The organism is Nesterenkonia pannonica, from assembly GCF_019575955.1.
In the GTDB taxonomy this organism is placed as follows: domain Bacteria; phylum Actinomycetota; class Actinomycetes; order Actinomycetales; family Micrococcaceae; genus Nesterenkonia; species Nesterenkonia pannonica.
The window spans coordinates 162976-594458 of record NZ_CP080575.1 but is presented as its reverse complement, the minus strand read 5'-3'; the positions used below and the strand labels follow the sequence as shown (position 1 = coordinate 594458).

Annotated in this window: 506 protein-coding genes, 6 tRNA genes, 146 pseudogenes and 1 riboswitch (1 of these 659 running past the window's edge); of the genes and pseudogenes, 304 read left to right on the top strand and 354 right to left on the bottom strand. The window is 66.3% G+C overall.

The window, feature by feature from the left end; translation table 11 throughout:
- The 4 genes and pseudogenes from K0H76_RS04560 to K0H76_RS04545 form a co-directional block, all read left to right on the top strand.
- A protein-coding gene (locus K0H76_RS04560) for an HAD-IC family P-type ATPase (RefSeq protein ID WP_258934628.1) crosses the window boundary here: on the top strand, positions 1–1580 show its 3' portion. It extends 394 nt beyond the left edge of the window; 1580 of the gene's 1974 nt are visible here — the last part of the coding sequence; its start codon lies off the left edge, out of view; it ends in the stop codon at positions 1578–1580.
- Between the two features lie 148 nt (positions 1581–1728).
- Positions 1729–2196, top strand: coding sequence for an HAD-IC family P-type ATPase (locus K0H76_RS04555; protein ID WP_258935328.1), 468 nt, complete (start codon positions 1729–1731; stop codon positions 2194–2196).
- Positions 2193–2615, top strand: coding sequence for a hypothetical protein (locus tag K0H76_RS04550; RefSeq protein ID WP_258934627.1), 423 nt, complete (start codon positions 2193–2195; stop codon positions 2613–2615). Before K0H76_RS04555 ends, K0H76_RS04550 begins: the two co-directional genes overlap by 4 nt.
- 32 nt (positions 2616–2647) lie before the next feature.
- Positions 2648–3053: pseudogene (locus tag K0H76_RS04545) on the top strand (aspartate 1-decarboxylase).
- A 179-nt stretch (positions 3054–3232) separates the two neighbouring features.
- Here the strand turns inward: K0H76_RS04545 and K0H76_RS04540 are convergent.
- The 5 genes and pseudogenes from K0H76_RS04540 to K0H76_RS04520 all read right to left on the bottom strand — a co-directional run.
- Positions 3233–3703: an aminotransferase class III-fold pyridoxal phosphate-dependent enzyme gene (locus K0H76_RS04540; RefSeq protein ID WP_258934626.1), complete on the bottom strand. Its 471-nt coding sequence runs from the start codon at positions 3701–3703 to the stop codon at positions 3233–3235.
- Positions 3670–4466, bottom strand: a pseudogene (locus tag K0H76_RS04535) (aminotransferase class III-fold pyridoxal phosphate-dependent enzyme). The gene K0H76_RS04540 and the pseudogene K0H76_RS04535 overlap by 34 nt, the downstream one beginning before the upstream one ends.
- Before the next feature lies 1 nt (position 4467).
- On the bottom strand, positions 4468–4722 hold the full coding sequence (locus K0H76_RS04530) for a hypothetical protein (protein WP_258934625.1): 255 nt from the start codon (positions 4720–4722) through the stop codon (positions 4468–4470).
- Positions 4656–5150, bottom strand: coding sequence for an SDR family NAD(P)-dependent oxidoreductase (locus tag K0H76_RS04525; RefSeq protein WP_258934624.1), 495 nt, complete (start codon positions 5148–5150; stop codon positions 4656–4658). The genes K0H76_RS04530 and K0H76_RS04525 overlap by 67 nt, the downstream gene beginning before the upstream one ends.
- A gap of 1 nt (position 5151) precedes the next feature.
- Positions 5152–5229 (bottom strand): annotated as a pseudogene (locus K0H76_RS04520) (hypothetical protein); the annotation flags it as partial.
- A gap of 297 nt (positions 5230–5526) precedes the next feature.
- Between K0H76_RS04520 and K0H76_RS04515 the strand changes: the two are divergent.
- Positions 5527–5754: a hypothetical protein gene (locus K0H76_RS04515; RefSeq protein ID WP_258934623.1), complete on the top strand. Its 228-nt coding sequence runs from the start codon at positions 5527–5529 to the stop codon at positions 5752–5754.
- 4 nt (positions 5755–5758) lie between these two features.
- On the opposite strand, the gene K0H76_RS04510 is transcribed toward K0H76_RS04515, so the two are convergent.
- Complete coding sequence (locus K0H76_RS04510; protein WP_258934622.1) at positions 5759–6193, bottom strand: hypothetical protein; 435 nt, start codon at positions 6191–6193, stop codon at positions 5759–5761.
- A 74-nt stretch (positions 6194–6267) separates the two neighbouring features.
- On the opposite strand from K0H76_RS04510, the gene K0H76_RS04505 reads away from it, so the two are divergent.
- Positions 6268–6516, top strand: a complete 249-nt coding sequence (locus K0H76_RS04505) for a hypothetical protein (RefSeq protein ID WP_258934621.1) — start codon at positions 6268–6270, stop codon at positions 6514–6516.
- Positions 6517–6773: 257 nt separating this feature from the next.
- On the top strand, positions 6774–7391 hold the full coding sequence (locus tag K0H76_RS04500; RefSeq protein ID WP_258934620.1) for a hypothetical protein: 618 nt from the start codon (positions 6774–6776) through the stop codon (positions 7389–7391).
- A 512-nt stretch (positions 7392–7903) separates the two neighbouring features.
- Here the strand turns inward: K0H76_RS04500 and K0H76_RS04495 are convergent.
- Entirely contained in the window at positions 7904–8221 is a 318-nt protein-coding gene (locus tag K0H76_RS04495) for a UTRA domain-containing protein (protein WP_258934619.1), read from the bottom strand.
- Between the two features lie 14 nt (positions 8222–8235).
- Between K0H76_RS04495 and K0H76_RS04490 the strand changes: the two genes are divergently transcribed.
- Together K0H76_RS04490 and K0H76_RS04485 are read left to right on the top strand one after the other, a co-directional pair.
- Positions 8236–8568 carry a hypothetical protein gene (locus tag K0H76_RS04490; RefSeq protein WP_258934618.1) on the top strand — a complete coding sequence of 111 codons (333 nt, stop codon included), beginning with the start codon at positions 8236–8238 and terminating at the stop codon, positions 8566–8568.
- Between the two features lie 277 nt (positions 8569–8845).
- Entirely contained in the window at positions 8846–9454 is a 609-nt protein-coding gene (locus K0H76_RS04485; protein ID WP_258934617.1) for a hypothetical protein, read from the top strand.
- Here K0H76_RS04485 and K0H76_RS04480 read toward each other — a convergent pair.
- On the bottom strand, positions 9445–9663 hold the full coding sequence (locus K0H76_RS04480) for a hypothetical protein (protein WP_258934616.1): 219 nt from the start codon (positions 9661–9663) through the stop codon (positions 9445–9447). The genes K0H76_RS04485 and K0H76_RS04480 overlap by 10 nt on opposite strands.
- Before the next feature lie 4 nt (positions 9664–9667).
- On the opposite strand from K0H76_RS04480, the gene K0H76_RS04475 reads away from it, so the two are divergent.
- The 18 genes and pseudogenes from K0H76_RS04475 to K0H76_RS04390 all read left to right on the top strand — a co-directional run bounded on the left by K0H76_RS04475 (position 9668) and on the right by K0H76_RS04390 (position 22262).
- Entirely contained in the window at positions 9668–9982 is a 315-nt protein-coding gene (locus K0H76_RS04475) for a substrate-binding domain-containing protein (RefSeq protein WP_258934615.1), read from the top strand.
- Positions 9983–10090: 108 nt separating this feature from the next.
- Positions 10091–10933, top strand: a complete 843-nt coding sequence (locus K0H76_RS04470) for a spermidine/putrescine ABC transporter permease (RefSeq protein ID WP_258934614.1) — start codon at positions 10091–10093, stop codon at positions 10931–10933.
- A complete protein-coding gene (locus tag K0H76_RS04465; RefSeq protein WP_258934613.1) occupies positions 10921–11052 on the top strand; it encodes a hypothetical protein in 132 nt (43 codons plus the stop codon). The genes K0H76_RS04470 and K0H76_RS04465 overlap by 13 nt, the downstream gene beginning before the upstream one ends.
- 312 nt (positions 11053–11364) lie before the next feature.
- The gene (locus tag K0H76_RS04460; RefSeq protein ID WP_258934612.1) at positions 11365–11763 is read left to right on the top strand and encodes an ABC transporter permease subunit; all 399 of its coding nucleotides are present in this window, start codon (positions 11365–11367) and stop codon (positions 11761–11763) included.
- A 48-nt stretch (positions 11764–11811) separates the two neighbouring features.
- Positions 11812–12918, top strand: coding sequence for an ABC transporter ATP-binding protein (locus tag K0H76_RS04455; RefSeq protein WP_258934611.1), 1107 nt, complete (start codon positions 11812–11814; stop codon positions 12916–12918).
- Between the two features lie 59 nt (positions 12919–12977).
- Positions 12978–13322: an HAD hydrolase-like protein gene (locus tag K0H76_RS04450; protein ID WP_258934610.1), complete on the top strand. Its 345-nt coding sequence runs from the start codon at positions 12978–12980 to the stop codon at positions 13320–13322.
- The gene (locus K0H76_RS04445) at positions 13304–13447 is read left to right on the top strand and encodes an HAD-IA family hydrolase (RefSeq protein WP_258934609.1); all 144 of its coding nucleotides are present in this window, start codon (positions 13304–13306) and stop codon (positions 13445–13447) included. The genes K0H76_RS04450 and K0H76_RS04445 overlap by 19 nt, the downstream gene beginning before the upstream one ends.
- A complete protein-coding gene (locus K0H76_RS04440; RefSeq protein WP_258934608.1) occupies positions 13444–13701 on the top strand; it encodes a hypothetical protein in 258 nt (85 codons plus the stop codon). The genes K0H76_RS04445 and K0H76_RS04440 overlap by 4 nt, the downstream gene beginning before the upstream one ends.
- Before the next feature lie 271 nt (positions 13702–13972).
- Positions 13973–14251 carry a hypothetical protein gene (locus K0H76_RS04435; RefSeq protein WP_258934607.1) on the top strand — a complete coding sequence of 93 codons (279 nt, stop codon included), beginning with the start codon at positions 13973–13975 and terminating at the stop codon, positions 14249–14251.
- Entirely contained in the window at positions 14221–14550 is a 330-nt protein-coding gene (locus K0H76_RS04430) for a hypothetical protein (RefSeq protein WP_258934606.1), read from the top strand. The genes K0H76_RS04435 and K0H76_RS04430 overlap by 31 nt, the downstream gene beginning before the upstream one ends.
- A 108-nt stretch (positions 14551–14658) precedes the next feature.
- The gene (locus K0H76_RS04425; protein ID WP_258934605.1) at positions 14659–15102 is read left to right on the top strand and encodes a hypothetical protein; all 444 of its coding nucleotides are present in this window, start codon (positions 14659–14661) and stop codon (positions 15100–15102) included.
- The gene (locus K0H76_RS04420; RefSeq protein ID WP_258934604.1) at positions 15075–15284 is read left to right on the top strand and encodes a hypothetical protein; all 210 of its coding nucleotides are present in this window, start codon (positions 15075–15077) and stop codon (positions 15282–15284) included. Before K0H76_RS04425 ends, K0H76_RS04420 begins: the two co-directional genes overlap by 28 nt.
- A gap of 130 nt (positions 15285–15414) precedes the next feature.
- Positions 15415–15514: riboswitch (SAM riboswitch) on the top strand.
- A gap of 11 nt (positions 15515–15525) precedes the next feature.
- Positions 15526–16361 (top strand): annotated as a pseudogene (locus tag K0H76_RS04415) (ABC transporter ATP-binding protein).
- Between the two features lie 86 nt (positions 16362–16447).
- Positions 16448–17502: pseudogene (locus tag K0H76_RS04410) on the top strand (aliphatic sulfonate ABC transporter substrate-binding protein).
- Positions 17499–18371 (top strand): annotated as a pseudogene (locus K0H76_RS04405) (ABC transporter permease). The pseudogenes K0H76_RS04410 and K0H76_RS04405 overlap by 4 nt, the downstream one beginning before the upstream one ends.
- A gap of 61 nt (positions 18372–18432) precedes the next feature.
- Positions 18433–20454: pseudogene (locus tag K0H76_RS04400) on the top strand (acetate--CoA ligase).
- A pseudogene (locus K0H76_RS04395) lies at positions 20451–21748 on the top strand (O-acetylhomoserine aminocarboxypropyltransferase/cysteine synthase). Before K0H76_RS04400 ends, K0H76_RS04395 begins: the two co-directional pseudogenes overlap by 4 nt.
- Positions 21745–22262: pseudogene (locus K0H76_RS04390) on the top strand (CoA-binding protein). The pseudogenes K0H76_RS04395 and K0H76_RS04390 overlap by 4 nt, the downstream one beginning before the upstream one ends.
- 64 nt (positions 22263–22326) lie before the next feature.
- Here K0H76_RS04390 and K0H76_RS04385 read toward each other — a convergent pair.
- Positions 22327–22473 carry a hypothetical protein gene (locus tag K0H76_RS04385; protein ID WP_258934603.1) on the bottom strand — a complete coding sequence of 49 codons (147 nt, stop codon included), beginning with the start codon at positions 22471–22473 and terminating at the stop codon, positions 22327–22329.
- Between the two features lie 94 nt (positions 22474–22567).
- Here K0H76_RS04385 and K0H76_RS04380 point away from each other — a divergent pair.
- Positions 22568–23853 (top strand): annotated as a pseudogene (locus tag K0H76_RS04380) (adenylosuccinate synthase).
- A 22-nt stretch (positions 23854–23875) separates the two neighbouring features.
- Here K0H76_RS04380 and K0H76_RS04375 read toward each other — a convergent pair.
- From K0H76_RS04375 to K0H76_RS04320, 12 genes and pseudogenes are all read right to left on the bottom strand, one after another.
- Positions 23876–24300, bottom strand: a pseudogene (locus tag K0H76_RS04375) (DUF3151 domain-containing protein).
- 25 nt (positions 24301–24325) lie between these two features.
- Positions 24326–25219, bottom strand: a complete 894-nt coding sequence (locus K0H76_RS04370) for a phosphonate ABC transporter, permease protein PhnE (protein WP_258934602.1) — start codon at positions 25217–25219, stop codon at positions 24326–24328.
- Complete coding sequence (locus K0H76_RS04365; protein ID WP_258934601.1) at positions 25216–25500, bottom strand: hypothetical protein; 285 nt, start codon at positions 25498–25500, stop codon at positions 25216–25218. Before K0H76_RS04365 ends, K0H76_RS04370 begins: the two co-directional genes overlap by 4 nt.
- 136 nt (positions 25501–25636) lie before the next feature.
- Complete coding sequence (locus K0H76_RS04360; RefSeq protein ID WP_258934600.1) at positions 25637–26080, bottom strand: ABC transporter permease subunit; 444 nt, start codon at positions 26078–26080, stop codon at positions 25637–25639.
- Between the two features lie 492 nt (positions 26081–26572).
- Positions 26573–27300: pseudogene (gene phnC / locus K0H76_RS04355) on the bottom strand (phosphonate ABC transporter ATP-binding protein).
- A 336-nt stretch (positions 27301–27636) separates the two neighbouring features.
- Positions 27637–27936, bottom strand: coding sequence for a phosphate/phosphite/phosphonate ABC transporter substrate-binding protein (locus tag K0H76_RS04350; protein WP_258934599.1), 300 nt, complete (start codon positions 27934–27936; stop codon positions 27637–27639).
- The gene (locus K0H76_RS04345; protein WP_258934598.1) at positions 27828–28583 is read right to left on the bottom strand and encodes a PhnD/SsuA/transferrin family substrate-binding protein; all 756 of its coding nucleotides are present in this window, start codon (positions 28581–28583) and stop codon (positions 27828–27830) included. Before K0H76_RS04345 ends, K0H76_RS04350 begins: the two co-directional genes overlap by 109 nt.
- Before the next feature lie 161 nt (positions 28584–28744).
- Positions 28745–28978 carry a hypothetical protein gene (locus tag K0H76_RS04340; RefSeq protein WP_258934597.1) on the bottom strand — a complete coding sequence of 78 codons (234 nt, stop codon included), beginning with the start codon at positions 28976–28978 and terminating at the stop codon, positions 28745–28747.
- 112 nt (positions 28979–29090) lie between these two features.
- Positions 29091–29561, bottom strand: a complete 471-nt coding sequence (locus K0H76_RS04335) for a hypothetical protein (protein ID WP_258934596.1) — start codon at positions 29559–29561, stop codon at positions 29091–29093.
- 184 nt (positions 29562–29745) lie between these two features.
- Positions 29746–30766: pseudogene (gene fbaA / locus K0H76_RS04330) on the bottom strand (class II fructose-bisphosphate aldolase).
- A 104-nt stretch (positions 30767–30870) separates the two neighbouring features.
- Positions 30871–31181 (bottom strand): annotated as a pseudogene (locus tag K0H76_RS04325) (AzlD domain-containing protein).
- 78 nt (positions 31182–31259) lie between these two features.
- Positions 31260–31837: pseudogene (locus tag K0H76_RS04320) on the bottom strand (AzlC family ABC transporter permease).
- Between the two features lie 142 nt (positions 31838–31979).
- Here K0H76_RS04320 and K0H76_RS04315 point away from each other — a divergent pair.
- A complete protein-coding gene (locus tag K0H76_RS04315; protein ID WP_258934595.1) occupies positions 31980–32546 on the top strand; it encodes an aspartate/glutamate racemase family protein in 567 nt (188 codons plus the stop codon).
- A 115-nt stretch (positions 32547–32661) separates the two neighbouring features.
- On the opposite strand, the pseudogene K0H76_RS04310 reads toward K0H76_RS04315, so the two are convergent.
- Positions 32662–33303: pseudogene (locus tag K0H76_RS04310) on the bottom strand (RNA methyltransferase); the annotation flags it as partial.
- A gap of 76 nt (positions 33304–33379) precedes the next feature.
- Here K0H76_RS04310 and K0H76_RS04305 point away from each other — a divergent pair.
- Positions 33380–34573, top strand: a complete 1194-nt coding sequence (locus K0H76_RS04305; RefSeq protein ID WP_258934594.1) for an aminotransferase class I/II-fold pyridoxal phosphate-dependent enzyme — start codon at positions 33380–33382, stop codon at positions 34571–34573.
- A 23-nt stretch (positions 34574–34596) separates the two neighbouring features.
- A complete protein-coding gene (locus K0H76_RS04300) occupies positions 34597–35130 on the top strand; it encodes a GNAT family N-acetyltransferase (protein WP_258934593.1) in 534 nt (177 codons plus the stop codon).
- Between the two features lie 10 nt (positions 35131–35140).
- On the opposite strand, the pseudogene pyrE reads toward K0H76_RS04300, so the two are convergent.
- A pseudogene (gene pyrE, locus K0H76_RS04295) lies at positions 35141–35700 on the bottom strand (orotate phosphoribosyltransferase).
- A gap of 108 nt (positions 35701–35808) precedes the next feature.
- On the opposite strand from pyrE, the pseudogene nadE reads away from it, so the two are divergent.
- Both nadE and K0H76_RS04285 read left to right on the top strand, forming a co-directional pair.
- Positions 35809–36638: pseudogene (nadE, locus tag K0H76_RS04290) on the top strand (ammonia-dependent NAD(+) synthetase).
- A 13-nt stretch (positions 36639–36651) separates the two neighbouring features.
- A pseudogene (locus K0H76_RS04285) lies at positions 36652–37451 on the top strand (exodeoxyribonuclease III).
- A gap of 55 nt (positions 37452–37506) precedes the next feature.
- Here K0H76_RS04285 and K0H76_RS04280 read toward each other — a convergent pair.
- The 4 genes from K0H76_RS04280 to K0H76_RS04265 form a co-directional block, all read right to left on the bottom strand.
- Entirely contained in the window at positions 37507–38157 is a 651-nt protein-coding gene (locus K0H76_RS04280) for a DUF4282 domain-containing protein (RefSeq protein WP_258934592.1), read from the bottom strand.
- 136 nt (positions 38158–38293) lie between these two features.
- Positions 38294–38369 (bottom strand) — tRNA-Phe (locus tag K0H76_RS04275).
- An 18-nt stretch (positions 38370–38387) separates the two neighbouring features.
- Positions 38388–38464, bottom strand: a tRNA-Asp gene (locus K0H76_RS04270).
- A 72-nt stretch (positions 38465–38536) separates the two neighbouring features.
- A tRNA-Glu gene (locus tag K0H76_RS04265) sits at positions 38537–38609 on the bottom strand.
- Positions 38610–38682: 73 nt separating this feature from the next.
- Here K0H76_RS04265 and K0H76_RS04260 point away from each other — a divergent pair.
- The 5 genes and pseudogenes from K0H76_RS04260 (at position 38683) to K0H76_RS04240 (ending at position 41782) form a co-directional block, all read left to right on the top strand.
- Positions 38683–39072 (top strand): annotated as a pseudogene (locus K0H76_RS04260) (metallopeptidase family protein).
- A 364-nt stretch (positions 39073–39436) separates the two neighbouring features.
- A complete protein-coding gene (locus K0H76_RS04255) occupies positions 39437–39664 on the top strand; it encodes a hypothetical protein (RefSeq protein WP_258934591.1) in 228 nt (75 codons plus the stop codon).
- Positions 39661–40284 carry a hypothetical protein gene (locus K0H76_RS04250; RefSeq protein ID WP_258934590.1) on the top strand — a complete coding sequence of 208 codons (624 nt, stop codon included), beginning with the start codon at positions 39661–39663 and terminating at the stop codon, positions 40282–40284. The genes K0H76_RS04255 and K0H76_RS04250 overlap by 4 nt, the downstream gene beginning before the upstream one ends.
- Before the next feature lie 485 nt (positions 40285–40769).
- The gene (locus tag K0H76_RS04245) at positions 40770–41660 is read left to right on the top strand and encodes a hypothetical protein (protein WP_258934589.1); all 891 of its coding nucleotides are present in this window, start codon (positions 40770–40772) and stop codon (positions 41658–41660) included.
- On the top strand, positions 41555–41782 hold the full coding sequence (locus K0H76_RS04240; RefSeq protein WP_258934588.1) for a C40 family peptidase: 228 nt from the start codon (positions 41555–41557) through the stop codon (positions 41780–41782). The genes K0H76_RS04245 and K0H76_RS04240 overlap by 106 nt, the downstream gene beginning before the upstream one ends.
- Positions 41783–41831: 49 nt before the next feature.
- Here the strand turns inward: K0H76_RS04240 and K0H76_RS04235 are convergent, their stop codons facing one another.
- From K0H76_RS04235 to K0H76_RS04210, 6 genes and pseudogenes are all read right to left on the bottom strand, one after another.
- A complete protein-coding gene (locus K0H76_RS04235) occupies positions 41832–42335 on the bottom strand; it encodes a universal stress protein (RefSeq protein WP_258934587.1) in 504 nt (167 codons plus the stop codon).
- Positions 42336–42547: 212 nt separating this feature from the next.
- Positions 42548–42712, bottom strand: coding sequence for a hypothetical protein (locus K0H76_RS04230; RefSeq protein ID WP_258934586.1), 165 nt, complete (start codon positions 42710–42712; stop codon positions 42548–42550).
- Positions 42691–42882: a universal stress protein gene (locus tag K0H76_RS04225; protein WP_258934585.1), complete on the bottom strand. Its 192-nt coding sequence runs from the start codon at positions 42880–42882 to the stop codon at positions 42691–42693. Before K0H76_RS04225 ends, K0H76_RS04230 begins: the two co-directional genes overlap by 22 nt.
- Positions 42883–42962: 80 nt before the next feature.
- Positions 42963–43845, bottom strand: a pseudogene (locus K0H76_RS04220) (glycerophosphodiester phosphodiesterase).
- 163 nt (positions 43846–44008) lie between these two features.
- Positions 44009–45058 carry a hypothetical protein gene (locus tag K0H76_RS04215; protein WP_258934584.1) on the bottom strand — a complete coding sequence of 350 codons (1050 nt, stop codon included), beginning with the start codon at positions 45056–45058 and terminating at the stop codon, positions 44009–44011.
- Positions 45059–45110: 52 nt separating this feature from the next.
- Positions 45111–46421 carry an endonuclease/exonuclease/phosphatase family protein gene (locus K0H76_RS04210; protein WP_258934583.1) on the bottom strand — a complete coding sequence of 437 codons (1311 nt, stop codon included), beginning with the start codon at positions 46419–46421 and terminating at the stop codon, positions 45111–45113.
- A 215-nt stretch (positions 46422–46636) separates the two neighbouring features.
- On the opposite strand from K0H76_RS04210, the gene K0H76_RS04205 reads away from it, so the two are divergent.
- From K0H76_RS04205 to K0H76_RS04195, 3 genes and pseudogenes are all read left to right on the top strand, one after another.
- A complete protein-coding gene (locus K0H76_RS04205) occupies positions 46637–47179 on the top strand; it encodes a BCCT family transporter (protein WP_258934582.1) in 543 nt (180 codons plus the stop codon).
- A pseudogene (locus tag K0H76_RS04200) lies at positions 47176–47472 on the top strand (BCCT family transporter); the annotation flags it as partial. The gene K0H76_RS04205 and the pseudogene K0H76_RS04200, both read left to right, overlap by 4 nt.
- Positions 47473–47557: 85 nt before the next feature.
- On the top strand, positions 47558–48754 hold the full coding sequence (locus K0H76_RS04195) for a BCCT family transporter (RefSeq protein ID WP_258934581.1): 1197 nt from the start codon (positions 47558–47560) through the stop codon (positions 48752–48754).
- Here K0H76_RS04195 and K0H76_RS04190 read toward each other — a convergent pair.
- The gene (locus tag K0H76_RS04190; protein ID WP_258934580.1) at positions 48643–49173 is read right to left on the bottom strand and encodes a LytTR family transcriptional regulator; all 531 of its coding nucleotides are present in this window, start codon (positions 49171–49173) and stop codon (positions 48643–48645) included. The two genes, K0H76_RS04195 and K0H76_RS04190, sit on opposite strands and share 112 nt — an antisense overlap.
- Positions 49174–49176: 3 nt before the next feature.
- On the opposite strand from K0H76_RS04190, the gene K0H76_RS04185 reads away from it, so the two are divergent.
- Positions 49177–49422 carry a hypothetical protein gene (locus K0H76_RS04185; protein WP_258934579.1) on the top strand — a complete coding sequence of 82 codons (246 nt, stop codon included), beginning with the start codon at positions 49177–49179 and terminating at the stop codon, positions 49420–49422.
- Between the two features lie 56 nt (positions 49423–49478).
- Here the strand turns inward: K0H76_RS04185 and K0H76_RS04180 are convergent, their stop codons facing one another.
- Positions 49479–49775, bottom strand: a complete 297-nt coding sequence (locus K0H76_RS04180; protein WP_258934578.1) for a hypothetical protein — start codon at positions 49773–49775, stop codon at positions 49479–49481.
- Positions 49776–50234: 459 nt separating this feature from the next.
- Between K0H76_RS04180 and K0H76_RS04175 the strand changes: the two genes are divergently transcribed.
- From K0H76_RS04175 to K0H76_RS04130, 10 genes are all read left to right on the top strand, one after another.
- Complete coding sequence (locus tag K0H76_RS04175; protein ID WP_258934577.1) at positions 50235–50552, top strand: DUF4212 domain-containing protein; 318 nt, start codon at positions 50235–50237, stop codon at positions 50550–50552.
- Positions 50549–51286 (top strand): hypothetical protein, encoded by a 738-nt coding sequence (locus tag K0H76_RS04170; RefSeq protein WP_258934576.1) that lies wholly within the window; start codon positions 50549–50551, stop codon positions 51284–51286. Before K0H76_RS04175 ends, K0H76_RS04170 begins: the two co-directional genes overlap by 4 nt.
- The gene (locus K0H76_RS04165; RefSeq protein ID WP_258934575.1) at positions 51265–51486 is read left to right on the top strand and encodes a hypothetical protein; all 222 of its coding nucleotides are present in this window, start codon (positions 51265–51267) and stop codon (positions 51484–51486) included. The genes K0H76_RS04170 and K0H76_RS04165 overlap by 22 nt, the downstream gene beginning before the upstream one ends.
- Positions 51487–51610: 124 nt before the next feature.
- On the top strand, positions 51611–52090 hold the full coding sequence (locus tag K0H76_RS04160) for a hypothetical protein (RefSeq protein WP_258934574.1): 480 nt from the start codon (positions 51611–51613) through the stop codon (positions 52088–52090).
- Positions 52087–52227 (top strand): hypothetical protein, encoded by a 141-nt coding sequence (locus K0H76_RS04155; RefSeq protein WP_258934573.1) that lies wholly within the window; start codon positions 52087–52089, stop codon positions 52225–52227. The genes K0H76_RS04160 and K0H76_RS04155 overlap by 4 nt, the downstream gene beginning before the upstream one ends.
- 81 nt (positions 52228–52308) lie before the next feature.
- Positions 52309–52590, top strand: coding sequence for a hypothetical protein (locus K0H76_RS04150; RefSeq protein WP_258934572.1), 282 nt, complete (start codon positions 52309–52311; stop codon positions 52588–52590).
- On the top strand, positions 52587–52820 hold the full coding sequence (locus K0H76_RS04145; protein ID WP_258934571.1) for a hypothetical protein: 234 nt from the start codon (positions 52587–52589) through the stop codon (positions 52818–52820). The genes K0H76_RS04150 and K0H76_RS04145 overlap by 4 nt, the downstream gene beginning before the upstream one ends.
- Before the next feature lie 51 nt (positions 52821–52871).
- A complete protein-coding gene (locus K0H76_RS04140) occupies positions 52872–53156 on the top strand; it encodes a hypothetical protein (protein ID WP_258934570.1) in 285 nt (94 codons plus the stop codon).
- A gap of 451 nt (positions 53157–53607) precedes the next feature.
- Positions 53608–54495: a hypothetical protein gene (locus tag K0H76_RS04135; protein ID WP_258934569.1), complete on the top strand. Its 888-nt coding sequence runs from the start codon at positions 53608–53610 to the stop codon at positions 54493–54495.
- A gap of 145 nt (positions 54496–54640) precedes the next feature.
- A complete protein-coding gene (locus K0H76_RS04130) occupies positions 54641–54955 on the top strand; it encodes a hypothetical protein (protein WP_258934568.1) in 315 nt (104 codons plus the stop codon).
- A 127-nt stretch (positions 54956–55082) separates the two neighbouring features.
- On the opposite strand, the gene K0H76_RS04125 is transcribed toward K0H76_RS04130, so the two are convergent.
- A complete protein-coding gene (locus tag K0H76_RS04125) occupies positions 55083–55334 on the bottom strand; it encodes a hypothetical protein (RefSeq protein ID WP_258934567.1) in 252 nt (83 codons plus the stop codon).
- Positions 55335–55438: 104 nt separating this feature from the next.
- On the opposite strand from K0H76_RS04125, the gene K0H76_RS04120 reads away from it, so the two are divergent.
- From K0H76_RS04120 to K0H76_RS04110, 3 genes are all read left to right on the top strand, one after another.
- A complete protein-coding gene (locus K0H76_RS04120) occupies positions 55439–55918 on the top strand; it encodes a hypothetical protein (RefSeq protein WP_258934566.1) in 480 nt (159 codons plus the stop codon).
- A 132-nt stretch (positions 55919–56050) separates the two neighbouring features.
- Positions 56051–57139 carry a CocE/NonD family hydrolase gene (locus K0H76_RS04115; protein ID WP_258934565.1) on the top strand — a complete coding sequence of 363 codons (1089 nt, stop codon included), beginning with the start codon at positions 56051–56053 and terminating at the stop codon, positions 57137–57139.
- Positions 57140–57209: 70 nt separating this feature from the next.
- On the top strand, positions 57210–57956 hold the full coding sequence (locus K0H76_RS04110) for a hypothetical protein (RefSeq protein ID WP_258934564.1): 747 nt from the start codon (positions 57210–57212) through the stop codon (positions 57954–57956).
- A 96-nt stretch (positions 57957–58052) separates the two neighbouring features.
- On the opposite strand, the gene K0H76_RS04105 is transcribed toward K0H76_RS04110, so the two are convergent.
- The 6 genes and pseudogenes from K0H76_RS04105 to K0H76_RS04080 form a co-directional block, all read right to left on the bottom strand.
- The gene (locus K0H76_RS04105; RefSeq protein WP_258934563.1) at positions 58053–58355 is read right to left on the bottom strand and encodes a YigZ family protein; all 303 of its coding nucleotides are present in this window, start codon (positions 58353–58355) and stop codon (positions 58053–58055) included.
- A 104-nt stretch (positions 58356–58459) separates the two neighbouring features.
- Positions 58460–58669, bottom strand: a pseudogene (locus tag K0H76_RS04100) (YigZ family protein); the annotation flags it as partial.
- Between the two features lie 9 nt (positions 58670–58678).
- Positions 58679–58819 (bottom strand): hypothetical protein, encoded by a 141-nt coding sequence (locus K0H76_RS04095; protein ID WP_258934562.1) that lies wholly within the window; start codon positions 58817–58819, stop codon positions 58679–58681.
- A gap of 186 nt (positions 58820–59005) precedes the next feature.
- Positions 59006–59356, bottom strand: coding sequence for a hypothetical protein (locus tag K0H76_RS04090; protein ID WP_258934561.1), 351 nt, complete (start codon positions 59354–59356; stop codon positions 59006–59008).
- Positions 59353–60325, bottom strand: a pseudogene (locus tag K0H76_RS04085) (beta-eliminating lyase-related protein). The gene K0H76_RS04090 and the pseudogene K0H76_RS04085 overlap by 4 nt, the downstream one beginning before the upstream one ends.
- A 198-nt stretch (positions 60326–60523) precedes the next feature.
- The gene (locus tag K0H76_RS04080; protein WP_258934560.1) at positions 60524–60763 is read right to left on the bottom strand and encodes a divalent-cation tolerance protein CutA; all 240 of its coding nucleotides are present in this window, start codon (positions 60761–60763) and stop codon (positions 60524–60526) included.
- A gap of 345 nt (positions 60764–61108) precedes the next feature.
- On the opposite strand from K0H76_RS04080, the gene K0H76_RS04075 reads away from it, so the two are divergent.
- The 3 genes and pseudogenes from K0H76_RS04075 to K0H76_RS04065 all read left to right on the top strand — a co-directional run bounded on the left by K0H76_RS04075 (position 61109) and on the right by K0H76_RS04065 (position 62848).
- Positions 61109–61663 (top strand): BMP family ABC transporter substrate-binding protein, encoded by a 555-nt coding sequence (locus K0H76_RS04075; RefSeq protein ID WP_258934559.1) that lies wholly within the window; start codon positions 61109–61111, stop codon positions 61661–61663.
- Between the two features lie 25 nt (positions 61664–61688).
- Positions 61689–61982: a BMP family ABC transporter substrate-binding protein gene (locus K0H76_RS04070; RefSeq protein ID WP_258934558.1), complete on the top strand. Its 294-nt coding sequence runs from the start codon at positions 61689–61691 to the stop codon at positions 61980–61982.
- A 39-nt stretch (positions 61983–62021) separates the two neighbouring features.
- A pseudogene (locus tag K0H76_RS04065) lies at positions 62022–62848 on the top strand (undecaprenyl-diphosphate phosphatase).
- Between the two features lie 8 nt (positions 62849–62856).
- Here the strand turns inward: K0H76_RS04065 and K0H76_RS04060 are convergent.
- Together K0H76_RS04060 and K0H76_RS04055 are read right to left on the bottom strand one after the other, a co-directional pair.
- Positions 62857–63297 (bottom strand): low molecular weight phosphatase family protein, encoded by a 441-nt coding sequence (locus K0H76_RS04060; RefSeq protein ID WP_258934557.1) that lies wholly within the window; start codon positions 63295–63297, stop codon positions 62857–62859.
- Positions 63294–63698 carry a metalloregulator ArsR/SmtB family transcription factor gene (locus K0H76_RS04055; RefSeq protein WP_258934556.1) on the bottom strand — a complete coding sequence of 135 codons (405 nt, stop codon included), beginning with the start codon at positions 63696–63698 and terminating at the stop codon, positions 63294–63296. Before K0H76_RS04055 ends, K0H76_RS04060 begins: the two co-directional genes overlap by 4 nt.
- Positions 63699–63788: 90 nt before the next feature.
- Here K0H76_RS04055 and arsB point away from each other — a divergent pair.
- Positions 63789–64901 (top strand): annotated as a pseudogene (arsB, locus tag K0H76_RS04050) (ACR3 family arsenite efflux transporter).
- Between the two features lie 144 nt (positions 64902–65045).
- On the top strand, positions 65046–66095 hold the full coding sequence (locus K0H76_RS04045) for an NAD(P)-binding domain-containing protein (protein ID WP_258934555.1): 1050 nt from the start codon (positions 65046–65048) through the stop codon (positions 66093–66095).
- Between the two features lie 53 nt (positions 66096–66148).
- Here the strand turns inward: K0H76_RS04045 and K0H76_RS04040 are convergent, their stop codons facing one another.
- The 13 genes and pseudogenes from K0H76_RS04040 to idi form a co-directional block, all read right to left on the bottom strand.
- Positions 66149–66346 (bottom strand): hypothetical protein, encoded by a 198-nt coding sequence (locus K0H76_RS04040; protein WP_258934554.1) that lies wholly within the window; start codon positions 66344–66346, stop codon positions 66149–66151.
- Positions 66337–66519, bottom strand: coding sequence for a hypothetical protein (locus K0H76_RS04035; RefSeq protein ID WP_258934553.1), 183 nt, complete (start codon positions 66517–66519; stop codon positions 66337–66339). Before K0H76_RS04035 ends, K0H76_RS04040 begins: the two co-directional genes overlap by 10 nt.
- A gap of 146 nt (positions 66520–66665) precedes the next feature.
- Positions 66666–67103: a hypothetical protein gene (locus tag K0H76_RS04030; RefSeq protein WP_258934552.1), complete on the bottom strand. Its 438-nt coding sequence runs from the start codon at positions 67101–67103 to the stop codon at positions 66666–66668.
- 42 nt (positions 67104–67145) lie between these two features.
- On the bottom strand, positions 67146–67223 hold the full coding sequence (locus K0H76_RS04025; protein ID WP_258935327.1) for a hypothetical protein: 78 nt from the start codon (positions 67221–67223) through the stop codon (positions 67146–67148).
- Between the two features lie 130 nt (positions 67224–67353).
- Positions 67354–67470, bottom strand: a pseudogene (locus K0H76_RS04020) (glycosyltransferase family 2 protein); the annotation flags it as partial.
- Between the two features lie 17 nt (positions 67471–67487).
- Positions 67488–67961, bottom strand: a complete 474-nt coding sequence (locus tag K0H76_RS04015) for a pyrimidine dimer DNA glycosylase/endonuclease V (protein WP_258934551.1) — start codon at positions 67959–67961, stop codon at positions 67488–67490.
- Between the two features lie 2 nt (positions 67962–67963).
- A pseudogene (locus K0H76_RS04010) lies at positions 67964–69181 on the bottom strand (ferrochelatase).
- Between the two features lie 13 nt (positions 69182–69194).
- A pseudogene (locus K0H76_RS04005) lies at positions 69195–70060 on the bottom strand (prenyltransferase).
- Positions 70061–70118: 58 nt separating this feature from the next.
- The gene (locus K0H76_RS04000) at positions 70119–70421 is read right to left on the bottom strand and encodes a lycopene cyclase domain-containing protein (RefSeq protein WP_258934550.1); all 303 of its coding nucleotides are present in this window, start codon (positions 70419–70421) and stop codon (positions 70119–70121) included.
- Positions 70409–70756: a lycopene cyclase domain-containing protein gene (locus K0H76_RS03995; protein ID WP_210410236.1), complete on the bottom strand. Its 348-nt coding sequence runs from the start codon at positions 70754–70756 to the stop codon at positions 70409–70411. Before K0H76_RS03995 ends, K0H76_RS04000 begins: the two co-directional genes overlap by 13 nt.
- Positions 70749–71123 (bottom strand): hypothetical protein, encoded by a 375-nt coding sequence (locus K0H76_RS03990; RefSeq protein WP_258934549.1) that lies wholly within the window; start codon positions 71121–71123, stop codon positions 70749–70751. The genes K0H76_RS03995 and K0H76_RS03990 overlap by 8 nt, the downstream gene beginning before the upstream one ends.
- A 149-nt stretch (positions 71124–71272) precedes the next feature.
- Positions 71273–73111, bottom strand: coding sequence for an FAD-dependent oxidoreductase (locus K0H76_RS03985; RefSeq protein WP_258934548.1), 1839 nt, complete (start codon positions 73109–73111; stop codon positions 71273–71275).
- 66 nt (positions 73112–73177) lie between these two features.
- Positions 73178–73740 (bottom strand): annotated as a pseudogene (gene idi, locus K0H76_RS03980) (isopentenyl-diphosphate Delta-isomerase).
- 65 nt (positions 73741–73805) lie between these two features.
- Here idi and K0H76_RS03975 point away from each other — a divergent pair.
- Together K0H76_RS03975 and K0H76_RS03970 are read left to right on the top strand one after the other, a co-directional pair.
- Positions 73806–74120 carry a hypothetical protein gene (locus K0H76_RS03975; RefSeq protein ID WP_258934547.1) on the top strand — a complete coding sequence of 105 codons (315 nt, stop codon included), beginning with the start codon at positions 73806–73808 and terminating at the stop codon, positions 74118–74120.
- Positions 74117–74359, top strand: coding sequence for a hypothetical protein (locus K0H76_RS03970; protein ID WP_258934546.1), 243 nt, complete (start codon positions 74117–74119; stop codon positions 74357–74359). The genes K0H76_RS03975 and K0H76_RS03970 overlap by 4 nt, the downstream gene beginning before the upstream one ends.
- Here K0H76_RS03970 and K0H76_RS03965 read toward each other — a convergent pair.
- The 11 genes and pseudogenes from K0H76_RS03965 to K0H76_RS03915 all read right to left on the bottom strand — a co-directional run bounded on the left by K0H76_RS03965 (position 74334) and on the right by K0H76_RS03915 (position 82791).
- Positions 74334–75781 (bottom strand): annotated as a pseudogene (locus tag K0H76_RS03965) (SDR family oxidoreductase). The gene K0H76_RS03970 and the pseudogene K0H76_RS03965 sit on opposite strands and share 26 nt — an antisense overlap.
- 67 nt (positions 75782–75848) lie before the next feature.
- Positions 75849–76181, bottom strand: a complete 333-nt coding sequence (locus tag K0H76_RS03960; protein ID WP_258934545.1) for an ATP-binding protein — start codon at positions 76179–76181, stop codon at positions 75849–75851.
- Positions 76182–76259: 78 nt separating this feature from the next.
- Positions 76260–76591, bottom strand: a pseudogene (locus K0H76_RS03955) (STAS domain-containing protein).
- Complete coding sequence (locus tag K0H76_RS03950; RefSeq protein WP_258935326.1) at positions 76576–77562, bottom strand: hypothetical protein; 987 nt, start codon at positions 77560–77562, stop codon at positions 76576–76578. The pseudogene K0H76_RS03955 and the gene K0H76_RS03950 overlap by 16 nt, the downstream one beginning before the upstream one ends.
- A 272-nt stretch (positions 77563–77834) precedes the next feature.
- Positions 77835–78194: a glycosyltransferase gene (locus K0H76_RS03945; protein WP_258934544.1), complete on the bottom strand. Its 360-nt coding sequence runs from the start codon at positions 78192–78194 to the stop codon at positions 77835–77837.
- Entirely contained in the window at positions 78110–78544 is a 435-nt protein-coding gene (locus tag K0H76_RS03940; protein WP_258934543.1) for a hypothetical protein, read from the bottom strand. The genes K0H76_RS03945 and K0H76_RS03940 overlap by 85 nt, the downstream gene beginning before the upstream one ends.
- Positions 78541–79116 (bottom strand): annotated as a pseudogene (locus tag K0H76_RS03935) (serine/threonine-protein phosphatase). Before K0H76_RS03935 ends, K0H76_RS03940 begins: the two are co-directional and overlap by 4 nt.
- Entirely contained in the window at positions 79088–79693 is a 606-nt protein-coding gene (locus K0H76_RS03930) for a GAF domain-containing protein (protein ID WP_258934542.1), read from the bottom strand. Before K0H76_RS03930 ends, K0H76_RS03935 begins: the two are co-directional and overlap by 29 nt.
- Before the next feature lie 77 nt (positions 79694–79770).
- On the bottom strand, positions 79771–79872 hold the full coding sequence (locus tag K0H76_RS03925; protein ID WP_258935325.1) for a DUF1731 domain-containing protein: 102 nt from the start codon (positions 79870–79872) through the stop codon (positions 79771–79773).
- A 230-nt stretch (positions 79873–80102) separates the two neighbouring features.
- A pseudogene (locus tag K0H76_RS03920) lies at positions 80103–80687 on the bottom strand (TIGR01777 family protein); the annotation flags it as partial.
- Between the two features lie 721 nt (positions 80688–81408).
- Positions 81409–82791 (bottom strand): annotated as a pseudogene (locus tag K0H76_RS03915) (DNA photolyase family protein).
- A gap of 48 nt (positions 82792–82839) precedes the next feature.
- Between K0H76_RS03915 and K0H76_RS03910 the strand changes: the two are divergent.
- Positions 82840–83031, top strand: coding sequence for a hypothetical protein (locus K0H76_RS03910; RefSeq protein WP_258934541.1), 192 nt, complete (start codon positions 82840–82842; stop codon positions 83029–83031).
- 113 nt (positions 83032–83144) lie between these two features.
- Here K0H76_RS03910 and K0H76_RS03905 read toward each other — a convergent pair whose 3' ends face one another.
- Together K0H76_RS03905 and K0H76_RS03900 are read right to left on the bottom strand one after the other, a co-directional pair.
- Positions 83145–83579 (bottom strand): hypothetical protein, encoded by a 435-nt coding sequence (locus K0H76_RS03905; RefSeq protein ID WP_258934540.1) that lies wholly within the window; start codon positions 83577–83579, stop codon positions 83145–83147.
- Positions 83572–84111 carry an RNA polymerase sigma factor gene (locus K0H76_RS03900; RefSeq protein WP_258934539.1) on the bottom strand — a complete coding sequence of 180 codons (540 nt, stop codon included), beginning with the start codon at positions 84109–84111 and terminating at the stop codon, positions 83572–83574. The genes K0H76_RS03905 and K0H76_RS03900 overlap by 8 nt, the downstream gene beginning before the upstream one ends.
- Before the next feature lie 175 nt (positions 84112–84286).
- Between K0H76_RS03900 and K0H76_RS03895 the strand changes: the two genes are divergently transcribed.
- From K0H76_RS03895 to K0H76_RS03880, 4 genes and pseudogenes are all read left to right on the top strand, one after another.
- Entirely contained in the window at positions 84287–85000 is a 714-nt protein-coding gene (locus K0H76_RS03895) for a CHRD domain-containing protein (protein ID WP_258934538.1), read from the top strand.
- A 90-nt stretch (positions 85001–85090) separates the two neighbouring features.
- Positions 85091–85510: a hypothetical protein gene (locus tag K0H76_RS03890; protein ID WP_258934537.1), complete on the top strand. Its 420-nt coding sequence runs from the start codon at positions 85091–85093 to the stop codon at positions 85508–85510.
- Positions 85476–85721 (top strand): class F sortase, encoded by a 246-nt coding sequence (locus tag K0H76_RS03885; RefSeq protein ID WP_258934536.1) that lies wholly within the window; start codon positions 85476–85478, stop codon positions 85719–85721. Before K0H76_RS03890 ends, K0H76_RS03885 begins: the two co-directional genes overlap by 35 nt.
- A gap of 24 nt (positions 85722–85745) precedes the next feature.
- Positions 85746–86798 (top strand): annotated as a pseudogene (locus K0H76_RS03880) (zinc-dependent alcohol dehydrogenase family protein).
- 44 nt (positions 86799–86842) lie between these two features.
- Here K0H76_RS03880 and K0H76_RS03875 read toward each other — a convergent pair.
- The 6 genes from K0H76_RS03875 to K0H76_RS03850 form a co-directional block, all read right to left on the bottom strand.
- Positions 86843–87025 (bottom strand): hypothetical protein, encoded by a 183-nt coding sequence (locus K0H76_RS03875; RefSeq protein ID WP_258934535.1) that lies wholly within the window; start codon positions 87023–87025, stop codon positions 86843–86845.
- Positions 87026–87065: 40 nt separating this feature from the next.
- Positions 87066–87518 (bottom strand): SDR family NAD(P)-dependent oxidoreductase, encoded by a 453-nt coding sequence (locus K0H76_RS03870; RefSeq protein ID WP_258934534.1) that lies wholly within the window; start codon positions 87516–87518, stop codon positions 87066–87068.
- A 56-nt stretch (positions 87519–87574) separates the two neighbouring features.
- Entirely contained in the window at positions 87575–88261 is a 687-nt protein-coding gene (locus K0H76_RS03865) for a hypothetical protein (RefSeq protein ID WP_258934533.1), read from the bottom strand.
- Positions 88262–88275: 14 nt separating this feature from the next.
- Positions 88276–88770 (bottom strand): MFS transporter, encoded by a 495-nt coding sequence (locus tag K0H76_RS03860; protein WP_258934532.1) that lies wholly within the window; start codon positions 88768–88770, stop codon positions 88276–88278.
- Between the two features lie 268 nt (positions 88771–89038).
- Positions 89039–89263 carry a hypothetical protein gene (locus K0H76_RS03855; RefSeq protein WP_258934531.1) on the bottom strand — a complete coding sequence of 75 codons (225 nt, stop codon included), beginning with the start codon at positions 89261–89263 and terminating at the stop codon, positions 89039–89041.
- A complete protein-coding gene (locus K0H76_RS03850; protein WP_258934530.1) occupies positions 89260–89643 on the bottom strand; it encodes a hypothetical protein in 384 nt (127 codons plus the stop codon). Before K0H76_RS03850 ends, K0H76_RS03855 begins: the two co-directional genes overlap by 4 nt.
- A gap of 129 nt (positions 89644–89772) precedes the next feature.
- On the opposite strand from K0H76_RS03850, the gene K0H76_RS03845 reads away from it, so the two are divergent.
- A complete protein-coding gene (locus K0H76_RS03845) occupies positions 89773–90456 on the top strand; it encodes a hypothetical protein (protein ID WP_258934529.1) in 684 nt (227 codons plus the stop codon).
- Between the two features lie 122 nt (positions 90457–90578).
- Here the strand turns inward: K0H76_RS03845 and K0H76_RS03840 are convergent, their stop codons facing one another.
- From K0H76_RS03840 to K0H76_RS03825, 4 genes are all read right to left on the bottom strand, one after another.
- The gene (locus K0H76_RS03840) at positions 90579–90941 is read right to left on the bottom strand and encodes a hypothetical protein (RefSeq protein ID WP_258934528.1); all 363 of its coding nucleotides are present in this window, start codon (positions 90939–90941) and stop codon (positions 90579–90581) included.
- Entirely contained in the window at positions 90938–91651 is a 714-nt protein-coding gene (locus tag K0H76_RS03835; RefSeq protein WP_258934527.1) for a hypothetical protein, read from the bottom strand. The genes K0H76_RS03840 and K0H76_RS03835 overlap by 4 nt, the downstream gene beginning before the upstream one ends.
- A gap of 146 nt (positions 91652–91797) precedes the next feature.
- Positions 91798–91873: transfer RNA gene (locus K0H76_RS03830), tRNA-Lys, on the bottom strand.
- 132 nt (positions 91874–92005) lie between these two features.
- The gene (locus tag K0H76_RS03825; protein WP_258934526.1) at positions 92006–92509 is read right to left on the bottom strand and encodes a TetR/AcrR family transcriptional regulator; all 504 of its coding nucleotides are present in this window, start codon (positions 92507–92509) and stop codon (positions 92006–92008) included.
- A gap of 85 nt (positions 92510–92594) precedes the next feature.
- Here K0H76_RS03825 and K0H76_RS03820 point away from each other — a divergent pair, with 85 nt between their 5' ends.
- A complete protein-coding gene (locus K0H76_RS03820; protein WP_258934525.1) occupies positions 92595–92936 on the top strand; it encodes a hypothetical protein in 342 nt (113 codons plus the stop codon).
- Between the two features lie 91 nt (positions 92937–93027).
- Positions 93028–93741: a hypothetical protein gene (locus K0H76_RS03815; RefSeq protein ID WP_258935324.1), complete on the top strand. Its 714-nt coding sequence runs from the start codon at positions 93028–93030 to the stop codon at positions 93739–93741.
- A gap of 19 nt (positions 93742–93760) precedes the next feature.
- Here the strand turns inward: K0H76_RS03815 and K0H76_RS03810 are convergent, their stop codons facing one another.
- Entirely contained in the window at positions 93761–93973 is a 213-nt protein-coding gene (locus tag K0H76_RS03810) for a hypothetical protein (protein ID WP_258934524.1), read from the bottom strand.
- A 247-nt stretch (positions 93974–94220) separates the two neighbouring features.
- On the opposite strand from K0H76_RS03810, the gene K0H76_RS03805 reads away from it, so the two are divergent.
- The 11 genes and pseudogenes from K0H76_RS03805 to K0H76_RS03755 all read left to right on the top strand — a co-directional run bounded on the left by K0H76_RS03805 (position 94221) and on the right by K0H76_RS03755 (position 102571).
- On the top strand, positions 94221–94727 hold the full coding sequence (locus tag K0H76_RS03805) for a hypothetical protein (RefSeq protein WP_258934523.1): 507 nt from the start codon (positions 94221–94223) through the stop codon (positions 94725–94727).
- Entirely contained in the window at positions 94727–95029 is a 303-nt protein-coding gene (locus tag K0H76_RS03800) for a hypothetical protein (RefSeq protein WP_258934522.1), read from the top strand. The genes K0H76_RS03805 and K0H76_RS03800 overlap by 1 nt, the downstream gene beginning before the upstream one ends.
- Positions 95026–95349, top strand: coding sequence for a hypothetical protein (locus K0H76_RS03795; RefSeq protein WP_258934521.1), 324 nt, complete (start codon positions 95026–95028; stop codon positions 95347–95349). The genes K0H76_RS03800 and K0H76_RS03795 overlap by 4 nt, the downstream gene beginning before the upstream one ends.
- Positions 95350–95496: 147 nt before the next feature.
- A pseudogene (locus K0H76_RS03790) lies at positions 95497–96572 on the top strand (BMP family ABC transporter substrate-binding protein); the annotation flags it as partial.
- A gap of 100 nt (positions 96573–96672) precedes the next feature.
- A pseudogene (locus K0H76_RS03785) lies at positions 96673–98238 on the top strand (ABC transporter ATP-binding protein).
- 86 nt (positions 98239–98324) lie between these two features.
- A pseudogene (locus tag K0H76_RS03780) lies at positions 98325–99469 on the top strand (ABC transporter permease).
- A gap of 78 nt (positions 99470–99547) precedes the next feature.
- Positions 99548–100771 (top strand): annotated as a pseudogene (locus K0H76_RS03775) (ABC transporter permease).
- Between the two features lie 433 nt (positions 100772–101204).
- Positions 101205–101414 (top strand): hypothetical protein, encoded by a 210-nt coding sequence (locus K0H76_RS03770; protein ID WP_258934520.1) that lies wholly within the window; start codon positions 101205–101207, stop codon positions 101412–101414.
- A complete protein-coding gene (locus K0H76_RS03765) occupies positions 101405–101659 on the top strand; it encodes a hypothetical protein (RefSeq protein ID WP_258934519.1) in 255 nt (84 codons plus the stop codon). Before K0H76_RS03770 ends, K0H76_RS03765 begins: the two co-directional genes overlap by 10 nt.
- 4 nt (positions 101660–101663) lie before the next feature.
- Positions 101664–102089 (top strand): inorganic phosphate transporter, encoded by a 426-nt coding sequence (locus tag K0H76_RS03760; RefSeq protein ID WP_258934518.1) that lies wholly within the window; start codon positions 101664–101666, stop codon positions 102087–102089.
- On the top strand, positions 102041–102571 hold the full coding sequence (locus K0H76_RS03755) for a hypothetical protein (RefSeq protein ID WP_258934517.1): 531 nt from the start codon (positions 102041–102043) through the stop codon (positions 102569–102571). The genes K0H76_RS03760 and K0H76_RS03755 overlap by 49 nt, the downstream gene beginning before the upstream one ends.
- A 114-nt stretch (positions 102572–102685) precedes the next feature.
- Here the strand turns inward: K0H76_RS03755 and pstB are convergent, their stop codons facing one another.
- The 9 genes and pseudogenes from pstB to K0H76_RS03710 form a co-directional block, all read right to left on the bottom strand.
- Positions 102686–103465, bottom strand: a complete 780-nt coding sequence (gene pstB / locus K0H76_RS03750) for a phosphate ABC transporter ATP-binding protein PstB (RefSeq protein WP_258934516.1) — start codon at positions 103463–103465, stop codon at positions 102686–102688.
- Positions 103466–103504: 39 nt separating this feature from the next.
- Positions 103505–104418, bottom strand: a pseudogene (gene pstA / locus K0H76_RS03745) (phosphate ABC transporter permease PstA); the annotation flags it as partial.
- Positions 104415–104669, bottom strand: coding sequence for a hypothetical protein (locus K0H76_RS03740; RefSeq protein ID WP_258934515.1), 255 nt, complete (start codon positions 104667–104669; stop codon positions 104415–104417). The pseudogene pstA and the gene K0H76_RS03740, both read right to left, overlap by 4 nt.
- Before the next feature lie 88 nt (positions 104670–104757).
- Positions 104758–105607 (bottom strand): annotated as a pseudogene (gene pstC, locus K0H76_RS03735) (phosphate ABC transporter permease subunit PstC).
- A gap of 316 nt (positions 105608–105923) precedes the next feature.
- On the bottom strand, positions 105924–107027 hold the full coding sequence (gene pstS, locus K0H76_RS03730) for a phosphate ABC transporter substrate-binding protein PstS (RefSeq protein WP_258934514.1): 1104 nt from the start codon (positions 107025–107027) through the stop codon (positions 105924–105926).
- A 261-nt stretch (positions 107028–107288) separates the two neighbouring features.
- Positions 107289–107822 carry an amino-acid N-acetyltransferase gene (locus K0H76_RS03725; RefSeq protein ID WP_258934513.1) on the bottom strand — a complete coding sequence of 178 codons (534 nt, stop codon included), beginning with the start codon at positions 107820–107822 and terminating at the stop codon, positions 107289–107291.
- Positions 107819–108418, bottom strand: coding sequence for a hypothetical protein (locus tag K0H76_RS03720; RefSeq protein WP_258934512.1), 600 nt, complete (start codon positions 108416–108418; stop codon positions 107819–107821). Before K0H76_RS03720 ends, K0H76_RS03725 begins: the two co-directional genes overlap by 4 nt.
- On the bottom strand, positions 108379–109155 hold the full coding sequence (locus K0H76_RS03715) for a DUF4352 domain-containing protein (RefSeq protein ID WP_258934511.1): 777 nt from the start codon (positions 109153–109155) through the stop codon (positions 108379–108381). Before K0H76_RS03715 ends, K0H76_RS03720 begins: the two co-directional genes overlap by 40 nt.
- On the bottom strand, positions 109113–109289 hold the full coding sequence (locus K0H76_RS03710; protein ID WP_258934510.1) for a hypothetical protein: 177 nt from the start codon (positions 109287–109289) through the stop codon (positions 109113–109115). Before K0H76_RS03710 ends, K0H76_RS03715 begins: the two co-directional genes overlap by 43 nt.
- Positions 109290–109621: 332 nt before the next feature.
- On the opposite strand from K0H76_RS03710, the gene K0H76_RS03705 reads away from it, so the two are divergent.
- The 6 genes and pseudogenes from K0H76_RS03705 (at position 109622) to K0H76_RS03680 (ending at position 113660) form a co-directional block, all read left to right on the top strand.
- Positions 109622–110017, top strand: coding sequence for a hypothetical protein (locus K0H76_RS03705; protein WP_258934509.1), 396 nt, complete (start codon positions 109622–109624; stop codon positions 110015–110017).
- Positions 110014–110481, top strand: coding sequence for a histidine kinase (locus tag K0H76_RS03700; protein ID WP_258934508.1), 468 nt, complete (start codon positions 110014–110016; stop codon positions 110479–110481). Before K0H76_RS03705 ends, K0H76_RS03700 begins: the two co-directional genes overlap by 4 nt.
- A complete protein-coding gene (locus K0H76_RS03695) occupies positions 110450–110773 on the top strand; it encodes a hypothetical protein (protein ID WP_258934507.1) in 324 nt (107 codons plus the stop codon). Before K0H76_RS03700 ends, K0H76_RS03695 begins: the two co-directional genes overlap by 32 nt.
- 48 nt (positions 110774–110821) lie before the next feature.
- On the top strand, positions 110822–111211 hold the full coding sequence (locus K0H76_RS03690) for a response regulator transcription factor (RefSeq protein ID WP_258934506.1): 390 nt from the start codon (positions 110822–110824) through the stop codon (positions 111209–111211).
- Positions 111181–111408: a LuxR C-terminal-related transcriptional regulator gene (locus K0H76_RS03685; RefSeq protein WP_258934505.1), complete on the top strand. Its 228-nt coding sequence runs from the start codon at positions 111181–111183 to the stop codon at positions 111406–111408. Before K0H76_RS03690 ends, K0H76_RS03685 begins: the two co-directional genes overlap by 31 nt.
- A gap of 72 nt (positions 111409–111480) precedes the next feature.
- Positions 111481–113660 (top strand): annotated as a pseudogene (locus K0H76_RS03680) (S9 family peptidase).
- An 80-nt stretch (positions 113661–113740) separates the two neighbouring features.
- On the opposite strand, the gene K0H76_RS03675 reads toward K0H76_RS03680, so the two are convergent.
- From K0H76_RS03675 to K0H76_RS03625, 11 genes and pseudogenes are all read right to left on the bottom strand, one after another.
- On the bottom strand, positions 113741–114226 hold the full coding sequence (locus K0H76_RS03675) for an inorganic diphosphatase (RefSeq protein ID WP_146340328.1): 486 nt from the start codon (positions 114224–114226) through the stop codon (positions 113741–113743).
- Positions 114227–114267: 41 nt separating this feature from the next.
- Positions 114268–114588, bottom strand: coding sequence for a M23 family metallopeptidase (locus tag K0H76_RS03670; protein WP_258934504.1), 321 nt, complete (start codon positions 114586–114588; stop codon positions 114268–114270).
- Entirely contained in the window at positions 114582–114950 is a 369-nt protein-coding gene (locus K0H76_RS03665; protein WP_258934503.1) for a hypothetical protein, read from the bottom strand. The genes K0H76_RS03670 and K0H76_RS03665 overlap by 7 nt, the downstream gene beginning before the upstream one ends.
- A gap of 14 nt (positions 114951–114964) precedes the next feature.
- Positions 114965–115141: a hypothetical protein gene (locus K0H76_RS03660; RefSeq protein ID WP_258934502.1), complete on the bottom strand. Its 177-nt coding sequence runs from the start codon at positions 115139–115141 to the stop codon at positions 114965–114967.
- Positions 115142–115172: 31 nt separating this feature from the next.
- Positions 115173–115487 carry a helix-turn-helix domain-containing protein gene (locus tag K0H76_RS03655; RefSeq protein ID WP_258934501.1) on the bottom strand — a complete coding sequence of 105 codons (315 nt, stop codon included), beginning with the start codon at positions 115485–115487 and terminating at the stop codon, positions 115173–115175.
- A gap of 306 nt (positions 115488–115793) precedes the next feature.
- Positions 115794–116326 (bottom strand): annotated as a pseudogene (locus tag K0H76_RS03650) (GNAT family N-acetyltransferase); the annotation flags it as partial.
- A gap of 28 nt (positions 116327–116354) precedes the next feature.
- Complete coding sequence (locus tag K0H76_RS03645) at positions 116355–116864, bottom strand: winged helix DNA-binding domain-containing protein (RefSeq protein ID WP_258934500.1); 510 nt, start codon at positions 116862–116864, stop codon at positions 116355–116357.
- On the bottom strand, positions 116864–117058 hold the full coding sequence (locus K0H76_RS03640; protein WP_258934499.1) for a hypothetical protein: 195 nt from the start codon (positions 117056–117058) through the stop codon (positions 116864–116866). The genes K0H76_RS03645 and K0H76_RS03640 overlap by 1 nt, the downstream gene beginning before the upstream one ends.
- 519 nt (positions 117059–117577) lie before the next feature.
- Entirely contained in the window at positions 117578–117838 is a 261-nt protein-coding gene (locus tag K0H76_RS03635; protein ID WP_258935323.1) for a hypothetical protein, read from the bottom strand.
- Positions 117754–118332, bottom strand: a complete 579-nt coding sequence (locus tag K0H76_RS03630; protein ID WP_258934498.1) for a hypothetical protein — start codon at positions 118330–118332, stop codon at positions 117754–117756. Before K0H76_RS03630 ends, K0H76_RS03635 begins: the two co-directional genes overlap by 85 nt.
- On the bottom strand, positions 118263–118481 hold the full coding sequence (locus tag K0H76_RS03625) for a hypothetical protein (RefSeq protein WP_258935522.1): 219 nt from the start codon (positions 118479–118481) through the stop codon (positions 118263–118265). Before K0H76_RS03625 ends, K0H76_RS03630 begins: the two co-directional genes overlap by 70 nt.
- 90 nt (positions 118482–118571) lie before the next feature.
- Here K0H76_RS03625 and K0H76_RS03620 point away from each other — a divergent pair, with 90 nt between their 5' ends.
- Positions 118572–119453: a Cof-type HAD-IIB family hydrolase gene (locus K0H76_RS03620; protein WP_258934497.1), complete on the top strand. Its 882-nt coding sequence runs from the start codon at positions 118572–118574 to the stop codon at positions 119451–119453.
- Here the strand turns inward: K0H76_RS03620 and K0H76_RS03615 are convergent.
- From K0H76_RS03615 to K0H76_RS03595, 5 genes are all read right to left on the bottom strand, one after another.
- Complete coding sequence (locus K0H76_RS03615) at positions 119446–120048, bottom strand: YeeE/YedE family protein (protein WP_258934496.1); 603 nt, start codon at positions 120046–120048, stop codon at positions 119446–119448. The genes K0H76_RS03620 and K0H76_RS03615 overlap by 8 nt on opposite strands.
- A 144-nt stretch (positions 120049–120192) precedes the next feature.
- Positions 120193–120441: a YeeE/YedE family protein gene (locus K0H76_RS03610; RefSeq protein ID WP_258934495.1), complete on the bottom strand. Its 249-nt coding sequence runs from the start codon at positions 120439–120441 to the stop codon at positions 120193–120195.
- Entirely contained in the window at positions 120341–120724 is a 384-nt protein-coding gene (locus K0H76_RS03605; protein ID WP_258935521.1) for a hypothetical protein, read from the bottom strand. The genes K0H76_RS03610 and K0H76_RS03605 overlap by 101 nt, the downstream gene beginning before the upstream one ends.
- Before the next feature lie 44 nt (positions 120725–120768).
- Positions 120769–121047: a rhodanese-like domain-containing protein gene (locus K0H76_RS03600; RefSeq protein ID WP_258934494.1), complete on the bottom strand. Its 279-nt coding sequence runs from the start codon at positions 121045–121047 to the stop codon at positions 120769–120771.
- 2 nt (positions 121048–121049) lie between these two features.
- Positions 121050–121538, bottom strand: a complete 489-nt coding sequence (locus K0H76_RS03595; RefSeq protein ID WP_258934493.1) for a rhodanese-like domain-containing protein — start codon at positions 121536–121538, stop codon at positions 121050–121052.
- A gap of 154 nt (positions 121539–121692) precedes the next feature.
- On the opposite strand from K0H76_RS03595, the gene K0H76_RS03590 reads away from it, so the two are divergent.
- Positions 121693–121971, top strand: a complete 279-nt coding sequence (locus K0H76_RS03590; RefSeq protein ID WP_258934492.1) for a hypothetical protein — start codon at positions 121693–121695, stop codon at positions 121969–121971.
- Positions 121972–122127: 156 nt separating this feature from the next.
- Here the strand turns inward: K0H76_RS03590 and K0H76_RS03585 are convergent, their stop codons facing one another.
- The 13 genes from K0H76_RS03585 to K0H76_RS03525 form a co-directional block, all read right to left on the bottom strand.
- Positions 122128–122397 (bottom strand): cytochrome P450, encoded by a 270-nt coding sequence (locus K0H76_RS03585; protein WP_258934491.1) that lies wholly within the window; start codon positions 122395–122397, stop codon positions 122128–122130.
- Positions 122398–122399: 2 nt separating this feature from the next.
- Entirely contained in the window at positions 122400–122789 is a 390-nt protein-coding gene (locus K0H76_RS03580; protein WP_258934490.1) for a hypothetical protein, read from the bottom strand.
- A gap of 640 nt (positions 122790–123429) precedes the next feature.
- Entirely contained in the window at positions 123430–124272 is an 843-nt protein-coding gene (locus tag K0H76_RS03575) for a cytochrome P450 (RefSeq protein WP_258934489.1), read from the bottom strand.
- Between the two features lie 288 nt (positions 124273–124560).
- A complete protein-coding gene (locus K0H76_RS03570) occupies positions 124561–124701 on the bottom strand; it encodes a hypothetical protein (protein ID WP_258934488.1) in 141 nt (46 codons plus the stop codon).
- Positions 124701–124913, bottom strand: coding sequence for a hypothetical protein (locus K0H76_RS03565; RefSeq protein WP_258934487.1), 213 nt, complete (start codon positions 124911–124913; stop codon positions 124701–124703). The genes K0H76_RS03570 and K0H76_RS03565 overlap by 1 nt, the downstream gene beginning before the upstream one ends.
- 293 nt (positions 124914–125206) lie before the next feature.
- Complete coding sequence (locus tag K0H76_RS03560) at positions 125207–125587, bottom strand: hypothetical protein (RefSeq protein ID WP_258934486.1); 381 nt, start codon at positions 125585–125587, stop codon at positions 125207–125209.
- 29 nt (positions 125588–125616) lie between these two features.
- Positions 125617–125769: a hypothetical protein gene (locus K0H76_RS03555; RefSeq protein WP_258934485.1), complete on the bottom strand. Its 153-nt coding sequence runs from the start codon at positions 125767–125769 to the stop codon at positions 125617–125619.
- A 32-nt stretch (positions 125770–125801) separates the two neighbouring features.
- Complete coding sequence (locus K0H76_RS03550) at positions 125802–126302, bottom strand: ABC transporter permease subunit (RefSeq protein ID WP_258934484.1); 501 nt, start codon at positions 126300–126302, stop codon at positions 125802–125804.
- Positions 126303–126436: 134 nt separating this feature from the next.
- The gene (locus K0H76_RS03545) at positions 126437–126598 is read right to left on the bottom strand and encodes a hypothetical protein (RefSeq protein WP_258934483.1); all 162 of its coding nucleotides are present in this window, start codon (positions 126596–126598) and stop codon (positions 126437–126439) included.
- Positions 126586–127350 (bottom strand): ABC transporter permease subunit, encoded by a 765-nt coding sequence (locus tag K0H76_RS03540; RefSeq protein WP_258934482.1) that lies wholly within the window; start codon positions 127348–127350, stop codon positions 126586–126588. Before K0H76_RS03540 ends, K0H76_RS03545 begins: the two co-directional genes overlap by 13 nt.
- The gene (locus K0H76_RS03535; RefSeq protein ID WP_258934481.1) at positions 127347–127469 is read right to left on the bottom strand and encodes a hypothetical protein; all 123 of its coding nucleotides are present in this window, start codon (positions 127467–127469) and stop codon (positions 127347–127349) included. Before K0H76_RS03535 ends, K0H76_RS03540 begins: the two co-directional genes overlap by 4 nt.
- A 166-nt stretch (positions 127470–127635) precedes the next feature.
- Positions 127636–128136 (bottom strand): ATP-binding cassette domain-containing protein, encoded by a 501-nt coding sequence (locus K0H76_RS03530; RefSeq protein ID WP_258934480.1) that lies wholly within the window; start codon positions 128134–128136, stop codon positions 127636–127638.
- A 20-nt stretch (positions 128137–128156) separates the two neighbouring features.
- A complete protein-coding gene (locus K0H76_RS03525; RefSeq protein ID WP_258934479.1) occupies positions 128157–128510 on the bottom strand; it encodes an ATP-binding cassette domain-containing protein in 354 nt (117 codons plus the stop codon).
- Positions 128511–128627: 117 nt separating this feature from the next.
- On the opposite strand from K0H76_RS03525, the gene K0H76_RS03520 reads away from it, so the two are divergent.
- The 8 genes and pseudogenes from K0H76_RS03520 (at position 128628) to K0H76_RS03485 (ending at position 132858) form a co-directional block, all read left to right on the top strand.
- Positions 128628–129737 carry a hypothetical protein gene (locus tag K0H76_RS03520; protein ID WP_258934478.1) on the top strand — a complete coding sequence of 370 codons (1110 nt, stop codon included), beginning with the start codon at positions 128628–128630 and terminating at the stop codon, positions 129735–129737.
- Positions 129738–129905: 168 nt separating this feature from the next.
- Positions 129906–130079, top strand: coding sequence for a hypothetical protein (locus tag K0H76_RS03515; RefSeq protein WP_258934477.1), 174 nt, complete (start codon positions 129906–129908; stop codon positions 130077–130079).
- A gap of 82 nt (positions 130080–130161) precedes the next feature.
- Positions 130162–130536, top strand: coding sequence for a transporter substrate-binding domain-containing protein (locus K0H76_RS03510; protein ID WP_258935322.1), 375 nt, complete (start codon positions 130162–130164; stop codon positions 130534–130536).
- Positions 130464–130826: a transporter substrate-binding domain-containing protein gene (locus K0H76_RS03505; protein WP_258934476.1), complete on the top strand. Its 363-nt coding sequence runs from the start codon at positions 130464–130466 to the stop codon at positions 130824–130826. Before K0H76_RS03510 ends, K0H76_RS03505 begins: the two co-directional genes overlap by 73 nt.
- On the top strand, positions 130823–131047 hold the full coding sequence (locus K0H76_RS03500) for a hypothetical protein (protein ID WP_258934475.1): 225 nt from the start codon (positions 130823–130825) through the stop codon (positions 131045–131047). Before K0H76_RS03505 ends, K0H76_RS03500 begins: the two co-directional genes overlap by 4 nt.
- An 8-nt stretch (positions 131048–131055) precedes the next feature.
- Positions 131056–131754 (top strand): amino acid ABC transporter permease, encoded by a 699-nt coding sequence (locus K0H76_RS03495; protein ID WP_258934474.1) that lies wholly within the window; start codon positions 131056–131058, stop codon positions 131752–131754.
- 28 nt (positions 131755–131782) lie between these two features.
- Positions 131783–132541: pseudogene (locus tag K0H76_RS03490) on the top strand (amino acid ABC transporter ATP-binding protein).
- 8 nt (positions 132542–132549) lie between these two features.
- Positions 132550–132858, top strand: a complete 309-nt coding sequence (locus K0H76_RS03485; RefSeq protein WP_258934473.1) for a hypothetical protein — start codon at positions 132550–132552, stop codon at positions 132856–132858.
- A gap of 102 nt (positions 132859–132960) precedes the next feature.
- Here K0H76_RS03485 and K0H76_RS03480 read toward each other — a convergent pair whose 3' ends face one another.
- Complete coding sequence (locus K0H76_RS03480) at positions 132961–133242, bottom strand: hypothetical protein (RefSeq protein ID WP_258934472.1); 282 nt, start codon at positions 133240–133242, stop codon at positions 132961–132963.
- Between the two features lie 17 nt (positions 133243–133259).
- Here K0H76_RS03480 and K0H76_RS03475 point away from each other — a divergent pair, with 17 nt between their 5' ends.
- The 4 genes and pseudogenes from K0H76_RS03475 to K0H76_RS03460 all read left to right on the top strand — a co-directional run bounded on the left by K0H76_RS03475 (position 133260) and on the right by K0H76_RS03460 (position 135538).
- Positions 133260–133670: a CapA family protein gene (locus tag K0H76_RS03475; RefSeq protein ID WP_258934471.1), complete on the top strand. Its 411-nt coding sequence runs from the start codon at positions 133260–133262 to the stop codon at positions 133668–133670.
- Positions 133667–134344, top strand: a pseudogene (locus tag K0H76_RS03470) (CoA transferase); the annotation flags it as partial. The gene K0H76_RS03475 and the pseudogene K0H76_RS03470, both read left to right, overlap by 4 nt.
- 98 nt (positions 134345–134442) lie before the next feature.
- Entirely contained in the window at positions 134443–134640 is a 198-nt protein-coding gene (locus K0H76_RS03465; protein WP_258935321.1) for a CoA transferase, read from the top strand.
- A 256-nt stretch (positions 134641–134896) separates the two neighbouring features.
- The gene (locus K0H76_RS03460; RefSeq protein ID WP_258934470.1) at positions 134897–135538 is read left to right on the top strand and encodes a hypothetical protein; all 642 of its coding nucleotides are present in this window, start codon (positions 134897–134899) and stop codon (positions 135536–135538) included.
- Between the two features lie 80 nt (positions 135539–135618).
- Here the strand turns inward: K0H76_RS03460 and K0H76_RS03455 are convergent, their stop codons facing one another.
- Positions 135619–135813: a hypothetical protein gene (locus tag K0H76_RS03455; RefSeq protein ID WP_258934469.1), complete on the bottom strand. Its 195-nt coding sequence runs from the start codon at positions 135811–135813 to the stop codon at positions 135619–135621.
- Positions 135814–135970: 157 nt separating this feature from the next.
- Between K0H76_RS03455 and K0H76_RS03450 the strand changes: the two genes are divergently transcribed.
- The gene (locus K0H76_RS03450) at positions 135971–137209 is read left to right on the top strand and encodes a 2-hydroxyacyl-CoA dehydratase family protein (RefSeq protein WP_258934468.1); all 1239 of its coding nucleotides are present in this window, start codon (positions 135971–135973) and stop codon (positions 137207–137209) included.
- Here the strand turns inward: K0H76_RS03450 and K0H76_RS03445 are convergent.
- Positions 137143–137817: a MarR family transcriptional regulator gene (locus K0H76_RS03445; RefSeq protein WP_258934467.1), complete on the bottom strand. Its 675-nt coding sequence runs from the start codon at positions 137815–137817 to the stop codon at positions 137143–137145. The two genes, K0H76_RS03450 and K0H76_RS03445, sit on opposite strands and share 67 nt — an antisense overlap.
- A 38-nt stretch (positions 137818–137855) precedes the next feature.
- Positions 137856–139579: pseudogene (locus K0H76_RS03440) on the bottom strand (carbon starvation protein A).
- 210 nt (positions 139580–139789) lie between these two features.
- Between K0H76_RS03440 and K0H76_RS03435 the strand changes: the two are divergent.
- The 3 genes from K0H76_RS03435 to K0H76_RS03425 are packed head-to-tail and all read left to right on the top strand — an operon-like array spanning position 139790 to position 141122.
- On the top strand, positions 139790–140110 hold the full coding sequence (locus K0H76_RS03435) for a hypothetical protein (protein ID WP_258934466.1): 321 nt from the start codon (positions 139790–139792) through the stop codon (positions 140108–140110).
- Complete coding sequence (locus K0H76_RS03430) at positions 140020–140829, top strand: hypothetical protein (protein ID WP_258934465.1); 810 nt, start codon at positions 140020–140022, stop codon at positions 140827–140829. The genes K0H76_RS03435 and K0H76_RS03430 overlap by 91 nt, the downstream gene beginning before the upstream one ends.
- A complete protein-coding gene (locus K0H76_RS03425; RefSeq protein WP_258934464.1) occupies positions 140823–141122 on the top strand; it encodes a cytochrome P450 in 300 nt (99 codons plus the stop codon). The genes K0H76_RS03430 and K0H76_RS03425 overlap by 7 nt, the downstream gene beginning before the upstream one ends.
- A gap of 55 nt (positions 141123–141177) precedes the next feature.
- On the opposite strand, the gene K0H76_RS03420 is transcribed toward K0H76_RS03425, so the two are convergent.
- The 3 genes from K0H76_RS03420 to K0H76_RS03410 all read right to left on the bottom strand — a co-directional run bounded on the left by K0H76_RS03420 (position 141178) and on the right by K0H76_RS03410 (position 142556).
- Positions 141178–141405, bottom strand: coding sequence for a hypothetical protein (locus K0H76_RS03420; protein ID WP_258934463.1), 228 nt, complete (start codon positions 141403–141405; stop codon positions 141178–141180).
- Between the two features lie 123 nt (positions 141406–141528).
- Positions 141529–141657 carry an ROK family protein gene (locus K0H76_RS03415; protein ID WP_258934462.1) on the bottom strand — a complete coding sequence of 43 codons (129 nt, stop codon included), beginning with the start codon at positions 141655–141657 and terminating at the stop codon, positions 141529–141531.
- 14 nt (positions 141658–141671) lie between these two features.
- Positions 141672–142556 carry a MarR family transcriptional regulator gene (locus K0H76_RS03410; RefSeq protein WP_258934461.1) on the bottom strand — a complete coding sequence of 295 codons (885 nt, stop codon included), beginning with the start codon at positions 142554–142556 and terminating at the stop codon, positions 141672–141674.
- A gap of 128 nt (positions 142557–142684) precedes the next feature.
- On the opposite strand from K0H76_RS03410, the pseudogene xylA reads away from it, so the two are divergent.
- Positions 142685–143867: pseudogene (gene xylA / locus K0H76_RS03405) on the top strand (xylose isomerase).
- 114 nt (positions 143868–143981) lie between these two features.
- A pseudogene (locus K0H76_RS03400) lies at positions 143982–145451 on the top strand (FGGY family carbohydrate kinase).
- Here the strand turns inward: K0H76_RS03400 and K0H76_RS03395 are convergent.
- The 3 genes from K0H76_RS03395 to K0H76_RS03385 all read right to left on the bottom strand — a co-directional run bounded on the left by K0H76_RS03395 (position 145378) and on the right by K0H76_RS03385 (position 147150).
- Positions 145378–146067, bottom strand: a complete 690-nt coding sequence (locus K0H76_RS03395) for a hypothetical protein (RefSeq protein ID WP_258934460.1) — start codon at positions 146065–146067, stop codon at positions 145378–145380. The pseudogene K0H76_RS03400 and the gene K0H76_RS03395 sit on opposite strands and share 74 nt — an antisense overlap.
- Before the next feature lie 163 nt (positions 146068–146230).
- On the bottom strand, positions 146231–146362 hold the full coding sequence (locus tag K0H76_RS03390) for a hypothetical protein (RefSeq protein ID WP_258934459.1): 132 nt from the start codon (positions 146360–146362) through the stop codon (positions 146231–146233).
- A gap of 203 nt (positions 146363–146565) precedes the next feature.
- Positions 146566–147150 carry an OsmC family protein gene (locus K0H76_RS03385; protein ID WP_258934458.1) on the bottom strand — a complete coding sequence of 195 codons (585 nt, stop codon included), beginning with the start codon at positions 147148–147150 and terminating at the stop codon, positions 146566–146568.
- Between the two features lie 355 nt (positions 147151–147505).
- On the opposite strand from K0H76_RS03385, the gene K0H76_RS03380 reads away from it, so the two are divergent.
- The 5 genes from K0H76_RS03380 (at position 147506) to K0H76_RS03360 (ending at position 149811) form a co-directional block, all read left to right on the top strand.
- Positions 147506–147772 (top strand): ABC transporter substrate-binding protein, encoded by a 267-nt coding sequence (locus K0H76_RS03380; protein ID WP_258934457.1) that lies wholly within the window; start codon positions 147506–147508, stop codon positions 147770–147772.
- The gene (locus K0H76_RS03375; protein WP_258935320.1) at positions 147670–148362 is read left to right on the top strand and encodes an ABC transporter substrate-binding protein; all 693 of its coding nucleotides are present in this window, start codon (positions 147670–147672) and stop codon (positions 148360–148362) included. The genes K0H76_RS03380 and K0H76_RS03375 overlap by 103 nt, the downstream gene beginning before the upstream one ends.
- A gap of 225 nt (positions 148363–148587) precedes the next feature.
- Positions 148588–149172 (top strand): ABC transporter permease subunit, encoded by a 585-nt coding sequence (locus K0H76_RS03370; RefSeq protein ID WP_258934456.1) that lies wholly within the window; start codon positions 148588–148590, stop codon positions 149170–149172.
- Positions 149169–149384, top strand: a complete 216-nt coding sequence (locus tag K0H76_RS03365) for a hypothetical protein (RefSeq protein WP_258934455.1) — start codon at positions 149169–149171, stop codon at positions 149382–149384. The genes K0H76_RS03370 and K0H76_RS03365 overlap by 4 nt, the downstream gene beginning before the upstream one ends.
- A gap of 13 nt (positions 149385–149397) precedes the next feature.
- A complete protein-coding gene (locus tag K0H76_RS03360; protein ID WP_258934454.1) occupies positions 149398–149811 on the top strand; it encodes an ATP-binding cassette domain-containing protein in 414 nt (137 codons plus the stop codon).
- 523 nt (positions 149812–150334) lie between these two features.
- Here the strand turns inward: K0H76_RS03360 and K0H76_RS03355 are convergent.
- Genes K0H76_RS03355 through K0H76_RS03345 form a run of 3 tightly spaced genes read right to left on the bottom strand, consistent with a single transcriptional unit; the run spans position 150335 to position 151219 of the window.
- Complete coding sequence (locus tag K0H76_RS03355) at positions 150335–150568, bottom strand: nitronate monooxygenase (RefSeq protein WP_258934453.1); 234 nt, start codon at positions 150566–150568, stop codon at positions 150335–150337.
- Positions 150569–150599: 31 nt separating this feature from the next.
- The gene (locus tag K0H76_RS03350) at positions 150600–151028 is read right to left on the bottom strand and encodes a nitronate monooxygenase (protein ID WP_258934452.1); all 429 of its coding nucleotides are present in this window, start codon (positions 151026–151028) and stop codon (positions 150600–150602) included.
- 44 nt (positions 151029–151072) lie between these two features.
- The gene (locus K0H76_RS03345) at positions 151073–151219 is read right to left on the bottom strand and encodes a hypothetical protein (protein WP_258934451.1); all 147 of its coding nucleotides are present in this window, start codon (positions 151217–151219) and stop codon (positions 151073–151075) included.
- A gap of 57 nt (positions 151220–151276) precedes the next feature.
- Here K0H76_RS03345 and K0H76_RS03340 point away from each other — a divergent pair, with 57 nt between their 5' ends.
- From K0H76_RS03340 to K0H76_RS03320, 5 genes are all read left to right on the top strand, one after another.
- Positions 151277–151513 carry a hypothetical protein gene (locus tag K0H76_RS03340; protein ID WP_258934450.1) on the top strand — a complete coding sequence of 79 codons (237 nt, stop codon included), beginning with the start codon at positions 151277–151279 and terminating at the stop codon, positions 151511–151513.
- Between the two features lie 245 nt (positions 151514–151758).
- Complete coding sequence (locus K0H76_RS03335) at positions 151759–152193, top strand: EamA family transporter (protein ID WP_258934449.1); 435 nt, start codon at positions 151759–151761, stop codon at positions 152191–152193.
- On the top strand, positions 152190–152423 hold the full coding sequence (locus tag K0H76_RS03330; RefSeq protein WP_258934448.1) for a hypothetical protein: 234 nt from the start codon (positions 152190–152192) through the stop codon (positions 152421–152423). The genes K0H76_RS03335 and K0H76_RS03330 overlap by 4 nt, the downstream gene beginning before the upstream one ends.
- A gap of 20 nt (positions 152424–152443) precedes the next feature.
- A complete protein-coding gene (locus K0H76_RS03325; protein WP_258934447.1) occupies positions 152444–152566 on the top strand; it encodes a hypothetical protein in 123 nt (40 codons plus the stop codon).
- Positions 152567–152593: 27 nt separating this feature from the next.
- Positions 152594–152902, top strand: coding sequence for a hypothetical protein (locus tag K0H76_RS03320; RefSeq protein WP_258934446.1), 309 nt, complete (start codon positions 152594–152596; stop codon positions 152900–152902).
- A 187-nt stretch (positions 152903–153089) separates the two neighbouring features.
- On the opposite strand, the gene K0H76_RS03315 is transcribed toward K0H76_RS03320, so the two are convergent.
- The 8 genes and pseudogenes from K0H76_RS03315 to K0H76_RS03280 form a co-directional block, all read right to left on the bottom strand.
- Positions 153090–153638 (bottom strand): TOBE-like domain-containing protein, encoded by a 549-nt coding sequence (locus K0H76_RS03315; RefSeq protein ID WP_258935319.1) that lies wholly within the window; start codon positions 153636–153638, stop codon positions 153090–153092.
- Positions 153639–154057 (bottom strand): annotated as a pseudogene (locus K0H76_RS03310) (ATP-binding cassette domain-containing protein); the annotation flags it as partial.
- 14 nt (positions 154058–154071) lie between these two features.
- The gene (locus tag K0H76_RS03305) at positions 154072–154491 is read right to left on the bottom strand and encodes an ABC transporter permease subunit (protein WP_258934445.1); all 420 of its coding nucleotides are present in this window, start codon (positions 154489–154491) and stop codon (positions 154072–154074) included.
- Positions 154449–154850, bottom strand: coding sequence for a hypothetical protein (locus K0H76_RS03300; RefSeq protein ID WP_258934444.1), 402 nt, complete (start codon positions 154848–154850; stop codon positions 154449–154451). Before K0H76_RS03300 ends, K0H76_RS03305 begins: the two co-directional genes overlap by 43 nt.
- A 7-nt stretch (positions 154851–154857) precedes the next feature.
- Entirely contained in the window at positions 154858–155505 is a 648-nt protein-coding gene (locus K0H76_RS03295) for an ABC transporter permease subunit (RefSeq protein ID WP_258934443.1), read from the bottom strand.
- Between the two features lie 147 nt (positions 155506–155652).
- Positions 155653–156681 carry a sulfate ABC transporter substrate-binding protein gene (locus tag K0H76_RS03290; protein ID WP_258934442.1) on the bottom strand — a complete coding sequence of 343 codons (1029 nt, stop codon included), beginning with the start codon at positions 156679–156681 and terminating at the stop codon, positions 155653–155655.
- Positions 156682–156809: 128 nt separating this feature from the next.
- Positions 156810–159086: pseudogene (locus K0H76_RS03285) on the bottom strand (glycoside hydrolase family 3 C-terminal domain-containing protein).
- Between the two features lie 62 nt (positions 159087–159148).
- Complete coding sequence (locus K0H76_RS03280) at positions 159149–159718, bottom strand: carbohydrate ABC transporter permease (RefSeq protein ID WP_258934441.1); 570 nt, start codon at positions 159716–159718, stop codon at positions 159149–159151.
- An 83-nt stretch (positions 159719–159801) separates the two neighbouring features.
- Between K0H76_RS03280 and K0H76_RS03275 the strand changes: the two genes are divergently transcribed.
- On the top strand, positions 159802–159960 hold the full coding sequence (locus K0H76_RS03275; RefSeq protein ID WP_258934440.1) for a hypothetical protein: 159 nt from the start codon (positions 159802–159804) through the stop codon (positions 159958–159960).
- A gap of 206 nt (positions 159961–160166) precedes the next feature.
- On the opposite strand, the gene K0H76_RS03270 is transcribed toward K0H76_RS03275, so the two are convergent.
- From K0H76_RS03270 to K0H76_RS03255, 4 genes are all read right to left on the bottom strand, one after another.
- Positions 160167–161159: a sugar ABC transporter permease gene (locus tag K0H76_RS03270; RefSeq protein ID WP_258934439.1), complete on the bottom strand. Its 993-nt coding sequence runs from the start codon at positions 161157–161159 to the stop codon at positions 160167–160169.
- Positions 161160–161273: 114 nt separating this feature from the next.
- Positions 161274–161897 (bottom strand): extracellular solute-binding protein, encoded by a 624-nt coding sequence (locus K0H76_RS03265; RefSeq protein ID WP_258934438.1) that lies wholly within the window; start codon positions 161895–161897, stop codon positions 161274–161276.
- Positions 161891–162043, bottom strand: a complete 153-nt coding sequence (locus K0H76_RS03260) for an extracellular solute-binding protein (protein ID WP_258934437.1) — start codon at positions 162041–162043, stop codon at positions 161891–161893. Before K0H76_RS03260 ends, K0H76_RS03265 begins: the two co-directional genes overlap by 7 nt.
- 94 nt (positions 162044–162137) lie before the next feature.
- Positions 162138–162497 carry an extracellular solute-binding protein gene (locus K0H76_RS03255; RefSeq protein WP_258934436.1) on the bottom strand — a complete coding sequence of 120 codons (360 nt, stop codon included), beginning with the start codon at positions 162495–162497 and terminating at the stop codon, positions 162138–162140.
- A gap of 590 nt (positions 162498–163087) precedes the next feature.
- Here K0H76_RS03255 and K0H76_RS03250 point away from each other — a divergent pair.
- On the top strand, positions 163088–163711 hold the full coding sequence (locus tag K0H76_RS03250) for a LacI family transcriptional regulator (protein ID WP_258934435.1): 624 nt from the start codon (positions 163088–163090) through the stop codon (positions 163709–163711).
- Positions 163712–164180: 469 nt separating this feature from the next.
- On the opposite strand, the pseudogene K0H76_RS03245 reads toward K0H76_RS03250, so the two are convergent.
- The 4 genes and pseudogenes from K0H76_RS03245 to K0H76_RS03230 all read right to left on the bottom strand — a co-directional run bounded on the left by K0H76_RS03245 (position 164181) and on the right by K0H76_RS03230 (position 166356).
- Positions 164181–164674: pseudogene (locus K0H76_RS03245) on the bottom strand (DNA starvation/stationary phase protection protein).
- Between the two features lie 66 nt (positions 164675–164740).
- Positions 164741–165721, bottom strand: coding sequence for a hypothetical protein (locus K0H76_RS03240; protein ID WP_258934434.1), 981 nt, complete (start codon positions 165719–165721; stop codon positions 164741–164743).
- A gap of 97 nt (positions 165722–165818) precedes the next feature.
- Positions 165819–166169 carry a hypothetical protein gene (locus K0H76_RS03235; protein WP_258934433.1) on the bottom strand — a complete coding sequence of 117 codons (351 nt, stop codon included), beginning with the start codon at positions 166167–166169 and terminating at the stop codon, positions 165819–165821.
- Between the two features lie 10 nt (positions 166170–166179).
- A complete protein-coding gene (locus K0H76_RS03230) occupies positions 166180–166356 on the bottom strand; it encodes a hypothetical protein (protein ID WP_258934432.1) in 177 nt (58 codons plus the stop codon).
- Between the two features lie 14 nt (positions 166357–166370).
- On the opposite strand from K0H76_RS03230, the gene K0H76_RS03225 reads away from it, so the two are divergent.
- Positions 166371–166514 carry a hypothetical protein gene (locus K0H76_RS03225; protein ID WP_258934431.1) on the top strand — a complete coding sequence of 48 codons (144 nt, stop codon included), beginning with the start codon at positions 166371–166373 and terminating at the stop codon, positions 166512–166514.
- Positions 166514–167017, top strand: a complete 504-nt coding sequence (locus tag K0H76_RS03220; RefSeq protein ID WP_258934430.1) for a potassium channel family protein — start codon at positions 166514–166516, stop codon at positions 167015–167017. The genes K0H76_RS03225 and K0H76_RS03220 overlap by 1 nt, the downstream gene beginning before the upstream one ends.
- A gap of 59 nt (positions 167018–167076) precedes the next feature.
- Here K0H76_RS03220 and K0H76_RS03215 read toward each other — a convergent pair whose 3' ends face one another.
- The 6 genes and pseudogenes from K0H76_RS03215 to K0H76_RS03190 form a co-directional block, all read right to left on the bottom strand.
- Entirely contained in the window at positions 167077–167382 is a 306-nt protein-coding gene (locus K0H76_RS03215) for a hypothetical protein (protein WP_258934429.1), read from the bottom strand.
- A 155-nt stretch (positions 167383–167537) separates the two neighbouring features.
- Positions 167538–167960, bottom strand: coding sequence for an acylglycerol kinase family protein (locus tag K0H76_RS03210; protein WP_258934428.1), 423 nt, complete (start codon positions 167958–167960; stop codon positions 167538–167540).
- Between the two features lie 250 nt (positions 167961–168210).
- Positions 168211–168813, bottom strand: a complete 603-nt coding sequence (locus K0H76_RS03205; RefSeq protein ID WP_258934427.1) for a GIY-YIG nuclease family protein — start codon at positions 168811–168813, stop codon at positions 168211–168213.
- 180 nt (positions 168814–168993) lie between these two features.
- Positions 168994–169512 carry a hypothetical protein gene (locus K0H76_RS03200; protein WP_258934426.1) on the bottom strand — a complete coding sequence of 173 codons (519 nt, stop codon included), beginning with the start codon at positions 169510–169512 and terminating at the stop codon, positions 168994–168996.
- A 256-nt stretch (positions 169513–169768) separates the two neighbouring features.
- Positions 169769–170630 (bottom strand): annotated as a pseudogene (pheA, locus tag K0H76_RS03195) (prephenate dehydratase).
- 86 nt (positions 170631–170716) lie between these two features.
- Positions 170717–171042, bottom strand: a pseudogene (locus K0H76_RS03190) (rhodanese-like domain-containing protein).
- A 60-nt stretch (positions 171043–171102) separates the two neighbouring features.
- Between K0H76_RS03190 and K0H76_RS03185 the strand changes: the two are divergent.
- From K0H76_RS03185 to K0H76_RS03170, 4 genes and pseudogenes are all read left to right on the top strand, one after another.
- Positions 171103–171249: a hypothetical protein gene (locus tag K0H76_RS03185; protein WP_258934425.1), complete on the top strand. Its 147-nt coding sequence runs from the start codon at positions 171103–171105 to the stop codon at positions 171247–171249.
- Positions 171250–171488: 239 nt separating this feature from the next.
- Positions 171489–171886: pseudogene (locus K0H76_RS03180) on the top strand (amidase family protein); the annotation flags it as partial.
- A complete protein-coding gene (locus K0H76_RS03175) occupies positions 171878–172096 on the top strand; it encodes a hypothetical protein (RefSeq protein ID WP_258935520.1) in 219 nt (72 codons plus the stop codon). The pseudogene K0H76_RS03180 and the gene K0H76_RS03175, both read left to right, overlap by 9 nt.
- Positions 172097–172145: 49 nt before the next feature.
- Complete coding sequence (locus K0H76_RS03170) at positions 172146–172616, top strand: amidase family protein (RefSeq protein WP_258934424.1); 471 nt, start codon at positions 172146–172148, stop codon at positions 172614–172616.
- Positions 172617–172648: 32 nt separating this feature from the next.
- Here K0H76_RS03170 and K0H76_RS03165 read toward each other — a convergent pair.
- Positions 172649–174025, bottom strand: a pseudogene (locus tag K0H76_RS03165) (NCS2 family nucleobase:cation symporter).
- Positions 174026–174118: 93 nt separating this feature from the next.
- Positions 174119–174316 (bottom strand): annotated as a pseudogene (locus K0H76_RS03160) (CsbD family protein); the annotation flags it as partial.
- 228 nt (positions 174317–174544) lie between these two features.
- On the opposite strand from K0H76_RS03160, the gene K0H76_RS03155 reads away from it, so the two are divergent.
- The 13 genes and pseudogenes from K0H76_RS03155 to K0H76_RS03095 all read left to right on the top strand — a co-directional run bounded on the left by K0H76_RS03155 (position 174545) and on the right by K0H76_RS03095 (position 180793).
- Entirely contained in the window at positions 174545–174703 is a 159-nt protein-coding gene (locus tag K0H76_RS03155; RefSeq protein ID WP_258934423.1) for a hypothetical protein, read from the top strand.
- 73 nt (positions 174704–174776) lie between these two features.
- Positions 174777–175136, top strand: coding sequence for a GNAT family N-acetyltransferase (locus K0H76_RS03150; protein ID WP_258935318.1), 360 nt, complete (start codon positions 174777–174779; stop codon positions 175134–175136).
- Positions 175137–175153: 17 nt separating this feature from the next.
- Complete coding sequence (locus K0H76_RS03145; RefSeq protein WP_258934422.1) at positions 175154–175303, top strand: hypothetical protein; 150 nt, start codon at positions 175154–175156, stop codon at positions 175301–175303.
- A gap of 160 nt (positions 175304–175463) precedes the next feature.
- Positions 175464–175754, top strand: coding sequence for an aminotransferase class III-fold pyridoxal phosphate-dependent enzyme (locus K0H76_RS03140; protein ID WP_258934421.1), 291 nt, complete (start codon positions 175464–175466; stop codon positions 175752–175754).
- Positions 175733–176023 carry an aminotransferase class III-fold pyridoxal phosphate-dependent enzyme gene (locus K0H76_RS03135; RefSeq protein ID WP_258934420.1) on the top strand — a complete coding sequence of 97 codons (291 nt, stop codon included), beginning with the start codon at positions 175733–175735 and terminating at the stop codon, positions 176021–176023. Before K0H76_RS03140 ends, K0H76_RS03135 begins: the two co-directional genes overlap by 22 nt.
- Positions 175968–176438, top strand: a complete 471-nt coding sequence (locus tag K0H76_RS03130; protein WP_258935317.1) for a hypothetical protein — start codon at positions 175968–175970, stop codon at positions 176436–176438. The genes K0H76_RS03135 and K0H76_RS03130 overlap by 56 nt, the downstream gene beginning before the upstream one ends.
- A gap of 114 nt (positions 176439–176552) precedes the next feature.
- Positions 176553–177017 carry an ectoine synthase gene (locus tag K0H76_RS03125; protein ID WP_258934419.1) on the top strand — a complete coding sequence of 155 codons (465 nt, stop codon included), beginning with the start codon at positions 176553–176555 and terminating at the stop codon, positions 177015–177017.
- The gene (locus K0H76_RS03120) at positions 177005–178030 is read left to right on the top strand and encodes a hypothetical protein (protein WP_258934418.1); all 1026 of its coding nucleotides are present in this window, start codon (positions 177005–177007) and stop codon (positions 178028–178030) included. Before K0H76_RS03125 ends, K0H76_RS03120 begins: the two co-directional genes overlap by 13 nt.
- A complete protein-coding gene (locus K0H76_RS03115) occupies positions 177990–178385 on the top strand; it encodes a hypothetical protein (protein ID WP_258934417.1) in 396 nt (131 codons plus the stop codon). Before K0H76_RS03120 ends, K0H76_RS03115 begins: the two co-directional genes overlap by 41 nt.
- A 25-nt stretch (positions 178386–178410) precedes the next feature.
- A complete protein-coding gene (locus tag K0H76_RS03110; RefSeq protein WP_146341889.1) occupies positions 178411–179049 on the top strand; it encodes a TrkA family potassium uptake protein in 639 nt (212 codons plus the stop codon).
- 105 nt (positions 179050–179154) lie between these two features.
- Positions 179155–180255: pseudogene (locus K0H76_RS03105) on the top strand (acetoin utilization protein AcuC).
- A 110-nt stretch (positions 180256–180365) separates the two neighbouring features.
- Positions 180366–180464 (top strand): AURKAIP1/COX24 domain-containing protein, encoded by a 99-nt coding sequence (locus K0H76_RS03100; RefSeq protein ID WP_081652675.1) that lies wholly within the window; start codon positions 180366–180368, stop codon positions 180462–180464.
- Between the two features lie 83 nt (positions 180465–180547).
- Entirely contained in the window at positions 180548–180793 is a 246-nt protein-coding gene (locus K0H76_RS03095; RefSeq protein WP_246836311.1) for a glutaredoxin family protein, read from the top strand.
- Here K0H76_RS03095 and K0H76_RS03090 read toward each other — a convergent pair.
- The 10 genes and pseudogenes from K0H76_RS03090 to K0H76_RS03045 all read right to left on the bottom strand — a co-directional run bounded on the left by K0H76_RS03090 (position 180774) and on the right by K0H76_RS03045 (position 189053).
- The gene (locus K0H76_RS03090) at positions 180774–181241 is read right to left on the bottom strand and encodes a hypothetical protein (RefSeq protein WP_258934416.1); all 468 of its coding nucleotides are present in this window, start codon (positions 181239–181241) and stop codon (positions 180774–180776) included. The two genes, K0H76_RS03095 and K0H76_RS03090, sit on opposite strands and share 20 nt — an antisense overlap.
- 108 nt (positions 181242–181349) lie before the next feature.
- Positions 181350–181610: an NAD(P)-binding domain-containing protein gene (locus K0H76_RS03085; RefSeq protein WP_258934415.1), complete on the bottom strand. Its 261-nt coding sequence runs from the start codon at positions 181608–181610 to the stop codon at positions 181350–181352.
- A 129-nt stretch (positions 181611–181739) separates the two neighbouring features.
- Positions 181740–182549 (bottom strand): annotated as a pseudogene (locus tag K0H76_RS03080) (sugar phosphate isomerase/epimerase).
- A 118-nt stretch (positions 182550–182667) separates the two neighbouring features.
- Positions 182668–183629, bottom strand: a pseudogene (locus K0H76_RS03075) (Ppx/GppA family phosphatase); the annotation flags it as partial.
- Positions 183630–183655: 26 nt separating this feature from the next.
- A pseudogene (topA, locus tag K0H76_RS03070) lies at positions 183656–186405 on the bottom strand (type I DNA topoisomerase).
- 15 nt (positions 186406–186420) lie between these two features.
- Positions 186421–186993, bottom strand: a complete 573-nt coding sequence (locus K0H76_RS03065) for a hypothetical protein (RefSeq protein WP_258934414.1) — start codon at positions 186991–186993, stop codon at positions 186421–186423.
- A complete protein-coding gene (locus K0H76_RS03060; protein WP_258934413.1) occupies positions 186879–187316 on the bottom strand; it encodes a hypothetical protein in 438 nt (145 codons plus the stop codon). Before K0H76_RS03060 ends, K0H76_RS03065 begins: the two co-directional genes overlap by 115 nt.
- A complete protein-coding gene (locus K0H76_RS03055) occupies positions 187222–187563 on the bottom strand; it encodes a 50S ribosomal protein L11 methyltransferase (protein WP_258934412.1) in 342 nt (113 codons plus the stop codon). Before K0H76_RS03055 ends, K0H76_RS03060 begins: the two co-directional genes overlap by 95 nt.
- Positions 187536–188093, bottom strand: a complete 558-nt coding sequence (locus K0H76_RS03050; RefSeq protein ID WP_258934411.1) for a hypothetical protein — start codon at positions 188091–188093, stop codon at positions 187536–187538. The genes K0H76_RS03055 and K0H76_RS03050 overlap by 28 nt, the downstream gene beginning before the upstream one ends.
- Positions 188090–189053: pseudogene (locus K0H76_RS03045) on the bottom strand (rhodanese-related sulfurtransferase). The gene K0H76_RS03050 and the pseudogene K0H76_RS03045 overlap by 4 nt, the downstream one beginning before the upstream one ends.
- A gap of 68 nt (positions 189054–189121) precedes the next feature.
- On the opposite strand from K0H76_RS03045, the gene K0H76_RS03040 reads away from it, so the two are divergent.
- The 8 genes and pseudogenes from K0H76_RS03040 (at position 189122) to K0H76_RS03005 (ending at position 196008) form a co-directional block, all read left to right on the top strand.
- Positions 189122–189889, top strand: coding sequence for a hypothetical protein (locus K0H76_RS03040; RefSeq protein WP_258934410.1), 768 nt, complete (start codon positions 189122–189124; stop codon positions 189887–189889).
- Positions 189890–189965: 76 nt separating this feature from the next.
- Entirely contained in the window at positions 189966–190112 is a 147-nt protein-coding gene (locus K0H76_RS03035; protein WP_258935519.1) for a hypothetical protein, read from the top strand.
- The gene (locus K0H76_RS03030) at positions 190109–190894 is read left to right on the top strand and encodes a homocysteine S-methyltransferase family protein (protein ID WP_258935316.1); all 786 of its coding nucleotides are present in this window, start codon (positions 190109–190111) and stop codon (positions 190892–190894) included. The genes K0H76_RS03035 and K0H76_RS03030 overlap by 4 nt, the downstream gene beginning before the upstream one ends.
- Positions 190845–191048 (top strand): hypothetical protein, encoded by a 204-nt coding sequence (locus K0H76_RS03025; RefSeq protein WP_258935315.1) that lies wholly within the window; start codon positions 190845–190847, stop codon positions 191046–191048. The genes K0H76_RS03030 and K0H76_RS03025 overlap by 50 nt, the downstream gene beginning before the upstream one ends.
- A gap of 32 nt (positions 191049–191080) precedes the next feature.
- Positions 191081–193501, top strand: a pseudogene (locus K0H76_RS03020) (DEAD/DEAH box helicase).
- A gap of 190 nt (positions 193502–193691) precedes the next feature.
- Entirely contained in the window at positions 193692–194633 is a 942-nt protein-coding gene (locus tag K0H76_RS03015; protein WP_258934409.1) for a DUF4244 domain-containing protein, read from the top strand.
- 351 nt (positions 194634–194984) lie between these two features.
- A pseudogene (locus K0H76_RS03010) lies at positions 194985–195263 on the top strand (DUF4031 domain-containing protein); the annotation flags it as partial.
- Between the two features lie 13 nt (positions 195264–195276).
- The gene (locus K0H76_RS03005) at positions 195277–196008 is read left to right on the top strand and encodes a PIG-L family deacetylase (RefSeq protein ID WP_258934408.1); all 732 of its coding nucleotides are present in this window, start codon (positions 195277–195279) and stop codon (positions 196006–196008) included.
- A gap of 3 nt (positions 196009–196011) precedes the next feature.
- On the opposite strand, the gene K0H76_RS03000 is transcribed toward K0H76_RS03005, so the two are convergent.
- The 5 genes from K0H76_RS03000 to K0H76_RS02980 form a co-directional block, all read right to left on the bottom strand.
- A complete protein-coding gene (locus K0H76_RS03000; RefSeq protein ID WP_258935314.1) occupies positions 196012–196359 on the bottom strand; it encodes a type II secretion system F family protein in 348 nt (115 codons plus the stop codon).
- A 50-nt stretch (positions 196360–196409) separates the two neighbouring features.
- Positions 196410–196580 (bottom strand): hypothetical protein, encoded by a 171-nt coding sequence (locus K0H76_RS02995; RefSeq protein WP_258934407.1) that lies wholly within the window; start codon positions 196578–196580, stop codon positions 196410–196412.
- A gap of 36 nt (positions 196581–196616) precedes the next feature.
- A complete protein-coding gene (locus tag K0H76_RS02990) occupies positions 196617–197327 on the bottom strand; it encodes a type II secretion system F family protein (protein WP_258934406.1) in 711 nt (236 codons plus the stop codon).
- Positions 197328–197429: 102 nt separating this feature from the next.
- Complete coding sequence (locus tag K0H76_RS02985; protein WP_258934405.1) at positions 197430–198506, bottom strand: ATPase, T2SS/T4P/T4SS family; 1077 nt, start codon at positions 198504–198506, stop codon at positions 197430–197432.
- 60 nt (positions 198507–198566) lie between these two features.
- Complete coding sequence (locus tag K0H76_RS02980; RefSeq protein WP_258934404.1) at positions 198567–199469, bottom strand: hypothetical protein; 903 nt, start codon at positions 199467–199469, stop codon at positions 198567–198569.
- Between the two features lie 5 nt (positions 199470–199474).
- Between K0H76_RS02980 and K0H76_RS02975 the strand changes: the two genes are divergently transcribed.
- Positions 199475–199639, top strand: coding sequence for a hypothetical protein (locus K0H76_RS02975; protein ID WP_258934403.1), 165 nt, complete (start codon positions 199475–199477; stop codon positions 199637–199639).
- 65 nt (positions 199640–199704) lie between these two features.
- Here K0H76_RS02975 and K0H76_RS02970 read toward each other — a convergent pair.
- A pseudogene (locus K0H76_RS02970) lies at positions 199705–200481 on the bottom strand (endonuclease III).
- A gap of 112 nt (positions 200482–200593) precedes the next feature.
- Here K0H76_RS02970 and acs point away from each other — a divergent pair.
- From acs to K0H76_RS02930, 8 genes and pseudogenes are all read left to right on the top strand, one after another.
- A pseudogene (gene acs, locus K0H76_RS02965) lies at positions 200594–202593 on the top strand (acetate--CoA ligase).
- Positions 202594–202610: 17 nt separating this feature from the next.
- A pseudogene (locus tag K0H76_RS02960) lies at positions 202611–203057 on the top strand (3-dehydroquinate dehydratase).
- Between the two features lie 9 nt (positions 203058–203066).
- Positions 203067–203231, top strand: coding sequence for a hypothetical protein (locus K0H76_RS02955; RefSeq protein WP_168198614.1), 165 nt, complete (start codon positions 203067–203069; stop codon positions 203229–203231).
- 7 nt (positions 203232–203238) lie between these two features.
- Positions 203239–203699: pseudogene (locus K0H76_RS02950) on the top strand (RidA family protein).
- Complete coding sequence (locus K0H76_RS02945; protein WP_258934402.1) at positions 203689–205080, top strand: hypothetical protein; 1392 nt, start codon at positions 203689–203691, stop codon at positions 205078–205080. Before K0H76_RS02950 ends, K0H76_RS02945 begins: the two are co-directional and overlap by 11 nt.
- A gap of 118 nt (positions 205081–205198) precedes the next feature.
- Positions 205199–205609: a hypothetical protein gene (locus K0H76_RS02940; protein ID WP_258934401.1), complete on the top strand. Its 411-nt coding sequence runs from the start codon at positions 205199–205201 to the stop codon at positions 205607–205609.
- Between the two features lie 13 nt (positions 205610–205622).
- A complete protein-coding gene (locus K0H76_RS02935; RefSeq protein WP_258934400.1) occupies positions 205623–205808 on the top strand; it encodes a hypothetical protein in 186 nt (61 codons plus the stop codon).
- Positions 205793–206218 carry an aminoacyltransferase gene (locus K0H76_RS02930; protein WP_258934399.1) on the top strand — a complete coding sequence of 142 codons (426 nt, stop codon included), beginning with the start codon at positions 205793–205795 and terminating at the stop codon, positions 206216–206218. Before K0H76_RS02935 ends, K0H76_RS02930 begins: the two co-directional genes overlap by 16 nt.
- Here K0H76_RS02930 and K0H76_RS02925 read toward each other — a convergent pair.
- A pseudogene (locus tag K0H76_RS02925) lies at positions 206151–206856 on the bottom strand (Crp/Fnr family transcriptional regulator). The gene K0H76_RS02930 and the pseudogene K0H76_RS02925 sit on opposite strands and share 68 nt — an antisense overlap.
- Positions 206857–207048: 192 nt before the next feature.
- On the opposite strand from K0H76_RS02925, the gene K0H76_RS02920 reads away from it, so the two are divergent.
- The 3 genes from K0H76_RS02920 to K0H76_RS02910 all read left to right on the top strand — a co-directional run bounded on the left by K0H76_RS02920 (position 207049) and on the right by K0H76_RS02910 (position 208227).
- Entirely contained in the window at positions 207049–207234 is a 186-nt protein-coding gene (locus K0H76_RS02920) for a CvpA family protein (RefSeq protein ID WP_258934398.1), read from the top strand.
- Between the two features lie 139 nt (positions 207235–207373).
- The gene (locus K0H76_RS02915) at positions 207374–207598 is read left to right on the top strand and encodes a hypothetical protein (protein WP_258934397.1); all 225 of its coding nucleotides are present in this window, start codon (positions 207374–207376) and stop codon (positions 207596–207598) included.
- Positions 207532–208227: a trypsin-like peptidase domain-containing protein gene (locus K0H76_RS02910; protein WP_258934396.1), complete on the top strand. Its 696-nt coding sequence runs from the start codon at positions 207532–207534 to the stop codon at positions 208225–208227. The genes K0H76_RS02915 and K0H76_RS02910 overlap by 67 nt, the downstream gene beginning before the upstream one ends.
- Before the next feature lie 33 nt (positions 208228–208260).
- Here the strand turns inward: K0H76_RS02910 and K0H76_RS02905 are convergent, their stop codons facing one another.
- Positions 208261–209475: a hypothetical protein gene (locus K0H76_RS02905; RefSeq protein WP_258934395.1), complete on the bottom strand. Its 1215-nt coding sequence runs from the start codon at positions 209473–209475 to the stop codon at positions 208261–208263.
- Positions 209476–209613: 138 nt separating this feature from the next.
- Here K0H76_RS02905 and K0H76_RS02900 point away from each other — a divergent pair, with 138 nt between their 5' ends.
- The 12 genes and pseudogenes from K0H76_RS02900 to K0H76_RS02845 all read left to right on the top strand — a co-directional run bounded on the left by K0H76_RS02900 (position 209614) and on the right by K0H76_RS02845 (position 219444).
- Complete coding sequence (locus K0H76_RS02900; RefSeq protein ID WP_258934394.1) at positions 209614–210498, top strand: transglycosylase domain-containing protein; 885 nt, start codon at positions 209614–209616, stop codon at positions 210496–210498.
- A gap of 215 nt (positions 210499–210713) precedes the next feature.
- Complete coding sequence (locus tag K0H76_RS02895) at positions 210714–211787, top strand: penicillin-binding transpeptidase domain-containing protein (protein WP_258935313.1); 1074 nt, start codon at positions 210714–210716, stop codon at positions 211785–211787.
- A 188-nt stretch (positions 211788–211975) separates the two neighbouring features.
- Positions 211976–212284 carry a hypothetical protein gene (locus K0H76_RS02890; RefSeq protein ID WP_258934393.1) on the top strand — a complete coding sequence of 103 codons (309 nt, stop codon included), beginning with the start codon at positions 211976–211978 and terminating at the stop codon, positions 212282–212284.
- Positions 212185–212634 carry a hypothetical protein gene (locus K0H76_RS02885; RefSeq protein ID WP_258934392.1) on the top strand — a complete coding sequence of 150 codons (450 nt, stop codon included), beginning with the start codon at positions 212185–212187 and terminating at the stop codon, positions 212632–212634. Before K0H76_RS02890 ends, K0H76_RS02885 begins: the two co-directional genes overlap by 100 nt.
- 263 nt (positions 212635–212897) lie before the next feature.
- Positions 212898–213245 (top strand): annotated as a pseudogene (locus K0H76_RS02880) (ABC transporter transmembrane domain-containing protein); the annotation flags it as partial.
- Complete coding sequence (locus tag K0H76_RS02875; protein WP_258935312.1) at positions 213182–214591, top strand: ABC transporter ATP-binding protein/permease; 1410 nt, start codon at positions 213182–213184, stop codon at positions 214589–214591. The pseudogene K0H76_RS02880 and the gene K0H76_RS02875, both read left to right, overlap by 64 nt.
- Before the next feature lie 76 nt (positions 214592–214667).
- Positions 214668–216459, top strand: a pseudogene (locus K0H76_RS02870) (ABC transporter ATP-binding protein/permease); the annotation flags it as partial.
- A gap of 142 nt (positions 216460–216601) precedes the next feature.
- A complete protein-coding gene (locus K0H76_RS02865) occupies positions 216602–216823 on the top strand; it encodes a hypothetical protein (protein ID WP_258934391.1) in 222 nt (73 codons plus the stop codon).
- Positions 216811–217434, top strand: coding sequence for an acyltransferase (locus K0H76_RS02860; protein WP_258934390.1), 624 nt, complete (start codon positions 216811–216813; stop codon positions 217432–217434). The genes K0H76_RS02865 and K0H76_RS02860 overlap by 13 nt, the downstream gene beginning before the upstream one ends.
- 70 nt (positions 217435–217504) lie before the next feature.
- Entirely contained in the window at positions 217505–218341 is an 837-nt protein-coding gene (locus tag K0H76_RS02855) for a hypothetical protein (protein WP_258934389.1), read from the top strand.
- Between the two features lie 165 nt (positions 218342–218506).
- Positions 218507–218974: a hypothetical protein gene (locus K0H76_RS02850; RefSeq protein WP_258934388.1), complete on the top strand. Its 468-nt coding sequence runs from the start codon at positions 218507–218509 to the stop codon at positions 218972–218974.
- A 74-nt stretch (positions 218975–219048) separates the two neighbouring features.
- Positions 219049–219444 carry a hypothetical protein gene (locus tag K0H76_RS02845; protein ID WP_146340511.1) on the top strand — a complete coding sequence of 132 codons (396 nt, stop codon included), beginning with the start codon at positions 219049–219051 and terminating at the stop codon, positions 219442–219444.
- A 53-nt stretch (positions 219445–219497) separates the two neighbouring features.
- Here the strand turns inward: K0H76_RS02845 and K0H76_RS02840 are convergent.
- A pseudogene (locus tag K0H76_RS02840) lies at positions 219498–220393 on the bottom strand (phosphoribosylaminoimidazolesuccinocarboxamide synthase).
- Positions 220385–221699 (bottom strand): annotated as a pseudogene (purD, locus tag K0H76_RS02835) (phosphoribosylamine--glycine ligase); the annotation flags it as partial. The pseudogenes K0H76_RS02840 and purD, both read right to left, overlap by 9 nt.
- A gap of 35 nt (positions 221700–221734) precedes the next feature.
- On the opposite strand from purD, the pseudogene K0H76_RS02830 reads away from it, so the two are divergent.
- A pseudogene (locus tag K0H76_RS02830) lies at positions 221735–222747 on the top strand (asparaginase).
- Between the two features lie 2 nt (positions 222748–222749).
- Positions 222750–223116 (top strand): annotated as a pseudogene (locus K0H76_RS02825) (sterol carrier family protein).
- Here K0H76_RS02825 and K0H76_RS02820 read toward each other — a convergent pair.
- Positions 223093–223536, bottom strand: coding sequence for an ion transporter (locus tag K0H76_RS02820; protein WP_258935311.1), 444 nt, complete (start codon positions 223534–223536; stop codon positions 223093–223095). The pseudogene K0H76_RS02825 and the gene K0H76_RS02820 overlap by 24 nt on opposite strands.
- On the bottom strand, positions 223446–223832 hold the full coding sequence (locus tag K0H76_RS02815) for an ion transporter (RefSeq protein ID WP_258934387.1): 387 nt from the start codon (positions 223830–223832) through the stop codon (positions 223446–223448). Before K0H76_RS02815 ends, K0H76_RS02820 begins: the two co-directional genes overlap by 91 nt.
- Positions 223833–224422: 590 nt before the next feature.
- Here K0H76_RS02815 and purF point away from each other — a divergent pair.
- Both purF and purM read left to right on the top strand, forming a co-directional pair.
- Positions 224423–225994 (top strand): annotated as a pseudogene (gene purF / locus K0H76_RS02810) (amidophosphoribosyltransferase).
- Positions 225991–227130: pseudogene (purM, locus tag K0H76_RS02805) on the top strand (phosphoribosylformylglycinamidine cyclo-ligase). Before purF ends, purM begins: the two co-directional pseudogenes overlap by 4 nt.
- On the opposite strand, the pseudogene K0H76_RS02800 reads toward purM, so the two are convergent.
- The 12 genes and pseudogenes from K0H76_RS02800 to K0H76_RS02745 all read right to left on the bottom strand — a co-directional run.
- Positions 227118–227780, bottom strand: a pseudogene (locus K0H76_RS02800) (ABC transporter permease subunit). The pseudogenes purM and K0H76_RS02800 overlap by 13 nt on opposite strands.
- 30 nt (positions 227781–227810) lie before the next feature.
- Positions 227811–228008, bottom strand: coding sequence for a hypothetical protein (locus K0H76_RS02795; RefSeq protein WP_258934386.1), 198 nt, complete (start codon positions 228006–228008; stop codon positions 227811–227813).
- Positions 228002–228184: a hypothetical protein gene (locus tag K0H76_RS02790; RefSeq protein WP_258934385.1), complete on the bottom strand. Its 183-nt coding sequence runs from the start codon at positions 228182–228184 to the stop codon at positions 228002–228004. The genes K0H76_RS02795 and K0H76_RS02790 overlap by 7 nt, the downstream gene beginning before the upstream one ends.
- Entirely contained in the window at positions 228163–228411 is a 249-nt protein-coding gene (locus tag K0H76_RS02785; protein WP_258934384.1) for a hypothetical protein, read from the bottom strand. The genes K0H76_RS02790 and K0H76_RS02785 overlap by 22 nt, the downstream gene beginning before the upstream one ends.
- Positions 228412–228417: 6 nt before the next feature.
- Positions 228418–229462, bottom strand: a pseudogene (locus K0H76_RS02780) (ATP-binding cassette domain-containing protein).
- 49 nt (positions 229463–229511) lie between these two features.
- A pseudogene (locus K0H76_RS02775) lies at positions 229512–229985 on the bottom strand (glycine/betaine ABC transporter substrate-binding protein); the annotation flags it as partial.
- On the bottom strand, positions 229976–230557 hold the full coding sequence (locus K0H76_RS02770; RefSeq protein ID WP_258934383.1) for a hypothetical protein: 582 nt from the start codon (positions 230555–230557) through the stop codon (positions 229976–229978). The pseudogene K0H76_RS02775 and the gene K0H76_RS02770, both read right to left, overlap by 10 nt.
- A gap of 22 nt (positions 230558–230579) precedes the next feature.
- On the bottom strand, positions 230580–231149 hold the full coding sequence (locus tag K0H76_RS02765; protein WP_258934382.1) for a TetR/AcrR family transcriptional regulator: 570 nt from the start codon (positions 231147–231149) through the stop codon (positions 230580–230582).
- A gap of 260 nt (positions 231150–231409) precedes the next feature.
- Positions 231410–231541, bottom strand: a complete 132-nt coding sequence (locus K0H76_RS02760) for a hypothetical protein (protein WP_258934381.1) — start codon at positions 231539–231541, stop codon at positions 231410–231412.
- Between the two features lie 79 nt (positions 231542–231620).
- Positions 231621–232037 (bottom strand): hypothetical protein, encoded by a 417-nt coding sequence (locus K0H76_RS02755; protein WP_258935518.1) that lies wholly within the window; start codon positions 232035–232037, stop codon positions 231621–231623.
- On the bottom strand, positions 231998–232228 hold the full coding sequence (locus K0H76_RS02750; RefSeq protein ID WP_258935517.1) for a hypothetical protein: 231 nt from the start codon (positions 232226–232228) through the stop codon (positions 231998–232000). Before K0H76_RS02750 ends, K0H76_RS02755 begins: the two co-directional genes overlap by 40 nt.
- Positions 232150–232641: pseudogene (locus K0H76_RS02745) on the bottom strand (MFS transporter); the annotation flags it as partial. The pseudogene K0H76_RS02745 and the gene K0H76_RS02750, both read right to left, overlap by 79 nt.
- Before the next feature lie 371 nt (positions 232642–233012).
- Between K0H76_RS02745 and K0H76_RS02740 the strand changes: the two are divergent.
- Positions 233013–233363 (top strand): hypothetical protein, encoded by a 351-nt coding sequence (locus tag K0H76_RS02740; protein WP_258934380.1) that lies wholly within the window; start codon positions 233013–233015, stop codon positions 233361–233363.
- A gap of 7 nt (positions 233364–233370) precedes the next feature.
- Here the strand turns inward: K0H76_RS02740 and K0H76_RS02735 are convergent.
- Together K0H76_RS02735 and K0H76_RS02730 are read right to left on the bottom strand one after the other, a co-directional pair.
- Positions 233371–234305, bottom strand: a pseudogene (locus K0H76_RS02735) (NAD-dependent protein deacetylase).
- A gap of 51 nt (positions 234306–234356) precedes the next feature.
- Positions 234357–234554 (bottom strand): DUF3073 domain-containing protein, encoded by a 198-nt coding sequence (locus K0H76_RS02730; protein ID WP_258934379.1) that lies wholly within the window; start codon positions 234552–234554, stop codon positions 234357–234359.
- Between the two features lie 146 nt (positions 234555–234700).
- Here K0H76_RS02730 and K0H76_RS02725 point away from each other — a divergent pair, with 146 nt between their 5' ends.
- The gene (locus K0H76_RS02725) at positions 234701–234835 is read left to right on the top strand and encodes a hypothetical protein (RefSeq protein ID WP_258934378.1); all 135 of its coding nucleotides are present in this window, start codon (positions 234701–234703) and stop codon (positions 234833–234835) included.
- Between the two features lie 136 nt (positions 234836–234971).
- Positions 234972–235388 carry a septum formation family protein gene (locus K0H76_RS02720; RefSeq protein WP_258935310.1) on the top strand — a complete coding sequence of 139 codons (417 nt, stop codon included), beginning with the start codon at positions 234972–234974 and terminating at the stop codon, positions 235386–235388.
- Here K0H76_RS02720 and K0H76_RS02715 read toward each other — a convergent pair.
- The 6 genes and pseudogenes from K0H76_RS02715 to K0H76_RS02690 all read right to left on the bottom strand — a co-directional run bounded on the left by K0H76_RS02715 (position 235385) and on the right by K0H76_RS02690 (position 239961).
- Positions 235385–235588, bottom strand: coding sequence for a hypothetical protein (locus K0H76_RS02715; RefSeq protein WP_258935516.1), 204 nt, complete (start codon positions 235586–235588; stop codon positions 235385–235387). The two genes, K0H76_RS02720 and K0H76_RS02715, sit on opposite strands and share 4 nt — an antisense overlap.
- 5 nt (positions 235589–235593) lie before the next feature.
- A pseudogene (locus tag K0H76_RS02710) lies at positions 235594–236300 on the bottom strand (AAA family ATPase); the annotation flags it as partial.
- Positions 236301–236726: 426 nt separating this feature from the next.
- Positions 236727–237551 (bottom strand): annotated as a pseudogene (locus tag K0H76_RS02705) (AAA family ATPase); the annotation flags it as partial.
- Complete coding sequence (locus K0H76_RS02700; RefSeq protein WP_258934377.1) at positions 237539–237877, bottom strand: hypothetical protein; 339 nt, start codon at positions 237875–237877, stop codon at positions 237539–237541. The gene K0H76_RS02700 and the pseudogene K0H76_RS02705, both read right to left, overlap by 13 nt.
- Positions 237878–238969: 1092 nt before the next feature.
- Complete coding sequence (locus tag K0H76_RS02695; RefSeq protein ID WP_258934376.1) at positions 238970–239248, bottom strand: hypothetical protein; 279 nt, start codon at positions 239246–239248, stop codon at positions 238970–238972.
- Positions 239248–239961 carry a hypothetical protein gene (locus K0H76_RS02690; RefSeq protein ID WP_258934375.1) on the bottom strand — a complete coding sequence of 238 codons (714 nt, stop codon included), beginning with the start codon at positions 239959–239961 and terminating at the stop codon, positions 239248–239250. The genes K0H76_RS02695 and K0H76_RS02690 overlap by 1 nt, the downstream gene beginning before the upstream one ends.
- Positions 239962–240523: 562 nt before the next feature.
- On the opposite strand from K0H76_RS02690, the gene K0H76_RS02685 reads away from it, so the two are divergent.
- The 3 genes and pseudogenes from K0H76_RS02685 to K0H76_RS02675 all read left to right on the top strand — a co-directional run bounded on the left by K0H76_RS02685 (position 240524) and on the right by K0H76_RS02675 (position 244394).
- The gene (locus K0H76_RS02685; RefSeq protein ID WP_258934374.1) at positions 240524–240907 is read left to right on the top strand and encodes a hypothetical protein; all 384 of its coding nucleotides are present in this window, start codon (positions 240524–240526) and stop codon (positions 240905–240907) included.
- Between the two features lie 245 nt (positions 240908–241152).
- A complete protein-coding gene (locus tag K0H76_RS02680; RefSeq protein WP_258934373.1) occupies positions 241153–241848 on the top strand; it encodes a hypothetical protein in 696 nt (231 codons plus the stop codon).
- Between the two features lie 678 nt (positions 241849–242526).
- A pseudogene (locus K0H76_RS02675) lies at positions 242527–244394 on the top strand (ABC transporter ATP-binding protein/permease).
- A gap of 120 nt (positions 244395–244514) precedes the next feature.
- Here K0H76_RS02675 and heR read toward each other — a convergent pair.
- The 3 genes and pseudogenes from heR to K0H76_RS02660 all read right to left on the bottom strand — a co-directional run bounded on the left by heR (position 244515) and on the right by K0H76_RS02660 (position 246872).
- Entirely contained in the window at positions 244515–245360 is an 846-nt protein-coding gene (gene heR, locus K0H76_RS02670) for a heliorhodopsin HeR (protein WP_258934372.1), read from the bottom strand.
- Between the two features lie 134 nt (positions 245361–245494).
- A pseudogene (locus K0H76_RS02665) lies at positions 245495–246175 on the bottom strand (VIT family protein).
- A 43-nt stretch (positions 246176–246218) separates the two neighbouring features.
- Positions 246219–246872 (bottom strand): hypothetical protein, encoded by a 654-nt coding sequence (locus tag K0H76_RS02660; RefSeq protein WP_258934371.1) that lies wholly within the window; start codon positions 246870–246872, stop codon positions 246219–246221.
- 561 nt (positions 246873–247433) lie between these two features.
- On the opposite strand from K0H76_RS02660, the gene K0H76_RS02655 reads away from it, so the two are divergent.
- Positions 247434–247655 (top strand): hypothetical protein, encoded by a 222-nt coding sequence (locus tag K0H76_RS02655; protein WP_258934370.1) that lies wholly within the window; start codon positions 247434–247436, stop codon positions 247653–247655.
- 37 nt (positions 247656–247692) lie between these two features.
- On the opposite strand, the gene K0H76_RS02650 is transcribed toward K0H76_RS02655, so the two are convergent.
- From K0H76_RS02650 to K0H76_RS02630, 5 genes are all read right to left on the bottom strand, one after another.
- Entirely contained in the window at positions 247693–248562 is an 870-nt protein-coding gene (locus K0H76_RS02650; RefSeq protein ID WP_258934369.1) for a YdcF family protein, read from the bottom strand.
- Positions 248541–248735, bottom strand: coding sequence for a hypothetical protein (locus tag K0H76_RS02645; RefSeq protein ID WP_258934368.1), 195 nt, complete (start codon positions 248733–248735; stop codon positions 248541–248543). The genes K0H76_RS02650 and K0H76_RS02645 overlap by 22 nt, the downstream gene beginning before the upstream one ends.
- 13 nt (positions 248736–248748) lie before the next feature.
- A complete protein-coding gene (locus tag K0H76_RS02640; RefSeq protein WP_258934367.1) occupies positions 248749–249108 on the bottom strand; it encodes a hypothetical protein in 360 nt (119 codons plus the stop codon).
- A 334-nt stretch (positions 249109–249442) separates the two neighbouring features.
- Positions 249443–249823 (bottom strand): serine hydrolase, encoded by a 381-nt coding sequence (locus K0H76_RS02635; RefSeq protein ID WP_258934366.1) that lies wholly within the window; start codon positions 249821–249823, stop codon positions 249443–249445.
- A gap of 2 nt (positions 249824–249825) precedes the next feature.
- Positions 249826–250245: a serine hydrolase gene (locus K0H76_RS02630; protein ID WP_258934365.1), complete on the bottom strand. Its 420-nt coding sequence runs from the start codon at positions 250243–250245 to the stop codon at positions 249826–249828.
- An 836-nt stretch (positions 250246–251081) separates the two neighbouring features.
- On the opposite strand from K0H76_RS02630, the gene K0H76_RS02625 reads away from it, so the two are divergent.
- The 4 genes from K0H76_RS02625 to K0H76_RS02610 all read left to right on the top strand — a co-directional run bounded on the left by K0H76_RS02625 (position 251082) and on the right by K0H76_RS02610 (position 254525).
- Positions 251082–251402, top strand: coding sequence for a hypothetical protein (locus K0H76_RS02625; RefSeq protein ID WP_258934364.1), 321 nt, complete (start codon positions 251082–251084; stop codon positions 251400–251402).
- Positions 251403–251416: 14 nt separating this feature from the next.
- Complete coding sequence (locus K0H76_RS02620; RefSeq protein ID WP_258935309.1) at positions 251417–252259, top strand: class A beta-lactamase-related serine hydrolase; 843 nt, start codon at positions 251417–251419, stop codon at positions 252257–252259.
- 803 nt (positions 252260–253062) lie between these two features.
- Positions 253063–253602, top strand: coding sequence for a hypothetical protein (locus tag K0H76_RS02615; RefSeq protein ID WP_258934363.1), 540 nt, complete (start codon positions 253063–253065; stop codon positions 253600–253602).
- Between the two features lie 182 nt (positions 253603–253784).
- Positions 253785–254525, top strand: a complete 741-nt coding sequence (locus K0H76_RS02610) for a MerR family transcriptional regulator (RefSeq protein ID WP_258934362.1) — start codon at positions 253785–253787, stop codon at positions 254523–254525.
- Between the two features lie 17 nt (positions 254526–254542).
- Here the strand turns inward: K0H76_RS02610 and K0H76_RS02605 are convergent, their stop codons facing one another.
- The 6 genes and pseudogenes from K0H76_RS02605 to K0H76_RS02580 all read right to left on the bottom strand — a co-directional run.
- Positions 254543–254677, bottom strand: a complete 135-nt coding sequence (locus K0H76_RS02605) for a hypothetical protein (protein ID WP_258934361.1) — start codon at positions 254675–254677, stop codon at positions 254543–254545.
- 37 nt (positions 254678–254714) lie between these two features.
- Positions 254715–255949: pseudogene (locus tag K0H76_RS02600) on the bottom strand (hypothetical protein).
- Positions 255950–256070: 121 nt separating this feature from the next.
- Positions 256071–256256 (bottom strand): hypothetical protein, encoded by a 186-nt coding sequence (locus K0H76_RS02595; protein WP_258934360.1) that lies wholly within the window; start codon positions 256254–256256, stop codon positions 256071–256073.
- Entirely contained in the window at positions 256253–256957 is a 705-nt protein-coding gene (locus K0H76_RS02590) for a hypothetical protein (protein WP_258935308.1), read from the bottom strand. The genes K0H76_RS02595 and K0H76_RS02590 overlap by 4 nt, the downstream gene beginning before the upstream one ends.
- Positions 256882–257121, bottom strand: coding sequence for a hypothetical protein (locus K0H76_RS02585; protein ID WP_258935307.1), 240 nt, complete (start codon positions 257119–257121; stop codon positions 256882–256884). Before K0H76_RS02585 ends, K0H76_RS02590 begins: the two co-directional genes overlap by 76 nt.
- Before the next feature lie 187 nt (positions 257122–257308).
- A pseudogene (locus tag K0H76_RS02580) lies at positions 257309–257986 on the bottom strand (ATP-grasp domain-containing protein); the annotation flags it as partial.
- Positions 257987–258174: 188 nt separating this feature from the next.
- Between K0H76_RS02580 and K0H76_RS02575 the strand changes: the two are divergent.
- From K0H76_RS02575 to K0H76_RS02565, 3 genes are read left to right on the top strand one after another with little or no spacing between them, the layout of a single operon-like run.
- Positions 258175–258531 (top strand): alanine racemase, encoded by a 357-nt coding sequence (locus K0H76_RS02575; RefSeq protein ID WP_258934359.1) that lies wholly within the window; start codon positions 258175–258177, stop codon positions 258529–258531.
- Positions 258528–258959, top strand: coding sequence for an alanine racemase (locus tag K0H76_RS02570; protein WP_258934358.1), 432 nt, complete (start codon positions 258528–258530; stop codon positions 258957–258959). Before K0H76_RS02575 ends, K0H76_RS02570 begins: the two co-directional genes overlap by 4 nt.
- 19 nt (positions 258960–258978) lie before the next feature.
- Positions 258979–259278 (top strand): hypothetical protein, encoded by a 300-nt coding sequence (locus K0H76_RS02565; RefSeq protein ID WP_258934357.1) that lies wholly within the window; start codon positions 258979–258981, stop codon positions 259276–259278.
- Between the two features lie 235 nt (positions 259279–259513).
- On the opposite strand, the gene K0H76_RS02560 is transcribed toward K0H76_RS02565, so the two are convergent.
- The 4 genes from K0H76_RS02560 to K0H76_RS02545 all read right to left on the bottom strand — a co-directional run bounded on the left by K0H76_RS02560 (position 259514) and on the right by K0H76_RS02545 (position 261605).
- Positions 259514–259906 carry a hypothetical protein gene (locus K0H76_RS02560; RefSeq protein WP_258934356.1) on the bottom strand — a complete coding sequence of 131 codons (393 nt, stop codon included), beginning with the start codon at positions 259904–259906 and terminating at the stop codon, positions 259514–259516.
- 139 nt (positions 259907–260045) lie between these two features.
- Positions 260046–260408, bottom strand: coding sequence for a hypothetical protein (locus K0H76_RS02555; protein WP_258934355.1), 363 nt, complete (start codon positions 260406–260408; stop codon positions 260046–260048).
- On the bottom strand, positions 260369–260728 hold the full coding sequence (locus K0H76_RS02550; RefSeq protein ID WP_258934354.1) for an NAD(P)-binding protein: 360 nt from the start codon (positions 260726–260728) through the stop codon (positions 260369–260371). The genes K0H76_RS02555 and K0H76_RS02550 overlap by 40 nt, the downstream gene beginning before the upstream one ends.
- Positions 260729–260774: 46 nt before the next feature.
- Positions 260775–261605: a UbiA family prenyltransferase gene (locus K0H76_RS02545; RefSeq protein ID WP_258934353.1), complete on the bottom strand. Its 831-nt coding sequence runs from the start codon at positions 261603–261605 to the stop codon at positions 260775–260777.
- Between the two features lie 395 nt (positions 261606–262000).
- Between K0H76_RS02545 and K0H76_RS02540 the strand changes: the two genes are divergently transcribed.
- The 3 genes from K0H76_RS02540 (at position 262001) to K0H76_RS02530 (ending at position 263486) form a co-directional block, all read left to right on the top strand.
- Positions 262001–262636 carry a hypothetical protein gene (locus K0H76_RS02540; protein ID WP_258934352.1) on the top strand — a complete coding sequence of 212 codons (636 nt, stop codon included), beginning with the start codon at positions 262001–262003 and terminating at the stop codon, positions 262634–262636.
- The gene (locus tag K0H76_RS02535; RefSeq protein ID WP_258934351.1) at positions 262633–262860 is read left to right on the top strand and encodes a hypothetical protein; all 228 of its coding nucleotides are present in this window, start codon (positions 262633–262635) and stop codon (positions 262858–262860) included. The genes K0H76_RS02540 and K0H76_RS02535 overlap by 4 nt, the downstream gene beginning before the upstream one ends.
- Positions 262861–263012: 152 nt before the next feature.
- Positions 263013–263486, top strand: a complete 474-nt coding sequence (locus tag K0H76_RS02530; protein ID WP_258934350.1) for a hypothetical protein — start codon at positions 263013–263015, stop codon at positions 263484–263486.
- 87 nt (positions 263487–263573) lie between these two features.
- On the opposite strand, the gene K0H76_RS02525 is transcribed toward K0H76_RS02530, so the two are convergent.
- Positions 263574–263786, bottom strand: a complete 213-nt coding sequence (locus K0H76_RS02525) for a hypothetical protein (protein ID WP_258934349.1) — start codon at positions 263784–263786, stop codon at positions 263574–263576.
- Between the two features lie 834 nt (positions 263787–264620).
- Between K0H76_RS02525 and K0H76_RS02520 the strand changes: the two genes are divergently transcribed.
- Both K0H76_RS02520 and nudC read left to right on the top strand, forming a co-directional pair.
- Positions 264621–264893 (top strand): hypothetical protein, encoded by a 273-nt coding sequence (locus K0H76_RS02520; RefSeq protein ID WP_258934348.1) that lies wholly within the window; start codon positions 264621–264623, stop codon positions 264891–264893.
- Between the two features lie 29 nt (positions 264894–264922).
- Positions 264923–265591 (top strand): NAD(+) diphosphatase, encoded by a 669-nt coding sequence (gene nudC / locus K0H76_RS02515; protein ID WP_258934347.1) that lies wholly within the window; start codon positions 264923–264925, stop codon positions 265589–265591.
- Positions 265592–265615: 24 nt separating this feature from the next.
- Here the strand turns inward: nudC and K0H76_RS02510 are convergent, their stop codons facing one another.
- Positions 265616–266365, bottom strand: a complete 750-nt coding sequence (locus tag K0H76_RS02510; protein WP_258934346.1) for a CDP-alcohol phosphatidyltransferase family protein — start codon at positions 266363–266365, stop codon at positions 265616–265618.
- A gap of 66 nt (positions 266366–266431) precedes the next feature.
- On the opposite strand from K0H76_RS02510, the gene K0H76_RS02505 reads away from it, so the two are divergent.
- Entirely contained in the window at positions 266432–266908 is a 477-nt protein-coding gene (locus K0H76_RS02505; protein ID WP_258934345.1) for a DUF2975 domain-containing protein, read from the top strand.
- Positions 266908–267134 (top strand): annotated as a pseudogene (locus K0H76_RS02500) (helix-turn-helix transcriptional regulator). Before K0H76_RS02505 ends, K0H76_RS02500 begins: the two are co-directional and overlap by 1 nt.
- Before the next feature lie 32 nt (positions 267135–267166).
- Here K0H76_RS02500 and K0H76_RS02495 read toward each other — a convergent pair.
- Positions 267167–267906, bottom strand: a pseudogene (locus K0H76_RS02495) (alpha/beta hydrolase).
- Between the two features lie 73 nt (positions 267907–267979).
- Here K0H76_RS02495 and K0H76_RS02490 point away from each other — a divergent pair.
- A pseudogene (locus tag K0H76_RS02490) lies at positions 267980–268707 on the top strand (WYL domain-containing protein).
- Here K0H76_RS02490 and K0H76_RS02485 read toward each other — a convergent pair.
- Together K0H76_RS02485 and hisC are read right to left on the bottom strand one after the other, a co-directional pair.
- Positions 268677–269333, bottom strand: a pseudogene (locus K0H76_RS02485) (YitT family protein). The pseudogenes K0H76_RS02490 and K0H76_RS02485 overlap by 31 nt on opposite strands.
- Positions 269330–270425 (bottom strand): annotated as a pseudogene (hisC, locus tag K0H76_RS02480) (histidinol-phosphate transaminase). The pseudogenes K0H76_RS02485 and hisC overlap by 4 nt, the downstream one beginning before the upstream one ends.
- 131 nt (positions 270426–270556) lie before the next feature.
- Between hisC and K0H76_RS02475 the strand changes: the two are divergent.
- Positions 270557–271012, top strand: coding sequence for an Lrp/AsnC family transcriptional regulator (locus K0H76_RS02475; protein WP_258934344.1), 456 nt, complete (start codon positions 270557–270559; stop codon positions 271010–271012).
- Here the strand turns inward: K0H76_RS02475 and K0H76_RS02470 are convergent.
- Positions 271009–271491 (bottom strand): hypothetical protein, encoded by a 483-nt coding sequence (locus tag K0H76_RS02470; RefSeq protein ID WP_258934343.1) that lies wholly within the window; start codon positions 271489–271491, stop codon positions 271009–271011. The genes K0H76_RS02475 and K0H76_RS02470 overlap by 4 nt on opposite strands.
- A gap of 149 nt (positions 271492–271640) precedes the next feature.
- On the opposite strand from K0H76_RS02470, the gene K0H76_RS02465 reads away from it, so the two are divergent.
- Complete coding sequence (locus K0H76_RS02465) at positions 271641–271802, top strand: hypothetical protein (protein WP_258934342.1); 162 nt, start codon at positions 271641–271643, stop codon at positions 271800–271802.
- On the opposite strand, the gene K0H76_RS02460 is transcribed toward K0H76_RS02465, so the two are convergent.
- On the bottom strand, positions 271787–272227 hold the full coding sequence (locus K0H76_RS02460) for a hypothetical protein (protein ID WP_258934341.1): 441 nt from the start codon (positions 272225–272227) through the stop codon (positions 271787–271789). The two genes, K0H76_RS02465 and K0H76_RS02460, sit on opposite strands and share 16 nt — an antisense overlap.
- Positions 272228–272761: 534 nt before the next feature.
- Here K0H76_RS02460 and K0H76_RS02455 point away from each other — a divergent pair.
- Entirely contained in the window at positions 272762–272920 is a 159-nt protein-coding gene (locus K0H76_RS02455) for a hypothetical protein (protein WP_258934340.1), read from the top strand.
- A 419-nt stretch (positions 272921–273339) separates the two neighbouring features.
- On the opposite strand, the gene K0H76_RS02450 is transcribed toward K0H76_RS02455, so the two are convergent.
- Both K0H76_RS02450 and K0H76_RS02445 read right to left on the bottom strand, forming a co-directional pair.
- Positions 273340–274074 (bottom strand): amidohydrolase family protein, encoded by a 735-nt coding sequence (locus tag K0H76_RS02450; protein ID WP_258934339.1) that lies wholly within the window; start codon positions 274072–274074, stop codon positions 273340–273342.
- 14 nt (positions 274075–274088) lie between these two features.
- Positions 274089–274247, bottom strand: a complete 159-nt coding sequence (locus K0H76_RS02445; protein ID WP_258934338.1) for a hypothetical protein — start codon at positions 274245–274247, stop codon at positions 274089–274091.
- A gap of 155 nt (positions 274248–274402) precedes the next feature.
- Between K0H76_RS02445 and K0H76_RS02440 the strand changes: the two genes are divergently transcribed.
- The 4 genes from K0H76_RS02440 (at position 274403) to K0H76_RS02425 (ending at position 277116) form a co-directional block, all read left to right on the top strand.
- Complete coding sequence (locus K0H76_RS02440; RefSeq protein ID WP_258934337.1) at positions 274403–275173, top strand: MurR/RpiR family transcriptional regulator; 771 nt, start codon at positions 274403–274405, stop codon at positions 275171–275173.
- A 126-nt stretch (positions 275174–275299) separates the two neighbouring features.
- Positions 275300–275827, top strand: coding sequence for a hypothetical protein (locus tag K0H76_RS02435; protein WP_258934336.1), 528 nt, complete (start codon positions 275300–275302; stop codon positions 275825–275827).
- Between the two features lie 213 nt (positions 275828–276040).
- Positions 276041–276778 carry a hypothetical protein gene (locus tag K0H76_RS02430; protein WP_258934335.1) on the top strand — a complete coding sequence of 246 codons (738 nt, stop codon included), beginning with the start codon at positions 276041–276043 and terminating at the stop codon, positions 276776–276778.
- Positions 276779–276831: 53 nt separating this feature from the next.
- Positions 276832–277116, top strand: coding sequence for a hypothetical protein (locus K0H76_RS02425; protein WP_258934334.1), 285 nt, complete (start codon positions 276832–276834; stop codon positions 277114–277116).
- Positions 277117–277129: 13 nt separating this feature from the next.
- On the opposite strand, the pseudogene adhP reads toward K0H76_RS02425, so the two are convergent.
- The 3 genes and pseudogenes from adhP to K0H76_RS02410 all read right to left on the bottom strand — a co-directional run bounded on the left by adhP (position 277130) and on the right by K0H76_RS02410 (position 279834).
- Positions 277130–278166 (bottom strand): annotated as a pseudogene (gene adhP, locus K0H76_RS02420) (alcohol dehydrogenase AdhP).
- A 1027-nt stretch (positions 278167–279193) separates the two neighbouring features.
- Positions 279194–279439 carry a hypothetical protein gene (locus tag K0H76_RS02415; protein ID WP_258934333.1) on the bottom strand — a complete coding sequence of 82 codons (246 nt, stop codon included), beginning with the start codon at positions 279437–279439 and terminating at the stop codon, positions 279194–279196.
- A complete protein-coding gene (locus K0H76_RS02410) occupies positions 279427–279834 on the bottom strand; it encodes a PhzF family phenazine biosynthesis protein (protein WP_258934332.1) in 408 nt (135 codons plus the stop codon). The genes K0H76_RS02415 and K0H76_RS02410 overlap by 13 nt, the downstream gene beginning before the upstream one ends.
- Before the next feature lie 62 nt (positions 279835–279896).
- Here K0H76_RS02410 and K0H76_RS02405 point away from each other — a divergent pair, with 62 nt between their 5' ends.
- From K0H76_RS02405 to K0H76_RS02380, 6 genes and pseudogenes are all read left to right on the top strand, one after another.
- On the top strand, positions 279897–280454 hold the full coding sequence (locus tag K0H76_RS02405) for a hypothetical protein (protein ID WP_258934331.1): 558 nt from the start codon (positions 279897–279899) through the stop codon (positions 280452–280454).
- A gap of 38 nt (positions 280455–280492) precedes the next feature.
- On the top strand, positions 280493–280957 hold the full coding sequence (locus tag K0H76_RS02400) for a carboxymuconolactone decarboxylase family protein (RefSeq protein ID WP_258934330.1): 465 nt from the start codon (positions 280493–280495) through the stop codon (positions 280955–280957).
- An 85-nt stretch (positions 280958–281042) separates the two neighbouring features.
- On the top strand, positions 281043–281192 hold the full coding sequence (locus K0H76_RS02395; protein ID WP_258934329.1) for a hypothetical protein: 150 nt from the start codon (positions 281043–281045) through the stop codon (positions 281190–281192).
- The gene (locus tag K0H76_RS02390; RefSeq protein ID WP_258934328.1) at positions 281168–281860 is read left to right on the top strand and encodes a haloacid dehalogenase type II; all 693 of its coding nucleotides are present in this window, start codon (positions 281168–281170) and stop codon (positions 281858–281860) included. The genes K0H76_RS02395 and K0H76_RS02390 overlap by 25 nt, the downstream gene beginning before the upstream one ends.
- Positions 281817–282353 (top strand): annotated as a pseudogene (locus K0H76_RS02385) (PadR family transcriptional regulator). The gene K0H76_RS02390 and the pseudogene K0H76_RS02385 overlap by 44 nt, the downstream one beginning before the upstream one ends.
- Before the next feature lie 195 nt (positions 282354–282548).
- Positions 282549–284088, top strand: a pseudogene (locus tag K0H76_RS02380) (AarF/UbiB family protein).
- A gap of 15 nt (positions 284089–284103) precedes the next feature.
- Here the strand turns inward: K0H76_RS02380 and K0H76_RS02375 are convergent.
- From K0H76_RS02375 to K0H76_RS02335, 9 genes and pseudogenes are all read right to left on the bottom strand, one after another.
- A pseudogene (locus tag K0H76_RS02375) lies at positions 284104–284873 on the bottom strand (aldehyde dehydrogenase family protein).
- A 26-nt stretch (positions 284874–284899) separates the two neighbouring features.
- A pseudogene (locus K0H76_RS02370) lies at positions 284900–285531 on the bottom strand (aldehyde dehydrogenase family protein).
- A gap of 114 nt (positions 285532–285645) precedes the next feature.
- Positions 285646–287104, bottom strand: a pseudogene (locus K0H76_RS02365) (YdiU family protein).
- A gap of 175 nt (positions 287105–287279) precedes the next feature.
- Positions 287280–287834, bottom strand: coding sequence for a cation transporter (locus K0H76_RS02360; protein ID WP_258934327.1), 555 nt, complete (start codon positions 287832–287834; stop codon positions 287280–287282).
- Positions 287807–288085 carry a hypothetical protein gene (locus K0H76_RS02355; RefSeq protein WP_258934326.1) on the bottom strand — a complete coding sequence of 93 codons (279 nt, stop codon included), beginning with the start codon at positions 288083–288085 and terminating at the stop codon, positions 287807–287809. The genes K0H76_RS02360 and K0H76_RS02355 overlap by 28 nt, the downstream gene beginning before the upstream one ends.
- Positions 288086–288177: 92 nt before the next feature.
- Positions 288178–288575: pseudogene (locus tag K0H76_RS02350) on the bottom strand (hypothetical protein).
- A complete protein-coding gene (locus tag K0H76_RS02345) occupies positions 288572–289213 on the bottom strand; it encodes a DUF421 domain-containing protein (protein ID WP_258934325.1) in 642 nt (213 codons plus the stop codon). The pseudogene K0H76_RS02350 and the gene K0H76_RS02345 overlap by 4 nt, the downstream one beginning before the upstream one ends.
- Positions 289214–289260: 47 nt before the next feature.
- The gene (locus tag K0H76_RS02340; RefSeq protein WP_258934324.1) at positions 289261–289581 is read right to left on the bottom strand and encodes a DUF3253 domain-containing protein; all 321 of its coding nucleotides are present in this window, start codon (positions 289579–289581) and stop codon (positions 289261–289263) included.
- Positions 289578–289736 carry a hypothetical protein gene (locus tag K0H76_RS02335; RefSeq protein ID WP_258934323.1) on the bottom strand — a complete coding sequence of 53 codons (159 nt, stop codon included), beginning with the start codon at positions 289734–289736 and terminating at the stop codon, positions 289578–289580. The genes K0H76_RS02340 and K0H76_RS02335 overlap by 4 nt, the downstream gene beginning before the upstream one ends.
- Positions 289737–289827: 91 nt before the next feature.
- On the opposite strand from K0H76_RS02335, the gene K0H76_RS02330 reads away from it, so the two are divergent.
- The 9 genes and pseudogenes from K0H76_RS02330 (at position 289828) to K0H76_RS02290 (ending at position 294095) form a co-directional block, all read left to right on the top strand.
- Positions 289828–290241, top strand: coding sequence for a methyltransferase domain-containing protein (locus K0H76_RS02330; protein WP_258934322.1), 414 nt, complete (start codon positions 289828–289830; stop codon positions 290239–290241).
- A gap of 25 nt (positions 290242–290266) precedes the next feature.
- Complete coding sequence (locus tag K0H76_RS02325; protein ID WP_258934321.1) at positions 290267–290449, top strand: hypothetical protein; 183 nt, start codon at positions 290267–290269, stop codon at positions 290447–290449.
- A 72-nt stretch (positions 290450–290521) separates the two neighbouring features.
- Positions 290522–291133 (top strand): annotated as a pseudogene (locus K0H76_RS02320) (NAD(P)H-dependent oxidoreductase).
- Positions 291134–291219: 86 nt separating this feature from the next.
- Positions 291220–292296 (top strand): annotated as a pseudogene (locus K0H76_RS02315) (type III polyketide synthase).
- 5 nt (positions 292297–292301) lie between these two features.
- A complete protein-coding gene (locus tag K0H76_RS02310) occupies positions 292302–292523 on the top strand; it encodes a hypothetical protein (RefSeq protein WP_258934320.1) in 222 nt (73 codons plus the stop codon).
- Complete coding sequence (locus K0H76_RS02305) at positions 292487–293113, top strand: methyltransferase domain-containing protein (RefSeq protein WP_258935515.1); 627 nt, start codon at positions 292487–292489, stop codon at positions 293111–293113. Before K0H76_RS02310 ends, K0H76_RS02305 begins: the two co-directional genes overlap by 37 nt.
- A complete protein-coding gene (locus K0H76_RS02300; protein ID WP_258935306.1) occupies positions 292996–293352 on the top strand; it encodes an FAD-dependent monooxygenase in 357 nt (118 codons plus the stop codon). Before K0H76_RS02305 ends, K0H76_RS02300 begins: the two co-directional genes overlap by 118 nt.
- Positions 293340–293759, top strand: coding sequence for a hypothetical protein (locus tag K0H76_RS02295; protein ID WP_258934319.1), 420 nt, complete (start codon positions 293340–293342; stop codon positions 293757–293759). Before K0H76_RS02300 ends, K0H76_RS02295 begins: the two co-directional genes overlap by 13 nt.
- 54 nt (positions 293760–293813) lie before the next feature.
- Positions 293814–294095 (top strand): hypothetical protein, encoded by a 282-nt coding sequence (locus K0H76_RS02290; RefSeq protein WP_258934318.1) that lies wholly within the window; start codon positions 293814–293816, stop codon positions 294093–294095.
- A 7-nt stretch (positions 294096–294102) separates the two neighbouring features.
- Here K0H76_RS02290 and K0H76_RS02285 read toward each other — a convergent pair whose 3' ends face one another.
- The 8 genes and pseudogenes from K0H76_RS02285 to K0H76_RS02250 form a co-directional block, all read right to left on the bottom strand.
- Positions 294103–294960 (bottom strand): UbiA family prenyltransferase, encoded by an 858-nt coding sequence (locus K0H76_RS02285; protein ID WP_258934317.1) that lies wholly within the window; start codon positions 294958–294960, stop codon positions 294103–294105.
- Between the two features lie 64 nt (positions 294961–295024).
- Positions 295025–295441 (bottom strand): hypothetical protein, encoded by a 417-nt coding sequence (locus K0H76_RS02280; RefSeq protein ID WP_258934316.1) that lies wholly within the window; start codon positions 295439–295441, stop codon positions 295025–295027.
- A gap of 291 nt (positions 295442–295732) precedes the next feature.
- Complete coding sequence (locus K0H76_RS02275) at positions 295733–295888, bottom strand: hypothetical protein (RefSeq protein WP_258934315.1); 156 nt, start codon at positions 295886–295888, stop codon at positions 295733–295735.
- Between the two features lie 96 nt (positions 295889–295984).
- Positions 295985–296248: a hypothetical protein gene (locus K0H76_RS02270; RefSeq protein WP_258934314.1), complete on the bottom strand. Its 264-nt coding sequence runs from the start codon at positions 296246–296248 to the stop codon at positions 295985–295987.
- Between the two features lie 118 nt (positions 296249–296366).
- Entirely contained in the window at positions 296367–296720 is a 354-nt protein-coding gene (locus K0H76_RS02265) for a hypothetical protein (protein WP_258934313.1), read from the bottom strand.
- A complete protein-coding gene (locus K0H76_RS02260) occupies positions 296693–297535 on the bottom strand; it encodes a hypothetical protein (RefSeq protein WP_258934312.1) in 843 nt (280 codons plus the stop codon). The genes K0H76_RS02265 and K0H76_RS02260 overlap by 28 nt, the downstream gene beginning before the upstream one ends.
- A gap of 27 nt (positions 297536–297562) precedes the next feature.
- Positions 297563–298668, bottom strand: a pseudogene (locus K0H76_RS02255) (LLM class flavin-dependent oxidoreductase).
- A gap of 7 nt (positions 298669–298675) precedes the next feature.
- Complete coding sequence (locus K0H76_RS02250; protein WP_258934311.1) at positions 298676–299593, bottom strand: ArgP/LysG family DNA-binding transcriptional regulator; 918 nt, start codon at positions 299591–299593, stop codon at positions 298676–298678.
- 76 nt (positions 299594–299669) lie between these two features.
- Here K0H76_RS02250 and K0H76_RS02245 point away from each other — a divergent pair, with 76 nt between their 5' ends.
- On the top strand, positions 299670–299921 hold the full coding sequence (locus tag K0H76_RS02245) for a hypothetical protein (RefSeq protein ID WP_258934310.1): 252 nt from the start codon (positions 299670–299672) through the stop codon (positions 299919–299921).
- Positions 299837–300391: a LysE family transporter gene (locus tag K0H76_RS02240; RefSeq protein WP_258934309.1), complete on the top strand. Its 555-nt coding sequence runs from the start codon at positions 299837–299839 to the stop codon at positions 300389–300391. Before K0H76_RS02245 ends, K0H76_RS02240 begins: the two co-directional genes overlap by 85 nt.
- A gap of 529 nt (positions 300392–300920) precedes the next feature.
- On the opposite strand, the gene K0H76_RS02235 is transcribed toward K0H76_RS02240, so the two are convergent.
- From K0H76_RS02235 to K0H76_RS02210, 6 genes are all read right to left on the bottom strand, one after another.
- On the bottom strand, positions 300921–301205 hold the full coding sequence (locus K0H76_RS02235) for a hypothetical protein (RefSeq protein WP_258934308.1): 285 nt from the start codon (positions 301203–301205) through the stop codon (positions 300921–300923).
- Positions 301172–301441 (bottom strand): hypothetical protein, encoded by a 270-nt coding sequence (locus K0H76_RS02230; RefSeq protein ID WP_258934307.1) that lies wholly within the window; start codon positions 301439–301441, stop codon positions 301172–301174. Before K0H76_RS02230 ends, K0H76_RS02235 begins: the two co-directional genes overlap by 34 nt.
- Before the next feature lie 365 nt (positions 301442–301806).
- Entirely contained in the window at positions 301807–302013 is a 207-nt protein-coding gene (locus K0H76_RS02225) for an NAD(P)-binding protein (RefSeq protein WP_258934306.1), read from the bottom strand.
- A gap of 151 nt (positions 302014–302164) precedes the next feature.
- On the bottom strand, positions 302165–302425 hold the full coding sequence (locus K0H76_RS02220; protein WP_258934305.1) for a hypothetical protein: 261 nt from the start codon (positions 302423–302425) through the stop codon (positions 302165–302167).
- On the bottom strand, positions 302422–303015 hold the full coding sequence (locus tag K0H76_RS02215) for a hypothetical protein (protein WP_258934304.1): 594 nt from the start codon (positions 303013–303015) through the stop codon (positions 302422–302424). Before K0H76_RS02215 ends, K0H76_RS02220 begins: the two co-directional genes overlap by 4 nt.
- The gene (locus K0H76_RS02210) at positions 302967–303266 is read right to left on the bottom strand and encodes a hypothetical protein (RefSeq protein ID WP_258934303.1); all 300 of its coding nucleotides are present in this window, start codon (positions 303264–303266) and stop codon (positions 302967–302969) included. Before K0H76_RS02210 ends, K0H76_RS02215 begins: the two co-directional genes overlap by 49 nt.
- A gap of 168 nt (positions 303267–303434) precedes the next feature.
- On the opposite strand from K0H76_RS02210, the gene K0H76_RS02205 reads away from it, so the two are divergent.
- Both K0H76_RS02205 and K0H76_RS02200 read left to right on the top strand, forming a co-directional pair.
- Positions 303435–303812 carry a dimethyladenosine transferase gene (locus K0H76_RS02205; RefSeq protein ID WP_258934302.1) on the top strand — a complete coding sequence of 126 codons (378 nt, stop codon included), beginning with the start codon at positions 303435–303437 and terminating at the stop codon, positions 303810–303812.
- A gap of 418 nt (positions 303813–304230) precedes the next feature.
- The gene (locus K0H76_RS02200; RefSeq protein ID WP_258934301.1) at positions 304231–304968 is read left to right on the top strand and encodes a CGNR zinc finger domain-containing protein; all 738 of its coding nucleotides are present in this window, start codon (positions 304231–304233) and stop codon (positions 304966–304968) included.
- A 318-nt stretch (positions 304969–305286) separates the two neighbouring features.
- On the opposite strand, the gene K0H76_RS02195 is transcribed toward K0H76_RS02200, so the two are convergent.
- The 7 genes and pseudogenes from K0H76_RS02195 to K0H76_RS02165 all read right to left on the bottom strand — a co-directional run bounded on the left by K0H76_RS02195 (position 305287) and on the right by K0H76_RS02165 (position 308962).
- A complete protein-coding gene (locus K0H76_RS02195; RefSeq protein WP_258934300.1) occupies positions 305287–305484 on the bottom strand; it encodes a hypothetical protein in 198 nt (65 codons plus the stop codon).
- A complete protein-coding gene (locus tag K0H76_RS02190; RefSeq protein WP_258934299.1) occupies positions 305448–305870 on the bottom strand; it encodes a hypothetical protein in 423 nt (140 codons plus the stop codon). The genes K0H76_RS02195 and K0H76_RS02190 overlap by 37 nt, the downstream gene beginning before the upstream one ends.
- Positions 305871–305933: 63 nt before the next feature.
- Positions 305934–307282, bottom strand: a pseudogene (locus K0H76_RS02185) (MATE family efflux transporter).
- 26 nt (positions 307283–307308) lie between these two features.
- Positions 307309–307995 (bottom strand): CPBP family intramembrane metalloprotease, encoded by a 687-nt coding sequence (locus K0H76_RS02180; protein WP_258934298.1) that lies wholly within the window; start codon positions 307993–307995, stop codon positions 307309–307311.
- Positions 307996–308051: 56 nt separating this feature from the next.
- Entirely contained in the window at positions 308052–308237 is a 186-nt protein-coding gene (locus tag K0H76_RS02175) for a hypothetical protein (protein WP_258934297.1), read from the bottom strand.
- A gap of 96 nt (positions 308238–308333) precedes the next feature.
- Entirely contained in the window at positions 308334–308483 is a 150-nt protein-coding gene (locus K0H76_RS02170; RefSeq protein WP_258934296.1) for a hypothetical protein, read from the bottom strand.
- Entirely contained in the window at positions 308483–308962 is a 480-nt protein-coding gene (locus K0H76_RS02165) for a hypothetical protein (protein WP_258934295.1), read from the bottom strand. Before K0H76_RS02165 ends, K0H76_RS02170 begins: the two co-directional genes overlap by 1 nt.
- Before the next feature lie 59 nt (positions 308963–309021).
- On the opposite strand from K0H76_RS02165, the gene K0H76_RS02160 reads away from it, so the two are divergent.
- The 8 genes and pseudogenes from K0H76_RS02160 (at position 309022) to K0H76_RS02125 (ending at position 313889) form a co-directional block, all read left to right on the top strand.
- A complete protein-coding gene (locus K0H76_RS02160) occupies positions 309022–309162 on the top strand; it encodes a hypothetical protein (protein ID WP_258934294.1) in 141 nt (46 codons plus the stop codon).
- A 543-nt stretch (positions 309163–309705) separates the two neighbouring features.
- Positions 309706–310278 carry an HAD-IA family hydrolase gene (locus tag K0H76_RS02155; RefSeq protein WP_258934293.1) on the top strand — a complete coding sequence of 191 codons (573 nt, stop codon included), beginning with the start codon at positions 309706–309708 and terminating at the stop codon, positions 310276–310278.
- 51 nt (positions 310279–310329) lie between these two features.
- A complete protein-coding gene (locus K0H76_RS02150; protein ID WP_258934292.1) occupies positions 310330–310908 on the top strand; it encodes a hypothetical protein in 579 nt (192 codons plus the stop codon).
- 20 nt (positions 310909–310928) lie between these two features.
- Entirely contained in the window at positions 310929–311660 is a 732-nt protein-coding gene (locus K0H76_RS02145; RefSeq protein ID WP_258934291.1) for a hypothetical protein, read from the top strand.
- Positions 311612–311896, top strand: coding sequence for a hypothetical protein (locus K0H76_RS02140; protein WP_258934290.1), 285 nt, complete (start codon positions 311612–311614; stop codon positions 311894–311896). Before K0H76_RS02145 ends, K0H76_RS02140 begins: the two co-directional genes overlap by 49 nt.
- A pseudogene (locus tag K0H76_RS02135) lies at positions 311854–312321 on the top strand (HAD family hydrolase); the annotation flags it as partial. The gene K0H76_RS02140 and the pseudogene K0H76_RS02135, both read left to right, overlap by 43 nt.
- Before the next feature lie 95 nt (positions 312322–312416).
- Positions 312417–312626 carry a hypothetical protein gene (locus tag K0H76_RS02130; RefSeq protein WP_258935305.1) on the top strand — a complete coding sequence of 70 codons (210 nt, stop codon included), beginning with the start codon at positions 312417–312419 and terminating at the stop codon, positions 312624–312626.
- A 138-nt stretch (positions 312627–312764) separates the two neighbouring features.
- Entirely contained in the window at positions 312765–313889 is a 1125-nt protein-coding gene (locus tag K0H76_RS02125; protein ID WP_258934289.1) for a M20/M25/M40 family metallo-hydrolase, read from the top strand.
- On the opposite strand, the pseudogene K0H76_RS02120 reads toward K0H76_RS02125, so the two are convergent.
- The 3 genes and pseudogenes from K0H76_RS02120 to K0H76_RS02110 all read right to left on the bottom strand — a co-directional run bounded on the left by K0H76_RS02120 (position 313855) and on the right by K0H76_RS02110 (position 315911).
- Positions 313855–314994: pseudogene (locus tag K0H76_RS02120) on the bottom strand (acyl-CoA dehydrogenase family protein). The gene K0H76_RS02125 and the pseudogene K0H76_RS02120 sit on opposite strands and share 35 nt — an antisense overlap.
- 10 nt (positions 314995–315004) lie before the next feature.
- Complete coding sequence (locus K0H76_RS02115) at positions 315005–315154, bottom strand: hypothetical protein (RefSeq protein WP_258934288.1); 150 nt, start codon at positions 315152–315154, stop codon at positions 315005–315007.
- Positions 315144–315911, bottom strand: a complete 768-nt coding sequence (locus K0H76_RS02110) for a CoA ester lyase (protein ID WP_258934287.1) — start codon at positions 315909–315911, stop codon at positions 315144–315146. The genes K0H76_RS02115 and K0H76_RS02110 overlap by 11 nt, the downstream gene beginning before the upstream one ends.
- Positions 315912–316045: 134 nt before the next feature.
- Here K0H76_RS02110 and K0H76_RS02105 point away from each other — a divergent pair, with 134 nt between their 5' ends.
- The 4 genes and pseudogenes from K0H76_RS02105 (at position 316046) to K0H76_RS02090 (ending at position 318360) form a co-directional block, all read left to right on the top strand.
- Positions 316046–316234, top strand: coding sequence for a hypothetical protein (locus tag K0H76_RS02105; RefSeq protein ID WP_258934286.1), 189 nt, complete (start codon positions 316046–316048; stop codon positions 316232–316234).
- 8 nt (positions 316235–316242) lie between these two features.
- Positions 316243–316824 (top strand): electron transfer flavoprotein subunit beta, encoded by a 582-nt coding sequence (locus tag K0H76_RS02100; protein WP_258935304.1) that lies wholly within the window; start codon positions 316243–316245, stop codon positions 316822–316824.
- Positions 316825–316841: 17 nt separating this feature from the next.
- Positions 316842–317773, top strand: a pseudogene (locus K0H76_RS02095) (electron transfer flavoprotein subunit alpha/FixB family protein).
- A gap of 320 nt (positions 317774–318093) precedes the next feature.
- Positions 318094–318360: a hypothetical protein gene (locus K0H76_RS02090; protein WP_258934285.1), complete on the top strand. Its 267-nt coding sequence runs from the start codon at positions 318094–318096 to the stop codon at positions 318358–318360.
- A 69-nt stretch (positions 318361–318429) separates the two neighbouring features.
- On the opposite strand, the pseudogene K0H76_RS02085 reads toward K0H76_RS02090, so the two are convergent.
- A pseudogene (locus tag K0H76_RS02085) lies at positions 318430–318854 on the bottom strand (organic hydroperoxide resistance protein).
- A 361-nt stretch (positions 318855–319215) separates the two neighbouring features.
- Here K0H76_RS02085 and K0H76_RS02080 point away from each other — a divergent pair.
- The 5 genes from K0H76_RS02080 to K0H76_RS02060 all read left to right on the top strand — a co-directional run bounded on the left by K0H76_RS02080 (position 319216) and on the right by K0H76_RS02060 (position 321351).
- The gene (locus K0H76_RS02080) at positions 319216–319890 is read left to right on the top strand and encodes a hypothetical protein (protein WP_258934284.1); all 675 of its coding nucleotides are present in this window, start codon (positions 319216–319218) and stop codon (positions 319888–319890) included.
- A gap of 314 nt (positions 319891–320204) precedes the next feature.
- Positions 320205–320333, top strand: a complete 129-nt coding sequence (locus tag K0H76_RS02075) for a hypothetical protein (protein WP_258934283.1) — start codon at positions 320205–320207, stop codon at positions 320331–320333.
- Between the two features lie 12 nt (positions 320334–320345).
- The gene (locus K0H76_RS02070; protein ID WP_258934282.1) at positions 320346–320813 is read left to right on the top strand and encodes a hypothetical protein; all 468 of its coding nucleotides are present in this window, start codon (positions 320346–320348) and stop codon (positions 320811–320813) included.
- A 51-nt stretch (positions 320814–320864) separates the two neighbouring features.
- Positions 320865–321032 carry a hypothetical protein gene (locus K0H76_RS02065; protein ID WP_258934281.1) on the top strand — a complete coding sequence of 56 codons (168 nt, stop codon included), beginning with the start codon at positions 320865–320867 and terminating at the stop codon, positions 321030–321032.
- 79 nt (positions 321033–321111) lie between these two features.
- On the top strand, positions 321112–321351 hold the full coding sequence (locus K0H76_RS02060) for a DJ-1/PfpI family protein (protein ID WP_258934280.1): 240 nt from the start codon (positions 321112–321114) through the stop codon (positions 321349–321351).
- 122 nt (positions 321352–321473) lie between these two features.
- Here K0H76_RS02060 and dnaB read toward each other — a convergent pair.
- From dnaB to K0H76_RS02030, 6 genes and pseudogenes are all read right to left on the bottom strand, one after another.
- Positions 321474–322786 (bottom strand): annotated as a pseudogene (gene dnaB / locus K0H76_RS02055) (replicative DNA helicase).
- 78 nt (positions 322787–322864) lie between these two features.
- A complete protein-coding gene (locus K0H76_RS02050) occupies positions 322865–323074 on the bottom strand; it encodes a hypothetical protein (RefSeq protein WP_146340636.1) in 210 nt (69 codons plus the stop codon).
- A 169-nt stretch (positions 323075–323243) separates the two neighbouring features.
- Positions 323244–324372: pseudogene (locus K0H76_RS02045) on the bottom strand (LLM class flavin-dependent oxidoreductase).
- A 615-nt stretch (positions 324373–324987) separates the two neighbouring features.
- On the bottom strand, positions 324988–325197 hold the full coding sequence (locus tag K0H76_RS02040) for a hypothetical protein (RefSeq protein WP_258934279.1): 210 nt from the start codon (positions 325195–325197) through the stop codon (positions 324988–324990).
- 38 nt (positions 325198–325235) lie between these two features.
- On the bottom strand, positions 325236–325568 hold the full coding sequence (locus K0H76_RS02035) for an alpha/beta hydrolase (protein WP_258934278.1): 333 nt from the start codon (positions 325566–325568) through the stop codon (positions 325236–325238).
- A gap of 306 nt (positions 325569–325874) precedes the next feature.
- Entirely contained in the window at positions 325875–326009 is a 135-nt protein-coding gene (locus tag K0H76_RS02030; RefSeq protein ID WP_258934277.1) for a hypothetical protein, read from the bottom strand.
- A gap of 263 nt (positions 326010–326272) precedes the next feature.
- Between K0H76_RS02030 and K0H76_RS02025 the strand changes: the two genes are divergently transcribed.
- From K0H76_RS02025 to K0H76_RS02015, 3 genes are all read left to right on the top strand, one after another.
- Positions 326273–326671: a hypothetical protein gene (locus K0H76_RS02025; protein ID WP_258934276.1), complete on the top strand. Its 399-nt coding sequence runs from the start codon at positions 326273–326275 to the stop codon at positions 326669–326671.
- Positions 326672–326748: 77 nt separating this feature from the next.
- The gene (locus K0H76_RS02020; protein WP_258934275.1) at positions 326749–327009 is read left to right on the top strand and encodes a hypothetical protein; all 261 of its coding nucleotides are present in this window, start codon (positions 326749–326751) and stop codon (positions 327007–327009) included.
- On the top strand, positions 326937–327332 hold the full coding sequence (locus K0H76_RS02015) for a hypothetical protein (RefSeq protein WP_258934274.1): 396 nt from the start codon (positions 326937–326939) through the stop codon (positions 327330–327332). The genes K0H76_RS02020 and K0H76_RS02015 overlap by 73 nt, the downstream gene beginning before the upstream one ends.
- An 86-nt stretch (positions 327333–327418) precedes the next feature.
- Here the strand turns inward: K0H76_RS02015 and rplI are convergent, their stop codons facing one another.
- The 12 genes and pseudogenes from rplI to K0H76_RS01955 form a co-directional block, all read right to left on the bottom strand.
- Entirely contained in the window at positions 327419–327868 is a 450-nt protein-coding gene (rplI, locus tag K0H76_RS02010) for a 50S ribosomal protein L9 (protein WP_258934273.1), read from the bottom strand.
- Between the two features lie 29 nt (positions 327869–327897).
- Positions 327898–328144 (bottom strand): annotated as a pseudogene (gene rpsR / locus K0H76_RS02005) (30S ribosomal protein S18).
- Positions 328145–328229: 85 nt separating this feature from the next.
- The gene (locus K0H76_RS02000) at positions 328230–328799 is read right to left on the bottom strand and encodes a single-stranded DNA-binding protein (RefSeq protein WP_258934272.1); all 570 of its coding nucleotides are present in this window, start codon (positions 328797–328799) and stop codon (positions 328230–328232) included.
- A gap of 69 nt (positions 328800–328868) precedes the next feature.
- Complete coding sequence (gene rpsF, locus K0H76_RS01995; protein ID WP_146340642.1) at positions 328869–329168, bottom strand: 30S ribosomal protein S6; 300 nt, start codon at positions 329166–329168, stop codon at positions 328869–328871.
- Positions 329169–329263: 95 nt separating this feature from the next.
- Positions 329264–330548 (bottom strand): annotated as a pseudogene (locus K0H76_RS01990) (M18 family aminopeptidase).
- 25 nt (positions 330549–330573) lie between these two features.
- Positions 330574–331316, bottom strand: a pseudogene (locus K0H76_RS01985) (response regulator transcription factor); the annotation flags it as partial.
- On the bottom strand, positions 331313–332296 hold the full coding sequence (locus K0H76_RS01980) for a histidine kinase (protein ID WP_258934271.1): 984 nt from the start codon (positions 332294–332296) through the stop codon (positions 331313–331315). The gene K0H76_RS01980 and the pseudogene K0H76_RS01985, both read right to left, overlap by 4 nt.
- Positions 332297–332698: 402 nt before the next feature.
- The gene (locus tag K0H76_RS01975) at positions 332699–333241 is read right to left on the bottom strand and encodes an ABC transporter permease subunit (RefSeq protein WP_258934270.1); all 543 of its coding nucleotides are present in this window, start codon (positions 333239–333241) and stop codon (positions 332699–332701) included.
- Between the two features lie 315 nt (positions 333242–333556).
- Positions 333557–334454: pseudogene (locus K0H76_RS01970) on the bottom strand (ATP-binding cassette domain-containing protein); the annotation flags it as partial.
- A gap of 62 nt (positions 334455–334516) precedes the next feature.
- Positions 334517–334717 carry a DUF418 domain-containing protein gene (locus tag K0H76_RS01965; RefSeq protein ID WP_258934269.1) on the bottom strand — a complete coding sequence of 67 codons (201 nt, stop codon included), beginning with the start codon at positions 334715–334717 and terminating at the stop codon, positions 334517–334519.
- Complete coding sequence (locus K0H76_RS01960) at positions 334708–335256, bottom strand: hypothetical protein (protein WP_258934268.1); 549 nt, start codon at positions 335254–335256, stop codon at positions 334708–334710. The genes K0H76_RS01965 and K0H76_RS01960 overlap by 10 nt, the downstream gene beginning before the upstream one ends.
- Entirely contained in the window at positions 335253–335699 is a 447-nt protein-coding gene (locus tag K0H76_RS01955; protein WP_258934267.1) for a hypothetical protein, read from the bottom strand. Before K0H76_RS01955 ends, K0H76_RS01960 begins: the two co-directional genes overlap by 4 nt.
- 247 nt (positions 335700–335946) lie before the next feature.
- Between K0H76_RS01955 and K0H76_RS01950 the strand changes: the two genes are divergently transcribed.
- Positions 335947–336276 (top strand): hypothetical protein, encoded by a 330-nt coding sequence (locus K0H76_RS01950; RefSeq protein ID WP_258934266.1) that lies wholly within the window; start codon positions 335947–335949, stop codon positions 336274–336276.
- A 7-nt stretch (positions 336277–336283) separates the two neighbouring features.
- Here K0H76_RS01950 and K0H76_RS01945 read toward each other — a convergent pair whose 3' ends face one another.
- The 14 genes and pseudogenes from K0H76_RS01945 to K0H76_RS01880 all read right to left on the bottom strand — a co-directional run bounded on the left by K0H76_RS01945 (position 336284) and on the right by K0H76_RS01880 (position 345720).
- Positions 336284–336622 carry a hypothetical protein gene (locus tag K0H76_RS01945; protein ID WP_258934265.1) on the bottom strand — a complete coding sequence of 113 codons (339 nt, stop codon included), beginning with the start codon at positions 336620–336622 and terminating at the stop codon, positions 336284–336286.
- A complete protein-coding gene (locus tag K0H76_RS01940; protein WP_258934264.1) occupies positions 336601–337014 on the bottom strand; it encodes a hypothetical protein in 414 nt (137 codons plus the stop codon). Before K0H76_RS01940 ends, K0H76_RS01945 begins: the two co-directional genes overlap by 22 nt.
- A 5-nt stretch (positions 337015–337019) precedes the next feature.
- Positions 337020–337529 carry a hypothetical protein gene (locus tag K0H76_RS01935; protein WP_258934263.1) on the bottom strand — a complete coding sequence of 170 codons (510 nt, stop codon included), beginning with the start codon at positions 337527–337529 and terminating at the stop codon, positions 337020–337022.
- A 127-nt stretch (positions 337530–337656) separates the two neighbouring features.
- Positions 337657–339087 (bottom strand): annotated as a pseudogene (locus tag K0H76_RS01930) (CCA tRNA nucleotidyltransferase).
- 69 nt (positions 339088–339156) lie between these two features.
- On the bottom strand, positions 339157–339846 hold the full coding sequence (locus K0H76_RS01925) for an ATP-binding cassette domain-containing protein (protein WP_258934262.1): 690 nt from the start codon (positions 339844–339846) through the stop codon (positions 339157–339159).
- Between the two features lie 2 nt (positions 339847–339848).
- On the bottom strand, positions 339849–340295 hold the full coding sequence (locus K0H76_RS01920) for a hypothetical protein (protein WP_258934261.1): 447 nt from the start codon (positions 340293–340295) through the stop codon (positions 339849–339851).
- Positions 340296–340872: 577 nt separating this feature from the next.
- A complete protein-coding gene (locus K0H76_RS01915; RefSeq protein WP_258934260.1) occupies positions 340873–341556 on the bottom strand; it encodes a branched-chain amino acid ABC transporter permease in 684 nt (227 codons plus the stop codon).
- On the bottom strand, positions 341553–342179 hold the full coding sequence (locus K0H76_RS01910; protein WP_258934259.1) for an ABC transporter substrate-binding protein: 627 nt from the start codon (positions 342177–342179) through the stop codon (positions 341553–341555). Before K0H76_RS01910 ends, K0H76_RS01915 begins: the two co-directional genes overlap by 4 nt.
- A 218-nt stretch (positions 342180–342397) precedes the next feature.
- Positions 342398–342751, bottom strand: a complete 354-nt coding sequence (locus K0H76_RS01905; RefSeq protein ID WP_258934258.1) for an ABC transporter substrate-binding protein — start codon at positions 342749–342751, stop codon at positions 342398–342400.
- Positions 342752–343252: 501 nt separating this feature from the next.
- Positions 343253–343624: a hypothetical protein gene (locus tag K0H76_RS01900; RefSeq protein WP_258934257.1), complete on the bottom strand. Its 372-nt coding sequence runs from the start codon at positions 343622–343624 to the stop codon at positions 343253–343255.
- A 159-nt stretch (positions 343625–343783) separates the two neighbouring features.
- A complete protein-coding gene (locus K0H76_RS01895; RefSeq protein ID WP_258934256.1) occupies positions 343784–344188 on the bottom strand; it encodes a hypothetical protein in 405 nt (134 codons plus the stop codon).
- A 433-nt stretch (positions 344189–344621) separates the two neighbouring features.
- Complete coding sequence (locus tag K0H76_RS01890; protein ID WP_258934255.1) at positions 344622–345134, bottom strand: amidase family protein; 513 nt, start codon at positions 345132–345134, stop codon at positions 344622–344624.
- A 50-nt stretch (positions 345135–345184) separates the two neighbouring features.
- On the bottom strand, positions 345185–345505 hold the full coding sequence (locus K0H76_RS01885) for a hypothetical protein (RefSeq protein ID WP_258934254.1): 321 nt from the start codon (positions 345503–345505) through the stop codon (positions 345185–345187).
- Positions 345502–345720, bottom strand: coding sequence for a TetR/AcrR family transcriptional regulator (locus K0H76_RS01880; protein ID WP_258934253.1), 219 nt, complete (start codon positions 345718–345720; stop codon positions 345502–345504). The genes K0H76_RS01885 and K0H76_RS01880 overlap by 4 nt, the downstream gene beginning before the upstream one ends.
- A 337-nt stretch (positions 345721–346057) precedes the next feature.
- On the opposite strand from K0H76_RS01880, the pseudogene K0H76_RS01875 reads away from it, so the two are divergent.
- From K0H76_RS01875 to K0H76_RS01845, 7 genes and pseudogenes are all read left to right on the top strand, one after another.
- Positions 346058–346500, top strand: a pseudogene (locus K0H76_RS01875) (NUDIX hydrolase).
- A gap of 20 nt (positions 346501–346520) precedes the next feature.
- Positions 346521–347201 carry an MATE family efflux transporter gene (locus K0H76_RS01870; RefSeq protein ID WP_258934252.1) on the top strand — a complete coding sequence of 227 codons (681 nt, stop codon included), beginning with the start codon at positions 346521–346523 and terminating at the stop codon, positions 347199–347201.
- Positions 347202–347256: 55 nt separating this feature from the next.
- On the top strand, positions 347257–347886 hold the full coding sequence (locus K0H76_RS01865; protein ID WP_258934251.1) for a hypothetical protein: 630 nt from the start codon (positions 347257–347259) through the stop codon (positions 347884–347886).
- Positions 347850–348071, top strand: coding sequence for a hypothetical protein (locus K0H76_RS01860; protein ID WP_258934250.1), 222 nt, complete (start codon positions 347850–347852; stop codon positions 348069–348071). The genes K0H76_RS01865 and K0H76_RS01860 overlap by 37 nt, the downstream gene beginning before the upstream one ends.
- Positions 348068–348193 carry a hypothetical protein gene (locus K0H76_RS01855; protein ID WP_258934249.1) on the top strand — a complete coding sequence of 42 codons (126 nt, stop codon included), beginning with the start codon at positions 348068–348070 and terminating at the stop codon, positions 348191–348193. Before K0H76_RS01860 ends, K0H76_RS01855 begins: the two co-directional genes overlap by 4 nt.
- Before the next feature lie 96 nt (positions 348194–348289).
- Complete coding sequence (locus K0H76_RS01850; RefSeq protein ID WP_258934248.1) at positions 348290–348787, top strand: hypothetical protein; 498 nt, start codon at positions 348290–348292, stop codon at positions 348785–348787.
- The gene (locus tag K0H76_RS01845; RefSeq protein WP_258934247.1) at positions 348762–349061 is read left to right on the top strand and encodes a hypothetical protein; all 300 of its coding nucleotides are present in this window, start codon (positions 348762–348764) and stop codon (positions 349059–349061) included. The genes K0H76_RS01850 and K0H76_RS01845 overlap by 26 nt, the downstream gene beginning before the upstream one ends.
- A gap of 92 nt (positions 349062–349153) precedes the next feature.
- Here the strand turns inward: K0H76_RS01845 and K0H76_RS01840 are convergent, their stop codons facing one another.
- Complete coding sequence (locus K0H76_RS01840) at positions 349154–349384, bottom strand: hypothetical protein (protein WP_258934246.1); 231 nt, start codon at positions 349382–349384, stop codon at positions 349154–349156.
- Here K0H76_RS01840 and K0H76_RS01835 point away from each other — a divergent pair.
- The 3 genes and pseudogenes from K0H76_RS01835 (at position 349383) to trxA (ending at position 350903) form a co-directional block, all read left to right on the top strand.
- Positions 349383–349526 carry a hypothetical protein gene (locus tag K0H76_RS01835; protein WP_258934245.1) on the top strand — a complete coding sequence of 48 codons (144 nt, stop codon included), beginning with the start codon at positions 349383–349385 and terminating at the stop codon, positions 349524–349526. The two genes, K0H76_RS01840 and K0H76_RS01835, sit on opposite strands and share 2 nt — an antisense overlap.
- A gap of 84 nt (positions 349527–349610) precedes the next feature.
- Positions 349611–350584 (top strand): annotated as a pseudogene (gene trxB / locus K0H76_RS01830) (thioredoxin-disulfide reductase).
- Positions 350577–350903, top strand: a complete 327-nt coding sequence (gene trxA, locus K0H76_RS01825) for a thioredoxin (RefSeq protein ID WP_146340660.1) — start codon at positions 350577–350579, stop codon at positions 350901–350903. The pseudogene trxB and the gene trxA overlap by 8 nt, the downstream one beginning before the upstream one ends.
- Before the next feature lie 112 nt (positions 350904–351015).
- Here the strand turns inward: trxA and K0H76_RS01820 are convergent.
- From K0H76_RS01820 to rpmH, 8 genes and pseudogenes are all read right to left on the bottom strand, one after another.
- Positions 351016–352220, bottom strand: a pseudogene (locus K0H76_RS01820) (ParB/RepB/Spo0J family partition protein).
- A 92-nt stretch (positions 352221–352312) separates the two neighbouring features.
- Positions 352313–353140, bottom strand: a pseudogene (locus K0H76_RS01815) (AAA family ATPase); the annotation flags it as partial.
- Positions 353141–353233: 93 nt separating this feature from the next.
- Positions 353234–353894, bottom strand: a pseudogene (gene rsmG / locus K0H76_RS01810) (16S rRNA (guanine(527)-N(7))-methyltransferase RsmG).
- Complete coding sequence (locus tag K0H76_RS01805) at positions 353894–354502, bottom strand: RNA-binding protein (RefSeq protein ID WP_146340664.1); 609 nt, start codon at positions 354500–354502, stop codon at positions 353894–353896. The pseudogene rsmG and the gene K0H76_RS01805 overlap by 1 nt, the downstream one beginning before the upstream one ends.
- Positions 354499–355492: pseudogene (gene yidC / locus K0H76_RS01800) on the bottom strand (membrane protein insertase YidC). Before yidC ends, K0H76_RS01805 begins: the two are co-directional and overlap by 4 nt.
- A 143-nt stretch (positions 355493–355635) precedes the next feature.
- Complete coding sequence (gene yidD / locus K0H76_RS01795; RefSeq protein ID WP_258935303.1) at positions 355636–355860, bottom strand: membrane protein insertion efficiency factor YidD; 225 nt, start codon at positions 355858–355860, stop codon at positions 355636–355638.
- Positions 355861–356086: 226 nt separating this feature from the next.
- Positions 356087–356410, bottom strand: a complete 324-nt coding sequence (gene rnpA / locus K0H76_RS01790; RefSeq protein ID WP_258934244.1) for a ribonuclease P protein component — start codon at positions 356408–356410, stop codon at positions 356087–356089.
- Between the two features lie 63 nt (positions 356411–356473).
- Positions 356474–356611, bottom strand: coding sequence for a 50S ribosomal protein L34 (gene rpmH, locus K0H76_RS01785; protein WP_146340667.1), 138 nt, complete (start codon positions 356609–356611; stop codon positions 356474–356476).
- Positions 356612–357050: 439 nt separating this feature from the next.
- Here rpmH and K0H76_RS01780 point away from each other — a divergent pair, with 439 nt between their 5' ends.
- From K0H76_RS01780 to K0H76_RS01730, 11 genes and pseudogenes are all read left to right on the top strand, one after another.
- Complete coding sequence (locus K0H76_RS01780) at positions 357051–357335, top strand: hypothetical protein (protein WP_258934243.1); 285 nt, start codon at positions 357051–357053, stop codon at positions 357333–357335.
- Positions 357336–357378: 43 nt separating this feature from the next.
- A pseudogene (gene dnaA, locus K0H76_RS01775) lies at positions 357379–358397 on the top strand (chromosomal replication initiator protein DnaA); the annotation flags it as partial.
- Between the two features lie 600 nt (positions 358398–358997).
- A pseudogene (gene dnaN / locus K0H76_RS01770) lies at positions 358998–360122 on the top strand (DNA polymerase III subunit beta).
- A 14-nt stretch (positions 360123–360136) separates the two neighbouring features.
- Positions 360137–361306 (top strand): annotated as a pseudogene (gene recF / locus K0H76_RS01765) (DNA replication/repair protein RecF).
- A complete protein-coding gene (locus tag K0H76_RS01760; protein ID WP_258934242.1) occupies positions 361299–362111 on the top strand; it encodes a DUF721 domain-containing protein in 813 nt (270 codons plus the stop codon). Before recF ends, K0H76_RS01760 begins: the two are co-directional and overlap by 8 nt.
- Positions 362108–364195, top strand: a pseudogene (gene gyrB, locus K0H76_RS01755) (DNA topoisomerase (ATP-hydrolyzing) subunit B). The gene K0H76_RS01760 and the pseudogene gyrB overlap by 4 nt, the downstream one beginning before the upstream one ends.
- Positions 364196–364240: 45 nt before the next feature.
- Positions 364241–366852 (top strand): annotated as a pseudogene (gyrA, locus tag K0H76_RS01750) (DNA gyrase subunit A).
- 237 nt (positions 366853–367089) lie between these two features.
- Positions 367090–367542, top strand: a pseudogene (locus K0H76_RS01745) (DUF3566 domain-containing protein); the annotation flags it as partial.
- A gap of 92 nt (positions 367543–367634) precedes the next feature.
- Positions 367635–367708: transfer RNA gene (locus K0H76_RS01740), tRNA-Ile, on the top strand.
- A gap of 16 nt (positions 367709–367724) precedes the next feature.
- Positions 367725–367835, top strand: coding sequence for a DLW-39 family protein (locus K0H76_RS01735; RefSeq protein WP_258935302.1), 111 nt, complete (start codon positions 367725–367727; stop codon positions 367833–367835).
- Positions 367836–367864: 29 nt separating this feature from the next.
- A tRNA-Ala gene (locus K0H76_RS01730) sits at positions 367865–367937 on the top strand.
- A gap of 158 nt (positions 367938–368095) precedes the next feature.
- Here K0H76_RS01730 and K0H76_RS01725 read toward each other — a convergent pair.
- Positions 368096–368305, bottom strand: coding sequence for a YdeI/OmpD-associated family protein (locus K0H76_RS01725; RefSeq protein WP_258934241.1), 210 nt, complete (start codon positions 368303–368305; stop codon positions 368096–368098).
- Between the two features lie 23 nt (positions 368306–368328).
- Complete coding sequence (locus tag K0H76_RS01720) at positions 368329–368724, bottom strand: RidA family protein (protein ID WP_258934240.1); 396 nt, start codon at positions 368722–368724, stop codon at positions 368329–368331.
- Between the two features lie 1311 nt (positions 368725–370035).
- On the opposite strand from K0H76_RS01720, the gene K0H76_RS01715 reads away from it, so the two are divergent.
- Positions 370036–370398 carry a hypothetical protein gene (locus K0H76_RS01715; RefSeq protein ID WP_258934239.1) on the top strand — a complete coding sequence of 121 codons (363 nt, stop codon included), beginning with the start codon at positions 370036–370038 and terminating at the stop codon, positions 370396–370398.
- Between the two features lie 185 nt (positions 370399–370583).
- On the opposite strand, the gene K0H76_RS01710 is transcribed toward K0H76_RS01715, so the two are convergent.
- From K0H76_RS01710 to K0H76_RS01700, 3 genes are read right to left on the bottom strand one after another with little or no spacing between them, the layout of a single operon-like run.
- Positions 370584–371024 (bottom strand): substrate-binding domain-containing protein, encoded by a 441-nt coding sequence (locus K0H76_RS01710; RefSeq protein ID WP_258934238.1) that lies wholly within the window; start codon positions 371022–371024, stop codon positions 370584–370586.
- Complete coding sequence (locus tag K0H76_RS01705) at positions 371024–371176, bottom strand: hypothetical protein (protein WP_258934237.1); 153 nt, start codon at positions 371174–371176, stop codon at positions 371024–371026. Before K0H76_RS01705 ends, K0H76_RS01710 begins: the two co-directional genes overlap by 1 nt.
- 20 nt (positions 371177–371196) lie before the next feature.
- Complete coding sequence (locus tag K0H76_RS01700) at positions 371197–371511, bottom strand: LysR family transcriptional regulator (RefSeq protein ID WP_258934236.1); 315 nt, start codon at positions 371509–371511, stop codon at positions 371197–371199.
- Positions 371512–371853: 342 nt separating this feature from the next.
- Between K0H76_RS01700 and K0H76_RS01695 the strand changes: the two genes are divergently transcribed.
- The 3 genes from K0H76_RS01695 to K0H76_RS01685 all read left to right on the top strand — a co-directional run bounded on the left by K0H76_RS01695 (position 371854) and on the right by K0H76_RS01685 (position 373115).
- Positions 371854–372096 (top strand): hypothetical protein, encoded by a 243-nt coding sequence (locus K0H76_RS01695; RefSeq protein WP_258934235.1) that lies wholly within the window; start codon positions 371854–371856, stop codon positions 372094–372096.
- Positions 372096–372509 carry an EamA family transporter gene (locus tag K0H76_RS01690; protein WP_258934234.1) on the top strand — a complete coding sequence of 138 codons (414 nt, stop codon included), beginning with the start codon at positions 372096–372098 and terminating at the stop codon, positions 372507–372509. Before K0H76_RS01695 ends, K0H76_RS01690 begins: the two co-directional genes overlap by 1 nt.
- Positions 372510–372821: 312 nt before the next feature.
- Positions 372822–373115, top strand: coding sequence for a hypothetical protein (locus tag K0H76_RS01685; RefSeq protein WP_258934233.1), 294 nt, complete (start codon positions 372822–372824; stop codon positions 373113–373115).
- A 356-nt stretch (positions 373116–373471) separates the two neighbouring features.
- Here K0H76_RS01685 and K0H76_RS01680 read toward each other — a convergent pair whose 3' ends face one another.
- The 14 genes and pseudogenes from K0H76_RS01680 to K0H76_RS01615 all read right to left on the bottom strand — a co-directional run.
- Positions 373472–373603, bottom strand: a complete 132-nt coding sequence (locus tag K0H76_RS01680; RefSeq protein ID WP_210410160.1) for a putative transporter small subunit — start codon at positions 373601–373603, stop codon at positions 373472–373474.
- A gap of 2 nt (positions 373604–373605) precedes the next feature.
- Positions 373606–375314, bottom strand: a pseudogene (locus K0H76_RS01675) (sodium:solute symporter family protein).
- Between the two features lie 258 nt (positions 375315–375572).
- Positions 375573–375902: a hypothetical protein gene (locus K0H76_RS01670; protein ID WP_258935301.1), complete on the bottom strand. Its 330-nt coding sequence runs from the start codon at positions 375900–375902 to the stop codon at positions 375573–375575.
- A 14-nt stretch (positions 375903–375916) separates the two neighbouring features.
- A complete protein-coding gene (locus K0H76_RS01665; RefSeq protein ID WP_258934232.1) occupies positions 375917–376204 on the bottom strand; it encodes a TetR/AcrR family transcriptional regulator in 288 nt (95 codons plus the stop codon).
- Between the two features lie 78 nt (positions 376205–376282).
- Complete coding sequence (locus tag K0H76_RS01660) at positions 376283–377323, bottom strand: DctP family TRAP transporter solute-binding subunit (RefSeq protein ID WP_258934231.1); 1041 nt, start codon at positions 377321–377323, stop codon at positions 376283–376285.
- A gap of 17 nt (positions 377324–377340) precedes the next feature.
- The gene (locus K0H76_RS01655) at positions 377341–377583 is read right to left on the bottom strand and encodes a hypothetical protein (protein WP_258934230.1); all 243 of its coding nucleotides are present in this window, start codon (positions 377581–377583) and stop codon (positions 377341–377343) included.
- A 237-nt stretch (positions 377584–377820) separates the two neighbouring features.
- Positions 377821–378066 carry a hypothetical protein gene (locus K0H76_RS01650; RefSeq protein WP_258934229.1) on the bottom strand — a complete coding sequence of 82 codons (246 nt, stop codon included), beginning with the start codon at positions 378064–378066 and terminating at the stop codon, positions 377821–377823.
- Positions 378027–378173: a hypothetical protein gene (locus K0H76_RS01645; RefSeq protein ID WP_258935300.1), complete on the bottom strand. Its 147-nt coding sequence runs from the start codon at positions 378171–378173 to the stop codon at positions 378027–378029. Before K0H76_RS01645 ends, K0H76_RS01650 begins: the two co-directional genes overlap by 40 nt.
- A gap of 60 nt (positions 378174–378233) precedes the next feature.
- A pseudogene (locus K0H76_RS01640) lies at positions 378234–378865 on the bottom strand (TRAP transporter large permease subunit).
- 103 nt (positions 378866–378968) lie between these two features.
- Positions 378969–379969: pseudogene (locus tag K0H76_RS01635) on the bottom strand (TRAP transporter large permease subunit).
- A 221-nt stretch (positions 379970–380190) separates the two neighbouring features.
- The gene (locus K0H76_RS01630; protein ID WP_258935514.1) at positions 380191–380481 is read right to left on the bottom strand and encodes a hypothetical protein; all 291 of its coding nucleotides are present in this window, start codon (positions 380479–380481) and stop codon (positions 380191–380193) included.
- 103 nt (positions 380482–380584) lie between these two features.
- Positions 380585–380719 (bottom strand): hypothetical protein, encoded by a 135-nt coding sequence (locus tag K0H76_RS01625; protein ID WP_258935513.1) that lies wholly within the window; start codon positions 380717–380719, stop codon positions 380585–380587.
- Positions 380720–380849: 130 nt separating this feature from the next.
- A pseudogene (locus tag K0H76_RS01620) lies at positions 380850–381155 on the bottom strand (hypothetical protein); the annotation flags it as partial.
- A gap of 83 nt (positions 381156–381238) precedes the next feature.
- A pseudogene (locus tag K0H76_RS01615) lies at positions 381239–381880 on the bottom strand (sugar phosphate isomerase/epimerase); the annotation flags it as partial.
- A 283-nt stretch (positions 381881–382163) separates the two neighbouring features.
- Here K0H76_RS01615 and K0H76_RS01610 point away from each other — a divergent pair.
- Positions 382164–382394 (top strand): CinA family protein, encoded by a 231-nt coding sequence (locus tag K0H76_RS01610; protein ID WP_258934228.1) that lies wholly within the window; start codon positions 382164–382166, stop codon positions 382392–382394.
- Between the two features lie 273 nt (positions 382395–382667).
- Here K0H76_RS01610 and K0H76_RS01605 read toward each other — a convergent pair.
- A pseudogene (locus K0H76_RS01605) lies at positions 382668–384190 on the bottom strand (SulP family inorganic anion transporter).
- 529 nt (positions 384191–384719) lie between these two features.
- On the opposite strand from K0H76_RS01605, the gene K0H76_RS01600 reads away from it, so the two are divergent.
- Positions 384720–384935 (top strand): hypothetical protein, encoded by a 216-nt coding sequence (locus tag K0H76_RS01600; RefSeq protein WP_258934227.1) that lies wholly within the window; start codon positions 384720–384722, stop codon positions 384933–384935.
- Positions 384936–384951: 16 nt separating this feature from the next.
- On the opposite strand, the gene K0H76_RS01595 is transcribed toward K0H76_RS01600, so the two are convergent.
- Entirely contained in the window at positions 384952–385350 is a 399-nt protein-coding gene (locus K0H76_RS01595) for a GNAT family N-acetyltransferase (protein ID WP_258934226.1), read from the bottom strand.
- Positions 385351–385400: 50 nt separating this feature from the next.
- Between K0H76_RS01595 and K0H76_RS01590 the strand changes: the two genes are divergently transcribed.
- The 3 genes and pseudogenes from K0H76_RS01590 to K0H76_RS01580 all read left to right on the top strand — a co-directional run bounded on the left by K0H76_RS01590 (position 385401) and on the right by K0H76_RS01580 (position 388001).
- Positions 385401–385940: a hypothetical protein gene (locus K0H76_RS01590; RefSeq protein ID WP_258934225.1), complete on the top strand. Its 540-nt coding sequence runs from the start codon at positions 385401–385403 to the stop codon at positions 385938–385940.
- Positions 385941–385972: 32 nt separating this feature from the next.
- On the top strand, positions 385973–386329 hold the full coding sequence (locus K0H76_RS01585) for a hypothetical protein (protein WP_258934224.1): 357 nt from the start codon (positions 385973–385975) through the stop codon (positions 386327–386329).
- Between the two features lie 169 nt (positions 386330–386498).
- Positions 386499–388001 (top strand): annotated as a pseudogene (locus K0H76_RS01580) (acetyl-CoA hydrolase/transferase family protein).
- A 59-nt stretch (positions 388002–388060) separates the two neighbouring features.
- Here the strand turns inward: K0H76_RS01580 and K0H76_RS01575 are convergent.
- The 5 genes and pseudogenes from K0H76_RS01575 to K0H76_RS01555 all read right to left on the bottom strand — a co-directional run bounded on the left by K0H76_RS01575 (position 388061) and on the right by K0H76_RS01555 (position 390874).
- Positions 388061–388594 (bottom strand): hypothetical protein, encoded by a 534-nt coding sequence (locus K0H76_RS01575; protein ID WP_258934223.1) that lies wholly within the window; start codon positions 388592–388594, stop codon positions 388061–388063.
- Positions 388575–388955 (bottom strand): hypothetical protein, encoded by a 381-nt coding sequence (locus K0H76_RS01570; protein WP_258935299.1) that lies wholly within the window; start codon positions 388953–388955, stop codon positions 388575–388577. Before K0H76_RS01570 ends, K0H76_RS01575 begins: the two co-directional genes overlap by 20 nt.
- Positions 388938–389179, bottom strand: a pseudogene (locus K0H76_RS01565) (pirin family protein); the annotation flags it as partial. The gene K0H76_RS01570 and the pseudogene K0H76_RS01565, both read right to left, overlap by 18 nt.
- Positions 389180–389427: 248 nt before the next feature.
- Positions 389428–390081: a rhomboid family intramembrane serine protease gene (locus tag K0H76_RS01560; RefSeq protein ID WP_258934222.1), complete on the bottom strand. Its 654-nt coding sequence runs from the start codon at positions 390079–390081 to the stop codon at positions 389428–389430.
- A gap of 259 nt (positions 390082–390340) precedes the next feature.
- Entirely contained in the window at positions 390341–390874 is a 534-nt protein-coding gene (locus tag K0H76_RS01555) for a peptidylprolyl isomerase (protein WP_258934221.1), read from the bottom strand.
- Between the two features lie 147 nt (positions 390875–391021).
- On the opposite strand from K0H76_RS01555, the gene K0H76_RS01550 reads away from it, so the two are divergent.
- The gene (locus K0H76_RS01550; protein WP_258934220.1) at positions 391022–391537 is read left to right on the top strand and encodes a hypothetical protein; all 516 of its coding nucleotides are present in this window, start codon (positions 391022–391024) and stop codon (positions 391535–391537) included.
- Positions 391438–391674, top strand: coding sequence for a hypothetical protein (locus K0H76_RS01545; protein ID WP_258934219.1), 237 nt, complete (start codon positions 391438–391440; stop codon positions 391672–391674). The genes K0H76_RS01550 and K0H76_RS01545 overlap by 100 nt, the downstream gene beginning before the upstream one ends.
- Positions 391675–391874: 200 nt before the next feature.
- Here the strand turns inward: K0H76_RS01545 and K0H76_RS01540 are convergent, their stop codons facing one another.
- The 3 genes and pseudogenes from K0H76_RS01540 to K0H76_RS01530 all read right to left on the bottom strand — a co-directional run bounded on the left by K0H76_RS01540 (position 391875) and on the right by K0H76_RS01530 (position 393429).
- On the bottom strand, positions 391875–392156 hold the full coding sequence (locus K0H76_RS01540; RefSeq protein WP_258934218.1) for a gamma-glutamyl-gamma-aminobutyrate hydrolase family protein: 282 nt from the start codon (positions 392154–392156) through the stop codon (positions 391875–391877).
- Positions 392140–392502 (bottom strand): annotated as a pseudogene (locus tag K0H76_RS01535) (hypothetical protein). The gene K0H76_RS01540 and the pseudogene K0H76_RS01535 overlap by 17 nt, the downstream one beginning before the upstream one ends.
- A gap of 375 nt (positions 392503–392877) precedes the next feature.
- Positions 392878–393429 (bottom strand): sortase, encoded by a 552-nt coding sequence (locus K0H76_RS01530; protein WP_258934217.1) that lies wholly within the window; start codon positions 393427–393429, stop codon positions 392878–392880.
- Positions 393430–393763: 334 nt separating this feature from the next.
- Between K0H76_RS01530 and K0H76_RS01525 the strand changes: the two are divergent.
- Positions 393764–393906 (top strand): annotated as a pseudogene (locus K0H76_RS01525) (cell division protein CrgA).
- Between the two features lie 4 nt (positions 393907–393910).
- Here K0H76_RS01525 and K0H76_RS01520 read toward each other — a convergent pair.
- From K0H76_RS01520 to K0H76_RS01440, 17 genes and pseudogenes are all read right to left on the bottom strand, one after another.
- Positions 393911–394639, bottom strand: a complete 729-nt coding sequence (locus K0H76_RS01520; protein WP_258934216.1) for a glutamine amidotransferase — start codon at positions 394637–394639, stop codon at positions 393911–393913.
- A pseudogene (locus tag K0H76_RS01515) lies at positions 394636–395953 on the bottom strand (DUF1727 domain-containing protein). Before K0H76_RS01515 ends, K0H76_RS01520 begins: the two are co-directional and overlap by 4 nt.
- Before the next feature lie 12 nt (positions 395954–395965).
- A complete protein-coding gene (locus K0H76_RS01510; RefSeq protein ID WP_258934215.1) occupies positions 395966–396715 on the bottom strand; it encodes a PASTA domain-containing protein in 750 nt (249 codons plus the stop codon).
- Positions 396666–397064 (bottom strand): PASTA domain-containing protein, encoded by a 399-nt coding sequence (locus K0H76_RS01505; protein ID WP_258934214.1) that lies wholly within the window; start codon positions 397062–397064, stop codon positions 396666–396668. The genes K0H76_RS01510 and K0H76_RS01505 overlap by 50 nt, the downstream gene beginning before the upstream one ends.
- A 58-nt stretch (positions 397065–397122) precedes the next feature.
- Positions 397123–398172 (bottom strand): protein kinase, encoded by a 1050-nt coding sequence (locus tag K0H76_RS01500; protein WP_258934213.1) that lies wholly within the window; start codon positions 398170–398172, stop codon positions 397123–397125.
- Positions 398173–398322: 150 nt separating this feature from the next.
- Entirely contained in the window at positions 398323–398847 is a 525-nt protein-coding gene (locus tag K0H76_RS01495; RefSeq protein WP_258934212.1) for a PASTA domain-containing protein, read from the bottom strand.
- A gap of 153 nt (positions 398848–399000) precedes the next feature.
- Complete coding sequence (locus K0H76_RS01490) at positions 399001–399144, bottom strand: hypothetical protein (RefSeq protein WP_258935512.1); 144 nt, start codon at positions 399142–399144, stop codon at positions 399001–399003.
- Positions 399121–399922 (bottom strand): annotated as a pseudogene (locus tag K0H76_RS01485) (serine/threonine protein kinase); the annotation flags it as partial. The pseudogene K0H76_RS01485 and the gene K0H76_RS01490, both read right to left, overlap by 24 nt.
- A gap of 210 nt (positions 399923–400132) precedes the next feature.
- Positions 400133–400858 (bottom strand): annotated as a pseudogene (locus K0H76_RS01480) (penicillin-binding transpeptidase domain-containing protein); the annotation flags it as partial.
- A gap of 606 nt (positions 400859–401464) precedes the next feature.
- Positions 401465–401677, bottom strand: a complete 213-nt coding sequence (locus K0H76_RS01475) for an FtsW/RodA/SpoVE family cell cycle protein (RefSeq protein WP_258934211.1) — start codon at positions 401675–401677, stop codon at positions 401465–401467.
- 38 nt (positions 401678–401715) lie between these two features.
- A complete protein-coding gene (locus tag K0H76_RS01470; RefSeq protein WP_258934210.1) occupies positions 401716–402822 on the bottom strand; it encodes an FtsW/RodA/SpoVE family cell cycle protein in 1107 nt (368 codons plus the stop codon).
- Positions 402822–403133 carry a BofC C-terminal domain-containing protein gene (locus tag K0H76_RS01465; RefSeq protein WP_258934209.1) on the bottom strand — a complete coding sequence of 104 codons (312 nt, stop codon included), beginning with the start codon at positions 403131–403133 and terminating at the stop codon, positions 402822–402824. Before K0H76_RS01465 ends, K0H76_RS01470 begins: the two co-directional genes overlap by 1 nt.
- Complete coding sequence (locus K0H76_RS01460; RefSeq protein WP_258934208.1) at positions 403130–403297, bottom strand: hypothetical protein; 168 nt, start codon at positions 403295–403297, stop codon at positions 403130–403132. The genes K0H76_RS01465 and K0H76_RS01460 overlap by 4 nt, the downstream gene beginning before the upstream one ends.
- Positions 403298–403322: 25 nt before the next feature.
- Entirely contained in the window at positions 403323–403499 is a 177-nt protein-coding gene (locus K0H76_RS01455; protein WP_258934207.1) for a hypothetical protein, read from the bottom strand.
- Positions 403500–403685: 186 nt separating this feature from the next.
- Positions 403686–404407: pseudogene (locus tag K0H76_RS01450) on the bottom strand (protein phosphatase 2C domain-containing protein); the annotation flags it as partial.
- A 7-nt stretch (positions 404408–404414) separates the two neighbouring features.
- A complete protein-coding gene (locus K0H76_RS01445) occupies positions 404415–404897 on the bottom strand; it encodes an FHA domain-containing protein (RefSeq protein WP_258934206.1) in 483 nt (160 codons plus the stop codon).
- Positions 404894–405598 carry a DUF3662 domain-containing protein gene (locus K0H76_RS01440; RefSeq protein ID WP_258934205.1) on the bottom strand — a complete coding sequence of 235 codons (705 nt, stop codon included), beginning with the start codon at positions 405596–405598 and terminating at the stop codon, positions 404894–404896. Before K0H76_RS01440 ends, K0H76_RS01445 begins: the two co-directional genes overlap by 4 nt.
- A 342-nt stretch (positions 405599–405940) precedes the next feature.
- On the opposite strand from K0H76_RS01440, the gene K0H76_RS01435 reads away from it, so the two are divergent.
- Positions 405941–406093, top strand: coding sequence for a hypothetical protein (locus K0H76_RS01435; RefSeq protein ID WP_258934204.1), 153 nt, complete (start codon positions 405941–405943; stop codon positions 406091–406093).
- 287 nt (positions 406094–406380) lie between these two features.
- Here K0H76_RS01435 and K0H76_RS01430 read toward each other — a convergent pair whose 3' ends face one another.
- Positions 406381–406545 (bottom strand): hypothetical protein, encoded by a 165-nt coding sequence (locus K0H76_RS01430; RefSeq protein WP_258934203.1) that lies wholly within the window; start codon positions 406543–406545, stop codon positions 406381–406383.
- Here K0H76_RS01430 and K0H76_RS01425 point away from each other — a divergent pair.
- The 19 genes and pseudogenes from K0H76_RS01425 (at position 406535) to K0H76_RS01335 (ending at position 417379) form a co-directional block, all read left to right on the top strand.
- On the top strand, positions 406535–406969 hold the full coding sequence (locus K0H76_RS01425) for an extracellular solute-binding protein (protein ID WP_258934202.1): 435 nt from the start codon (positions 406535–406537) through the stop codon (positions 406967–406969). The two genes, K0H76_RS01430 and K0H76_RS01425, sit on opposite strands and share 11 nt — an antisense overlap.
- Complete coding sequence (locus K0H76_RS01420; RefSeq protein ID WP_258934201.1) at positions 406942–407247, top strand: hypothetical protein; 306 nt, start codon at positions 406942–406944, stop codon at positions 407245–407247. The genes K0H76_RS01425 and K0H76_RS01420 overlap by 28 nt, the downstream gene beginning before the upstream one ends.
- Before the next feature lie 4 nt (positions 407248–407251).
- Positions 407252–408192: pseudogene (locus K0H76_RS01415) on the top strand (sugar ABC transporter permease).
- Between the two features lie 25 nt (positions 408193–408217).
- Positions 408218–409129: a carbohydrate ABC transporter permease gene (locus K0H76_RS01410; RefSeq protein ID WP_258934200.1), complete on the top strand. Its 912-nt coding sequence runs from the start codon at positions 408218–408220 to the stop codon at positions 409127–409129.
- A 66-nt stretch (positions 409130–409195) separates the two neighbouring features.
- Positions 409196–409363, top strand: a complete 168-nt coding sequence (locus K0H76_RS01405; RefSeq protein ID WP_258934199.1) for a family 1 glycosylhydrolase — start codon at positions 409196–409198, stop codon at positions 409361–409363.
- A pseudogene (locus K0H76_RS01400) lies at positions 409354–410403 on the top strand (family 1 glycosylhydrolase). The gene K0H76_RS01405 and the pseudogene K0H76_RS01400 overlap by 10 nt, the downstream one beginning before the upstream one ends.
- A gap of 1 nt (position 410404) precedes the next feature.
- Positions 410405–410569 (top strand): family 1 glycosylhydrolase, encoded by a 165-nt coding sequence (locus K0H76_RS01395; protein WP_258934198.1) that lies wholly within the window; start codon positions 410405–410407, stop codon positions 410567–410569.
- 5 nt (positions 410570–410574) lie between these two features.
- Positions 410575–410700 (top strand): annotated as a pseudogene (locus K0H76_RS01390) (LacI family DNA-binding transcriptional regulator); the annotation flags it as partial.
- A 422-nt stretch (positions 410701–411122) separates the two neighbouring features.
- A complete protein-coding gene (locus K0H76_RS01385; protein WP_258934197.1) occupies positions 411123–411404 on the top strand; it encodes a substrate-binding domain-containing protein in 282 nt (93 codons plus the stop codon).
- A gap of 2 nt (positions 411405–411406) precedes the next feature.
- On the top strand, positions 411407–411538 hold the full coding sequence (locus tag K0H76_RS01380) for a substrate-binding domain-containing protein (protein WP_258934196.1): 132 nt from the start codon (positions 411407–411409) through the stop codon (positions 411536–411538).
- A gap of 222 nt (positions 411539–411760) precedes the next feature.
- Positions 411761–412298 (top strand): annotated as a pseudogene (locus K0H76_RS01375) (YceI family protein).
- Positions 412299–412764: 466 nt separating this feature from the next.
- Positions 412765–413708, top strand: a pseudogene (gene mutM, locus K0H76_RS01370) (bifunctional DNA-formamidopyrimidine glycosylase/DNA-(apurinic or apyrimidinic site) lyase).
- A gap of 232 nt (positions 413709–413940) precedes the next feature.
- Complete coding sequence (locus K0H76_RS01365) at positions 413941–414705, top strand: AAA family ATPase (RefSeq protein ID WP_258934195.1); 765 nt, start codon at positions 413941–413943, stop codon at positions 414703–414705.
- A 4-nt stretch (positions 414706–414709) separates the two neighbouring features.
- On the top strand, positions 414710–415132 hold the full coding sequence (locus K0H76_RS01360) for a DUF4143 domain-containing protein (RefSeq protein WP_258934194.1): 423 nt from the start codon (positions 414710–414712) through the stop codon (positions 415130–415132).
- Positions 415133–415141: 9 nt separating this feature from the next.
- Positions 415142–415309, top strand: a complete 168-nt coding sequence (locus K0H76_RS01355) for a hypothetical protein (protein WP_258934193.1) — start codon at positions 415142–415144, stop codon at positions 415307–415309.
- The gene (locus K0H76_RS01350; protein ID WP_258934192.1) at positions 415306–415587 is read left to right on the top strand and encodes a hypothetical protein; all 282 of its coding nucleotides are present in this window, start codon (positions 415306–415308) and stop codon (positions 415585–415587) included. Before K0H76_RS01355 ends, K0H76_RS01350 begins: the two co-directional genes overlap by 4 nt.
- A 1-nt stretch (position 415588) precedes the next feature.
- Positions 415589–415744 (top strand): hypothetical protein, encoded by a 156-nt coding sequence (locus K0H76_RS01345; protein WP_258934191.1) that lies wholly within the window; start codon positions 415589–415591, stop codon positions 415742–415744.
- Positions 415745–415908: 164 nt separating this feature from the next.
- Positions 415909–416658, top strand: coding sequence for a hypothetical protein (locus tag K0H76_RS01340; protein ID WP_258934190.1), 750 nt, complete (start codon positions 415909–415911; stop codon positions 416656–416658).
- A gap of 529 nt (positions 416659–417187) precedes the next feature.
- Positions 417188–417379 (top strand): hypothetical protein, encoded by a 192-nt coding sequence (locus K0H76_RS01335; protein ID WP_258934189.1) that lies wholly within the window; start codon positions 417188–417190, stop codon positions 417377–417379.
- On the opposite strand, the gene K0H76_RS01330 is transcribed toward K0H76_RS01335, so the two are convergent.
- The 3 genes from K0H76_RS01330 to dcm form a co-directional block, all read right to left on the bottom strand.
- Positions 417376–417807 (bottom strand): very short patch repair endonuclease, encoded by a 432-nt coding sequence (locus tag K0H76_RS01330; RefSeq protein ID WP_258934188.1) that lies wholly within the window; start codon positions 417805–417807, stop codon positions 417376–417378. The two genes, K0H76_RS01335 and K0H76_RS01330, sit on opposite strands and share 4 nt — an antisense overlap.
- An 865-nt stretch (positions 417808–418672) precedes the next feature.
- A complete protein-coding gene (locus tag K0H76_RS01325) occupies positions 418673–418990 on the bottom strand; it encodes a DNA cytosine methyltransferase (RefSeq protein WP_258935298.1) in 318 nt (105 codons plus the stop codon).
- A gap of 59 nt (positions 418991–419049) precedes the next feature.
- Entirely contained in the window at positions 419050–419787 is a 738-nt protein-coding gene (gene dcm, locus K0H76_RS01320; RefSeq protein ID WP_258934187.1) for a DNA (cytosine-5-)-methyltransferase, read from the bottom strand.
- Positions 419788–421179: 1392 nt separating this feature from the next.
- On the opposite strand from dcm, the gene K0H76_RS01315 reads away from it, so the two are divergent.
- The 7 genes from K0H76_RS01315 (at position 421180) to K0H76_RS01285 (ending at position 430047) form a co-directional block, all read left to right on the top strand.
- The gene (locus tag K0H76_RS01315; protein WP_258934186.1) at positions 421180–421464 is read left to right on the top strand and encodes a hypothetical protein; all 285 of its coding nucleotides are present in this window, start codon (positions 421180–421182) and stop codon (positions 421462–421464) included.
- Complete coding sequence (locus tag K0H76_RS01310; RefSeq protein ID WP_258934185.1) at positions 421461–421652, top strand: hypothetical protein; 192 nt, start codon at positions 421461–421463, stop codon at positions 421650–421652. Before K0H76_RS01315 ends, K0H76_RS01310 begins: the two co-directional genes overlap by 4 nt.
- A 1314-nt stretch (positions 421653–422966) precedes the next feature.
- Positions 422967–424670 (top strand): NERD domain-containing protein, encoded by a 1704-nt coding sequence (locus tag K0H76_RS01305; RefSeq protein ID WP_258934184.1) that lies wholly within the window; start codon positions 422967–422969, stop codon positions 424668–424670.
- 308 nt (positions 424671–424978) lie between these two features.
- Entirely contained in the window at positions 424979–425887 is a 909-nt protein-coding gene (locus K0H76_RS01300; protein ID WP_258934183.1) for a hypothetical protein, read from the top strand.
- A 999-nt stretch (positions 425888–426886) separates the two neighbouring features.
- On the top strand, positions 426887–427612 hold the full coding sequence (locus K0H76_RS01295) for a helicase C-terminal domain-containing protein (RefSeq protein WP_258934182.1): 726 nt from the start codon (positions 426887–426889) through the stop codon (positions 427610–427612).
- Positions 427606–427992: a hypothetical protein gene (locus K0H76_RS01290; RefSeq protein WP_258934181.1), complete on the top strand. Its 387-nt coding sequence runs from the start codon at positions 427606–427608 to the stop codon at positions 427990–427992. Before K0H76_RS01295 ends, K0H76_RS01290 begins: the two co-directional genes overlap by 7 nt.
- Before the next feature lie 1488 nt (positions 427993–429480).
- Positions 429481–430047 carry a DUF1998 domain-containing protein gene (locus K0H76_RS01285; RefSeq protein ID WP_258934180.1) on the top strand — a complete coding sequence of 189 codons (567 nt, stop codon included), beginning with the start codon at positions 429481–429483 and terminating at the stop codon, positions 430045–430047.
- Positions 430048–430345: 298 nt separating this feature from the next.
- Here K0H76_RS01285 and K0H76_RS01280 read toward each other — a convergent pair whose 3' ends face one another.
- Entirely contained in the window at positions 430346–430708 is a 363-nt protein-coding gene (locus K0H76_RS01280; RefSeq protein WP_258934179.1) for a hypothetical protein, read from the bottom strand.
- On the opposite strand from K0H76_RS01280, the gene K0H76_RS01275 reads away from it, so the two are divergent.
- Positions 430707–431423, top strand: coding sequence for a Fic family protein (locus K0H76_RS01275; protein WP_258934178.1), 717 nt, complete (start codon positions 430707–430709; stop codon positions 431421–431423). The genes K0H76_RS01280 and K0H76_RS01275 overlap by 2 nt on opposite strands.
- Positions 431424–431483: the final 60 nt, after the last annotated feature.

Sequence of the window (431483 nt, the reverse complement as noted above, 5' to 3'; positions counted from 1 at the left end):
CCTCTGAGGCTCAGCCGCGCGGCCTATACACTCGATGCGTGACGGAACAGGACTCTGCGCCTCCCCAGCGCGGTCGCGCACCTGAATCCAGCCCCGACTCCCCCGAGCTCACCCCGGAGGAGCGGCGCTCGTCCGTCAACCCTGAGCTTCTCGAGCGCCACGGCCTGAACTCTGTGCAGGTCGGCGAGCGCCAGAGACTCAGGCTTGCCAATGTGCAGCCCCGGACCACGTCACGCTCCATCACGGAGATCCTGCGGACGCATCTGCTGACCCTCTTCAACGGCATCATCTTCGCCTGCGCTCTGATCATTGTGCTGCTGGGCCGGTGGCTCGATCTGCTCTTCGCCGTCGCCGCGGTGGGCAATGTCGTCATCGGCCTGGGGCAGGAGTACGGCGCCAAGCGGAAGCTGGATGCGATCGCACTGCTGCACCAGGACCACATCCGTGTGCTGCGCGATGGCATGGTCGTGCTGATCCATCGGGAGCAGATTGTTCTGGACGACGTGGTGGAGCTGCGCCGCGGCGATCAGGTTCCTGCGGATGGGGTGGTGGTCTCGTCATCGGACTTGGATCTCGACGAATCGATGCTGACCGGTGAGGCCCGGGCGGTGCCGAAGCATCGGGACGACCGTCTGCTCTCCGGCACGGCGGTTCTGGTAAGCACGGGGAGGTTTGTGGTCACGGCAGTGGGCCCGAAGGCTCATGCCGTGCAGCTGGCCGCTCAGGCGAAGAAGTATCTGAAGATCAATTCGGAGATCCGGCGGGCGCTGGAACGTATCGCGTTCTGGCTTTCTCTGGCTCTGATCCCCATCACCGCGGTGGTCTTCAACGGCCAGATGCAGGCCCACGGCGGGTGGGCCGAGGCGTGGGCTTCGGGCGAGTGGCAGGAGGGGCTGGTCACAGCGGTCTCTTCGGTGACCGCCATGATTCCGGCAGGGCTGGCGCTGATGACGACGATCAGCTTCGCCCTGGCGGCCGTGAAGCTGGCACACAATCATGTGCTCATCCAGGAGCAGCCTGCGGTCGAGATCCTGGCGCGGGTCGATGTCGTCTGCCTGGACAAGACCGGCACGCTCACAGACGGCACCATCGCCTTCCACGCCGCCTCGGAGATGGACGAGGGCGGCAGAGTAAACCCCTGGCGCCGCGCCGAGGAGCTCTCCTCCGGCGAGCTGCAGCCGTGGCAGCGCATTCTGGCTCATTTCGGAGCCGATGAGCAGGCGAACCCCACCGCGGCGGCGCTGAAGGTTCCGTTCCGTGACGTTCCCGGCCACCATCCCGCCTGGAGGGTGCAGTTCTCGTCGATGCGCAGGTTCTCGGCAGTCAGCTTCGCCGAGACCGCAGGCGACCTCTCGGGCCAGTGGATCCTCAGGGCCCCTGAGGTGCTGCGGGAGGCCGAGGCTGTCGAGGGCGTCGACACATCCGAACTTCTGAAGCATGCGGACGCCGTCTCAGCGCAGGGCCTGCGCACCGTGGTGCTGGCGCACGCGCCCAATGCCGCTCCCCTGACTCGGAGGAGACGGTGCCGCTGCGCCGCGGTGAGCAGCTTCCGGGCCCGCTGCGGCCCGTGGCTCTGCTGACGTTCCGGGAGAATGTCCGCCGCGACGCCGCGAGCACCTTGGAGTACTTCCGTGAGCAGGACGTGGGGCTGAGAATCATCTCCGGCGACAACCCCATACGGTCTCCGCGGTGGCGCGGGAGGTTGGTCTGCCGGTTCAGGGCGAGGCCGTGGATGCCGCCCAGCTGGGCACGGATCCGGAGACTCTTCGCCCGCTGATGGCTCAGCACACTGTCTTCGGGCGGGTCAGTCCGGAGCAGAAGGCGGCGATGGTCCAGGCGCTGCAGGCCAACGGGCATGTGGTGGCCATGACCGGAGACAGGATCAATGATGCGCTGGCGGTGAAGCGTGCCGACCTCGGCATCGCGATGGGCTCAGGCGCCCCGGCCACCAAGGCCGTGTCGAAGCTGGTGCTGCTGGACGGCAGGTTCGCCCGCCTGCCGGGGGTGCTCGCCGAGGGCCGGAAGGTCATTGCCAACGCGGAGCGGCTGGCGCACCTGTTCCTGACGAAGACGGCGTTCGGGGTGGGGCTGGGACTGGTGTTCGCCCTCATGTTCTGGCCCTTTCCGTTCCTGCCGCGGCAGTTCTCCACGGTCGACTTCATCATTGTGGGGCCCCGGCGTTCTTCCTTGCGATGATGCCGAACCCGCAGCGGTATCGCCGCGGCTTCCTGCGCCGCTCCGCGCTGTTCGCGCTTCCGCCCTCGGTGGTGGTCGTGGTCGCGGTGGTGACGGTGTCGTTCTTCGGGAGGCTCTTCGAGGACGCGGCGGCGCAGATCCAGACGGCGAGCTTCATCACCCTTGCCCTTGTGGGTCTGTGGATCCTCAATCTGGTGCTTCGTCCGCTGAACGCGGCCCGGATTGCTGTGGTGACGGGCCTGTACCTGCTGCTGGCCGCGGTGCTGCTGCTGCCGATCAGCCAGCAGTATCACCTCTTCCAACTGCCCGAGGCTGAGCTGCTGGCTGTCGCCTTCGTGACCAGCGTGCTGGGCTGCGGCGCCGTAGAGCTGGGGCACCGCGTCTACACCGCAGCGGTGGACCGCCCAGCGTCCCTTTGAGGGAGGTGCGGGGTGCAATAGAATCGCCCGCGATGCTGAGAACTCTGATGAGCGGGAAGATTCACCGGGCGACGGTCACTCAGGCCGATCTGCACTATGTCGGCTCGGTGACGATCGACGCTGACCTCCTGGACGCGGCGAACATCGTCGACGGCGAGCGTGTGCAGATCGTCGATGTGACCAACGGCGCTCGCCTGGACACCTACACGATCGCCGGCGAGCGCGGCTCCGGGGTGATCGGCATCAACAGGGCGGCTGCCCACCTGGTGCACCCCGGCGACCTCGTCATCATCATCTCCTACGCCATGGTCGACGACGCGGAGCGCGCTCAGCACTCCCCGTGTGGTCCACGTCGACGAGCGCAACAGCATCGTGGCCCTGGGCAGCGATCCGGCTGAGCCTGTGCCCGGCTCAGCCGATCAGATTCCCAGCCGTTAGGGCCTCACGAATTCCTCTCAGTCGACGTGGGCATCCGCGAGGGCTAGCACCTCGTCGAGAACGTCAGGCCGAAGCGGATCTCGCCCTCTGAGGCGTTGAGCGGCGGGCAGATGTGAATCCTGTTCATGTTGATGAAGGGCAGCACACCCGCTCTTTGGCCGCGGCGACGATCTTCCCCATCACCTCATGGGTCTGGCCGTAGGGCGCCAGCGGCTCCCGGGTCGCGGGATCCCTGACCAGTTCGATCGCCCAGAACGCGCCGAGTCCGCGCACGTCGCCCACTGAGGGGTGGTTCTGCCTGATCTGCTCCAGCCGGGGACCGATGACGGCCTCCCCAGATGGGCCGCGTTCTCGACCATCTGCTCGTCTGCCATGGCACGCATGTTCGCCACGGCCGCCGCCGCAGCCAGGGGTGGCCTGAATAGGTCAGGCCCCGGGGTACGGGTGCGTGGCGAAATTGGCGAAGATCTCGTCATCCATCGCCACGCCGCCCAGGGGACGTAGCCAGAGTTGACGCCCTTGGCGAAGGTGACGATGTCCGGCTCAATGCCGAAGTGCTGGTGGGCGAACCACCGTCCGGACCGGCCGAAGCCTGCCATCACCTCGTCGAGGATCATCACAATGCCGTGCTCATCGCACAGCTGGCGCACCCCTTCCATGTATCCCGGCGGGGGCGGGTAGATGCCAGCCGTTCGGGGATGCCCTCGAGCACGATGGCCGCCACGGAGGTCCCGCGCTCAAGCTCCAGTACCTGCTTCAGATGGGCCAGGGCAGCCTGCGACTCATCCTGCTCGGTCCACGAGCCGCGCTGCGAGTCCGGGGCGAAGTAGGAGCGGTAGGTGTAGGCCGGAAGGAAGTGCACCACACCCGCGTCGTCATCGTTGGGGATCCGGCGAGGGTCGCCGGTCATGTTCACCGCCAGCTGCGTGCCCCCGTGATAGCTGCGGTAGGCGGAGAGCACCTTGCGTCGGCCGGTGTGGTGGCGCGCCATCCTCACCGCGTGCTCATTGGCGTCGGCTCCCCCTGCGGTGAAGAAGACGTGGCTGATGTCCTCGGGCAGGCGCTCGACGATGAGCCGTGCGGCTTCGGAGCGCGCGTCGTTGGCGTGCTGAGGGCGACGGTGCAGAGCTTCTCCGCCTGGTCCCTGATCGCCTGCACCACGGCAGGGTGCTTGTGGCCGACGTTGGTGTAGATCAGCTGCGAGGTGAGATCGAGCAGCGGTAAGCCCTCTCCGTCCCAGATCCAGGACCCTTCGGCGTCCAGGACGGTCAGGGGCGACAGGGTCTCCTGCGCGGACCACGAATGGAAGACGTGCTGACGGTCCAGGGCGTAGGCGCTTCGGCCCGCTTCGAGCTCCTCAGAGGTGAATTCCCGGTGGGGCGCGAGGGCGGCGGCGGTGGGCGTGACGGTCATCTCATGCGCCTTTCTTTGCGATCTTGCTGCTGCTGGCCTGATCGCGGGGGCGAACGACCATCAGGTCCACATTGACATGCTCCGGCCGTCCGAGGGCCCATTCGATGGATTCTGCGACATCCTCGCCGTGCAGGGGCTGGTACCCCTCGTAGACCTTCTTGGCTCGTTCGGCGTCGCCGGAGAACCGGGTCAGGCTGAACTCCTCTGTGGCGACGGCGCCGGGGGCGACCTCGATGATCCGGATCGGTTCGCCCACGATCTCTTGGCGGAGCGTGGTGGACAGCATGCGCTCGGCATGCTTGACCCCGTGTAGCCGGCCCCGCCCTCGTACGCCTCGTAGGCCGCAGTGGAGGTGACCACGACGATGTCTCCCCCTGCGGCGGCGCGCAGCAGCAGGAGCATCGCCTTGGTCACGCGCAGTGTGCCCAGCACGTTGAGCTCGTACATCCAGCGCCACCCGTCCACGTCGCCGTCCTCAACCCTGTCGAGGCCGAGGGCGCCTCCGGCGTTGTTGACGACTCCGTCGAGGCCGCCGGTGGAGCTGAGGTGCTCGGCCAGCGCCGCGACTTCCTCATCCGAGGTGATGTCCAGGGGTATGCCTCCACACTGCTGTGCGCCTGGGCGAGGGCTTCCAGCCTCTCCTGCGCCGAGCAGCTGCCACCACCCGATATCCCTGGTCGGCAAGACAACGGACGGTCTTTTCGCCGATGCCTGTGGAGGCTCCGGTGACGAGGATGCGGCGATCAGTTCCAGCGGTAGCCATAGAGCTCTCCTTAGGGTGGGGTCCGCCACCATCATGCACGCATCGGGACTTCAGGGTGAATCAGGGTCGCGTCAGGGACACCACCTGATGACAGCTCTGCCGCGTGCCGCTAGCTTTGAGAGCACATCGAACCTCATCAGAAAGTGAGAGCAGCTATGGGACTCATCTCGCTGGGCGCAAGCGTCGCGATCGGCTACGCCCTGGGCACCTCAAGGGCCGCGAAAGGTCGACACCGCCCTCGACACCGCCAAGAGGAGAGCCGAAGAGGCGTGGAACCGCCCTGACGTTCAGGATCTGGTGTCCAAGACATCGGAGCGGGCTGAGGAGCTGGTCCATGAGGTGGCCGTGCAGGGCCGCAGGGCTGCCACCTACGCCTCCGACGCGGTGAGGAGCGCATCCGAGCAGGCCGATGCCGCCGCTAACCGAGCGGAGGACATCATCGACGAAGCCGAGGAGACCGTTCAGCGGGCCGCCGAGCAGACCGGAGACGAGAACGGCGGCCAAAGCGGCAATACGTCGCCCTGACCTATTACGCTGAGCGGGTGATGGATCTGTCCCGGCTCGTCTCCGAGCGCATCGCCCCTGAGCGCGACTCCTTCCGCACCGCGGGAACCTGCCCTCGGCCCAGCAGCTGCTCGGCCAGGCTCTGGCAGAGCGGCGCATTCGGCTCCGACGGATCACCGAGGGCCGGTGGGTCTTCATCTTCGGGGACGCCGTCATCGGCGGGTGGTCCCAGGGCGTCACCACGCTGGTCAGCGCCCACGGCCGCCGGGTGCTCGCGAAGCCGGAGAGCGTCGCCGCCCACCTCGACCTCATGGACATACCTCACCGCATCGGCCGCGCGGACGCTGAGTAAGTAAGCCGGACCCTGAGCTCCGAGGATCCCGCCGAGGAGGACGAGGAGCAGGACGACGACGATCCTCCGCAGACCCTGACGCTGGAGGTCTACACGGTAAGCGAGCATGCCGTCAGCGTTCTCGCCCTGGTGGACCGGGACCTCCTCCCGATCCCCAGCCCTCGGAGCCGCCCACCATCGCCGTGGACGTCACCGACCTCGTGGCGGAGGAGCTCAAGCAGCTCGGCACCGACGCGCTGCGCGCAGTGCCCGGGGTCCTGGCCGGGGCGACCACCCTCTCCGCCGCCTCGCTGGACTCAGCCCAGCACGCAGCCGTCCTCGACGTATCAGCAGAGGCCTCGCCTCTGCCCCACACCTATCCCACCCTGGGACCCGGACGGCCCGTCAGCGCCGCGATCGCGGAGCAGCTCCTCGCCACAGCAGCGGTCTGAAGCCGTTAGGCTGACCCCACGATGAGCTCTGAGCCGCACACCTTCCCACTCGGCGCGAGGCGCCCCGGCCGCACACGCCCCGCAGCCGGGACCGACCCTCAGTAGGCCTCAGACGTCCGCGCTGCGCCCTCCCCGACGCCGAGACGACTGCCCCATCCTTTCCGCTGCCCCCTCGCGCCCGCCCTGCCGACGCTGCTGCCGACGCGGATCTGCCGCAGGAGCACGACGAGCGGGACGCGGACCGCACCGCCTCCGAGGTGCGTCCTGCCGCCCGCCTGGAGGAGAGCGCCTCAGTCACCGCGCGCTTCATCGTCGAGCACGTGGAGCCGATGTACGACGAGCTCAGGCAGTGGTCCTCGACCCTGCCCCACCAGGAGCTGCTGCAGCGCGCCGCCCGCCGCAAGAGAATGACCATCAAGATCATCTCCGAGGCCAACCAGCTGTTCTTCCTCTCCGGTGTGGTGGTCGGCGGGATGGACGGCGTCATCACCTCCCTGGTGTCCCATCAGGCCCGCCGCCTCTCACGCTCCAAGGCGATGACGAAGAAGTACCTTCAGACGTCCGAAGTGCCCACTCCCAGAGGCAAGGCCATCAGCCCTACGGAATTCTCCCGGGCCGTGAAGACCATGAAGTCGCTGGGCAAGCGCGTCGCCGTCAAGCCCTCCTCCGGACGAGTCGGCAAGGGCATCACACCGGACATCACACGCGAGTCTCAGCTGCGGGCCGCCTGGGCCAAAGCGATGGCAGCACGGTCGGCCACCTCAGACTCGCGCTACCTGATCGTGGTCGAGGAGTACGCGCCCGGCCTGGACATCCGCGCCTATGTGGTGGGCAGCCGCGTGGTGGGGCGGTCGCTCGCATCCCGCTCTACGTGATCGGCGACGGCGTCTCATCGATCGGTAAGCTCGCCGACGACGAGATCGCAGGACGGCGCGGCAACGAATACCTCAAGCCGCGGCAGCCGAGGTGACGGACCAGTTCCTCGCCCCTGCAGGCCTGGACCGCACCGCGGTGCCAAACCATGGGAGAGCTCGTGATGCTGACCGAGATCGCCGACACCGCCCGGGGCGGAGGCCTGGCCGTCGACGTGCTGGACCACCTCGTGGCGAGCTGAAGGATCTGGCCGTCAGCGGCCTGCAGGCTGTGCCCGGTCTCGGGGCAGTAGGCGTGGACCTGCTGGTGCCCCGGCTGGACTCCGCTGAGGAGCAGTGGTGCTCGACGTGAACCCCTATGCCAACATCGCGCAGTTCCACTACCCCAGCTACGGGGAGCCCCGGAAGGTCAACGACGCCGTCATGGACGAGATCCTGGAGCAGGCCTCACGCTAGTCACCCGGCCGCCCGTAAGCAGGGCTACTCCTCCGGGATGCTCTCGGCGCCGAAGGCTGTTAGCCCGAATGCCTCAGGGTGATCCACTGCATGGGGTTCGCGTGGCGCGAGTTGCCGACGGAGAGCATGATGCGCCCGGCGATGTAGCGGTCGCTGGACCACTCCAGCGACCGTCCGGCCGAGTCGCGGGAGACACGGTGATGGACCAGCAGCGCGGAGCTGCGCCCCACCCCGAGGTGCTCGGCGTGCTCGCGCTTGGCCCGCTCCGCGCCGAAGATGTGCTCCGCGTGGCTGAAGTGCACCCCGTGCCCCTCCTCCAGCAGCGAGGTGACGGAGGGCGCATCCGCCGGAAGGCCCTCCACGATCTCCCCAACCACTCGGGATAGTGCGTGTGCTCAAGCATCACCGCCTGACCGTCCAAAGAGCGCAGGCGCAGAACTCCCAGCACCCGCCGTCCGCGCGGGACGTCGAGCATCTGCTCATCCTGCGCATCGGCGATCTGCCACCGGGAGGAGATCACGGCACCCCGGGCGACATCCCCTGGCGCCGGGCCCACTGCGCGAAGCTTCGGAACTCGTCGAAGGATGCCTGGCGCTTGGGCACCTGCACCACGCGCTTGGTAAGCCGCGCGTTCCGTCCACTGTTCCTTCGGCCACGAGCTCGCGCAGCTCATTCTGACAGTCCCCGGGGAGACTCCGAAGCGCTCGGAGAGCTCACGCTCTGAGGGCAGCAGGGCGCCCGGCCTGTAGAACCCCTGCTCGATGTCCCGGGCGAGTGCACGGGCTATCTCTGCGTAGGCGACTGTTCCCACCGGCGCTCCTTCTGATGCTGATCTCTGTCCACCCAGAGTTTACGCAGAATTCATCATCACTAGTGACGTAACAGTTGACCAAGAGCACTTCACTAGTGAGGATGGAGAAACAGAGGGCCGCTCCACGGCGCTTCCGGCACGTGAGCACCGCAGTGCCGACCACCTGCAACCAAAGGACAGAGACACTCGCATGATCACTCGCACCCGCATCATGATCGGTTCCGCCCTTGCCGCAACCCTCGGCCTGACAGCCTGCGGCGACGGCGGCGAATCTGAGGCATCGCAGAACTGGCGCGAGGCCGGGTCCGTCGAGGACGGCGGCGGCATGGACCAGCTCGTCGAGGACGCCCAGGCCGAAGGGCAGTTCAACGCCATGGGGCTCTACGAAGACTGGGCCAACTACGGCGAGCTCCTCGAGGCGTTCTCCGAGGAGTACGACATCGAGATCACCAACGACACCTCCACCGGCTCCAGCCAGGACCTCATCAACGCCGTGGTGAACCGCCAGGGGCAGGACAACTCCTGGACTATCTCGACACCGGCGTCAGCTTCGCCGAAGAGGCTGCCGAGGACGGCCTGCTCGCCGAGTACTCACCCCAGACCATCGACGACATCGACGAAGAGTTCGTCTCCGAGTCCGGCACGTGGATCAACCACCTCGGCGGCACCGTCGCCATCGGGTGCGACACCTCACGCGTCGAGGACTGCCCCGAGAGCTTCGAGGACCTGCTGGACGAGCAGTACTCCGGCCAGGTGGCTCTGCCCTCGAACCCCACGGCCTCCGAGGGCTCATTCATGATCGTGCACGCCGCTGCTGAGGCCAACGGCGGCAGCTTCGACGACATCGAGCCCGGCATCGAGTTCTTCGGCGAGCTCTCCGGCATGGGCAACCTCGTCCCCGTCGAAGCCGACGCAGGAACCATCGAAACCGGTGAGACTCCCATCGTCATCGACTGGGACTACCTGCTCCAGCCCATCGCCAACGACCTCGAGGAGGACAGCCGGCATCGAGATGGACATCAACCTGCCCGAGGACGGTCAGGTCTCCTCCTTCTACGCCGCCTCCATCAACGACGATGCGCCCCACCCCGCAGTGGCGCGGCTGTTCTACGAGTTCCTCTTCTCCGACGAGGGCCAGAACATCCTGCTGGAGGGCTATGTCTCCCCGGTGCGCCTGGACGCCATGATCGAAGAGGGCACCGTGAACGAGGACGCGCTCGCCGAGCTGCCCAGCCAGGACGGCATCGAAGCTCCCCAGCCCACTCTGGAGCAGCGCGATACCAACCAGGCCATCGTCAATGAGCAGTGGGACGGCACTGTTCAGTGAGTCTGCCGATCACCCAATCCGCTGGCGCGGGTCAGCGGCCCGCCCCGGACGGCGCCTCGGCGCCGGCCGGGGCTCGGCCCCGCTGCTCAGCAGAGAGCGGTGGAAGGGGTGGGATCGGCGCTGCGGTCTCCGGCCGCCCTCTCGCTCTTTCCCCTGGGACTCATCCTGGGCATCTTCTTCATCCTTCCGATCGTGGGGATGGCCGTCATCGCCTTCTCCGTCACCGCGGAGGATGGAGGAACGAGCGTAGGCCTGGCGAACTTTGAGGCGCTGACCAGAGGCTCCCACCTTCAGGCGATCGCCAACTCGGTGCAGGTGTCGCTGGTGGGGTCGACGATCGCTGCGGCGGTCGGCTCCCTCACCGCGTTCTGCATCGCTCAGATCCGGTCCAAGGCGCTGGACTCCGTGGTGGCCGTCTTCTCCTCGGTGCTGGCCAACGACGGCGGCGCGCCGCTGGCGTTCTCGTTCATCGTCACCCTCGGCAATGCGGGCGTTCTGTACGCTGCGCTGAATCTGGAGGCCACCGGCTTCACGCTCTACTCGTGGCAGGGGCTGGTGGTGATGTACCAGTACTTCCTGATCCCCACGATGGTGATGGTCACACTGCCGACGTTCATGGGACTGCGCAAGGAGTGGCGTGAGGCCAATGCCGCCCTCGGCGGCTCCCAGCACGTTCTGGCTCCGCGTGGGCCTGCCGGTCGCCGCACCGGCCCTGCTGGGCGGCTGGATCCTGTGCTTCGGCGCAGCGTTCGCCACCCATGCCTCCGCGGCGGTCCTCATCGGCGCGGGCGGATTCCCGCTCATTCCGCTGAACATCTCCTCGCTCCTGGGCCAGTCCCCTCCAGCCAGCCCGTCGCCATGGCGCTGGGCGTGACGATGGTGGTCATCGCCGTCACCGTGCTGTTCGTCTTCAACCGCCTGCAGAGGAGGTCCGCCCGATGGGTGCAGTGAGACTCTCCCGCTGGCTGCCGGTGATCGCCGTCGGCCTCTACGTCCTCATTCCGGTGCTCTGCGCCGCCTACTACGCCGTGTTCCCCGGGGCACCTTCTCACTGCGCGCCTACTCGGTGATCACCGAAGATGCCAGCCTCGCCGCCGCCGCAAGCCGAACCTTCATGATCACCGGGCTGACCATCGTCACGTTGGTGGCCACACTGGTCCCCGCGCTCGTCGCCGTCCACCTCTGGGCTCCTCAGCTGCGCCCGATCCTGGAGATTCTGTGCACCCTGCCGCTGGTGGTCCCGCCCATCGCGATCGCCGCCGGGGTGGTGGCGCTGCTGCGCTGGGGCGCTCAGCAGGGCCGCGGCTCCTGGCCAGCGAGGTCAGCCAGTTCATGCAGAGCCCCGACCTGCCCCTCATCCTGGTGGGCACCTATGTGGTCCTGTGCCTGCCCTTCACGTTCCGCTCGATCGACGCGGGGCTGCGCACGATCCCGCTCAAAGCAATGGTGGAGGGCTCAGCGATCCTGGGCTCGAGCACCTGGGGACCATCTGGCGCGTCGTCATCCCCAACATCAGGGGCTCCATGCTCTTCTCCGTCTTCTTCACCACGGCCCTGTGCTTCGGAGAGTTTTCGCTGGCCGCCACCCTGGGCCAGCAGACTGTGCCGGTCTGGCTGTTCGACGTCTCCTCGAACAACTTCCGAGCCTCCATCGCCATTGCCGTTCTCCTGAACCTCGCGACGTGGGCCCTTCTGTTCGTCGCGACCCTCTCCGCCGACCGGTTCTCCCCGGCCGGACGGGCAGCCCGTGCCGAACGCTCCCTACAGAAAGCTGCATCATGACCTCCACCGCCGCCATGCGCAGGCCCGACACAGACCTCCAATGAGGTGGTGCTTCAGGGCATCTCGAAGACCTTCGGCTCGACCCCCGTGCTCCACGGCCTGGACCTCACCATCGGCGCAGGCGAGCTGATCACCGTGCTCGGCCCCTCGGGCTGCGGCAAGACCACCGCCCTGAGGATCCTCGCTGGGTTCGAGAAGCCGACCACGGGCACGGTGCGCGTCGGAGGCCGAGACCTCACGCAGGTGGCCCCCAACCGTCGGGGCATCGGCATGGTCTTCCAGGCCTACAGCCTCTTCCCCAACATGACCGTCCAGGACAATGTCGAGTACGGGCTGCGGGTCCGCAGGATCGACCGGCAGAAGAGGCGCGGCACCGCCCAGGAGATGCTGGAGATGTGCGGACTGGGCGAGTTCGCCTCCCGGTTCCCCGCCCAGCTCTCCGGAGGTCAGCAGCAGCGCGTCGCTCTGGCCAGGGCGCTGGCCACCCAGCCGGAGGTGCTGCTGCTCGATGAGCCGCTCTCCGCCCTGGACGCCACCGTGCGCGTCCAGATCCGCGAAGAGATCAGACGGCTGCAGCAGCAGCTGGGGATCACCACCATGTTCGTCACGCACGACCAGGAGGAGGCCCTGTCCATCGCAGACCGGGTCGCCGTGCTGCGCGACGGCGTGATCGACCAGGTCGACGAGCCGCGTCGGGTGTACCAGTCGCCTACCAACGAGTTCGTCGCCCGGTTCGTCGGATCCGTCACAGAGGTCGGCGTGGAGCCGTCCTTCCGAGGCGGCGAGCTGCCCATCCACTCCCCCTCCGAGCGGCTCGACACACTCTTCGTGCGCCCCGAGGACATCACCCTCGCTCCCGACGAGGAGGGGCAGTCGACCGTGATATCCCAGACCTATACAGGCGAACGCACGATGATCCGTGCCGTCACGCCCGTCGAGGGCCTGGAGATCATATCGTCGGTGTCGGCCGCAGAGGCATCCGATCTCACGCCGGGCTCGCGCGTCACCCCGTACGTGAACTCGGCTCCGGCGCTGCGCGTCGGGGTAGCTCGTCGACCTCCCTCTCCGCCGCATGAGCAGCCACTCCTCCGACCCAGGGACGCGGCCTCCGATCACCGCCCCGCTGAGCATCCGCGCCGGTGGGCTCCGCGCTGACCTGTGCATCCAGGAGCCGTCTTCGACTGCGACGGACTCCTCATGGACTCCGAGGACACGTGGCTGCGCATGCTCAGCAGCTGGCTCAGCGAGCACGGCCGCACCCCGAGGAGGCCGAGCGCTTCCACGGCTTCGCCTCGGCAGACACGGCTGAGCGGCTGGGCGAGCTGACCGGCCTGCCTGCGCAGAGCACCCTGCAGGAGATCAACGCCCGCTACTCCGAGATGCTCTCCGACGGCGTGGAGCTGATGCCGGGAGCGCGCAGGCTGCTCACCGAGCTCGCCGCCTCGGTGCCCACCGCCGTCGCCAGCAACGGGCTGCGCCGCGACGTCCGGACGATGCTCGACAGCGCAGGGCTTCTGCGCTCCCCGGGGCGGTCTGCACGGTGGAGGACGTCGCGGTAAGCAAGCCCGCCCCCGACCTGTACCTCGAGGCCTGCGAGCGGCTCGGCGTGGATCCTGCCGCAACCGCAGCGTTCGAGGACTCCCCGCGGGCGCCCAGGCGGCCGCAGCAGCCGGACTCATCGTGATCAGGGTGAACCAGGACCCGCATCTCGAGCTGCCGTGCCGCTACCGCATCTCCAGCCTGGAGGAGGTCCTCCTCCCGACAGCCGAGCCCGAAGCCCCATCGACGATCAGGAGCACCATGACTGAAGCAGACCCGCAGCAGCAGATCCGGCGCCCTCAGGACACGCTGGCGGACCAGCCCCTGGACCAGCAGCAGGCGGACGGGATGACCCCGAGCAGGCCGTCGAGCAGAAGCTCCGAGAGCTGCGGACCCTGAAGGTCTTCACCTGGAACCTCTGGTTCGGCGGCAGAGAGGTCGACGACTCCGCCGCCAAGCAGGCAGCTGTGCTCGCGGCCGAGGACGCCGACATCGTTCTCCTGCAGGAGTGCTATGGCACCGCAGGCATCCGCCTGGCGCGATCGGCGGGGATGACCGCAGCCCAGCAGGACTTCAACTGTGCTGTGCTCAGCGCCTCCCCATCCGGCTCCTGCAGACCAGCACGGAGCCCTTCGCGACGGCAGCCGCTGTCCAGACGCGTCTCGGCGAGGTGCTGGCCTGGTCCGTCCACCTGGCCTCCTCCGACTACAGCCCGTACCGACGAGATGACCTGCCCCATGCGGCCGAGTCGGTCTTCGCCCAGCCGGGCGAGGCCCAGCGCACCCAGCAGGCGCAGCAGATCCTGGCCGAGACCGATCGGCTCCTCCACGAGCTCGGCGACATGCCGGTCATCATCGCCGGAGACTTCAACGTTCCCTCACCCCTGGACTGGGACGGCTCCCACCGTCCTGCGGCTCAGTGGCCCGCCACGGACGCACTCCTGAAGTAAGCTTCACCGACGCGTTCCGCGCAGTGCATCCCGATCCCGCTCGGGCGCCGGGGCTGACCTGGTCCCAGATCGAGTCCCTGGAGACCGAGCCTCGCGATCGCATCGACTTCATCTTCGCCAGGGGTCTGAACGTGGTCGCAGCGGACCATCTGGGCGGGGCGGCAGACGCGTCCGACACCGCCGCAGATGAGGGCTTCTGCGACTATGGGGGCCCAGCGCGCCACATCCCTGACCAGAGGGGCAACGCCTTTCCGTCCGATCATCTGGCCGTGCGGGCGACGCTCGACCGTCCCTCATGAGTCGACGACCGTGTGAGGAGCATGGACCAGACGCTGAGGCCACACTCAGACAGGTCTGCCACCTTGTGCATGACACACTCCGCATGATGTTCGAGGAGAGGCCGAGCGATGAGCACCACAGACCGCACGACAACGGGTCCTGATCGGGCGACGACGGAGGAGCCGCGGTTCCGCACCGATCCCGCCGAAGAGGATCTCGAAGCCGTGCACGACGACGAGATCACCGTCAACGGCCAGGAGATTCACCTCAACGACATCCGTGACGCCATGAACTCGCACGAAAGCGTGCTCGAATCCGGCGTCTGCTCCATCGGCGACGCGGAAGCTGGCACGATCCCGGTGGCGTTCGTCGTGCTGACGCCCGAGGCGCGCGAGGAGGTCAACGCCACTCGGCTGCCGCCCGACGACGGCTCCCAGACCCGTTCGGTCCCCGGGAGCGCAAGATGGTCGACTCCGTCCAAGCACTGGTCGCCGAGAAGGTCTCCGAGGAAGCCGTGCCGCGGAAGATCATCCCCGTGCTGGACATGCCCAAGGACAAGGAGCACCAGGTGATCAGCCGCGTGCTCGGACGGCTCTACGCAGGCGAAGACCCCGAGGACGTCTCCGACGTGCAGAACCAGAAGTGCCTGGCGTCCATCAAGAAGATCTGCGCAGAGATGGACACCGCCGGGCGGAGGCGAACAGGCAGCACCAGCGCTTCCAAAGGCTGGCCCGTGACCCGCGGACAGCAGTAGCCGACAAGCAGCATGACGTCTGGGGCGGGGCGCGGTCCTCTGCGGGCCGCGCCCCGCCCCAGACGCGCAGTGTGACGTTTGTGACCCGGTTTTTGTGCGCGGACTCGGCTCTGGCGTACAGTCATAGGCGTATCCATCCGGAGCGGCTGAGAGATCTGGCTCGACGACGCCGCAGCAACCACTGCAGAGCTTCTCTGCGGGCTCGGTGCTAATGCCAGGGACGATGGGAGTGAATTCTCGCATGACTGCTTCTGCGACCCTTGAGGCGCCGACCTCGCCTGGGGAGCCCTCCACGCATTCCGCCGCCCCGCAGGCCGCCTTCGACTCGCTGAACGTCCGGTTCGCCGGTGTGGGTCGCAGCTTCGGCGGCCGCCCCGTGCTCCGCGACATCAGCCTGGAGATCGCCCCCGGCGAGGTCCTCGCGATCCTGGGGACCTCAGGCTGCGGCAAATCCACCCTGCTCCGCGCCCTGGCGGGTCTCGACACCGGCTTCACCGGTGAGCTGACCATCGCGGGAAGCCCGTGCAGCCCTATGACGACCGCACCGCCGTCGGATTCCAGGAGCCTCGCCTGCTCCTGGCGCTCGGTGCGCAGGAACATTGAGCTCGGACTGCCCCGCGAGCTGTCCAAGGCCGAGGGCAGGGCCCGGGTCGACGAGCTGCTGGAGCTGGTCGGGCTCGCCGAGCGCGCGCATCTGAAGCCCCGGGAGATCTCCGGGGCATGGCCCAGCGGGCCTCGCTGGCCCGCGCCCTGGCACGCCGGCCCGGCGTTCTCCTGCTCGACGAGCCCTTCGGCGCACTCGATGCCCTCACCCGGCTCAAGATGCAGGATCTGCTCCTGGACATCCACGCCCAGACAGGGACGACGGTGCTCCTGGTCACCCACGACGTCGACGAGTCTCTGCAGCTGGCCGACCGGATTCTTCTGCTGGGCAAGGACGACGGCGCCGCGGCCGAGGGAGCCACCGCCAAGCGGCTGCTGACCGTGCCGGGACGCCGCCCCCGCGATCGAGCCTCCGCCGACCTGGCCGAGCTGAAGTCGCAGCTGTACGCAGGCCTCGGCGTCGACGCCCACTGACCCCGCCCGCACACCCCTCTGCATTCTTTGGGCCTGCCTCGCACAGGTCCGCCCACCTCGCCGAACGACACTTTGAAAGGCTCCCCATGCCCACCTCCTTCTCCCGCTCCGCCGCCTCCGTCACCGCCGTCGGGACAGCCGCCCTGCTCGCCCTGTCCGCCTGCGGCGATGATGCAGACGGGGAGCTGGACACCCTGAACATCGACTTCGCCACCTACAACCCGCTGTCCCTGGTGATCCTGGAGCACGGCTGGCTTGAGGAGGAGCTGGAGGAGATCGGCACCGACGTGCAGTGGATCCAGTCCCACGGCTCCAACCAGGCGAACGAGTACCTCCGCGCCGATGAGCTGCACGTCGGCTCGACCGCAGGCTCCGCCGCCCTGCTGAACCGCTCCGTCGGCGCCGACACGCACACCTTCTACGTGGAGTCGCAGCCTGAGTGGTCCGCACTGGTCACCAGTGAAGACTCCGACATCGAGAGCGTGGAGGACCTCGAGGGCGCCTCCGTGGCGGCGACGCTGGCCACCGACCCGTTCTTCTTCCTCGCCCGTTCGCTGGACGAGGCGGGCCTCTCCCTCGACGACATTGAGGTTCAGGCCCTGCAGCACGCAGACGGCCGTCAGGCCTTGGAGAACGGCGACGTCGATGCCTGGGTAAGCCTGGACCCGATCATGGGCGACGCCGAGCTCGGCGGAGCCGAGCTGTTCTCCCGGGAGGTCGACTTCAACACCTACTCCACCGTCAACGCGACCGGAGACTTCCTGGAGAACCACCCGGAGGTCGCTCAGACGGTCGTCAACGTGTACGAGCAGGCCCGGCAGTGGGCCGAGGAGAACCCCAGGAGACCGCGGAGATCCTCGCCGAGTACGCAAGCATCGATCTCGACGTCGCAGAGCTGGTGATCGCCGACCGCGTGAACTTCGACATCAGCCCGGTGCCGGGCGAAGACCTGCGCGCCGCCCTGGAGCCGGTGGGCCCCTTCTTCGTCGAGACCGGCGACGTCGACTCCGAGGAGCAGGTCGACGAGGCCCTCGAGGACCTCTTCTGGCCCGAGTACGCGGAAGCGGCTGAGGCCACCGATGCTGAGGGCACTGACGACGCAGCCGAGCAGGCGGAGATTCAGGAGGACGAGGACGCATGAGCCCGGCCCCCACCGAGCACACGCCTCCTGCGGCTGCGAGCACCGCCGGGTTCGCAGCCGCGCCCGCGCTTACCACGGCTGATCAGGGGTCGAAGCCGTCGCGCTCCCGCTCCGGCCTCAACGGGGCCTCAAGGGTCCTTGTCGGCGCGATCGTCCCGGTGGCGCTCGTCGCCCTGTGGTGGCTGGTCACGGACGCCCTGGGGATCTTCACCCCCATTCAGCTGCCCTCCCCGTCGCTGTCGTCGAAGCCGGTCAGGCTCTGCTGGAGTCCGGCGCCCTCGCAGGCCATATCGGCATCTCCGTGCAGCGTGTGCTGGTCGGCTTCGCCCTCGGCGCCGGGGCGGGACTGGTGCTCGGCTCGCTGCTGGGCCTGTCCCGAGCGGCCGATGCGCTGCTGCACCCCACTGTCGGGGCCTTCCGTGCCGTGCCGTCCCTGGCATGGGTGCCCCTGATCCTGCTCTGGATCGGCATCGGTGAGGACGGAAAATACCTGCTCATCGCCATCGGCGCCTTCTTCCCCGTCTTCACCTCGGTGCACTCGGCGCTCCGCCACGTGGACGCCCAGCTGGTGGAGTAAGCCGCGCCTTCGGGTTCCACGGAGTGCGTCTGCTGGCGACCGTCCAGCTGCCCGCCGTCGTGCCCCGGTGTTCTCCGGGCTGCGGCTGGCGCTGGCACAGTCCTGGCTGTTCCTGGTGGCCGCTGAGCTGCTCGCCGCGGCCGAAGGGCTGGGCTTCCTGCTCACGGAGTCGCAGAGCAACGGTCGCGTGGACCGGCTGCTGCTCGCCATCGTGCTGCTGGCCGTCCTGGGCAAAACAACAGATGCGCTGCTCGGCCTGGTCGAGCGCAAAGCGCTCAAGACCTGGGCCTGAGCCGAAGGAGGCCGCACATGCCGGACGCTGCCCGCACTCACCACCACCCCTCTCTGCCGATGTGCTCTCGTGGCCCGAGCCCTCCTCCGAGGCGGAGCGCCTCGCGCACTGGGAGCGTGCGGCCGGACTCCTCGAGTGGGACACCGGCTGGCATACCTTGCGCACATGGGAGCCGCCGAACCCGGAGACCCGACGGGGTCCTTCGATGCGCTGGTTCGAAGGCGGCAGGCTCAACGCGGCGGTCAACTGCGTGGACCGTCACGTGGACGCCGGACGCGGGGACACCGTCGCCCTGCACTTCGAGGGTGAGCCCGGCGACCGGGAGACGGTGACCTACGCGGAGCTTCAGCGCCGCGTCTGCCGGGCGGCCAACGCTCTGGAGGCCCTCGGCGTAGGCCACGGCGACCGGGTGGTCATCTACCTCCCGGTGCTGGTGGAGACGATTGTCATCACCCTCGCCTGCGCCCGCATCGGCGCGGTGCACCAGCTGGTCTTCGGCGGATTCTCGGCCCAGGCCCTGCGCTTCCGGGTGGAGGACACCGGGGCGAAGCTGCTGGTCACCACGGACGGCCAATACCGCCGCGGTCAGGCTGTGCCGGTCAAAGAGAACGCCGACGCCGCCGTGGAGGGTCTCACCCTGGGCGGCGGCGGCGCGGTGGAGCACGTGCTGGTGCTGCGACGCACCGGCTCCGAGATCAGCTGGGACAGCACCGACCTCAGCGGCGACGGCCTGGGCCGCGACGTGTGGTGGCACGACGTCGTCGACGCCGCGTCGGACCAGCACGAGGCTCCCATGTTCGATGCGGAGAACGAGCTGTTCATCATGTACACCTCAGGCACCACCGGCAGGCCCAAGGGCCTGGTGCACACCACGGCCGGGTATCTCACCGGCAGCCTCTACTCCTATCTGCGCCTCTTCGCCCACCCGGACCCGGCCGAGCGCGAGCATGACGTGCACTGGTGCACCGCCGACCTGGCATGGGTCACCGCCCACACCTACGAGATGTACGGGCCGCTGGCCATGGCGCCGCCCAGGTGATCTACGAGGGTGTGCCGAATGCGCCCCACCCGAGTAGGCACTTCGAGATCATCCAGCGGCACCGCGTGACCAGCTACTACACGGCCCCCACGCTGGTCCGCTCGCTGATGGGCTGGTGGCCCGACGGCATCCCGGCCGAGTACGACCTCTCCTCGGTGCGGCTCATGCCGCACGGTGGGCGAGGCGGTGAACCCGGAGGCATGGTCCTGGCTGCGCAGCCAGATCGGACGGGACACGTCTGACGCGGTAAGCAGGCCCGCGCTGCCGATGGTCGACACGTGGTGGCAGTCGGAGTCCGGCTCAGCAGTCCTCTCCCCAGACCCGACGACACCTCCTTCAAGCCGGGCTCCGCGACCCGTCCCCTGCCGGGCTGGGGCGCGAGGGTCGTGGACCAGGACAGCCAGCCCGTCGCCCCGGAGTTCAGGGAAGCATCGTGGTCACCGAATTCGGACCTTCGATGGCGCGCGGCGTATGGGGAGATCCGGAGCGCTTCTACACCTCGTACTGGGAGGCGCACGTCGACCAGGGATGGTTCCTCGCGGCGACGGCGCCAAGCAGGATGAGGACGGAGACGTCTGGATCCTGGGACGCATCGACGATGCGATCAATGTGTCGGGCCATCTCCTCTCCACCATCGAGATCGAGTCGGCTCTGATCTCCCACCCCGATGTGATCGAGGCCGGAGTGGCGCCCTGCCACGACGAGAAGACCGGCCACGCGGCAGTTGCCTTCACCGTCCTCAGCGAAGCCGCGTCCTCCCGCCTGGCGGCCGACCCCGACGCCGAGGCCGATCTCGCCTCACTCCTTCGCGAGCATGTGGCGACGGTGATCGGCCCCGTCGCGAAGCCGCGCACCGTCATTCCGGTCCCCGACGTCCCCAAGACCCGGTCGGGCAAGATCATGCGCCGACTGCTCGCCCAGCTGCACGACGGCGACCGGCTCGGCGACACCACCAGCCTGCAGAACGAACCATGCGTGCCGCAGATCGCCGAGATCTGCGCAGCACGCAGCACGGCACCACCAAGGAAAGAGGCAACACGATGAGCAGCGACCGCCAGTTCGGATTCCGCACCCGCGCCCTGCACGCAGGCGCCGTCCCCGACGCCACGTACGGCACACGTGCAGTGCCGATCCACCAGTCCACCAGCTTCGTCTTCAAGGACAGCGACGATGCGGCGAACCTCTTCGCCCTGCAGAAGTTCGGCAACATCTACTCCCGCATCAGCAACCCCACTGTGGCGGCCCTGGAGGAGCGCATGGCATCCCTGGAGGGCGGCATCGGCGCCGTGGCCACCGCCTCGGGAATGTCGGCGGAGTTCCTCGTCTTCGCCGCCCTGTGCCAGCAGGAGACCACATCGTGGCCAGCTCCAAGCTCTACGGCGGCACGATCACCCAGCTCGACGTCTCGCTGCGGCGGTTCGGCATCGAGACCACGTTCGTGAACTCGGACGAGGCGGCAGACTTCAAGGCGGCCCTGCAGCCGAACACCAAGCTCATCTTCACCGAGGTCGTCTCCAACCCCAGCTCAGACGTCGTGGACCTCCCCGGCGTGGCTGACGTCGCCCACGAGCACGGGATCCCGCTCGTCGTCGACTCCACGCTCACCACCCCTACCTGCTGCGGCCGATCGAGCACGGAGCGGACATCGTCACCCACTCGGTGACGAAGTTCCTCGGCGGGCACGGCACCACACTTGGAGGGTGATCGTCGAAGCTAAGCACGTTCCCGTGGAACAACGGAAACTTCCCCAGATGACCGAGGAGGTGGCCTCCTACGGCGGCCTCTCCTGGTGGGGCAACTTCGCCGAGTACGGATTCCTGACCAAGATCCGCGCCGAGCAGCTCCGCGACTTCGGCCCCTCCCTGACGCCGCAGGCTGCCTTCCAGCTGATCCAGGGCGTCGAGACCCTCCCCAGCGCATGGAGGAGCACGTGGCCAACGCCCAGACGGTCGCCGAGTGGCTCAATGCTGACCCGCGCGTGGACTACGTCAACCACGCAAGCCTGCCCGAGCACCGGCACCACAGCCGAGGCAAGGAGCTCCTGCCGAAGGGGCTCGGCGCAGTCTTCAGCTTCGGCATAGTAAGCGGCAGGGCCAACGGCAAGCGGTTCATCGAGTCGCTGCAGCTGGCCTCGCACCTGGCCAACGTCGGCGATGCGCGCACCCTCGTGCTGCACCCTGCATCCACCACCCACCAGCAGCTCTCGGAGGAGCAGCTGGTCGTAAACGGAATTCCCGATGACCTGATCAGGATTTCTGTGGGCCTCGAAGACGTTGAAGACATCATCTGGGACCTCGACCAGGCCCTGGAGACGGCGACCAAGGGAGAGAACTCATGAGCACCAGCACTGTTGAGCACCCGAACGGCGTGTGGGAGGAGCCGGGTCCGGCGCGTCGGCTTCAGCTGCTGCGCGCGGCGAAGTCCGTGGCGATCGTGGGCATGTCAATAAGCCCTCCCGGGCCAGCCACTTCGTGGCCACCTACCTGCAGTCCGACTCCAGCTACAGGCTCTACTGGGTGAACCCGGCCCTGGTGGGCAAGACAGTCCTAGGGGAGCCCGGCTACGGGTCCCTGCAGGACCTGCCCGAGTCGCCGGACATCGTCGTCGCCTTCCGCAAGCCGGAGGATCTGCCGGACCTTGCCCGCGACGCCGCAGAGGCGGGGGCGCAGACCCTGTGGGTGCAGCTGGGGATCCATTCGGAGGAGGCCATGCAGACGGCCACCGATCTGGGCCTGAGCGCGGTGCAGAACCGGTGCGTGAAGATCGAGCACGGCCGCTTCCACGGCAACCTTCACCTCGGCGGCTTCGACACCGGTGTGATCAGCGCCAAGAGGCAGCTCAGGGACGCCTAGCTCCCTCCACGCACGCAGTCTGGGAAGGGGCCCTGCCGCTCGGAGGAGCGCGGGGCTCCTTTCCTCACTGAGGCGCCCTGCTCCGACGGGCGAAGACCCACCTGATCAGCTTCACCGCACCGAGGATCAGCAGCACCTTCGGCATCGCAAATTTCGCCAGCACGCGTGCTTTGAGGAATGTGACGGCCATCTTCTTCAGCGCTGCAACCATGTCGCCGACCCTAGCCAGGGCCCCTGAGCGGTTCCTCAAAGCCTGGTTGGTAGACTCCTGACGGCCAGTTCACCAGTTTTCAAGGAGCCCCGCTATGCCCGCCATTGTCATCGTCGGCGCCCAATGGGGCGACGAAGGGAAGGGCAAAGCTACTGACGTGCTCGGCTCCCGTGTCGACTACGTCGTCAAGCCCAATGGGGGCAACAACGCCGGGCACACGGTGGTGGTCGGCGGGGAGAAGTTCGAGCTGAAGCTCCTGCCTGCGGGCATCCTCTCCCCAATGCGGTCCCGGTGATCGGCAACGGCGTGGTCGTGAACCTCGAGGCGCTGTTCGAGGAGATCGAGGGGCTGGAGGCCCGCGGCGCAGACACCTCCAAGCTGAGGATCAGCGCCAACGCGCACCTGGTGGCGCCGTACCACCAGACCATGGACAAAGTCACCGAGCGCTTCCTCGGCAAGCGCGCCATCGGCACCACCGGCCGGGGCATCGGCCCGACCTACATGGACAAGGTCGGACGGCTGGGCATCCGCGTCCAGGACATCTTCGACGAGTCCATCCTGCGTCAGAAGATCGAAGGGGCGCTGCGCCAGAAGAACGAGCTGCTGGTGAAGCTCTACAACCGCAGGGCGGTGGAGGTCGACGAGATCGTCGAGTACTTCCTGAGCTTCGCTGAGCGTCTGCGCCCCATGGTCGTCGACGCCACGAACCTTCTCAACGATGCGCTGGACGAGGGCAAAGTGGTGCTCATGGAGGGCGGCCAGGCCACCTTCCTGGATGTGGACCACGGCACTTACCCGTTTGTCACCTCGTCGAACCCGACCGCGGGCGGGGCCTCAGTGGGCTCGGGGATCGGCCCCACCCGCATCGACCGGTCCATCGGAATCATCAAGGCCTACACCACGCGTGTGGGCGCTGGCCCGTTCCCCACCGAGCTCTTCGACGAGTGGGGCGAGTACCTGCAGAAGACCGGCGGCGAGTTCGGTGTAAACACGGGCCGTCCTCGACGGTGCGGCTGGTACGACGCTGTGATGGCCAAGTACGCCGCACGCATCAACGGCTTCACGGACTACTTCCTCACCAAGCTCGATGTGCTCACCAACATCGAGTCGATCCCGGTCTGCGTGGCCTACGACGTCGACGGCGTGCGGCACGACCAGATGCCGATGACCCAGACCGAGCTGCACCACGCCACGCCCATCTTCGAGCACTTCGACGGGTGGACCGAGGACATCACCGGCGCCCGGACCATGGATGAGCTTCCTGAGAACGCTCAGGCCTACGTGCGGGCCCTGGAGAGCCTCTCCGGCACCCGCTTCTCAGCGATCGGTGTGGGCCCGGGCCGGGACCAGGTGGTTCAGATCCACGACCTGATCACCTGATCCTCGGAGCGCAGCGCCGCCGTCATCGGCGGATGGCTGCGATCTTCTCCTTCGCGGTGGGGTCGCAGTCGTCCAGCAGGTTGTTGATCCGCACGACCTCCGGCTCCTCTCCGATCGCGGCCGCGGCCTGACCGAGGGAGTAGAGGGCCCGGAGGAAGCCGTGGTTGGGCTCGTGGCTGTGGGGACCGGGCCGGTTCCCTTCCAGCCGTTCTGGCGCAGGGAGTCCAGGCCGCGGTGGTAGCCCACACGCGCGTATGCATAGCCCTCCACGGTGTATCCGCCGTCCAGGGCGTCCTCGGCCAGCAGCGCCCACACCAAGGATGAGGTGGGGTGCTTGGCGGCGAGGTCCACCGGCTCCTCGTAGGCGGCCAGCGACTCAGTCACCTCCGGCTCGGGAGGCAGCAGAGTGGGTTCAGGCTCCATCAGGTTCTTGCCAAGCATAGACATGGGCCCAGCCTAACGGTGAAGCGGCTCAGATCCGCACGGCGGCCGCCTGCGAGGTGTCCGGGGCGGCGCCGTCCCCGGGCTTTGCGCTCTTCCTCTGCCTCACTTTGGCGCCGTGGATCACCCGGTGCCGGACGAACCCGGAGATCTGATCCACCGCCATGGTGATCACAATGATCACGAAGAGGGTGATGCCGATGGCTTCCCAGTCGTAGGGGCGCTGACCGAACAGGCCGTTGGGCGGACTGATCAGCCGCCCGATGCCCCCGGCGCCCAGGGCGCCCAGGATGGCTGAGGCACGGATGTTGACCTCGAAGCGGTACAGCCAGATGGCCAGCACCTCTGGCAGGACCTGAGGCAGCACCGCCCAGCGGATCCGCTGGACATGGGTCGCTCCAGCGGCCGTCGACGCCTCCAGGGGCCGGGGTCCACGCCTTCGATGGCTTCGGAGATCAGTTTGGAGAGGGTCCCGATGCTGCTGATGCCCAGCGCGAAGGCGCTTACCATCGCCCCGCCCATCTGCGCCGGACCGACCCCAGCAGGGGATGAATATGGCCACGGCGAACACCAGCTCGGGCACCGCACGGATGACCGAGAGGATGAAGCGCATGGGGATGTAGATCGACAGGGGCGTCATGTTTCTCGCCGCCAGGATCCCGCAGGGCAGGGAGAACAGGGCCCCGACTACTGTGCCGACCCAGGCGATGGCCACGGACTCCAGCATGGCGTCGAAGGCGAGCGACCAGTCCTCGCGCGCCTCCTCGTCAGGGACCTGAGCCACCCCGCCGACCATCTGCACGCTGAACTCCCAGATGCGCGCAGGCATGTCCAGCAGGGCAGACAGCGTCATCCCCGTCCCAGCGGCCGAGGAGATGAATACTGCTCCGACCAGCAGCAGCGCCATAGTGTACCAGAACTTCACGGGCCTGACCGGCCGCTCATCGAGGCGATCGGGGCGAAGCCCGCACCTCCTGCGGAGAGGCGCCGCTGCTCCTGCCTCTGCTGCGTGGCGGTGCTCGCATACGCCAGGCCGTAGATGCCCACCCCGAGGGCCGCAACGGCGCCGCAGAGGGCGAAGCCCCACAGACCGCGGAGCAGCACGTCAGATGATTCGGCGGCAGCCGAGTAGGTCAGCAGAAAGCTGCCTGCAGCCAGCAGCAGCGCACCGGCCACGGCTGCGATGATCTTGTGTCCGTGACTCACAGCAGCTTCCTCCGGATCCACAGCGAGAACAGGTCCACCATCAGGACCACGGCGACCAGTGCCCAGAGGATCGCCCCACGTTGTCGTAGCCCTGGGACATGCGTCCGATCTGCTTAGCTCAGCTCCCCGCCGATGCTTAAGCTACGCCGACCACGCCGAGGGCAGCTGAGGCCCTGATGTTCAGCTCGAACACATACAGGCTGTACGAGATGAAGCTCGGCATGACCGCCGGGAGGACGGCGACGCGGTCGCGCTGCATCAGGTTCGCACCCGTCGCGTCGGCGGCTTCCAGCGGCCCGGGGTCGACCGAGTCGATGGACTCGCCGAGCAGCTTCGCGACGATGCCGATGTTGAACATGATCAGGGCGAGGACTGCGGCGAGGGCGCCGAATCCGTAGGCGGTGCTTCCGATGAATGCGGCGAAGAGCAGTGCCCAGGCAACATCGGGGATCGAACGGACGATCGAGTTGAGGCCCTTGATGCCCTGGCTGCTGAAGCGGTTGGGGCTGGAGACCGGCGAGGCCAGCATCGCCAGGAGAAGTCCGATGAAGCATCCGATGATGGTGGCCACGACCGCCATGCACAGCGTGATCAGCCACTCCCCAGATCGGGCGGGAGGTTCCGGCGACGTTGGAGAGCAGCAGGTAGGACCAGTCCGGGCTGAAGTATCCCAGCAGCTGATCACGGGTGCTGCCTCCCGTCAGGCGGCCCGGCAGCTCGGCGATCCTGTCGAGGAAGTAGATGCTGGAGTAAGCCCAGTAGCTGATGATGACGAATGTCAGCGCCCCGAAGGCTCCCATGGGGCCCACGCGCGTCAGCCAGCAGAGCGCCAGGACCCCGAGCATCGTCAGGAAGCCGATGAGCGGCCACTGGGGCGCCCACAGGGTGGTGAAGCCCAGGGGCAGAAAGAGCACGCCGGTGGACTCACGGGTCCACCAGAAGAAGGCGAAGGCCAGAACGGCGACGCCGACGAGCATCAGGTAGTTGGCCAGCGGCGGCTTGGGAGGCGCCGGGCGGGGCGCCGGCTGGGAGGCGGTCCTGGCCGCAGCCGGGTCGGCGACTGCTGTCACGCTCAGGACTCTCCGGTCCGTCCCGCGGCGGCGACCTCGGCGGTCTCATCGGAGGGCTTCTCGGCGGCTGCCTCCTCCTGGGAGAGGGAGCGCTGATAGACCTCCTCGATCACCGCGTCGGTCGCCTCCTCAGTGGGACCGTCGAACACGACTTCGCCGTTGCGCATCCCGACGATCCGGTCGGCGTAGTCGCGGGCGAGGTCGAGGTGGTGCATGTTGACGATGCAGGTGATGCCGAGCTCGCGCTGGATGCGGCGGAGGTCTCCGAGGACTTTGCGAGCCGTGGGCGGGTCCAGCGATGCGACCGGCTCGTCGGCCAGGATCAGCTCCGGATCCTGGGCGAGCACCCGCGCGATCGCCACCCTCTGCTGCTGCCCTCCGGACAGGGCCGATGCCCGGCTGTAGGCCTTGTCGACGATTCCCACCCGCTCCAGGGACTGGAATGCGACTTCCTTGTCCTCGTGCCCGTACCAGCCGAGCAGCGAGCGCCAGGTGGGGTGACGGACGAGCGTCCGATCAGCACATTGTTGAGAACAGTGATGCGGCCGACGTTGTTGAACTGCTGGAAGATCATGCCGACCCGGGACCGCAGTCTCCGCAGCTTGGACTTGTTCTTCGGGTCCACCACCGTCTCACCGACCGTCAGGGTGCCTCCGGTGTAGGGCACCAGACCGTTGACCGCCCGGATGAGAGTCGATTTTCCCGCCCCGGAGAGGCCGATGATGGCCACGAACTCGCCCTGGCCGATCTCAGGCTGATGTCGTTCAGGCCTCTGAAGCCGTTCGGATAGACGACATCGACGTTCTCAAACTTGATCATAATGAAAAGTTCCTGACGGCCGTGGTGCAGGCCGCGGCCCTGTGCCGCAGCCCACACCCCAGCATGCCAGAGAATTCCTCTCAGCTCAGAAAGGCCTCAGGGTCACTCGCCTAAGCTTCGTCGCCGAAGTCGTTGTAGACCTCACGGGCCACGTCGAGGGCCTCCTCGTCGGCAGGCGTCAGTCCGTTGATCTCGTAGACGTCGTAGAGCGGGTCTCCCTCGTCCAGGTCGCCGGACTCAGCGAAGCTCAGCCACGCGTCCTCAAGCGTCTGGAGCTCTTCGTCGGTGAACTCGTTGGACGCGACGATGCCGTCGTTGGGGATCGGTAGGCCCAGGCGAACACCACGAGCTCATCGCCGACGTCAGGGTTGTCGTCGACCACGTTGGTGCGTGCGTCGTCGAACGAGGTGCCGATCTCGAACTCGCCGTTGTAGACGTTCAGCACAGCATCGTCATGGCCGCCTGCGAACTGCGGGTCCACCTCGACGCCGAGATCATTGAGCTGGGTCTGCGGGAAGTAGAAGCCCGATGCGGAGCCCTCCTCCACGTAGGCGACGGGGTGCCGTCCTCGATCTGGGCCAAGGAGTCCTCACCCATGGGACCGTAGTCGGCAAGCTCGCCGGAGTCCTCGTCGTAGATCCCGTTGCAGAACATGTAGCCGTCCTCATTGGCGACCGGCTCGTCCTCGCAGTAGGTGTCGGGGTCGTTCGTGAACCACTGGGTCACGTACGTGTCCGCGCCGTAACGGATCGACTGGAGGATCAGGGTGCCCTCGGCCTCGTCCTCGGCCTGAATCATGCCGATGGGGCCGGACATCACCAGCTGCACGTCGCCGGACTGCATGCCCTGGATGACGCCGAGGTAGGAGTCTGCGAAGAACAGGTCGACCTCGAAGCCCCCGAGCGCCTCGGAGAGCTGGTCCGCCAGCGCCTCAGCGTTCTCCTCCTCCGCCTGTGTGGCGGAGTCGGTGGCAGGGACCAGGCCGATGGTGATGCTGTCCACCGACTCGATCTCAGCGCAAGCTTCCCCGTCGGCCTCTTCGCCGTTCTCGGCGCCCTCTCCGGCGTCCTCCTCAGTCTGGTCCTCAGCGTCATCGTCGCCGGTGTCGATGTCACCTTCGTCTCCGGCGCACGCGGCCAGTGAGAGGGTCAGCACAGATGCCAGCGCGAAGGCTGACGTGGTGTTCAAGCGCATGCGAACGTCCTTAGTCCATAGATCCAGGTGCAAGTGCGGAACTCTGAGCCCGGCCAGCCGAAATGGTGATCTGCGGCACGGAGGTCCGATGCTCACTCTATGGGCGCGCTGAGCGGCCCCTCAACTTGTAACCCGGCAGTTTTCACACTCGTCACGCAGAATTAACCCGGCGTTGGGGCATCCGCCCAGGCGCGCATGATGCTGACCGCCTCGTCGAAGGACGAGACCCTATGACCCGGGGCGCCGAGCCCGGTGCTGAAGCGGTCGATCAGGACGGTCTCTCCACCGAGGTCCGCGACAGGGGCAAGGTCGTTCTTCCAGATGTCGCCCACGGACAGGATGCTCAGCCCGTTGAGATCGTCGTGGCGGGCGGCCTGCTGGAGCGCCTCCGGCATGCCGTAGGGCTTGCGCGCGCTGTTGATGACCTCGTCGAAGGACTCGTGCAGGCCTAGGGCGTCCAGCCAGCGGTCGAACCCTTCGGTAAGCGGGTGGTGATCAGCACGACCCTCACACCGGCGGCACGCATCTCCGCGATGAGCCGACCGGCCTCCTCCGGCGCGTGAACGTCGGTCTGCTCCAGGCCCTCCCCACAATGCGGCGGCGCGCGGCCATGAACGCCTGCCCCGTCTGGGCGTCATCGAGACCGGCCTGGCGGCCCAGAAGCTGGACCAGCTGGTAGCCGTCCTGCAGCGGCCAGGCCACAGGATGCGCACCCTGCACCCCGAACGTCTCACGCAGGAGGGGCGGCTCGCCGTTCTCGTCCACGTCGATCTCCGGGATGGACAGAGAGTCGGATGACAGTGCCTGCGCGACGATTCGGGCGATGCTTCGGCCCAGGCCCGGAAGGCCGTGCTGGGCGATCAGCTCATCCGCCTGATGCGCGTAGAGCATGGTAAGCTCGTCGCCGAGGCAGACCGTCCCGTCGAAGTCGAGGATGAGCAGCCTGCGCCGGTGATCGGAAGCTGAGGAGCTGAGCACGATGATGAGCCTTAGGGGACGGGAATGAGGGGAAGCAGCGGAAGTCGCCTATGGACGCATTCTCCGCAGTGGAGAACTATAGGCGACGCCCTATGCTCCCCGGGCTCCGCCTCGCTGACCGGCCGATGATGCACAGGGACCCCGCAGGCGCGCTGCCTGCGGGGTCCCTGTGCCGTGCATCCGACTACCTGATCGTCTTCCCTGCGCTGCCGAGGACTGTGCCGCCTCGACGATGCGTGCGGCCATCCCCTCCTCGGCCTTCTTGCCCCACACGCGGGGGTCGTAGGTCTTCTTGTTGCCGACGTCGCCGTCGACCTTCAGCACGCCGTCGTAGTTCTCCAGCATGTGCCCGGCCACCGGGCGGGTGAAGGCGTACTGGGTGTCGGTGTCGATGTTCATCTTGATGACGCCGTAGCTGACGGCATCCTCGATCTCCTGCTGGCTGGAGCCGGAGCCGCCGTGGAAGACCAGGTCGAAGGGACGCGCCGAGCCGTACTTCTCGGCCGTCGCCCGCTGAATCTCATCGAGGATCTCCGGGCGCAGCTTCACGTTGCCGGGCTTGTAGACCCCGTGCACGTTTCCGAAGGTCAGAGCGGTGATGTAGCGGCCGTGCTCGCCGGTGCCCAGAGCCTCAAGGGTCGCGATCGCATCGTCGACGGTGGTGTAGAGCTTCTCGTTGATCTCGTTCTCCACACCGTCCTCCTCGCCGCCGACGGTTCCGATCTCCACCTCAAGGATCTGCTTGGCGGCGGCCGAGCGGGGCAGCAGCTCAGCGGCGATCCGCAGGTTCTCCTCGAGGGTCTCCGCGGAGCCGTCCCACATGTGGGAGTTGAAGATGGGGTCGCGTCCGGCCTTCACCTCGGCCTCGGAAGCCTCCAGCAGGGGCAGGACGAAGCTGTCGAGCTTGTCCTTGGGGCAGTGGTCGGTGTGCAGGGCGATGTTGACCCCGTAGTTCTTCGCGACCTCTTTGGCGAAGGCGGCGAACGCCCTGGATCCGGTGACCATGTCCTTCACGGACGAGCCCGACCAGTACGCGGCGCCGCCGGTGGAGACCTGGATGATGCCGTCCGACTCTGCGTCGGCGAAGCCTCTGATGGCCGCGTTGAGCGTCTGGGAGCTCGTCACGTTGACCGCGGGGTAGGCATATCCATAACCTTGGCCGCGTCAATCATCTCGGTGTACTTGTCCGGGGTTGCAACGGCCACGTGATGCTCCTCTGTCGGTGAAGTCGGTCGGGGAACGCCCTCATGCACGTTCTCCGCACCCATCCTAACGAGACGCGAGCCACACGTAACCCTGTGCGTCTCGATCAGGGGAATCCGAGGAGCCTCAGTCCGGCGGCTGCGAGGGCGCCGATGACCACGACGAGGATGAAGGGAGCTCTGAGCATCAGCGCCGCGGCGGCAGCGACGAGCGCTCCGAGACGGGAGTCAGAACGAAGCCGCCGTCGTAGGAGACCGCGTTCATGGCGACCAGCGCCGCGAGCAGTCCGATGGTGAGCATCCCCGAGATGCGCACCACGGCCGGACAGGCCAGCCACGCGGTAAGCACCAGGTAGCCGAGGATCTTCAGCGCGTACGCTGCGACGCAGGCCAGCACGATCCATGCCCAGACGCTCATGCCGCTCGCCGCTCCCTGCTCCGCTCGAGACGCGACGCGACCGTCCCCAGAGCACGGTCACCGCAGCGGCCAGCAGGATCAGCACCCCGCGGGCACCACCGGCATCGCGATCACCGTGACGAGAGCCGCGACGACGGCGAGCGCCCAGGGCTCTGCTGCCTTCAGCCGGGGCCAGAGGAGACCGAGGAACGCCGCGACCACCGCTCCGTCGAGGCCGAGTGCTTCGGGGTCCGCCATCACGTCTCCGAGGAGCGCGCCGATCACCGTGGCCAGTGACCAGCCGATCCAGATGCCCATCCCGGTCAGCCAGAAGCCGCGGCGCTGCTCGGGGCCCGCCTCCTGGGCCGTCGCCGCGGCCATGCTCTCGTCGATCGTGACCTGGGCCGCCAGCAGCCGCTTCAGCCCCGAGGGCTGAGCATCGCCTTGATCTGAGCCGCGTAGAGCGTATTCCGAACCCCGAGCAGGGTGGCGCTGGTGAATGCGGCCGCGGGAGAGCCATAAACGGCCGCGACGCCGATGAAGGCGAACTGCGAGCCTCCGGTGAACATCAGCACGCTCAGGGCCACGGCCTGCCAGACGCTGAAGTAAGCGGCCACTGCCAGTGCGCCGAAGGAGATGCCGTAGAGGGAGACGGCGAGTGTGATGGATGCGGCCATCCTGCTCGCGGGGTCACCCGCAGCAGCGCCTCACCGTCCTTCCGCCCCTCGCAGCCCACCGGCACATCGTACGCAATGCCGTGCGCGGCGAGTCGACCCCAAAGCGCGCCCACAGGGTGCGGACCCGGCTATGGTTTCTTCGATGAAGATCGGCGTTTTCGATTCTGGGCGCGGGGGCGAAGCAGTCGCCGTCCGTCTCCGCGAGCTCCTGCCCGACTCCGAGGTGCTCACCGCCCACGATTCGGCCAACGTCCCCTACGGGAGCCGCTCCGAGGCGGAGGTTCAGCGCCTCACCGAAGCCGGCATCCGGCCGCTGCTGGACGCCGGATGCGACACAGTGGTCCTCGCCTGCAACACAGCCACCGCCGCGGCCATTGAGCATCTGCGGCGACAGATCCCAGGCATCCCATTCGTCGGCCTAGAGCCAATGGTCAAGCCCGCCGCGGCAATGAGCCTCAGCGGCGTCATCGCCGTCTGCGCCACACCCGCGACCCTGGACAGCGCGCGCTACGCAGCTCTGAAGGACCGGTGGGCACCGGGTGTTGAGGTGGTGGAGCCTGACTGCCGCGACTGGGCCGCAAGCATTGAGCGGGATGGTCCCGAGAGCGTGGACCTCAGCCCCTGGTCGAGACGGTGCGCAGCTCCGGTGCCGACGCGGTGGTGCTGGCCTGCACCCATTACCACTGGATCCGGGACCGCATCGAAGTAGGCTGCGCGCTGACCTGCCCGATCGTTCGGTCACCGTCCTCGAGCCGTCCGATGCGGTGGTAAGCCAGGTCGCACGGGTGCTCTCCCAGTCGGCGGGACGCGCTCGGGGTGCGGCCTCAGCCGAGCGGGGCCCCGTGGTCTGAGCCGTCTGCGCCGCCGGGCGCTGCGTGCTGCCGGACCCATGCGTGCATGGCGATGCTTAAACAGCTACGCCCGCGTTGATGGAGCGGGTGGAGCCGAACTGGGCGATCGAGAGGGTCGCCGCGGCGGCGTCGCGGATCTGATCGCTGAGCCCGGGGCCCTCCTGCCCGAAGACCAGGACGCAGTCGCGCGGCAAACTGAAGGTCTCCAGCGGGACCGAATCGGGAAAGAGGTCCACCCCGAGCACCGGCAGCCCGGCGTCCTGCGCCCAGGCGACGAAGTCCTCGACGGTGGGATGGTGCCGCACATGCTGGTATCTGTCGGTGACCATCGCCCCCGTCGGTTCCACCGCTTCTTCCCGATGATATGGACTTCCTGGGCCAGGAAGGCGTTCGCGGTGCGGACGACGGTGCCGATGTTGAAGTCGTGCTGCCAGTTCTCGATCGCCACGTGGAATCCGTGGCGTCGCGTGTCCAAGTCGGCGACGATGGCCTCACGGCTCCAATAGCGGTAGGCGTCCACCACATTGCGACGGTCGCCGTCGCGCAGCAGCTCCCCATCCCAGTGCTCGTAGGCCGGGAGGGCCCTTCCCAGGGGCCTACGCCGACTTCGCGCTGGAGCTCCTGAGGCCCGAGCTCGTCATCTTTCTCCCCGGACCCTGACTCATCCGGCTGAGCGTACTACGCTCAACGCATGGGCCAGACAGCAGAATCTCCTGACAACCCGCTTGAGCAGCTCTCCCTGGAGCAGCTGCGCCACCGCCGGTCTGCGAAGTGGCGGGTGTTCGGCGACGACGTGCTTCCGCTCTGGGTGGCCGAGCAGGACACCCTTCTTGCCGAGCCCGTCGCCGAGGCGCTGCGCCGTGCGGTGGAGATCGGCGACACCGGCTACCCCACCACCGCACCCTTCGTGGAGGCCTTCTGCGGATTCGCAGCGCAGCGGTGGGGCTGGGAGGTCTCAGCATCCCAGGTGCGCCCCGTCCGCGATGTGATGAGCGGCGTGGTGAACGCGCTGCATCTGATCACCGAACTGGCGGACACCGTGATCGTGAACTCGCCGGTCTATCCGCCGTTCTTCAAATATCCCTCCTCCGGAGGACTGCGCGTGGTCGAGGCCCCGCTCGGAGCCGACGGACGCATCGACTTCGAGATGCTGGAGGAGTCGTTCAACCTGCGCACCTCGGGCGGCAGCGCGGCCATGCTGCTCTGCAACCCGCAGAACCCGACCGGCGTGGTCCACACCCGCGAGGAGCTCGAGCAGGTCGCGGAGCTCGCCCACTCCTACGGAGTTCGGGTGGTCGCCGACGAGATCCACGCGCCCCTGGTCTACGACGAGCACAGCTTCACGCCGTACCTGACGGTGGATCCTGCGGGCCTGTCCCTCATGTCCGCGTCCAAGGCCTGGAACCTGGCGGGCGCGAAGGCGGGCCTCCTCCTCGTAAGCGACGACGCCGTGGGCGAGCTGCAGAACCTGCCCTCCGAAATCGCCTACGGGCCCAGCCACCTCGGAGTGCTCGCCCAGACAGCGGCCTACAGCGAGGGCGGACCGTGGCTGGACTCGCTGCTGACGGGGCTGGATTCCAACCGCAGGCTCCTCAGCGAGCTGCTCCAGAAGCACGCGCCGCAGGTCGGCCACACCATGCCGGAGGGCACTTACCTGGCATGGCTGGACTTCTCCGCCTACGGGTTCGAGACGGATGAGCCGACGGGCGGCACCGAATCGCCCATCCAGGGCCCCGCGCGGCACCTGCTCGCGGAGGCCGGAGTGGCGCTGAGCGGCGGGCACGGATTCGGCACCGGCGGCGAACGGCACGCCCGGCTGAACTTCGCGTGCTCGCAGTCGACGCTCACCGAGGCCGCAGAGCGCATCGGCCGGGCGCTCGGCTGAGCTTCTCGGCTACCCTCTGCAGGGTGACTGAACCGATCATCCGCGACGCGCAGACCGCAGACCTCGACGCTGCGGCGACCATCATGGAGCACTATGTGCTCAGCACTCTGGCCACCTTCACGCATCGGGCACCGACCGCCGCTGACTGGCAGGTGCGCATGGAGCGCATGCGGGAGGACGGCCTGCCCTTCCTCGTGGCCGAGCTGCACCCGGAGGCGGAGAGCGCGGACGAGGCGCCCGGCGAGATCGTCGGCTTCGCCTATGCGGACTGGTGGCGCCCGAAGTCCGAGCACCGCATCACGGTTGAGGACAGCATCTACCTCAGTCCTGCTGCCGTAAACCGCGGCGTCGGAACCGCGCTCCTGAGCGCTCTGATCGAGCGCTGCGCCGAAGCGGGGCACCAGCAGATGATCGGCGTGCTCACCGATGAGGAGAGTGAGGCGTCGTTCGCCCTGCACACCAAGCTGGGCTTCCGTCCCGTCGGCCACCTGCCGCAGGTCGACGTCAAGCACGGCAGGACGCTGGGCACATACCTGCTCCAGCGCCCCCTGCGCTGAGGCGGGGTGCTCACTCCAGGCCGAGGTCGTCCTTGGTGTAGGCGTAGAGATAGGGAACATCCGCCTGCTGCGCAATGTGATCCCCGGCCCCGGTTGCCCGGTCCACGATGACGGCCACAGCCTGGACGATGCCGCCCGCTGCGCGGACTCCCTCCACTGCTGTCAGCGCCGAGCCTCCTGTGGTGGAGGTGTCCTCCAGGACCACCACTCGGCGACCCTCCACTGAGGGCCCTCCACCTGGCGCCCCATTCCGTAGTCCTTCTGCTGCTTCCTCACCACGAACGCGTCCACGCTGCGGCCCTGCTCCCGCGCGGCGTGCATCAGAGCCGTTCCGACCGGGTCCGCACCCATCGTCAGCCCTCCTGCGGCGTCGACGTCGATCCCCGCCTCGTCGAGGAGGTTCAGCATCACCCGGCCCACCAGGCCGGAGGCCTCGTGGTGGAGTGTGACGCGGCGCAGGTCGACGTAATAGTCGGCCTCTCTGCCCGAGGAGAGGGTCACCCGACCGCGCACCACGGCGAGGTCGCGGATGAGTTCGTTGAGACGGTCGCGGTCAGCAGCAGAAGTCATACAGGTATCCTATGATCCGTCGTGCCGGGACTGTGCGCGCCCTCCGTCAAGGCGGCGTTCAGCCGCCATTCACATCTGGGTCACGAAGCCCCGGATACACTGCGCAGTATGGGTGATCTGCGGAATCAGATTCTGGAAGAGATGGGCGTCAGCCCCACGATCGACCCCACCGAGGAGGTGCTGCGCCGCACGACGTTCCTGGCTGAGTACGTGAAGGCCGCGGGAGCGGACGGCCTGGTGCTGGGCATCTCGGGCGGGGTGGACTCCTCGTTGGGCGGACGACTGTGCCAGCTGGCCGTCGAGAAGCTGCGCGAGGACGGGTATGAGGCGACCTTCCATGCGATGCGGCTCCCGCACGGGGTCCAGCATGATGAGGAGGATGCCGAGCGGGCGCTCGGATTCATCGGCCCGGACCGCCTGCACACCTTCAACATCGAACAGGCCGTCGCCGGGATGGATGCGGCCTTCGCCGAGGGCCACGGCCGACCCCTGAAGGACTACCACCGAGGCAACGTCAAGGCGCGCCTGCGCATGGTGGCCCAGTATGCGGTGGTAAGCGAGAACAACGCTCTGGTGGTCGGCACAGATCACGGGGCCGAGGGCATCACCGGCTTCTTCACCAAGTACGGGGACGGCGGCGTGGACGTCGCCCCCTGTTCACGCTGAACAAGCGGCAGGTCAGGCAGATCCTGAAGCACCTGGGCGCGGAGGAGAGGCTCTACACCAAGGCTCCCACCGCCGATCTGCTGGACGACAGCCCAGGACAGCTTGACGAGACGGAGCTCGGCATCACCTACGACGAGATCGACGACTACCTGGAGGGCCGCGAGGTCTCCGCGGAGACGGCAGCCCGGCTCGAGAACCAGTGGCTGAAGACGCGCCATAAGCGCACAGAGCCGGTCACGATCGCCGACCAGTGGTGGAAGTCCGAGTCCTGATAGCGTTCTGGCGATGCGCATCGCTACATGGAACGTCAATTCGCTGCGGGCCCGGGCCGACAGGGTCGAGGAGTTTCTGGAGCGCCAGGACGTAGATGTTCTGGCCATCCAGGAGACCAAGTGCAAGGACGAGAACTTCCCGTGGGAGGTCTTCGAGCACAACAGCTACGACGTGGCCCACTTCGGCTACGACCAGTGGAACGGCGTCGCCATCGCCTCGCGCGTGGGCATGAAGGACGTGGAGAGGACCTTCCCCGACCAGCCCCCTTCGGGAAGGCGGGAAGGACCCGGTTCAGGAGGCTCGGGCGATCGCTGCAACATGCGGCGACGTGCGGGTGTGGTCCCTCTACGTCCCCAACGGCCGCTCGCGCGACGATGAGCACATGACCTACAAGCTCGGCTGGCTGAACCGCCTCCGCGACCATGCCGAGGCCTGGCTGACCGAGACGCCCGACGCGCAGATCGTGCTGGTAAGCGACTGGAACGTGGCGCCGGAGGATGAGGATGTCTGGGACATCGACTTCTTTGAGAAGAACCGGCTGACCCACGTCACCGACGAGGAGCGCGCCGCGTTCCAGGGTTCCTGGACGCAAGCTACGCGGACGTGGCCCGCCCCTACACTCCGGGGCCCGGGGCGTACACGTTCTGGGACTACACGAGCCTGCGCTTCCAGAAGAGGCAGGGCATGCGGATCGACTTTCTCCTCGCCTCCCCGCACTTGCGGACCGTGCCGCAGACGCGTTCATCGACAAGGACGAGCGACGCGGCAAGGGTGCCAGCGATCATGCGCCGGTGATCGCAGACTTCAGCTGATCGCGAGGAGGACGCGGCGCGGCCTCACACGGACCGCAGCCGCGTCCTCCTCGCCTCATCTGCGGGCGTTGAGCCGCTCCAGTTCCTCGACGGCGATTCCGGTGTTCTCCGCTGTACGGATGGCAGCGATCATGAACTCAAGAACCACGCGCAGAACGATCAGCTGCACGGCAGACCAGATGGTCCCGCCGATGACGCCGCCGAGGAACATCAGGACGGCCAGAACCCCGTTCTCCTGAGCGACAGCAACTGTGAGCACCAGCGTCGCAATCATGGCGATGATCCAGCCGATGGCGATGGCGACCAGCAGGATCACGTAGATGAACGACGCGAACTTGATCGCGACGAAGCTGCGGAACGTCAGGTCGAACAGAGCACCGAAGAACCCTTTGCGGCGGGCCGGGTCCCGACGCGGCTCTCCTGACCCGTCCGAGCCTCCGCCGGGGCCGGTCGGCGGCTGGTACGGGGCTGATACCCCCGCCGCCCACTGGCGGGCCCGGGTAGGGCGGACGCGGGGGCGTGGGCCCCTGCGCCTGGTGCTCAGCAGCGGTAAGCTCCGGCCGGTGCGGCTCGGCAGGCTCGGGCCGGTGAGCTTCGTTGGGCTCCGGGGATGCGGGTCTGCGCCTTCGGACTCCGGTCCGTGGGGCTCCGGCGGTTGAGGGGCTGAGTCATGAAGAGTCCTGCCTCTGCACAGTGGGGTCAGCACAATCGGCTGAACGGCTCTGTCAGCCGTCTGAGGCTCATCCTTTCAGCCCCGAGCCCAAGAGACGAGAGCACACTCGGTTGTGACGCAGATAGCCCCCGCACTCCGAAGAGTACGGGGGCTATCTATGACACCGGATTGGTGGCTCCGACCGGCGTCGATCCGGTGACCTTTCGATTTTCAGTCGAACGCTCTACCAACTGAGCTACAGAGCCTTCACTGAATCCGATGCCTGGCGACCCTGACGGGACTTGAACCCGCGACCTCCACCGTGACAGGGTGGCGCGCTAACCAACTGCGCCACAGGGCCATATTTTCAGTTGTACCGGCCATGACGGCCGAGGAAGAACGTTACCAGTGCTTTGCCTGCAACGCCAATCCGTACCCCCAACGGGATTCGAACCCGTGCCGCCGCCGTGAAAGGGCGGTGTCCTAAACCGCTAGACGATGGGGCCTGCTCCATCGCGTTCGAAAGCCCACGATGAGGACCTGATAAGAATAGTCGCTCCGGCGCAGCCTGTCAAATCAGTGCCGACGCCCCTAGAGTGGGGACATGGTCCCTGCGATGTCAGACGAGGAGTTCGACGAGGCCGTCGGCGTCGCACTGGAGTCCATTCCGGAGCGCCTCGCCTCGAAGATCGACAACGTGGCGGTCTTCGTCGAAGACGTCTACACCCCAGAGCCGTGGGAGGACCCGGAGACCACGCTGCTCGGACTCTACGAGGGCATCCCTCTGACGGAGCGCGGGGAGGCCCCTGGGCGATGCCCGACCGCATCACGCTCTACAAGGAGCCGATTCTGAGCATCTGCAGCAGCCGCGAAGAAGTGATCGAACAGGTTCGCATCACTGTGGTGCACGAGGTCGCGCACTACTTCGGGATCGACGACGAGACCCTGCACCGCCTGGGCTGGGGCTGAGCCCTCACAGTGCGGCCCCCAGCGCATGACTCCGCTTAGCACAGGCCTGTGACAAACCTGGGCAATGGCCAACCTTCAAGTAGCTTGAAGGTTCATCGAGACTGATTTGTAACCCTGGATCCGCGTCATCATGCGGATCTAGGGCTCACAGTTCAATCACAGAAAAAGCGACACACCTTGTCGTCGTGACCTTTCGCAATTAACGTGAGCGGAGCAGCACCACGACAGGACCCAACCGGTTCAGAGCTTTCCCATCGCTCGACACCGGATGAGGAGCTTCCCATCGCTCACCCTCATCCGCTCTGTGCCGACCCGGCCCCACCTGGAGCCCCGCTGCGCCCGAGGAACAAAGTGAGGAACTGCTGTGAACAACCGTAATCTTGCGGTGGCGGCCGTCACCGCCGTGATCGTGACCACCGCCCTGGTCGGAACGACCCTGCCCGACATCGTCGCCGACCGCATCAACAATGCGGTCGAGCAGCGGGACAGGGCGGCACCGTCGAGGGCGGCACCACCACGGCCCTGCCCGCCAACCCATCCGTCGACGACATCTCCGGTGCCAAGAGCGACCGCGGGGCCAGCGACCGCATGATCGCTGACATCGTAAGCCGCATCGACCAGGCCAGCGCTCGCGCTGACGAGCTGGAGCAGAACCTGATGCGCCAGCAGGCTGAGGCGTCTGAGCGCCTCGCCGCTGCAGAGGAGGCCGAAGAGGCCGCTCAGCAGGCGCGGACCGAGGCCGAGGCCGCCATGGCCGTAGAGGACACTGAGGACGACGACACCTCTGCCGCAGATGTCCTCCTTGGTGACGAAGACGCTCTGGCCGACGACGCCACGGACCAGCAGCTCGAGGACCGCGCCGAGTCTGACGCCGTCGCCGCTGAGCAGACGGCACGCGAAGCCGAAGCTGAGGCGGAGCGCCTGGCAGAGGAGGCCCGCGAGGCCGAGGCCAGCGTCGACACCAGCAGCAGCTCAACCGTCGAGGACGTGGAGGAGCTCGGCGCCAACGTCCACCGCCAGATGGTGGCTCTGCACGAGCTCGAGGGCGAAGGCTACTCGCTCCAAGAGTTCTACGAGATGGTCCTCGGCAATTCCGACTTCCTCGACGACGACGGCGATGTGGACTATCAGGCCCTGGCCTTCCGCGTGCAGCAGCTGCGCGCCGAGGCAGAGCAGGCCGAGGTCCGCGACGAGGACGTGCAGGCTGAGTAGGCGTCCAACACCTCTTCGGAGGATGCGGAAGGGAAGCCGCATCCTCCGAAGATGAGGATGAGGAGGAGGAAGCGTCGGAGGAGCCCAGCGAAACAGCTGAGCCCACCCCATCCGCAGAGCCGACTCCCACTGAGGAGCCCAGCGAAACAGCTGAGCCCACCCCATCCGCAGAGCCGACGCCCACCGAGGAGCCGACTCCCACTGAGGAGCCCAGCGAAACAGCTGAGCCCACCCCATCCGCAGAGCCGACGCCCACCGAGGAGCCGACTCCCACTCAGGAGCCCAGCGAAACAGCTGAGCCCACACCATCCGCAGAGCCCACCCCCACGGCGGAGTCCACTCCCACCGAGCGAGCACGCTCCGGCCCCGCACCGTTCAGCCAGCTCTCATCGAGCCAGCGAGACCTGCTGGCCGAGGCCGCAGAGCTCGAGAACATCTCCAGCGCCTCGAACTACTACACGCTGGCGCAGAGCAACGACACGTTCATGTCCTCAGACGGCTCGTTCAACTTCGACGCCATGTCTGACCACGTGCGCTACCTCGAATCCAACGCGTCACCCACCCCGTCCTCGACACCGAGCCCGTCCCAGACGAGCTCCTCGTCGAACAGCAGCTCATCCGGCTCCTCGTCGAACTCAAGCAGCAGCTCCAGCTCCTCATCGAGCAGCAGCTCCTCGTCGAGCAGCTCCAGCTCATCCAGCTCTTCGTCGAGCTCGAGCTCGTCCTCGAGCGGCAGCTCCAGCTCCTCGTCCGCTCCATCGATCCCCTCCTATGGGAACCTCAGCGGCGATCTGCGCCGACTGATGGAACGGGGCGCGGAGCTGGAGCCCAACTTCTCCGGCTCAGGCAGCGACTACTACCGAGCGGTGCTGAACAACGATGCGCTGACGGACTCGAGCGGCCGTGCTTCGCAGGTGGCGATGACCTCGCACGTGAACATGCTCGAGTCCCGCCACGGCGGCTCCAGCTCCTCGAGCAGCAGCTCCGGATCCAGCTCGAGGCCCGTCAACGTCCAGCAGCCCCACCCAGTCCAGCTCCCCGAGCTCGAACTCGACCAGCTCCGGATCGGGTGCGACCCCGGCCTCAGCGCCCGCTCCGGGTGGGGCGCCACCGCGGCGGTCAGTGCGGCACGCAGCATCGTGAACACCCCGGTGTGTTCTACCGGCACGCTAAACAATGGACCGACCGCCTACGACTGCTCCGGCTTCACCACCGCAGCCTTCCGCGCGGCAGGGATCAGCCTCCCCGGACCGCCGCTCAGCAGTCCACGGTGGGGACCACCGTCTCCATCAGTGACCTGCAGGCCGGGGACCTGGTCTTCTGGGGCGGCCGCGGAAGCGCCTACCACGTGGCCGTCTACGCAAGCGGCGGCATGATCCTCGACGCTGGCACTCCGGCCTCCGGTGTGACCGAACGTCGCATGTTCGGCGGCGCCTCCACGGTCAGCGCGTGGGCTGACGCCAGAGCCTCACCACGCAGGTGGGCCCCGGGGATATGACATCCCCGGGGCCCACCTGCGTCTGGCGTGCGATATGGGCTCAGAGCCCCTAGAGAACGGGCCCGAACTCATCGCGGTTAGCAATGCGACGATCGGAGTTCTCCGGCACCACCATCAGCGGGCTTACCGCACGCTGGATCACGCCTTGGGATGTGGAGCCCAGCAGCATGCCGGCGAATCCTCCGCGGCCCCGAGTGCCGAGGACGGTGAGCTGAGCATGGCGCGTCTGATCGACCAGCACGTCCACCGACGTGCCGGACTGAACCTCATAGTCGATGTGCAGCGACGGGTAGTGATAGTTGAGCCAGAGCGCGCCGGCGTAGAGCTTGCCCCTCAGCTCCTCGATCGCTTCAGCATCGTCGATGTGAGTCGGAGCCCACATGGTGATGGCGCTGACGGGCGGCAGTGCGCACACCAGCCTCAGCGTGGTGCCGCGCTCAGACGCTTCTCGGGCGGCGGTCAGTGCGGCCACTCGGCCGTAGTCGGATCCGTCCACTCCTGCGATCACCGGCCGCGGGTCCCGCTCGCGGATGGGCTTGGCGCCCTGCTCCACCAGGCTTGCTTACGCAGCGGCCCTGGGCCGTCCGACTCGGAGACGATCGGTATGGCCCCGGTTGCCGAGGTCACGGCATTCTCTGCCTGCGACGAGAACTGCAGAGGCACGAGAACGACCGGCGAGTGCGCGTGCGCGGGCAGCGCTGACGAGACGGAGCCGAGCAGTTACCGAGGAACCCTCCCCGGCCTCGGGTGCCGATCACGACCAGCTCAGCGGTCCGCGACTCCTCGAGGAGCACCGTCGAGGATCCCCGATTCGACGCGGTAGGCCACCTCCGCCGGGTAGTCCCGGAGAAACTCCCTGGCCTGCTCGATGACGCCGTCAGCTCCGGCGCGCAGGCCGGAATCGTCCATCATGGCGTAGCCGCCGTCCATGGAGGAGGCGGCGAAGGTGGCATCGAGTATGCGGTCAGCACCGACAGCGGCAGTCCGCGTCGGTAGGCCTCAGCCGCGGCCCAGTGCGCGGCGCGCAGAGACTGCTCCGAGCCGTCCACTCCCACCACCACTGCGCCGCTGGGGCTCGTGCTCCCACGTGCATCCGTCATGAGTGACCTCCCTCACTGAGTACGGTCTCCTCATTCTACGCGGAGAGGATCCGGCCCGGCAGGAAGCCATGGGCCAGCTCTCAGCTCACGCTCGCCTGCGTCGAGACCTCATTGACCATCCGGCCCGGAAAGTTCGTCGTCAGCTCCTGGACCCCCAGCGACAGAAGGAGCTGCGCGTCCTCGGACTCATCCACGGTCCACACGCGCAGGTGCGCGCCCGGGCGATCCAGGCTTTGGCCTCAGCACGGTGCGCGCGCACGAAGCTCATCCCCGGGCCCGCGATGCCGACCTGCCTGTTCCACACCAGCGCCTCGGCGTCTTTGACAGCGCCGCGCATCACTGCGGAGATCAGGGGCCTGAATGCCGCACCCAGGGGCGTGCGTCCCGCACGAGCGCCGACGTCCTCGGATGTCACCGGGGCGAACAGGGCGCAGAGCTTCTCCGCTAAGCACCATCTCGGCCAGGTGCATGAGGGATCCCGGGTGAAAGCTCATGAAGGACACTTCGACGGCCTGTCCCTCCTTCACACCTATGAGAGACGTCTCCGGATCCCACCCGTAGGACAGCAGCGTACGGAGGACGTGATCTTCGAGCTGATGGCCGAAGGGGACGGATGCTTCAGCTCGATGGCCAGGCGCACGCTTCGACCAGCAGTGAGCAGCAGCTCCAGAGTGTCCCCAGGGTCATCAGCTGACTGCGGAGCCCGCCGTACTCGGCGGGAATCGCTGAGGTCTTCCAGCTGCAGACGTCGAGTCGGCGAAGCTCAGCCAGGGTCCGCTCCGCCACCAGGCCTCGGGCGTCGGTGGTTCGGTCCAGAGTCTCGTCGTGGAAGCACACCACCTGGCCGTCCTTGGTGAGATGCACATCGATCTCGAGCCCATCGGCTCCTTCTGCCAGGGCGTGGAGGTAGGCGGCGCGGGTGTGCTCGGCGAATGCTCCGGAGGCACCGCGGTGGGCGAAGATCTGCGCGCGTCGCCTGGTCGGCGCGGCGGCAGGGGCAGGGGCTGTGGACTGTGCGCTGAAGAGGCCTGTCGTCACAACCCCTATGCAAGGCGATGAAATCAACCGGAGAGGGGCGACGGGTGAAACCCAGACAGAACGTCAGGTGAACAGTGGGTGAACCGGTCTAGGACCCGACTTCTCGCAGCTCCTGGCCGTCCTCGTCGTCGGACTCGGCCTCTGCTGCGCGCAGCGCTCTGCGCTGGGCACGCTCCGACCGACCCTCGGCCTTCAGCGCCTTCCTGCGCTGGCGCCGCTCCCGGCGTTCGGCCCGGTGCTTATCGCGTTCGAGCCCTCGCCGAAAGTCCGCGACGAGTGCAGCGGGCGTCTCATCCGGCAGCTCGCCGAAGGTCTTGTGGGCACTGTCGATCACTCGTGAGCCCAGGGCACGGTTGCCGAGCCCGCCGACCGCGGCGCCGATGCCGAAAGGTATGGCGCGGGCGAACATGGACGAGCCTTGGCGCACGAAGAATCGCTTCAGGAACTGCCGCTTCAGCTGGTTGGCCACCAGATTGCCCATGGTCGAGGAGCCTGCAGAGGCCGAACCCCATGAGCTCAGCGGAACCATGGAGCTGATCGGCCCGGCTCCCCTGCCGCCTACCTGAGCGTTGAGCTCGGCCAGCAGTTTGCGGCCGTCATCGCCGAGCATCACGCCCATGACCAGTAGCTTGGCCTTCTGCGGGTCCTCGGTGGTGATTCCCGAGAGTTCTGCCATGGACTGGGCGTAGAGGGCGCACAGCTCCAGAAAGCCCCCTGTAGCGGCTGCGGAGATGCCGAGCGCAGCCGCAGTGCCCACTCCTGGAACAGCAGCTGTGGCACCGATTGCCGCCCCGGAGCCGGTGAGGGTGCGCTTGAACTCTCGGTCGAGCTCATGGGCGAGCTGCCGGTTGGTGTGGGTGGGGTGCGCTTTCCGGAGGCGGCGCAGGTTGGCCAGGACGACGGGCCGCTGAACGGTGACCGCTCGTGTGAGCCATTCCTCCGCCGTCGGTGTGAGGCGACCGTCCTCGGAAAAAGTCCTGCGGGAGACCATGCTGAGCCCCTTGGCCGCCGCGTAGCCAGCCGGCGGCGCTGCGCAGCACAGAGTAAGCGCCCTGCTTGGTGCTCGGCGACCTGCTGGGGACCGGCGGGTGATCCTGGGGTCGTAGCCGCCGGAGGGGATGATGCTCGTCGAGGCCATGCCCGGCAGTCTACGGGCCGCGCAGCTGGGGAGTCACCCCACCCAGGGCGTCTCAGTGCGGGGCGTGGACATCCAGCCAGACGAGGCGGTCGTCGAGGGCGTTCGAGGCGGTGGGGTCTACCGTCCTATGGCCGAACTCGCCGTCTCCCGGCCAAAAGACGCCTGACTGGATGAAGCTCAGCCCTGTCGAGGGCACGGCAAAGGACGCTCGCAGGTCCTCTCCGCCGCTCACCCACCGGGTGGCGGTCTCGTCAGTCTGCGAAGGTTCGCCCGGACGTTCGCTCACGTCGGTGTCGGTGACCGCTTCAGGCTCGGGGTCCTCCAGCGCCGGGTGGCTGGTCAGCTTCTCGGCCCCGGCGTCTTCATGGATGAACGGCTCCCCGACGACGATGGCGTGAGCACCGGGGCGCAGCCCGCCCTCGACTCCCTCGTCGTCATACAGATACCAGGCTTCAGAGGCCACATAGTCCGCCAGGAGCTGAGCGAAGTCCTCGGACCGAGCCCGATCCGCGGTGCCCGGCTCGTCGGAAGCCGCGGTCGCCGAAACGATGAGATGGATGGGCTCATGACCTTCGACGAGCACGGGAACGTCCCACAGGCTCGTTGTGGCCAGGCGCAGGATCGACTCCTCCGCCTGTGTGAAGCCCTCGTCCGAGAGGGAGGAGCCGGGCATGTCCTTCCACAGAAACTCCTGGAAAGTGCGAGCACCGTCAGTGTCGAGCGGCTCCTTGGAGAAGATGATCATCCCCTCCTGGCCCGGGTAGGAGCCGTACCCCATGGCGTCGCCGGAGCCTCCGACGGTTCCGTCTCCGTCGAGATCCACGCCGGAGTCCACACCCGAGTTCGTGGGGGCCGTGAACACGTGGGGGTAGTGCTTGCTGGACTGTCCGTTCTGACCGCTTGCGAAGTACTGGTCCTGCAGGATCTCGGCGATGCGGCCGTCCTCGTCGTGGCTGACCCCCGTGAGGACCAGCACATCCGGCTCATTGATTTGGACAGTCTCGGCCAAGGTCCTCGCCTGGCCGTGGTTCCCGCCCGCCAAGTCGCTGATGAGACTGTCGAGGGGATCGCTGCCCTCGGGATTCGAGGCAGTGAGCCCGGCATGCAGAGTCGCGACGCGGAGATCGCCGTCCTCGTTGGGCACAGCAGTGACCTCAGCCTCGGAGCCGGGCTCGCTGGAGGCAGGCTGGCCAGGTGTGGGGTACAGAGGGGTCAGCGCGGCGGCAAAGGACGCCTCCGGGTAGGCGCGATGAATGAGCCGCCGGAGCGGCCGCGAAGGTGAGGGCCACGACGGCGGCAGCAGAGGTGCCGCGGCGCATATCCCTCGAAAACGGCGCGCAGGAGCAGTAAAGCCTTCAGGCATGCCCCCACCGTAACGAGGTCGGCTCAGGGTGCCAACCCCGCTCCTCAAGATTTGAAGAAATGTTATAAAGCCGTGACGTTCCTGTTCTTGGGTCCTCGTGGACATTCCGGCCGCAATGTCCAGCTAGTTTTTAGTCCTTACATGTTGTTTTTTCCAGCAAGAGTATGGTGGGCGCGGGAGTGCATCACTGAACCAATGAGGAAGGACAGACAGCTATGGCTGTGGAGCCCGAGTCGAAACTCCGGGACTGGTCGCCGTCAGACGTCTGGCGGGGCCTGAACAAGCCCGTATTCATCCCTGCGGTGATCATCATCATCGCAGGCCTGATCTTCGCCACATGGTGGGGCGCCGAGCACGGCGGGGAGGGCTTCGAGGAGCTCAACAACACGGTGGTCGAGACCATCGGCTGGTGGTACGTGATCATCACCGCCGTCTTCGTCGGCTTCGCCTTCTGGGCCGGACTGTCCAAAGTGGGCAACATTCGCCTGGGCCGCGACGACGAGAAGCCCGAATTCGCTCTGGGGTCGTGGTTCACGATGCTCTTCGCGGCGGGTATGGGCATCGGCCTGGTCTTCTGGGGTGTCGCAGAGCCTCTCTGGCACTTCGTCGCACCGCCTGAGGCAACCGGAGACGCCACCAGCGAGGGTATGGCCACGCAGTCCGACATGATCGGATCGGCCTTCGGCGCAACGGCCTTCCACTGGGGCTCCACGCCTGGGCCATCTACGTCGTCGTGGGGCTGGGCCTTGCCTATATGACGTTCCGCCGCGGACGCCCTCTGTCCGTCCGCTGGCTGCTCGAGCCGATCTTCGGCCGCAGGCTCATCGAATCCTGGGTCGGCCACCTGATCGACATCGTCGCCATCACGGGCACCGTCTTCGGCGTCGTGACCTCTCTCGGCTTCGGCACGCAGCAGATCGCCGCAGGGCTGGGCTTCATGGGCTGGGTCGAGGACGGCTCAGACCAGTTCCTGCTCACCATGGTCGTGGTGGTGGTCATGGGGATCGCCACGATTTCGGTCATCACCGGCGTCAACAAGGGCCTCAAATGGCTCTCCAACACCAACATGATCGCTGCAGCCTGCCTCGCACTGTTCGTGTTGGCGGTAACCGACCCTCTTCCTCCTGCAGTCGTTCGTGGCCAACATCGGCGAATACATTCAGATCTTCCCGCAGATGCTCTTCGAGTCCTCGATGGACTACGCCGGATCCGGCGGGGAAGGGGTCACGGAGGACGGCGGCCTGCTGGGCTCATTCTCCGTGGACTGGACGGTCTACTACTGGGGCTGGTGGATGTCCTGGGCGCCCTTCGTCGGCATGTTCATCGCCCGCATCTCCCGGGGACGCACCATCCGCGAATTCGTCCTGGGCGTGCTGCTGGCCCCCACCATGGTGGGGCTCCTGTGGTTCTCCATCTTCGGCGGCACCGGCCTGTGGTTCCAGATCACCGAGGGCACGATGGTCAGCTATGACGACGAGGGCGCTGCCGAGATCGGCACAGAGGAGTCCCTCTTCCTGATGCTGGAGCAGCTGCCCATCGCGTCCATCGCTTCGGTCATCGCCATCCTGATCGTCACGCTGTTCTTCATCACCTCAGGTGACTCGGCATCCCTGGTCACCGATGTGCTCTCCTACGGCGGACGCACCGAGACCCCGAAGCTGACCAGGACGTTCTGGACCGTGCTGATCGCCATCACCGCGATCGTGCTGCTCTCCGCGGCGCCCGATCCCGAGGCGTCCATGACCGTGCTGCAGATGTCGGCGATCATGGCAGCAGCACCTCTGTCGATCGTCTATGCGCTCGCAGTGATCGCGATGCTGCGCCTTCTGCTCTTTGAGGGGCGCACCTCATCGAAGTACGTCCGAGTCCGCCACCACGCCACGAAGGCGGCCATGGTCAAGGCCGCTCGAGAGGCGGCTTACGCAGAGAATGGCACCGCGGTCCAGCGCAACCTGCTCAGCCTGCTCAATAAGCAGGCGACCTCCCTGCGCACTCTGTTTGGCGGCGCATCTGCGACGCTTGCAGGCCTTCCGGCGCGCTCCAGCGAGCGGAAGCTGGCCGAGGGCGTCGCCAATGACGATCTCGTGCTGGCCATCCAGGACGTCCCAGGCCAGGCCACCACCGTCAACACGGAGACGGGTGTTCTGGGCTGGAACCGAGAGCTTGGATATCGCGACCCGCTGCCGGACACCGAGTTCGATTCCGAGGAGTACGCACAGTCCTACGAGGGCTGGGAGAGCGAGTCCGAGGAGTTCTTCGACGAGACTGTCGCCACGGGGACGATCGAAACGGTGGAGCCGAACACGAAGCCGAAGGACGAGAACAGCTCGTAGCCTTCGCCCTCAGTCAGGCGAAAGAGCCCGCCCCGGGTCTCCGGGGCGGGCTCTTTCGTGCAGGGCGGTGCTTGCCCTCTATTCAGGCGAGGCAGTCCGCGTGGCCGGGACGCCCAGCCGAGCACGGAGATCGCGTGCGCGTCGGCGAGAGACCCCGACGCGTGAGCGTTCGCGATCCCCATGATCAGCGTCAGGGAGCCGCCGAAATCGGGAGTGAGCTCCCGGACCAGATGCAGGTTCACCAAGCATGAGCGGTGAGCGCGGAAGAAGTGGTCAGGGAGCCTCCGCTCGAGCTCAGAGAGTGAGAAGGAGACCAGGTGCCGCTCGTCGCCGAGCTTCAGGCGCGCGTAGCCGCCTGCGGCGTCGGCAAAGACGATGCGTGAGGCGTCGACCAGCACTGTCCGCCCCTGCCGCTGCACGGGATGCGGACCGTTTCGGCCTCGGGCTCGTGGCGGGGAGCAGCGGGAGTCCCGCTCTGCTCTGCGGTGATCAGCACATTGGCGCCGAGGCGATCGAGCAGAGCCATCGCCTCTTCGGCGCAGCTGACCTCCCTGATGATCTCTACGCCCCGAGCGGGGCGAGGAGCGGCGCAGCCGGTGCCGGGTCAGGGGGTCCCGGTCGAGGATGAGAGCTCGCGCGCCGGACATCACGCCACGGCCTTCTGGTAAGCTTCTCCCAGCCGCGGATCATGCGAACCGCTGCGTGCAGGAGCAGCGCCACGGCGCTAGGCAGAGAGCACCAGGCCCATGCCGGGAAGGAATGACCCCACGCGGTGGCGGCGGAGGCGCTGAGGATGTTCCACACCTGCCATCCGACGACGAGGCCGGTCAGCCCCGGCGATGAGAGCATGCGCGATGGCCAAGCGCCTGCGCGGGAAGAACCCGCTTACGAGCGCCAGCACGCCCATGCAGATGGTGACGATGCCGGGGCCGTCGGTGCCGCGCAGGACGAAGGCTTCGCCGATGATGTCCTGGGTGAGCGTGACGTAGACCCAAGGGGAGAACGTGGCGATGAGGAGCATGAAGTAGCGCCGAGCATGGCGAAGCTCCCCATGTGGAAGACGCCGAAGCCGTCTCGGCTGCTTACTTTGAGGCGCTGGGCCACGCTAAGCGAGTCCCTGCAGCTCTGCTGCGGACTGGATGCTGCTTAGCGTTCTGTGCTTTCGAGGTTTTGACTGCTGTGTCGCTGCCATGGCCTCAGACTAAGGTGAGGCACATCACATAGCTATGTTTTTGCTGGGAATCGTCGATGAGCGGCAGTTTTCTGCCCCCGAGTGGTGGTCAATCCCGATCAAACGGCACAGGACCCTTCTGCATGAGCCACTGAAGAGTTCTCAGTGACCGCTGAAGGAAGAGTGGCTTCCGTTCACGCCTCTCAGCTTGTGACTGCAATCACATTCAGTGTTCTCTAACTGCAGGCCCTGACGCAACAGTGCGCTGGGTAACGCACGCACCACCCTTGTGAAGAGAAGGAGATCACTATGTCCGACGTGGACCAGCATCAGGAGGTAAGCAGTCCGCCGCCGGACCTCAGCTGGCGGAAACGCTATTGGAAGAAGAACGTGAGAGTGCTCGTCGTCCTCCTGAGCATCTGGGCGTTCGTCTCACTGGGCCTGAGCGTCCTCCTCATCGAGCCGCTGAACAACTTCGAGATCCTCGGCTTCCCGCTGGGACTGTGGTTCGCCCACCAGGGATCCATCATCACCTTCATCCTGATCACCCTCGTGTACGCCGTCTGGATGGACCGCATCGACTCAGAATTCGGCGTCTCAGAGAAGCCCGGAGGTGACAAGGCATGAGCGCTATGCAGTTCTGGACCCTCTTCTTCCTCATTCTGACCTTCGGCATCTACATCGTTATCGCCTGGCGGGCACGCGTCAGCCAGTCGAAGGACTTCTACGTCGCCTCCCGCGGCGTCTCCGCCATCACCAACGGCGCGGCCGTCGGTGCTGACTGGATGAGCGCCGCGAGCTTCATCGGCATGGCAGGCATGGTGGCCTTCATGGGCTCCGACGCCTCGGTCTACCTGATCGGCTGGACCGGCGGCTTCGTGCTGCTGGCTCTGCTCCTCGCGCCGTACCTGCGCAAGTGGGGCAAGTTCACGGTTCCTGAGTTCGTCGGCGACCGCTACTCGGACTCCGTCCGCGTCGTGGCAGCAGCCTGTGCGATCATCGCCTCCTTCACCTACGTGGTCGGTCAGATGACCGGCGGCGGCGTGGTGTTCGCCCGCTTCCTGGGCCTCCCGGCGGAATGGGCCGTCATCGTTGCGGCAGCTGTCATCTTCTTCTACGCCGTCCTCGGCGGCATGAAGGGGATCACCTACACCCAGGTGGCCCAGTACATCGTGCTGATCACCGCCTACCTGATCCCGGCAGTGGCTGTCTCGCAGAGCCTCGGCGGCATCCCGATCCCCAGGTCACCTTCGGCCAGATCCTCAGCGAGCTGGACGGACTCCAGAGCGACTTCGGGCTCAACGAGTTCACCGATGCGTTCGGCGGACGCCCGGGCGGCATGCTCGACGTGTTCCTGGTGACGCTGACCATCATGCTCGGCACCGCCTACTCGCCTCACGTGATCATCCGCTTCTACACCACTCGAACGGTGCGAGGGGCGCGCTACTCGGTCTTCTGGGCCCTGTTCTTCATCGGCATCCTCTACCTGACAGCTCCTGCCGTCGGCGCGTTCACCAAGCTGAACCTGCTCCGCGGCGCACAGGGGCTCCACGGCGGATGAGCTGCCCAGCTGGATCGAACCGTGGTCGACCGCCGGATACGTCACCCTGAACACTGACGGCATTATTGAGACCGTCTCGAACCAGGCCGCCTCCGGCGCTGACCTCATCGTCTCCAACGACATCATGGTGCTGGCCTCCCCGGAGATCGGCGGACTTCCGGCTCCGATCATCGGCCTGATGGCTTACGGCGGCATGGCAGCGGCGCTGTCCACCGCGGCCTACCTGCTGCTGGTCATCTCCTCGGCAGCCAGCCACGACATCTACTACCGGATGATCTCCAAGGAGCAGGCATCCAACGCCAAGCAGATGCTCGTGGCCCGCATCGCCATGGGTGTTGCAGTGGTCATCGCTGTGATCGGCGGCCTGAACCCTCCAGGCTTCGTCGCCCAGGTGGTGGCGCTGGCCTTCGGCATCGCAGCGTCCACACTGCTGCCGGTGCTGATCCTCGGCGTGTTCTGGAAGAAGGCCAACGCCAAGGGTGCCGTCACCGGCATGCTGGCCGGTCTGATCTTCTCGGTCAGCTACATGATCTACACCCTGGAGATCTTCGGGACGGCCGCCAACGATCACGTCTTCGGGATCTCCCCGAGGGCATCGGTGTGATCGGCGCAACGATCAACGCCGCCCTGATCATCATCATCTCGCTGGCCACCAAGCCTCCGACCCCGGAGATCCAGGAGATGGTCGAGGAGATCCGCTACCCGCAGGCCCGTACGGCTGACCAGGTCATCGGCTCCTGACCCACCCTCAATGAGACCTGTGGGTCCAGCTCCTCACCCAGGAGCTGGACCCACAGTCGTCTCGTCCCCCTGCTGTCGGAGGTGTTCGTCGGCCCGTGGTTTGATGGGCGCATGGCACCGGAGCTTCCCGCACGAGTCCGACTGAGCCGGTCCGGACTCACCGCGACGCTGGAGCATGACTCGATCACCGAGTCAGGCGTCGTGCTGACGATCGGAGCCGCCGAGCAGTCGCACGTCGAGGCTCAGGACCCGGCTTTCCTGCTCCACGACTATCTGCGCAGGATGCGCTCGGTGCTCACCGCCTTGGAGGCCTCTCGGGGCAGCGGGCTCGGACCGCTCTGCACCTGGGCGCCGGTGCGATGACCCTGCCCCGGTGGCTGCTCGTGACCTGGCCCGGCATCGAGCAGACGGTGGTCGACTATGAGCCGGAGCTCGTCGCCTTCGTCCTCGAGCATCTGCCGATGGCTCCCCGCCGAGGAGCATCGTCGCCGACGCGGCAGAGGCGCTCTCCACGGACCTCAGGGACGCTCAGTTTGAGCTCCTCGTCATCGACCTTTCAATTCGGCCCAGGCACCGCCGCACCTGACCAGTAGGCGTTCTTCCGCCAGGCGCTGGCTGCCGTCAGGAGCCCCGGGACTCTGCTGATGAACTTCGGCGACGACGCCGACCTCACCTTCGCCCGCAGGCTGGTCACCTCGGTGCTTGCCGCTGCCGACGGCGACAGCAGCCGGATGCTCCTCTCCGCCCCGCACGAGGTGATGAGCGGATCCGCCGAAGGCAACCTCATGCTCGCGGTCGACTCCGCAGGGTTCGCCGACGCGGAGGTGCGTCGCATCCGCGCGGCAGGGCCCCACCCGGGAGACGCCCTGAGCGGCCAGGAGCTCGAACAGTGGCTCGACGACGAGGACGTCTGTGCGGCGCGGACCTGAACGAGCCGCCCTGCCCCATGTCATGACCAAGCGCTAGGATCAGTGTCACAACCGCAGACAGACGACTTCAGGGGTAAGCATGTCCGAGACGCAGCAGCCGTACGAGCCTCAGGGCCAGCGCCCCGAGAATCACTGGAGCAGCACCGAGCCCACGAGTTCACGGCCTGCATGGCTTCTGCCCGTCCTCGTTCTGGGAGCGCTCGTGGTGCTCGCTAAGCGGCGTCATGGTGGCCATCGTGGGCTGGCTGCTCCTGGGCGGCGACGACGAACCCCAGCCAGAGGCGGTCGGTGACGAGCAGGAGGCCGAAGCCCAGGACGATCAGGCTGAAGACGAACCGGCTAACCAGTCCCCCACGCCGCCGCCGAGGGCTACCTGCAGGCCCTGGCCGCGGGCGACCTCTCGGGCGCGGAGGATCACTTCTCAGGCTCTTTCGGCGACTTCACCCAAGAGATGCTGGACAGATCGCTGGAGATCGCTCCCGTCGAAGACCTCGAGATCGCGGAGGCGCCTTCGGAGGACAGCTACACCGACGAGTACAGCGTTCCGGTGGACTACACGTGGACCGTCGGGGGTGAGCAGCACTCCGGCTCGATCGACACAGTCCAAGATTTCCAGTCCGAGACGTGGGAAGTGGACGACATCTACGCGCTCACCGCAGTGACTCTGCCGCAGAGCGGCGGCGACCTTGAGTACACCGTCAACGGCGAAGGCGGGCACGGCGATCGTGCGGAGCTGGTTGCCGGACTCGCCTATGAGGTCGATGTCGACCACGAGAACTTCGAGCTCGCGGCCGAGCAGTCGAATGACGAGGGCTGGTTCGTCCTCGAGGCCGACGACTGGGTGACATTCAGCTCGACCGACCTCGCCCTCACCGAGGAGGCTGAGGAGATGTGGCGCGATCTGATCATCGCCGACGTCGACGAGTGCCTCGATTCCGGGGAGGCCGCGCCCGGGTGCGGGCTCGACATCGTCTATGACAACGTCGACATCGAAGAGGGCTCAGTGCAGCGCAGCATGAGCACCAGCAGCCGTCAGAGCCTCGAGAGCATCGAACCCGAGATCGACTACAACAATCCCAACCTCGTGGGCACATGGATCAGCGGCGTCACCGTGGACACGCTGTTCGAGGGCACCGTGGACGGCGAACGCAGCATCTACGAAGTCACCATCGGCCCGGAGCTTCGTCTGGATGACCCCATCGTCGACATGACCGATGAGAGCCCCGAGGTGACGTGGGAGGGCTACGGCGCCTCATGGGACCCCGACAGCGGCGAGGAAGCGCCGGATGATGAGCCCGACGAGGAGAGCGAGTTCCTGCCCACGGGCATGCTGCAGTAGAGGCCCGGCCTTGGAGGCGCCGCGGCCCTCCGAGGCCGTGTTCAGCCGTTGCGGAGAGGCCCGCCAGTTCCGGGTGGGGTTCTGTTCAGCGGGGTGGGGTTGGCTTCCACAGTCATCGAAACCACCGAACGCGCAAGGAGCCTCATTGGGCCGCAACATCTTCGTACTGGGTCTGGACGACCTGAACCATCGAGCGCTGCAGAAGCTGCCCGGCGCCGAGGAGTACACCTTCCATCAGCTGCTCACCTTCGATGAGCTGCAGGACTCCTCCCTCACCGTCACTGGACTGCTGGAGAAGGCCGAGGACCAGCTGAACGGCTTCGACGGCACGATCGACGGCATCGTCGCCTACTGGGACTTCCCCGCCACCGCGATGGCCCCGGTCCTCGCCCAGAAGCAGGGACTCCCCTCCGCCAACCTCAAAGGCATCGCCACGGTGGAGCACAAATACTGGAGCTAAGCTCGAGCAGCAGCGCGTCGCCGACGAGGAGATCCCCGGGTTCGGGCTCGTCGACCTCAACGGTGCTGACCCCGCCCTGCCGGAGGGAGTCAGCTACCCGGCATGGATCAAGCCCATCAAATCCACCTCATCGGAGGGCGCATACCGCATCACCGACGACGAGTCCCTCAAGGCCGCCCTCGAGGAGGAGCGCCAAGCCGTGAACCGGCTGGGAGGCGGCTTCAACGAGATCCTCGAGCGGCTGGACCTGCCCGCCGAGATCGGCGGCATCGGCGGAAGCGCCGCCATGGTGGAGGAGGAGGCCTCCGGTTCGATGCTCACCGTGGAAGGCTTCAGCTACGAGGGCGAGGTCGAGGTGTACGGGGTCATCGACTCCCACGTCTACGACGGCACCTCAAGCTTCCTCCGGTACCAGTACCCTCCCAGCTCCCGGAGGATGTCCAGGAGCGCATCGTCAGCGTCTCAGAACGCGTCATCGAGGCAGTGGGTCTGCACCACAGCACCTTCAACATCGAATACTTCTGGGACGCTGACGCGCAGAAGCTGCGGCTGCTGGAGATCAATTCGCGGCATTCGCAGTCCCACGCCCAGCTCTTCCAGCTGGTGGACGGGCGTCCCAACCACGCATGCATGGTCGATCTGGCTCTGGGCCGCCGTCCCCAGATGCCGGCGCAGAACGGCGAGTTCAAGGTGGCGGCCACCTGGTTCCTCCGGCACTTCAAGGACGGCTGGATCCGCCGCGCTCCCACCTCGGAGGAGGTCAGGGCCATCGAGGAGAAGTATCCCGGCACGACGATCCAGGTCGACAAGGGCGAGGGACGACGGCTCTCCGGCGACGTCGCTGAGGACAGCTACAGCTTCGCGCTTGCTGAGATCTTCACAGCAGGGCAGTCTGAGGACGACATGATCGAGACGTACAACAAGGTAGTCGACGAGCTGAACTTCGAGATCGAAGACCTCTGAGGAGTCCCTTTTGCACACTGTCACAGAACTCCCCACCAGGTCGAAGAGACCGAGAACCTCTTCATCACCCTCTCTGACGGCACGCGCCTGGGTGCACGGCTGTGGAAGCCCGCCGACGCGGAGGGCAGCCCGGTGCCCTGCATCGTCGAAGCCATCCCGTACCGCAAGCGGGACATGACCGCCGAGCGGGATTCGGTCCACCACCCCTATATGGCAGGGCACGGCTACGCGTGCCTGCGTGTGGACCTGCGCGGCTCCGGCGACTCCGAGGGCGTGCTGGAGGACGAATACCTTGAGCAGGAGCTCCAGGACGTCGAAGAGGTCCTGGCGTGGGCCGCCTCCCAGCCGTGGTGCTCAGGACGCACCGGCATCATGGGCATCTCGTGGGGCGGCTTCAACGGCCTGCAGGTCGCTGCCCGTCGCCCGGAGTCACTCGGCGCCGTGGTCACCGTGGCCTCCACGGACGACCGCTACGCCGACGACGTCCACTACATGGGCGGCCTCATGCTCACGGACAACCTGTCGTGGGCATCGACCATGTTCGCCTACACCACATGCCCGCCGGACCCGGACGTGGTAGGCGACCGGTGGCGCGAGATGTGGCGCGACCGCATCGAAGGCTCCGGCCTGTGGCTGGAGAAGTGGCTGCAGCACCAGCGGCGGGACGACTACTGGAAGCACGGCTCCATCAGCGAGAACTTCCAGGACGTCGACGTTCCCGTCTTTGCCGTCAGCGGTTGGGCCGACGGCTACTCCAACTCGGTGTTCCGGCTCGTCGAGAACCTCGACTCGCCCACCCGCGGCCTCATCGGCCCGTGGAGCCACAAATACCCTCACCAAGGGGAGCCGGGCCCGGCCATCGGCTGGCTGCAGGAAGTCGTCGCCTGGTGGGACCACTGGCTGAAGGACAAGACCGACAATGGGGCGATGGACGGCCCCGAGCTGTCGGTGTGGATGCAGGACACCGTCGAGCCTGCCACCGCCTACGACGAGCGGCCCGGCCGGTGGGTCGGCGAACCGTCGTGGCCCAGCCCGCGCATCGACGAGGTGCGACGCCCCCTCAGCCGCTACGGGATCCTCGAGCCCGGCGAGTCTGAGGACAGCCCTCCGGTCAGCATCCAATCGCCCCTGACCGTCGGCCAGTTCGGCGGAAAATGGTGCTCCTACAACGCACCCCGGACCTCCCCTACGACCAGCGGGAGGAGGACGGCGGTGCGATGATCTTCACCACCGAACCCCTGAACGAGCGGGTCGAGCTGCTGGGGCGCCCGTCGCGGAGCTCACCGTCGAAGTGGACAAGCCCATTGCCCAGGTGGCAGTGCGCCTCTCCGACGTCGCCCCCGACGACGCCGCCACACGGGTCAGCTACGGCGTGCTGAACCTGAACCACCATGACGGCCATGACAGCCCGCAGCCCCTGCAGCCGGGCGAGAAGCGCACCATCCGTGTGCAGCTCAACGGCATGGCGCAGTCGTTTCCGCCCGGCCACCGGCTGCGCCTGTCCGTGTCCACCTCCTACTGGCCAGTGGTGTGGCCGTCGCCTGAGCCGTTCCGGCTCACGGTGCACCCGCAGGAGTCGGCGCTCCTGCTGCCGGAGCGGCCGGTCTCCGAGGAGGAGGACTCCGCCCTGACCCCCGTCTTCGGCGAGCCCGAGGGGACGCTTACTCTGCCGGTCAACCAGGTCGTTCCCGGGGAGAAGGACTGGAAGGTCTCCCGAAGCCTGGTGGACCTCTCCGGCGCCCTCGAAGTGGTCAAGGACCTCGGTGTCGTCCACCTTCCGGACATCGACCTCAACCTGACTCGCCGCGCCTTCGAGAAGTACAGCTTCGTCGACCGGGACTACGACTCGGTCCGCGGCGAGACCGTGTGGACCATGGGCTTCTCCCGCGGGGACTGGAGCACCGAGATACGCACCAAGACGGTGCTGACCTCCACCCCCACAGACTTCCACGTCTACGCCGAACTGGACGCCTACGAGGGCGAGGAGCGGTTCGCGTCCAAGACCTGGGAGACCACCATTCCGCGCGATCACGTCTGAGCCCTCAGGCACGCGGGTCCTGACGGCCCCGCTGATCTCAGTCCGGCGAGTCGATCCACTCGACGCCTAAGAGGGTCAGCGGGGCCGTTCCGCCTGTCACGGCCGCCGCATGAGCGGCGAGCTGATCAGCGGCGGCGCCCGCATCCAGGGCCGACAGGCAGATGACGGCAGTGCCCTCCGCGGTGTACTCCACCCCGCGATGCGGGCTCCGCGCCGTCGCAGCTCGTTCTCCCACTGACCGGAGAGAGCCGGAGGCGCCTCGAGCGTGAAGAGCCGCTGCCGCGAACGAGTGACGAACGCGCTGCGGGCCTGGTCCAGGGCCGCGCGAGCGGCATCCGAATAGGCGCTGACGAGTCCGCCGGACCCCAGCAGGGTTCCGCCGAACCAGCGCACCACCACCAATGCGACGTCTGAGAGGTCGCCCCGCCGCGCGCGGTGTCAGCTCTGGTCAGAGCCTCAAGCATCGGAGCGCGCGCGGTGCCGGACGGCTCACCATCATCGTTGGCGCGCTGCACTCGGCGCTCCGGCCCGATGACCCAGGCGGAGCAGTGATGGCGGGCCCCGGGGTGCTCGCGCCTCAGCTCCTCCACCAGGCTCTGCGCCTCCTCGGCGGAATGGACCCTGGTGAGCACCGCAAGGAAGCGGGACTTCTTCCGCTCCACCTCAGCGGCGGCGCGGAATCCTTCACGGAGAGCCGTGTACTGAGCATCCATGCGAACCCCTCAGCCGTTGCTCTCAACGGCCCGCCAACGGCGGTACGCGATGACCGTCAGGACGATCACCACAGTCCATGCCACGAGGACCGGCAGTGCGGTCATTGCGGTGGGCTCGGCGGCGAAGGCCCCGACGGACACGAGGGACACCTGACCGGGAATGATGCTGACAAAGCTGGCGGTGAGGTATATCCGCTGCCGGACGCCGAAGGCCCCGCGCCGTAGTTCACGGGCCAGTAGGGGATCCCGGGCATCAGGCGGAGCATGGTGATCGCTTCGAAGTTTAAGCGCGGCCGAGATGGCCCACGAGGCGTTCCCGATACCGCCCCAGCATCCTCAGCACGGTTCGCTCCCCAGAAGCCGCGCCAGCCAGTACGCGCCCCAGGCTCCGAGCGTCACCCCGATCACCGCGACGATGCTGCCCAGCGCCACCCCGTAGAGCACGCCGGCGGCTGCGGCCATCACGGTCACAGGAATGGGAGTCAGCCCCACGGCGGCGTAGAGACCGATGAAGGCGAGGATGCCCAGCAGGCCCCAGTCTGCCGCCATCTGCTGCAGGGCGTCCACGGAGGGAAGGTCGACGTTGAAGACCAACCAGATCATGAGCAGCACGACACCGCCCAGGGCGGCGTTGCGCAGCAGACTCAGCCATGCAGGCTCTGCGCCGTCCCCCGCCTCAGAGGTCATCGGGCGGCGCCGGACACCGCATCGACGAGCGCATCCACATCCTCCGGGGTGGTGTCGAAGGAGCACATCAGACGCACCAGGCCAGGGCGGCCAGGCCAATCGTAGAAGTGGAAGGCCTCGCGCGCTCGACTCTTGGCCTCCGGGGAGGACGGCAAAGACGACGTTGGCCTGCGTCGGGAGGTCCAGGCCCACCTCCGGGATCTCCTCCAGCCCACGGCGGAGCCGAGCGGCCATCGCGTTCGCATGTGCGGCTGAGCGGTGCCAGAGGTCACCCTCATAGAGCGCCAGCAGCTGTGCGGACAGGAATCGCATCTTGGAGCCGAGCTGCATGTTCGTCTTGCGCAGATACTCCATGCCGAGTGCAGCATGCGGACGCAGCACCACCACCGCCTCGGCGCCCATAAGACCATTTTTGGTGCCGCCGAGGCTGAGGACGTCCACCCCGGCGTCGGCGGTGATCTCGGCCAGGCTCGCACCCAGGTGCGCAGCCGCGTTGCCGAGCCGGGATCCGTCCATGTGCAGCACCATGCCGTAACGATGCGTGCACTCCGCCAGCGCGCGGACCTCATCCGGCGTGTAGCAGGTGCCGAGCTCGGTGCTCTGCGTGATGGACACTGCCAGCGGCTGAGCCCGGTGCGGGTCGCCCCATCCCCAGGCGCGCCCCTCGACCAGCTCCGGTGTGAGCTTTCCGTCGGGCGCATCGAGGGCGAGCAGCTTCAGCCCTCCGGTCTTCTCCGGAGCGGCCCCTTCGTCGTTCTGAATGTGTGCGGAGTAAGCGCAGATGACGGCGCCCCACCGCGGCAGCGCGGCTTGGAGGCCGATGACGTTGGCCCCCGTGCCGTTGAACACCGGATGCACCTCAGCCTCCGGGGCGAAGAGGCGGCCGACGAGCTCCTTCAGCTGAGCCGTCCACGGATCGTCGCCGTAGGCAGGGGCGTGGCCGACGTTCGCCTCAGCGAGAGCGGCCATCACCTCAGGGTGGGCCCCGGAATAGTTGTCGGAGGCGAACGTGCGCCGGTGCTGATCTGTGTCGGGGAGGGAAGAGATGCTCACCCTGCGAGTCTAGGCCGAACACAATCAGGCGGGAGTGCTCAGCGCGTCTCGGACGAGACCCAGTCGAGATAGCCCTCACTGCCGTCGGTGATGGGAAGCACGATGAGTTCGGGCTCATCGTAGGGGTGCTCCCGGGCGATCAGCGACTTCAGCGCCGACACCGCGCGAGGCCGTTTTGCAGGTCAGGAGCTGCTCAGGAGAGCTCTGCACTCCGTCCCATCGGTAGTAGCTCCGCACCTGCGTCACCTGAACGCAGGCGGCGAGGCGCTCCTCGATGATCCGTCGGGCCAGCGCTTCCGCCTCAGGCTCCGAGGAGACGGTGGTCTGGACGGCCGCGAAAAGTTGCTCATGCATCTCCTCAGTATGGCCCGAGAGGCGGGGCTGATGCGGCAACCGGCGCGGCGGCCTCTCCGGCAGAGGGTAGACTCTCCGACCGGGACGGCGAGGAACGACGTCGTCCTATCACTCGAACTTCCCACTGAGGACCCCTAATCACATGATGCCCAAAATCTCTCGCGCCGGAACGGTCATGGCGGCGGCGAGCATTCTGACTGTCACTGCCTGCAGCTCGGCTGCGGAGGAGCAAGTCTCCGAAGACCCCAGGTCCGTCCTGCCGACGCCGACTACGGCGCGTGCCTGATCTCAGACTCCGGAGGCTGGAACGACGAATCCTTCAACCAGTCCGCCTATGAGGGCCTGATGCGCGCGGTGGAGGACCTCGAGATCGGCTACGACGAGGCGGAGTCCACCTATGAGTGGGACTTCGAGCCCAACATGGAGGAGATGCTGGAGGCGGAGTGCGACCTCATCTTCGGCATCGGCTTCAACCTGCAGGAGACGCTGAACACCTCGGCCGACGCGCAGCCGGACACCGACTTCGCCCTGGTCGACGACGTGTTCGCCGACGAGCATGAGAACGCCAAGGCACTGGTCTTCAACACCGGTGAGGCCGCGTACCTCGCCGGCTACCTCTCCGCCGGCATGTCAGAGACCGGAACGGTCGGCACGTGGGGCGGCATGCCCATCCCGTCGGTCACGGTGTTCATGGACGGCTTCTCGGACGGCATTGATCGCTACAACGAGGACAACGACGCCGACGTGGATCTCGTCGGCTGGGACAAGGAGACGCAGGAGGGGTCCTTCTCCGACGACTTCGCCGACCGTGCGCAGGGTGAGCTCGTCACCGAGCAGCTGATCGCCTGGGGCGCGGACATCATCATGCCCGTAGTTACCAGTCCGGCCTGGGGCCGGTGACCCGATCGCGGATGCCGGCGCAAAGATGGTGTGGGTCGACTCGGACGGGTACATGTCCACCCGATACGGCGATGTGGTGCTGACCTCCGTCATGAAGAAGATCTCGGAGGCGGTGTACGACACTATCGAAGAGGGCGAAGCGGACCAGTTCGGCAGTGAGACCTACGTCGGCGACCTCGAGAACGAAGGAGTGGGGCTGGCACCCTTCCACGAGTTCGAGGACGATGTGCCGCAGCAGCTCGTCGACGACCTGGACAGGCTCCGTGAGGAGATCATCTCGGGCGAGACTGTCATCGAGAGCGAGAACGCGCCCACATAGGCGGTCTTCGGAGGGCCCGGCCAGGAGTAGTCTCAGCAGGTGCAATGGATCGAAGCGATCATTCTGGGCCTGGTGCAGGGCCTCACCGAATTCCTCCCCATCTCCTCCTCGGCCCATCTGAGGATCGTCGGAGAGTTTCTGCCCAGCGCAGCGGATCCCGGGCGGCGTTCACCGCCATCACCCAGCTCGGGACCGAGGCGGCGGTCCTGGTGTTCTTCTGGCGCGACATTCTCCGCATTCTCGGTGCGTGGGGCCGCGCAGTGCTGGGACGCGGTCCCCACAGCTCCCCGGACGCCCGGATGGGCTGGCTCATCATTGTCGGAACGATCCCGATCGTGGTGCTGGGGCTTCTGCTGGAGGACTACATCATGTCCACCTTCCGCAGCCTGTGGCTCGTGGCCACGATGCTCATCGGGTTCGGAATCCTGCTGGGGTTCGCGGACAGGATAGGCAGCCAGCGGAAGCCGCTGGAGCGGCTGAGCGTGCGTGACGGTGTGATCTTCGGCTTCGCTCAGGCGTTGGCCCTGGTGCCCGGGGTCTCACGCTCCGGCGGAACGATCACCGCGGGGCTCCTGATGGGATACACCCGTGAGGCCGCCGCTCGGTACTCGTTCCTTCTCGCGATTCCGGCGGTGTTCGGCTCAGGCCTCTATAAGCTGATGGGCTCGTTCGGGGACCAGACGGGGCCGTACACGATGGGGCAGACGATGCTGGCCACGGCGGTCGGCTTCGTCGTCGCCTATGTGATCATCGGCTGGTTCCTCGCCTACGTGTCGAGGAACAGCTACGGCCTGTTCGTGGGCTACCGCATCCTGCTGGGCATCAGCGTCTATGTGATGCTGAGCTTCGGCATCATCAGCGCCTGATCCGCGGCTCAGGCGGCCCTGTCCGACAGCAGCTGGTCGGTCAGCCTCTCGGTCCGAGCACGGATATCGTCTCGCACGAGCTCCATGCGCTCACGGCCTTCGATGCCGCGCTCGGATGGCTCGTCGGTCTCCCACCGCTCGATCGTGACGCCCTCGACCTCGGGGACCTCCGCCTCTGCGCCTAGGATCACGACCCGCCCGGCCTCCTGCATCGCCTCGGGCGTCAGCTGCGTGGGCGTGCGGTCGGCGATATCGACGCCGACCTCAGCGAGGACCTCTGCTGACAGCGCGTTCACTGCGCTTCCCGGCTTCGTGCCGGCGGAGGCGACCCGCACCGCGTCGGACTGGCCGCGCTCTTCGAGGCCCTTCTCGAAGAGGCCTGCCGCCATCTGCGACTTGCCTCCGTTCTTCACGCAGACGAACAGGACGCCCGGAGTGCTGCTGCTCATACGTTCACTGTCTCCTTCGAGGGTTGGTCGGCACGGTCGTCGACGACGGTGCCGGGCATCAGGCTGCTGAGGGTCTGGCTCAGCTCCTCCAGGAGCCTGGCACCACTGGAGTAGTAGGACCAGGTTCCGCGCTTCTCGCGGGTGAGGTACCCGGCGTCGACGAGGATCTTCAGGTGGTGCGAGACGGTGGGCTGCCTGAGGCCCACAGGCTCCGTGAGATCGCAGACGCAGGCCTCTGCGTTCTCCCCGGCCGCCACGAGTGAGAGCAGAACGAGCCGGTTCGGATCGCTCAGCGCCTTCATCCTGGAGGCGACCTCCACAGCAGTGTTCGCATCCACTGCGGGATGCCCCGGAGGGACACTGCGGCACTCGGCAGGCTGCGGCTCGCCGTTCTGTGCCATGATCGACCTCCTTGGATTGACGAACATCGATGTTTAAGAGAATACTCTCATATCGACACCCATCGATCTAGATGAAGGATCCGGCTTCTTATGAACCCCACCCCGGTCGACACAGCGCCCGTGGCCGCACGGCTGTCGCTGCTGGACAGATTCCTGCCGGTCTGGATTCTCGCAGCGATGGGACTTGACTGCTGATCGCCGTCGTCGCTCCATGGGTGGGGCAGGCCCTCCACGCCGTCGAGGTGGCTAAGCGTCTCGGTGCCGATCGCAGTCGGACTGCTGGTCATGATGTACCCCGTCCTGGCCAAGGTGCGCTATTCCGAGACCCATCTGGTGCTGCGGGACAGGAAGCTCCTCATCACCTCGCTGGTGATCAACTGGCTCCTTGCTCCGGCGTTCATGTTCGCTCTGGCCTGGATCTTCCTGCCCGACCTGCCCGAATACCGCACCGGGCTGATCATTGTGGGCCTCGCCCGCTGCATCGCCATGGTCCTGATCTGGAACGACCTCGCGTGCGGCAACCGTGAGGCCGCCGCCGTCCTGGTCGGCATCAACTCCGTCTTCCAGGTCTTCATGTTCGGCGTCCTCGGCTGGTTCTACCTCCAGGTGCTCCCCACGTGGCTGGGCCTGGAGACGACGACGGCGGAGTTCAGCATCTGGGCGATCACGGTCTCGGTGCTCGTCTTCCTCGGAATACCGCTGGCGGCAGGCTTCCTCACCCGCGTCGTCGGCGAGCGCCGCAAAGGCCGCGCCTGGTATGAGGAGCGGCTCCTGCCGAAGCTCGGCCCGTGGGCGCTCTACGGCCTTCTGTTCACCATCGTCGTCCTCTTCGCCCTGCAGGGTGAGCAGGTGCTCAGCCAGCCCTTGGACGTGGTGCGCATCGCACTGCCGCTGCTGGTCTACTTCACGGTCACGTTCATCGCCTCCATGGCGATCGGCTGGATGCTGAGGATGGGATACGAGCGCTCCACCACGCTGGCCTTCACCGCGGCGGGCAACAACTTCGAGCTGGCGATCGCGGTCTCGATCGCGACCTTCGGCGCCGCGTCCGGGCAGGCGCTGGCCGGAGTCGTCGGCCCGCTCATCGAGGTGCCGGTCCTCGTCGGCCTGGTCTACGTGGCCCTCTGGGCCCGCAAGCACTTCCACACCGCGGGCGAACGCGGCCAGCGCGTGATGGCCCACACCCCGCCCACCACTCTCTGAAGGAGCGAGCATGAACGAGCAGCTGCCCGTCGCAGTCGTCGGGGCCGGGCCTGTGGGGCTCGCAGCTGCGGCTCACCTGATCGAGCACGGCATCGAGCCACTCGTCTTCGAAGCAGGCGAGCACGCGGGAGCGGCCGTCAGCCGGTGGGGGCACATCCGGCTCTTCTCCCCTGGCAGTACAACCTCGACGCCGCCGCCCGCCGGATGCTCGAGGCTGAGGACTGGACCTCTCCTCGGCCCACCGCTCTTCCCACCGGAGCCGAGCTCGTCGAGAACTATCTCACGCCGCTGGCGGACACCCCCGAGCTGCGCGGGCACATCCGGTGGGGCACTCGCATCACCGCCATCGCGCGCACCGCCGCGGCGGAGGGCGCCGGAGCGTTCCTGCTCAGCGGCGATCAGCACGGTGCTCCGACGCAGGCGCAGGCCCGGGCGGTGATCGATGCCTCCGGCACATGGGACAGGCCCAACACGCTCGGCGCCCCCGATGCGCCGGTTCCGGGTGAGGACGACCCGAGCGTCCAGCGGCACCTGCTCGGAGCCCTGCCCGATGTGCTCGGCCGGGATCGCTCTCGGTGTGCGGGTCGACGGGCGCTCGTCGTCGGATCGGGCCACAGCGCCGTGAACTCGCTCCTCAGCCTGGCCGCGCTCAAACGGGAAGAGCCCCGGACGCAGATCCTGTGGGCCATCCGCGGACATGATCCCGAGCGCACCTACGGGGGCGGGGAGGCGGATCAGCTGCCCGAGCGCGGGGCGCTGGGGCAGCGTCTGCGCCGTCTGGTGGAGAGCGAGAAGGTGGAGCTCCTCACCGCAGCCGGACTCGACCGTCTTCACAGCGACGCAGGGTCTCTGACCGTCACGTTCACGGACGGCCGGACGGCGAGCGTCGACTCGCTCATCTCTGCGACCGGCTTCGGCCCGGACCTGGGCCCGCTGAGCTCCCTGGAGCTGGATCTGGACTCTCAGCTTCTCGCGCCCCGATCGCTGGCCCCGCTGATCGATCCGGCCATCCACTCCTGCGGCACCGTGCCCGCTCACGGCGCGGACGTCCTCTCTCACCCGGAGGAGGGGTTCTTCATCGCGGGCATGAAGTCATACGGCAGGGCGCCGACCTTCCTGATGGCCACCGGCTATGAGCAGGTCCGGTCCATCGCAGCGGAGCTCGCGGCGCGGACTCTGCCGCTCGCGACCTGAAGCTGCCGCGCACTGGGGTGTGCTCCGGCTGAAGCGGGCCTTCAGAGGTCGGGTCAGCGCTCGATGCGCGTGAGGCGGCAGCGCAGCACCACGTACCCGGCGAACAGGGAGCCGAGTCCTCCGGCAGCCATATCGCCGATCGTGTCCGCGTAGGTGACGTAGATGTCTTGGGTGACGTATTCGAAGCCCACCCATTCGACCATCTCCCACAGGGAGGCCATGGCCAGGCCCAGTGCGACGGTCAGGCCCACGGTGGCGATGGGGCGCGGGTCCCCGGCTGCGGGAGCACGCTCTGGGTCACGAGGAAGGCGTGCAGCGCGGCGGCGAGCACGCCGTTGAGGACGAGGTGGACGACGATGTCCCACCACCAGATGCTGGTGTACAGGTCGAACACGTTGCTCCAGGCCGCGATCAGCAGCGTCACGGAGACCGTGATGTCCAGGAGGGCCGCAGGCCGATGAAGCGGGGCGCGAAGACCCCGGCAGGGCGAAGGCAAGGATTCCGGCGTCGGTCACCTCAAAGAGTGCAAACGCGAGAATGACTCCGAGCACACCGATGACCCGGAGGGCATCAGCGGCGGTCTCGGCGTAGGTCTCCGGCGGGCGCAGGAAGCGGTCCATCATCGACGCGGCGGTCTGCGGCGGCAGGGTCATCGGGACGCCCCTGCCTCAGGAGCCTCGTCCACCGGCGGGGAGGGAAGTCCTCCGGCCAGTGGATCGTGACCGTGCGCATGCCTCTGCTGAATCTCTTCATAAATGCTCGCCCATCGTAGAACGGTCGCATGGACATGCCCATCACCGAGGCTCCTCGCAGGTATGCGACGCGGTGCTCTGCGCCGATGTGGAAGGAGAGGTCCATATCGTCATGTATCTCCTGGTCGCTCCGGTGCACACCGTCACGCACCTCTCGCCACGCAGCGCGCCGGATGCCCATGTTGGATCCGAAGAGCGGCCGATGCCCCAGGGCGGCGGATGAGACGGCGACATAGGCGCCCAGGTAGCAGGCCACCAGCGGTCGGCGCAGAGCAGCGGGGCCGTCATAGAACTGGGCTTACCCGGTCAGCGCCGCTGCCCGCGGGTGCTCGTCGAACCCTGCCGCCATCTCTTCGATCCACAGGACCGGCGGGATGCAGTCCGCATCGAGCCGGAGGATGAGATCCCCGGAGGCGGCATCGTAGCCGCATGGCGCTGGCCGCGGGAATGCCGGGCTCCTCGCACCGCACCACCCTCGCTCCGGCAGCCTCGGCCACGGCGGCGGAATCGTCGGAGGACCTGTTGTCCACCACTATCACCTCATCGGCGGGGACCGTCTGCTCGGCCAGCGATGCGAGGCATACGCGCAGCAGTCGAGCATCGTCCTTGCAGGGAATGACCACGGAGACGGTGCTGGAGCTCACGCGCGCTCCCAGTCGGTAAGCCGCCCGGAACCACGGTGAACAGGGGTGCGCCGGCGGATGCTCGCGTCCGGCCCCGACGGGTCCCGCCACGAGGGCGTCGGCGGCTTCGAGCCGCTCCGGGAGCGCGCGGCGATCTTGGCCCGCAGGTGCTGCCACTCAAGATCGAGCTGACCGGCGGTGACCTCGATCGGCGACGGATCAATGCCGCATGGCGGCGCTCTCAGGAGGTTCGGCGATGCGGTAGGCGTCGAACCTGTAGCCCTGACCACCGCCTCCTCCCGCACCCCGTGCAGGAAGGCGACGATGGCCTGCACCGGCTCCGGATGCTCCCGGAACCGGTGCAGCTGCGGGTGGCGGGTGTACCCGCGCGTTCGGCCCAGCAGCACTGCTTGGGCGAGCAGGGCCTCACGCCAGGAGGCGATCAGTCCCTGCCGGTCCAGGGCCGCAGGGTGCAGAGACCACAGGCGCACCGTTAGGGCTTGACCCCGGACGCGGCGGGCTTGAAGCCGAGCCGGACGTTCTCGCAGCATCCGGGGCGGCAGACGTCGAACCAGGGGCCCAGGTCTGTCGTGTGGGGGCGCTGGTCCACCGGGGTGGCCTGCATCCTCTCCTCGATGAGGTCCACGACGCTGGAGACGAAGTCTGCGTGGGAACCGGGCGTGGGGGTGCGCACTGCGTGCAGGCTTACCTCCTCCGCTGCTTCCATGGCCTCCTCATCGAGATCCCACATGACTTCCATGTGGTCGCTGAGGAAGCCCAGGGGAACCACGGCCACAGCCTTGGCCCCTTCGGCGGGAAGCTCGGCGATGCGGTCGCAGACGTCGGGCTCCAGCCACGGCTGGGAGGGCGGGCCGGAGCGTGACTGGTAGACGAGCTCCCACTGGGTCTCGGCGCCTACTCTTCCCTCCTCGCGCAGCTGGTTCATGATCTGCCCGCCCACGGCCAGGTGCTGGGCGGCGTAGGCTCCGCCTTCGCCCAGGCCGAGCTCCTGAGGACCGGACCGCTCAGCATCGGCGGTCGGGATCGAGTGGGTGGCGAAGAGGACGCGGATGTCCTCGGGGCGACCCCTGATCCGAGAATCCCTTCAGCGCATCGGCGACCCCGTCGGCGAAGGGCTTGACGAAGCCGGGAACGTCGAAGAACTGGCGCACCTTGTCGATGCGGACCTTTCCTTCGAGCCCGTTGTCCAGGATCGCTCTCGCGAAGTCCTCGCGGTACTGGCGGCACGAGGAGTATGAGCTGTATGCGCTGGTCGCCACTCCCAGAATCCGGGTGTGGTTTGCGTCGGCGGCCTCCTTGACCTTCTCCTCCAGATAGGGGGCCCAGTTTCGGTTGCCCCAGTAGATGGGAAGGTCGAGGCCGCGGCGGCGCATCTCATCCTCGATGGCCTGGCGCAGCTGGCGGTTGTGCTCGTTGATGGGGCTCACGCCGCCGAAGTGGCGGTAGTGCGTGGCCACCTCCTCGAGCCGCTCGTCCGGGATGCCTCGGCCGCGGGTGACGTTGCGCAGGAAGGGGATCACATCGTCCTGACCCTCCGACCGCCGAAGCTTACGAGCATGATGGCGTCGTACTCCTGCGGGACCGTCACGTGCTTGGGTCCGTGGAGTGAGGCTTCGCTGGCGAAGGGGACCTGGGTGGTCTCAGACTCGCTGCTGTTCGCAGCGGCTGAGCTCAGACCGTTCTCTGACATGGTGCCTGTCCTTTCATACTGCGCTTGGGGCGATTGTTCGGTGTTCAAGAAGCAGGAGCGTCAGTGCAGCCCCGGCCACGTAGTTGATCCAGAGGAAGTGACGCCACCCGCTGTGCGCTCGGGCGGCGGTCTCGTCGGTGAGTCGGGCGTGGGCGCAGCCGCCAGAAGATAGGGCAGGGCGAGCAGGCTTGCGAGCGCCCAGGGCCAGCCGGCGCCGAGCATCAGCACCCCGGCCGCAGCCCACAGCGCCAGGGAGATTCGGACGGTGAGGCGGGCGCCGAGCGCTGTGGCGATGGAGCTGATGCCGCATGGCGCGGTCCGGACCGATGTCCTGTACGGCGCCGAACGCGTGGCTGGCCATGCCCCAGAGGAAGAAGGCTCCGAGGGCGCAGGCGACGGCGACGCTGACCTCGCCGTTTACCAGTGCAACCGCGTAGGCGGCGGGCGTGACGAAGTGCAGGCTGGAGGTGACCGAGTCGAGGACCGGGATCTCCTGGTGCGCAGCGGCGGGGCGGAGTAGGCGACGACGGCCAGGAGGCTCACCGCCAGCACCGCCCAGGAGGCCGGGTTCCCCAGCGCGACCAGCACGATGACGAAGGGTGCGGCGAGCACCCCGCTGGCGATCAGTGTGGGCCGGTGGAGAGAGGTGTCGAGCAGCGCCCCTCGGCACCGCCCTTGCGAGGGTTGGCGAGGTCGGAGGCATAGTCGAACACGTCGTTGATGCCGTACATCGCCAGGTTGTACGGGATGAGGAAGAAGAGGGAGCCGACGATCAGCTCCGCGCCGACGTCTCCCCGGCGAGCAGCCAGGCGGCGGCGAAGGGTAGGCCGTGTTGATCCAGCTCAGCGGGCGGGAGGAGCGGAGCAGCTCAGCGATCATCGCGCTCCCTGCGGATCCGAGGGGCCTCAGCAGGACCCACAGCGCTTAAGCAGCAGGATCACACCCGCCAGGGGTAGGCGAAGTCTTCGATCGGCGCGCGTCCGATGCGCAGCCCGGAGATGACGGATTCGTCGTAGGCGACCAGGCCGATGCCGATGATCACGTTGTCGAAGATGGCGGTGAGCACGAACAGCACCCCCATGGCCAGGGCAGCGGCGACGACGAGATCCCGCGGCCGCGCCTCGGCGTGCACGCTTCCGCTCGCACGGCGGCGCAGGTGAGCGCGTCGGGCAGTGACCGCGGCAGCCGCGCTGATCAGCAGAAAGGGGATGCACAGCACCGCGTAGGTCAGTTCGCCCATGCTGACCTCCGATGCTGGAGGAGACGGTGTGCGCCCAGGGTGAGAACCATCGTCAGGTGGCAGAGGAACGTGAGGAACACGACCTCCTCAAGCGGCAGCTCCGGGGCAAGGACTACACCGGTCATGTAGGGACCCGTGCCCTGGAAGAAGATGCCCAGGGCAATGCCTCCGGCGTCCCACAGGAGGAAGAAGGCGACGCCGATGACCAGCACCGCGGCGGCACGCATCGGGTTGCTGAAGACGAACAGCGAGAACCGGTGATCGATGAGCAGCATGCCGCCCAGCGAGAGGATCAGGCCCGCCAGATAGACGAAGCCGATGAGGGCCTCAGGCATCGGTGGGCCTCCCGGCGGCCCGTCGCAGCGACATCCGCACCAGTTCGGCGCTGATCAGGCACATGGGCACGCCGATGCCCGGCATGGTGGTGCTGCCGGTGTAGTAGAGCCCGTCGAGCTTCGGGGAGCGGATGGGGCCGCGGAAGAACGCGCTCTGGCGCAGGGTGTGGGCCGGTCCGAGCGCCCCGCCCTTCCAGGCGCCGTACTCGCGGGCGAAATCTGCAGGGCCGATGCTTCGGCGAACCCGCACACGGTCCTTCAGACCGTCGATGCCTACCACGCCGCGATCTGGTCGATGGACTCGTCGACGATCTGCTCCACCTGGGCGTCCCCGCTCCGTCGACGCCGCCTCCTCCGAGACTCTCATCGGCGCGGACAGGCACCAGGACGAAGAGGTTCTCGTGCCCTCCGGTGCGACGTCATCGGTGGCGCTGGGCTTAAGACACGTACACGGATCGCGGGGGCCCGGCGGGCGCGCGGACCCCCGCGATCTCGTCGAAGCCCTTCTGCCAGTCCTCAGTGAAGAACAGCGAGTGGTGCGCCAGCTCCGGAAGCTCGCCCTCCACCCCGAGCAGCGCCAAGACGGCCCCGGGGCCGGGATCCCTGCGCGTCCAGTCGCGGTCGGAGCGCGTGCGGTGCTCCGGGGAGAGCAGCCGCGTCTCGGTGTGGTGCATGTCTGCGCTGGTGACCACCGCGTCGGCCTCCAGGAATTGCCGTCGTCCTCGGCATCGGTGAAGTGGACTCCGGTGGCACGGCCTTTGACGCAGCGATGTGCTGGACTCTGCATCCGGTGCGCACGTCAGCGCCGTGGTCCTCGGCCAGGCGAGCCGCAGCCTGCACGATGGCGGTGAACCCTCCGCGGGGATAGAGAACCGACTGATTGATGTCCAGATGGCTCATCAGGTGATAGAGGCTGGGCGCGTCCTTCGGCGAGGTGCCCAGGAAGACGGCCGGATATCCGAGCACCTTCTGCACGCGTGAGTCGGAGGTGTGCCTGCTGATGAAGCGTTCCATCGGTTCGGCCAGCAGGCGCAGCAGCCGGGGCAGATGGCGAAGCAGAGCGGGGTCGGTAAAGTCCTTGAGCGAGCTGTACGTGGAGTAGAGCAGCCGGTCCGTGGCGAGACGGCAGGCCACGGCGGCGGACCGCATGTACTCGTCGAGGGAGCCCGGTTCCTTCTCCAGCGCCTTCAGCGCCTGGAGGGAACCCTGGTCCGGGAGGTCGAAGGGGTCAGGGTCCTCTTCGAAGAAGACCCGGTAGGCCGGGTCGAGGGTGACGAGGTCCAGCTGCGCCTCGGTGGAGGTGCCCATCTGCTCGAAGAAGCGGTCGAAGACCTCGGGCATCAGGTACCAGGAGGGGCCGGTCTCGAATCGAAAGCCCTGCTCGTGCCACTCGCCTACCCGTCCGCCCAGAGTGTCGCGGCCTTCGAGCACCGTCACATCGATGCCGTCTTTGGCGAGCAGGGCGGCCGTAGCGAGGCCTGAGAAGCCCCCGCCGATCACGATGGCGCTCTTGGTCTCTGTGCGTCCGCGCTTCATCGCAGGCCTCCTGCTGCTTCGGCCGCGAGAACTGCCATGAGCAGGCGCAGCTTGGTACGTGTGGGCACGCTGACGCGTCGGCTCTGCAGCTCTTCGACCGGAGTGGTTCTGAGCCTGGCCGCGAGCTCCCGAAGAGGGATGCAGCCAGGGCGGTGGCCCTGCGCGGCCCGGGCGGCAGGAGCGGCAGGGCTTTGCGCGCCGCTGCGAGGTCCGCCTCGATCTCGCGCAGGAACGCGACCTTCTCCGACTCGCTGAGCTGCCCGGGCACGGTCCCAGGAAAGTACGCCCTGCCCCTCTGCTGGGCGTCCTCCCGAGGTCGCGTAGGAAGTTCACCTTCTGAAACGCGGCTCCGAGGCTGGAGGCGCCCGCCTCGGCGTCGGCGCGCTCCTCCGGGGTGAGCGTCTCGTGCATCAGGAACACGCGCAGGCACATCAGCCCGACGACTTCGGCGGAGCCGTAGATGTAGGTGCTGTACTCCTCACGGCTCAGCGACTGCACGGGCTCCAGATCCCGTCGCATGGATGCGAAGAATGCGGTCACCAGCGAGGCTTCGAGCGAGGACGTGCGGGCCGCGACCGCGAAGGCGTGGACGACGAGGTTGGCGCTGAACCCTCGCTCGAGGGCCTCGAGGGTCTCACTCTCGAGCGCGTCGAGGACCTCGCGCTGCTGCTCCGCGTCGAGCCCCGCCTCCTCTGCTGTTCCATCGACGATCTCGTCGGCGACGCGCACCAGCGCGTAGATGCTGCGGATGCCTGTGCGCGTCTCAGCGGGCAGCAGGCTGGTCGCAAGGCCGAAGGAGGTCGAGTAGGCATCAATCACCAGCGGCCGCGGCCTGGGCGGAGCTGGTGTAGAGGCCGAGATCGCTGCTGGCGGGCACGACGCTCATCACGCCCCCGGGGACGCGTCGCTGCTGGGAGTGCCTCCGTAGAGCGGCATCTGTGGAATCTGCAGCACCATCCAGGGGCTGAAGGCCCACGGTGCGGCCTCCACGGCGCTGCGCAGATCATGCGGGGCCACCCATGCCGTCTCCACGACCTCGTGGGGTTCGGCTCCGGAAGATCCTCGGCGGACGCGGTGAAGACGGGGCATATCTCGTTCTCCACCACGCCGGAGGCATCAGTGGCGCGGTACCGGAAGTCAGGCAGCGCAGAGACGACCTCATGGATGGCGAGCCCCAATTCCGACATTCCGTGGCGTCTGACCGCGTCCTCCCACGCCTCGCCGGGGCCCGGGTGCCCGCAGAACGAATTGGTCCACACGCCTGGCCAGGTCCGTTTGCTCAGCGCCCGGCGCGTGACCAGGACGCGCCCCCGGCCGTCGATGGCATGGCAGGAGAAGCCGAGATGCAGCGGCGTATCGGTGCCGTGGGCCTCACTCTTGAGGAGGGTTCCTCGTGCTTCGCCCTGAGGAGTCACAAGGACCACCTGGTCTGAGATCGCAGGCTCCATAGATGCTCCTCAATCAGCTAGTCTATCTAGTAATTAACTTAGCTAATCGTAACTGGGGATCTCCTATGATGCACGTTGCCGAACCGCTCGGGCCCGCCGAAGAGCCGATCTCTGAGCTCCTGGCGATGGACCCTGAGAGCACACGGCTCAGCCGGGGCGCTATGACGCCCGAGGAGGTCTCCGAAGCTGCCGCTGTGCTGGATGCTATGCGCCGGTGGCGAGCCGCCGAGCGGCGCATGAGCGAAGCCTCACGCAGGCACATGGAGCTCGGCGAGACGGACATGCGTGCCATCCGATTCGTCATGGCGGGCATGAGCGCAGGCCGGGTGGTGACTCCGAGCGACCTGGCCAAGCACCTGGGGTGTCCACGGCCTCGGTGACGAAGATCCTCGACAGACTTGCCGCGAAGGACCACATCCTGCGCCTGCCGCACCCTGCGGATCGGCGGAGCACCGCGGTGGAGGTCACCGAGGAGACCCGTCGAAGCGCTCGCACGCTGGTGGGGAAGACGCATGCTGAGCGATTCCGTGTGGCCGCGGAGCTCACGTCGCAGGAGCGCCGGACGATCATCGGCTTCCTGGATGACCTGTGCGCTACCGAGCCTCGGCCTCAGCCGTGAGCCGCGCGACCATCTTGCGGAAGATGATCGCGTGGAACGGCGCCAGCGCCAGCCAGTAGGCCCGACCCCGAGCCCCGAGGGGAAAAGATGGCGCGCTGGGTCAGGATCGAACCATCGCCGTCGGGCTCGACGCGGAATTCGAGCCAGGCCTGCCCCGGGGTCTTCATCTCAGCTCGGAGCCGCAGCAGTCTGCCTGGGTCCAGGCTCTCCACCCGCCACCAGTCCACCGCGTCGCCCAGCTGCAGCTCCTCCTGCTCCGGCGGCCGCGGCCGAGCCCGACGCCGCCTATGAGCTTGTCGGCGAGTCCGCGCAGACGCCACGCCTTGACAGGGAGAAGTAGCCCTTCTCGCCGCCGATGCTCTCGATGACGCTGAAGACCGCCTCGGGCGAGGCGGTGCTGATGGCTTCCCGCTTGTCGATCAGGACGGTGCGGCCGGACCAGTCGGGGTCGGAGGGCAGAGGTTCGGAGGAGTCTCGAGCGGGTGGGCTCCGGCCCATGTGGTCTCGACGAGGTCGGCGGACATCTTCTCCAGCGCCAGACCCACGGCGGTGTCATAGTCCGTCAGTCCGGAGTCCGGAGGCGGAATGAGGTCATCGATCCTGTTGCCCTTGACGAGGCAGTCGTGCTGCAGGGACTGCACGAGCGGGATGGCCAGCGAACGCGGGATGGGGGTGACGAGGTTGACCCACTGTGCGGCCAGCCATGGCGTGAGCACGGGCAGCGGCATCACGATCGGCTCCCGGAAGCGCGGCGCGCGCGTAGCGCTTCATCAGTTGGGCGTAGGTGTGCACGTCGGGGCCGCCGATGTCGCGACGGACGCTTTCGGTCAGCTCCACATCGGCTGCCCGGGTGAGGTAGTGCAGAGCGTCCCGCACGGCGATGGGCTGCACCCTGTTCAGGACCCAGCGCGGCGACGGCATCGCAGGCAGCACGTCGGTGAGGTGGCGGATCATTTCGAAGCTGGCCGAGCCGGAGCCGATGACCAGACCGGCCTGGAGGGTGAGCACGGGTACGCCGCTGGCCTCGAGGATCTCGCCGACCTCGACGCGCGAGCGCAGGTGCGGACTGAGCTCGCCCTCGGGGTGGAGCCCCGAAAGATACACGATGCTGCGCACACCGCACTCCTTGGCCGCAGATCCCACCGCCTCAGCACACTGCTTGTCGACGGCGGCGAAGTCGGAGCCGCCCGTCATGGAGTGGACGAGGAAGTAGACGACGTCCATGTCGGTGCAGAGCTCGCGAGCGCGCTCAATGTCTGACAGGTCGCCCTCGACAACCTCCACGTCCTTCCGCCAGGGAACATCCCGGAGGGACTCTGCGCGCCGCGTGAGGACGCGGACAGTGTGCCCTTCCTGCAGCAGGTGGGGCACGAGGCGCCCACCTATGTAGCCAGTTGCTCCGGTGACCGCAATACGTGCCATGTGCTGTATCCCACCATCTCAGCCTGTGTCCCAGCCGAACGGCTGAGGCTCCGAGCGAACGCCTGGATCAGTGGCCCCGGGAGCGCCAGAAGCTCCACACGTTTCCGGTGTCCGTGGTGTGCTCGAGGCTGTCGAGGATCATGGTGGAGATGGCAAGGCCTCTGCCCGACTCGGCCATCGGATCCGGCATGCGCACACCGTCGAGAACCACCTCGGCCTCCTGAGCAGTGTCGCTGAGGGTGCCGGTGAGACGGTCCGGCCTGACGCACAAGCACGCGTTGATGCGGACGCCGGAGGCGTCGTCGGTCTCCCCATGAGTGATCATGTTCGTGAGCAGCTCGCTGACCGCCAGGGAGAACTGATCCCGCTCATCATCGCTGACCTCCCCACCCGGGCGCACAGGCTGCTGAACTCATCGAGGACGCTGTCGACGAGCGCCAGCTCGGCTTCGCCGCTGACCCGGCAGCAGTTGTCGAGGTCACCCATCGCCGAAGGCTGCCTCAGAGGACGAATAGGTGCGCAGCACCTTGTCGAGGTTGGTGAGCTTCAGCACGTTCATCACCGCGGGGGTGGCGGCCGCGATGCGGAGGTCGCCCCGGCAACACGCGCTGCCTTCAGTCCTCCGATGAGAGCGCCGAGGCCTGAGGAGTCCACGAAGGAGGTCTGAGAGAGGTCGATGACGATGCGGGTGCTGCCCTCCTCGAGCAGACGGTCCACATTCTTCCGCAGCATCGGCGCTCCCACGGCGGTCAGCCTTCCCTGCGGGCTGAGCACGGCGTAGTCGCCTGGGGTGGTCACGCTGATGTCCATGATGTTCCTTCGGGGTCGTCGTCGAGGGCCGCTGCCGGGCCGCGGTATCGGGCTGCCTGAATTATCACACTGAGAACGATCAGGATGTACGCCACCCAGATCGTGTTGACGAGGGTGCCGGTGCCGTCCGCCGTTCCGACGGCCAGACGCGCGAGGCCGACGATGAGCGCCACGGCGAGCAGCACCATGAAGGTCAGCTGCGGCCAGATCTCCCGCCAAGGAGGTCCTCCCTCCGCCTTGCCGTCCTTCTTGGTGACCACGAAGCCCAGCGGCTGCCGGAAGACGACGTTGAGGACCGTGGTCACGCAGGCTTTGATCCACAGCGGGAAGAGGGCCAAGGAGTACTGCTGCCCGCGCCAGGTGCTCATGCCTCGGGAGACGTAGATGAACAGGATCTGGTTGACCAGGAAGTACGGGATGAAGCGGGCGAAGAAGTCGACGCTCCACGCATTCACCGGGAGCACGCCCAGCGTGAGGTACAGGATCGGGGCGGTCATGTAGGCGAGTGCGGCGAAGCCTGAGAGGTAGCTCCACATGGTGCCGAAGTACATGAGCCGCTGGTAGGCGGAGAGGCCCTTCTTCACCAGCGGATTGTCGCGCAGCATCACCTGCAGCGTTCCCTGCGCCCAGCGCAGGCGCTGCTTGAGCATCGTAGTCAGGTCCTCGGGGGCGAGCCCACGCGCGAGCACCTCGTGGTGGTAGACGCTTCGCCACCCCATGGAGTGCAGCTGCATAGCGGTGGCCATGTCTTCGGTGACGGAGATGGTGGCCAGCGGCTGGATCGGCTGCGCCTCTCCGGGGCGGTCTACGCGCAGCTCATCGAGCAGGGCTGCGACGGATTCGACGGCGCCCAGCGGCGAGTGCTCCCGGGCGATGAGTGCCTGGAGCCCGGCGTCGTCGATGACGATGCCTTCCAGCTCACCGTCGCGCTGAACGGGAAGGTGCTGGAGCGACTCCAGGTCCGCCCGCATCTGCTCCACGTCCTGGGAGGAGAGGCGACGGGATGCCTTCTCTGCGGCGTCGTGGACGCGGTATACGAGATCTGCGGAAGGCTCCCTTCCTCAGTTCCTCGAGGGCGCGCATGGTGACCTCCCGAAGCTGAGTCAGCTCAGCCTGCAGAGCGGGAGCGGAGCGGTGCCGCTTGGCCTCGCGAGTCAGCAGGGACTCGGCGGCGCGCAGGGTGCGCCGCGTGGAGCTCTGCAGATCGTGCACGTATCCGACGATGCCCAGCTGCATGAGCGCCTCACGCCGGAGGACCGCGTTGGATCCGCAGAAGAAGGCGGCGTTCCATCCGTCCTTGCCCTGTTGGATGGGCCCGTAGAAGAGGGGCGCCTGGCTGCCGAGCGGGTCGGTCTCCCCACGTTGGTGAACCACTGGGGGTCTGCACCAGTGCGACCTCGGGGTCGTCGGCGAAGTACCCGAGGGTGTTGTGGAGGATCAGCGGGTCGGGGATCTGATCGGCGTCCAGGATGAGGAGGAACTCGCCGTCCGTCTGGAACAGGGCGTTGTTGAGGTTGCTTACCTTGGCGTGCCGCGGCTTGTTCTGCCAGTCCTGCGAGCGGGTGATGTAGCCGAGGCCCGCCGAACGCGCCGCCTCGGCCATCTCGGGGCGGTCCCCGTCGTCGAGGATGTAGGTGGTGTGGGGTAGGCGATGCCCTTCGCGGCGAGAGCGGTCTGCATGACCATCCCGATGGGTTCGTTGTACGTGGTGATGAGCACGTCGACGGTGCCCTGCGGGGGCGAGGTCGGCCGCGGCCGCTCCTGGGACTTCCACATGGTCGCGGCGAAGAGGAAGGTGTCGATGAGGCTGTACGTCTCCGCGACGATGAGGGGCACGGCGATCCACCACGCCTCCCAGTTCACGGACTCCAGCCAGCGCCAGACCACATAGTTGATGCCGAGCAGCACCGCCAGGACGGCGACGACGCGGATGACGATGAGTAAGCGGCTCATGCGTCGCGCCTGATGATCACGACCGTCACGTCGTCGGCGTCTTCGGCAGCGCGAGCCAGATCAAGCACGGTCTCCACCGCATCTGCAGGCTCGACGTCGCGGAAGATCCGCTCGACGTCTCCGGTGGGATCGTCCAGGTCAAGGAGGTCCAGCAGCCCGTCGCTGCTGCAGACGAAGGTGTCGCCGGGCTCCATGTGGACCACCGCCTCTTCGTGCTCGGACGCCAGCCCCATCCCGAGCGGCAGTCCGCTCGTGCGCGCTCTGTGCTGGTTCCCGAAGCGCGGAAGAGAACCCCGAGGTTGTGGCTAAGCGTCCACGAACCGCAGGATGCCCGTGGAGGTGTTCAGGTCTCCATGGAAGGCGGTGACGAAGATGTCGATATCGCCCAGGTCCTCGGCAAGCAGACGGTCCGCCTCAGCCATGGCCTCCGCGGGGGCCGCTGTCCGAGAGCTCGCAGCGTGGAGCGCAGCCCTGCTGCCACGATCCCCGGGCCCAGACCTTTGCCCATGACGTCCGCCACAGTGAGTCGCAGGCCGTCTTCGGTCAGCTGCAGATCGTGAAAATCCCCGGATATGGCACGCGCGGGCTTCGCCCCTGTGGCCACGGTGTAGCCAGGGATGCTGGGCAGCTTCCGGGGCACTGAGCCCGCTGTATCAGTTCGAGGTCATCCAGCTCGGCCCGGCGTGCGATCTCAGTCTGGACCCACTGGGCCAAGTCCTGAAGAAGCGCCCGCTGGCGCGCGTCCAGGCTCCGCGTGGCGCTGTCCATGATGCAGAGGGTGCCGATGGGCTCCCCGCCGGGAGCTCGCAGGGGGTGCCCGGCGTAGAAGCGCAGGTGGGGGTCCCCGGTGACGAAGGGGTTGTCGTGAAAGTGCTCGTCCTGAGAGGCGTCCTCGACGATGAGGGTATTGGGCTGACGCACAGTGACGTCGCAGAATGCGTGCTCGCGGCCAGCTTCTCGGCCGCCCAGCCCGATCTCGGACATACGCCACTGACGGTCCTTGTCCAGGAGGGTCACGCTGACCATCGGGACGTCGAAGAGCTCCTGCGCCAATCTGGTGACGCGGTCCACGCGCTCATCGGGCAGCGTGTCGAGGATGTTCAGCTGTTCGAGCGCTCGTTGGCTGCTCGCTTCATCGTAAGAATCCATTGCGTCCCCTTGGCGGCGTCTTTGCGCACACTCTACAGAGTGCTGCGAGCTTCACGGCCCCTCTGACCTGGGGCGGGTCAGCGGCCGAGGACGTGACGGAGCGCAGGGCCCAAGGTCGAATGCCTGAAGCCGAATCCCGAACTGAGCACGTGATCCGCACTGGCCCGCTGATCGGCCATGGCGACTTCGCGCGCGCCTTGGCGTCCGAGGAGAAGCTTGGGGCCGAAGCCTGGCACCGGCACGGCAGCGGGTCGGCGCAGCACCGCGGCAAGCTCTTTGGCGTACTCCTTGGCCCGCACGGGGTGGGGGCGGTCCCGTTGAGGGGTCCCTCCACAGTGGGCGTCAGCGCGGCGTGGACGATCATGGAGGCGATGTCGTCGATGCTGATCCAGCTCTGCCACTGCTCGGATCCCAGCGGTCCGCCCAGCCCGAGGGCGAAGAGCGGGAGCATCTGCTGCAGGACGCCTCCGGCGGGGGTCTGCACGATCCCGGTCCGGATCATGGAGACTCTGACTCCGGCATCCCGCGCAGGAGCTGTGGCCTTCTCCCACTGTCTGCACACGTCTGCGAGGAAGTCGGTGCTTACCGGGAGGTCTTCGGTCAGAATCTCCTGGTGGTGGGCCCGGTCGTGAGGTGTGGCGCCGTAGAAGCCGACAGCTGAGCCGTTCACCAGGGCGCGCCCGCGATGGTCTGACGCCTCGAGGCGAGCAAGGGTCCGAGCGATGAGATCTGTGCCGTCGACGCGAGACGCGCGCACTTTGCGTTTGTGGGCGGCGGTGAATCGTGCCGCGAGCGGGTGGCTTACCAGGTGGATCACCACGTCGACGTCCTCGAGGTGCGCGGGCTCGAGCGTCTGGGCCTTGGGGTCCCAGGGGATGGTGCGGCGTCCGCTGGAGTCTGTGGAGGTCCGCGAGTCCGTCCCGGAGCTGCGGACCATGGGGCGGACCTCAATGCCTGCCCTGCCGAGGATCGCGCACACGTGCTTGCCGATCATCCCGGATGCCCCGGAGACTGCGGCGACCCGAACGCTGGGCCGGCTCTCTGAGGAGGCCAGGGTGCCGAGAGCCTGGTGGAAGGCGAGCTCCTCGGTGGTCTGCCGCTCCCTATATTCGAAGAGACGGCGCATCTCGGCTTCGAAGCGGGAGTCGGCGATGCTTGCAAGCGCTGCTGGCGCTCGGCTGACGAGGGGCAGCTCGTAGTGGACCCTCTCGGTGAGCCGAGTGCCCTCGCCATCGTCCGTGAACTCTCGCTCGTGGTGCCATTCGGAGATCGGCCCGGAGACGATGTCGTCGGAGAATCCCTCCCCGGGGACATACTCGCTGTGCCGGGCGTCCCACTTCATCCAGGTCCGCAGCGGCAGGTGGGTCTGTGCGCTCACCAGGCCCGCGCCTGCGGTCAGGCTGGTCCCGAGCAGCCCAGGAAGGTTGATGCCGAGCGTGGACTCGGACCCGTCCTGCAGCCCGTTGGACGGCTCGCTGACCACTCGGCTTACGAACGGCGGGTGGAGACGCACGAGCGCACCCGGCCGGGAGTACCAGTCGAAGACGTCCTCGCGCGGAAAGGGAAGATAGGAGCGATATTCGAAGACTGGCATTGAGACCACCTCGGGGACTGAGCTGTCGGTTTGCGGCGGAACGACTCGGCTAGCACCTCCAGAGAGGTTCCTCTGAGTCTAGATCATGGGGTTCGGCGCACGCGTGGGGGCGCCTCGGCTCTCAGGCGCCGGTGATGCGCTGGTAGTGCTCCAGGGCTTCTGCCCGCGAGGCTTTGAGGTCCACGATGGGGTCGGCGTAGTCGTCGGTGCCGAATTCGGGAATCCATTGGCGGGCGTACTCGTCGTGGGGTCGAAGCGTTCACGCTGCCGCTCCGGGTTGAGGATGCGGAAGTAGGGGCGGCGTCCATTCCGGAGCTTACCACCCACTGCCAGTTGGCGGGGTTCGAGGCTGCGTCAGCGTCCACCAGCGTGTCCCAGAACCAGGCCTCGCCGTCGCGCCAGTCGACTCCCAGGTTCTTGATGAGCAGGCTGGCCGCGGCCATGCGGACCCGATTGTGCATGTAGCCGATGTCCCATAGCTGCCGGAGACCGGCGTCCACAAAGGGAAGCCGGTCCGGCCAGCGGTCCAGGCCTCGAAGGTCTCCAGCTCGTCGGATGCGCTCTGCCACGGATAGGCGTCGAACTGTGAGCGGAGGTTCTTCTCCGGCAGGTCGGGGAAGTGGAAGAGAAGGTGCCAGCAGAATTCGCGCCAGCCGATCTCGGAGCGGAAGGCCCGGCGGCTCTTCTCGTCGGGGATGTCTGAGGCCGCGGCCCACACCTGGAACGGGCTGAGCTGTCCGAACCTGAGGTACGGGGAGAGCCGTGAGGTGCTGTCCGAGGAGGGAACATCCCGCCCATCCGCATAGCCTTCGGCGAGGCTGTCGACGAACTCCCGGAGGCGACGGTGCGCTCCGTCGATGGTGGGGTCCCATGCGCGGCGCAGCCCGCCACCAGTCGGGGCGGGTGGGGAGCAGGTCGAGGTCGGAGGAGTCGCCGAGCCCGACGCTGATACCGCGGCACTGCTCGACGGGTCGTCCTGCTCCGGAAGAAGATCAGCCCCTGGGCCCGGCTCGCGGATCGTCGAGGAGGTGAGCGCCCTGTAGAAAGGGGTGAAGACCTTGTAGGGACCGCCGGTGTTGGTCTGAACCTTCCACGGCTCGTGGAGGAGCGTTCCGGGGAAGCTCTCCGCCTCGATCCCGCGTGCGGGCAGGTCCTTCTTGATCGCCGCGTCGAGGGCGCGCTCACCGGGTCCGTATCGCCGGGACCAGTGGACCCTCTCCGTGCGGAGCTCCGCGGCAAGCTCAGGGACCAGCTCGGCAGGCGAGCCTACCCGGACGATCAGCGGCACTCCGCGCTGCCCGAGCGCGGCCCTCAGCGACTCCAGGGCATGGTGCAGCCACCAGCGGGAGGCACCGCCCAGGGGCCTGACGCCGTCCGTGTGATCGTCCAGAACGTAGAGCCCGACGACGTCGTCGGCTCTCCCGGCTGCGTCGGCGGCTGCGCTGAGGGCCGGGTGATCCTCGACGCGCAGGTCATCGCGGAACCAGACGAGGGTGCGCGTCATCGTGCCTCAACCCGGTGATTGCTGCCCGGCTGCGGCGGCGGAGCTGCCATGGGGATCACTCCTCAGGGTCGATCGCAGGGGAGCTCGGCCGCGGCCACGGTGGAGCCGTCGTCAGCGTGGATCTCAACGTGGCTGACGTCCTGCCGCATGACGGCGGCGTTCATGCGGCATTCGATGAGCAGCTCCGAACCGAAGAAGGTGCCGGAGGGTGCTCCGCACCGTCCTCGTCGACCAAGGTGACCGTGAACGTCCGCTCGGGCGCGAGACCGTCGATCTCCAGGACGGTCTCGGTGCCCCAGGTGTGGGCGATGATGCTTGCGTCAATCTCTGCCTGCGGGCCTCCTCGGCGAAGGTCACTTCTTCCACCATGCCGTAGGTTCCCGGAGGGCCTCCGGAGGACGATCCGTCGTCTGCTGCAGCACGGCTGTCACGGCGGCGCTTATGAGGAAGCTCCCTGCTGCTGCGAGCGCGAACCAGGCCCTCAAGCGTCGACGGCGCGCGCGGTTCCCTTCAAGGGCGGCGGCGGGGACTGCCCGTCCGCGCGGCCCTTCCGCATCGGCCCCCTTCTCGGCGATGATCTGCGGCGGGTGGGCAAGGGGCTGCGCCTCATCCCATGTGCCCACGCTGCGTTCCAGGCGCGCGGCCACTGGGGCGAGCTCATCCCAGGCTCTGCGCACGCTGTGGTCCTCGGCTGCGAAGGCTTCGAGCTCGGCGCGCTCCGCGTCGGTGATGTCACCGGCCAGCTCGGCGGCGATCAGCTCCTCGGCTCGGGGCGGGAGACTATGCATGATCGGCCTCCTCCATCAGGCGTCGAAGTGCGCTGAGTCCATGGAATGTTCTGGAGCGCAGCGTCGAGACGGGAACGTCCACGGATTCGGAGAGTTCAGCGTAGCTCCATCCGAGCACGTGAACCGCCACCACTGCCTGGCGCTGCTCGATGCTCAGCTGCGCCAGCGCTTCGATGAGCTCGAGCCTGTCGTGGACGTGCGACGGTTCGGGCGCGGTGATTCCGTCAGCGGGGTCTGGGGTCGGTTCGGGGATGCGAGCATTGCGCCGATAGGCATCTTTGATGACGTTGCGCGCTATGGCGAACAGCCATGTCCGGACGCTGCCGTACCGGCCGTCGAACCGCTCTTGGGACCGCCACGCCTTGGTGAACGTCTCTTGAGTGATCTCTTCGGCGGTTCCGGCGTCGGCGACGGCGTTGCGGGCGAACAGGAAGAGCTCCCGGCCATGCTGCAGATAGGCCTCGGAAAGGTCGAACGCGGGAACCTCATCATGGGTGGGCTTCTGCGCACCAGGTGCCTCGCCTCTGCCCATGCGGCCTCCCCGCTGTCTTTCGAGGTGCTGACGGCTCGGCGGGTCGCCTCTCTGGCGGCCGTGCTGAGCGGGTCTGGAAAAAGTCGGGGCGCTTGTTCAACGGAACCCCTGCTTGTTGCGTAGACCACAGTAGCAGGGCGCATCAGCGGCCTGTTCCATCCGAGAGGACGAGACAATGACTCGCAGCACGATCAGACGGACAGGCTTCATCGGCGCAGGCATCGCTGTGACCGGCGGCGCATCCCTGCTCCTGGCAGCACCCGCTCAGGCGATGAACGAGGCGGAGTGGCCGGAGGAGTTCACCAGCGCCTACAGCGTCATGGCAGTGCCGGAGGAGGTCATCAACGACGAGGGCGAGCAGGAGACCGGAGAGGAGGGCGCCACCGGCGAGTTCATGCTCTGGATGAACTCTGACACGGACACCATCTGCTACGAGATCACCCTGAACGGCGTCTCAGGTGAGTACGAGAGCCCTGCGATCAGCGCCACCCATATTCACGAAGCCTCATTGGGCGAGTTCGGCCCGCCGCGCGTTGCGTTTGCGGACCCGGAGCCCGTCGGCGACGGAGTGCGTGAGTCCTCCGGCTGCATCGAGGGTCCGTTCGTGACCGGCGTGGACGACGACGAGGGCAATGACCACGGTGAGGGCTTCACCGTGGCGCAGATCGAAGAGGACCCCTCCGCCTTCCAGGCCGACACGCACACCGATGACTACCCTGCCGGGACCGTGCGCGGTCAGCTGATGCAGGTCCCGCTGGACGGCGTGGAGACCGGCGGCGGGGGAGCTGAGCAGTCGGCCGTGGCACCGATGCTGGGCGTCGGCGCAGCTGCCGCAGCGCTCGGGCTGGGCGCGCTGGCCTTCATGCGTCGTCGCGCTGAGCAGGCCTGATTCCAGGTGCGCTCTTCGCGCGCAGCCGCGGGCTGTCGGACCGGGTCTCATCCGGCTCCGGCAGCCCGCTGGCTCGCGGCGGCCGCACTGATGCTCGGAGTCGGCGGATGCGCCGCAGAGGGAGCGCCGGACGGATCAGCCGCCTCAATGGAGTCAGTCAGCCCGTCGGAGGCCGAGACGGTTCGGGAGGGGAGCCCGCCGTCGTCCGCCGAGGAGTCGACGCCGCCTCAGCAGCAGAATCAGCAGCAGCCTGACCCAGTCTCCGCCAGTGCTGACCGCGGACCGGTTCCGGAACGGGTCACCATTCCTTCCATCGGCATCGACGAGCCCATGATCGACCTGAGCATCGACTCGTCGGGGCGTCTTGAGGAGCCGCAGGACTGGGACGATGTGGGCTGGTTCGCCGAGGGAGCCGCCCGGGCGAACGCGGCCCGACGGTCATTGCAGGCCATGTGGACTCCTGACCGGCCCGGCGGTGTTCTACCGGCTCCTGGAGATGCAGGAGGGTGACCGGGTCAGCATCACCGGCGAGGACGGTGAGCTCTACGAGTACGACGTGACGCACACGGCTGACTTCCCGAAGGATGACTTTCCCACGCAGGAGGTCTTCGGCCTATCCGCCGACGATGAGCTGCGGCTGATCACCTGCACCGGCGTTTTCGACGAGCAGAACGGCCGACACCTGGACAATCGTGTGGTGTTCGCTGAGGCGATCGACTGAGCGGCTTCTGTCAGAATGCTGACGATGCGTGCACTCGTGATTGACCAGGCCCAGGGCGTTCCCGCCGTCACCGACGTCGAGCGGCCCAGCCCGCCTCCGGGCGGGGCGGTGATCCGCGTGGAGGCCACGGGTCTGTGCCGCAGCGACTGGCACGCGTGGGCCGGGCACGACGATGGTGTCGCGTTCCCTCACGTGCCCGGGCATGAGCTGGTAAGCGTGGTGGTCGAGACGGCGCCGGAGGTGAAGGGCTGGCAGGCGGGCGACCGGGTGACGGCACCCTTCATCTGCGGCTGCGGGCAGTGCTCCTGGTGCCTGCAGGGCGATGCCCAGGTGTGCCCTGATCAGCAGCAGCCCGGCTTCACCCATTGGGGATCGTTCGCGGAGTATGTGGCGCTGCACGCAGCAGACACGAATCTCATCGCGGTGCCGGATGGTGTGAGCATGGCGGCCGCCGCAGCGCTCGGGTGCCGGTTCGCGACTGCGTACCGCGCGCTGGTCGGGCGCGCTGCGGTGCAGCCCGGTGAGTGGGTCACAGTGATCGGCGCGGGCGGTGTGGGCCTGAGCACAGTGATGATCGCGAAGGCGCTGGGGCTCGAACCATTGCAGTGGATCGCCACCGCGGTGCTCTTGATGCGGCCTCGGGCCTGGGGGCCGATCAGGTTCTCCTGGCTGAGGGCAGGACATTCCGGCAGCAGTCTCCGCGCTGACGGGTGGGGGCAGCCATGCGGCGGTGGATGCTGTCGGCAGCGAGCAGACGAGTGCGGATGCGGTGCTGAGCCTTCGGCGCCGCGGCCGTCATGTGCAGGTGGGGCTCCTCGCCCCGACCGGGGGCACCCTCGCATCCCGTTGGACCGGGCGATCGCTTGGGAGCTCGACATCCTGGGGAGCCACGGCATGGCCGCAGCGGACTACCCTGCGATGCTGGAGCTCATTGCCCGAGGGGAGCTGGCGCCGCAGCGGCTCATCGAGCGGACGGTGGGGCTGGATCAGGCTGCTGAGATGCTGCCGACCTTCGACGCCGCCGCGGTTGCCGGCATCACAGTCATCGACCCGCGCGAACCGGCCCTTCGGGCATGATGGCGTAAGCGGCTCTGTGACCTCGCGTCACGGCAGTCTTCCGGTCAGTAGGGCTGCTGCTCCAGCTCGGTGGCGAAGACACGGAACTGGTCACGGTCAGTGTGCATCTGCCAGAGCTTCTCGGCCAGCACCTCGGGGTCCTTCTGCTCGTCGCCCGGGATGATCGCTCCGGGGATGATCAGCTGCCCGACGTAGATCGGCTCGTCCTTCATCGCCTGAGCGAGCATCTCGATGTAGGCGGTTTCGTAAGCGAAGCCGATGGACGTCTTAAGCGAAGTGCTGGACCGGCTGGACGGCGGAGCCGCCGTTGACGAACAGCACGGTTCCCCGCTTGAGGAACCGCATCCCCTGAAGCACCTGGTGCACTGCGGCCACAGGCCCGAAGACGGAGAACTCCACAGCCGCCTTGATGTCTGTCACGGTGGACTCCAGCAGGGGGCGCAGGAACTCCTTCTGCGGCAGCGGGCTGTAGCTGAGGACCTCGATGTGCCCCAGCTCCTGGTAAGCCTGGTCCAGCGCCGCGATCAGCGACTCAGGGTCGCGGACATTCGCCGCGTAGCCCCGGGCAGTGAAGCCGTCAGCCTGAAGGTCGGAGGCAAGGGCGTCGAGCCGCTCCTGGCTGCGGGAGATCAGGGCGAGGCTGTAGCCCTCTTTGCCGAAGCGGCGAGCCAGGGCCTCTCCGAGGTTCCTGCTTACTCCGATGATGGCGAGGGTGGTCACAGGGTGCTCCTTCTGCGTAGGTCGTGCTGATGGCACGCCCTGAAGAGTGGACGCGTTCACTCATCAGCCACGCATATGGGGCTGCTATTCCCGGGTTTCAGGCTGTGGACTGAGTTCCCCGAGTGAACCCGTGGATCATCAGCGCTGCCCCTCCGAGCAGTGACACGGCGGCGGTCAGGACGAGCAGGGCCGGAAGCCCCAGGGCAGGGATCGCCGCTCCGGCGAGTAAGCGCTGCGACCGAGCTGAGAGCTCCTACGACCAGGCAGAGAGTGAACGCCTCGCCCGCGCGCTGGGGCACCAGCTCGGCAGTCCACACCGCGAGCACCGCCGATCCCGTCATGTACCCCACGCCGAAGATGCACGCCGAGATCATCGTGGCGGTCAGAGAGTCGCTGGCAAGTCCCAGCAGCGCCAGCGCCGCACTCACCGTTGCCAGGCACAGGGCGGCCACCCGCGCCGTGCCGATCCTCTGCGCGAAGGTCCCGGTGGCGACGCCCACCATGCCGCACAGGCCGATCGCCGCATAGAGCACGGGGACGGCTCCCGCGGGAAGAGCACCCTGTCCGAGGACATCGGCGGCATAGGTGAAGTAGATGACGATGACCGCGAAGTAGACAACGGAATAGGCGACCGGGATGCGAAGCGCCCGGACCAGCGAGACATCGCCATCCCGCACGACCGGGCGCGCGTACGGCCTGCTTCTCGGAACCAGGCGCAGGTTCACGAGTGCGGCGGCCACCATCGCCAGTGCCACGCTTAGCCCAGACCAAGCGCCAGGAGCCCAGTGCGGCAAGCACTGCCAGCCCGCCCAGCACTAAGAGCCCTCCGCTGGTCCCGGTGGTGATGATCGCCAATGCCCTGGGCTGCTGGCCCACGGGCACAGCACGAGTCACGATGTCGGAATACGGTGCCCAGACCAAACCATGGCGCTGCCAGGACCACACCGACGACGAGCAGCCCCGGCGACTGCGCGAGCGCCACAATCACCGCGCCGAGAAGTCCGCAGATCCCACCGGCGGTGGTGGGAGCACGCGCACCGTAACGGGCAGCCAATCGCCCTGCGAGCAGCAGGCCTACCAGGTAGCCGACGAAGGTGGCGCTGGAGATGAGGCCGAGCACCAGCTCGGAGAGCCCCACATCCTCGCGGATGCCGGGCAGAGTCAGACCGTAGGCGTAGCGGGCCATGCCGAAAGCAACTCCGACCACAGCAGCGCTTACCACCCCGATCCTGGCGCCGACAGAGAGCGTCATGATCTTCTCCTCACCTAGCGCAATGCGGCGAAAACGTTTCTCGCCGGAGGAAGCGCAGCTCGCCCAATAGACCGATAGAACGATCATTACGGTATACCAAAACGATCATTCTGGAATGCGGGCGGCACTCGTGAGGAGCGAGCCACCGTGCGGTGGGGGCCTTCAGGGGCGACGCTTCGAGCGCATGACGGCAGCACGTGGACTTTGGCCGCCGAGGCACCGTGGATTCACGTGGCACGCAGCGTGAAGGATGACGCTCTGGTGGGCCTTACGGGGCTCCGCCCCAGGCCTGCTGTTCCCGGGTGTCAGGCTGCGGGGATGGGTCAGGCTGGGCTGCGGGTCTGGGGGCAGCCTGCAGGTTCTGGTTCAGGGCTTTGGACTGCTGGGCTCGGGTGTGGAGTAGGCGGCAGGCGATGATCACCACGATCAGGGCCATCAGAACAAGGGCCACCGTCAGGTATGCCTGGGCTGTGGCTATGGCCGCGGTCCTCACAGCCCTGCACCTTCCAGCTCGTCCCGGCTCAGAGTCCGACCGGAGGGAAGGACGAAGCTGATGTCCTGGGAGGCGAACACCAGATCCAGGATCAGCTCCATATTGGGCACCACACCATTGATGATGGTGCCCATCACCTCCCGGGTGTCGTCCTCCTCGTGCAGAGTGCACCGCAGACCCAAGTCCGGGGCCTGAGTGCTCCCAGAGATCTCCACGATCGCTGAGGCAACCGCCGGGTGGGCCATCAGCCCCGCCGAGACCGCCTTGGCCGCCTGGTCCAGCCGCACCCTGTCATCATTCACGTCCTGGCCCGCATCCTTGGGGGCCGTCAGTGCTGGGCTCACCTTATGATCCTGTGCTTCTTCGACCTGCTCGCTCATCGTCTTCTCATCTCAAATTCATCTATAAGGTGTACAACTTTTAGCCAGCCTAACAGTTAATGAGGTCAACTGTTAGGCTCCTCATTGATCAGTTCAGACAGCCGCATCCGGCGAAGACCTGAAGGAACCATGAAGGACAAAGAGACCCCCACCCTGCAGCCCGCCGAGGCGCAGCTGCAGCAGGCAGTGACCAACCCCGAGGCCGCCTCCGGCACCGGCTACTGGTACCTGCGCACCCAGGAGTCCTACTCCGCCATCGACCTGCTGAACCTGCTGCGCAGCTACCGCGACGAAGAAACAGCCATGCGCGCCCGCACCCAAGGCTCGATGGGCATGAAGGACACCGAGATGAAGGCCCTGCGGTTCCTGCTGCAGCAGGACACCGCCGGACACACCCCGGCAGAAGGACCTCGCCGCGACACTGGAGCTGACCGCCGCCTCAGTGACCGCCCTGGTCGACCGGCTCGAAGCCCACAGCTACGTACAACGAGTCCCCACCCCGAGGACCGCCGCTCCGTCGGGCTGAAAGTCCTCCCCGCCGCTGACCGAGACGTACGAAGCACCCTGAGCCGCATGCACGCAGACATGATCACCGCCGCCGAAGAGCTCACCCCCACCGAACGAGTAGCGCCGCCACATTCCTCGAAAAGCTCATCCAAGCCGTCAGCACACACGACAGCAACGAACCTCGCTGACGCTGCAGATTTCGTCGGCACGGCAGGTGCGGCGCCGAAGGTGGTGAGCGCTGCGCACACCCGAGGTCATTCCTCTTGGCTGCCCGCCGGGTCGGCACCGCACGTAGGCGCCTTCTGAGCGCGGGCGGCGCGGTGCAGCTCCTGGAGCCAGCCTCGCAGCTCCTCGCCTTCGGCGAGCAGCCCGGGAGGCGGATGCCGTCGCGTTCCCAGCACGCTGGTTGATACTCCGACCCACCCGTTTCAGAGCTGGCAGCCTACCATCACCGAGGCGGACTGAGCGGGCGCCGGGACCAGCAGAGCGACGCTGCGGCTGTCCCTAGTCACCTCCTGGACCTCGCGCCAGGCCACAGCGACTTGGTCGATGTGGACCCCGTCGCGCTGGATCACTACGGAAGTGGGCCGCAGGATGCGGGCGGCGGCCCACAGAGCGCAGGCCAAGCACCCCAGGGCGCCCAGCGCCATGATCGCCCGAGTGAGCGGAGTGTTCCACGGGGAGAACGGGGCCCCGAGAGCGAACAGTGCGGTGGCGCCGCAGATCGCGGCGAGCACCAGGAAGAAGACGGCGGCGACGGCAGCTCCCGTGCGGGACGTCCGTACGGTCACCTGCCCGTCGTGGACGAGCTGGGCGTTCCACTCGGCGTGCCTGGCCGACTCGAGCGCGCTGCCTGGCTCTGACGCGGACGTGGGCTCCGGGTAAGCGCCTGCCGGGCGGGCGGAGTCGTCGAGCCGCGCCTCACTGCTAAGCGAAGGTGGCACGTGCTTCGGCCAGCCAGGGTAGGCCTCGTGCAGCTGGGGGTTGCGAGCCGGGGTAGGCGCAGGGCTACTCCGTCCAGCTTGGCGCGGGTGCCGCGCAGTGCCTCCTGGCCGTGCTCGTTCACCTCGAGGCTGATGGGGCGGCGTGAGGCGTCCACCCGCACGACGTCGAATCCGTCCCAGGGAAGGGTCCAGTGCGACGGGCGCCTGCGCCGTGCCGAGCGCTGGAGTGCGACGCCCTCGCGGGTGAGCCGCAGCTGCGGGTAGGCGCTGGCGCCGAAGCAGCTGAGCGGGAGGCCGAGAAGCCCGAAGCCGAGCAGCGCGAGCGCGCCGGTGAGGAGCTCTCCTTGCACGAGCAGCCCGACACCGGCGAGGGTGGCCAGCACACAGCCCCAGACGTAGGGGCTCCGCAGCGGGCGCAGCGGCGCGACGGTGTCGATGACTGTCGCACGCTTAGCAGTGAGCTCCCAGCGCTTGTAGGCCGTTTTGATGGACAACGGTAGGCCCATCGCCGTGTGACCTTCGAAGGACTCGGGCTCCTGGTGCTGGCTGTCGATCATGCCTCCCCTTTCTGGCGACTGTGCATCATCGGGCAGGTGGGTGGAATGTCGCCGTCCGCGGGGCTCGATGGCCCATGGAGCCAGCATGGCAAGAACGAAAACGAGGCAAGCAGCCGGAGACGTCGGCGGTTTGAACAACGACTCTCTGGTGGGCCCTGCGGGGCTCGAACCCGCGACCAATGGATTAAAAGTCCAGTGCTCTACCAGCTGAGCTAAAGGCCCGTTCCTGCCCGTCAGGCAGGGCTCAACCTTATCGCATCGCCTGCGACTGGTCGTAGTCAGCGGTCGAGTGCGCACGCACGGCGGCGCAAGCCAGTCGTCGGCCGACGGTGATCGGCGACCCCGGCACACCGCTCAGGAATGAGGCGAGAGCGCCGGTGTATGCCACGTGGACCTGATCGGCGAGCTCCTGCGCGCGCTCCCCGCCAATGGGCGCGAGAAGTGCAGGAGGCGGGAGGTGAGCAGTTCTCTCTCCTCCGCCAGGATCGGCGTCACCTCCGGCGCCGCGTCGCCCAGTTCGTGCGCAGCGGCCAGGAAGGCGCACCAGCGCGACGCGTGGCCTGAGCTTTCGCGGTACTCCGCCAACGCGTCGAAGACAGAGAGCAGCCGAGCCTCATCCGTGACCGCGACGGCGGCACAGCGATCCCATATCGCCTGCCAGTCGGCGAAACGGATGCGCAGCACTTCCGCCGTGAGCGCATCCTTGCTGCCGAAGTGCGTGTAGAGACTCGCTGTGGAGACGTCCGCCTCGCGCAGCACGTCGTCGACGGCTGTGACGCGGATTCCCCGCTGAAACAGGAGACTGTCCGCGGCGCGGAGCAGTCGGTCTCGGGCTGAGAGGCGTCCTGCAGTACTCACAGCATCAGTCTAGAGGCACGGTAAACAAAACGCACGTTTTGATGTAATATAACGATCGTTCTATTTTTCGACGAAAGGGCAGACGATGCGCGGATTCGTGCTGAGCGGCATGGCGCTGATCGCCGCGACCTACGGTCTGGCGCGCTTCGGCTACGGACTGTTCCTTCCCCGCTTCATGGAGGAGTTCGGCATCAGCTCCGCCGTCTCGGGATTCATCCAGGCCGGGAGCTTCCTCTCCTTCTGCGTCGCTGCGGTCGTCGCGACTCTCGTCAGCACACATCCCCGACGCATCGTCATGGCTGCAAGCGCCACCGCTTCGCTCGGATCCTTGGGAGTGGCACTGTCGCCGAACGCCGGCGTTCTTGCGGTGAGCATCGTCGTGGCCGGGGCAGGAGCCGGGTTCGCCACCCCGGCCTGGTCACCCTAGTGCAGAACAACGTCTCTGCGCAGCGTCGCGAGAACGCGCAGACCACTGTCAACGCGGCACCGGGGCAGGGATCGTCATTGCTGGGCTGCTGCTGTTCGCCACCGTCTCCCAATGGCGCCTGGGATGGGCAACGATCGCCCTGGCTGCCGCTGCGGCCGCCGTCTCCACCCTCGTCACAGACCGGTCCCAGGCGGAGAACACCTCCGGGGGCAGGTCGCCGTCGATGAGCCGATCCCACTGGCGAGCACTGGCATGGCCCTTCGCCGCCGCGATCCTGGCGGGCGCCTCAAGCGCCGGCATATGGACCTTCGGCCGCACCATCATGGCGGAGACCTCGGGCGGCGGCGAGGTCTACTCCGTCATCGCGTGGATGCTGCTGGGCGGCTTCGGCGTGCTGGGACTAGGGGCGGGCCACGCCGTACACGCGCTGAGCCTGCGCACATCGTGGAGCAGCATCACCTTCGCCATGGGGGCCGCCACCGTGGTGCTCGGCTCAGCGCCAGGCTCCATGGCAGCGGCGTACGTCTCTGCGGCCGCGTTCGGCGCGACCTATACCGCTGTCTCGGGCCTGCTCATCGTCTGGGCTGAGCGGGCGGTGCCGGACCGCGCCGCGACGGGCACCGCCGCTCTGTTCATCGCACTTGCGGTGGGACAGGCGGCGGGCTCCGCGATTCTGGGACTGCTGCTGGATCCTGCCTCTCCAGCCCCGGCGTTCATCGTGGTAAGCATCTTCGCGGTGCTGGCCATCCTGCCCACGCTTCTTCGCAGTGAGGCGGGGCTGGGCCTGACCCACCGGGCCGAGTAAGCCGCACGGTGACAGCCCGTCACTGCGAGCGATCGTTCTCCGTGTCCTGATCCTCAGCGATCTTGTCCTGCTGCTGGTTGTCGCCGCCCTGGCGGTGCTCCGTCTCCGCGTCAACATCTACGACGCGCGACTCGTCCGTCTCTCCTTCGAGGAGCTCCTCAGTAAGCGTCTCCTCCGTCCGCTTACGCGAGTGGTCGCCGGGCTGGGGCTGCTTGCTTCTCTGATGGTCCATCGGAAGGATCCTCCTGGTTGCGGCCTCGTGCCGACGACGTCGTGCTGATGTCATGCTGACCGTTCTATGCCCGCCGGTCAACAGCCGCCCTGCGGTGGTCAGCACTGCGGCCGGAGAGCCCTACGCAGAGCATGCAGAGGATGTAGCGTAAATCGTGCAGAGAATGGAGCGTAGGGCAGCGGTTTCCCCGTCCGCAGAGGCCGCCCAAACTTGACCTTGGACCGGTAGGAGGGTGGATCGTATACCCATGACATCGCATCTCCGCCTTGCCGCAGCCGCCGGTGCCGCCGCGCTGGCGCTCGCTGCCTGCGGGGACGACGCCGACGACGGCGCGGCCAGCGCGCCATCCGCCGCCGACATGGAGACCGTCACCGAGACCACCGACGCCCTCGAGAGCGAACGCCCCCAGCCGTGGACAGGCGTGGAGGAGTCTGGGGAGGCGGAGCTGCGCTTCACCACCTGGATGGGGAACCCCGAGTGCTACGGCATCCGCTACGAGGCGGAGGAGGACGAGGACGAGGTGGCCGTCGCGCTGATCACCGGTGTCCTGCCCGATTCCCCGGAGGTGTGCACCACTGAAGTCGTCGAGGCCGAGATCACCGTGCCGCTCGAGGAGCCGCTCGGTGACCGCGAAGTCGTCGAACTCGAGGATCTCGACATCGAGGACAGCCGCGTCGATGCCGAATACCCCGAGCAGGACGACGAGAACGACGACACCGAGGTTCAGGACCCGGCCGAGGCGGATCAGCCCTGATGGCCTCCCGTTCCCACCACCGCCCTTCACTGTCCGACCCGGCCAGCTTCGACCGCAGAGAAGGCGGAGCCGATCCTGCCGCGATCTCCCAGGCAGCCCATGATTCGGCCCACGCCCTGGTCGAGGCCGGGCGCAGCGCCGGGGATCCCGATCTGACATCACGATTCGTCCGCCTCGCCGAGACCGAGGGCATCGACGCCGTCGCCGAGCTGTGGTCCCACTCCTCCGCCCATTCTCTGGTAAGCTCGCTGTGGAGGATCTACGCCCTTCGCACCGCCGTGCACGCCTCCCCGAGCGCATGAGCGAGTACTACCAGCTGGGGCGTTCGCACTCGGCACCGCACGCGATCGCAAGCATCGCCGATCCGCCCACCGCCGAAGAGATGACCCGCCTGGCCGACCGGGTGCTCAGCGGCATGCACGACGGCGACGTCGACGTGGCCTTCGACCGAGCTGCCGCATTCTGCCGGGTCATCGCCCGCGGCCAAGCCCTCTGGGCCGATCAGCGCGGAGTCTCCTCCGGCGACGCCCAGCGCCTGACCTCCCGCGCCAACCAGCTGGTCCGCACCGCCGAGGAGCTTGAGCTCTCGGCCCGCTCATACCGAGTAAGCACCCTGGACTGAGAGGGCGTCAGCCTCGTCCGTCGACGTCACAATGTCGTCGCCAGCGGCCAGATACATCGGAGAAACACATCCGGACGTAAGATTCTCTCCAACGCTGCGTGAACGGGCGCAGCCGTCACTCACATCGCACCATCCGAGGAGCCCACCATGAAGCCCATCACCGCCCGAGTAAGCATCGCCCTGGCCGCCGCTGCCGCACTGACGCTCTCCGCCTGCGGCGAAGCCCCGATGAGGAGAACGGCGACGGCGAGAACGGCGAGGCTGCCGAAGACGTCGACTACACCGCATGCCTGGTCTCCGACGAGGGCGGCTGGGACGACCAGTCCTTCAACCAGTCCGCCTACGAAGGCCTGCAGGCCGCCATCGACGACTTCGGCATCGATGACCAGACCGCAGAGTCGCAGTCAGAGGCCGACTACAGCAGCAACGTCGACGCCATGGTCCAGCAGGGCTGCGACATCGTCTTCGGCGTGGGCTTTCTGCTCGAAGAGTCCCTCAACGCCGCAGCCGAAGCGAACCCCGACACCGACTTCGCCCTGATCGACGAAGTGTTCTCCGAGGAGCACGAGAACGGCAAGCCGCTGGTGTTCAACACCGCAGAGGCGGCATACCTCGGCGGCTATGCGGCCGCCGCTATGACCGAGAGCGGCGTCGTCGGCACCTGGGGCGGCATCCAGATTCCCTCGGTGACCGTCTTCATGGACGGCTTCGCCGCGGCGTGGAGCGCTACAACGAGGACAACGACGAGGACGTCGAGCTCGTCGGGTGGGACAAGGACTCCCAGAACGGATCCTTCTCCGGCGACTTCTCCGACCAGACCCAGGGCCAGCAGGTCACTGAGCAGCTCCTGGCTCAGGACGCCGACATCATCATGCCTGTCGCCAAGCAGCAGCAAACTGGGCGCCGGACCGGCCATCGAGTCCGCAGACGCCCGGATGATCTGGGTCGACTCCGACGGCTACGAGTCCACCGAATACGGCGACATCATCCTGACCTCGGTGCTCAAGCAGATCTCCCAGGCCGTCTACGACACCATCGAAGAGGGTGCCAACGACGAGTTCAGCAACGAGCCCTACGTCGGCGACCTGGAGAACGACGGCGTCGGCCTGGCGCCCTTCCACGACTTCGAGGACGAGGTCCCGGAGGACGTCATGGACGCCCTCGACCAGATCACCGAGGAGATCATCTCGGGCGAGACGGTCATCGACAGTGAGAACGCCCCTCCGAGGATGACGCTGAGGCCGAAGAGGGCGACGCCGACGAGGACGAGTGACGAGTCTGTACGAGCGCCGGACCCAGGCACGCAACGCATAGGTCGCCGACGTGAAACTTGAGCTGCGGGACGTCACCAAGAGGTTCGGCTCCTTCACCGCCAACGACAGCATCAGCCTGACCGTTGAGCCTGGGCAGATCCACGCCCTGCTCGGTGAGAACAGGGTAAGCAAGTCGACCCTCATGAACACCATCTACGGCATGCATTCCCCACCTCGGGGACATGCTCCTGGACGGTGAGCACGTGAGCTTCGACGGCCCCGGCGACGCCGTGGCGGCCGGGATCGGCATGGTGCACCAGCACTTCATGCTGATCCCGGTCTTCACCGTGACCGAATCTGTGGCCCTGGGCTACGAGCCCACCTCCGGCGTCGGCATGCTCGACTTCGCCGCCGCCCGCCGCAGGGTCGAGGAGATCTCAGCCCGATTCGGCTTCGATGTGGACCCCGACGCCACCGTCGAAGAGCTTCCGGTCGGCGTCCAGCAGCGCGTCGAGATCATCAAGGCCCTCGCGCGGGACGCGAAGGTCCTGATTCTCGATGAGCCGACCGCCGTACTGACCCCGCAGGAGACGGATGAGCTCATCAGCATCATGCGTCAGCTGAAGGAGGCTAAGCACCTCCATCCTCTTCATCACGCACAAGCTGCGCGAGGTGAAGGCAGTGGCGGACACCATCACCGTCATCCGCAGGGGCGAAGTGGTCGGCTCCGCGCCGCCCAGCGCGTCCGAGACGGAGCTCGCCTCCATGATGGTCGGACGCGAGGTCAGCCTGACCACGCAGAAGGAGCCCGCACAGCCCGGTGAGCCCGCACTGCAGATTCAGGGCCTGACCGTGCTCTCCAGCACCGGCAAGGTGACGCTGGACAACGTGACGCTGGACGTGAGGGCAGGAGAGATTCTGGCCGTGGCCGGTGTGGACGGGAACGGCCAGACCGAGCTGACGGAGACGATCCTGGGCGCCCGACAGCCAGCCTCGGGCGACATCCTCCTCAACGGCACCAGCCTCAGGGCGCGCAGCATCAAGGAGCGGCTGAACGCGGGCTTGGGCTTCGTGCCGGAAGACAGATCGACCGACGGGGTGATTGCGGGCTTCTCCATCACCGAGAACTTCGTCCTGGACATGTATGACCAGCCGCCCTACGCCTCCGGGTAACCATGAGGCCCTCGGTGATGCGCGCGGCCGCCGAGGAGCAGACCGCACGCTTCGACGTGCGCATGGGAACCGTCGACGACCCCATCAGGACCCTCTCGGGCGGCAACCAGCAGAAAGTCGTGCTGGCCCGGGAGATGAGCAGATCCCTCAAGCTCTTCGTCGCCTCCCAGCCCACGCGCGGGCTGGACGTCGGCTCCATCGAGTTCGTGCACCGCACCATCATCGAAGAGCGTGACCGGGGCACCCCTGCCTGATCGTCTCCACCGAGCTCGATGAGGCGCTCAACCTGGCCGACCGCATCGCTGTGATGTACCGCGGACGGGTCGTCGGCATCGTCGGCCCGGACACGCCCCGCGACGTCATCGGACTGATGATGGCCGGGGTCCCCGCCGATGAGGCAGCACGCACTGCCGCAGAGCACCAGACGGCGCTCTCCGAGGTGGACGAGGAAGTGGACGGATGAGTCAGGAACACGCCCCGAAGAAGCCCGAGCAGAACGGCGCCTCGCTCGCGGACGCCGAATCGAAGCTCGCCCGGGCCCTCAGAGAAATGGGCCAGTCCTCTGCAGTCGTCTCCCTGCTGGCGGTCGTCATCGCCCTTGCGGTGGGCGCACTGCTGATCCTCGCTGCGGATCCCAGTGTCCGGTCCACCGTAAGCTACTTCTTCGCCCGGCCCGGCGACTTCTTCGTCACCAGCTGGACCACCGTCTCGGAGGCCTACACGGCCCTCTTCCGCGGCGCTGTCTTCGACTGGACCGCGCCCGAGTTCTCCCGTGCGGTTCGCCCCGTGACCGAGACGATGACCAACGCGGTGCCGCTCATCCTGTGCGGCCTCGGCATCGCCATCGGTTTCCGGTCCGGGATGCTCAACATCGGCGGACAGGGCCAGATCATCCTGGGCGCCACGTTTGCAGGCTTCCTGGGCTACACGCTCAGCATGCCCGTAGGCGTCCACATGCTCTTCGCCCTCTTCGGCGGACTGCTGGGCGGGGCCATATGGGGAGGCATCGCGGGCGTGCTCAAGGCGCGCACCGGCGCGAACGAGGTGATCGTCACGATCATGCTCAACTACATTGCCCTCTACCTGCTCGCATACCTTCTTCAGCAGCAGTGGTTCGTCCAGACCGGATCGAACCAGCCCCGGTCCACCGGCGTCGACGAATCCGCTCGCCTGTTCGGGCTGCTCGGCGACGGGTTCCGGCTCCACGCCGGCTTCCTCCTGGCCATCCTGGCCACCGTCTTCGTCTGGTGGCTGCTGGAGCGCTCCACCCTCGGATTCGAGATGCGCGCCATCGGCGAGAACCCTCACGCCGCCAGGACCGCCGGCATCTCGGTGCCCAAAGCCACTGCGATGGTGCTGATCATCGGCGGCGGGCTCGCCGGGCTCGCGGGAGCCGCCCACGTGCTGGGCACCCAGTACTCCCTGACCGGCGGAGTCGCGGCTCCCTGGGGTTCGATGCCATCACCGTGGCCCTGCTCGGCCGCTCCAAGCCCCTGGGCACATTCCTCGCGGGCCTTCTCTTCGGCGGACTGCAGGCCGGAGGCGTGCTCATGCAGGCCTCCACTGGAACGCCGATCGACATCATTCTGGTGGTCCAGTCCGTTATCGTGCTGCTGATCGCGGCACCGCCGCTGGTGCGCGCCATCTTCTTCCTCCCTGATCCGGAGAGGCCGGGCAGAAAGATCCGACAGTAGGCGCCAAGCGCTCACAGGAGGTCTCCGCATGAGTGTGACCGCCCAGGAGAGGCCACTGCGCCCGCCCCACTCCAGCCGATCAGCTGGAAGTACCCGATCACCTACCTGATCCTCGCCCTGGTGAGCGTGCTCTTCCCGCTCTCCGCCTCGACAGGCAGCACCACCGTGTTCCGGGTCGCCAGCGCCCGGGACTTCATCGAGATACCGCCGATCACCGTCCCCTCACTGGCGGGCGGAATCGTGTGTGCGGCGCTCCTGGCGGCCCTCACCGGCTATGCCTTCAGGCGGGCAGCGGCCCGGCAGAGGACGCAGCTGTTCGTGCCCATTCTCTTCGGGGTGACCTTCGTGCTCGCCTTCCTGCTGTGGGCCGGATCCGGCAGCGGAGCGGTCATACCGCTCACCACCATGCTCACCGGCGCCCTGGCCCTATCCGTACCGCTGATCTTCGGGGCGCTCTGCGGGCTCGTCGGCGAACGCTCCGGAGTCATCAACATCGCCATCGAAGCTCAGCTGCTGGTGGCGCCTTCCTCGCCGCCGTGGCCGCCTCGCTGGTCACCAACGCCTACTTCGGGCTCATCGCCGCCCCGTTCGCCGGCGCAGCAGTCGGCGCGATGCTGGTGTTCTTCTCGGTGAAGTACCACGTCAACCAGATCATCGTGGGCGTGGTCCTCAACGTTCTGGTCATAGGGCTGACCAGCTTCTTCTACTCCACCCTGCTCACTGAGAACCCCGGCGTGTGGAACGCTCGCCAGCAGCTGGACCGACTGCCGATTCCGCTGCTGTCTGAGGTGCCGGTCATCGGCCCCGTGCTCTTCAACCAAACGGTGCTGGTCTACCTGATGTACGCCGTCGTCATCATTCTGCAGATCATGCTGTTCCGTTCGCGGTGGGGCTGCGCATCCGCGCTGTCGGTGAGCACCCCAAAGCCGCAGACACCGTCGGCATCAACGTGAACAGGACCCGCGTCCGCAACGTCATCCTCGGCGGCGCGATCGCAGGGCTCGGAGGAGCCGCCTTCACCATCGGGCAGGGACTCGCCTTCGGCCCCGAGATCTCCGTAAGCCAAGGCTTCATCGCCCTCGCTGCGATGATTCTGGGCCGCTGGAAGCCCGTGTCCGCCCTGCTGGCGGCGCTGCTCTTCGGCTTCTCCACCTCGCTGGGCAACACTCTCTCCGCGATTGGGACCCCGTCGCCTCCGAGATGCTGCTGATGCTCCCCTACGTCATCACCATCTTCGCCGTGGCAGGATTCGTCGGCAGGGTCCGGCCTCCCGCGGCCAACGGAACTCCGTACATCAAATAGCCCATCGCAGGCCACCGTGGCCTGCCCGCCGACGGGGCAGAGCGCCGCCTCAGACCGCTTGACGGCCTGGGATCACAGGCCCCAGACTGTATGGGCGGTGCCGGGCTGCTGGTAACCCCGGGCTCCAACCATTAGCCGCTTCGAGCGGCCACGCGCCGTGAGGCGTTCCCAGTCCGGCACCCACCCTCCCCTCAGCTGTTCACCTGCGGGCTATAGACTCAGTACCCGTAGTTCACCTGATATTCATTCCTAATGCTGTGGGGACGCATGATTGCTCTGAACAGGGCGCGCCATGATGGGCTAAGCCAACCTGCTCGCGGAAATAGCCGACGAGCTCCAATCCGGAACCGCACTCCTCGCCGAACTGCTCGGCACCTCCGCCTCAGAGCGCCTCTCCCGGCGCGAAGGGCTGCTCTCGCTGGAAGGCCGGGCCATGGACAAGCACCTGGCTCTGATGACCCAGATCCGGAGCGTCTTCCTCACCCCGATTCCGCGTGAGGACGTCTACTCGATCTCCGCCTACCTCAACCGCGCCATGGAGCACCTGATGGCTGTGGGGATCTGCTCATCACCCGCTCGGGGCTGGCTCTGCCCGAGCAGGCTCACCAGCAGCTTGAGGTCCTCAGCCGGGAGGTGGAGCTGACCGCCTCTGCGCTGAGGCGCCTGGACGATCTCGACCATCTTGAGGAGTACTGGTCACAGACCCAGCGGCTCACCAAGCAGGCGAACCGCGGCCATCGCGAATGGTCCACCTCCACCGACGGGGCGCTGCAGCCGGGCGTCGCACTGCAGCACGCGGAGCTCGCCTCGGAGATCCTCGCCGCAATGCACGCGCTGCGCGACGACGTGGCCACCGTGTGCGGTTCCATCGTGGTGCGGGAGTCCTGAGCAGGTGGAAGTCCTCCTGCTGATTCTGGTGGGGGCGCTCATGCTCCCCACCCTGTACCTGGCGGGCCTGCATGATGTGCCCAACGCCATCGCCATCCCTGTGCGCACCCGTGCGCTGACAGCCAGGGCTGCCACGCGCCTCGCCGCCGGGTGCACCGCCGCAGGCGTCCTCACCGCCCTGCCCATGGGCCTGTACCTGTACAGCTGGTTCGACGTTCCCGACATGCCTCCCGCCATGACTCTGAGCGTGGTGCTGGCAGCGCTGATCACGGCCCTGGGGTGGCAGACGCACACGTACTTCCAGGGCATGCCCACCTCGAACACACATGTGCTGCTCTCGGCCCTGCTGGGCGGAACCCTTGCCGCAGGGCTCATCTCCGGGTGGACGGCTCCGAAATCCTGCGCCTGCCGTGGCTCAACCCCCTGCTGACGCTGATCGTCTCGCCGGTGGCGGCGTTCCTGGTGGCCTACCTGCTCGTCTTCGCCGCCGCCCGCATCGTGCGCGGCGAAGAGGCCGAGCAGATCAATCGCACCTCACGGGCGGCCCAGTGCGTCAGCGCCGGGCTGACCAGCTTCGGCACAGGGATCCAGGCGGGGCAGCGGTTCCTCATCGTGGCGCTGATCGCCCTGAGCGCCGCCGACATTCCGCAGGGCGCACCGATCCTCGCGGCACTGACACTGACCTTCGCTCTGATGATCGCGCTGGGCTGCCTCAACGGGGATGGAGGATCGGGCACGTGCTGGGCCACCGACTGGTGGCCATGGACCCGCTGCGCGGCATGGTCAGCACCACCACCACGGCCGGACTGCTGGTGGTGGGATCCTTGGCGGCGGCACTTCCGCTGTCCACCTCGTTCACCGCCGCATCAGCGATCATCGGTGCCGGATCCAACCAGCGCTTCGCCACCGTGAATTGGCGGCAGTTCCGACGCATCGTCCTCTACTGGGCCGTGACGCCCCTGGTCGGCATCGGCGCGGCGGCCGCCATCACGGCCGGGCTGAGCACCCTGGTCTGACGGCCTCTGCTCAGCCGAACTGACCGGTGACGTACCGCTCTGTCTCAGGGTTGCTGGGGTTGTTGAAGATCGTGGCGGTGTCGTCGTACTCGAAGAGCTCGCCCGGCTCACCGGTGCCTCGAATGTTGAAGAAGGCCGTCTTCTCCGAGACGCGAGAGGCCTGCTGCATGTTGTGGGTCACCACCACGATGGTGTACTGCTCCTTCAGCTCGGCGATGAGGTCCTCAATGGCCAAGGTGGAGATGGGGTCGAGAGCCGAGCAGGGCTCGTCCATCAGGATCACCTCGGGCTCCACCGCCACGGCTCGTGCAATGCAGAGGCGCTGCTGCTGACCTCCTGAGAGCCCAGAGCCGGGCTTGTCGAGCCGATCCTTGACCTCGGCCCACAGGTTGGCGCCGCGCAGCGCCCGCTCGGCAATGTCGTCCGCATCGGACTTCGACAGCCGGGCCCCGTTGAGCTTGTACCCGGCAAGCACGTTCTCCCGAATGGTCTGAGTCGGGAACGGGTTGGGCCGCTGGAACACCATGCCGACCATCGACCGGACGGTCACGGGGTCCACTCCGGGCCCGTAGATGTTGTCGTCGTCGAGGTACAGCTCGCCCTCCACGCGGGCACCGGGGAGGACTTCATGCATCCGGTTCAGACTTCGCAGGAATGTGGTCTTTCCGCAGCCCGAGGGCCCGATGAACGCGGTGACGGATTTGGGCGCCACCTCGATGCTCACGTCCTTCACAGCAAGGAAGTCGCCGTAGTACACGTTGAGGTTCTTGGCGGTGATGCTTTTCGACATCTGTTCAGGTCACACTTTCTTCGGGAGCTTGGGTTAGGCTCAGCGGCCGGACGTCTTCGGCGCAAACAGGGTCGCGATGAGCCGAGCGATGAGGTTCAGCACCATCACGATGAGGATCAGCACGAGAGCAGCGCCCCAGGCGCGCTCCTGCGAGAGGTACTCCAGCTCCCCGGACCGCCGAAGGGATACTGGAAGGTCTGATAGATGAAGACCGGCAGCGACATCATTCCGGAGGCGTCGAACATGTTCCAGTTGACGCGGCTCAGTGTGCCGGCGGTGAGCAGGATCGGGGCGGTCTCCCCGATGACGCGGGCGATGGCGAGGGTCACTCCCGCTGCGATGCCGGAGATGGCCGTGGGAATGACCACCTTGAGAATGGTCCGCCACTTGCGCACACCGAGGGCGTATGAGGCCTCACGGAGCTCGTTGGGCACCACACGGAGCATCTCCTCGGTGGTGCGGACCACCACGGGAATCATCAGCACGCACAGTGCCACGGCGGCAGTGATGCCCATCCCGTAGTTTCCGGCTCCGTAGCTCCACAGACCGATCTGCCCGCCGATCGCGAGGATGCTCTGCATCGCCGCCGCACCGAAGAGGCTTACCACGATCGAGGGATTCCAGTCATGACATCCACGAAGAAGGTGATGCCGCGGGACAGGGGCCGCCGCGGGAGTATTCGACCAGGTAGATCGATGTGAGCAGGCCGATGGGCACTGAGATGGCAGTAGCCGTCAGAGTGATCATCAGCGAGCCGACGATCGCGTGTCGGATGCCTCCGCCCATCGGCTCCTCGCCCGCGTGGATCGCCATCTCAGAGCTGCGCCGGGCGTGCATCTGCATGTCCTGGGTGAAGAACCCTGTGTTCATCAGGCCTGTGATCCCGTCGGCCGTCACAGACCAGATCACGGAGATCAGGGGATGAGCGCAAGACCGAAGGCCAGGTGGATCAGGATGCGCCACATGCCGTCGACTGCCTTGCGCCTGCCCAGCCTTCGACGCTGCACTCCGTAGCTGATCGCCACGAACGAGGCCGCAGAGAAGATGACCCACAGGACCAGGAGTACTCCACGGACTCGAAGCCTGTGTTGGCTGTTCCTACCAAGACGGCCAGTCCGAAGCCGACTGCGACTCCCGCCGCGGCGGCCGCAGGGGTGAACCAGGTAAGCATGCTGTTTCCGCGCAGGGATCCCGGGCGAATCATGCGGGTGGGGCTGCCCGGCCCCTTAGCAGGGGACCGGCAGGGCCCGCCACGGACGTGGCTGTGGGGATTCTGGTGTCGGTCTCAGACATTAGTTGGCTCCCGAGAATTCTTTGTTCCGCGAGACCACCCAGCGGGCGATCACGTTCACGACCAGGGTGATGATGAAGAGCACCAGCCCCAGAGCAATCAGCTCGTTCCAGAGCGTCGACAGCGGCGGCGCCTCCCGAACTGGTTGGCGATCTCGCGGGGATGGTGGAGTTCGACGCGGAGATCAGTGAGAGCGAGAAGCCCGCACCCGAGAGCACCATGACGACGGCCATGGTCTCGCCGAGCGCCCGTCCGAGCCCGAGCATGATTCCGGAGATGATTCCGGCCCGAGCGAAGGGCAGCACGGCCATCCTGATCATCTCCCACCGTGTGGCGCCCAGTGCGAGCGCGGCCTCCTCGTGGAGCTTGGGGGTCTGGATGAAGATCTCGCGGCTGACGGAGGCGATGATGGGCAGAATCATCACCGCCAGCACCACCGAGGCGGTGACGATCGTCCGCCCTGTGGCGGAGGGGCTTCCGCCGAAGAAGGGAATGAAGCCGAGGTTGTCGCTGAGCCACTGGTAGAACCCGACCATCTGGGGAGCCAGGACCAGCCAGCCCCACGCCCCGTAGACCACCGAGGGAATCGCGGCGAGCAGGTCAATGATGTACCCGATCGTCTTCGATGCCCTCGGCGGGGCGTAGTGGGAGATGTAGAGGGCGACGCCTACGGCGACGGGAGTGGCAAGGATCAGTGCCATCACGGCGGCGACGACTGTGCCGATGGCGAAGGGCCACGCGTATCCGAGGAACTCTCCTACGCGGAATCCCTCATCCTCCTGATACACCGCACCGATGGAGTTGTATGAGAGGAAGATCGCGACGAAGGCGAGAATGACGAGAATCAGAATGCTTAAGCGGACATGGCCAGTCGGGCGAAGCTGCGATCGACTCGCGCTCCGATCCGGTCCCCGAGATGAGGCGGTTCTCGCTGCGGCTCGGGGCCGAGGCGGTGCCGGGTGTGCTGTGGTCGGTGGTGGTCACCAGGTCTCCTGTGCCAGAGGCGGTGCGATGTGCGGACTGCGGTGCAGGAAGCGGTGAGGCGGCCGGACGCGTGCGCCCGACCACCTCACCGCGATGTGCTCAGCGTCGATGATCAGCCTGCGGAGATCTGGTCGATGGACTCGTGGGCCTGCTCGATCAGCTCATCCGAGAGCGGTGCTGCGCTTAAGCGATGTCGGCGGCGAGCTGCTGGGCCTCCGAAGAGGTGATGTAGGCGGCGAAGGCACGAGCCAGCTCGGCCTCGTTCTCGTCGTCGTACTGGTTGCACCAGATGGTGTAGGTCACCTGGATGATGGGGTAGGTGCCGTCCTCATCGATGTCGCGCGCGAGGTCGAAGCCCAAGTTGTTGTCCGCTCCGCCGCTCTCGGTGTCAGAGGCGGCCAGGGCTTCCGCAGCAGCTTCGGGGCTGGGGTAGGCGTACTCTTCGCCGACCTGGACGTTGACCGTGGTGAGGCCCGCGTCCTCCACCTGCTGAGCGTCTGAGTAGGTGATCGCGCCCTGGACGGACTCTGCGGTGCTCAGCACGCCGGTGGTGCCGTCGCCTGTCTCTGCGGTGACTTCGCTGGGCCAGTCGCCGTCCGCCTCGTAGTCCCACTCGTCGGTGCCCTCAGCGAGGTACTCGGTGAAGTTCTCTGTGGTGCCGGAGGTGTCGGAGCGGTGCACCACGGTGATGGATTCCGAAGGCAGGTCGACGCCGTCGTTGTGCTCTGCGATGGCCTCGTCGTCCCATTCGGTGATCTCTCCGGAGAAGATCTGGGCGATGGTGTCGCCGTCGAGGTTGAGCTCGTCAACGCCGTCCAGGTTCACGGCCACGGCGATGGGGATGATGGCGGCGGGCACGTGGAAGGCGCCCTCGTCGCCGCAGCGCTCGAGGGAGGCTTCGTACTCCTCCTCGTCCATCAGGGCGTCGGAGTAAGCGAAGGAGTCGGCACCGTTGAGGAAGTTGGACCGGCCGTCTCCTGAGCCGACGGCGTCATAGTCGACAGGGACGCCTGTTTCGATCTCGAACTCGGCGGTCCACTCCTGAATGGCGAGCTGGAAGCTGGAGGCACCAGAGCCGGAGAGGTTCCCGGACAAGGCGGAGTAGTCGATGTCGAGCTCGTAAGCGGCGGCCTCAGCGTCTCCTGCACCGTCCTCGGAGCCGGTCTCTGCGGCGCCGTTCTCCTCGCCGCCGTTCTCCTCCACGCCGGTGTCGCCGGTGTCGCCGTTCTCCTCGGCGTCGCCCGTGTCGTCACCGCAGGCAACAAGTGCCAGAGATGCGACGGACATGATGGCCGCAGCGCGGCCCAAAGCCAAAACGTTCACTGGTGTCCCTCTCTGAAGGATTCATTCTCCGTGCCCATCAGGTGCTTCACGGAGCCCTTGTCGTGCTCTTCTCGGCCCTCCCGCGTCCTGGTCGGCTGGCGCCTGAGAACAAGGTGCGCGGGGCGAACCGCATGTCAGGCTAGGGACGCCAGATGACCGGCAGTCAGCTCATGCGTGAACGACAGATGAACGTATGGGGAACAGATGGAGGGCTGCGAGGCCCCGTCAGAGAGTGAGGAACATGCGCGTGTTGCCCAGCGTGTTGGGCTTCACGCGCGCGAGGTCGAGGAATTCGGCCACGCCCTCGTCCGGGGAGCGCAGCAGCTCCGCGTACACCTCGGGGTCCACCGCTTCCTGCCCTTCGCCCAGCGGCTCGAAGCCGTGGCGCGCGAAGAACGCGGTCTCAAAGGTCAGGCAGAAGACCCGGGTGACGCCGAGGCTCCGGGCGCGGTCGAGGAGCTGGTGCAGCAGGGCGGCTCCGAGACCGCTGCCGCGGGTGGTGGGGCTGGTCGCCAAGGTGCGCACCTCGGCGAGGTCCTCCCACATCACGTGCAGGGCGCCGAAGCCGACCACCTCCCCGTGGCCGTCCTCAGCGATGAGGAACTCCTGGATGTCCTCGTAGTAGGCCACCGCGTCCTTGGGGACGAGCACGCGCTGATCGACCAGGGGCTCGGACAGCGTAAGGATGGCACGCACATCCCGCGTGCGGGCGGGCCGGATGCTGTAGGGCGGGGGCGGGTCCGCGCTGCGCCGACTCATTCGGGATCAGCCCCTTCCACAGTGAAGGCGTGCGGGTAGGAAGTAGTGCCGGAGACGCTGACGGTCAGCTGGTACTCCCCGCTGGGGATCGCTGCCGGTGCGGAGCAGTCCTCGGAGGAGTCGGAGCAGGGCCAGTTGAGGTCCGCACGGACGGTCTCACCGGCGGAGAAGTCGCGCTCAAAGGATTCGTAAGCGATGTCGCATTCCTCTGTGGTGAAGATTTCGGAGCCGTTGTGGGAGACACTCCACGTCTGCTCCGCGGTGCCGACCTCGATCGTGCACTCGCTGCCGGAGACATTGCGGACCTGCATGATCATCCGCACCGCCTCATCGGCCGCGTACGCCTCGGCGTGGGTGTTGGCGGTGACCAGCACATCGTCGGGGTGGCAGTGCCCCTCGGGCACCTCGTCCGGCTGATCGGCGTTGCCGGTCTCAGCGTCCTCGTCCTGCTCCGAGTCCCCGCCCTCAGGCGCCGGAATGTCGTCCTGGCTCTGGTAGGCGTCCTGCTGGTCGGTCTCGTCCTCACCGGTGCCCATGAGTGAGCTGACGACCCAGATCACCAGGGCGAGCAGAAGCACACCGAGGACCGCGGCCACCAGCTGGCGACGACGGGCCACCTGGGGCGAGGACGGCGGGGGCTGCTCATCCCCTCAGGGTAGAACGGCAGCAGCCCCACGCCGCCCACGCCACTCGGCGAACCATCCGATTCGCTCGGATCAGCTGACTGAGACGAAGACGGTGTCGCCGAACATGTCGGCGGTGACAGCCAGCACTCCGGCGTCCACGTCGTCCGCGGGGACCTGAAGGGCGATGTTCCCGGTCTCGGAAGCGCCCTCGTAGAGGGTGGTGAGGAGTCGAAGGCGTCCGGGGCCACAATCAGGGCATCGCCTTCGGTGAACGTGTTCCCCTCGGGCGAAACATACTCGACGCTTGCCCAGGGCATGTCGCCCTCTGCATCGCTGCCGACGTACTCAGCGGTGATGTTCACCAGGATGTACGTCTGCCCGTCCTCAGGGGCCTCGTTGAACTGGTTCTCGGCCATCACCTCATCTGTGGCCTCGAGGTCCACGCTGTTCACGGTGACTGTCCAATCGCCGCTGGACACCTCGGTGCCCAGCGGATGGGGGTTCTCGCGGGTGCCCTCCACCTCGGCGCCGCCCTCCTCCTCCGGCTCCTCCGCCTCGTCTTCGGGCTCCGCGGCGCCCTCTGCGCTCTCACCCTCAGCATCATCCGGCGCCTCGGCGGTGGTCTCGGTGCTGAAGCTCTCATCGAAGGCGTCCGCCACCACCATCAGAAAGATGACGACGCCGATGACCGTGCCGATGACCGACACGATGACGGCGGCGATGCCGCGCCGCGCCGCCTTCCCCTGAGGAAGAGGGATACGAGGCCGAGGATGAAGGCGATGGGCAGGAGGACCCAGCCGACGATGAGCGCACCCGGGATGCAGGCGAATACGGCGCCCACCAACGCGATGATGAGGGCGACGATGCCCAGGGTGTTTCTGCTGGGGCTTTCGGCGGCGAGCTGGGGGCCTCGGTCTGGTGTGGGAGGTCATCATGCACCTGTCTTCAGTAGGGAACGAGAAGTGCGCGGTCTGCGCTGCTGCTCAGCCTGCCCGGATCTTAAGCTCCCGCTGGACGGGGATCAGGCGGACCCGGATGCCCGATCGGGCACAGTGCGCGCCCCGATCCGGCCTGATGAGAGGCCCGGCGCGCTCAGTAGACTGGCGGAATGACCCCAGCAGCCGCCGCCGAGCCGCTCTGCGCGCACTGCTCTCAGGCGCTGCGGTCGTGCTGATGATCGCTGTCGGCATTCTGCTGCTCACCAGCTCACTGATGACGTCCGTCCGGGCCATCGACCCGCACACGGACGAGGTCACCGACTTCGGCGTGGTCCAGTTCATGCTGGGTACGCTCGTGCTGCTCACCCTCCCCTGGTACCGGCGGCTGCCCAGCCTGCTGCTGTGCGCCGGCGCCGCGAACGCACTCATCGTGCAGGCTGATCCTTTGGTCCTGGCCGTGGGCCTGACCGTATGGATGGCACGGGCGCGCCAGCGCTGGCATGGGGCGGTGGCCGCAGCGGGAGTCGCCGCCATCCTGGCGAATGCCGCCATCCACCTCAATGCCCTGAGGGGTGGCCCGACGAGGACTACCAGCGCACAGGCCAGCTGCTGGTCGCCGCGATGGCCGTGATCTGCCTGGGCCTGGTGGTGGGCATCGCGCTCTGGGCGCGGCTGCGCCGCTCGGCGCAGCAGGCTGCGGTCGAGGCCCGAACGGCCCAGGACAGCGCCGAGGAGCTCAGCGGCGAACTGGCTCGCGAGCGGGAACGCCAGGAGCTGGCCCGCGAGGTCCACGACACGCTGGCGGGCAGGCTCTCCGGACTGTCGCTGCAGGTGGGCAGCCTGGAGAAGAGCGCTCAGCGCGGCGAGGTCCAGCATCTCGACGACGCGCTGCGCACCACCCGCAGCTACGCCGATCAGGCCCTGCTCGACCTCAGGACTCTGCTCACCTCACTGCGGGAGGGCGGCGCCGCTCCTCGGCTCCCACCAGAGCGCCCGCCGGGGCCAAGACCTCCAGGACCTGTTCGAGGATGCTGTCTCTGCGGGGCTCAGCCTGCGGCCCTACGTGCTGCTGGACGGATACTCCTCCGCGCCTGAGGCCCTGCAGCGCGGCATCTTCCGCATCACCCAGGAGGCTCTCACCAACGCCCTGCGCCACAGCTCGGACCGTGCCGCAGACTGCCGCATCGTGGGCGACCCGGAGCGCGGGGTGCGCCTGGAGGTGAGCAGCCGCAGCAGCGGCCCGAGCACCTTCGCCGGCGGCTCAGGCACCGGGCTGATCGGAATCCGGGAACGCGCCGAGCTGCTGGGCGGCCGCGCCGACGTCACCCACGAGGACCACATGTTTCACCTGCGGGTCGAGCTGCCCTGGGGCCCTCCGGATCCCTGAGACTGACCCGCCTGCGGCTCATCCGAGCCAGCCGATAGACTGCCGGGCGTGCAGATCACGGTGGCGATGGTGGACGACGACCCGCTGGTGCTCGACTCGCTCCGACGCATCCTCTCCGAGCATTCCGACCTCAGCCTGGTCGGCACAGCCTCCACCGGCGTCGACGCCCTGCAGCTGGTCCGCACCGTCAGGCCCGACGTCGTCCTCATGGACCTGCAGCTGCGCGGGGAGATGGACGGAGTGGAGGCGACCCGCGCTCCGCAGCTCCCTGAGCCCGCCCGCTGTTCTTGCGGTCACCAGCTTCGACACCGAGGTGTACATGCGCGGCGCCCTGGAAGCAGGTGCCGCCGGGTTCCTGCTGAAGAACGATGCCGCCGAACGCCTCGCCTCAGCGATCCGGATGGCCCGTGCAGGGACCCGATGATCTCCCAGCCCTGACCTCCCGGCTGATCTCCAGCTACATCGCTCCGCGCACCGACCCGGTCTGCGAGCATGCCCGCGCCCAGGCGGAGAAGCTCTCCGAGCGGCAGATCCAGGTCGCTCAGCTGGTCGGATCCGGCATGACCTACGGCGAGATAGCCGAGGAGCTGTTCATCTCCCCAGCACCGTCAAGAGCACGATCAGCCGGGCGATGAGCGCGGTCGACGCCGACTCCAGCGCACAGCTGGCCGTGCTGGTGGCTCAGGCGCGCCTCGATCTCTGATGGAATGGCAGTCATGACGACGACCACTCCGCCGCAGGCCAAGCAGGTGCCCGTCGAGCGCACCCATCACGGCGACACGTTCACCGATCCCTACGAGTGGCTGCGCGAGAAGGACTCCCGAGGTCCGTGCGCACCTGGAGGCCGAGAACGCCTACACCGATGCGGTCACCGCCGAGCAGCAGCCGCTGCGTGAGGCGATCTTCGAAGAGATCAGGCACCGCACCGTCGAGACCGACCTTTCCGTCCCATCCCGCCGAGGAGGCTTCTGGTACTTCTCCCGCACCATCGAGGGCGAGCAGCACCCCATCTTCTGCCGGGTGCCCGTTGAGGACCCGGAGTCCTGGGAGCCACCGCAGGTGGAGGCGGGCGTGGAGCTCGACGGTGAGCAGGTCTACTTCGACACCAACGCCGAGGCCGCCGAGCACCCCTTCTACTCCATCGGCGGACTCTCCATCAGCGCCGACGGCAGCCTGCTGGCCTACACCGAGGACACCAGCGGAGATGAGCACTACACCCTGCGCCTGCGGAGCCTCACCACGGGCGAGAACCTGGCCGAGCAGGTCGACAGCGTCCACGGAGGCGGCCTGCTCGAGCCGACGGGCCAGCGCGTCTACTACATGGTGGCGGACGCCGCCTGGCGTCCATACCGGCTCTACCAGCACACGGTGGGCACCGCCGCCGAGGAGGACCGGCTGCTGCTCGAGATAGGCGACGAGCAGCTGTGGACCGGGTTCGGCCTCTCCGCGGACAAGAAGGAGCTGGTCATCGTCTCCGGCAACTCGGAGTACAACGCCACCCGCACCCTCGACGTCTCCGACCCCTCCGCCGAGCCGCGGCTCCTCGTCCCCGAGACGCGCCGCCTGCTGCACAGCGCCGAGCCCATAGAGCTCGACGGCGAGCGCCGCATCGTCCTGGTCCACAGCGCCGAGGGGCCCAACAACTCAGTCTCCCTGACCACTGCGGAGGAGCTGGAGGCCCAGATCGGCGCTGAGACCTTCAGCCCCGGCAGGCCCCTGCTCTCCCATGAGGACACGGTGAAGGTCGATGAGCACCTGATCGTCACCGCGTCCCAGGTGCTGGTGACCGCACGGGTCGACACGGTCGAGTCGGTCTTCCTGCTCCCCCTGGACACCATCCGGCAGGTGCGCGACGGCGGGGCGCCGGTGGCGCCGTCCTCACTGGACTCTCCGCAGTTTGAGGAGGAGCTGTACACGCTCAGCCTCGCTGCGGCCGAGTATGAGGCTCCGATCTTCCGGGTGGTCTACACCTCCTGGCTCACCCCGCCGCGCATCTACGACATCGCGCACGACGATGTGGCCGCGCCGGCCCTTCGGCGCCAGACGCCCGTCCATGATGTCGACCTCGACGCCTACCGGACCAGCCGCGTGTGGGCCACGGCCGAGGACGGCACCCAGGTGCCGGTCACGGTCATCCACCACCGGGACGTGACCGCCGACGGCACCAACCCGCTGCTGGTGTACGGGTACGGCTCCTACGAGATCAGCATGAACCCGGTCTTCGGCATCGCCCGGCTGAGCCTGCTGGACCGCGGGATCGTGTTCGCGATCGCGCATATCCGCGGCGGCGGCGAGCTGGGCCGGGCCTGGTACGAGGCGGGCAAGAAGCTCGCGAAGACCAACACGTTCACCGACTTCATCGCCGCCACCGATCACCTCGTCGCCCAGGGCTGGGGCGCGGCTGACCGTGTGGCCGCCCTCGGCGGCTCTGCTTACGGACTCCTGATGGGCGCTGTGGCGAACATGGCTCCTGAGAAGTACCGGGCGATCGTGGCGCAGGTGCCGTTCGTCGACAACCTCACCACCATCCTCGATCCGAACCTGCCGCTCTCAGCCTTGGAGTGGGAGGAGTGGGGCAACCCCATCGAGGACGCGGCGGTCTATGAGCTGATGAAGTCCTACGCCCCTATGAGAACGTCCGTGACACTGCATATCCGGCGATCGCGGCCGTCACCTCGCTGCACGACACCCGCGTCCTCTATGTGGAGCTACCAAGTGGGTGCAGGCCCTGCGCGAGCATCAGCAGGGTCAGGCGCCCATCGTCTTCAAATGTGAGATGGACGGCGGCCACGGCGGCGCCTCGGGACGGTACGAGCAGTGGAGGGAGCGCGCCTGGGACTACGCGTTCCTCGCACATCACTTGGGGGCCGCTGAGCCCGTGCGCTGATCGGCCCGTCGAGGCTCAGACGCGGATGAGCCCGCACCCCTTCCGGTGGGTGCGGGCTCATCTCATGGAGCAGGGGCGTCTCAGCCCTTGTAGCGCTCGATGCTGCGCTGCAGCTCGGCTTCGGCCTCTTCACGGCCTTCCCATCCTTCGATCTTGACCCACTTCCCCGGCTCGAGGTCCTTGTAGCGGGTGAAGAAGTGCTCGATCTCCTTGAGCAGCTGCTCGTCGAGGTCGGAGAGCTCGGTGATGCTGTCGAAGCGCTTGTCGTCCGGGACGCATATGAGCTTGGCGTCGCCTCCGCCGTCGTCGGTCATGTTCAGCATGCCGATGGTGCGGGCCTCGACGACTACGCCGGGGATCAGGTCGACGCCGGGGATGCAGACGAGCGCGTCGAGGGGGTCGCCGTCCTCGCCGAGGGTGTCGTCGAAGTACCCGTAGTGCGTGGGGTACTGCATGGACGTGAAGAGGACCCGGTCCAGGCGGAGGCGGTGGGTCTCATGGTCGATCTCGTACTTCACGCGGGATCCGGCAGGGATTTCGATGGTCACGTCGCGGACTGTCGCCACGGCTCCTCCTTGGTGTGGGGTCTGAAGACTCGGCGTTCAGCCTACAACGCACGGAAGATCTGACCGTCGCGCGGCATGCCTTCCAGGGCTGACCTCTCAGGCGCCTTGGCGTGCTTCTGCCATTGGGGGTCGATGTCCTCCAGCTCGATGTTCGTCCAGCGCATCGGGATGCCCGCTGCGGCATCGATGACGGGATGGTCCATCAGCTGCACGTGCAGGTGCGGCATCGACGTGTTGCCGGTGTTCCCGAGCCGTCCGATCAGGTCGCCCTGGGCGACGCGCTGGCCCGGCCGCACCGTGACGGAGCCCCTCTTGAGGTGGGCGTAGGCGGCGCAGGTGCCGTCGTCGTGTGCGATCACCACCCGGTTGCCGAAGATGCCCCGATAGCCGAACAGCAGCTCGCGCACCGCCCCTCGACAGTCATCATCCACAGCAGAGTCGGCCATGTGTTGCGCGCACGCTGGTCGCGCTGGCCGTCCGCCGTCTCCGTCACGGTGCCGTCGGCCATCGCACGGATGGGCGCGCCGAAGCACGTGAACTCCTCAGGTCGGCTGCCCCGCCAGCCCCGCCGGACCAGCGGAGGGTTCTCGTCGGGCTCATGGTGGGTCGGGTGTGTGATGTCCGCGGCGCTCAGCTGCCCCCGCGACCGTGCGCCGCCGTGGCTCGGAATCTTCTGGCCCGGACTGTTCACGGCAATCCATCGTCCTCGCACCGGGGCGGCCACCTCGACGGGCTCCTTCACCGGCGCGCGCGGGGCCACCCCATGGCGGCGGAGAGCAGCACGATCGCCCCGATCACGGCCAGGACCCATACGAGTCCTCCGGGAGGGCTAATGAGCCCCAGCATGTCGGCGAGGATGCTCAGAAGCGCAGCCATCAGCAGCGCGGTCCACAGCCTTCTCAGGCGTGCGATCATCCGCCTCATCGGTCGACCGCCAGCAGAGTGGTCAGCAGGGGACGACGCGAGCGGCGGGCACCTCGTACCGCCCGCCGCCGACGGAGCGCAGCCATCCTGCGGCGGTGAGCTGCTTGATGTGGTGGTAGATCTGCCCGCTGGTGCCGAACTCGCCAGTGCCCACCAGATCCTGCACCGTGTCCGCGTCGCTCATGAGCCGCTGCACGATCCGCAGACGTGCGGGATGCCCCAGAGCGGAGAGCGCTTCGGCGCGCTCCGCGAAGTCCGAGTCGAAGAACGCCTCAGCAGGCGCGGCCATCTGCCAGCGCGCATTGGCCCCGTTCGGCGTCTGCACGGAGTAAACCATGAGCACCCCGCCCGGTTCGGGGAGACGGGAACGCAGCCCGTCCAGAGCCCAGAGGGTGCCATCGGCCCCGACCCGGCCTCAGTCTCGACCGGAGCATGCCGCTGCTCCTCCAGTGCGGCCACCCGCCGCTCCAGGGCAGCTATGCGCTCGTCATGACTCATGGCGACATAATACATGTTTTACGTAATTACGTAATATGCGGAACGCACCTGTCTGCGGTCTCCGGCCTCTTACCTGCGGCAGAGCTCGCCGCGCCTTCAGCATCAGCTGAGGGATCAGCGCCTGGTGAGCCGATGGTGGAGGTACTTTCACCGCGGGCCACTCCGAATCAAGGATCGAGAAGACGACGGTGTCCCGCAGCGTCCCATCCGGCAGGATTCGGTGGTTGCGGAGCACCCCGTCCTGCTTGGCTCCGAGCCTGGCGATCGCCGCACGGGACTGGTGATTGTGCCAATGCGTGCGGAACTCCACCGCAATGCAGCCCAGCTCCTCGAACGCCCGCTGCAGAAGCAGCAGCTTCATCGCGGGGTTGATGCCGGTGCCCTGCACCTTCTGACCGAGCCAGGTGGAGCCGATCTCCAGACGTCGATGAGCCAGGTCAAAGTTCAGATAGGTGGTCATCCCGACCGCGCTGCCGGTGCGACGCTCGACGACCGCCCACGCGGCTATGTCGCCCTCGGCCTGCTTCTGCAGGCGCCGCTCGATCTCCTCCCCACGGCTTCGGGCGCCGGAACAGAGGCATACCAGGTGCGCCACAGCTCACCGGGCACCACCGCCTCTGCCAGGTCCGCAGCGTGCTCCGCGGCGAGCGGCTCCAGCCGCACAGGCCCGTGCTCCATAGGCGGCGCGGCCAGGCAAAGATTCCGCTCACTCATCGATCCCGCCTTCGCTGGGCTGATGCACCATCTGCACGCCCAGCTGGCGGGCGAGTGTGGCGGCGGCAGCTGCGCTGCGAGCTTCTGCGCTGCGCCGCCGGACACCCGGTTCGTGCCAGGTCTGACCCACCACCAGCTCCCCGGCGCGGCGCCGGACGTCTGCTCGCCCGATCAGCTCGTTCCCGGAGAGCAGCCCCATGACGTAGTGGCCGTAGATCCGCTGATCGCGGGGCACATACGCCTCGAACCGGTAGTCGAAGCCGAAGATCCGCTGGGCCCGGCCCCGATCTCTCAGCAGAGGGTCAAAGGGCCCGATCAGCCGCGCATGGCTGACCGGACCCAAACCGGGCTCCGGTGCGCCGCGCTCCACCGTCTCAGGCGTCACGTATGCGAGATCCTTCCAGCCCTCGACCGCAACCGGCAGCAGGCCTGCCGCCTCCACGCCCTGGCCAGCATCGGCCCGGCTGACGTGATAGTGATGGGCGAAGTCGGCGACTGTCATCACCCCAGCGCGCCGGCGGCGCGGCGGGCCAAACCGGCCCTGAGCTCATCGGCAGGCAGCTGCTCGGCCTCGCGCACTCCGGGCGGCAGCGCCCGCTCCGGCAGATCGAACAGCCGCACCGCACCTCGGCGCGCCGTGATGACCAGATCCCCATGCGCACCATGAGCTCCGTCGCCTTCTTCACCTGAGACCACTGCCATCCGGCAGTGCGCTCCGGCCCGAATTCGCTCTCAACAGTTCCGGTGGCCACGCCCTGCGGGTGCTCGGCCACCAGCTCCAGGATCCGATCGCGCACTCCCGCCTCGACCTTGTGGCCGTGACGGGCTCGGACCGCTTCCCTGCGCAGGCGCAGCAGCGGCCAGTCCTGCACCGGGAAGACGCACGCCACCTTCGTGAATGCTTCGAAGGAGGCAGGGCCATAAACGGCCGGATCCGGCCAGAGCGCCGCGTCCACCTGCTCCGCACGCGCATGGCCGGACAGCCGGGTCAGGCAGGTCAGCCGCTGGGCGGTGGAGACCCGGGTCAGCGGGTCCAGCTGGATCAGTCCGAGCTCTCGCAGCACCTCAGCGGCGTCGCGGTGCTCGCCTGGGCCGCCCGGGGCGGGGATCCCCTGGGCAGCGACGACAGCCCCGCGGGCCCAGGCGGCGCTGACGCGCGGCGGCGTCACGCCTCTGCGCTCACGGGAAGGCGGCCGATCACCGGGTCAGCGCCGATCAGGTGCGGATCGCCTCGATGGAGCAGCCGGTCCTGGACCACTCACCAGGTGAGAGGAACGCAAGATCCTCCCCGCTGTTGAACGCGTTGGGAGGGCAGCTCATCGGCTCCACGGCCACACCGGCCCGACCGATGCGGTCCCCGGTGTACACCTGAGCCCAAGGGGTGTCGGAGATCATGCGGACGCCGAGGCCCGAGGGCCCATGGGTGAGCTCCGCCGTCCACCCCTCCTTCGGAAGATCCGTGTAGGCGTGATCGATGCGCTTACCGGTGAGCAGCGGCCCGCCGGTGAGGTCCAGATCCCCGGACACCGGGAGCTTGTCCACCACTTTGCCCGAGGGCTTGGTCTGAGCCACCGTGCGGGCTTAAGCAGCCGCAGACGGCATTCCTTCAGGGGCGCCTCGCCTACTGTCAGGTAAGGATGGAAGCCGACTCCGAAGGGTGCCGCGGCGAGCGAGCGCTCATCGCCCTCCTGCGGCACATAGCGGGCCATCAGCGTCACCGCCATGCCGAACGCCGCGCCCACCCGGTAGATGATAACCACCTCGAGCGGGAACGGGTACCCCTCGGCAGGCGGGATGAAGCCCTGCAGGTGCACCTCGGAGGCCCGGCGCAGCAGGATGTCGAACCGCACGTCGGTGAGCAGCCCGTGGATGGCCGAGCCCGTCTCCGGCTCGGTGATGCTCAGGTGCATCTTCTGCCCCTCGTGCAGATACTTCGCGCCTGCGACCCGGTTGGGCCACGGGGCCAGCACCGCCCCGGGAAGGCGCCCTCGGCGGCCTGCGCCGGGACCACCAGACTGTCATGGCCGCTGGTCAGCGTCAGAAGCTGCCCGCCCCGCAGGGCGATCTCTGCGGTGTACTCGCCGGACGTGATGGTGACCGTCTTCGCCGTCCTCGACATGTGAAGCTCCTCTGATCTGGGGCCTCCTCCGCTGGGCCGTCAGCATCCAGCGTGAGGAACCACGTGTTCTCCCCGGATAGATTAGTCCCTATGAGACCGACCGAACTGTCCGACCCCACCCGCCCGGCCGACTTCTCCGTTCCTGCTGCGGGCGAAGGCGGCACCTTCGAGTTCGTCGAGGGCACCAGCATGCTGTGCCTGGACGTGGACGGCACCATCGTCGATCACGACGGGCACATGACCGACGCTGTGCGCGAGTCCGGGCGCGCCGCGGTGGCTGCGGGGCACACCGTGGTGATCTCCACCGGGCGGTCCCTGCTGGCCACCCTGCCCATCATCGAGGCGTTCGGCATCACGCACGGCTTCGCGGTGTGCTCCAACGGCGGCGTGACCCTCCGCATCGACACGGCCCTGGAGGACAACTACGAGGTCATCGACCGACAGGTCTTCGACCCCGCTGAGGCGCTCGAAACCCTCGCAGGGCAGCTGCCGACGGCACGGTTCGCCATCGAGGACGCGGTAAGCCACTTCGTGGCCACCGAACGGTTCGAGGACCGGAGCTTCGGGCTGGTCGCCGAGCCCACAAGCTTCAAAGAGATGAAGCGCACCCAGGCGGTCCGGCTGGTGGTGAACTCCGAGGACTCCACCGCCCACGATTTCGCCGACGCCGTCCGCGGCATCGGACTGCAGGGCGTGACCTACTCGGTCGGATGGTCCGCATGGTTGGACGTGGCGGCGCAGGGCGTGACCAAGGCATCCTCCCTGGAGGGCCTGCGAGCGCGGATCGGTGCCCCGCGGGAGGCGACCGTGGCCGTCGGGGACGGGCTCAACGATGTGGAGATGCTGCAGTGGGCTCACCGCGGCGTGGCGATGGGCCAGGCGATCGACGAGGTGAAGGACGCCGCCGATGAGGTCACCGGCAGCGTCCACGAGGATGGGTTGGCGCAGGTTCTGCGCTCCGTCCTCAGCTGACAGGTCCTCCCGGGTAGGCCCCGGGCGCTGACCAGCGGTGCAGTCCCGCCCGGAAGGCAATCCCTGCCGCGACGAGGACGGCGGCGCCGAACACCCACCCGGACAGGGCCATGGCCTGCGTCCCGGAGAGGAGCACCCCGATGGTGCACCCCAGACCGATCATCGCGCCCCATCCGAGCAGCACACCGCCGAAGAGCGCCGTCGCAGAGCTGAAGCCGGTGGCACGCTCGATGCGAGCCCGCCGACCCGGCAGCGCAGCGGCCAGGGATGCGAGCATGATGCCGACGATCAGCCACCCGTTGGTGGTGATCGTATCCACCACCATGGCCACACACCCGGCGAGACGCTCATCGAGGCCCGGCATGAAGGAATCCAGCAGCCCGGCCTCCGTCATCCCGGTCCGTGCGGAGGACGAGATCTGCTGAGTGACTCCCAGCGGCTGATCCTTGTAGTAGGCCACCACGGCCAGCAGGCCCACTCCGGCGCCAGTGGCCAAAGCGGGCCAGCGCTTGAAGAACACCAGACGGCGAACCTCCTGCGCATCCACCGTCCGCGTCCCCGGCCCAGCACCGGCGGGTTCCACTTCAGCAGCCACACGCCCAGACCGGCCAGGACCCCCAGCTGCAGCAGCACGGCCACCACGTAGCCCCCGCATGGGCAGCCATGGGGCTGGGGCCCCGAGGATGAAGCCTGAGTACATGAAGTCCCAGGAGAGGAAGCCGCTAAGCGAAGCCGAGGATCACACCCGCCAGGGCCGGGATCGAGCGCAGATGCCCCTCCGGGAGGCGGTAGAGGTGGCCTGCGATGCAGCCCCGGAGATCACCATGCCGACCCCGAACGCGACCCCGGCGATCACCAGTGCCAGCGAGACCGGGGCGATGTGCGCGTCAGTCGGCACCGTGCTCGACTGCGGATCGGGCACCCGGGTGGAGAAGATGATCGCGTACCCGATCATCCCGACCGCGATCGAGACGAGGATGGCGTACATCCCCGCGAATCCCCTTCTCGAACAGGTCCCGGAAGATGCAGAAGAAGCAGTAGCGACCCCTCTCGAACAGGATGCCCAGCCCGGCGCCCACCAGCAGCATCAGAGCCGCGTTCGAGCCGCCGAGCCCCTCGCCGGATGTGGAGTGCAGGTACCAGGCGGTTCCCAGGAGCAGAGCCGCCACGACGGCTGCCACCGCTGTGCGCACCGTGTCGGCCCTGGTCCAGCCCAGTGCCCGATCGGCCCTGACCTCAACCGTCATGCTCGGAGTCTCAGTCGTCATCATGTCCCCTCACAGCCGTGCCGCGCCTGAGCGCTTAAGCAGAGGCCTCAGGATCCTCCCCATACGCCGCCGCGCTCGCCGCTGGTGTTGGACACAGGCAGTCCCACGCTGTTGCCCCACTCGGACCATGAGCCGTCGTAGACCTGCACGTCCTCACCGAGGATCTGGCTCAGCGCGTACCAGGTGTGGGACGCACGCTCTCCGATCCTGCAGTACGTGATGATGTCTTTGTCGAAGTCGACTCCGGCGTCGGCGTAGATCTCTCGGATCTCGTCCTCAGGCAGGAACTCTCCGGTCTCCTCGTCGACGATCGCAGACCACGTCACGTTCACCGCTCCGGGAATGTGCCCCCAGATGGAGGCGCCCTCCCCTCGAAGATTTCTGGGTCAACCCCAATCTCGCCGGTGTACTCCTCGGCGCTTCGGATGTCGACCAGGTTGTAGTCCCCGGCGTTCTCACCGTCGGCCTCCGCATTGGTCTCGGCCACCTCGAGGACTTCGGGCTGCAGCGCGCGGATGTCGTGGTTCTGCGGCTGCGCCTCGAAGGACCCCGCCTCCACTGAGGGCTTCTCCTCGGAGAGCTCGCGGCCGTCATAGGCCTCCCATTTGTGAAGACCGCCGTCGAGCAGCCGGACGTCCTCGGCTCCGTAGAGGTTGAAGACCCACGCTGCGTAGGCGGCGAACCAGTTGTTGCTGTCGCCGTAGATGACCACGGTGGAGTCGTCGTCGATGCCCAAGCTCTGTGCCAGCTCGGTGAACTCGCTTTCGGAGATGAACTCTCGCGTATTGGCCTGGGTGAACTCGCTCGACCAGTTCACGGACTGGGCCTGGGGATGTGCGCCTCGGAGTAGGGGTCAGCTCTGAGGAGGCGAGCTCCTCGGAGACGTCCAGGAGCACGATGCCCTGTTCGTCGAGGTCGCCCTCGTCCAGCCGTTCGGCCAGCCAGTCCGTCGAGACCAGCGGCTCGTCGGTGTGCACGTCGTCGAAGCCGCGGCTCTCACCGGCGACGTCGGCGACGGCCACCGTCTCAGCGGCCTCGGCATCGGAGGACCCCTGGGCGGTCTGCGACTGCGATCCGGCGTCATCGCCGCTGTTGGCCACCAGGTATCCGCCGGTGCCGGCGAGCGCTGCTGCGGCGACGACGGCGATTCCCGTCTTCAGTCCGGAGCCGCCGGACGTGCTCTTCGGCGTGGTGCTGCTCTCTGTGCTCATGAAGGCCCTCTCCCCGATGGTCTGCTGCTTAGCCCATGAGGGGACGGCACTTATATGTTCAAACCTTTCTGAACAACACTATGGAGGAGATCAAGGAGAGAGCCAATCAGAGTTCACCAAAGTTCACATGCCGTCATATGTTCAGGTGTGACCAGCTGTGTGCTATTGGATGCGCACGGCGAGGGCGTCGGCGCCTCACCGCGAATGCACGGAGACGCGCACCTCCTGGTACCCCAGCTCCGGCATGCGGGTGGGCTCCGGCGAGGCCTCGAGCCGCAGCTCCGCGTCGGCGTCCAGGAGGACATCCAAGGCGATGCTGAGGACACCGCGGGCCAGATGCATGCCCACGCACTGGTGCTTACCGCGGCCGAAGCCGAGATGCGCCGCAGCGTTCGGCCGGTCCAGCTTGAACTCGTGCGGATCCTCGAACACGGCAGGGTCCCTGTTGGCTGCCGCGTAGGTCATCGTCACCGGCTCCCCGGCTCAATCCGCCTGCCGCGGAGCGTGATCGGCTCACTCACGGTGCGCGCGAAGCCCCGGTACGGCGAGTACAGACGGATGAACTCCTCCAGCGCCGCTGCGCGCCGCTGCGGCTGAGCCCTCAGCTGCTCCGCAAGCTCCGGGGACTCGAGCAGGTGCACCACCATCGAACCGATGAGCAGCGGCGGCGCCACCATCCCGACCACCAGCGACTGCCGCAGAGCCCCGACGACGAGATCCTCGGCCAAGGGCTCGCCCTCGTACCGCTCATGGAGCAGCGAGGATGCCGGATCAGTGTGGGGATCCCGGGGATGCTGACGCCGATCCTCCACCAGCCAGCGGGCCACCTCGTACATCTGCTCGCTGTGCTGGGTCACCTCCTCGCCGCTCTGCCGCCGCCACGCATCGACCCAGAGCGTGGCCGTCTCGGCAAGCCAGCTGCTCCTCTCCTCCTCCAGCCCGAGCCAGAGGCAGGCGGCCTGAGCAGGCAGGGAGGTGCCGAAGGACTTGGTGATGCTGCCCCGCCCTCCTGCACGAAGGCTGCGAGGAGATCCTCGGCGATGGGGCGCAGCTCCCCAGGAGCGACTCCACCCGCTGGGCCGACAGGGTCCGGCTCAGCGCTCGCCGGAACGGAGTGTGCCGAGGCGCGTCGAAGTTCAGAGGAGGACGGCGTATGCCCCGCGGGTCGCTGGGAACCACGGCCTTGACCGAGGAGATGTACGTCTCGGAGTCGGCGGCTGCCCGTCGGATGTCCTCGTGCCGGGTCAGGGCCCAATACCCTCCCTGATCTGCGGTGTAGGCCACCGGACAGCCGCTGCGCAGCCTGTCGTACACCTCATGGGCAGCCGCCGGGTCGTCGGTGCCGAGGGTGAAGTCTGCCGGAACAGTGCGTGCCATCGTTGCCTCTCTTCTGTGAAGGCTCGTGAGCGTCGAATGCGGGAGGGTCAGAGCGAGATGAACTCCAGGGGACGGAGTTGGTGCCCCACTCGGCCCACATCGCCATCCCAGGGTTCCCCGTCAGGGAGAACTCCGAGCGGGACAGCGCCTCCTCGAGGGTGACGCGCAGCATGATCCGCGCCAGGGGGCACCCGGGCAGCTGTGCGTTCCGCGTCCGAAGCTGATGTGGTCGGCGATGTTCTCCCGCTCGAGCACGAACTCATCGGGATTCTCGAAGACGCGTGGGTCTCGGTTGGCCGCGGTGTACACCAGGGCGATGGGGTCGTCCTGACGGATCGTCTGCCCACCGACCTCCGTGTCCTCCCGCGCGGTGCGGGCCATGCCCCGATAGGGGCTGTACAGGCGCAGGAACTCCTCCACCGCCGCCGGGATCTTCTCCGGCGAGGCCCGGAGCTCATCCTGCAGCTCCGGGTCCCGGGAGAGGTGGACGAACATGTTGCCGATGAACACCGAGGGGGCCACCATGCCGGTGACGATCAGCTGCCGCACGCAGCCGAGCACCATCGGGGCGGGCAGCGGAGCACCGTTGTACTCAGCGTCCAGGAGGCCCGCCGTCAGATCCTCCTCGGGTCGAATCCCCTGCGAGCGCGCGTCGATGATGTCCTGAGCGATCTCGTAGAGCCTCTTGCTCAGACGCTTGACCGTGTCGTGGTCCAGCACCTGGATCGCGTCGACATATTCGCCGCTCACACTCTTGATCTCGCTGCTGGTCTCCACCGACAGGTTGAAGAATTCGGCGAAGACGTGGGCGGGCAGCTTCTGGGCGTACTCGGTGGCCACATCGGCGTCGCCCTTCTCGATGAGCGGCGTGAGCAGCTGGGTGGAGCATTCCCGGACCTTCGGCTCCATCGCCCGCATCTTGGGCGGAGTGAAGAACCGGTTGATGACACGCCTGTAGGCCATATGCTCCGGGGATCCAGATGCAGCGGAGGCCTCACACCGGTGAACGAGAAGGCCGGCACAGCATTCTGCTTGGTCGTGGTGAACCGGGAGATGTCGGTGATGACCTCCAGAAGCTCGTCGTAGCCGAGCATCGCCCAGAAGCCGCCGAAGGCCTGGCTGCGGGCCACCGGACACCGCGAACGCACCTCGCCGAGATCCCGGTGTGCGCTGTCGAAGGTCTCCGGGGCCTGGGGGTCGAAGTCGTGCCGGTCCCGGCTTACGTCGAGTGCGGTCTGGTGATCCATCAGTTCAGCCCCAGCAGGAGTTGATCTCGTCCGTGTCAGGATCCTCGATCTCGCTGGTCCGGGTGAACCGGTCCATGCCTTCGTCGTCGTAGGGAGAGATCGCGTCGGTGACATCGTTGAGCAGCGTGCTGCCCTCCTCGCCCATCAGGTATGCGGCCAGAAGCTGCGCCCCTGCCTGGTTGGGGAGTCGTTGGAGATGCCGATCGCAGCCTCAGGTCCGGTGGTGGGCGACATTTCGACGATCTCCACCGGAGCGCCCTGCTCGATGAGGTTGTTGACGATGGCGCTGACTCCGGGGTGGCCGATCTGGCCTTCGCCCGCTGCCACGGCCTGGGTGACCGGCACGGCGCTGTCCAACCACGTGGGGTCGTTGTCAGCGACCCCTCGAGGAACTCGTCGCCGAACTCCTGACGCATCAGCCCCCAGAAGGAGGCGTTCGCGGGCGAGGAGTCAGGTTCGGCCAGAAGCAGGCTTCCGGCGAACTCGGGGTCCGCGTAGTCCTCCCACTGCTCCAGAGGCGCACTGACCTCCTCAGTGTTGATCACCGCGTCGGTGGGGATCAGCGAGGCGATGGGAGTGGCTCCTCATCGTCCCAGAACTCCTCCGGGAGCTCGTCGGCCATCTCGGGCATGTCGAGCTCGTCGACGGGGTCAGCCACTCATTCTCGAGCGCCTCGGCGAAGAAGGGGACTGCGTCATCAGGATCAGGTCTGCCACAGCGGAGCCCGAGTCGGCCTCGGCGGAGTACCGCTGGGTGAGGTCTCCGGTCACCAGCCGGACCGGCCGGACCTCCACGCCGTACTCTTCGGTGAACTCTTCGGCGATGGTCCGCAGCGCGGACTCGTCGATCATGCTGTAGAAGGTGACCGCCCCTGCGTCCTGGGCCTCATCGACGAGCGCCTGGACCTCTTCGCTGTGGTCTCCTCCGCCCTGGTCGGCGGCCTCGGCCTCGTCGGCGTCTCCTCCGCCGCATCCGGTGAGGACCAGGGCGGCGACTGAAATCGTGGGGATGGCGATGCGTGGTGTTTTCACAGTTGTTCCCTTCATAGAGCGTGCGAGGACTATTGGGTTTTCGATACGCCGAAGCGCTTTGAGATGACGATCACGAAGAACAGCACTGTTCCCGTGATCAGGACGAGGGTGGACGAAAGGGCAGCAAGTTCGGCGTACGAGCCGCCGTTGAACACCTCGAGGATGCGGAAGCCGAGCACCACGTTCTCCGTGCCGGAGAGAATCGCCGAGGCGGTCAGGTCCCCACGATGCGGATGAAGAGCAGCGCCCAGCCCCCGACGAGGCCCGGCAGCATCAGTGGGGCGTAGACCCGGAAGAACGTCTTCCAGTCCTTGGCGCCAGATACGGTGGACGCCTCTCCCAGCTCCTTGCCCACCACTGCCACGGACGCATCCGAGGCGATCGAGGCCTGCGGCAGGTAGAGCGCCAGGTACCCGATCAGGAGGATGATCCAGGTTCCGCCGAGGTTGAACGGCTCCCGGCCCAGCAGCAGCAGGATGCCGACGGCGATGACCATGTTGGAGATGGACGCCGGCATCTTGATCGCCACATCGATTCCCTGGGCCAGGAGGGTTCGTCGGCGCTGCACGTAGAGGGACACGAGTGCGGCAGCCATGATGCCGATGAAGCCGCCGACGATGCCCAGTCCCATGCTGTTCATGAACGCTTCCCGGGTGCTGGGGTCCCTCACCAGCGTGGTGGCGAACGCTTCGAAGCTCAGCCCCGACCAGTCCACGTTGGGCGTCCAGTAGCCGTTGAGCGCGACGATGAAGAGGCTTAGCCATGGGAAGGATGGTCGACACCAGCACATAGAGCAGCACCAGGCCGCGGACCACGGGCTTCCAGGGGCCCAGCTTGATGATGCCGTGCTTAGCCGCCCTTTCCGCCTATGCTGCCGAAGCGTGCGGAGCGAAGAATGCGGAACTGGACGTAGTAGGAGATGCCCACGAAGACCATGACGATGGCGCTGAGTCCCAGGGCAAGGTCCTCATCCGGCGGATAGCTGAAGGTCAGCAGGTTCACGATCCGCACGGCGATGACGTCGATCTGCGCGGGGTTCCGATGATCGCGGCGATGGAGAACATGCCGAACCCGAACCAGGTGCAGAGCAGGAAGCCTACCCCGACCGACGGGGCGAGCGTCGGCAGCGTCACCTTCCGCAGGGTGCGCAGATAGCTTGCCCCGCTGAGGCGCGATGCCTCCTCGAGGCTCGAGTCGAACGACGCGAGGGCTGCCGCCACATTCATATAGACATAGGGCACGGCGTAGATGGTGTAGACCATGATGAGGCCGTACCAGGAGTTGATGTCGAAGGGGCCTGACTCCATATGGATGCCGACGAGCGACAGCGCGTCGCGGATCCAGGCGTTGAGCAGCCCTGCGCGCGGTGAGAGCAGCATGGTCCATCCCACGGCGCCCGCCACCGGGGGCAGGAGGAAGGGCAGATAGGGAAGGATGTCGTTGAGGATCCCCAGCCGCGCGTCCGTTCTCTGGTTCGCCCAGGCGAGGAGGAAGCCGATCACCACCGCGCATGCGCTGGAGACGACCACGACGACCAGCGTGTTGAAGACCAGCGATCCGAGGTCCGGAATGGCCAGTGTGCGCTCAAAGGCCTCGAGGGAGAAGCCTCCGTCCTTCCAGACCATCCCCACCACGACCTGAATCAGCGGCACGCACACAATGGCGATGAGCGTCAGGGCGATCAGCAGGGCAACGATGTCCAGCGATGAGTGGCGGCTCCTGAGTGAGGACCCGGGCCTGACCAGCGGCGTGATGGTCTTCATGAGACGACCTCTGCGGAGCGCCCTGCTGCGGACTCGGTGCTCCCAGCCTCATCCGAGGGGCGGCTGTCCGAGGAGTCCTCGAAGACCATGACGCACTCGGGATCCAGAGTGATCCACACGTGATCGTCGACGGAGAGCGACGTGGGTTAGCTGCTCCAGATGCGCATCCGGTCCTCGCCGCACTGCACGATGTACTCCGTGTGCGACCCCATGAAGAGCATGGCCTGCACCGTGCCGCTGATCGCATTCGTCGTGCCTGGGTCCTCCTGGGAGAGGCCGCCGTCCTCAGGCCGCCACAGCAGGTTGGCCTGCTTCGGCGTGGGCTAAGCCGTCCCCACTCGGATCGGCCCATGCGACGTGCGGAACACCCCGCCGAGGAATCCCACGCACCGGCCATCCGGTTCGTCGAGCCGATGAAGGTGGCGACATATTCGGTCGCGGGGCTGCGGTAGATCTCCTCCGGCGTGCCGAACTGCTGGACCTTTCCTGGTCCAGCACGGCGATGCGGGTGGCAAGCTCCATCGCTTCGGCCTGGTCGTGCGTCACGAAGATCGCGGTGAAGCCGAGACGACGCTGCGTGGCGAGCAGTTCGATGCGCAGCTGCTCGCGGACCTGTGCGTCGACGTTGGAGAGGGGCTCGTCGAAGAGCACCACCCGCGAGCCGTCCACCAGGGCACGGGCCAGGGCTGTGCGCTGCTGCTGGCCGCCGCTGAGCTGCCCGGGGTACTGATCGATCAGGTCCGAGATGCCGACTGTGGCCAAGGAGTCTTCTACCTTCTCCTGCATCTGGCTGCGAGACATCTTGCTTAAGCGCGTCGGTTCTCCAAGGGATAGCGCACGTTGTTGCGCACCGTCATGTGAGGCCAGAGCGCGTACGACTGGAACATCATGCTGAGATTGCGCTGCGAAGGCGTGACGAGCACACGCTCATCGCTGGAGAAGACGGTCTTGCCGCTGACTCGGATCTGGCCCCGGTCCGGAGTCTCCAGTCCTGCGATGGTGCGCAGCAGCGTGGTCTTGCCGCATCCGCTGGGACCCAGGAGCACGACGAATTCGCCGGGCTCCACCACAAGGTCCGCGTCATCGATCGCTTTGACCAGAGTGCCGTCCCTGCGGGTGAACTCTTTGGTCAGCCGATCGATCTGTACTGCAGGCTCCACTGAAACCTCCGCCTGTCCGAACTGTCCGGAACCAGATGAGATCTGGATCACATTTCGTCGATCATTGTTGTCAACTTTTTGTCGCGCGTCAAGGGATTGACGATTATTGTTGCTCCCATGAAAGTCGCGGAGCAGACCATCGGCAGCAGCGGGCGCACCGGGGAGGACCGGGCGCAGAGGGCGCCCGAGTATCCTCGGACCCTGGAATATCCCGCTGATACTGACGATGAGGTAGCTGTGCAGAAGAGGTTTCTCGAAGGGCTGCGCGCCGAGATGGCCGAGGGCCCCAGGCCTCGCCAGCTGCTGGTCACCCTCATGGCCGACTACTGGATCACTCCAGGGGCGTCCGCGCCCTCAGGGGCCTTGGTGGACCTGCTGGAGGAGTTCGATGTGCCGCCCAGCGGAACACGGACGCTGCTGAGTAAGCTGTGCCGACAGGGCCGCCTCGAATCCTTCAAAGAGGGCCGCCGCACGTTCTACAGCATCGCCCCAGGGTCGCGCCGCAGGCTCGTCTCCGGATTCAGCGCCATCGCCCGCTTCGGCGCGGAGAAGGAGCCCGACCCCTTCATCTGGACCTGCCTGATGTTCTCCGTGCCCGAGGGCATGCGCACACGGCGCCTGCGCCTGCACAAGGGACTGCGCTGGATGGGCTTCGCGCCGCTCTATGACGGCGTCTGGGTCAGCCCGCAGGCCGCCCGGGAGCAGGTCGATGCGCTGCTGAAGTCGCAGGAGATCAGCTCCGCCACCGTCTTCGAGGCGACCGCCTACAGCGCGGGGCTCACCTACGGGCAGCCCACTGACGCCTGGTCCATTCCGACCCTGCAGGATCAGTACGCCCGATTCCTGGATGAGGCTGGGCAGGCCCTGCAGCGCGTGTCGGAGGGAAGGTCACCGCAGCCGAGGCGCTGGTCATGCGCACAGAGCTCATCAACGTGTGGCGGTGCTTTCCGCGTGCAGACCCGAGCCTGCCCCTGGGACTGCTCCCCAGCCCTGGCCGCGCCAGGAGGCCGCCGAGCTCTTCTCGACGCTCTACGCCCAGCTCGAGCCGCTGGCGAGCTCCATGGTCCACAACGCCGTGGAGCGCCATTCACGGGCGCACATGACGTTCGTCAGCAGTCACAGAGTTGCCGATGCAGGTGCCATGGCGAAGCAGTCCGCCAACGAGCACTTGTATTTCACTTACTGACGCTCCAGCACATTTTTGACATGCTTCCGGTACCCTCGTGACCGGATAGAGTCAGACCCTCACACCTCCTCATCCTGAGTCGCAGCGCGCAGCATGCGGCAGAGCGCACCGCAGCCCTTCGGCATCCGACCCGGGACAGTTATCAATCTGCATGATATTCTTCGTCCACTCATCAAATGTGATGGGGATCACAAATTCAGGAGGCTGTTATGAGAATCGGCATCCCGGCCACGTCGGCCCTCTTCCTCTCCGCAGCGCTGGCAATGACGGCATGCGCTGACGGCGGAGAGGAGACCGACTCGGACTCGCCCGCAGACCAGGGAGAGGCCAACGAGGACGCGCCCCTCTACGACGAGCTGCCCCAGGAGATCAGAGACGCTTAAGCAGCATCACCATCGCCGCAGACACCCACCCCCGTACCGCACCATCGCCGACGACGGGACGATCACCGGCATCGACCCGGATCTGCAGGAGGTGCTCTCGGAGCAGCTCGGCGTGCCGTTCGACGTCCAGACCACCTCGGGCCTCGACGCGATGCTCTCGGGCATGCTCTCCGGTCGGTACCACGCATTCAACGGCCCCGTTCGGACCACTCCCGAGCGCGAGGAGGACTTCGACGCCATCGTATGGATGACGACCCGCACGTCCTACCTCTACCTGGAGGAGGCCGCCGACGATCGGGAGGACCCCGAGGCTCTGTGCGGCGCACGCGTCGCCGGGGTGACAGGCTCCGTCACCGAGAGTCAGCTGGAGCTCTACACGGAGTGGTGCTCGGAGAACGGCCTGGACGCCCCGAGTTCATCGGCCTCGAGGACACCAACTCGACCATCCTGGCCCTGAACTCCGACCGCGCCGACTACGCGGGCACCACCCAGGCTGCAGCCCTGGACATCCAGGGCCAGAGCCCTGACGAGTACGGCTACATCGCACAGTCGGACGAGCAGGGAGTAAGCACAGACCTGCTGGCCATGTTCCTCCCACGGGACAACGACCTGGCCGAGCCCATGTATGAGGCGTTCCAGGCCATCTTCGAGAACGGTGAGTACGAGCGGGTCATGGAGGACTGGAACCTGCAGGACGCCTCCGTCGACGAGCCGTCCCTGAACCCCATGTCGGACGATGACTCATGACGGCCGTCAGCGCACAGCCGCACCTCCGCCACGACCAGGTCGCTGAGGAGCCGGACGCCGCGAACGCCCGCCCCCGCGTGATGCCCCTGCGCATCGTGGGATCGGCGCTGCTGGGCCTGATCACCCTCGGGGTGGCCGCCTTCCTCATCACGAACGAGCGGTTCGAGTGGCCCGTGGTCGCAGAGTTCCTCTTCGCCCCCACGGTGCTGGCTTACTCATGATGACGCTGGTGCTGACCGCGGTCTGCATGACGCTGGGAACCCTGCTGGGCACAGTGCTCGCAGCGGGTCAGCTCAGCGACTTCTGGCCCTACCGACTCGCCTGCCTGGTGTTCGTCGGCTTCTTCCGCGGAGTCCCGCCGCTGGTCCAGCTGATCTTCTGGTTCAACCTCGCCTACCTGCTGCCCCGCATCTCCATCGGCGTCCCCTTCGGGCCGGAGATTGCAGGATGGTCCACCAACTCGCTGATCACGCCGCTGACGGCCGCCATCATCGGGCTCTCGCTCCACCAGTCGGCCTACATGGCCGAGATCATCCGCGCAGGGCTCCTCTCGGTGGACCACGGCCAGCACGACGCCGCATCAGCCATGGGCTTCGGCAGATGGCACACCTTCAGCACCATCGTGCTACCGCAGGCCATGCGCGTGATCATCCCGCCCTCGGGGTCACAGGTGATCGCCCTGCTGAAGGGGACCTCCCTGGTCAGCGTCATCGCGATGGGCGATCTGCTCAACGCCGTCCAGACCATCTACAACCGCACCTACGACGTGGTTCCGATGCTGATCGTGGCCGTCATCTGGTATCTGGTCATCGTCACGCTCCTCACCCTGGTCCAGCGGCGAGTCGAGGCCCACTTCGGGCGCGGAACGAACCGTCCCGCACATCACCGTTCGAGAACGCGAGGCAAGACACGTGAAAAGCAGCCCTGACGCCGCCCCCGTCGTCGACGTGCGATCGATGAGCAAGCACTTCGGCGAGCTGACCGCCCTGGACAACGTCGACCTGACCGTCTATGAGCGTGAAGTCGTCGCCATCCTCGGCCGCTCCGGATCCGGCAAATCGACCCTGGTCCGATGCGTCGACCAGCTGGAGGAGATCGACTCCGGAGCCATCTACCTCGACGGTGAGCTGCTGGGCTACGAGCGCACCAGCAGCGGACTGCGCACTCTGAGCGACTCAGCACGCCGCATCCAGCGTCGCCGGATGAGCATGGTGTTCCAGCAGTTCAACCTCTTCCCCCATTGGACGGTGCTCAGAAACGTCACGGAGGCGCCGATGGTCGCCCACGGCCTCTCCAGGGCCGATGCGCGTTAAGCGCGGCCTCGAGCTCCTCGAACGCGTGGGCCTGTCCGACAAGACTCACGCCTACCCGCGTCAGCTCTCCGGGGACAGCAGCAGCGCGTGGCGATCGCACGGGCAGTGGCCGTCGAACCACGCGTCCTGCTGTTCGACGAGCCGACCAGCGCACTCGACCCGGAGCTGGTGGACGAGGTGCTCCGCACCATGCAGGACCTGGCGGTCTCGGGACGCACGATGATGGTGGTGACCCATGAGCTGGAGTTCGCGCGTCAAGTCTCGGACCGCTGCATCTTCATGGCCGACGGAAGGATCGTCGAGGACCGGCCGTCGCAGGAGTTCTTCGAGGATCCCCAGTCCGAGGAGCTCCGCACGTTCCTCGCCCGCAGCAGCCACCAGTCCAGCCGGGCGAGCGCATGAGCACCGTCATGGCGACCGGTGATCTCGTCCTGGAGCGCGACGATCCCGCGGAGCTGCTGGGCGAGGCGCGCCCGCTCCTGCTGCAGGCCGATGCGGTCATCGGCCACCTCGAGGTGCCCCACACCGACGCGTCGACCGTCATGTCCTCCGACGTCGCCGCTCAGCCTAAGCCCCTCCGCAGGCTTTGGATGCGGTCGCCGATGCGGGCTTCAGCGTCCTCACTCTCGCCGGAAACCACGTGTTCGACTTCGGGGCGCAGGGCATCGCAGACACCCGCGGGCACTGCCGGGACCGAGGCATGCTCACAGCCGGGGTAGGCATGGATCTTGAGCAGGCATGGGAGTTACCGTTCAGCAGCTCGGCAGGCGGAGGCTGCTGGTGCTCAGCGTGAACTGCGTCGGCCCGCGAGAGTCCCACGCCTAAGCACCTCCAAGCCAGGGTGCGCCTACGTCGAGATCGTCACGCACTACGAGCCCCGGGGCGCCAACCCCGGAGGGCCTCCGAGGGTCTACACGTTCGCTGAGCCCCGCTCCCTGCGCGCCTTCGCCGACCGCATCGCCGATCACGCAGGCCTGGGCACCGACGTCGTCGTCTCGCTCCACAAGGGACTGGTGCACCAGCCCGCGCAGATCGCCGACTACGAGTACGAGGTGGCGCACGCTGCCATCGACGCTGGTGCTGCCGCCGTGCTGTCCCACCACGCGCACATCATGAAGGGGTGGAGGTCTACCGCGGCCGCCCCATCTTCCACGGTCTGGGGAACTTCGCCACCGTCACGACGGCGCTCAGCGGCGACGCCGATCAGACGCCTGAGCGCCGAAGCTGGGCACGGGAGCGGCGCCGCCTATTCGGCTTCGACCCCGACCCGCGGATGCCCGAGTACCCGTTCCACCCGCAGAGCAGACGCACCGCCGTGGCAGAGCTGCGCTTCGGCGACGACGGGCTCACCGGCGCACAGCTCATCCCCTGCTGGATCGACGAGCAGTGCAGGCCGCGCCCGGAGACCCGCTCCGGACGCGGCCAGGACATCGGGGACTACATCATCAGCATCTCCCAGGAAGCCGGGCTGCGAACCGGATTCGGCTGGGACGCAGACCGTCTGCACGTGACACTGGAAGGAAACGCATGAACAAGGGGCCATTGCACGGAAAGACTGTCGTCGACCTCACCACCGCCCTGGCCGGGCCGTACGCGACGCTGCTTCTGTCGGGACTGGGCGCCCGCGTCATCAAGGTCGAGAACCCGGTGCGAGGAGGGGACTCCTCGCGCAACAATTCGCCCTACATCTCGGCGGAGGGCCTGAGCGCCCAGCGCACCTCGCCCGAGGATATGTCCGTGTCGATGATGCTGCGCGGACGCGGCAAGGAGTCGATGACGCTGAACCTCAAGCACCCTGAGAGCCGTGCCGTGCTCATGGATGTGATCAGGGACGCGGACATCCTCGTGGAGAACTACAGCGCCGGGGTCACCAAGCGCCTGGGCATCGACTATGCCAGCGTCCGCACCGTCAACGAGAGGCTCGTCTACACCTCCATCAGCGGATTCGGCGCAGGATCGGACAGCGGGGACCGCAAGGCCATGGACACCATCGTCCAGGCCCTGTCCGGCATCATGACCACCGCAGGGGAGCCGGACGATCCGCCGGTGCGGTTCGGCCTCCCCGTGGGCGACCTCGTCGCTCCGCTCTCAGCAGTGATCGGAACCTTGGGCGCGGTCCTCCACGCGGAGCGCACAGGCGAGGGCCAGCACGTCGACGTGTCCATGCTCGGGGCCCTGACCTCGTTGGTCGCCTGCGAGCCCTTCGATGCGCTGGAGTCGGTCGGCTTCCCGCTGCGCACCGGGGCCTACGTCCCCGGCTCGCGCCCTTCGGCACGTTCGAAGCCGTCGACGGGTGGTTCGCCATCTGTGCGCCCACCGATCAGTTCGCCGCGGGCGTGCTCCGGGCGATCGGCCGCCCCGACCTCCTCGAGTCCGAGGACTTCGGAACCCGGGACGCCCGCGTGACCAACTCCAAGCGTCTGCACGGCCTCATCGCAGGGTGGGCCGCGGAGCAGACCCTCGAGGCCGCTCTGGGCGCTCTGGACCGGGAGGGGCGCTAAGCCGCGCCGGTGCGCACCACCGCGGAGGCCGTCCGCGACCCCCAGGTGACCGAGCGGCGCGAGGTCGTGCCCCTGGAGCACCCTGAATTCGGCCATTTCGACGGGCTGCTCGGCTCCGGGATGCCGTTCCGCTACTCCTCGAGCGCGGCCCAGCTTCAGCCCACCGCCCCCACCTGGGTCAGCACACCGCGTCGATACTCAGCGACCTCGGCTACACGCAGGAGACCATCGCCAGCCTCGGGGAGGACGGCGTCCTATGACCGACGCGGCCTCGGAGACGCAAGGGGCGGAGCAGCCCGTCATCGGCGTGGTGGGCGCGGACGCGCCGCGCCACATCCTGCTCGCTTCGCAGACTCTTCCGCAGCGGATCGTCGGCTCGTGGCAGGCGGAGGCGTCCGAGGAGTCGCAGGAGCTGCTGGGCGCCGCGGATGCGGTGAGCATGCGGGTGCTCGATCACCTGCTCTCCGAGGAGGCCGCCGGATTGGCTAAGCCTGGTCGTGTGCAACGACTCGATGGCGAATCTTCGCCTCTTCTACGTCGCCCGGATCCTCGCCCAGCGGGGAGGCTGACCTTTCCTGTGCATCTGCTCGACGCTCCGCGCGGCACAGCCCCTCACCACACGGCCTTCGCCGCGAAGCAGTTCGCCCGGCTCGCCGCGTTCGCCGGAGCCGCGGGACGCCCGATGGACGCATCATCGTCCCTGCAGGCGGCTGAGGAGGAGCACCGCCTCGGCGAGGCTCTGGACAGGCTCCGCCGACGCCGCCTGGCTTACCAGTGCTCCGGAGCCCAGGCCCTGCAGGCATACCGGGCGGTAACCGGACAGCGCCCGCGGAGGGAGAGCGACTGGTGGATGCGGCGCGCTCCCCGGAAAGGGCCCCGGCGCGCCGCGTCTTCATGACCGGAAGCTCCCACCCCGACGAGACGCTCTATCAGGCCGTCGAGGCTGAGGGCGCGCTGATCGTCGGTGAGGACCATGACTCAGGGGACGCGGCGTGGATGGGCGTCGCCGTCTTCGAGGAGGCGCCGGAGGATGTGTTCCGAGGGCTGGCGGAGAGGCATGCGATGCGCCCGCCCCTGGCCGCACGGTCCCTCAGCGGCGAGCGCGCCGAGCATCTGGCCCGACGGGTCAGCGATATGCGCTGCGATGGTGTCCTGGCACTGGTTCGCGAGCACGACGACGCGCCTGCCTGGGACCTGCAGCCGCAGAGTGCGGCTCTGCGGGCGACGTCTGTGCCCCTCGCCGCACGCACGCGCATCCGCCCGCACGACGGTCTCTCGGCGGCAGTGTCAGCCGTCCGGGAGCTCCCTGAGCCCGAGAGGCAGTCACCCCGTGAGCATCGATCGACTTCAGAGCGCCGTCTCCGCCACGGCGTACCAGAAGCAGTGGTTCCGCGAGGTTCAGGACCGGGCGGCGGCCGGGGAGCCCATCGCTATCGTGAACGCCGATGCGCCGCACGAGATCTTCCGCGCGCTGGACATCCCCTATGTGGTGACCCAATGGTGGTCCTCGATCATCGCGGCGAAGGGCGCCGGTCCCGGTGCGCTGGCCGCGCTCGATGAGCAGGGGCTGCCCGACTTCAGCGTCCAGTACGACGCGCTGCCCCTGGGTGAGCAGCTGCTGCCGGAGGCTGAGCGCCCGTGGGGCGGGCTGCCCATGCCTGCTTTCGCCGTCGCCGAGCGCAGCGGCGACGTGACGCAGAAGATCTTCGAGCAGTGGGGCAGCCGGGAGGGCACGGAGACGTTTCTGCTCTCACGCACCGGCGCGGACCCTCTGCTTACCGACTGGTGGGAGCTGGTGCCCGAGCAGTGGGAGACCGCATTCGGCAGCGATCGGATCGACCTTCTTCAGGCCGAGATGGAGGAGCTGATCGCGTGGCTGGAGGAGCGCACCGGCCGCCGGCTCGACCGCACCGTCCTCAGCGCCATCATGGACCGCGCCAACGCTCAGGCCGAGTGGAACAGGCGCACCCGAGATCTCCTCGCCCGGACGCGCCCGTCCCCGGTGCTCGTGCGCGACACGATGCTTACCGTCATGATCCCGCAGTGGCACCGCGGCACCGAATGGGCGGTCGAGGCAGCCCGCAGCCTCTACGAGGAGGTCCGGGACAGGGTGTCCCGCTCAGCAGCCGTGTGTCCGGGCGAGCGCCGCCGCCTCATGTGGATCGGACGGGGCCTGTGGTCCGACATGGACCTCTACACCCGATTTCACGACACCCACGGTGCGGTCTTCGTCTGGTCGATGTACCTGGCGATCGCCGCCGACGGCTATGCCAGATACGGAGAGGATCCGCTGCGCGCACTGGCAGGGCGATTCGTCGGACTCACTGACCTTCTCTATGTGCCGCCGTGGTCCTCGCAGTGGTATGTCAAGGAGGCGCAGACGCACGGCGTCGACGGGGTCGTCCACCTCGTCGCGGACGACACTCCGGGCAGCGGATTCATCACGGAGGCCTTGGAGGACTGCGGCATACCCGTGCTCGAGATCAGGGCTAACAACGCTGATCAGCGCTCCAGCGGTGCGGCGCGCATCCCGGAGAGGATTGCTGAGTTCATCGAAGAGCGGCTCTGAGGCTTACTCTCAGGAGTGCTCCGGATCGCCCCGGCTTCGGATGCGCGACGCTTCGTCTGACGCAGGCGCGCCGCAGCCAGGCGGGAGGGCACATGGCGAGGGCGGTTGGTCACGGCCCGCTGCGCCACGGCTTCGGCTTCGGCCTCGTCGTCGCCGAAGTAGCCGTAAACCAGCGCCTCGGCTGCCGTGTGGACGATGTCCACCAGGGGCGCGCCCGCATCGAGCCGCTCCGTCAGCCTGCTCTCCAGCTCCTCGAGCTCCGCGTAGCAGCGGCTGATGAGGGTCCAGCCAGCTTCGGTGAGCCGCACCAGGCGCACCCTCCGGTTCTGGGGGTGGCTGCTCCGGGCGACCAGATCGGCCTTCAGCAGCTCTTCGAGCACCGAATGCGCCGCCTGGGCGCTGACGAATGTCCGACGCGCCAGCTGCGCGTTGGAGACCGGCAGCCCCTCCGCCAGGACCTGCATGACCAGGAACTGGGAGAGCGTGACGCCGTGGGCGAGCGCCAGGTTCTCCGTGAAGCGGTCGAGCGCCCGGCTCAGGCGGTAGCTGCTGTAGTTCAGGCGCTCCGTGGCAGGCGTGCCTCTCGGGTCGCGTTCGAGTCCATCCACAGTGGCCGACCCTACAGCGCCTGGCCGGGGACGCGCTGTCAGCAGCAGCTGTTCACGTCGTCGAACGGGTCGTGCCGGTGGCTTACTGCAGCGAGGTCAGCGTCGTCGCCGTCGGGGTTCTTCCGCGCTGCGACCATGGCGATGACGGACTCCACCAGCACCCACGTGCTTACCACCAGGATGATGGCGTCGAGCACGAAGAGCAGCCAGTTGCCGTCGGCGTAGAAGTCTCCCAGCTGCACGGCTGCGGCGAAGAGACTCATGCACAGCACGAAGCCCATGGGGATGAGGACAGGCAGGAAGGGACGGCGGCGACGAATGAGCATGACGGTGATGATGCCCATGGTCAGTGCGGCCAGGAGCTGGTTCGTCGTGCCGAAGAGCGGCCAGATGAGCATGCCGCCGGACCCGTCCGCGCCCTGCGAGAAGGTGAGGGCTGCGGCCGCGCCGACGGCGATGGCAGTCGCTGCGTAGATGTTGATGCGGACGTTGCCGATCTCGCCGATCTCCTGGACGACGAACCTCAGCAGGCGGATGCCCGTATCCATGGTGGTGGCGGCGAACAGCACGGCCATTGTGGCCAGAATGGTGGCCGAGAGAGACTCAGGAAGGCCGAGGCTTGCGTTGACGATCGCGCCGCCCCGGAGACGAAGTTGGCGACCGGTGCATCGTTGAAGCTGCTGTAGACGTCCTCCCACTGGGCGAGCGTCTGGAAGCCTGCGGTGGTGGCGATGATCGCACCCAGGGCCAGCAGCCCTTCGCCCACTGCGCCGAAGTAGCCGACGAACCGCGCATCGGTCTCCTTGTCCAGCTGCTTGGAGGTGGTGCCGGAGGCGACGGTGCCGTGGAAGCCGGAGATGGCGCCGCACGCGATGGTGACGAACAGCAGCGGGACCAGGCTGGGAGTGCCGTCAGGGGTGCTGGTGTTGATGGCGGGAGCCACGATGGTGGGGGTCGCGATGAGCACCGCACCGTAGAGGATGCCCAGTCCGATGAAGAGCTGGACCCCGTTGATGTAGTCGCGCGGCTGCAGGAGCACCCAGACGGGCAGCAGGGACGCGACTGCGGCGTAGACGAAGAGCAGGATGATCCACTGCCCGTTGGGGTTCAGACCGAGAACGGACTCGGGCAGGCTCACCGGGACCTGGTTGCCCACCAGGATCAGCCCGTACAGCGCGACGACGCCGACGACGGTGACCATGGCGAGGTTCCACCTGAAGCGGTAGATCATCTGACCGATGATCAGGGCGACGGCGAGCGCGCCCCAGACGGGAATCACCGCGGTGGGCTGGGCGACCAGCAGGTCGGAGATCACGACGGCGAAGGCGCAGATCACCATCAGAAGGAGCAGGAACACCACGACGATGAAGAGGTTGCGTCCGCGGGGGCCGATGTAGCGCCCCGACAGGGTGCCGATGGACTGGCCTCTGTTCCGCTGCGAGGCCCACAGGGCTCCGAGGTCGTGCATGCCGGCGATGAAGACGGTGCCGATGGTGACCCAGAGGAAGGCAGGGAGCCAGCCCCAGATGACTGCGACCGCTGGTCCGACGATGGGGGCGGCCCCGGCGACTGAGGTGAAATGGTGTCCCCAGAGGACGTATTTGTTGGTGGGGACGAAGTCCACGCCGTCGCGCTGGGTGTGGGCCGGGGTCTTGAAGTCCGCGCTGAGCGCGTAGACCCGGCGGGCCAGGAATCGCGAGTACAGGAAGTACCCGCCCAGCAGCATGACGATGCCGATGCCCGCCAGCACCAGCGAATTCAGGCTGTCCATCGGTGCGCCCCCTGGGTGTGTGCACTGCAGATTGCTCGTTTGTGACGCAGATCATAGTATCAGCCGACGCCCAGGTGAGGTTGATTCTGTAGGACCGGCAGCGACCACCGAAAGACAAGAGAGCCGCACACCTTATGTCACAGACGCTTCCTGAGAAGGACCAGCCCAGCAGCCGCCGCGTTCCGTCGGTGTCCTCCACGGATGCGAACTCCCGGCAGAACCCCTTCCGCAGGCCACCATCAGGAGACTCTTCAGATTCTGCGGGACGTCGAGCTGCCCATGATCGCGAAGGGGCCCATCATCCGGCGCCCCAAGGTGGTGGAGCTGGTGGCCCGCACCGGCTGGGAGACTCAAGCCGTGAAGCGGATGCAGAAGGTGGCGGACCGCTACGGAACCGGCCCTCTGATGCTCTCCACCCCAAGAAGATGGCCATGGTGCTCGACCCCGAGCACGTGCACCGGATCCTCGACGCATCGCCGGAGCCCTTCGCCACCGCCGAGACTCTCAAGCGGCACGCGCTGAAGCACTTCGAGCCGAAGGTCTCGCTCATCTCCCACGGCGAGGAGCGGACTCAGCGCCGCCAGCTCAACGAGGCGGCGCTCGACACCGATCACCCGATCCACCGCATGGCAGAGTCCTTCATGCCGGCGGTGCGCGAGGAGGCAGAGGGCCTGCTGCGCGAGGTCGACGCCAAAGGCGGGACGCTGGAGTACCCGGACTTCTATCAGGCCTGGTTCCGCGTGGTCCGCCGCGTGGTGCTCGGCGACTCCCATCGCGATGACCGTCAGATCACCGACCTCACCGAGAAGCTCCGGGGACGGCAACTGGGCCTTCCTGAAGCCGGTGGACAAGGGCGGCCGCAAGGAGCTGCTGGACCAGATCGGCGCCGCACTCAGCAAGGCCGAGCCGGGCAGCCTTGCGGCCTTCATGAAGGATATGGACTTCGGCCCGGAGGATCAGCCTACCAACCAGGTGCCGCAGTGGTTCTTCGCCTTCGATCCCATGGCATGGCCAGCGCACGGTCACTGGCGCTGCTCGCCGAGCACCCGGAGCACATGGCCAAGGCGCGCGAACAGATCGCCGCCGAGGGCGCAGAGACCGCTCCGATGCTGCAGCATCTGCGGGGCACAGTCCTCGAGTCGCTGCGGCTCTGGGCGACGACGCCCATGATCCTGCGAGAGACCACCCGGGAGGTGGAGTTCGAGCACGGTGTCATGCTTAAGCAGGCACGTCCGTGCTGATCTTCGCGCCGTTCTTCCACCGGGATGAGCGGAATCTGGACTTCGCACACTCGTTCTCGCCGGAGATCTGGGAGGAGCCGCGGACCAGGGACCAGTGGCCCCTCATGCCGTTCTCGGCGGGCACGGCCATCTGCCCCGGACGGCACCTGGTGCTGCTGCTGACGAGCAACTTCCTGGCCGAGATCATCCGCGCCAAGGACGTCACGCTCACCAGCCACAGCCTGGAGCCCGGAAGCATGCCGGGGCTGCTCAACAACTTCACCCTGGAGTTCGAGCTCACTTCGCCCGCCTGAGCGGCCGCGCCTCCGAGGCCCTAGGCTGCGGGGACCCAGTTCTGCGGGGCGTCGATCACGGCCCGCAGGGCTCGGAGCGCTCCCCTGTGGTCGCCGGGGAGAGCCCGCTGCAGGATTCGCGGACCCGGAACTCGCAGAACTCCGCCGCGAGCACGCGGTGCTGCAGCTGCGCTTCGATCCCGGGACGCAGCAGGTCCGTCAGCGGGGCGAATTCGCCGCCGAGCACCACACAGTGGACGTCGACCATGTTCATCGCGCCCGAGAGCCACTCCCAGTGCCTCACCGGCTTTGCTGAGGGCCGCACATGCTTGGGCGCCCGCACTGTCGTCCCACTCAGTCAGTGAGACCAAGTCGTCGGCCGTGGCCGAGGCGCTCAGCCCTGCGGCCAGCAGAAGGCTCCTCTTGCTTAAGCATAGACCTCCAGGCAGCCGGTGGACCCGCATCCGCACTGCGGGCCGGAGGGCTCCACGGTCAGGTGGCCGATCTCACCGGCCCAGCCGTGCTGACCCGCGTCGACCACCCCGTCGACGACCACCGCAGAGCCGATGCTTAAGCCTGGGCGGAGAGGTAGATGAAGGTCTGCTCCGTGCGGTCCTCGGCGGTGAGCTCCTCTGCGACGGCGAGGGCCGCCAGCTTGGCCTCGTTGACCACGAGGGCGAATCCGCCGCGCTCGGGCCAGCCCGCGGTGAACGCATCGACGACGTCCACCGACTTCCACCCGAGGTTGGGCGCGTAGAGCAGCGAGCGTTCGTCAGCTGCCACCAGGCCCGGGATTGCAACGACTGTGCCGACGATGCGGGCCCCGACTCCTGGGCGCCTGCGGCAACCCGCCCGGCCATCGCTCCGCGGCGCGGAGCACCTCTGCCGCATCCGAATTGCGGTAGTCCCCTCGATGATCTCCTCGGCGAGCACCGTGCCGGTGAGATCCAGCGCCCGGGCGGCCATGAAGTCCACATTGACTTCGACTCCGAGTCCCACCAGCGTCCTGCGGGCGGGAGTCAGCGGCACCGCCGTACGGCCGCGGGTGCCCCCGACCACTGGGGAGCCCTCTCTGACGATCCCGGCTGCCAGGAGCTCGTCGACCAGACGCGACACGGTCGACCGCGTCATGCCCGTGCGGATGCTGAGATCGGCGCGCGAGAGAGGCTCGGCCGATGCGAAGATCTCCTCGGTGAGCACCAGCAGGTTGGCCTCGCGCAGCGTCTCCTGCCGGGCGCCGGGGCGCTGCGCCTCGCCCTTGCGGGGCCGGTCGCGCCGCTGCGGCCGCTGGAAGTCGTTCTTGCCGCCGTCCTGCGCCTCAGCCACCAGCCCTCGGGAGAATGATCGTCGTCCGAGGCGCGCCAGCCGACCGGGCACCGGTGCCGCGGAAGCGGGCGCGCTCGTATGCACCCCGTTGGTCCGCGCGGGGTCGCGCTGTGCTGTGCCCTGGATCACAGACTTGATCTTAGCCTCCGAAGCAATTAGGTTTCACCTAGAAACAAAATGAGTCGGGGATCACATCCCGACAGAGTGGTCACCCGCTGATCCCATCACAACCCTGACACGATTTCTCGGAGGCACCCATGGCAACGACGCCGGCAGACGACTACAAGTTCTCCTTCGGCCTGTGGACCGTGGGATGGACCGCCCGCGACCAGTTCGGCGAGGCCTCCCGCCCCGAGCTCGAGCCATGGGACTACCTCCCCAAGCTGAAGGAGGTTAGCGCATCCGGCGTCACCTTCCACGACGACGACGTCGCCCCTTCGGCACCGATGACGCTGAGCGTGAGAAGTACTTCAGCCGATTCAAGGACGCGGCCGACGAGGTCGGCCTGAAGGTGGAGATGCTCACCACCAACACCTTCTCCCACCCGGTCTTCAAAGACGGCGGCCTGACCTCCAACGACCGCTCCGTGCGCCGCTTCGGCCTGCGCAAGCTCCTCCGCAACGTCGACCGCGCCGCTGAGTTCGGCGCCGAGACCTTCGTCATGTGGGGCGGGCGCGAGGGCTCGGAGTACGACAATGCCAAAGACCTCAACGCCGCCCACGAGCGCTACGCCGAGGGCATCGACACGATCGTAAGCTACATCAAGGAGAAGGGCTACGACCTGCGCATCGCGCTGGAGCCCAAGCCGAACGAGCCCCGCGGCGACATCTTCCTGCCCACCATCGGCCACGCGCTGGGCCTGATCGCCCAGCTCGACAACGAGGACATCGTCGGACTGAACCCCGAGACCGGCCACGAGCAGATGGCGGGCCTGAACTTCACCCACGGCATCGCGCAGGCCCTGTGGGCTTAAGCAAGCTCTTCCACATCGACCTCAACGGCCAGCGGTCCATCAAGTACGACCAGGACCTGGTCTTCGGCCACGGAGACCTCATCTCCGCGTTCTTCACCGTGGACCTCCTCGTCAACGGCTTCCCCAACGGCGGGCCCACCTACGACGGCTGGCTGCACTTCGACTACAAGCCGTCGCGCACCGACCACATGCAGGGCATCTGGGACTCGGCTGCCGCGAACGTGGAGATGGTGACCCTCCTGGCGGAGAAGGCCAAGGCCTACCGCGCCGACCCGGAGGTCCAGGAGGCGTTCAGGACCGCAGGCATCCACGAGCTCGCCGAGCCGACGATCGCTCAGGGCGAGTCCGTCTCGGACTTCCTCGCCGACTCCTCCGCCTACGAGGACTTCGACGTGGACAAGGCCGCGGAGCGCAACTACGGATTCGTGAAGCTCAACCAGCTCGCACTGCGCCACCTCATCGGCTGACCTGCTCAGACGTGCGACGAAGCCCGAGCTCACCTGTTCAGAGCTCGGGCTTCGCTGTGCCTCGCCTCACATAGACTGACCCCACCTGTCCCACGCCCCTCCAAGGAGACCTCTATGGCACTCGTCGCCGGCATCGACTCCTCCACCCAGTCCTGCAAAGTCGTCATCCGTGACGCTGACTCCGGAGAGCTGGTGCGCCAGGGCCAGGCGTCCCACCCGAACGGCACCGAGGTGAACCCGCAGGCATGGTGGGATGCCCTCCTGAGCGCCATCGAGCAGGCTTACGGCCTCGACGACGTGGCCGCCGCGTCCGTCGGAGGCCAGCAGCACGGCATGGTCGCCCTCGATGCGCACGGCCAGGTCATCCGCGATGCGCTGCTGTGGAACGACACCCGCTCCGCTGAGGCGGCCGAGGCGCTCATCGCTGAGCGGGGCCACGTCACGGAGGGCTCAGACACTGCCAATGCTCTGGTCAACGGCGCTGCGGCCTGGGCCGAGGCGACCGGTTCGGTGCCCGTGGCCTCCCTGACGGTCACCAAGCTGCGCTGGCTGGCGGACGCGGAGCCTGCGAACGCGCGGCGTGTGGCCGCCGTCGCCCTCCCCACGACTGGCTGACCTGGAAGCTCTCCGGCTCGGCCTCGCTGGAGGACCTCGCCACGGACCGGTCCGAGGCATCGGGCACCGGCTACTGGGACTCCTCAATGGACCAGTACCGATACGACCTTCTCGCCCAGGCGCTGCGCATCTCCGAGGACGACGCCAGGGCCATCATCCTGCCGCGCGTTCTGGGCCCCAACGAGGCTGCCGGAACCGGCGACTCCAGCCGCGGCTGGGGCGAGATGGTGCTGGGTCCCGGGGCAGGCGACAACGCCGCCGCCTCGCTGGGCATCAACATGGGAACCGGGGACGTATCGATCTCCATCGGCACCTCCGGCGTGGTGGCCGCGGTCTCCCCAAACCGATTCTGGACCCCACCGGCCTCATCAACGGGTTCGCCTCCGCCACCGGTGAGTACCTCCCCTGGCCGTGACCCTCAACGGCTCCAGAGTTCTGGACGGGGTGGCTGAGATGCTCGGCGCCGACCACGAGCAGCTGGCCCAGCTGGCCCTGGCTGCCGAGCCGGGCGCGAACGGCCTGACGATGATCCCCTACCTCGAAGGCGAGCGCACGCCCAACCTGCCGCACGCCACCGGCTCCTTCGTGGGCATGTCGCTGGCCTCGATGAACCCCGCCGATGTGGCCCGGGCCGCCGTGGAGGGACTGCTGTGCGGCCTGGCCGATGGGCTCGAGGCGCAGACGGCACTGGGCGTCCCGGTCAGCTCGATCCAGCTGATCGGAGGAGCAGCCCGCTCCGCGGCTGTGCAGCGGATCGCCCCGGCCATCTTCGGCCAGGAGGTCCTGGTCCCGGAGCCGGGCGAGTACGTCGCCGACGGCGCCGCACGACAGGCTGCTTGGGTGCTCGCAGGCGGACCGACTCCGCCCTCGTGGACCGTCTCGGAGCTGAAGACGTTCACCGCTGAGCCGACCCCGCAGGTCCGGGAGCTCTACGCGAGCCGCTTAACACTCTACGCTGAGCGTCGCTGAGCCGAGGCCCGGGGATCAGCTCAGCTTCCCTTGGCGATCTCCCATTTGAGCTGCGCCTCTGAGGGGACTGCACCGGGAGGAACAGCGATTCGCGCAGGCGCCGGTTGGCGTCTGAGGTGACCACGTAGCCCTTGCCTCCCGAGGTCTTGCCCTCCAGCGCCGCCAGGGCGACGGCGAGCTGGCTTACCCTGAGGCGCAGCCGGAGCACGTCCCGGCGCTCCGGCGCCTCTGGCGTGCCGACGCAGCGGGCGTAGTCGCGCAGTGTGCTGCGTGCCTCCTCCAGCTGATCCTGCAGGCCGCTGAATTCGTCGAAGAACACCTCGTTGAGGCCGGGCAGGTTCGCCCGCGCCATGCGGAAGCTCGCTGTGGCCAGCCCCATGCAGAACGCGGACTGGAGGATGCCGAAGGTCGGTAAGCAGCGTCCGAGGAAGTCGTAGAAGTCTGTGGAGAGGACCTGCTGCGCCGGTATCCGCGCATCCTGGACCTTGACGTAGGTGGAGGCCGTGCCCTGCAGGGCGAGCAGGTCAAGATCCTTGCCCACCTCGACGCCCTCGGTGCTGAGCCAGAAGGCGACGACGGTGGGAACCGCTTGGTCTGCTCCTCGGTCCTGTCCCACGCGGCAGAGACGACGAGCGCGTCCGCGTAGAGGTTCGAGGCCCAGGGAAGGGTTCCGCTGAGCACCACGCTGCCTCCCTCTCGGACCATGCTCAGGTCCAGGGTGCCTACTCCTGCGAAGGTCTTGAACGCCGAGGCCATGCCGGAGACGCCGGGCACGGTGCCTAAGCCTGCAGGTCCGGGAGGATCGATCGCGCCCAGTCGGTGTCCGCAGCGGCCAGGTACTCGATGCACATGCGGTGCCCCCAGAGGGCGAACCCGCTGGCGAGTGAGCGCTCGGCCAGCGCTTCGATCACCGCCGCCTGCTTCAGGAGCTCGCCGCCGGCGTTGGTACGCGCCCAGGCTCAGCAGCTCGGCCCGCCCGAGCGCGGGAAAGATCTCGCGGGCGAAGGCGTCGCCCTGATCGACCGCCCGGGCGTTCTCCTGAGCGGAGGCGAGCGCCTCTGCGGGGATCTCAACGGAGGCCAGGGGCTCCTCGAGGGTGCGCTGCGCCATGCGGTCAGCCGTGGGAGGAGGCGTAGCCGTCTGCGTCGGCGTGGCCTCCGCCCACGGTGAGGCTGGTGTCGAAGGAAGCGGGGCGGGAGAACGTGTTGACCACCGGTGACCACTTGACGGCGTTCTCAGTGATCGCCTTGAGCGTCTCCTCATCCGCGTCGCCGTCGAGGTATACGTGCACGTTGACGTGGGAGACGCCGAGCACCTTGTCATCATCGAGGTCGCCGACTCCCCAGGTGGCTGAGATGTCGATCTGACCCTCGAGCTCCACCTCGACCTTGCTGAGCGTCACACCGCGCTTGGTGGCGTTGGCGACGAGTCCCACGGAGATGCAGGAGCCCAGGGCGCCGAGGGCGATCTCGGTGGGGTTGGGCGCCTCGTCGTCGCCGAGCAGCTTGGGCGGCTCGGAGATGAGGTAGCCCTCGTGGTCGCGCACGTAGTTGTAGTTCCGGAATCCGGAGTCCAGCACTGTCTTGGACTTGACCACCTTGTGCCCGTGCTCCGGCTTCTCAATGTTCTTGGCGGCCAGGCTGTCCAGGCCCTGCGGGTCGATCCCGTTGAACGTTCCTGTCACCGAGGTCTCAGTCATCAGCGGTTCTCCTGGGGTCTGGTAGGGCTGATCCTTAGCCGAGATGCTAGTCGCCGCGGCTGTGAGCGCGGAGAATGTCTCCCAGGTTACGACGACGCTGGCCTTGTATGTTCACAGTCTCTAACCTTCTCACCATGAACACACGCCCGGCGGCGGCCGGAGGGGACCCTTCCCTCAGCAGGCTGCTGACGCGGCGCCACTGCTGGGCCTGGGCGTCGGGACCACCGCGGCGGCCCTCCTGGCGGCCTGCGGCTCCCAAAGCCCCGGAACCGCAGGCGCAGCAGCGGCCGGGGCCTTCGATCCCAGCCTGCCTACCCCGGAGAACCTCGAGCAGACCGACATCACCATCGGATTCGTGCCCATCACCTGCGCCTCGCCGATCGTCAATGCGGCGGCGATGGACATCTACGCCCACTACGGCCTCAACGTCACCCTGCGCCGATACACCGGGTGGGGTGAGCTGTGGACCGCCTTCGTCGCCGGGGAGCTCGATGCCACCCAGCTCCTGGCGCCCATGCCCTGGCGATCCATCACGGGTTCGCCTCAGGCCAGCGGGACATCCGTCTGCCCTACGTCACCAACATCAACGGCAACGGCATCACCGTCTCGCAGCGGCTGGTAAGCGAGGTCAACGGCCCAGAGGACTTCAGAGGCCTGCGCATCGGCCTGCCCTTCGAGTATTCGGTGCACTACCTGCTGATGCTGGACTACCTCGTCTCCGGGGGCCTCGATCCGCATTCGGATGTGGATCTTCGCATTATGCGTCCGGCGGATATGGTCACTGCGCTCTCCGTGGACCAGATCGATGCGTTCTGCCTCCCCGACCAGTTCAACCAGCGCGCCGTCGCTGAGGGCATCGGCTTCATCCACACCCTCACCAAGGATCTGTGGGAGGACCACCCCTGCTGCAGCTTCGCCGTGGGGCAGGACTTCGCCGACGCCCATCCGAACACCTACACGGCCCTGCTGCGCGCCATCGGCGACTCCGCCCTGTTCATCGACGACCACGACCATCGGGCCGAGACCGCGGAGCTCATGGCCCAGCCCGCGTACCTGGGCCTGCCCGAGCCGGTGCTCACCGCGGTGCTCACCGGAGAGTTCCCGGACGGCACGGGGCCGAGCTCTCGGTACCGGAGCGCATCGGCTTCCAGCCCTACCCCCACGAGTCCTACGGCACCTGGATCCTCGATGCGCTGCAGCGGTGGGACCTGACGGGCGGGCAGCAGTTCAGCACCGGTGCGGAGTTCTCCGCGACGGTCTCTGAGGTCTTCGACTCCGACGCCGCGGCCTCTGTGCTCGATGAGCTGGGCGGCGTCACCGAGGAGCGCAGCGCCGAGACCGTCCTAGGCCGAACCTTCCGTCCCGAGAATCCCCTTGAGTGGAGCGAGCAGGTCGCATCATGACGAACGTCCCCAGAAGGCCTCATCCCCTCAGGCGGTGCAGGACGCTGCCCGCCGTGAGCGCACTCTGCACCGGGTGCGGACCGCCGCCCTGTTCGTGGTTGCCCTCGCCGCATTCCTGGGCATCTGGCAGCTCCTGACCCTGGGGTACGACGACGGAGGCCTGGCCCCACCCCCGCGGCCAGCTGGGAGCGGCTCATCGAGGTGCTCGGCGGCGCGTTCACGCACAACCCCGAACGATGTCGGCATCTTCTTCCACCTGCTGGCCTCGCTCCAGCGCGTGGCCCTGGGCTTCGGGCTCGCGGCAGTCGTGGCGATCCCGCTGGGGCTGCTGCTGGGCACTCACCGCAGCATCAACGCGGCTCTGGACCCGTTCATCCAGGTGCTGAGGCCGGTCTCCCCGCTGGCGTGGCTGCCCATCGGCCTTGCCCTGCTGCGGGACGCGGAGGGCACCGCCGTGTTCGTCATCTTCATGGCCAGCCTGTGGATCATCCTGATCAACACCATCGACGGCGTGAGCCGCGTCAGCCCCCTGTACCTGGACCTCGCACGGACCCTTGAGGCCACACCGGCCAACCGAACGCTGAAGATTCTGGTGCCACCACCCTTCCCGGCATCGTGACCGGGCTGCGCACCGCACTGTCCACCGCGTGGCTGGTGATCGTCGCCGCCGAGATGATCGTCGGAAACCGCGGCATGGGCACCTTCGTCTGGACCGAGTGGAACGCGATGAACATCAACAGCATCGTCGTCGCGATCCTCATCATCGGCGTCGTGGGCTTCGTCCTGGACCGCTCCATCGCCCAGCTGCACCGGCTCACTCCGAAGAGCTAAGAGGATCACGACCATGACCAGCACCGCACCGGCCCTGACCGTCGAGGGCATCACCAAGGGGTTCCCGCGTCGAGGACGCGGCTTCCAGCCCGTGCTGGGCGAAACCTCCTTCTCCATCGACCAGGGCGAGTTCGTCACCATCATCGGGCCCTCAGGATCCGGCAAATCAACGCTGCTGAAGCTGCTGGCGGGCCTGGAGACTCCCGATGCGGGCACCCTCACGCTCACCGGCGACCCGATCCTTCGACCCAGCCGCAGGCTCGGCGTCGTGTTCCAGCAGCACGTGCTCCTGCCGTGGATGAGCGCCCGGCAGAACGTGCTCTTCGCCCTGGAGGCCGATGGGCGCTCCGGCCGCTCGGCAAAGGACAGGAGGAGCTCGCGGACTATTGGCTGGACCTGGTGCAGCTGTCGGATTCAAAGGACCTGAAGCCCGCTCAGCTCTCCGGGGCATGCAGCAGCGGGTGGGGATCGCCCGCGCCTTCGCACTCGAGTCCGAGGTGCTTCTGCTCGACGAGCCCTCGGCGCCCTGGACGCTCTGACCCGCCACGCGCTGCAGCTGCAGCTGCTGCACCTCTCGGAGCAGGAGAGCCGCACCTTCGTGCTGGTCACCCACGATGTGGACGAGGCGCTTCTGCTGTCAGACCGCATCCTGGTGCTTTCCCAGGGGCCTGAGGCGCGAGTGACGCGCGACGTGCGCGTTCCCTTCCCCGGCCCCGGGACCGCGACACCGTCCAGGCCAGCCAGGAGTACCTCGCGCTGCGGCGCGACCTGCTGGACCTGCTCACCGCTCAGTCCTGACCGGCTCCTTCCGATCGGTCTGCGCCTTCGGCCAGCCATTCAAAGACACGTGCCGCAGGGCCCTCCGGGGCGCTCCGCCAGCCGGTGCCTAGCCCAGAGGTGCAGCCGCTGGGCGTCGCCGATCGAGCCTGCAGCTGCTCGGATGGGCTTGGTCAGGTGGTGCAGGGCGGGTAGGCCGTGGGCGCCGCCGCATGATGGCGGTCGATGAACCCGTTGCGCAGCGCCTGAGCCGGGCGCCCGGTGAACGCGCGGGTGAGCACCGTCTCCTCGAACTGCGGATCGGACAGGGCAGCCCGGTGAGTGGGCGAGGTGCCTGCCTCGTCCGTGCGCAGCAGCAGGGTCCCGACGACGACGGCCTCCGCACCGGCGTCGAGGATCCGGCGCACCGCATGCGGGCCGTCGACTCCGCGGCGCCGATCACGGGCAGCGGCACGCGGCTGCGAATCTGCCGCACCACATCGGGCGTCTCGACCGGTTCGGGGTCCGGTGCGGGTCATGCACGGCACTGTGCCCTCCCGCCTGCGGCCCCTGGACGACGAGGCCGTCGGCTCCGGCGCTGCGGGCCGATTCTGCCTCCTCGGCCGTGGTGACGCTGATAAGCACATGGGAGCTATTGTCCTGCAGGGCAGCGATTGCTGCAGGATCGGGGATTCCGAAGGTCATGGACACCACCGGCACGGGGTCTCCGGTGAGCAGCTGCAGCTTGGCGTTCCAGTGGTCGTCGTCGAGCACCGGCTCTGCGCTGAGGGTGAGACCGCACGCATCCGCTTCGGGTTGCAGCTGGGCCGCGTAGGCGCGGAAGGCCGCGCGGTCGGGGCTCCGGCCCTCAGGGACGAAGAGGTTCACTCCGAAGCCGACGCCGAGCAGGCGGGCCGCGTCGATCTCCTCCCTCAGCGCCTCGGGGTCTTGTACCCGCTTACGATGAAGGGGAAGGCTCCTGCTCGGGCGGCCGCCGCGGTCAGGTCCGGGCCGGTCGGACCTCCGGCCATAGGGGCGGCGGCCAGCGGCAGCCGAGAACTGATCAGCCGGTTCATCATCGAACCTCCTTGAAGGGGCGAGTCTTCTGCGGTCACGATATCCCCTAGGCTCTCCTGGTGATTGCTAAGCACCTGATGCAGATTCCGGGCCCGCCCTGGCTCATCGCTGTGGTCGCAATCTTCTTCATCCAGCTGACCTCGGCACTGTCGGTGCCGCTGATCGATATGGTCGGGCCCGTAAGCGCCGCCTGGCTGCGGCTCGGCATGGGTGCACTGCTGATGATCCTGCTGGCGCCCCTCCGCTGCGCCGCGTGCGCCGCCGCGACGTGCCCGTCCTGCTGGGGCTGGGACTGACGATGGGGTCACCACTGTGGCCTTCCTCGCCTCTTTGGAGCGGATCCCCTGGGCACGGCCGTGGCCATCGAGTTCCTCGGGCCCCTGACGGTCGCCGCCGTCCGCAGCGGAGGGCTGAAAGCCATGGTCTGGCCCGTGGGCGCCCTGGTCGGGGTGCTGCTGATGACTGAGCCGTGGGACGGTGAGGCCAACGTCGCAAGCATCGCCCTGGCTCTGATCGCGGGCGTGGGCTGGGAACCTACATCGTGCTGCTGCAGAAGGTCGGGGACCGGTTCACCGGTGCGGGCGCCCTGTCGATCGTGCTGCCGATCGCCGCAGTGGCCACCTCATTCCTCGGCATACCCCAGGCCGCCGGAAACATGGACCTCCGGGTGCTGGGCATCGCCCTGGGCCTGGCACTGATGGCCCCCGTCATCCAATACATCCTGGAGATGGCGGCCCTGCGGCGCATGACCGCCACCGCGTTCGGGACTCTGATGGCGCTGGAGCCCGCCGCAGCTCTGCTGCTGGGGCTGATCATCCTCTCCCAGGTGCCGACTGCGGTGCAGTGCGTCGGCATTGCGATCGTCGTCCTCACCGGCGCCGCGGCTCAGCGCGGCGGCAAGCGGGAGCCGCTGCTGAGGACCGGCCCGATCCCTATTCCTCCCCAGACACCGCCCCCGAAAGGACCAGCCCCATGAGCGAAGCGAAGGTCGGCATCGTCGTCACCGACCAGTACCGGCCCGGTGATGAGGACAAGGACACCGGCCCCCTGATCGCCGCGCTGGGCGAGCGGGGCGTCGCTGCGGAGCCCGTGGTGTGGCACCAGTGGCCCATGGGCCCGGAGCTCGCAGCAGCGTTCGACCTGCTGGTGCTGCGCTCCCCTGGGACTATCCGCAGCGCGAGCAGGAGTTCCGCTCCTGGCTGCTGAGGGCGCAGGAGCACGTCACGGTGCTCAACCCGCCCGAGGTGGTGATGTGGAACCTCGACAAGCTCTATCTGCGCGAGCTTGAGGACCACGGTGTGGCGACCGTGCCCACGCAGTGGGTCACCGGCCCTGCGGAGCTTGAGTAAGCACTGGCTGCTCACGGGAACGACTGGGTGGTCATCAAGCCGTCGCTCTCTGCGGGCGCGGTGGACACGGAGCTGCTGCGGGCGGATTCCCTCGAGGCCAAGGCCCTCGGTGCGCGCATCCTCGGGGCCGGTCGCACGGTGATGATCCAGCCGGAGATCCCGGAGCTCTCCGAGGGTCTGGAGAAGGCGGTGTACTTCATCGACGGCAAGCACACCCACACCATCGCAAAGGGGCACTCCTCGCCCGCGGCGGCGGATTCCTCGGCGGGCGGTACCTCGAGAATCCGCAGCCGGTCGAGGCCGCGGAGGAGGAGGCGGCCTTCGGCGCCCAGGTGATGCGGGCCGTCGAGCAGGCCACCGGCAGCACCACGCCCCTGTACGGCCGTGTGGACATCGTCACCGCTGCTCAGCACGGCACCGTGCTGCTGGAGGTCGAGCTGTTCGAGTAGGCGCTGAATCTGCATCGCGCCCCTGAGGCTGCTGACGCGCTCGCTGCGGCGATCACGGCGCGTCTGACCTCGCTCTAGACGGGGCGGAGCTCGGCGTTCAGGTGGGCCGCCACACGGACCGCATCCCCGAGGCCGATGCCCAGGCCCTGCATCTCCGTGCGCGTGAGCTGCACCTGCACGGGGCCCGGCTGGACGGAGGCGTCGAGGGTCACCTCGAGCCGGACTTCGAACCCGATCCTGTTCCACCGGGTGATCCGTCCGGCCCATCCGTCTCCCTCGGCCTCGGGCCGGATCACGACGTCGTGCGGACGCAGCTGCACAGGCCCCAGACGGGTGGCTTCGCCGATGAACTGGAAGACGAAGTCGGTGGCGGGACTGTCGTAGATCTCATCAGGAGTGCCCACCTGTTCGATCCTGCCCTCGTTGACCACCACCACCGTGTCGGCCACCTCCAGCGCCTCCTCCTGGTCGTGGGTGACGAACACACTGGTCACGTGCACATCCTCATGGAGTCGGCGCAGCCAGTCCCGCAGCTCCCTGCGGACTTTGGCATCCAGGGCGCCGAAGGGCTCATCCAGCAGCAGCACCGTGGGGTCGATGGCGAGCGCCCGTGCCAGGGCCATCCTTTGGCGCTGCCCGCCGGAGAGCTGGGAGGGGAGCTTGTGCCCGTGCTGGGAGAGCTGCACCAGCTGCAGCAGCTCGTCCACGCGTGCGCGGATCCGCGCTTTGGGCACCTTGCGGATCTCCAGGCCGAAGGCCACGTTCCTGGCCACGGACATGTGCTTGAAGGCGGCGTAGTGCTGGAAGACGAACCCGATGCTGCGCTTCTGGGCGGGCAGGACCGTGACGTCGCTGCCGTCGATCTGCACGGTGCCGGTGTCGGCCGACTCCTGACCCCGAGGATCCTGAGCAGGGTCGTCTTCCCCGACCCGGAGGGGCCCAGCAGTGCGGTGAGCCTTCCTGAGGGCACGGACAGGCTGATGTCCTGCAGGGCGACGAAGTCGCCGTAGCTCTTGCTCAGCTGTGAGATCTCGATCCCCATGGGCCTCCTTGTGGTCAGTGCCGCTCGTGCGGACGCAGGATGGTGACGATGCCCAGGGCGGCCACGGCCACCAGCGCCAGCAGAAACCCGACGGCGTAGGCCTGCCCGGTTTCGAACCCCTGGTGCAGGCGCTGCACCGCGATGGTGGCGGTCTCGGTCTGGTTCACGATGCCTCCTGAGACGATCAGGACCGCGCCGAATTCGCCGACAGCCCGCGCAAGCGTCAGCACCATCCCGTAGGCGACGGCCCACTTGATCGCGGGGAGCGTGATGCGCACCAGCACCTGCCGCCCCGAGGCGCCGAGCGACTGTGCGGCAGTCTCCTGCTCGACGCCGATCTCTCTGAGCACCGGAACGACGGCGCGCAGCACGAGGGGCAGCGAGACGAACGTCACTGCGAGCACGATGCCCGGAAAGCTGAAGATGATCCGCACCCCGCATCGGCCAGGGGCGCGCCGAGCACGCCGTTCACCGGCCCGTAGGCCAGCAGCAGGGCAAGGCCCACCACGATGGGAGAGACCGAGGCGGGCAGGTCGGTCAGCGCGGACAGCAGCCGCCGCCCGGGGAACCGGTGACGGACGAGCAGGATGCCCAGCCCGACGCCGAACACCGTGTTGAGCACCACCGCGCAGGCAGAGGCGGCGAGCGTCACGCCGATGGCCCTGCGCAGGGTGGGGTCGCTTAGGGCGATGGCCACGTAGTTCTCTCCGGAGAGGAAGGTCTCCTCGATCACCATCCACAGGGGCCAGGCGACGAGGAGGAACACATAGGCGACGACGAGGCCGACGCGCACCCCAGCTCTAGCCCTCATGCCGCGCCACTCTCCGGGAGATCAGGTCCAGGGCTCCGATGGCCGCCAGGGCGACCACCAGCAGGAGCACGGCGACGGCGGCCGCCGCAGCCGTATTGTCCGTCTCGATGTACGCCTGTATACGGACGGGAGCGCCCTCGGAGACATTGGGCCTGTTGCCGGTGAGGAGGATGAGCGCGCCGAACTCGCCCACCCCGCGGGCGAAGGAGAGCGTGGCTCCGGCAGCCACAGCTGGCGCCAGCGACGGCAGGATGATGCGCACGAACGTGGCGCCCTTAGAGGCGCCGAGGGATTCGGCGGCTCTCTCCACGTCGGCGTCCAGCTCCATGAGCACCGGCTCCACGGTGCGGACCACGAAAGGCAGGGTGACGAAGAGGATCGCCAGGAAGACGGAGTAGGGCGTGCCGAGAACGTTGATTCCCAGTGGGCTGTCGGGCCCGTAGAGGCTCAGCAGGACCAGGTAGGCGACCAGTGAGGGCAGGGCGAAGGGGATGTCGATGAGGAACTCGATCACCCGCCTTCCGGGGAACCTGTCCCGAACGAGCACCCATGCGATGAGCGTGCCCATCACGATGTTGACCGCGGTGGCGGCCAGAGCTGCGGTGAGGGTGAGCCGGATGGCATTGGCGGTCTGCACGTTGGTGAGCGTTGCCCAGAAGACCCCAGCCGTCCTCGACCGAGGCGACGAGGACCAGCGCCAGCGGCAGCAGCACCAGCAGTGAGAACCACAGGACGGAGATGCCCAGGGCCAGAGCCGCAGGACGGGTGAGGGATGCTGTGCGCATCAGCCGATCCCTGACTGCTCTATCGCCCGGGTGATGGTGCCGTCCTCGGCGAAGAACTCCTCGACCACGCTGTCCCAGCCGCCGAAGTGCTCATCCACCGTCCAGAGCGTCTCGACCGTCGGGTAAGGATCGGAGTGGTCTGAGGAGCCGTCGACCTCTCCGGGGTCCACGTCATCGGCCAGGTGGCGCAGGGGCCGGAAGCCGTACTGGGCGTACACCGACTGCCCCTCCGGGCTCAGGGCGAACTCGAGAAGATCCTCCGCCGCCTGAGGCGCCTGCTCGGTGAGGGCGGCCGGGTTCTCGATGAGCAGGTTCCGGTCGGGGACGATGTACTCGAAATTCTCCCCGGCCTGCCTACCCAGAATGGCCTCGTTCTCGTAGGAGAGCAGAACATCGCCCGTGCCGTCGAGGAATGCTGTGGTCGCGTCGCGGCCGGAGCCGGGAAACGCTTCGATGTTGGAGACCATACGGTCCAGGTAGTCGGCCGCGTCAGCCTCGGTGCCGCCGTTCTGGAGGACGGAGGCCCAGGCGGCCAGGATGTTCCACCGCGCTGCGCCGGAGGAGCCGGGGTTGGGGGTGACGACTCCGACGTCCTCTCGGACCAGATCGTTCCAGTCGGTGATGCCCTTGGGGTTTCCCTCGCGGACGATGAGCACGACGACGGATTCTGTGATCATGCCTCCGCTGGGGCCCTCGTCCCAGTCGGCGGACACCATCCCGGCGTCCTCGAGGCGCGTGAGATCGGGTTCGATGCTGAAGTGGACGAACTCTCCGGGGAGCCCGTTGGCGACCGCGCGGGACTGATCGCCGGAGGCTCCGTAGGAGGTGGCGTAGGTGGTGCTCTGCCCCTGAGGCGTCTGGGCGAAGGCGTCCGCCACGGCCGTGTCGGCCTCGGCGGAGACCGCGAATCCGACCATGGTGATCTGGTCGTCGACGTCGCCGTCTGCGCACCCGCTGAGGAGGGTCAGGCCTGAGAGCGCGAGGCAGGAGCCGCGGAATCTCTGAACATATTTAGGCCTGACGTGCACAGCTCCTCCTCTCTGAATCGGGCCGAAGCCCCAGATTAGAGGAGAAGAGGTGTGTGACGCCGCGTTCTGTCACGCGACGTCACACACGTCAGATCTATTTGTTTATAAGTTCAGATATTGTGCGGTGGTCAGCTGATGCGCGCGGGGGTGTCCAGCACCCGCGGCCCTGAGACTTCTCGAACCTCTCCGGTGAGGGTCAGCTCAGCCGACAGCGGCAGCTCCCCAGCGCTGGGGCTTACCCACAGATCGATGAGTCCGGGCTCCACGATCCGGCGGTAGTCGACGCCGGTGAAGGCGAAGCGGTCCGCGTGCACCCAGAAGGTGACCTCTTTGGACTCACCGGGCGCGAGCGGGTCCGCTGGTAGGCCAGGAGCTGCTTGACCGGTCGGGCCACCTGGGCATGCCGATCCCCGAAGTAGAGCTGCACGACCTCTTCCGTGGGCCGGTCCCCGGTGTTCGTGACCGTGACGCGAACGTTGGTCGTTCCGTCCACGGCGATGCGCTCGGCCTCCGTGCTGAGGCCGGAGTACTCCACGGTGGTGTAGCTCAGACCGTGGCCGAAGGAGAAGAGGGGCGTCGGGTCGAGGTTCGAGACGCCTTGGCTGTTCTGTCCGAGCGGGGCGGCGATGTAGCCGCTGGGCTGGCCGCCGGATCCTGCGGGGATGCCGATGGGCAGTTTACCGGTGGGCTCAGCGGCCCCGGAGAGCAGCTGCGCCAGGGCCGGGCCGCCCTCCTGCCCGGGGAAGAAGCTCTGCACGACGGCCGCGCAGCGCTCTGCAATGCCGCCGAGCGCGTAGGGGCGGCCTGCGACGAGCACCAGGACCACCGGCGTGCCGGTGGCCAGCGCCGCCTCGACGAGCTCCTGCTGGGCTCCGGGAAGCTTCAGGTCCTGCGCGTCGCAGCCTTCGCCGGAGGTTCCCTTGCCGAACATGCCTACCAGGTCCCCGACGGTGATGACGGCGAGGTCGGCGGAGCCCGCCAGCTCGGCAGCGCCGGCGATGTTCGAGTCGTCGTATCCGAGGATCGGAGCGCCGACGGCGTGGGTGATCTCCGCATCGGCGTAGGTCTCGCGCAGCGCGTCGAGGATGGTGGGGACCGGCACGCCGAGCCCGTTGTGCGGGAACCGGCCCTGCGGGTACTTCGCCAGCACATGGTTGGGGAAGGAGTAGCAGCCCATCATGGTGCGCGCGTCCTCCGCGGAGGGGCCGAGCACGGCGATCCTCTTCCCGGCTGCGTCAGCAGGGGCCAGGGGCAGGGTTCCGTCGTTCTGGAGCAGCACGAGCGACTTCTGGGCGACGTCGCGGGCGATCTGCTTATTGGCCTCCGAGTCCAGGTCCCGGCTCTCGTCGATGGTCGGCTCCCAGGACTCACCCTTGTGGGGAGCGTCGAGGAGACCCAGTTCGATCTTCTGCCGGAGCACCCGGGCGACCGCTGTGTCGATCACAGACTCGTCGAGCAGGCCGTCGCGCACCTGATCCGGAAGCGTCCGGTAGCCGCCGGTGTGCGGCAGCTCGACGTCCAGGCCCGCCGAGACGGCCAGCCGAGCAGCCTCAGCCTGGTCGGCGGCGACGTGGTGCATCTTTTCGAGGAACGCGACGGACCAGTAGTCAGCCACCACGGTCCCTTCGAATCCCCACTCGTCCCGCAGCAGCTCGGTGAGCAGCCAGTGCGAGGCCGCGGGGCTTCGCCGTCGATGTCGGCGTAGGAGTTCATGACCGAGCCGACCTTGCCGTCGCGCACCGCCATCTCGAAGGGGTACAGGATCAGGTCGATCAGCTCGCGGCGGCCCATGTGCACGGGGGCGTGGTTTCGGGCGGCTCGTGAGGCCGCATAGCCGCGAAGTGCTTCAGAGTGGCGATGATCCCGGCCTTCTGGAGGCCCTTCACATAGGAGGTGGCCAGGGTGCCGATGACGTAGGGGTCCTCGCCCATCGTCTCTTCGACCCGGCCCCAGCGAGCATCGCGCACCACGTCGAGCACGGGCGAGAGTCCCTGCTGCACGCCGACGGCCGCCATGTCCTCGCCGATGGCCCGCGCCATGCGTTCGATCAGCTCCGGATCGAAGGTGGCACCCCACGCGAGTGACGTCGGGTAGACGGTGGCCTGGTAGGCGGTGAAGCCTGTCAGGCACTCCTCGTGCGCGATGGCAGGAATTCCGAACCTGTTGCTCTCGACCACCGCAGCCTGGCGCCTGCGCAGGTCCGCAGCGCCTTCGGGCACGCTCAGCGGCTTGGTGCCGAAGGTGCGTGTCAGGTGCCCAAGCCCGTCGACGATCTCCTCGTCGAAGGGAAGCTTCCCGGCAGACATCGCATCCTCCATGGGTGCGACATCACCGTCGGCCTCCTCGTTGCCGTCCTCCATCTCCCAGTGTGCGCCGAGCTGGGAGACCTTCTCTTCGAGGGTCATCTTGGCCAGCAGCGCATCGACGCGCTCGTCGACGCTGAGGGATGGGTCGTTCCAGGGTCCGGTCACGTGATCAGCCACGAGGCCCCTTTCAGGTGTGTCACGGGTGGGGAGTGCGGAGAGGTGCTCGTCCTACTTGGAGAAGCGGCGGTCAGGCCCGCCACAATGTAGCGGCGGCCCACGATGTAGGCGGCCAGCAGCGGCAGTGCGGACAGCACCACAGCGGCCAGGGTGGCGGGGGTGTCCACACCGAACTGGCCCTGGTACTCCCAGAGGCTCAGGGGCAGCACGCGGACGTCTCTGGACTGGGTGAGGACCAGCGGGAACAGGAACCCGTTCCACACCTGCAGCGCCTGGTAGATGCCGACGGTCATCAGAGCGGGCATCGACATGGGCAGCACGAGCGAGCTCAGGATCCTCCACTCGCTTACTCCGTCGACCCTCATCGATTCGAAGAGCTCGTTGGGGATGTCCCGGACGAAGTTCACGATGATGAGCACGCTCAGCGGGATGGCGAAGGCGATCTGGGGCAGGATCAGCGCCCAGAGGGTGTCGTACAGGTTGAGATACTGGATCAGGTAGTAGACCGGGATGATCGTGGCCTGCACGGGGATTGCGATTCCGAGCAGGATCACCTGGAAGAGCTACCCCGCCCCAGCTGGTGGATCGGGTGATGTAGTAGGCGGCCATCACGGACACCGCGAGCACCACCACCACCGTGGAGATGGTCACGATCACCGAGTTGAGGAAGAAGTGGAAGAAGTCGTTCTCGATGACCCTGACGAAGTTCTGCAGGGTCGGTTCGGCGGTGGGGATCAGCTGGTTGCTGGCCGCAAGGTCCTGCCGGGACCGGAACGCCGTGATGACGATGAAGTAGATCGGCAGGATGATGATGCCCAGCCAGACCCATCCCATGACGCCGCGGCGACGTTGGGGATTCGTAGGGCTTTGCGGGCTTGGTGCCCCGGCCCTTGGGGCCGAAGGCTTTGGTGCCCTGGGCGCCGCCCTTGGGCTCCTTGGGGTCCAGGGCCTGTCCGGCGTCGGGCTGGCTAAGCCTGCGTGGAAGCGGTGTGGGTCATCGGTTCAGGCACCTGCCTTGTCGGACTGCATCTTGGTCGAGCCGGACAGCACGTTCAGCATCAGCGACAGCGCCAGGCCGATCGCCACCAGGATGACCGCGATCACGGACGCGTTGCCCAGGTTGTGGGCGCTGAAGCCTTCGATGTACATGTCGAGCGGCAGGATGCGCACCGCGTTGGCGGGCGAGCCTCCGGTGAGCACGTAGATGAGGTCGAAGTAGGTGAGCGAGCCGACCAGCATCAGGGTGGACGATGTGATGAAGGTGTACCGCAGCTGCGGCATGGTGATGGAGAAGAACTGCCGCACCCGGCCTACGCCGTCGAGCGTCGCCGCCTCGTACATGCTCTGCGGGATCTGACGGACTCCTGCCTGGTACAGCAGGGAGTGGAAGGGGATGAAGCACCAGCCGACCACGAAGATCATCACGAACATGACGATGTTGGGGTTGGACAGCCAGTCGTTGGGCAGCGGCGCCCAGTCCAGCGCCGCGGAGATCCCGTAGTTCGGGGAGAACAGCGACTGGAAGGTCAGGCCGACCGCCACCGAGCTGAACAGCAGCGGCAGGAAGTAGAGCACTGCCAGCAGGGCCCGATACTTCTGGGCTCCTGCCATGAACACGCCGAGCAGCAGCGCCACCGGCATTTGGAACAGGTATGACCCGACAACGAAGTAGAGCGTCAGCTGAAGGGCGCGCCAGGTGAAGTCCCGGTTGGTCAGCACGGTCTCCCAGTTGCTGAGGCCGACCCACTCCACGGTGCCCCGGATGGTCTGCCAGTCCAGGAAGGAGATGGCAATGACCCCGGCGAGCGGGACGAGGGCGAAGAACCCGAAGAACGCCACGGCGGGCAGCGCCATCAGGAAGGAGGGGCCCTGTCTGCGGACGCCCGATGTCTTGGGCGAGGGCGAGGCAGGTGATGCCTTCTGCCCTCCGGGCGCCCCGGGACCCTGTGGGGTCTCCGGGGCGTCCGTGGAGCGGGGTGCGGCAGTCTCAGTCATCAGTGAGGTGTCTTATTCCCGTATCAGTTGCTTGCGTTGTCCATGTTCTCCGCGAACTCTTCCGGAGTGATGTTTCCGGCGAGGATCTCGGAGAGGTTGTCCATGAGCGGCTGCTCAAGCTCGGGCATGACGGCCTGGTCCCAGGACAGCTGGAAGTGGTTGGCGTTGTCGACCTGCTCGTCGGCGAAGGTGAGGAAGTCCTCGGCCTCGGTGCCTTCGATCCGGTCGCTGATGTCGTTCAGCGGCGGAAGGGAGCTTAAGATCGAGCATGGTGTCCACGGCCTCATCGTTGTAGAGGTGCTCGCTGATGTAGTCCATGGCGTCCTGCTGGTCCACTTCGGGAGCGTCAGCGGAGACCGACCAGTAGTTCGCCGGGTTTCCGACGAGGTTGCTCGGGTCGCCCTCGCCGTCCTCCAGCTCAGGGAAGGTGGTGAAGCCGAAGTTGCCCGAGTCTGCGAACTCAGGGAAGTCCATGTTGATGGTCGCGTAGACCCAGGATCCCTGAAGCAGCATGGCTGCCTGGCCGTCGGCCAGCAGCTGGGCGTCCTCGTTCTGAGCGGCGTCGATGCCGTTGTAGGTGTCGATGTATCCGCCGTTCTCGCCGAGGTCCTGCATGGTCTCGAGCGCGAAGAGGACGGATTCGTTGTTCCAGGAGTCGCCATCCTCGATGATTCCGGTGAACTGCTCCTCGCCGCCGTGACGGTCAGTGAGGTACTGCAGCCACATCAGGCTTACCACACGGAGCCGCTTACCAGGGAGAAGGGCGCGATGTCGTTGTCGTTGAAGACCTCGATGGCCTCCTCGACGTCGGACCAGGTCTCGGGCACCTCGATGCCGACCTCGTCGAAGAGCTCCTGGTTGTAGTACATGACAACGGGCTGCACGTCGTTGAGGGAACGGCGTAAGTTTCGCCGTCGACGACGCCGTTCTCCCAGATCGCATCGTAGACACGGTCCTCAAGGTCTCCGGTGTTGTCAGTCAGGGCACCACGCGCTCGGCCTCGACGTACTCGAGCAGCGCGCCGCCGGTCCAGCTCATGATGAGCGTGGGGGCTTCGCCTGCACCGACTGCCGTGCGGATCTGCTCCTTGTAGGCGTCGTTCTCGTAGGCTTCGACGCTGATGTCCTGCTCGGGGTTCTCTTCGTTCCAGCGCTCGAAGTCGTCCTCGATCTGCGGCCAGCCGCCGCCGGTGAGGACCCATGCGGAGGCGTCGCCGCCGCCTTCGCCGTCCCCGCCGCCGTTGCCGTCGCCGTTGTCGCCGCCGCAGGCCGTCAGGGCCACCAGTGACGCGGCCGAGAGTCCGGCGATTCCAGCTTTGAGTGTGAGATGACGCGCCATTGCGTACGTCCTTTCGGATCAACCTGCAGGTCTCCCCAACGGTCCGGATGACTGTTCGAGGTGATCTGACCCACATTTCGTCTTACGGAGAGACTAAATAGGGCGCACAGGTTGTGTCAAGGAGCACAGTGACAGCTGTCACATAGTCAGCGTTCCCGGATTCCCGGGGCTGCGCTGCGTTCGTTCGATGCCGTCCCCGCAACGGCCGGATCCTGAGAATCCGGGGCGGGAAGTGCATCGACGTGATCGAAAGGGCCCTCGAGCTGCCGCACTGCCGGTCTGATCAGCCGAATTCTGCGCATCGGCAGACCGATATGCCGAAGCTGCCTCATGGAAGCGGCGAAGACTCGCCGGTTCGCGGCAGACCGGGCGATCAGTGCGATCGCGCGACGGGGGCTCGGACCCCTCGGCCTATGGAAGGTTCTGCATGGCCAAGCTCCTCATTTCTCGTGAAAGTGCGTCGAAACTTTTTCGGTCATCGTGGCGCTTTTCAGGCCCGATGCCTCCTTGTGTGCTTAGACTAGCCGCGTTGTGAGTCCATTCCAACGATGGTCCGCACGAAAGATTTTCGATGACTTCCGGAGGTCCTGATGCCGCAGACCGCACGCCCGACCCTCGAGCAGGTGGCGCGGCACTGCGGCGTGTCGACGGCCACGGTGTCGAAGGTGCTGAACCACCGTCCTGATGTAGCGCCCACCACGCGCACTCAGGTGGAGGCTGCGCTGGAGCAGATGGGCTATGTGCCGTCTACGGGGCCGCGCACCGTCAACGCCCTCCACGAAGTGCATGTTGTGGTGAACACGGTGCTGAATGCGTACGTCATGCAGGCTTTGGACGGCATCCTCTCCGCGGCAGCGTCAGAGCGCGTGGAGATTCTGGTCGACAGCCTTGATGCGCACGGCGAACCGTCCGGCGCCCCTCTGTCTCAGCGTTGGTGCGAGCATGCGGTCCGACGGGGCCGAGCGGGCGTCATCCTGGTGACGGCGGAGATGTCGCCCGAGCAGCGGAGACGTCTTGAGTCTCTGGGGATTGCGGTGGTGGCCGTGGACCCGGTGGACCCCTTGGACGACGGGCTGGTCTCGATTGGGGGAGCGAACTTCACGGGAGGCGTCCAGGCTGCGGGGCACCTGATCGAACTGGGGCATACGCGCTTCGGCTTCGCGGGGGCCATCATCGATCGCTTACCTGGAGCGAGCGCCTTCACGGGTTCCTGAGTGCACTGCGCGGCCGGGGCTTGGACGCCGACCCGTCGATGGTCCTGGAGAGGCAGTTCGACTTCGAAGATGGTGTGGAGATGGGATCGCAGCTGCTGGACGCGCCTGAGCCTCCGACTGCGATCTTCTGCGGCTCCGACCGGTCTGCGCAGGGCGTCCTGGAGGCGGCCCGCGTCAGAGGGCTGCGCGTGCCCGAGGATCTGTCGGTCATGGGATTCGACGACACCTACGCAACCATGCCCACGGCCCCTGCGCTGACCACGATCCGGCAGCCCATCTCGGAGATGGGGAGGACTGCGCTGCGCACACTTCTCCAGATGCATCGGGGGCGGGCCCGGATTCGCATCATGTTCAGCTGGCGACTCAGCTGGTCGTCAGGAGACGACGGGCGCCCCGGCGCACATGCCTGTGGGGCCCCGCTCAGCGGACTGAGCGGGACCCCACAGGATTCAGTGCTGGCGGCTGCGGATCAGCCCAGCTTCTCGACGTGGCTGCGGATGAACCACTGGAACAGCTCGAGGTCCTTGATCTGGCCGACGAGCAGGTCCTCGGTGATCATGTCGGTGTCTCCGACCTTGGCCATCACCTCGCGGTGATCCTCGATGACGCCGGTGTAGACCTTGTCGAGCTCCTTCAGGTGGTCCTCGACGGAGGCCTTGAACAGCGGGTAGTCGGCCCAGTGACGCTCGGTCACGAGCTCACCGGAGAGGCCGGAGGAGCGGAGCCCAGGGTGGCGATGCGCTCTGCCACCTCGTCGGCAAAGCCGCGCACCTTCTCGACCTGCGGGTCGATCATCTCGTGGACGGCGATGAAGTTGGGGCCCACGACGTTCCAGTGAACGTGCTTGAGGGCGAGCTGGAGGTCGTTGAGAGCGTGGAGGCGAGCCTGCAGAAGGCCCGCGAGCTCGCGTCCGCTCTCCAGGCTGACGCCGGGCACTGTGTAGTCTGCATGTTTGTCGGACATATCCATCCGCTCCTTCGCTTAGAGGGGTCAGGTGCTGGCGTACGCCAACACTCAGATCTTAGAAACTCAGAAAAGTCGCGCCAGCAAGATGAGGCTGTCCTTGCCGGGCGCGCCTTCGGAGTTCATGTCTCTTTCGTAACGAGCGAAGGTGAGTGCAGCCTGAGCATTGGCCGAACGTTCGGCCGATGCTCGGGTCGGCTCCGGAGTGCTACTGGGGGCCTGGATGAGCTCGAGGCCGCCGAGGTAAGGGCGCAGTGCCTCGGGGACGCGCACCGAGCCGTCGGCCTGCTGGTGGTTCTCGAGGAGGGCGACGATCCACCGGGTGGTGGCGAGCGTCCCGTTGAGGGTGGCGACCGGGGCTGTGGGGCCTCTGCTGCCGTCGTCGTTGAGCGTTCTCTCGCGGATGTTGAGCCGTCGCGCCTGGAATGTGGTGGTGTCGGAGGTGGAGGTGAGCTCGCGGTAGGTGCCCTGTGTGGGCACCCACGCCTCACAGTCGAACTTGCGGGCGGCCGAGAGGCCCAGATCCCCGGCGGCGGTGTCGATCACGCGGTAGGGCAGCTCGAGCTTGGCCAGCATCTGCTCCTCCCACGCGAGGAGCCGCTCGTGCTCAGCTTTGGACTCTGATGCGGAGCAGTAGACGAACATCTCCAGCTTGTTGAACTGGTGCACTCGGATGATGCCGCGGGTGTCCTTGCCGTGCGAGTACTTCTCGCCGGTAGCAGGTGGACCACCCTGCGTAGCGCTGGGGCTTATGGAGAGGTCGAGAATCTCGTCGGCGTGGTAGCTTACCAGAGCGACCTCGGAGGTGCCGACGAGATACATGTCGTCGCGTTCGAGGCGGTAGATCTCATCGTCGTGCTCGACGTCAAAGCCGGTGCTTACCATGGTGTCGGGACGGACGAGGGTGGGGGTCATCATCGGTGTGAAGTCTGCCTCCAGGGCCTGATCCAGCCCCATCTGCATGATGGCCAGCTCGAGGCGGGCTCCGATGCCTTTGAGGAAGTAGAAGCGGGCGCCGGAGACTTTGGCGCCCTGCTCCATGTCCACTGCGCCGAGAGCTTCGGCGAGCTCCAGGTGATCTTTGGGCTCGAAGCCTTCGGCGGCGAAGTCTCGCGGTGATCCTTCGTGGCGCAGCGTCGCGAAGTCATCCTCGCCGCCGCATGGGGACGCCCTCGTGGATGAGGTTAGGGAAGGAGGCCTGCAGGCTGCGCAGCTCGTCCTGAGCGTGCGCGGATTCGGCCTCGGCGGCCTTCACGTCCTGGCTCAGCTGCTTGACGGCCTGAAGAAGCTGCTGCTTCTCCTCGCCCTGCGCCTGGGCGACCTTCTTGCCGTTGGCCTTCTGCTCGGCACGCAGCGACTCGAAGCGGGTGATCGCCGCGGACCGAGTCTCGTGTGCGGCGATCAGCTGATCGACCACCGCCTCAGATGCGCCCCGCGCACGCTGCGAGGCCTTGTACTGATCCGGGTTCTCAATGAGGTCCTTGATGTCGATCACAAAGACCAGCCTAATCGACGCCGTTCGGCACCTCAGCAGGCTGAGCGTCGTCACGCGAAGAAAGGTCCGTGGAGACGTACTGATCGCCGTCCTTGCGCTCCTCAGGCGTCGGTCGGATGGGCGTTTGATTCGATATGGTGAGAAGCGCGTCGTGACCCTCACGGTCCAAGGCGAGGGAGGGGATCACCTGATGCGGTCATTGTGGAACAACAGGGCCGCCTACGAGCGGTGGACGAGAGCCACCGAGTGGCCCATGGTGGGGTCGCCCTGGTGTTCGTCGGTGTGTACGGCTACGTGGTCATCGGAAATCTGCGCGAGTCGCATGTCGATTGGCCTTTTGGCTGATGAACGCCGTGTGGGTTCTTTTCGCGATCGACTACATCGTGTCGCTGATCCTGGTGCCCCACACTCGACGGTGGTTCTTCACCCACATTCACGAACTGGCCATCGTCATCCTCCCGGTCCTGCGGCCGCTGCGCCTTCTGCGCCTGGTCACGGTCATTTCGGTGTTCAGCCGCCATGCGGGGGCCGCACTGAGGGAGAAGGTCACGATTTCCACCGCCTTCGTCGCCGGGGTGCTGGTTTTCACGGCTTCACTGGCCATTCTCGATGCGGAGCAGAACGATCCGGGCGCCAACATCACCAGCTACGGGGATGCACTGTGGTGGTCGGTGGTCACGATCACCACAGTCGGCTACGGCGACTATTACCCGGTGACCGGGTTCGGTCGCGCCATCGCGGTCGGCCTCATGCTGTGCGGCCTCGGGCTGCTGGGGACCGTGACAGCGACGCTGGCCACCTGGTTCGTCGAGAAGATTGAAGTGACAGCTGAAGAGAAGCGTCGCTAGGGGCCGCGAACGCTGAGACGCCTACGCGTCGGTGACTGCGCGGCTCACGCCGTTCACCTTCAGCGATGAAGGGAAACTCGCGCCTTGACGCCGATGACGTCGCCTACGGCGTCGCCGTCGATCTGGAACATGAGCGGCTCATCCATCTCCACCGTGCAGCTCGGCGACTGCTTCACCGTCATCACCGGGATGTCCTCACCCCATCGCAGCACCGTCTTCGCGACGATCCGGGCCCAATCCAAGGGGTTGCGGGGCGAGAGGAGCACGATGTCCATCTGCCCGTCGTCGAACAGGGCGGTCGGGATGAGCTGCACCCCGCCCTGGAGGGTCCCGCAGTTGGCCAGCAGCACCGAGCGCACGCGCATCTGAGCGGTCTCCCGCCCTCGAGCTCGACACGCACATTCTTACGATCGCTTACGCGTGCCGCAGCCCCGATTCTCCGTAGGCGAGCCACCCAGCGCGCGCTTTGAGGACCTCGCGCGTATCGGCCATCACTTCGGCGTCCAAACCTCCGCCGCGATCACCAGCGAGATCTCTTCGTCGATGGGACCGTCAGGGCGTCTGAGCTCCAGCTGCAGGGTGTCCACCCAGTGGGGGTTCCGTGGATGGCCTCGTGGACGCATATGAGCAGGTCATCGTGGGGAAGGCCGATGTTCCGCGCAAAGAGGTTGCCGGTGCCCATCGGCACCACGCCCATCGGCGTCGAGGTTCCCGCCAGCTCCGCTGCGACGGCACGAACGGTCCCATCGCCGCCCACAGCCAGCACGACGTCGCAGCCAGCATCCAGTGCTCGCCGGGTCATCACATGCCCCGGATCCTCCGCAGTGGAGGCCATCACCAGCGGCGTCTCCATCCCGGCCTCGTAGCAGGTGAACTCGATGAGGCGCACCGCCTCAGGAGCCTGCTCCTTCGTCACGTTGAGCACAGCTCCGACCAGCGTCATGCTCCCGAGTCTATCCACGAGCACGCGTCACTTCGGGTGGCGCAGGCCCATCTACTCACCTGTGCGGGTCGTCGTCTGCCGAGACCTGATTTCAAATCGACGCCGCGTTCTTTGGGTAGTTGGCGTTATTCGCCACTCCCGCCTACCTCATGCCTGGACGGCACACTCCGCAGTGCGCTCTTCACGCATCTTCTGGCTGGCCAAGAATTCCGGTGCTTCTGCTTCCTCGTGATATTCGAGCACCTGAACGTCATGTTGAAGAAGCGCGTCTTTCACCTCTGAGGGTGTGGCATAGAAGTACTCGGCGCATATTGATCAGGTTCACGCGTCGATCTGCAAAGTGTCTGTGCAGAGCGCTCTCAAGACCCCAGGCATCCTCCGAGAAGATCACCGTGTGCTTATCGAAGTTGAATGGAACCGACGCGTCTGAGAGTTCTTTGAGCCGCTCTTCGGGGTTGAGACGACGAGTCATCCTGATCTTCACCACCTCGGAACCGAAAGCACCTCGGTTTGAAGCCACATAAACGTAGCTTGGCACGCGTGTTTGCCATCGTCGATTCGACATCTTCCAGTTCAGCTTCGGCGTGCGAAAGCGCAGCCGCAGCCTTGGACGCCTCTTCAACATCACCTTGGGCCTGGAGCTGAGCGAGGACGATTCTGCGATGCTCCACTTCCTTTTCCTGTTTCGCCTTGAGCGCCAGAAATTCCTTCTGCGCTTTGGCCTCTTCCTGACTCGCGCGCGAGCTTCCTTCTCTTCCTCCTTAGCGGCTTTGACTGCCTCGAGATGAGCATGAGTGAGTCTCAGCTCTTCCTCTCGCAGGAAGAGATAACGGCTGCTGATGGTGATAGCCATGGACTTACCGAGCCGCTCGACTTGCTGGGCGGATTTTTCAAGGCGCTTGATAGCGGCGTTGAGGTGGCTTGGCTTTGACCGTTTTGACTGAGTTCTCCGCTTCCGCGTTGAAGGCCCGGAGAAGGAGCTTAGTCATGTCCCCGACCATCTTCTGGCCCTTCTTGAGGTTGCCGTCCAAGGTCATAGACGTACTGCCTGTCGCGGCGGTCTTCTGCCGGACCATTTCCTGATCTCCGCCTGTCTTGTTTGCAGTTCATCTTTGTACCTCACGGAGTCATCTGCAGGGTTCTCGAAGTTATAGAGCCCGTAGTCGTTCAGGTCTGCCATGTCTCTGAGGTCGACGATGTCTTCACGCACCTGTTCCAGGCGTGCCTGTTCTTTGCGCACCAGTTCCGCATAGTTTTGCTGCTGCGCCTCGCCCGCCTCACGTCCAGACCTAAGCTCAGCCTCGACCTGTGCCACTTTTCTCTCACCTTCATCACGCCGAGCCTTGAGCTCGGTCTCAACCCGCGCGATTTCTTTCTCCAGCGCGTTCCGATGCTCTCCGCGTGACAGGTCGTCCATGACACCAAGTCGCTGCGCTTCCTGGCGCAGGAAATGGTTCTCATCCCATAACTTCCGGGCATCAGCAGTGACCTGGTCTCGCTCCTGAGTCAGGCGACCCTGCTGTCTCCACAACGAGGTCGCACGCCGCCGCATGAAGAAGACGTATACGAGAACCGGGGGATCAGCAGCACAGCGACGAAAGGAACAATGCTGAGAATCAACGCGATGATGACGCTGACGAAGATCCCAGTTCCGAGGGAACCGTCCGGATGCGGAGTTCTCTCCTCGGAAACTAAGGCCGATCCGGATTCGGACATTTGCGAACTCCCTCAAGTCATGCGAACAGTAGAATAAGCTTACTGATCATGCATGACATGAATATGTCCGCGCTGCTTGATGCTTTGGGCCGTCAGGTGCGCCGGGTCAGCGAGGCCACCCACTGCGTCGCCGCGTCGAAGGCCTCCTCCGAGACTTCCGGCCGAACATGCTGGGCCTTTCGGTCGGCTCGCGGGTACGAGCCCAGGAAGCGCACAGCCGCATGAGACCCGGTGGATTCCGGCGAGCGCGTCGGCAACACGCGGCTCGTGGATGTGGCCCTCGAGGTCCATGGAGAAGAAGTAGTCGCCCATGGCGCTGCCGGTGGGGCGAGACTCGATGCGGCAGATGTTGACGCCTCGGGTGGCGAAGTGCTCCAGCAGCTCCATCAGGGCCCCAGCGCGGTCCTCGGGCAGAGGGATGGTCACGGTGGTCTTGTCCGCACCCGTCATGGAGGGACCTGACCAGGCTTGGTGACGAGGACGAATCGTGTGACCGCGCCCGGAAAGTCCTCGATGCCGGAAGCGATGACGTGGAGCCCCAGCTGCTCCGCCACGAGTGGCGCGCAGATGGCCGCGTCTGCCATCGGCGCGGACGTCCGAAGACTGTGGGCGCCATGGCCGTCGACGGCGCCGGTATGTACTGCACCCGGGGCAGCACGTTCTGCGCCCACGAGCGCACCTGCGCCCACGCGTGGGAGTGGGTGGCCACGGAGGTGACCTCGGACAGCTCCATGGGCTGGGCGCTGGCCAGCACAAACGTGATGGGCACCAGGGTCTCTGCGGTGATCTGCAGACGGTGGGTGACCGAGACGGCATCCAGGGTGGCGGTCACCCCGCCCTCCACAGAGTTCTCGATCGGGACGACAGCCCCCTCGGCGTCCCCTCGTCCACCATGCTCAGGGCGGCCAGGACGCTGGAGGCCGGAACGCGCTCGGCACGCTCAGCACCGGGCATCTGGGTCAGGGCGGCCTCAGTGAACGTGCCCTCCGGGCCGAGGAACGAGTAGCGCAGTATGCCGGTCACAGCTCGAAAGCCTACCGTCAGAGGATCCGGGGCTGGCCGTCGTCGCTCTCCAGCGCCCGGCCGGACGTGACCCAGGCGTCGTACCCTCCTGCGACGAAGAGCACCGAGTACCCCTGCTGGGTCAGCCAGCCCGCCATCTGGATGCTGCGGCCTCCCGTGCGGCAGATGACGAAGTAGTCCTCATCCGGGTCCAGCTCCGCCTCAAACCGTTCCGGAACCTCCTCGACCGGCATGTGCAGGGCCCCGGCGCCCGGCTAACACGGAACTCGTAGGCCTCGCGAACATCCAGCAGCCGGGCCTCGTCCGGCACCTCCACGGCTGGCACAGTCTCCACATCGCTCATGGACGTCACGATAGCCTCCCGCCTCTGCCGAGCGCACTGCCTTCTGCATAGAGTGAGCACATGGTCCTCACGCCCAGCTCCCCGCACCCCGTCCCTTCGGCTGAGCACACCACGGACCGCACCCGTGCCGACTTCCGCGCCTCCACGGCCGATCAGTGGCGTGCCGCCATCCTGAACGGCGACGTGACCGCAGTCGAACTGGCTTAGCACCGCCCTGACCGCGGCCGCCACCCTCACCGAACTGGGCGCGTTCCTCTCGGTGGATCCCGAGTACGCCCTGGCCAAAGCTGACCAGCTCGACGAAGTGGTCGAGATGGTCCGACGCAGCGGCTCCATGAGCGAACTCTCGACCAGGGCCCCCTGCTGGGCCTGCCGCTTGCCTTCAAGGACGTCAGCCGAGTCGGGGCCTGCCTCGCACCCGGGGCACCCTGGCACTTGCCGCAGACATTCCGGCACGGGACGAGCCTGTGGTGCGGCGCACCCACGCTGCTTACTCGGTGAGCATCGGCAAGACCCAGGTGCCTGAGTTCGCGCTGCACTGCTACTCCGAGAACCAGGTCGGCTCACCCGCCCGCAACCCGCTGGCTCCCGCACGCACCGCCGGAGGCTCCTCCGGCGGTGCCGCCGCCGCGGTGGCCGCAGGCATCCTCCCTTCGCGCCCGGAAGCGACGGAGGCGGCTCCATCCGGATACCGGCCGCAGCCTGCGGGCTCGTCGGCCTGAAGCCGGGCCGCGGCCGTCTGCCCGATGACCGCCAGGCCCACTCCGCCGCGAACCTGGGAGTCAACGGCCCGCTGGCCACCATTCCTCAGGACGCCGCACTGCTCTTCGACGCGATGGCGGGGAATCCGTTCAGCGTCACCTCAGGGTGCGGGGTCGACGGGGCTGACTTGGCGTACGGCCCGGCGTCACGCGCAATCCATCATGCTGAGCGGCATGGGCTGCCGCCGCTGAGCGTCGGGGTCACCACCGAATCGCCCTTCTCCCCGAGCTGGACATCACCCTCGCGGAGGAGGCGACGGCGGCGCTGGAGGAGGCCGTGGCTCGGCTGCTGAACCGGGGGCACAGCGTCCACGGGACCGCTCCCGCGCAGGAGCGCAGCGCATGTGGCCAGAAGGCTTCTTCCGCGACTTCACCACCCTGTGGACCTCACGGCTGGCCCGCGCCAACTTCGACGATGCCCAGCGGGACCAGATGGAAGCCCTCACGCGCTACTACCTGGAGGCAGCGGAAGCGCGTCCCGCCGCAGAGAACGAAGCGGCTGAGGGACGCCTTCAGCAGGCGGCCGACACCGCGGAGAGCATCTTCGGCCACCACGACCTCATCATGACGCCCGTGCTCGCCTACGCGCCGCCCGAGGTGGGATGGTTCGACAGCATGTCACCGGAGGACAATGGGGCAGAGCAGTGCCGCTTCACGCCGTACACGGCCATCATCAACGTCCTGGGGTTTCCTGCCGTGAGCGTGCCCATGCTCACCGACGACTCAGGGCTGAGCTGGAGCGTCCAGCTGATCGGCAGACCCCGGACCGAGGAGCACCTGCTGGCCCTGGCCGCCACGCTGATGCAGCCCTGAGGACCGGGCACGAGCGACCGCGCCGGGCAGCCTCAGCGCCCGGAGGTGTCGTCGTCCCAGCGCCCGCCCGACTCCAGGTGCTCAGCATCGGCCTGGTTGACGGGGGTGGCGAAGTCGGCCTCAGCATCCTCGAATCCGGCGTCCGTGCCGCGCCACCGCGCAATGGCGCTCATGCCGTGGTGGATGACCAGGGCGGCCACCGAGCCCAGAGCGATGCCGGTGAAGACGATCTCGCCGAACACCATCGTGTAGTCGGCGATCGCGACGATCAGCGGGACACCCGCCACCGCAAGGTTGATCGGGTTGGAGAAGTCGACGTTGTTCTGGACCCAGATCCGCACGCCGAGGATCCCGATCATGCCGTAGAGGACCGTGCTTAAGCACCGCCGAGCACTCCGTCGGGGACTGTGTTGACCAGCGCGCCGAACTTGGGCACCAGGGCCAGCAGGATGGCGAAGATCCCTGCCACCCAGTAGGCCGCCGTGGAGTACACCTTCGAGGAGGCCATCACGCCGATGTTCTCCGCGTAGGTGGTGGTGCCCGAGCCTCCGCCGGAGCTTACCAGCATGGTCGCAGCGCCGTCGGCCATGAGGGCACGCCCGGTCACCGGGTCCAGGTCCCGCTTGGTCATCAGCGCCACCGACTTCACGTGGCCGACGTTCTCGGCGACGAGCACCAGCACCACCGGGATGAACAGTGCCAGCACTCCGATGTGGAAGCTGGGTGCGGTGAAGTCGGGCAGCCCGACCCACCCCGCCTGGGTGATCTCGGAGAAGTCGACCTCCCCGCGCACCACGGCGACCGCATAGCCGACGACGACACCAAGCAGAATGGACAGTCGGCCCAGCATGCCCCGGAACAGCACGCCTGCCACCAGCATCGCGACGATGGTCACCGTCGCCGTCACCGGACCCTCCTGCACGTTCCCCCACGCCGCAGGCGCCAGGTTCAGGCCGATGAGCGCGACGATGGAGCCGGTGACGACGGGCGGCATCAGCTTCTGGATCCACGTGGGCCCGGCGAAGTGCACGACCAGCCCGACGAGGAACAGGCCCAGACCGGTCATCAGGATGCCGCCGAGAGCCCCGACATGCCGTACTGGGCGCTGGCGGCCCCACGGGCGCCAGGAAGGCGAAGGAGGAGCCGAGGTAGCTCGGCACGCGTCCAGCCGTGACGATCAGGAACAGCAGCGTCCCGATCCCCGAGAAGAGCAGGGTCGTCGAGGGCGGGAACCCGGTGATCACCGGAACGAGGAAGGTGGCGCCGAACATGGCGACGACGTGCTGCATTCCGACGCCGGTGGTCTGCAGCCAGCTCAGCCGCTCCTCGGGCGCGACCACATCTCCGGGTCTGATGGTTCTGCCGTCACCGTGGATCTTCCAGCCGAAGCCGGGAACAAAGCTCTTCATCACGGGCGACGATTCTATCCGCCCCGGGCACAGGAAGGGCCGGAGAGGAGCTGCGTCCTCTCCGGCCCTTCTCAGCGTGGGCTCTGCGCCGGGTCAGTCCTTCTTCAGACCGTCGACGAAGCCTTTAGCGCTGTCGCGGGCATCTCCGGCGGCCTCTTTGACCGACTCAGCGGCCTCCTTGCCCTTGCCCTGAGTCTTCTGGGCCTTGCCGTCGGCCTCGGCGCGCTCGTCGCCGGTGAGCTTGCCTACGCCCTCCGTGACGCTTCCGGCGGCCTTGTCCTTGTTGGCATCTGCCTTTCCTTCGAGTCCCGTCGTTGGGCCTCCCTTCTATGTCGACGACCTCTTGGCCCCCACGCTACGGAGCGGCGGGGTCCGTGTCAGCAGACTCAAGGACTTTCAGGGCAAGCTATGGGCATCCGTTCAGACAACGCGACCTCCCCTACCAAAAATGGGCGTCACTTTTCAAGCTTTTGAGTCAGGCTATTGGAATCGGCCACAGGTCTTACTAATCTTGGAGCGATGAGCGACCAACAGAGCAATGAGCTGATCATCCTGCGGTCACCTACGGTGGCTGACGGGGCAGACCTGTGGCGCCTTGCAGAGGGCACCGGAGTGCTTGACACCAATACCCCTACGCCTATCTGCTGTGGGCGAGGGACTTCGCCGAGACGTCCGTGATCGCTGAGGTCGAGGGGAGTAAGCAGGCTTCATCACCGGCTTCCGCAAACCTTCGGACCCCAGCACGCTGTTCATCTGGCAGGTCGCCGTGGACTCCCGCTTCCGGGGCCGCGGCCTGGCCAAGAAGATGCTCTTCGACCTTGTCGACCGCGTCACGGCCGCAGGAGCGTCACGGCTCGAGACGACCATCACCATGGACAACGAGGCCTCACAGGCCCTCTTCGCCGCCCTGGCACGCGCCCACGGCACCGAGATGTCCAGAAACCCCTGTTCACCGCAGACCTCTTTCCCAGCTCGGGCGAGACCGGCGAGGAGCACGCCGACGAGGACCTCTACACCGTGGAGCCGCTGCAGGCACCGGGCTCCTGATCGAGTCCCCGGCTCGTCCCACACTGTGACGTCCTCATCTGTTTCTCTGTTCTCAACACGTTAGGCAACCAGGAAAGAAGCATGGCTACAGACATCTTTGACACCCGCGAATCCCAGGTGCGCAGCTACTGCATGAGCTGGCCCGCTGTCTTCGAAAAGGCAGAGGGCCCCTACCAGTGGTCTGAGAACGGCACCAAGTACCTCGACTTCTTCTCCGGCGCAGCGCACTGAACTACGGACACAACCACCCTGAGCTCCGCGACCTCGTCGTGGAGTATGTGGCCAACTCAGGCGTCACCCACTCCATGGACATGAAGTCCCCGCCAAGCGGCGCTTCCTCGAAACCTTCGAGCGCATCATCCTGGAGCCCAGGAACCTGGACTACAAGGTCATGTTCCCGGGCCCCACAGGCACCAACACCGTGGAGGCCGCGCTGAAGCTGGCCCGCAAGGTCACCGGTCGGCAGCACATCCTGTCGTTCACCAACGCCTTCCACGGCATGACGCTGGGCGCCCTGTCCGTCACCGGCAACTCCATGAAGCGCCGGGGTGCGGGCATCCCGCTGACCAACAGCTCCAAGATCCCCTACGACGACTACTTCGACGGGGACATCCCTGACTTCCTCTGGCTGGAGAAGGTCCTGAGGACTCGGGATCCGGCGTGGACAAGCCTGCTGCCGTGATCGTGGAGACAGTCCAGGGCGAGGGCGGCCTCAACACCGCACGCATGGAGTGGCTCAGGGCCCTGTCCAACCTGCTGAAGAAGCACAGCATCCTGCTGATCGTCGACGACGTCCAGGTAGGCTGCGGGCGGACGGGAACCTTCTTCTCCTTCGAAGAGGCTAGGCATCCAGCCCGACATCGTCTGCGTCTCCAAGTCGATCTCCGGCTACGGCCTGGCCATGGCGCTCACCCTCTTCAAGTCCGAGCTGGACGTCTGGGAGCCCGGTGAGCACAACGGCACCTTCCGCGGCAACAACCTCGCCTTCGTCACAGCGGCGCGCCCTCGAGCTGTTCTGGGCCGACGGCACCTTCCAGGAGGAGCTGGCCGGAAAGATCGAAGCTCTGCACACCGGCATGGCCAAGATCGTCGAGCACGTGAAGGGCTCCTACATCAAGGGACGCGGCTTCCTCGCTTAAGCATCAGCTTCCCCGACCCGGATACGGTAAGCAAGGTCGCAGCCGAGGCGTACAAGCGCAACATGCTGGTCGAGACCTCCGGTCCGCAGGATGAGGTCGTCAAGCTCATGCCGGCGCTCAACATCCCGGACGAGGACCTTCAGAAGGGCCTGGCCATCCTGGAGGAGGCCGTCCTGGCCGCCACCGGTCAGATGGGTGAGCCTTCGCGCCTGCGCGCACCCCACTGAAGCCCCTCCTCAGGTCCCCTGTGAGGGACTGTGCCTGACTCTGTGCCAGGCTGGTCCTGTGCCTAGCCTGGCTCAGGCATGTCCCACCAGTTCCCCTCAACGCAAGGAGCGTGTATGTACACCCTGCACATCGATGACCTCAACGGCACCGACCGCGACATCAACGAGACCAACTGGCGCTCCCGCCGTATGGTCCTGGCCAAGGAGAAGGTCGGCTTCTCCCTGCACGAGACCACCCTGCGCGCAGGCACCGAGAACGACTTCTGGTACGCCAACCACGTCGAGGCCGTCTACTGCGTCGGCGGCAAAGGCACGCTGACCGACAAAGAGACCGGCAAGACCTACGAGATCACCGACGGGTTCCTCTACCTGCTCGACGGCCACGAGAAGCACCACGTCTCGGTGGAGGAGGAGATGCGCATGGTCTGCGTCTTCAACCCGCCGGTGACCGGCCGTGAAGTGCACGACGAGAACGGCGTCTACCCCTCATCGTCGAAGAGGACTGAGCACCGCTCGCAGGCACAACCTTCAACCTTTGGGCCCGGCCGCTGTGCGGCCAGCAAAGCGTGTCTACAGTAGGTCTCGTGCTCCACGCCTGGGAGGTAATCAAGCAGCTGGTCAGCCGGGTGGCCAAGTCCTCGCCGCCTCGCACCGCCCTGCTGATCTTTGCGGCGGTGATCATGATCTTCACCGCTCTCCTGATGGCACCCTGGTCCACCGCCAACGGCCGCGCGCCCGCCTTCCACGATGCTCTGTTCACGGCCACCTCAGCGGTCACCGTCACCGGACTCACCTCCGTCAACACCGCCGAGCACTGGTCTCCGGCGGGCCAGATCGTCATTCTCATCGGCATCCAGATCGGTGGGCTGGGCATCCTGACGCTCGCATCGCTGGTTGCCCTCTCTGTGACGCACCATCTGGGGCTTCGCACCCGCCTCGTCGCTGAGCAGGGGATGTCCACCGGTGCGCTGGGCGAGGTCGGCTCGCTGATCCGCACCGTCGTCATCTGCTCCCTGGTGGTTGAGGCCGCCCTCGCAGCGGTCCTGGTGCCCCGCCTGATGGTGGTCGAGAACGACGTCCTCGACGGCCTGTGGCACGGCGTCTTCTACGCCGTGTCCGCGTTCAACAACGCAAGCTTCGTCGTTCACCCCGAAGGCCTCCAGGGCGCCGTGAACGATCCGCTGGTGCTCTGGGTCATCATGATCGGCGTGTTCCTCGGCTCGTTGGGGTTCCCCGTGCTGCTGGTGCTGTGGCGATTCCGCTGGCACATCAGGCGATGGGGCCTCCACGCCCGCCTCACCATGGAGGTGACGACGCTGCTCATGGTGCTGGGAGCCGTGGGCTACGCCGCCTTGGAGTGGAACCATACGGACACCATCGGAGAGATGACGACGGGCGAGAAGCTCCAAAGCTCCCTGTTCGCCTCCGTCATGATGCGCTCAGGCGGCTTCTCCGTGGTCGAGAACGTCATGGAGCACTCCGAGACGATGCTCATGACCAGCGCGCTGATGTTCGTCGGAGGGGCTCAGCCTCCACCGCGGCGGCATCAAGGTGACCACGTTCGCGGTGATCTTCCTGGCGTTCCTGGCTGAGGCCCGCGGTCGCGGGGAGTCGACCGCGCACGGACGGACCATCCCTGCACAGGCGGTGCGCGTGGCCATCAGCGTGGTCGCCATGGGCGCCACCTTCGTCCTCATCGCCACCATGGCGCTGATCATCCTCACCGGCGAGGAGCTGGAGCGCCCCCTCTTCGAAGCGATCTCTGCGTTCGCCACCGTCGGCCTGACCTCCGGTCTCAGTGAGGAGCTGCCTCCGGCAGGGCTCTATGTCCTGGTAGGCCTGATGTTCGCCGGACGCGTCGGCATTATGACCTTCGCTGCGGCCCTGACCCTGCGGCAGAGCCGCATCCGCTACCGCTACCCGGAAGGACGGCCGATCATTGGCTAGAGAACGACGCACCCCGAATAAGCCGATCCTGGTGGTCGGCCTGGGCCGCTTCGGCATCGCCCTGGGCGAGCAGCTGGTCTCCCAGGACAAGGAGGTCCTCGCGGTGGACAGCGACGGACGCCTGGTCCAGAAGTTCGCCGACATCTTCACCCACACGGTTCAGGCCGACGCCACCGACATGGAGGCGCTGAAGCAGCTGGGCGCCCACGAGTTCGACTCCGCCGTGGTGGGGGTCGGCACATCGATCGAATCGTCAGTCCTGATTGCCGCGAACCTCGTGGACATCGGGGTGAAGCAGGTGTGGGCGAAGGCCATCAACCCCACCCACGGCAAGATCCTGACCCGCATCGGATGCCACCATGTCATCTACCCCGAGCACGACGCCGGCGTCCGTGCGGCGCACCTGGTCTCGGGACAGATGCTCGACTTCATCAAGTTCGACGATGACTTCGCGATCGTGAAGATGCGTCCGCCGAAGATCCTCCACGGCAAGACCATCGACCAGACTCAGCCGCGCAAGCGGCTGGGCGTGAACGTCGTGGGTGTGAAGTCTCCCGGTGAGGACTTCGTCTACGCCCAGCCTGACACTCTGGTCTCAGCCGGGGACACGATCGTCGTGTCCGGGGACGTCAGCAAACTGGAGTACTTCGCTGACCACGTGTGAGGCTGGCATAGGCTTGGCCATGTGAACCGGCCGCCTCTCTCCCCTCCAGCCGCCCTGGTGTGGGATCCTGCGCTGCTGGAGTTCCGGTTCGGGGATCGGCACCCCATGGACCCGGCACGCCTGGAGCTCACAGAGCGTCTGTGCGCGGAGCTGGGACTGCTCGAGAAGGTCACCACCATTGCGCCCGCCCCTGCCAGCACGGATCAGCTGCGCACGATCCACACCGAGGCGTACCTCGCAGCTGTCGAGGCAGCAGGGCAGCATGGGACGGGCTCGAGGGCGCACGGACTGGGCACGGAGGACAACCCGGTCTTCGAGGCGATGCACACCGGCGCAGCCCTCATTGTTTACGGAACTGCGGCGCTTGCCGAGCAGGTCGCATCCGGGAGCATCACGCGCGGCGTGAACTTCGCCGGGGGCATGCACCACGCTCAGGTAGCTCGGCCGGAGGGTTCTGCGTCTACAACGACGTGGCGCTCGCTGTCAGAATTCTGCTGGACGGAGGGATCAGCCGTGTGGCCTGCATCGACCTGGATGCCCACCATGGGGACGGAACCCAGCAGATCTTCTATGACGACCCTCGCGTGATGACCATCTCGCTGCACCAGTCGGGGGCGAACCTGTTCCCGTTCTCCGGGTACCCGAACGAGACCGGTTCCGGGGATGCGGCCGGAACCAGCGTCAACGTGTCCCTTCCTGAAGAGACGGGGATGCGGGCTTCCTCCGCGCCTTCGACGCGACGGTGCTTAAGCCCTCTTGGAAGCCTTCGCCCCTGAGGTCATCATTTCTCAGCACGGCGCTGACGCGCATGCGCGTGATCCGCTGAGCGACCTGCAGATGAGCATCGAGGGCAGCGGCAGCTCGCTCTGGCCGTTGGGGAGCTGGCGGACGGGCACTGCGGCGGGCGCTGGATCGCCACGGGCGGCGGGGGCTACGCCGTCTTCGACGTGGTGCCTCGCACGTGGGCGCACCTGACGGCCATCGTCGCCGGAGATCCCCTGCCGCCTGAAGCGCCCACCCCTCGGCGTGGCAGGCTGAAGTCGAGAGCCGGGGGCCGCTGCTCCGCAGACAATGGGCGACGGCGTCGATCCGGTCTTCCGCAGCTGGAGCGAAGGCTATGACCCGGAGGATGACGCAGACCGCGCCGTGATCCAGACGCGCAAGGAGATCTTCCCGTTCTGGGGCCTCGACCCGCACTACGACTGAACAGGCCTAACTCCCGACGACGCGCGCTAGTTTCGTGTGATGTGATGCGGTCTGTAAACTACTTCGAGACCATTTTGGCCTTATCCCCTATAGACAAGGATTGTCGCCCTATGGGTTCAGTGATTAAGAAGCGCCGCAAGCGCATGGCGAAGAAGAAGCACCGCAAACGTCTGCGCAAGACGCGTCACCAGCGACGCAACAAGAAGTAGCGAGCTTCACGCAGGGCCCCGGATTCTCATTGAGAGTCCGGGGCCCTGCTGTGTGCCGAGGATTCGGCTGAGAGGATGTGCTTGTGACTGACGTTGAGGTTCTGGTGAAGCCGGGCTGCCACTTGTGCGCGGACGCCGTCGCTGTGACCGCTGAGGTGTGCGCCGAGTTCGGGCTGGAGCACCGAACGTCGGACATTTCGCAGGACCCCGTGCTGGCGGAGCAGTTCGCGGAGGAGATCCCGGTGCTGCGGATCGACGGGGTGCCCCGCGATTTTTGGCGCTTCGACGCCGCCCGGCTGCGTCGGATGCTCAGCGAAGCGACTGGCTGATCTCAGCCGCACGTTCGGATGAGGCTTTGGCTCCGGCGCGGATGGTGTGCCCCATGTCGGCCTCGTCGAAGGTGCGAATGGCCTGCTCGGTGGTGCCGTTGGGGCTGGTGACGTTGCGTCGCAGCTGAGCGGCGTCGAGGACACCGAGGTTCTCGACGAGCATCGTGCCGGCGCCGTAGAGCGTCTGGGCGGCGAGGGCCGCGGCGAGGTCCGGGTCCAGTCCCATTTCGACGCCTGCGGCGGCCATGTGCTCGGCGAGGTAGAAGGCGTAGGCCGGGCCCGAACCGGCGACCCCGGTGAGGGCGTCGATCTGCGGCTCGTCGAGGATGTGCACGCGGTAAGCCGCTGAGAGGAGCTCCGCGACCGTTTCCGTCTGCTCCTGGGTGGCGTGGTCCCCTGGTGCCAGTCCGACCACGCCCGCGCCGACGGACAGCGGTGTGTTGGGCATGGTGCGGATGGTAAGCTGGTTCTGCCGCAGGGCGCTCTGCATCATGTCAGGGTGACAGCCGCGGCCACGGAGACCACCGCAGCGTCGGGACGGACCGCCTCTCTGATCTCAGTGCAGAGGTCGGTGATCTGGTGGGGCTTGACCCCAGGAAGACGACGTCCGCTTCCGCCACAGCCTCCAGATTGGCCCCGGGGCACTCTCCTCGGCCAGCGCGGTGACCCCGTACTCGTCTCGGGATCGCTGGGCGGAGGCTTCGGACCGATTGGTGACGGTCACGTTCTCGGGTGGGACCCCGGATCCGAGCAGTCCGGCCAGGATGGCCCCGTTCATGGAGCCCAGCCCCAGCATCGCAATCTTCACAGAACTCATGCCCCCACCCTAGAGCGGATTCGGCGGCGAGTCAGAGTTCGATATCGCGCATGAGGATGCTGATGCGGAGCGCCAGATCTTCTATCTCGTCCACTGCTCCCAGTTATTTCCCCGAGTGGGAGTAAAGCTCTAGTCCTCTTGGCCGAGGTGGTAGCGGGCGAAGCGCAGGGAGTCGGCGAGCATGCGCTCCCGCTCCCCACCTGCTTGGCGCTGCGAGTGGACACTTCCACCGCGACCACACCGTCGAACCCTGAGCCGCCGAAGTCCGGCTGACCGATCAGCTCCATCGATTCGGCCACCCGCTGCTCTCCGAGCCCCGGCACGAGGTGGTCGTCCTTGAAGCCGTTGGACCAGCCGTCTGTCAGGTGAACGTGGCGCAGGCGAGAGCCCAGAGCCTTCACCGCCTCGTAGGAGTCGTCCTCGGCCGTGGCCGCGTGCGAAGTCCCACGTGACGTGCTTGTATCCGTAGGCCACCGGGTTCCAGTGGGGCAGATACATCTTCGCCTCGCGCCCCGGGCACGCCAGGGTACATGTTCTCCACGGCGAACATGATGCCGGTCTCCGCCTCGATCTCATCGACCAGCTCCGGGAAGCGCACCGCGTAAGCGCCCTGCCACCGGAACGGGGGTGGGCGACGACGGCGGAGGCTCCGACCTCCGCGGCCAGCTGGGCAGACTTCCACAGCTTCTCGTCCGCGGTGCCCCAGACCTGCTGGGTCAGCAGCAGGGTCGGGGCGTGGATGGCCATCACAGGCAGCCCGAAGCGCTGAACAGCCTCGTTGATCATGGATGCCTGCTGGGTCTCAGCGCGGTGGGTGACCATCACCTCGATGCCGTCGTAGCCCAGGTCCTGCGCTATGGCGAACGTCGCATCAAGACGCAGCGGATACATCGATGAGGTGGACAGCGCCACGGGAATGCGAGAGCGGGGCCCACTCATCAGGCGTGCTCCACGGTGATCTGCCGGACGTCCTTGTGATTGGGCCTGCGCAGCTCACGGGCCAGGTCGACGTGGCCCACACCGGGGCGGACGGCAGGGACACGCCGTTGGAGCAGGACAGCGCATCCAATCGACGCAGGATCAGGCCCTCGCGCAGCGCCCAGGGGCAGATCGTCATCTCCTCGGCCCCAAAAGCCTTCATCGCAGCCTCCGCCGCAATCGCACCGGCGAGCACCTGGGGCGCCCTCGTCTCTGAGACGCCGGGAAGCTGAGCGCGCTCCGTGGCGGGAAGCTCCCGAGCTTCTTCACCAGCGCCTTCAGATCCTTGTGCTTCAGCGTCCGAGGACATACGGCCCATCCTCAGACGGGGCCGACCCGGTCAGGCGCGCCAGGGAGCGGAACGTCTTGGAGGTCGCGGTGACCATCGTCTTCGGCGTCGTCGGGATCTCCAGGTTCTGCGGGAACTCACGGCGCGCGGCCCTCACCTCCTCGGCGGCGAAGGCGCGCAGCTCCTTCACCTGTGCCTTCGATGGCGCCTGGTCGCTCAGCCGACCGCCCTCCTGCAGCTCCTCAGGAGCCATTCGCGGGTCAGCCTCGCCGCACCCAGCGGCACGCTCAGCGCGGTGGAGGGCAGCTCATCCTGCCCGTAGGCGATCTCCAGCGAGCCGCCCCGATGTCGAAATTCAGGATGTGCCCGGCTGACCACCCGTGCCAGCGGCGCACCGCGAAGAACGTCATAGCAGACTCCTGCGCGCCGGTGAGCTCGGTGAGCTCAATGTCGGTCTCCGCCTGGACCCGCTGAAGCACCTGCTCGCCGTTGGCCGACTCTCTGATGGCAGAGGTGCAGAAGGCCAGCAGATCCTCCGCCCGGTGACGGGTGGCGAACCTCATGGCGTCATTGATGAAGCTGAGGAGCTGATCCTGCCCGTGCTCCGTAATGGCCCCGTCCGCGTCCAGATGCTGCACGAGCGACAGCGGCCGCTTGTGCGAGGCGAACGGCTCAGGCTTCGCGCCGATGTGCGCGTCGACCAGAGCCAGATGGACGGTGTTCGATCCGATGTCGAGCACACCCAGTCGCATGAATCTCCTGCGTCCCCTCAGTGGTCCTAGGACTTCTTCGCGGCGGTCTTCTTACGAGCCCCGCCGCTGCTCTTCTTCTTGGCACCCGTGGCCGGGCCCTTGGCTCGCTTTTCGGCCAACAGGGAGAACGCCTGCTCCTTGGTGAGCTGTTCCAGGGTCACGCTGCGCGGCACCGTGACATTGGTCTCCCCGTCGGTGACGTAGGCGCCGAAGCGTCCTTCCTTGACCACCACGGGCTTCTCCGTGGTGGGGTCAGCGCCGAACTCCGCCAGGGGCGGCAGCAGCCTGGCGGCCGCGCTGCTTCGGCTGGGCGTAGATCTTCCGAGCCTCATCCTCGGTGATGCTGAAGAGCTGCTCCTCGGACTCCAGGGACCGGGAGTCGCTGCCCTTCTTCAGGTACGGCCCGAATCGGCCGTTCTGAGCCGTGATCTCCTGGCCGTCCTCGTCGGTGCCCACGGTGCGCGGCAGAGACAGCAGCAGCAGGGCATCGTCGATGGACACGCTCTCCAGCGACATCGACTTCAGCAGCGAGCCGGTGCGCGGCTTGACCGGCTTCGGCTTCTTCTTGGGCTTGGGCTTGCCGTTCTTGTAGTACTCCGTCGGCAGGGCGTCCAGATACGCCTGCATCTCCTCCTCCGTCATCTCGGGGATGACTTCGGTGACGTAGGGGCCGAAACGACCGTCCTTCGCGACGATCTCCCGGCCGGTCTCAGGATCGGTGCCCAGCACGCGGCCGGACTGCGCCGCCTGCTGGAAGAGCTCCTCAGCCTTGTCCGTGGTCAGCTCATCCGGGGCGATCTCCTCGGGAACGTTGGCGCGGAGCATCTTCAGCTCGCCGTTCTCATCCGCCTCACCGTCGGGGTTCGGGCGCTCCAGGTACGGTCCGTAGCGGCCGACGCGAACGTCCACACCCTCGGCAACTCGGATGGTGTTGATCGCTCGAGCGTCGATTTCCCCGAGGTTCTCGACCACATTCTTCAATCCCTCCTCAGCGCTCTCCGCACCGAAGTAGAACCCTTGGAGCCACACCTCCCGCTCCACGTCCCCGCGGGCGATCTGGTCCAGATCGCCCTCGAGCCGGGCGGTGAAGTCGTAGTCGACATACTTGCCGAAGTGCTCCTCCAGCAGACGGATCACGCTGAATGCAGTCCAGGAGGGCACGAGGGCGGAGCCTCGCTTGGTGACGTAGCCGCGGTCCATGATGGTGGAGATGGTGGGCGCGTAGGTGGAGGGACGGCCGATCTCGCGCTTCTCCAGCTCGGCCACGATGCTGGCCTCGGTGTACCGGGCGGGGGCGTGGTCTCGTGCCCCTTGGCCTCCACGTCCGTGCCGGTGAGGCTCTGACCCTCTTCGAGCTGCGGAAGGCGCTTGTCCTTGGCGGACTTCGCGTCCTCGTCCTTCTTCTCGGAGTCGTCGGCCACCTCTTCGTAGGCGGCGAGGAACCCGGGGAAAGTGATGACCGTGCCGGATGCGCCGAAGGTGGCGCTGCGGCCGTCGGAGGCCTCACCGGTGAGGCGCACGCTGGCAGTGAAGCCCTTCGCGTCCTCCATCTGGGAGGCGACTGTGCGCTTCCAGACCAGCTCGTAGAGCCGGAACTCGTCGGCGGAGAGCTCACCCTTGACCTGCTTGGGAGTGCGGAAGGAGTCGCCTGCGGGCCGGATGGCCTCGTGGGCCTCCTGCGCGGTCTGGCTGCGCTTGCCGTAGACGCGCGGCTTATCCGGCACATGCGCGGCCGAGTAGAGCTCGGTGGCCTGCTTCCGGGCCGCGTTGAGCGCCTCATTCGACAGCGTGGTCGAATCAGTTCGCATGTAGGTGATGTAGCCGTTCTCATAGAGCCGCTGCGCCACCTGCATGGCCACGCGGGACGAGAAGCGGAGCCTGCGTGCTGCGTCCTGCTGCAGGGTGGAGGTGATGAACGGAGGCTGCGGTAGAGCGGCTGTAGGGCTTCTCCTCGAGGAGTCCACAGTGAAGCTGGCCTCCAGCAGCCCGTCGGCCAGCGACTGCGCCTCGTCCTGGCCCAGGACGGCAACGTCCTGCCGGGACTTCTTCAGCTGACCGGTCTCGTCGAAGTCGCTTCCCTGCGCGATCCTGCGGCCGTCGACGGCGTTCAGCTTGGCGGTGAAAGTCTCCTCGGAGGCGGTGGCGAACTCACCGCTGAGGTCCCAGTAGGAGGCCGGAACGAAGGCCATGCGCTCGCGCTCCCGGTCCACCACCAGGCGGGTGGCCACCGACTGAACACGGCCCGCTGAGAGGCCGCGGCCGACTTTGCGCCACAGCACCGGGGAGATCTCGTAGCCGTAGAGGCGGTCGAGGATCCGTCGGGTCTCCTGCGCATCGACCAGATCGGTGTCGATCTCGCGAGGGGACTCCATGGCACGGGTGATCCCCTCCTTGGTGATCTCCGTGAAGGTGAGCCGGAATGTGGGGACCTTGGGCTTGAGCACCTCATAGAGGTGCCAGGCGATGGCCTCGCCCTCCCTGTCGGCATCCGTGGCGAGGTAGAGCTCGTCGGCTTCCTTCAGCAGCTGCTTGAGCTCCCGGACCTTGGACTTCTTTGAGTCGAAATCACATAGTAGGGCTCGAATCCGTGGTCGGGATCCACGGCAAATTTGCCGAAGGGCCCCTTCTTCATGTCATCCGGCAGCTCTGAGGGCTGCGGGAGGTCACGGATGTGCCCCGCCGAGGCATCCACGATGAAGTCGTCGCCCATGTACTTTGCGATGGAGCGGGATTTAGCCGGGGACTCGACGATGACGAGCTTCTTGCCTTGAGGCACTGATCTCCTTGGAACCTACTGGGGTGCAGCGGTGCTGCTGCTTGGCGGCTGCGCCTCACTATATAGGGTGAGGAATCCGTCGGCGCAAAGGTCCAGAACCTCCGCCTGCAGGGCATCTTCGTCAGCATCAGTCAGTGCGCACACTGCTGTGATGATCTGTCCGGCGGCCAGTTCCCCGTCAGAGGCGGCCATGAAGTAAGCCGCTGCGCTGCTGATGGGACGGGCTCGCCGCAGGCCCGCACCCTGCCGGGCGAGGATGACTTCGGGATGCTCAGCGCCGAAGCGCTGGTACCGCTCCTCGGTGACGTCTCCGGCCACCGTGAAGTGTTCGGCCAGGATGCTCCGGCGATCCCGCACGGCGCGCTCCGCGGTCCGTCCGATCACCGGGCCCAGCGGCTGCTGAACCTCGCCGGTGAGCTCCTCGAACCGGCGCCAGGGCAGGGACCCGTCCTCCTGGGGCCTGCCCAGCCAGATCATCCCGAAGCCGACGCTGCGCACTCCGCGCGCCTCAAAGTCACGCAGGTAGGCGGCGTAGCTGCGGCGGTACTCGGCGAGGTTCCGCTCCTCGCCGGCCTCCCTGAGCCACATCTCTGCGTACTGGGCGGGGTCTGAGCATCGCGCTGGATGAACCATGCGGACAGCCCCGAGTCCTCGGCCCAGGCGCGCGGACGGGCCATCGCATCCTCCTCGAGAATCTCCCAGTTGCCGAGCATCTGGGCGGTTCCGGCGGGCGCGAGCACCGCGGGCAGGCCGCTGACCAGCTCCGCCATGAGGGTGTCGCCCTCCCGGCCGCCGTCGCGGTAGGTGTAGAGCTCCTCATCCGGGGCACCGGTGCGAGGGTGATGACGAACGGGGGTTGGACACGACGAGGTCGAACCGCCGACCGGCCACGGGCTCCAGCAGGCTGCCATGGAGGAGCTCGACCCGCGAGTGCAGATTCTGCGGATCCAGACGCAGCGTCGGCGCATTGAGCAGCAGGTTGAACCGCGCGCACGTCAGCGCCCGCTCCGACAGGTCGGTGCCGACCACATGGTCGGCGTGCAGCAGCAGATGCAGAAGCTGGATGCCGCATCCCGTGCCGATGTCCAGGGCCGTGGCCACCTGCCGGCGGTGAGTGGATGCCGCCAGCGTCAGGCTGGCCTGCCCGATGCCGAGCACGTGGTCGTGCGGCAGGGCCCCGGAGACCTGGTGGGAGGAGAGATCGCTGAGCACCCACAGGTCATGCACCGTCTCCCCGTGCTGCGCCTGGTACGGCCGCAGGTCAGCGGTGGGCCGGACACGGCGCCGGGCACCCGCGCGCTGCCGGACGGCCGACTCGGGCCCCTCCTGGGGGTGATGGCGTGATCCTCGGGGTCCGCCTCGGTGATCTCCGCCAGACCCAGGCGGACCAGTCCATCCGTGCGGACCTGCGGGAGGGCGCCGTCGACCTGCTCGGGCGTCACTTCAATGGAGACCAGCCACAGGGCCGTGAGCACCGCACCGGCAGGCGCACCGGCCTCCAGCAGCTCCAGGATTCGCAGCTGCCCCGGCACGACCTGCTCCCGGTCGAGGGCCTGCACCGCGTCCTCGCCGAGGAGCTCAGCGACACCGTCGTTGGTGAAGTAGGCAGCGGAGAGGTCCTCACGCAGGGACGCGATCAGCTCCGGGTCGTCGCAGGAGGGCGGGGCCGGGCTGGGTGAGGGGCTCATGCGGCGGTCTGATGGGATCGGCGCGGCTTGCCGAGCACCCCGGAGTTGGGGTCCGCCGGGTCAGCGTCGAGACGGGCAGCGCAGCGCGCGCACCTGGTCGTCTCCGGGATGTGGGCGCAGTCGGCGCAGTAGAGCTGAAGGGTGGAGCAGCCGCGGTCCATGCAGTTGTAGAACGTCGAGGTCTCCGCGCGGCAGTTCGCGCACTCGCCGATGGTGCGCGCGTTCTCGCTGAAGCGGGTGTTCATCCGTCCGTCGAAGACGTACAGCTCACCCTCCCAGTAGCCGTCGTCGCCGAAGGTCTCTCCGTAGCGGACGATCCCGCCGTCGATCTGGTAGACCTCTTCGAAGCCTCTGTTCCTCATCAGCGCCGAGAGCACCTCGCAGCGAATCCCTCCGGTGCAGTAGGTGACGATGGGCTGATCCTTGAGGTGGTCGTACTTTCCGGAGTCAAGCTCGGCGATGAAGTCCCGGGTCGTCTCGGTGTCAGGAACGACCGCGTCCTTGAACTTCCCAATCTGAGCCTCCATAGCGTTGCGGCCGTCGAGGAAGGTGACGTTCACTCCGTCGCGCTTCTTGGCATCGATCAGCTCATGCACCTGTGTCGGCTTCAGGTGCTCGCCGCCGCCGACCACACCGTTCTCGTCGACTGCGACTTCGTCGGGGACCCCGAAGGCCACCAGCTCAGGGCGCACTTTGACGCTCAGGCGGGGAAGTCCTCGGCTCCGCCCTCGGACCATTTGAAGGCGACGTCTTTGAACGGCGTGTAGCCGCGCGTCTCTCTGGCGTACTGCTTGACCGCCGCCATGTCCCCTCCCACGGTCCCGTTGATGCCGTGCTCAGAGATGATGATCCGTCCCCGCAGGCCAAGCTTCTGGCACAGGGTTCGCTGCCACAGCTTGACCCCTTCCGGGTCGGCGAGGGTGTGAAATGGTAGTAGAGGACTATGCGCGACTGACTCACATGACCAGGATAGATGGCCGTTGCCACACTGCCTGGTCAAACAGTGACCCATGCCATATTGTGGATTTATGGGAGTGGAACTGAATGATGACTTGGTCAGCACGTGGGTGACCGGATGGGCCCGCACCCACAACTATGAGGTGACCCATGAGGGCCGCGTCCACACGGCTCAGCCGACGTCGGACCCTGAGGCTCTCGAGCATGTGCTCTACGCCCCCGATGAGGTTGAGCTGCGCCGCATCGCCTCAGCCGTGGGCCGATCCCCCAAGCGCCTCCTCACCGTGATCGCCGAGCCCAATGACGAAGTCATGGATCTGCGCACCATCGACGGCCTGGAGCTGATCTCCGACGAGGAGGTCATCATGATCGCCGACATGGAGCACCAGGACGTCGAAGACCCCATCACTCCTGAGGAGTTCACGACCTCCCGCAACGACTTCGATGAGTGGACCCTCTTCACGGTCAAGCACGGTGACAAGACGGCCGCACGCGGACGGCTCGCCGTCGTCAACGGATTCAGCATCCTCGACCGCATCTACACCTCACCCGACTACCATGGCAGGGCTTGGGCACGTTCGTCACCCGTGCGCTGCTGGCCATCGCTCACGAGCAGGAGGTCGAGCACGGACTGCTGGTGGCCACCCACGACGGGCGGGAGCTCTATGAGTACCTCGGCTGGGAGCGCGTCGGCGATGTGCACGTCTTCGGTGCGCCCGGTGCGAAGGACCGCCGACGCCCGTCGCACTCTCAGCACGACAATATTTGAACATAATGTGGCAGTGACGCCCCTCGTTCGACTATATTTGCGGGCACTGCCACGAAGAGTTCATTTTTAACGGCCGTATATGCGAGGCCTCGCCTCGGCCGCTCCTGCACGTGGCAGCTTCACGTCCACGACGGAAAGGAGCGGCAATGTCCGCCCACACCTCTCTGACGGCCCGGCTCGATGCTGGGCCCGTCATCTGCGCCGAAGGGTTCCTGTTCGAGCTCGAGCGCCGCGGCTACCTCACCGTGGCGAGTTCGTCCCGGAGGTCGCCCTCGAGCACCCGGATGCGCTGAGGTCGCTTCACGTCGACTTCCAGCGCGCCGGATCGGATATCGTCCAGGCCTTCACCTACAACGGGCATCGCGAGAAGATGCGCGTCATCGGCAAAGAGGACCTCCTCGAGCCGCTGAACCGATCGGCGCTGCGCATCGCCCGGGATGTGGCCGATGCCGTGCCCGGCAACTTCATGGTAAGCAACATCTCCAACACGAACATCTGGGACCCCGCAGACTCCGCCAAGCAGGCCGAGGTGCGCGCCATGTTCGAGGAGATGGTCGGCTGGGCCGTCGAAGAGGGCGCGGACCTCATCATCGGCGAGACCTTCTACTACGCCGGCGAGGCGCTCACCGCCCTGGAGGTCGCTCGAGCCAGCGGACTGCCGGTGGTGCTCACCCTTGCGCCGATGGCCTTCGAAGGCATGGCCGACGGCGTGGGCGTGGTCGAGACGGCGCAGCAGCTGGAGCAGGCAGGTGCGGACGTCGTCGGGCTCAACTGCTTCCGCGGGCCGGAGACGATCATGCCCTGGCTGCGCCAGATCCGGGAGAAGGTCAGCTGCCATGTGGGCGCGCTGCCCATCCCGTACCGCACCACCCTGAGGAGCCCACCTTCTTCAACCTGTCCGATGTGCGAGCCACCGTGCCGTCCCCCACGGACGCACGTTCCCGACGGCGCTGGATCCCCTGTTCATCAACCGCTACGAGCTCGGCGCCTGGGCTGCGGAGGCGCACGCGCTCGGCATCAACTATCTGGGCGTCTGCTGCGGAGCCTCGCCCATGCACATCCGCCAGGTGGCTGAGGCGGTGGGTCAGACCACGCAGGCCAGCCGCTTCTCCGAGAACATGAGCAACCACTTCATGTACGGAAGCAACGAGCGGCTCCTGAGAACATCGTCGCTCTGGGGTCACGCGCCTGAGTGCATCCCAAGCCTTGTAGTTTGGTGGGGTGCATGATGCCGACCCCGAGGACCCGCTGACGCTGCTGCGTGAAGCGGGCCTCGGGGCTGGCCTCGACTCGGAGAGCTCCCCTGAGGCATGTGCGCACACTGCCTGCACGGCAGGCCGCACCGGCGGAATGGCCCGTGTGGACGCCCGAACCCCTGAGGGCTGCGTACCGGCAGGTCGGCATCCCCTCGCCGTACGCGCACCAGGCCCTCGCGGCGGAGGCCCTCCACTCCGGAGAGCACGTCATCCTGGCCACGGGGACAGCATCCGGAAAGTCGCTGGCGGCACAGCTGCCCGCACTCTCAGCCATCCTCGGAGCGGAGCCCGGGCCCGGCGTCGCCGCGCACGCCACCGGCGAGGCCACGGTGCTGTACCTCTCCCCACCAAGGCGCTCGCGGCCGATCAGCTGGACGGGCTCAGGGAGCTCGCCGAGACGGTCGACGCCCACGGGCCCGCCGGGGCATCCGGGCCGAGGCCTACGACGGCGACACCGACCAGCAGTCCCGGGCCTGGGTGCGCCAGCACGCGAACTTCATCCTCTCCAATCCGGACATGCTGAATGCGGGCATCCTGCCGAACCACCGCGGGTGGGCTCGGTTCTTCGCGCGGCTGCGGTACGTGATGATCGACGAGGCCCACACGGCGCGCGGCATCTTCGGTTCGCACCTGGCCCTGCTGCTGAGGCGTCTGCGCCGCGTGGCACGGCACTATGGGGCCGACCCGGTGTTCGTGGGCGCCAGCGCCACCAGCGGCGACCCGGCGACGTCGTTCGCCCGGCTGATCGGAGAGACCCCGAGACCGTCACCGCGATCACCCACGACGGCTCCCCGCACGGTGCAGTGGACGTCTACCTGTGGGAGGCGGCTGACGCGGTCGGGGTCGCCGGGGACAACGGCGCCCCGGTGAAGCGCTCCCTCACAGTGGAGGCCGCCGATCTGATGACCAACCTGGTGGTGGCAGGGCGCCGGAGCCTGGCGTTCATCAAGTCCCGCCGGGGCGCTGAGACGATCGCGCGCATCGCCGAGGAGAATCTCGCCGAGGTGGACGCGTCCCTGGTCGACCGGGTCTCCGCGTACCGGTCGGGCTACCTGAAGGAGGAGCGCCGGGAGCTGGAGCACCGGCTGCGCACCGGTCAGCTCCTGGGGGTGGCGTCCACACCGGCCTTGGAACTGGGCATCGACATCTCCGGCCTCGACGCGGTGGTCATCGCCGGATGGCCGGGAACTCGGGCATCCTTCTTCCAGCAGCTGGGCCGAGCCGGACGGTCCGGGCAGCGAGGTGCGGCGTTCTTCATCGGCGGCGATGAGCCCCTGGACTCCTACCTGCTGGCGCACCCGGAGGCCATCTTCGACCGACCTGTTGAGGATGCGGTCACCGACCCGTCGAACCCTCACGTCGCTGCTCCGCACCTGCTGGCGGCCGCGCAGGAGCTGCCCCTGGTCCCTGCGGACATCGAGGACCTGGGCCTCTTCGCGGGGCTCCGCTGGCTGGTGGAGTCTCTGACGGAGCAGGGCCACCTGCGACGTCGCCCTCGGGGCTGGTTCTTCAACCATGACGACGTCTCGGCCGCGTCCTGGGTGAAGCTGCGCTCCGACGGCGCCGGGCCGTACACCATCGTCAACGCGGAGGACGGCACTGTGGTCGGCGACATGGGGTCGGCCCAGGCGCTGCCGCAGGCCACCCTCAGGCCGTGTACGTCCACCAGGGCAGGACCTACGTGGTGGAGGAGCTGGACCTGGAGCAGAACACCGTCCTGGTGGTGCCTGCCAACCCGCCCTACTACACCCAGGCCAGGAGACCACGTCCATCAGTGTGATCGAGACGCAGCGCACGGAGGCGTGGAACGAGTTCACGCTGTGCTTCGGGACGGTGGAGGTGACGAGCACCGTCGTCGGGTTCCAGCGCAAGGCGCTCGGCTCCTCGGAGGTGATCTCCGACGAGCCCCTGGAGCTGCCGCCGTCGACTCTGCGGACTCAGGCGATGTGGCTCACGGCCCCGGAGACCACGCTGCAGAGTAGGCGGGGTGATCGTGGAGCATGTGCCGGGGTCGCTGCACGCCGCCGAGCACGCCATGATCGGTCTGCTGCCGCTGCTGTCCAGCTCTGATCGGTGGGACATCGGCGGGGTCTCCACTGCCCTGCACGCCGACACGGAGCTGCCGAGCATCTTCGTCTACGACGGACACCCGGGGTGCAGGCTTCGCGCAGCGGGTTCGAGCTGGCGGCCGAGTGGGTGCGCGCCACCGCCGAGGCGATTGAGGCCTGCAGCTGCTCGGACGGCTGTCCCTCCTGCGTGCAGTCGCCCAAGTGCGGCAACCGCAACAGTCCGCTGAGCAAGCAGGGGCGCTGAACCTGCTGCGGACTGCCCTGAAGCATCATGATGCCGAGCGCGCCGGTGAGGCCGGGCGGCCCGTGTGGGGCCATTCCCGAGCCGTCCGCGACTGGAGCCTGCCGGAATACTGAGCCCCGGAGCTGTAGACCATCCGTGGTCCCGGCTATGCGCTGACCCTCGCCCTTCCACACGCTCCTTCGCACCCGCACTGCGTGTGCCCCACCTCCACAGGGTCGCTCCTCACGCCGCGACGGATGGCCCCCATCCGTGAGTGAGCGGGTCCAGGCACCCCGTCCGGACACCATCGCGAAGGAGACGCTCATGAAGAACAGCACCACGTGGCCCGCCCCGTTCGATCGCAGCCAGGCCGAAGCAGCGCTGAAGGCCCTGCATCACGATGAGGAGGGCTTGGCGACGGCCGAGTACGGCATCGTCATGCTGGCCGCCGTCGGCTTCAGCCAACCTGCTGACGGTGATCCTGACCTCGGACACTGTTCAGGGCCTGCTCAACGGCGTCGTCGAGTCCGCGCTGAACCACTGACGACATCGATGGGACGCACCCGCGACACCGACGGCGAGCGCGGTTCCGTCACCGCGGAGTTCGCGCTCTCGCTGCTTACCATCGTCGCTGTGCTTCTGCTGGTGCTCAGCCTGGGCGCCTACGGCGTCCAGGCTGTCGCCCTGGAGTCCGCTGCCCGCGAGGCCGCGCGTCAGCTGGCCCGAGGGAGCCGTCTGCCGCGGTGGAGGCTGCTGCACGGGATGCTGCAGGAGGCGACATCATCGTGTCTCTCGCCGCAGAGGGTCCCTACACGCAGGTGTCCCTCAGCAGGCAGGTGCGCATCGCCGGTTGGGTGGGCATCGACCATGCTCATCAGGCGGAGGCTTCTGCGCGGACGGAGCACGTCTCAGGTGCCCGCCCGTGAGCAGGACCCAGCGTCTTGTCCGGGACGAGCGCGGCTCCGGCACGGTGACGGCTGTAGGAATCATTGCGGGGCTCATGACCCTCCTGGCGGTGATTCACCTGGTCAGCGCCGCCGCCGTCGCGGGAGTCAAGCCTCTCGGGCCGCCGATCTCGCGGCGCTGGTAAGCGCCGACATCGCCCGCGGGCTTGCAGCGGGCGACCCGTGCTCGGCCGCCGCTGAGACAGTGTCGCGCAACGCTGCAGAGTTCGTGGACTGCAGGGTCGGCGGGGAGTTCGAAACTGAGGTGCGGGTCACCGCAGCCGTCGAGCCGACATTCGTTCTGCTGCTTAAGCAGGCCTGACCCTTCCAGGAGGCTCCGCTGAGCGCACCAGTCGCGCTGGGCCGCCCGAAGCCCTCGCTGAGGACGCGGGCCGGAAGGCACCTCAGCCGCACAGGTGAAGCAAGGGTGACGCAGAAAGGAGCCCGAGCAGAAAGAATCTCTCCCTGCTCGGGCTCCGTTTCACGATCCCGCTCCAGGCGCTCTGCTGGGCTGTGCTCCAGTCAAGCGCGGCCACTGGGACCATCGATGTGTCGTGGATCACATTAAGGCGCATTCGGCGGCAAGTCAAGTAGGCTCTGCGTCGCTTGTGTCCGACGAACCCGGGCCTGTCGAGAGCTCGGGAAGGACAGTGGAGTAGGCTCCTGTGCTCTGATGACCGTCTTCATTGATCCGCCGATATGGCCCGCGCACGGCACCACGTTCGGGCATCTGATCTCAGATGCCTCGCTCGTGGAGCTGCACTCGTTCGCGGGGGCGGGCGGCATCAGCCCGCGAGCATTCGATCTGGACCACTACGACGTTCCGGCGCACCACTACGAACGGCTGGTGGTCTGCGGCGCCGTTGAGGTCACAGGCCGGGATCTCGCCCGCATCCTACGAGACTCCGGGCTGCGCATCAGCCAACGGGCCCGCCGCATCCGCCGCGCTGTGGTGTGATGGAAGCATGACAGACGCGCTTGACCTCTTCGATGATTCCGGGATCCGACGCGTGCTGTGCATCGTCGCCCATCCTGACGACATGGAGTACGGCGGCTCGGCGGCCGCCGCGCGATGGAGCGCGCGCGGCGTGGAGGTCTCCTACCTGCTGCTGACGGCCGGGGAGGCTGGCATGCGGAACGTAAAGCCCCTCGAGGCCGCCGCCCTGCGCGCCGAGGAGCAGCGGGCCGCCTGTGCCGAAGTCGGCGTCGACGAGCTCGAGATCCTCCGCTTCCCGGATGGGATGCTGCAGCCTGATCTGGCTCTGCGCGAGGCGATCGCTCGTCGCATCCGGCAGACGCGGCCCCACATGGTGCTCACCCAAACCTGGAGTCTGGAGGTCAGCTGGGGCCTGAACCATGCTGATCACCGTGCCGCAGGCCTTGCGGCAGCGGATGCGGTGCGCGACGCGGACAACCCGTGGGTGTTCCGACGCTTGGCGGAGGACGAGGGCCTCGAGGCCTGGGGCGCGGACTGGCTGCTGACCTTCGGCGACGCACCGACTCACCTGATCGACGTCACCGGTGAGCCGCTGGAGCGCGCCGTCGCCTCCTTGGAAGCCCACAAGCAGTACCTCGCCGCGCTGGGAGGCGACTTCGACGCCCGCGGAATGCTCGAAGGCATGACGTCAGCGGCCGCTCAGCGCAGCAGCGATCCTGCAGTCACCCAAGCACTGGGCGTCGCTGCCCACCGAATGTAGCGCTCACAGGCCGAGGGCTTCGGGGAGCATGCTGAGAATGACCGGAACGACTCCGATGAGGATGAACGCCGGGAGGAAGCAGGTTCCCAGCGGCAGCATCATCTTCACTCCCAGCTCCCCGGCGGCACGCTCCGCCTGGTGCCGCTGCCGGGACCGCGCCTGGGCAGCGGAGGCCTCCAGCATCTGCGCGCTGGGCGCCCCGGTGGCGTAGGAGAAGCTGAGGTGCTCGCAGTAGGCCTGCAGCTGCGGACTGTCAGCGACGTGGGCGGCAGCCGCCTGCCAGGCGGCGCCCGCTGCCAGCGCCCGATGCACCCTGCCGAGAGGCTCCGCTCCAGGCACAGTGCGCGCCAGGCGATCCAGAGAAGCCTCGATGCCGACTCCTGCAGCAAGCAGCGCTCCCGTCAGGTCAAGGAGGAGGCCGCATCCAAGCTGTCCTCCTGCGTCCGCTCGCGCACGAAGGGCCGCGGCAGCGCAGGCGCTCGTCGCGGTGCGGCGCGGGGATCGGCCTTCGGAGGCAGAAGCAGGAGGACCAGAGCCGCCGCTGAGGCGCTCGCCGCCAGAGCCGAGATCATAGCTGCGCCCTCATATGCGCGCCTCGACCGCGCGGATCATCGCGCGGCTCCAGAGCCTGCCGCGCCCAGGAAGAGCAGGCCCAGGGCCAGGCATCCGAGTCCTGCTGCGCTGCTGGTCAGGGCCTGGAGGGGCTGGGCGCCCATCAGGTGTCCCAGCAGAACCCCGCCGACGGGAAGGAGCGTCAGGATCAGCTGGGTGAGCCGGGGCCCGGCGGCTGCGGACTGAATCGAGGCGCGCAGCTCCGCGGCATCGTCCAGTGAGGCCGCGAGCCGCTCGATCAGGTGCGCGAGGTGCCCCGTCGTTTCGGAGAGACGTGCGACAGCCAGCAGCCGCCTCAGGGTTCGCCTCAGCTCCGTCTGTCCCCGCCCTTCCTCTCCATTGCCCTCGGCGGAGCTGAGAAGGCGGCTGAGTGCCTCCGAGGTGCCGACCCCGACAATGTGCGAGGCCGCGATCTGGCGCGTCATCGAGGCGATGGCGTGCTCCGGCTTCGTGCGGGCCCAGTGGTCGCGCAGGTCTGCCCACGCCTGGGCCTCGCCGCGGCCGGAGCTCAGCAGTGCGGAGAGCTGGCGCAGCAGCTGCGCGGCCTCCTCATGGTCTGCGGCCTGAGCCCTCTTTGGGAGCCGACGCGTCAGGACCATGCGTATCTGTTCCCGGGACCGGGGCTGCGCCTGGGTGCCGCCGGGTGAGGGCAGCAGAAGCAGCACCGCGACCGCCCCGAGAGCGCATGCTGCAGCCCCGAGCATCACGGGCGCCCCTCCTCTCCGACCAGGAGCTGCTCCCAGCCCGGCCCACGCTCGACGCCCGAGCCGGTGCTCGTCAGGGCTGGGAGCATGGCGAGCCTGTCCTCGTCATAGGTCACCATGGACAGCTTCACCGGCATCCGCAACCGCGCCGACGCTCCACGTGAATGACGGCGTGGAGGGCTGCGGCCGCCTGGATGCGCACTGTGTCAGGGTGAGCCCCGCCAGCGCACCCATGGCCACCAGCCGCGCCGGAACTGCCTCGGGCGAGTTGGCGTGAATGGTGCCGGCAGCCCCTGCGTGTCCTGTGTTCATCGCCGTCAGGAAGTCCCGCAGCTCCGCACCTCGGCATTCGCCCACGATGAGACGGTCCGGACGCATGCGCAGGGTCTGGCGGACCAGATGACCCATATCGACGCCATGCGCGCCCTCAATGTTGCCTCCGCGGCCCTGCAGGTGGATCAGGTGCGGGTGAGACGCCTGAATCTCGGTGGTGTCCTCCACGACGATGATCCGCTCATCCGGCGGCACCTCCGCCAGCAGAGCGGAGAGCAGCGCCGTCTTCCCAGATCCGGTCGCCCCGGAGATCAGCACGTTCATGCGGGCGCGCACCATCCCTCGGACCGCCCTGAGCCAGTCGTCCGCCCCCTCCCACTGGAGGGCGAGCGCCTCGAGAGAGGCGGATTGGCTGCGCGCGGCCCGCACCGAGATCATGGTTCCTTCGACGGCGATGGGCGGTATGACCGCATGGATGCGGCAGTGCCCGATCCTCCCGTCCGCGCAGGGGTGCCCCTCATCGAGGCGGCCTCCGGAGACGCTGATGAGCCGCCGGGCCAGCGCCCGCGCCTTCTCCTCGGACTCGACCCTCGTGCCGGTGCTCCGCAGTCCTTCGGCGCCGTCCGTCCAGATCATCCCCTGGCCGTCGAGCACCACATCGGTCACACCCGGCTGCTCGACGAACTGCTGGAGAGGTCCCAGGCCGACGAGCTCATCCCTGAGTGCTCGCACCAGCTGCTGGGCCGTGCCCGAGCTCAGAGCCAGACCCTCCGCCCGCACCGCCTCGGCGATGCGCGCCACGGTCACCCCATCCGGACTGGACGTCAGCTGCTCCCGCAGCACCTCGAGGCGCTCCGGGCTGATCAGAGGCGTGGGCTCCGCTGCTTCGACGGCGAACGCGTCAGCCACCGTGCAGTCTCCCGACTGACTGCGAACCGCGTGCCATGAGCCGCTCCAGGAGGTTCCCGATCAGGCGAGCCCCGGGTGCCGCACGCAGCACCTCGTAGGCCTCAGTAGCTCATCGGCGGCCCGCAGCCAGCGCTGCTCGGCAAGGTCTGCGACGATCTCCGTCCCCAGCTGGTGGGACATCTCGTCGGGCCCCCACCCTGATGCCGGTCTGCCGTTCGTCATCACGGCCACGGGCTGGTGCGGGACGGACTCGATGAGACGGCTCGCGGCCGCTGCGGCGCGAGGCGTGGGCCGGGCCACCAGGAGGATCTGATCAGTCCGCTCGGCGACGGCCTGCGGCAGCGCGCGGCGGCCGACGTCCACGATGACTGCGTCGAAGGCGCGGGCTCCCGCCCGAACGATGCTGCCCATGCGTGATCTGAGCTGATCAGAGTCCGTCTCGGCCCCGCCGGTGAGCAGATGGATGCCGTCGACCACCGGCACGGCTCTGGTCAGGTGCGACGCTGAGATCTCCCCCTCCGCCGCGATGAGCTCCGGCAGGGCGAGGCCATAAGCTGCTGCGCCGCTGACTGTATGGGCCCGCTCATTCACGTGGTGCAGTCCGCTGCCGAATCCGGCATCGCCGTCGAGGAGCAGGACTCGGTCCCCTCGAACGGCCGCTTCGGCCGCCAGCAGATAGGCGATGGTGGTGGCTCCCGATCCGCCCACCGCGCCAGCGACGCTGATCACCGTGCCCTCCGAACGGTTGAGCACCTTGGCGCTGAGGTGCTCGCTCAGCCACGTCTCATCGGTAAGCAGCGGCACCGGCGACGCATGGGGCGCCAGGGCGGCAGCAGCCCAGAGCGCCTCGGAGTCCGGACCGGCCAGCAGGACGTCTGAGATGCTTAAGCAGGCGGCGGAGCATCGGGGCCGCAGAGACGAGCCGCCCAGCGATCCGACGCGCTGTCTGCTGCGTCGCGCCACAGCGCATGGACCTCCAAGGAGGCTCCGACGACGGCGGCGATGAGGGCGATGTCATCGCTGAGCCGCTTGTCGGCGGTGACCAGCAGCAGCGGGGCGGCTCCGTCTCAGATCGCATGTCCGACAGAGTCGCCCAGGCCGCACCTGATGCCCGTCCTGAGCGCGCATCATGAGCCTCTGCCCGCGAGCCGCACCGGCACCCGAAGCAGCTGTGGAAGAGTAAGCACGCGCGCCGGCCTCAGGCGCTCAGCGGATACCCCTCCGCCTGCAGCTGCCGCCTGGTGTACCCGGCGCGGAACTTCTCGAGAAGCTCCTCGCGACCGGGCTTGAGCTCATAGGCCAGCAGCTTCTCTGCCTCCTCGGGGTCCGTCTCCCCGCTCCGAAGCTGGGGCACCATTTCGCGACCGGGCACACCCGCACGCAGGTAAGCGCGAGTGGCACATGCGACGGCCGTGGTAGACCAGCCGCTGCGACAGGTCCGTCCACTCCTTGGGCTCGAAGAGGGCCCCACGGCCTTCTCGACCTTGACCGGATCCGTCTCCTCCGTCATGCCCAGCCGTCGCGCGAGGCGTCCGAAGTGGGTGTCGACGGTCAGGCCGGGCTTGCCGAACGCGCTGCCGAGCACCACGAAGGCGGTCTTGCGTCCTACCCCGGCAGCCTGACCAGCGCCTCCATGGAGTCGGAACCTCCCCGTCGTGCTCGGCGGCCAGAGCACCTGCCAGGCCCAGCAGCGCCTTCGTCTTGGAGTTGTAGAAGCCGGTGGGCCTGATGATCTCAGCGAGCTCCTCCTCCCGGGCGGCGGCCATGGCGAACGCGTCCGGGTACGCGGCGAAGAGCCTCGGGGTGACGGCGTTGACCCGCACATCGGTGGTCTGTGCGGACAGGACGGTGGCGACGAGAAGCTCGAAGGATTCTCGAAGTCGAGCTCCGCGACGGCGTAGGGGTACGTCTCACCGAGCACCCGACTGATCCGGCGCACACGGCGCTTCTTTGCGAGCAGCGTCTCCTCAGGCATCCGCCCATCCTAGAAGAGCCGCTCCCCGCCCCTGACCTGCGGACTTCACACTCAACACCCCCGACGTAGGATCTGTGATGCACACCACAGGCCTTCTGTGAGGAGAGACCGCATGAGCAGCAGCGCAGCACCGCCCACGAGCCAGCACGGGCAGGCCGGGCCCTTCCCACCCGGCGCAGAGTTCGCTGCTGCCGCAGTGGCGGGCGCGGACCGCTACGAGGCCTCCGCAGAGGACAGGCTGGCCTACTGGGCGGACCAAGCACGCGATGCTCTCAGCTGGGACGCCGACTTCGACCAGACCCTGGACTGGTCCGAGGCCCCGTTCGCCAAGTGGTTCGTCAATGGCCAGCTCAACGCCGCCTACAACTGCGTGGACCGCCATGTGGAGGCCGGGCACGGCGAGCGCGCAGCTCTGCTCTTCGAAGGCGAGCCGGGCGACGCCCGGCGCATCACCTACTCCGAGCTGGCCCAGGAGGTGGCCCGTGCGGCCAATGCCTTCGAGTCGCTCGGCGTGGGCAAGGGCGACCGGGTCGCCATCTACATGCCTCTGATCCCCGAGACGATCATCAGCATGCTCGCCTGCGCCCGCATCGGCGCACTGCACTCGGTGGTCTTCGGCGGATTCAGCGCCGACGCCCTGCGCTCCCGGGTCGACGACGCGGAGGCCAAGCTGGTCATCACCGCGGACGGCTCGTACCGCAGGGGCCGCCCCACCATGCTCAAGCCCAATGTGGACGAGGCGCTCTCGGAGCCGGGCCACACCGTCGAGCACGTGCTGGTGGTCAGGCGCAACGGTGAGGAGCTCTCCCTCACCCCGGAGCGCGACCTGTGGTGGGACGAGACGGTCCCCCTCCAGTCGGCGGAGCACACCTATGCCCCTCATGACTCCGAGCACCCGCTGTTCATCCTGTACACCTCGGGCACCACGGGCAGGCCCAAGGGGATTCTGCACACCACCGGCGGGTACCTGGCCCAGACGGCGGTGACCACCGGGACAGCTTCGACCTCAGGCCCGAGTCCGACGTCTACTGGTGCACCGCGGACGTCGGCTGGGTCACCGGCCACAGCTACCTGGTCTACGGGCCCCTGGCCAACGGTGCGACCCAGGTGATCTACGAGGGCACCCCGGACACACCCCACAAGGCACGGATGTGGGAGATCGTCGCCAAGTACGGCGTCACGCAGCTCTACACGGCCCCGACCCTGATCCGTACGTGCATGAAATGGGGGCGCGAGCTCCCGGACGGCTACGACCTCTCCAGCCTGCGTGTGCTGGGAACGGTGGGCGAGGCCATCAACCCTGAGGCGTGGCTGTGGTTCCGGGATGTCATCGGCGCCAACAAGGGCCCCGGCCAGCCGCCCAAGAAGGAGTAAGCCCCGATCGTCGACACCTGGTGGCAGACCGAGACCGGCGGCCACATGATCGCGCCCCTGCCGGGAGTCACCCACACCAAGCCGGGCTCCGCGCAGGCTCCGGTCCCGGGCATCGACATCGGCATCGTCGACGAGATGGGCGAGCCCGTCGGCAACGGCGAGTCCGGGTTCCTCGTCATCAGGCAGCCCTGGCCCGCCATGCTTCGCGGCATCTGGAGGGACCCCGAACGCTACCGCGAGACGTACTGGTCCCGATTCGGCACGGACCTCTACTTCGTAAGCGACGGCGCGCGCTACGACGAGGACGGCGACATCTGGCTCATGGGCCGGGTCGACGACGTCATGAACGTCTCCGGGCACAGGCTCTCCACCACTGAGATCGAGTCCTCGCTCGTCGCCCACGCCAAGGTGGCCGAGGCTGCCGTGGTGGGCGCGAAGGACGCGACGACCGGGGAGGCAGTCGTGGCCTTCGTGATGCTCAGCGACGACGCTGCGGGCGACCCTGAGGCCGTCGAAGCGGAGCTCCGAGACCATGTCCGGTCCGACATCGGGGCGATCGCGAAGCCGCGCAACGTCCTGGTGGTGCCGGAGCTTCCCAAGACGCGCTCCGGCAAGATCATGCGTAAGCTGCTGAAGAACGTGGCCAACGGCGACGACGTCGGCGACTCGTCCACGCTCTCCGATCCCTCGGTGATGATTCAGATCGCCGAGGACATGCGCGCCCAGCACGCTCAGTAGAGGCATACACTGCAGGTATGGCTGAGCGTCTGCTGATCGTGCACGGTCCGAATCTGAACCTGCTGGGCACCAGGGAGCCGGAGATCTACGGGTCCACCACCCTGGAGGACATCAACTCCCTGTCTTAAGCAGACCGCGCGCGACTGCGCCATGGAGCCCGACATCGTCCAGTCCAACCACGAGGGTGAGCTCGTCGACGCCGTCAGGCGGCGGTAAGCACCGCAGCGGGCATCGTGATCAACCCGGCCGCGTACACGCACACCTCCGTCGCCATCGCCGATGCGCTCAAAGCAGTGGGCCTGCCCGTGGTGGAGGTGCACCTGTCCAACGTGCACGCCCGTGAGGACTTCCGCCGCCACTCGTACGTCTCGCCGGTCGCCGACGCGGTCATCGCCGGTGCCGGGCCTGCGGGCTACCAGTACGCAATCCGCCACATTGCCTCGCTGGTGGACAGACGCTTGTAAGCTGAGGCCATGGCTGAACAGACCGTGTGGGAATACGCCACCATTCCGCTCATCATTCACAACACCAAGGGCATCCTGGACCAGTGGGGCGAGGACGGCTGGGAGCTCGTCACCGTGCTCCCCGGCCCTGAGGGCAACGCGCCCGTGGCATACCTCAAGCGGCCCAAGCACTAGGGGCAGCATGTCTCGCGTTGAGGAGCGCCTGGCAGAGCTGGGCATCACCGTGCCCGACGTGGTTCCGCCCGTGGCGGCGTACCAGCCGGCCGTCGTCGTCGGCGACGTCGTCTACGTCTCCGGTCAGCTGCCTCTGGTGAACGGCGAGCTGCCGGCCACCGGGAAAGTGGGCGCCGAGGTCACCGCCGAGGAGGCCTATGAGCTGGCCCGCCAGTGCGGCATCAACATCATTGCCGCCCTGAAGCACGCGGTGGGAGACCTCGATCGCGTCACACGAATCGCCAAGCTCGGCGGATTCGTGGCCTCCACGCCGGACTTCACCGGCCAGCCGGGTGTGATCAACGGGGCCTCCGAGCTTCTGGGCCACGCCTTCGGCGACGCCGGGCAGCACGCCCGCAGCGCCGTGGCAGCCCCGTGCTGCCGCTGGACACCCCGGTGGAAGTGGACGCCATCGCATATGTCGCATAGAGGAACCCCGGAGTTCACTCCGGTCATCATCGGCACCGACCTCAACGCGTACCACATGGCCAGCGCCTTCTACTCGGGCTTCGGCGTCAGGCCGCGCGTCATCGGCAAGGTCAATCTCGGCTTCACCGGATACTCCTCGCTCATCGCCTCCACCACCCTGGTGGACCGACTCGACGACTCTGAGGTCTTCCTCCCGGCGCTGCTGGAGTTCGCGGCGGCGCACCAGGACGAAGGACCGCTGCTGCTCGTGGGCACCAGCGACCACTATGTGCGCCTGATCATCGAGCACGCCGAGGCTCTCCGCGCGCACTATCGGTTCAACTATCCGAGCCTCGAGCTTCTGGACACGCTGCAGTGGAAGGAGCTCTTCTACCCGTTCGCGCAGAAGCACGGGCTGCCGATCCCGGAGACGCACTTCCACCAGGTCGGCCAGCCGCTCACCACGGAGATCTCCGACTATCCCGTCATCGTGAAGCCCTCCGACCCGGTGCAGTACAACCGCCACAAGTTCGACGGCCAGGAGAAGGTCTACCGGGTGTATTCCCACGAGGACCTGGCGGCCAAGGTGGCCATGATCGAGGCGTCGGGCTACCGCGCGCCCATCATCATCCAGGACTTCATCCCCGGCGGCGACACCTCGCTGTACGAGTCGGACCTCTACATGCACACCTCCGGGCGGGCCGAGTTCGTCAACCTGGCCCAGGTGGTGCTGCAGGAGCATGAGCCGACCGCGATCGGAAACTTCGCCTCGGTGATCTCTCGGTACGACCGGGACACCATGACGCTCATGAAGGACTTTCTGGAGGAGATCGGCTACACCGGGCTCGCCAACTTCGACCTCAAGTGGGACAGCCGCGACGGCACCTTCAAGATCCTTGAGGTCAACATCCGGCAGGGCCGCTCCAGCGACCACGCCACCGCGCAGGGCCACAACCTGGTAAGCTACCTGGTGGAGGACCTCATCCGCGGCCGCCGTCCTTCAGAATGCGTGTTCGTGGAGGAGCGCCGCTCTACACCCTCGTTCCCGCAGCATCCTCACCACCTACGTCGACAGCCCCGAGGTCCTCGCCGATGTGGATCAGATGTACCGGCAGAAGAGGGTCTACAAGCCGATGATCGCCAAGGGCGAGCGGAGCCTCAAACGTCACGCCTGGGCTGCCGTCCGGGCCTTCCGCTACCGGAAGAAGTACGCCGAAGCCACGTGGGCCAAGGGCCTGTAGAGGAGCGGTGCCCAGTGTCCCCAGGCTCCCCTGTGCGCACTGCGCCGCAGCCTTCCGGGCGGGCGGTCACCCTTCGCCCCATCAGCTCCGAGAAGCACCTGAGGTTCCTCGCGGCGCACCCTGCGGCCAGCTTCATGCAGAACCCCAGTGGGCGCTGGTGAAGAAGGAATGGGACAGTTTCTCCCTGGGCCTTTTCCGTCACGGTGACGACGGTGCTGAGGCCCTCGCGGGAACGGCCCTGGTCCTCGGCAGGCGGCTGCCCGTCCCCGCCGCACCCCGGTGCTCGGGCGCAGACGTCTGGCCTACATTCCCGAAGGGCCGATCCTCGACGAGGCGCGCATCAGCTGGCATGAGGCGCTCCCAGCGCTGACGGAGCACCTGTCCCAGGCGGGAGCCTTCCTGGTGCGCATGGGACTCCCCGGACATCTGCGGCGCTGGGGCGCCGAGGAGGTGCGCCATGCGCTGGCCTCCGCAGAGAAGGAGCAGGACGCCCCTCAGGACGTGTCGGCTCTGCCTCCTGCGTGGGAGGGGCCGCACATGCTCCGGACCCGTCAGCAGCTCCTTGATCTGGGGTGGAGAGAGCCCGAGCCGAGCACCGACTTCGAAGCCAAGCCAGCCGCAGTTCGCCGCCAGCATTCCGCTGACCAGACGAACGGAGGACGGCGCAGAGGAGGCCCTCACCTCCGATGAGGTGCTGGGCAGGATGAGCTCCACCTCGAAGCGGCAGACCCGCAAATCCGCGCGCTCCGAGCTGACGGTTCTGGATTCGGCCGACGGGGACGTCTCAGAACGGCTGAGCGAGTTCCAGCGCCTCTATGAGGCCACGGCCTCCAGCCAGGGATTCATCCCCGCCCTGCCGAGTACTTCCGTCGCATGCATGACGCGATGAACCGCGGCGGGCTCAGTGAGTGCCGCGTCCTGTGCGCCCACTTCGAGGGGCAGCCACTGGCTGCAGCCGTGTACCTGCGGCAGGGCGACTTCGGCTTCTACGCCTACGGAGCCTCATCGCATGAGGAGCGTAAGCGCTATGCTCCCCGGCTGCTGCAGCTGCATCAGGTCGAGCTGGCGCTGGCCGCCGGATGCCGCTGGTACGGGCTGGGCGGCGTCAGTCCCTCATTGGAGGGCTCCCCGGCGCGCGGCCTCCTCGAGTTCAAGACCACGATGGGCGCAGATGTGGTCCAGTCCTTGGGCGAGTGGGACTACCAGGTGAGTCCCGCTCTTGCCAAGGTCTTCAGCCTCTACATGGCGTCGCGGGCGTCTGGCGCGAGCGCTGCCGGATGCGCTGGATGTCGAGGATGACGACGGCGCGGGCTTCGAGACGAAGCCATCCGCGCTGGACGAACTCTGCCAGGGCCTTGTTCACCGTCTCCCGCGAGGCGCCCACCAGCTGGGCGAGCTCCTCCTGCGTGAGCTCATGCGCCACCAGGACGCCGTCGGGCGCCGGGCGGCCGAAACGGTCCGCAAGATCCAGCAGAGCCTTCGCGACACGGCCGGGAACGTCGGAGAAGACCAAGTCGGCCAGCGACTCGTTAGTGCGGCTCAGACGCTGGGCGAGGGCGCGCAGCAGCTGCACTGAGACCTCAGGCGCCTGGTGGATGACCTTCTTCAGGTTCTCGTGCTTCAGGCCTAAGCCAGCACCGTCTCGGAGACAGCAGTCGCCGTGGCTGTTCGGGGGCGGGGTTGAACAGCGCCATCTCGCCGAAGATCTCCCCGGGGCCGAGAACTGCCAGCAGGTTCTCGCGTCCGTCAGGGGTGGCCCGGCCAAGCTTGATCTTCCCTGAGGTGATGAAGTAGAGCTCGTCACCCTCTTCGCCCTCGTGGAAGATCGACTTTCCGCGGGAGAGCTCGACCTCTGTGAGCTGGTCGGTGAGTGTGGAAAAGGCGTCGTCGTCCACTGTTGCGAACAGTGGGGCGCGACGCAGTTCGTCGAGGTCCATGACCGATCCGTTTCTGGTTTGGCGGGCGAGGCAAAACGGGCAGCATCTACTACCGCCCGTAGAAAAGTTATCAGAGTCACATGATATTCCCTTGGGGTGTCAGGCGAACGGTCCGCGCGGTGCGGCACGCGGTGGCATACGCTGGGGTGCGATCTTTTCGACACACCCTGCACACGCGCATCCGGAGGACACGTGGAGCCCACTCTGCTGGACATCGTCCTCATCCTCGTCCTCCTCGGGTTCTTCATCGCCGGGGTGGCCCGCGGCTTCTGGAGGACTCTGGGAGGGGCGGCCGGATTCCTCGTCGGCGCGGCGGCCGCATTCTTCGCGATGCCGATCGTGGGCGGCTGGGTCGATGACCCTTCTGGCGCGTCATAGCCGTCATCGGCACAGCGATCATCCTCGTGGTGGTAAACAACGCGCTCGGCGCCGCAGCGGGCCGGGAGGTCCAGAAGCTCTTCCGCGGAGAGACGCTCCAGGCCCTCACCGCAGTCTTCGGAGGGTTCTGAACCTCTTCGTGGCGGGCCTCGTGCTCGCCGGGCTGAGCTTCTCCATGCAGGGCATGGGCTTCGCACCGGTGAACCAGCATATGCAGCAGTCCACCGTCCTCCGGGCCCTCGAGGACGCCGTCCCCGATCCCGTCGAGCGCATGTTCGGGCAGCTGCAGGAGCCGTCGTGGACTCCGACATCCCAGAGCTGGCCCAGCTGCTCGTGCCCGAGACGGAGGAGGCCCCGGAGCTGACCGGTGAGCTCACCGCGGAGGCGGAGGCCGCCTCCGCCTCTGTGGCGAAGATCACTGGAGTGGCAGAGCAGTGCGCGCAGTCGCAGTCCGGCTCCGGCGTCGCCGTCTCCGAGACCCGGGTGGTCACCAACGCGCACGTGGTGGCCGGGGTCCCTGACCCCTCCGTCGAGCTGCCGGACGGACAGGTCGTCACCGGCCTAAGCCTGTCCACTTCGACACCGCTGCGGACCTCGCACTCCTGGCCGTCGACCCCTCCAGGCCCCTGCGGCAACCATCGGCGAGCCCCTGGATGCAGGCGACGAGGGCTTCGTCATGGGCTACCCCTCCGGCGGCCCCTTCACCGCCGCCCGGCTGTGGTGCAGGCCCGAGAAACCTCGCAGGTCAACAGCATCTACGGGGACGACCCCACGTCGCTGGAGATCTACCAGATCAGCGCGGACGTGCGTCAGGGCAACTCCGGCGGACCGCTGGTCGATCCTGAGGGCAACGTGGTGGGGGTGGTGTTCGCCCGCGCGATGGAGGGCAACCAGGTGGGCTTCGCCATCACCGCCGAGACCGGAGGCGACGTGCTCAGCAACCCGGGCGCCTTCACCGAGACGGTCAGCACGGGGCAGTGCACCGACCGGTGACCGCCCCCGCGCCTCAGTCCTGAGCCCACGTGCTTAAGCGGCGTACTTCCGGCCCTGCTTGAGGTGACGGCCCAGCAGGTAGGCGTTGCGCTTCGGCGAGAGATCCTTGGCGTAGTGGAGCGGGTTGAGATCCTTGCGCTCGCGGAAGAGGCGCTTCACCTCCTTGAGCACCTCCGGGTCCTTCACATAGTCGCGCAGCACGTAGCGGGGCGTGACCCGGAACAGCACATCGCCCTGCGCCAGGGTCAGCTCCCGGCGGCGGCCGTGTACGACATCATCGACCAGGTGCTGCACCAGCGGGTGGCCCAGCTGCGAGGTGTAGTAGCTGGAGCGGCCGGGGCGGCAGTTGATCTCCATGACCTTGTAGACCCCGTCGCGCTCGTCCCACTTCATGTCGGCGTTGGCGATGCCCGTGTAGCCGATCTCCTCGAGAAAGGTGCTGAACCGGGTCATCAGCGCCTCGTCGTACTTGAGATGATCGCGCTGTAGGTGCCCACAGCGTTGGCAGCGTGCTCCTGCAGCGCCACCTGGCCCAGCGTCACCAGCTCGCACTTCGCCTCGCTGTTGAGATACAGCACCGCGTCCCAGTTCCGCGTGTCGTCGCCGGGGACGTACTCCTGGATGATCAGCGACTCGCGGTAGGGCGAGTCCTCCACGGCAGCCACGACGTCCCGGACCTCGTCCAGCGTGTCCAGACGGTAGACCTTCTGATGCCCCGGATCTTGGTGTGGTGCTCCCACCACTGGTTGGAGTGCGTGGGCTTGATGACCACGGGGAAACGGTCGATCTCGAGCTCGAAGGGCTCCCCACCCGGTGGATCTGGGTGGCCGGGATGTCGAGGCCGTGCTGCCCGGCGAGGGCGTAGAACGCCTCCTTGTCCATCAGCTGGGCGCGCAGCTCCTCGTGCGGGCTGTTGAACAGGTACTGGCTCCCCAGCTCCTCGGCGTGGCGGGCCACCAGCTCGACGTAGACGTCGTTGCTGGGAACCAGCACGAGCGGGACGCCGTAGGCGGCTCTGAGCTCCGCGGCCGTCTCGGTGAGGATCCTGAGGAAGGCTTCGTCGTCGTTGAGGTCCTCGTGCAGCCGCAGGTCGAGGATGGAGGAGGCCCAGGTGTACCCCGTCTTGTTGCGGGCGAGCATGACGGACTTCACCCCGTAGATCTCGTGGAAGCTCCGCGCTGCGGTGTAGCCGTGGATCAGAGGGCCGAGGATCACAGGCACGAAGCCCGCCTTCGCAGGTGAAATCATGGGTGTCACGGTAGCTCAACGAGGCGGGGGCCCAGGTCTCCACCCGGTGTTGAGGTCGTGATGAGCTGGAGTTGACCTGGCGTATATCATAGTGCGGATGGCGCCTCGCAAATCTCCCTCTTCGACACCGCTACCACCGTGGGCAAGATCATGTCCTTCCTCGGTGTGAGCGCGCTGTGCGGCATTCTCGCCGCCGGACTGATCTTCCCCCTGGCTGCGACCGGCGGGGCCGCGGCCGCGGCCGGTTCGGACATCCTGGATGAGATCCCTGCAGAGCTCGAGGAGGCGCCGCTCTCCACCCCGTCGGTGATGCTCGACAGCGAGGGCAACCAGATCGCCGAGTTCTACGAGGAGAACCGCGAGCCGGTGGCTCTGGACGAGGTCTCGCAGACAATGCAGGATGCCATCCTCGCCATCGAGGACGAGCGCTTCTATGAGCACGGCGGCGTCGACGCCCGAGGCGTGGGCCGTGCCATGGCGCACAACCTCACCCGCCCCACCCAGCAGGGCGCCTCGACCATCACCCAGCAGTATGTGAACAACGTGCTCAACAACGCCGTGACGATCACCGGTGAGGGCCAGTACACGATCTCCGGGATCAACGAGAAGACCTACGGCGACAAGCTGCGCGAGATGAAGCTGGCAGTGGCGGTGGAGCAGGAGATGACCAAGGAGGAGATCCTTGAGGGCTACCTGAACATCGTGCTGCTGGGCGGCCGGAACTACGGCGTGGAGGCTGCCGCCCAGTCCTACTGGGGCATCCCCGCCTCCGAGCTGAACGTCGCCCAGTCCGCAGTCCTCGCAGGCATGGTGCAGTCCCCAACGCCTACAACCCGCGCGCCAACCCTGACGCCTCGCTGTACCGGCGGAACACCGTCATCGACACCATGGAGCGCAACGGGTTCATCTCCGCAGACGAGGCCGAAGAGGCGCGGAACTCGGATCTGGACCTCGTCGAGGACACCGGAGAGAGCGCTTACTGCATCAACGCCACCAGCGCCCCGTACTTCTGCGACTACGTGACCAAGCTCTTCCTTGAGAACGAGCAGTTCGGCGAGACGTGGGAGGACAGGGAGAACCTGCTCAACCGCGGCGGGCTGCGCATCGAGACCACCCTGGACCCCAACCTGCAGATTGCCGCTGAGGACCAGGTCTACGACAACGTCGAGACCGGCCACGAGTCCGGCGCCGTCGGCACGATGACCACCATCGAGAACAGCACCGGCAACGTGCTCGCCATGGCGCAGTCCACGGATTATCACACCGATGATGACGGCGCTGCGGGCCGCACCACCATGAACTTCAACACCGACTTCCGGTACGGCGACTCCGGGGTTCCCGTCGGCTCCACCCTGAAGCCCTTCGTATCGGCCGCCTGGATCGAGGAGGGCGGGTCTATGGATGACGTTGTGGACGCCTCCACGGACGAGTACGAGCAGGGCCACCGGTTCGAGGCCAGCTGCCGCGAGGGCGGCAGCGTTCGGCTTCTCGACGACGGAGGCTGGAACATCACCAACGTGATCGAGGAGCTCGACGACGAAGACACCACCGTGGACTTCGGCCTCTACTATTCGCTCAACACGGCGACGGCGGCCACCGCGGCAGACATGGACCTCTGCGCCATCAACGACCTCATCGAGCGCTCGGGCCTGAACCTCCCGGGCGATCAGGACGGCTACCCGGACTTCACCGAAACGATCTCGGCGATCATCGGCGGCGTCGAGATGTCGCCGATGACGCTGGCCGAGGGCTACACCGCCTTCGCCCAGGACGGTGAGCGGTGCGACAACCGCGCTATCCTCTCGGTGACCGACGCGCAGGGCAACGAGTACCCAGGCCAAGACGTCAGCTGCCACCAGGCCTTCGACGGCGAGGTGGCAGCGCAGGTCAACGACACCCTCGTCAACAACGCCGAGGACATCCCTGACGGTGAAGCGCCCTTCCCCATGCTGGGCAAGACGGGAACGTCGAACAACGGCACCAACACATGGTTCGCTTACTCCACGGAGGGCCTGACCACCGTCAGCCACGTCGGCACCTGGGCCTCGCAGAGCGAGCAGGACATCCTCTTCGACGAAACGTTCGGCGGCACCTTCTACGAGGAGCAGCTCTACGGAGGCGACCTCGCCGCACCCATGTGGTACGACTACATGAGCAGCGTCGCTAGCGCCTACCCCACCGGCGACTTCTCCGAGGCGCGGAACTCCCCGTTCGACGAGCGCCGCGAGAACCGGTACTGGCCCTACTCCCTGGCCCAGGGCCCCGACGGCGGCAACGGTGGGTCAGACAACGGCGATGACGACGATGACTGATCGGACCGCGTCCTGCCGCTCATGCGCCCGCTAGGCGCGGCGGCCGGACTGACCCTCACCCTGGGGTCAGCACGGCCGCCTACGCCGGCGTCGTTGAGCGTCGCCGCTACACACTCCGACGCGCTGAAGGAACCCTGCCCGGACTGCGGGCACCGCTGCGCATCCTTCACATCTCAGACATCCACTACGTGCCCGGCCAGCGCAAGGCCTTCGAATGGCTGCGGCAGCTGGCCGATCTGGAGCCGGATCTGGTGATCAACACCGGAGACAACCTCTCCCACCCGGACGCGGTCGACGAGGTGCTGGATGCACTCGCCGCGCTGCGGCAATTTCCTGGCGCCTTCGTACCGGGATCCAATGACTACTTCGCGCCGCAGCTGAAGAACCCCTCAAATACTTGCGCGGCCCCTCCCAGCCCCACCAGGAGCACGGGGAGCCCACCCTGGACACCGCAGCCCTGCACCGGGGCTTCGAAAGCACCGGCTGGGCCGACCTGACCAACGCCCGCGCCTCGCTCCAGGTGGGCGAGAGCCGAATCCGCCTCGCTTGGCACCGACGACGCCCACATCGAGCGCGACGACTTCCCGGGTGGCCCGGCGAGGAGGAGGGCGCCCGCATCGGCGTCACCCACGCGCCGGTCCGATCAGTGCTCGCCGAGTTCGCCGAGGCAGAGGCCGGGATCGTCTTCGCTTACCACACCCACGGCGGCCAGGTCTGCCTCCCCGGCGGCCGTGCGCTGGTCACCAACTGCGACCTCCCCGCCCGGCAGGCCAAGGGCCTGAGCCGGATCGACCGCAGCGGCACGCCCTCCCTGCGCGGTCGCACCCTCCTGCACGTCTCCGCTTAAGCATCGGCACATCCCGAACCGCACCGGTGCGGCTGTTCTGCCCGCCCGAGGCGACCCTGCTGACGCTCACGCCCCTGAGAGCAGAGCCTCCGGATGACGAGCGGGAAGGCGTCTCAGCAGCAGGCTCAGGCGCAGGGCCAGCAGCGCAGCCTCCGGGAGGCGCTGACCCGCCTCGGCCCATACTTCGAGGGGCTCCGCCTGCGCTGGACGCTGGGCGTACTCTCCGCAGTGGGTGCAGGCGTGACGGCCCTGGCGATCCCCAGATGCTGGGCAGGGTCGTCGACGACATCGAGGCCGACGGCGCCGCTGCGCAGGCCGTGTGGCTGGGAGCCAGCTTCATCCTCGCGCTCGGCCTCCTCGAAGCCGTCCTGGTGTACATGCGCCGGTTCTTCGTCATCCCGGTCGCCTCAGACGCCGAGACGAACATGCGCACCACACTCTTCGGCCGCCTGGTGGGTCAGTCGGCAGCATTCCACGCCTCATGGGATGCCGGTCAGCTGCAGTCCCGGGCGATAGCGGACCTGAACATGCTGCGCCGGTTCTTCGCATTCGGGTCACTGATGCTGGTGACCGTCGTCGTCACCCTCTTCACCGGCCTGACCCTGATGTTCGTGAACTCGCCCGTCATGGCGAGCATCTTCCTCTTCGGCGCCGTCCCGGTGCTGGTGTTCGACCCCGTTTTCGCCGGCGATTCTCCCGGCTCTCCCGCGCCTCGCAGGATCAGGCGGGCGACGTCGCGACCGAGGTCGAGGAGTCCGTGCACGGGATCCGAGTGCTCAAGGCCTTCGGGCGCAGCGACGAGGCCCAGGCCAGCTTCCGCATCCAGGCGCAGCAGCTGCGCGTCCTGGAGATCACCAAGGCCAGGACCCTCGCGGCGTTTCAGCTCATCATGATCCTTCTGCCGGAGGGCGTCCTGGCGGTCTGCCTGGTAAGCGGCATCTGGCAGGTCAGCGAGGGCAATGTCACCGCCGGTGCGATCACCAGCTTCTTCGGCGTGGCCATCGTGCTGAAGGCGCCCCTGGAGAACATCGGCCAGCTCCTGTCTATGGTGTTCATGGCGAAGACAGCCATAGACCGCCACATCGACGTGATGAGCATCCCGCCCGAGCTGACCTCGCCGGAGCGCCCCGCCGCAGCACCGGAGCGAGGGCTGGTGGAGCTCGAGGGCGTCAGCTTCCGCTTCCCGCACACCTCCCAGGCGGAGCCCGACCTGCTCGACGGGGTCAGCCTGCGGGTGGAGCCCGGCGAGACCCTGGCGCTGGTCTCCTCCACCGGCGGCGGCACCTCGACCCTGCTGAGCCTGATTCCTCGCCTGCACGACGTCACCGGCGGAGCAGTGCGCATCGACGGCGTCGATGTGCGGGACTTCGACCTCGCCGATCTCCGGTCGCGGGTGGCCATGGCGTTCGAGGATCCCACGCTCTTCTCGGCGTCGGTGCGCGCCAACGTGCTGCTGGGCACCGAGCATGAGCGCGAGGAGGACGACCCGCACCATCCGCAGCGCCCCGGGGCACCCGGCACCGATGAGCTCGAACGCGTGATGGAGGAGGCGCTGACCACCGCGGACGCCGAATTCGTGGAGTCTCTTCCGTACGGCGCGGACACTCGCATCGGCGAGGAGGGCCTGAGCCTCTCCGGCGGTCAGCGGCAGCGTCTGGCGCTGGCCAGAGCAATTGCTGCCCGCCCGTCCGTGCTGCTGCTCGACGATCCGCTCTCCGCGCTGGACGTGCGCACCGAGGAGCGCGTCACCGAACGCCTGAAATCCGCCCTCCAGGGGACCACCACCATCATCGTCGCCCACCGGCCCTCCACTGTGGCGCTGGCCGACCGGGTGGCGCTGCTGCACAAACAGCCCGGACAGGGAGCGCGGATCGCTGAGACGGGCACCCATACTGAGCTGCTGGCGCGCAGTGAGCTGTACCGCAGTGTGATGGCGCCCCAGCGGGAGCTGATCTGATGGCCGGGCAGCGAGCCGACGCGTCCGGCACCGAGCCGACCCCAGACCCGTTCGCACACCTGCGGGGCACAGTGGCGAGGAGCAGACCGACCTCACCACGGAGGAGCGCCGCTTCATCCGGCGCCGCTCCTGGCGGCTGCTGGTGCGAGTCTCGGAGGGCCAGCGGCTGCGTCTGCTGCTGACGGCCATCGCCGTGGTGGTCTCCCAGGCCGCTCAGGCCTCCACTCCCATGATTGTGGCCTTCGCGCTGAACTGGGGCATCCCGACGATGCTCGACGGCGACGTCCGCGGCGTGTTCGTCCCGGCCGCGGTGTACATGACCGCTGCCGTCACCGCCGCGCTGCTGCTGTTCTGCTACACCCGGATGACGGCGACCGCCGCCCAGGCGATGCTGTTCCGGCTGCGCGACGACGTCTTCGAGCAGACCCAGCGGCTCTCCCTGGACTTCCATGAAACGTACACCTCCGGGCGGGTGATCTCACGCCAGACCAGTGATCTGGAGTCGCTGCGGGAGCTGCTCGACGGCGGCGTGAACGCGCTGGTGCAGGGCGGGATGTTCATGCTGTTCACCGCCGTGTCGATCGTGGTGATGGATCCCCGCTCGGGGCTGGTGCTGGCGGTGGCCTGCGTGCCCGTCTTCTTCCTCGCGCGCTGGTATCAGAAGCGCTCCGAGGTCGCGTACCGGCGGACAAGGATCAGCTCGGCCCGGATGATCGTGCACTTCGTGGAGTCGATGACGGGCATCCGCGCCGTGCAGGCGTTCCGGCGTGAGCATTCCAGGAACCGGCAGTACCGGCAGCTGACCGGCGAATACCGCAATGATCAGGTCCGGGCGATCAGCCTCTTCGGCGTGCTCCAGCCCTCCCTGCTCCTGGTGGGGAACCTCACCGTGACAGCCGTGCTGCTGTGGGGCGGTTTCCGCGCCCTCGAAGGCGACCTCAGCGCGGGCACCTGGCCGGGGTGGTGCTGGCCACCAAGCGCGTCTTCCAGCCCCTGGACATGATCGCGATCTTCTACAACTCGCTGCAGTCGGCGGTCGCGGCCCTGGAGAAGGTCTCCGGCCTCCTCGAGGAGAAGCCGAAGGTCACCGAGGCCCCTGAGCCTCAGCAGCTTCCGCAGGCGCGGGGCGAGGTCAGGTTCGAGGCGGCCGAGTTCCGCTACACGGACGACGGCCCGGTCGCACTGCGACAGATGGATCTGCACATTCCTGCCGGTCAGACCGTGGCTATTGTGGGCCGCACCGGAGCGGGCAAGTCCACGCTGGCCAAGCTGCTCACCCGCTTCTACGACGTCACCTCCGGGCGCGTGACGCTCGACGGCGTTGACCTTCGGCAGCTGGCCGAGAAGGACCGGCAGCGACACGTGGCCATGGTCACCCAGGAGGCCTTCCTGTTCTCCGGGAGCGTGCGGGAGAACATCGCCCTGGGCCGCCCGAGCGCCACCTTCGAGGAAGTGGTCGCCGCGGCGAAGGTCGTAGGGGTGCATGACTTCATCGAGTCGCTGCCCGAGGGCTACGAGACCGACGTGAGCAAGCGCGGCGGCAGGCTCTCTGCGGGGCAGCGCCAGCTGGTCAGCTTCGCGCGGTCCTTCCTGGCTGACCCGACCGTGCTGATCCTGGACGAGGCGACCGCTTCGCTGGACCTGCCCAGCGAGCAGCTGGTCCAGCAGGGGCTCGAACGTCTCCTGGGCAGCCGCACCGCACTCATCATCGCCCACCGCCTCTCCACGGTGGCGATCGCCGACCGGGTCCTGGTCATTGATGAGGGCACGGTGATTGAGGACGGGACCCCTCAGGAGCTCATCGACGCCGCGGGTACTTCTCCCAGCTGCACACCGCATGGGAAGCCTCCATGTCCAGCGGCGCGTAGAAGCCCCCTGCCGCGCTGACGTACTCCGGGCCAACACACGTGCTGCGGTTGGGCCGCATCCGGGGCTCTGCTGACATGATGACTTCGGGTCCTCTGCAGCCTTCCCTTTCTTCCCCGAAGCAGATGGCCTAGGAGAACCGCTGTGCCTATGGAACAGCTGGCTGAACGGCCCGCGCCCACGCCCGACGCACCTCAGCGTGCCCGCCCCACCGGCCTGCGGAAGCGTCGCCCGGCGGAGGGCGCCCGTTCCCGCATCCACGGGCTCGACGGGCTCCGCGCCCTGGCCGTGGTGCTGGTCATCGTCTACCACATCAACCCTCGTGGGCCCCGGGCGGATTCGTCGGCGTGGATGTGTTCTTCGTGATCAGCGGGTTCCTCATCACCTCGCTGCTGATCCGCGAGTACAGGGACCGTGGCCGGATCGATCTGAAGCGCTTCTACGTCCGGCGAGCACGCCGCCTCGTCCCCGCCATCGTGCTGGTCGTGGCCGCCTGCACCCTGGCCGCCGCCGCACTGGGCGGCGACGTCCTCACGGGTCTGGGCTGGCAGCTGGTCGGGATCTTCACGTTCACGGCGAACTGGACGCAGATGGCCGCGAGCTTCGACTACTTCAACGCCTCCCAGGCGGGGCTGTTCGACAACTTCTGGTCGCTGGCCATCGAGGAGCAGTTCTACCTCCTGTGGCCGGTTCTGCTGATCGCCTTCCTGGTCAGGGCTCGGCTGCCCAAGCAGGCGTTTGCCCGGATGCGCGCCAACCTGATCGCCCTCGCCGTGGTCTCGACAGTCCTGATGCTCGGCCTGGTCCACTTCGGCCAGGCGAACATCGCCTACCTGGCCACTGTGAGCCACCTCTACGGGCTGCTGCTCGGCGCGGCATTGGCATTCAGCCCCAAAGCCTTCCTGAAGACGCCCCCGTCAGCGCCGGTGCCGCCGGAGATGCGTCCGGCCACGCCTCAGGCAGCTCCGGGGCCCTGAAGGCGGAGGTCCCTGCCTCACGCGTCCAGGAGACTGCCGCAGTCGTGGACGCGGCGGGCTGGCGCTGCTGATGACGGCGGCGGGCCTGGCGGCCATCGGACTGCTCACCTTCTCCGCATGGGCCGAAACCCCCGGCCGCGAGCCGCTCCTCACCCTCGGCGGAACCCTGGTAAGCCTGCTGCTGGTGGGTGCATGCCTCATCGGCCCCGCAGGACTCTCCCGGTGGGGTGACGTAAGTCTGCTGGGATGGATCGGCACACGCTCCTACGGCCTCTACCTGTGGCACTTCCCTCTGATCGTGCTGGCCGACCACCTCATGGCAGCGCACCGGATCCCGCTGCTGGAGCTGCTCGACCAGTATCAGGTGAGGGTGCTGGCCGTCATCGTCGCCGTGGCAGCGGCGGAGGCCAGCTACCGGTGGGTGGAGATGCCCGTGCGCCGACACGGGTTCGGCCATGTGCTGAAGGCTCCTGCGCGGGCCGCCGCGGCAGGAACGATCGTCGCCGCTCTCGTCGCCTCGATTGCCTGGTCGCAGACCAGCTCGCCGGAGTCCACCTCCTCCAGACCCTCCTCGCCGAGGGCCAGGAGCACACCCAGTCCTTTGCGGGAGAGGACGAGGACGGCCTGCCTGCCGAGGACCCGGCGGAGGATCAGCACGACACCGTCACGGAGTCGTTCGAACGAGGCGGCCTGCTTCCCGGAGGCCCGGCTCTTCCGGGCAGCGACGACCGAAGCTCGTCGTCGGCGGCTGACGAAGAGCCGGAGGCCGCTGAGGAGGAATCCGACGAGGCTGATGCATCGGGGCCGGACCCGACGCCTGAGGACGTGCTCGAGGAGGAGCCTGAGGCCGCGCCGAGCGAGGCCGTGCAGGAGGAGGCAGCCCCTCGCCGGATGCCGCGGAGCCTGAGCCGCAGGACCCCTCACCCACCGACAGCGCACCGTCCCCGACCGAAGAGGCATCCGCCTCCGAGGAGCCCACCCCGAGCGAGGACCCCACCCCGAGCGAGGAGCCGACTCCTGAGGACGAGGCGACCGACTCCGAGGAGGAGGCAGCACCGAGGAGGCTCCCGCGGTGGAGAGCGGGAGCGGTGCCAGCATGGTTGCTGTGGGCGATTCGGTGATGCTCGCATCATCCGGCGCCCTGACGAGCCGGTTCGATGTGGTAGTGGACGCAGCCGAGTCGCGGCAGCTGGTCAGCGCCCCGGACATCGTCTCAGCCGCGGTCAGCCAGGTGCCCTCCGCCGAGACGGTGGTGCTCGGCGTAGGCATCAACGGTGTGGGCAGCGAGGCGGATGTGACCCGGGCCGTCAGCGCCGCTTACGACAGGACCGTCATCCTGGTGAACCTCTATGGACCGATGGCATTCGTGGACTCGCACAACGCCATGCTGCAGAGCGTCGCCGCGAGCCGCAGCAACGTGCGCGTCGCCGACTGGAACAGCAGGGCCGACGCGAACACGCACTGCCTGCAGGCCGACCAGGTCCACCCCACCGGCGAGTGCACGGCCGAGTACGCGGCCGCCGTCGCAAGCGCGCTCTAGTCGCACCCGGAGACCGGCACAGCAGCACTTGTAGACTCGAATCAGTAAGGGCTGTCTGAACCGGGGAGAATGCTGTGGTCAACGAATGGTGGGAAACTGTCCTGCTGATCTTCGGGTGCGTCGCTGCCCTTCTCTTTCTCCTGTGGGGCATCGGCAAAGTCAGCGGCGACGATGATGACGAGAAGACCGCCACCCTTGACACCACGGCGACGCTCCACCTGCTGGCTGACGTGGCCGCCGAAGCTCACGCCCAGGGCACCGAGGCGCAGCGCGCCATGGAGGAGCTGCGCGAGATCGCCCCGCAGCTTGAAGCAGACGATTGGCGGCTCTTCGAAGATCGCTACCGCGAAACCGTCGAAGCCTTCTCCACGGGCCAGGCTGAGATCAACGACCAGATGGAGCACCTGGAGCGGATCTTCCGCCGCGATCGGGTCATCGGCCAGGCCCGTCGCAGCCTGCGCGACAGCTAGGCGGTGCGCCGCCGTCCCGGGTGCGCTCGGAGACGTCGAGGGTGCCCGGTGGCCTAGAGCTGCGGCTCCTGGCCGGTGAGGCGGCGGTATGCGTCGATGTACCGCTCCCGGGTGGCAGCAACGATGTGCTCCGGCAGCGGCGGGGGTGCGACGCCACCACGGTCCCAGCCTGAATCCTCACTGGTGAGCCAATCACGCACGAACTGCTTGTCGAAACTCGGCTGCGACCTCCCCGGCGCCCACTCATCGGCGGGCCAGAACCGGGAAGAATCCGGGGTGAGGACCTCATCGGCGAGCACCATGCCCCCTGCTCGTCGATCCCGAACTCCACTTTCGTGTCGGCCAGGATGATGCCCGCTTCCCTCGCCCGAGCGCCGGCGAGCTCGTAGATCCGCAGGCTCTGGTCCTTCAGGGCGCTGGCCCGCTCTGAGCCCACCACCTCCACGAGCCTGTCGTAGGTGATGTTCTCGTCGTGGTCGCCCTGCTCAGCCTTGGTCGAGGGGGTGAAGAGCGGCTCCGGCAGCTCGGACCCGTCCACCAGCCCTGCAGGCAGCGGGATCCCGGTGACGGTCCTGCTCTGCTGGTACTCCTTCAGCCCGGAGCCGGTCAGGAAGCCGCGCACGATCGCTTCGGCCGAGACCATGCTCAGGCGCCGAACGATGACGGCCCGGCCCTCCACCGCCGCGGGCACCTCCGTGGAGACGACGTGGTTCGCGATGCCGTGCTTCTCGAGCTCCCGGAACCACCAGAGGCTCATCTGGGTCAGGATCCTGCCCTTGTCCGGTATGCCCGGTGAGAGGACGTGGTCGAAGGCGCTGACCCGGTCAGTCGTCACCAGGAGCATGACGTCCTGACCGTCCCATTCGGAGCCGGGCGCCGGGGTGTAGAGCTCGCGTACTTTGCCGGACCCCGCGTGCACCCAGCCGGGAAGCTGGGACGCGACTCGGATCTCTCCGCCGAGTGCTTTGGCGGCGATGTCGGTGCGGTGCTGGGCGCCGGGCCAGGTGATCTGCTCGACTCCGGCGTATGCGCGGTCGCGCGCTTCGGCGAGGCTGGCGCCGTTCCCGACGACGGCGAGCACCCGTCCGCTTATGGTGAGAGTGCGGCCAGCATCGTCGGCGGCGGTGCCCGCATGAAGCACAGAGACGCCCTCCAGGGCCTCCGCTCGGTCCAGCCCCTCAATGGGGTCGCCCTTCTGCGGGGTCTCCGGGTAGTTCGCGGCGGCAAGGACGACGTCGACGGCGGCGCCGGGCTTCCAGGCCAGGGGCTTACCAGTCCCGTCCGGGCCTGCGTTCAGGGCGCCGACTGCGGCGTCGTGCAGCAGCTGGCCGAGCCTGGTCTCGAGCCGCTCCAGGACCGCCTGGGTCTCGGGGTCGCCGAAGCGGACGTTGAACTCCACCACGCGCACACCGCGCGAGGTGACGGCGAGGCCGCAGTAGAGCACGCCGACGAACGGGTGCCCCGGCGGGCCATCTCCTGAACGGTGGGAGCCGCCACGGCATCCATCACGATCTGGGTGAAGTCCCGGACGGTGCCGGAGGAGTCGGTCTCGGTGTAGCCCTCCAGCCAGTCCAGGGGGTGTAGGCGCCCATGCCGCCGGTGTTGGGGCCCTCGTCGTGGTCGAAGATGCGCTTGAAGTCCTGGGCAGGAGTGAGCGGCACCAGGCTTTCGCCGTCGGAGAGGACGAAGAGGCTGACCTCGGGGCCGTCGAGGAACTCCTCGATCACCACCGTTCCGCCGACCTCGAAGCAGGCCTGGGCGTGCGCCAGCGCCTCCTCGCGGTCATCGGTGACCACCACGCCTTTGCTTAGCGGCGAGGCCGTCGTCCTGACCACGTGCGGGGCGCCGAAGCGGTCCAGAGCCTCTGCGGCCTCCTGCGGGCTTAGCCGCGTGCACCGCCTCAGCGGTGGGCACGCCTGCCGCGGACATGATCTCTTTGGCGAAGGCCTTCGAGGCCTCAAGCTGGGCGGCGGCCCGTGAGGGCCCGAAGGCGGGGATGCCTGCCGCGCGGACTGCGTCGGCGACTCCTGCGGCCAGGGGCGCTTCGGGGCCGATCACCACCAGGTCGAACGCGCCGTCGAGCGCCAGCTGCGCCACGGCGTCGCCGTCCTGGGCGTCCACCAGCCTACAGACGACGTCGCGCGCGATGCCTGCGTTGCCGGGGCGGCCTCCACCGTCTCCACGGCGGGGTCGCGCAGCAGGGCCCGGACCAATGCGTGCTCTCGGCCGCCAGGGCCCACCACCAGAACCTTCATGGGCCCAAGACTATCGGTCAGTAGGCTTAGGGCTTATGAGCACAGTCGAGACGGCATCCGTCGCTGAGTCCGCAGAGCTGGCCGTCGTGACCCGGGCTGGGGTGGTCGAGTCCAGGCACCTGGGTTCGGCGGTGCTGGTCAGCGCCGACGGCAGTGTGGCCAAGTCCTTGGGCGCACCCGGGCGGACCATGTTCCCCGGTCCACGCTGAAGCCCCTGCAGGCGATCGCGTCCCTGCGGGCGGGTGCGCTGATCTCCCTGAGGCGGTGGCGATCGCCTGCGGCTCCCATGTGGGGTCCCGGAAGCATCAGGACCTGGTGGCCCAGACTCTGCAGGCGGAGGGGCTCGATGAGTCGCATCTGCAGTGCCCTCCGGCGCTGCCGTCCGCGCCGCTGGATCTGAAGGTGCACCTGGAGGCGGGCAAGGACGCCACCCCGCTGGCCTACAACTGCTCCGGCAAGCATGCCGGCTTTCCTCGCTGCGGCGCGCACGCAGGGCTCGCGCCTGGCCACCTACCTGGACCCGGACCACCCGCTGCAGCTGTCGGTCATGGAGGTCATCGAGGAGTACACCGGTGAGCGCCCCGTCGCAGTGGGCACGGACGGGTGCGGCGCCCCGGCTCCGGCGATGAGCCTGACCGGCCTGGCCCGCGGCATCGGGAAGGTCGCCGGGGCGCAGCGCAACCGCGGGGCGGAGCTGCACGCGTTCACGGTGGCTCAGGCGATGCTCGACTACCCCTGGCTGGTGCACGGCCGCCGCGAGGCGGACACGGTGGTGATGGAGGAGCTGGGGCTGATCTCGAAGCTCGGCGCAGAGGGCGTTCTGGTCCTCGCGGCTCCGGATGGGACGGCCGCGGCGGTCAAGACGCTCGACGGCAGCCACCGGGCCAACTATCTGGTGGGTCTCAGCCTGCTGGCCTCGGTCGGTGCGGTGGATCTTGATCAGCTCTCTGCGGTGCTGAAGAAGATCCTCAAGCCCATTGTCGGCGGCGCTGATCAGCGGACCGTGGGCGCGGTGCGGCTGAGCCAGGCCGTCACGTCGGTGCTGTAGCGATGGCACGACGCCGCATTTCGGCCGCGGAGGGATCTGCGGCGGCACGCAGCTGGGCTCAGGCCCAGGAGGCGGGCGCCGCGACGGACCGTCGCACGCTGGCGACGGCGGTCAGGTACCTGCTGGAGGAGCTGGCCGAGCGGGCTCCGGGCAGCAGCGTGGAGGTCCGAGTGCCGCCCTTCGGCGTCGCGCAGTGCGTGGAGGGCCCTCCCATACGCGCGGCACTCCCCGAATGTGGTGGAGATGAGCCCGCAGACGTGGATGGAGCTCGCCACAGGCCTGAGCACCTGGCAGGAGGCCTACGCCGCCGGGGGCATCAGCGCCTCGGGCACCCGGGCCGATCTGTCAGGGCTTGTTCCGCTGATCTGAGAGCAGCGCGCTGAGGTCGGCGACTTCGCCTCGCAGGGCCCTGATCTCCTCGTAGAGGACCTCGTTGTCGCGCCGCGGCCCAGCGTCTGCGCTGCCGCGTTCCGCAGGCTCCTCGGCGGACTGCTCGCCGCCCTCCACGCCGTTGACGCTGACGGTCTCCATGGCGCTCTTGGCGCTGGGCATGTCATGCAGGGTGTTCATGGCGTCGACGATGACGGCGATGATGAGGTTCAGCGCCGTGAACGCGGCGAGGATGATGAAGGGGATGAAGAACGCCCAGGCCCATTCGTGCTCGTCCATGGCGGGCCGGACGATGGTCTCCCAGGAGCTCAGGGTGGCGATCTGGAAGAGGCTGAACAGGGAGGCCCAGAAGCTGCCGAAGAATTCGGGGAGCGTCTCGCGGAAGAAGGTGGTGGCCATGACCGCGGCGACGTAGAAGATGATGCCCAGCAGCATGCCGGTGGAGAGGATCCCGGGATGGCGGCCAGCAGGGCACCGACCACTTTGCGCAGCTGCGGCAGCTGGGAGATCAGGCGCAGGACGCGGAGCACGCGCAGGGTGCGGAGCACCTCGAATCCGTCTCCGGCCGGAACCACGGCGGCTCCGACGACCAGGAAGTCGAAGACGTTCCAGGGGTCGCGGAAGAACCTCCAGCCGAAGGCGACGAGCTTCAGCAGGATCTCGATCACGAAGATGGACAGGCAGATGACGTCCACGGTGATCAGCAGCGGCCGACGGCGTCCATCACATCGGGCGAGGTCTCCAGGCCCAGGACGACCGCGTTGAGGAGGATGACGCCGATGACGAGGCGCTGGACGGGGCTGGACTCGACCCACTCCCCAGCTGGGCGCGCCAGGGCGCGGCGCCGGGCGGGGATTCTGCGGGGTGCTCATCGACCGCCAATCCTAGGCCATGCCTGAGGGCCCGGCCGCCTGTGCCCGCACACGCGGAAAGCAGTAGACTGGTGGCTATGCCTTCACACGAGCCGCGTGGTCGTGCGCGTGTGCGCAGCACACCCAAGCTCATCCCCTTCATGATCGGCGCACCGGTCGTGGCATTCACCGCTGCGGTCATCACCGTCGCCGTCACTCCTCCGGCGGAGGACTACACCACAGGCGCCTCCATCGGCACCTTCACCATGTTCTACACCGTGCCCTGCCTGATGCTGGCCGCTGTCGCCTACCTGGCCACGGAGAAGATCATGCGCCGTCGGGCCACCACGTATGACATGGAGCGCCTGCCGGACAACGGCCGGGTGCCCCACGACGACCCTGACGCTCCCTCCGACGGAAACGAGGCCCCCGCAGTGCCTGATGCAACCGCGCGGCTGAACTTCAACCTCCTCGACGAAGACCCTCTGCCGCAGGACGAATGCGGCGTCTTCGGCGTATGGGCTCCCGGCGAGGAGGTCTCCAAGCTCGCCTACTACGGCCTGTACGCCCTTCAGCACCGCGGCCAGGAGTCTGCGGGCATCGCAGCGAGCGACGGCGACCACATCAAGGTGTACAAGGATGTGGGACTGGTCTCCCAGGTGTTCGACGAGGCCACCCTCTCGGCACTGACCGGTCACATCGCGGTGGGCCACTGCCGCTACTCGACCACCGGGGCCAACAACTGGGCCAACGCCCAGCCCACTCTGGGCGCCACCCTCACGGGACGGTCGCTCTGGGCCACAACGGCAACCTCACCAACTCTGCTGAGCTGCGGGACGCGGTGGTGGAGCGTCACGGCGAGCGCACCTTCGGGGAGCTCGCCCAGGGCAACACCACCGATACGGCCCTGGTCACCGCGCTGCTGAAGGAGGAGCCGGGCGAGTCCCTGGAGCAGCAGATCCTGGCGCTGCTTCCGCGCCTGAAGGGCGCGTTCTGCCTGGCCTTCATGGACGAGAACACGCTCTACGCGGCGCGCGACCCTCAGGGCGTGCGCCCGCTGGTGCTGGGCTCTCCCGCGGGTGGGTGGTCGCCTCCGAGCAGTCCGCCCTGGCCACAGTGGGCGCCTCCGTGATCCGGGAGATCGAGCCCGGGAGCTCATCGCGATCGACGCTGAGGGTGTGCGGTCCCACCGGTTCGCCGAGGCGGCTCCTGCGCGCTGCGCGTTCGAGTACGTCTACCTGGCCCGCCCCGACGCCACCATCAATGGGCGCTCGGTGTACGAGGCCCGCGTGGAGATGGGCCGCCAGCTGGCGCGCGAGGAGCAGCACTCCGCTGACATCGTGATCCCTGTGCCGGAGTCCGGCACCCCGGCCGCTGTGGGCTATGCGGAGGCTTCAGGGCTTCCCTTCGCCCAAGGCTTCATCAAGAACTCCTACGTAGGGCGCACGTTCATCCAGCCTTCGCAGACGCTGCGCCAGCTGGGCATCCGGCTGAAGCTCAACGTGATGGACCATGTGGTGGCGGGCAAGAAGGTGGTGGTGGTGGACGATTCGATCGTCCGCGGCAACACCCAGAAGGCCATCGTGGGGATGCTGAAGGAGGCGGGCGCCGCGGAGGTGCATGTGAAGATCTCCTCGCCGCCGATCAAATGGCCCTGCTTCTACGGCATCGACTTCGCGACCCGTGCTGAGCTGATCGCCAATGGGGCCACCATGGACGAGATCGCTGCGGCGGTGGGCGCGGATTCGCTGGCCTACATCAGCGAGGAGGGCATGATCGCAGCCACCGGCCAGCCGCGCTCCACCCTGTGCACCGCCTGCTTCACCGGCGAGTACCCCATTGAGCTTCCTCCGGAGGATCGGCGGGGCAAGATGCTGCTGGAGCAGCCGCGGCTGCCTGGCATGCCGTACCAGCGCCCGCAGACCGGGTGCGAGCCGGGGCCGGACTCCGAGTTTGAGCTGGACGAGACCGAACCGCCGCTTCGAGAGGAAGTCCCCGTCCGATGAGCACCACCTACGCCTCCTCCGGTGTGGACACCGAAGCCGGGGACCGCGCCGTCGAGCTGATGAAGGCCCATGTGGAGGCCACCCACGGCCCTCAGGTGATGGGCGGGGTGGGCGCATTCGCGGGCCTCTTCGACGCCTCGGAGCTCAAGCGGCTGCCCAAGCCTCTGCTGGCCACCTCCACCGACGGGGTGGGCACCAAGGTCGCCATCGCTCAGGCCATGGACATCCACGATTCGATCGGCTTCGACCTGGTGGGCATGGTCGTCGACGACATCGTCGTCATGGGCGCCAAGCCGCTGTTCATGACGGACTACATCGCCTGCGGCAAGGTGGAGCCCACCCGCATCGCGGCGATCGTCTCCGGTGTGGCGAAGGCCGCCGCTGAGGCGGGCACCGCACTGGTCGGCGGGGAGACCGCCGAGCACCCGGGCCTGCTGGGCGAGCACGAGTATGACGTCGCGGGTGCGGCCACCGGCGTAGTCGACGCCTCCGCTGTGCTGGGCGCGGAGCGGGTGCGCCCCGGCGACAAGGTGGTCGGCATCGCCTCCTCCGGCATCCACTCCAACGGCTATTCGCTGGTGCGCCGCATCGTCGCCGACGCGAAGTGGGAGCTCTCACGCGAGGTTCCCGAGTTCGGGCGCACACTGGGCGAGGAGCTGCTGGAGCCCACCCGCCTGTACACCGCACCGTGCCTTGATCTGGTGGAGTCCTCAACGGGGACCCGGCCCAGGGCGAGCTGCCTGAGAATCTGCCGGTGCGCGGCTTCAGCCATGTCACCGGCGGCGGCCTGGCGGCGAACCTCGCCCGGGTGCTTCCTGCTGGGCTGATGGCGCGCGTGGACCGCGCGACCTGGTCGGTTCCGCCGGTGTTCTCCGTGCTCTCCGAGCTGGGGGCGTCCTCAGGCCGACGCGGAGCGCACCTGGAACCTGGGCGTCGGCATGGTCGCCGTGGTCGCCGCTGAGAAGGCGGACGAGGCCGTGGCCCAGCTGACCACTGCCGGGCAGTCGGCGTGGATAATGGGCGAGGTCGCCGAATACGACGCATCCTCCTCCGACCGCACCGGCGACGACTTCACTCAGGGCGCCAAGGGCGTGGACGGCGGAGCCGTGCTGCTCACCGGCTCCTACTCCGGCTGACCGAGGACTTCTTCGCCCCCGGCTGGGCCAGTTACCACCACGGCCAGCGCCCCGTCGACGGCGAGGGCGAGCCCCGTCACCAGCACCGCCCCCACGAGCACGCGCCCGTAGTCGTAGAGGGCCAGCCCGTCGAAGATGTACCGGCCGATGCCTCCGAGGTTCACGTAGGCGGCGATCATCGCTGTGGCGATGACCTGCAGAGAGGCCCCCGCAGTCCGGCGACCATGCCGGGCAGCCCGTTGCGCAGCTCCACCCCGATCACCTGATGGCGGGCCATGCCCATGGCCCATGCGGCGTCGACCACGGCGCGGTCCACGCTGCGCATCCCGGAGTATACCCCCGCCAGCAGCGGCGGAATGGCGAGGGTGACCAGCGCAAGCACCGGCGGCAGCAGCCCCAGCCCCATGAGCAGAACCAGCAGGGTCATCAGGCCCAGGGAGGGGATGGCGCGCAGGAGTTGGCGACGGTGACGATGAACGTCTGGCCACGTCCCGTGTGGCCGACGTATACCCCTGCCGGGAATGCGAGCAGAGCCGCAAGGGCCACGGCGATGAAGGAGTACCAGAGGTGCTCCCGACGCGCACCGGAATCCCCTGGGCGCCCCACCAGTTCTCAGGGTCGGCGAAGTAGGCGATCATGTCAGCCAGCATGGGCACGCTCCCAGGGGGTGAGCAGCCAGCCTAAGCAACGGCGATGAGCCGGTCCATGATGAAGGCCAGCACCATGATCGCCAGGATGCTTACGAAGACCTGGTCCGGGTAGCTGCGCTGGTAGCCGGAGGTGAACAGCTCGCCCAGTCCGCCGACGCCGATCACGGCGCCCACGGAGACGAGGGAGACGTTTGTGGCGGCGGTGACGCGCAGCCCGGCGGTCAGCACCGGGACGGCCAGGGAAGGTCCACGAAGAGCGCCCTCCCCAACTGCGAGTAGCCGCTGGCCTGGGCGGAGTCGCGGACGCTGGTGCTGACCGCGTCGAGCGAGTCGAACACCGAGCGCAGGGTCAGCGCGCCGGAGTAGAGCGTGAGCGCGGCGATCACGTTGATGGGGTCCAGCACCTGGGTGCCGATGATGGTGGGGATGGTGACGAACAGCGCCAGGAGGGGATGGTGAAGGCGATCGATGCCAGGGCGACGGCGATGCGGCGTCCGTAGCGGCGATCGTTGAGGAACAGGCCCAGGGGCACGGCGATGATCAGGCCCAGCAGGGTGGGGATGGTGGAGAGCACGGTGTGCTCCCAGAAGAGCTCCATGAGCCGGGAGAAGTTGTTGAGCGCCCAGTTCACGTCGGGTCAGCTTCCGGAGCGTGAGGCGAGTGCTGCGAAGATGTCATCACGGCTTACCGTGCCGACGAGGGCGCCTGAGCTGTCCGTCACCGGTGCCGTGTGCGCCGGGGAGGACAGCACCGCGTCGACGGCTGACCTCAGGCTGCCGTCCTCGCTGAGCGTGGAGGTGACCGGGGTCCTCTCCTGCGACGGGGCCTCCCACGCCTCGGGCGTCCGGCGTCGTCCACGAGCAGCGCCCATCCGTCCTTGAGGCTCACGCGCCCGCCCTGCGGCTCCGCGGGGGTGATGTGCACCTGGGAGGCGCTGGCGAAGGCGAGCGAGCGGATGCCTCGCTCACGGCCGCATGAACCGGGAGACGAAGTCGTTGGCGGGGGCGGTGAGGACCCGTTCGGGGCTGTCGTGCTGCTGCAGCACTCCCCGGGCCCGAACACGGCGATCCGGTCTCCGAGGAGCAGGGCCTCTTCGATGTCGTGGGTGACGAAGACGATGGTCTTCTTCAGCTCGTCCTGCAGGCGCAGCAGCTCCTGCTGGAGGTCTTGGCGCACCAGCGGGTCCACTGCGCTGAAGGGTTCGTCCATCAGCAGGATGGGCGGGTCCGAGGCGAGCGCCCGGGCCACGCCGACGCGCTGCTGCTGCCCCCGGAGAGCTGCGAGGGGTACCGGCGGGCGAGGGACTCGTCCAGGCCCACCCGGGTGAGCATCTCGTAGGAGGCGCCGCGTGCCTCCTTGCGGCTCTGGCCGGTGAGGCGCAGCACGGTGGCGACGTTGTCGACCACGGTGCGGTGGGGCAGCAGTCCGGCGTGCTGCATCACGTAGCCGATGCCCTGCCGCAGCTGGGCCGGGCGGCGGTAAGCAGCGTCGGAGCCGTTGATCTCGATGGTGCCCTCGGTCGGCTCGATCATCCGGTTGATCATCCGCATGGCGGTGGTCTTCCCGCACCCGGAGGGGCCGACGAAGACGGTCATGCTGCTTACCTCCACGGTCAGGCTGAGGCCGTCGACCGCGGAGGTGCCGTCCGGGTAGGTCTTGGAGACCCCGCGGAAGGTGATCACAGCGTGCCGCGCTTCGACGGCCGCGCTGCGCCGAGCGCACCTGGCACGGTCACCCCTCGATCAGCCCCTGCTCTTCGAGCCAGTCGCGCGCCGCGTCGGAGGGCTCCTGGTTCTCGCTGCCGCTGACCCGGTCGTTGAGCTCGATGAGCTCCTCGGTGCTCAGCAGCTCGGAGACCGCGTCGAGGGTCTCGGCGATGTCCTCGTCCATGGAGTCGCTGCTGAGGATGGGAACCACCTGCTGGGCAGGGAAGTTGCTCTCGGGGTCCTCGAGGACGACGAGGTCATTCTCAGGCAGTGCAGGGCTGGTGGTGAAGATGTTGGCAGCGGTCACGTCGCCGCTGACCAGGGCGTCCACGGTGGCGGGGCCGCCTCCGTCAGAGATGGGGGTGAATTCGGAGATCTCCAGGCCATAGTTCTCCTCCAGGCCGGGGATCCCCACGGAGCGCTCCTGGAACTCGGGCGGCCCGGCGAAGGTGACGTCCTCGGACTGGTCGGCGAGGTCGCCGATGGTGGTCAGGTCCCAGTCCTCGGCGGTCTCTGAGGTGACGACGACGGCGTCGGTGGATTCCGCCTCGGCGGGGTGAGCATCTCCAGGCCGCGCTCCTCCAGCGCTGCGGGGAGCTCATCGTTGATGCTGTCTGCGTCGGTCGCTTCGGAGTCCTCGTCGAGGTAGAAGAGCAGGTTGCCGGTGTATTCGGGGATGAGGTCGATGGACCCGTCCTCCAGGGCCGGAACGTAGGCCTCCCGGGAGCCGATGTTCATGCTGGTGCTGACCTCGACGCTTGCGTCCTCCAGGGCGTGGGCGTAGAGGTAGGCCACCACTTCGGACTCGGGGAAGTCGGCGGAGCCGATGGTGACCGCGCCGCTGGCCTCACCCTCCTGGCCCTCGTCAGCCTCTTCCTCAGTGGGGTCGGCGCAGGCTCCGAGCAGGAGGCTGCTTACTGCGGCGAGGAGATCCACGCGGCGGGCCTTCGGCGGGCGCGCTGGGCGGTGTTCGGCTGGCTCATGGTCGGTACCTCCGGAGGTGCGGGTGCAGTGCGTGGCATGAGCCGGATCAGACCATCCTATGAGCTTGAGCCTGAACCTACGCTCCATGTGTCTTTTTCTGACCCCCTGGTCAGGAGCCTGCTTCGCCTCGTCCGCGCTGGATGATGCGGGCCAGAAGCGTCTCCCGCAGTGCGGGCTCCAGCTGCTCGTCCGTGAGCGCTTCGTAGAGCCAGAGGCCGTCTGAGGCGAGCCGGGCGAGGAACATGTCGACGGCTCGGTCGTCGGACTCCTCGGGCAGCGGAGGCGCCCATCGCTCGTGCACGGCGTTCCATATGGCTTGGGACTCGGGGTCCTCGGTGGCCTGGAGCATCAGCTGCAGCTCGGCGCGGTCGGGGTTCCCGGCGGGTGATGCTGAGCCGCGGACGTAAGCGTCGAGCCTACTCTGCGCGTCGAGCTCCTCGGGGCGGGCGGGGTTGGCGTCGTCGCTGACCTGCTGGGCCATGTAGCGCTCCCAGCCGCCTGAGACGTGCTCGTGGAGCGCTCGCAGGAGCGCCTCGCGGGAGGGGAAGTGGTAGACCAGGCCGCCTTTGGTGAGTCCGGCCTCGGCGGCGACCGCCTCGTAGGACAGGGCGGTGACGCCGTCGCGCTGGACTACTCGGGTGGCTGCCTCCAGGGCCTGCTCACGCTTGGACTGCCGCACGTTGCCTCGCTTCCCTGTCTTCTGCTGCTGGGCCGGGCTCTCCGGCGGTGCTGCTGCTCCACCTTAGTGATTGTTCGGGTAGGCCTGGGATTCGGTGCCGGGCTTGTAGGGCCACAGGAACGCTGTCACGGCTGCGGAGCCGATGATCATCACGGCTGAGAGCGCGGTGAGGACGCTGAGGTAGGCGGTGTCGAAGGCTGCGGAGGCGGCGGCGATGACGTCGGCGTTGCCGCTTTCGATGGCGGCTGCCGGTGAGGCGCTTAAGCGTACTCCTCGACGCTGGGCGGAAGGATGAGTGTGTGGGTGTAGACCAGCGTCAGCAGGGCTCCGAGGAGGGCGACGCCGAGCAGGTTGCCGAACTCGTAGGAGACCTCTTCGGTGGACGCGGCCATGCTTACCGGTGCGGGGGCACGTTGCCCATGATGGCGGTGGAGGCCACGGAGATGGAGCAGCCCATGCCGGCCCCGGCGATCACCAGGAGACCACCAGCCCGGGCAGCGAGTCCTGGAAGGCGGAGACGGTGGCGCCGATGGTTCCCAGGGCGGCGACGCCCATGCCCCCGCCGATGAGGACGAGCAGGCCGATGCGCTGCAGCAGGGCCCCGCCGACGATGGAGAAGGGCGCGGAGCCTGCGGCGAGCGCAGTAACGAGCAGCCCAGCCTCCAGCGGGCTGAAGCCTTCGAGCAGCTGGTAGCGCTGGGCGACGGCAAGCTGGACCCCTGCGGTGATGAAGGTGGCGAGCCCGGCGCCGATGACGCCGCCGGTGAATCCGCGGTTCCGGAACATCCCGAAGTCGATGAGCGGCTCGGCGGTGCGGGCCAGTCGCACCTGCCGTCTGGCGAAGAGGGTCAGCACCACCGCACCCACTGCTGTGGAGACGATGGCCACGGGTAGTCGATGGGCGCTTCGGCCCAGGTCTTGATGGCCAGCACTGCCGCCCCCATGCCGACAAGGGCTTGGGCTGAGGAGATCGCATCCCACCGGCGTGAGGCGTCGTAGACGTTGCGGGGCCCACCAGGATCATCGCAACCGATGCGGCCGCCACGATGGGCAGGTTGATGAGGAACACCGATCCCCACCAGAAGAACTCCAGCAGCACCCCGGAGACGATGGGCCCCATGGCCATGGCGACCATGAACGTGGAGGCCCACACGGCGATGGCGATGTTGCGCTCGCGCACGTTGGAGAAGCTGATGCGGATCAGGGCGAGGGTGGCGGGGAGCATGAGCGCTCCGCCTGCGGCCAGCAGCGCGCGGGCGGCGATCAGCACTTCGGGGTTCGGGGAGTAGGCGGCCGTCAGGGAGGCGACGCCGAAGACGACCATGCCGACTTGGAAGGTGCGTTTGTGTCCGAAGCGGTCGCCGAGCGCCCCGGAGCCGGGGAGCAGCCCGGCCATGAAGAGGGGATAGATGTTGAGGATCCACAGCTGCTGAGAGGCGCTGGCCTCAAGCGCGGAGGTCAGGCGGGGCAGGGCGGTGTAGAGGATCGTCATGTCCAGGGCCACGAGCAGCAGCCCTGCGGAGACGATGATCAGGACGGTCCAGCGCTGCCAGCGGGTGAGGCTGGTGTCTGGGGCTGCGGAGGGGCGCAGGGGCCGCTGGCGCGCCGGTCGGCGCGGGGAACGGGGCCGGTTTCGGTGCTCACCCGCTTGCGCCCTGTCAGCGTCCTCATCACATCCACAGTCGCAAACTGTACCGTACGTACGGTTAAGTTTGGGAGGCCTGTGCCCCGTCTCACAGCCGTTTACGCCGCCCACTCATCCTTCAACAAGGAACCGCCTTATTGAAGGTTATGGGCAGATCCTTCAATAAGGCACGGCAATGCGGCTGGCCGATAGTGTGGGAGCGGAGGAGTGATGCACTGATGACGGACCCGACCCCGGAGGCCCGCCTGCTGAGCAAGCAGGAGTATCAGGTGAGGACGGACCAGCCCTGGCCGAAGTCTCAGAACTGGCTGCGCGGTGACCCCGGCCGCGCCTGGTGGCTGCCGCTGGTCGCGGCCTTCGGCATGAGCATGTCGCTGCCGAACGCGTTCACGAATGCGGTGCTCGGCAGCTCCTCCGACGGGGCCAGCTACTGGGTGGCCCTCCTCGCACTGGCTGCGTCCGCCGTCATCCTGCCGCTGGGAATCGTCCAGGCCACTGCTGTCCGCGCCTTCGACGCGCAGTACAGGGAGTACTGCCGCACCGGCCTGCTCCCTGCCCCCACGGGCTAAGCAGCGGTCAGAGGGTGCGGCTTAGCTCCTCAAGTGCGGGGGCGATGCGGGTGCGCCAGCGGAAGTCGGCTTTGGCGTCGGCGCGGGAGGGGCCTCCGTTGACGACGGCGATGGGCTTGTTCGCCCGGTGCATCTTCAGTGCGATGGAGAATCCGCTCATCACCGCCATGGAGCTGCCCACGACGAGGAGTGCTGAGGACTGCGCCACGAGCTCGTCGACGGCGGCTTTGCGCTCTTCGGGCACGCTCTCGCCGAAGTAGACGACGTCGGGCTTCAGGGTGTCGGCGCCGCACGTCTGGCAGCCCACCAGGGTGAACTCTTGGACCCAGGACTGGTCGAGGGTGACGTCGCCGTCTGGGTTGACGTTCTCGGCGGCGACCATGGCCGCTTCGGCGTAGCCGGGGTTGGCGTCCTCAAGCCTGAGGTCCAGGGCGCGGCGGTCTTCGATGCCGCCGCAGGTCAGGCAGGTGACCTGGTCGAGGTTGCCGTGCAGTGCCACGACCCGGCTCATGGCCTGCTGGGCGTGGTTGGGCTGGTCATCGGAGGTGCGCATGCTCAGGGCTGCTGCGGCTTGGTCGTGCAGGCCGTCGACGTTCTGGGTGACCAGCCCGGAGAGCACGCCGGACTGCTGCCAGGCGGCCAGGCAATGATGCGCGGGGTTCGGCTCAGCGGCGCCCATGTGCCGCCAGCCGACGAAGGATCGGGCCCAATAGCGGTGCCGGGATGCGGAGTCGTACCGGAATTCCTGGTAGGTCATCGGCCGGTGCCGGTGCAGAGATCCGGCGGGTCCCCGGTAGTCGGGGATGCCGGAGTCGGTGGAGACCCCCGCCCCGGTGACGCAGAGGACTGAGCCCTCGCCGAGAAGCGCGGCAATGCTTACTCTCGCCGTTTCCGGGGCTGCGGCTCCGCTGAGTCTTCGACGATGCGGGCTATCGACCTCAGGGCTGCGGCATGCGCGCGCTCAGCCTGCTGAGTGAAAACCGGGAGCCAGCGTCAGCGCTGGTCCCCTGCGTCATCGGCGTCGAACTCATCGGCGTAGGGGTCGTCATCAGACTCGATCCCGGAGTCCTCGGTCTCTCCGCGGGACTGTGCGAGCTCCCGCTCCAGAGCCGACAGATCAGTGTCCGGGGTGAAGTACTTGATCTCCCGTGCCTGCTTGGTTGCTTTAGCCTTCTGACGGCCACGCCCCATGAGCGGGACCCCTTAACATCTACTCATGCCGCAGCGGAACGTCGGAAGGTTCACCACGGGCTTGACTGTTCAGATGATGTGCTTCGTGCCCCTAAGTTAGCATGAGGCGTCCCGTTGCGTCGCACCGATCGGAAGGCTCCGCCTGGATGACTGAGGACTCCCCAAGCCCCTCCGAGAGCACTCCTGCGGCATCGCGCCGGGAGCGTCGCGCGCAGACCGAGCACGGGGTTCAGCTCAACGCGATTCCCTTCCTGATCGTTACGGCCTGGTGGTCCTTCTGACCATGGGGCTGCTGTGGTGGTTCGTCATTCGGGAGCCCGCTGAGGAGGAGTCTGAGGGCTGGGACTGGGTGGAGGAGCGGCGGACGGCGTCCACGCCCGTGACGTTCCTGCCGAGGACTGGGAGACCGGCTGGTGCCTGGTCGGCTATGAGGACGAGGACGAGCCCGCTGACGTGGTGGACTGCGAGCGCCCCTATGACGTGCAGGTGGTGCTGCGGCAGAACATCTCCGACGGCGCCTATCCGGGTGACGTGGAGGTGGCGGACACTGCGCACGAGTGGTGCCACGATGACCTTCGCCTCGATGAGGAGACGGCGGCCGAGGCTGAGCATGACTTGGCGGTGCGGCTGTGGCACCCGACCGAGTCCACGTGGGACGACGGTGACCGCCTGGTCTCCTGCTTCCTCACCCGCAGTGATGACGGCCCTCTGACGGGCGACTTTGTGCTGGATGAGGAGGAGCAGGAGGACGAGGACGGGGATGCTGAGGCCGACGTGTCCGTCTCAGCTGACCCGCGGGACGATGAGGCGGACGACGCCGACGCCGAGGATTAGCCGTCGGCCCTTCGCACGGTGAGCCCGTGCGATGACCCTTCCTGCAGCGCCAGCTCGTTGCGGTCGACCTCGACGGTGTCGCCGTCGACGATCGCGCCGCTGAGCAGGGCCTTGGCGAGCTGGTCGCCGATCTCCCGTTGGATGAGTGGCGCAGCGGCCGTGCCCCGTAGGCGGGGTCGTAGCCGGTGAAGCCGAGCCATTCCTTGGCGGCGGAGGTGACCTGCAGGGTGAGGCGCCGTGAGGCCAGCCGCTCCTGCAGGGACCTGATCTGGATGTCGACGATGGAGGTCAGCTGCTCCATGCCGAGCGGGTCGAACAGGACGGTGTCGTCGAGCCGGTTGAGGAACTCGGGCTTGAAGGCGCTGTTCACCACGCTCATCACCTGTTCGCGCTTGGTGGCCTCGTCGGTGGTCTGGTCGACGAGGTACTGGCTGCCCAGGTTGGAGGTGAGGATGAGCACCGTGTTGCGGAAGTCGACGGTGCGTCCCTGTCCGTCGGTGAGGCGTCCGTCGTCGAGGACCTGCAGGAGGATGTCGAACACCTCGGGGTGGGCCTTTTCGACCTCGTCGAGCAGCACCACCGAGTAGGCGCGGCGGCGGACGGCTTCGGTGAGCTGGCCGCCTTCGTCGTAGCCGACGTAGCCAGGGGCGCTCCGACAAGCCGTGCGGTGGAGTGCTTCTCGGCGTATTCGGACATGTCGATGCGGACCATGGAGCGCTCGTCCTCGAAGAGGAATTCGGCGAGCGCTTTGGCCAGCTCGGTCTTGCCGACGCCGGTGGGGCCGAGGAACAGGAAGGAGCCGGTGGGCCGGTCGGGGTCGGCCACGCCGGTGCGGGCGCGGCGGACTGCGTCGGCGACGGCGGTGACGGCGCGCTTCTGCCCGATGAGCCGGGAGCCGATCTGCTCCTCCATGGCGAGCAGCTTCTCGGTCTCTCCGGCCAACAGGCGTCCGGCGGGGATGCCGGTCCATGCGGAGATGACTTCGGCGATGGCGTCGGAGTCGACGCGTTCGGGCACCATGCGGTCCTGCTTGTCGGCGGACTGCTCGGCGGCCTCGGCGGCTTCGAGCTGCTTCTCCAGCTCGGGGATTTCGCCGTAGCGGATGCGTCCGAGTTCGGCGAGGTTGCCTTCGCGCTCTGCCCGCTCCTCGGCGGATTTGAGCTCGTCGCGCTTGGCGCGCAGCTCACCGGCGCTGACGTGGGTGGCCCGCTCGGCCTCCCACCGGGCTTGGAGCTCCGCGAGCTTCTCGGTCTTGTCGGCGAGCTCTGCCCGGAGGACTTCGAGGCGTTCTTTGGAGGCGTCGTCGGCTTCCTTCTCGAGCCATTCCTCTTCGGCCTTGAGCCGCTTGACGGCACGGTCGAGCTCGTCGATCTCGACGGGGTTGGAGTCGATCTCCATCTTCAGGCGGGAAGCGGCCTCGTCGACGAGGTCGATGGCTTTGTCAGGCAGCTGCCGGGCGGTGATGTACCGGTCGGAGAGGGTGGCTGCGGAGATCAGCGCGGCGTCGGCGATTTCGACGCCGTGGTGGGCTTCGTACTTCTCTTTGATGCCGCGCAGGATGGCCACCGTGTCTTCCACGGTGGGCTCGCCGACGTACACCTGTTGGAACCGGCGTTCCAGGGCGGCGTCGGTTTCGATGTTCTCGCGGTATTCGTCGAGGGTGGTGGCGCCGATGAGCCGCAGCTCGCCGCGGGCGAGCATGGGCTTGAGCATGTTGCTTGCGTCCATGGAACCGTCGGAGGTTCCGCCTGCGCCGACGACGGTGTGGATCTCGTCGATGAAGCTGATGATCTGACCGTCGGCGGCTTTGATCTCGTCGAGCACTGCTTTGAGGCGCTCTTCGAATTCGCCGCGGTATTTGGAGTAAGCGACCATGGCGCCGAGGTCGAGGCTGATGAGGGTCTTGCCTTTGAGCGCGTTGGGCACGTCGCCCTGCTCGATGCGCTGGGCGAGGCCTTCGACGACGGCGGTCTTGCCGACGCCGGGGTCGCCGATGAGCACGGGGTTGTTCTTGGTGCGCCGGGAGAGCACCTGGACGACGCGGCGGATTTCGGAGTCTCGGCCGATGACGGGGTCGAGTTTGCGCTCTTTGGCGAGGGCGGTGAGGTCGGTGCCGTATTTGGAGAGCGCTTCGGAGGTGGCTTCTGGGTTCACACTGTCTCCTGGCTGGTAAGCACGGATATTCTCTGCGGCCTTGAGTATGTCTTGGGGGTGGCTCCGCCGCGGCGGATGGCCTCTGCGGTGTCCTGGGCTTCGGTGGCGAGGGCGTGCAGGAGGTGCTCGGCGGAGGTGTAGGTGTGGCCTGCGTTGCCAGCGTTGCGCTGGGCGGCGTTCAGCACGGCTGCGAAGCCGGGGCTGCCCTGGGTGGAGGCGGCGTTGCCGAGCTGGGGGAGCTTGCTGATGAGGTCGGAGGCGTTCCTGCTGACTGCTTCCGGGTCCCCGCCTGCGGCTCGGAGCACTTGGACGGCGAGGGACTCGGGGGTGTCCATGAGTGCTTTGAGCAGGTGGGCGGGCTCAACCCGGGGTTCTTCACCTGTTCGGCGTAGGAGATGGCGGCCGATACGGCCTCGCGGGACTTTTCGGTGAGCTTGTCAACGTCCATGGCCTTGCGGCCCCCTTTCAGTCATGTCGACAACGACGAGTGAAACTTGAGTCACTGACACTCAACTTAGGGTACTGCAGGTTTATTCCGCCATGCCGGAGAGCGTGCTGGATCTGCAGATGTAGGTTCCACTTAAGTCGTCAGTAATCCCAGATTTCTGTCAGGGGCGTGCCAAAGGTCCCGCTTAAATGACAGTGGGCGACATTGAAGCGTGGGCATGCGTGAGGCCTACTTGCGATACTGCACCGCCGCTTACGAAGAAGTCACGACGACGGGGAAACTAACACGTGCTTACTTGCTCGCAGCGGGACTGCCCATACGGATTCCGCCGAGCTATCGAGGACAGAGGAACTACCCAGGGCTTTTTGGGCATCGTCTAACGACCGGACCCTGGTCCACCAAAGTCTGGTGGAGCTGGAGCTCGCGTGGTTGGCGGACCGAGCATTAGATGTACAAGCGCACGGTTCTGCGGAGGTCTGAGCGGCTTTATGAACGCCCCCATCTACCCTGGTCAGCACGGGCCGCTGAAGCTCATGCGTTGGGGCGCGGCGTAGGGGAGTTGCGTGTCTATCAAAGCACATCCGCAGCCTTGCGAGGGATTGAGGCCAACCAAAATTCGCCACCCCGTGAGGTCAGTCCGCGGGAGGGCAACTTAGGATTATATCTACGGCGCATCATTGACGGATCTGCCGGACTGATAGGCGACGTCCGATCTAGCTCGCCCAGGCTAGTTGTAGTTCTTGGAAATGTTCGAACGCACTCCGCACCGAGCCAATCGCAATCTCTGGAGACGTGGCGGTAATCGGGCCAGACGGATCACGGTTGTTGATGGATCTGCTTCCAGCCAGCTATTGAGACACCTTCGCATTCGCGCAGCTCGGTTGGCGGCATGAGGGACGAGTTCTTGAGCGAGGGCCTGGGCGGTGGGCCTCCCAGATTGCATCCATGTCTTCGTTCTCGATGGCATTCCGCATGCGCGTCAAGGCATTGTCGGAGTAACGGGGTGCTTCTGCGACCCGAACTCGAACATGTGTCTACAGTCCGAGTCTTCGTCGATGTTTAGGTGTTCCCTGAGGGCAGTGGCCCTCGGGCGCGTGATACGCAGCTTGTCAGCCAGGTCGAACGGCGACCAGTGATACTTCTTCTGAAGATCCACTTCTCGCACGGCTGCGGCGTCCACTAACTCGCCCCCGTCGCCGTCACGCACTAGACGCACCGGCAGAGCCTCATCGTGCTTGACAATCTTGACCTTCACCATCAGACCCTCGCCACTGATATCAGCTGTGAGGGGTTCAGCTTAGGAAAGACCTGCTCACGGGTCCTGCTGGCTTTGATCCCCTTCTCGACGCGATTCACGTCGGAGTCACTGACTTTCGTGTCTTCGGCGACGTGGGCCTCAAGCGCTAGGAGTGTGCGGATCTTGGCGCGCGCTTCGCCGCGAGCCCGGCGACCAGGCTTGAGCAGTTCGGCAATGTTGGCGTACTCGCGATCCACAAGAGTGAGGATGTCTTGAGGTGCCTCCGTCGACACCGGGAGCACGCGATTGGGAAGATGGTCGGCTAATCGCTCGTTGAAGGCTCGAAATAGCAACTCGTCGAATAGAGTGACGGCAGCTCGGGCATGGAGGTAGAGCAAGCCTTCGGAGACCTCGTTGAACCAGTGCTGCTCATCGTCCCGGAGTGCGTCGACGGCTCGAAGCGTCCCGGCCTCGTCCTGGGTTACCTTGAAGCCTGACAGCTGGCATGACCGGTTTATCGCGGCTTCGAAACCGATGCTGCGACCTGATTTCTTATCGAATACTTTGGTCCCACCTTGAATGAGCGCGGCTTTGAGAAGCATCTCGAACGCATGTTGCAGGTGAAGGAGCACAACGGTGGTCCGACCATGGTCTTCCGGGCTATTGAAGGCAGTCATCGCTATCCGAATAGACGACAGCGCCTTGCTTTGCAGCGTCTTGGCGGTCGCCTTCATAAGTACATTGTGCACGACACTCGCCGAACACAGGACTTGGGACCTGGGCAGCTTGGAGGAATACCATTCCTCCTTAAGACGATCGTGACCGCGAGGCCCAACTTCTTCGATGCCCGAGCATGGATGGCAGCCAGGGCCTGGTTCACCGCCATCGAATATTCCACCGCGTGCCTCACGCAGACCAGACCTGACTCTTGGCAGGTCCGACCCACGCGGTCCCGACCTTTCCTTGTTCTAGCCGAAGTCTCAGGGTTAGATAAGCGTTGAACACGCTGGAAACACGCCCATAGAATCTTTAGACGCAACTTTGAAGGTTGGCCATGATTATTCAACCCGCATTTGAGATTCCACCTGAAATTGCAAATGGCCTAGTGAGTGGCGACTTCATTCGATACGGCGGCGTAGTACGCGACACGGCTGGTCGGGTCGTGACTTACCTCCAAGAGACTGCTTTATCCGAGAAAGTCGTGGAGAAGGCAGTGAACAGCACCGCACTCAGCCTAAAGAACCCTTGGATCATTGCGGGGCTAGGGGCAGGAGGGGTGATAGCGGCCATGGCGCAGTGGCAGTCATCTCCCGCAAGCACAGGAACGAAGCCGAACTCGACATTCCTGAGTGCGTGCGAAAGTACCAGCTATCACTCGAGGAATACCTGGACGCGATTCAGACCGGCAGCCTCGATCCAGACAACATCGACCGCCTCGTCACCGACCTCGACGCAGTAATCGCATACGGTCAGGAGAACGCCACGACTGTGGAGTTCTCGCCCGATCAGCTTGCGATGATAACGAAGATCGTCTTCGAGTACACCAGTGAACTTGCCAAGGCTAACCCCGTCGACCTGCACAAGACTGAGAATTTCAGCAAGACCGCTGATGACGACGTAGTGATTGACTTGCGTCGCCACCTCGAAACTCAGAAACTAATTTTCGACAAGGCGGCATGACTGTCGTGCTGCCACAATGAATTGTTGCGACCTGGGGTGCTACCCCTTGCTCGCATGCGGTTGCCGCTACAAAACAAGCATGCTTTTCGCCTACTGATACGTCCAACTGTAGCTTTAATTTCTGTCACGCCAGTTTGCCCTCTTGGAATAGAAACGATCGACATCGGGTACCGGTGCCGGGTATAACGTTTTCTATAAACCGTCTCAGATAAGCCGCCCCGACACCCTCCATCGGAAAGAGACACATGTTCCACCACGAGGCCGATTACCCGACCGCAGTCACCAGTGCAGACAATGAGGGTCTACGTTCGGGCTTTCAGTGGTGCATCGATCACATGAAGGACGGGGACCACCTGACCGTGTGGACGCATTTGAAAGGCAATCTCGGGAACAACAAGCTGCTCGAGCAGTTCGTCTCTAGTCACCACAGCGTCAACCACATCACGGCACGCGGCGGGGCATACCTAGGTGACCCCGGGCCTGTGTTGATGGCGTGGGCGGATCCCAACGACATAGCCAAATTCCTGCGGTTTAATGGCAACCAAATCAGAGCTCTGTGCGTAATCTCGTGGGACGAGAAAAGGCTGCAACCGTGGGTGAGCGCGGAACAGCCAGAGCTTCTGGGCGACACAAGCGCATGGCAGGAACAGACGCAAGCGCTTGACCCAGTGGTAGAGGAAGGGATGAAGAGCCTCACCCTGAGGATCAATCACAACAACACGATCGCCGCGGGCTCCGAGAAAGACGACGTTGTCTCGATGCTATTGGCGCTGCACGACGCGGGCTATGCACTGGACGGTCCGACGTTAGCAGGCTGGGCCATCGCCCACGGATGGACCGGCGGCAATCCTGCACAACTGGAGAAGTACGTCCAAGCAATCCAGAGGGGCTCGAGACCAAGAGTGCGCAGGGGCTACGGGCTGGCTACGTGGACTACCTGAAGTCGAAGATCGCCGAACACTAGCAGCCCTGGAAGGGCAATAGCCCAATATTTCCCGCTACGCCCTCTGACAGAAGGTCCCCTTAAACCGCGAGCGGCGATTATCAGTTCGCTAAGGCGACAGCCGCTCAGCGCACACAGACAGTTCAGCCAGCTCCAGCCACTTCGCATCACACTAGCGAGTTTCGTGCCCTAAGTACGGAGCTGATAACAGGACCCTCTCAATGGCAAGATCATGTACCCGCACAGGACCGAGAGACCCAGTAAAGACATTCTTTTGAGGATTATGACAAGTTAGTGAGACAGAGCGTGTCTCAGGAAGATGTCACAGCCCCACGTCAGCGGCTCGAGCGCGTGACAAGTTCGGCGGGAAGCTAGACCAAGATGTCGCATCTCACCGACCTTGTCCTGATCACATCAACCACAGTCGGCGGAGTCTATGAACGTCGTCTCCCGTGCGCCACCAATGAGGAAGAGTCGAACAACAGAGGCTCTGCCGCACCGATAGATGACAGCTCCAATCACGCCGCGAGTGCGACGCCGGTGCTTATGATGGGCGAGGACCATGAGAAGGATGTGTTGAAGGCGAAGGCCGCGCAGGACAGGGTGCTTCGACTTCCAGCTTGGGGCGACACCACAACAGCCACTGCGGCATCAGTGGAGAACTTGGGGTTTGTGCGTGAGCATGGAAGGCGCGGCACGGAGCTCGCTGTACAGCATCACCCATGCGAAGCAGGACTACCGGCCGTTCAATCGGGAGACGCTGACTCGCATCGGGCGGTTTGCACGCCCCACCGCGTCCGACTGATCTGGTTCCTGATCCTCTCGGTGGTCACCGCCGCGCTCGCGGTGACCACTCCGCTGCTGGCTGGACAGGTCATCAATGCGATCACGGGCTCGGCCGACGTGGACGTCGTCGTCGGACTGGCCGCGCTGATCGCGCTCATCGCCGTCGCCGACGCAGGGTTCAGCATCCTCGGGCGCTGGCTCTCCTCGCGGATCGGCGAGGGCCTGATCCTGGATCTGCGCACCGCAGTATTCGACCACGTGCAGAAGATGCCGATCGCCTTCTTCACCCGTACCCGCACCGGCGCCCTGGTGAGTCGACTGAACAACGACGTCATCGGCGCGCAGCGCGCCTTCAGCGGCACCCTCTCCGGGGTCGTGGGCAACCTGGTGATGGTCGTCCTCACCCTCATCGCGATGCTCTCACTGTCCTGGCAGGTCACCCTGCTGGCTCTCGTGCTTCTGCCGATCTTCGTGGTTCCCGCCCGTCGGATGGGCAGTCGGCTGGCCGGGCTTCAGCGTGAGGCGGCGAACCACAACGCCGCCATGGGCGACCAAATGACCGAACGCTTCTCCGCCCCAGGCGCCACCCTGATCAAGCTTTTCGGCCGCCCTGAGGAGGAGTCCGCCGAATTCGAGAAGCGCGCCCAACGGGTCCAGGACATCGGGGTAAAGACCGCGATGCTGCAGTCCACCTTCATCACGGCGCTGACCCTGGTCTCCGCACTGGCACTCGCGCTGGTCTATGGCCTAGGCGGCGTCTACGCCATCGTGGGAGAACTCCAGGCCGGAGCCGTCGTCTCCCTGGCCCTGCTGCTCACCCGGCTCTACGCTCCTTTGACGTCCTTGGCCAGCGCCCGAGTAGAAGTGATGAGTGCGGTGGTCAGCTTTGAACGGGTCTTCGAGGTGCTGGACCTTGAACCGCTGATCACGGAAAAGGAGGACGCCAAGCCAGTGCTTAGCGGGCCCTGCATCCGTGGAGTTCGAGGAGGTCACCTTCTCCTACCCCTCCGCTGAGAAGGTCTCGCTGGCCTCACTGGAGGAAGTCGCCACTCTGGACCAGCGTGGCGGCGAGCAGGTGCTGCACGGCATCAATCTGCGGGTGGAGCCTGGACAGACTGTCGCGATCGTCGGTTCCTCAGGAGCCGGTAAGTCCACCATCGCCGCCCTGCTGGCGCGGCTCTACGACGTGGACTCCGGCGCGGTGCGCCTGGCTGGGGTGGACGTGCGCGAGACGACTTTCGCGTCGCTGCGCGCCTCCATAGGTGTGGTCACCCAGGACGGCCACCTCTTCCACGACACTGTCCGAGCCAACCTCACACTGCCGGCCCGGAAGCCACCGACGCGCAGATCAGGGACGCCATACGTCGAGCCAAGCTGGAATCAGTGATCCAGTCAATGCCCGATGGACTGGACACCGTGGTCGGGGAACGCGGCTACCGGCTCTCCGGCGGCGAGCGCCAACGGATGACACTGGCCCGCCTGCTGCTTGCACAGCCGCAGGTGGTCATCCTCGATGAGGCCACCGCCGCGTTGGACTCCACCTCCGAGGCCGCGGTGCAGGCCGCGCTGACCGAAGCGCTCGTGGGACGAACCGCATTGGTGATCGCTCATCGGCTCTCCACCGTCCGCGCCGCCGATGCGATCCTCGTGGTCGAGGCAGGTCAGATCGTGGAACGCGGCACACACGTCGAGCTTCTCGCGGCCGACGGACGCTATGCCGAGCTCTACCGAACCCAGTTCGCCACCGAGGACTCATAATGCCCACCCCTGCCCCGCCTGACAGGATCCGAGGGATCCTGCAGCGGATGCTCTGGTGCATGGCCCTGATACCTCTGCCAGTCGGCGCGTACGCGTCGAGAACGCGGCATATTTCCCTGGTCAGCCCACCAGAACGTTCGCGAACACCTGCCACGCCAGCAGGCTCTTGGCGACAAGGCTGAGCACGATGTACGTGCGCTCTCCCGTGAGGTAGTCCTTCCATCGGCCCAGCTGTTTGTATTGGAGCCACTGGTTGACGGCAAAGATGTTGAAGAGCACGAACAGCGACACGATGATTCCGTAGACGAAGCCGGGCGGACCTTCGCCACCCTCAATGCCGACGTTGATGATCAAGTAGGCTGCGGCTGCCAACCACGGGGCAGCTCCGGCAATGCACCCGAACCAGAAGGGCGTCCACCATGCTCGCTCACCACGAGCCGAGCGCCCGTTCTTCTCGTGCATCAGTCCGTTGTTTGCCATTTCCATCAGCCATCCGAAGAGGATCATGGCGACATTGGCGAAGCCCACACCGATGAGGGCCGCAATGTCGGAGATACCAAGCAGGAGGCTGATGAGGACAATCATGAGCGTCGAGGACAGGCTGTACTCCACCCAGCGGAAACGGTTTCGACCCTTAGACAGCTCACCTATGTAGCGGCGAAAGCCCCACGGGGAAATGATGAGGAAGTGGAAAAGGGCGGAAAGGAAGAGAAAGGATGCTGCCGCGATTCCGAGGGGAAGTTCGAACACCAGATTCAGGGTGCCTTGCGAGACCGGCGTCCCTGGCGGACCGTTGAGAGCGAAGGTGGAGACAGGCAGGGCAAAGTCATTGCTGAGAGCGAGCATGGCTGAGCCGGAGACCAGATGCAGCAGACCGATCACAGCGTTGAATATCCGCAGCCTCTTCGCTGCCTGTGACGGCACGTTCACCGACGCGGTGTTCAGTTCTAAAGGGTAAGTGCCCATGTGCACGAGTGTTTCACCGGTCCAGCGGCGTCGTATAGGGCACTTCGACCCATGAGACTGAGGCGTCCGGGACCGGACCACTGATATCTCAGATCAAAGCCCCGTTGGCCACAAGCTGCCGCAGCCGCTGCCCATCACACCGCCCCTGAGGCACCTAGAAGCAGCCCGGCCACATATGTGACACCCAATGCGAGAGCTCCACCGACGACCAGGCGCAGAACGGCTCTTGCCCGGGAGCTGCCTCCGATCTGTGCGGAGACCAGGCCCGTCAGCGTCAATGCCAGCAGGACGGCGAGGAAGGTCACTGGTACCCGCCAAGCATCAGGCGGCAGCAGAATCGCCACAAGCGGCAGGAGCGCGCCCACCGTGAAGGCTGCTGCCGAGGCTGCCGCCGCGTGCCAGGGGTTCACGACGTCGTTCTGATCAATATGCAGCTCGGCCGAGAGGTGAGCCGTCAACGCGTCGTGCTTGGTCAGCTCCTCCGCAACCTGTCGTGCCGTGTCTCCGCTGAGTCCTTGCCTGCGGTAAAGGCTGGCGAGTTCGTCAAGCTCTTCCTGAGGCATCTCTGCGAGCTCTCGGCGTTCCTTCACGATCAGCGCCCGTTCGCTGTCGCTTTGGCTGCTCACCGAGACATACTCCCCAGTGCCATCGAGACAGCACCGCCAACCAGACCAGCGACTCCAGCGGTCAGAACAGGACCGGTCGTCGCTGATGCCCCGGCGACGCCGACCACGATCGCAGCGACAGATACGATGCCGTCGTTAGCACCCAGCACCCAGCACTCCAGCACGAAGCCAGTTGAGACGCTTCGCCAGACCGGCCTGATGGGGTCCCGGAACTAGACTTCCCGCATCAGCATCAACTCTTCAGGGAACAGTCATGAACATCGCGGTCCTGCTCGATGGCACATGGAGAGACCGCGAAGATGGCACCAACATCGCGCAGCTCTGGGAACGCCTGACCCCTGAAGCCAGTCTCGCGGCGGCGCAGAGAGTCCACTACAACCCCGGAGTGGGCACAAGCGGCGGCGTATGGAGCCGCCTCACCGGTGGAGCCCTCGGTCACGGCCTCGAAGACGACATCACAGATTCCTACCGCTTCATCGCCGAGCACCACCACTCCGAGGACGATCGCATCTGCCTTCTCGGGTACAGCCGCGGCGCCTTCTCCGCCCGCAGTCTCGCCGGAATGATAGCCAAATGCGGGCTTGTTGACCCGTCGGACATGTCCGCGAAAGAAGTCTTCGCTCGTTACCAGCGAACCAAAGACACCCCAGGGCTCCGAGAAATGCAGAACGGCGAAGCACCACCCGTGACCGCTGAAGACCGCCTGATTCTTGAACGATCCCGGCTGGTGCGCATCGCGTTCATCGGGGTCTTCGACACGGTGGGGCGCCTCGGCATTCCCGGCGGCATCGGACGGGCTCTCTCCCGCAGGCGCTATCAGTTCCACGACACTGCGCTGAGTGGCCTGGTTGACCACGCCTGTCACGCGGTCGCGGTCGATGAACACCGTAAGCAGTTCGCGCCCACGCTCTGGACCGGGTGCCCACGCCGAGCAGCCATGGCACCCCCACGATCGAACAGCGCTGGTTCATCGGCTCCCACTCCAACATCGGTGGCGGCACCTTCAAGGACGGCACCTCGACCGACGACACGAATACTCTCTCCGCGCTCTCCCGGGAGTGGATTGCCGAGCGCGCCTCAGCTGCCGGACTGGAGATCAGACCGCCGACATCGCCTCTGGCAGGAGATGAATGGCGCGGACCGATCCGAGGCTCCTTCAGCCGTTTCCTCGGAGGGCTGGGCCGATTTCTGCCCGGCAACGAGCCCTACCTGCGGCCGGTTCGCACGACCGTCGGGAAACACTCGACAGTTCTATCTTGTCCCGGTGGGGCCCCGAGGAGCCTCCCTACCAACCGAACAACCCGAACCTGTCGTCCTGGGTGCAGGAAACCGCTGCCGGAAGAGCCGGATGAGGCGCCTCGAGGCATAGGACCTCGACGGCGCTCCTCAGCGCATTTAGCATGAAACGTGACAGAGATCATAATCTTCGAGCATTGAGGAGACCGTCATGGCGACCGACGAGCTGACCGACCTGCGTTCGACACTTGTCCAAGACCTGCTGACCAGAATCGGGCAAGAGCCTTACCCGTCTGTCACACAGCTCAATATGGTCGAATCAATGCTGGCCCCGGACGAGGTGCCCGAGTACGTGCAGGTGCTCCTTCAGCGCGTGAAGGGTGACCTCTACCCAAGCCTCGACATGCAGAAGCGCATTATGCGATTCGTGTGAGGCGAAGGCGGCTGAGATCGCCCGTAGGAACGATCGGTCATTGAGGTGCAGCCATGGCCGCGACAAACGCAACGGCCATGACACTGACCGCGAGGATGGCCCCCACAGCTGCAACATGGAATCGCAGCTGGTCACGCAGGATCCCGATGAACTCACGAATCACTGCGCTGGGGAGGAAGTACCAGGCTGTCCCTGACCCGATCACATGAGCTCTCATGCCCAGCTGTCGAGTCAGGAGAGCGGCCCGGAACACGTGATAGCTGCTGGTCACCACCAACACCGGGGCATGCGGGTCAGACAGCAGGGCGCGGGAGAGCTCGAGGTTCTCCGCAGTATTTCTCGAAGCCGTCTCCGCGATGACCCTGTCCGGCTCAGCTCCCCGGTCGATGAGGTAGTCACGCATCGCCCTGCCCTCTGGGACCGGCTCGTCGTCGCCCTGGCCTCCGCTGGTGATCAGCAGCGGCGCACCGTATCGGCGCTGCGCTTCCCATCCCTGATCCAATCGGCCCGCCAGCAGCGGCGGGACCTGATCGTTGACCAGCCCGGCCCCGAGCACGACGACCGCCTCGGGAGTGAGCCTGACCGGTCGCCACCGATAGAGGAGCGAGGCGACCAGGAAGACCGAGAAGCAGAACCCGAAGTACCCCACGAAGAGCGTTGCTGCCAGGTGCAGCCCATAGCGGCTCAAGTACTCCGCATCGTCACGCACAACACCCGTGGGCTCCAGCCATCGCAATGCGGCGGGCAGAACAACCAGCGCCGCCCCGCCGAGCAGAGCCAAGGCGTTGCCGAGCGAGCGGCTCTCCCGGCGCAGCACGGTCACCCCGCTCCACAGGAGGATCACGGTCAGAGCCGGGTAGCCGAGAACATTTCCCGCCACGAGAATCACCAACGCAGCGAGGCCCATGCCCTGGAGCACTCCCGGGTGGCCGTGCTCCAGGGCGAGGAATCCCCAGCAACCAGTGCGGCCAGCGCCCCGAACGTGCCCAGGACGAACGCTCCCAGGCGGCGACCGTCGCGGAAGTACCTGACCCACCCCAGCCTGCTGCCCCGAGCCCCACCAGGAGCAGGGCCCACCATAGCCAGGCCAGTGTCACCCCTGACCTTCCTGGGCAGGAACGGTGGCGCTGCACTCCACACTTTCACCAGAAGCGCTCGACTCCGCCTCCACCAGCGTCTCCGAGTCATCAATGATCACGGCACACCTCAGGACGGCGCCGGGGACACCAGACACGGAGACCGACACCTCATCATCGACCCGAGCCAGCGTCTCGAACTGCGCCGAATCTGACGTGTCCGTCACGGTGGCCCCCACCGTCTCCTGCCCGGTCAATCCGGACTCACGCCCGAGGTATTCGACCCGCATGTTCTCGGCACCGGCATCCCCTGACACGGCCTCGACCTCGTAGGTCACCGCGCGTGATTCCTCGAAGAACCCGCAGCCGCTGAGCACCAGACCAAGAGCCAGTCCAACAGCACCGATCGACCTCGCCGATCGTGCCTTGCCGCACGGCTTTCAGACCCGTGTCCGCATGGTTCATTGTTTCGGTCATCTCATTCTCCTCAACGCGTATGCAGGGCCGTGCAACTACTGACTGCATCGAGGCTATGAGAGGGCAGACGCCGAGGAACACCCCTGAGTAGGACTTCTTCTCTCCTCCTGGAGTATGAGATTCGTGCGTCAGCGAAGGTCGGAGACAGCCGCCTCGGCTGCTTCAGCGATGAGCCGGTCATCGTGCTCAGCGTCCGGCTCGTCACGTGAGGACAGGACCGCGATCACGATGGGATCACCTTCGGCCTAACCAGATCGCCGCGATATTGCCCCGGCTCCCGTAGCCCCCGCCTCCAGATTTGTCTCCGATGGTCCACTCCGAGGGAAGATCAGCGCGGATCAGGGTGTCTCCGGTTTCGCTGTCGATCATCCACTGGCGGAGCTGAGACTTCTCCTCGTCATTCAAGGTCGTGCCGAAGAGGTACTCCCGCAGGTTCTCTGAGATCGCACGGGGCGTGGTGGTGTCTCGGTCATCACCGGGAGTCGCTTCGTTGAGATCAGGCTCACGGCGCACCACCTCTGTGACGTCGTCGCCTAGCTCCTCCAGGGCAGCATCGAACTCGGCGGGGCCGCCGAACTCGTCGAAGAGGTAGTTCGCCGCTGGGTTGTCACTCACGGTCACTGCGGCCTCGGCGATCTCCCGAGCGTGAGCGTCTGACCGACATGGTTCTCGGTGACGGGGGCGTGAGGCACCATATCGCTCTCCTGGATCGGGACTTCAGTCTCGAGCCCCTCGAGGCCCACCTGATCAAGGAGCGCACCCGCGGCGATGGCCTTGATCGTGGAGGCGTACGCGAACCGCTCCCCATCGCGCCAGGTCACTTCTTCGCCGGTGCCTGTATCCACCGCGTAGACGCCAAGCCGGGCGTCATAGCGCGACTCAAGCTCCTCGAAGCTCCCCGCGACGGCCGACTCTTCGGGAGACGGAGGCGCTGAGGGTGCAGTGTCCGGCTCAGCGGCAGAGCATGCTGCGGTGAGCAGCACCAGAGGGAGGGTCAAGCCGAGGGCTCTGAGGCCCCGGCGGTGGGTCGAGTGCATGCAATCTCCTTGCGCGGTGCGCTGATCGTCGGGTCTGAATGAGTGGTGTCCCTAGAGTGCAGAACCGCTGTCTATGCAGTCCAAGCACGAGATCGTCATGATGATGCTGAATCGGCATAGCATGAGCGGGTGGACTTCTTGGGCGCTTGTCGCGCGTTCGTCAGCGTCAGTGACATGGGCAGCTTCACGATCGGTGCCTCTGCGGCACAAATCCCCAATCGGTGGCGAGCAGACGAGTCGCCGCACTGGAGCATGAGCTCGGAGCTCGGCTGATTGATCGCTCAGGCCGTCGTGCCACGCTGACGCCGTTCGGGGCCAGACTGCTGCCGCGGACGCGTCGGCTCGTGGAACGTGCTGACGCGTTGCGACGCGACGCGGCTCAGGCCCGCGCGACACCCCTGCGGTGTGCGGTCCCGAGCGCGTGCGCGGTCAGGGACCTCGCAGAGCTCGGCAGGGCGGGCAGAGAAGCAGACGTGGTGCTGCACCTGTCTCAGGCCGAGCCACTGAGCGGGTCGAGCAGCTGCGCACCCACGATGTCGAGACCGCGATCATTGCGGTTGCGGAGGACGAAGCGAACTGGACGGTTCCGCTGGGGTGGCCACGGTGCGGAATGAAGGCACCCACCCCTGCATCTCGATACGCTCAGGGGCCGACGGCACAAGCCTGCAGGGTGGCCCGCCGCCTATGGCTGCAGCCTGAGGATGATGTGCCGACGGTCCGTGACCGCCTTCTCCACCTTCGCGACGCGGCTTAGGCCTGGCTCCGACTCAGGTGCAGATCGCAACGACCCTGACCAATGCGCTCACCGAGACCTACGGCGGGGATGACATGCTGGTGTGCTCCGCGCAGCAGGCGGACGAGTTCGGCTCCACTGGCGGGCCATCGCCCTCTCCGGCTTCAAACGCTCCTACGCCCTGCGAGGCGTATCGGGAAGCGACGCCGCAGAGCTCGCCGCAACGCTGCACACACCCATCGGCTGCGCTCTTGAGCTGATCGCACGAGCTCCCCGATCCAGGACGTATATGCACAGGATGGCTATGAACGATGAACCCGCTCTCGCGGAACTGATCGATGATCTGCGCGACCAACTCGAACAGGCGGGATTGGTCGGCTCCTACCTTGTGAGGACCTCGCCACCGGTGAGGAGATCAGCATAGACGCCGACCGGGTGATGCCGTTGGCGTCGCTGGTGAAAGTGCCGCTCGCACTGGCTGTTCTGGAGAACATTCGGCGTGGAGCACTCGATCCGGCCAGCAGACTTCAGATCCCACCGGGGCGCATCTCGACGGCTGGTCCCACAGGAATCACTCGCTTTCAGCATGTCGCTGACATCGCAGTCGAAGACGCGCTCCTGCTCGCAGTCACGCTCAGCGACAACGCGGCAGCTGATGCCCTGTTCCAGCTGATCCCTCCAGCCGAGGTGAGCGCCCTCCTCGCGCAATGGGATCTCAGCTCCATCATCGTGCGTGACACCCTCACCGCACTGACCCAGACGCCCGCGGAGACGCTGGCACCCCATGACACTGACCTCGCGCACTCCCTGGCAATCGAGAGAAGCACCTCCGGCGGTGGCCACCGGCTGGAGCAGTTCGATCTCAGCCGGACGAATGCCGGCACCGCACGTGGCCTGGTGGATCTGCTCGACGTCGTCTGGACGGCCCTCTCGCCCACAGAGACCCGCCTCTCACGGGGCCGCTCACCAATCGAGCCCTGGGTCGCGGAACGTCTTCGCAACCTGATGAGCGCGAATGTGCACCGGCACCGGCTGGCGCCCGACTTCGCCTCCGATGCGAGCCGGTGGTCGTCGAAGACCGGGACTCAGCTCAACCTGCGCCATGAGATCGGTGCCGTAGAGCACGCCGACGGATCAGTCATCGCTGTTGCGGCGCTGACGGAATCTCGCGTGGCCGCATCTGTCCAACCCGGAGCTGAGGCTGTGATGGCCGGTGTGGCGCGTCAGCTCCATGATCACCTGCGATCCGGCAGCCACGCCTTCAGCCGAACGTCACGCTGACAGCTGCCCGAGCCTCGCGGTGTGACTGATTTCGAGCGGTCCCGCCTCCGGTCGGAGGATGACCTTAGACAGGTAGAGCGGCCGGGAACCCAGGGAAACGGTCTGCGTCACGATCGGAACAGGTGAGGCTAGGCCGGGATCGTTCTCGGCGTCTCCGCTCTCACGGCGCTGCTGTCGCTGATTCCTCTGCCGGACCGATCCTGTTGACCCCGACGCGGCGTCATAGTTTTAGCTCATCCCATGAGATTCCTCCCCGCCGCGTACCTGGCCTCCTACACACTCTCCGCGCTGGGGAACTCCATCGCCGCCATCGTGCTGCCGCTGATCGTCCTGCAGACCACCGGAAGCGCCCTCGCAGCGGGCACCATCGCAGCCGCCACGATCATCCCCGCCGTCCTCGCTAAGCATCTTCATGGGCCTCGTCATCGACCGGATCAACCGACGCACCTCATCAGTCCTCACCGACCTCATCTCCGCCCTCGCCATGGGCGCCCTCCCCGTCATCGACATGATCACCGGGCTCTCTGTCGGCTGGTTCGTCCTGTTCGGAATCATCGGCGCCATCGGAGACGTGCCAGGGATCACCGCACGCGAAGCACTGCTCCCCGCCGTCATCCGCAGCGGCGGGATCTCTGCGGAACGCATCACAGGAACCCGCGAAGCCCTCGGCGCAGTCGCGATCCTCGTCGGCCCCGCAGCCGCCGGATTCATGCTCACCACGTGGGACGGCACCACAGCCCTGTGGGTCACAGCCAGCACCTCACTGGCACGCGGCGCTGCTGACCCTGCTGATTCCCCACCGCGTGGGAGCACTCGACCGAACAACCACGACGAGCGGGGCCCCAGTCCGCCGCGTCTGGGCGCAGCTGCGAGAAGGGTGGGCCGAGATGATCCGCAACAGGTTCGTGCTCGTCACCACGATCCTGACCACCTCGGCAGTCATCGCCATCGGAGGGCTCCAAGGCATCATTCTTCCGCTCTACTTCACCGAGATCGATCGCCCAGGTCTGCTTGGTCTTGTCATGAGTGCCATCGCCGCCGGGTCACTGGTAAGCGGAGGAATCTACGCCGCTGCCGGAGCACGAGGATCTCGTCGTGCATGGTTCGTCACGGGCTCGCTGGGCAGCGTGCTCGGCCTGGCGATCGTGGCCACACTGATGTCGGTGTGGGTGCTCTTCGCCGGGGCGTTCGTCCTCGGCTTCTCCGTCGGGCTCTTCGGAGCCCTCGTGGGGTGCTCTCCATCGAACGCATCCCCGAGGACAAGCGCGGACGGGTCCTGGGCACCCAGAACACCTTCGTCACCGCAGCCTCACCCCTGGGGATCTTCCTGGCCGGGATCATGACGGAGTTCTTGGGGCTTCACACAGCACTCGTGCTGCTCGCATCATTGTGGTCGACCGGGCTGTTGGTGGCACTGGGCGCCAGGTCGATGCGTAACCTGGAGAAGCCCGCCCCCGCCCGACAGGATCAAGAGATGATGCGTGATGCGTAGCAGCGAACTCGCCAGCCTGGCTTAAGCATCACCGTGCGGGCACTGCGGCACTACCACCAGATCGGCCTGCTGGAGGAGCCGGAGCGGTCAAGCAACGGATACCGGGACTACGGCACCCATGCGCTGGTCACAGTCCTCCGCATTCGCCGCCTGGCCGATCTGGGATTCTCACTGCCGCAGATCTCCACCATGCTCGAGGGAACCGAACCGCCGCCCGCTGAGGTGTTCGACGCCCTGGACGCAGAGTTCGCATCGCAGATCGACCGTCTCACTCACCAGCGAGAGCTTCTCGCTCATCTCAGACAGTACGAGGCGCTGCCGGATCTTCCCCCTCAGATCGCGTCATTCCACCATCTCCTGCTCCGCTCTGGCCTGACGGGAAGCGCAGCATCCGTCGATCGCGACCACACTCTGCTGCTGATGCATCTGATGGGCAGCCAGGGCCAGGGCTACCTGACCGCGATCTATGAGCTGCTCAGCCACCCGCACCGGGCCTCGACCGCCGCGGCTGCGATGACAGCGTGGGCGGACCTTGACGACGAGGCGTCGCGTGAAGAGATCATGGCTCTCGCTGAGCAGATCACTGAGCTGTTCCTGCCTGTCGTGGCTGAACTCGCCGCCCAGGACGCGCCCGAGCTCCCTGCCCCGCCGGACGCGTGGTTCAGCCAGCACACGACGGACTACCTCAGCTCCGGCCAGCGGGCCGTCCTGGACACGGTGCGGTCCGCCCTCGAGGGCCGGCATGACGGGACGTCCGCGCCTCCCGACACGTGAGCCGAGAGTCAGGCTCCTCAGCTCTCACTGACGACGAGGAGCAGGTCACCGGCGTCGACCCGCTGCACACCGCTGATCACCGCCCGCGTCACCGTGCCTGCGACGTGGGCGGTGATCCCGGCCTCCATCTTCATCGCCTCGATGGTGGCCACGTTCTGCCCAGCCTCAACCGTGTCCCCTCCTCGACCGTCAGCGTGACCGCCCCGGCGAAGGGGCCGCCACGTGGCCCTGGTCGGAGGAGTCCGCCTTCTCTGCCGCCGCGACCGTGGCCTCCACGGAGTCGTCCCGGGCACCGACCTGGCGGGCCTGACCGTTGAGAGTGCACATGACGGTCCGCATACCCTTGGCATCAGGGTCCGAGATGGTCTGCAGCGTGACGAGCAGCCGTACACCCTTGCCGAGGGAGATGACGTGCTCGTAGCCGGTGCGCATCCCGTAGAGGAAGTCACGCGTATGCAGCACTTGGACATCGCCGTACTTCTCCCGGGCGTCCTCGAAGTCCTTGGTCGGTCCCGGGAACAGCAGCCGGTTCAGGGTGCGGCGCCGCTCCGCGGCGTCCTCTGAGGCCAACGCCTTCGAGTCCTCTTCGCTGAGCTTCTGATCCAGAGGCTTGACCGTGCGGCCCTCCAGCGCCTTGGTGCGGAACGGCTCGGGCCAGCCCCGGGCGGATCCCCGAGCTGCCCGGCGAGGAACTGGATCACTGAATCGGGCAGGTCGAAGCTCTGCGGGTCGGCTTCGAACTCTTCGGGATCCGCGTCCATCCCGACCAGCTGCAGCGCCAAGTCGCCGACCACCTTCGACGACGGGGTGACCTTCACCAACCGCCCCAGCATGGTGTCAGCCGCGTGGTACATGTCCTCGATGCTTTCGAACCGCTCCCCAGGCCCAAGGCGATGGCCTGCTGGCGCAGGTTGGACAGCTGCCCTCCCGGGATCTCGTGCCGGTAGACCCGGCCGGTGGGGCTGGGAGCCCCGACTCGAACGGCGTGTAGATCGAACGCACGGCCTCCCAGTAGGGCTCCATCGAGGCGGCCGCTTCCAGGCCGAGCCCCGTGTCGCGCTCGGTGTGCTCCAGAGCGGCGACCAGCGCGGAGGCAGGCGGCTGGGACGTGGTCGCGGCCATGGAGGCCACCGCCACGTCCACGGCGTCGACTCCGGCCTCTGCGGCAGCCAGCAGCGTAGCCAGCTGCCCGCCGCGGTGTCATGGGTGTGCAGGTGCACGGGCACCTCGAAGCGCTCCCGCAGCGCGGTGACCAGGGTCTTCGCGGCGGCAGGCCGCAGGAGGCCTACCATATCCTTGATCGCGAGGATGTGAGCGCTTGCGTCGACCAGCTGCTCGGCCAGGCCGAGGTAGTAGTCCAGGGTGTAGAGGTCCTCGTCCGGATCGGAGAGGTTGCCGGTGTAGCAGAGGGCGGCCTCGGCCACCGCGGTGCCGGTCCTGCGGACCGCCTCGATGGCCGGGATGATCTGGTCCGCATCATTGAGCGCGTCGAAGATCCGGAAGATGTCCACCCCGTGGCGGCCGCCTCAGCGACGAAGGCGTCGGTCACCTCAAGGGGTAGGGCGTGTATCCCACGGTGTTGCGCCCGCGCAGCAGCATCTGGATCGGGATGTTCGGCAGCTCCGCGCGCAGCAGACGCAGCCGATCCCAGGGATCCTCAGAGAGGAACCGCAGCGCGACGTCGTAGGTGGCGCCGCCCCAGGCCTCCGCCGAGAGCAGCCCCGGGGTCACGTGCGCGACGGCGGGGCGGCCGCCAGCAGGTCACGGGTGCGCACCCGGGTGGCGAGCAGCGACTGGTGGGCATCGCGGAAGGTGGTGTCGGTGACGGCGAGGGCGGTCTGCTCACGCAGCCTCTTGGCGAAGCCCTCCGGACCCTCGGCGAGGAGCACCTGGCGCCACCCATCCGGCTTGGGGTGATCTGAGGGGCCGTCGAACGGGCTCCGGTCCGGTTCGTCGGTCTTGTCCCCGGGGAAGCGCGGAAGCTTGTCCCGCGGATCGATGCCTTCGACCCGCGGGCCGTGGGGCTGGTTGACCGTGATGTCCGCCAGGTACTGCAGGGCTTTGGAGCCGCGGTCCTGGGAGCGGTTGATCGTGGCCAGCTCGGGGTGGGCGTCGATGAAGTCAGTGGCCACGTCCCCGGCGATGAACTCCTCTGAGTCCAGCACGTTGAGCAGGAACGGGATGTTGGTGGCGACGCCGCGGATGCGGAACTCCGAGAGAGCGCGGCGGGCCCGGGCGATGGCGGTCTGGTGGTCGCGCCCGCGGGCAGTGAGCTTCACCAGCATCGAGTCGAAGTGCGGGCTGATCTCTGCGCCGGTGTAGATCGTGCCGCCGTCGAGCCGAATGCCGGAGCCGCTTACGGAACGGTAGACGGTGACCGTGCCGATGTCGGGGCGGAAGTCATTGGCGGGTCTTCGGTGGTGATCCGGCACTGCATGGCGGACCCGCGGACGCGCAGATCCTCCTGGCGGATGTCGAGGTCCTCGAGGGTCTCCCCTGCGGCGATGCGCATCTGGGCGGCGACCAGGTCGATGTCGGTGATCTCCTCGGTGACCGTGTGCTCGACCTGGATGCGCGGGTTCATCTCGATGAACACGTGCTGCCCGGCGCGCTCCCCGGCGGTGTCCACGAGGAACTCCACAGTGCTTAAGCATTGCGGTAGTCCATGGCCTTGGCGAAGGCGACGGCGTCCCGGTGCAGCGCCTGCCGGATGCCCTCATCCAGCTGGGGGCGGGAGCGATCTCCACGACCTTCTGGTAGCGGCGCTGCAGCGAGCAGTCGCGCTCGAAGAGGTGGACCACATTGCCCTCTGCGTCGGCGAGAATCTGGACCTCGATGTGGCGGGGGCGGATGACGGCCTGCTCGAGGAAGACGGTGGCGTTGCCGAACGCGGTCTCGGCCTCATGCATGGCCGAGCGCAGCGCTTCCGCGAGGTCTTCGCGGGTGTCCACCCGGCGCATGCCGCGACCGCCGCCGCTTACGACAGCTTTGACGAAGATGGGGAAGCCGATCTCCTCGGCGGCGCAGGTCAGCTCTTCGGTGTCGGTGGAGGGTTCGGAGCTCTGCAGGACCGGCACTCCGGCTTCCTTGGCGGCCCGGAGAGCTTTGACCTTGTCGCCGGTCGACTCCAGGACGTCGGCGGGCGGGCCGATGAATGTGATGCCGGCGGCTTCGCAGGCGCGGGCCAGGTCGGGGTTCTCGGAGAGGAAGCCGTAGCCGGGGTAGATGGCGTCCACCTCGGCGTCCTTGGCGACGCGGATGATCTCCTCGATGTTCAGGTAGGCGCGAACCGCGTGGCCCTCTTCGCCGATCCGGTAGGCCTCGTCAGACTTCTGGCGGTGGAAGGAGTTCCGGTCCTCGTGCGGATACACGGCGACGGTGCGAGCCCCGAGTTCGACGCCGGCGCGCAGGGCCCGGATGGCGATCTCTCCGCGATTGGCGACAAGGATCTTCGAGAACATGACTGCGGTCTCCCTTACATGGTGGCGCCGCCACGTCATTGTGGCGACGTTGGGGTGATAGTACCGGGCGGGAGTGGTCAACGATGCCGGGGCCGTCGGCTGATCCTCTGAGGACGTGGAATCTCGCCGTTAGACTCCGACCAGGCAGCCGCTGACAGGCTGCGGCCGACGCAGAGGGAAGGAACCGCATGCACCTGATCCCTGAAAGCATCGACACACCAGAAATCCTGATCGACAGGGACGTGCTGGTGCGCAATATCGACCGTATGGCCGCCACGGTCCGCACCAAAGGGCTGGATCTTCGGCCTCACGCCAAGACGCACAAGGTGCCGGAGATAGCAGCCCTGCAGCGTTCAGCCGGGGCTGTCGGCCTCACCGTCGCAACCGTTGGAGAAGCCGAAGTCTTCGCGGAGCACGGCGCAGACGACGTGTTCATCGCGTATCCCTTGTGGGTCGGACCTCAGAAGGCCGAACGACTGCGACGTCTGCTGCACGCCGACATCCGCCTTGCTGTCGGAGTGGACTCCCAGAGGCAGCGGAGATGATGGCGCAGTCCATGGGAGCCGACGCTTACCAGATGGACGTCCTTTTGGAGATCGACAGCGGCCACCATCGAAGCGGGATCGCGCCGGAAGCCGCCGTTGCCGTTGCCGAATCAGCCGCGGCCGCCGGGCTGCACGTGGCGGGCATCTTCACGTTCCCCGGCCACAGCTACGCGCCCGGTATGCCGATCAAGGCTGCAGAGCAGGAGGAGGCCGCTCTCGCCGCAGCCTCGAACCTGCTCACCAACGCGGGGTTCCATGTGGAGCGTCTCAGCGGAGGGTCCACGCCCACGGCCACCCTGACGGGCCCCTCCTCGTCACAGAGGTCAGACCCGGTGTTTATGTGTTCGGTGACGCCCAGCAGCTTGAGTTGGAACGGTGCACGCCGGAGGACATTGCGCTCACCGTCGCGGCCACAGTTGTCAGCCTAAGCATGAGGGCACGCACGGCATGCCGCGACGAGCGGTCCTCGATGCGGGCAGCAAGATTCTGGGCAGCGACCGACCAGCGTGGGCAACGGGCTTCGGCAGGGTGATGGACCACCTCGACGCCCGCATCACTGCGCTCTCGGAGCATCATGCCACCGTCGTATGGCCACCCGACGTGACCCTGCCCGCATTGGGTGAGCGCCTGCGGGTCATTCCCAACCACGTGTGTCTTGCGATGAACCTCGTCGATGAAGTCACCGTGACAGCCGGTGGCGCCATCATCGACCGGTGGCGCGTTGCCGCCCGCGGGCGGAACAAATAGCCCAAAAGCACCTGCCGCTGCGCATAAAATCGCCGTCTCACATGCCCCGCGTCAGGGCGCGGCCTCAGCGGCCGGTGCGCTCAGCCGGACCCAGTGCGCGGAGCAGCCCGTGCGTTGTGATCATGGCCCCGCCCATCACGGTTAAGCAGGCCGCCTCCAGGGTGGACTGAGGCGCCGACGCGCCACAGCCACGGCCTCGTCAGGCTGCGATGCGAGGGACGATGCATGGGCCCGCTCATCCACAGAGGCCGAATCGGCCCATAGAGGGCGCCCCGGAGGACCCGGCGCGGCTGAAGTGCTCCGGGTCCAAGATGGTCGTCTCTGCGGCAAACGCGTCGAACCCTTCGGGCAGTCCCACCGTGCTCCACACGCGCCGGAGCTCCCGGTCGACGAATTCGCTGTCCAGGTCGTAGCGCCGTCCGTTCGAGGGCGAGGTCAGCAGCACCGCGAGCGTATCCGCAGTATTCGGACCGGGATCCGACTGCGGATAGTAGTTCAGGAACGCCATGGTCTGGTCGGGCTCACGCTGAGCCTCCAAGCTTGCGTAGAGCTCCGACGGGTCGTCGGGCAGCACCACACTGTGCCGCGGCATGCCCTCCGGCAGGGGCCGCTTGAGCGAGGAGTACACCGCAATCGCTGAGCAGGACAGCTTCCGCGGCGGACGCGGTGCGCGATCGTTCAGCAGCCCCCGAGGCGGTGAGCATCCAGGCCGCTGACCACGGCATCCGCCCGGTGCACCTGCTGCGCGGTCTCCACCTCGCCGCGCTTCACGCGCAGGACCGGCTCGTCGAGCCGGATATCCACCCCGCGGCACGCGCCAGCCGCTCCAGGGCTCGTATGAGTTCATATATGCCGCCCTGCGGCACCCACACTCCCTCTTCGGCCATCACCGCTTGGCATGCTGGCGTAGAGGGCTGGCGTGCGGGATGGGCCCACCCCGCATTGAGCGTGTGGATGGCGATCACCTCGCGGAGGCCCTCGGGCATCCAGGTGAGACTGTCGAGGTAGCTGCGGGTGGTCAGCCGACGCCCGTACAGGCTCCCTAGGCGGGCCAGTGAAGGACGCGCGGCGGGATCCATGACCGCAGTGGTCAGCAGTTGGGTGACGTCGGGGCCGATCGGCCCGTGCATCTCCACGAACCGCTCCCACGCGGGGTGCCAGGGTGCCCCGGCGGGACCGGAAGGGAACAGGCCTGCCCGCGGAAGTAGTACTGACCCACCTCCGTCAGCTGTTCAAGATGCAGCCCCGCGGTCTCCTCAGTAGGCGCGGCCGTGTTCCCGCTGGAGCTGTCCAGGCGGCGCAGCAGCTCCTGCCACACGGCCGGAAAGGTGAACAGGGATGGTCCGGTGTCGACGCGCTGGCCGCCCACCTCGATCCGGTGGCTTTTGCCGCCCAGGGTGGGAGCTGCTTCCAGCAGGGTGACCGAATGCCCCGCCCAGGCGGAGAGCAACGCTGCCGTGAGGCCGCCCACTCCCCGCCGATCACTGCGATGCGGCTCATGGGTACCACCCCAGAAGGAGCGCGGCAGCCAGCTGAACGCCCGCCACTGCCCCTGCCACGTAGGGAAAGGCAATGGAGTATCGGTAGAGGCCGTGGGCGGTGTCGACGGAGGGAGATCGGAACAGCCTGTAGAGCAGCCACCCGCTGATGAGCGCGTTCACCACCGCCACCGGAAGGTTGACCAGCGCAAAGCCGACGGTGGACACCGCCCACCAGATGCCGCTCCAGAGCACCACTCCGCGCACGCCCAGCCGAACGGCCGTGGTGACAATGCCGGCGGCCTCGTCCTCATCGATGTCCTGGACTGCGTCGAAAGTGTGCTTGGCCGCGCTCCATGCCATCAGTGCCAGAGCAGCCGCCCAGACCGGGCTGGTTCCCAGCGCCATGGGCACGAACACCATCGGAAAGGCATAGGCGGCGTTGCTGAGGGAGTCCAGGTAGGCACGGGCCTTGAACCGCAGGGGCGGTGCGGAGTAGAAGATGAAGATGAGCAGGTAGAGCCCCATCCACAGCAGCGCATCAGCGGGAAGCGTCCACAGGAAGTACGCCAGGAACGGGATGTTGGTGACCAGGACGCCCACCCAGATCGGCCGCACCTCGCCCGACACGATGCGGGCCCCTTCGAGGGTGCCCTTGCGCGGGTTCAGCGCGTCCGTGTCTTGGTCGAAGATGTCGTTGACGCCGTAGATGAGAAGGTTGAACGGCAGCGTCAGCCAGAGGAGCAGCGCCAGGGCACCCCAGTCCCACAGGTGACCGGCCAGCCACATGGCCAGGACCACGGGACCGATGGTGTTGACCCACAGAACGGGCCGCGAAATGTGCACCATGCGCTGCAGGACGGGCTGTGCGCCCGCATGAGATTCGACGGTGGAGTCCCTTCCGCCTCGTGAAACGGCTGCTTCTGACTGTCGCATGTGCCTGGTCTCGCCAGCTTCCTGGCCCGGTGGCGTCGGGTCGCTGACGGCGGCGGGGCCCATGCTGGCCATGCTACGTCAGGTGGACCTCCCGCAGCAGGCGCCGCGTCACAATAGGAGCTCGCCGCACGACAATGCCTTAAGCGCAAAACCCAATCCCGGGCGATCGTCCCGAGACGGCCTTCGCGATTCTGCAGACAATTCCCGAAACTGTGTGTTTGCCGAATTTTTCCTCTTCAAAACCTGTATTGTCTGCTTGTCGGAATGACCGGCCGCGGCGGAGAGGTGCAGACACAGTGCAAGGATTCATGACGGGCCGCTGGTCTCGTGGCTGGACAGCGGCGTCTGCCGCGGCCGTGGCCCTGAGCACGCTGACAGCCTCGGCGACGTTCTCGGCCGCAGCTCCGGTGCCGACCTCATCCGCCGACGAAGACCCGCAGCCTTGGGCGCACGCGCACAGCCAGTGGGTCGCGGTCGAAAGCGGCTCTGCGGAGTACTCCGAGGAACTCGACGCAGGGACGTCGCGCGAGAGCCCGGGTGATGACTCCCGCACCGTGGTCCCCGGCGATTCACAGTGGGCATCGGCCACGATTGACGACGGTCATCCGATCCTAGGACCAGAGGGCTATGTCCGGGTGGGGCCTGGCGAGGAGCGCGCACTGACCGAAGAGAACGGGTACGCACTGGCCACCGCCATGGGCATCGCACCGTCCGAGTCCGACCCTGGGGCTCCCGCGGTAGAAGTGGATGTCACCTCACGACTGATGATGTCCCCGGGCAATCGCATCGGCGAGCACCTTCCTCCCCGGGCGACGATGACCCCATCGAGCTGCTCTCGATCGAGGATCCCGACGCCCAGGCTTACACCGAACCTTTCGATGAGCCCCACGGGTGGGATGCTCCGTGGTGGCTCGTTCAGACGGACACTCATGAGCAGGTGGTGAGCGAGCTTCGGCTGGGCATCGAGGCGGTCAGCTCCTCCGCTGTTCTGGACGAGGACGGTCCTCAGCTGGAGAGCTCGCTGGAGAACGTCCAGGTCGAACTTAAGAGCCCGCTCCTTTCCTCCGTCATGATGGCTTCCCTTCAGGTGGCGGAGGCCAACGTAGAGCCCCGGATGAGCCTCCGATCATCCAATGGGCTCCTTGGGGAACCGACGGGTTCGACATAGAACAGCCTGACCAGGATCCGCCAGATTTCGAGTCCACGTTCGCCACTGATGACGCCAGCATTGACTTCAGCTCAGGCCAGGCGCAGATCAACGTTCCCCAGCCTCCCGCAGACATTGGGTCAGACCAGGTCCCCGGTGAACATATCCTGGGCATGCCGTCCGGCAGCGCCGTCGCAGACATCCTGACGGAGTCTGTGGACCAGTTCGCCCGCGAGCAGCTGACAAGCTTCGCAGCTGACCGCCGCACCGAGCACACCATTACCCAGAACGGATCGCTCGTCGCCCGCATCACCACAGATCCCGGCGCACAGGGAGCTGAGAGGTGTGCCACCCACATCGAGGTGACAGACAGGCCGAGCTGGGAGGCCCTCATCGACTTGCAGAACGAGCCCTCCAGCTGGTCCGAACTCAGGTCGGAAGAAGAGATCCGGGAGGCCTACAGTGCACGCTGTGAAGCGGAGAGCGCTGTGCTGATGGATCTGATCGCCTACCTCGAGACGGATTTCTCCGTCGCGGAGCACATCGCTGAGCCGATCACAGATGTCATGGCTCAGACCGTCGCGGTCAGCGCCTCCCACACGACCCAGGGGCCAGCACTGACGATTTCTCGACAGCTCGCGCCCTGACGGTCGAGTTCCCGAACTTCAGGATCCGGACCCCGCGCCGAGGTCGCTCAATACAGAGCCGTCTTCCGACGAGATGGCCGCGGCGGTTCACATCGCCACTGCATCAGTTCGGGGCAGCGGCGTGATCGAACCAGCCGAACCGGAGGAGGAGCCCACCCCGTCGGACACGGCCACTCCGTCGCCCACTGAGACACCGGCTCCCAGCGCCGCACCGACCCCGACCGCATCGCCGGAGCCACCCGAGACGCCGGAGCCGACTGAGACGAGCGCGACTGAGCCCACTGACGTTCCTGAACCCACAGAACCCAGTGAGACTGAATCGGTCGAGCCCACGGTGTCACCTGAGCCCACCGAACCGGGTGCGGTCGAGCCCACTGAGCTGCCGGAATCCACCGAATCCGCTGAGCCGACTGAGCCGTCTGCACCAGCAACAGAAGAACCTGCAGACTCCGCGACGAGCCCGGCTCCTGCGGGATCACCCACCCCCGAGGTCTCCCAAACCCCAGACCCCTCACCGACGACTGCGCCCACAGCGTCGTCTCCCTTGCCACCCAGCACTGACAGTGGGGACGCGCCCAGCACCGCGACGCCTGACGCTTCCCTCAGCACCTGCCGCCTCCGAGGGGCCCGCCGCGTCTCCGACATCCGCAGAGGAGCCGACGACAACGACACCGTCGGCGGAACCTGCCGCGACGCCGAGCATCAGCCCAGAGGAATCACGGGACGAAACCCAGGCCGAGGACTCGGCCGGAGGCGCCACACGCTCCCGAACAAAATAGACCCCAGCTCCGAGCCCGACGTCACAGAGTCCTCTGCGACGATGGGACCCCTTCTCAGGAGCACGAGTCTGAGGCTTCGCCGCTGCAGCAGCGGAATATCCTGACCCGGCAGACGGCAGCACAGCCGCCGAGCACCAGGGCGCGGCTGCCCACCCCACGACGGGGGCGATCCAGTCACGCGAGGTGTGCCTGCAGCCATCGCCCAGACGGGCGCATCTGAGCTCTGCCGCTCATCGTCGCGGCAGGAATGGTCGTCTTCGCGGGCGTAGCTCTGACGGTGGCGGCTTCTCGGCACAGACGATCTGTGAGAAGCACCGACTAGGCAACCTCAAGGTGCGGCGGCTAGCGTCATCCGGTGCTCACCACTGAGGGATCTTTTCAGACTGGACAGGTCACCCGTGTCGAAAGGCATGGCGATCGTCGGAAGGCGGAGAACTGGCTGGATGAGGTGTGGAACCAGCCCCACACACGCGTTCTGCTGCTCCGAGAGGGCAAGGTCCCGACCCTGTCCGCTCCTGGCCCGGACGGGACGTCAGCCGGCGCACTGCGAGTGCTGTTCGCCGCTCCCGCAGGAGCTCTCCCGGAGGGGAGCATCTATTTGGGGGAGCTGACCAACGACGGTGCTTAAGCGCGGATGCGGGGCGCGCCAACCATGTGGTGGCCGTTCCCCATGAGGAGTTCTCCGCGGACATTCAGGCGCATCAAGGCCGCTGGGATGATCTTCTCAGCGCTGGCCACCTTCTGCCCGCGTGGGAGGCGGAGTGTGTGGCGCAGGCAATGGCCCTGTTTGCCTGGCATCGGTCGGCCGTCCTGTGCCCATCCTGCGGTGGTCATACCGTGCCGGGCGCGTCGGGATGGTCTCGTCAGTGCGTCCACTGCGCCTCGTCGCACTTTCCGCGCACAGACCCCGCCGCCATCACGGCCGTCATCGACGATCAGGATCGGCTGCTATTGGGGTCAGCCATGAAGGGCGAGGCGCGTCGCTATTCAACCTTCGCGGGCTTCGTCGAGGCGGGCGAATCGGTGGAGAACGCCGTCGTGCGGGAGGTTCACGAAGAAGCCGGCATCACTGTGGAACGCGTGGAGTACTTTGGGTCCCAGTCGTGGCCGTATCCGCGATCGCTCATGCTGGGATTCTTCGCCTACACCCGGGAGACCGGCGCGGCAGCTGATCGGGACGAAATCCGCGATGTCCAGTGGTTCAGCCGTGAGGAGCTGCGAGACGCGCTCGTCGCCTACCGCATCACGCTGCCGTGGGCATCTGCCATGTCGCATGCGCTGATCACCCACTGGTACGGGGCTGAGCTGCCAGAGGCTCCCTCATAGGGTTTCATCCGGAAGGGTGGAGCCCTATGCAGCGTTGGCTGAGATCGCCTCGCGCCTGTCCTGACGTCGCCGCTTCAGCGTGAGCCGCAGGCTCAGGGCTGTGTAGTAGACGACGTAGCCGCCGGACAGGGCGATGAGCCACAGGCTCGGCGACGGATACTGCACCAGGATCAGCGCGTAGAGGCCGAACCAGATGACGGTCAGTGGCATCGTCAGCCACCATGCGGTCTCCGTCTGGGACGGGTAGACGTACTTGATCGGGACGAAGACGAGCACGGTCAGGACAAGCAGTGCGGTGGTGGTGGTGGCCACGCTTGCGCCGAGGACGATGAGATAGAACGCGGCGATGTTCCAGTAGCTGGGGAACCCGACGAAGAAGTGGTCGTCGGTCTTGGCATCGCTGCGGCAGAACTGGAAGCAGGACGCCAGCAGAGGCACTGAGGCCACCACCCCGCCCAGCCAGCCCTCCGGCAGGTAGCCGGTGCTCCACAGCAGCACCATCGGCGCAAAGGCGTAGGTGATGTAGTCGACGATGTTGTCCAGCAGCGCACCGTCGAAGCCCGGCGTCACCTCCTTGACCCGGAAGTAGCGGGCCAGGAAGCCGTCAGAGCCGTCGATGAACATGGCGGCGAGGAACAGCCACAGAACGATCTCGACTTCGCTTGCGTAGGACATGTGCACCATCAGCAGTGCGAGGACCACACCCACAGCCGTGTAGGCATGGACCGACATTGCACTGAGGCGACGTCGAAGGCCGAATTGGGGTCCTGACATGGCCTCACCCTAGTTCCTCATGCTGATCATATTGACTATCGATATATATCGGTTGATACTCAACACATGTCTACTGTGTTCTCCATCGGGCTCCGGGCCGCTGTTGGTCTGCTGCTGCTCGGAAGCCTCATGGTTCAAGCCGCGATTCCCATCAACGCACAGAGCGCCGGGGAGATGTTCCCGGAGATCGCGCCGCTGACCGTGCCCTACGCGATTCTGGCGATCGTCGCGATCATCGGGGTGCAGATCGGGCTGGTGGCTACATGGCGCCTGGCATCCATGGTGTCCAAAGACCGCATCTTCGATGCCTCTGCCTTGAAGTGGGTGGACATCATCATCGCTGCGCTGAGCGCCAGCACCGCGTTGGCAGCAGCGGTCTTCGTCCACCTGATCTTCATCGTCCAGGTCGGCGGACCGCCGGCGCTGCTCGGACTCGGCGGCGCCGCAGCGCTCGGAGTGTCGCTGCTGCTGCTCCTTGCGGTCATGCGCGGACTGCTGGTCCAGGCGATCGACTACCGCAGCGAACTGGCGGCGGTCGTCTGATGGCCATCAGGGTCACCATCGATGTGATGCTCGCCGAACGTCAGATGTCGGTGGGCGAACTGGCCGAGAAGGTGGGGATCACCCTGCCAATATCTCGATCCTGAAGAACAATCGCGCCCGGGCCATCCGGTTCTCCACCTTGGAGGCACTCTGCGAGGCCCTCGACTGCGAACCCGGGGATCTGCTGCGCCGAGAGCCCAGCCCGCCCGGCACGTCGCCCGCTTAACCCTGCGCGGCGCCAGCCTGTGCCTATCCGGCTCAGCTGGGGGCTGAGGCTGCCGCTCGGACGATCCGCGCCAGGTCGGCCGCACGGCTCCACATGGGCCAGTGGCCCGTCGGGAGGTCTACGACCTCCAGATCCTCGAGGTTCGCCACCTCGGCGAACATCGGATGCCCTCCCTCGGCCATCTCCTGCACCTGCGCGCCTGAGATCGAGCAGCACACCAGCGTGGTGGGCACGGCCCAGCGAGCGTCGTTCGTCAGCTCAACGGTCGAGCGCATCACAGGACCGGGCTCCGGCACCGCCTTGGCGCGGAACCGGTCACGCGCCGCTTCGCTCACGCCTTCCAGACTCGCCTGCTGCTCGAGCTCATCGAACGAGGGCAGCGGAAGCTCCTTCAGCTCCGGAGGAAGGTCTGGGGCGAACGCGGTCCCCGGCGCCATCGGACCGGAATCGACCCACACCACCCGACGAACCAGATCAGGGTGCCGGTCCAGGACCAGACTGACCGGGGCGTTCGCACCGCTGTGAGCGACGAGCACCGAACCTCGCCCCTCCGGGTCTCCGCTCTGGATGAGGACGTGGTGGATCGCGGACGCCTGATCCTCAAGAGTCCTGGTCGACCGCTCAGGATCATCCGGGTCCAGTCCCGGAGCGTCACCGCGACCGTCCGGTCACGATCGGGGCCCAGGTGGTCGAGGACCTCATCCCAGGCCCACGCTCCGAGCCAGTGGCCTGCGACGAGAATGATGGGCGGGGTGCTGTGTGAAGGTGTCATACAGCTAGCTTTGGGGTTGCTCCGGACAGCTGTATGTCACTATTTGTGTCATGAATCTGCGGAGTGCAGGAGGATGAAGCGGGCGGAGCGGCTTCATGCCCTGTCGGAGATGCTGCGGCGCAGCGGGTCACGGGGCTGCTCGGCCGAGCGGCTGGCACGCGAATTCGACGTCTCCGTGCGCACCGTCAAACGGGACCTCGAAGCCCTGGATCGCAGCGGCGCCCCCATCTGGTCCCGCCCCGGCCCCGGCGGCGGGTACGGCCTGGCTGCTTACTCGTCCTTGCCGCCGGTCAGCCTCTCCGCCCCGCAGGCCGTGGCGCTGATGGCCGCTGTCTCCGCAGCGCGTGATGCTCCCTACTCCGACTCGGCCGCGGCAGGAGTGCAGAAGATCCTGGATGTGCTCGATCCTCGGACACGGGCGCGAGCCGAGGAACTCGCCTACCGCGTGTGGGTCAGCGCGCCGCCCTCCGGCTCCCGGGCGATCAGGTCAGCAGTGGAGGAGGCGATGGCCGAGCAGCGCGTCGTCCGCATCCGCTACACCTCACAGGCTTAAGCACCACGACCGACCGCGACGTCGAGCCGGTGCTGTTCGCCTCCAGGAACGGCCAGTGGCACCTCGTCGGATGGTGTCGCGCACGCGAGGCCATCCGCTGGTTCGCTGTGTCGCGCATCGAGCGTGCCAGCGTCACCAGCACACCGTGCACAGGCCACACCGTGGACGAGGTCGGGGAGCCGCCGACGGATGCCAGAGCCGTCCACGGCCAGCCGGACTACGACACCAAGTACCGTCCGGAGCGGTGATTCAGCGCCAGGGTCAGATTCATCACCGCTGCGCCCAGCGCGGAGAGCACCACCATCATCGGGGAGACGACGGTGAGTGCCGCCAGAACAATCGTGACGTCGAGTCCCATCTGCACGTAGCTTGGCGCGCCAGTTGAAGCGTTCCTGGAGGATGAGCACCAGGATGTTGAAGCCTCCGAGGCTGGCCTTGTGGCGGAACAGAATGAGCAGTCCGACCCCTGTCAGCAGGTTCCCTCCCAGGACCCCGTAGAGCGGCGCAATGGTGATCTCGCCGATGACGGCGGAGTGAACGGGCTCGAGCACCGACACCAGCACCACCGCGCCGATGGTGCGCAGCGTGAAGTCCCACCCTTCTTCCACACCGCCAGCACGAAGAACGGGGAGTTCACGGCGATGAAGATGACCCCAAAGGGGACATCGATGGAATAGCTGAGCAGCAGAGCCAACCCAGCGGTGCCGCCGGTTACGGCCTGGCATGACTTCAGCAGAAACAGGCCCAGGGAGACGACGAAGCATCCGGTAATGATGCCCAGGATGTTCTCGACCGCCGAGTGCCGAGGCGCCGAATCCGACGGGCGGGCGGGGGCGTCGGCCGACGGGCTCTGCGATGTCGGTGCGCTGCTCACTGCCTGCCGAACCTTTCGCGCTCGGTCAGGACTGCAAGCACCCGATCGTTGGTGTCACGGTCAGCCAACGTGATGCGGACTCCGTCGTCCTTGTAGCCGCGGGCGAGGATGTCAGCATCCGCCAGAGCAGACAGGATGGCCTCCCGGGTCTCGTCCCGCAGCGGAGCCAGACGAAGTTCGCCTGGCTCTCCGGGAGGATCCATCCGGCCCCGCGCAGGGCAGCGATCATCCGTGTGCGCTCGGCTCGCACTTCGGCAGTGCGGGCGCGCATCTCGTCGTGGGCTGCCAGTGAGGCTGCGGCCGCTGTCTGCGCCATCCGGTTCACGCCGAAGGGAATCGCGGTCCTGCGCAGTCCCTCAGCGAGCGGTGCTCGGGCAATGGCATAGCCGACGCGCAGCCCGGCCAGTCCGTAGGCCTTCGAGAAGGTCCTCAGCACGCAGACGTTCGGATAGCGGCGATAGAGCTCCAGGGCATCCACCGCACCGGCCTCCTCCTGAACTCCACGTAGGCCTCGTCGATCACGACCAGCACATGCGGAGGCACCCTGCTGAGGAGATCTTCCGTCCGCTCAGCGTCGAGGGGGACGCCGGTCGGGTTGTTGGGCGAGCAGAGGAGGAGGACCCGCGTCTGCTCGGTGACCGCTGCGGCCATCGCATCGAGATCATGCTGCTCATCGGGGAGCAGCGGCACGCGCACCGGCTCGGCCCCGGCAACCGCCGCCAGGATCGGGTACGCCTCGAAGGACCTCCACGCGAAGACCACCTCGTGGCCTGGGTCGCAGACAGCGGACAGGATCTGCTGCAGCACCCCCGAGCTGCCCGGGCCGACGGCCACCTCCTCAGCCGATACGTCTACGTGGGCGGCGATCGCCTCTCTAAGGTCTGCGGAGGCCATGTCCGGGTAGCGATGGATCCGTGAGGTCTCTGTCTCCATGAGGCTGGTCACCGACGGCAGGGGCGGGAAGTGACTTTCGTTCGATGCGAGCGCAGCCGTGAGCGCCGTCTGGGCACTGCGGCCAGCAACGTAGGCAGGCAGACCGTCGACGACGGGCCGCACACGAGGAGCACTGGGAAGGTGGGACGCACTGGGCATGCAAGGATGTTCAACCACCCCAGCGTTGTGCGCAACACAGGCCTCGGACGCAGGACAGATCAGGTGCTTTTCGGCTCCACGGGTGACAAAATGCGCAGTATGCACACCATTGACTCCTTGATGCCAAGATCTTGCTGGCTCTGGACCGGGACCCGCAGGCGACCGTTCTGTCCCTGTCTCGTGAGCTCGGGGTCGCGCGGAACACTGCCCACGCCCGACTGCGCAGGCTGCTGACCGACGGAAGCCTCGGCCCATTCAGCCAGCGCGTCAGAACTGAGGCGCTCGGGCTGCCCCTGATCGCGTTCATCTCTGTGGCGATCAGCCAGTCAGCCAGCGAAAGCGCCATCGAGCAGGTGCGCACGATCCCCGAGATCATCGAGATGCATGCGACGACCGGCGACGCTGACCTGCACGTCAAGGTTGCGGCGAGGAACCCTGCGGACCTGCACGAGATCGCCAACCGGATGCTGGCCATCGAGGGCGTGGAGCGAACGAGCACCGCCATGTCCCTGGTGGAGGTGATGCCCACCAGAACCCAGCCTCTGCTCGAATCGGTCGCCCTGGACGAGAGAAGCGCCCAGGCTTAGTCGGACGCAGCGGCCCTACGGAACCAGAACCAGCGCCCCGGAGGTGCTCCCGGTCCTCCCGGAGCATTGCCGGAGTTGCCCGGGCCTCCCAGTTCTTCCCGGTGCATTGCCGGAGTTCCCGGGGCTTCGCCGCTCCTGCCCGGTGCGTTGCCCGAGTTGCCCGGGGCTTCACCGCTCCTGCCTGGTGCGTTGCCGGAGTTCCCTGGGGCCTCGCCCGGAGCGTCGCCGAAGGCAGACCGGATGAACTGCTCGATGTTGTCCCAGGTCGGGGCGGGCTCCTGACCTGTCACGATCTGGCCGCCGGGGTTGGCGCGGAACACTTCATAGGAGTCGGCGTTGATGATGTCGCTGACGGTGTGGCCAGCTCCGTCGACGAGGGTGTATGTCGCCTCAGACCCTGCGGCGATCAGCCCTTCGAAAAGTGTCTGGGAGGACCCTGGCGGCAGGACGGAGTCGTGTGTGCCGTGGAAGATGTGCATCGGGGCTCGTCACCGGTGACATAGGTGAGCGGGTTGACCTGGGCCGCTTCCTCCGGGCATGTCTGGATGGGGCACCCGATGATCATCGATGCCGGGGAGTCGGGGGCGTCGTGCACGAAGGGCGGATCGAATGGGAGGTCGTAGGTTTCGTGCTGCTCATCGGTCTGCTCGTCGAGGCGAAGAAGATCGACCGGTGGGAAGAAGGGGACGGCGGCTTGGACAGCACTGGAGATCCTGTCGGTCGCTTACCACCGGGAAGCTGGTCGGTGCTGCTGGTGGTGCTTGCTGATCGCGGCTACCCAGCCTCCTGATGAGTCGCCCATGATCGCCATTCGGTCCTGATCAATGTTGTGCTCGTCAGCGTTGCTTCGCAGCCACCTGATGGCGGCGCGAACGTCGTGCAGCTGACCCGGAAATTGACCTGGAAGCTCGATCGCACGCTGACCCCAGCCACTGCGAAGCCCTTGTCATTGAACACCTCGGCGATTGCTGCGGCTCCGTCTTTGCCGTTGTCAGCCATCCACGCTGAGCCCGAGGACCAGATCACCAGAGGCGTCGGCTCCCCGTCGGTGTCCTCCGGAAGGTAGAGATCCAGCAGATTCCCTCTGGTGCTTTCGGGGACAGGGTCGGTGTACGCAATGTCCGAGATGACCTCGACGCCCGAGCTGGGAGCAGGGTCATTGGTGGCATGTGCCCCAGGCGCAACGAGCGCAGTTCCGAACAATGCGACGAACATGGCGACGACTACTCGCCGTGCTCTGCCTTCCTGCAACCCCAGGGGTGTGACTGTGAGTCATACGGTTTCCTTTGTCAGCCTCTGTGCGAACAGGCGCGCGCACACCAATGAGGCTAAAATGTGATTCGGATCACGTCAATGAAGTAATCTGGATATCCTGGGCTTCAAAAGACAGGTTTTCGCGTAACTGCGGTGTCAGACTGCACCGCAGGCAGCCTGCAGAAATGTAGAACTCATTTGGAATTCCCACAGCATCCTCATCAGACTCGAAGCCTGACGAGAACTTCCGGTCACACTGTCTCCCCAAAACCAAGGTTGAGTATGAAGACGACGCTCCCCGCCGACTGCGGCAATTCGCCCCGGATCTCAATAGTCGGCGACTTCGTCACCGCATGGGCACAGGGGGATAGTGACGCGGTAGCAGCGTGGCTGACGGACGATGTCGATTGGAAGCTCGTGGGCCGAGTGCAGAACGGTAACCAACCTGCGTCCGACTTATCTTGCCCATACTCCCCGGCAAGTTCCCTAGACGTCATGTCGATCATTACCCACGGCTTACTCGCGTCCTGCGACGGCTACGTGGAGACCGCTTCGGGCCGAATCGCCTTCAGCCACGTGTTCAGGTTCGCGAGCACCTCCAAAGCAGCGAAGATCAGAGAGGTGCGGACATATCTCATTGGGGATCACGCCTAAATGCAGATACGACCTCCGCTAAGCAGGCCAGCGTATGCACCTAGGCAGGTCGCGGTGACGCTCCCGCTGCGCGTCCGCCAAGCGAAACCAGCAATCAGCGACCGATGAGGAGCCCGCCGCGGCTGAACACGTGGCTGATGGCCGTCTCCGGCTCGCTCAGCACTGTGACATCCTCGAGAGGGTTCCGGTCCAGAAGGACAAGGTCCGCGTAGGCGCCCTCCGCGATGACTCCGAGGTCCCCTCGCTCTGCAGCAGCTTCGCGGCCGTAGTGGTCGCCGAGCGCAGGATCGAGCCGGGTGACTGCACACGTGCTCGGATTGAGAACTCGTGGCTCTGCCAGCCCCGCATGCCACCCAACAGGTCAGAGCCATAAGCAATATTGACGCCGCCCTCGTCCGCCAGACGCAGCGCCTCCATGCTTAAGCGTGAAGAACGTTGTCGACCTTGTCCTGACTCTCCTGGGGCAGCCTGTTGGCCGCACCGTCCTCCTTGAGCCGCTCGTAGGTCACGAGGGTGGGGACGAGGAACGCGTCGAATTCTCGGAACAGCTGCACGCTCTCCTCATCGAGAAGATTTCCGTGCTCAATGGAGCGCACACCGAGCCGCAGCCCACGGTTGATGGCCTTCGCCGTGTAGGCATGGCCCAGCGCGTAGCGGTTCGCAGCCTCGGCCTCCTCCACCGCAGCCCGAATCTCCTCATCGGAGAATTGCGTGGAGTCCACCCGGTCAGTCGGGGAGGCCACGCCGCCCGAGAGCATGAGCTTGATGTGATCCGCGCCGGTGCGCAGCTGATGGCGCGCTGCCCGACGCACCTCCGACACCCCATCGCATACGACGCCCATGTGAGGGCAGCACTGATGCGAGTCCATGACCGAGCCTCCCGGTGCGCGCATATCCGCGTGGCCCCCGGTCTGCGAGATCGCCTTGCCGCCGTAGAACAGCCTCGGTGCCGGGAACAGGCCCTCCTCCGCCGCACGGGCAAGGCCGAAGTCGGCACCGCCAGCGTCGCGCAGCGTGGTGAAGCCTCTGCCCAGCGCGTCCTGCATGGAGTTCATGGCTGTGATCGCAAGATACGAGGGAGACTCATCGCCGAGCCGCCCCAGGTCCGCCGTATTGGCCAGCACATGCACGTGGCAGTCGATCAGGCCCGGCATCGCGATGCGCCCGTTTAAGCATCCAGAGCCTCGTCGCCGGACTCGGCCGTCCCACCGATCGAGACGATACGATCGTCGGACATCCGAAGCGTCGTCGGCTCGGAGATCGTCTCGGTCTCAGGATCGAGCAGGCGCACGTTGGTGATCGCACGGTGGGAATGGTCGAGCTGCATCAGACTCCCTCAGTTGGTTCAGACTCCGCAGATCATCATCGCGCGGTGTGATCAACGTAACGACATGCAAAGGACTTTGCAAGCATGAGTCAGAGTGTCTCCACCTGGGTGGACAAGCTGGTCGAAGGCCGCGCCCCTCGCCAGCGCTGGGCCGGGTGGTGGAGCTCCTCCGAGCCGACCCCGAGCTCTGCGCCTTCGCCACCACCCAGCAGCTTGCCGACGTCGCCGGGGTCAACATCGCAACGGTGACGCGAACGGCGCAGTTCCTCGGATTCTCAGGGTGGCCGGACCTGGTGCTGGACTATCGGGGAAGGTACCTCGCCACGCTCACCGCCGACCGAATCCTCAGCGCCTCGGGCTCAGGCGTGAAGGGGCTCGCGTCGATCATGGAGGACGTGCGCGCACTGGAGTCGCTCAGCACGACCCTCGATGAGAGCGTCATCGAGGCCGCCGCCGAACTCATCCGCCGGTCGAAGCGCACCGTGGTGCTGGCCACCGGAATCTTCGCAGGGCCCGCCGCCCAGCTCGCCCACGGGGCGCAGCTGCTCGGCTGCGACGTTTCGCTGCAGACCGGGGCAGTCTCCGCGCAGATGACAGCAGTGCGGCAGCTGAAGGCCGACGACCTCGTCATCACATTCAACATCTGGAAGACCACCGAGGCCATCAACCAGCTGGCGATCATGGCAGCCGAGCGCGGAGTCCCGCTCCTGGCCATCGCCGACCGCTCCACGCCGGTGGTCCAACGATCCGATGTGGCCATCACCGTGCCCAGTGAGTCCGCGCGCTACCTGCCCTCGACCATTCCCGCCACTGCGGTGATTCAGGCGCTCCTGATGGGCGTTGCCGAGCAGGATCGCGCCGGGGCTGAGGCCAGCCTGCGCGAGGCCGATGAGATGTGGAAGCGGGTAGGCGTCGTCGTGGAGTGACACGACGGCCACCTGCGCACCTGACGGGCAGGGCGGCGGCGAAACACGACGGTAATGCAATGAATGTTGCAATGCTGACTGTGGGCCGTCACTATTGATGAGTTCCACGTCACACTCACCGCCCGGATGGAGCACCGCACCGTGACCAACATCGTCGTCCTCATCTGCTACCTGCTGCTCATGGTGGCATTCGCCGCCTGGCTCGGAAAGCGAGCCAAGATCAAGACGGGCACAGATTTCGTCCTCGCCGGACAGTCGCTCCCCGCCTGGGTCCTTGCGGGCACCCTGCTCACGACGTTCGTCGGCTCCGGCTCCATCATCGGCGGCGCCAGCTTCGTCTTCCAGAATGGCCCGCTGGTAAGCATCTTCTTCTTCCTGGGCACACTGCTGGGCGCACTGACGCTCGGCTTCCTCGCGCAGAAGATCCGCCGCAAGTCCTTCCACACGGTGCCGCAGCTGCTGCGCACCCGCTTCGGCAGGAACACCGGGACCATCGGGACGCTCATCGTCCTGGTCGCCTTCATGGGCATCGCCGCTACACAGTTCACAGGCGCTTACTACATCTTCAGCCTCATCACTCCTCTGAGCCAGACCCAGGGCGCAGTGGTGGCCGTTCTGCTCATCACGTTCCTGGCTCCTCGCCGCATGGACTGAAGTCCGTGGCCTGACGGACTTCCTCTCCGCGATCATCATCATCGTCGGTCTCGTCGCCGCGGTCGGCTTCGTCTTCGTCCAGGACATCGGCGGCTTCGGAAGCTACGTCGACCGGCTCGACCCCGCCCTCAGCACGCTCACCGGGCCGCTGACTCCGCTGCAGATCCTGGGCTACTTCCTCCCCTCTTCCTGCTCTGCCTGGGCGACCAGAACATGCACCAGCGACTCTCGGCCGCGAAGAGCCCGAAGACCGCCCAGCGCGCCGCTCTCCTGTTCTTCCTCGGCGGCCTGACCATGATCATCCCCATCATCCTGCTGGCCTCCTCCGCAACGATCGTGAACCCGGGGTCCGAGCCGGACATGGCAGTCCTCGGCCTGGCTGCGGGCGGATTCACCCCGGAGCTGGTGGGCGCCGTCATCCTCGTCACCGCACTGGCCCTCATCGTCACGACCGGCTCCTCGTACCTGCTGACCTGCTCGGGGAACATCGTCTACGACCTGATCTTCCGCGATAGGGCCCGGCACGAAGCGTCAGCCCCCGGCAGGCAGGTCCTCACCGCCAGGCTCGCCGTCATCGGCATCGCGATCTGCGCGTACATCCTCGTCCAGTTCTTCCCCACCCTGCTGGACCTGCAGATGTACGCCTACACCATGTACGGCGCCGCGGTGACCCCTGCAGTCCTCGCCGCGCTCTTCTGGAAACGAGTCAGCGCCGCCTACGCCGCAGCCTCAATGATCACCGGCGGCATCGTGACGGTCCTGTGGGAAGTCTTCGGCGAAGGCGTCAACTCCGTAGTCGTGGCGTTCCCCGTCGCTGTGGCAGCCCTGGTGCTCATCTCCTGGCCACCAAGCCTGCTCCTGCACTGGAGGACAGCACCGCCGCGGAAAGGGAGGCGTCGACAGTCTGAGCTGAGGATGACCGCGCCTTATCTGAGGTCACTGCATATCTGATGTATGAAGACCGTGTGCAGAGTTCCCATGAACCTCGAGAGCACCCGCGAAGAGTGCCGGCAGCAGCAGTCGCCCTGATGACGCTGGCCGTCGTCGTCACGGTCCTGCTGCTGTTCACCACCATCGGTGACCCATACGTCGGTGGAAGCAATCTTCGCCTGGGCGCGATTCTCCTGCTTCTCCCGCCAGCACTGCTCCTCGCTTACGCGGCCGCTGCATGGTTCGACCGCGCGGTGAGGAGTCAGGACCGGGCCAGGTGGGCTCTCGCCTCCGCTGCGCTCGGCGTGATCTGCCTACCGGCGGTGCTGGTTCTGGCGACGGTGATCTCAGGCCCCTAGCGCTGAGGCCGGGCTACTGCGCATCGGCGTAGGAGTAGTCGATGACCACTCGACCGTCGATCTTGCCGTGGTGCATCTCATCGAAGACCGCGTTGATGTCGCTCAGCGGGCGCTTCGAGTACGTCGGGTGGATGAGTCCGCGCTCGTAGAACTCAAGGGCTTCGACCATGTCCTGGCGCGTCCCGACGATGGAGCCGCGGATGGTGAGCCCCTTCAGCACGATGTCGAAGATGGGCGCAGGGAAGTCCCCGGAGGCAAGCCGTTGAAGACGATCGTTCCGCCGCGCCGGGTCATGCTGATCGCCTGCCCGAAAGCGCTCGGGTGCACTGCAGTCACCAGGACCCCGTGGGTCCCTCCGACCTGCTGCTGAATCTCATGCGCCGGGTCCACACCCTTCGCGTTGAGAGTGATCTCAGCGCCGTGCTTCTTCGCCAGCGCCAGCTTGTCATCAGCGATGTCCACTGCGATGACGCGCATGCCCATCGCCACCGCATACTGGACGGCGATATGACCAAGACCGCCGATCCCGGAGATCGCCACCCACTGGCCCGGGCGCACCCCGGTCAGCTTCAGCCCCTTGTAGACGGTCACGCCTGCGCACAGCACCGGTGCGATCTCGTGCGGATCAGCACCTTTGGGGATCAGCGCGGCATAGCGGGCGTCGACGAGCATGTACTCGCCGAACGATCCATCGATCGAATACCCGCCGTTGGACTGCTGCTCGCAGAGGGTCTCCCAGCCGGTGCGGCAGTATTCGCAGGAGCCGCAGGCCGACCACAGCCACGCGTTTCCGACCATGTCCCCAACAGCAACGTTGGTCACGTCGCTGCCGACCTTCTCGACGACGCCGACACCCTCATGCCCCGGAATGAAGGGCGGCGTAGGCTTCACCGGCCAGTCGCCGTCGCGGGCGTGGAGGTCGGTGTGACAGACGCCTGAGGCGATGACTCTCACCAGCGCCTGATGAGAGGCAGGCTCGGGAACGGGATACTCGGTGACGGACAGCTCTCTGCCGAAGTCTTCGACGACTGCTGCGTTCATGGTGCTCATGGCGACTCCCTCGTCATAAATTTCTTGTAGGTGATGTGCCTCACACTAGGGACTCAGAGGTTGCATGCACGTTGCCCCGCGCTGCGCGTCGACCGAGACCCGTAGGGTGGGCGTTGAGTGCCGAACAGGACTTACCTGCACGAAGCTCTCCGCATACGGGAGGAAATCGACAGTGTCAGCCATCCACAGGTGCAGCGTGCTCCTGCTGAGCTCTCTCTGCGCGCTCATATCGGCCGTCATGGACTTTCCGCTCATGTCCCCGAGCTTCGAACTGATCTCCGTTTTTGCGTTCCCTCTTGCGCTAGCAGTGGTCTGGTGCGCGCTGCGATCCACCGAGAAGTCCGCTTACTACGGATGGGCGGCACTCGCGGCGACAGCTGCAGGCGCGTTCATCCCGCTCTCGACAGTTTTGGGCCGATCTTCCCCATAGTCGTTGGACTGCTGACGCTCGGCGCCTCAAAGCGCGATCCATTTCTCCTGGCTTAGCGCCCTTGCATCACTCCTTGCGTTCTGGACTGCCGACGCAACTCTTCGCATCCTTCTGGGAGCGCCTATCAGGAATATGCAGCCAACCCCTGACCACACCGTGGTGTACGGCATTCTGGCAGCCGTGCTCGCTGCGATCGCCCTGCTCTCGATGGCCGGCAGGATCGTTTCAAGGCGGCCCGGGAAAGCCGCGACTGCACACGAGGCAAGACAACAGGCCCGGGCGGTCGGCAAAGACGATCGGCAGGCATGATGCGCCGCGAGGCTACCGGATGCAGCAGCCCGAATCGGAGAACTCCGAAGGAAGCCCCGCGGCAGCAGATCAGGCCGGCGAGGGACCGCTCTGCGACAAAGCTGCGCGCCCCGAAAGGACGACGTCGGCACGTCCGCTGATCCAGATCCCTCATCGTCGCCGCCGACGTGGACACGGCCGAGACGTCCCATCGCAGTGCCCTGAGCGGCCACGTAGGGAGTCGCGGCACGACCGCTGCCCACCAGCCATTGGGCGGCCGCAGCATTGAGGCTGCCGGTCACCGGGTCCTCACGCAGCAGGCCGTCGTCCTCGGTGAAGAACGCCCGACCTCATACGCAGTGTCCGCGTCAGCAGCGTGGGCCCCGACCACACCGACAGCCCATGGCCCCCAGCGGGCGAAGCCTCTGGCCGCAGGGCGAGCACAGCATCAGCGTGGTCCAGCAGAACACCGACCCAGCCCGGCCCGTTGTCCAGCCACTCCGCATCGACAACGCGCTCGCGCTCCACTCCGAGGATCTGCGTCAGAGTGTCCAACAGCTCAGCTTCCACGGGTCCTGATCGCAGGCGGTCGGGTGCGCAGAAGGCCAGCCGGTCATACTCGATGCGGACCGGCACCAGCCCGGCACCGCACTCCTGCACCACAACCCCGGGCGTCGCAGCTGCCGCCGGCTGTCCAGCCAGGCGCGCGCGGTTCCCAGAGTCGGGTGCCCGGCGAACGGCAGCTCGGTGCTGAGGCTGAATATGCGCACCCGGTAGTCCGCGCCGGGGTCCGTAGGCGGCAGGACGAACGTGCACTCCGGAGAGGTTGGACCACACCGAGAACCGGCGGAGCGCCTCATCATCAAGCCCTCAGCATCGAGAACCACCGCCACGGGATTGCCGGTGCAGGGCTCCTGGCCGAACACGTCAACCTGCCGAAATCGCCTCATGCTCCCACCATATTTCAGCAGCAGACGCGCCGCTGAGTCACCGACTCTCTTAGAGTGGGGGCATGCCCACCGCATCTGCCGTCCTGAGCAGCGTTGGTCGCCGTCTGGCACAGGACCCATGGACTCAAGCGGCGGTGATCGGCCCGCTCTCCGTCATCCCCGCCCGCACGTACCCGCAGTGGCTGCGACGCACGCTGATCTGGGGGCCGACGGCGAGCGTGGCAGCCATGGCCGCTGCCCCCGGTGCGACCACATGGGTTCTGCACAAGCTCAGCGCGTGGCAGGGTGAGCCCCTCGACACCACGGAGCTGCCCGAACTGACCCCCGCCGCCAGAACGGCCTACGCCCTCACCGCCGGCACTGCGACCTACCTGGGGCTCGCTTCTGCTTCTGGTTCGACGCTGCAGCGGAGAAGACGCTCAGGACGCTTCGCGTGCCCGCCCCGCGTGCGGTCATGGGAGTGGCCGCTGCAACAGGCGCCTACCTCCAAGTCAGGTCCACCAACAGGGCCCGCGCAGAAACCGCACACCACATCCCAGACCTCCTCTGAGCACCGGAAGCGCCCTTGCAAGCGGGTCTACGGTGGCATCAGGCGGCAAAGAGCTCCGCACGCAAGCTGAGCGTCGCCCTCACGTCACCCCGCCAGAGAGGCATCACCATGAGCAGAGTCGCTGTGCACACCGTCGAGTCCGCACCCCAAAGCGTCCAGGACCAGCTGAAAACCCTGGAGCAGAAGTTCGGCAAAGTCCTGAACATCCACGGAGCCATGGCCGCCTCACCTGTAGCGCTGCAGACCTACATCGCCATCCAGCAGGCCATCGAGGACTACGGCACCTTCGACGCACAGACCCAAGAAGCCATCGCCCTTGCCGTCGGCACCGTCGATGACTGCACCTACTGCCAAGCCGCACACACCCAAGGCGCCAAAGCCGCCGGGCTCAGCGAGGAGCAGACCGTGGCCATCCGCCGCGGCGACGTCGACTTCGACCCCAAGCTCGCCGCACTCCTGAACGCGGCCCGCCAGGCAGCCGCAGACAAGGGCACCATCGACGACGACGCCTGGCAGGCAGCCCTCGATGCCGGATGGACCCCGAGGAGCTCACCGAACTCTCCAGCCACCTGACCCTGAACCTCTACACCAACTACTTCAACCACATGGTCAAGACCGAACTCGACCTCCCCGAAGCACCTGCCCTCTAGGAATCGCCATGACCGCCGTTCCCTCCGTCGTCCTCTTCGACGTCAACGAGACACTCTCCGATATGAGTCCGCTGGCTGACGCCTTCGAAGCGGTCGGACTGTCGGCTGAGGGGCACCGCTGTGGTTCGCGGAGGTGCTGCGCGACGGGTTCGCGCTGACCAGCACGGGAGACAACCCCGACTTCGTCACGATCGCGCAGGACGGGCTGCACCGTCACCTGCGTGCGACCTTGGGGAACGCAGACCATTCGACTAAAGTCGTACAACTCCTGGACGCCTTCAAAGGTCTGGGCCTGCATCCGGATGTCGCGCCCGGTGTCACCGCCCTCAGCCGCGCCGCTGAGCTGGTCACACTCAGCAACGGCTCCTCCGCCATCGCAGAGTCCCTGCTGGACAGAGCTTGCGATCCGGACACGCTTTTCGCAGTGCCTCAGCGTCCAGGACGCTCCCTGTGGAAGCTTACGCGCGAGGCCTACCGCTACGCCGTGCACCAGACCCAGCAGCAGCCCGGTGACGTCATGCTGGTTGCCGTCCACCCGTGGGACATTCACGGGGCCGCCGCAGCGGGCTCCGCACGGCCTGGATCAACCGGACCGAAGCCGCGCACCCGTCCTCCTTCCGCACCCCGGAGATCGAAGCCTCAGACCTGGTGGAGCTCTCCTCAGCCCTCGCATTCTCGTGACTGCCGATATATCGTTGACGCAGGCCACGCTCACCGCGGGCGAGGCGCACAGGAGGTTCGTGATGCACGATTCATCAGCAGGCAGCTCGCACTCCCGGCACATGTTCGGAGACCGCCGCCCAGGCCCAGGCGGCCCCGCAGGTGACATCTGGGAGGCGCTGGACAACCTTCGGAGCACGTTCAAGCAGAAGTCGGCACCCTGAGCCAACCGCGGCGACGTGCGCCTGGCGGTGCTCTCACTGCTCGCCGAGCGATCCATGCACGGCTACCAGATCATCCATGAGATCGAGCAGCGCAGCGGCGGAGCTTGGAAGCCCAGCCCCGGCTCGGTGTACCCCACACTCCAGCTGCTCGCCGACGAAGGCCTCATCCACTCCGAGACCGACGGCGGACGCAAGACCTACTCGCTCACCGAGGAGGGGCGCGAAGCCGCAGCCGCCTCCGAGGAATGGCCGCCCCAGTGGGAAGGAACCGAGCACCGCGGCCCAGCCGTGCGCGCCCTGTCCAAGACCGGAATGGACCTGGCCCAGGCACTCGCCCAGGTGGGACGCTCCGGCACCCCCGAGCAGATCCGTCAGGCGGAGCAGGAGATCGACCAAGTGCGACGCAGGCTCTACGCCATCCTCGCGCAGGACTGAGCCTGTGGCCCCAGCCGCTCACGCGCACCGCCACCTGCAGGGCGCCGAGTGACCGCCGCGGCTAAGCCGCTGCGCACCCGATACCGCCGCATCCTGCGCTTCGCCGCGTTCCACCTCGCCCAGCTGTGGTGGTTCGAGCTGTTCCTGCCGCGCATCGGCCTGGCCCGCATCTCCGCGATCAACCGATCCCGGCGCATGCAGCGCCTCGCCCAACGGTTCCACCGCCTCGCCGTGGACCTCGGCGGGCTCATGATCAAAGTCGGACAGTTCCTCTCCTCACGCCTGACGTGCTCCCGCCCGAGATCACCAAAGAGCTCGAAGGGCTGCAGGACGAAGTCAGCCCCGTCGCATTCGCCCACATCAGAGCCGTCGCCGAGGCCGAACTCGGAACGACGCTCGACCAGGCCTACTCGTGGGTCGATCCGGCCCCCGTGGCCTCGGCGTCCTCGGCCAGGCCCACCGCGCTCAGCCCACGGATGAGGACGCCGAACTCGGCGGCTTCGCACACGCCGTCGTGAAGATCCAGCGACCCGGCATCGGCGACATCGTCGACGTGGACCTCGCCGCCCTGCGACGAGTCGGCCGGTGGCTCTCCCACATCCGACTGGTCAGCAGCAGGGTCGACGCACCCGCCCTCGTCGAAGAGTTCGCCGCCACCAGCCTCGAAGAGATCGACTACCTCCAGGAAGCTGCCAACGCCGAACGGTTCGCCGCGAACTTCGCCGAGGACCCCGCGTCTCAGTGCCGCAGGTGCTGTGGGAACGCTCCACCCGACGCGTGCTGACCCTCGAAGACGTCACCGCCATCAAGATCAACGACGTCGACGGGCTCCGACAGGCAGGCATCGACCCCTCCGAGGTCGCCGCCCAGTTCGCCGACGTCATGTTTGACCAGCTGTTCGTCTACGGGTTCTTCCACGCCGACCCGCACCCCGGCAACATCTTCGTCACACCCGGCCCCCGCCGGCAGGCCTGAGCGCCGAGGGCGAGACGCCGCCTGCCTGGCATCTGACGTTCATCGACTTCGGGATGATGGGCGAGATACCCGACACCCTCCGCAACGGGCTGCGGCGAGTATTCATCGCCGCCGCATCGCGGGACGGAAAGAGCCTCGTCGACGGCATCCAAGACGTAGGAGTGCTCCTGCCCTCCGCGGACACCGCGGAGCTCGAGCGCGCCATGACAGAGCTCTTCGCGCGCTTCGGGGGCATGGGGTTCGCCGAGCTCAAAGAAGTCGACCCCGCGAATACCGCGACTTCGCCCGAGAGTTCGGGAGCTGGTGCGCTCACTGCCCTTCCAGCTGCCCGAGAACTTCCTGCTGACCCTGAGAACCGTGTCCCTGATCTCCGGGGTGTGCAGCACTCTCGACACCCGCTTCAACCTCTGGGACTCCATCGAGCCCTACGCCCAGCAGCTCATCCGCGAGCAGCGCGGCCCCGCCCTGCAGGACACCGCGCGGCAGGCAGCCGAAGCCGCCGCAGCCCTGCGCCTGCCCGGCAGGCTCAACGCGCTCGCCGAACGGCTCGACGACGGCCGCATCGCCGTTCGCACCCCCGACCTGGACCGCCGCCTGGCCCGGAGTGGAGCGCCTCAGCCGACGCGCCGTCTCGGCCGTGCTGTTCACCGGGCTGGTGATCTCCGGGGCCCTGCTGCACACCGAGAGCAGCGCCCTCGGCTACACGCTCATCGGCGTGTCTGCCATACCGTTCCTGCACGCCGCCATCCCCCGACGGTGAGCCCGGCCCCGGCCCTCATGCCGGACTCACCCGTGTGAAGCTCACTCGCCCCGTGGGGTGAGCGGCCAGCCGCACCAGCCGCTCGTTGGTGAACTCGCGCAGCGCCCACTGTGCGTTCTCGCGACCATAGCCGGAGTTCTTGATGCCCCCGAACGGGAACTCCGGGCTGGAGTCCATATGGGTGTTGACGAACGTCATACCCGCCTCGATCTGCTCCGCAAACTTCTGGCCGCGGTCCATGTCCTGGGTCCACACCGAGGCCATCAGCCCGTACTGGGTGCTGTTGGCGATCCGCAGGGCGTCCGCCTCATCCTTAGCCTTGAACACCATCACGGCGGGGCCGAAGAGCTCATTGCAGCCCAAATCGCTGTCCAGATCGATGTCGGTCAGCAGCGCCGGGGACATGAACCAGCCGTCGCGATCCAGCTTGTCACCACCGACGTGGAGGGTGGCGCCGTCCTTCGCGGCCTGCTGGACACGCTCGACGACCTCGTCCCGCGCTCCTCGGAGGAGAGGGGGCCCACGTCGGTGCTGGAGTCATCGGCAGGGCCGACGACGGAATTCTCCACGGCCTCCCTGGCGGCCGCGACGAAGTCGTCGTACAGGTCCTCGGTCACGATGATTCGCTTGGGCGAGGTGCAGACCTGACCCGCATTCGCCAGCCGCAGCGTAACCAGCTTCTGCGCCACAGCGGTGACGTCGTCGGTGTCCAGGACGACGGCAGGGTCATTGCCGCCCAGCTCCAAGACCGACTTCTTCAGGTGCTTCGCTGCGATGCTTACCACAGAGGCGCTTACCGCTTCGGAGCCGGTCAGCGAAACGCCCTGAACCCGGGGTCCTCCAGGACCTTCTCCGCATCGCTGCTGTTGAGGTACATGTTCGTGTAGACCCCGCGCGGCAGTCCCGCCTCCTCGAGGATCTCCTGGAACGTCTGGGATGAGACCGGGCAGATCGCGGCCTGCTTCATCAGGACCGCGTTGCCGACCATCAGGTTGGGCACCGCGAACCGGGCGATCTGGTTGTAGGGGAAGTTCCACGGCATGATGCCCAGCAGCACGCCCAGGGGTCATGCTTCACGTAGGTCCGCTCGGCGCCCTGGGCCTCCGGCAGCTCGGTCGGCTCCAAGAAGCCGGGACCGTTGTCTGCGTACCAGCGCATCGTGAAGGCCACCTTGTTGGCCTCCTTCACACCTTGGGCGTGAGGCTTGCCCATCTCCCGGCCGATGATGGCCGCCAGCTCGTCCACACGAGAGTCAAAGATGTCCGCAGCGGTGCGGAGCACCTCGGCGCGCTTGGCGACCGGGGTGTCGCGCCACTGCTGGTAGGCGCGGTCGGCGTCCTCGATGATGGAGGGATCTGCTCCGGCGGGACGGAGTCGAAGGTCTGCTCGGTCTGGCCTGTGTTCGGGTTGGTGACTGCGAAAGTGCTCATAGGCCCCATTCAACGCCTGAGGGCCCTCCTCGTACAGAGGTTTCGGCAGGAGCAGAAAAGCGCCGAAGCGTATTCCCGAGGCGCGCGGCCGTAGTCAGATTCGCGCAGCGGCCGCGGACCGCCGGGCTCAGGTGCCGCAAAAGGTCCGGTAGGCGCCGAAGTCCTCCGGGCTTACTCCGCGCAGCGCTCCAGGCTGGGGCGCTCCTCGTAGGGCCTGGTCACGGCGTCCAGCAGCTGGTGCATGGGATCCATGCTCCCCGCGACGGCTGCGGAGAGGGCCTCCTCCACCAGGTGGTTCCTGGGGATGTAGGCCGGGTTGACCTGATTCATGAGATCGGCGTCGGGTCCGAGCTGCCGCCAGCGCCGAATCCAGTTCTCGAAGGCCGCCGGGTCGCTGACCAGATTCGGCTCCAGCTCAGATCCATCGGAGACGGCATGGCTGAGGCGCCGGAAGAACGAGGTGTGGTCCACCTCGCGCTCTTCGAGCAGCGTCAGCAGCTCATTCATCAGCGGGGCGGCAGTGTCGGTGTCGACCTCCTCGCCCAACCCCATTTTGGCCCGCGCTCCGGCTGACCAGGCCGCGCTGTACTGGCTGCGGAAGCCGCCCAGGGCCTCTGTGGCCATGGCCGCAGCCTCCTTCTCATCCTCGTGCAGAAGCGGAAGCAGGGTTTCAGCGAAACGGGTGAGATTCCATTCCGCAGCGAGGGGCTGGTTTCCGTAGGCGTAGCGTCCGCCCCTGTCGATGGAGCTGTAGACAGCGCTGGTGCTGAACGCGTCCATGAACGCGCACGGCCCGTAGTCGATGGTCTCGCCCGAGATGGTCGTGTTGTCGGTGTTCATCACCCCGTGGACGAAGCCCACCAGCATCCACTGCGCCACCAGCGATGCTTGGGCACTGATCACACCCTGCAGCAGCCCCAGATAGGGATTCTCAGCCTCAGCGACCTCCGGGCAGTGCCGGTCGATGGCATGGTCGGCGAGTCTGCGCAGAAGATCCGTATCCCCCATTGCCTGGGCGTACTGAAAAGTGCCCACGCGCAGGTGGCTGCTGGCCACCCTCACCAGCACCGCCCCCGGCAGCTCCGCCTCCCTGTAGACGGGCAGGCCGGTTCCCACGACCGCCAGGGATCGTGTGGTGGGGATGCCCAGTGCGTGCATCGCCTCACTGATCACGTATTCGCGCAGCATCTGTGCCACGCCGGCTTGGCCGTCGCCGCCGCGGGCAAACGGTGTGCGCCCTGAACCCTTCAGGTGCACGTCGTGCGGGGCCCCGTCGGCACCCGCGAGCTCGCCGAGGAGCAGGGCCCTGCCGTCGCCCAGCCTGGGCGAGTAGCCGCCGAACTGGTGACCGGCGTAGGCCTGGGCCACGGGCGTCGCACCCTCAGGCACGTCGCCGCCGGTGAGCAGCCGAAGCCCCTGCTGGCTGCGAAGCTCCGAGGCGTCGAGCCCCAGGTCCGCTGCCAGCGGCTCGTTGAGCACGAGAAGCCGCGGGTGGGGATGTCCTGCGCCTGCCACGGGATGCCCAGCTCGGGGAGCGAGTGGGCGTCGCTGCGCAGCTGCATGGTGGACTGTGCTGAAGCACTCATCCATCCACCGTACGCGGCGCCCCTGGGGGTGCGCTGGCCGCAGTGTGCGCTCAGGCGCGAGGCTGCGGCGGGGGCGCCTTGGTGGTGAATGAGATCGTGATCCAGCTGTGCGGATCCTCGCCGTCCAGCTGGGCGCGCGTCTCGTCGCGGATGCTGTCCCACTCCTCCAGGGGCCTCAGCCCTTCTCTGCGGGAACGTAGTAGATGACGTCGATGGTGCGGGCCCGCCCCTGCTGCGCCGCATAGACCCGGTGATCGAGGAACCCGTGGGACGCGGCGACGGCACCTGCGGCCTCCTCCGCCTGCACCTTCAGCTCAGGAGGGGTCACCAGTGAGATCTCGGCAACCGCGCGGCGCAGGGTGGAGAACGGCACAGGCAGCAGCACCAGCGCCACGAGCGCCAGCACCGCGGGATCGACGTAGGGCATCAGCCATTCCGCGTCGGTTCCGTCGATCAGCGCACCGATGAGGAACGCGACGAGGAGAGCGCTGGTCACACCGCCCGCCATGATCCAGCCCTTCACATCGATGGCCACCAGCGCTGAGTTCAGCGTCCTGTTCGCGCGGTGCTCGACGAAGCCGATGGCGAACGTCAGAACGACCACGACACCGGCATAGATCACGGCAGCGCCGAACTCCACATCGCGCCCGCCGCTCAGCAGCGCCGTCACGGCCTGGAACAGCGCGTAGGCGGCCACGGACATCATGAGCAGGGCATTGACGGCCAGCACGATCGGCTCAAAGTGCCAGAACCCCATGGTGAAGCGCTCATGCGTGCGCTTGACAGCTCGTTGGCAGCGGACTTCGCGATCAGCCCAGCCAGAGTGATGGAGACCACGGACATCACCGCGTCGACGAGGGAGAAGACGCCGTCGAAGAGGATTGCGAACGATCCCGAGATGAGCCCGAACCCTACCCCCAGAGCTGCGACGAGGAGGATCCCTGCCAAAGAGAGCTTCAGCGCCTGCTGTTCGGTGCGCACGAGCCGCTCACCTTTCTATGAGCTTGCCTCCCAGGGAGGCTGCGGCCCCGCGGCGGGGACGCGTTCTGCGTCGTCGCCGCGGGGAGCTGCGATCACTTTCGGCGTGCGATGAGGGCGACGGCAATAGCCGCCAACCATGCATCCTTCGCCACGGGGGTGCCCTGCTGCGAAGGCCGCACGCCGTCTGCCTCGGTCATGTCGTCATTGCGGAAGTACATGCTGAGCATGCCCGCGGAGAAGCCGCCGAGAGCCAGGCTTACCAGCCGGTTGGGGACCAGGGGGTGAGCAGCGCTGCCCCCACGGCGATCTCCCCGTAGGCCAGAGCCTTGCCGAACGTCTCCGGGGAGAGGTTCTTCACCGCGGGGACGCCGGTGGCACCCATCTGCTGCAGGCCGGCGGCGGAGTCCTTGTCCAGCTTCAGCTTGCCGATGCCCGCGTTGAGGATGAACGCCCCGGGGATGGTGCGCAGGGCCAGGGTTGAGAGCTTCATAACGATCTCCAGCGTGTGTAGGGGCGGGAGGCGCGCGGCCTCGTCCGATCTTTCAGGATCGAGATTACAGGCCCGCAGGGACCTTCGGGCCTAGTTGCTGCCGTGACCGTCTTCACGGTCCTTGCCGACGAAGGAAGCACGCTGGATGCGTCGCCCACCGCGTCCTCGCCGATGACCAGCAGGGAGCCGTTGGCCTCCAGCACCACCGCAGAGACGCCCGCAAGGGAGCCCTTGCTCGAGGACCGGACCGCGGTGTGCACGTCGTCCTCCACCAGCTGGTGCCGGCGCATCTGGTGCCGATGGAACTCGCCCTGGTAGTAGACGAGGACCGGGGGCGCATCCAGCATCCGCCGGATCCGCGGGGATCGGCCGCGGGCCCACGCCAGAACCCACTGCAGCAGAATCAGCATGAACAGGGCGAAGACTGCCTGAGCCAGCGGAACGTCGACGGCCGTCAGCGTCCGTCCGAAGGCTGAACCGATCGTGATGGCAATGATGATGTCCAACGGAGTCATCGACGCCATCGTTCGTGCGCCCGACAGGCGCAGCATGATCACGAGCGCGAGGTATCCGGCGAAAACCGTGACCAGGGTGTGGACGATGGGGTCCCACCCGTCCCAATATTGAGTGATATCCATGGGGCGACCATGTCAGCACCCGCAGGCCGTGTCCAACGGGCGGGGGCTCAGAGCTGCAGGCCGGGCCCCAGGCGGATCGGACCCTTGGCGTCGGCCTCGGCCAGCTCACCCTTCTGGGTGATGCTGATCTGCTGCTCGGAGGCCATCCCGGCGGCGACGTGCCGCACCGTCTCCATGAGGTCGCGCCACTGCTCGCCGCCCACCACCTTGGCCGCGTCGCTGGGGCAGATCGTGGTCCCATCGCGGTGCCGGAGCAGGGCACGGACTGCGGCGGCGATCCGTTCACGGCGCCCCTCCTCGGTGGGCTCCCACCAGGGGTCTCCGCGCTCCCCGAGCGCCACCTTGGCGTCCTGCACACGGAACCTCACCGCATCCCCTGCGTCTTCACCAGACGCCGGGCAGCCATCAGCTCTTTGACGAGCTCGGAGCGCAGCTTCTCCGGGATGCTCGGGTCCGAGGCACGCCAGCGTCTGCCGTCGACGACGATGTGCCTGCCGTCCTCGGTCCTCTCAGGCTCGCCCATGCGAGGCACTCTACGCCGCAGGCATAGCGCCCGTGACGAGAGCGTTGCCCTACACGCTGGACACGCAGCAGAGACCCGAAAGGCGGACCCCATGGACGACCTGAGCCCCGCAGAGCACTGGGAGAAGCGGTACGCAGAATCCGACCGGGTCTGGTCAGGCCGGGTGAACCCCACTCGAGTCGCTCGTGGCGGACCTGGCCCCGGACGCGCGCTGGACCTCGGCTGCGGCGAAGGCGGCGACGTGCTCTGGCTGGCCCAGCGGGGCTGGCGAGCCACCGGCATAGACATCTCCGCGACAGCCGTCGCCCGCGCCGAGGCGCATGCCGAGGAGGCAGGGCTGCCTCAGGGTCAGGCCGAGTTCGTGGCGGCGGAACTGCCTCAGGGCATTCCGGACGAGCCCTTCGACCTGATCACCGCCTCCTTCCTGCAGTCCACCGTCGAGCTGGACCGGCAGGGCATCCTCGAAGCGGCTGCGGCGCGCGTCGCCCCGGCGGCCGCATGCTGATCGTCTCCCACGCCGAGCCGCCGCCATGGGCGAACCACGATCACGGCCCCGCCAGATGCCCACCGTGGAGGGCGACCTGCGCGCCCTGGCGCCCGTCTCCGACTGGCATCTGCATGCTGCGGAGAATCGCCGGAGGAGCACCGTCGGCCCCGACGGGCAGGACGCAGTCCTGGAGGATGTCGTCATCTTCGCCCAGCGCATCGGCTGACCAGCCCGCGCTGCGAGGCTGCCACCACCCGGTGCCCAGGCCGCCCTCAGAGTCGCACCCTAGCGTGCACCTATGGACAAGCCGCTCACAGCCGTCGCCCTGAACTGCACTCTCAAGCCCTCCCCGGTGAATCCAGCACAGACGTCATCATCGACCAGCTCGCCGAGCAGCTCCAGGAGCACAGCGTCAGCTGCGAGACAGTGCGCCTGGTGGACCACAGCGTGGCCCCAGGCGTGGAGGCCGACATGGGCAGCGGCGACGAGTGGCCGCAGATCCTCGAAAAGATCAGCGGCGCCGACATCCTCATCTTCGCCACACCCACCTGGCTCGGCCACATGTCCAGCGTGGCGCAGCGCGCCCTGAGCGCCTCAACGCCGCTTATGCATGCGAAACCGACGAGCAGGGCCGCCCCGTCATGTTCGGCAAAGTGGCCATCACGGCCGTCGTGGGCAACGAGGACGGGGCGCATGCGATCATCGCCGACGCGTTCCAGGGGCTCAACGACATCGGGTTCAGCATCCCCGCCCAAGGAGCCACCTACTGGAACCACGAGGCGATGAACCCCAAGGACTACAAAGACCTCGAGGAGACCCCGAGGCCGTCGCCGCCACCAACCGCACCTCTGCCGCCAACGCCGTGCACCTGGCGCACCGCCTCGCTGAGGCGCCCTATCCCGGTCAGTGATCACCCATCGGAGAACCTGCTGATCAGAGCGCCCTGAGCGGTGCGCTCTCATGGGAAACCCGTCGAACTCGTGATGTAGTGGCCCTATGACTGCGCGCATCGTCTCCATCGGCACCGCCGTCCCCGGTGCCGCCCTGCCCCAAGAGCGGCTGCGGGCCTTCTTCGCAGGTCAGCCGGATGCCGCCCCCTGACCAAGCGCCTGATCGGGGCAGCATTCGACGCTGCAGCGATCAGCACCCGGCACACCGTCCTGCCCGGTCTGCACGGTCAGGCCGACGGCGTCTACACCCAGGAGGGCGACGAGCTGCTGAGGCCCAGCACCGGCACACGCAACGAGACCTACCGCCGCGAGTCCACGCCGCTGGCCCTTGACGCTGCCCAGGACGCCCTCGACCAGGCGCAGCTCGAGGCATCCCAGGTGACCCATCTGATCACCGTCTCCTGCACCGGGTTCTTCGCCCCCGGCCTGACTACCGGCTGATCCGCGACCTCGGCCTCCCGCGACCGCAGAGCGGAGCCACCTCGGGTTCATGGGATGCGCCGCGGCGATCCCGGCTCTGCGCCAAGCCGCGCACATCACCGACTCCCAGCCGCACGCCGTCGTGCTGGTCGTCAGCGTGGAGCTCTGCTCACTGCACATTCGCAGCAGCAGCGACCCCGAACAGATCGTCGCCTCCTCCGTCTTCGCCGACGGCGCCGCCTCAGCCGTGGTCACCGCTGACTCCGGGCGAGGACGCAGCGGCGGGCTTGCGCTCGGCCGCTTCGCCACAGCCCTCACCGACGAGGGGGAGGCGGACATGGTCTGGACCATCGGCGACCACGGCTTCGAGATGAAGCTCTCCGCCGAAGTTCCCGCATCATCGGCCGCGAGATTCGCGCCGCCGTCGCTCGCCTGGTCGGCGAGACGCACCCGCCCCACACGTGGGCGGTGCACCCCGGCGGCCGCAGCGTCCTGGACCGCGTCGAGAAGGGGCTCGAGCTCAGCCCCGAAGCATTGGACTCCTCCCGCTCGGTGCTTCGCGACTACGGGAACATGTCCAGCGCGACCATCCTGTTCATTCTCCGGCGGATCATGGAGCAGCCCACCCTCCGCGCCGATCGCCGCGCTGGCCTTCGGGCCCGGGCTCACCGTGGAATCCGCCCTCCTGCACCCGGTGAGCTGAGAACGATGCCCTTCCTGGCGCAGCGCGACGAGCACCTGCAGGAGCTCATGGACGACCTGAACTGCGATCCGAAGCGCCTGGACGCCACGTTCCGGCGCTTCGACTGGTCAACCGGGCCGTCTCCGGGTGGGACACCATCTACCGCTCACACATCCGGCCGTTCCTGCAGAGCACCGGACGGCGCTCACGCGTGCTGGACCTTGGGTCAGGCGGCGGCGACGTGCTGAGGCGCCTCTCCGCCTCGCGGACAAGGACGGCCTCGATGTGGAGTGGACCGGCGCCGACCCCGACCCCGAGCGCACCGGGCGGCCACGGCGGACCAGCCCCCACCGTCCGATTCCTCTGCACGAAGGCCGAAACGCTGCTGGACTGCGGAGAAACCTTCGACATGGTGCTCACCAACCACGTGATCCACCACATCCCCGCCGCCGAGCTGGACCAGTTCGCACACACCTCCCGCCTGCTCGCCACCGGACTGGTCCTGCACAATGACATCGCCCGCAGCCTACTGGCCTACGCGCTCTTCGCCGCGGGCATCACACCGGTGAGCCCCGGCACCTTCCTGCGGACGGACGGGCTGCGGTCCATCCGGCGCAGCTACACCCCGGCCGAACTCAGCCGCGCCCTCGGGGACCCATGGACGGTCACCGCAGCTGCTCCTTCCGAGTCCTCGCGGAAGCGCCGGCGGTGCCTGACGTCATCGTCATCGGGGCCGGTCCCGTCGGCCTGCTGCTCAGCGCTGAGCTTCAGCGGCTGGGGGTGGACGTCCACCTGCTCGAACAGCGCCCCACGCCGGGCCCCGGCAGCAGGGCCATAGGGATCCACCCGCCTACTCTGTCCGCGATGGAGCCCTCCGGGGTCACCGAGCAGCTTCTGCAGCACGCCCTGCGCGTCCGCACCGGCGAGGCTCGCGCGGTACTACTCCTCGGCACCGTGCAGTTCGACGCCCTGAAGCGCCGGTTCCCCTTTGTGGCGACGCTGCCCCAGGAGACGACCGAGGCGGTCCTGGGCGCCGCCGCTCCCCGCCTGAGCGCGGAACGCCCGTGCAGCAGCTGACTCCCGCGACGACCACGTCGGCATCCGCACCGACGCCGGCTGAGCGCACAGCACCTCTGGTGGTGCTCACCGGCGGCGCCCGCTCACGAAGCCTCGTCTACTCCCAGCCGCAGGCGCACCAGTATCCGGACCGCTACCTCATGGTCGACGCCGAAGCCGGTGACGGGCCGGACGAGGCAGCGGCAGTCATCCACCTCGAATCCCACGGGGTGCTCGAATCCTTCCCCCTCCCCGGCGGACGGCGGCGCTTCGTCGCATGGGATGCCCCCGGCAGCTCGGCTGAGCCTGCCGCCCAAGCCGAGCGCATGGCCCAGCTGCTCAGCGGCCACCGGGCAGCCGCAGATCCTGAGCAGGTGCGGGCGTTCGGGGTCCGGCGGTTCGTCGCCCCCGCATGCGCAACGGCTTAGCTGCTCGTCATCGGCGACGCCGCCCATGAGGTCAGCCCCATCGGCGGGCAGGGCATGAACCTCGGCCTGCTCGACGCCGCAGCGCTTGCGCCGCTGCTGGCCCGCTGGACGCATACCGGGGCGTCCCCTGACGCTGATCTGCGAGCCTGGGAGCAGGATCGTCTGAGCTCGGCCAGGCGGGCTGCCGCGCTGGCAAGCCTCAACACGCGCCTCGGACGGCGGGCCTCACCGCCGGTGCAGTTCGCGCGCAAGCAGCTGGTCCGCACGATGCTGGGACCCGGCTCCGGCCGTCTGTTCGCTCACGCCTACGCCATGGGCTTCGACGCCCACTCCTGACCGGGCGCTAGGCCGTCAGGGAGCCGCCCGAGAGAATGAGCTGCACCGCCAGAATCAGGGCAGCGAGCATGACGAGGCGGAACTGCAGCCGTCCTGCGCGGACCCCTCGTCCCACAGCGACGGTCACGACGGCGAGCACGATGACCGCCGCGCAGAGAGCCCAGGAGACGACGGGCACCTCGGCAGCATTCCACTGGGCCGGGCCGAGCGTGGCGGCGGCGGCACCCACCACGACCGCCGCTGAGGCGCTGACGGCAGAGATCTGTCCGCCGAGGCGGTGCGGGAGTCCGCGAATGCCGGTGCGGGCGTCGTCATCCAGATCGGGAAGGACGTTGGTGAAGTGCAGCGCCACACCGAGTGCCGCACCGGTGCACCACACCCACGCCCCGGCGAACTGGGCGGACTCCGCGGCCAGGGCCAGCAGCGAGGGAAAGATGCCGAACGTCACCATGTACGGCAGCACAGACAGCGGGGTGGCCTTCAGTCCGGCGTTGTAGCTCCAGGCGGAGGCAAGCGCCACCGCGTGGGCGAGCAGCAGTCCCACGCCGAGCGGGGCTGACAGCAGCAGGGCGAGGGCCAAGCACGTCCACGTGGCGGCCCAGGCCGTCCGCACGCTGATCACGCCCCGGGCGATCGGCTTGTCCGTGCGGCCCACCGCACGGTCCCGCTCGGCGTCCAGAGCGTCATTCGACAGGCCCACCGACAGCTGCCCGGCGAAGACGGCCGCTGTGAGCACGGCTCCGCGCCAGAGCTCCAGCTCGGCGCTGACCGCGAGGAGGCCCGCCAGGGCCGTCACCACCAGGGTCGGGCCCGGGTGAGAGGACTTCCATAGGGCGCCCAGCACCGACTCGGAGGCTCTTTCCATGGGTGCCAGTCTGCCCGGACCACGGCGCAAAGGCATATTCAGGCCCCAGGCAGCTCGGGGCCGCTCACTCGTCCCAGAGGCCCGCGTCACCGTCCAGCAGCCAATGATGGCGCATGGTCAGGGCACGTTCCACGGCTGCCAGAGCAGCGGCGACCACCAGAGTGGTGTTCGCCCAGGTAAGCAGGTGCAGCGGGGACTCGAACGTGCCGAGGTTCTCCGCCGCCCATGGGATCGCCGTCACGGCTTCCACGGTCTGGGGCAGCCTGAGGAGGAGAGCGGTGATCAGGATCGCGACGGCGGCGCGGCCCAACCATCGGCTCAGAGCAGGTGCGCGGCGTCCCAGGGCAGCACGAAGCCCCTCGCCGGACTGGGGGTCCGGCGTGAGCAGCTGACCGTCCTTCGCGGATACGCCCTGCGGCACATAGTGGATGCGCTTGAGCCCGGCGAAGCTCGCGGCCGCTTCGATCTGACCGCCCTCCACCGGAAAGCTCGCTTACAGGTCCGCGGAGGCATGATGGGCGCCGTTGCGGTAGACGTTGGCCCGGTAGGCCCCGAGTAGCTGCTGAAGTCGAAAAAGTCGACGTCGACGGTGTAGACCACACCGCCCGGCTCATCGGGAGCGGCGGTGCGCAGGTGGAACATGGATCTGGAGAGCGGCTGCCACCAGCGGTACGCCTTCAGCTCATGGCCGTCTCCTGGTCTGACCTTCTTGAGCCTGCGGCTGCGGCGCCATCTGCTGAGCATGCTCGCCAGCGTAGGCCGCAGAATGGCCTCAGGGCCTCAGGGCCTCAGCCCGCAGGCGTGCATCGCTTACGCCTTTCTGATGACTGCCGGAATGCGCCCCAGGGATGACGACGGGGACTGCAGCACTCGGCAGAATGATGACCATGACGACATGGATCAGCAGCAGAGCAGCTGTGGAAGGCACGTGGATGGAAGGGCTGCAGGACTGGGTCGACGGGCTGCCCGAAGCGCTGCAGTGGCTCGGCGTCGCCGCGCTCTCTGCCGTCCCGTGGCTGGAGTCCTATACGGGGCCCTTCTTCGGGATCATTGCAGGGATGCCCTGGTGGGCGGCGCTGGTCTCAGCCGTCCTCGGCAACGCGATCGCGGTGGCCGCTCTGGTGTACATGACCCATGGCCTGCGCACCGCGGCGCTGAGCCGAGAGGACCCGGAGGCGGTGCCCGAGAAGAAGCGCAGGCGCCGGGAGAAGGTCCAGCGGCTCCTGGACAAGTACGGCGTGCCCGGCGTCGCCATTCTGGGGCCCTTTGCCCTGCCCAGCCAGCTCACTGCGCCGCTGATGGTCAGCTTCGGCGCCAGCCGTCACAACGTGATGGCGTGGATGCTGGTATCGATCATCCTGTGGGGCTTTTCTCTGTCGCGCTCACGATCTGGCTGCTCTCCGTCATCAGCTGACCGCTGTTGGACCGCCGTCGCTGGTGAGGCGATCGGCGGCGCTGCTAGCTCTGCTCCTCGTCGCGGGGTAACGCTGGGCCTCTCTGGAGCCCTCGGTCAGGTCCTTGATCGCCACGTTGTCGTCGAAGTTGGAGCCGAACGCTCCGGCCACGGTGCCCATCGACGCTGCCATCCAGGCAATCTCGACGTAGTTGATGAACTCACCATCGGCGTCCTCGACCGACTCCGCCAGGAAGCCCGGATCGATGAGCATCAGGGCCATGGCAAGGATGGTGAAGAAGAGCACCAGGTACAGCGAGGTCACCGACACCAGCAGACTCAGCACGGTGGAGGCGTTGTAGACCATCGCCTCGCGCCGCCGCCGAAGTCGGCGGGACGGTCCCACAGCCGGTTCGACACGATCAGCCACGCCACCATCGCCGTCACGGCGATGATGCTGGCCAGCGCAAGCCGCCACCAGGGCAGCGCGTTGGACATCTCCCAGATCGTGGTGAAGAAGACGCCGAAGGCGCCCGTGGCCACGCTTACCGCGAACACTTTGGACAGCTTCAGCATCGACCACAGGGGCTCATTGGCGACCACCATGCCCATGAGCATCCATATGCGGCTCGGCACAGGTGCTCGCGGGTTGATGTACACGGTGTCTTCGCCGCGCTGGTCCCGGACCTGGTTGATGAGCCCGCCTTTGACGCGCGCCTCATCCGCTGACTCGTGGATCAGCGCACGAACGGCGCCGTTGAGCTGGAATCTCAGCCCGCCTCTGCAGCCGACGGGCCCCAGGGCGGGCAGTGAGATGACGGCCAGCTTCTCCTGGAAGTGAAGCTCCGTGGTCTTGGACCGTCGGCCCGCGGTACGCGGCACCTCGGTGACCACCACGGTGATGTCCGCCTCAGAGTCGCGCGCCCACTGCTGAGCGGTGTCCAGGTCCAGGGTGCCGTCCTTGCGCAGCGGGATCAGCACCTGTTCGTGCTCGACTGAGTATTCCTGCGCCCAGTCACGGTTCTGCTCGTCCAGAATCTTCCGCATGATCAGGGACGTGCGCCCCGGGTCGGAGTAGATGGCTATCTTTCGATGCGCACGATCCCCTTGGGCCTCGTGGACCTCATCCTGTCCCTGATTCTCATGATCGACGTCGCGCTCGTCAGTTTCGGAGGAAGACACGCGCCGGAGCGTACAACGAAAGTCTTATCAGACGCTGGCCGTGCGGTCCGCGTGTCCTGAAAGGGCTGAGTCGCCGAGCTTCTCCAGCACCAGAGGCTTCACCTTCGAGCCGTAGAGCTCGATGGTCTCCATCATGTGCTCGTGCGCGAGGGATCCGTTGCCGTATTTCAGGCCGAAGCGGGTGAGGCCCAGAGCCTCCTTGGTGCGGACGATCTTGTCGGCCACAGTCTCCGGGGACCCGACGAAGAGGGCGCCGTGCTGGATCTCCTGCTCGAACTGGTCGCGTCCCGGGCGGCCCCGCCCCATCCTCGCTCACTGCCCAGCTGCGCCATCAGATCCGCCCAGGAGGGGTAGAAGATCTCCTTGGCCTTCTCATCCGTCTCCGCCACAAATCCGTGCGAGTGGCTCGCCACGCGAAAGTCCTGCCCGTGGCCGAACTCCTGCAGCGCCCGGTAGTAGAGGTCGACCATGGGCGCGAACCGCGGCGGGCGCCTCCGATGATCGCCAGCTCCAGTCCGACGCCGTGGCGGGCAGCCCGCACCACCGAGTTCGGGGTGCCGCCGACGGCGATCCATGTGGGCAGCCCGTTCTCGTGGTCGGTCTTGGGGAAGATCTCCTGGTTCTTCAGGCTACTCGGGTCTCGCCCTGCCAGCTGACCTTCCCCTCGCTGCGCAGCTTGACGAAAAGGTCCACCTTCTCCTCGAAGAGCTTCTCGTAGTCGCTCAGGTCGTAGCCGAAGAGAGGGTAGGACTCGATGAAGCTTCCTCGCCCCAGGGAGACCTCAGCCCGGCCTCCGGTGATCCTGTCGATCGTGGCGAACCGCTGGTACACACGCACCGGGTCGTCGGAGGAGAGGACCGTCACGGCACTGATCAGCTTGATCCGCTCGGTCGCCGCGCCCACCGCCGAGAGCACGACGTCGGGGCTGAGATCGCGTAGTCGGCTCGGTGGTGCTCGCCGATGCCGATCACATCGATCCCCACCGAGTCAGCCATGCGCGCCTCCTCCACGACGTTGCGCAGCACCTCGGGCTGGGAGAGGGTGCGGGAGCCGTCCGGGGTCTTGGTCACGTCCCCGAAGGTGTGGATTCCGAACTCGAAGTGGTCAGTGCGGCGTTCGTTGCTGATCGTCATAGTCAGCTCAACCGCCGAGACCGCCGAACAATTCCTTCAGATTTGAAGTACTTTTGCGGCGCGGCGCACCGCGTCGGTCAGCCGGTGCATGTGAGAGGCATTGGTCGACCATCGGTGCCAGTGCAGCTGCACCTCCTCCGGGGCCAGCTCCGGAATGACCTGCAGGTCCCGATGCGCACCCTCGCGCACCCCGGGGCAGCATCGAATCCGGAATGGTGCCCCACCCCAGGCCGTGCCCCACCGCAGCGTTGTACGCCTGCACGCTGGGCACCAGGTGCGTGATCGCAGGCGAGCCGACGCCCAGTCCGGCGAGCGCGGCGCGCTGAGTGTTGTCCCGGATGCTGTAGTCCACCTGCGGAACGCGCCGCCAGTCCACGGTGCCGTCCTCGCGCCGGTGACGGTCCAGCAGCTCGGCCGAGGCCACCGGCCAGTACCGCATCGTGCCCAGAGGCTCGGAGACGCACCCGGAGACAGGAGTGGGATGATCCGCCACCGCCGCGGCCACGGTCCCGCTGCGGAGCAGCTCATGGGTGTGCTGCTGATCCTCCGTGTGGAGGTGCAGCTCGACACCGTCCCAGGTGGCCGCCTCCTGCAGGACCCGGATGAACCACGTGGCCAGGGTGTCGGCGTTGACCGCGATGCTGATGGTCGTCACGGGCTGGGCCTCCGCCGACTGGAATCCCAGGGCGGCCCGCGCCTCGTCCTCCAGCAGGAGCGTCTGGCGGGCGATCCGCAGCATCTGCTCGCCTGACGCGGTGGGCCGCACAGGCACGGTCCTGGTGACGAGCACGTGCCCGACCTCGCGCTCCAGGGCCTTGATGCGCTGGGAGAGGGCCGAGCCGGAGACTCTGAGCAGGTCCGCGGCGGCCCTGAAGGTCCCCTCGTCCACGGCGGTGACGAATGCTCGCAGATGATCAGTGTTCATCGTATGAAGCATAGCTTCAGATGCTGAAGAATTGTGAGCTGGTGCGGAAAGGGTCCCGGGGCCCAGGATGATGCCCATGACCATTCTGCTCACCGGATTCCTGACCACCATGGCCCTCATCGTGGCGATCGGCCCGCAGAGTGCGTGGCTGCTCCGCCAGGGACTGCGCCGAGACCGAGTGGCCCTGGCCGTGACCGCCTGCCTCATCGGCGACATCGCCCTGATCGCCCTGGGGTCGCCGGCGTGGGAGTCGCGCTCGACGCGGCCCCGTGGCTGCTCGACGTCCTGCGCTGGGTGGGCGTCGCCTACATCACCTGGTTCGCCCTGAAGTCGTTCCGGTCCGCCTGGCGCTCACGCGCCGGCGCCGACGCCGACCAGCGCAGCGAGACCGTGGAGGAGGCCCTCACCAGCGAAATGCCCGCCGTGGACGCTCACTCCCACGCCCCGGCGGAGACGCCGCGAGGCGGAACGGCCACCCTCCAGCGCGCCGCCGCACCCGCCCTCTCACGGGTCTCCGCGGTGCTGATGACCGGCCTGGCCCTGTCGCTGCTGAACCCGCACGCCCTGGTGGACACAGTGGTGGTGCTGGGCACCATGGCCAACAGCTTCGGAGACGGACGGTGGGCCTTCGCAGCGGGCGCCGTGGCAGCCTCCGTGCTGTGGCACGCGGCCCTGGGCGCAGGAAGCTCGGCTCTCGCCGGTGTGCTCAACCGCCCCCGCACCTGGGTCATCATCGACACACTCGTGGGAGTCACGATGCTCGTCGTGGCCGGTATGCTCGCCGTCAGCGGGCTGTAGGAACCTACGAGCCGCGGTGCTCCAGCCCGAGATCCCTGAGCACCGCGGTGGCCGCATTGAACCCGCCCATGCCGTGGGCCCCGCCGCCCGGGGCGTCGATGAGGAGCACAGGTAGACGCCCTCCGGGCCCAGCGCGTAGGGCCGCATCGGGCGCGGACGAGCGACCATCTGCCCCAGAATCGGCAGGCCGCCGCTGATGGAGCCGCCCACCAGGTTGGGATTCCACTCCTCGAGGTCCGCGGGGCTCCAGACCCTGCGCTCGAGGACCACATCGCCGAACTCAGGGGCCTGGCTCGTGATCTCCTCCTCGATCATGCGCACCGTCCGCTGGGCAGCCGAGGCGTCGAGGCCCTGCGGCACATGCGCGTAGGCCCACATCGTCTGCCGATGGTCCGGGGTGCGCGTGTCGTCCGCCGCTCCCGCCTGGGCCATCAGAACGTAGGGACGTCCGGGAACCACGCCGCGGGCAACAGCAGCCTCCCAAGCAGCGATCTGAGAGGCAGAGCCGCCCAGGTGCACCGTGCCCGCCTCAGCCATGCGGGGATCGCTCCAGGATGGGCCCGTCGAGCAGGTAGTCCACCTTGACTGCGGCCGGTCCGTACTTCCACCTGCCGAGACGGCGACGCAGCCACTCCGGCATCTCCAGGCCGTCCATGCGCAGCAGCTGCTGCGGCGTCAGGTTCAGCACCACCACGTCATAGACGTCCTCGGCGGCGCGGGGCGATCCCCCTCCGGACCCGGCGAGCGTGTAGCCGCGGCGCCTCGCGTCCCGGCGCGTCCTCACCCGTCCCGCAGGCAGGTCGGCCTCCGCCATCGACTCCACCGAGAACCCCGTTTCGATGCGGCCCCTCGCTGCACCAGGCTCTCAACCAGCTGATTGACCAGCTGCTGGGAGCCTCCTCGCACCACCGGCCAACCGTTGGCGTGCGCGGCCGCACCGAAGAGCACGCCGAACGCCGAGGTCATCATGCTGCTCAGCGCCGCCGAGGAGTGGCTTACCAGCCCCGCAAAGAGGGCACGGGTCTCCTCGCGGGCGAACAGCCTGTCCACAGTGCGCGCAGGAAGGGCGCCCTGCAGCCCCAGCTGCGCCAGCGCATACCCTCCCGAGCATCGCCCCGCTGCCGAAGGGCAGCCCGTCCAGGCGCTCCGAGAGCGGCACGTCGTCGGTGACGCGGGTCAGATCGTCGTACCGGTAGGCGAACGGGCGAGTGGGCGGGACCAGAGCGCCCCTGCGGACGTCCTCCCACTGCCGCACCAGAGGACCGACCAGGGCTTTCCACCGGCCGCCGTCGGACCCGAGACCCGCTGCGGTCTCCTCCATCGAGGCGTGCAGCAGGGCCGCATGGCCGCCGTCTATCCCGTGAGCGGCGGGTATGGCGGGATGAGCCCAGTCAGGGCTGCGCTCCAGGACCGAGTCATAGGCGGGGAGGCGATGCTGAGCGGATGCACGCTCGCGCCGAGATCACTGATGAGCCCCTCGCCGAACAGCTCAGCCGAACGCAGCGCACCCCCACCGCCTCATCGGCCTCGAAGAGCGTGACCTCAGCGCCTACCTGGGCAAGGCGGTTCGCAGCCACGAGACCATTGGGACCGGACCCCACTACTGCGGCGCGCCATGCCATAGCCCCTAGCCTACTGCTCGGACCCGCTCCACCTGAGCGGCAATATTGCGGATGAACACCACCAGCCAGCTGAACAGAATGGCCGCCCCGACCAGCTCCATGGAGGTCAGATTCCAGTAGTCCATCGGAATCCACAGGACGAACGAGAAGATCAGCGCCCCGCGGCAACGTAGCTGAACAGATAGAACGACCTCGGAAAGCCCGGCAGCCAGTACGGAATGCCCACCAGCAGAATGAGGAAGAACAGGGCGAACCCGGCGCTGGCGACCACATGGCCGTCGTGGTGGAGACTGATCGGGATCAGGCCGATGCCCGCCAGCGAGACCCCCATGCCGACCATGCAGGCACGCACCACACCGATCCGCGGGTTCCAGAAGTGCGCGTCGAGACTGTTGGACACCCGGGCGGTCACCGCCGCTGCGCGCGAGCCCTCTTCGGCGCGCTGCTGCCGCTGAGCGATGCGTCTGCCGACCTTGATCCGGGCTGCCTCAGCCCACAGTCGCAGGTCCCGGCTGATGAAGCCCGTGAGCGTGGTGATGATGATCCCCGACACCACGAGCGTGGTGTTGAACGTCCAGAAGCTGGTGGTGCCACCTGTCCGGTTCCCAGCTCGGAGAACATGACGTGCCACCAGTACGGATTCTCCGCGAAGAGCGTGGAGATCAGAATGCCGCTGGCCATGAAGATCGCCAGGATCGTCGACAGGGAGAACGCTGTGAGCCGGGCTCCCGAGTTGAAGGCGAAGTAGCCGCTGACGGCACCCACCAGTCCCAGCAGCACCGATCCGGCGATGTGGTCGACCGTCAGGCCGATGAAGGCCTCCTGAAAGACGCGGAAGATCCCGAGCGAGGCCATCACCGCGATCGAGCTGTGCATCACCACGAGGGACAACGTGTCGATCACCTGCTGCAGGGCGGGGCGCTGGCCCATCCAGATATTGGCCATGCGGGTGTTCAGCGACCATCCGACGATGAAGGCCATGCCTGCGGTGACTCCGCCCACCACAGCTCCGTAGAACTGAATGGACATGTCGTCGTTTCCCGCCAGCGCAGGCCGCTCCCCGGGAAGACCACGAAGCCCACCAGCAGTCCGATGACCGCTCCCAGGAGCAGCGACCAGATGGCTCTGGACTCGATGAGGACCTGGAGCCGAGCGTGCGACTCCGCCTGAGGGCCGGTGGCGTGGGCGTGGTGCTCGGCATCCTCGACGGCTGCCCTGGCGGCAAGCTCTCTGGCTCTGCCGTGCGTGCCCAACAAGCTCATCACCAATAATTATCATCCCCGGCCTATCGCCGGGTCGAGGTGCCCGGGTAATGTCACAGACATGCACGACGACGAAGCTCCGCTGGCACTGAACCTCGGCAAGCACGCCGTCGGCGCGCGAATCCGGATCGCCGCCTCCCCGAGGAGATATGGGCCCTAGTGTCCAATCCCCACCGGCACCACGAGTTCGACGGCTCCGGCTCCGTTCAGTCCCAGGCCATCGGACCCGAGGAGCTGCGCCGGGGCGACCGCTTCAGCGTGCACATGCGCAGGTTCGGCATCCCCTACAGGCTTCCGCTGCGCGTGACCCGGTCTGAGCATCAGCGGGTGCTCGAATGGAAGCAGCCCACAGGCCACCGCTGGCGGTGGGAGATCGAACCGGACGGCGAGGACGTGATCGTCACCGAGGCGTTCGACGCGGCCAAGCAGCTGCCGCCGGTGCGCGCCGGACTGAAGGCTGCCGGAGTATTCCAGGACAACGCCGCGAACATCCGAGCCTCGCTGATACGGATGCGCGGACTCTTCCTGTCTCCCTGACGGCCCTCGCCGCTGCGGAGAGCCAGCCCTACTCTCGAGTACACTCTGTGCACAAGCGTCTGCCCCCGACGGCCGTTACCCGTCTGCAGATGCTTCTACGTTGCACCGCGTGACCGGCTCGTCGCACCTGGCCGGTCACGCCGAATCGGCAGGAGAGGCTGCATGTTCAACCCGAGATCAACCGCGCCCTCAGCGCGGCCGCCGAGCTCATCAATACAGAGGCGGGTCTCCGAAGCAATCACGAAACGTCTGACACTCTGACCACAGTGGAGGACCTGAAACGATATTCAGGCCAACAGGATCCGGGCCTCGGCTGGCCCACCTCGACTGTCGACCGCCCCAGCTGGAGAAGGCGCGAGCGCTTCGCACCGCCCTCCGCCAGATCTGGCACCAGGCCCCCGTCACCGGCGGCAGGCCGATGGAGCAGATCAATGACCTGCTCCACGGCGTGGGCACCCGGCTGGAGAAGGTCGAGAACCGGGGCAAGACGGAGCCGCCGTTCCGGCAGGCTCCCGTTCCCGTGTCGAAGAAGCTCGGCGACATCATGACGGCCACCATGGCCGCAGCCCTGACCCGGCTGGTGGTGGAGGAGGAGACCGCGCGCATGCGGATCTGCAAGGGCGAGGACTGTGAGGCCGCAATCATCGATCTCACCCGGAACCGTTCCAAACTGTTCTGCGACTTCGGCAACTGTGCGAACCGAGCGCATGTGCGCGCCTACCGGGCGCGACAGGCAGCCGTGCGCAACGGCCGCCGCCCTGCTGCGGCGACTCCGCAGGCGCCGCAGGAGGATCTGCCGAGGGAGCCGAAGCTGAACAAGCCGTCTTCGGCGGAGAAGGCCGCGGCCATCGAGCAGCCCACGTCGGAGTCCGCCGTGGCGGCCAAGGAGTTCCGCGATCAGATGCGCACTGAGCTGATGGACGCCCGCGCCGAAACCGGGAAAAAGTCGAAGAAGAAGAAAAGAAGTAGGCCGGAGGCGCTACTCAGCGTCCCGTCCGTAGGGGGCTCGCCATGCTCACGGCGGGCCTCCTCCTGCTTTCGGCGGCGCTCCTTCTCACGCCGCTGCGCCACCTGCTGGCGGTACAGCTCCTCGGCGTTCTGGTTCACCCCCGAGCCTTGGCTGAGCTCCTCCGGGTTCTCCCGCGACGCCAGCTGAAGCATAGAGACCAGCAGCAGCGCGGCAATGAAGGCGATGCCGAAGGCAAGCAGGGCCAGGTTGACCGGTGAGCTGAGGCCGCCCATATCGCCCCCGCCCTGTTCGACGCGCGGGTTGTCCGTGCCGCCGGAGGTTGCCAGGAACACCACGGCCGCAGCGACTGCCCCCAGGATCCCCGAAAAGATCAGGGAGCCTTCACCGACTGAAGCAGGAGCGGCGCTACTCTGATCATCGGACACGTGCAGATTCCAATCGGACGGTGTTTCGGGGCCACATCATTCTACTGCTCGTAGAAGGAGCAGTGCGACCGTTTCGCTCTCAGCTCCGACGGGCCTCGTACGTCAGCCCCGCAGCACTGATGAGCAGCAGTGCCGCGGCAAGGATCATTCCCATGCCCGCAGTGCCAGCCACTACATGAAGATCCGGGCCGTGCCAGATGAAGAGGGCGATCCCGGTCAGGGCGGTCACACCTCCCACCGTCATGTGGTCCCGGGTAAGCACGAACTCTCCGCGCACCAGGGCCCCTCCGATGAGCTCGAGGGCTCCCATGGCGAGCAGGTACGCGTAACGGCGACAGCGACTGCCCAGCTGGCGCCCATGAGCACCAGCACTGCACCGCTCAGGGTCCAGAGGGCAGCGCCCGCGGCCAGCATCGTCCGGAGGCGCTGGGGCACATGCGAGCTCTTGGCGTACTCCCAGACCATGGAGGCAGTCACGATGAAGAAGGCGGCCATGACCACCTTGCCGATGAAGAACGCGTTGTCACCCCACAGGCCGATCAGATCCTCGTTGCCGGTCCAGAAGGTGGCGAAGATGCCGAAGGCGGCGGTGAAGGCGGCACGAAGCCACACGGGCCGCTGCAGGGCGGCCGCGGTCTCGACGGGAACTCTGGTCACGGACACGGCCGAGATTCTACGCCGTCCTGAGGCGCTTCGGGGCGCAGGACCTCTGCGCGGGACCTCCGATCAGCGCGGACGGCGCTCCCGGTCGGGCTCTCCGAGCCGCATCCAGCGGTCAGTGAGGATGCGCAGTCCGAGGGTCAGGGCCCGGGCGCCCATGAAGACCACGGCGAACGCCATCCACAGCCACAGGATCCCGGCAGGTCCCTCATGGCCCAGCGCGGAGACCCACCAGAGCACCGGCAGGTAGATGCCCAGTGTGACCAGGCCCGCCACAGCCAGGTAAGCCACATCGTTTACGCCCATGAGCACCCCGTCGAGAATGAACACGAAGCTTACCAGAGGCTGCGACGCCGCGAGGACGAGCAGGGCCACGGTGATGCTTGCGGCGACCTGCTCGTCGGGTGTGAAGAGCAGCGGCGCCCACGGCGCGGAGAGCGCGACGACCAGCCCCGTCACCACGCCGAAGCCCAAGGACCACAGAATCATCAGCCGCGTCATCCGCTGTGCGTCCTGCTTCCGGTTACTCCCAGCTCGCGGCCGATCAGGGCCTGCGCAGCAATGGCGAGCGCGTCGAGGGCGAAGGCCATGGTGGAGAACACGACGAAGGCCACCTGGTGCGCCGCCAGGACCTCCGGGCCCAGATCTGTGGCCGCCAGCACGGTGGCCACGATCGCCGCACGCAGAGACAGGGTCCGCAGGAACATCCACCCGCCCACAGTGCATGCGCTGCGCAGCCCCAGGGGTCGGGCATGAGGACACCCGTGGGCCCGGAGCCTGGGGGCGAGCATCATCAGGTACGTGATGGCCATTCCCCACTGCGCTGCTGAGGTGCCCAGGGCCGCACCCGCGACACCCATGCCCAGCACGTGCACCAGGACGAGGTTGAGCAGCGCGTTGGCCGTGAAGCCGACCCCGGCGACGACCAGCGGCGTCTTGGTGTCCTGAAGCCCGCGGAGGGTTCCCACGGCAGCGAAGACCAGCAGCATCGCGGGCAGTCCGGGAAGGGACCACAGCAGATACGCCCAGGCGTGGTCGAGCACTGCGGCGTCGGCTCCCATGCGGCTCAGCAGCTCTCGGCCGAAGGCGCCGCGCACGAGTGCCAGCCCTGTTCCCAGGAGGACGGCCAGCCATACCCCGTCGCGCCCGGCCGCCAGAGCCCGTCCGTGCTTTCCTGCCCCCAGGAACCGCGCGACCGCCGGAGTGGTGGAGTAGGCCAGGAAGATCATCAGCCCCACCACCGTCTGCATCACGGTGGTGCCGAGGGCGGCTCCGGCGAGGGGCTCGGTGCCCAGACGGCCGATGATCGCCGTGTCGGCGAGCAGGAAGAGCGGCTCGACCACCAGGGCCCCCAGTGCGGGGACGGCTAGGGCCAGGATCTGTCGGGGCAGGGAGCGCGGCTTAGCCCTCCTGATGGCCCGCGACGGTGCCGGGGCTCACCTCAGAAGAGGATGACGGCGAAGTCGTCGACATAGGGAAGCAGGAAGTACATGCTGCAGACGGCCACGATGTTGTTGAACGCGTGGACGAACCAGGCGAACGCGAGCGAGCGTCCGCTGAAGATGTATGCCAGCGTCATGATGATCGACATCGTCAGATAGGTGAACAGCGAGGTCATGATCAGCATCAGGTCCCCGGTCACCAGCTCTGCAGTCACGTGGACGGCTGCGAAGATCAGGATCGAGATGACCGCGCAGACCCAGATGTTGAGCTTGGTGGAGAGCTTGCCGACCAGCTGGTGCCTGAAGAAGTACTCCTCAATGTAGGGCACCACGATGCCGAACAGCAGCAGAGCGGCCCAGAACGGGACCACCTGCATCATGGCTTCCAGGCCTACCTGGTTCTCTGAGGTGGTCGGCTCCTGGCCGAAGATCGCCATGATCAGAAGAGTGATGATCAGGTTGGCCACGATCGTGACCAGCCACAGGCCCGGTACGGCGAGCAGCTTGAGGAACGCCAGCCCGCTGTGCGTGAACACCCGGAAGCTCCTGATGAGGGCCTTCAGGTTCAGCGGCAGGATCAGAGCCAGGAGGATCCCGAAGATCACCGCGTTCTCCGCGAACTGCATCATGTAGTCCTCGTCGCTGAGCGACACCCCGCCCATGGGGTCCACACCCGCGGCGTTCATCACCAGCGTGAGGATGGTGGTTCCGATGAGGAAGAACCCGAAATAGGGGATGGCGGTCAGCAGATCCCACCATGAGAGCTACCCGGGTCGGAGTCCGGCTGGCCCCACAGGCGGGTCGGAAGCCCCTTGGCCGGGTACCTGACCGCGTACTTGTCCGGGTGCCCGCCGTCCGCGGGCTGGGCCCCGTAGTACGGCTGATGAGGGGCAGGGGCATGCGGTCCGGGCGACTGCTGTTCATTCACGCCGGTCAGCCTAGCGGCCCCTCCCTGACGACGTACTCAGCCTTTCGAATGATCTTCTCGGGTCATCCGACGGCGGGGCTGAGGGAGGGACGGGGCTCACATGGGGTCGGGGCTGGGCGTCAGCAGCGTCGCGTTGCGGAGGTCGCGTATGCGCCGGGCCTTCTCCGCCACCGCGTAGTCCTCATCCGAGATCGGCTCCCACCGGCTGATGCGCATCGCGGAGCCGTCCTCGTTCAGCGCCACCATCACCGGGAGCCCGTAGGCGACGTCCTCCGGTCGTCGTTCGGTGCGGTCTCCGCCCCTGACACGGACCAGCACGTGCATTGAGGTGCTCCCGGTGAGCACCAGGCGCGCCTCGACCTCGACCAGATCCCCACTTTGATGGGGCGGTAGAACCGCACCCCGCCGGTGAGCACCGATGTGACCCGGTGGCCGCTGAAGCGCTCTGCGCAGATCTCCGCAGCCAGGTCCACCCATTTCATCACCGTGCCTCCGCGGACCTTGCCGTCCGGGTAGCGCTCCTCAGTGTCCGCCACGAACCGCATCGTCAGAGCCTCGGAGTCGCCCATGGACTCGGGCAGCTCGCGGATCTCATCCTCAATCTGCCTGCGGTGGTCCATACGGCGGGCAGCGTCGACGTCACGGCGGGTCTCCAGCTCCGTGGAGGGCTCGAAGGGCTGCACCTCGACCGGCTCGCCGTCCTCGCCGACCGCCACGTAGATCATGAAGCACTCGGTGCAGACCTTCCACGACCCTCTGAGCGGGAGAGGACTCTGGTCTGGATGTGGACGCTGCGGCGGCCGGTGTGGACCACCCGCGCCTGCACCCGTACGGGGTGTCGCGAGGAACGGGCCGGGTGAAGTGCATGTTCCCCACGTACGAGGTCACGCACTGCGCGCGGGTCCAGGAGGCCGCACAGGCGTAGGCCGTCTTGTCGATCCAGTCCACCACGGTGCCGGCGGCGACATTCTTCTTCGACGACGTGCCCGTGACCTCTCTGAAGGTCAGCTCAATCTTTGCTCGTCGCGCCACGGGCCTGACTCTACCCGGTGGCGCGCATCACAGGGCGGCATGGAGCACCAGTGCATAGGATGATGAAGAAGCACAACCCTGACCGAAGCAGATCCCGATCCGCAGAGACGTCTGAGGCTCCACATGCATCCCTTCGAGAACCCCTTCCGCCACAGCGCAGAGGCGAAGAGGCACGCCCTCCGCCACTTCCGCGCCGTCATCTTCGACATGGACGGGGTCGTCACCGACACCGCCGGCGTCCACGCCACGGCATGGAAGGAGCTTTTCGACGCCGCGCTGCCAGAGATCGCCACGCGCCGCAGCCGGAGTTCACTGAGGAGGACTACCTCAACTATGTGGACGGACGGCCGCGCGAGGACGGCGTGCGCAGCCTGCTCAGCGCCCGCGGGCTGCCCGTCCGTGAGGGCTTACCGGGGACTCGCCGGAGACCCTGTCGGTGCACGGCCTGGCGGCGCGCAAGCAGGGGTACTTCGAAGAGGTCCTCAACCGCGACGGCGTGGACACCTTCAGCACCACCGTGACCCTCATCGAGCGGCTGCGCAGAGACTCCATCCCGATTGCGCTGGCGACCAGCTCGCGCAACGGCCGCGAGGTGCTCCGCCGCGCCGGGCTGATCGACTGCTTCGACGTCATTGTGGACGGCTCAGACATCGCAGAGCTCGGCCTGCCGGGCAAGCCCGCGCCGCACATGTTCCTGCACGCGTCGGCGCTGCTGGCCGTGGAGCCTCAGGATTCCATCGTCATCGAGGACGCAGTCTCCGGGGTCCAGGCCGGGCGCGCGGGCGACTTCGGCATGGTGGTGGGCCTGAACCGGGGCGATGACCCGAAGCGGCTCAAGGAGGGCGGGGCCGACATCGTCGTGAAGGACCTCGCGGTCGCGAAGCTGGAGACCAGGACCACCCGGCCCTTCGACCCCAGGTGGGTGCTGCGCTACGACGAGTTCGATCCGGCCGCGGAGCCCACCCGGGAGACGCTCACGGCCACGGCCAACGGCTACTGGGGCACCTGAGGGTCCTACCCGGGCACCTCGGCCGACGCCAGCCACTACCCCGGCAACTACATGGCTGGGGTCTTCAACCGGCTGCAGACCGACATCATGGGCAGAACCGTCGAGACCGAGCACATGGTCAACATTCCGGACTGGACATTCCTGCAGGTCACCCCGGAGGTAAGCACGCCGCTGCTGCCCGGATCCCCGGAGCTGGTCGACTACTTCCAGGAGCTCGACATGCGTCGCGGCCTGCACACTCGCGTGGCGCGATACGAGGATCTGCACGGCCGGCGCACCAAGGTCACCATCCGGCAGTTCCAAGCCCTGGCCAACGTTCACCTGGGGTGCATGGAGGTCAAGCTCGAGGCCGAGAACTGGTCCGGCAACGTGGGGATCCGATCGATGGTCGACGGCCGCGTCGCCAACCGCAACGTCGCCGCAGATCGCGAGCTCGCTAAGCAATCACATCGAGCCGGTCGATTCGCGCGAGGTGGACGGCGAAACGGTGCTTCTGGAGACCGAGACCAATCAGTCGAAGGTTCAGATCGCGGTGGCCGCTCGCACCTCCGTCACCACACCCGGCAAGACCACGCCGATGCGCCTACCCGTCATGGAGGGGACCTGGTGGTAACCACGACATCTCGCTGAGCCTCGACGCGGGTGTTCCCGTGCGGATCGAGAAGATCGCCGCGGCGTCGAACTCCCACGACCACGCCATCAGCACGGTATGGCACAACGCGGTCAAGCGCGTGCAGCGGGCGCCGAGCTTCCGATCGCTGCTGAGCTATCAGGAGGAGCTGTGGGGCGCCCTGTGGCACCGCTTCGCCGTGTCCCTGGGCAATGAGGCCGAGGACGGGTGCACCAACGGCCGCCAGCAGCTGGCCCTGAATCTTCACATCTTCCACGTCCTGCAGACGGCCTACGGCGCGCGTCACGACCTCGACGCCTCTCTGGGCGCACGCGGGCTTCACGGTGAGGGCTACCGCGGCCATCTCTTCTGGGATGAGATGTTCATGTACCCCATGCTGACTCTTCGACGGCCGGAGCTCACGCGCGGGCTGCTGATGTACCGGTACCGCTTACTCGACGAAGCCCGCGCCATGGCAGCGGCCGAAGGGTACGAAGGCGCCATGTACCCCTGGCAGGCAGGCTCGGACGGCCGCGAGGAGACCCCACAGAGCTGTGGAACCCCGTTCCCAGCAGTGGATGCCCGACAACTCCCACCGGCAGCGGCACGTCTCCTGGCGATCGCCTACTCGGTCATCCGGTACTTCGAAGTCACCCAGGACTACACCTTCCTCTCCGACTACGGCGGGAGATGCTGGTGGAGGTCAGCCGGTTCTTCGTCTCGATGGCCCAGTACGACGCCGAGGCGGACCGGTACGACATCGACGGAGTGATGGGGCCCGACGAGTATCACGACGGCTACCCCGACACGCCCGGCTCGGGGCTGCGCAACAACGCGTACACCAACGTGCTGGCCTCGTGGGTTCTGCGGCACACAGCAGGGCTGGTCCGTGAGCTCGACGACCGCGACGACCCCTCTCCGAGTGGCTGGACATCTACGACGACGAGCTGGACCACTGGGACAAGGTGTCGCAGCGGCTTCGGATCCACTTCCACGACGGCGGGGTGATCAGCCAGTTCGACGGGTACGGAGACCTGCTCGAGTTCGACTGGGAGGGCTATCGCGCCAAGTACGGGAACATCGGCAGGCTGGACCTCATCCTGCAGGCCGAGGGTGACGCCACCAACCGGTACAAGCTCTCCAAGCAGGCCGATGTGCTCATGCTCTGCTACATCTTCTCGGCCCAGGAGCTCATCGACGCGCTCGAACACATGGGGTATGAGCTCACGATGGACGAATTCGGCCACACCGTCGAGTACTACCTGGCCCGCTCCTCGCACGGCTCCACACTGTCCCGGCTGGTGCACGGCTGGGTGGCGGCCAGGTTCGACCGCGGCGGCTCATGGAACCTCTTCAAGGAGGCTCTGGAGGCCGACATCTCAGACACCCAGGGGGCACGGTCCGCGAAGGCATCCACCTGGGGGCCATGGCTAAGCACCGTCGACATGGTCATCCGCTGCTACGGCGGGGTGGAGACCCGGTCGGACGCCCTCTGGCTGCACCCCTGCTGCCGGACGAGGTGCCGGAGATGTGCTTCCGTATCCGCTACCGGAACCAGCCCATCGTGGTGCGCATCGACCACGAGAAGGTCGTCCTCAATCTGTCCGAAGGTTCGGCGGAGCCGATCGACGTCAATGTCGAGGGCCAGCACAAGACGCTGCAGCCCGGGGAGACCTGGACAGTGCCGCTGCAGCACCAGGCTCGCGCCCATGAACGCCACAGCCTCTCCGCGGCCTGAGGGGCGCAGGCCTGCGCCCAGCCGTGTCGGCACGCCCCGTTAGGCTGGACGGCATGAATGACGCTGAGCCGACCGCTGTCCCCTGCGTCAGGCCGCCGACGCGCGGCTTGAGCAGATGCTCGCCGACATCCGCGGCTGGTGGAGGTCGAGAGCCCCTCGAGCGACTACGAGGCGGTGGCCCGCGGCGCCGCAGAGGTGGCGCAGCTGGCAGCGGAGCGGCTGGACCTGAAGACGGGCGGGGTCACCGCAGAGACCCTGACGGACGAGGGCGTCACCCACGTGCGCATCCGATTCGGCTCCTCCGACCCACGGGTGCTGCTGGTCAATCACCAGGACACCGTGTGGCCGATCGGCACGCTGGCGCGGAAGCCGTTCGCCCACGAAGACGGCGTCCTCCGCGGGCCCGGAGTGTTCGACATGCTCACCGGCGTGGTCATGTCCATCCACGCGGCCGCACTGCTCCAGGAGGTAGGCGAGGACCTCACCGGGCTGAGCATCGTGGTCACCGGCGACGAGGAGGTCGGCTCAGCCACCGGGCGCAGGCTCCTCCTCGATGAGGGGCGGAGCGCTCGCGCAGCATTTGTCATGGAGGGCGCCATCGGCGAGCGCGGCGACCTGAAGATCGCCCGCAAGGGGACCGCGGACTGGCAGGTGCATGTGCACGGCCGCGCAGCCCACGCAGGCCTGGACCCTGAGAAGGGGATCAACGCCGGCATCGCCCTGGGGCGGCTGCTGCCGCACATCGAGGCGCTGGGCGACCCCCAGGCCGGAACCACCGTGACTCCCACCATCATCTCCGCAGGCACCACGACCAACACGGTGCCAGACCTTGCCACCGTCGCGGTGGACGGCCGGGCGACGAGCGTGGCCGAGCAGGAGCGGACGGATCAGCAGATCCGTGCCCTCACCAGCCCTGTGGAGGGACCCGGGTGGAGGTCACCGGGGGCATCCGAAAGCCGCCGATGGAGCGCGCCGCGGGCGAGCAGCTCTTCAGGCAGGCGGAGAAGCTGGCCGGGGAGCTGGGCATCGACGTCCCTGCCGGCCGCGAGGTGGGGGCGCCTCCGACGGCAACTACACGGCTGCGGCGGGCATCCCGACCCTCGACGGGCTGGGAGCTGTGGGCGACGGCGCGCACGCCGAGCACGAGCATGCCCTCTCCGCCTACATCGCTCCGCGCACGGCTCTGCTGGCCGCGCTCATCCGCGCCAACCTCTGAGGCGGCTTCGGCTCAGCCGAGCAGGTCGTGGGCGATGGTCTCTTTGAGCACCTCGCTGGTGCCGCCGAAGATCGTCATCAGCCGCACCGCCAGGAACGCCTGAGCGACCGGGTATTCGAGGATGTAGCCGTAGCCGCCGTGCAGCTGCAGGCAGGTGTCCACCGCCTGCTTGGCGAACTCGGAGGCGTGCAGCTTCAGCTTCGCGGCGTCCGTCTGGCTCAGGCTGCCGTCGCTGTGCTTCTCCACTGCGGCGCCGACGAGGCGCTGCGCGGCCTCCAGCTGGGCGGAGGTCTCGGCGAGCTGGAACCGGGTGTTCTGGAACCCTGCGATCGGCTGGCCGAACGCCTCTCGCTCCTTCACGTAGGTCAGGGTCGCGTCGAGCACGGCGCTAAGCCACGACGACGGCGGCGGCTCCCAGGCCCAGCCGCCCCTCGGGGAGCACGGCTTTGGCGTACTCCAGTCCGCGGTCCTCCTCGCCGATGAGCCCGCTGGCCGGAATGTGAACGTCTGAGAAGAACAGCTCGGCGGTGTCGGAGGCCTTGAGCCCCATCTTGTCCAGCTGCTTAGCCCGACTGGTAGCCGGGATTGCCGCTCTTCTCCACCAGGAACAGTGAGTGGGACTCCCCGGTGCGGGCGAGCACCAGGGCGGCGTCGCCGCTGATTCCGTTGCCGATGAAGGTCTTCTGCCCGTTGAGCGTCCAGGAGCCGTCGGAGTTCTTCTCCGCCTTGGTGCGGATGCTGCGCAGGTCCGAGTAGGCCCCGGGCTCGGTGAAGGCGACGGAGGTGATGAGGCTGGCATCCATGAAGCGGGAAGCCAGGTCTCTTTCTGCTCATCAGTGCCGAACTGCAGCACGGCGGGCAGCACCCAGTGGTCGTGCAGGTGGAACGCCAGGCCCACGGCCAGGCAGTCGGCGCGGGCGAGCTCCTCGTCGATGATCATCCGGAACCTGAGGTCCGTCAGGCCCATGCCCCCGTGCTCCTCGGGGATCGCCAGGCCGAGCAGCCCGTTCTCCGCGGCTGCCTCCCACAGGGATCGCGGCATCATGTGCGCTGCGTCCCACTCCTTGTAGTGGGGGCGACTTCGCGGGTCACGAACTCACGGACAACCTCACGGAACTCCTCATGGAGCTCCCCATAGAACCCGGTGAACATACCCGGGAGTCTACCGCTCAGCCCTTCGATCCCCGGCTGCCTCATGTCTGCGGATGACGCGCTGAGCCTGGGCCACCACCGGAGCATCCACCATGTCGGAGCGGAACCGGAATGCGCCGCTGAGGCTCGGCTCAGCGGTGTGGGCCTGGTCAGGCGCCACAGCCGGCGTGGCGGGCGAACTCAGCGAGCAGCTCCTCGGCCCGCTCCAGCTGCGCGGGGGTGGGCGCATAGGCCTCGCGGACCGCTGCCGCCTGCTGCGGGTGGATGCAGGCCTTGCAAGCGAAGCCCGCAGCTGCCGCCTCGGCGGCCTCCTGCTGCATCCGTGCCGGGCTCTCCAGGGCGGTGAAGATGGTGTCGATCGCCGGGATCCCATAGGCGGCGGCCGTGAGCAGCAGCTGATGCCGGACGTGGCTGATGGCGGGCAGCAGCGCCCCGTCCTCATCCCGGGCCCCGGCTCCCCCGAGGCCTGCGGCGAGATCTTCGGTGCCCCACAGGATGCCGACCACAGCCGGGTGCTCCGCCAGCCGTGCGGCCTCAAGGACGCCCCGCGGGGTCTCGATCTGCGGAATCAGGCCTGTGCCGGGGAGGTGATGTGCGAGACGGTCGAGCTCGGCGGGATCTTCGACCTTGGGCACCACGGCCCACCGCAGGCCTGTGCCTGCCAGCGCGGCCACGTCGTGGTCCTGGTGACCGGATGCCTGCCCGTTGATGCGCACCAGGGTGGTCTCGGAGGCCAGCGGCTCAGGGCCCTCGAAGGCCGCGGCGAGATGCTGGCGGGCCTGGTCCTTGCTGCCCGGCAGCACTGCGTCCTCCAGGTCGAGGATGACCCCGTCGGATCGCGCTGCCGCCTTGGCGAAGCGCTCAGGGCGGTCTGCGGGGCAGAAGAGGAGTGCCGGACCGGGGAGGAGGACAGCCATAGGACCCACATTACGCTCGCCTGACCCAGCGGTGAGTATCGTGCGAAACTGGTGATCGATCCTGGCACGCCGCGGACACCTGGACTGAAAGGACCTCATGCCTAAGCACCGCTTCACATCATCACCCTGGTCAAATGGGTGCCCGACTCCCAGCTGCAGCGCCGCTTCACCGACGAGAACCGGCTGGACCGATCGGAGGAATCCTGGCGGAGCTGGATGAGTACCCGCTGGAGGCTGCGCTGCAGATCAAGGAGGCCCACCCGGACCGTGAGGTGCGTGTCTCGGCGGTGACGGTCGGCCCCGAGGGTCCTCGGCCGCCCTGAAGAAGGCCCTGCAGCTCGGAGCCGACGACGGCTTCCGGCTCACCGACGATGCTCTGAGGGGCGCTGACATCTGGGCCACCTCGGCGGCCGTCGCCGCGCTGGTGAGCACCGTGCGCGATCAGGCCGTGTTCGACGCCGACGAGGACCCCGAGCACCTGGTGCTCACCGGCATGGCCTCCGACGACGGTGAGGCCAGCGCGGTGCCGGCGCAGGTCGGCGAGCGCCTGGGCATCCCTGCCCTGACCCGCGCCCTTGACCTGGCGCTTCAGGCCGGGCACCTGGTGGTCACCCGGATCTCAGGGCAGACGAGCCAGAAGCTCGACCTCCCCCTGCCTGCGGTCGTCTCCGTCACCGACAAGGCCAACGATCCCCGCTATCCCAACTTCAAGGCGATCATGGCCGCGAAGAAGAAGCCGGTCACGGAGCTCAGCCTCCTCGATGTGGGGCTGACGCCGGTCGAGGCGCGCTCAAAGGTTGAGCTGGTCAGCATCCAGTCCCGGCCCGCCCGCGCTGTCGGAGAGGTCATCGCCGACGATGGTCAGGGCGGCCGACGAATCGTGGAGTATCTCGCAAAGGAGCGTCTTGTATGAGCCGAGGCACATCAGGGATCAGTCAGGTGCTGGTGCTTCTGGAGCGGATCGAGGGCACGCTCAGCGGCGCTCAGGCGGAGCTGCTGACTCTCGCGGAGCGCCTCGGCGACGTCTCGGTGGTGACCGGCGCGTCCGGGGAGGCCGCAGGCGACGCTCTGAGCATCCGGGGCGTGCGTGAGGTGTACGTGGGCGACGGTGAGATCACCCCGCCCGACGGCGCACTGGTGGATCTGCTCGAGACCGCGGTCAAGGAGTCGGAGGCATCGGTGGTGCTGGGAGTGGACGTTCCCGACGCGGTCGACGCGCTGGCTCGCCTCTCGGTCCGCCTGGATGCGGGCATCATCACCTCAGCGACCGGCATCGACGTCGACGGAACGGTGAGCAAGCCGGTGCTGGTAAGCGAGCACACCTGCGTCGCGCGGGCAGGCCAGGGGCCCCTCATCGCCACGGTGAAGCCGAACAGCGTCGAGGCGATCACTGAGAAGGGCGCGCGCCCTGAGCTGACCTCACTGCCGGTGAAGCCTTCGCCCGCCTTCGAGGTGCTGGAGACCGCACCTCTTCCCACCTCCGGGCGCCCTCCGCTGACGGAGGCGCGGGTGGTCATCGCGGTAAGCCGCGGCGTCGACGGCGACCTCTCATTGGTGGAGCAGCTCGCGGACGAGCTGGGCGCGGCGATAGGCGCCTCCCGAGCCGTCACGGATGCGGGGTGGATCGACCACTCGGCGCAGATCGGCCAGACCGGCGTCACGGTGTCCCCGCAGCTCTACATCTCCGTGGGCATCTCAGGCGCGATCCAGCAGAAGTCCGGCATGCAGACCTCCGATGTGATCGTCGCGATCAACAAGGACGAGGACGCTCCGGTCTTCGAGATCGCCGACTACGGTGTGGTGGGGACCTCAACGAGGTGCTTCCGCAGATGATCGAGGAGCTTCGTGCGCGAAAGGGCTAAAGTGCTGGGTGTACTCACCCCCGACTCCTCGGACGGAGCAGCGCGATGACCGAGACACCTGACGAGTAAGCCGCGGCGCGCAGACGGCCGTCCCGACTACGAGCAGACCGGATCCGCTCAGGGCACTACCCTCCGCCGCAGCCGCCGACTCCCCCGCACAGCCTGAGGCAGGCAGCTACCCCGCCTACCCGCAGCAGGCACCCCAGCAGGGATACGGCTACCCGGCAGCACCTCCGGGCTCATACCCGCAGGGCACCCCCGACTACGGGTACGGCTACCCGGCGGCGCCTCCGGGCAAGGGCAACGAGACGGCCGGGCTCGTGCTGGGCATCATCGGCCTGGTCAACGCGGTGGTCATCTCACCGTTCCTGTGGATCACAGGGCCCGTCTCCCTGATCCTCGGCGCCTTCGGCGTCTGGCAGAACAAGAAGGCCGCACGAGGCCACGCCAACGGCACTCCGGGCGTGGTGATGGGCTGGATCAATGTGGCGCTGGGCATCCTCTATGTGCTCGCCCTGGTGGCGTTCATCGTCCTGCTCGGATTCGCATTCTCAGCGGGCGGCGCCTTCGACGAAACCACCTTCTAGCCGCACAGGCTGCGACGCGCGAAGGGCCCGGGGACTTCTTCCCCGGGCCCTTCTGCGAATCAGCGCGAATCAGTCCTGCGAAACGGTGAGCTTCACGTCGATGTTGCCGCGGGTCGCCTTGGAGTAGGGGCAGAAGGCGTGTGCCTTCTCCGCAAGCTCCTCGCCGGAGGCCTGCTCGAGCTTCGGCAGGACCACCTCGATCTCCGCGGTGAGGCCGAAGCCGCCGTCGTCGTCGGCGCCGAGCCCCACTTTGACGCCGATGGATGCGTCGGTGGTGTCGTAGTCGTCGTAAGCGACCTTCTTCATGGCGCCGAGGAAGCAGGCGGCCCACCCGGTGGCGAACAGCTGCTCGGGGTTCACGCCGTCGCCGGATCCACCCAGCTCCTTGGGCGGAGCAAGGGTGAGATCAAGGAGCCGTCCTTGGTCTTCGCGTGGCCTTCGCGGCCGCCGCCGGTGGCAAGGGCTTCTGCGGTGTACTTCACGTCAACTGCCATGGTGTCCTCCTAGAAGGGTCAGCGGACTGTATGTCCGTCCCCTACAGCATCACACCGTGCCCAGATGTTCCAGAGCTTCGGGCAAATATCATGGCGACGTTCAGGTGCGGCTCATAGTGGCACAATTGCTCACGATGAATGACGCCCCACCGAGGTGGCTCGCTCCAGGCGAGCCTGCCTCCATAGCTCAGAACCTCCGCGCACGCTTCAGCGAAGAGTTCGGCACGGACCCCGAGGAATCTGGTTCGCACCCGGCCGAGCCAACCTCAATGGAGAGCACATCGACTTCCACGGAGGCCGCTGCCTGCCCCTTGCCCTGCCCCACGGCACCTACGCCGCGGCTCGCGCAAGGAACGACGGGGTGCTGCGGGTGCGCACCCTGGAAGCATCCTTGGACCAGGGCGTGCACGAGGTGACCATCTCAGCCGTCGGGCCTGCCGACGCCGAGGGCCAGGACCAGTACCCGGGGTGGACCCGCTACGTGAGCGGGGTGCTGTGGGCGCTGCAGCGCGCGGACGATGAGGACCTCCGGCCGGACCCGCAGTTCGGTGCAGACCTGCTGATCCGCTCGACCCTCCCCGTGGGCGGCGGCCTCTCCTCCTCCGCATCGCTGGAGTGCGCGGCAGCCCTCGCCTTCGTCGGCCTCGGCTCCGCTCTGGGCAGGGACAACCCCGGCACGATGCTCACCGACGCGCTCACCGACGCCCATCGCGCTGACGTCGCAGCCGCCTGCATGCGTGCCGAGGTGGAGGTCGTCGGCGCCGGCACGGGCGGGCTGGACCAGACCACGTCGCTGCGCGCGGCCGAAGGCATGCTGCTCTCGCTGGACTGCCGCGACTTCAGCCTCCAGCGAGTCGCCATCAGCTTCCTGCTGCGCGGCCACCGCCTCATCGCAGTCGACACTGACACCCCACGCACTCTCGGACGGGGAGTTCGGCTCCCGCCGGGCAGATTCCGAGGCCGCTGCTGCGGTGCTGGGCGTGGAGCGGCTGCGGGATGCGCTCAGCCACCGCGCCCGACGAGCCGAGGTGGATGACGTGCTCGCCCGCTTCGACGAGCTGACAGCCGGTCAGGACCAGATTCAGGGTAGGCCCGTGGACGGCTGCCGGCGTCGGCTCAAGCACGCCCTGTCAGAGATGGTCCGGTCGGAGAAGCTCAATCACCATTTCACCGGTGAGTGCCACGGAGTCACCCAGATGGCCGGTGAGCTGGGCGAGGTCATGACCATGCGCCACAGCAGTATGCGCAGCAACGCGCAGGTCAGCTTCCCCTGGCGGACAGTGTGGTCGAGGCCGCACTGGGGCGGGCGCCCAGGGTGCCCGGCTCATCGGCGGCGGCTTCGGCGGCAGCGTGCTGATCATGGCCCCGGAGGCCGCGGTGGACAAGATCACCCGAAGCGTCGGGCGGCTGAGCAGAGGCATCAGGTTCCTCGAGGTGACTCCCTCAGGGCCTGCGCGGGCCCTGTGGCCCGCCACGTAGTGTGGGGGCCAGATGAGCAGCAGGAAGCCTTCCTCCGCGAAGAAGAAGCCGAGCAGCGCCCGGCGGAAGCCGACCCGGTCCCCTCGCCCATCGACGGGATCGTCGGGAGCGCGCCGCCGCAGCCCTGAGTCGGCCGCGGCACGCCAGCGTCGCCTCGAGCAGCAGCAGCGCCAGGAACGGCGATGGACGTGGGCCCGGAGGCTCTGGGGCGCGGTCACCTCCCTGCTCATCGCGGCCCTGCTGTTCGAGTCGACGATGATCTTCACCCTGGGCATGGGGGTGTACATGCTGTCGGTCCCGGAGTTCATCGGCCTGTGGTTCGTCGTAAGCGGCTACGTCCTTGCCTGCTTGCCGTGGGCCTTCGGCCTGCTCATCGCCACCGGCCAGTTCTGGCGCAGCCTGACGCACGCATTGTGGATCGGTCTGATCTACGGCACCGTCGGCTTCCTGTTCCTGGACCAGATCCTCGCCGCCTTCTGAGCCGCCTGGCCTCCGCTCGCCAGCGATGCGAGTCCGTGAGAGTCTCAGGGCATGAAGCTCATCGGTGTGCTGCTCTTCGACGGCGTGGAGGAGCTCGACGCCGTCGGCCCCTGGGAGGTGCTGGCCTGGTGGACCCAGAACTTCCCTCAGGACGGCTATGAGGTCACGATGGTCTCCCCGACGGTCGCCCCGTCGCCGCGGCCAAGGGCATGCTTCTGACCCCGCACACCTCAAGAGCGGGCCTGCCCGAGCTGGAGGTGCTCCTGCATCCCGGGGCGTCGGCACACGGGCACTGGCAGTGGACCCGGAGCATCTGCGGTGGATGCGCGAGCTGCGTGCGTCCACCCCGCTGATGTCCAGCGTGTGCACCGGCAGCCTGGTGTATGCCGCGGCAGGCCTGCTCAAGGATCGGCCTGCCACCACGTATTGGGGCGCGCTGGACCACCTGACCGAGTACGACCCGACGATCACGGTGAAGCCGGAGAGTCGATGGGTGGACGACGGTGACACCATCACCAGCGCCGGAGTGAGCGCTTAAGCATCGATATGGCTCTTCACCTGGTGCGGCGGCTGGCAGGAGCCGAGCGGGCGCGCGAGGTGCGCCGCGGGATTCAGTACGACCCGCTCCCGCCGGTCTAGGCCCTGACCGGGACGTCGCCGTCAGAAGTCCCGGGCCATGTCCTGGAAGCGCGCGTAGTGGCCCTGGAAGGCGACGACGATGTCGCGGGTGGGCCCGTTTCGGTTCTTGGCCACGATGATGTCTGCCTCGCCCGCGCGTTCGGTCTCCTTGTCGTAGACCTCCGGCCGGTGAAGCAGCAGCACCATGTCCGCGTCCTGCTCGATCGAGCCCGATTCGCGCAGGTCTGAGACCTGGGGCTTCTTGTCGGGCCGCTGCTCCGAGCCTCGGTTCAGCTGAGAGAGCGCAATGATGGGCACGTCGATCTCTTTGGCCAGCAGCTTCAGCGTGCGGGAGAACTCGCTGACCTCCTGCTGACGGGACTCGACGCGCTTTCCGGAGGACAGCAGCTGCAGGTAGTCGAGGATCACAAACTTCAGGCCATTGCGCTGCTTGAGCCGACGGCATTTGGCGCGAATCTCCATCAGACTCATGTTCGGGCTGTCATCGATGAACAGCGGAACGTTGTCCAGCTTGTCCACCGCCTGGGAGATCTTCTCCCAGTCCTCGTCCTTCAGGTTTCCTTTGCGGAGGTCTCCGAAGAGCACCCGCGACTCCGCCGAGAGCAGACGGGTCGCAATCTCGGTGCGGCCCATCTCCAGGGAGAAGAACGCGGTGGGCATCTGGTTGTTGACTGACGCTGATCGGGCGAAGTCCAGCGCCAGCGTCGACTTGCCCATGGCCGGTCTCGCAGCCACCACGATCATCTGGCCCCCGTGGAAGCCGTGGGTCAGCTCATCGAGCTCGCGGAATCCGGTGGGAATGCCCGTCAAGGAGCCGTCATGGGCGGCGTTGGTCTCAATCTCATCGATCGTGGGCGCCAGGACCTCGGACAGTGAGACGTAGTCCGCGGACTGCCTGTTCTCGGCCACCGAGTAGATCTCGGCCTGCGCCTCATTGACGATGGCCTCCACCTCACCGTCGGCGGTGTGGCCCAGCTGAACGATCTTCGTGCTTAAGCCTCGACCAGGCGCCGGAGCATGGCCCGCTCGCGCACGATCTCCGCGTAGAAGCTCGCGTTCGCCGAGGTGGGGACAGTCTGCGCGATGTTGTGCAGATACGTGGGCCCGCCCACACGCTGCAGCTGCTGCTTCTTGGACAGCTCATCGTTGACGGTGACGACGTCCGCCAGCTCACCCCGACCATAGAGGTCGATGATCGCCTCATAGATCATCTCGTGGGCGGGGCGGTAGAAGTCGTGCCCGCGGAGGACCTCGACGACATCCGCGATGGCGTCCTTGTCCAGAAGCATTCCGCCGAGCACTGACTGCTCCGCGACGACGTCCTGCGGTGGAATCCGGGATTCTTGGCCCGCACCGGTTGAGGGTCGTAGGTGTCGATGCTCACCGCACCAGGGTACGGGAGTCTGGGCGGGTCAGAGCCCGCCGATGTAAGGAAGCATCAGCACCAGAACCATCAGGCCGATCCCGATGGCCAGCGTGATGCCTACAGCGCGATTCGATGCGGAGAAGCCGAGGTCGTCGTCGTCGGACTCTCTGCCGCTCCGCCCTTTGGATGTGTCGTGTCCACGTGACGGGCCGAGTGCGAAAATGAGCTCGCCCTTGTCGGACTCCTGGGACTTCATATCAGCCTCCGGTTGGATGAAGCATGCGTTGTCTCGTCGCTTTCTTCTCTCGTTCTGGCACCAAACTGTAAGGACCTACACTGTGAATGCCTGAGCATGAGGTAAAACTTCCCCGGATCCGCCACCGACCCTGGACGCTGCCCGGCTCCGTCGCGTCAGGTGCCTGTGCTCAGGCCGCCTGCTCCGACGCTGACGAGGAGGCCCTGCCGCCCGGCACGGGCTCCAGGTAAGCACGGCGACGCTCCACCAGTCCCTGGTGCGTGGGCGCTGGAGGCGTCGGTAGGCCTCTGCTTGGCGAATTCTCTGCGCAGCACCGGGACCACCTGTTCGCCGAGGATGTCGATCTGCTCCAGGACGGTCTTCAGCGGCAGCCCTGCGTGATCGATGAGGAAGAGCTGGCGCTGGTAGTGGCCCGCATACTCGCTGAAGGTCAGCGTCCTCTCGATCACCTCCTCGGGGTGCCCACTGTCAGGGGTGTGCTGCGAGAAGTCCTCCAGGCTGGGGCCTCCGCCGTAGACAGGAGCGTTGTCGAAGTACGGACGGAACTCGCGCACTGCCTGCTCCTTGGTGGGGCGCATGAACACCTGACCGCCCAGACCCACGACGGCCTGGTCGGCAGAGCCGTGCCCGTAGTGCTCGAAGCGCTCGCGGTAGAGGTCGATGAGGCGACCCGTGTGCTCCTTGTTCCAGAAGATGTTGTTGTGGAAGAACCCGTCGCCGTAGTAGGCGGCCTGCTCAGCCATCTCCGGGGAGCGGATCGATCCGTGCCACACGAACGGCGGGGTGTCGTCGAGAGGGCGTGGAGTGGCGGTGAAGCGCTCCAAGGGGTCCGGTATCGCCCGCTCCAGTTCACGCTCTCCTCGCGCCACAGCCGGTGCAGCAGCGCGTAGTTCTCCACCGCCAGCGGTATTCCTGCTCGCATATCTTTGCCGAACCAGGGTACACGGGCCCGGTGTTGCCCCGTCCGAGGGTCAGATCGACGCGTCCGTCGGTGAGGTGCTGCACGTAGGCGTAGTCCTCGGCCAGGCGCACCGGATCGGTCGTGGTGATGAGGGTCGTGGCTGTCGAGAAGAGCAGCCGTTCGGTCTGCGCAGCCAGATGGGCCATCAGAATGGGCGGATTGGCGGGTGCGACGAACGGAGGTTGTGGTGCTGGCCGATGGCGAAGACATCAAGTCCCACCTCTTCGGCCTTCTTGCCGATGGCGACCATCGATCTGATGCGCTCGTGCTCGCTGGGGGCCCTGCCGGTGGTCGGGTCGGGTGTGACGTCACCGATGGAGAAGATTCCGAACTGCATATGATGCATGATAATTCAAATTTGAATATAATACGATCCCTCTGTGCCCCCAATTGCCGCGGCAGAGGCGGAATCTCAGGAAGCTCCGCACAGCGGATTATCACCAGGGTGGGGATAACTTGTGGAGAACCTCACTCTCGGTCCACATAGCGTCCGCTTATACACCTCAGAGCGTGCCACAGCAAGGGCCCCGCTCGACGGCCGCCGCTTGCGAAAAACTTTTCCCCACAGGCGCTCGGCTGCAAAACCCCAGGTCAGGTCGCTTAATGCCCTCTCCGCTGATATCTATCCACAGCGTTATCCCCAGCTAGTGCACACAACACGCCGCGTACTGCACACATAATCCACAACCCCAGTGGATGGCGCTATTGCCCAGCAGCTCTCGGCGGCAATACAGTGTGGACCGTCCCGCATTTGATGGGAGCAGAAGAGGCGCGGATATTGGCTGGATCATCGTCCAGCGTGCATCGGCGCCGTTCGGATCGCCGAGCCACCAGCACTGGGAAGAGGATCAGGCCTTCACGGGCGTGATCCTGCTGGTGCCCTCAGGGGCCCGGCTCGGCGATCCGCCTCACCGCAGGCCCTTCAAGCGCCCCTCGAACTGGCCACTGGCGCTCAGGAGTGGCGTTCCAAGAAGCTCGCCGTCGCGGCGGGCCAGGTCTGCAGGTCCTCCGGAGTCTCCGCGATGCGAAGCTGGCAGCCCGGTATGGCGCGGTGAAGCTTCTGGGCCGTCGAGACCGGGTGCGTATGGTCATCCGCCCACGCGAAGACCTGAACGGGCGCAGAAATGCTCCGAATGTCCTCCAGGGCGGGGAGGTCGGTCATGGCAGCCCCTCTGAATATCGACGGAAGAAGCTCCTGGCTCACCGCGGGCACCCGCTCCTTCGGGCGGTCCGCCAGAGCCGGTGGAGGAAGCACGTCCTCGCCGACGCGGACGAAGGCGCCGATCCCTGCTTCTCCACGAGATCGGCCGACGCCCTGTAGGACTCGCCCTGGTGCTCCCGCGTCTCCCAAGCGGTGGGCGGAACCATCAGCGTGAGCGTCCGGAACCGCTCGGGATCACGCAGGGCCGCATACAGCAGTGTGGCACTTCCCATCGACGGGCCTGCCGCATGCACCGCCTGCCCCGGTGCGGCCTGGTCCAGCAGCTTCAGCAGATCATCTGCCAGCTTCGGCCACAGATAGTCGTAGGGCACCGCTCGTCCCGTCGAGGCACCGTGCCCCTGGCGTCGTACCGGAGCACACGCATGGATCGAGGTAGCCCTGCGGTCATATCCAGTCCGGCCCGGTGCTCCCTCCACGCAGACGACGTCAGTCCGTGCATCTGCACGAACACCGGGGCGTCAGGGTCTTCCGGGCCGGTGAGCTCGTACGCGAGAGCGGCCCCTGCACGCGGAAAGCGGGCGTTCTGGCGTCTGCCACGGAAGAGATGTCACCTCTTGGTCATCTGTTAAACCGGCGTTCATACAACCGGCGGTTTCGGTTTTCAGCTGGAGCCTAGACTACGCCTCATGCGGCTCACCAATGTCTCCCAGATGGACGTGCAGCCCGGCCGACTGCTCTCCTATCGCCTGCACGTCGAGGACCTCCCGGAGCCGCACGATCAGATGCCGGTCTCCTTCGACCAGGACAGGCACGTGAGCTTCGGCTCGCGGCCGGGCACCTGGATGGCCGCCTCCTTCCGGCTCCCCGGCGCCGCTTCACGTGAAACGATCGCTGAGGCCTGGCACTGCGTCATCGCGCGCCACAGCACACTTCGGACAGCGTTCAGCCGCGACCCCAGACAGCGGGCATCCGCGCCCGCTGTGCGCCCCAGCGACGTGTGCGGCGGGCCCGACACCGATCTGGTCCTCACTCCGCTGGAGGTGCTCGGGGGCATGTGGGAGCCTCTGGACACTCCGTGGGCAGCGTGGGATCACGAGGAGGACGACAGCCGCGCCGACGCGAACCCTGTTCCGGCAGAGGAAGCCTCAACGATGACCGGGGAGGAATCCGCGCCGCTCTGCGCGCTCACTTCGACGCCGTCTGCGAACCCTTCGCGCGCCCCTCGCATCGGCTGTGCCTCATTGAGGATCCCGCTGACGGCGGCCACTCGCAGATCGTCATCGGATCCGATCATGCGCATGTCGACGCCTGGAGCCTCCTGGTGCTCATGCGCGACCTCTCCACGGCCATCGAGGACCTCGTCGCCGGGGTCCCTCCGCGCAGGACAGGTAGGCGCCCGAGTCCTTCGCAGCGCATTCGGCGTCCCTGGAGCAGCGCTCGTGCCCCCGGAGGATGTGGTGAGCCGCTGGACTGAGATCCTTGAGGTGGCGGCGGCGCTATGCCCACCTTTCCCCTGGACTTGGGGATCCCGCCGCCCCAGCGGCCGAGGTGGTGGAGGTCCGGGATGTGTTCGACGCGGAGGAGCTCGCCGCCGTGGAGAGCCACGCGGAGGAGGGCGGCGTGCGGCTCATCGCGGTGGCCGTCTCGGTGATGACGCGGCTGGCCCACGAGCTCGTCGGGGAGCCGCTGCGCGCCGTGTTCCCGGTCCATTCCGCTATGAGCCGCGCTGGTACGACTCGGTGGGATGGTTCATCACCAACTCCGTCATCGAATCCTCAGACACCAGCTATGAAGCCTGCCACGCCGCTGTGAAGGAGGCGGTCAGGCTGGGATCGCACCCTCTGGCGCCGATCATGCGGCCCTATGGCGGCATGCCGCAGGACCCTGGGATGTTCGCCATGTCATGGCTTGATCATCGGAAGCTGCCGGTCAACGTCCCGGAGACGCTGCGTCCTCAGCACATTTCGGCGGTGATACGCACCGATGGGGTGATGGTGTGGTTCGTGATCAACGAGTCGGGGATGCACCTGCGGTGCCGGTACCCGGACACGCGTCAGGCGCGGCGAGCCATGCGCACCTGGCTGGCCGGGCTGGTCTACGGCCTGCGGGGCCCTCTGGAGGGGATGCAGAAGTAAGCCGGACGCAGAAGGACCCCGGAGCGGGCCTCATAGGAGAGGGCCTGCTTCGGGGTCCTGCGCCGCAGTGCGACGATGCTTACTTGCTAAGCCGGGATCACATTCAGATCCAGGGCGGCCGAAACATCGGCGTGCAGCTTGACCGTTGCGGTGTAGCTGCCGGTGGACTTGATCCGCTCGGGGATCTCCACCGTCCGCTTGTCGATGCTGCCCAGGCCTGCGGCCTCAACAGCCTCGGCAATGTGAGCGGGACCGACGGTGCCGAACAGGCGTCCGGACTCGCCGGTCTTCACCTGGACGCTGACAGGGTTCGCCTGCAGCTTCTGGGCGATCGCCTGAGCCTCTTCGACGGTCGCGATCTCGCGAGCCTGACGTGCTGAGCGGATGCGCTGCACGTCCTTCTCGCCGCCCTTGGACCAGGTCATCGCGTATCCGCGGGGCAGCAGGTAGTTGCGCGCGTAGCCGTCTCGGACCTCGACGACGTCGCCAGCGGCTCCGAGTCCGGTCACTTCCTGAGTCAGGATGAGCTTTGCCATTGGTTATTCCTTCCCTTCCTCAGTCGGACTCAGCCGCGGCCAGCGCCGGCGTAGGGCAGCAGGGCCATCTCGCGGGCGTTCTTGATGGCCTGAGCGATCTTGCGCTGCTCCTGCACGCTCACGCCGGTCACGCGACGAGCGCAGAATCTTGCCCCGGTCGGAGATGAACTTCCGCAGCAGAGCGGTGTCCTTGTAGTCGATGTGAGTGATGTCAGCAGCCTTCAGCGGGTTCGCCTTGGGCTTGATGGGCTTCTTGGTGTCAGCCTTGCCAGCCATCGTGGTGCTCCTTTTCCTCGGTGGAGCCCGCAGCCCGGGTGGGCGCGGGATGGTGATTAATCAGGTGTTCGTACGAGCCCGTGGATCAGAACGGAGGCTCGTCGTTGTTCAGGGTGTCCCAGCCGCCTCCGGAGGAGGCTGGCCGCCCCAGGGTCGGACTGCTGTCCGCCCTGGCCGCCGCCCCAGCCGCCGGAGCTCTGCTGGCCGCCGTAGGAGTCTCCGCCGAAGCCGCCTCCGGAGGAATTGCCTCGAAGCCGCCGCCGCCACCGCCGCGGCCGGAGCCGCCGGTGCCGGGCTGGCGGTTCACCTGCATGGTGGCGAAGCGCAGCGAGGGGCCGATCTCATCGACGTCGAGCTCCCAGCTGGTCCGGTTCTCGCCTTCCTTGGTCTGGAAGGACCGAGCCTTCAGACGGCCCTGAGCGACCACACGAGTGCCCTTGGTGAGCGACTCGGCGGCGTTCTCAGCAGCTTCGCGCCAGAGCGAGCAGCGGACGAAGAGAGTCTCGCCGTCCTTGAACTCGTTGGCCTGGCGGTCGAAGTAGCGTGGCGTGGAGGCGATCACGAAGTTGGAGACGGCCGCACCCGAAGGGGTGAAGCGCAGCTCCGGGTCAGCGGTCAGGTTGCCGACGACGGTGATGACTGTTTCATTGGCCATGGTGGCTCCTCAGGGTGATGTATCCGGCGGTCCAGTTGAGTACCCAGCAGCGGAGAGGGGCGAAGATCGTCAGGCGATCTTCATCTCCTCGGGACGGGTGATCTTGGTGCGCATGATGGTCTCGTTCAGACGCAGCAGGCGGTCAAGCTCCTTGGCGATCTCAGGAGTGGAGTTGAAGTCGACGACGGCGTAGACGCCCTCGGTCTTCTTGTCGATCTCGTAGGAGAGCTGGCGACGGCCCCAGACGTCGATCTTGTCCACGGTGCCCTCGTTCTTCTTGACGAGTTCCATGTACTTGCCCAGGGTCGGCTCAACGGTGCGCTCGTCAACCTCGGGGTCGACGATCACCATCAGTTCGTAGTGACGCATGTGTGAACCCACCTCCTTCGGTCTTACGGTGACGGGACTTCCGTCACAGGAGGTTCGATGCGTGTGTGCCCGTGTACGAGCACAACTCAGCTATCTTACGGTATTCGGGCCCCTCGGAAGAAACTGCTGATGGCGTCCCGCAGATGAGCCACGTCCTGGATCCCGCACATCTCCCGCGCAGAGTGCATGCTCAGCAGCGGAATGCCCACGTCCACCGTGCTGATGCCCAGCCGGGTGGCGGTGAGCGGACCGATCGTGGAGCCGCACGGAATGTCGTTGTTCGAGACGAACGGCTGGACCGGCACCCCGGCGTCGCGGCAGACGCGCGTCCACAAGGCGGTGCCGCGTGCGTCGGTGGTGTAGCGCTGGTTGGCGTTGATCTTCAGCAGCGGGCCGCCGTTGAGCAGGGGCCGGTTGGCCGGGTCGTGCCGCTCCGGGTAGTTCGGGTGCACGGGTGCCGGCATCCGAACTGACATGCCATGAGGTGTGCATCGCACGCGCCCTCTGGTCTGCGTCGGCGCCGAGGCCCGCGTAGATCCGCTCCAGCACCTCCTCGAGGAATGGGCCCGCGGCACCGGATCGGGAGCCGGAGCCGATCTCCTCGTGATCGAACGCGGCCAGCATCGGAATCGCCCCCGAAGGAGGCGCTCATCGAGCTGCTCGAGCGCGGTGAGCCCGGCGTGGACGGAGGAGAGGTTGTCCAGTCGGCCGGAGGCGAAGAACTCGCCGTGCGCGCCGAAGCGGGCGGGCTCCTGCGCGTCGGCGAAGACGATGTCATACCCGTCGACGTCCTTGGCCCTCATGCCTGCGGATTCGGCCACCAGATCGAGCACGTCGACGGCATCATCGTAAGCGAGCGCGAGCACCGCCTGGGTGTGCTGCTGCTTGCCGAGCTTGAGCCCGTCGTTGACCTGGCGGTCCAGGTGGATCGCCAGCTGGGGATGCGCGCCACGGGCCCCGTGGCCACGGTGCGTTCGCTGCCGTCGCTGAAGATCATGCGTCCGGCGAGCCGCAGCTCCCGGTCGAGCCACGAGTTCAGCAGCGGCCCTCCGTAGACCTCCGCACCCGCCTGCACCCACCCGTGCCGGGTCAGTGTCGGCTCGGGCTTGAGCTTGAAGCCGGGGAATCGGTGTGGGCGCCCAGGATCCTCACCGGCGTCGTGGGCCCTGCGTCCTGCGGCACGGCCCACGCGATGACGGCGCCGTCGCGGACCACCGCGCAGCGGCTGCCGGGCTGCACCTCCTTCCAGTCCTGGCCCTCGCGCAGGATCCGGAACCCTGCGGCCCCAAGCCGTCGAGCCGTCTCCTCGGCAGCGTGGTAGGAGGAGGGCGACGCCGTGACGAACGCTCCCAGGTCGGACACCAGCTCGTCAGTGCTCATCATGTCCGCCAGCCTACTAAGGTCCGAGCAGTCCGGCCTGGTACACGTAGACCACCGCCTGGACACGGTCCCGCAGCTGCAGCTTGGTCAGGATGCGGCGCACATGGGTCTTCACGGTCGCTTCGGAGAGGAAGAGCCGCGCTGCGATCTCCGCATTCGACAGGCCTTCAGCGACGGCGAAGAGAACCTCGGTCTCGCGCTGGGTCAGAGACTCCCGGGGCGTGCCGTCCTGAAGCGCCTGGGCGACGTCCTCCCCGCGCGGCAGGCCAGCTGCAGAATGCCCCGGCGCGTGCTGGGGCGCCGCCTGTGCGGAGGGCCCTGCTGGCCCTCCCCGCCGCCGTGCCGGAGATAGACCTCCAGGAGGCGCTGGGTGATCCGGGGGCGACGACGGCGTCATAAGCGGCCACGGTGCGCACCGCCTCCACCAGCGCCTCCGGCTCCACATCCTTGAGGAGGAACGCACTGGCGCAAACCTGGAGCCCGGCGAAGGCGTATTCGTCGAGGTCGAAGGTGGTCAGGATGATCACCTTCGTCTCGGGGTGGCGGCGAACCACCTTGGCTGTCGCCTCAATGCCGTCCATGCGGGGCATCCGCACGTCCATGAGCACCACATCGGGAGCTTCCTCGCCCAAACCCCGATCAGCTCCAGAGCCTCAGCCCCGTCAGCGGCCTCCCCACGACCTGCAGGTCGTCCTCGCCTTCGAGGATCAGACGAAAGCCCATCCTCAGCAGGTGCTGGTCATCGACCAGCGCCACCCTGATGCTCATGCTTCGCTCCTTCTCTGCGGCGGTTCGAGGACCGCTCTGACTTCCCAGCCTCGGTATTTTCCGGGTCCGGCCCAGACCGACCCGCTGTAGAACCCGGCGCGCTCCTGCATCCCGCGGATGCCCATGCCTGAGCCGACTGACGCGTGATGGCCCGCTGGGGCCACTGCCCCGTCGTCGGTGATGGAGAGGACCACCTGAGCCGGACCGCCCAGTCCGAGCGCCTCGGCCTCTTTGCGGCTGTAGCCCTCCTCGGCCAGCTGCTGCCACTCCGCCTCACGGGTGCCGGGGTGTGCTCCACCGAGACCTCCACATCGGTGACCTGCCAAGCCGTAGCGCAGCACATTGGTCAGAGACTCCTGAATGATGCGGTGCACCGTGAGGCCGAACGCGGCGTCCTCGGGCAGCGGCGGACCTGAGGTGCGCACTCTCAGCGGCAGGTAGGCCTGCCGGAATCCTTCGTAGAGCTCCTCGAGGGACTCGTGGACCGGTAAGCGCGATTCGCTGAGCTCCTCGCCCTTGGTCAGCACCCCGATGACCCGACGCATATCGTCCAGAGCGGTGCGGCCAGTCGATGAGAGTTCGCTGAGGACCTCCTCGGCCCGCGCGAAGTCCCGGCGGCCCACCACTTTGGCGCCGTCGGCCAGACTGATCATGACCGACAGCGAGTGGGCGACCACGTCGTGCATCTCGCGTGCGATCCGGTTGCGCTCGGCAGCCTGGGCGAGGCCGTGGGTGCGCTGCGCCCATTCGAGGATCTCCTGCTCGTGCCGCCTGTTCGCGCGGACTGCGGCGCCGATCCCCACCGCAACAGGGGTGAACATGAGTCCGCTGAGAGCCAGGGTGATCAGCGCCTGGGGAAAGTCCACCCCGAAGGCTGGATAGAACTCCTCCATCCACCAGCTCGGCCCGTACGCCCGCTCCCAGGCTCCGTACCTGAGCAGGACGGTATAGGCGACGGCGCAGAGCGGAACGGACAGCATCAGGCCCCGCACCAGTCCCCGGTCCCGGGCGACGCAGTGAGGCGGCGAACCACAGGGCCACCATCTGGGAGCCGTTCCACGGGTAGATCAGCAGCTGGACGGCCTCCAGGGCGGCGATCCCCAGCAGCACAGTCAGCGGCCTCGTACGGCGGAAGCACAGCAGCATCGCGGTGAGCGCGTAGGCCGCCAGCAGCCACAGGGCGTCGGCCTCCATGTCGACCAGGGCGATCAGGAACGTCCAGAGCGCCATCAGCAGGTAGATCGCGATGACGACGGCGTTCATGCACCCCGGGTGCTTGCGGAGCCAGCCCCTCAGGCCGGGGCGGCGAACCAGACCGAGGTCCTCGAACCCGCTGCCGGGTGCCGGGCTCGGCCGCTGATTCTCTGGCATGGGCTCAAGTATCAGGCATCGGAGCGCACGAACCTGACCCACCCGGCTGCGGTCGGCAGGGCAGCCCACGCCAGCATCCCCAGCAGCGCCGCCGGACGGCCCAGCTCACGATGCTCGCCGTCGACACTGACGAATTCGCTCATGAAGTACATGTAGTGCCATTCGGAGAGCGACTGAATCCACTCCGCCTGAGTCACCCCGTACATGACGGCAAGTGCCACCTCCACGACGAAGAGCAGCGCCGCCAGCACCACAATGGCTCCCGCGGGCGAGCGAAGGAGAAGCCCCAGCCCGAACCCGAGCGCCGCTGTGACGATCATGGCCAGCCAGCTGGTCCCATAGATGACCGGCACGGTCGCGTCCATGACGATGTCGCCCAGACCGAGCTGCTCGGCGAACAGGGCGGCGACCACGTGGCTCAGCAGCACGATGGCAGCGGCAGCGGCAGCTGTCACGGTCAGCACGGCGCCCAGCTTGGCTGCGCCCAGCATTCCGCGATGCGGAACTGCGGTCAGGGCGGATCGGATCGACCCGGCGGAGTATTCGGTCGTCACCGCTATTGCGGCGAAGGTCCCGAAGAGGATGATCGCGAAGTAGGGCCCGCCATGGCTCCGTCGGCAACATCGGAGGCGCCGAGCATGCCGGCGTCGGGGCGGCTCCGCTGAAGCTCAGGCGACCGCCCCGGCCAGCAGCACGCTGAGCCCGACGGCGATGCCGATGAGCCACCAGGCCGTGCGCAGGGCCAGCAGCTTCCGCACCTCGGCGATGAATGCGTAAGCGAAGGTGACGCCTGGCAGGTCCGGGTCTGGGGCGAAGGGGCGGACCGGCTCCGCCACGCCCCGAGCGGTGCGATGCGTCATGCTGCCTCCTGATCGGTATTCGACGTGGTCGCCGGTGAGTCGCATGTATGAGTCCTCCAGGGTGCTGTGCTGCGGTGAGAGCTCATGGAGGACCACAGCCGGCCTCAGAGCGCGGCGACCGATGTCGCGCGGTGAGACTCCGACGACTTCGAACGTCTCCGCATCGAGCGTGGTCACGGCCGCGCTCTGACCGGACAGCGCACTCATGAGAGTCGCTGCGTCCTCAGCCCGCACCAGCGTGCGCTGCTCCGCCCCGTCGCTGATGAAGTCGCGCATGGGGGCATCTGCAGAGGATCCGCCCGCGCCCCAGCACAATCAGATGATCCGCGGTCTGGGCCACCTCGCTCATCAGGTGGGAGGAGACGAACACGGTGCGCCCTTCTGCGGCGAGCTGTAAGCAGAGCTGGCGCACCCATCGGACGCCTTCGGGGTCGAGCCCGTTGACCGGCTCGTCCAGGATCAGCGCCGCCGGGTCTCCCAGCAGCGCGGCAGCGATGCCGAGCCTCTGGTTCATTCCCAGCGAGTACTGCTTGATGCGCCTGTGGGCGGCAGGGCCCAGCCCCGTCAGCTCGATGAGCTCCTCCACCCGAGCGGAGGAGATGCGGTGGGTGGCGGCGAGGATCTTCAGGTGGCCTCTGCCCGTGCGGCCAGGGTGCGTGGCACCGGCGTCCAGGACAGCGCCTACGCTGCGGATCGGCGCTGGGTGCCGCGGATACTCCATGCCGCAGACGGTGATCGCTCCTGAGGTCGGCCGGTCCAGGCCCACCGCCATGCGCATGGTGGTGGACTTGCCGGAGCCGTTGGGCCCCAGGAAGCCTGTCACCTGACCGGGCTTGAGAGCGAAGCTGATGCCGTCGACGGCCGTGGTGCTCCCATAGCGCTTGGTGAGGTTCTCCGCTGTAATCACAGAATTCAGCCTAGGTCCGCCCCGGGATGAGCACATCCCCTCAGGGAGGATTCATCGGTAGGTCAGGCGCGCACCGGCGCTTCGACCGGTCCGCGGCGGAACCTCGCGAACCACAGGTGGGAGAGCAGCAGCTGGCTGAGCCACAGCGCCGCGACGATGACTGCGACGCTCGAGGCCTCCAGCTGACCCGCCAAACCCAGGCCGGGTGCGGCGAAGATCAGCACCAGCACGAGCGACTGCATGAGGTAGTTGGTCAGTGACATGCGGCCTGCCGCGCCAGGATCGTCACGAGCCAGTCGAAGGCTCCGGAGCGGAAGGCCATCAGGAGGAGGACCACATAGCCGAAGGATTGGATGGGGTAAGCGGCGAGCGCCAGCGCCTGACCCATCATGGCCCACGCGCTGCCGTCATAGTCTGGCGTTCCGGGAGCGCCCCAGGCCAGCCAGGAGCCCAGGCCGCTGAGCAGCAGCCCCAGGACCAGGGCCGGAACGGCATAGCCGACGAGGCGCGCGGTGCTGAACTCCCCGGCCAGCAGGCGTTCGATGATGCGCGCCCGGCCCACCACCAGGCCGACCAGGAATGCGGCGAAGGCCAGCGGCCCCTGGGCGAGGAAGATGTTGAAGACCATGACGACCCACGCAATGAGCTGATACAGCAGGTATGTGCCGACCGAGCCCGTGTAGGCCTCCGTCACCTCGTCGGGGGTGACGGGAAGCTCGAACCCGGCGCCCATGGCGTCGGCGCAAACTGCGCCCTCCAGCATGACCATCAGACCGGCGCTGCCCAGGACGACGGTGATCACCAGTGCGTACAGGCAGGCGGCGATGATGAGGTAAGCTTCACGGAGATCCGTCGGACCGCCAGAAGCAGCATGCCGAGCACCCCGTACGCCAGGAGGATGTCGCCGAAGAACAGGAAGATCCCGTGGAGCGCGCCCAGAACGATGAGCGCAGCCGAACGTCGCAGGGATCGCCGGACCTCAGAGGCACCGCTCTCCGAGGCCCGCGCCCAGGCGAAGACGAAGCTCAGCCCGAACAGGAAGCTGAAGACCACGTAGGACTTGCCCTCGAAGAGGAGGCTCGAGGCGAAGCGGACCAGCTGGTCGGCCCCGGTGGGCTGTGCAGTGTCCGCATCACCTGTCACGGCGCCGACGATGGTGTCGGGGTGGGCGAAGAACCATACGTTGACGCTGAGGATGCCCAGAAGCGCCAGCGCCCGGAGAGCGTCCACCGCGTGCAGCCGCACCGGGATGCTGCGTCTCCGGCTGCCCCCTCCTGGGATGCCGGACTGCCGCTGCCGGGCGGGTCGCTCTCAGGTGCTGGGTGTGGGGTGCTCATGACTGGCAACCTACGTCTGACCGGTTCCCGGCGCATCCTCCCCAGGGATGACGACGTCCTCGTCGCCGCGCACACTCAGCTTCTGCACAGCCTCTGAGCAGAAAGGGTCAGGCTGTTCGTATCGAGTACTGATCAGAAGCAGAGAGAGGAGCGGCATGACACGCAGAGGACTGGTAGGCGCAGGACTGGCCGCACTGGGGGCCCTGGTCCTGACGGGGTGCGATCAAGTGCTTGAGGCCGACGCCATCGAGGAGGCTCTCCACAGCGACTACGCGGAGATGGGGTACTCGCAGGACGAATACACCATGACGTGCACGGACGTCGACGCGGAGGAGGGTGCCTCGGAGGAGTGCACCGTCCACTTCGAGGACCTCGCGGAGACAGACATCTGGGAGATCACCATCGTCGACGTCAATGAGGAGACTGACGAGGTGGAGTATCAGGCCGAGCTGACCGAGACGCGCACGGGAGAGGACGCGGAGTGAGCGTAAACTAGTGCGCCTCGGCGCGCACCACATCGCGGGATGGCCTGTACGCGTCCCGAACCACCTGCGCGCAGATGTACAGCGTGCTGAGGATGTGCGCAGCCACCGCCACGATGTAGAGGTTCTCGTCGAAGCTGTGCTGCGGCTCGGCATCCCCGACCACGGCGGCCAGATGCATCCAGATGGCCCAGAAGTGCAGCAGCTGCACCGCATGCCAGATGATCAGGTCGCGCATGCGAGGCGCGGCGAGCACTATCAGGGGAGCCAGCCACAGCATGAACTGCGGCGAGTACACCTTGTTCGCGATGCAGAACGCCGCGACGATCAGAAGCAGCAGCTGAGCCATGCGGGGAGGGCAGGGTGCTGTGAGCCCGACGGCGAAGACGCCCCGCACGCGGTGAGGAAGACGAGGAAGCTCAGCAGGGAGACGGTGTCGGCCGACGGGCCCTGCTCGCTGAGGGTCTGCCATATATGCCACACGCTCGAGTATCCGGCGCCGCGCTCGGAGGAGAACCCGTAGAACCGGACCCATGAGTCCCAGCTGATCAGCATGGCTGGAACATTCAGCACCGCCCAGGTCGCCGCGTAAACGACCGCCAGCCTCACCACGCTGGGAATGTCCGGCGCATCCTCGGGGTGGGCGGCCAGGTGCGCATCTCTGCGGAGCCTGCGGCGCACCGCCAGGGTGAAGACGGCGCCCAGCAGAAAGAGCGGGTAGAGCTTGAACGAGGCTCCCACCCCGATCAGTACGCAAGCCGCGGCCCAGTGCCCCGCTGCGTCAGAAGCACCGCCCCGGCGAGAGCGAGGGCCGGGTAGATGTCCCAGTTGATGCCGATGCCGAAGATGATGGCCGGGGAGAGGGCCACCACGGCGGCGTCCCAGGGCCGGTGCCGTGCGGCGCGCATCGTCACCAGGACCAGGGCCATCCAGCACAGGGCGGCCACGACGAATGTGATGTCCCAGAACAGCAGGCTCGTCCGATGCTCCCAGTAGCCGTCTGTGAGTCCGTCGAGCCCGTGGGTCAAGCCCGCAGCCGTTGAGGCCAGCAGCATCGTCAGCACCGGGTATTCGAAGCTGCTGAGGTCCTCCCGGAAGGGAGCCCAGGCCGATGCGGCGAAGTCGCGTCCCTCCCAGAGCGCGGCCACATCCGAGTAGCAGCCGTGGTGATAGACCTCGACGCCTCCCCAGCCGTGCATGCGGCAGTACTGCATGGACAGCGCCGAGAGCAGGATGCCCACCGTGGTGAGCGCCATCAGTATCCGAGGCAGCGTCCAGAATCCGCCGCGTGCCGCAGCTCGGCGTCGTCCCGCAGGCCCCCGACCCGATCGGACAGAAGGCGCACCACCGGGTCCGTGCGGGAGGGCGAGGAGTGCTCGGGCATTACAGGTTCTCTTGGGCCCAGCGGTTCAGGAGGGCGACTGCCTCCTGGTGCTCCACAGGGCCGTGCTCCATCCGGTGGTCAGGAGGAACCGGTATGCCTTGCCGACGGCGGGTCCGGGAGGGATCTCGAGGAGCTCCATGATCTGCTCCCCGTCGAGGTGGGGCCGAATCTTGGAGAGCTCCTCCCTCTCCCGGAGCTCAGCGATCCGCTGCTCGAGGTCGTCGTAGGCGTGCGCGAGCCGGTTGGCCTTCTTCCGGTTCCGCGTCGTCACGTCCGAGCGGGTGAGTCGGTGGAGGCGCTCCAGCTGATCCTCCGCATCGGTGACGTACCGCCGCACTGCAGAGTCGGTCCACTCCTGCTCTCCGTACCCGTAGAACCGCATGTGCAGCTCGACGAGCCGGGTGACGGCCTTGATGCTCTCCTTGTCGAACCGCAGCGCCTGCATGCGCTTGCGCGTCAGCTTGGCTCCGACGACGTCGTGGTGGCGGAAGCTGACCGCTCCTCCGGCTTCGAAGCGGCGGGTCTTGGGCTTGCCGACGTCGTGCATCAGCGCGGCGAACCGCAGGACGAAGTCTGGGCCGGGAACAGGGCCGTCGGGGTCGGTCTCCAGCTCGGCCGCCTGCTCGAGCACCTGCAGGGAGTGCTGGTAGACGTCCTTGTGGCGGTTGTGCTCATCGTCCAGGCGCTTCAGCGCGGGAATCTCCGGCAGCATGCTGTCCGCCAGCCCGGTGTCGACCATCAGGTCGATGCCAGCGCGGGGATTCGCCGCTGATCAGCTTGACCAGCTCCACTTGGATGCGTTCGGCGGAGACGATCTCCAGCCGCTCCGCCATCTGCGTCATGGCCTCACGCACCTCGGGGCGACGTCGAGGCTCAGCTGGGAGGCGAAGCGCGCAGCCCGCATCATGCGCAGGGGTCGTCCGAGAACGACTCCTCGGGAGTGGCGGGGTGCGCAGCTGTAAGCCGACCAGGTCGCGGACACCTCCATGGGGATCCACGAGCTCCAGGGACGGCAGCCGCAGCGCCATGGCGTTGACGGTGAAGTCTCGCCGGACCAGATCGTCGCCCAGGTCTTTGCCGAAGCGGACCTCAGGCTTGCGTGAGGCCGCGTCATAGGCCTCCGCACGGTACGTGGTGACCTCGAGCTGGTGATCGCCGTCGCTGTCTGCCCTGCGCAGGCCGATCGTCCCGAAGTCCCGTCCGATCTCCCAGACGGCGTCAGCCCAGGGCCGCACGACGCCGAGGATCTGGTCCGGGTCGGCATCGGTGGTGAAATCCAGGTCGGGCGACACTCGTCCCAGGAAGAGGTCGCGCACCGGCCCTCCGACCAGCGCCAGCTCGAAGCCTGCGGACTCGAAGCGTTCGCCGAGCTCAACAACAACGTCCGGAAGGCGCGCGCCATCCGGGAACCCGTGGGGAAGATCAACCATGATGCAGGACAGTCTGGCACAACGCCTGCAGACCCACGGGCGCGAATCGCGGCGTGCGAAGCCCGGGGTTCAGGTAACTATCAGCAGGTCGTTGAGCTCACTGGGCTCAGCCTCCACTTCCGCGACTGTTCGGTCCAGAACGACCTGCCCTTTGGACATTCCGACGATGCGGTCACAGTGCTCCAGGGGCAGCGCAGGGCTCTGTTCCACAATGACGACGGAGACCCCTGTCTCGCATAGCTGCCGGAAGGCCAGCAGCGCGGCCCGCGAGATCGATGGCTGCAAGCCTTGCGAGAATTCGTCGATGACGACCATGCGGCTGCCCTGAAGGATGGCTCTCGCGATGCCGACCTGCTGCTTCTGCCCGCCTGAGAGGCTTCCCGCCTGCTGGGATGCTCGTTCGTTCAGGAGCGGAAACAGCTCCGTGACATCCACCGGGGGTGTGTAGTCCTTACGCCGGGCCAACCGCAGATTCTCCTCTACGGTCAGGGTGGAGAAGACTCCCCTGTCATCAGGCATGAAGCTGAACCCGCGTCGTGCCAACAGCTCCGGGCGGCCGGGACGCACCCACTGATCCTCTGCCATGACGTCTCCGGATGTGATGCGGCAGAGGCCGAATATGCTTTTCAGCAGTGTCGACTTGCCTACACCGTTGCGTCCCAGCACGGCTGTCATTTCGTAAGCCCGCAGATGCAGATTCAGGCCATGGATGACTGTGGCGTCGCGATAGCCCGCGACCAGGTCCGTTACGTTCAGCACTGTCATGCTCCTAGATATGCGCGGCGCACGTCCGCGTTGTCGGAGACCTCGTCCATGCTCCCGTCCACCAGGAGCGAGCCGTTGGCGAGCACAATGACTCGGTCGGCCAGTTCTCGTACGATCTCCATGTCGTGCTCGACAGTCACCAGGGTGCAGCCGTTCTGCTCGGCCACCTCTCGCAGCCGCTGAGCCAGGCCGATGGACTCCTCGTGGGAGAGACCGGCGGCGGGCTCGTCCAGAAGAATGACCTGCGGTCCCCATGCCAGCACCATGGCGAGTTCGAGCGCCCTACGGTCCGCCAGGGGAAGATCCGCGGCCAGGATCGACTCGTCCTCCACGAATCGTTGGTAGGCCACGGGCATGGGCACGGTCCAGTTCGCTTCGGACTGCGCAATCTGAATGTTCTGCGCAGGGGTGAGGTCCGCGAAGACGCTGGGAATCTGAAACACCTTGCCCAGACCGAGCCTGGCGCGCCGGTGAATAGACCATCGGGAAATGTCCTGGCCGAAGTATCGGGTGGTACCCCTGCTTGCAAGCAGGTTCCGGCCATGATGTTGAGCAGAGTCGTCTTCCCAGCGCCGTTTGGACCGATGAGGCATACAACCTCTCCATCGGTGACATCCATGGTGACCTCATCGATCACACGAGAGGCCCCGAAGGATTTCTCGACGCTTTCGAGCGACAGCGCCGCGCGACCGCTGCCTCCGGCACTCTGATGCTGCGTCGGAGGCTCAGGAGCCCTCAGCAGGGCACCGAGTGCGGCGGTCTCTGACAGTGGCCGCCTCGTGAGCAGCCGCATAGACCCGACCAGTCCCGACGGAGCGAACCGGACGACCAGAATGAACACGATGCCCAGCACAAGCAGGTACCAGCTGCCGATGGCATCGCCGAGATAGCGCTCCCCGATGCTGATCAGTCCTGCCCCGAGAAATGCGCCTGCAATGCTGCCCCTGCCGCCCACGGCCAGCCAGACCAACACCTGGGTAGACAGCATGATCCCTGCCGCACTGGGAGACACCAGACCCATCACGGGCGCTGCCAGCACCCTGCGATGGCAGCGACTGCGGCGCTGAGGCAGAACGAGATCACTTTCGTCTGGCGGGGGTCGATGCCCAGGTGGGCGGCACGGATTTCGTTGGACTGCACGGCCCGGAACCTGCGTCCCCATTGGCCGCGGATCACGAAGAACCATACACAGATCACCACAACGAAAACGACTGCGGCAGTGCGATAGAAATCGGGAACGACTCCGCTGCTCGCAACGAAGATGCCGTTGCTACCCCCGGTGGTGCCCCGCCAGGAAAGTGCTACTTGCTGGGCGAGCAGGGTGGCCGCCAAGGTAAGGATGGCCATCGTCGAGGGCAGAGTCTTCGACCCCAGTCCTATCCGCCCGATGGCCAGAGCCACCAGTACTGAGATCGCGATCCCCGCGAGCGCCCCAAGGAGCATGTGCTGATCATTGTCCGTCGCGATCGCTACCCCGTAGGCGCCGATGCCGAAGAAAGCAGCATGACCGATGCTGACCACTCCGGCCCGTCCCCAGGTGAGGTCCAGACCGAAGGCGAAGAGCCCATAGGCCAAGGCCAGTGTGAGCAGGGCCAGCGGATAAGGCGTCAGTGCAAACGGGGTGGCCGCTATGCCCACGGCGACAATTGCGATAGTCAGGATGTGCCCGCGTCGGATGCGTCCGGCGAAGCGAGCTGAACTCATGAGCAGTCTCGATCGATCCAGGTGTCCTCGACGACACCGTAGTCTTCGATCGGCTCATACGCTCCGTCCTCGCCGATCTCCAGCAGACGCATATGACTGCTGAAGGTGTGGTTCTCCGCATCGAAGCTTCCTGAGCCGATGAGGCCGGAATATTCAACCTCGGGCATCTGGGCGCTTATGGCCTCCGCGTCTGTGCTGCCTGCAGCCTCCACTGCTTCTGCGATGTAGTGGGCCGCGTGATACGAAGTGGCGGCAACCACCGGAATCGGGTCTTCGAAGTCGAACTCGTCCCGATAAGCCTCTACGAAGGCTGCGTTCTCCTCAGAGTCGACCTGATCGGAGTAAGGCTGCGCCGTCACTTCCCCCGCAATGATGTCGGCTGTTGCAGGGAAGAACTCCTGCTGCATAGAGGTTCCTGTGATGCCGACGTCGTCGAGAAGTCCGAACTGCTCGGCTTGCTGGGTGAAGGAGATGGCATCGCCGCCTACCACGGCCGTGAGCACCCAGTCGGGATCAGCGCTGGAAATCTGATTGATCACCGGTTGCCAGTCCGAAGTTCCCATCGATGAGTACTCCTCGACGACCACTTCGCCTCCAGCCTCCTCGATGATGTCCGCAGCCACCTCGTGATACTGACGAGGAAAAGATAGTCGTTGCCCACCAGGGCCACGGACTCGCCGTATTCCTCCATCATGTGCGGAATGAGATCTTCGACCGCCGTCTGCTCAGTCGCGCCGAAGGGCCAGAAGTGCGGACTGCAGTGGGGATGGATCCCACAATGGAGGTGGAGAACGGAACCTCAGCGCTCTCGGCCACCCCTGCGGCGGCCTCGGAGGTGTCGCTAAGCCACTGTGCCGAAGATGTAGTCGACCTCGTCCTGCTGGATTAGCTGCTGAGCGGCCTGCGTAGATTGCGCCGCGTCGCCCTGGTCATCGACGTAGACCAGCTCGATATCGTTGCCGAGCAGACCCTCATCAGCGTTGATCTCATCGACCGCGAGGGTGAAGCCATCGCTCAGGGCGTTGCCCTCCAGGGAGGCATTCCCGGTCAGCGGGGCGACAATGCCCACGGTGAACACCTCGTTGGGCTCGCCGTCGGCCGAACCGTCGTCATCACCTCCGCCCATAGACCCGCCGCAGGCGGTCAGGCCCAACGCTGCGATCAGTGGGGAGGCCAGCAGTGAGCTGTGCCTCATGCCGCGGCTTCGGTGCGAGTTTTCTGCTCCATGTGGGGATCCTCCAGTTCAGGCCCTGTGGGCGAATAGCGATCAGAATGATGAGTGCGAGGAAGAAGATGAGGCTGGCGATCGTCTCGGAAAGGTCATTCGCAGCGCAGTCTGCAGGAGCGCCACCAGGAAGGCTCAAAGACCGGACCCGCCAGGGAGCCGGGCTTTCCGACCAGGACTGCAAAGAATGCAGGAGCTAGAAAGCTCAGTCCCACTTCCGGAGTGATCCCCAGCATGGGGCTCTGCAGCGCACCTGCCAGCACGGCGAGGCTGATTCCCAGGCAGAACGTGCTGGTAATCATGAGGGTCGGGAGATGCCCAACAGGGAAGCCATCTCACGGTTGTCGATCGACGCTCGAAGTCTGAGGCCTAGATCGGTTCGGTATATAACCAGCAGTCCGAGCGCGATCACCAGCACCGCAACGCCTGTAGCCACCAGACGATAGGTCGGGTACTGGACTCCGAGAATATTCAAACTGCCGGTGATGGGAGCGGCGACTGATCGAGGCGTGGTGCCGAAGATCGCCTCGGCTCCTTGCCGAAGAACGATACCGACGCCCCACATCGCCAGCAGAGTGGCCAACAGTCCACGGGCATAGAGCTTCGTGAGCAATAGCCGCTCGGCGAGCACCGCAGAACGATCGCCACGAGGATGGCCACCAGCACGCGAATCACGAATGGCAGCGGAGCCAAGGCGACCACAGTGAAGGCTCCAACCATGGCGAACTCTCCGTGGGCAACGTTGACCACTCCCAGCTGCCCGAAGATCAAACCCAGGCCCCAGGCAAGCAGGGCGTAGAAGCCGAAGAGAGTCAGAACGGAGAGCGAGAAGACGACCATCATCTCCACAGTCCGGCCCTCCTTCCTGACTCATGGCCCCTGATGCTCATGCCTGCGCACCCGCACGTGCCGTCTGTCCGGGCTTCTTCAGGGTAGGCAACGCCTGGGCCTGCAGAGAAAGACAGATCTCCACGAGGGCACGATCCCGGCCGAAGGCTGATATCAGCGAGACTCCCAACGGCATTCCGCTCTCCGGTCCGACACCAACCGGGAGAGTGGCTGCAGGAAGCCGGTGTAGTTCCAAAGAGCCGTGAACAGCGTCATGGGGTCTTCGCCCCCAATCTGCTGGTCCGGGTCGTAGCCATGTCCTCTCTTGGGCGCGACGATTGCCTGAGTCGGCTCTAGCACGGCGTCAATGCGGTTCTCCTGAAACCACGTATCCCATGCCTTTGTGACTCTGATCCGGTCCCGCTGGGCGCCCAGGTAGTCCTGAGCGGTAATAGGGGCAGAGCCGAAGGCGAGGAAATCTCTAGTGCTCCCGCGATATTGGGTTTCCTGTTCGGCAAACTGCCGGTGGAAGTCCCTCGACTCGGCCAAGAGGATCGTGTCGTAGGCAGCCTTGTCCATGTCACAAGGCTGTGGGAGCTCAACGATCTCACCCCCAGTGCTTCACAGGCCGCGCGTGCCTGTTCCAGCGCCTCAACTATCTCTCTTTCGACAATGTCGCCCATGTTGCGACCCGTCAGAGCTATGCGCACACCCTTGAGCGGTGTGGGAACGTTGAGCGCCCTGGTGGGAAGCTCCTCCAGACGGGCTGCACTGTGGAGACCGAAGGGCGAAGAGGTCCGAGGTGCGTCTCGCAGGCTATTGAGGGCGACAGCGCAGTCGGCGATAGTCGGAGCCAGTGGCCCGGCATGGTCGAGTGTAGGAAAGCGGAATGATTCCGTCGGTGGGCAGCACCGAGATAGAGGGCTTGAAGCCCGAAACGCCGCACAGGGAAGCAGGAATACGGATGGACCCTGCCGTGTCCGTCCCCAGAGTCAAGGAACCTGTCCGGAGGCTACCGCCGCAGCTGAGCCGCCGCTGGATCCCCCGCGGAGCGGCTCAAGTCCCAAGGGTTTCCTACCTGGTCAGTAGAACCACCTGCAGCGAACTCATGGGTATGTGTATGCCCAATGACGACTGCCCCTTGCGTTTCTAAGTGGCGTGTCAGCGCTGAGGACTCATCCGCGATGTTCCCCTCGAGCACGGCGCTGGAGGCTGTCAGTGGAAGGCCTTCCACGGCGTACAGGTCCTTAATGCCGATCGGAACGCCGCAAAGCAGAGGCGCGTCGTCGCCTTCCTGCGCCAGGCGCATGTCGGCCTCCTGGGCGGCCGCGCGGGCTCGCTCAGGGTAGAGACGCACCCACGCATTGATTGCACCTTCAGTGCCGTCGAAACTCGGAGCTGGTCCATTCACCTGGTCAATGCGGGCCAGTGCTGCGCCCACCAGGTCGGCAGAAGTCACCTTGCCCGTCCGGAGACTCTCAATCGTGCTCAGCAGCGATAGCTGAGAAGATTCTGTGCTGTCCATGTGCACAGACTGCCAATGTCCAGACGAAAAGACTTGAAAGTGAGATCAACTCAGAAGGAGGTTCTCGCTTTTAACTTTCCTGAGACGACCATGTCATGCACTAAGGCTTCGGCATCCACGGCACCGGTGCAGAATCCGGCGACCACCATCGTGAGCATTTGGAGTCGTCGTTCACCGTTGCGCACGGACCCCGCCATGTCGATGGCGTCGCGGGGATGTGCGGAGCGGCGAATCGCTCCCTCCCTCTGGCACCTGACCCACATATCGGTGAACGGTGTCTCGAAGGCCCGTCGGATCGGACGGATCGGCTCCGGCGACCAGCCGATCTTCAGACCGACGATATCGATGAACTGGTTGTCTGCATTGATCATCCGCGTGAAGAAGTCCAGGGTTCGTATGATGTCTTCGAGGCTCGAACCCCCATCTGTGCCCCCTGTCGCGCCGTCTGCTCCATCTGCATCCAGCGGACGATGGAGACCTCGTCGATGAGGGTGTCTTTGTTCTCGAAGTGGCGATACAAGGTGGCAGTGCCTACTCCCGCCTTGGAGGCGATCTCTTTGCCGTGACCGCCGCCCTCCCTGTTCACTGATGACATCTCTGACCGCACGGACCAGACGCATCTTGTTGTTCGCTGCATCTACTCGCATCGTTGGGCCTCATCCTTGGACTGAGAATTCCTAGACGGCATATGCTATGTGACATATGTCACTCGTACTCGTTCAAGAGTAGTACAGGCAGATTTCTTCGCCATTACGTCACCTCTCCCCGGAGAACAATCCTGGTGAAACCGCTCACGGTTAAAGTAGAGAGCATGACTACGGCCGACTCGGGAGATGAAGGGCAGACGCCCCTGACTGTCTCGATGGGCGCACGCCGGGCTGCATCCATCAGCAGCGGCCCCGCGCGCCCGGCAGTCCGGCCAGATGCCCACGGTCGAGGAGGTCAGCGCAGGCGGTGTGATCATCCGCCCGGCCGCCCACGGATTCGAAGCTGCCATCATCGCCCGCTACAACCGGGGAGGACGTCTGGAGTGGTGCCTCCCAAGGGCCACCCTGAGGGTGCGGAGGACCACCGCGAGGCTGCTCTGCGGGAGGTCGCTGAGGAGACGGGCATCGAAGGGTCGATCCTGACCTCGTTGGGATCCATCGAGTATTGGTTCACCGTTCCCACCCACCGGGTGCACAAGACAGTCCACCACTACCTCATGGAGGCGATCGGCGGGGAGCTCACGATCGAGAAGGACCCGGACCATGAGGCCGTGGATGTGGCCTGGGTGAACCTCGAGCAGCTGGACCGGCGCCTGTCCTTCCCGAACGAGCGACGCATTGTGGCCGCGGCCAAGCAGGTCATCAGCGACATCGTCTGAGTGGCCTATAGTCGGCTCCGATGAGCCAACCTTCCCCTCCCGCCCATGTTCCCAAGAATGGTGTGGCCGCGGCCTCGACCATCATGGCCGCCGGCACAATGGTCTCGCGCGTTCTGGGGTTCGTGCGGAGCATGCTGCTGGCGGTGGCGATCGGCGGCACCACGCTGATCGTGGACGTCTTCGAACGCGCCAACACCATCCCCAACTCGGTGTATCTGCTGCTGGTGGGCGGCATGTTCAACATGGTGCTGGTCCCTCAGCTGATCAAGGCGGCCAAGAAGCCTGACCAGGGTGCCGACTACACCTCCCGACTGCTCACGCTGAGCCTGGTGGTGATGTTCGTCTCCACGGCTGTGCTCACGGTCTGCGCGTATCCGATCCTGAGGCTGCTCACCCTCGGCTGGAGCGAGCCCATGCTCGCACTGGGCACATCCTTCGCCCTGTGGACCCTGCCGCAGGTCTTCTTCTACGGCGTCTATGCCGTGATCGGGCAGATCCTCAACGCAAACGCCAAGTTCGGCTGGTACATGTGGGCGCCGGTGCTGAACAACATCGTCGCCATCACCATGCTCATCAGCTACATCGTCGCGTTCGGACAGTACAGCGGCGAAGAGGAGCAGCTGGCGGAGTGGACGACGACCCAGACCGTCATCCTCGCCGGGGCCACACGTTGGGCATCGCCGCTCAGGCGGCCCTGCTGATCTGGCCGCTGAGCAGACTCGGTCTGAAGCTGCGCCCCGGTTCGGCGTCCGCGGCATGGGGCTCGGCGCCACCGGCCGAATCGCCGCCTGGACGCTGCTGACGATGACGATCGGGAACGTCTCCAACATCGTCCATATCCGTCTCATCTCAGGCGCGACGGCAGCCCGTGAGGAGATGGGCCAGGACGGGGCGTCGGTGCCCGGCGAGTATGCCGCGAACATCGCGGAGCTGATCGTGCTCCTGCCGCACTCGGTGTTCGTCCTGTCGATCGCGACGGTGCTGTTCAACCAGATGTCCGACGCGATGGGCGAAGGGCGGGTCAGTGAGGCCCGGGAGGTGATGAACCGGGGTCTGCGAATCTTCGCCATACCCATCATGTTCTCCACCATCGCCTTCCTCGTCCTCGCAGGCGTGCTGGGGCGTCTGTTCTCGGGCGCCGCCGCCGACTCCGAGATGGCGGCGGCCGCCATCGGCCAGCTGCTGATCCTCTTCGCCGTGGCGCTGCCGTTCCGGTCGGCCTCGCTGTACATGATGCGGACCTTCTACGCCGCCGAGGACCCCAAAACGCCCCTGAAGGTGACGCTCATCACGATGGGTTTCGGGCAGGTGACCGCGCATGCGGCCTGCTCGTGGTCCCCTACGAGCTCATGCCCTTCGTCGTCGTCGCCGTGTGGGGCATCATGAACGTGATGCGCTACGTGTGCTTCCATGTCCTGGCCGCCCGACGCTGGGGCAGCTTCGGGCTGCCGAGCATCATCACCGCCTATGTGCGGTCAGGATGGGCTGCGGCGGCCGCCGGCATGGCGGGCGGCCTGATCGCCTGGGGATGGGTGGTTACACCTTCGGATTCGCCTACAGCAGCATCATGACTGCTGCGCTCACGAGCGCTCTGGCGGGCACAGCGATGGCCGTGGTGTACGTCGCGGTGCTTCGGGCCCTGCGAGTGCGGGAGTTCGAGGAGTTCATGGAGCCCATTGGGCGCCGCCTGTAACAGCTCGCCGCCTGGTTCGCCTCTGATTGAGCCTGAGAGCGGTAGGCTAATGTTTCCACGCAGTCCTGAGTACCCCCGCTAGCCCAAGGAGAGTCCGTGGCCAAGCCTTTCGGCGTCGGCGATGTGGTCGGCGGCCGCTATCGCATCACGTATCACGTGGTGACCTCCGCGGATCAGGACATCGTCTTCCAGGCGCACGACGAGGCCCTCGGCCGCGAGGTCTCCGTCCTTCTGGCTTCGCGCTCGAATGCGAAGCAGGTCGCAACCTCGGCTCGCGAGCTGGCGGTAAACGACCGCGCCTCTGAGGTGGAGGTCCTGGATCTTGGCCTCGCCGATGATCGGACGTATCTGATCTCCACATTGGTGGACCCCAATCAGCTTCTGGATCTGGTGGTTCCTGACGTCGCACCCTTCGTGGAGCCGTACTTCACCGACTCGCTGGGCTCGGAGATCTTCGGCCAGTCCAGGAGATGCAGCCGCAGACCTTCGCCGACGATGCCGAGTACTATGCCAGGCTCCATGAGACCCCGGATGCCCCTGCCCCGGGTGGGCGCGCAGACGGCTTCGTATGGGAGAGCGGCGTCCGCCCCGTGAGGCAGGCGCTCGGAAGCGTCCGGCGTTCCTGGACAAGGCAGCCCCTGCTTCCACGCCCGAGGATGAGCCCTCGAAGGCGTTCCAGGCCGACCTGGGGCTGCTGTCCGATCTGGACGAGATCACTGTGTCCTCTGAGGCGGACGGAAGCGAGACCTTGGAGGCGTCACTGCGCCCCTCCGTCGTCGGTGACGCAGCTGAGGCCTCAACGTCATGGGCAACATCGGACGACGGACCTGTCGAAGAGCTAAGCCAAGGAACCCGAAGCCCTGGGTGATAAGTAAGCTGCAGCAGCAGATGATGCCGCCGATAGCTCGGCCTCACCCCAGGCCATCCCTGAGGAAGACCTCATCGCAGAGGGCGAGGAAGTCATAGACAACCCGCCTGAGCAGCCTGACCACATGTACAGCGGCGCTGCTCCCGCCCCGTCGCCCCACAGAGCGCGCAGGCACCGAGCAGCTTCGCCGATCTGCTCACATCTGACGCACCCAAGGCCCCGAAGAGCTTCCCGTCCGCCAGCAGCGACGGCTCCGCCGCAGGCACCTCCGCAGCCGAACCCGGCTCAGCAGAGGCAGCGCCGTCCGAGGACAGCTTCAGCATGGCCAGCCTCACGCCCCGCCAGTGGGTCTCGGTAAGCGGCCTCCTTCTTCTGGTGATCATCGCCGCTGTGATCATCTTCGCAGCGCTCAAGGCTGACCCCGAGGCCCAGCCAGGAGGGCCTCAGACTCAGCTGATGGAATAGGCTCCATGGACACAGCTGTTGATGCCATTGGCACCCTACAACCCCACGAAGGACACCCAGCGTGACTGATCAGACTCGAACCAGGTGCACGACGTTGTGATCGTCGGCTCCGGACCCGCAAACTACACGGCTGCCATCTACACCGCCCGAGCGAATCTCAGCCCTGTGGTGCTCGCAGGCTCGGTCACCGCGGGCGGGGAGCTGATGAACACCACTGAGGTCGAGAACTTCCCCGGATTCCCCGAGGGCATCATGGGACCTGACCTCATGATGAACATGGAAGCCCAAGCGCGACGCTTCGGCACCGACATCCGGCACGAGGACGCCACCGCTCTGGACCTGGGCGGCGAGATTAAGAAGATCACCACCGGCTCCGGTGAGATCCTCCACGCCCGTGCTGTCATTCTGGCAACGGGTTCGGCGTACCGAGAGCTGGGAGTGCCCGGCGAGAAGGAGCTCTCCGGCCACGGAGTCAGCTGGTGCGCCACGTGTGACGGCTTCTTCTTCAGGGAGCAGCACATTGCCGTGGCAGGAGGCGGCGACTCCGCTATGGAAGAAGCAATGTTCCTCACAAAGTTCGCGTCCAAGGTGACCGTCATTCACCGACGGGACTCCTGCGCGCATCGCAGATTATGGCCGACCGCGCCCATGCCAATGACAAGATCGATTTCGTGTGGAACAACGAGATCACTCGAGTCGACGGTGACGGCAAAGTGAACCGCCTGGCCCTGCGCAACACGGTGACAGGCGAGGAGTCGTCCTTGGATGTGACGGGCCTCTTCGTCGCCATCGGCCATGATCCTCGCACAGCACTGTTCGCTGATCAGCTCGAGCTCACTGCCGAGGGGACCGTCGCCGTGGACGCACGGTCCTCCAAGACGTCGCTCCCCGGCGTCTTCGCAGCAGGGGATGTCCTGGACCCGCACTACCGTCAGGCGATCACCGCTGCAGGCTCAGGCTGCACGGCCGCCCTCGACGTCGAGCACTACCTGGCATCCCGTCTGCCCACCACTCCCCAATTGGCCGAAACCTCCTATGAAAGGACACATTATGTCTGAACTGAAGAACGTGACCGATTCAAGCTTCGAAGCCGATGTTCTGCAGAACTCCAAGCCGGTTCTGGTGGACTTCTGGGCGGAGTGGTGCGGCCCCTGCCGGGCCCTCTCCCCGGTCCTCGAAGAGCTTGCCAACGAGAACGAGGACAAGATCGAGGTCGTGAAGGTCAACGTCGACGAGAACCCCGCCACCGCGGCGAAGTACGGCATCACGTCGATTCCTGCGGTCTACGGCTTCCGCGACGGCGAGCACGTGGTCTCGTCCATCGGAGCAAAGCCCAAGCCTGCCCTCGAGGATGAGTTCTCCGATCTTCTGAAGTAGACATCGGGCATAGGAATGCCCCCTCTGGCTGATCTCATGGAGACGCCGGAGGGGCATTTTGTGTTTCACGTGAAACGCGCCAGTCTGCCCGGCTGTCCACCTTGCCTGCTGATCACCCAGCGTCCACGTGCAGCCCCAGCTGCTTCAGAATGCGTTCGAGATCCTCAACTCCGGCGAAATCGATCGCTATGCGTCCCTTCTTCGCCCCCAGAGTGATCTTGACCTGGGTGTCGAGGGTGTCGATCAAGGCCTCGGCATATTCGTCGAGCTGCTCATAGCGAGAGCTGCTGGGCAGACGGTCCGTTTCACGTGAAACCGGAGCTTCTTGTGCGGGAGTCCGCTTCATGACCGACGCCTGCTCTTCGGCAGCGCGCACGGAGAGGCCCTCGGATACGATCCGGGATGCCAGCTCCTCCATACGATCCTCACTGTCCAAGGACAGCAGGGCGCGCGCATGACCCGAGGACAGCACACCGGCGGCCACGCGTCGTTGTGCTGCGGCGGGCAGGCGCATCAGACGCAGAGTGTTGGAGATCTGTGGGCGCGACCTGCCAATACGGCGTGACAGCTCTTCCTGACTGATCCCGAAGTCGTCGAGCAGCTGCTGGTACGCCGCGGCTTCTTCCAGAGGGTTGAGTTCGGAGCGATGGATGTTCTCGAGCAGCGCATCACGGAGCAGATCCTCGTCCGCGGTGTGCCGAACCACCGCCGGAATGGTCTCCCTGCCCGCCGCCTCGGAAGCCCGCCAACGACGTTCGCCCATAATGAGCTCATAGTGGCATTTTCTACAGGCCTCACGACGATGGGTTGAAGGACCCCAATCTCGCGTATCGAGTGAACGAGCTCCGCCATATCGTCTTCGTCGAACACCTGACGAGGCTGGCGAGGGTTGGGTCGGATGCTCGCGATCGGAACGGCGAGGAACTCGGCTGACTCGTACGGTTCCGTTTCACGTGGAACGGGAACGGAGCTGACAGGCTCCTGCTTCGCTGTCTGGGCGGAGGACATGGCAGGCATCTCTGCTCGCTTTCGCCCATTCGCGCGGCTGCTCGTCGTGCGGGCTCGCGGTGCATCCCGCTGATGCGAGATCTTCTGGGTCTCCAGGTGACTCTTGGCCGAGAAGAAGACGTCGATGGGTCGTTCGGGCCGCTCATTGGCCGCTTCATCGGTTTCACGTGAAACGGGCTCCGGAGGTATCTCGGGTTCCAGCGGAGGGATCGCATGCGCCGTCGCGCCGGAGGGAGACTGTTCCTCCGCGTCGGAGTTGATCAGTGCGCCGAGGCCCCGGCCAAGTCCGCGTCGCTTTCGCTCTGCCATAGAAAGATGCCCTCCCGAGCGTTCGAATGATGCCCTTCATTCTAGGGCGGGGAGAGCTTCAGCGGGGGCAGGGTTTCACGTGAAACAGGAAGCTACCCGGCAAAGGGAGCTGACGACGCCCGTTGGACTATCTCTGCAGCTGCTTCAAGATAGGCGAGCGCACCGGTGCTGTCGCGTGCGTAGGTGATGACGCTCTGCTGATAGCTGGGAGCTTCAGCGATCCTGACGCTGCGCGGAATCTTGCTCTCCAACACTTCCCCGCCGAAGTACTCCTTGACCTCATGAACGACCTGCGCCGCCAAGTTTGTCCGGGCGTCGTACATGGTCAGCAGGATCGTGGAGACTTCAAGCTTCGGGTTGAGATGCTTCTGTATGAGACTGATGTTGTTCAGCAGCTGGCTGAGTCCCTCAAGCGCGTAATACTCGCACTGGATCGGGATCAGAACTTCTCTGGCCGCGACGAAGGCGTTGACGGTGAGGAGACCAAGACTCGGCGGGCAATCGATGAATACGTAGTCCAGGCGGGGTTTGCCCTCGTTTTCCCTGTACTGGATGTACTCATCAAGCGACCGCTGGAGACGCTGCTCCTAGCAACGAGAGAGACCAGTTCGATCTCCGCGCCCGCCAGGTGGATCGTTGCAGGAACCACTTCGAGGTTCTCTACGTCGGGAGAGGCTGAGACGACCTCAGCGATGGAGAGGTCATCGATCAGCACGTCATAGATGGAGTCGGTCTCAGCGCTGTGGGGACTCCCAGCCCTGTTGATGCGTTGCCTTGGGGATCAATGTCGATGACGAGAACGTTGAATCCGTGATCGGCAAGGGCAGCTGCGAGGTTCACGGTGGTCGTGGTCTTGCCGACGCCGCCCTTCTGATTGGAGACCGTGATGACACGGGTGCTCTCCGGGGCTGCAGAGACATCTCTGAAAGTTTGCGGCGACGGCGCTGCTCATCGTGCAGCTGTGCGGCCAGCGGTGAGCCAGAGAGAGATTCAGTCATGACGACGAGTCTAGGTCAGCTGTCGGACGCGGGCACTCGACGGATCCTGACAACCGTCGTCGGCTCCTCCAGAAGATCCTCGCCCAGAAGCTCGACGGTAAGCGCGCGGAGTTTGAAGCGACGAATGGCCTTCGCTGCCGTCTCAATCTCTTCTGCCGCACTCCGGCCCTTGATCAGGAGAAGCTGACCGTCATCAGCCAGCAGTGGCGCTGTCAGGGTACAAGCTTCTTAAGTGCTGACACCGCGCGTGCTGTCACCACGTCAGCCATGACCTCGTCCGTGACGTCCTCGGCGCGGCCTCGGATGATGTCGACGTTGTCGAGGCCCAGATCGGCCACCACCTCGGAGAGCCAGTCGACACGTCGCTCCATGGGCTCGATGAGTAACATGCGGACATCGGGCCGTGCGATCGCAAGAGCCAGTCCTGGAAGCCCTGCGCCGGAGCCCACGTCTGCCACGTCGCCGCCCTCCGGCAGTTCGGGCGCAAGCACAGCACAGTTCAGCACATGGCGGGACCACATGCGCGGCACCTCACGAGGGCCCAGCAGACCGTGATCGATGCCTGTGGTGCACAGGTGGCGGACGAACCCCTCGGCAAGGGGAGGCGTTCGCCGAAGAGCTGCTCGGCCGCTCGACGCTCCTGCTCCGTGGGGTCCGGGACTGGGGCCTCCGTCATCAGGCGGAGACCACCACGTGCCGCTTGCGGCCCTCGCCCTCGGAGCCTGAGGTCAGGCCTGCCTCGGCGATGAAGTCGTGGACGATCTTGCGCTCGAAGGCGCTCATCGGCTCCATGGGCACCTCTTCGCCGGTGTCCTTGACCTTCTGGACGGCTTCCTGGGCCTTGGCCCGGAGCTCCTCGTTGCGTGCGTTGCGGTGACCGTTGATGTCCAGCACGAGTCGGGTGCGGTGACCGGTCGCCGACAGCACGGCGAGGCGCGTCAGTTCCTGGAGCGCGTCGAGCGTCTCTCCGTCCGTGCCTACGAGGTCCTGCAGCTCTGCGCCGCCGTCCTCAGCCTGGATGGAGATGAACGTCCGTTCGCCGCGGATCTCGATCTCGATGTCACCGTCGAGGTCCACGATGTCCAGAAGCTCTTCGAGGTAATCGGCGGCGACGTCTCCCTCGTCCGGGGTCTCGTCGTCGCTGTCGTCCTCGCCGTCGGAGTCCTCCTCCGGAAGCTCTTCGACAGTGTCCTGGTTCTCGACGACGTGCGCCTCCTCAGGGGCCACAGTCTCATTGGCCTGGAGCACTGGGTTCTCGGCAGGGTTCTCAGAGGTTTCCGTCATCGCTGTCCCTTTTTCTTCTTCTTCTTTTTCTTGCGCTTGCGGGCTGGTTGGGCCTGGGGCCCTTTGTGCTCGCCGGTCGGCTTCTTCGCCTCTTCGGCGGCCTTCCGTGCTTCCTCACCGATCGGCGGCAGGCCCTTGGCAGCGCGCCGGAGGTTGAGCTCCTTCTCCGCCATGGAGCCGGGCGTGGGGTTGTTGCGGATGACCCACCACTGCTGACCCATGGTCCAGAGGTTGGTGGCGGTCCAGTAGATGATCAGTGCAAGCGGGAAGTTCACGCCGCCGAAGATCATGGCCAGCGGCAGCACGTAGAGCATGATCTTCTGCATCTGTGCCATCTGGCCGGTCTGGGCGGCCTCGGACATGTTCTTCGCCATCAGCTGCTTCTGCGTGAAGAACTGGCTGGCCACCATGGCTGCCGTCAGGATGCTGGCGAGGAGCACGACGGAGGTCACGCTGCCCTGAGTCGACGGATCGCCTTGGACCGCGCCCCAGAGCACGTCGTTCATGCCGACGCCGAAGATGGTGGACTCGGAGGCTCTGCACTTCGCTGCCGGAGAGTGAGAAGTACCCCTCGTCGTAGTACTCCTCGTTCATCCGGTTCAGCATCCAGAAGAGGGAGAAGAAGATCGGCAGCTGCGCCAGAATGGGCAGGCAGGTCATGAACGGGTTCACGCTGTGCTTCTTGAACAGCGCCTGCTGCTCCTGAACCATCGCCTGCCGCGAGACGGGGTCCTTCTTGCCCTTGTACTTGGCCTGGAGCTTCTGCATCTCCGGCTGCATCGACTGCATGCCGCGCTGCGACTTGATCTGCCGCACGAACAGCGGGATCAGCAGGGTACGGATGAAGAGCACCAGCAGGATGATGGAGATCGTCCACGTCCATCCGGACTCGGAATCCATGCCGAGGATGCCCAGGAAGGAGTGGGCGATGCTGAGGATGAATGACACGGCCCAGCTGAAGGGCCACATTAGTGTGTCGAGGAAGGCCATATAACTCTCAAAGGGTTGGGCCGGACATCAGTGCTTGGGACGCCGTCCGGCTGAAAGCTCGCAAAGATCAGCCTCCAGGGTATCGGAAGTTCCTGACCTCTAGGGGCTGCTCGGCTCATGGTCGATGGGCGGATGGTTCGTCTCTATGATCCGGGGAGCTCCTCCGTAAGCCAAATCCGATGGGCGCAGGGAACGTGGTCGACTCCGCCGCCGGTGAAGGGATTGCACCGGAGCACTCTCCACGCCGTCAGCGCGCCGCCCCTGATCAGCCCGTGCGTGGTCAGCGCCTCCAGGCCGTAGGCCGAGCAGCTGGGATAGAACGCACACACCTGCCCGTAGAGCGGGGAGATGACGCGGCGCCAGGCCATGACGAACAGCACCAGAGGATAGGAGGGCGCTCTCCTGAGCCAGCCCCAGTGCTGCGATCTGACCTCTTCGTCCGACGGTGCCGGACCGGGGAGGCCGGGCTGTTCGCCCTTCTCCACGTAGTAGTCACGATGACGGAGCCAGGATGTGCTCTCGGGAGTCTGCGTCATGACGCTCCGTATCCGGCGCGCTTGAGAGCCCGCTTGAGTCCGCTTCGCACCTCTTTGGTCACCGTCTCGTGGTCAGAGGCTGCGATGGGGGCAGTGCCCTCACCACGATGTCGAGACGGTGCCCATCCATGGTCCACGGAGGCACGATCTCGGCGCAGATGTGCCGGAGTCTGCGGGCGGTCCGATGGCGGACGACTGCGTTGCCCACCGCTTTGGACACGACGAGCCCGGCCCTCCATCGGACGGGGCGCAGGCGTTCCTCAGCGCTGAGGGGAGTCACGCGAACCACCACCACAGAGGTGCTCGTTCCGGCGCGCGCGCCGGAGCGCAGTATCGCCCTGAAGTCCTGGGCCTTCCGGATGCGGTGCTCGACGGGAAGCATATTCAGAACACGGACGGCCCGTCCCCAAGCGGGGAACGGGCCGTTGACGTGTCGTGCAGAAGCTCAGGCGCTCAGCTCTTTGCGTCCGCTGCGACGGCGCGCTGAGATGATCGACCGGCCCGCGCGGGTCCGCATGCGGGACCGGAAGCCGTGCTTACGGCTGCGGCGGCGGTTGCTCGGCTGGAAAGTCCGCTTGGTCATTGGTCTTCTCCCAAATGAAATGTCTGTGAAGTCTTACGGGCTCTGCTCGGCGCTGCGGGAGCGCCACGTGAGGCGTCACGGCGCGCACATAACACAGAGCGACCTGTCAACACTACGGGCGACAGCCTGTCATCGTCAACTCCACAGATTGTCAACATTTTCCCCACAGGCTGTTCACAACCTGTGGAATACTGTCCGAGCACGAAGACTGGCCGCTTAGCACATGGCCTGAGAATACTAATGGAGGCCTCCACAGCGTGTCGGACACCTATCAGACCAGCGTCTCAGCCAAATGGCAGCAGGTCATTGCAGAACTGCGTGAGAACCATGGAATCAGCGGTCTGAAGCTCACCGACATCGCCCGGGCGGTCCCCAATCGGACCAGCTCATCGGCGACACCCTGCTGCTCGCCGTCCCGCATGAGCGGATCCGAGAGACGATGCAGTCCACACTCCAGGCTCAGATCTCCGCCGCACTTCGGACAGTCTTCGGCAAAGATGTGCTGTGCGCCTACGTGATCGATCCGGAGCTCGCCAAGCGGCAGCGCGCTGACTCTCCGGCACCGACCCCTCGCTCACCCCGGCTGCTGAGTCCGTCGGCGAGCAGCCCTCCCCGCAGTATCCGCCGCATGCGCCCGAAGCCCCGCTCCGAGTCCAGCCCGCGGACCCGCTCCGACCTCCCACGCCGAACCCTTCGAGGCTCCCAGGCCCTCTCCGGTTCCTGATCCTGATGCCACTGCGCAGGGAGAGACATTCGAGGCCTCTCGGCTGAACCCGCGGTACACCTTCGACACGTTCGTCATCGGCTCATCGAACCGGTTCGCACACGCAGCGGCCAACGCGGTCGCCGAAGCGCCCGCCAAGGCATACAACCCGCTGTTCATCTACGGGGACTCGGGACTGGGCAAGACGCACCTGCTGCACGCCATCGGCCACTACGCCCAGCGCCTCTACTCGGGAATCAGGGTCAGGTACGTCAACTCTGAGGAGTTCACGAACGACTTCATCAACTCCATCCGCGACGATGAGGGTGCCAGCTTCAAGACCCTCTACCGCAACGTGGACATCCTCCTCCTCGACGATATCCAGTTCCTCGCCGACAAGGAGCGCACGGTGGAGGAGTTCTTCCACACCTTCAACACGCTCTACAACAACAACAAGCAGGTCGTCATCACCTCGGACCTGCCCCCAAGCAGCTGTCAGGGTTTGAGGAGCGGCTTCGCTCCCGGTTCGAATGGGGCCTGATCACTGACATTCAGCCTCCGGAGCTGGAGACGCGCATCGCGATCCTGCGCAAGAAGGCCAACGCCGAGAACTTCTCATGCCCGGACGATGTGCTGGAGTACATCGGTTCCAAGATCTCGACGAACATCCGCGAGCTCGAGGGTGCCCTCATCAGAGTGACGGCCTATGCCGCGCTCAATAGGCAGGATGTGAACCTGGACCTGGCTGAGCAGGTGATGCAGGACCTGATCTCCGACGACCATGCTCACGAGATCACTGCCGAGCAGATCATCAACGCCACAGCGGAGTATTACCACTTCGCCGTCGAGGAGCTGATGTCGAAATCGCGCAATCGCACCCTCGTCACGGCTCGTCAGATCGCCATGTACCTGCTGCGCGAGCTCACGGAGATGTCGCTGCCGAAGATCGGCCAGGCCCTGGGCGGACGTGACCACACCACGGTGATCTATGCCGAGCGCAAGATCCGAGAGCTCATGGCCGAACGGCGAGCGGTCTTCAACCAGGTCACTGAGCTGACCAACAAGATCAAGCAGGGCAGATAGGCGCTGCAGGCGCAGCCGCATGGAGCCGACCTCTTCCAGAGGGTTCTCCACTGGACCCCGGATGGGTCTGTGCACATGTCACACGTATGTAGTTCAGCCCAGACAGCGGTCTCCAGACGTTTTGACTTTCGCATTATCCACAGTTTTCCCACATTTCCACAAGCAGACGTGGAATTCGCTCACAAGCCTCCCCACACCTGTGGATAAATGGGTGGAAAACCTGAGGACCATTCCCCAAATCCTGTGGATAAGCTGCACATCCCTGGGGATATCACCCATCAGGCCTAAAATCTCTCCCCAGCGCATCCACACGTCGCATGCTCCACATCCACCAGTCACTGCACAGGGAAATCCGCCCAGGCCGCGGCAAAGGAGCAGTTATCCACAGAATCCACACCTGTTACTACTACTGCTTCCTAAAATCTCTCTATTGCATTTCGACAGCGCACGGTTGGACTGCGGCCAGGAACGCAAACAAGATGTAGTGCTCTGAGCACCTCTCCGGCGCTCATCTTGTGCCGACTCTGGTAGCGGGTAGCTGCTCCCTGCCGGTAGGCTCACTCAGCAGACGTGCTCATTCCCGTAAGGAGACCCTCCACAGTGCAGTTCACCGTTGACCGTGATGTCCTCTCGGAGGCTGTCTCCTGGGCTGCACGGTCTCTGTCTCCCGGCCGCCTGCCCCGGTGCTGTCAGGACTCCTGATCCGAGCGGAGAACGGCCTCGTCACCATCTCGAGCTTCGACTACGAAGTCTCGGCGCAGCTCAGCATCGAAGCGAACATCGACTCCGATGGAACCGTGCTCGTCTCCGGACGGCTGCTCAACGACATCGTGAAGTCGTTCCCGAACGCACCCGTAAGCTTCTCCCTCGAAGATTCGAAGGTCAGGGTCACCTGCCGCTCCTCGAACTTCACTCTGGCCACGATGCCGGTGGACGAATACCCAGAGCTTCCGAGCCAGCCGCAGACTGCAGGCACCGTCGACGGCAGCGTCTTCGCCCGAGCCGTCTCGCAGGTCATCACAGCCGCATCGCGGGATGACACGCTGCCCATCCTCACGGCCGTCAAGCTGGAGATCGAGGGCGACACCATTACGTTCCTCGCGACTGACCGGTATCGCCTGGCGATGCGTGAGATCCGCTGGACGCCCTCGCAGCCGGACGTCTCGACATCTGTGCTCATCAAGGCAAAGACCCTCAATGACGTCGCCAAGTCCCTCGCGGGCGGCGGCGATCTTCAGATCTCGCTCTCCGAGGATGATGCTCTCGTGGGGTTCTCCTCCGGGAGCAGGCGCACCACCAGCGTCCTGGTCGACGGCGACTATCCCAAGATCCGCCAGCTCTTCCCCGAGGACACTCCGATCCATGCGGTGGTGAACACCGCCGAGCTCATCGAAGCGTCTCGCCGCGTGTCCTTGGTCTCGGGCGCAACGGACATGTGCGTCTGCACTTCACTGAGGACAACCAGGTGGTTCTGGACGCCGGCGTCGACGACAATGCCTCAGCGTCAGAGAGCATCGACGCCCAGCTCACCGGTGAGTCGATCACCGTGGGATTCAACCCTGCGTATCTCAATGAGGGCTGAACGTCATCAGCACCGAGTACCTGCGGTTCTCCTTCGTCTCGGCGCCTAAGTAGGCCATGATCACTGGGCAGGAGGCTCCGGACAGCGAGAACTCGACAGAATTCCGGTACCTGCTGATGCCGGTGCGTCTGCTCAACCAGTAGGCAGGAGGCCCAGAGTGCGCGTGTCGCAGCTCATCCTCCAGAACTACCGCAGCTATGAGGACACGGAGCTGGCCCTGGAGCCTGGGCCCAATGTCCTTCTGGGGTACAACGGCGTAGGGAAGACCAACATCGCCGAAGCGATGGGCTATCTGGCCACTCTGTCGTCGCACAGAGTTCCCCATGACGGCCCTCTGATCCGGCACGGTCATGAGCAGGCCATCATCAGAGCTGCCGCCCACCGGGGCAGCCGCGAGGCGTTCCTGGAGCTGGAGATCAACCAGGGGCGGTCAATCGCGCCCGGATCAACAGGGAAGCCCGGTTCGGGCATCCGAGATTCTGGGGATCCTGCGGACGGTCCTCTTCGCCCCGGAGGACCTGGAACTCATCAAGGGCTCGCCGGAAGTGCGCCAGCGGCTGCTGGACTCCCTGGCCTTGCAGCTGCGCCCTGGCTCGCCGGCGTGCGGCAGGACTACGAAAAGGCGCTGAAGCAGCGCAATGCGCTCATGAAGTCCATCCGGCATGAAGGCTTCACCGCCACCCATGATTCCACCCTGGCCGTGTGGGACGCTCAGCTGTCGACTGCCGGGGCCCGCCTGCTGAGAGCACGGCTGGACATGCTGGCCGCTCTCCGGCCGCACACCGCCATGGCCTATCAGGAGCTGTCGCAGAGTGTGCGCTCGGCGTCCATGGAGTACACCAGTTCTTTGGAGCGCGAGCCCGCCGAGCTCGCTGAGGCCGGTGAGCAGGACTTGGCCCAGTGGATGCAGGAGGCCCTGCTCAGCGCCCGCAGCGCGGAGCGGGACCGCGGGGTCACTCTGGTGGGCCCCATCGTGATGACCTCCACTTCACCCTGGACACCACACCGGTGAAGGGATACGCCTCCCATGGGGAAACATGGTCCTACGCGTTGGCGCTGCGGCTGGGCTCCTACCGGGTCATGCTCGAGGACGACCCGAGCGAGGGCGCGGAACCCATCCTGATTCTCGACGATGTCTTTGCGGAGCTCGACGCACGACAGCCGGCGTCGGCTGGCCGACCTCGCTGCGGGTGAAGGCTCCTCTGCCGCTCCCGGCCAGCTCATCGTCACTGCCGCAGTGGACGACGACGTGCCTGAGGAGCTGCTGGCGAACGCGTATCGGGTGGAGTCGGAGCAGCAGATCAGCCGGGTCAGCCGCTATGGGTGAACAGAGCAGTCCCCAGCCGGGCCAGGACGGGGATGAGGCCAGCATCGACGCCGCAGCCCAGATGTATCGGCGCTTCCGCAGATCCGCCGAGCAGCGCGGAGACAGGCGTGCGGGCGGCGTTCCGCGCTCACCGGCGAAGAGCTCCGGAGCCGCATCGTCCGGGGCTGGCAAAGGTCTCGCGGGGATCCGCGCAGCACCTCCGTTCGGCGCCGTCACGGCAGAGGGTGGGCAGTCTCCGGGACCCGAAGCCGCTGGGCGAGGCGGTCAAAGGCCTGATCCGCAGCCGGGGCTGGAGCGCCCCGGTCGCCGTCGGAGGGTCATCAGCCGCTGGGAGGCCCTTGTCGGAGAGGCGATCGCCGAGCACTGCCAGCCTGAGAGCTTCGAGGACGGCGTGGTGAAGGTGGTCTGCGACTCCACGGCGTGGGCGACGAACCTCAAGCTCATGCAGCCCCAGCTGCTGCAGGTGTTCACCCGAGAGCTCGGTCCCGGCATCGTGACGAGCCTGGAGATCCGGGGCCCTCGGGGCCGAGCTGGAGGAGGGGCAGGCTGTCCGTCCGAGGAGGGCGCGGCCCGCGCGACACCTACGGGTGATCGAAAGCTCTCATTTCGCATATGCCGTCCTGGGACCGTCTGCTGTGAGCAGTTCCCCATAAGAGGATCCCTGAGATTCTCTGGCATACCTTCTGCGGCCGCTCAGCGGCATCTGTTGGCATGTTCCTCCCATCAGAATGGGGAAAACTTGGATCCGGGCAGTAGAATGAAGCCAATAGACCGCCCGCTACGAGGAGACGATCCACCCGCATGACAGCGGATTCCACCACACCGCAAGATCAAGGCAATTATGGAGCATCGGACATCACCGTCCTGGAGGGCCTTGAGGCGGTCCGGAAGCGGCCGGGCATGTACATCGGCTCCACCGGCGAGCGGGGACTCCACCACCTGGTCTACGAAGTGGTGGACAACTCTGTCGATGAGGCGCTGGCGGGGTACTGCGATCACATCAGTGTGACCCTTCAGGACGACGGCGGCGTGCGTGTGGAGGACAACGGCCGCGGGATCCCCGTGGACATGCACCCCACTGAGGGCAGGCCCACCGTCGAAGTCGTGATGACGGTGCTCCACGCGGGCGGAAAGTTCGGAGGAGGCGGATACGCCGTCTCGGGCGGCCTGCACGGCGTGGGCATTTCCGTGGTGAACGCGCTCTCGTCCCACGTGGAGACCCGCGTCGCCCGTCAGGGCAGCCGCTGGGCGATCACGTTCGGGCAGGGCGGTCAGGTCATGAAGGAGCTGACGAACGAAGGCCCCACTGAGGACCGGGGCACCACCCAGGTCTTCTACCCGGACGCTGAGATCTTCGACTCCACGGTGTTCAGCTTCGAGACTCTCCGTGCACGCTTCCAGCAGATGGCGTTCCTCAACAAGGGTCTGCGCATCAGTCTCCGCGATGAGCGTCGGATCGAAGAGAACATCGTGGTCGAGGACGAGGTGGTGGAGAGGAGACCCACGCCCAGTCCGAATCCGGTGAGGAGGCTGCCGCCGCAGAGCCGGGCGAGCAGCAGGAGGCCGTTCAGGAGGGCAAGGGCGCCGGACGAGTCGTCGTCTACCAGTACGACCACGGACTGCTCGACTACGTGAACCATCTCAACAAGGCCAAGCGGGCTGAGATGGTGCACGACGATGTCATTGCCTTCGAGTCGGAGAACGACGAGCGCGGCATCACCGCCGAGGTGGCGATGCAGTGGACGCTCACCTACTCGGAATCGGTCCACACCTACGCCAACACGATCAACACCCACGAGGGCGGCACCCACGAAGAGGGCTTCCGCGCCGCGATGACCTCCTGATCAACCGGTACGGCCGAGAGAAGAACCTGATCAAGGAGAAGGAGGAGAACCTGACCGGCGAAGACATCCGGGAAGGGCTCACCGCCGTCATCTCCGTGAAGCTCGCCGAACCCCAGTTCGAGGGCCAGACGAAGACGAAGCTGGGCAACTCCGAGGCGCGCGGCTTCGTTCAGCGTGTGGTCACGGATTACCTGGGCGACTGGCTGGAGCGCAACCCCGCCGCAAGCAAATCGATCATCGCCAAAGCCCAGTCCGCGGCCACCGCACGCATGGCAGCGCGCAAGGCTCGCGAGAATGCCCGTCGCAAGTCTCCGCTGGAGACGTTCGGCATGCCGGGGAAGCTGGCGGACTGCTCCTCCAAGGATCCCTCCGAGTCGGAGATCTACCTCGTCGAGGGCGACTCCATAAGCGGCTCCGCCAAGCGGGGCCGCAACCCCGCACCCAGGCGATCCTTCCGCTGCGCGGCAAGATCCTCAACGTGGAGCGGGCCCGTCTGGACAAGGCACTGGGCAACCAGGAGATCCAGTCGATGATCACCGCCTTCGGAACGGGCATCGGCGAGGAGTTCGCCGCCGCCAAGCTGAGGTACCACAAGATCGTGCTGATGGCCGATGCGGATGTGGACGGGCAGCACATCACCACCCTGATGCTCACTCTGCTGTTCCGCTACATGCGCCCGCTCATCGAGCACGGGCACGTGTTTCTGGCCCAGCCGCCCCTGTACAAGATCAAGTGGTCCAACGGTGACCCCGACTATGTCTTCACCGACGCTGAGCGCGACCGTGCGCTGGACGCCTACCGGTCAGCCGGACGCAAGCTGCCCAAGGAGCTGGGCATCCAGCGGTACAAGGGGCTCAGGGAGATGGACTACTCGGAGCTGTGGGAGACGACGATGGACCCCGACAACCGCACGCTGCTGCAGGTCTCCATGGAGGACGCCGCGGCCGCGGACGAGATCTTCTCCGTGCTGATGGGCGAGGACGTGGAGTCCCGCCGAGGGTTCATCCAGCAGAACGCCAAGGATGTCCGGTTCCTGGACATCTGATCACTGGCCTCCTGAGACTGCGCTGAAGAAAGAGCACACAGACATATGACTGACACCCCAGAGAACCCCCAGAACGAAGCAGGGCAGCAGCGCGAAAGCGCGGCGCCCCTGGAGGGCACCATCGTCGAGACGGACCGCATCGAGCAGGTGGATCTCCAGACGGAGATGAAGCGGTCCTACCTGGACTACGCCATGGCCGTCATCGTCGGCCGTGCCCTGCCGGACGTGCGCGACGGGCTGAAGCCTGTTCATCGGCGCGTCCTGTACGCGATGTACGACGGGGCTTCCGCCCGGACCGCTCCTTCAACAAGTGCGCCCGCGTGGTCGGCGACGTGATGGGCTCTTACCACCCGCACGGCGACATGGCGATCTACGATGCGCTCGTCCGGCTCATTCAGGACTGGGTGATGCGCTACCCGCTGGCGGCCGGTCAGGGAACTTCGGCTCGCCGGGCAACGATGGGGCAGCGGCGCCTCGATACACCGAGACCAAGATGGCGCAGCTGGCCATGGAGATGGTCCGGGACATCCACGAAGACACCGTGGACTTCCAGGACAACTACGACGGCAAGCAGCAGGAGCCGGTGGTCCTGACCAGCCGGATCCCCAACCTGCTGGCCAACGGCTCCTCCGGCATCGCGGTCGGCATGGCCACCAACATCCCGCCGCACAACCTGCGCGAGCTCGCCGACGGTGTGCACTGGTACCTGCAGAACCCGCAGGCCAGCCGCGAGGAGCTGCTGGAGGCGCTGCTGGAGCGCATCAAGGGGCCTGACTTCCCCACGGGCGCGCAGATTCTCGGCATCCGAGGGATCGAGGACGCCTACCGGACCGGTCGCGGTTCGATCACGATGCGGGCAGTGGTCAGCGTCGAGGAGCTTCAGGGCCGCACGTGCCTGGTGGTCACTGAGCTTCCGTACCACGTCAATCCTGACAAGCTCGCGGAGAAGATCGCTGACCTGGTGCGCGATGGCAAGGTCGGCGGGATCGCGGAGATCCGCGACGAGTCCTCCGGCCGCACCGGACAGCGGCTGGTTGTGGTGCTCAAGCGCGACGCGGTCGCGAAGGTGGTGCTGAACAACCTCTACAAGCACACCAGCCTGCAGGAGAACTTCTCCGCGAACATGCTGGCCCTCGTGGACGGTGTGCCCCGGACTCTGAGCCTGGACGCGTTCATCCACCACTGGGTGATGCACCAGATCGAGGTCATCGTCCGTCGCACGAAGTTCCGCCTGGGCAAGGCTGAGCGGGAGGCGCACATCAAGGTGGGCCTGCTCAAGGCGCTGGACGAGATCGACCGGGTGATTGAGACGATTCGGGCCTCGGCCAACGTCGAGGAGGCCCGTGAGGGCTGAAGCAGCTCCTCGACATCGACGACGAGCAGGCGACGGCCATCGTCGACATGCAGCTCCGCCGCCTGGTCGGCCTGGAGCGCCAGCGTCTGCAGGATGAGTACGACGAGCTGATGCGCCTCATCGCTGAGTACAAGGAGATCCTCGCGAGCGAGGATCGGCAGCGTCAGGTCATCGGTGAGGAGCTCGAGGCCATCGTCGACAAGTTCGGCGACGAGCGGCGCACCCACATTCTGCGCGGGTACGACGGCGACATGTCCATGGAGGACCTCATCCCTGAAGAGGACGTGGTGGTCTCCGTCACCCGGGACGGGTACGTCAAGAGGACCCGGATCGACAACTATCGCGCACAGCACCGCGGCGGTGTGGGGGTGCGCGGAGCGCAGCTGCGGGCGGACGACGTGGTCGAGCACTTCTTCGTCACCACCACGCACCACTGGATCCTGTTCTTCACGAACCTCGGACGGGTCTACCGGACCAAGTGCTACGAGCTGGTGGAGGCCGGGCGTGACTCCAAGGGCCAGCACGTGGCCAACATCGTCGCCTTCCAGCCTGACGAGCACATTGCCGGTGTGCTGACGCTGAAGAACTATGACGACGCGGACTACCTGGTGCTCGCCACGAAGGGCGGCCTGGTCAAGAAGACCAAGCTGACCGACTACGACACTCCCCGCCAGGCGGGAGTCATCGCCATCAACCTTCGCGAGGACGATGAGCTGGTCTCGGCCAAGCTCGTCTCCGCTGAGGACGATCTGATGCTCGTCTCCCGCAAGGGTCAGTCCCTGCGGTTCACGGCGTCGGACGAGGCCCTTCGGCCGATGGGCCGCGCCACTTCCGGTGTGACGGGCATGAAGTTCCGTGAGGACGACGAGCTGCTGACCGCCGATGTGGTCACGGCTTAGCTCCTTCGTTCTGACGGTGACCGAGGTGGGTTCGCCAAGCGCACGGACGTGAACGACTATCGCGTGCAGGGCCGCGGCGGACTGGGCATCAAGGTGGGCAAGTTCGCTGAGGAGCGCGGCAACCTGGTCGGCGCCATGGTGGTCGAGGAGGACGACGAGGTGCTTGTGGTCATGGCCTCCGGCAACGTGGTCCGATCACCCGCCAGCGGCGTGCTTAAGCACGAGGACGCGACACCATGGGTGTGATCTTCGCCAAGCCCAGGAAGAAGGACCGGATCCTGAAGGTGGCCAAGGCCGCAGGTGCCGCGCTTGAGGCGGCCGGTGAGGCTGCTGAGGACGAGGCCGCTGAGGGCGACGGCGAAGAATCTCAGGGACAGGCTGAACCTGCTGGGCAGGAGCGTTAGGACTATGCAGTACCGTGGTCTCTCGATCATGACCTATGGGACTCAAGATGGAGGTCTCCCGTGAGCGAAACCCCGGACGGCACCGGCGGCAACAACCCGTCGACGAGCCGGTTCCCCGCCCCGCGCCCGCGGGCATCCTCCGTCCAGGAGACCAGTGCGACGAAGTAGGCGCCGCGGCCCCAGTCCGCTGGAGCCCGTCCGCAGGCCGCACCGCGGCCCCAGTCAGGTGCGGCTCCGCGTCCTCAGGGCGGTGCACGCCCCCAGCCGCGCGCCGGGCAGCGTCCGCAGCCGCAGCTGGTTCGGCCTACGCCTAAGGCGAAGGTGCGCAAGGCCCGCCTGCTGGTGTCACGGGTGGACCCGTGGTCAGTGCTGAAGATGAGCTTCCTGCTGTCGGTGGCCATGGGCATCATGATGGTGGTCTGTGCTGTGACCATCTGGACGGCCATGGACGTCACGGGCATCTTCGACCGGGTCAATGAGCTCGGCGAGCAGGTCCTCGGGGCTGAGGCCGGGGGTCTTGGATTCCAGATCGAGGAGATTGTGAGTGTGGGACAGGTGGCGTCATTCGCGACGATCATCTCAGTGGTGAACGTAGTGCTGCTGACGCTGCTGTCCATGCTGGCCGCGGTGCTGTACAACTTCAGCGCCTCCCTGGTCGGCGGCGTGGGCGTCACGCTGACGGACGACTGAGTCGACGCCTGGGTTGGCGGCCGCAGAATTTGTGGGCGCGGACCGAGCTGGTGTAACGTGTAGTGGTCGCCCAGAGGGCGAATAAGGAAAAGGGGCGTATAGCTCAGGCGGTTAGAGCGCATCGCTGATAACGATGAGGTCCGAGGTTCAAGTCCTCGTACGCCCACTTGAAGAAACTGATTGTGGCAGCCGCGGCTGCAGTTTACGCGCTCGCTTACCGCGAGTGGCGCAAGAATGAGAAGAACCGCAGTATCTGGGCTGACGCTACTGATACGGTGGATAAGCAAAACTGAATACCCGGTGCTCATGCCAGCACCAGTACGGGGCCTTAGCTCAGTTGGTAGAGCGCCTGCTTTGCAAGCAGGATGTCAGGAGTTCGAGTCTCCTAGGCTCCACAGTTTGGTTGGATGCGGATTATCGCCCGCATTGGACGCGAAAATAGCAAAACCCCAGGTCAGAGCCCCTCTCCCCAGTTGGAGAGGGGCTCTTTCGTGTCTGGTCTGAGCCACCCCATGGTGCGACGCCAGTGATCCTTGTCGCCGGAGCACGCGAATCATCGGTCGGATGGCCTGTGTCGCATCCCCATATAGATCCCGCCCTTCTGCAATTCGTTCAGCATCTGCGTGATTCGCTTCTCTCGCGTCTCGGGGCGCTTTGCCCCACCAACCCATGCGAGGTAGTCGTTGCGCTGGTAAGCCGGACGATCGTCGTATGCATCGCGCAGCCGGCGTTCGGTGAGGACTGCCGATATATCGTCTGGCATCTGCTGGACCGGTCTTCTCATTGTCATAGCGTCTCCGGTACAAGAGCCAGCGCTTCGATCTCCACCAGAACGCCGGGCCGCGCGAAGGAGTGAACGGTGAGGACCGTGACCGCGGCGGGGTTCGCACCCCAGATGTCGAACGCCGAGGCGTAGCTTACCCCAGCGTCAGCCCCAGCGGCAAGGTATACACCGAGTCGGGCGACATGGCTCGCGTCCGCCCCTGCCTCGGCGAGCACCGCTAGAACGTTCCGGAGAGCCTGCTTCGTCTGGTCCCCCAGGTCCGAGGAGACGAGTTGCCCCTCCTTATCGGTGCCGTTCTGTCCTCCGACGACGAGCAGCGAACCGCCTGTCACCAGCACACCCTGAGAGAAGGCAGGGTTGGTGTGCAGAGATGCGGGGTTGAGGTGAGTGAGGGTCATGAGCTGATCTCCTGTCGAGGTGGGTGTTCAGAATCAGTCCTTACACGGGAGGTGTCTCCACGTGCGCGCAGTGCCCGTATCTTGTGGCGGTTGCCACATCGTTGCATGGAGCACCACGCGCGATTCCCCGAACGTGAAGTGTCCAGGTACATCACTGCACAGTCGCCAGCACGGCAAACGCGCACTCGTTCAGACTGGCGGAGAGCACTGACGGCAGCCCGCGCAATCGTGGCGAGCAGCCGATCGGAAGTAACTGGCGGCTCTTTGCAGAGCTGAGGCGGCACGTCTGGGCGTGCCGCCCACTCATTGATCAAAGACACAGCCTCTTCGGGAACTCGATGGTTCTGGGAGACCGCGAACACCGACTCAGCTATCGCGTGCCGAAGCTCACGTGCTCGACCATAGTTCGATGCACTTACCGGCACGTCGGCCTCAAATCTCTCGCGCCACCACGTCGCGAGATCCTCCGGCTTGTGCCAGTGCTCCCAATCTGCAGGGCCTGGGAAGCCGCCCGTGTACGCAAAATCGAAAGCAACAGAGCCCGAGTCAAACCACCAGCGCTGCCCGTCGTGCGCAATGAACCACTGCCCACTCGATGGATCGAGGATCATGTAACTACCTTAACCGGTTACACCCGTAGGTAGCCTTTAAGAGGTTGAGCAGTCGCAGAGTGATGCCCATTTGTCATCTCCACAACGAGGACGCGCCAACGCTGCATGTTGATCGAACATGCCAGCGACAGCAGCGAGCATGTAGTAACTCACTTGGTCGGCAGTATCCCTCTCGACGCGGAGGAATGCGTCGCACAAGCGATTAATTTGAGCCGTGCGCCCCAGGTACGACACAGCATTCTTCTAACCTCCTCTGACTAATGGAATGCGCTATCCGGAGATGCTTTGCAAGCAGGGTGTCAGGAGTTCGAGTATCCCAGGCTCCACAGATAGAAGCACCCGATCAGAGCCCCTCTCTTTAGTTGGAGAGGGGCTCTTTCGCGTATGGGCGCGATCGCGTCAACAAGCACAGGGCTAGTGTCGTTCTCGCATTCTCCGCTCACGCTGCTCCGGCACTTACTCCCCGGGCCAGAGGTCACACGTGCCCTCGGCAAGAGTCGATTCCTCACAGCATGCACTGACATGCGCTATCGCGACAGCGGAGACGTTCGGCCAAAGACTCCGGTGGAACTATGGAGTTCGGAGGCAGCAGAGGGCCTTTTGACCCTTTCGCAGACGCCTTGAAGCGCGTTGACTAGTGACCCCGACCAGGCGAGCTGGTTTCGCAAAGTCCACTGACTCCCAGGGATACGAGGTCACGATGAAAACCCTCGCGCTGATAAGGCTTGCTTGGCGTATTACCGTTGGCGTCACACTCTTCAACGCAGTCACGGCTGTTGCGGGGTGTTGCGATCGCCCTCACCGGGGGCTCGGGATGCCAGCGTCGATGCTCTCCAATAGTTCCTTCGACTCCTTTCTCTGGCCTGGCATCATTCTGGTCGTGATTGTCGGCGGCACCCAGCTGGTGGCTGCAGTGCTCACCATCGCGCGACAGAGCTCGGCTCCGCTTTGGGTCGCTGTCGCCGGGTGCTCTATGGTCATCTGGATCTTCGTTGAAACCGTCCTCATTGAGGGTTCTCATGGCTGCAGGGACTCTACTTCGCGACAGGTCTCCTCCAGCTGATCCTGGTGATAGGCATACTGACCGCAGCCGCAAGGGGGAATACTGTCGTCTTCCTCATGGCGCAGCCCCGAGCCACTGGGCAAGAATGAGAGCGCGGCACGGGGCATCTTTGGGTGGGCAGCTGCGACCCTGTCGGGAGGCTCCATACCGGCGCCCGAGGCCGATGAACTATGTGATCCGCACCATCAAGCAGTGGGGACTGCTGCTGAGGGAGGGACGCCTGACGCAATCTGCTTGCCGATGCCGACGAGCCTACCCGTCACCTCTTGGACTGCTGATCGCGCATACCGATCAGGGCGGCTCAGAGCCACGATGGCCCGTTCAGAGCGAATCCCGGTGAGGGGCCGCAGAACCATCCCGCGATGCGGGCGGGTGGTGAACCGTGGAAGCAGAGCAATGCCCTGCCCCGCGACCACCAGTGATTGGACCAAACGGTTGTCCCGCAGCCTGACAGTTCGTCGGATGCTGCGTCCGGTCACCTGCTCAACAGCAACCGGGATCGAATCGAAGGGGTACCGTGCTGGGACCCCGACCCACGCGAAGCGGCTGACGTCATCAGGGCTCAGACTGTTCAGGGCCGCCAAAGGGTGCTTCTCAGGCACAGCAATATCCAGCGGCTCTCGCATCAGCAGAGTGCTGACCAGATCTGAGGCACCTGCTGGCGCGTCCCCGTCACACTGTGGCCGATCACGATGTCAGCATCCAGAGCCTGTGCGGCGAAATCTTCCTCAGCGAGATCGAAATCATCGAGCTCCAGCTGAATCTCGGTGTCGGCCAACTCGGCGAACAGGGGCGGAATCAGGCTCTCGCGGCACTGGGCAGCGTGCCGATCCTGACCGTTCCGCGGGGAGCGCCGGAGGATTCATCCAACCGTGCCTGCAGCTCAGCGATCCGCTGAAGAATATCCTCAGCGCCGTCAGCCAGCAGTTGGTAAGCTGCCGTGAGGCGGATCCCTCTGGAATCCGGCTCCACCAGCTTGGCTCCCATGTCGCGCTCAGCAGTGCGCAGCTGCTGCGACAGCGCCGAGGGCGTGCGGTGAGTAGCAGCGGCTACCGCTGCCAGACTTCCTCGCCGGGAGATGTCCCTCAGCAGCTCAAGATGGCGAACCTCCATGTAGGAAGACTACAGAGACACTTAACGAACAATCAGTAGACCTACTGAGTCACCTCCGCCATGATACTGAGGTGCCGCTTCGCCATATCCTGCTCGCTCTGACTGTGGTCACCATGTGGGGCCTGAACTTCATCGCCATTCATTTCTCCCTGGAGCACTTCCCGCCCCTGTTCCTGGCAGGGCTGCGCTTTGGGCTCCTGGCCCTCCCCGCTCTGCTGTTCGTCCCTGGCCAGGGGCCAGAGTCAGGTACCTCCTGGGCTACGGACTCGGATTCGGCACCCTGCAGTTTTTCGGCCTCTATCTGGGAATGGCGGCCGGATTCCCGCTGGCCTGGCCTCACTGGTGCTGCAGGCCTCAGCGCCCTTCACCGTGCTGATGGGAGCGCTGCTGCTGCGCGAGAGCATCACTGGACGCCGGGCCCTGGGCATCGCAGTCGCAGTCAGCGGCCTGCTCATCGTCGGCCTCTCCCGGGGAAGCATCGACGGCTGGGCTCCATTCCTCCTGGTGGTCCTCGGCGCCTTCGGGTGGGCATTGGGGAACCTGGCGTCCCGACAGGCACAGACAGACCGCCCCTCGCCCTGGTGATGTGGATGACCGTGGTGCCGCCGCTGCCCCTCTTTACCGTCTCCCTGCTGGTCGAGGGGCCGGAGCAGATAGCGGGCGCTGTCGCTGCGTCGTGGAGCATGCAGGCATTGCCCGGGTGGGGCGGATTGGTCTACACCATGCTCTTCGGCACCATTCTCGGCTCCGGCATCTGGGTATGGCTCATGCGGCGGCACCCAGCCGGAGTGGTCGCGCCCTTCTCCATGCTGGTCCCGGTCGTCGGCATACTGGCTGCCTGGGCGGTGCTCGGCCAAGCTCCGACCTGGTTGCAACTCTTCGGCGGCGTTCTGGTGCTTGGAGGCGTTCTCTGGTCCTCGATGCGGTGGCCAGCAGGCCGCTCTCACAGGGAGCCTCCCGGTGGAGACCTCTGCAGCGAGCCGAGCCCTGACTCCTGAACCTCAAGGCTGAATGGGGCTGCGGCCTCAGTGGGTCACCGTCCTGGTGTCCCGGGATGTGCGTCGTATGCGGAGCAGCACCGTCGCGATCAGCACTGCCGCCGAGGCGAGGCTAAGCGCTCCAAACGACCACGGGCGACTCCAGGGAGCCGCCTGTACGACCCACAGCGATCCACCCCAGCCCCCAGGCGATCGCCAACGACGGCGCGATGCGTCCTCGAGCCCACGTGGCCAAAGCAATGCCTATGCCTGCTGCGACGAAGGCGACAGCCCCAGCGGCCCACTCCCAGCCCGGAAACTGGCCAACCCCACGTGGCAACCCACGCGGCAATGTTCGCCACGGTGGCGACGCACACCCACCCCAGGTACAGGCCGAACGTTCCGTCGGTCACGAGAAGATCGAGCCAGCTGCCGGAGCGCGTTCCTACCAGCAGAACAAGAATCCGCACCAGGACAGCAAGAAGCAGGACGATCACCACCACGCTGGCCGTGACGCTTCCCAACTGCACTGCCCAGATCCACGCCGCGTTGAGCAGAGCCGAGGCCGCAGCCCACGGCCGCAGCGAGACGTGCCGGGCGGTGCGCCGCGGAGACGGCAGCAGCTGATAGATCGCGTACGCCACGAGCCCGGTGTAGATGACGCTCCAGATGCTGAACGCCGGGCCTGCGGGGGCCAGCGGAGTGGCATCGGCAGAGAGCGCGCCTCCTGCGGCCTCGTCGATCGGAGTGCCCCCAGCGCCCCGCTGCCGAAGAACGCGGCGATCGTGGCAACCACCACGGCGAGGGCCGTCAGGCTTGCCGCCAGCACCCCATTCGAGCTCATCCTCATACTTCTCCTGTGATCGTCGGCCGGTCGAACGAGCCTACTGAGGGCTCCTCCTCGGAGGCTGGGCACCGAACAGACGTGTGGGCTCCTGGACCGATCCTCAGTCCAGGAGCCCACACGCATACAGCGGGACCGGTCAGATGATGCTTCGGCCCTCTTGGCGGGCTTGGCGCCAGTCCTTGACGAATCCGCGCACGAGTACGGCGAAGACGCCGAGAACTACTACTGGCCACATGAGGACATAGATGGTCATCAGCAGGGTCTCCATGATCAAGCCTCCTTTCCGGGTGCATTCGCAGTGGAAGCCGCATGGGCCGCTTCAGGGCGTTCCTCCGCGGCCATCGATGATGGGGCCTCGTCGAAGTTGCCGACGCGGTCCCTGATCGAAGCGAAGTCGAAGGTCCTGCTGTTGGGCAGGCACATGGCCAGCACAATCAGTGTGCTCACCGAATAGGCCACCAACGAGGCGCTCAGCACGGTGAACTCATGCAGCGAGCCGATGGCGAACGGCAGCGTCGCCGCAGCGGTCACGACGCCCGTGATCTGGCCGACGCGCATCCCGAAGAAGCCGAAGGCCATCAGTCCCAGAATCACACCCGCACCGAGGGCGGCGAGGACGTCCACAGCAAGGGTGATGGGGAGAGCATCGGGCAGCCACTCGAAGCGGACCGGAATGAAGACGGCCAGGGCGACGACGACGGCCACCACGAACCCGGCGTTGGTGATCTTCTGCCAGTAGAAGCTGGCGATCACCGGGAAGACCAGCGCACCCCACAGAGCGCCCACAAAGACGAGCATGTCGAGGATGTCTAGCTGCATGCCCGCCAGCACCACCGCGGCGGTGGTGGCCACAATCATGGTCACCCGGCCCACCATCAGCATCACCTTGGGGTTGACCTTGCGGCGGGAGGCGATGTTCTGCCCGTAGATGTCCGCCATCACGATGGAGGACAGTGCGGAGAGGTCGGAGTCGGCGGTGGAGGACAGTGCGCCGACGATCATGATCAGGAACAGCGCCACCAGAACGGTGGGCAGATACTCAGCCGCCATCTGCGGAATGATGTTGTTCGAGTCTCCATCCAGCGGCTCCATGCCGAGGTAGAGGGCCAGCACTCCGAGCATGCCCACGCCGATGACCATGCCGCCGTAGCCGATGGTGGCGGTGATGAAGGTCGGCTTGATCAGGTCCTCGCGCACAGCGAAGAGGCGCTGGGCGATGGTCTGGTTGCCGATGGCGTAGGCCAGCACGGCCGCGATGTACGGCGCCCCTGCTCCATGAACGCCGTGGACGAGAAGAAGTTGGACTGCTGCGGCGTCAGGTTCTCCGGAGCCTCGAAGGCGCCGGGGAAGCCCGCGGCGAAGAAGATGATCGGAATGATGAGGCCCACCAGGAGCATCATGGCCAGCACCTGCATGAAGTCGGTCAGGGCGGAGGCGCGGAACCCGGACCAGAAGGTGTAGAGCAGCACACCGGTGGCGACCAGGAGCACACCCTGCACGAAGGACAGCGGGGAGAACAGGGCGATGAGCGCGCCGTTTACCACCAGGTTGCTCATCAGGAGATGAGGCTGCCCACCACGTTGGAGCTTAGCGAGCATCAGCTGACTCGAGCTGCCGTGACGGGCCCGCATCACCTCGGCCAGGGTGTGGGCACGCGGGGCGACCTGCCGAATGCGGCGGCCGAAAGGGTAGATGAAGAGGATCATGAAGGCGCCCCAGAGGCCGTAGTGGATGGGGCCGGAGATTCCGTAGGTGTAGCCGGAGGTGGCAGAGGCGTACATCGATGAGGCCCAGATCCAGGTGGCCGTCATGCTCGCGGCGGCGATGCCGAAGCCGACGCTGTTGTTTACCGTCATGTACGCGTCCGCGTTCTCCTTCTTTCTGCGGATCCGCAGCGCCACATAGAGCGTGACGCCGTAGAACGCTCCGAGGAGCAGGAGCACCGCCGGGGTGCTCAGAATGGGCGACGAGTTTTCCATTCGTTCCTTCCGTATGTGTACCCAAGGCAGCCTGAGCCGACGTTTCAGTATTTATCCAGGCAGTTCTCACGCGACTACCAGGGTCGCGCCCGGCTCATAGTAAGGGCTGCCCATGTGCACGGGTGCACCGCAGAAGAGAGGGCGCATGGCGCTGCTTCGTTGCCATCATGCGGAAGGACGGCACACGACAGCCTACCAGAAATGCCGAAAAAGTGATCTATGCCACACAAAAGGCCGCTCTGCGGCCTTTTCCCACGATCAGAGGCGGGCCCAGGCGAGGACGGCATCGCCGATGAGGCTTCGCATCTGGCTGCGGCGCTCCGGCGAGGCGAAATCAGCATCGAAGAGGTGGCTGAACGTGTGCTGGTTGGCGATCTGGAACACGCAGTAGGAGCTGATCAGCAGGTGCGTGTCCAGTGCGGTGACATCCTCGCGGAAGACCTTCTCGCGGTGACCCCGTCCAATGATCTCCTCCAGCAGCGCCACAGCTGGGCGGCCCATCTCCTGGACGGCCTTGATCTTGCGGATCGATTCGCCTCGGTGGATGTTCTCGATGGCCACGAGGCGGACGAAGTCGACGTTCTCCAGGTGGTGGTCGAAGGTCAGGTGAGCCAGCCGGCGCAGCGCATCGGTCGGGGGAGGTCGCCCACGTCGAGGCTCTGCTCAGCCTGCCGTATGCCCCGGTACGCATTCTCCAGGACAGCCAGGTACAGCTGCTCCTTGCCCCCGAAGTAGTAATAGATCATGCGTTTGGTGGTGCGAGTGCGGTCAGCAATCTCATCCACTCGGGCTCCTGAGTAGCCCATCTCAGCGAAGACGCCGGTGGCAACGGCCAGCACCTCAGCGCGTGTCTGCTCCGCGTCCCGAAGCCTTTCGTTGCCATGGACCATGACGTCACCTTACTGGCATGCTGCGGACGCCCGGGGCAGAGCCGCCGGGCGCCCGCAGCGCGTCGGTGTGCTCGCTCTCTACTCTGCTTCGCCCCGGATCGATTCGAAGACGGTCAGGGACTCGTCGTCAAAGTTCTCCTCGAAGTAGTCGAACGCCTGCTCGCGGAAAGCGTCGAGGTCCACATCCTCGACGACCTCAGGGGAGCCTTCGCTGCGCCATTCGTCCAGGATCTCCTCCTCCTGATCGGCGATGCACTCAGCGACCTGGTCCACGGCCATTTCGACGGAGTCCGTGAGGACCTGCTGCTGCTCGTCGTTCAGCTCGTCCCACACCTCGCCGATGATGACGAGGTTGGTGTTCTGCTGATGCGCGGTGAGGCTCACGTAGTCCTGCACCTCGTCGATGTTGTCGGCCGCGATGATGTTGGTGGGGTTCTCCTGCCCGTCGACCGCGCCCTGCTGGAGGGACAGGTAGATCTCCTCGAAGGCGACCTCCGTCGCGTTCGCGCCCAGGGCCTGAGCGTTCATGAGGTACTGGGGCGATCCCGGGAAGCGAATCTGCAGCCCTGAGAGGTCATCCGGCTCCCGGATGGGATCGTTAGCGGTGAAGTGACGGGATCCCGCGGACCACGCGCCCAGGGTGTGGATGCCCGTGGTGTCGCGGAAGTCAGCGATGACGTCCTCTGAGGCGCTGCTGTCCATGAAGGCTCTCAGGTGCTCCGCATCGTCGAAGGCGTATGCGGCGTCGAAGACGCTGATGGGCTCGTAGACCGCCCCGAGCGCCGAGGCCCCTTGGATGTCGATGTCGATGTCCCCGGAGGCGACGTCCGCGATCCGGTCGCTGTCCCCGCCGAGTGAGGACGAACCGTAGGTATCGATGGTGATGCCCGCGTCGGCTCCGTTGACCTCATCCTCGATGGTGGCGACTCCGCAGTCGACCATGGGCTGGCCCTCGTTGTAGCTGTGGGCCAGGGTGAGCGTGACAGCCTCGGAGTCGGAGTCAGCGTCGTCGCCGCAGGCGCTGAGGGCCAGCAGCGGAATGACCGCGGCTGCGCTTACCAGGGTGCGCTTCGGGCGGGTGGTGCGGGTGCTGCTGTGAGGGTGCTGCGAGGGGCGCATTGTCCCGTTCCTTTCAGTCAGTGCGTCGTTGCACGGTCTCTGATCGCCTCGGCGGCGACCATGTCATGGAGGTCGTTGAGCATGGCTGCCCGGTCGGCCGACTCTCCTGTGATGATTTCGAAAGCCTCTGCGGCTTGGTGCATGGCCATGCCGAGGCCCGAGATGGTGAAGGCTCCTCGAGCATCGGCGTGATGAAGGAGCTCCGTGTCGACGGGGCGGTAGACCACGTCGGCCACCCAGTGCCGCTGGTCGAGCAGCATGGGATCGAAGGGGTGCCCGGATGATGGGCCATTCCCAGTGGTGTGGCGTTCACCACGCCGTCCGCAGCCCGGATGAGGGCGGGAGCTCCTCGAGGGTCGCCGCCGCGGCGTCGAATCCGTGGGCGCGCCTCAGGCTGGAGGCGACCTCCTCAGACTTTGTCCGATCGACATCGACGATCGTGAGCTGCTCGGCGCCGTGGGTGACCAGCGCGTGGGCGACGGCCGACCCGGCGCCGCTTACCCTACGAGCACAGAGCGTCCGCAGGGGCGGCCCTGAAGCGAGTCCTCGAGGGAGGCCCGGAATCCGGTGACGTCCGTGTTGTGGCCGACGGTGCGCCCGTCTTCGGCAAAGGTGACGGTGTTCACGGCCCCGACCATGCGAGCGGTTAGCGCCAGCTCGTCGAGCAGCGGGATGACGATCTGCTTTGCGGGGAACGTGATGTTCAGGCCGTCGAAGCCCAGATCGCGGCACATCTTGAGCATGCTCGCGAGGCGATTCGGGGCGTCCTCGGACGGGGAAACTCGATAGGGCGGTACACGTAGCGCAGGCCGTGCCGCTGGCCTTCGAGCTCGTGGAGGGGCGGCGTCATCGACGGCCGGACGCCGTAGCCGATGAGCCCCGAGGATGCTTCGATCAAGCAGGGCAGGGCTCATAGGTCCAGGACCTCCGGAAGGAACAGAATAACGTCGGGAATGAGGATCACCAGCAGCAGGACCACGACAGCAGGAAGGGCGAACGGGACTGCGCCTCGGAACACCTCACCCACCCGTGTGTCCGATACGGCGGCGGTGACGAAGAGCGCAGTGCCCACCGGCGGAGTCAGCAGGCCGATCATCAGCGACATGATGAGGACCACGCCGAGATTGATCGGATCGATGCCGTACTGGGACGCAATCGGGAGCAGGATGGGAACCACCAGCACGAGGATCGCGGTGGAGTCCACCACCGTTCCGAGGATCAGCATGAGCAGAGAGATCAGCAGCAGGAAGACGATGGGCGACTCGGTGAGCCCGAAGAGCAGCTCGGTGAGCATCTGGGGAGACGCTCCCGCGCAAGGATGTGCCCCAGCAGCGCGGCGGCGGCCACGATGAGCATGATGCCCGCGGTGGTGATGACCGTCTCGCGCACTGATGCTCGAAAGCCGCTCCAGCTCAGCGAACGCGTGCCCACGGCTATCAGGAGCACGTAGACCACGGCGACGCTTACTGCTTCGGTGGGTGTGAAGAGGCCTCCGAGGATTCCTCCGAGGATGATCACAGGGGTGAGCGTAAGCAGGAGCACCCCTTTGACGGACGCCAGCAGTTCGGCGCGGTCGAAGCGTCCGGCCTTCAGGCCAGCTGGCGCCGCACCATGATGAAGACCACGACGCACAGTCCGACCGCCATCAGAAGCGCGGCACCACAGAGGCGGCAAAGAGCGCGCCGGTGGAGGCCGCGGCCAAGCCGGCGTAGATCACTGCGGGGATGGACGGGGGCATGATGGGCGCGATCAGCGACGACGACGCGGAGAGGCCAGTGGCGAAGCGGCGTGAGTATCCGTTGCGAAGCATGGCAGGTATTTGACCTTGCCCAGTGCGGCCGCGTCGGCCACCGCAGAGCCGGACATCCAGGAGAAGCCGACGCTGCCGCCCACGGTCACGTACCCCAGATTTCCCCGCACTTTGGCCAGAGCAGCCAGCGCGAACCTGAACAGCTTGTCCGCGAGTCCGGCGTGGTTCGCCAGGGAGCCGAGGAAGACGAACAGCGGGACGGCGAGCAGAGGGAAGCTCTGCGTCGCATCGGTCACCTGGCGCAGGCTGGTGCCGGTGGATTGGCCGGTCAGCAGCATGTAGGCCAGAGACGGGCCGAGGAAGGCGAACGCGACCGGCACCCTCAGCAGCAGCAGGACGGCGATGCCGACCCCGAGAAGCAGGAGGCTCATGCGATCTGCTCCTTGCCTTGAGACGAGGCCGTATCGGCGGCTGAGGCGGAGACGTATGGCCCGTGGCGCAGCACCGTCCAGGCCCCCAGCGCGGATCGGATGACCGTGCTGACCATGCCCAGGAGCACGGGGAGGTAGAACCAGGACATCGGCATGCGCAGCACGGGGATCGCAGCGCCCCTGGCTCTGGACCAGGGCGAAGGCCTCTCGCGCCAGCCCGGCGGCGATGACGGCTGTGACCACCAGGGCGAAGGCCTGCACGAAGCGCACGAACTGCGGCTTGGGCACGATGTCCAGCACTTCGAGGGTGATGTGCCCGCGCAGGGTGATCAGAACTCCTGCCAGTCCCAGCGTCAGCCACGCCAGTCCGAAGCGGGAGACTTCGCCGGTCCATGCGGCGGCGGTCACCGGCAGGTGCCGCTGGGCGGCCTGGGCGAAGACCAGGACGAGGATGACGAGCAGCATGCCGGCGCCGAAGGCCAGCTCGACGCGTGTGATGGCGTCGTGGAGCCTGCGCGTCAGCGGACGGCTGCGAGACGTGTCCGGGGAGACGTCTGGGGTGAGTCCGACACGGGACCTCCGATGCTTCGAATGTGGGCTGAATCACAAGATATTCATAATGTACTGTCTGGTACATACGGTGTCAAAGGTCACCCTGGGCCAGCGGATGGGGTCCTGCGGGGCGCTCAGCCGGGGTGCTGAGGCTCGCGCTGGGCTGCCAGGCGCACGGGTGCGTTGACGGCTCCGTACCCGTCGTACTGGCCGACCCGTTCCACCATCTCCAGGAACAGGCCGCCGAAGGTGCGCGTGTAGAAGTGGATGAAGGCGCCGTCGTGGTCCTCGTCGTACAGCAGGTCCAGGTCCTGAAGCCTGTCGAGGAACTCCGGATCGAGCCCCGTTCGCGCGTGGAGGTCTCGGTAGTAGTTGTCGGGCACGCCCAGGAACGACAGGCCATTCTCTCGTGCGCGCTGAGCCACCTCGAGGATCCCCGGCAGCGCACCGCGATGTGCCGGGGCGGCATCGCTGCGGTCGGCGGTGCAAGGTTCAGGGGCAGCCGCAGGATCTTGTCAGCGGTATGCATCACTTGGCTGCGCACCAGCCCTCGGGTCCTGCCACGTTCTCGCCCTTGTCTGTGCCCAGGCCCAGGACGCTGCGGAAGAACAGGACCGCCTCCTCGAAGTCGTGCCACCGGTAGGAGAGGTTGATGTGGTCCACCTGAGCATCCGAGCGCTGCTCCGCCTGCCCCCGCGGAACTCGGGGACCCAGCTGTCCTCGGCCTAAGCACATCGTTCATGAAGATGTGGGTACCGTCGGGTGCCTTCAGCGCCTTGAGGTCGTATTCGCCGGTGTAGGTGCGTCGGAATCCGCGCTCGGCCCCCAGGGCAAGCCCGCGAGCCATCACTGCCTCCACGTCGCGGACCGTCATCCCGATCCCGCTGAGCTGCGGCTCCGCCCCATGGCTCTGCTCGTTGAGGATGATGCGCGCATCGCCCCAAGACCACAGGCGGACCGGCTTGGTCTGATGCGTGCCCCGGAAGGTGAAGCCCAGATGATGGAGGGTCTCGTCCAGAGCGGTGAGGTCAGCACCCGTGATCTCGGCGAAGTCGACGGACTGGGGCTGGGGACCTCCGGCAGCCGGTCCGCGTCCCACCCATGGGCGGCTGATGCTTGGTCAGCCAGCCAGGTCAGCGAGCGCCTGGCGTGGGCCGCGGTGCTCCGCACGTCGGTCTGCCGGTAGGTATCGTTGAAGACCTCCAGGGAGATGGGGCCGGTGTAGCTAAGCGCGCAGGACGTGGCCGAGCAGTGCGGTGAGCCGGAACCCTCCCTCGCCGGGAAAGAGGCGATGGTGCCTGCTCCAGGAGAGGACGTCCATATCGAGCAGAGGTGCGTCCGCCAGCTGGAGGAAGAAGATCTTCTCCCGTCGATCTCTTCGATCTGGGACGGGTCGTGGCCTCGGGCCAGGATGTGGAAGCTGTCGAGGCAGGTGCCCAGGTTCGGCCGGTCCGCCATCGTGACCAATCGCCACGCATGTCGGTAGTCGTTGACGAACCGGCCCCATGCGAGGGCCTCGTAGGCGATGCGAATGCCGTACTGGGCGGCGAGGTCCGCGAGACGGCCCAACTGGGAGGCGGCCTCGGCGTCATCGTCCACTGTGGCTGTGCCTGCGTTGCTGCAGACCAGGACCAGGTCGGTCCCGAGACGACGCATCAGCTCGAACTTAGCCTCTGCCCGCCGCAGATTGTCGACGAACAGCTCCGGCTCGACACCCTCGATGTCGCGGAGGGGCTGGAACATATAGATGGCCAGGCCGAGGCGTTCGCTGAGCGCCCGTATCTCCTCCGGCGACTCATAGGCGACGGTGAGGTCTGTATCCATGACTTCCACTCCGTCGAAGCCTGCGGCAGCACAGGCATGGAGCTTCTCCGTGAGGCTCCCGGAGAGGCAGACAGTGGCGATCGAGGTGCGCATGGACGCAATGTACCAGTTGTTACATTAGAAATGTGATGTGAAGCACGTTGGCCTGCTTCTGGTTCGTGCGGGACCGGGGAATCACCGGGGAGCCCACGTCGTTAGGCTGGCACTGGGCGCGTACGTCTGCGCGCTCGCGCGAAGTGCGGCGCCCAGCCCGGGGATTCAACTCGTATAGGAGGTCACGGTCATGCAAAGCGTGGAGCGCCTGGAGGCGGAAGCATCCGAGGTCGTCGCTGACGTCGGAGCGGTCCTCGCCGAGTGGGAGCTGACCGTGGCCGTGGCCGAATCGCTGACCGGCGGCAAGATCGCCAATCAGTGTGCGGCCGCCAAAGGCTCCGGCGACTGGTTCGCCGGAGGAGTGGTGGCCTACCACTCGGACGCCAAGCACCGGGTCCTGGGGTCCCGGAAGGACCAGTGATTTCGCGCGAGGCCGTTGTCAGCATGGTCGAAGGGGTCACCAGCCTGTTCGGCACCGACGCGGGAGTCTCGGCGAGCGGCGCCATGGCCCTGATCAGCAGGAGGGCCAGGCCCCGGGACGACGTGGCTGGCCGCAGGCGTCTCCGGCACCATAGAGACGGAGCTCCACCACTTCTCCGGCGAGCCGCTCGAGATACTGGCCCAGACGGAGCTCTGCGCCCTCAAGCTGCTGCGCTCCGTGCTGAAGAAGCACACGACAGGGACGCGGAACTGATCAGTGTCCTGCGCCGAGCTTTCCGGCCATGCGCTCATGGAGTGCCGCGCTGGCTCGGTTCAGGCCAGAGATCTCTACGCGCTTGCCGTATTTGGCGTACTTCTCGGTGACGGCGTCCAATGACGCCACCGTGGAGGCGTCCCAGACGTGGGAGCTGTACATGTCGATCACGACGTGCTCGGGGTCCTCGGCGTAGTTGAACTGGGTGTAGAGGTCGTTTGAGGAGGCGAAGAACAGCTCACCCACCACCTCATACTTTGCGATGTCCTCGTCGAAGTGGCGCTCGATCCGGCGGTCGACAGTGACCAGGTGGGCGACTCGGCGAGCGAAGAGGACCATCGCAGCCAGCACGCCGAGACCAACGCCGATGGCGAGGTTGTGGGTCCACACAGTCGCTACGACGGTGATGACCATGACCGACGTCTCAGACTTGGGCATCATCTTCAGGGTGGAAGGCTTGATGCTGTGCCAGTCGAAGGTTGCGATAGAGACGAAGATCATCACCGCGACCAACGCGGCCATCGGAATCATCGCCACGATGTCGCCGAGTGCGACGGCGAGGATGAGCACGAAGAGTCCGGCGCAGAAGGTCGATATGCGGGTGCGCGCCCCGGAGGCTTTGACGTTGATCATGGTCTGGCCGACCATCGCGCAGCCGCCCATGCCGCCGAAGAATCCGCTGATGATGTTCGCAGCGCCCTGACCCCAGGATTCACGGACTTTTCCGGACCGAGTGTCGGTGACATCATCGACCAGCTTGGCCGTCATCAGGGATTCCAGGAGACCGACGGCAGCCATGCCCAGTGCGTAGGGAGCGATGATCTGGAACGTCTCCACTGTGAGCGGCACGTTGGGGATGAACAGCTCGGGGATCGACTGAGGCAGCTCACCCTTGTCCCCCACGGTGGGCACATTGAGCGCGAAGACCACGCCGATCACGGTCAGCAGCACGATCGCCACCAACGGCGGGGGCACCACCTTGGTGATGCGCGGCAGAAGGTAGATGACGACCAGTCCGAAGGCGACCATCGGGTAGACCAGCCACGGGACCCCGATCAGATCGGGAAACTGGGAGGTGAAGATCAGAATGGCCAGTGCGTTGACGAAGCCGACCATCACCGAGCGGGGATGAATCGCATGATCTTGGCTACGCCGATCAGCCCCATGATGACCTGAAAGACACCGGCCAGAATCACTGCGGCGATGAAATAGTCCAGGCCGTGGCTCTCCACAAGAGGTGCGACGACAAGCGCAGTGGCTGCGGTCGCCGCGGAGATCATCGCTTACCGACCTCCGAGGAAGGCGATGGAGACCGCCATGGTGAAGGATGCGAAAAGGCCGATGCGCGGGTCGACGCCAGCGATCAGTGAGAACGCTATGGCCTCAGGGATGAGCGCCAGGGCGACGACGAGCCCGGCCAGGATCTCGGTCTTGAGCAGACGCGGGGATCGAATCGTGCGCAGAACGGACTGGCGCTCTTCGGGTGACATGTCGGCGTCCGGCGCGACGGTGGAAGCGGCCATGGATCTCCGTTCGTTCTCATGGGCACGGGAGTGCCCGGGTCAGGATCTGAGGGTGCGCGCCGCAGTGCGCGCCAACAATAAGGAATCGGTTCGAGCGGGTCATGGCCCACGCGACCTCCAGTAACCCTAACCTCACGTAAGGGTAGAGTTGCAAGCCGTGTGACTGATCTCTCCCCTCAGGTGCCCCTGATATTCTTGAAGCGGCGCTTCCGGCGCCCTCGCGCAGTCGATGACGAAGTGCTCGTCTGACACATTCGCGGAGAGGACTGGCATGGGTCAGGACACGTCCGCGGTGGAGATTGCGCAACCGCCCCTGACTGGGGCTGTTGTGTTCACCATGCCGCGAATGCGGCGCGAGAGAAGGGCTGATTGCCATGTCCACACCCAAGACGGACAAAGCCGAGAAGGATCTGCAGGCTGTCCTCAGCAAGATTCACAGCATGCCTACCCCTATGCGGAGATCGGCGCGCGGCTTCACGAGACGATCATCAGCGCCGGTCCAAAGCTCAAGCCTCGCCTCTGGTACGGCATGCCCGGCTATGCCACTGGGCGGAGCACGCCGGTCGTGGTGTTCTTCCGGCTCGACGACGGCGTCATGACGCTCGGCCTGTCCGAGCACGCGCACGTTGAGCGGGAATCCCGAACCGCCCTCCGCCCATGCGCCTGGTACCTCGATGAGCTGGATGACTCCACGGTGGAGAAGGTTGCTGCTGTGGTGCGGACTGCATTCGAGCCGACCTCCTGATCGGGTCAGGCCGAGATCAGGCCTCCCGGGTGTAGAGCATGGTGTGCGCGCCGCCGGACGCGTGGAGCCCCATGTGGCGAAACCCGTTCCTCTCGTAGGTCTGCAGGGCTCGGTCGTTGCCCACCTCCACAGAGAGGCTCACCCCGGGCAGGCCCATGGCTTCCGCATGCCGCAGAGTCTCGCGAAGGAGCCGGGGCCCAAGCCCTCGGCCGGTGAATTCGGGGAGCAGGGCGATGGCCAGCTCCGAAAAGCGCTCCTCGACGAACCCATAGCCCGGCTCGTCAGCGGCGAAGGCGCGCAGCCAGGCGCCTCCTGCTGCGGTGCGCTCGCCGGTCTCCGTCAGCTCGAACATGCGCCCGAGGAAGCCGCGATTCGTTTCCTCAGCAGGCCGGAAGCGAACCTCTACGCTGTCCATAGAACGCACACTACCCGAGCTCCATGCCTGAGAGCGAGAATGAGCCCTCCATGACAGACAGCACCCTCAAGAGGCACTTCACCGGTGACTGCGCCCGGGAGCTCGCGGAGCGCATCCTGCCCGTGCTCCCGTCCTTCGACGCGGAAGGCTTTGTGCGCGAGGTCGACGAGGCGGTAGGTCCCCTCGAGCTCAAGGACCGCGTGCGGGCCCTGGCAGAGGGGGTCCGGAGCAGGCTTCCGGAGTCGTATCCGGAGGCTGTCGACGTCCTCGTGCGCTCCCTGGGCCCGGAGCTTCCTGACGCCGAGGGAACCATGAGCGCCGCATGGTTCCTCATGCCGGTGGCACGATTCGTCGAGATCTATGGGCTTCAGCACCCGGAGACCTCGCTGGCGGCGCTCGACGCAATCACCCGGCGCCACACTGCGGAGTACGCGATCCGTCCCTCTATGTGCGCCGGTCCGTCGCCAACGGTCTCAACGACATCTCCAAGGACAACCCAGCGCGCGCACTCTCAGCGGCAACGCAGTGGCTGGAGCAGAGCCCCACGGATCGGACGCGCTGGGTCGTCCGGCACGGACTGCGCTCACTGATCAAGGCCGGGGACGCCGGAGCCCTGGCCCTGGTGGACGCGACTCCCGACCGCTCAGTCGTCGTCGAGGCGCTCACCGTCTCACCGGAGGTCCTGCGCATCGGTGAGACGCTGACCATCGCCGCGGAAGTGCGCAACGTCTCCGACGAGCGTCGTGAAGCGGTCGTCGACTACACCGTCCACTTCCTCGGCGCGGACGGCAGCCTCCGTCCGAAGGTCTTCAAGCTCAAGCGGGTGATGCTCGAGCCCGGCGCCCGCGTGACGCTGACCAAGCGCCGCTCCTTCCGTCCCGTCAATGCCCGCACGCTCTATCCCGGACCGCACGCAGCGTCAGTGCAGGCCAACGGACAGCGCAGCGAGCAGGTCACTTTTGTGCTCGAAGAGGCCTGACGGCCAGCCTCCACCGCTCACCGAGAGCTTTGACCGCTCGCCGCAGGGCCGTCACCGACGTTATGTGAAAGTGGTCTGCTTCACATAAGATATTGAGGTCTGAATCACACGATTGCAGGCGCTAAGCATGGCCTAGCACACCTCCGTCTTCAGGAAAGAGCAGACCTCCATGACACGTATTACGTGCCCTGTTCTCAGCGAGAAGGTCACTTCCGCTGAGGAAGCAGCCAACTTCATCAACGACGGCGACATCGTCGGAATGTCTGGCTTCACCGGCTCCGGCTACCCCAAGGGTCTGCCAGCAGCCCTCGCCGAAAAGGGCAAAGATGCCCAGGAGAACGGCAAGGAGTTCGGAATCGAGCTCTACACCGGTGCCTCCACGGCCACTGACGCGGACGGCGTCATGGCTGAGGCCGGTGTGATCCGCAAGCGCTCGCCCTTCCAGTCGGACCCGGCTCTGCGCAACGCCATCAACACCGGTCAGACCGACTACGTCGACACGCACCTGAGCCACCTGGCCCAGCAGCTGCAGTTCGGCTGGTTCGGCAACCTCAACGTGGCCGTGATCGAGGTGGCAGCCATCCACCCCAACGGCCAGCTGGTGCCCTCCTCGGCGGTCGGCAACAATCAGATGTGGCTGGACCTCGCCGACAAGGTGATCATCGAGGTCAACGAATGGCAGCCCGCCGCCTACGAGGGCATGCACGATGTCTACACCGGCATCGGTGTGCCTCCCGAGCGGAAGCCGCTGAACATCAACGACTCGTTCCAGCAGATCGGCACCCCTACCTGCAGGTGGACGCTGAGAAGGTCGTCGCCGTGGTTCACACCAACGCGCCCGACCGGAACGCTCCCTTCAAGCCCGCCGATGAGGTCTCCAAGGCTCAGGCCGACCACATCGTCGACTTCCTGCGCTACGAGATCAACCAGGGCCGCCTGCCGGACAGCCTGTTCCCCATCCAGTCCGGCGTCGGCAACATCGCCAACGCGGTGCTGGTGAACCTCGCCAACTCGGAGTTCGAAGGACTGACCTCCTACACCGAGGTCATCCAGGACGGCATGCTGGACCTCATCGACGCCAAGCAAGCTGAAGTCCGCATCCGCCACCAGCTTCGCCCTCTCGGCGGAGCGGGCCGCAGACTTCAACGCCAACATCGAGAACTACAAGGGCCGCATCCTGCTGCGCAACCAGGACGTCTCGAACCACCCCGAGATCATCCGCGGCTGGGCGTGATCGCCATCAACGCGATGGTCGAGGCTGACATCTACGGCAACGTGAACTCCACCCACGTCATGGGCTCCTCCGTCATCAACGGCATCGGCGGCTCCGGGGACTTCACCCGCAACGCCTACCTGAACTTCTTCGTCTCCCCTCGGTGGCGAAGGACGGGGCCATCTCGACGATCGTTCCGTTCGCGAGCCACATCGACCACACCGAGCATGACACTCAGGTGATCGTCACCGAGCAGGGCATCGCGGACCTGCGCGGCCTGTCCCTCGGAAGCGCGCACAGACCGTCATCGACAAGTGTGCGCACCCCGATTACAAGGACCGGCTCCAGGACTACTTCGACCGTGCCATGGCGGCGAACAGCAAGGGCCAGCACACGCCCCACCTGATGGGTGAGGCGCTCTCGTGGCACGCCAACTTCCAGCAGAACGGCACCATGTAGACAGAAGCACCCTGAAGACGGCTGACTGGCCCGGACCCCTGCGGGTTCGGGCCAGCGGCTTATCCACAGGCTTTATCCACAGTGTGGAGAACTACACGTGTGTAATTCGCCCCCAACTGGGGATAACCCTGTGGACATGTGATCAGCCGCGCGGCTTCATCCGCGTATTCGGCAGGTTCGGCGCCGGCAGCGGAGGATGCTGACCCGGGGAAAGTCGCCGAACTGAGGGAAAGGCCTGCCGTCGACGTACTGGGCGCTACCAGCTCATCGCGCAGCGTCCCTGACACGGGTTCGCCCAGGGCGCCCTCCTCGACGTCCACCTCCTGCTCGGCACCGTCAGCCTGCGACGCCCTCTCCACAGAGGAAGAGGCCGCGTGTGCCGCATGGGAGAGCGGCGACTGCGGGTCCGGTGCCTCGAACCCCATTTCGGCCTGGTACGCGGCACGGTAGGCGGCGATCTCCTCATGGGACCGTCCGACGAAGTTCCACCACATCACGATCTGCTCACCCAGCGGCTCACCACCGATCAGCAGAGCCAGAACAGGCTCGTCGTGCGCTGTGATGCGCAGCTGCTCAGCGCCGGCTGTCGACAACGGCCAAGTGGTCGGCCGAGACCTCCGACCCGTTGAAACTCACCCTGCCCTGAACCGGAAGCAGCGCATGCTCGTGCCCGGCAGGCACATCGATGCTCAGACTGGTGCCGGGCTCCAAGCGCAGCTGGGCGCCGGTGAGCGGAATGTAGGTGTGCACCGGCGAGGTGCTTCCCAGGAGGGAGCCGAGGAACACGATGGCCTCCCACCCGTCGCCGGTCACCGGGTCCGGCCGGTGGGTCTCGAGGCTGGGCTCGACGAAGCGATGCTCTTCAGGGAAGGCGTACCAGAGCTGGGCGCCGTGAAGCACGGAGGTGTCCGCTGTGGAGAACTCGGAGTGGCTGATGCCGCGTCCAGCGTTCATCAGCGCGACCTCCCCGGGCGGACGGTCGCCCAATTGCCCGCCGAGTCGAGGTGGTCCACCCGTCCGCTGAACAGCCACGAGCATGTGGCCAGCCCGGTGTGCGGATGGCGCGGTACGCGCATGGGCGTGGCCTCGGTCAGGTCATCCGGGCCGTAGAAGTCCAGGAAGCACCATGCGCCCACCAGCGAACGCGCCCGCTGGGGAAGGGTGCGGCGGACGTTCATGGCACGGGGTCCGCCGAGAGGCACATCCCGAGGCTCCAGCAGCTGCACGCCGGAGGGCTCGACGCTGATGCCCGGGCTCAGCTCCCTCCCGGGGCGATGCGCCTACCTCGTCAGCCCGTCCGTGGGAGTCGTAGTAGGCCTCGGGCCCGTTGATGCAGACCTGCTCCTTGGGCTGCGTCTCAGTGTTGCTCATGCACTGATTCTACGCCCATATATTTCAAATTTTAATGACAGCCCTGATTGGCTGCTCACACACCGAGTATGGGGCTCTGCCCGGGCTGCGGAGGGTTCACCAAGGGGATGCCGATCAGGACCAGCAGCACCAGCCCCGCGGCTATGGCCGCCAGGCCTGCGCCCTGAACCAGCCCGCGGCCTCTGCGCGGCGCTCGTGCGATCACCAGTGCCACCAGTGCGCCGGTGACCAGGCCCCCGAGGTGGCCCTGCCACGAGATGTTCGGGACTGCGAAGCTCAGGACCATGTTCACCGCCACCAGGGCGATGACTCCGCCGGTCTCCGCTCCGGAGGAGCGCATGAGGATGAACAGGGCACCGAAGAGTCCGAACACGGCCCCGGAGGCGCCGACGGTGGGGATGTGCGGCTCGGTCAGCCACTGCACGGCCACTGAGCCTCCCAGCGCTGAGAGCAGAAGCAGCGCTCCGTAGCGAAGACGCCCGATGGCGGGCTCGATGACTCGACCGACGATCCACAGGGCAAGCATGTTGAAGCCGATGTGCATGATGTTGGCCGGAGAGTGCAGGACGGCGGAGGTCAGCATCCTCCACGGCTCGAGGATCCACTGCGAGGTGTGTCCCGGCGCGTAGCTGAGATAGCTGGTGATGTTCAGACCCGTCGTCTGCCCCGTCCACTGCAGGAGGTACATCACCACGCAGAGCCCGATCACCCCATAGGTCAGGTACGGCTTCTCGTCCGGACGGAGGGGGCGCCGAATTCGGTGCGCTGAGTCGGGCGGCTTCGTCTGGCCTGATCGATGCAGCCCGGGCAGTGGAAGCCCACGGGCGCCGGCGCCTGACAGTCCGTGCAGATCGGACGATCACACCGCTGGCAGCGGATATAGGACGGCCTACCCGGGTGGTAGAAGCACTCCGGACCGGCCGTGTTCCCTGAGCTGCCGTATGACGGGACGCTCACGGGGAGAGAATCTAGAGCTCGGTGATCTCGACGCTCTGGATGACCACGTCCTCCTTGGGACGGTCACGCATGTCTGTGGCGACGGAGTTCAGGGAGTCGACGACCTTCTTCGACTCCTCGTCCTGCACTTCGCCGAAGATGGTGTGCTTGCCCTGCAGCCACGTCGTCGGAACTGACGTGATGAAGAACTGCGAGCCGTTCGTTCCGGGGCTTGCGTTGGCCATCGCCAGCTTGTGGGGCTGGGTGAAGTCCAGCTCAGGGTGGATCTCGTCCTCGAACTGGTAGCCGGGACCGCCCACGCCGAGGCCGAGCGGGTCGCCGCCCTGGATCATGAAGTCTTTGATGATGCGGTGGAACACGGTGCCGTCATACAGGGGTGTGTTCACCTTCTCCTCGCCGCTCTCAGGGTGCTTCCACGTGATCTCACCGGTCGCCAGTCCCACAAAGTTATTGACCGTCTTGGGGGCGTGGTTGCCGAAGAGCTCCACGATGATGGTGCCCTGCGTCGTCTTCAGAGTTGCCTGGTGCGTTGCGATTGCGCTCATATCCGCCATTCTCGCACGAGCGAGCCTGCATGGGGCCTGTGCAGAACCTGGGGAGTTGCTCCGGAATTGCTCCCATGATCGCATTGTCGTAGCAACTGGCTGTGTTGACGACGTAGGCTGTAGAGCGCAACCGATCCTGGAGGAAGCATGGCGAAGAAGAAGAAGTCAAGCTGGGAGCACAAGCTGCTCGCCTGCGGTGAGACAGCCTCAGACTGGTGCGCGCCCAAGGTCGGCGCCGCAGCGGACTGGGCCGAGAGGACGTATCGCAAGAGCGCTCCGAAGGTCCAGAACGCCTCAGTCACCGCGCTGCACGCAGTGGAGGACGGCGCCTACGCCGCTTACCACCAAGCGAAGAAGTTGGCGGCACTGGCAGGCGACGGCGTCTACGCCCAGTACGACAAGCTGCCCAAGAGCACGAAGAAGGACCTGCAGAAGGTTCTGTCCAAGTACGAGGGTGCCAAGGCCGACGTGCGGAGCAAGTATGTGCCCGCAGCGGCAGGTCAGCTTTCCGGCTATGCCGACAAGACGGCCAAGCTCATCCACAAGGCGGAGATCGACCCCGTGTGGAGAAGGCCCTCATCAAGGCCACCGGGGACAAGAAGATCGTCAAGAAGCTCCGGAAGAACTCCGAGCAGGCTGCGAAGAAGGCTTCCAAGGAGCTGAAGAAGCAGTCGAAGACCGGCGGCAGGAAGAAGACCCTGCTGATCTTCGGCGTCGTCGCCGCAGGAGTGACGGCCGGAGTCGCCGCGTGGCGCGCATCCAGGCCCGTGGAGGACCCTGGAAGAAGCCCGAGCCGGTGAAGACCACCGAGGCCGAGGCGCAGAAGCCTGTCGCGGCTCCCGCTGCTCAGCAGGCCGAGACCAACCAGGACACCAAGCCCAACGCGGCTGAGGTCCCTCGCCCAAGCCGGCTACCGAGTAGTCGCAGCCAGGCGAACAGAGAGAGGGCGGCTCCGCATCTGCGGGGCCGCCCTCTCTGTGTCCGCCGAGGCGCCGGGGAGCTAGCGGATCGGATTCAGCTCCGCGGCCTGAGCCGCCGCGCCTTCAAGGCCCATGGACTCCAACCAGTTCCCGAGGATGCGGTACCCGCCCTCGGTCAGCACGGATTCGGGGTGGTACTGCATGCCCCACAGGGGAGCATCCCGGTGGGCCAGCCCCATGATCACGCCATCCTCGGTGGACGCCGTGACCTCTAGGACCTCAGGGACGGTCTCCGGAGAGACGGCCAGCGAGTGGTAGCGCGTCGCCTTGAACGTATCCGGCAGGCTAGGCGAACGAGGCATGCCCGGTATGGGTGACCGCGCTGGTCTTGCCGTGCATCAGCTCAGCAGCGTGGGTGACGGTGGCCCCGAAGGCCTCGCCCAGGCCCTGGTGGCCCAGGCACACGCCGAGCATCGGCGCCTTGACTCAGCGCACCAGCGAATGAGGTCCACCGACACTCCCGCATCGGCGGGGTGCCGGGGCCCGGGAGATGAGCACGCCGTCGTACTCTGCGGCGAGTTGGGTGACCTCCTCCAAGGAGTGGTCGTCGTTGCGGATGACGTCAGCCTCCGCCCCCAGCTCACGCAGGTATCCGACGAGCGTGTAGACGAAGCTGTCGTAGTTGTCGATGACCAGGATGCGCGTCATGCTGATCCTTCCAGGGTCGAGTCGTTGAGGGGCTGTGCTGGTGCAGCCACGGGAACACTGCCTCCATGAGGAGCAGAACCAGGGCTGCGGCGACGAGCAGGGCGAGGATGATTCTGAACCAGAGGGGTCCGGGGAGCGCTGTGCGGAACAGCCACGCGTACATCAGTTCTCACCTGCCGTCAGCTGCTGGTCTGCGTACCACCCGGAGGCCTGCAGGTGGTGGTCGATCTCTTGGGGGCCTGCTCGCCGTAGGGGATGAAGTCGGTGATCTCAGCGTGGTGGATCAGCCGCTCGGTGTTCGAGAACAGGGGTGGCAGGTGGTGAACGTCAGCACTCCTGCCTCCGGCTCGGCGTCGGGCTGGGAGGGCACAGCGTTCAGCACGCGGGTCTCATGGGGAGCACCACCTCCCTCTCGGCGACCTCGTAGACGAAGATGCCCTCGGCAACCTCGATGTAGATGCGGTCGCCTGATTCCAGGTCATCCTGGTTGCCCAGCATGTTGCCGTTGGTCTGCCGGTGCCCAGCGAGCGCGAAGTTGCCCGGCTCATCCGGCATCTGCGTGCTGACGTAGTGGCCCAGCGCGCCCCGGTCGATCTGCTCGGGCCCCGTTCCGTGCCGGATGGGCGTGGCCCAGCCCTCGCCCAGGCGCGGCACGTAGGCCATCCCCATCGTGGAGACGCCGTCGGCGCGGTCATGCATCGAGGGGGCGCATCCGATCTCTGTGCCGTCCTCCAGGGTGTAGCAGACGTCGAAGTCCGCCTCCTGCTCCTCGGGGCGGTAGGTCTCGATCCCGGCGTAGTACTCCTCGGCTGACTCCTCGCGGTCCCGCTCAGCGTCCAAGCCTGTCCACCAGAGCTCCCAGGCCACGAAGAGCAGGCCCAGCACTCCGACCGTGATCAGCACCTCGCCGAGACCGCCGACGACCATGGAGAACGCAGAGCGTCGCCGACGGGGCCGGTGCTGAGCTTAAGCAGGTGCGGCGACGGCGCTGCATGCTTCATAGGGGCAGCCTCGATCTGCGTAGAATGGCGGGACACAATCATCTAGATCATTGCAGATTCTCAGCAGGGAGTTCCAGTGGCCGAGGACGCCAAGAAGAGCCGCAGAAGCGGCAACCCCGCCAAACGGGCGGCAGCCGAGGCGGAGGCCGGGCCGGACGATGCCGGCGCCTCCTCTGCGCGGCGCCGAAACCTATGCGTTCAAGGACCTTGAGCCGGAGGAGCAGTCGCTTCCCGCGTGGTACATGTACACCGCTGTGGGCATGCTGCTTCTGGGCCTGGTGTGGATATGCCTCTACTATCTGATCCCCGGCGGGGTCCCATCCAGCCTGCGGGCGGATGGAACATCCTCATCGGCGGCGGCATCGCCATGACGGGCTTCTTCATGCTGATGCGGTGGAAATAGCCGCTCAGCGGGGACGAGCGACGGCGGCCTCACGTGCGCGCTGCGTGAGCGTCTCCACGGAGGGATGGTCCACGGCGCCGAGCTCGGCGCCGTACTTCCGCCGCACGGCTGTGCCGATCAGGAAGTCGGCGATCGCCGGGTTCTTCGGCAGCAGCGAGCCGTGCAGATAGCTGGCCAGCACGTTTCTGTGCCGGGCCCCTTCATGGGCGTCCTGGTCGTTGTTCCCGGCCCCTGAGGTGACGGTGGCCAGCGGCTGCGCGTCCCTGCCCAGCCACGTCTGGCCCGAGTGGTTCTCGTAGCCGACGATGCGCCCGAACTCCTCCGACTCGGTGACGATGTTGCCGATCAGGCGGCGATCCGTGCCGTAGGTGGTCACGTCGAGCAGGCCGATGCCCGGAATCCGGGCCCCTTCGCGGGTCTCGAAGTAGTGTCCGAAGAGCTGGTAGAGCCCGCAGATCATCAGCATCGGCACGTCGTCCTCAGCAAGCCGGTGCAGGCGGTCCCCGATGCCGAGCAGGTCGGTCTGGATGCGGTCCTGCCCGGAGTCCCGCCCGCCGCCGCCGATGAGGATGTCGGCCTGCTCGGGGAACGCGTCGCCCGGGTTGTAGGAGTGGATCACGGGCTCGTACCCGTACCACTCCAGACGCCGCTGAAGAGTCAGGGCGTTGCCGTAGTCCCCGTAGATGTTCATATCGCGCGGGTACAGCTGAACGACGTGCACGTCTCGGCTCATGCGAAGTCCTCCACCTCGGTGTAGGCCGCCAGCTGCCGTCGTATGGCAAGCATGGCGGTGTAGGTGCAGTAGATCCGTTTGGGGTGTCCGGGTTCTCGGCGATGAATGCCGCCAGGGCGACGCTCAGGTCCGGCTCAGCTGAGCCGACGTCGACCTGGTCGTAGGTCAGGCGCAGCGCCATGTCGTAGGCGCGAACGCCCGATGTGACCGCTACTCCAGCTCCGCGAGGACCTCGAAGGAGACGTCCCACAGCCAGGACATGTCGCGACCGTCGGCGTAGTCGTCATTGATGGCGATCATCGTGGCGGTGCCCTGCTGGGGAAGCTGGAGAGCCCGAGCCTGAAGCCGCGGGGTTCTTGACCAGGACGAGGTCCAGGGGCTGGCCGTGGACGGTCAGCGATTCGCCGCGTCCGAATGCGGGGGCCACCTGAGCCAGTGACTCGATGAGCCTGCTGAAGTCCACGTCCGGGCCGAGGGCCTGGCGGACCAGCGCCAGCGCCGCGGCGGCGTTGTAGGTGTTGTACGCCCCGGTGACCCGCAGCTGGGTGCTGATCCGGTCTCCGCCGACGAGGAACGTTCCGCCTGCGGGGCTCAGCCCGAGAGCACGACCTCGGCGGGAATGAGAGGCGCTTCGGCGCTGACGCTCGCGTGATCCGGAGACTCGTCGGCGCCTACCTCGCTCTCGGAGTGCAGGTCGTCGTCTGAGGGGAAGTGGTGCTTGACGGCCGGTCCGAGCCCGAAGAAGCTCACCTCCGGCCCCTGGAGGCTGTCGGCGATGGCGGCGACCCGATGATCCTCGCGGTTGAGGACCACTCCGTCGGAGGTGTGCTCGGCGATGGTGCGCAGCAGGCGGCTGGTGGTGTCGATCTCCCTGAATCGGTCGAGCTGATCGCGCATCACGTTCAGCAGCAGGGAGTACTGGGGACGAACCGCTCGTACGAAGTGGACGGCGTGGGCCTCATCGAGCTCAAGGACTGCGATGTCGGCGCGGAGCCTCCCGAACGCGTTGACCTCGCCCAGCAGGGACGCGACGACGCCGCGGGTGAAGTTGGAGCCCGAGCGGTTGGTCACCACCCGCAGCCCCTGGCCGCGCAGGAGCTCCACGACCATCTTGGTGGTGGTGGTCTTCCCGTTCGTTCCGGAGACCACGACGACTCCGCGCGGGAGCTGCTTGAGCGTCCGGGCGAGGAAGTGCGGATCGGCCCTCTCCACGACGAGGCCGGGGAACGCTGAGCCGGAGCCGCCGCGGAACCTGGTGGCCAGGCGGGCGGCGCGGCCGAGAGCGACGGAGGCGAGGGAGCGAGGATGCGGCAGGCTCAACGGCTGCTACTCCTCGTCATCGTTCTGGCCATTGCCGTTGCCGCCGTTGCCATTTTCGCCGTTCCTGTTTCCGCCGTTGCCGTTTCCGTTGCCATTCCTGTTGCCGCCGTTGCCGTTTCCGTTGTCTCCGCCGTTGTCCTCGTCGTCGGCGTCCTCATCCTCATCGTCTTCGTCGGGGCCGTTCCCATTCGCATCGGCGTCCTCATCGTCATCATCGTTGCCGCCGTTGCCGTTGCCGCCATCGTCGTCGTCAGGCTCATCTTGGTCCGGCTCCGGCCAGGACTCTCCGCTGACGGTCACCAGGGTCACGGTCGCATCGTTGGGGACGGTTCCGCCGTCGCTGACGGACTGGCCGTCGACTTCGAGCTCAATCACCTGGTTTACGAAGAAGTCGCCCGGATCATCAATGATGACCCAGTTCAGGCTCCAGGAGATGCCCGCATCGTTCAGCGAGGTCTCGACCGGCTGGCGCCATTCGCCGATGAGTCCGGAGGGAAGCTGCACCTCTCCGGTGGAGACGGTGAGGTCCACGGCGGAGCCTGTCTGGACCTCGGTGCCCTCGGCGGGGCTGACTTCCAGCACTTCGTCGGCAGGGGCTGAGCTGTGGTTCTCCTCGGTCACCTCGCCCACCTCAAGCCCGAGGGATTCCAGCTCGGCGGTCGCGGTGGCCTGGTCGGTGCCGATGAGATCAGGCACCGTCACCTCTTCAGTCCCTTCGGAGATGAGGAGGGTGATGTCGGACTCCGCCTCGACCATCTCGCCTACTCTCAGGGTCGGTCCCGATGGCCGAGTCGGCCTCTATCTCCTCGTGGGGCTGCGTTTCGATCTGTGGGTTCAGGGAGGCCTCTGAGAGCTCCTCGAGCGCATCTGAGCGGGACAGGCCCTCGACGTCCGGGACGGCGACCTCTTCGCCGTCGCCCCCTCCGGCCTGAGTGAGCAGATAGATGCCCGCCACGACCAGCCCCAGCAGCACCACGGCGCCCAGGATGGGCAGGAGCAGGCTCCGCCGCCGCCGCCTACCTTCGGCATAGCCGTAGTCGGCGTAGTCGTCGATGTCGGGGTCCTCGGGGGTCCGGGCGGAGAGCGCCGGTGCTGAGGAGCCCACTAGGTCGTCGAAGCTGCGGTCACTCCCGGCCCCTGCGACGGCGCTACCGCAGCAGGGATCACACCTGTGGCGTCGTAGTCGTCCGCTGGGATGCCTCGGAGCGAGTTCTGCAGCGCCTCATGGAACTCTTCGGCGTGCTGGAAGCGCAGCACGGGGTCTTTGGCCAGTGCCTTCGCCACGACCGACTCCATAGCCGGTGTGACCCTGCTGTTGAAGTCGGAGACCGGACGCGGCTGCTCCTTGACGTGCTGGTAGGCCACCGAGACGGGTGATTCGCCCACGAAGGGGGACGGTTGGTCAGGAGCTCGAAGAGCAGGCATCCGGCGGAGTAGAGGTCGCTGCGGTGGTCGACGACCTCGCCGCGGGCCTGCTCGGGCGACAGGTACTGGGCGGTGCCGACGACGGAGGCCGTCTGAGTCATTGTGCTGGCGGAGTCGGCGATGGCGCGTGCGATGCCGAAGTCCATGACCTTCACGGCGCCCTCATTGGTCACCATGACGTTGGAGGGCTTGATGTCCCGGTGCACGATGCCGCGCTCGTGGCTGTAGCCCAGGGCGGCGAGGATTCCGGACATGTAGCCGGTCGCCTCGGCCTCATTCAGCGGCTTGCCGAGGGCGTGGTCGATCTTCTCCTGCAGAGGTGCGGGGATCGCTTCGGTCGGCTGGTCCTCCTCCGAGGGGATCTGGTCGGAGAGGGCGAGGACGTCATCGGTGTGATCGGTGGTGCTGCCGGGCGGCGGCGGCGGCGCGCCCTCAGCGTTCTCGGCGCCGGGGCTGCCGTGCAGCACGTGCCGGAGGGTGACCCCGTCCACGTGCTCCATGATGATGAATGGGGTCTGGACGCCGCCGTTGGAGTCGACGGCAGTTTGGCCGGTGTCGTACACGCCCACGATGTTGGGGTGGTTGAGGGACGCCGAGGACTGAGCCTCTCGCTTGAACCGCGTGATGAACTGCGGGTCCCGGGCCAGGTCGGGGCGCAGCATCTTCACCGCCACGGACCTCTGCAGGGAGAGGTCGTGGGCACGGTACACGTCTGCCATGCCGCCGCGCCCGATGAGAGTCTCGATGCGGTAGCGGCCGTTGAGCACGCGCTGGTCTGTCTCAGTCATGGATCAGTTCAGTCTCGCATATGGGCATGGAACCTATTCCGCGCCCTGGGAGCTGCTGGTGCGAGCGTCCGGGCCGGTGTCGGTGTTGGCTTCAGGGGCTGGGTCTTCGGCCTCGCCCTCGGCGGCATTGCCGTCCTCCTCGGCTCCTCCTCAGGGCTGGGAGCGTCCTCGGGGGTCGGGTCCGGCTGCGTGGTGGGAGCTTCTGCGGGCGACTGGGGCGGGGAGGCTGTTCCTCCCCGCCGTCGTTCTCAGGGGCGGGCGCCGGCGCCGGAGGCGGTGCCTGGGTCGCCGGGGCGTCCTGCTGCGGGGCGCCTGGGTGGTGGGCGCGGGCGGTGGGCTTACCGAGTAGCGCAGGTGCACTGCACTTCCGGCAGGCAGCTCTCCGGTGGGGATGACTTGGATGACGGTTCCGGCAGGCTCGTTGGAGGCAGCCTCTTCGGTGTCGACCTCGAAGCCTTCGTCCTCGAGCAGCGCGGCGGCCTCGTCCACCGGCATTCCGAGCAGCGCCTCCTCGTCGATGGTGATCAGGTCGGGCTCGGCGGTGACCGTCTCCACTTCGGTGGGCTCACCTGTGGCCAGCTGCTCGTCGGGGAGTCGCCTGAGGCGAGCTGCGGCAGGAAGATCGCCGCGGCGAGCGCCAGAAGCACCAGGAGCACGAGGATGGCGGCGGGCCATCTCCAGCCGGGCCCGTCCTCCTGGCCCGGTGAGGCGGGACGCTCCCTGTCTCCGGGTCTTTGGCGGAGAGGCCGTGGGCCAGCCCGGGTCCGGAGGGGTCGTCGGGCTGTTCGGGGTCTTGGCCGAGGGCGCGTCGTTTATGGAGGCCGCGGCCTACTCGCTGCCCTGTGCCGCGCTGTAGGCGGGAAGGATCTGGGTGTCGTCGTTCTCCGAGCCCATGTGGCGACGCATGGACGGCACTGCCTCGAGCGCTCCGGTGAGGTCGTGCCGCAGGAGAGCCTCAGAGGCGTCGGCCATCTTCGTCGCGTTGGCGGGCCGCCTCGGGCTCCTTGGCCAGCATCGTCATGATGAGCGCGCGGACCGGCTCCGGGAAGGAGTCGGGCAGGGCTTATGGCGGGTCGTTGACCTGCTTGAGAGCGATGGCGATCTGGGACTCGCCCGTGAAGGGGCGGTGGCCCACCAGGGCTTCGTAGCCGATCACGCCGAGGGCGTAGATGTCCGAGGAGCCTGTGGCGTGCTGGCCGGTGGCCTGCTCGGGAGAGAGGTACTGGACGGTTCCCATCACCTGACCGGTGGCAGTCAGTGGGACCTGGTCGGCGAGGCGCGCAATGCCGAAGTCGGTGATCTTCACCCGGCGTGTGGGGTGATGAGCAGGTTGCCGGGCTTCACATCCCGGTGCACCAGGCCCTGATCGTGCGCGACCTGGAGGGCGCGGCCGGTCTGGGCGAGGATTGAGAGCGTCTTCTCCCAGGGAGGGTCTTCTCCTTCTCGAGGATGAGGCTCAGCGGCTTACCGGGAACCAGCTCCATGACCAGGTAGCCGGAGCCTACTTGCTCGCCGTAGTCGTAGATGTCGGCGATGCCGGGGTGATTGAGCAGGGCCGTGTGACGCGCCTCGGCACGGAAGCGGCGCAGGAACGCCTCGTCGCCGGTGTACTCCTCCTTGAGGATCTTGATGGCGACGGTGCGGCCGAGGATCTCGTCGTCGGCCTTCCATACCTCGCCCATACCGCCGATGGCGATCCGTTCGGTGAGCTTGTAACGGCCCCCATGGTGATGCCGACTGCTGGCCTCACTGGCTCATCACCTCTTCCACCATCGCTGCGAAGTTTCCTGCTGTGAGTGAGGAGTAGCGCTGTAGCTGGTGCGCTCATAGGCCACCGTGATCGCGTACTGCGGCTCATCGGTAAGCGCGAACCCGGTGATCCAGGAGTGCACTTCGCCGTCCTCCCCGTCTCCGCGGTGCCGGTCTTGACGGCGATGTCATGGCTGGTCTGCGCGGATGCGGCTGCTCCGGTGCCTGTTTCGGCGGTCTCCACCATCATGTCAGCGATGTCTGCGGCGGTGGAGGAGCTCATGGCATCATTCAACACCTCCGAAGCGGGCTGGGAGAGGATCTGGAGGTCGGAGCCCCGGATGGTGTCGACCAGCTGCGGGCGCATCATGGCTCCGTCGTTCGCGACGGCGGCGGCTGCCATGTTCATCTGCAGAGGGGTGGCGGTCACGTTGTCCTGGCCGATGGAGCTCAGTGCCAGGAAGGCATCCTCGATGTCGTCCTGCGGGAAGTTCGAGGCGGTGACGTGGTTGGGAATGCGCAGCGGCTGGTTGAAGCCGAAGGCCTCAGCCGTCTCGAGCATGGTCCCCTGGCCGATGTCCATGGCGGCCTCGGCGAACGGCGTGTTGCACGAGTTCGCGAAGATCCAGTTCAGCTCAGCCTGGGACTGGGCCCCGCAGCCGCCGTCCCGGAAGTTGGGCAGAGTGTTGGACGAGTCCGGCAGGTCGATCTCCGGCGGGTTGTCCAGCTCGTCGTCAGGCGCGTAGTCGCCCGATTCGAGCATGGCGGCTGCGGTGACGAGCTTGAAGGACGAGCCGGGGAAGATCGGTGAGTTGAGGGGCCGGAAGCTGTAGGGGTCCACGCTTACCTGGTCGATGATGCGCGAGCGGTTCTCCGTGTACTGGGAGTTGGAGTGCACAGCCAGCTCGTTCGGGTCATAGCTGGGCTTCGAGGCCATCGCCTTCACGTCGCCGGTCTCGATCTCTGTGACCACGATGGAGCCGCGGGCGTCGTTGGGGATGAGGTTGTAGGCGGCCTGCTGCATCGAGTGGTCGAGAGTCAGCTCCACCTGGGCTCCGTGCATGGTGTCGCCGGTGAACAGGGTGGTCACTCGGTCGATGAACTGGGAGTCGGACTGCCCGGTGAGGAAGTCGTTCTCGGCCTGCTCGATGCCGGCGGGGGCGCCTTCGCTCGTCGAGTAGAAGCCGGTGATGCTTAGGCGTAGAGCTCCGGCTCGTTGTACACCCGCTGGTAGTCGTACACGGAGTTCTCGGACTCCACCGATTCCACGATCGGAGTTCCCTCCACGGTGATGGGTCCGCGGGGTGCGCCACCTGCTGGATGGTCTGCCGGGCGTTGTTCGGGTGGGAGTTGAGGTCTTCGGTGAGGACCACCTGGATCAGGCTCAGGGCCACCAGGAGAGTCATGAACATGGCGATGGAGACCATCCAGGTGTGGCGGATCGCGCGGTTCATCGCTCACCTCCTGCGGCCTGGGCGTCGCGGGCCTACTGGGTTTCGCCGGTGTCGCGCCACTTCAGGGGTGCTCGGTCCCGGAGGCGCCCTCACCGGAGGTGTTGACCATGCTGCCCAGTACGACGGGCTTGGCGCGCCGAGTGGCTGATGAGGAGCATGAGAGCGACGATCAGCCAGTTGGCCAGCAGGGCTGAGCCGCTTACTGCCAGGAACGGCGAGACCAGGCCGGACATGGGGATCACTCGGGTGATCCCTCCGACCACGACGAAGACCTGCAGCACCAGGACCACGGCGAGGCCCACGGCGAGCAGCTTGCCGAAGGAGTCGCGGGTTCCGATGCTTAAGCGCGCATGTACCGGCTGAAGAGCAGCAGGTAGAGCATCAGCATGGCGGCGAGGCCGATGAAGCCCAGCTCCTCGCCGAAGGCTGCCGGGATCATGTCCGAGTTGGCCAGGGGTGCCATCTGGGGCGATCCGGAGCCGAGCCCTGTGCCGGTCAGTCCGCCGTTCGCCAGCCCGAAGAGGCCCTGGACCACCTGGTGCGAGCCGCCGTACTGGCGCTCGTAGATCTCCTGGTTGAAGGGGTCCAGCCAGATCTGCAGCCGCTGCTGGGCGTGGGGCACGTACATGAATGCCAGGGCCGCACCGGCGACGATGAATCCGCCGCCGATCAGGATCCAGGAGATGCGCGAGGTGGCCACATAGATCACCGCGACGAAGAGCCCGAAGAACATCAGAGCGGTGCCGAGGTCGTTCTGCATGATCAGCACGCCCAGGGCGGCGAGCCATGCGATGAACAGCGGTGCGAGATCCCGCACCCGCGGCAGGCTCAGGGGCCCGATCTTCTTGCCCGCCAGCAGGATGAGGTCGCGGTTGTTGGCCAGGAATCCGGCGAAGAAGATGGCGAGGGTGACCTTGGCCAGCTCGCCGGGCTGGAAGGTGGCGATGCCCAGGTTCACCCAGACTCTGGCGCCGTTGAGCTCCATGCCGATGCCCGGCAGCATCGGCATCATCAGCAGCACGACACTGGCGAGCAGCGAGATGTAGGTGACTTGGCGAAGTCTGCGGTGGTCTTTGAGGAACCACAGCAGCAGCACCGCAGCGAGCATGGACACTGCGGTCCAGCCCAGCTGGCGGGTGGCCACGTCGGCGTAGTTCGGTGTGAGGTCCAGCCGGTGGATCATCGCGATCCCCAGCCCGTTCAGCGTCACCACGATCGGCAGGATGAACGGGTCGGCGTACTTGGCGCGGAGCCTGAGCACCACGTGGAAGCCGAGGGCCATGGCCGCGTACAGGCCGCCGGTCACCCAGTAGTGGGTGTCCTCCAGGCTCTGGTCCATGCTCAGGCCGACGAGCAGCTGTGCGCCGACGCCGATGATCAGTGCGATCAGCAGCAGGAGCAGCTCGATGTTGCGGCGGGGCCGGTAGGTCTCAGTCGGGGCGGGCATCACTGCTCACCGTCCTCGGGAAGGTCCGCATTCTCGGGCAGGTCCGCGTCGGCGCGCAGGGTCTCGACGATCTGCTCGGCGTGGCGTCGGTCGTCGGCCGGAATGCCGGAGCGCAGGCGCTCGCGCTCATAGAAGCTGAGCTCCTGCAGCGGGATGCCGGAATGCTCATTGACCTCGGAGAGGCTGATGGGCCCCAGCTGCTGGGAGACGCCGTTGTAGATGGCGACCTCCCCGTCGTCCTCTCCCACGTAGTACTGCTGCTGCGTCCAGACGTAGCCGATGAAGGCGATCATCCCGATGAGCAGTGTCACCAGCGCCACGAAGACGGGAAGGAACCAGGAGTGGCGCCGCCGGGCCTGGGCAATGGAGTCGACCTCCTCGTCGTCCAGCTCCAGGCCGAAGTCCCCTCGGACTCTGAGGGCTCGTCAGTGTCCTCGGGGTCCACGGGCGCTGAGTCGTCGGAGGCTCGGGTCATAGGCGCGGTCTGGTTCGGGTCGTAGCTAAGCGAGCATCTCGGAGTAGGTGTGCCGCACCGGCTTCAGCGGCTGGCCCGTCAGGACGGGCACCGGGTGCTCGTCGACGTTGCGGGGCACCAGCGTGATCGTTCCGGTCTCGGTGGCGGTGGTCGCGGCACCCACGAGCACGTGCGGGCGGACGCCGATGGTGGAGCGGACCATAGAGGCTGACAGGGGAGAGCTCCGCGTCGTCGTAGTCGTGGCCGGTGAGGGCCTCTTTGTTCACCACGGGGATGAGCTCCATCTCCATGGTCTGCCGCGCATCGACCTCCCACTCGTGGGGGCTCTCGGCCGCAGCCACGGCCTCCTCGGAGAGGGGAGGGAGTCGGAGTCGGCGAGGTCGGCCTCATCGGCGTCCACCACCTCCAGGGCCAGGACCGTGACGTTGTCCGGGGCGCCGCCGTCGAGGGTGAGCTTGGTGAGGTCGTCGACGATCTGCTCCAGCGACAGGGTGGACCGCAGCTTCTGCTCGATGAGCCGGTCGGACACGATGGCGTTGAGGCCGTCCGAGCACAGCAGCCAGCGCTCGCTTACCTCGAGGGGGAAGCTGGTGATGTCCAGCTCGGGGAGGCGTCGACGTCGCCGAGCACCCGCATCAGCACGTTCTTGTGCGGGTGGTATTCGGCGGCCTCCGGGTCCAGGCGGCCTTCGTCGACCAGCCGCTGCACGAAGGTGTGGTCCTTGCTGATCTGCCGGAAGCGGCCCTTCTTCAGCCGGTAGGCACGGGAGTCTCCCACGTGGGCGAACTGCAGCCGGTTGTCCGTGATCAGCAGCGCGGTGATGGTCGTTCCCATCCCGGTGAGCTTGGGGTTGGTCTGCACGAGCTTGGAGAGGAACGCGTTGGCAGTCTGGATCTCATCGGGAAGGACGGTCTCAGGCTCCGCGAAGCCGCGCGTATCCAGGTGCGCGAGGTCCAGCACCGTGGAGGCGGAGGCGACGTCGCCGCCTGCGTGGCCGCCCATGCCGTCGGCCACCACGGCGAAGAACCGTCCGGCGTATCCGGAGTCGTCGTTCTTGGAGCGCACCACGCCCTCGTCGGAGCGTGCGGCGAAACGGAACACCAGCGCCACTAGGTTCTCAGCTCCAGAACGGTCTTGCCGATGCGGATCCGGTCCCCGGCTCCACGGTGGAGGCGCGGGTGAGCTGCTCGTCGCCGAGCCAGGTGCCGTTGGTGGATCCCAGGTCCTCGATGAACCAGCGGGACCCTGCGGGAACAGGCGTGCGTGGCGTCCGGAGGAGTAGTCGTCCTCGAGGACGACGGTGCACTCCTGGGCGCGGCCGAGCATGACGGGTGAGGAGCCCAGGGTGACTTCGGTGCCCACGTGCGGGCCCTCGGAGACGACGAGCCGCCGCGGCTTGGGCCGCTGGTAGCGCCTGCTGGACGGTGGCCTGCTCGGCGCTGGCTGCCTGCCCGGCTGGGGCTGCGGGGTTTGCGGCGCCGCCGCGGGTGCGGCGGGAGACCATCATGTCGCGGCCCTGGGCGGCGATGATGGAGAGGATCAGGATCCACAGCAGCAGCAGGAGGCCGAACTGCAGGACGGTGATGGCAAGTTCGCTCATAGGCTTCTCCGGGTCACCCCAGACGGAATCTGAGGCGGGCGTTGCCCATGGCGATGGTGGCCTGGTCGTAGAGCTCGGCGTCGCCGGTGGAGGGGCTCAGCTTCTGACCTTCGACCGAGGACCCGTTCGTGGAGCCAAGGTCGCGGGCGTACCAGCGGCCTTCGTGCTCGAAGATCTCGAGATGCTGGCGGGAGACCCCGGTGTCGGTGATGGTGATGTCCGCTGAGGATGAGCGCCCGATGATGGTGTCCTCCCCAGGGGTAGGTGTTTCCGGCGTGCTCGAGGATGGCTGTGGTCGTGGCGGCCTGGGCTCCGGCAGCAGCCATGCTGGTGGGCAGGGCGGCGGTGGCCTCGGGGCCTGCGGCTGGTGTCGGCTGAGCCGCGGCCTTCGGCGCTGCGGGAGCTTCCGGGGCTGCTCCGGCGTCGGTGGTGGTCTCGATGCTCATCTGGCCGCGCTTGAGCTCGGTGTTCTTCACGAACGTCGCCCTGACCGAGCCCAAGAGCGTATAGCTCTGGGAGTCTGCGTGGCGGATGATCTCCTGGCACAGCTCCTCCGCCAGGGCGGAGCCGTACTTCTTGGCCTCTTGGAAGTCGGTTTCGGAGAGGCGGATCTTGTAGAGGTTCGGCACCAGGGTGGCGCCGTTGGGTGCTTGGGTGGACTCGCGGTCCATGTGCCGGCGGACGGCTGTTGCGATCTCCACGGGGCCGAGGCTCCTCCATGCGGCGAGAAGGCGCTGCGGACGGCTTTTTCGATGCCGCGCTCCAGTGAGTCGAGCAATCCCACAGCTGCCTCCTTCGGGTGTCATGCGTACGCCGAGATGCTGTGGAGAAGAACGGCGCACTGCGGGCAGTGTCGCGGAACATTCTACGTCCCGGGGTGTCATTCGCCCCAAGAGACCATCAGCCCGGGCTTGACGTCGCCTGAAGTGTTTGCGCCAAGGGTGTGACGGACGCCACAAAAATGCTACTCTCATCACATCGTGAGAGCGCTCTCGCAGCATCGAGGCTGCTGATATCGCCTCCCTGAGATCTAAGGAGAGATCGTGAGCACCACAGAAGCTGTTCACCCCTTGTCCCGCTATGGGACTCCCGTCCGCCTGACCGGGGCTTTGGCCGTCCTGGCCCTGGGCCTCAGCGCCTGCGGAGGGACGCCGCCGAGAGCCAGCCCGAGGAGGCAGAAGCTCCCGAGAGCCTGAGCGTCACCACATTCAACGAATTCGGCTACGAGGATCTCTTCGACGAATACGAGGAGGAGACCGGCATACGGATCGAGCACAACAAGGTCGACACCGCGGAGAACGCCCGCGACTCTCTGCGGAACTCCCTCGGCGCCGATTCGGGCGCCAGCGACATTGAGGCCGTCGAGCTGGACTGGCTGGTTGAGTTCAAGCAGTACGCCGACCGGTTCGAGGACCTCGGCGACCCCGAGCTGGAGGACCGGTGGCTGGACTGGAAGTACGAGGAGGGCCAGGACGACGACGGCTTACTCATCGGATACGGCACGGACAGCGGCCCGCAGGCGCTCTGCTACCGCTCGGACCTGTTCGAGGAGGTAGAGCCTCCCCACGGATCGTGACGAGGTCGCTGAGCTCATCGACGGCGACTGGGACACGTACTTCGAGGTGGGCCAGGAGTTCGTGGAGGCCACGGACGTCCCCTGGTTCTCCGGCTCGGACAACGTCTGGCAGGGAATGATCAACCAGGTCGAGGTCCCCTACGAGACCGAGGACGGGGAGATCATCGCCGACACCAACGATGAGGTCCGGAGCCTCTATGACCAGCTCCTCGAGGCCAGCGTGGAGGACGAGCTCTCCGCCGGGCTCTCCCAGTGGTCGGGCGACTGGTCCGACGCCTTCCAGCGCGACGGCTTCGCCACCATGCTCTGCCCGGGCTGGATGCTCGGCGTCATCGAGGGCAATGCTGCGGGTGTGGAGGGCTGGGACGTCGCCGACGTCTTTCCCGGCGGCGGAGGCAACTGGGGAGGCTCCTACCTGACGGTCCCCACCCAGGGGGAGAACATTGAGGCCGCCAAGGAGCTTGCCGCGTGGCTGACGGCCCCGAGCAGCAGGTGAAGGCCTTCGACGCGATCGGGGCGTTCCTGTCCACCGTCGAGGCCCTGGAGTCCGATGAGATTCAGGAGGATGAGGACGAGTTCTTCAACGACGCCCCGGTAGGCCAGATCCTGGCGAACCGGGCCGAGGCCATCGAGGTCCAGCCGTACAAGGGCCCCAACTACCTGCTGATCAACGTGGCCATCCAGGATGCCCTGGGCCGCGTCGACGTCGACGGCATCGACGACCCCGAGTCGTCGTGGGACAAGTTCGTCAACGACATCGAGGCGATGAAGTAGTCGGATGAGTGCGCCTGCTCCGCTCCGGTCCCGGGTCTCGGCCTGGGACCGGAAGTACTCTCCGTACCTCTACATCAGTCCGTTCTTCATCCTCTTCGCGGTGGTGGGGCTCTTCCCCTGGTCTACACCGGCTGGGTCGCCATGCACGACTGGGACCTCATCATGGGCCAGGGCGAGTTCATCGGGCTGGAGAACTTCGTCCAGGTGCTGGGGCAGTCGGCGTTCTGGGTGTCGCTGCGCAACACCCTGAGCATCTTCGTCCTCTCCACCGGGCCGCAGGTGGTGCTGGCGATCATCATCGCCTACATGCTGGATACGCACCTTCGGGCCCGGACGTTCTGGCGAATGGGCGTGCTGCTGCCCTATGTGGTCACCCCGGTGGCGGTGGCCCTGATCTTTTCGAACCTGTTCAGCCAGCGCTTCGGCCTGGTGAACTCGGTGCTGGAGGCGATCGGGCTGGGGTCCATCGGTTGGCAGTCGGATGTGCTGCCCAGCCATCTGGCCATCGCGAGCATGGTCAACTTCCGCTGGACCGGGTACAACGCGCTGATCTTCCTGGCCGCGATGCAGGCGATCCCGCGGGACCTGTACGAGCAGGCGGAGCTCGACGGCGCGGGCAAGGTCCGTCAGTTCCTGTCGGTCACCGTGCCGATGCTGCGGCCCACGATCATCTTCGTGGTGATCACCTCCACGATCGGGGGCCTGCAGATCTTCGATGAGCCGCGCATGTACGACCAGTACGGCCGCGGAGGCACCGACGGTCAGTGGCGGACCATGACCCTGTATCTGTATGAGCTGGGCTGGACCCGCTCCGACTTCGGGACGGCCAGCGCCGTGGCGGTGCTGCTGTTCCTGCTGATCGTGGCGATCGGCATCATCAACTTCACCATCACCCGCCGCATCGCTGACGGCGAGGCGGGAGGGCAGCGCGACCGTCGCTGCTGAAGCGTCTCGCACGGAGAGGATCCCCATGACGACAGACGCAGCCCCTATTGCTCCGGTGGACCGGGAGGCCGACGCGAGACGCACCCTGGGACGGCGGCGCCGTTCGTCTCCCGGCGGAGCGCAGCGGCGGCCAGGCTTCATCGTCTACGGGTGCCTGACCGCGGTGATCCTGGGCAGCCTGTTTCCGCTGTGGTGGAGCGTGCTCATCGGCTCGCACCATTCCACGATCCTGGCGGAGACGAGCTTCCCCGGGTGGTTCGGCGGCAACTTCTTCAGCAACGCGGCCACGGTCATGGACACGGTTCCGTTCTGGCGGGCCACGGCGAACTCCATCATCGTCTCCACGACGACGGCGCTGTCCGTGGTGCTGTTCTCCACCCTGGCGGGCTACGCGTTCGCGAAGCTGAAGTTCCGCGGGTCGGGCCCTCTGCTGGTGTTCGTGATCGCGACCATGGCTGTGCCCACGCAGCTCGGCGTCGTTCCGCTCTACCAGGTGATGGCTGCCCTGGGGTGGACGGGTGAGCTGATGGCTGTGATCGTGCCGGCGCTGGTGACGGCGTTCGGGGTGTTCTGGATGACCCAGTACCTGCGCCAGGCCATCCCGGATGAGCTGATCGAGGCGGCCACTATGGACGGCTGCTCCATGATCAGGACGTTCATCCATGTGTGCCTGCTTACGGCGCGTCCTGCCGCGGCGATGCTGTTCCTCTTCACGTTCGTCCTGAACTGGACGAACTTCTTCTGGCCGTTCATCGTGCTGGGGCCTCAGAACCCCACGCTTCCGGTGGCCCTGCAGCAGCTGCAGGCGGCCCACTTCGTGGACTATTCGCTGGTCCTCACGGGCGCCACCCTGGCGACGGTGCCGCTGCTCATCCTCTTCGTCTTCACGGGTCGCCAGCTCGTGTCCGGAATTATGCAAGGAGCTGTGAAAGCATGACCACCTCAACCCAACCCCTCGACGCGGTCTCACCTGCGGGCGAGGTCACCTTCCCGCGTCCTTCCTATGGGGTCGGCCACCGCCTCATACCAGGTGGAGGGCTCGCACGACGCCGGAGGCCGCGGCCCCTCGATCTGGGACACATTCTCCAAGACGCCGGGCAAGGTCATCGGCGGCCACACGGGGACGACGCCTGCGACCACTACCGCCGCTACCGCGACGATGTGGCGCTGATGAAGTCCCTGAACCTGCAGGTCTACCGGTTCTCCGTCTCCTGGTCCCGGGTGATGCCGGATGGGCGGACGGTGAACCCGGAGGGACTGAAGTTCTACTCGGACCTGGTCGATGAGCTGCTGGCAGCAGGGATCATGCCGTGGCTGACTCAGTTCCACTGGGATCTTCCGCAGGCGCTGGAGGATGAGGGCGGGTGGACGAACAGGCAGACGGCCTACGCGTTCGAGGAGTATGCGCGGGTCCTCCATGGGGCACTGGGGACCGGGTGCGGCATTGGACGACGCTGAATGAGCCGTGGTGCGCCGCGTTCCTCGGATACGCCGCGGGGTGCACGCCCGGGCCGGACCCATGGCCCTGATGCGCTGGCGGCGGCCCACCACCTGCTGCTGGCCCATGGGCTGGCGGTCCGGGCCCTGCGCGAGCGGGACGAGGGGCTGGAGCTGGGCCTGACGCTGAACTTCACCGACTATCGTCCCGCCGATGAGCAGAGCCGCGGCGACGCGGATGCGGCTCGTCGTCTGGACGGGTCCTTCAACCGGTTCTTCATCGAGCCCATCCTGCACGGTGCCTACCCAGAGGATGTGCTGCGAGACCAGGAGGGCCTGTGGCCGGAGGGGCTGGTGCAGCAGGGCGATCTGGAGACCATCTCGGCACCCATTGATGTGCTCGGCGTGAACTTCTACACCGGTGAGCTCCTGACCGGCGCGGAGCCTGAGGAGGCCTCGGCTGCGGCGGCGCAGGCGAGGGTCGGCGGGCAGCCGAGCCCGAATGTGGGATCCGAGCATGTGCGGCCGGTGCGTCGCGGTCTGCCGCAGACGGCGATGGGCTGGGAGATCTTCCCGGAGGCGCTGCGCGATCTGCTGGTGCGCCTGCACCGTGAGTACACCGGGCCTGCGGGTGTGGCCATGTATGTCACGGAGAACGGGGCGGCGTTCGATGACGTCGCGGACGCCGACGGGTATGTGGACGACGCTGACCGTGTCGACTACATCCGGCGGCACTTGGGCGCAGTGCATGAGGCCGTCGAAGCTAAGCGCTGATGTGCGCGGATACTTCGTGTGGTCTCTGCTGGACAATTTTGAGTGGGCGCTGGGCTACGAGAAGCGGTTCGGGATCGTCCGCGTGGACTACGAGACGCAGCAGCGGACCCCTAAGGCGTCCGCACGCTGGTACTCGGGAGTAGCCTCCAGCGGTGTGGTGAACTAGGAAGCATGCCAACCACGCATACCCAGTCTGCCGGGCAGGCATCCAGACAGCCCACGCTGGAGGATGTGGCCCGGCAGGCCGGGGTCTCTCGGGCAACGGCCTCCCGGGTGGTCAATCAGGACCCTCGGGTGGGTCTGCCTGCTCGGGAGTCGGTGGAGGCAGCGATTCTCAGCCTCGGGTACCGGCCGAATCGTGCGGCGCGGTCCCTGGTCCGGCGGGAGGCCGATTCGATCGCGGTGGTGGTGCCGGAGGCAGAGGACCGGATCTTCACGGACCCGTTCTTCTCCGCGATTCTGGGTGCGGTCTATACGAAGCTGGCGGATTCGCCGGTGCAGGTCCTGCTGGCGGTCGCCCCTCCGGGCAAGCGGGAGAAGATTGAGCGGTATCTGCGCGGCGGGTACACGGATGGGGCGATCATCGTCTCGCACCACCTCGACGACGGGATCTCTGAGGTCCTGCGTGAGACGAGGCTCCCGTCGGTGTACATCGGACGACCGTACGCCGGGGATGTGGGGCTGCCCTATGTGGATGTGGACAACGTCCGGGGGCCGAGATGGCGGTCAGGCGTCTGGTGGACGGTGGGCGGCGCCGCATCGCGACGATTGCTGGTCCGCAGGACATGGCTGCGGCCTCGGACCGTCTGGAGGGGTTTCGGCGGGCGATGGCTGAGGCGGGGCTTGAGGATGATCTGGTGGAGGTCGGAGACTTCACGGCGGCATCAGGTGGGGAGTGTGCCGTGCGTCTGCTGGAGCGGGACCCGGGCCTTGATTCGATCTTCGTGGCCAGCGACCTGATGGCGGTGCCTGCTCTTCAGGAGCTCCAGATCCGGGGGTGAGCGTGCCGGAGCAGGTCGCGGTGATCGGCTATGACGATTCTGAGGTGGCCCGGCTGGCGCGCCCGCCGCTGACGACGGTGGAGGGCGCGCTGCGGGCCTGGCGCACAATGCGGTGGAGATGCTGTCCGATCTGATGGCGGGGAAGACGGCGGAGTCGAGGCTGCTGTCGACGAATCTGGTGCTTCGCGAGTCGGGGTGAGCGGGGTGCGGGAGAAAGGGAGTGACAGATCTTCAAATTTGAAATAAGATGGTGCACAGCTTAGTTGTCTAAGTTCGACAGTGCGTGTCGTCTACGGCGCGTGCTGGCACTTTGAGCGGACCGCGAGTCCGAATCACGCAGACCTGAGGAGATCATCATGGCCATCACACTTACCCCCGGCACCTGGAGCCTGGACGCAGCCCACTCCGAGATCGGCCTGACCGTGCGTCACGCCTAAGCATCTCGAAGGTGCGCGCCGTGTTCCAGGAGGCCACCGGCACCCTCGAGGTTGCTCAGGAGGGCACCTTCGAGGTCGACGCCCACGTGCGCGCCGAGTCCTTCAACTCGAAGAACGAGGACCGCGACGCCCACGTCCGCGGCGAGGACTTCCTGAACGCTGAGCAGTACCCCGAGCTGACCTTCGTCACCAAGGGCATCCGCCCCGCTTACGACACCTTCGACATGACCGGTGACCTCACCATTCGCGGCGTCTCCCGCGAGGTGACCTTCGAGGTGGAGTTCGGCGGCCAGGCTGTGGACCCGTTCGGCGCCACCCGCGCCGGCTTCTCCGCATCCGCCGTCATCTCCCGCAACGACTTCGGCCTGAACTGGAATGCCGCGCTTGAGGCGGCGGCGTTCTGGTCGGCGACAAGGTCACCCTCGACATCGAGGTCGCCTTCGTCCACCAGGGCTGATTCTTACCCCTTTCCCCGCTGAGGGCCCGGGTGCTGCCGAACTGGCAGTGCCCGGGCCCTCAGTGTGTCTCGTGCCGTACCTGCCTCGGAAGCTTCGTCATGCCCACGGGGTCTCACACAGAAACTTTGAGCGAAACTGCCCGCAGACATCGAAACTCTGAAAATGGATCCAAAGTTTCGATGTCTGAGGCAGAGTTTCTAAGTGTGATGGTGAATGAGACTGATTTTCAGTGCGCGTGGTCACAGCTGCGCGCTGATGCCAGAAGATTGTTGAGGCTACTGGGCTGTCCCTGTCGCAGGCGCGGTACGGCTTGGGCCTGCTGGTGGATGCAGGCATGGTGCGACGGCATGGTGGCCAGGGAGATAGGACAACAGTGTACGAACGCAGCACCGAAGCGGCAGAAGAGCGGAATGCCGACGAGTGACCTTGGTGAATGGTTGTCAGGTGTGGTGAGGAGAGCAAGCCATGCCTGAGCTGCCTGAAGTAGAAGTGGTCCGACGGGGTGTGGAGTCGTGGGCGGCTGGCCGCGCCGTCACGGAGGCGCAGGTCCATGATGCACGCAGCCTGCGCCGATATGCGGAAGGCCCCGAGCATTTCCGTCGCGTGCTGATCGGTCGGACGCTCCTCGCGCCGGAGCGGCGAGGTAAGTTCCTGTGGATCCCGCTGGGCAGCGAGACTGAGGCGGCGCCGAGCCAGGCGCTGATGATCCACCTGGGGATGAGCGGGCAGGTGCTCATGGAGGCGGCCGAGGCTCCTTTGGAGAAGCACCTCAAGGTCACCCTGCATCTCGGTGCGCCGACGCAGCGGACTGAGGCTGCCGACGACGGGGCGGTTCCTGATCAGCTGCGCTTCGTGGATCAGCGGATCTTCGGCGGCATGCAGATCAGCCCACTCGTGCCGGATTCCGTGGTGCAGGAAGCCCAGGGCGTGGACGCTCGTCGGGTGTTAAGCCGCTGCGGCGCATATCGCCCCGGACCCGCTGGAGGCAGCGATGACGGCCGAGCGCTTCTTCCGCATCCTGCGGGGGCGGCGTACGGGCCTGAAGCGCGCCCTGCTGGATCAGGCGATGGTCTCGGGGTTGGCAACATCTACGCGGACGAGGCCCTGTGGCGCTCTCGGCTGCACTACGCCCGTCGCACGGAGACGATGACCCGCGCTCAAGCGTCACTGCTGCTTGCGAGCCTGCAGGACGTGATGGGGATGCGCTCGCCGCCGGCACCAGCTTCGACGCCCTGTATGTGAATGTGAACGGCGCGAGCGGATACTTCGACCGCTCGTTGAGCGCCTACGGCCAGGAGGGCAGGCGCTGCCCGCGGTGCATGACCCCGATCCGCCGGGAGAAGTTCATGGGCCGCAGCAGCTACTTCTGCCCAGCCTGCCAGCCGGTGCCCCGAAACGCTCGCTGGTGAGCGTGTGCAAACGCGGTAAGAAAACGTGTGCAAACACGGAACCGCCCAGGTCAGCGAGTCGCACGACACCCGACTGGGTGTTCAAAGGTAGCGTAGAACGTGTTCAAACGGTAGCGTAGGGATTGTTCCAGAGGTAGCGTAGAAGGTGTTCTAACGGTAGCGTAGAGTCGTGGAATATCGCCTGAGAAGTATCGATGCTCAGCTCGACGAGCTCCTCGCCTATGAACCAGCCGTGGCGATCGACGGCCCAAAGGGTGTTGGAAAGACAGAAACGGCGCGGCGACGTGCAGACCACGCGTGGCACCTCGATGATGAGGCTCAGCGTGCGGTTGTTCAGGCAGACCCTACGTTCGAAAGTGCGCCTGATGGCACGCTCCTTCTGGATGAATGGCAGCACTACTCGCCCATCTGGGATTCAGTGCGGCGGCGAGTGGATGAGGGAGCGCTTACTGGAAGGTTTTTGCTGACGGGAAGCGCATCGCCTGCTCCGGGAAGCGGCACGCATTCGGGCGCAGGCCGGATCACCTCTGTCCGCATGCGGCCCATGGCTTTGCACGAGCGAGGAGTAGAGACTCCGACTGTCAGTTTGTCGGAAATGCTGAGGGGCGAGGCCGAGAAGGTCACCGGAGAGTCTGTGCTGGGTGCCTCCGACTACTACACCGCGATTACCCAGAGCGGCTTTCCCGGTATATACGCTTTGCCGCCCCGGGGAGCGCGACGCCGCCTCGAAACGTATCTGCGTAGGATCGTGGATAGGGAGATGCCGGATCAGGGATATGCGGTGCGTCGTCCGGAGACGCTCCGTCGTTGGCTGACGGCCTACGCGGCAGCTTCGTCGCAGACCACTTCATACTCGAACATTCTCGATTCCACTACTAGCGGCGACGGTCACCAGCCTGCAAAAGCACCACCATCGCCTATCGCGATCAGCTCACGCAGCTGTGGCTCCTGGATCCTGTGCTTAAGCTTGGAGCCCGGCTCTGAACAACCCCTTTAAGTGGTTGCAGTTCGCGCCGAAGCACCAGTTGGCTGATCCCGGGCTGGCGGCCCATCTGTTGGGGCTGAGCGCACAGGATCTCGGTGGCCCCAAAGGCGCGGCGATGGCCGGGCCCCTTTTCGAGTCTCTGGCGACCTTGTCAGTGAGGGTGATTGCTGAGGCCATAGACGCCCGTGTAGGACACTTGAGGACGAAGGCCGGACGCCAGGAGGTGGATCTCATTGTCGAAGCCTTCGACGGCTCCGTGGTCGGAATCGAGGTGAAACTGTCGGCGCACATTACAGATGCGCACGTCAAGCATCTGCACTGGCTGCGTGAGCAGATGCCGGACCGGGTCTCGGATCTCGTAATGCTCTACTCGGGGAAATATGCCTACCGCCGTTCAGATGGAGTCGCGGTCGTGCCCCTGGGGCTGTTGGGTGACTAGCCTGGGTGCATGACCACGTTCTTCACCTCGGATCATCATTTCGGGCACGCAAACATCATTAGGTACTGCGACCGTCCGTTCGCTGATGTGGCTGAGATGGACGAGGCGATGATCGACCGGTGGAACGAGACGGTGAGCCCCGATGATGAAGTATGGGTGCTGGGGACTACGCCATGAAGGACCGCGCACAGGGGCTGGGCTACTTGGCGCGTATGAACGGCACCAAGTATTTGGTCTCCGGGAACCACGACCTCTGCTCACCGGTGGAGCGGGATGGCCACCTGAACGTGCGCCGGTACCTGGATGCGGGGTTCGACGCGGTGGTCTCCCAGGCGCAGGCGACTCTGCCCGAAGTGGCGCCCGGTGAAGGTGACCTGGCGGTGCTGCTGAATCACTTCCCTATGCGGGGATTCGCACTCGGAGGAGGATCGTCATGCCCAGTTCCGGCTGCGTGACTTGGGTCAGACGCTGATCTGCGGGCACGTGCACGACGACTGGACGGTGAGCCGTTCGCCGGGCGGAACGCTGCAGGTGAACGTGGGGGTGGATATGTGGCATTTCCGTCCAATCTCGGCGGAGGACCTTCACCGCTTCATCCGCGAGCAGGAGTGACACCGCCTGATGGTGGTGCGCATCGCTGCGCGCTTGCGCCGCAGGGCTCGAGGCCCCAAGCCGTCTAGACTGTAGGGCGAATCTGGGGCCTCGGCAGGCGCAGGACCCCACGTGCGGTGAGGTCGAAAGGGTGCTTGGTGAATTTATCTGAGACGCGTAAGCATTTGGAGCAGCTGAATATCATCAGCGGCCCCACCAGCACTCTGATCGCTCACCGCGCCATCCAGCGCGGAATTCGTCTCTATTCCGACGATTATGGGCGCCTGACGCTGCAGCGCGGCAAACGGCGAGTGTGGTTCGACGGCGCTCAGTCGAACATCAACAAAGTCCTTGCTCAGCGGTGCGTGCGCTATAAGGACGTGACGGCCCGCCTGCTGCGGAGCCACAAGGTCAATGCCCCAGAGAATGTTGTCTTCGGCGCGGATGAGGTTCGCGCGGCCTGGGATTGGGCCGCCTACGACCTCCCTGTGGTGATGAAGCCTCCGAATGGGGGCAAGGGCGATCTGGTGCATGTGGGAGTCGCGGACTGGGAGCACTTCGAGGAGGCCTTCGCCGTTGTCGCGGAGGCCGCTGGGGAGGTGCTCGTGGAGCGTTTCGTGGATGGGGTGGAGCACCGTGTGCTTCTCATCTATGGGAAAGTGGCTGCGGCCCAGCGCCGAGTGCCCGCGCATGTGATCGGCAACGGCAGATCGTCCGTGCGGAAGCTCATTCGGAAGAAGAACCGGCTCAGGACCAAGTCGAACAACTCCATCTACGTGGATGCTCAGATACCCATCGACGATGTGGTGGTTCGCGAGCTGTCTTCCGTGGGCATGACGTTGGACAGCGTTCCTGCGCGCGGCCAGCGGGTGTGGCTGCGGTCGAATTCCAATGTGAGCAGCGGGGAGAGGCGCACGACGCCACTGATGATCTGACCGTTGAGGAGATTGCGATGGCGGAGAGGGTGGCCCAGGCCATTCCGGGGCTCAGGGTGGCTGGTCTGGACATGCTTCTGCCCCGGGACGGCAAGGGTGACGCCCCCATGTTCTCGAGGTCAACAGCAGCCCGCTGATGGTCGGCCATCATTATCCATGGGCGGGGAGAGCAGAGATGCGGCGGGGATGCTCGTCGAGGCCATGTTCCCCTCGAACCAGACAGACGCCAGCCCTGTGGGCGACTGATTCGCTGTGCGTCCTGCTAACGTCACGAGCGTGACTGGTGCTGAGGCTGAGGTGGTCCGTGTGGCTGCGGTGGTTCTGACGGATGCTGCGGGGCGCGTGCTGACGGTGCGCAAGCGGGGACTGACCGGTTCATGCAGCCGGGAGGAAGCCGGAGCCGGGGAGCGCGGCGCGGAGACGGCCCTGCGGGAGACGTTCGAGGAGACAGGCCTGCAGCTGGACTTGGGTCAGCTCGAGCCGATGGGTGAGTTCTCGGCAGCAAACGGCGAACGAGCCCGGTTTCACGGTGGTGTGCGACACCTTCCGTGTGAGGCTCGACGACGACGCGGAGGCGGTTCTTTCTCGCATCCAGCCCGCTGCGGAGATCGAAGAGGTCCGGTGGGTTCCCCAGGATGAACTGCAGGACAACGACGACCTCGCCCCGCTGCTGACCGACATCATCGCGCCCGCGCTCCTGGCGGAGGGACGAACCTCTTAAGCGTTCCCGGCTGTTCGCAGGGCGGCCTCTATTCGTTGAATGACTGTGGCGGGGTCTTCGTGCTCCCAGAAGCGGAGGACTGTCCAGCCTGCGGCGTGGAGCTTCTGGTCGGTGTCTTTGTCCCGGTCGGTGTTCCGCTGGATTTTGGGCATCCAATAGTCGGGGTTGGTCTTGGGTGGGACGAAGTGTTCGGGGCACCCGTGCCAGTAGCACCCGTCGATGTGCACTGCGACCTTCAGGCGGGTGAACGCGATGTCGACGGTGCGGCGTCGGTCTTCGGGCAAGGGTCGGTAGGCCACGCGGAATCGCCAGCCGCGTCTGTGCAGCTCGCGACGAACCAGCAGCTCAGGCTTAGTGTCGCGGGAGCGAATTGATTGCATATTGCGCCGCACGGCCGGGGTCTTTGCCCATGATGCGTCATCAATCATCGTCATGGCACTTTACGGCGATAGTCTGGGAATAGCCGTTGAGGAGGAGTTATTGGATGACCGCTAAGCAATCGGACCTTTTACCACAGACGAGGCGCTGCTTGCCGTGGAATCCGCGCTCCGACTCGCAGATCCTGACGGGCTCCGCTGGGCGCGAGTAATCCGTGAAACCTACGATCAGGTTTACCAGGGGTCGATCACTGGGCGTTTCCGTTGGGAGCAGCTCATGAAAACAGAGAAGACCCACTTTGGTTCGTTGTTTGAAATCAACGCTCAGCGCGAGTTTGGTTTCAAAGGGGGCGAGTCCACGGATTTTGAGATTGAGGGCATGAGGTCGATGCCAAATGGAGTCAGAAGGACGGTGGCTGGATGCTGCCGCCAGAGGTTTTCGACAAGATCGCTCTCGTAGCTACTGGGAGTGATCAGGACGCCATTTGGTCTCTTGGCCTCGTCAGGGTTACAGAGGAAAACCGGCGTACTTCTACGAACCGTGACGCAAAGTCTCAGCTAAGCCCCGAGGGAAACAATGCCATCAAGTGGCTGTGGCGTCACGAGCGGCTCCGTCCCAACATCTTGTTGCAGCTTCCGCCTATGAAAGTAGACATGGTGTTTGCGCCTGAGGGTAGGAAGAACGCAGGGGCACCCGGAAACTTGAGGTGCTATTCAAGGAAGCTGAAGGGCATATCGTTCACCGGAACTCGGTCGCTACGGTGGCTCAGCAGCTCGATCACCAGAAGAGGCTGCGATACAACGGGGAGCCCGGGACGGTCTGCAGAAGGATGGCTATCTTTTGTTGAGCGGTAAGTATCACAAGGAGATCGCCCGTGGCCTTGGGGTGGAGGAACCTCTCGCGGACGAGTACATCTCAGTGAGGGTTGTACCTGCTGAACCCGGCGAGGGGTCCAGCTAGGCGCCCGCTGGTGGCGACGTGCCAGGCCGGAGGACGCCATCTCAGAGCCCGCCCCGCGTGTGGATGAGAAGTAGTCCTAAACAGTCTGTTTAAGCGCAGGTGCCGGGGCTTCCACGGAAGCGAGTCGGTCGCTTGCATCGAGCGCAGCCTTAATGGCACCACCGATTGCTTTTGCGACGGGCGGGGAAAGGCATTGCCGATCTGACGGTAGGTCGAGGTCTTCCGGCCGTGGAATTTCCAGCTGGCATCGAATCCCTGAATACGAGCAACCATCGGGTTCGTGAGTCGGGGAATCATATCGACGGGGTCGTCTTTCAGAGGTGCTTCGTTCGCTACGCCCTTCCCATCGACTCCGAGCTCGAGCCACGCCCTTTGGCTCGAGTAGGCCCGAGGTCTGCGCCACCGTGTTTCTTCGAGCCGCCTACGATGGTGGGGGCAACGTCGTTTGCTTTACGGGCCCACTGCTCGGCGCCTGCCCAGCCATTTTCGGCCATGAGGGGCAGAAGTGCTTCGCCGACGGTTGTCTTCGTCTCTACGGGGTCTGGCCAGCGGAAGTGCTGTTCAAGGCCGTCTTGCAGTGCAACGAGGATGAACCTCGGGCGGAGCTGAGGAACGCCGAAGTTGGAGCTGTAAACGAGCTTCCACTCTGACCTATAACCGAGGGCTCCGAGTTCGCTGAGGATCGAGTTTCTGTAAGTCTCAAAGCGTGAGGACGCGAGACCACGGACGTTCTCTAGCATGACGGCGCGTGGCCGCGCCTCGCGGATCAGTCGAAGAGCCTCTGGGAAGAGATCTCGTTCGTCCTCAGCGCCGAGCTGTTTTCCCGCCATGCTGAAGGGAGGGCAGGGAACACCGCCCGAGAGCAGGTCAAGGCCTCGATACTGTGTGCCGTTGATATCGCGCACGTCACCTTCGTGGACGTGCCAATCAGGTCGGTTAAGGCGCAGTGTCGCGGCCGCGTCGGAATCGATCTCGACAGCAAGGGCATGGTCGAATCCGGCAGCTTCGAGCCCGTATGACTGCCCGCCGGCACCGGCGCAGATTTCCAGCGTCGAGAGGGTTTTCGACATGGGACTCCTTAGTAAGCGATGTAGAAGAGAATAGTCTGCCGGTCGGGCATGACAAGAGTCCGCGCCGTCGCGAACCGTTAAACTTGTAGCTGCAAACGGCGTCGAATCTCTGCTGCACGTTGCTTCGTGCTTGTCCGCTCCCTAAGGAGAATCTCTACCGCTGCGTGTTCGGCTCGAGTTGTTCGGAGTCCCTTACCTTGATGGTCCGGGTGACAGGCTCGAAGACTGTTGATTTTGCGTCCGACGCTATTGGGACTCCTGAACTTGGGGTTAGTTTCAGCGCCGGGATGGATCCGAGCTGCGCGTAGGAGCTTAGAGAGCTGAATTACTTCTGGCGTCTTGTTGTTGACGCCTCGCCAGCGCAGGGCCTCGGCGACGTCTACGGCCAGAATTGTTTCCTCGTGTGTCCACACAGGGGTCGTGCCATTTGAGGACTACCTCCGGAGTCCAGCAGGTCTCATGGGGCAAGTAACGTGGGTTTCAGAATCAGTTTAGCCAGCAAGTAGAGGCCTAGTTTTGAAGCCCCAGGGCCCGGGTGGCGGGCTGCCAGGGGCAGTTCGTTGCACCAATGACTGCGCGCAGAAGCCAGATTCGCCTTTCGAAGAGATCTGCTTAGCTGTAGGAAACGTCGCGGAAGAGGGGCCTCAGCCTTATACCCCGTACAGGGCGACAAGCCTTGTCCGGGGTTCGCTAGGCTCCCCTTGTAGAAAGCCCGAAGGCTGAAGATACAAGAGGAGGTGCCCGATTGGTCAGCTCGAACAGCATTAGGACTCGACTGGTGCTCTCCGAAGTCCCTGACGAGCCCGGTCGGGCTGCGCACTGGATTGGCCCAATGTTGGCTTTAGGGACTCGGGCTGCGCGGCATTATCAGAGCTATCGTGATCGCCAGCTGGTTATTACTGTTTCGGTCCCCAGCCGCGACTTCGCTGCAGTCCTAATTGGTAGCGGCTGGATGCTCGCGAGCGAGGCGCCGACCTTGCCTGACCCTCTCGTGATGCTGAGGCAGGTGGAGCCAGGCCAACTCCTGCGCGCGGTAAATGCCAGCGAAGTAATCACGGGGTTTTTCTCTCTGGACGAATCTGTGAGTCCGCCGCGAGCTCAGTTTGCGGGCTCCAGGTGGCGAGTCGATTGTTTGCGCGCTGTGGCTCCTTTGGATGGACTGGAGACTCCCGAGCGGGAGCCTCGTCCCGAGCCAGGAAGCGTTGAACTCATGGCTGGCTGGGATCGTGATTGGGACGCCCGGCTTGCACAACCTGCGGCAGATCTCGCGATCGTAGGCACTATGAAATGGCTGGAGGACGATCTGGACGCATATTTAGCCAAGGAATCGGACTGCTCAAAGCCGAGTTCAATTAGAGCGGTGCTCAAGCCCAAGACACCTAGGGCAGCAACATGGTCTACGCGCCTTTTTCCTCTGCCCGCCTCGCTGACCTTCTACCGCTTCCACAGGACTTGAACGCGGTCATATTGGATGGCGGTGGGGCGATTAAGTACCTGGGAGACATCGAAGCTCCGGTAGTTATCTGTGTTCTTGATCGTTCCGTAGCTGACGAGTCGGTGGCCGAGCTCGTAATGCAGCTGAGGAACACGCGCGGTGAGCCGTTGTCGCTTATGAGCGACCTCGGCTGGCAACCTCCTGACGGTGTCGAGGCGCTGGCCTTCACGGTGGCACTATGAGCCGTATTGACGCACTGAATCAGCGTTACGTGGCTTCTGCCAATCTCGTTCGACACGGCATGGAGATTGTTGCCGTCGGAGATCCTCCAGGGGCGCGTTTCAATGTTGCGCTGCGCCGACTTTTGATGCTGGCTAAGGACGAACAGGAGACCTCCTCGATGACCTCATTGGGGCGGCCAAGGCTTTGAGATGGTGTCGGGTTACGGAGCCGCAGCCAGCGGAATACAGCTCTCGCCTCCCAAGAATGGCAGAGGAGGTCACTAAGCACGCTCGACGAGTGCGCTACGCCGTTAATGCTGAGGAGCTCCTTCAGGAAATTGACGCCGCTGCTATCGAAGTGGCGTCGACCGACTCGGCTGTGGGAGCACTGCTGCTTCAATCGATTGAAGAGGTCGGCGCTGACTCGGTTGCTGTGGTTGGCGCAGGTCGTTCCGCAGCTGCAGCCGTCTCGGCGTGGGTCGGGAAGGACGGCATCAGGGTGTTTACTGCTAGTGAGCTTCAGAGGAATGTAAGTGCATGGGAGCAGCTGTACGTTATCGGGCCACCACGGTTTTACCCTTCGGCACTAGTAACAGCTCCTCTTACGGACGCAGTGAGCTTCTTGACACCCGCCTGGTTCAGGGACCGCCGTGTTCCGCGGTCGGTTATTGCTGAGCATGCAGAGGGGCCATTCGCGTGGACGCGCGAATCTTCGTGGAAGGCGAGACAGCGGAACCTGTCTCGGAGTTGGCTTCCGAAGCTGAAGCAGAGGAGAGATACACCCCCGAGCCGGTCTGGGGCACTTCGCGTAACGTCGACCGTAAACCTACAAGTGAGGAGGTCGAAGCGCGAAAGGTGCTCCTGAGCGGGGATCTGGCGATGTGGCTAGATGAGGGGAGCGTATTCGATCTCTTGATCCCGATGCGCCTGTGGGTGAGCGTGTTACTTACACGGATGTGCTAGCAGTACAACCAGGTACTTATCTTGTCCTCCGGCAAGGTGAGACTGAGCGCAGCGCGCTGTACCAAGAAGCGATTGCGCAGCTTTCTAATGGCGCTGACATTCACCGATCGCAGGTCTCCTGGAAGAGATTATTGGAGAATAAGATTAACGCGATTGGATACGACCAGGTGGTTAAACAATTGCATAATGCTGGAGTGAAGACTGCTGATCGATCACGGGCGTGGACCGTTCCAAGTCTCATCCGGCCGTTGAGTGATCAAGACTTCGAGGACTGTTGCGATGGCTAGGCGTTACCGTCCAACCAACCGTTGATCACGCAACCTTGCTCCGCAAGACCCTCTACCGAGTAAGCGCCAAGATCAGAAAAGAACTTGAAGCTGCTGTGGACGTTGCGGACTTATCGGTATTGTATAACTACGGCCACCTCAGTCTCGATGTCGATACGGAAGGATTTCGGGGATCCTCGCGACTCGGGTATTAGCCGTTTCGCCGTTTACCGAAATCGTGCCCCGCCACGATGCAAGGGTGCCGTTTGAAGATCAGGGTGGGCAGTGGCTCGAATGATCCCCGGCTTCTGCTCAGAGGATGCCCCACCGGGCGAGAAGGCCATTTACGCGGCACTACGAGACAGCGTGGGTACCGACGAGTGGATGGTTCTTCATTCACTTGGCATCGCAGATCATGTTCGCCAGGTAGAAGGTGAAGCTGACTTCGTCGTCGTCGTCCCCGAGACTGGCATTCTCGTCATTGAGGTGAAGTCACACCGGACGATTGATCGGGGTGGGGAAGGGACCTGGAAGCTAGGCAAAGACGCGCCTACGGCGCGAGGGCCATTCCAGCAGGCGAGTGAGGCGATGTACAGCCTGCGCGCCTTCTTGGAGAAGAGGAAGGTCAATCTTCGCGGCATCCCGATGCTCTCGGCGGTCTGGTTCACTGGGGTTCGAGCCCGCGCTATGCTGCCAGTGACCCCGGAATGGCATACCTGGCAGGTAATGGATTCTGAAGACTTGAAATCCGCGCCTGCAGCGATTCTGCGCACACTTTGGGCAGGCTCCACGCATCTCGACGAGAAGGTTAAATACTTCTCCTATGGAGGTCTCGGGCCGGATGATCAGACTGCAGAGCGAATCGTTAACTTGTTGCGTCCGAAATTCGAGTTGGTTACTGCCGCCGGGGATCGTCGACGTGCCCGCGAGGCTCAGCTGGATGCGTTCATTGAGGAACAGGCCCTAGGACTTGATGCCGCTTCGGAGAATCAGACCGTATTGTTCGCGGGGCCAGCGGGCTCTGGAAAAACGTTTCTGGCAATGGAATCTGCCCGTCGTGAGATAGCAGCCGGGAAGCAGGGCCAATTGCTCTGTTTCAATCGCTTTCTCGGGAAACAGCTTGCCAGTGATCTAGAGGGCCTGGACGGACTCAGTGTCCGGACATTTCACCAGGAGTTGATCCGTTTGGCGGCGCTTGAGCGAATCCCGGAGGGCGCGGGCTCCTTGTTTTGGAATGTGGAGTTGCCGGAGCGTGCGATAGAAACTCTCGTCGAGCGCGGTAGTTCGGAGCTCTCTGACTTTCTAGTCATTGATGAAGTGCAAGATATCGCCACTGATCTTTACCTCGATGTCTTAGACCTTATGGTCGCAGGCGGATTGAAAGAGGGACGGCTACTGCTGTTCGGTGATTTCGAAAGGCAGGCAATCTTCGAAGGCGAGTCAGGACGGGAGCTGCTGCGATCGCGCATTCCCTATCTCTCGATCCATAAGTTAATACAGAACTGCCGAAACCTGCCACGTATCGGCTACCAGGTGAATTTACTTAGCGACTTGCAACCTGGCTACCAACAGTTTCGGCGCCAAGACGATGGTATCGATCCAGTTCTTCGCCAGTACCACGCATGGCAGGATCAGTCCGAACTTCTTAGCTCAGCGATTCGTGGGTTAAAGAACGAAGGTTATGACCTCAGGGAGATTGTTGTCCTGAGTCCCCTCCGAGATGCCTCCACCGCAGCCATGACATGCGATCCCTGGCTCCGCCAAATACTGAAGCCTGCCGATGGCCGTGGCGCTCGTCCGGGGCAAGTGAGGTATTCCACTATCCACGCATTCAAGGGTCTCGAAGCACCTGCGGTTGTGGTGACTGATCTCGACGTGTCCAGTACTGCCGAGAATTTCGAGTCGCTGCTTTATGTGGGGCTTACACGTGCCACTGACCGTTTAATCGCATTAGTTGAATCCAGAACACTCCATAACATTCTAGGAGGCACCGCGTGAGCGGACTCGAGGCCCGTGCCGTCGTTGAAGCCGAGCTCCGGCGTGAATTGTTCGGCCCCTTGATTCGGAGGAGCCTGCTGGAGAACCACTCGACTGTTCTAGAGGCACGATCACCTTCGCCACGGCAGAAGAGAGCCGTGGACAGTTCTATGACAGCAGCACCGGACAGGAGATTCTGACGGTTGGCACGCCGCTCACGCGCTACGGCGTCGGAGTGCTCCACAGCGGTGCCTCTGGTGTTGGCGCGGAACTCAATCAGTCTGAGCCCATCGCTGCGCCGGGTGTCCCCCATAGCGCGGAAGATCCGCATGGCCGCCCCGGAGAGTCGAGGTGCGTTGCGGCACGATGAGGCGGACTCCGATGATTTTGATTTGACCGACGCTAATAGCTTCAAGCCCTCAGCTATGGCGATCTCTTTCCAATGCCGCATTCCGGAAAACGGCTCGTTGGACCTCAACGTAACCGGCGCCTACTACGACAAGATCAACGTGCACATCCCTGGGGTTGCGAAAGCAGTGAACTGGTGGCGTCGCCGACCCTTCACACTTACTGGGTCAGTGCCCGGTAGTGTCCTTACGCACGAAATCAACCGACTCAAAAATATCAATACCACGCCGCAGGGTGACCAACCTAGTATTACGCCGACAACCCGGGTTTTTAGCCGTCCCGTCCCCAGAGTCGATGATCCGGATTTGCGCTTGGTGACGGTGGCGGTGGTCAATCAGGTAGCGGGAACCGGGCCGAGCAGTACCTTCTTCCAGATGGGCTTTGCTGTAAACGCTGCTGGCGGTCTTGTGGTTGAGCCGTATCCCGAAGTCGAGGCGGTTGACCGTAACGAAGAAGAGCAGTCGATCGACCTGCTGTACCGCAAGAAGCGTACCTACGCTATTGGGCACGGTTGTGCTGCTGAGTGGGAAGGCGGTGGGGACCTCTCTGTAAGTTCAGTCCGTGCCGTCGCTCTGCCAATCCATGAGGTTGTCAGTTTGACGCCCAACGTTTACTTGACTGACGAGGACGGGAACTACTGTCTTGATTCGGAAGGACAGCGTCAGGCTGTCACCGTCAGTATGCAGGAGCTTGCTCAAGGGACTGCCAATGGCCAGGCACAAGTCGAAACGGTTCTTCGTCTCTATGGCGAATGGATAAGCGCGCGACAAGCTGAGATTGAGGACCTCCTGAGCGCTTCCGCGAGGCTGCTCGTCGCCACATGGCTTTAGCTGAGCAAGCACTCGACCGCATGCAGGAGGGGTGGCAGTTGGTTGGCTCTGACCCCATAGCGCAGAGGGCGTTCCGATGGGCCAATGAGGCCATGCTTTACCAGCAGGTGCGCTCAAACCTGCCGCTGCGTGAGGCCGAGCGTGGAAAAGACGATGTTCTGCGAGTTAGGGGTGCTCATCCTGAAGCGGTCGTTCCCGGGGCCGAGGTGCTTGGCGTCCTTTTCAGATTGCCTTCGTCCTCGCCAGCCTTCCCGATTTAGTGGACCCGTCTCGGAAGACGCGCTCGTTGGTTGACCTGATCTTTTTCCAACTGGTGGTGGAAAAACTGAGGCGTACCTCGGGGCTTGTGCTATTAGCCTTCTGGCGCGCCGTCTACGCGACCCTCAAGACGCGGGTACCGACACGCTTATGCGCTACACATTGCGGCTCCTGACCGCCCAGCAGTTCCTGCGTGCGTCCTCACTTGTCTGCGTGCTGGAAGCCATTCGTGACGATAATCCCGATGCACTAGGAACGTCGCCTTTCAGCATTGGCATTTGGCTGGGAGGTTCATCCACACCAAATAGTTGGCAGCAAGCTGTCACAATCCTCGGCAAACTTCGGCGCAACCCCAGGAGCAGAACCCCTTCCTGCTTTTGCGATGCCCCTGGTGCGGGGCGCAGATGGGGACTATGCCGAAGCGTAGGGGCGGGCAGGATGTCATCGGTTATGAACAAGTTGGGCGAGACAGAGTTGTACTTCGCTGTGTGGATTCGCAATGCCGTTACTCACGGCGCTCCGGATTGCCGGTTCATGTGGTCGATGAAGACATTTATAAAGTCCGTCCTTCGATCGTGATCGGTACGGTGGACAAGTTCGCGATGATGGCTTGGCGTCCTAAAGCGCGGCACCTGTTCGGGTTCGATGAACACGGCGAGCGGGTCCATTCTCCGCCTAACCTGATCGTTCAAGATGAGCTCCACCTCATCTCTGGCCCACTTGGCTCGATGGTAGGTCTCTATGAGCCCGTTATTGAGGAGTTGTGTACCGACCGCCGACGCGCCGTGCCTATCCCCGAAGATCATTGCCTCCACAGCAACTATCCGCCGTTACGAAGATCAGATCAAAGGGATCTTCGGCCGCGAGGAGGCTGCCCTGTTTCCGCCGCACGGTTTGGAAGAAGGTCACTCTTTCTTTGCTGAACCTGCTCGACAGCTCGACGGATCGCCGGAGCCGGGCCGACGTTATGTCGGGGTGATGAGTCCCTCGCTGGGGTCGATGCAGACCGTTCAGACGCGTGTTGCTGCCGCAACTCTCCAGGCAGCTACCAAGATTCCTGAGGCAGACCGTGATGGATACTGGACGAATCTGAACTTCCTGAATTCCCTGCGCGAGCTCGGTAATACTGTCTCGTTGCTGGAGTCTGACGTGCCTGATTACCTGACTGGTCTAGTCCGGCGCGAGGGTATTAACCCTCGTTGGCCAAACCGTACATTGGAGCTCACTTCCCGGCGTCGCTCGGACGAGATTCCTAAGGCGATCGAACAGCTCCAGTCGCGCTACGCCCCAGGACAGGAACATCAGGAGGCCATCGACATCTGTCTCGCCTCGAACATCATCGAGGTAGGTGTTGACATCGATCGTCTAGGACTCATGACTATCGTTGGCCAGCCAAAAACTACTGCTCAGTACATTCAGGTCTCCGGTCGCGTGGGTCGTCGCGCTGACGTCAGCCCGGGATGGTGATCACGATTTACGGTGCAGCAAAGCCCCGCGACCGTAGTCATTACGAGCGTTTCCGTACGTATCATCAGCAGCTTTACGCTCAAGTCGAACCCACCTCGGTGACACCGTTCGCTGCTCCGGTGCTTCGCCGTGCACTTCATGCGGCTGCTGTGGCCTATGTTCGGCAGACCGCACCGGAAGATCTACAACCGCATCCCTTTCCCGCTGCGCAATACGACGAAGCCGTCGAACTGATTCGTGAGCGAGCTCTGGTTGCTGATGGGAGTGAAGTCAACGTACTCGACAGAATGGCCGACAAGCGGCGCCGACAATGGAAGGGGTGGGAACGCACCACGTGGGAAGCCAATTCCACGCCGGGGGCGATCCTAAACAGGGGTTGATGCGATTCGCTGGCACTCTCCCCGATCTCGACAGTAAAGCTACGATCTGGGATGTACCGACGAGTATGCGAAACGTCGACGCTGAATGCCGTCTGACAATCTCGCTTGCCTACGCACAAGCCGATGCAGAATCTGAAGGGAAGGACCAGCGATGAGCACGGGAGCAATGAGGAGGGCCCAGCTCGTCACCCCTTTCGGCGTTGGCGCGATGAGCGTCCTGGTCAACGGCACATCGGTGATTACCGCGGGATTGGACCATTGGTATGAGCCAAACGACGCAAGCAGTCTTGCGCTCGAGGAGTACCAGGAGCATGACTGGCGGCTGGAAGCTCGGCTTCGCGTGTCAGAGTTCCGGCTCCCTCCTGATTACCGCTACCAGGGGCAGGGTAAAGACAATCGAAACGTAAAGCTCACTGTCCCAGTTTTGCGGTTTCCGCGTTGGTGCTTCTGTATGTTCTGTAAACGCCTTGAACTCTCCACCCTTACTATGCAACATCCTGTGTCCTGTGGGGATAAGAAGCATCGCGAGTGGAAGCACAAGCCACGGATGTCACAAGTTCCTTTTATTGCTGTCTGTAGCGACGGACACCTTGACGACTTCCCGTTTGAAGATTGGGTGCATCGTACTCGCCGACCTTCTTGTAAAGGGCCACTGCGATTGAAATCATGGGGCGGCGGTGGCCTTGAAGGACAACGGGTGGTTTGTGACGGGTGCCAGAAGGAACGGACATTACGCGGCATCACGGAAATGCGTTTGGTTAACGGTGAAGAACGTACTTACCTTAGCGACCAGCTGTCGGAACCTGACGACCCTTACCTGTGTTCTGGAGCCCGTCCATGGCTTGGTGAGCTTGTAGGGGTTTGCTCGCAGCCAATGCGTGGCGCCCTTCGAGCCGCGGGCAATGTCTACTTTCCGAAAGTGGAGTCGTCGATCTACTTGCCGCGCCAGGAGGGTGCTGTTAGTGATGAGATGCATGATTTGATGCGCCATCCAGCGGTGAGCACCACTATGCGTACTCTGCATGACATCTTTGGTTCAGAGTTAACGGTCGACATGTTGCGTGGCCAGCTTCTGAAAAATGTACCTCCAGAATTGTTCAGCCCGATCTCGGATGAGGAGTTGATTGCGGGGTATCGGGACCTTTTCGGCGTCGGAGCAGGCGGGTCCGAGCCAGTCGAGGAGTCGGATCCCGAGTTGCTTACTGGGGAGGATGAGTGGCGCCATCCAGAGTTCCGGCACATTCGAGAGACACCGAAGGATGATTATCTAACTGCCACCGACCCAGGCATTCATTCTGATCTCAATGAGCATCTGAACCGGGTGCGTTCTGTTGACGTCCTGCGCGAGACCAGGGCACTTCGTGGTTTCACTCGCGTGCGAGACGACGTGTTGAAGCTCAGCGCGGGAAGGCTCTACTGCGGCGTGAGCCACTACCGCCAGTTCAAGATTGGCTGCCCGCCTACGTCGTCAAAGGTGAGGGCATTTACTTGGAGCTTAACTCTGCCCGGTTGGCAGCTTGGGAGGCCCGTTCTGAGGTGCAGAACCGTGCTCAGAAGATCACCGACCATTACGGGCAGGTCGTCACCCAGCGCGGTCTCCAAGAGAGAACCCTCACTCCGCGCTTCATATTGCTGCACACGCTGGGTCATCTGCTGATCAATGAATTGGTATTCGCGTGCGGGTACAGTTCTGCGTCACTCCGTGAACGGCTCTACATCTCAACTGCCGCTGGTCGGGAAATGGCGGGGCTCCTCATCTACACTGCGGCCGGTGATTCTGAGGGCACGATGGGTGGACTGGTGAGGATGGCACGTCCTGACAATCTCCGTTCGGTTTTCGCGGCTGCTCTCTCAGGTGCTCGTTGGTGCTCTACAGACCCTGTCTGTATGGACGCTTACGAGAAAGGGCAAGGCTCTGACTCATGCAACCTGGCAGCTTGCCACGGTTGTGCGTTGTTGCCGGAAACCAGCTGTGAGGAGTTCAACCGTTTCCTGGACCGAGGGCTCGTGGTCGGCACATTGACGGACCCCTTGCTGGGGTACTTCTCCCAGTAGGCAGGTGGCCCTTGGTGGTAAGGAATTCGGTGTGATGGAGGAAGCCGCACGCACCGAGGAAAACTGTGTCCTAATAGAGAGGTGTTGCGATCTAGCGCTCCCGCTTAGTTGCACTTTGCGCAGAAAGTGAAACTAAGGAGGCCTTCGTGGCTCAACAAGAGGCGGATCCTGTGCTGAGCCTCCCGTGTCCCCGCCGGGTCAGAAGAGCACATGTGGCACGCCAAGCGTCGGCCTGGCATCTCCACCCGTGAGATGAGACGGCAGCAAGGCACCTACCAGTCCGCGATCCCCGCTGACCTCAACGAGTGGACGCCCAGCATCTCCGCGCCGCAGACCTCGACGAAGCCACCCAGCGCTCGTCGACTTCGGCACCTACACGCTCCGGACCCTCGGCCCCCACAGCACCGCCATCGGGCCCATGTCCGCCACCCTGCTGCGCACCGAAAGCTCCTCCAGCTCCGAAATCGAACAGCTCACATCCAGCGCCAAGCAGCTCACCCTCGCCGACCTCCAAGAGCAGCCAGGACCCAACGCTCGCACCATCATCGGCAACGTCCGAGCCATGGAAGCCGCCCTCGCGCTCGCCGACCAGCTGACCCAAGACACCATCCTCGCCATGCACCGAGTCCTCCTCGAGCACCAATCGGGTATGGGAGAGCATGCTGGGCATTACCGGGAGCAAGTCGTATGGATCGGCGCGGGGCTGGGGCCCGTCGTCGCCGACTTCGTGCCCCCGCAGCACGTCCTCATCCCCAGGCCATGTAGGACCTCACCCGCTTCATGGACCGTGCCGACCTCCCGGGCTCCTCCGCGTCGCCGTCGCGCACGCCCAATTCGAAACCATCCACCCCTTCGTCGACGGCAACGAGCGCACCGGCATGGCACTCTCCCAAGCCATGCTCCGCTGCAAAGACGTCACTCGGAACATCACCGTGCCCATATCCGCCAGCCTCCTCACCGACACCGAGCGTTACTTCCACGCACTCACAGCATTCCGCCACGGAGACGCCGGACCCATCGCCGAACGCTTCGTCCACGCGGCCCTGTTCGCCGCAGAGACCGGCAAAACCCTCGTCGACGAGCTCTCCCACCACATGAACACCGCCGCAGAACAGCTCCACGGCACCCGGAGGAGCTCCCAAGCCTGGAAAATCCTCTCCGAGCTCCTCGCCCACCCCGTCACCAACGCCCGATTCCTCCAAGACCACCTCGGCATCAGCGGGCCAGGCGCCCAACGTGCCCTCGAACAGCTCACCGAACACGGCATCCTCCGCGAAACCACCGGCCGAGACCGCAACCGCATCTGGCAGCACGACGGCATCCTCGACACCCTCGACAACTACGCCGAAGAGGTCCGCCGTCACCGCCACGGATAGGCGGGCCGACGTGCCAAGAGGCATGTCATACCTGGGTGCCATGATGGTTCAAGCGCGCAG

Coding starts and splice junctions, on each gene's coding strand:
- K0H76_RS04550 (WP_258934627.1), top strand. CDS start 2,193: ATGATGCCGAACCCGCAGCGGTATCGCCGCGGCTTCCTGCGCCGCTCC.
- K0H76_RS04510 (WP_258934622.1), bottom strand. CDS start 6,193: ATGCTCGCTTACCGTGTAGACCTCCAGCGTCAGGGTCTGCGGAGGATC.
- K0H76_RS04485 (WP_258934617.1), top strand. CDS start 8,846: ATGATCACTCGCACCCGCATCATGATCGGTTCCGCCCTTGCCGCAACC.
- K0H76_RS04480 (WP_258934616.1), bottom strand. CDS start 9,663: ATGCCGGCTGTCCTCCTCGAGGTCGTTGGCGATGGGCTGGAGCAGGTA.
- K0H76_RS04475 (WP_258934615.1), top strand. CDS start 9,668: ATGGACATCAACCTGCCCGAGGACGGTCAGGTCTCCTCCTTCTACGCC.
- K0H76_RS04465 (WP_258934613.1), top strand. CDS start 10,921: ATGGGTGCAGTGAGACTCTCCCGCTGGCTGCCGGTGATCGCCGTCGGC.
- K0H76_RS04425 (WP_258934605.1), top strand. CDS start 14,659: ATGAGCACCACAGACCGCACGACAACGGGTCCTGATCGGGCGACGACG.
- K0H76_RS04420 (WP_258934604.1), top strand. CDS start 15,075: ATGCCCAAGGACAAGGAGCACCAGGTGATCAGCCGCGTGCTCGGACGG.
- K0H76_RS04385 (WP_258934603.1), bottom strand. CDS start 22,473: ATGGTTGCAGCGCTGAAGAAGATGGCCGTCACATTCCTCAAAGCACGC.
- K0H76_RS04360 (WP_258934600.1), bottom strand. CDS start 26,080: ATGGCGGTCGTGGCCACCATCATCGGATGCTTCATCGGACTTCTCCTG.
- K0H76_RS04345 (WP_258934598.1), bottom strand. CDS start 28,583: ATGCGCTTGAACACCACGTCAGCCTTCGCGCTGGCATCTGTGCTGACC.
- K0H76_RS04340 (WP_258934597.1), bottom strand. CDS start 28,978: ATGCCGGAGGCGCTCCAGCAGGCCGCCCGCCACGACGATCTCAACGGG.
- K0H76_RS04315 (WP_258934595.1), top strand. CDS start 31,980: ATGAAGATCGGCGTTTTCGATTCTGGGCGCGGGGGCGAAGCAGTCGCC.
- K0H76_RS04305 (WP_258934594.1), top strand. CDS start 33,380: ATGGGCCAGACAGCAGAATCTCCTGACAACCCGCTTGAGCAGCTCTCC.
- K0H76_RS04250 (WP_258934590.1), top strand. CDS start 39,661: ATGATCGCTGACATCGTAAGCCGCATCGACCAGGCCAGCGCTCGCGCT.
- K0H76_RS04245 (WP_258934589.1), top strand. CDS start 40,770: ATGTCCTCAGACGGCTCGTTCAACTTCGACGCCATGTCTGACCACGTG.
- K0H76_RS04230 (WP_258934586.1), bottom strand. CDS start 42,712: ATGGACGGCGGCTACGCCATGATGGACGATTCCGGCCTGCGCGCCGGA.
- K0H76_RS04225 (WP_258934585.1), bottom strand. CDS start 42,882: ATGACGGATGCACGTGGGAGCACGAGCCCCAGCGGCGCAGTGGTGGTG.
- K0H76_RS04215 (WP_258934584.1), bottom strand. CDS start 45,058: ATGGCCTCGACGAGCATCATCCCCTCCGGCGGCTACGACCCCAGGATC.
- K0H76_RS04210 (WP_258934583.1), bottom strand. CDS start 46,421: ATGCCTGAAGGCTTTACTGCTCCTGCGCGCCGTTTTCGAGGGATATGC.
- K0H76_RS04205 (WP_258934582.1), top strand. CDS start 46,637: ATGGCTGTGGAGCCCGAGTCGAAACTCCGGGACTGGTCGCCGTCAGAC.
- K0H76_RS04185 (WP_258934579.1), top strand. CDS start 49,177: ATGCGGACCGTTTCGGCCTCGGGCTCGTGGCGGGGAGCAGCGGGAGTC.
- K0H76_RS04180 (WP_258934578.1), bottom strand. CDS start 49,775: ATGCTCCTCATCGCCACGTTCTCCCCTTGGGTCTACGTCACGCTCACC.
- K0H76_RS04175 (WP_258934577.1), top strand. CDS start 50,235: ATGTCCGACGTGGACCAGCATCAGGAGGTAAGCAGTCCGCCGCCGGAC.
- K0H76_RS04170 (WP_258934576.1), top strand. CDS start 50,549: ATGAGCGCTATGCAGTTCTGGACCCTCTTCTTCCTCATTCTGACCTTC.
- K0H76_RS04165 (WP_258934575.1), top strand. CDS start 51,265: ATGCTCGACGTGTTCCTGGTGACGCTGACCATCATGCTCGGCACCGCC.
- K0H76_RS04160 (WP_258934574.1), top strand. CDS start 51,611: ATGGTGCTGGCCTCCCCGGAGATCGGCGGACTTCCGGCTCCGATCATC.
- K0H76_RS04145 (WP_258934571.1), top strand. CDS start 52,587: ATGACCCTGCCCCGGTGGCTGCTCGTGACCTGGCCCGGCATCGAGCAG.
- K0H76_RS04140 (WP_258934570.1), top strand. CDS start 52,872: ATGAACTTCGGCGACGACGCCGACCTCACCTTCGCCCGCAGGCTGGTC.
- K0H76_RS04135 (WP_258934569.1), top strand. CDS start 53,608: ATGCTGGACAGATCGCTGGAGATCGCTCCCGTCGAAGACCTCGAGATC.
- K0H76_RS04090 (WP_258934561.1), bottom strand. CDS start 59,356: ATGACCTCTGAGGCGGGGGACGGCGCAGAGCCTGCATGGCTGAGTCTG.
- K0H76_RS04080 (WP_258934560.1), bottom strand. CDS start 60,763: ATGCATGAGCAACTTTTCGCGGCCGTCCAGACCACCGTCTCCTCGGAG.
- K0H76_RS04075 (WP_258934559.1), top strand. CDS start 61,109: ATGCGCGCGGTGGAGGACCTCGAGATCGGCTACGACGAGGCGGAGTCC.
- K0H76_RS04070 (WP_258934558.1), top strand. CDS start 61,689: ATGGTGTGGGTCGACTCGGACGGGTACATGTCCACCCGATACGGCGAT.
- K0H76_RS04060 (WP_258934557.1), bottom strand. CDS start 63,297: ATGAGCAGCAGCACTCCGGGCGTCCTGTTCGTCTGCGTGAAGAACGGA.
- K0H76_RS04055 (WP_258934556.1), bottom strand. CDS start 63,698: ATGGCACAGAACGGCGAGCCGCAGCCTGCCGAGTGCCGCAGTGTCCCT.
- K0H76_RS04000 (WP_258934550.1), bottom strand. CDS start 70,421: ATGGGCGAACTGACCTACGCGGTGCTGTGCATCCCCTTTCTGCTGATC.
- K0H76_RS03995 (WP_210410236.1), bottom strand. CDS start 70,756: ATGCCTGAGGCCCTCATCGGCTTCGTCTATCTGGCGGGCCTGATCCTC.
- K0H76_RS03990 (WP_258934549.1), bottom strand. CDS start 71,123: ATGAGAGTCTCGGAGGAGGCGGCGTCGACGGAGCGGGGACGCCCAGGT.
- K0H76_RS03975 (WP_258934547.1), top strand. CDS start 73,806: ATGATGCACGTTGCCGAACCGCTCGGGCCCGCCGAAGAGCCGATCTCT.
- K0H76_RS03950 (WP_258935326.1), bottom strand. CDS start 77,562: ATGCGGGCGGACCTGGAGTCGCTCCAGCACCTTCCCGTTCAGCGCGAC.
- K0H76_RS03945 (WP_258934544.1), bottom strand. CDS start 78,194: ATGGCCGAGGCGGCGCGTTCGGCGGGCCTCGGCTACATCACCCGCTCG.
- K0H76_RS03940 (WP_258934543.1), bottom strand. CDS start 78,544: ATGAGCCGCTTACTCATCGTCATCCGCGTCGTCGCCGTCCTGGCGGTG.
- K0H76_RS03930 (WP_258934542.1), bottom strand. CDS start 79,693: ATGGATTCTTACGATGAAGCGAGCAGCCAACGAGCGCTCGAACAGCTG.
- K0H76_RS03925 (WP_258935325.1), bottom strand. CDS start 79,872: ATGGCCGATCAGCGGGCCAGTGCGGATCACGTGCTCAGTTCGGGATTC.
- K0H76_RS03910 (WP_258934541.1), top strand. CDS start 82,840: ATGGGGATCACTCCTCAGGGTCGATCGCAGGGGAGCTCGGCCGCGGCC.
- K0H76_RS03905 (WP_258934540.1), bottom strand. CDS start 83,579: ATGCATAGTCTCCCGCCCCGAGCCGAGGAGCTGATCGCCGCCGAGCTG.
- K0H76_RS03900 (WP_258934539.1), bottom strand. CDS start 84,111: ATGGGCAGAGGCGAGGCACCTGGTGCGCAGAAGCCCACCCATGATGAG.
- K0H76_RS03895 (WP_258934538.1), top strand. CDS start 84,287: ATGACTCGCAGCACGATCAGACGGACAGGCTTCATCGGCGCAGGCATC.
- K0H76_RS03890 (WP_258934537.1), top strand. CDS start 85,091: ATGCTCGGAGTCGGCGGATGCGCCGCAGAGGGAGCGCCGGACGGATCA.
- K0H76_RS03875 (WP_258934535.1), bottom strand. CDS start 87,025: ATGCTCGCTCAGGCGATGAAGGACGAGCCGATCTACGTCGGGCAGCTG.
- K0H76_RS03865 (WP_258934533.1), bottom strand. CDS start 88,261: ATGGTGGCCGCCGCACTCGTGAACCTGCGCCTGGTTCCGAGAAGCAGG.
- K0H76_RS03860 (WP_258934532.1), bottom strand. CDS start 88,770: ATGACGCTCTCTGTCGGCGCCAGGATCGGGGTGGTAAGCGCTGCTGTG.
- K0H76_RS03850 (WP_258934530.1), bottom strand. CDS start 89,643: ATGAGCGAGCAGGTCGAAGAAGCACAGGATCATAAGGTGAGCCCAGCA.
- K0H76_RS03845 (WP_258934529.1), top strand. CDS start 89,773: ATGAAGGACAAAGAGACCCCCACCCTGCAGCCCGCCGAGGCGCAGCTG.
- K0H76_RS03835 (WP_258934527.1), bottom strand. CDS start 91,651: ATGATCGACAGCCAGCACCAGGAGCCCGAGTCCTTCGAAGGTCACACG.
- K0H76_RS03820 (WP_258934525.1), top strand. CDS start 92,595: ATGCGCGGATTCGTGCTGAGCGGCATGGCGCTGATCGCCGCGACCTAC.
- K0H76_RS03810 (WP_258934524.1), bottom strand. CDS start 93,973: ATGGACCATCAGAGAAGCAAGCAGCCCCAGCCCGGCGACCACTCGCGT.
- K0H76_RS03805 (WP_258934523.1), top strand. CDS start 94,221: ATGACATCGCATCTCCGCCTTGCCGCAGCCGCCGGTGCCGCCGCGCTG.
- K0H76_RS03800 (WP_258934522.1), top strand. CDS start 94,727: ATGGCCTCCCGTTCCCACCACCGCCCTTCACTGTCCGACCCGGCCAGC.
- K0H76_RS03795 (WP_258934521.1), top strand. CDS start 95,026: ATGAGCGAGTACTACCAGCTGGGGCGTTCGCACTCGGCACCGCACGCG.
- K0H76_RS03770 (WP_258934520.1), top strand. CDS start 101,205: ATGGACAAGCACCTGGCTCTGATGACCCAGATCCGGAGCGTCTTCCTC.
- pstB (WP_258934516.1), bottom strand. CDS start 103,465: ATGTCGAAAAGCATCACCGCCAAGAACCTCAACGTGTACTACGGCGAC.
- K0H76_RS03740 (WP_258934515.1), bottom strand. CDS start 104,669: ATGATTCGCCCGGGATCCCTGCGCGGAAACAGCATGCTTACCTGGTTC.
- pstS (WP_258934514.1), bottom strand. CDS start 107,027: ATGTCCGTCGCATCTCTGGCACTTGTTGCCTGCGGTGACGACACGGGC.
- K0H76_RS03725 (WP_258934513.1), bottom strand. CDS start 107,822: ATGAGTCGGCGCAGCGCGGACCCGCCCCCGCCCTACAGCATCCGGCCC.
- K0H76_RS03705 (WP_258934509.1), top strand. CDS start 109,622: ATGATCGCTGTCGGCATTCTGCTGCTCACCAGCTCACTGATGACGTCC.
- K0H76_RS03660 (WP_258934502.1), bottom strand. CDS start 115,141: ATGATCGCACGCCTGAGAAGGCTGTGGACCGCGCTGCTGATGGCTGCG.
- K0H76_RS03655 (WP_258934501.1), bottom strand. CDS start 115,487: ATGGTTTACTCCGTGCAGACGCCGAACGGGGCCAATGCGCGCTGGCAG.
- K0H76_RS03645 (WP_258934500.1), bottom strand. CDS start 116,864: ATGACAGTCGCCGACTTCGCCCATCACTATCACGTCAGCCGGGCCGAT.
- K0H76_RS03625 (WP_258935522.1), bottom strand. CDS start 118,481: ATGTCGAGGACGGCGAAGACGGTCACCATCACGTCCGGCGAGTACACC.
- K0H76_RS03620 (WP_258934497.1), top strand. CDS start 118,572: ATGAGACCGACCGAACTGTCCGACCCCACCCGCCCGGCCGACTTCTCC.
- K0H76_RS03610 (WP_258934495.1), bottom strand. CDS start 120,441: ATGTACGCCATCCTCGTCTCGATCGCGGTCGGGATGATCGGGTACGCG.
- K0H76_RS03605 (WP_258935521.1), bottom strand. CDS start 120,724: ATGATGACGACTGAGACTCCGAGCATGACGGTTGAGGTCAGGGCCGAT.
- K0H76_RS03585 (WP_258934491.1), bottom strand. CDS start 122,397: ATGACCTACGCGGCAGCCAACAGGGACCCTGCCGTGTTCGAGGATCCG.
- K0H76_RS03575 (WP_258934489.1), bottom strand. CDS start 124,272: ATGGCCTACAGGCGTGTCATCAACCGGTTCTTCACTCCGCCCAAGATG.
- K0H76_RS03570 (WP_258934488.1), bottom strand. CDS start 124,701: ATGGGCGAGGAGGGCAGCACGCTGCTCAACGATGTCACCGACGCGATC.
- K0H76_RS03540 (WP_258934482.1), bottom strand. CDS start 127,350: ATGAAGACCATCACGCCGCTGGTCAGGCCCGGGTCCTCACTCAGGAGC.
- K0H76_RS03530 (WP_258934480.1), bottom strand. CDS start 128,136: ATGCAGGAGAAGGTAGAAGACTCCTTGGCCACAGTCGGCATCTCGGAC.
- K0H76_RS03520 (WP_258934478.1), top strand. CDS start 128,628: ATGAAAGTCGCGGAGCAGACCATCGGCAGCAGCGGGCGCACCGGGGAG.
- K0H76_RS03515 (WP_258934477.1), top strand. CDS start 129,906: ATGAGAATCGGCATCCCGGCCACGTCGGCCCTCTTCCTCTCCGCAGCG.
- K0H76_RS03500 (WP_258934475.1), top strand. CDS start 130,823: ATGACGGCCGTCAGCGCACAGCCGCACCTCCGCCACGACCAGGTCGCT.
- K0H76_RS03485 (WP_258934473.1), top strand. CDS start 132,550: ATGGCGACCGGTGATCTCGTCCTGGAGCGCGACGATCCCGCGGAGCTG.
- K0H76_RS03460 (WP_258934470.1), top strand. CDS start 134,897: ATGACCGACGCGGCCTCGGAGACGCAAGGGGCGGAGCAGCCCGTCATC.
- K0H76_RS03435 (WP_258934466.1), top strand. CDS start 139,790: ATGCGAACTCCCGGCAGAACCCCTTCCGCAGGCCACCATCAGGAGACT.
- K0H76_RS03430 (WP_258934465.1), top strand. CDS start 140,020: ATGGTGCTCGACCCCGAGCACGTGCACCGGATCCTCGACGCATCGCCG.
- K0H76_RS03385 (WP_258934458.1), bottom strand. CDS start 147,150: ATGACTGAGACCTCGGTGACAGGAACGTTCAACGGGATCGACCCGCAG.
- K0H76_RS03360 (WP_258934454.1), top strand. CDS start 149,398: ATGACCAGCACCGCACCGGCCCTGACCGTCGAGGGCATCACCAAGGGG.
- K0H76_RS03345 (WP_258934451.1), bottom strand. CDS start 151,219: ATGATGAACCGGCTGATCAGTTCTCGGCTGCCGCTGGCCGCCGCCCCT.
- K0H76_RS03330 (WP_258934448.1), top strand. CDS start 152,190: ATGAGCGAAGCGAAGGTCGGCATCGTCGTCACCGACCAGTACCGGCCC.
- K0H76_RS03315 (WP_258935319.1), bottom strand. CDS start 153,638: ATGGCCCTGGCACGGGCGCTCGCCATCGACCCCACGGTGCTGCTGCTG.
- K0H76_RS03270 (WP_258934439.1), bottom strand. CDS start 161,159: ATGACTGAGACTGCCGCACCCCGCTCCACGGACGCCCCGGAGACCCCA.
- K0H76_RS03255 (WP_258934436.1), bottom strand. CDS start 162,497: ATGGCGCGTCATCTCACACTCAAAGCTGGAATCGCCGGACTCTCGGCC.
- K0H76_RS03250 (WP_258934435.1), top strand. CDS start 163,088: ATGCCGCAGACCGCACGCCCGACCCTCGAGCAGGTGGCGCGGCACTGC.
- K0H76_RS03220 (WP_258934430.1), top strand. CDS start 166,514: ATGAACGCCGTGTGGGTTCTTTTCGCGATCGACTACATCGTGTCGCTG.
- K0H76_RS03215 (WP_258934429.1), bottom strand. CDS start 167,382: ATGCGCGTGCGCTCGGTGCTGCTGGCCAACTGCGGGACCCTCCAGGGC.
- K0H76_RS03210 (WP_258934428.1), bottom strand. CDS start 167,960: ATGACGCTGGTCGGAGCTGTGCTCAACGTGACGAAGGAGCAGGCTCCT.
- K0H76_RS03205 (WP_258934427.1), bottom strand. CDS start 168,813: ATGGCTATCACCATCAGCAGCCGTTATCTCTTCCTGCGAGAGGAAGAG.
- K0H76_RS03200 (WP_258934426.1), bottom strand. CDS start 169,512: ATGCGGCGGCGTGCGACCTCGTTGTGGAGACAGCAGGGTCGCCTGACT.
- K0H76_RS03185 (WP_258934425.1), top strand. CDS start 171,103: ATGGTCCTCACGCCCAGCTCCCCGCACCCCGTCCCTTCGGCTGAGCAC.
- K0H76_RS03175 (WP_258935520.1), top strand. CDS start 171,878: ATGGCGGGGAATCCGTTCAGCGTCACCTCAGGGTGCGGGGTCGACGGG.
- K0H76_RS03170 (WP_258934424.1), top strand. CDS start 172,146: ATGTGGCCAGAAGGCTTCTTCCGCGACTTCACCACCCTGTGGACCTCA.
- K0H76_RS03155 (WP_258934423.1), top strand. CDS start 174,545: ATGAGCGACCAACAGAGCAATGAGCTGATCATCCTGCGGTCACCTACG.
- K0H76_RS03145 (WP_258934422.1), top strand. CDS start 175,154: ATGGCTACAGACATCTTTGACACCCGCGAATCCCAGGTGCGCAGCTAC.
- K0H76_RS03140 (WP_258934421.1), top strand. CDS start 175,464: ATGTTCCCGGGCCCCACAGGCACCAACACCGTGGAGGCCGCGCTGAAG.
- K0H76_RS03125 (WP_258934419.1), top strand. CDS start 176,553: ATGTACACCCTGCACATCGATGACCTCAACGGCACCGACCGCGACATC.
- K0H76_RS03100 (WP_081652675.1), top strand. CDS start 180,366: ATGGGTTCAGTGATTAAGAAGCGCCGCAAGCGCATGGCGAAGAAGAAG.
- K0H76_RS03090 (WP_258934416.1), bottom strand. CDS start 181,241: ATGCCCAACACACCGCTGTCCGTCGGCGCGGGCGTGGTCGGACTGGCA.
- K0H76_RS03085 (WP_258934415.1), bottom strand. CDS start 181,610: ATGAGTTCTGTGAAGATTGCGATGCTGGGGCTGGGCTCCATGAACGGG.
- K0H76_RS03065 (WP_258934414.1), bottom strand. CDS start 186,993: ATGTGGCTCAGGGAGGCCGGCGAGGAGCGGAACCTCGCCGAGTACCGC.
- K0H76_RS03060 (WP_258934413.1), bottom strand. CDS start 187,316: ATGGCAGCCTGCTGGAGCCCGTGGCCGGTCGGCGGTTCGACCTCGTCG.
- K0H76_RS03050 (WP_258934411.1), bottom strand. CDS start 188,093: ATGAGCCCCTCACCCAGCCCGGCCCCGCCCTCCTGCGACGACCCGGAG.
- K0H76_RS03040 (WP_258934410.1), top strand. CDS start 189,122: ATGGGAGTGGAACTGAATGATGACTTGGTCAGCACGTGGGTGACCGGA.
- K0H76_RS03035 (WP_258935519.1), top strand. CDS start 189,966: ATGTCCGCCCACACCTCTCTGACGGCCCGGCTCGATGCTGGGCCCGTC.
- K0H76_RS03015 (WP_258934409.1), top strand. CDS start 193,692: ATGAAGAACAGCACCACGTGGCCCGCCCCGTTCGATCGCAGCCAGGCC.
- K0H76_RS03005 (WP_258934408.1), top strand. CDS start 195,277: ATGACAGACGCGCTTGACCTCTTCGATGATTCCGGGATCCGACGCGTG.
- K0H76_RS02995 (WP_258934407.1), bottom strand. CDS start 196,580: ATGATCTCGGCTCTGGCGGCGAGCGCCTCAGCGGCGGCTCTGGTCCTC.
- K0H76_RS02975 (WP_258934403.1), top strand. CDS start 199,475: ATGGACCTCCAAGGAGGCTCCGACGACGGCGGCGATGAGGGCGATGTC.
- K0H76_RS02955 (WP_168198614.1), top strand. CDS start 203,067: ATGGCTGAACAGACCGTGTGGGAATACGCCACCATTCCGCTCATCATT.
- K0H76_RS02945 (WP_258934402.1), top strand. CDS start 203,689: ATGTCGCATAGAGGAACCCCGGAGTTCACTCCGGTCATCATCGGCACC.
- K0H76_RS02935 (WP_258934400.1), top strand. CDS start 205,623: ATGAGCTCCACCTCGAAGCGGCAGACCCGCAAATCCGCGCGCTCCGAG.
- K0H76_RS02930 (WP_258934399.1), top strand. CDS start 205,793: ATGCATGACGCGATGAACCGCGGCGGGCTCAGTGAGTGCCGCGTCCTG.
- K0H76_RS02905 (WP_258934395.1), bottom strand. CDS start 209,475: ATGATTTCACCTGCGAAGGCGGGCTTCGTGCCTGTGATCCTCGGCCCT.
- K0H76_RS02895 (WP_258935313.1), top strand. CDS start 210,714: ATGGCGCAGTCCACGGATTATCACACCGATGATGACGGCGCTGCGGGC.
- K0H76_RS02855 (WP_258934389.1), top strand. CDS start 217,505: ATGACGGCGGCGGGCCTGGCGGCCATCGGACTGCTCACCTTCTCCGCA.
- K0H76_RS02820 (WP_258935311.1), bottom strand. CDS start 223,536: ATGGCCACCACCTTCTTCCGCGAGACGCTCCCCGAATTCTTCGGCAGC.
- K0H76_RS02770 (WP_258934383.1), bottom strand. CDS start 230,557: ATGGAGCGTAGGTTCAGGCTCAAGCTCATAGGATGGTCTGATCCGGCT.
- K0H76_RS02760 (WP_258934381.1), bottom strand. CDS start 231,541: ATGGCCGCGTCCACCGAAGAGGTCTCCTACGAGTTCGGCAACCTGCTC.
- K0H76_RS02740 (WP_258934380.1), top strand. CDS start 233,013: ATGACGGACCCGACCCCGGAGGCCCGCCTGCTGAGCAAGCAGGAGTAT.
- K0H76_RS02730 (WP_258934379.1), bottom strand. CDS start 234,554: ATGGGGCGTGGCCGTCAGAAGGCTAAAGCAACCAAGCAGGCACGGGAG.
- K0H76_RS02725 (WP_258934378.1), top strand. CDS start 234,701: ATGACTGAGGACTCCCCAAGCCCCTCCGAGAGCACTCCTGCGGCATCG.
- K0H76_RS02715 (WP_258935516.1), bottom strand. CDS start 235,588: ATGGCTCGGCTTCACCGGCTACGACCCCGCCTACGGGGCACGGCCGCT.
- K0H76_RS02700 (WP_258934377.1), bottom strand. CDS start 237,877: ATGGACACCCCCGAGTCCCTCGCCGTCCAAGTGCTCCGAGCCGCAGGC.
- K0H76_RS02695 (WP_258934376.1), bottom strand. CDS start 239,248: ATGGTGAAGGTCAAGATTGTCAAGCACGATGAGGCTCTGCCGGTGCGT.
- K0H76_RS02690 (WP_258934375.1), bottom strand. CDS start 239,961: ATGAAGGCGACCGCCAAGACGCTGCAAAGCAAGGCGCTGTCGTCTATT.
- K0H76_RS02680 (WP_258934373.1), top strand. CDS start 241,153: ATGTTCCACCACGAGGCCGATTACCCGACCGCAGTCACCAGTGCAGAC.
- heR (WP_258934372.1), bottom strand. CDS start 245,360: ATGGGCACTTACCCTTTAGAACTGAACACCGCGTCGGTGAACGTGCCG.
- K0H76_RS02655 (WP_258934370.1), top strand. CDS start 247,434: ATGGCGACCGACGAGCTGACCGACCTGCGTTCGACACTTGTCCAAGAC.
- K0H76_RS02650 (WP_258934369.1), bottom strand. CDS start 248,562: ATGGGCCTCGCTGCGTTGGTGATTCTCGTGGCGGGAAATGTTCTCGGC.
- K0H76_RS02645 (WP_258934368.1), bottom strand. CDS start 248,735: ATGGTGGGCCCTGCTCCTGGTGGGGCTCGGGGCAGCAGGCTGGGGTGG.
- K0H76_RS02630 (WP_258934365.1), bottom strand. CDS start 250,245: ATGCACTCGACCCACCGCCGGGGCCTCAGAGCCCTCGGCTTGACCCTC.
- K0H76_RS02620 (WP_258935309.1), top strand. CDS start 251,417: ATGCCGTTGGCGTCGCTGGTGAAAGTGCCGCTCGCACTGGCTGTTCTG.
- K0H76_RS02575 (WP_258934359.1), top strand. CDS start 258,175: ATGCACCTGATCCCTGAAAGCATCGACACACCAGAAATCCTGATCGAC.
- K0H76_RS02570 (WP_258934358.1), top strand. CDS start 258,528: ATGATGGCGCAGTCCATGGGAGCCGACGCTTACCAGATGGACGTCCTT.
- K0H76_RS02565 (WP_258934357.1), top strand. CDS start 258,979: ATGCCGCGACGAGCGGTCCTCGATGCGGGCAGCAAGATTCTGGGCAGC.
- K0H76_RS02555 (WP_258934355.1), bottom strand. CDS start 260,408: ATGCACGGGCCGATCGGCCCCGACGTCACCCAACTGCTGACCACTGCG.
- K0H76_RS02545 (WP_258934353.1), bottom strand. CDS start 261,605: ATGGTGCACATTTCGCGGCCCGTTCTGTGGGTCAACACCATCGGTCCC.
- K0H76_RS02540 (WP_258934352.1), top strand. CDS start 262,001: ATGACGGGCCGCTGGTCTCGTGGCTGGACAGCGGCGTCTGCCGCGGCC.
- K0H76_RS02530 (WP_258934350.1), top strand. CDS start 263,013: ATGCCGTCCGGCAGCGCCGTCGCAGACATCCTGACGGAGTCTGTGGAC.
- K0H76_RS02510 (WP_258934346.1), bottom strand. CDS start 266,365: ATGTCAGGACCCCAATTCGGCCTTCGACGTCGCCTCAGTGCAATGTCG.
- K0H76_RS02505 (WP_258934345.1), top strand. CDS start 266,432: ATGTCTACTGTGTTCTCCATCGGGCTCCGGGCCGCTGTTGGTCTGCTG.
- K0H76_RS02470 (WP_258934343.1), bottom strand. CDS start 271,491: ATGCACATCTTCCACGGCACACACGACTCCGTCCTGCCGCCAGGGTCC.
- K0H76_RS02460 (WP_258934341.1), bottom strand. CDS start 272,227: ATGTTCGTCGCATTGTTCGGAACTGCGCTCGTTGCGCCTGGGGCACAT.
- K0H76_RS02455 (WP_258934340.1), top strand. CDS start 272,762: ATGTCGATCATTACCCACGGCTTACTCGCGTCCTGCGACGGCTACGTG.
- K0H76_RS02450 (WP_258934339.1), bottom strand. CDS start 274,074: ATGCCGGGCCTGATCGACTGCCACGTGCATGTGCTGGCCAATACGGCG.
- K0H76_RS02445 (WP_258934338.1), bottom strand. CDS start 274,247: ATGCAGCTCGACCATTCCCACCGTGCGATCACCAACGTGCGCCTGCTC.
- K0H76_RS02435 (WP_258934336.1), top strand. CDS start 275,300: ATGGAGCACCGCACCGTGACCAACATCGTCGTCCTCATCTGCTACCTG.
- K0H76_RS02430 (WP_258934335.1), top strand. CDS start 276,041: ATGCACCAGCGACTCTCGGCCGCGAAGAGCCCGAAGACCGCCCAGCGC.
- K0H76_RS02410 (WP_258934332.1), bottom strand. CDS start 279,834: ATGAGGCGATTTCGGCAGGTTGACGTGTTCGGCCAGGAGCCCTGCACC.
- K0H76_RS02405 (WP_258934331.1), top strand. CDS start 279,897: ATGCCCACCGCATCTGCCGTCCTGAGCAGCGTTGGTCGCCGTCTGGCA.
- K0H76_RS02400 (WP_258934330.1), top strand. CDS start 280,493: ATGAGCAGAGTCGCTGTGCACACCGTCGAGTCCGCACCCCAAAGCGTC.
- K0H76_RS02395 (WP_258934329.1), top strand. CDS start 281,043: ATGACCGCCGTTCCCTCCGTCGTCCTCTTCGACGTCAACGAGACACTC.
- K0H76_RS02345 (WP_258934325.1), bottom strand. CDS start 289,213: ATGGATATCACTCAATATTGGGACGGGTGGGACCCCATCGTCCACACC.
- K0H76_RS02335 (WP_258934323.1), bottom strand. CDS start 289,736: ATGGGCGAGCCTGAGAGGACCGAGGACGGCAGGCACATCGTCGTCGAC.
- K0H76_RS02330 (WP_258934322.1), top strand. CDS start 289,828: ATGGACGACCTGAGCCCCGCAGAGCACTGGGAGAAGCGGTACGCAGAA.
- K0H76_RS02325 (WP_258934321.1), top strand. CDS start 290,267: ATGGGCGAACCACGATCACGGCCCCGCCAGATGCCCACCGTGGAGGGC.
- K0H76_RS02310 (WP_258934320.1), top strand. CDS start 292,302: ATGCCCTTCCTGGCGCAGCGCGACGAGCACCTGCAGGAGCTCATGGAC.
- K0H76_RS02290 (WP_258934318.1), top strand. CDS start 293,814: ATGAACCTCGGCCTGCTCGACGCCGCAGCGCTTGCGCCGCTGCTGGCC.
- K0H76_RS02285 (WP_258934317.1), bottom strand. CDS start 294,960: ATGGAAAGAGCCTCCGAGTCGGTGCTGGGCGCCCTATGGAAGTCCTCT.
- K0H76_RS02265 (WP_258934313.1), bottom strand. CDS start 296,720: ATGGTCTACAACGCCTCCACCGTGCTGAGTCTGCTGGTGTCGGTGACC.
- K0H76_RS02250 (WP_258934311.1), bottom strand. CDS start 299,593: ATGAACACTGATCATCTGCGAGCATTCGTCACCGCCGTGGACGAGGGG.
- K0H76_RS02245 (WP_258934310.1), top strand. CDS start 299,670: ATGACCATTCTGCTCACCGGATTCCTGACCACCATGGCCCTCATCGTG.
- K0H76_RS02235 (WP_258934308.1), bottom strand. CDS start 301,205: ATGGCGGAGGCCGACCTGCCTGCGGGACGGGTGAGGACGCGCCGGGAC.
- K0H76_RS02225 (WP_258934306.1), bottom strand. CDS start 302,013: ATGGCATGGCGCGCCGCAGTAGTGGGGTCCGGTCCCAATGGTCTCGTG.
- K0H76_RS02200 (WP_258934301.1), top strand. CDS start 304,231: ATGGAGCAGATCAATGACCTGCTCCACGGCGTGGGCACCCGGCTGGAG.
- K0H76_RS02180 (WP_258934298.1), bottom strand. CDS start 307,995: ATGAACGCCGCGGGTGTGGACCCCATGGGCGGGGTGTCGCTCAGCGAC.
- K0H76_RS02170 (WP_258934296.1), bottom strand. CDS start 308,483: ATGGTGGCGCTGAACGAGGACGGCTCCGCGATGCGCATCAGCCGGTGG.
- K0H76_RS02165 (WP_258934295.1), bottom strand. CDS start 308,962: ATGATCTACGTGGCGGTCGGCGAGGACGGCGAGCCGGTCGAGGTGCAG.
- K0H76_RS02150 (WP_258934292.1), top strand. CDS start 310,330: ATGGCTGGGGTCTTCAACCGGCTGCAGACCGACATCATGGGCAGAACC.
- K0H76_RS02140 (WP_258934290.1), top strand. CDS start 311,612: ATGGCCCAGTACGACGCCGAGGCGGACCGGTACGACATCGACGGAGTG.
- K0H76_RS02130 (WP_258935305.1), top strand. CDS start 312,417: ATGTGCTTCCGTATCCGCTACCGGAACCAGCCCATCGTGGTGCGCATC.
- K0H76_RS02110 (WP_258934287.1), bottom strand. CDS start 315,911: ATGGCTGTCCTCCTCCCCGGTCCGGCACTCCTCTTCTGCCCCGCAGAC.
- K0H76_RS02105 (WP_258934286.1), top strand. CDS start 316,046: ATGGGTGCCCGACTCCCAGCTGCAGCGCCGCTTCACCGACGAGAACCG.
- K0H76_RS02070 (WP_258934282.1), top strand. CDS start 320,346: ATGAGCAGCAGGAAGCCTTCCTCCGCGAAGAAGAAGCCGAGCAGCGCC.
- K0H76_RS02065 (WP_258934281.1), top strand. CDS start 320,865: ATGAAGCTCATCGGTGTGCTGCTCTTCGACGGCGTGGAGGAGCTCGAC.
- K0H76_RS02050 (WP_146340636.1), bottom strand. CDS start 323,074: ATGAAGTCCCAGGAGTCCGACAAGGGCGAGCTCATTTTCGCACTCGGC.
- K0H76_RS02040 (WP_258934279.1), bottom strand. CDS start 325,197: ATGACCGACCTCCCCGCCCTGGAGGACATTCGGAGCATTTCTGCGCCC.
- rplI (WP_258934273.1), bottom strand. CDS start 327,868: ATGGCAAAGCTCATCCTGACTCAGGAAGTGACCGGACTCGGAGCCGCT.
- K0H76_RS02000 (WP_258934272.1), bottom strand. CDS start 328,799: ATGGCCAATGAAACAGTCATCACCGTCGTCGGCAACCTGACCGCTGAC.
- rpsF (WP_146340642.1), bottom strand. CDS start 329,168: ATGCGTCACTACGAACTGATGGTGATCGTCGACCCCGAGGTTGACGAG.
- K0H76_RS01980 (WP_258934271.1), bottom strand. CDS start 332,296: ATGCTGTCCGTTCCGCTCTGCGCCGTCGCCTATACCGTCCTGCTCAGG.
- K0H76_RS01965 (WP_258934269.1), bottom strand. CDS start 334,717: ATGTCACTGACCAACTACCTCATGCAGTCGCTCGTGCTGGTGCTGATC.
- K0H76_RS01950 (WP_258934266.1), top strand. CDS start 335,947: ATGACACGCAGAGGACTGGTAGGCGCAGGACTGGCCGCACTGGGGGCC.
- K0H76_RS01945 (WP_258934265.1), bottom strand. CDS start 336,622: ATGGCTCAGCTGCTGCTTCTGATCGTCGCGGCGTTCTGCATCGCGAAC.
- K0H76_RS01935 (WP_258934263.1), bottom strand. CDS start 337,529: ATGGCGCTCACCACGGTGGGCATCCTGCTCTCGGCGCTGTCCATGCAG.
- K0H76_RS01915 (WP_258934260.1), bottom strand. CDS start 341,556: ATGAGTTCAGCTCGCTTCGCCGGACGCATCCGACGCGGGCACATCCTG.
- K0H76_RS01905 (WP_258934258.1), bottom strand. CDS start 342,751: ATGAGGCACAGCTCACTGCTGGCCTCCCCACTGATCGCAGCGTTGGGC.
- K0H76_RS01900 (WP_258934257.1), bottom strand. CDS start 343,624: ATGATGGTCGTCTTCTCGCTCTCCGTTCTGACTCTCTTCGGCTTCTAC.
- K0H76_RS01895 (WP_258934256.1), bottom strand. CDS start 344,188: ATGGACAAGGCTGCCTACGACACGATCCTCTTGGCCGAGTCGAGGGAC.
- K0H76_RS01890 (WP_258934255.1), bottom strand. CDS start 345,134: ATGGACAGCACAGAATCTTCTCAGCTATCGCTGCTGAGCACGATTGAG.
- K0H76_RS01885 (WP_258934254.1), bottom strand. CDS start 345,505: ATGATCAATGCAGACAACCAGTTCATCGATATCGTCGGTCTGAAGATC.
- K0H76_RS01870 (WP_258934252.1), top strand. CDS start 346,521: ATGAGCCAACCTTCCCCTCCCGCCCATGTTCCCAAGAATGGTGTGGCC.
- K0H76_RS01865 (WP_258934251.1), top strand. CDS start 347,257: ATGGGGCTCGGCGCCACCGGCCGAATCGCCGCCTGGACGCTGCTGACG.
- K0H76_RS01860 (WP_258934250.1), top strand. CDS start 347,850: ATGCCCTTCGTCGTCGTCGCCGTGTGGGGCATCATGAACGTGATGCGC.
- K0H76_RS01855 (WP_258934249.1), top strand. CDS start 348,068: ATGACTGCTGCGCTCACGAGCGCTCTGGCGGGCACAGCGATGGCCGTG.
- K0H76_RS01845 (WP_258934247.1), top strand. CDS start 348,762: ATGGGAGAGCGGCGTCCGCCCCGTGAGGCAGGCGCTCGGAAGCGTCCG.
- K0H76_RS01835 (WP_258934245.1), top strand. CDS start 349,383: ATGGCCAGCCTCACGCCCCGCCAGTGGGTCTCGGTAAGCGGCCTCCTT.
- K0H76_RS01840 (WP_258934246.1), bottom strand. CDS start 349,384: ATGCTGAAGCTGTCCTCGGACGGCGCTGCCTCTGCTGAGCCGGGTTCG.
- trxA (WP_146340660.1), top strand. CDS start 350,577: ATGTCTGAACTGAAGAACGTGACCGATTCAAGCTTCGAAGCCGATGTT.
- K0H76_RS01805 (WP_146340664.1), bottom strand. CDS start 354,502: ATGACGGAAACCTCTGAGAACCCTGCCGAGAACCCAGTGCTCCAGGCC.
- yidD (WP_258935303.1), bottom strand. CDS start 355,860: ATGGCCTGGCGCCGCGTCATCTCCCCGCTCTACGGGCAGGTGTGTGCG.
- rnpA (WP_258934244.1), bottom strand. CDS start 356,410: ATGCTTCCCGTCGAGCACCGCATCCGGAAGGCCCAGGACTTCAGGGCG.
- rpmH (WP_146340667.1), bottom strand. CDS start 356,611: ATGACCAAGCGGACTTTCCAGCCGAGCAACCGCCGCCGCAGCCGTAAG.
- K0H76_RS01780 (WP_258934243.1), top strand. CDS start 357,051: ATGCAGTCCACACTCCAGGCTCAGATCTCCGCCGCACTTCGGACAGTC.
- K0H76_RS01760 (WP_258934242.1), top strand. CDS start 361,299: ATGGGTGAACAGAGCAGTCCCCAGCCGGGCCAGGACGGGGATGAGGCC.
- K0H76_RS01725 (WP_258934241.1), bottom strand. CDS start 368,305: ATGCCAGACGATATATCGGCAGTCCTCACCGAACGCCGGCTGCGCGAT.
- K0H76_RS01720 (WP_258934240.1), bottom strand. CDS start 368,724: ATGACCCTCACTCACCTCAACCCCGCATCTCTGCACACCAACCCTGCC.
- K0H76_RS01715 (WP_258934239.1), top strand. CDS start 370,036: ATGAAAACCCTCGCGCTGATAAGGCTTGCTTGGCGTATTACCGTTGGC.
- K0H76_RS01710 (WP_258934238.1), bottom strand. CDS start 371,024: ATGCGAGAGCCGCTGGATATTGCTGTGCCTGAGAAGCACCCTTTGGCG.
- K0H76_RS01700 (WP_258934236.1), bottom strand. CDS start 371,511: ATGGAGGTTCGCCATCTTGAGCTGCTGAGGGACATCTCCCGGCGAGGA.
- K0H76_RS01690 (WP_258934234.1), top strand. CDS start 372,096: ATGTGGATGACCGTGGTGCCGCCGCTGCCCCTCTTTACCGTCTCCCTG.
- K0H76_RS01680 (WP_210410160.1), bottom strand. CDS start 373,603: ATGGAGACCCTGCTGATGACCATCTATGTCCTCATGTGGCCAGTAGTA.
- K0H76_RS01665 (WP_258934232.1), bottom strand. CDS start 376,204: ATGGTCCATGGCAACGAAAGGCTTCGGGACGCGGAGCAGACACGCGCT.
- K0H76_RS01660 (WP_258934231.1), bottom strand. CDS start 377,323: ATGCGCCCCTCGCAGCACCCTCACAGCAGCACCCGCACCACCCGCCCG.
- K0H76_RS01655 (WP_258934230.1), bottom strand. CDS start 377,583: ATGCTGCTCGACCAGCGGCACTGGGTGGCCGACGTGGTCTACCGCCCC.
- K0H76_RS01650 (WP_258934229.1), bottom strand. CDS start 378,066: ATGCTCAAGATGTGCCGCGATCTGGGCTTCGACGGCCTGAACATCACG.
- K0H76_RS01645 (WP_258935300.1), bottom strand. CDS start 378,173: ATGACGCCGCCCCTCCACGAGCTCGAAGGCCAGCGGCACGGCCTGCGC.
- K0H76_RS01610 (WP_258934228.1), top strand. CDS start 382,164: ATGCAAAGCGTGGAGCGCCTGGAGGCGGAAGCATCCGAGGTCGTCGCT.
- K0H76_RS01600 (WP_258934227.1), top strand. CDS start 384,720: ATGCCCGGCTATGCCACTGGGCGGAGCACGCCGGTCGTGGTGTTCTTC.
- K0H76_RS01595 (WP_258934226.1), bottom strand. CDS start 385,350: ATGGACAGCGTAGAGGTTCGCTTCCGGCCTGCTGAGGAAACGAATCGC.
- K0H76_RS01590 (WP_258934225.1), top strand. CDS start 385,401: ATGACAGACAGCACCCTCAAGAGGCACTTCACCGGTGACTGCGCCCGG.
- K0H76_RS01570 (WP_258935299.1), bottom strand. CDS start 388,955: ATGAACGCTGGACGCGGCATCAGCCACTCCGAGTTCTCCACAGCGGAC.
- K0H76_RS01555 (WP_258934221.1), bottom strand. CDS start 390,874: ATGAGCGCAATCGCAACGCACCAGGCAACTCTGAAGACGACGCAGGGC.
- K0H76_RS01550 (WP_258934220.1), top strand. CDS start 391,022: ATGGCGAAGAAGAAGAAGTCAAGCTGGGAGCACAAGCTGCTCGCCTGC.
- K0H76_RS01540 (WP_258934218.1), bottom strand. CDS start 392,156: ATGCCTCGTTCGCCTAGCCTGCCGGATACGTTCAAGGCGACGCGCTAC.
- K0H76_RS01530 (WP_258934217.1), bottom strand. CDS start 393,429: ATGGTCGTCGGCGGTCTCGGCGAGGTGCTGATCACGGTCGGAGTGCTG.
- K0H76_RS01520 (WP_258934216.1), bottom strand. CDS start 394,639: ATGAGCCGAGACGTGCACGTCGTTCAGCTGTACCCGCGCGATATGAAC.
- K0H76_RS01510 (WP_258934215.1), bottom strand. CDS start 396,715: ATGGTCGAGGCGGAGTCCGACATCACCCTCCTCATCTCCGAAGGGACT.
- K0H76_RS01500 (WP_258934213.1), bottom strand. CDS start 398,172: ATGACTGAGACAGACCAGCGCGTGCTCAACGGCCGCTACCGCATCGAG.
- K0H76_RS01495 (WP_258934212.1), bottom strand. CDS start 398,847: ATGGCCCGCCGCCATCCTCGTGCTCCTGGTGCTTCTGGCGCTCGCCGC.
- K0H76_RS01490 (WP_258935512.1), bottom strand. CDS start 399,144: ATGGCCGACGCCTCTGAGGCTCTCCTGCGGCACGACCTCACCGGAGCG.
- K0H76_RS01470 (WP_258934210.1), bottom strand. CDS start 402,822: ATGCCCGCCCCGACTGAGACCTACCGGCCCCGCCGCAACATCGAGCTG.
- K0H76_RS01460 (WP_258934208.1), bottom strand. CDS start 403,297: ATGACCCGAGCCTCCGACGACTCAGCGCCCGTGGACCCCGAGGACACT.
- K0H76_RS01455 (WP_258934207.1), bottom strand. CDS start 403,499: ATGGTCCGCTCCACCATCGGCGTCCGCCCGCACGTGCTCGTGGGTGCC.
- K0H76_RS01445 (WP_258934206.1), bottom strand. CDS start 404,897: ATGAGCGAACTTGCCATCACCGTCCTGCAGTTCGGCCTCCTGCTGCTG.
- K0H76_RS01410 (WP_258934200.1), top strand. CDS start 408,218: ATGACGACAGACGCAGCCCCTATTGCTCCGGTGGACCGGGAGGCCGAC.
- K0H76_RS01405 (WP_258934199.1), top strand. CDS start 409,196: ATGGGGTCGGCCACCGCCTCATACCAGGTGGAGGGCTCGCACGACGCC.
- K0H76_RS01385 (WP_258934197.1), top strand. CDS start 411,123: ATGGCGGTCAGGCGTCTGGTGGACGGTGGGCGGCGCCGCATCGCGACG.
- K0H76_RS01355 (WP_258934193.1), top strand. CDS start 415,142: ATGACCACGTTCTTCACCTCGGATCATCATTTCGGGCACGCAAACATC.
- K0H76_RS01350 (WP_258934192.1), top strand. CDS start 415,306: ATGAAGGACCGCGCACAGGGGCTGGGCTACTTGGCGCGTATGAACGGC.
- K0H76_RS01330 (WP_258934188.1), bottom strand. CDS start 417,807: ATGATTGATGACGCATCATGGGCAAAGACCCCGGCCGTGCGGCGCAAT.
- K0H76_RS01325 (WP_258935298.1), bottom strand. CDS start 418,990: ATGGTTGCTCGTATTCAGGGATTCGATGCCAGCTGGAAATTCCACGGC.
- dcm (WP_258934187.1), bottom strand. CDS start 419,787: ATGTCGAAAACCCTCTCGACGCTGGAAATCTGCGCCGGTGCCGGCGGG.
- K0H76_RS01315 (WP_258934186.1), top strand. CDS start 421,180: ATGGTCTACGCGCCTTTTTCCTCTGCCCGCCTCGCTGACCTTCTACCG.
- K0H76_RS01310 (WP_258934185.1), top strand. CDS start 421,461: ATGAGCCGTATTGACGCACTGAATCAGCGTTACGTGGCTTCTGCCAAT.
- K0H76_RS01305 (WP_258934184.1), top strand. CDS start 422,967: ATGATCCCCGGCTTCTGCTCAGAGGATGCCCCACCGGGCGAGAAGGCC.
- K0H76_RS01300 (WP_258934183.1), top strand. CDS start 424,979: ATGGCCGCCCCGGAGAGTCGAGGTGCGTTGCGGCACGATGAGGCGGAC.
- K0H76_RS01295 (WP_258934182.1), top strand. CDS start 426,887: ATGAGCCCGTTATTGAGGAGTTGTGTACCGACCGCCGACGCGCCGTGC.
- K0H76_RS01290 (WP_258934181.1), top strand. CDS start 427,606: ATGGTGATCACGATTTACGGTGCAGCAAAGCCCCGCGACCGTAGTCAT.
- K0H76_RS01275 (WP_258934178.1), top strand. CDS start 430,707: ATGCTGGGCATTACCGGGAGCAAGTCGTATGGATCGGCGCGGGGCTGG.
- K0H76_RS01280 (WP_258934179.1), bottom strand. CDS start 430,708: ATGCTCTCCCATACCCGATTGGTGCTCGAGGAGGACTCGGTGCATGGC.